397 protein-coding genes, 13 tRNA genes, 2 other RNA genes, 16 pseudogenes and 4 riboswitches (2 of these 432 running past the window's edge) are annotated in these 458,758 nt (G+C 66.5%); of the genes and pseudogenes, 149 read left to right on the top strand and 279 right to left on the bottom strand.

Annotation, left to right across the window (positions count from 1 at the left end; all coding sequences use genetic code 11):
- The 5 genes and pseudogenes from obgE to ACHMXB_RS07995 form a co-directional block, all read right to left on the bottom strand.
- Window positions 1-896, bottom strand: a pseudogene (gene obgE, locus ACHMXB_RS07975) (GTPase ObgE) (it extends 695 nt beyond the left edge of the window).
- Between the two features lie 116 nt (window positions 897-1,012).
- Window positions 1,013-1,276, bottom strand: a complete 264-nt coding sequence (gene rpmA / locus ACHMXB_RS07980; protein ID WP_003803426.1) for a 50S ribosomal protein L27 — start codon at window positions 1,274-1,276, stop codon at window positions 1,013-1,015.
- A 57-nt stretch (window positions 1,277-1,333) separates the two neighbouring features.
- Window positions 1,334-1,642 (bottom strand): 50S ribosomal protein L21, encoded by a 309-nt coding sequence (gene rplU, locus ACHMXB_RS07985; protein ID WP_003803420.1) that lies wholly within the window; start codon window positions 1,640-1,642, stop codon window positions 1,334-1,336.
- A gap of 328 nt (window positions 1,643-1,970) precedes the next feature.
- A complete protein-coding gene (locus tag ACHMXB_RS07990; protein WP_395404272.1) occupies window positions 1,971-3,566 on the bottom strand; it encodes a bifunctional hydroxymethylpyrimidine kinase/phosphomethylpyrimidine kinase in 1,596 nt (531 codons plus the stop codon).
- A riboswitch (TPP riboswitch) is annotated at window positions 3,549-3,645 on the bottom strand. (Overlaps the previous gene by 18 nt.)
- A 217-nt stretch (window positions 3,646-3,862) precedes the next feature.
- On the bottom strand, window positions 3,863-7,273 hold the full coding sequence (locus ACHMXB_RS07995) for an Rne/Rng family ribonuclease (RefSeq protein WP_395404274.1): 3,411 nt from the start codon (window positions 7,271-7,273) through the stop codon (window positions 3,863-3,865).
- 457 nt (window positions 7,274-7,730) lie between these two features.
- Between ACHMXB_RS07995 and ACHMXB_RS08000 the strand changes: the two genes are divergently transcribed.
- Window positions 7,731-8,414 carry a vitamin K epoxide reductase family protein gene (locus ACHMXB_RS08000; protein WP_395404276.1) on the top strand — a complete coding sequence of 228 codons (684 nt, stop codon included), beginning with the start codon at window positions 7,731-7,733 and terminating at the stop codon, window positions 8,412-8,414.
- 118 nt (window positions 8,415-8,532) lie between these two features.
- On the opposite strand, the gene ndk is transcribed toward ACHMXB_RS08000, so the two are convergent.
- Genes ndk through ileS form a run of 4 tightly spaced genes read right to left on the bottom strand, consistent with a single transcriptional unit; the run spans window position 8,533 to window position 14,220 of the window.
- Window positions 8,533-8,952 carry a nucleoside-diphosphate kinase gene (gene ndk / locus ACHMXB_RS08005; protein ID WP_395404278.1) on the bottom strand — a complete coding sequence of 140 codons (420 nt, stop codon included), beginning with the start codon at window positions 8,950-8,952 and terminating at the stop codon, window positions 8,533-8,535.
- A gap of 40 nt (window positions 8,953-8,992) precedes the next feature.
- Window positions 8,993-9,502 (bottom strand): DUF4233 domain-containing protein, encoded by a 510-nt coding sequence (locus ACHMXB_RS08010; RefSeq protein WP_395404280.1) that lies wholly within the window; start codon window positions 9,500-9,502, stop codon window positions 8,993-8,995.
- Entirely contained in the window at window positions 9,502-10,875 is a 1,374-nt protein-coding gene (locus ACHMXB_RS08015; protein ID WP_395404282.1) for a bifunctional folylpolyglutamate synthase/dihydrofolate synthase, read from the bottom strand. Before ACHMXB_RS08015 ends, ACHMXB_RS08010 begins: the two co-directional genes overlap by 1 nt.
- Window positions 10,876-10,878: 3 nt before the next feature.
- Window positions 10,879-14,220, bottom strand: a complete 3,342-nt coding sequence (ileS, locus tag ACHMXB_RS08020; RefSeq protein WP_395404284.1) for an isoleucine--tRNA ligase — start codon at window positions 14,218-14,220, stop codon at window positions 10,879-10,881.
- A 327-nt stretch (window positions 14,221-14,547) separates the two neighbouring features.
- Between ileS and ACHMXB_RS08025 the strand changes: the two genes are divergently transcribed.
- On the top strand, window positions 14,548-15,585 hold the full coding sequence (locus ACHMXB_RS08025; protein WP_395404286.1) for an endonuclease/exonuclease/phosphatase family protein: 1,038 nt from the start codon (window positions 14,548-14,550) through the stop codon (window positions 15,583-15,585).
- An 18-nt stretch (window positions 15,586-15,603) separates the two neighbouring features.
- On the opposite strand, the gene ACHMXB_RS08030 is transcribed toward ACHMXB_RS08025, so the two are convergent.
- Window positions 15,604-16,395, bottom strand: a complete 792-nt coding sequence (locus ACHMXB_RS08030; RefSeq protein WP_395404288.1) for an SDR family oxidoreductase — start codon at window positions 16,393-16,395, stop codon at window positions 15,604-15,606.
- A 60-nt stretch (window positions 16,396-16,455) separates the two neighbouring features.
- On the bottom strand, window positions 16,456-16,830 hold the full coding sequence (locus tag ACHMXB_RS08035) for a DUF488 domain-containing protein (protein ID WP_395404290.1): 375 nt from the start codon (window positions 16,828-16,830) through the stop codon (window positions 16,456-16,458).
- Window positions 16,831-16,913: 83 nt separating this feature from the next.
- Between ACHMXB_RS08035 and valS the strand changes: the two genes are divergently transcribed.
- A complete protein-coding gene (gene valS, locus ACHMXB_RS08040; RefSeq protein WP_395404292.1) occupies window positions 16,914-19,535 on the top strand; it encodes a valine--tRNA ligase in 2,622 nt (873 codons plus the stop codon).
- 360 nt (window positions 19,536-19,895) lie between these two features.
- On the opposite strand, the gene ACHMXB_RS08045 is transcribed toward valS, so the two are convergent.
- The 6 genes from ACHMXB_RS08045 to ACHMXB_RS08070 form a co-directional block, all read right to left on the bottom strand.
- Window positions 19,896-20,510, bottom strand: coding sequence for a DsbA family protein (locus ACHMXB_RS08045; protein ID WP_395404294.1), 615 nt, complete (start codon window positions 20,508-20,510; stop codon window positions 19,896-19,898).
- A gap of 120 nt (window positions 20,511-20,630) precedes the next feature.
- Complete coding sequence (gene clpX / locus ACHMXB_RS08050; RefSeq protein WP_111905596.1) at window positions 20,631-21,917, bottom strand: ATP-dependent Clp protease ATP-binding subunit ClpX; 1,287 nt, start codon at window positions 21,915-21,917, stop codon at window positions 20,631-20,633.
- Window positions 21,918-22,113: 196 nt separating this feature from the next.
- Complete coding sequence (locus ACHMXB_RS08055) at window positions 22,114-22,773, bottom strand: ATP-dependent Clp protease proteolytic subunit (protein WP_111905627.1); 660 nt, start codon at window positions 22,771-22,773, stop codon at window positions 22,114-22,116.
- A gap of 39 nt (window positions 22,774-22,812) precedes the next feature.
- Window positions 22,813-23,427, bottom strand: a complete 615-nt coding sequence (locus ACHMXB_RS08060) for an ATP-dependent Clp protease proteolytic subunit (protein ID WP_003803391.1) — start codon at window positions 23,425-23,427, stop codon at window positions 22,813-22,815.
- Between the two features lie 243 nt (window positions 23,428-23,670).
- Window positions 23,671-25,062, bottom strand: coding sequence for a trigger factor (gene tig / locus ACHMXB_RS08065; protein WP_395404296.1), 1,392 nt, complete (start codon window positions 25,060-25,062; stop codon window positions 23,671-23,673).
- A 79-nt stretch (window positions 25,063-25,141) separates the two neighbouring features.
- Window positions 25,142-25,216, bottom strand: a tRNA-Pro gene (locus ACHMXB_RS08070).
- A gap of 153 nt (window positions 25,217-25,369) precedes the next feature.
- Between ACHMXB_RS08070 and ACHMXB_RS08075 the strand changes: the two genes are divergently transcribed.
- Window positions 25,370-25,443, top strand: a tRNA-Gly gene (locus ACHMXB_RS08075).
- 49 nt (window positions 25,444-25,492) lie between these two features.
- On the opposite strand, the gene ACHMXB_RS08080 is transcribed toward ACHMXB_RS08075, so the two are convergent.
- The 4 genes from ACHMXB_RS08080 to ACHMXB_RS08095 form a co-directional block, all read right to left on the bottom strand.
- A complete protein-coding gene (locus ACHMXB_RS08080; protein ID WP_395404298.1) occupies window positions 25,493-26,650 on the bottom strand; it encodes a winged helix DNA-binding domain-containing protein in 1,158 nt (385 codons plus the stop codon).
- A 32-nt stretch (window positions 26,651-26,682) separates the two neighbouring features.
- On the bottom strand, window positions 26,683-27,621 hold the full coding sequence (locus tag ACHMXB_RS08085) for an Fpg/Nei family DNA glycosylase (protein WP_395404300.1): 939 nt from the start codon (window positions 27,619-27,621) through the stop codon (window positions 26,683-26,685).
- Window positions 27,621-28,115, bottom strand: a complete 495-nt coding sequence (locus ACHMXB_RS08090; protein ID WP_395404302.1) for a ribose-5-phosphate isomerase — start codon at window positions 28,113-28,115, stop codon at window positions 27,621-27,623. The genes ACHMXB_RS08085 and ACHMXB_RS08090 overlap by 1 nt, the downstream gene beginning before the upstream one ends.
- Before the next feature lie 142 nt (window positions 28,116-28,257).
- Window positions 28,258-29,271 carry a hypothetical protein gene (locus ACHMXB_RS08095; protein WP_395404304.1) on the bottom strand — a complete coding sequence of 338 codons (1,014 nt, stop codon included), beginning with the start codon at window positions 29,269-29,271 and terminating at the stop codon, window positions 28,258-28,260.
- A gap of 219 nt (window positions 29,272-29,490) precedes the next feature.
- On the opposite strand from ACHMXB_RS08095, the gene pepN reads away from it, so the two are divergent.
- The 4 genes from pepN (at window position 29,491) to ACHMXB_RS08115 (ending at window position 33,772) form a co-directional block, all read left to right on the top strand.
- On the top strand, window positions 29,491-32,043 hold the full coding sequence (gene pepN / locus ACHMXB_RS08100) for an aminopeptidase N (protein ID WP_395404306.1): 2,553 nt from the start codon (window positions 29,491-29,493) through the stop codon (window positions 32,041-32,043).
- A gap of 3 nt (window positions 32,044-32,046) precedes the next feature.
- Window positions 32,047-32,526: an OsmC family protein gene (locus tag ACHMXB_RS08105; RefSeq protein ID WP_395404308.1), complete on the top strand. Its 480-nt coding sequence runs from the start codon at window positions 32,047-32,049 to the stop codon at window positions 32,524-32,526.
- A gap of 107 nt (window positions 32,527-32,633) precedes the next feature.
- Complete coding sequence (locus ACHMXB_RS08110; protein WP_395404310.1) at window positions 32,634-33,296, top strand: mechanosensitive ion channel family protein; 663 nt, start codon at window positions 32,634-32,636, stop codon at window positions 33,294-33,296.
- 2 nt (window positions 33,297-33,298) lie between these two features.
- A complete protein-coding gene (locus ACHMXB_RS08115) occupies window positions 33,299-33,772 on the top strand; it encodes a globin (protein WP_395404312.1) in 474 nt (157 codons plus the stop codon).
- Between the two features lie 39 nt (window positions 33,773-33,811).
- On the opposite strand, the gene ACHMXB_RS08120 is transcribed toward ACHMXB_RS08115, so the two are convergent.
- The gene (locus ACHMXB_RS08120; protein ID WP_395404314.1) at window positions 33,812-34,489 is read right to left on the bottom strand and encodes a hypothetical protein; all 678 of its coding nucleotides are present in this window, start codon (window positions 34,487-34,489) and stop codon (window positions 33,812-33,814) included.
- Window positions 34,490-34,552: 63 nt separating this feature from the next.
- Between ACHMXB_RS08120 and tesB the strand changes: the two genes are divergently transcribed.
- The gene (gene tesB / locus ACHMXB_RS08125) at window positions 34,553-35,524 is read left to right on the top strand and encodes an acyl-CoA thioesterase II (protein WP_395404316.1); all 972 of its coding nucleotides are present in this window, start codon (window positions 34,553-34,555) and stop codon (window positions 35,522-35,524) included.
- A 78-nt stretch (window positions 35,525-35,602) separates the two neighbouring features.
- On the opposite strand, the gene ettA is transcribed toward tesB, so the two are convergent.
- From ettA to ACHMXB_RS08140, 3 genes are read right to left on the bottom strand one after another with little or no spacing between them, the layout of a single operon-like run.
- Complete coding sequence (gene ettA / locus ACHMXB_RS08130; RefSeq protein WP_190602495.1) at window positions 35,603-37,285, bottom strand: energy-dependent translational throttle protein EttA; 1,683 nt, start codon at window positions 37,283-37,285, stop codon at window positions 35,603-35,605.
- A gap of 45 nt (window positions 37,286-37,330) precedes the next feature.
- On the bottom strand, window positions 37,331-37,867 hold the full coding sequence (locus ACHMXB_RS08135; RefSeq protein ID WP_395405189.1) for a DUF6993 domain-containing protein: 537 nt from the start codon (window positions 37,865-37,867) through the stop codon (window positions 37,331-37,333).
- 60 nt (window positions 37,868-37,927) lie between these two features.
- Window positions 37,928-38,497: a single-stranded DNA-binding protein gene (locus tag ACHMXB_RS08140; RefSeq protein WP_395404318.1), complete on the bottom strand. Its 570-nt coding sequence runs from the start codon at window positions 38,495-38,497 to the stop codon at window positions 37,928-37,930.
- 182 nt (window positions 38,498-38,679) lie between these two features.
- On the opposite strand from ACHMXB_RS08140, the gene ACHMXB_RS08145 reads away from it, so the two are divergent.
- Window positions 38,680-38,752, top strand: a tRNA-Arg gene (locus ACHMXB_RS08145).
- 68 nt (window positions 38,753-38,820) lie between these two features.
- Here the strand turns inward: ACHMXB_RS08145 and ACHMXB_RS08150 are convergent.
- Window positions 38,821-39,858, bottom strand: coding sequence for a hypothetical protein (locus tag ACHMXB_RS08150; RefSeq protein ID WP_395404320.1), 1,038 nt, complete (start codon window positions 39,856-39,858; stop codon window positions 38,821-38,823).
- Between the two features lie 248 nt (window positions 39,859-40,106).
- Between ACHMXB_RS08150 and ACHMXB_RS08155 the strand changes: the two genes are divergently transcribed.
- Window positions 40,107-40,589, top strand: coding sequence for a lipopolysaccharide assembly LapA domain-containing protein (locus ACHMXB_RS08155; protein ID WP_395404322.1), 483 nt, complete (start codon window positions 40,107-40,109; stop codon window positions 40,587-40,589).
- A gap of 23 nt (window positions 40,590-40,612) precedes the next feature.
- On the opposite strand, the gene ACHMXB_RS08160 is transcribed toward ACHMXB_RS08155, so the two are convergent.
- The 4 genes from ACHMXB_RS08160 to ACHMXB_RS08175 are packed head-to-tail and all read right to left on the bottom strand — an operon-like array spanning window position 40,613 to window position 44,338.
- A complete protein-coding gene (locus tag ACHMXB_RS08160) occupies window positions 40,613-41,044 on the bottom strand; it encodes an SRPBCC domain-containing protein (protein ID WP_395404324.1) in 432 nt (143 codons plus the stop codon).
- A gap of 56 nt (window positions 41,045-41,100) precedes the next feature.
- A complete protein-coding gene (locus ACHMXB_RS08165; RefSeq protein WP_395404326.1) occupies window positions 41,101-41,958 on the bottom strand; it encodes a sugar phosphate isomerase/epimerase family protein in 858 nt (285 codons plus the stop codon).
- A complete protein-coding gene (locus ACHMXB_RS08170) occupies window positions 41,955-43,169 on the bottom strand; it encodes a dihydrodipicolinate synthase family protein (protein WP_395404328.1) in 1,215 nt (404 codons plus the stop codon). Before ACHMXB_RS08170 ends, ACHMXB_RS08165 begins: the two co-directional genes overlap by 4 nt.
- The gene (locus tag ACHMXB_RS08175) at window positions 43,169-44,338 is read right to left on the bottom strand and encodes a Gfo/Idh/MocA family protein (RefSeq protein ID WP_395404330.1); all 1,170 of its coding nucleotides are present in this window, start codon (window positions 44,336-44,338) and stop codon (window positions 43,169-43,171) included. Before ACHMXB_RS08175 ends, ACHMXB_RS08170 begins: the two co-directional genes overlap by 1 nt.
- A gap of 171 nt (window positions 44,339-44,509) precedes the next feature.
- On the opposite strand from ACHMXB_RS08175, the gene ACHMXB_RS08180 reads away from it, so the two are divergent.
- From ACHMXB_RS08180 to ACHMXB_RS08190, 3 genes and pseudogenes are all read left to right on the top strand, one after another.
- On the top strand, window positions 44,510-45,601 hold the full coding sequence (locus ACHMXB_RS08180; RefSeq protein ID WP_395404332.1) for a LacI family DNA-binding transcriptional regulator: 1,092 nt from the start codon (window positions 44,510-44,512) through the stop codon (window positions 45,599-45,601).
- A 75-nt stretch (window positions 45,602-45,676) separates the two neighbouring features.
- Window positions 45,677-46,285 carry a GNAT family N-acetyltransferase gene (locus ACHMXB_RS08185; RefSeq protein WP_395404334.1) on the top strand — a complete coding sequence of 203 codons (609 nt, stop codon included), beginning with the start codon at window positions 45,677-45,679 and terminating at the stop codon, window positions 46,283-46,285.
- 71 nt (window positions 46,286-46,356) lie between these two features.
- Window positions 46,357-47,035, top strand: a pseudogene (locus ACHMXB_RS08190) (DNA alkylation repair protein).
- A gap of 1 nt (window position 47,036) precedes the next feature.
- Here ACHMXB_RS08190 and mptB read toward each other — a convergent pair.
- Complete coding sequence (gene mptB, locus ACHMXB_RS08195; RefSeq protein ID WP_395404336.1) at window positions 47,037-48,593, bottom strand: polyprenol phosphomannose-dependent alpha 1,6 mannosyltransferase MptB; 1,557 nt, start codon at window positions 48,591-48,593, stop codon at window positions 47,037-47,039.
- A gap of 207 nt (window positions 48,594-48,800) precedes the next feature.
- Between mptB and orn the strand changes: the two genes are divergently transcribed.
- From orn to def, 3 genes are all read left to right on the top strand, one after another.
- The gene (gene orn, locus ACHMXB_RS08200; protein WP_395404338.1) at window positions 48,801-49,472 is read left to right on the top strand and encodes an oligoribonuclease; all 672 of its coding nucleotides are present in this window, start codon (window positions 48,801-48,803) and stop codon (window positions 49,470-49,472) included.
- 130 nt (window positions 49,473-49,602) lie between these two features.
- A tRNA-His gene (locus ACHMXB_RS08205) sits at window positions 49,603-49,675 on the top strand.
- Between the two features lie 122 nt (window positions 49,676-49,797).
- Window positions 49,798-50,370, top strand: a complete 573-nt coding sequence (gene def, locus ACHMXB_RS08210; protein ID WP_395404340.1) for a peptide deformylase — start codon at window positions 49,798-49,800, stop codon at window positions 50,368-50,370.
- Between the two features lie 20 nt (window positions 50,371-50,390).
- On the opposite strand, the gene ACHMXB_RS08215 is transcribed toward def, so the two are convergent.
- From ACHMXB_RS08215 to rnpB, 5 genes are all read right to left on the bottom strand, one after another.
- Complete coding sequence (locus tag ACHMXB_RS08215; RefSeq protein ID WP_395404342.1) at window positions 50,391-51,188, bottom strand: HNH endonuclease family protein; 798 nt, start codon at window positions 51,186-51,188, stop codon at window positions 50,391-50,393.
- A gap of 129 nt (window positions 51,189-51,317) precedes the next feature.
- Window positions 51,318-51,527: a hypothetical protein gene (locus ACHMXB_RS08220; protein ID WP_395404344.1), complete on the bottom strand. Its 210-nt coding sequence runs from the start codon at window positions 51,525-51,527 to the stop codon at window positions 51,318-51,320.
- Window positions 51,528-51,642: 115 nt separating this feature from the next.
- On the bottom strand, window positions 51,643-53,136 hold the full coding sequence (locus ACHMXB_RS08225; protein ID WP_395404346.1) for a glyceraldehyde-3-phosphate dehydrogenase: 1,494 nt from the start codon (window positions 53,134-53,136) through the stop codon (window positions 51,643-51,645).
- 253 nt (window positions 53,137-53,389) lie between these two features.
- The gene (locus ACHMXB_RS08230; protein WP_395404348.1) at window positions 53,390-53,776 is read right to left on the bottom strand and encodes a hypothetical protein; all 387 of its coding nucleotides are present in this window, start codon (window positions 53,774-53,776) and stop codon (window positions 53,390-53,392) included.
- Between the two features lie 30 nt (window positions 53,777-53,806).
- An RNA gene (gene rnpB, locus ACHMXB_RS08235) (RNase P RNA component class A) lies at window positions 53,807-54,198 on the bottom strand.
- A gap of 256 nt (window positions 54,199-54,454) precedes the next feature.
- Here rnpB and ACHMXB_RS08240 point away from each other — a divergent pair.
- Together ACHMXB_RS08240 and ACHMXB_RS08245 are read left to right on the top strand one after the other, a co-directional pair.
- Window positions 54,455-55,186 carry an alpha/beta hydrolase gene (locus ACHMXB_RS08240; protein ID WP_395404350.1) on the top strand — a complete coding sequence of 244 codons (732 nt, stop codon included), beginning with the start codon at window positions 54,455-54,457 and terminating at the stop codon, window positions 55,184-55,186.
- A 32-nt stretch (window positions 55,187-55,218) separates the two neighbouring features.
- Window positions 55,219-55,983, top strand: coding sequence for a YaaA family protein (locus tag ACHMXB_RS08245; RefSeq protein WP_395404352.1), 765 nt, complete (start codon window positions 55,219-55,221; stop codon window positions 55,981-55,983).
- 20 nt (window positions 55,984-56,003) lie between these two features.
- Here ACHMXB_RS08245 and ACHMXB_RS08250 read toward each other — a convergent pair whose 3' ends face one another.
- A complete protein-coding gene (locus ACHMXB_RS08250; RefSeq protein WP_395404354.1) occupies window positions 56,004-56,741 on the bottom strand; it encodes a zinc ribbon domain-containing protein in 738 nt (245 codons plus the stop codon).
- 180 nt (window positions 56,742-56,921) lie between these two features.
- A complete protein-coding gene (locus tag ACHMXB_RS08255; protein ID WP_395405191.1) occupies window positions 56,922-57,824 on the bottom strand; it encodes a Nif3-like dinuclear metal center hexameric protein in 903 nt (300 codons plus the stop codon).
- 115 nt (window positions 57,825-57,939) lie between these two features.
- On the opposite strand from ACHMXB_RS08255, the gene msrA reads away from it, so the two are divergent.
- The 3 genes from msrA (at window position 57,940) to epsC (ending at window position 60,093) form a co-directional block, all read left to right on the top strand.
- Window positions 57,940-58,464, top strand: a complete 525-nt coding sequence (gene msrA, locus ACHMXB_RS08260; protein ID WP_395404356.1) for a peptide-methionine (S)-S-oxide reductase MsrA — start codon at window positions 57,940-57,942, stop codon at window positions 58,462-58,464.
- Window positions 58,465-58,531: 67 nt separating this feature from the next.
- Window positions 58,532-59,467, top strand: coding sequence for a cysteine synthase A (gene cysK, locus ACHMXB_RS08265; RefSeq protein ID WP_111905561.1), 936 nt, complete (start codon window positions 58,532-58,534; stop codon window positions 59,465-59,467).
- Between the two features lie 41 nt (window positions 59,468-59,508).
- Window positions 59,509-60,093 (top strand): serine O-acetyltransferase EpsC, encoded by a 585-nt coding sequence (gene epsC / locus ACHMXB_RS08270; protein ID WP_111905560.1) that lies wholly within the window; start codon window positions 59,509-59,511, stop codon window positions 60,091-60,093.
- 50 nt (window positions 60,094-60,143) lie between these two features.
- Here epsC and ACHMXB_RS08275 read toward each other — a convergent pair whose 3' ends face one another.
- Entirely contained in the window at window positions 60,144-60,977 is an 834-nt protein-coding gene (locus ACHMXB_RS08275; RefSeq protein ID WP_395404359.1) for an oxidoreductase, read from the bottom strand.
- A 135-nt stretch (window positions 60,978-61,112) separates the two neighbouring features.
- Window positions 61,113-62,549 (bottom strand): NADP-dependent phosphogluconate dehydrogenase, encoded by a 1,437-nt coding sequence (gene gndA, locus ACHMXB_RS08280; RefSeq protein WP_102972232.1) that lies wholly within the window; start codon window positions 62,547-62,549, stop codon window positions 61,113-61,115.
- A 242-nt stretch (window positions 62,550-62,791) separates the two neighbouring features.
- On the opposite strand from gndA, the gene ACHMXB_RS08285 reads away from it, so the two are divergent.
- Window positions 62,792-63,532: a FadR/GntR family transcriptional regulator gene (locus ACHMXB_RS08285; protein WP_190602360.1), complete on the top strand. Its 741-nt coding sequence runs from the start codon at window positions 62,792-62,794 to the stop codon at window positions 63,530-63,532.
- A 5-nt stretch (window positions 63,533-63,537) separates the two neighbouring features.
- Here ACHMXB_RS08285 and ACHMXB_RS08290 read toward each other — a convergent pair whose 3' ends face one another.
- The 3 genes from ACHMXB_RS08290 to ACHMXB_RS08300 are packed head-to-tail and all read right to left on the bottom strand — an operon-like array spanning window position 63,538 to window position 66,349.
- On the bottom strand, window positions 63,538-64,653 hold the full coding sequence (locus tag ACHMXB_RS08290; RefSeq protein ID WP_395404362.1) for an L-idonate 5-dehydrogenase: 1,116 nt from the start codon (window positions 64,651-64,653) through the stop codon (window positions 63,538-63,540).
- Window positions 64,653-65,423: an SDR family oxidoreductase gene (locus ACHMXB_RS08295; RefSeq protein WP_395404363.1), complete on the bottom strand. Its 771-nt coding sequence runs from the start codon at window positions 65,421-65,423 to the stop codon at window positions 64,653-64,655. The genes ACHMXB_RS08290 and ACHMXB_RS08295 overlap by 1 nt, the downstream gene beginning before the upstream one ends.
- Complete coding sequence (locus ACHMXB_RS08300; protein WP_395404365.1) at window positions 65,420-66,349, bottom strand: NAD(P)-dependent oxidoreductase; 930 nt, start codon at window positions 66,347-66,349, stop codon at window positions 65,420-65,422. The genes ACHMXB_RS08295 and ACHMXB_RS08300 overlap by 4 nt, the downstream gene beginning before the upstream one ends.
- A 97-nt stretch (window positions 66,350-66,446) precedes the next feature.
- Between ACHMXB_RS08300 and ACHMXB_RS08305 the strand changes: the two genes are divergently transcribed.
- Window positions 66,447-67,511: a D-2-hydroxyacid dehydrogenase gene (locus ACHMXB_RS08305; RefSeq protein WP_395404367.1), complete on the top strand. Its 1,065-nt coding sequence runs from the start codon at window positions 66,447-66,449 to the stop codon at window positions 67,509-67,511.
- Window positions 67,512-67,728: 217 nt separating this feature from the next.
- Here ACHMXB_RS08305 and ACHMXB_RS08310 read toward each other — a convergent pair whose 3' ends face one another.
- The 7 genes from ACHMXB_RS08310 to ACHMXB_RS08340 all read right to left on the bottom strand — a co-directional run bounded on the left by ACHMXB_RS08310 (window position 67,729) and on the right by ACHMXB_RS08340 (window position 72,795).
- On the bottom strand, window positions 67,729-69,078 hold the full coding sequence (locus tag ACHMXB_RS08310) for an MFS transporter (protein ID WP_395404369.1): 1,350 nt from the start codon (window positions 69,076-69,078) through the stop codon (window positions 67,729-67,731).
- 126 nt (window positions 69,079-69,204) lie between these two features.
- On the bottom strand, window positions 69,205-70,002 hold the full coding sequence (locus tag ACHMXB_RS08315) for an IclR family transcriptional regulator (RefSeq protein WP_395404371.1): 798 nt from the start codon (window positions 70,000-70,002) through the stop codon (window positions 69,205-69,207).
- A 366-nt stretch (window positions 70,003-70,368) separates the two neighbouring features.
- The gene (locus tag ACHMXB_RS08320; protein WP_395404373.1) at window positions 70,369-70,689 is read right to left on the bottom strand and encodes a hypothetical protein; all 321 of its coding nucleotides are present in this window, start codon (window positions 70,687-70,689) and stop codon (window positions 70,369-70,371) included.
- Between the two features lie 86 nt (window positions 70,690-70,775).
- A tRNA-Val gene (locus ACHMXB_RS08325) sits at window positions 70,776-70,848 on the bottom strand.
- Between the two features lie 81 nt (window positions 70,849-70,929).
- Window positions 70,930-71,859 (bottom strand): NAD-dependent protein deacetylase, encoded by a 930-nt coding sequence (locus tag ACHMXB_RS08330; protein ID WP_395404375.1) that lies wholly within the window; start codon window positions 71,857-71,859, stop codon window positions 70,930-70,932.
- Window positions 71,860-71,875: 16 nt separating this feature from the next.
- A complete protein-coding gene (locus tag ACHMXB_RS08335) occupies window positions 71,876-72,379 on the bottom strand; it encodes a peroxiredoxin (protein ID WP_395404377.1) in 504 nt (167 codons plus the stop codon).
- Complete coding sequence (locus ACHMXB_RS08340; protein ID WP_236803745.1) at window positions 72,376-72,795, bottom strand: DUF3052 domain-containing protein; 420 nt, start codon at window positions 72,793-72,795, stop codon at window positions 72,376-72,378. The genes ACHMXB_RS08335 and ACHMXB_RS08340 overlap by 4 nt, the downstream gene beginning before the upstream one ends.
- Window positions 72,796-73,136: 341 nt before the next feature.
- On the opposite strand from ACHMXB_RS08340, the gene aceE reads away from it, so the two are divergent.
- From aceE to fabF, 6 genes are all read left to right on the top strand, one after another.
- Window positions 73,137-75,905: a pyruvate dehydrogenase (acetyl-transferring), homodimeric type gene (aceE, locus tag ACHMXB_RS08345; protein WP_395404379.1), complete on the top strand. Its 2,769-nt coding sequence runs from the start codon at window positions 73,137-73,139 to the stop codon at window positions 75,903-75,905.
- Window positions 75,906-76,157: 252 nt separating this feature from the next.
- The gene (locus ACHMXB_RS08350) at window positions 76,158-77,402 is read left to right on the top strand and encodes a PucR family transcriptional regulator (RefSeq protein ID WP_395404381.1); all 1,245 of its coding nucleotides are present in this window, start codon (window positions 76,158-76,160) and stop codon (window positions 77,400-77,402) included.
- Window positions 77,403-77,490: 88 nt separating this feature from the next.
- The gene (locus ACHMXB_RS08355) at window positions 77,491-78,420 is read left to right on the top strand and encodes an ACP S-malonyltransferase (RefSeq protein ID WP_395404383.1); all 930 of its coding nucleotides are present in this window, start codon (window positions 77,491-77,493) and stop codon (window positions 78,418-78,420) included.
- Window positions 78,417-79,478, top strand: coding sequence for a beta-ketoacyl-ACP synthase III (locus ACHMXB_RS08360; RefSeq protein ID WP_395404385.1), 1,062 nt, complete (start codon window positions 78,417-78,419; stop codon window positions 79,476-79,478). Before ACHMXB_RS08355 ends, ACHMXB_RS08360 begins: the two co-directional genes overlap by 4 nt.
- An 81-nt stretch (window positions 79,479-79,559) precedes the next feature.
- Window positions 79,560-79,805: an acyl carrier protein gene (locus ACHMXB_RS08365; protein WP_190602322.1), complete on the top strand. Its 246-nt coding sequence runs from the start codon at window positions 79,560-79,562 to the stop codon at window positions 79,803-79,805.
- A gap of 208 nt (window positions 79,806-80,013) precedes the next feature.
- Window positions 80,014-81,249, top strand: coding sequence for a beta-ketoacyl-ACP synthase II (gene fabF, locus ACHMXB_RS08370; RefSeq protein ID WP_395404388.1), 1,236 nt, complete (start codon window positions 80,014-80,016; stop codon window positions 81,247-81,249).
- Between the two features lie 120 nt (window positions 81,250-81,369).
- On the opposite strand, the gene ACHMXB_RS08375 is transcribed toward fabF, so the two are convergent.
- The 17 genes and pseudogenes from ACHMXB_RS08375 to ACHMXB_RS08455 form a co-directional block, all read right to left on the bottom strand.
- The gene (locus ACHMXB_RS08375; protein WP_003806074.1) at window positions 81,370-81,873 is read right to left on the bottom strand and encodes a DUF3145 domain-containing protein; all 504 of its coding nucleotides are present in this window, start codon (window positions 81,871-81,873) and stop codon (window positions 81,370-81,372) included.
- A gap of 256 nt (window positions 81,874-82,129) precedes the next feature.
- A pseudogene (locus ACHMXB_RS08380) lies at window positions 82,130-83,055 on the bottom strand (tyrosine recombinase XerC).
- Window positions 83,056-83,174: 119 nt separating this feature from the next.
- A complete protein-coding gene (dprA, locus tag ACHMXB_RS08385; RefSeq protein ID WP_395404390.1) occupies window positions 83,175-84,359 on the bottom strand; it encodes a DNA-processing protein DprA in 1,185 nt (394 codons plus the stop codon).
- An 11-nt stretch (window positions 84,360-84,370) separates the two neighbouring features.
- Window positions 84,371-85,915, bottom strand: coding sequence for a YifB family Mg chelatase-like AAA ATPase (locus tag ACHMXB_RS08390; RefSeq protein WP_395404392.1), 1,545 nt, complete (start codon window positions 85,913-85,915; stop codon window positions 84,371-84,373).
- Window positions 85,915-86,271 carry a YraN family protein gene (locus ACHMXB_RS08395; RefSeq protein ID WP_395404394.1) on the bottom strand — a complete coding sequence of 119 codons (357 nt, stop codon included), beginning with the start codon at window positions 86,269-86,271 and terminating at the stop codon, window positions 85,915-85,917. The genes ACHMXB_RS08390 and ACHMXB_RS08395 overlap by 1 nt, the downstream gene beginning before the upstream one ends.
- A 179-nt stretch (window positions 86,272-86,450) precedes the next feature.
- Window positions 86,451-86,777 (bottom strand): DUF2469 domain-containing protein, encoded by a 327-nt coding sequence (locus ACHMXB_RS08400; RefSeq protein WP_003806068.1) that lies wholly within the window; start codon window positions 86,775-86,777, stop codon window positions 86,451-86,453.
- A 61-nt stretch (window positions 86,778-86,838) separates the two neighbouring features.
- Window positions 86,839-87,510 carry a ribonuclease HII gene (locus ACHMXB_RS08405; RefSeq protein WP_395404396.1) on the bottom strand — a complete coding sequence of 224 codons (672 nt, stop codon included), beginning with the start codon at window positions 87,508-87,510 and terminating at the stop codon, window positions 86,839-86,841.
- Between the two features lie 2 nt (window positions 87,511-87,512).
- Window positions 87,513-88,277, bottom strand: coding sequence for a signal peptidase I (lepB, locus tag ACHMXB_RS08410; protein WP_395404398.1), 765 nt, complete (start codon window positions 88,275-88,277; stop codon window positions 87,513-87,515).
- A 70-nt stretch (window positions 88,278-88,347) separates the two neighbouring features.
- A complete protein-coding gene (lepB, locus tag ACHMXB_RS08415) occupies window positions 88,348-89,031 on the bottom strand; it encodes a signal peptidase I (RefSeq protein ID WP_395404400.1) in 684 nt (227 codons plus the stop codon).
- An 84-nt stretch (window positions 89,032-89,115) separates the two neighbouring features.
- Entirely contained in the window at window positions 89,116-89,475 is a 360-nt protein-coding gene (gene rplS / locus ACHMXB_RS08420) for a 50S ribosomal protein L19 (RefSeq protein ID WP_111905994.1), read from the bottom strand.
- Between the two features lie 258 nt (window positions 89,476-89,733).
- Window positions 89,734-90,528: a tRNA (guanosine(37)-N1)-methyltransferase TrmD gene (trmD, locus tag ACHMXB_RS08425; protein ID WP_395404402.1), complete on the bottom strand. Its 795-nt coding sequence runs from the start codon at window positions 90,526-90,528 to the stop codon at window positions 89,734-89,736.
- Window positions 90,529-91,146: a ribosome maturation factor RimM gene (rimM, locus tag ACHMXB_RS08430; protein WP_395404404.1), complete on the bottom strand. Its 618-nt coding sequence runs from the start codon at window positions 91,144-91,146 to the stop codon at window positions 90,529-90,531.
- A gap of 137 nt (window positions 91,147-91,283) precedes the next feature.
- On the bottom strand, window positions 91,284-91,526 hold the full coding sequence (locus ACHMXB_RS08435) for an RNA-binding protein (protein WP_076802241.1): 243 nt from the start codon (window positions 91,524-91,526) through the stop codon (window positions 91,284-91,286).
- Between the two features lies 1 nt (window position 91,527).
- Window positions 91,528-91,941, bottom strand: coding sequence for a 30S ribosomal protein S16 (gene rpsP / locus ACHMXB_RS08440; protein ID WP_102972220.1), 414 nt, complete (start codon window positions 91,939-91,941; stop codon window positions 91,528-91,530).
- A gap of 212 nt (window positions 91,942-92,153) precedes the next feature.
- On the bottom strand, window positions 92,154-92,588 hold the full coding sequence (locus tag ACHMXB_RS08445) for a hypothetical protein (protein ID WP_395404407.1): 435 nt from the start codon (window positions 92,586-92,588) through the stop codon (window positions 92,154-92,156).
- 98 nt (window positions 92,589-92,686) lie between these two features.
- Window positions 92,687-93,562: a VOC family protein gene (locus tag ACHMXB_RS08450; protein WP_395404409.1), complete on the bottom strand. Its 876-nt coding sequence runs from the start codon at window positions 93,560-93,562 to the stop codon at window positions 92,687-92,689.
- 78 nt (window positions 93,563-93,640) lie between these two features.
- Window positions 93,641-94,723, bottom strand: coding sequence for an amidohydrolase family protein (locus ACHMXB_RS08455; RefSeq protein WP_395404411.1), 1,083 nt, complete (start codon window positions 94,721-94,723; stop codon window positions 93,641-93,643).
- Window positions 94,724-94,817: 94 nt separating this feature from the next.
- Window positions 94,818-94,925, top strand: a riboswitch (TPP riboswitch).
- Here ACHMXB_RS08455 and thiC point away from each other — a divergent pair.
- Window positions 94,921-96,721: pseudogene (gene thiC / locus ACHMXB_RS08460) on the top strand (phosphomethylpyrimidine synthase ThiC). Its footprint overlaps the riboswitch before it by 5 nt.
- 80 nt (window positions 96,722-96,801) lie before the next feature.
- Here the strand turns inward: thiC and ACHMXB_RS08465 are convergent.
- Entirely contained in the window at window positions 96,802-97,536 is a 735-nt protein-coding gene (locus tag ACHMXB_RS08465; protein ID WP_395404413.1) for an alpha/beta fold hydrolase, read from the bottom strand.
- 56 nt (window positions 97,537-97,592) lie between these two features.
- Window positions 97,593-99,176, bottom strand: coding sequence for a signal recognition particle protein (gene ffh, locus ACHMXB_RS08470; RefSeq protein WP_395404415.1), 1,584 nt, complete (start codon window positions 99,174-99,176; stop codon window positions 97,593-97,595).
- 84 nt (window positions 99,177-99,260) lie between these two features.
- On the opposite strand from ffh, the gene ACHMXB_RS08475 reads away from it, so the two are divergent.
- Window positions 99,261-100,643: a glucose-6-phosphate dehydrogenase gene (locus ACHMXB_RS08475; RefSeq protein WP_395404417.1), complete on the top strand. Its 1,383-nt coding sequence runs from the start codon at window positions 99,261-99,263 to the stop codon at window positions 100,641-100,643.
- A gap of 89 nt (window positions 100,644-100,732) precedes the next feature.
- On the opposite strand, the gene ACHMXB_RS08480 is transcribed toward ACHMXB_RS08475, so the two are convergent.
- Together ACHMXB_RS08480 and ACHMXB_RS08485 are read right to left on the bottom strand one after the other, a co-directional pair.
- Complete coding sequence (locus ACHMXB_RS08480) at window positions 100,733-101,071, bottom strand: P-II family nitrogen regulator (protein ID WP_003806050.1); 339 nt, start codon at window positions 101,069-101,071, stop codon at window positions 100,733-100,735.
- Window positions 101,068-102,426 carry an ammonium transporter gene (locus ACHMXB_RS08485; RefSeq protein ID WP_395404419.1) on the bottom strand — a complete coding sequence of 453 codons (1,359 nt, stop codon included), beginning with the start codon at window positions 102,424-102,426 and terminating at the stop codon, window positions 101,068-101,070. The genes ACHMXB_RS08480 and ACHMXB_RS08485 overlap by 4 nt, the downstream gene beginning before the upstream one ends.
- A gap of 227 nt (window positions 102,427-102,653) precedes the next feature.
- On the opposite strand from ACHMXB_RS08485, the gene ACHMXB_RS08490 reads away from it, so the two are divergent.
- A complete protein-coding gene (locus tag ACHMXB_RS08490; RefSeq protein ID WP_395404421.1) occupies window positions 102,654-103,904 on the top strand; it encodes an MFS transporter in 1,251 nt (416 codons plus the stop codon).
- A gap of 77 nt (window positions 103,905-103,981) precedes the next feature.
- Here the strand turns inward: ACHMXB_RS08490 and ftsY are convergent, their stop codons facing one another.
- The 7 genes from ftsY to coaD all read right to left on the bottom strand — a co-directional run bounded on the left by ftsY (window position 103,982) and on the right by coaD (window position 112,132).
- A complete protein-coding gene (ftsY, locus tag ACHMXB_RS08495; protein WP_395404423.1) occupies window positions 103,982-105,190 on the bottom strand; it encodes a signal recognition particle-docking protein FtsY in 1,209 nt (402 codons plus the stop codon).
- Window positions 105,191-105,219: 29 nt separating this feature from the next.
- A complete protein-coding gene (smc, locus tag ACHMXB_RS08500) occupies window positions 105,220-108,843 on the bottom strand; it encodes a chromosome segregation protein SMC (protein ID WP_395404425.1) in 3,624 nt (1,207 codons plus the stop codon).
- 121 nt (window positions 108,844-108,964) lie between these two features.
- Window positions 108,965-109,936 (bottom strand): bifunctional DNA-formamidopyrimidine glycosylase/DNA-(apurinic or apyrimidinic site) lyase, encoded by a 972-nt coding sequence (mutM, locus tag ACHMXB_RS08505; RefSeq protein WP_395404427.1) that lies wholly within the window; start codon window positions 109,934-109,936, stop codon window positions 108,965-108,967.
- A 6-nt stretch (window positions 109,937-109,942) separates the two neighbouring features.
- Window positions 109,943-110,698, bottom strand: a complete 756-nt coding sequence (rnc, locus tag ACHMXB_RS08510; protein WP_395404429.1) for a ribonuclease III — start codon at window positions 110,696-110,698, stop codon at window positions 109,943-109,945.
- Window positions 110,699-110,719: 21 nt separating this feature from the next.
- On the bottom strand, window positions 110,720-110,923 hold the full coding sequence (rpmF, locus tag ACHMXB_RS08515; RefSeq protein ID WP_009356569.1) for a 50S ribosomal protein L32: 204 nt from the start codon (window positions 110,921-110,923) through the stop codon (window positions 110,720-110,722).
- Window positions 110,924-110,959: 36 nt separating this feature from the next.
- Window positions 110,960-111,484, bottom strand: coding sequence for a YceD family protein (locus ACHMXB_RS08520; protein WP_395404433.1), 525 nt, complete (start codon window positions 111,482-111,484; stop codon window positions 110,960-110,962).
- A gap of 168 nt (window positions 111,485-111,652) precedes the next feature.
- A complete protein-coding gene (gene coaD / locus ACHMXB_RS08525; RefSeq protein WP_395404435.1) occupies window positions 111,653-112,132 on the bottom strand; it encodes a pantetheine-phosphate adenylyltransferase in 480 nt (159 codons plus the stop codon).
- A 104-nt stretch (window positions 112,133-112,236) separates the two neighbouring features.
- Between coaD and ACHMXB_RS08530 the strand changes: the two genes are divergently transcribed.
- Both ACHMXB_RS08530 and ACHMXB_RS08535 read left to right on the top strand, forming a co-directional pair.
- Window positions 112,237-113,445: an aminotransferase class I/II-fold pyridoxal phosphate-dependent enzyme gene (locus tag ACHMXB_RS08530; protein ID WP_395404437.1), complete on the top strand. Its 1,209-nt coding sequence runs from the start codon at window positions 112,237-112,239 to the stop codon at window positions 113,443-113,445.
- Between the two features lie 2 nt (window positions 113,446-113,447).
- Window positions 113,448-114,230, top strand: coding sequence for a spermidine synthase (locus ACHMXB_RS08535; RefSeq protein ID WP_395404439.1), 783 nt, complete (start codon window positions 113,448-113,450; stop codon window positions 114,228-114,230).
- 21 nt (window positions 114,231-114,251) lie between these two features.
- Here ACHMXB_RS08535 and rsmD read toward each other — a convergent pair whose 3' ends face one another.
- From rsmD to thiL, 4 genes are read right to left on the bottom strand one after another with little or no spacing between them, the layout of a single operon-like run.
- Window positions 114,252-114,857 carry a 16S rRNA (guanine(966)-N(2))-methyltransferase RsmD gene (gene rsmD, locus ACHMXB_RS08540; RefSeq protein ID WP_395404441.1) on the bottom strand — a complete coding sequence of 202 codons (606 nt, stop codon included), beginning with the start codon at window positions 114,855-114,857 and terminating at the stop codon, window positions 114,252-114,254.
- Between the two features lie 45 nt (window positions 114,858-114,902).
- Entirely contained in the window at window positions 114,903-117,122 is a 2,220-nt protein-coding gene (locus tag ACHMXB_RS08545) for an ATP-dependent DNA helicase RecG (RefSeq protein ID WP_395404443.1), read from the bottom strand.
- A complete protein-coding gene (locus ACHMXB_RS08550) occupies window positions 117,119-118,144 on the bottom strand; it encodes a DAK2 domain-containing protein (RefSeq protein WP_395404445.1) in 1,026 nt (341 codons plus the stop codon). Before ACHMXB_RS08550 ends, ACHMXB_RS08545 begins: the two co-directional genes overlap by 4 nt.
- Before the next feature lie 22 nt (window positions 118,145-118,166).
- Window positions 118,167-119,192: a thiamine-phosphate kinase gene (gene thiL, locus ACHMXB_RS08555; protein WP_395404447.1), complete on the bottom strand. Its 1,026-nt coding sequence runs from the start codon at window positions 119,190-119,192 to the stop codon at window positions 118,167-118,169.
- 125 nt (window positions 119,193-119,317) lie between these two features.
- On the opposite strand from thiL, the gene ACHMXB_RS08560 reads away from it, so the two are divergent.
- Window positions 119,318-119,833 carry a DUF3515 family protein gene (locus ACHMXB_RS08560; RefSeq protein ID WP_395404449.1) on the top strand — a complete coding sequence of 172 codons (516 nt, stop codon included), beginning with the start codon at window positions 119,318-119,320 and terminating at the stop codon, window positions 119,831-119,833.
- Between the two features lie 14 nt (window positions 119,834-119,847).
- Here ACHMXB_RS08560 and ACHMXB_RS08565 read toward each other — a convergent pair whose 3' ends face one another.
- The 6 genes from ACHMXB_RS08565 to leuC all read right to left on the bottom strand — a co-directional run bounded on the left by ACHMXB_RS08565 (window position 119,848) and on the right by leuC (window position 126,408).
- Window positions 119,848-121,005, bottom strand: coding sequence for a D-alanine--D-alanine ligase family protein (locus tag ACHMXB_RS08565; protein WP_395404451.1), 1,158 nt, complete (start codon window positions 121,003-121,005; stop codon window positions 119,848-119,850).
- A gap of 17 nt (window positions 121,006-121,022) precedes the next feature.
- Window positions 121,023-122,075, bottom strand: a complete 1,053-nt coding sequence (locus ACHMXB_RS08570; RefSeq protein ID WP_395404453.1) for an NAD(P)H-dependent glycerol-3-phosphate dehydrogenase — start codon at window positions 122,073-122,075, stop codon at window positions 121,023-121,025.
- Entirely contained in the window at window positions 122,072-122,818 is a 747-nt protein-coding gene (locus ACHMXB_RS08575; RefSeq protein WP_395404455.1) for a lysophospholipid acyltransferase family protein, read from the bottom strand. Before ACHMXB_RS08575 ends, ACHMXB_RS08570 begins: the two co-directional genes overlap by 4 nt.
- 10 nt (window positions 122,819-122,828) lie before the next feature.
- Window positions 122,829-124,154, bottom strand: a complete 1,326-nt coding sequence (murA, locus tag ACHMXB_RS08580) for a UDP-N-acetylglucosamine 1-carboxyvinyltransferase (RefSeq protein ID WP_395404457.1) — start codon at window positions 124,152-124,154, stop codon at window positions 122,829-122,831.
- A gap of 187 nt (window positions 124,155-124,341) precedes the next feature.
- Window positions 124,342-124,944: a 3-isopropylmalate dehydratase small subunit gene (gene leuD / locus ACHMXB_RS08585; RefSeq protein ID WP_395404459.1), complete on the bottom strand. Its 603-nt coding sequence runs from the start codon at window positions 124,942-124,944 to the stop codon at window positions 124,342-124,344.
- A 9-nt stretch (window positions 124,945-124,953) separates the two neighbouring features.
- The gene (leuC, locus tag ACHMXB_RS08590; RefSeq protein ID WP_395404461.1) at window positions 124,954-126,408 is read right to left on the bottom strand and encodes a 3-isopropylmalate dehydratase large subunit; all 1,455 of its coding nucleotides are present in this window, start codon (window positions 126,406-126,408) and stop codon (window positions 124,954-124,956) included.
- 111 nt (window positions 126,409-126,519) lie between these two features.
- Between leuC and ACHMXB_RS08595 the strand changes: the two genes are divergently transcribed.
- The 3 genes from ACHMXB_RS08595 to ACHMXB_RS08605 all read left to right on the top strand — a co-directional run bounded on the left by ACHMXB_RS08595 (window position 126,520) and on the right by ACHMXB_RS08605 (window position 129,728).
- Window positions 126,520-127,239 (top strand): IclR family transcriptional regulator, encoded by a 720-nt coding sequence (locus ACHMXB_RS08595; protein WP_043420062.1) that lies wholly within the window; start codon window positions 126,520-126,522, stop codon window positions 127,237-127,239.
- Window positions 127,240-127,443: 204 nt separating this feature from the next.
- Window positions 127,444-129,120: an HNH endonuclease gene (locus ACHMXB_RS08600; RefSeq protein WP_395404463.1), complete on the top strand. Its 1,677-nt coding sequence runs from the start codon at window positions 127,444-127,446 to the stop codon at window positions 129,118-129,120.
- Window positions 129,121-129,176: 56 nt separating this feature from the next.
- Complete coding sequence (locus ACHMXB_RS08605) at window positions 129,177-129,728, top strand: DUF1697 domain-containing protein (RefSeq protein WP_395404465.1); 552 nt, start codon at window positions 129,177-129,179, stop codon at window positions 129,726-129,728.
- A 6-nt stretch (window positions 129,729-129,734) separates the two neighbouring features.
- Here the strand turns inward: ACHMXB_RS08605 and ACHMXB_RS08610 are convergent, their stop codons facing one another.
- The 20 genes from ACHMXB_RS08610 to ilvD all read right to left on the bottom strand — a co-directional run bounded on the left by ACHMXB_RS08610 (window position 129,735) and on the right by ilvD (window position 154,854).
- Window positions 129,735-131,348, bottom strand: a complete 1,614-nt coding sequence (locus ACHMXB_RS08610) for a GTPase (protein WP_395404467.1) — start codon at window positions 131,346-131,348, stop codon at window positions 129,735-129,737.
- On the bottom strand, window positions 131,345-133,114 hold the full coding sequence (locus ACHMXB_RS08615) for a dynamin family protein (protein WP_395405193.1): 1,770 nt from the start codon (window positions 133,112-133,114) through the stop codon (window positions 131,345-131,347). The genes ACHMXB_RS08610 and ACHMXB_RS08615 overlap by 4 nt, the downstream gene beginning before the upstream one ends.
- Window positions 133,115-133,287: 173 nt before the next feature.
- Window positions 133,288-133,360: transfer RNA gene (locus tag ACHMXB_RS08620), tRNA-Glu, on the bottom strand.
- Window positions 133,361-133,490: 130 nt separating this feature from the next.
- Window positions 133,491-133,562, bottom strand: a tRNA-Gln gene (locus ACHMXB_RS08625).
- Between the two features lie 162 nt (window positions 133,563-133,724).
- Window positions 133,725-134,477 carry an HAD family hydrolase gene (locus tag ACHMXB_RS08630; protein WP_395404469.1) on the bottom strand — a complete coding sequence of 251 codons (753 nt, stop codon included), beginning with the start codon at window positions 134,475-134,477 and terminating at the stop codon, window positions 133,725-133,727.
- On the bottom strand, window positions 134,477-135,988 hold the full coding sequence (gene gltX / locus ACHMXB_RS08635) for a glutamate--tRNA ligase (protein ID WP_395404471.1): 1,512 nt from the start codon (window positions 135,986-135,988) through the stop codon (window positions 134,477-134,479). The genes ACHMXB_RS08630 and gltX overlap by 1 nt, the downstream gene beginning before the upstream one ends.
- An 81-nt stretch (window positions 135,989-136,069) precedes the next feature.
- A complete protein-coding gene (locus tag ACHMXB_RS08640) occupies window positions 136,070-136,846 on the bottom strand; it encodes a fumarylacetoacetate hydrolase family protein (RefSeq protein WP_111905966.1) in 777 nt (258 codons plus the stop codon).
- 18 nt (window positions 136,847-136,864) lie between these two features.
- Window positions 136,865-137,665 (bottom strand): MBL fold metallo-hydrolase, encoded by an 801-nt coding sequence (locus ACHMXB_RS08645; protein WP_395404473.1) that lies wholly within the window; start codon window positions 137,663-137,665, stop codon window positions 136,865-136,867.
- 129 nt (window positions 137,666-137,794) lie between these two features.
- Window positions 137,795-138,907 (bottom strand): branched-chain amino acid aminotransferase, encoded by a 1,113-nt coding sequence (locus ACHMXB_RS08650; protein ID WP_395404475.1) that lies wholly within the window; start codon window positions 138,905-138,907, stop codon window positions 137,795-137,797.
- Between the two features lie 100 nt (window positions 138,908-139,007).
- Window positions 139,008-140,060 carry a 3-isopropylmalate dehydrogenase gene (locus ACHMXB_RS08655; RefSeq protein ID WP_395404477.1) on the bottom strand — a complete coding sequence of 351 codons (1,053 nt, stop codon included), beginning with the start codon at window positions 140,058-140,060 and terminating at the stop codon, window positions 139,008-139,010.
- 69 nt (window positions 140,061-140,129) lie between these two features.
- Window positions 140,130-140,843 (bottom strand): class F sortase, encoded by a 714-nt coding sequence (locus tag ACHMXB_RS08660; protein ID WP_395404479.1) that lies wholly within the window; start codon window positions 140,841-140,843, stop codon window positions 140,130-140,132.
- A 176-nt stretch (window positions 140,844-141,019) separates the two neighbouring features.
- Entirely contained in the window at window positions 141,020-141,763 is a 744-nt protein-coding gene (locus tag ACHMXB_RS08665) for a hypothetical protein (protein WP_395404481.1), read from the bottom strand.
- 374 nt (window positions 141,764-142,137) lie between these two features.
- Window positions 142,138-143,697: a methionine--tRNA ligase gene (gene metG / locus ACHMXB_RS08670; RefSeq protein WP_395404483.1), complete on the bottom strand. Its 1,560-nt coding sequence runs from the start codon at window positions 143,695-143,697 to the stop codon at window positions 142,138-142,140.
- A gap of 34 nt (window positions 143,698-143,731) precedes the next feature.
- Window positions 143,732-144,487, bottom strand: coding sequence for an ABC transporter ATP-binding protein (locus tag ACHMXB_RS08675; RefSeq protein WP_111905958.1), 756 nt, complete (start codon window positions 144,485-144,487; stop codon window positions 143,732-143,734).
- A complete protein-coding gene (locus tag ACHMXB_RS08680) occupies window positions 144,484-147,279 on the bottom strand; it encodes an ABC transporter permease (protein WP_395404485.1) in 2,796 nt (931 codons plus the stop codon). Before ACHMXB_RS08680 ends, ACHMXB_RS08675 begins: the two co-directional genes overlap by 4 nt.
- A gap of 233 nt (window positions 147,280-147,512) precedes the next feature.
- Window positions 147,513-149,102 carry a phosphoglycerate dehydrogenase gene (gene serA / locus ACHMXB_RS08685; RefSeq protein ID WP_111905956.1) on the bottom strand — a complete coding sequence of 530 codons (1,590 nt, stop codon included), beginning with the start codon at window positions 149,100-149,102 and terminating at the stop codon, window positions 147,513-147,515.
- Between the two features lie 117 nt (window positions 149,103-149,219).
- Window positions 149,220-150,245 carry a ketol-acid reductoisomerase gene (gene ilvC, locus ACHMXB_RS08690; RefSeq protein WP_190602221.1) on the bottom strand — a complete coding sequence of 342 codons (1,026 nt, stop codon included), beginning with the start codon at window positions 150,243-150,245 and terminating at the stop codon, window positions 149,220-149,222.
- Window positions 150,246-150,320: 75 nt separating this feature from the next.
- Window positions 150,321-150,833 carry an acetolactate synthase small subunit gene (gene ilvN / locus ACHMXB_RS08695; protein WP_050054685.1) on the bottom strand — a complete coding sequence of 171 codons (513 nt, stop codon included), beginning with the start codon at window positions 150,831-150,833 and terminating at the stop codon, window positions 150,321-150,323.
- A gap of 2 nt (window positions 150,834-150,835) precedes the next feature.
- Window positions 150,836-152,737, bottom strand: coding sequence for an acetolactate synthase large subunit (locus ACHMXB_RS08700; protein ID WP_395404489.1), 1,902 nt, complete (start codon window positions 152,735-152,737; stop codon window positions 150,836-150,838).
- A gap of 395 nt (window positions 152,738-153,132) precedes the next feature.
- Window positions 153,133-154,854, bottom strand: coding sequence for a dihydroxy-acid dehydratase (gene ilvD, locus ACHMXB_RS08705; RefSeq protein ID WP_395404491.1), 1,722 nt, complete (start codon window positions 154,852-154,854; stop codon window positions 153,133-153,135).
- A gap of 225 nt (window positions 154,855-155,079) precedes the next feature.
- Here ilvD and ACHMXB_RS08710 point away from each other — a divergent pair, with 225 nt between their 5' ends.
- The 4 genes from ACHMXB_RS08710 to ACHMXB_RS08725 all read left to right on the top strand — a co-directional run bounded on the left by ACHMXB_RS08710 (window position 155,080) and on the right by ACHMXB_RS08725 (window position 157,921).
- On the top strand, window positions 155,080-156,156 hold the full coding sequence (locus tag ACHMXB_RS08710; protein ID WP_395404493.1) for a hypothetical protein: 1,077 nt from the start codon (window positions 155,080-155,082) through the stop codon (window positions 156,154-156,156).
- A gap of 81 nt (window positions 156,157-156,237) precedes the next feature.
- Complete coding sequence (locus ACHMXB_RS08715; protein WP_395405195.1) at window positions 156,238-157,434, top strand: PQQ-dependent sugar dehydrogenase; 1,197 nt, start codon at window positions 156,238-156,240, stop codon at window positions 157,432-157,434.
- Window positions 157,435-157,550: 116 nt separating this feature from the next.
- Window positions 157,551-157,626, top strand: a tRNA-Lys gene (locus ACHMXB_RS08720).
- 219 nt (window positions 157,627-157,845) lie between these two features.
- Window positions 157,846-157,921: transfer RNA gene (locus tag ACHMXB_RS08725), tRNA-Lys, on the top strand.
- A gap of 96 nt (window positions 157,922-158,017) precedes the next feature.
- Here ACHMXB_RS08725 and ACHMXB_RS08730 read toward each other — a convergent pair.
- Window positions 158,018-159,046: a LacI family DNA-binding transcriptional regulator gene (locus ACHMXB_RS08730; RefSeq protein ID WP_395404495.1), complete on the bottom strand. Its 1,029-nt coding sequence runs from the start codon at window positions 159,044-159,046 to the stop codon at window positions 158,018-158,020.
- 130 nt (window positions 159,047-159,176) lie between these two features.
- Here ACHMXB_RS08730 and ACHMXB_RS08735 point away from each other — a divergent pair, with 130 nt between their 5' ends.
- Window positions 159,177-160,361 (top strand): Gfo/Idh/MocA family protein, encoded by a 1,185-nt coding sequence (locus ACHMXB_RS08735; protein ID WP_395404497.1) that lies wholly within the window; start codon window positions 159,177-159,179, stop codon window positions 160,359-160,361.
- A 2-nt stretch (window positions 160,362-160,363) separates the two neighbouring features.
- Window positions 160,364-161,377, top strand: a complete 1,014-nt coding sequence (locus tag ACHMXB_RS08740) for a Gfo/Idh/MocA family oxidoreductase (protein WP_395404499.1) — start codon at window positions 160,364-160,366, stop codon at window positions 161,375-161,377.
- 82 nt (window positions 161,378-161,459) lie between these two features.
- Here ACHMXB_RS08740 and ACHMXB_RS08745 read toward each other — a convergent pair whose 3' ends face one another.
- The 6 genes from ACHMXB_RS08745 to ACHMXB_RS08770 all read right to left on the bottom strand — a co-directional run bounded on the left by ACHMXB_RS08745 (window position 161,460) and on the right by ACHMXB_RS08770 (window position 167,622).
- Window positions 161,460-162,494 carry a Gfo/Idh/MocA family oxidoreductase gene (locus tag ACHMXB_RS08745; RefSeq protein WP_395404501.1) on the bottom strand — a complete coding sequence of 345 codons (1,035 nt, stop codon included), beginning with the start codon at window positions 162,492-162,494 and terminating at the stop codon, window positions 161,460-161,462.
- A gap of 22 nt (window positions 162,495-162,516) precedes the next feature.
- Complete coding sequence (locus ACHMXB_RS08750) at window positions 162,517-163,443, bottom strand: ATP-binding cassette domain-containing protein (RefSeq protein WP_395404503.1); 927 nt, start codon at window positions 163,441-163,443, stop codon at window positions 162,517-162,519.
- A 5-nt stretch (window positions 163,444-163,448) separates the two neighbouring features.
- Window positions 163,449-164,504, bottom strand: a complete 1,056-nt coding sequence (locus ACHMXB_RS08755) for an ABC transporter permease (protein WP_395404505.1) — start codon at window positions 164,502-164,504, stop codon at window positions 163,449-163,451.
- 56 nt (window positions 164,505-164,560) lie between these two features.
- The gene (locus ACHMXB_RS08760) at window positions 164,561-165,556 is read right to left on the bottom strand and encodes a substrate-binding domain-containing protein (RefSeq protein WP_395404507.1); all 996 of its coding nucleotides are present in this window, start codon (window positions 165,554-165,556) and stop codon (window positions 164,561-164,563) included.
- A 138-nt stretch (window positions 165,557-165,694) separates the two neighbouring features.
- Window positions 165,695-166,489: a TIM barrel protein gene (locus ACHMXB_RS08765; protein WP_395404509.1), complete on the bottom strand. Its 795-nt coding sequence runs from the start codon at window positions 166,487-166,489 to the stop codon at window positions 165,695-165,697.
- Window positions 166,486-167,622 (bottom strand): Gfo/Idh/MocA family oxidoreductase, encoded by a 1,137-nt coding sequence (locus ACHMXB_RS08770; RefSeq protein WP_395404511.1) that lies wholly within the window; start codon window positions 167,620-167,622, stop codon window positions 166,486-166,488. The genes ACHMXB_RS08765 and ACHMXB_RS08770 overlap by 4 nt, the downstream gene beginning before the upstream one ends.
- A gap of 110 nt (window positions 167,623-167,732) precedes the next feature.
- On the opposite strand from ACHMXB_RS08770, the gene ACHMXB_RS08775 reads away from it, so the two are divergent.
- Complete coding sequence (locus ACHMXB_RS08775; RefSeq protein WP_395404513.1) at window positions 167,733-168,731, top strand: LacI family DNA-binding transcriptional regulator; 999 nt, start codon at window positions 167,733-167,735, stop codon at window positions 168,729-168,731.
- A 26-nt stretch (window positions 168,732-168,757) separates the two neighbouring features.
- Here ACHMXB_RS08775 and ACHMXB_RS08780 read toward each other — a convergent pair whose 3' ends face one another.
- A complete protein-coding gene (locus ACHMXB_RS08780; protein ID WP_395405197.1) occupies window positions 168,758-169,234 on the bottom strand; it encodes a MarR family winged helix-turn-helix transcriptional regulator in 477 nt (158 codons plus the stop codon).
- A gap of 95 nt (window positions 169,235-169,329) precedes the next feature.
- On the opposite strand from ACHMXB_RS08780, the gene bcp reads away from it, so the two are divergent.
- From bcp to ACHMXB_RS08825, 9 genes and pseudogenes are all read left to right on the top strand, one after another.
- Window positions 169,330-169,809 carry a thioredoxin-dependent thiol peroxidase gene (gene bcp, locus ACHMXB_RS08785; protein ID WP_395404515.1) on the top strand — a complete coding sequence of 160 codons (480 nt, stop codon included), beginning with the start codon at window positions 169,330-169,332 and terminating at the stop codon, window positions 169,807-169,809.
- A gap of 178 nt (window positions 169,810-169,987) precedes the next feature.
- Window positions 169,988-170,069: transfer RNA gene (locus ACHMXB_RS08790), tRNA-Leu, on the top strand.
- Between the two features lie 244 nt (window positions 170,070-170,313).
- Window positions 170,314-170,985: a fasciclin domain-containing protein gene (locus ACHMXB_RS08795; protein ID WP_395404517.1), complete on the top strand. Its 672-nt coding sequence runs from the start codon at window positions 170,314-170,316 to the stop codon at window positions 170,983-170,985.
- Between the two features lie 199 nt (window positions 170,986-171,184).
- On the top strand, window positions 171,185-172,861 hold the full coding sequence (locus ACHMXB_RS08800; RefSeq protein WP_395404519.1) for an ABC transporter substrate-binding protein: 1,677 nt from the start codon (window positions 171,185-171,187) through the stop codon (window positions 172,859-172,861).
- A 76-nt stretch (window positions 172,862-172,937) separates the two neighbouring features.
- Window positions 172,938-174,443: a malate:quinone oxidoreductase gene (locus tag ACHMXB_RS08805; RefSeq protein ID WP_395405199.1), complete on the top strand. Its 1,506-nt coding sequence runs from the start codon at window positions 172,938-172,940 to the stop codon at window positions 174,441-174,443.
- 91 nt (window positions 174,444-174,534) lie between these two features.
- Window positions 174,535-177,751: pseudogene (locus ACHMXB_RS08810) on the top strand (efflux RND transporter permease subunit).
- Window positions 177,752-177,909: 158 nt separating this feature from the next.
- A complete protein-coding gene (locus ACHMXB_RS08815; protein ID WP_395404521.1) occupies window positions 177,910-178,863 on the top strand; it encodes a hypothetical protein in 954 nt (317 codons plus the stop codon).
- Between the two features lie 167 nt (window positions 178,864-179,030).
- On the top strand, window positions 179,031-180,143 hold the full coding sequence (locus ACHMXB_RS08820) for an LLM class flavin-dependent oxidoreductase (RefSeq protein ID WP_395404523.1): 1,113 nt from the start codon (window positions 179,031-179,033) through the stop codon (window positions 180,141-180,143).
- The gene (locus tag ACHMXB_RS08825) at window positions 180,140-180,607 is read left to right on the top strand and encodes a MarR family winged helix-turn-helix transcriptional regulator (RefSeq protein ID WP_395404525.1); all 468 of its coding nucleotides are present in this window, start codon (window positions 180,140-180,142) and stop codon (window positions 180,605-180,607) included. Before ACHMXB_RS08820 ends, ACHMXB_RS08825 begins: the two co-directional genes overlap by 4 nt.
- 104 nt (window positions 180,608-180,711) lie before the next feature.
- Here the strand turns inward: ACHMXB_RS08825 and ACHMXB_RS08830 are convergent, their stop codons facing one another.
- The gene (locus ACHMXB_RS08830; RefSeq protein ID WP_395404527.1) at window positions 180,712-181,518 is read right to left on the bottom strand and encodes a transglutaminase family protein; all 807 of its coding nucleotides are present in this window, start codon (window positions 181,516-181,518) and stop codon (window positions 180,712-180,714) included.
- Between the two features lie 73 nt (window positions 181,519-181,591).
- Window positions 181,592-182,380 carry a hypothetical protein gene (locus ACHMXB_RS08835; protein ID WP_395404529.1) on the bottom strand — a complete coding sequence of 263 codons (789 nt, stop codon included), beginning with the start codon at window positions 182,378-182,380 and terminating at the stop codon, window positions 181,592-181,594.
- Between the two features lie 84 nt (window positions 182,381-182,464).
- Here ACHMXB_RS08835 and ACHMXB_RS08840 point away from each other — a divergent pair, with 84 nt between their 5' ends.
- Together ACHMXB_RS08840 and ACHMXB_RS08845 are read left to right on the top strand one after the other, a co-directional pair.
- Window positions 182,465-183,127: a DUF1684 domain-containing protein gene (locus tag ACHMXB_RS08840; RefSeq protein ID WP_395404531.1), complete on the top strand. Its 663-nt coding sequence runs from the start codon at window positions 182,465-182,467 to the stop codon at window positions 183,125-183,127.
- 46 nt (window positions 183,128-183,173) lie between these two features.
- A complete protein-coding gene (locus tag ACHMXB_RS08845) occupies window positions 183,174-184,058 on the top strand; it encodes a fumarylacetoacetate hydrolase family protein (protein ID WP_395404533.1) in 885 nt (294 codons plus the stop codon).
- Here ACHMXB_RS08845 and ACHMXB_RS08850 read toward each other — a convergent pair.
- From ACHMXB_RS08850 to ACHMXB_RS08870, 5 genes and pseudogenes are all read right to left on the bottom strand, one after another.
- A pseudogene (locus ACHMXB_RS08850) lies at window positions 184,051-185,218 on the bottom strand (cysteine desulfurase family protein). The gene ACHMXB_RS08845 and the pseudogene ACHMXB_RS08850 overlap by 8 nt on opposite strands.
- Window positions 185,219-185,225: 7 nt before the next feature.
- Window positions 185,226-186,098, bottom strand: coding sequence for a carboxylating nicotinate-nucleotide diphosphorylase (nadC, locus tag ACHMXB_RS08855; protein WP_395404535.1), 873 nt, complete (start codon window positions 186,096-186,098; stop codon window positions 185,226-185,228).
- Window positions 186,091-187,974, bottom strand: coding sequence for an L-aspartate oxidase (gene nadB, locus ACHMXB_RS08860; protein WP_395404537.1), 1,884 nt, complete (start codon window positions 187,972-187,974; stop codon window positions 186,091-186,093). The genes nadC and nadB overlap by 8 nt, the downstream gene beginning before the upstream one ends.
- A gap of 10 nt (window positions 187,975-187,984) precedes the next feature.
- On the bottom strand, window positions 187,985-189,295 hold the full coding sequence (gene nadA, locus ACHMXB_RS08865) for a quinolinate synthase NadA (RefSeq protein ID WP_395404539.1): 1,311 nt from the start codon (window positions 189,293-189,295) through the stop codon (window positions 187,985-187,987).
- Window positions 189,292-190,002 carry an NUDIX domain-containing protein gene (locus ACHMXB_RS08870; protein WP_236809353.1) on the bottom strand — a complete coding sequence of 237 codons (711 nt, stop codon included), beginning with the start codon at window positions 190,000-190,002 and terminating at the stop codon, window positions 189,292-189,294. The genes nadA and ACHMXB_RS08870 overlap by 4 nt, the downstream gene beginning before the upstream one ends.
- A 187-nt stretch (window positions 190,003-190,189) precedes the next feature.
- Between ACHMXB_RS08870 and ACHMXB_RS08875 the strand changes: the two genes are divergently transcribed.
- The 3 genes from ACHMXB_RS08875 to ACHMXB_RS08885 all read left to right on the top strand — a co-directional run bounded on the left by ACHMXB_RS08875 (window position 190,190) and on the right by ACHMXB_RS08885 (window position 193,301).
- On the top strand, window positions 190,190-191,572 hold the full coding sequence (locus ACHMXB_RS08875) for an amino acid permease (RefSeq protein ID WP_395404541.1): 1,383 nt from the start codon (window positions 190,190-190,192) through the stop codon (window positions 191,570-191,572).
- A gap of 121 nt (window positions 191,573-191,693) precedes the next feature.
- On the top strand, window positions 191,694-192,521 hold the full coding sequence (locus tag ACHMXB_RS08880; RefSeq protein ID WP_395404543.1) for an alpha/beta fold hydrolase: 828 nt from the start codon (window positions 191,694-191,696) through the stop codon (window positions 192,519-192,521).
- A 126-nt stretch (window positions 192,522-192,647) separates the two neighbouring features.
- Window positions 192,648-193,301, top strand: a complete 654-nt coding sequence (locus ACHMXB_RS08885; RefSeq protein ID WP_395404545.1) for a phosphoribosyltransferase — start codon at window positions 192,648-192,650, stop codon at window positions 193,299-193,301.
- 15 nt (window positions 193,302-193,316) lie between these two features.
- Here the strand turns inward: ACHMXB_RS08885 and ACHMXB_RS08890 are convergent, their stop codons facing one another.
- Complete coding sequence (locus tag ACHMXB_RS08890; RefSeq protein ID WP_395404547.1) at window positions 193,317-194,648, bottom strand: MFS transporter; 1,332 nt, start codon at window positions 194,646-194,648, stop codon at window positions 193,317-193,319.
- A gap of 249 nt (window positions 194,649-194,897) precedes the next feature.
- Between ACHMXB_RS08890 and ACHMXB_RS08895 the strand changes: the two genes are divergently transcribed.
- Window positions 194,898-195,632, top strand: coding sequence for an IclR family transcriptional regulator (locus ACHMXB_RS08895; RefSeq protein WP_395404549.1), 735 nt, complete (start codon window positions 194,898-194,900; stop codon window positions 195,630-195,632).
- On the opposite strand, the gene ACHMXB_RS08900 is transcribed toward ACHMXB_RS08895, so the two are convergent.
- The 4 genes from ACHMXB_RS08900 to ACHMXB_RS08915 form a co-directional block, all read right to left on the bottom strand.
- The gene (locus tag ACHMXB_RS08900) at window positions 195,620-196,987 is read right to left on the bottom strand and encodes an MFS transporter (protein WP_395404551.1); all 1,368 of its coding nucleotides are present in this window, start codon (window positions 196,985-196,987) and stop codon (window positions 195,620-195,622) included. The genes ACHMXB_RS08895 and ACHMXB_RS08900 overlap by 13 nt on opposite strands.
- 189 nt (window positions 196,988-197,176) lie before the next feature.
- The gene (locus tag ACHMXB_RS08905; protein ID WP_395404553.1) at window positions 197,177-200,284 is read right to left on the bottom strand and encodes an AAA family ATPase; all 3,108 of its coding nucleotides are present in this window, start codon (window positions 200,282-200,284) and stop codon (window positions 197,177-197,179) included.
- A complete protein-coding gene (locus ACHMXB_RS08910) occupies window positions 200,281-201,453 on the bottom strand; it encodes an exonuclease SbcCD subunit D (RefSeq protein WP_395404554.1) in 1,173 nt (390 codons plus the stop codon). Before ACHMXB_RS08910 ends, ACHMXB_RS08905 begins: the two co-directional genes overlap by 4 nt.
- 55 nt (window positions 201,454-201,508) lie before the next feature.
- Entirely contained in the window at window positions 201,509-202,450 is a 942-nt protein-coding gene (locus tag ACHMXB_RS08915) for an MIP/aquaporin family protein (protein WP_395404556.1), read from the bottom strand.
- 232 nt (window positions 202,451-202,682) lie between these two features.
- Here ACHMXB_RS08915 and ACHMXB_RS08920 point away from each other — a divergent pair, with 232 nt between their 5' ends.
- On the top strand, window positions 202,683-203,801 hold the full coding sequence (locus ACHMXB_RS08920) for an ADP-ribosylglycohydrolase family protein (RefSeq protein ID WP_395404558.1): 1,119 nt from the start codon (window positions 202,683-202,685) through the stop codon (window positions 203,799-203,801).
- On the opposite strand, the gene ACHMXB_RS08925 is transcribed toward ACHMXB_RS08920, so the two are convergent.
- Both ACHMXB_RS08925 and ACHMXB_RS08930 read right to left on the bottom strand, forming a co-directional pair.
- Entirely contained in the window at window positions 203,788-204,315 is a 528-nt protein-coding gene (locus ACHMXB_RS08925; RefSeq protein ID WP_395405201.1) for a DUF4395 domain-containing protein, read from the bottom strand. The genes ACHMXB_RS08920 and ACHMXB_RS08925 overlap by 14 nt on opposite strands.
- 404 nt (window positions 204,316-204,719) lie before the next feature.
- A pseudogene (locus ACHMXB_RS08930) lies at window positions 204,720-205,749 on the bottom strand (exonuclease domain-containing protein).
- 68 nt (window positions 205,750-205,817) lie between these two features.
- Between ACHMXB_RS08930 and ACHMXB_RS08935 the strand changes: the two are divergent.
- Window positions 205,818-206,591, top strand: a complete 774-nt coding sequence (locus tag ACHMXB_RS08935; protein ID WP_395405203.1) for a VTT domain-containing protein — start codon at window positions 205,818-205,820, stop codon at window positions 206,589-206,591.
- Between the two features lie 90 nt (window positions 206,592-206,681).
- Here the strand turns inward: ACHMXB_RS08935 and rdgB are convergent, their stop codons facing one another.
- The 6 genes from rdgB to clpS all read right to left on the bottom strand — a co-directional run bounded on the left by rdgB (window position 206,682) and on the right by clpS (window position 211,061).
- On the bottom strand, window positions 206,682-207,356 hold the full coding sequence (gene rdgB, locus ACHMXB_RS08940; protein ID WP_395404560.1) for an RdgB/HAM1 family non-canonical purine NTP pyrophosphatase: 675 nt from the start codon (window positions 207,354-207,356) through the stop codon (window positions 206,682-206,684).
- Window positions 207,353-208,111 carry a ribonuclease PH gene (gene rph, locus ACHMXB_RS08945; RefSeq protein WP_078026682.1) on the bottom strand — a complete coding sequence of 253 codons (759 nt, stop codon included), beginning with the start codon at window positions 208,109-208,111 and terminating at the stop codon, window positions 207,353-207,355. The genes rdgB and rph overlap by 4 nt, the downstream gene beginning before the upstream one ends.
- 52 nt (window positions 208,112-208,163) lie before the next feature.
- Window positions 208,164-208,961 (bottom strand): MBL fold metallo-hydrolase, encoded by a 798-nt coding sequence (locus ACHMXB_RS08950; RefSeq protein ID WP_395404562.1) that lies wholly within the window; start codon window positions 208,959-208,961, stop codon window positions 208,164-208,166.
- Window positions 208,958-209,983: a glutamate racemase gene (murI, locus tag ACHMXB_RS08955; RefSeq protein ID WP_395404564.1), complete on the bottom strand. Its 1,026-nt coding sequence runs from the start codon at window positions 209,981-209,983 to the stop codon at window positions 208,958-208,960. The genes ACHMXB_RS08950 and murI overlap by 4 nt, the downstream gene beginning before the upstream one ends.
- Window positions 209,984-210,124: 141 nt before the next feature.
- Window positions 210,125-210,691 carry a DUF2017 domain-containing protein gene (locus tag ACHMXB_RS08960; protein ID WP_395404566.1) on the bottom strand — a complete coding sequence of 189 codons (567 nt, stop codon included), beginning with the start codon at window positions 210,689-210,691 and terminating at the stop codon, window positions 210,125-210,127.
- On the bottom strand, window positions 210,684-211,061 hold the full coding sequence (gene clpS, locus ACHMXB_RS08965) for an ATP-dependent Clp protease adapter ClpS (protein WP_395404568.1): 378 nt from the start codon (window positions 211,059-211,061) through the stop codon (window positions 210,684-210,686). Before clpS ends, ACHMXB_RS08960 begins: the two co-directional genes overlap by 8 nt.
- Before the next feature lie 154 nt (window positions 211,062-211,215).
- Between clpS and ACHMXB_RS08970 the strand changes: the two genes are divergently transcribed.
- Both ACHMXB_RS08970 and ACHMXB_RS08975 read left to right on the top strand, forming a co-directional pair.
- Window positions 211,216-212,544, top strand: a complete 1,329-nt coding sequence (locus ACHMXB_RS08970) for a nicotinate phosphoribosyltransferase (RefSeq protein WP_395404570.1) — start codon at window positions 211,216-211,218, stop codon at window positions 212,542-212,544.
- Window positions 212,545-212,563: 19 nt separating this feature from the next.
- Window positions 212,564-213,199 (top strand): isochorismatase family protein, encoded by a 636-nt coding sequence (locus ACHMXB_RS08975; RefSeq protein WP_111905908.1) that lies wholly within the window; start codon window positions 212,564-212,566, stop codon window positions 213,197-213,199.
- 30 nt (window positions 213,200-213,229) lie between these two features.
- Here the strand turns inward: ACHMXB_RS08975 and ACHMXB_RS08980 are convergent, their stop codons facing one another.
- The 8 genes from ACHMXB_RS08980 to ACHMXB_RS09015 all read right to left on the bottom strand — a co-directional run bounded on the left by ACHMXB_RS08980 (window position 213,230) and on the right by ACHMXB_RS09015 (window position 222,594).
- The gene (locus ACHMXB_RS08980; protein ID WP_395404573.1) at window positions 213,230-215,008 is read right to left on the bottom strand and encodes a DEAD/DEAH box helicase; all 1,779 of its coding nucleotides are present in this window, start codon (window positions 215,006-215,008) and stop codon (window positions 213,230-213,232) included.
- Window positions 215,008-215,349: a DUF3039 domain-containing protein gene (locus tag ACHMXB_RS08985; protein WP_102972082.1), complete on the bottom strand. Its 342-nt coding sequence runs from the start codon at window positions 215,347-215,349 to the stop codon at window positions 215,008-215,010. The genes ACHMXB_RS08980 and ACHMXB_RS08985 overlap by 1 nt, the downstream gene beginning before the upstream one ends.
- A gap of 51 nt (window positions 215,350-215,400) precedes the next feature.
- Window positions 215,401-216,183: a glucosamine-6-phosphate deaminase gene (nagB, locus tag ACHMXB_RS08990; RefSeq protein WP_395404575.1), complete on the bottom strand. Its 783-nt coding sequence runs from the start codon at window positions 216,181-216,183 to the stop codon at window positions 215,401-215,403.
- A gap of 98 nt (window positions 216,184-216,281) precedes the next feature.
- Window positions 216,282-217,853 carry a transporter gene (locus ACHMXB_RS08995; protein WP_395404577.1) on the bottom strand — a complete coding sequence of 524 codons (1,572 nt, stop codon included), beginning with the start codon at window positions 217,851-217,853 and terminating at the stop codon, window positions 216,282-216,284.
- Entirely contained in the window at window positions 217,835-218,599 is a 765-nt protein-coding gene (locus ACHMXB_RS09000) for an ABC transporter ATP-binding protein (protein WP_190602120.1), read from the bottom strand. Before ACHMXB_RS09000 ends, ACHMXB_RS08995 begins: the two co-directional genes overlap by 19 nt.
- A gap of 84 nt (window positions 218,600-218,683) precedes the next feature.
- Entirely contained in the window at window positions 218,684-219,781 is a 1,098-nt protein-coding gene (locus ACHMXB_RS09005; RefSeq protein ID WP_395405205.1) for an NADH:flavin oxidoreductase/NADH oxidase, read from the bottom strand.
- A 5-nt stretch (window positions 219,782-219,786) separates the two neighbouring features.
- Window positions 219,787-220,764 carry a co-chaperone YbbN gene (locus ACHMXB_RS09010; protein WP_395404579.1) on the bottom strand — a complete coding sequence of 326 codons (978 nt, stop codon included), beginning with the start codon at window positions 220,762-220,764 and terminating at the stop codon, window positions 219,787-219,789.
- An 81-nt stretch (window positions 220,765-220,845) separates the two neighbouring features.
- Window positions 220,846-222,594, bottom strand: coding sequence for a hypothetical protein (locus ACHMXB_RS09015; protein ID WP_395404581.1), 1,749 nt, complete (start codon window positions 222,592-222,594; stop codon window positions 220,846-220,848).
- 192 nt (window positions 222,595-222,786) lie between these two features.
- Here ACHMXB_RS09015 and ACHMXB_RS09020 point away from each other — a divergent pair, with 192 nt between their 5' ends.
- Complete coding sequence (locus ACHMXB_RS09020; protein ID WP_395404583.1) at window positions 222,787-224,169, top strand: AI-2E family transporter; 1,383 nt, start codon at window positions 222,787-222,789, stop codon at window positions 224,167-224,169.
- A gap of 36 nt (window positions 224,170-224,205) precedes the next feature.
- Here the strand turns inward: ACHMXB_RS09020 and ACHMXB_RS09025 are convergent, their stop codons facing one another.
- Window positions 224,206-225,003 carry an alpha/beta hydrolase gene (locus ACHMXB_RS09025; protein WP_395404585.1) on the bottom strand — a complete coding sequence of 266 codons (798 nt, stop codon included), beginning with the start codon at window positions 225,001-225,003 and terminating at the stop codon, window positions 224,206-224,208.
- 52 nt (window positions 225,004-225,055) lie between these two features.
- Window positions 225,056-225,412, bottom strand: a complete 357-nt coding sequence (locus tag ACHMXB_RS09030; RefSeq protein ID WP_395404587.1) for an ATP/GTP-binding protein — start codon at window positions 225,410-225,412, stop codon at window positions 225,056-225,058.
- A 156-nt stretch (window positions 225,413-225,568) separates the two neighbouring features.
- On the opposite strand from ACHMXB_RS09030, the gene nucS reads away from it, so the two are divergent.
- Together nucS and ACHMXB_RS09040 are read left to right on the top strand one after the other, a co-directional pair.
- Entirely contained in the window at window positions 225,569-226,264 is a 696-nt protein-coding gene (nucS, locus tag ACHMXB_RS09035) for an endonuclease NucS (RefSeq protein ID WP_190602108.1), read from the top strand.
- A 294-nt stretch (window positions 226,265-226,558) separates the two neighbouring features.
- Window positions 226,559-226,762: a cold-shock protein gene (locus ACHMXB_RS09040; RefSeq protein ID WP_003804766.1), complete on the top strand. Its 204-nt coding sequence runs from the start codon at window positions 226,559-226,561 to the stop codon at window positions 226,760-226,762.
- A 132-nt stretch (window positions 226,763-226,894) separates the two neighbouring features.
- Here the strand turns inward: ACHMXB_RS09040 and ACHMXB_RS09045 are convergent, their stop codons facing one another.
- The 12 genes from ACHMXB_RS09045 to ACHMXB_RS09100 all read right to left on the bottom strand — a co-directional run bounded on the left by ACHMXB_RS09045 (window position 226,895) and on the right by ACHMXB_RS09100 (window position 236,509).
- Window positions 226,895-227,326, bottom strand: coding sequence for a DUF2550 domain-containing protein (locus ACHMXB_RS09045; protein WP_076801988.1), 432 nt, complete (start codon window positions 227,324-227,326; stop codon window positions 226,895-226,897).
- 10 nt (window positions 227,327-227,336) lie between these two features.
- Window positions 227,337-227,621, bottom strand: a complete 285-nt coding sequence (locus tag ACHMXB_RS09050; RefSeq protein ID WP_111905897.1) for a F0F1 ATP synthase subunit epsilon — start codon at window positions 227,619-227,621, stop codon at window positions 227,337-227,339.
- A 1-nt stretch (window position 227,622) separates the two neighbouring features.
- Window positions 227,623-229,077 carry a F0F1 ATP synthase subunit beta gene (gene atpD / locus ACHMXB_RS09055; RefSeq protein ID WP_395404590.1) on the bottom strand — a complete coding sequence of 485 codons (1,455 nt, stop codon included), beginning with the start codon at window positions 229,075-229,077 and terminating at the stop codon, window positions 227,623-227,625.
- Window positions 229,078-229,149: 72 nt separating this feature from the next.
- Window positions 229,150-230,040: a F0F1 ATP synthase subunit gamma gene (locus ACHMXB_RS09060; protein WP_395404592.1), complete on the bottom strand. Its 891-nt coding sequence runs from the start codon at window positions 230,038-230,040 to the stop codon at window positions 229,150-229,152.
- A 76-nt stretch (window positions 230,041-230,116) separates the two neighbouring features.
- Entirely contained in the window at window positions 230,117-231,754 is a 1,638-nt protein-coding gene (atpA, locus tag ACHMXB_RS09065) for a F0F1 ATP synthase subunit alpha (protein ID WP_395405207.1), read from the bottom strand.
- Between the two features lie 83 nt (window positions 231,755-231,837).
- On the bottom strand, window positions 231,838-232,665 hold the full coding sequence (locus ACHMXB_RS09070) for a F0F1 ATP synthase subunit delta (RefSeq protein ID WP_236803965.1): 828 nt from the start codon (window positions 232,663-232,665) through the stop codon (window positions 231,838-231,840).
- Window positions 232,665-233,222: a F0F1 ATP synthase subunit B gene (locus ACHMXB_RS09075; protein WP_331574931.1), complete on the bottom strand. Its 558-nt coding sequence runs from the start codon at window positions 233,220-233,222 to the stop codon at window positions 232,665-232,667. Before ACHMXB_RS09075 ends, ACHMXB_RS09070 begins: the two co-directional genes overlap by 1 nt.
- Window positions 233,223-233,225: 3 nt before the next feature.
- Entirely contained in the window at window positions 233,226-233,495 is a 270-nt protein-coding gene (locus ACHMXB_RS09080; protein ID WP_395404595.1) for a F0F1 ATP synthase subunit C, read from the bottom strand.
- 78 nt (window positions 233,496-233,573) lie between these two features.
- Window positions 233,574-234,374 (bottom strand): F0F1 ATP synthase subunit A, encoded by an 801-nt coding sequence (gene atpB / locus ACHMXB_RS09085; protein WP_102972065.1) that lies wholly within the window; start codon window positions 234,372-234,374, stop codon window positions 233,574-233,576.
- Between the two features lie 81 nt (window positions 234,375-234,455).
- A complete protein-coding gene (locus ACHMXB_RS09090; protein ID WP_395404597.1) occupies window positions 234,456-234,794 on the bottom strand; it encodes a hypothetical protein in 339 nt (112 codons plus the stop codon).
- Window positions 234,794-235,291: a hypothetical protein gene (locus ACHMXB_RS09095; protein WP_395404599.1), complete on the bottom strand. Its 498-nt coding sequence runs from the start codon at window positions 235,289-235,291 to the stop codon at window positions 234,794-234,796. The genes ACHMXB_RS09090 and ACHMXB_RS09095 overlap by 1 nt, the downstream gene beginning before the upstream one ends.
- A gap of 90 nt (window positions 235,292-235,381) precedes the next feature.
- On the bottom strand, window positions 235,382-236,509 hold the full coding sequence (locus ACHMXB_RS09100; RefSeq protein ID WP_395404601.1) for an MraY family glycosyltransferase: 1,128 nt from the start codon (window positions 236,507-236,509) through the stop codon (window positions 235,382-235,384).
- Between the two features lie 315 nt (window positions 236,510-236,824).
- Here ACHMXB_RS09100 and ACHMXB_RS09105 point away from each other — a divergent pair, with 315 nt between their 5' ends.
- Entirely contained in the window at window positions 236,825-237,721 is an 897-nt protein-coding gene (locus ACHMXB_RS09105) for a glycosyltransferase (RefSeq protein ID WP_395404603.1), read from the top strand.
- 18 nt (window positions 237,722-237,739) lie between these two features.
- On the opposite strand, the gene ACHMXB_RS09110 is transcribed toward ACHMXB_RS09105, so the two are convergent.
- The 10 genes and pseudogenes from ACHMXB_RS09110 to argS form a co-directional block, all read right to left on the bottom strand.
- A complete protein-coding gene (locus tag ACHMXB_RS09110) occupies window positions 237,740-238,525 on the bottom strand; it encodes a WecB/TagA/CpsF family glycosyltransferase (protein ID WP_395404605.1) in 786 nt (261 codons plus the stop codon).
- Window positions 238,522-239,370: an L-threonylcarbamoyladenylate synthase gene (locus tag ACHMXB_RS09115; RefSeq protein WP_395404607.1), complete on the bottom strand. Its 849-nt coding sequence runs from the start codon at window positions 239,368-239,370 to the stop codon at window positions 238,522-238,524. Before ACHMXB_RS09115 ends, ACHMXB_RS09110 begins: the two co-directional genes overlap by 4 nt.
- A gap of 15 nt (window positions 239,371-239,385) precedes the next feature.
- On the bottom strand, window positions 239,386-240,294 hold the full coding sequence (gene prmC, locus ACHMXB_RS09120; protein WP_395404609.1) for a peptide chain release factor N(5)-glutamine methyltransferase: 909 nt from the start codon (window positions 240,292-240,294) through the stop codon (window positions 239,386-239,388).
- A gap of 15 nt (window positions 240,295-240,309) precedes the next feature.
- Window positions 240,310-241,383: a peptide chain release factor 1 gene (prfA, locus tag ACHMXB_RS09125; RefSeq protein ID WP_395404611.1), complete on the bottom strand. Its 1,074-nt coding sequence runs from the start codon at window positions 241,381-241,383 to the stop codon at window positions 240,310-240,312.
- A 230-nt stretch (window positions 241,384-241,613) separates the two neighbouring features.
- Window positions 241,614-243,782 (bottom strand): transcription termination factor Rho, encoded by a 2,169-nt coding sequence (gene rho, locus ACHMXB_RS09130; RefSeq protein WP_395404613.1) that lies wholly within the window; start codon window positions 243,780-243,782, stop codon window positions 241,614-241,616.
- 448 nt (window positions 243,783-244,230) lie between these two features.
- Window positions 244,231-245,196, bottom strand: a complete 966-nt coding sequence (gene thrB, locus ACHMXB_RS09135) for a homoserine kinase (protein ID WP_395404615.1) — start codon at window positions 245,194-245,196, stop codon at window positions 244,231-244,233.
- 11 nt (window positions 245,197-245,207) lie between these two features.
- Entirely contained in the window at window positions 245,208-246,290 is a 1,083-nt protein-coding gene (thrC, locus tag ACHMXB_RS09140; RefSeq protein WP_395405209.1) for a threonine synthase, read from the bottom strand.
- Window positions 246,291-246,314: 24 nt separating this feature from the next.
- Window positions 246,315-247,643, bottom strand: a complete 1,329-nt coding sequence (locus ACHMXB_RS09145) for a homoserine dehydrogenase (protein ID WP_395404617.1) — start codon at window positions 247,641-247,643, stop codon at window positions 246,315-246,317.
- Entirely contained in the window at window positions 247,644-249,149 is a 1,506-nt protein-coding gene (lysA, locus tag ACHMXB_RS09150; protein ID WP_395404619.1) for a diaminopimelate decarboxylase, read from the bottom strand.
- Window positions 249,146-250,794 (bottom strand): annotated as a pseudogene (argS, locus tag ACHMXB_RS09155) (arginine--tRNA ligase). Before argS ends, lysA begins: the two are co-directional and overlap by 4 nt.
- Window positions 250,795-250,989: 195 nt before the next feature.
- Between argS and ACHMXB_RS09160 the strand changes: the two are divergent.
- The 6 genes from ACHMXB_RS09160 (at window position 250,990) to ACHMXB_RS09185 (ending at window position 255,553) form a co-directional block, all read left to right on the top strand.
- The gene (locus ACHMXB_RS09160) at window positions 250,990-251,451 is read left to right on the top strand and encodes a hypothetical protein (protein ID WP_395404621.1); all 462 of its coding nucleotides are present in this window, start codon (window positions 250,990-250,992) and stop codon (window positions 251,449-251,451) included.
- 9 nt (window positions 251,452-251,460) lie between these two features.
- Window positions 251,461-252,348, top strand: coding sequence for an FAD:protein FMN transferase (locus ACHMXB_RS09165; protein ID WP_395404623.1), 888 nt, complete (start codon window positions 251,461-251,463; stop codon window positions 252,346-252,348).
- A complete protein-coding gene (locus ACHMXB_RS09170) occupies window positions 252,345-253,901 on the top strand; it encodes a ferredoxin--NADP reductase (RefSeq protein ID WP_395404625.1) in 1,557 nt (518 codons plus the stop codon). Before ACHMXB_RS09165 ends, ACHMXB_RS09170 begins: the two co-directional genes overlap by 4 nt.
- A gap of 92 nt (window positions 253,902-253,993) precedes the next feature.
- Window positions 253,994-254,066 (top strand) — tRNA-Arg (locus ACHMXB_RS09175).
- Window positions 254,067-254,167: 101 nt separating this feature from the next.
- The gene (locus ACHMXB_RS09180; protein ID WP_395404627.1) at window positions 254,168-255,208 is read left to right on the top strand and encodes a M4 family metallopeptidase; all 1,041 of its coding nucleotides are present in this window, start codon (window positions 254,168-254,170) and stop codon (window positions 255,206-255,208) included.
- 60 nt (window positions 255,209-255,268) lie between these two features.
- The gene (locus ACHMXB_RS09185; protein ID WP_395404629.1) at window positions 255,269-255,553 is read left to right on the top strand and encodes a protealysin inhibitor emfourin; all 285 of its coding nucleotides are present in this window, start codon (window positions 255,269-255,271) and stop codon (window positions 255,551-255,553) included.
- Here the strand turns inward: ACHMXB_RS09185 and ACHMXB_RS09190 are convergent.
- Complete coding sequence (locus ACHMXB_RS09190; protein ID WP_395404631.1) at window positions 255,550-256,518, bottom strand: GlxA family transcriptional regulator; 969 nt, start codon at window positions 256,516-256,518, stop codon at window positions 255,550-255,552. The genes ACHMXB_RS09185 and ACHMXB_RS09190 overlap by 4 nt on opposite strands.
- Window positions 256,519-256,599: 81 nt before the next feature.
- Here ACHMXB_RS09190 and ACHMXB_RS09195 point away from each other — a divergent pair, with 81 nt between their 5' ends.
- Together ACHMXB_RS09195 and hrpA are read left to right on the top strand one after the other, a co-directional pair.
- The gene (locus tag ACHMXB_RS09195; RefSeq protein WP_190243222.1) at window positions 256,600-256,767 is read left to right on the top strand and encodes a hypothetical protein; all 168 of its coding nucleotides are present in this window, start codon (window positions 256,600-256,602) and stop codon (window positions 256,765-256,767) included.
- A 139-nt stretch (window positions 256,768-256,906) separates the two neighbouring features.
- A pseudogene (hrpA, locus tag ACHMXB_RS09200) lies at window positions 256,907-260,909 on the top strand (ATP-dependent RNA helicase HrpA).
- A gap of 246 nt (window positions 260,910-261,155) precedes the next feature.
- On the opposite strand, the gene ACHMXB_RS09205 reads toward hrpA, so the two are convergent.
- From ACHMXB_RS09205 to ACHMXB_RS09220, 4 genes are all read right to left on the bottom strand, one after another.
- A complete protein-coding gene (locus ACHMXB_RS09205) occupies window positions 261,156-261,293 on the bottom strand; it encodes a hypothetical protein (RefSeq protein ID WP_395404633.1) in 138 nt (45 codons plus the stop codon).
- 387 nt (window positions 261,294-261,680) lie between these two features.
- Window positions 261,681-262,109, bottom strand: coding sequence for an HIT family protein (locus ACHMXB_RS09210; protein WP_395404635.1), 429 nt, complete (start codon window positions 262,107-262,109; stop codon window positions 261,681-261,683).
- Window positions 262,106-263,260: an NAD(P)-dependent alcohol dehydrogenase gene (locus tag ACHMXB_RS09215; RefSeq protein ID WP_395404637.1), complete on the bottom strand. Its 1,155-nt coding sequence runs from the start codon at window positions 263,258-263,260 to the stop codon at window positions 262,106-262,108. Before ACHMXB_RS09215 ends, ACHMXB_RS09210 begins: the two co-directional genes overlap by 4 nt.
- A 70-nt stretch (window positions 263,261-263,330) precedes the next feature.
- Complete coding sequence (locus ACHMXB_RS09220; RefSeq protein ID WP_395404639.1) at window positions 263,331-264,173, bottom strand: sulfurtransferase; 843 nt, start codon at window positions 264,171-264,173, stop codon at window positions 263,331-263,333.
- A gap of 72 nt (window positions 264,174-264,245) precedes the next feature.
- On the opposite strand from ACHMXB_RS09220, the gene ACHMXB_RS09225 reads away from it, so the two are divergent.
- Window positions 264,246-265,325 (top strand): PLP-dependent cysteine synthase family protein, encoded by a 1,080-nt coding sequence (locus ACHMXB_RS09225; RefSeq protein WP_395404641.1) that lies wholly within the window; start codon window positions 264,246-264,248, stop codon window positions 265,323-265,325.
- Here the strand turns inward: ACHMXB_RS09225 and ACHMXB_RS09230 are convergent.
- A complete protein-coding gene (locus ACHMXB_RS09230) occupies window positions 265,322-265,978 on the bottom strand; it encodes an MBL fold metallo-hydrolase (RefSeq protein ID WP_395404643.1) in 657 nt (218 codons plus the stop codon). The genes ACHMXB_RS09225 and ACHMXB_RS09230 overlap by 4 nt on opposite strands.
- Window positions 265,979-266,073: 95 nt before the next feature.
- Here ACHMXB_RS09230 and ACHMXB_RS09235 point away from each other — a divergent pair, with 95 nt between their 5' ends.
- Window positions 266,074-266,538: a Fur family transcriptional regulator gene (locus tag ACHMXB_RS09235; protein ID WP_395404645.1), complete on the top strand. Its 465-nt coding sequence runs from the start codon at window positions 266,074-266,076 to the stop codon at window positions 266,536-266,538.
- 50 nt (window positions 266,539-266,588) lie between these two features.
- On the opposite strand, the gene ACHMXB_RS09240 is transcribed toward ACHMXB_RS09235, so the two are convergent.
- The 5 genes from ACHMXB_RS09240 to ACHMXB_RS09260 all read right to left on the bottom strand — a co-directional run bounded on the left by ACHMXB_RS09240 (window position 266,589) and on the right by ACHMXB_RS09260 (window position 271,860).
- Window positions 266,589-267,464, bottom strand: a complete 876-nt coding sequence (locus ACHMXB_RS09240) for a metal ABC transporter permease (protein WP_395404647.1) — start codon at window positions 267,462-267,464, stop codon at window positions 266,589-266,591.
- Entirely contained in the window at window positions 267,464-268,279 is an 816-nt protein-coding gene (locus ACHMXB_RS09245) for a metal ABC transporter ATP-binding protein (RefSeq protein ID WP_395404649.1), read from the bottom strand. Before ACHMXB_RS09245 ends, ACHMXB_RS09240 begins: the two co-directional genes overlap by 1 nt.
- Window positions 268,276-269,277, bottom strand: coding sequence for a metal ABC transporter solute-binding protein, Zn/Mn family (locus ACHMXB_RS09250; protein WP_395404651.1), 1,002 nt, complete (start codon window positions 269,275-269,277; stop codon window positions 268,276-268,278). Before ACHMXB_RS09250 ends, ACHMXB_RS09245 begins: the two co-directional genes overlap by 4 nt.
- A 130-nt stretch (window positions 269,278-269,407) precedes the next feature.
- Window positions 269,408-270,478 carry a hemolysin family protein gene (locus ACHMXB_RS09255; RefSeq protein ID WP_395404653.1) on the bottom strand — a complete coding sequence of 357 codons (1,071 nt, stop codon included), beginning with the start codon at window positions 270,476-270,478 and terminating at the stop codon, window positions 269,408-269,410.
- Complete coding sequence (locus ACHMXB_RS09260; RefSeq protein ID WP_395405211.1) at window positions 270,475-271,860, bottom strand: hemolysin family protein; 1,386 nt, start codon at window positions 271,858-271,860, stop codon at window positions 270,475-270,477. Before ACHMXB_RS09260 ends, ACHMXB_RS09255 begins: the two co-directional genes overlap by 4 nt.
- 454 nt (window positions 271,861-272,314) lie before the next feature.
- Between ACHMXB_RS09260 and ACHMXB_RS09265 the strand changes: the two genes are divergently transcribed.
- The 5 genes from ACHMXB_RS09265 to ACHMXB_RS09285 all read left to right on the top strand — a co-directional run bounded on the left by ACHMXB_RS09265 (window position 272,315) and on the right by ACHMXB_RS09285 (window position 278,602).
- Entirely contained in the window at window positions 272,315-276,142 is a 3,828-nt protein-coding gene (locus tag ACHMXB_RS09265; protein ID WP_395404655.1) for a multifunctional oxoglutarate decarboxylase/oxoglutarate dehydrogenase thiamine pyrophosphate-binding subunit/dihydrolipoyllysine-residue succinyltransferase subunit, read from the top strand.
- A gap of 141 nt (window positions 276,143-276,283) precedes the next feature.
- A complete protein-coding gene (locus tag ACHMXB_RS09270) occupies window positions 276,284-276,883 on the top strand; it encodes a GDSL-type esterase/lipase family protein (protein WP_395404657.1) in 600 nt (199 codons plus the stop codon).
- A 90-nt stretch (window positions 276,884-276,973) separates the two neighbouring features.
- A complete protein-coding gene (locus ACHMXB_RS09275; protein ID WP_395404659.1) occupies window positions 276,974-277,801 on the top strand; it encodes a DUF4097 family beta strand repeat-containing protein in 828 nt (275 codons plus the stop codon).
- Window positions 277,801-278,406, top strand: a complete 606-nt coding sequence (locus ACHMXB_RS09280; protein WP_395404661.1) for a PadR family transcriptional regulator — start codon at window positions 277,801-277,803, stop codon at window positions 278,404-278,406. Before ACHMXB_RS09275 ends, ACHMXB_RS09280 begins: the two co-directional genes overlap by 1 nt.
- Before the next feature lie 121 nt (window positions 278,407-278,527).
- Entirely contained in the window at window positions 278,528-278,602 is a 75-nt protein-coding gene (locus ACHMXB_RS09285; protein WP_369299106.1) for a 50S ribosomal protein bL37, read from the top strand.
- An 84-nt stretch (window positions 278,603-278,686) separates the two neighbouring features.
- Here the strand turns inward: ACHMXB_RS09285 and rsrA are convergent, their stop codons facing one another.
- Together rsrA and ACHMXB_RS09295 are read right to left on the bottom strand one after the other, a co-directional pair.
- Window positions 278,687-278,947: a mycothiol system anti-sigma-R factor gene (gene rsrA / locus ACHMXB_RS09290; protein ID WP_102972031.1), complete on the bottom strand. Its 261-nt coding sequence runs from the start codon at window positions 278,945-278,947 to the stop codon at window positions 278,687-278,689.
- Window positions 278,944-279,885: a sigma-70 family RNA polymerase sigma factor gene (locus ACHMXB_RS09295; RefSeq protein ID WP_395404663.1), complete on the bottom strand. Its 942-nt coding sequence runs from the start codon at window positions 279,883-279,885 to the stop codon at window positions 278,944-278,946. Before ACHMXB_RS09295 ends, rsrA begins: the two co-directional genes overlap by 4 nt.
- 251 nt (window positions 279,886-280,136) lie before the next feature.
- Between ACHMXB_RS09295 and ACHMXB_RS09300 the strand changes: the two genes are divergently transcribed.
- The 9 genes from ACHMXB_RS09300 to ACHMXB_RS09340 all read left to right on the top strand — a co-directional run bounded on the left by ACHMXB_RS09300 (window position 280,137) and on the right by ACHMXB_RS09340 (window position 288,355).
- On the top strand, window positions 280,137-280,706 hold the full coding sequence (locus tag ACHMXB_RS09300) for a DoxX family protein (protein WP_395404665.1): 570 nt from the start codon (window positions 280,137-280,139) through the stop codon (window positions 280,704-280,706).
- A 21-nt stretch (window positions 280,707-280,727) separates the two neighbouring features.
- Window positions 280,728-282,164, top strand: a complete 1,437-nt coding sequence (aroA, locus tag ACHMXB_RS09305; RefSeq protein ID WP_395405213.1) for a 3-phosphoshikimate 1-carboxyvinyltransferase — start codon at window positions 280,728-280,730, stop codon at window positions 282,162-282,164.
- Entirely contained in the window at window positions 282,148-283,263 is a 1,116-nt protein-coding gene (locus ACHMXB_RS09310; RefSeq protein ID WP_395404667.1) for a ribosome small subunit-dependent GTPase A, read from the top strand. The genes aroA and ACHMXB_RS09310 overlap by 17 nt, the downstream gene beginning before the upstream one ends.
- Before the next feature lie 66 nt (window positions 283,264-283,329).
- Window positions 283,330-284,142, top strand: coding sequence for a histidinol-phosphatase (hisN, locus tag ACHMXB_RS09315; protein WP_102972027.1), 813 nt, complete (start codon window positions 283,330-283,332; stop codon window positions 284,140-284,142).
- A 180-nt stretch (window positions 284,143-284,322) separates the two neighbouring features.
- A riboswitch (SAM riboswitch) is annotated at window positions 284,323-284,436 on the top strand.
- A 34-nt stretch (window positions 284,437-284,470) separates the two neighbouring features.
- A complete protein-coding gene (locus ACHMXB_RS09320; RefSeq protein WP_395404669.1) occupies window positions 284,471-285,877 on the top strand; it encodes an aminotransferase class V-fold PLP-dependent enzyme in 1,407 nt (468 codons plus the stop codon).
- 117 nt (window positions 285,878-285,994) lie between these two features.
- On the top strand, window positions 285,995-286,753 hold the full coding sequence (locus tag ACHMXB_RS09325) for a class I SAM-dependent methyltransferase (protein WP_395404671.1): 759 nt from the start codon (window positions 285,995-285,997) through the stop codon (window positions 286,751-286,753).
- A gap of 31 nt (window positions 286,754-286,784) precedes the next feature.
- Window positions 286,785-287,498: a metal-dependent transcriptional regulator gene (locus ACHMXB_RS09330; protein WP_395404673.1), complete on the top strand. Its 714-nt coding sequence runs from the start codon at window positions 286,785-286,787 to the stop codon at window positions 287,496-287,498.
- 6 nt (window positions 287,499-287,504) lie between these two features.
- Window positions 287,505-287,993 carry a fluoride efflux transporter FluC gene (locus tag ACHMXB_RS09335; RefSeq protein WP_395404675.1) on the top strand — a complete coding sequence of 163 codons (489 nt, stop codon included), beginning with the start codon at window positions 287,505-287,507 and terminating at the stop codon, window positions 287,991-287,993.
- Complete coding sequence (locus tag ACHMXB_RS09340; RefSeq protein WP_395404677.1) at window positions 287,990-288,355, top strand: fluoride efflux transporter FluC; 366 nt, start codon at window positions 287,990-287,992, stop codon at window positions 288,353-288,355. The genes ACHMXB_RS09335 and ACHMXB_RS09340 overlap by 4 nt, the downstream gene beginning before the upstream one ends.
- Here ACHMXB_RS09340 and ACHMXB_RS09345 read toward each other — a convergent pair.
- The gene (locus tag ACHMXB_RS09345) at window positions 288,342-289,730 is read right to left on the bottom strand and encodes an MFS transporter (protein WP_395404679.1); all 1,389 of its coding nucleotides are present in this window, start codon (window positions 289,728-289,730) and stop codon (window positions 288,342-288,344) included. The two genes, ACHMXB_RS09340 and ACHMXB_RS09345, sit on opposite strands and share 14 nt — an antisense overlap.
- Window positions 289,731-289,752: 22 nt before the next feature.
- Here ACHMXB_RS09345 and ACHMXB_RS09350 point away from each other — a divergent pair, with 22 nt between their 5' ends.
- Window positions 289,753-290,115 carry a hypothetical protein gene (locus ACHMXB_RS09350; protein WP_395405215.1) on the top strand — a complete coding sequence of 121 codons (363 nt, stop codon included), beginning with the start codon at window positions 289,753-289,755 and terminating at the stop codon, window positions 290,113-290,115.
- A 91-nt stretch (window positions 290,116-290,206) separates the two neighbouring features.
- Window positions 290,207-290,341, top strand: coding sequence for a hypothetical protein (locus ACHMXB_RS09355; RefSeq protein WP_262982881.1), 135 nt, complete (start codon window positions 290,207-290,209; stop codon window positions 290,339-290,341).
- Between the two features lie 58 nt (window positions 290,342-290,399).
- On the opposite strand, the gene ACHMXB_RS09360 is transcribed toward ACHMXB_RS09355, so the two are convergent.
- From ACHMXB_RS09360 to galE, 15 genes are all read right to left on the bottom strand, one after another.
- Complete coding sequence (locus ACHMXB_RS09360; RefSeq protein WP_395404681.1) at window positions 290,400-291,383, bottom strand: S1C family serine protease; 984 nt, start codon at window positions 291,381-291,383, stop codon at window positions 290,400-290,402.
- Window positions 291,384-291,556: 173 nt separating this feature from the next.
- Window positions 291,557-291,925, bottom strand: a transfer-messenger RNA (tmRNA) gene (gene ssrA / locus ACHMXB_RS09365).
- Window positions 291,926-292,046: 121 nt separating this feature from the next.
- The gene (smpB, locus tag ACHMXB_RS09370) at window positions 292,047-292,517 is read right to left on the bottom strand and encodes an SsrA-binding protein SmpB (protein ID WP_395404683.1); all 471 of its coding nucleotides are present in this window, start codon (window positions 292,515-292,517) and stop codon (window positions 292,047-292,049) included.
- A gap of 127 nt (window positions 292,518-292,644) precedes the next feature.
- Window positions 292,645-294,081 (bottom strand): peptidoglycan DD-metalloendopeptidase family protein, encoded by a 1,437-nt coding sequence (locus ACHMXB_RS09375; protein WP_395404685.1) that lies wholly within the window; start codon window positions 294,079-294,081, stop codon window positions 292,645-292,647.
- A 24-nt stretch (window positions 294,082-294,105) separates the two neighbouring features.
- On the bottom strand, window positions 294,106-295,020 hold the full coding sequence (gene ftsX, locus ACHMXB_RS09380; RefSeq protein WP_395404687.1) for a permease-like cell division protein FtsX: 915 nt from the start codon (window positions 295,018-295,020) through the stop codon (window positions 294,106-294,108).
- Entirely contained in the window at window positions 295,017-295,841 is an 825-nt protein-coding gene (ftsE, locus tag ACHMXB_RS09385) for a cell division ATP-binding protein FtsE (protein WP_395404689.1), read from the bottom strand. The genes ftsX and ftsE overlap by 4 nt, the downstream gene beginning before the upstream one ends.
- Before the next feature lie 175 nt (window positions 295,842-296,016).
- Complete coding sequence (prfB, locus tag ACHMXB_RS09390; RefSeq protein WP_395404691.1) at window positions 296,017-297,132, bottom strand: peptide chain release factor 2; 1,116 nt, start codon at window positions 297,130-297,132, stop codon at window positions 296,017-296,019.
- 60 nt (window positions 297,133-297,192) lie between these two features.
- Window positions 297,193-297,606, bottom strand: coding sequence for a pilus assembly protein TadG-related protein (locus ACHMXB_RS09395; protein ID WP_395404693.1), 414 nt, complete (start codon window positions 297,604-297,606; stop codon window positions 297,193-297,195).
- 65 nt (window positions 297,607-297,671) lie between these two features.
- The gene (locus ACHMXB_RS09400) at window positions 297,672-298,247 is read right to left on the bottom strand and encodes a hypothetical protein (RefSeq protein ID WP_395404695.1); all 576 of its coding nucleotides are present in this window, start codon (window positions 298,245-298,247) and stop codon (window positions 297,672-297,674) included.
- Window positions 298,228-298,623 carry a TadE family protein gene (locus ACHMXB_RS09405; protein ID WP_395404697.1) on the bottom strand — a complete coding sequence of 132 codons (396 nt, stop codon included), beginning with the start codon at window positions 298,621-298,623 and terminating at the stop codon, window positions 298,228-298,230. The genes ACHMXB_RS09400 and ACHMXB_RS09405 overlap by 20 nt, the downstream gene beginning before the upstream one ends.
- A 3-nt stretch (window positions 298,624-298,626) precedes the next feature.
- On the bottom strand, window positions 298,627-298,860 hold the full coding sequence (locus ACHMXB_RS09410; protein WP_395405217.1) for a hypothetical protein: 234 nt from the start codon (window positions 298,858-298,860) through the stop codon (window positions 298,627-298,629).
- An 80-nt stretch (window positions 298,861-298,940) separates the two neighbouring features.
- Window positions 298,941-299,882: a type II secretion system F family protein gene (locus ACHMXB_RS09415; RefSeq protein ID WP_395404699.1), complete on the bottom strand. Its 942-nt coding sequence runs from the start codon at window positions 299,880-299,882 to the stop codon at window positions 298,941-298,943.
- Complete coding sequence (locus tag ACHMXB_RS09420) at window positions 299,879-300,733, bottom strand: type II secretion system F family protein (protein ID WP_395404701.1); 855 nt, start codon at window positions 300,731-300,733, stop codon at window positions 299,879-299,881. Before ACHMXB_RS09420 ends, ACHMXB_RS09415 begins: the two co-directional genes overlap by 4 nt.
- Window positions 300,733-301,956, bottom strand: coding sequence for a CpaF family protein (locus ACHMXB_RS09425; protein ID WP_395404703.1), 1,224 nt, complete (start codon window positions 301,954-301,956; stop codon window positions 300,733-300,735). The genes ACHMXB_RS09420 and ACHMXB_RS09425 overlap by 1 nt, the downstream gene beginning before the upstream one ends.
- A 127-nt stretch (window positions 301,957-302,083) precedes the next feature.
- A complete protein-coding gene (gene galE / locus ACHMXB_RS09430) occupies window positions 302,084-303,133 on the bottom strand; it encodes a UDP-glucose 4-epimerase GalE (RefSeq protein ID WP_395404705.1) in 1,050 nt (349 codons plus the stop codon).
- 409 nt (window positions 303,134-303,542) lie between these two features.
- Between galE and ACHMXB_RS09435 the strand changes: the two genes are divergently transcribed.
- Window positions 303,543-305,342 (top strand): GH25 family lysozyme, encoded by a 1,800-nt coding sequence (locus ACHMXB_RS09435; RefSeq protein ID WP_395404707.1) that lies wholly within the window; start codon window positions 303,543-303,545, stop codon window positions 305,340-305,342.
- A gap of 198 nt (window positions 305,343-305,540) precedes the next feature.
- Here ACHMXB_RS09435 and ACHMXB_RS09440 read toward each other — a convergent pair whose 3' ends face one another.
- The 9 genes from ACHMXB_RS09440 to ACHMXB_RS09480 are packed head-to-tail and all read right to left on the bottom strand — an operon-like array spanning window position 305,541 to window position 315,169.
- Window positions 305,541-306,773 (bottom strand): acyltransferase family protein, encoded by a 1,233-nt coding sequence (locus tag ACHMXB_RS09440; RefSeq protein WP_395404709.1) that lies wholly within the window; start codon window positions 306,771-306,773, stop codon window positions 305,541-305,543.
- Complete coding sequence (locus ACHMXB_RS09445; RefSeq protein WP_395404711.1) at window positions 306,770-308,155, bottom strand: lipopolysaccharide biosynthesis protein; 1,386 nt, start codon at window positions 308,153-308,155, stop codon at window positions 306,770-306,772. Before ACHMXB_RS09445 ends, ACHMXB_RS09440 begins: the two co-directional genes overlap by 4 nt.
- A 43-nt stretch (window positions 308,156-308,198) precedes the next feature.
- Window positions 308,199-309,353 (bottom strand): aminotransferase class I/II-fold pyridoxal phosphate-dependent enzyme, encoded by a 1,155-nt coding sequence (locus ACHMXB_RS09450; protein WP_395404713.1) that lies wholly within the window; start codon window positions 309,351-309,353, stop codon window positions 308,199-308,201.
- A 21-nt stretch (window positions 309,354-309,374) separates the two neighbouring features.
- Complete coding sequence (locus ACHMXB_RS09455) at window positions 309,375-310,391, bottom strand: SDR family NAD(P)-dependent oxidoreductase (RefSeq protein WP_395404715.1); 1,017 nt, start codon at window positions 310,389-310,391, stop codon at window positions 309,375-309,377.
- On the bottom strand, window positions 310,388-311,446 hold the full coding sequence (locus ACHMXB_RS09460; RefSeq protein WP_395404717.1) for a sugar phosphate nucleotidyltransferase: 1,059 nt from the start codon (window positions 311,444-311,446) through the stop codon (window positions 310,388-310,390). Before ACHMXB_RS09460 ends, ACHMXB_RS09455 begins: the two co-directional genes overlap by 4 nt.
- A gap of 5 nt (window positions 311,447-311,451) precedes the next feature.
- Window positions 311,452-312,606 (bottom strand): UDP-N-acetylglucosamine 2-epimerase, encoded by a 1,155-nt coding sequence (gene neuC / locus ACHMXB_RS09465; RefSeq protein ID WP_395404719.1) that lies wholly within the window; start codon window positions 312,604-312,606, stop codon window positions 311,452-311,454.
- 1 nt (window position 312,607) lies between these two features.
- On the bottom strand, window positions 312,608-313,660 hold the full coding sequence (locus ACHMXB_RS09470; RefSeq protein WP_395404721.1) for an N-acetylneuraminate synthase family protein: 1,053 nt from the start codon (window positions 313,658-313,660) through the stop codon (window positions 312,608-312,610).
- Window positions 313,657-314,358, bottom strand: coding sequence for a transferase (locus ACHMXB_RS09475; RefSeq protein WP_395404723.1), 702 nt, complete (start codon window positions 314,356-314,358; stop codon window positions 313,657-313,659). The genes ACHMXB_RS09470 and ACHMXB_RS09475 overlap by 4 nt, the downstream gene beginning before the upstream one ends.
- Window position 314,359: 1 nt before the next feature.
- A complete protein-coding gene (locus tag ACHMXB_RS09480; protein WP_395404725.1) occupies window positions 314,360-315,169 on the bottom strand; it encodes a hypothetical protein in 810 nt (269 codons plus the stop codon).
- Window positions 315,170-315,446: 277 nt separating this feature from the next.
- On the opposite strand from ACHMXB_RS09480, the gene ACHMXB_RS09485 reads away from it, so the two are divergent.
- The 3 genes from ACHMXB_RS09485 to ACHMXB_RS09495 all read left to right on the top strand — a co-directional run bounded on the left by ACHMXB_RS09485 (window position 315,447) and on the right by ACHMXB_RS09495 (window position 318,187).
- Window positions 315,447-316,532 carry a Gfo/Idh/MocA family protein gene (locus tag ACHMXB_RS09485; protein ID WP_395404727.1) on the top strand — a complete coding sequence of 362 codons (1,086 nt, stop codon included), beginning with the start codon at window positions 315,447-315,449 and terminating at the stop codon, window positions 316,530-316,532.
- A gap of 72 nt (window positions 316,533-316,604) precedes the next feature.
- A complete protein-coding gene (locus ACHMXB_RS09490) occupies window positions 316,605-317,396 on the top strand; it encodes a cytidylyltransferase domain-containing protein (protein WP_395404729.1) in 792 nt (263 codons plus the stop codon).
- On the top strand, window positions 317,393-318,187 hold the full coding sequence (locus tag ACHMXB_RS09495) for an SDR family oxidoreductase (protein ID WP_395404731.1): 795 nt from the start codon (window positions 317,393-317,395) through the stop codon (window positions 318,185-318,187). Before ACHMXB_RS09490 ends, ACHMXB_RS09495 begins: the two co-directional genes overlap by 4 nt.
- 40 nt (window positions 318,188-318,227) lie before the next feature.
- Here the strand turns inward: ACHMXB_RS09495 and ACHMXB_RS09500 are convergent, their stop codons facing one another.
- From ACHMXB_RS09500 to ACHMXB_RS09510, 3 genes are read right to left on the bottom strand one after another with little or no spacing between them, the layout of a single operon-like run.
- Entirely contained in the window at window positions 318,228-319,052 is an 825-nt protein-coding gene (locus ACHMXB_RS09500; protein ID WP_395404733.1) for a glycosyltransferase, read from the bottom strand.
- Between the two features lies 1 nt (window position 319,053).
- The gene (locus ACHMXB_RS09505) at window positions 319,054-319,407 is read right to left on the bottom strand and encodes a DUF2304 domain-containing protein (RefSeq protein WP_102972000.1); all 354 of its coding nucleotides are present in this window, start codon (window positions 319,405-319,407) and stop codon (window positions 319,054-319,056) included.
- 3 nt (window positions 319,408-319,410) lie between these two features.
- Window positions 319,411-320,076: a glycosyltransferase family 2 protein gene (locus ACHMXB_RS09510; protein ID WP_258006486.1), complete on the bottom strand. Its 666-nt coding sequence runs from the start codon at window positions 320,074-320,076 to the stop codon at window positions 319,411-319,413.
- Between the two features lie 112 nt (window positions 320,077-320,188).
- Here ACHMXB_RS09510 and ACHMXB_RS09515 point away from each other — a divergent pair, with 112 nt between their 5' ends.
- Complete coding sequence (locus ACHMXB_RS09515; protein ID WP_395404735.1) at window positions 320,189-322,252, top strand: DUF6541 family protein; 2,064 nt, start codon at window positions 320,189-320,191, stop codon at window positions 322,250-322,252.
- Between the two features lie 89 nt (window positions 322,253-322,341).
- Here ACHMXB_RS09515 and ACHMXB_RS09520 read toward each other — a convergent pair whose 3' ends face one another.
- From ACHMXB_RS09520 to glf, 4 genes are read right to left on the bottom strand one after another with little or no spacing between them, the layout of a single operon-like run.
- Entirely contained in the window at window positions 322,342-323,067 is a 726-nt protein-coding gene (locus ACHMXB_RS09520; RefSeq protein WP_102971997.1) for an ABC transporter ATP-binding protein, read from the bottom strand.
- A gap of 2 nt (window positions 323,068-323,069) precedes the next feature.
- Window positions 323,070-323,948, bottom strand: coding sequence for an ABC transporter permease (locus ACHMXB_RS09525; RefSeq protein WP_102971996.1), 879 nt, complete (start codon window positions 323,946-323,948; stop codon window positions 323,070-323,072).
- Window positions 323,938-325,950 carry a glycosyltransferase gene (locus ACHMXB_RS09530; RefSeq protein WP_395404738.1) on the bottom strand — a complete coding sequence of 671 codons (2,013 nt, stop codon included), beginning with the start codon at window positions 325,948-325,950 and terminating at the stop codon, window positions 323,938-323,940. Before ACHMXB_RS09530 ends, ACHMXB_RS09525 begins: the two co-directional genes overlap by 11 nt.
- The gene (gene glf, locus ACHMXB_RS09535) at window positions 325,947-327,134 is read right to left on the bottom strand and encodes a UDP-galactopyranose mutase (RefSeq protein ID WP_395404740.1); all 1,188 of its coding nucleotides are present in this window, start codon (window positions 327,132-327,134) and stop codon (window positions 325,947-325,949) included. Before glf ends, ACHMXB_RS09530 begins: the two co-directional genes overlap by 4 nt.
- 190 nt (window positions 327,135-327,324) lie before the next feature.
- Between glf and ACHMXB_RS09540 the strand changes: the two genes are divergently transcribed.
- Complete coding sequence (locus ACHMXB_RS09540; RefSeq protein WP_395404742.1) at window positions 327,325-331,530, top strand: FtsK/SpoIIIE domain-containing protein; 4,206 nt, start codon at window positions 327,325-327,327, stop codon at window positions 331,528-331,530.
- Here the strand turns inward: ACHMXB_RS09540 and ACHMXB_RS09545 are convergent.
- Window positions 331,527-332,021, bottom strand: coding sequence for a hypothetical protein (locus tag ACHMXB_RS09545; RefSeq protein ID WP_395404744.1), 495 nt, complete (start codon window positions 332,019-332,021; stop codon window positions 331,527-331,529). The two genes, ACHMXB_RS09540 and ACHMXB_RS09545, sit on opposite strands and share 4 nt — an antisense overlap.
- Window positions 332,022-332,257: 236 nt before the next feature.
- Between ACHMXB_RS09545 and ACHMXB_RS09550 the strand changes: the two genes are divergently transcribed.
- A complete protein-coding gene (locus ACHMXB_RS09550; protein WP_003804966.1) occupies window positions 332,258-332,506 on the top strand; it encodes a WhiB family transcriptional regulator in 249 nt (82 codons plus the stop codon).
- 95 nt (window positions 332,507-332,601) lie between these two features.
- On the opposite strand, the gene ACHMXB_RS09555 is transcribed toward ACHMXB_RS09550, so the two are convergent.
- Genes ACHMXB_RS09555 through ACHMXB_RS09570 form a run of 4 tightly spaced genes read right to left on the bottom strand, consistent with a single transcriptional unit; the run spans window position 332,602 to window position 340,987 of the window.
- On the bottom strand, window positions 332,602-334,071 hold the full coding sequence (locus ACHMXB_RS09555) for a sensor histidine kinase (protein ID WP_111905820.1): 1,470 nt from the start codon (window positions 334,069-334,071) through the stop codon (window positions 332,602-332,604).
- Between the two features lie 34 nt (window positions 334,072-334,105).
- Window positions 334,106-338,959, bottom strand: coding sequence for an NAD-glutamate dehydrogenase (locus ACHMXB_RS09560; protein ID WP_395404746.1), 4,854 nt, complete (start codon window positions 338,957-338,959; stop codon window positions 334,106-334,108).
- A gap of 58 nt (window positions 338,960-339,017) precedes the next feature.
- Entirely contained in the window at window positions 339,018-340,346 is a 1,329-nt protein-coding gene (locus ACHMXB_RS09565; protein WP_395404748.1) for a CpaE family protein, read from the bottom strand.
- The gene (locus ACHMXB_RS09570; protein ID WP_395404750.1) at window positions 340,343-340,987 is read right to left on the bottom strand and encodes a hypothetical protein; all 645 of its coding nucleotides are present in this window, start codon (window positions 340,985-340,987) and stop codon (window positions 340,343-340,345) included. Before ACHMXB_RS09570 ends, ACHMXB_RS09565 begins: the two co-directional genes overlap by 4 nt.
- Before the next feature lie 153 nt (window positions 340,988-341,140).
- On the opposite strand from ACHMXB_RS09570, the gene ACHMXB_RS09575 reads away from it, so the two are divergent.
- Window positions 341,141-341,356, top strand: a complete 216-nt coding sequence (locus tag ACHMXB_RS09575) for a helix-turn-helix domain-containing protein (RefSeq protein ID WP_043419585.1) — start codon at window positions 341,141-341,143, stop codon at window positions 341,354-341,356.
- A 47-nt stretch (window positions 341,357-341,403) separates the two neighbouring features.
- On the opposite strand, the gene ACHMXB_RS09580 is transcribed toward ACHMXB_RS09575, so the two are convergent.
- Window positions 341,404-341,973 carry a hypothetical protein gene (locus tag ACHMXB_RS09580; RefSeq protein WP_395404752.1) on the bottom strand — a complete coding sequence of 190 codons (570 nt, stop codon included), beginning with the start codon at window positions 341,971-341,973 and terminating at the stop codon, window positions 341,404-341,406.
- 158 nt (window positions 341,974-342,131) lie between these two features.
- On the opposite strand from ACHMXB_RS09580, the gene ACHMXB_RS09585 reads away from it, so the two are divergent.
- Together ACHMXB_RS09585 and ACHMXB_RS09590 are read left to right on the top strand one after the other, a co-directional pair.
- Complete coding sequence (locus tag ACHMXB_RS09585) at window positions 342,132-342,944, top strand: LysM peptidoglycan-binding domain-containing protein (protein WP_395404754.1); 813 nt, start codon at window positions 342,132-342,134, stop codon at window positions 342,942-342,944.
- A 95-nt stretch (window positions 342,945-343,039) separates the two neighbouring features.
- A complete protein-coding gene (locus ACHMXB_RS09590; RefSeq protein WP_395404756.1) occupies window positions 343,040-343,468 on the top strand; it encodes an Rv3235 family protein in 429 nt (142 codons plus the stop codon).
- Between the two features lie 57 nt (window positions 343,469-343,525).
- Here the strand turns inward: ACHMXB_RS09590 and secA are convergent, their stop codons facing one another.
- The 7 genes from secA to mtrA form a co-directional block, all read right to left on the bottom strand.
- Window positions 343,526-346,258 (bottom strand): preprotein translocase subunit SecA, encoded by a 2,733-nt coding sequence (secA, locus tag ACHMXB_RS09595; RefSeq protein WP_395404758.1) that lies wholly within the window; start codon window positions 346,256-346,258, stop codon window positions 343,526-343,528.
- Window positions 346,259-346,343: 85 nt separating this feature from the next.
- A complete protein-coding gene (locus ACHMXB_RS09600) occupies window positions 346,344-347,558 on the bottom strand; it encodes a winged helix-turn-helix domain-containing protein (RefSeq protein ID WP_395404760.1) in 1,215 nt (404 codons plus the stop codon).
- Between the two features lie 29 nt (window positions 347,559-347,587).
- Window positions 347,588-348,313 (bottom strand): ribosome hibernation-promoting factor, HPF/YfiA family, encoded by a 726-nt coding sequence (gene hpf / locus ACHMXB_RS09605; protein ID WP_190601938.1) that lies wholly within the window; start codon window positions 348,311-348,313, stop codon window positions 347,588-347,590.
- A 172-nt stretch (window positions 348,314-348,485) separates the two neighbouring features.
- The gene (locus tag ACHMXB_RS09610) at window positions 348,486-349,409 is read right to left on the bottom strand and encodes a ComF family protein (RefSeq protein WP_395404762.1); all 924 of its coding nucleotides are present in this window, start codon (window positions 349,407-349,409) and stop codon (window positions 348,486-348,488) included.
- Window positions 349,410-349,499: 90 nt separating this feature from the next.
- Window positions 349,500-351,209 carry an LpqB family beta-propeller domain-containing protein gene (locus ACHMXB_RS09615; protein ID WP_395405219.1) on the bottom strand — a complete coding sequence of 570 codons (1,710 nt, stop codon included), beginning with the start codon at window positions 351,207-351,209 and terminating at the stop codon, window positions 349,500-349,502.
- A gap of 5 nt (window positions 351,210-351,214) precedes the next feature.
- A complete protein-coding gene (mtrB, locus tag ACHMXB_RS09620) occupies window positions 351,215-353,104 on the bottom strand; it encodes an MtrAB system histidine kinase MtrB (RefSeq protein WP_395405221.1) in 1,890 nt (629 codons plus the stop codon).
- A 157-nt stretch (window positions 353,105-353,261) separates the two neighbouring features.
- A complete protein-coding gene (gene mtrA, locus ACHMXB_RS09625) occupies window positions 353,262-353,936 on the bottom strand; it encodes an MtrAB system response regulator MtrA (RefSeq protein WP_003804986.1) in 675 nt (224 codons plus the stop codon).
- A 194-nt stretch (window positions 353,937-354,130) separates the two neighbouring features.
- On the opposite strand from mtrA, the gene ACHMXB_RS09630 reads away from it, so the two are divergent.
- The 6 genes and pseudogenes from ACHMXB_RS09630 to ACHMXB_RS09655 all read left to right on the top strand — a co-directional run bounded on the left by ACHMXB_RS09630 (window position 354,131) and on the right by ACHMXB_RS09655 (window position 360,728).
- Window positions 354,131-355,588: a hypothetical protein gene (locus ACHMXB_RS09630; RefSeq protein WP_395404765.1), complete on the top strand. Its 1,458-nt coding sequence runs from the start codon at window positions 354,131-354,133 to the stop codon at window positions 355,586-355,588.
- Window positions 355,585-356,292, top strand: coding sequence for a DUF4129 domain-containing protein (locus ACHMXB_RS09635; RefSeq protein ID WP_395404767.1), 708 nt, complete (start codon window positions 355,585-355,587; stop codon window positions 356,290-356,292). The genes ACHMXB_RS09630 and ACHMXB_RS09635 overlap by 4 nt, the downstream gene beginning before the upstream one ends.
- A 101-nt stretch (window positions 356,293-356,393) precedes the next feature.
- Entirely contained in the window at window positions 356,394-357,569 is a 1,176-nt protein-coding gene (locus ACHMXB_RS09640) for a DUF4350 domain-containing protein (protein ID WP_395404769.1), read from the top strand.
- An 86-nt stretch (window positions 357,570-357,655) separates the two neighbouring features.
- A pseudogene (locus ACHMXB_RS09645) lies at window positions 357,656-358,642 on the top strand (AAA family ATPase); the annotation flags it as partial.
- Between the two features lie 11 nt (window positions 358,643-358,653).
- On the top strand, window positions 358,654-359,946 hold the full coding sequence (locus ACHMXB_RS09650; protein WP_395404771.1) for a DUF58 domain-containing protein: 1,293 nt from the start codon (window positions 358,654-358,656) through the stop codon (window positions 359,944-359,946).
- Window positions 359,947-359,993: 47 nt separating this feature from the next.
- On the top strand, window positions 359,994-360,728 hold the full coding sequence (locus tag ACHMXB_RS09655; RefSeq protein WP_395404773.1) for a DUF4166 domain-containing protein: 735 nt from the start codon (window positions 359,994-359,996) through the stop codon (window positions 360,726-360,728).
- 31 nt (window positions 360,729-360,759) lie between these two features.
- Here the strand turns inward: ACHMXB_RS09655 and ACHMXB_RS09660 are convergent, their stop codons facing one another.
- Entirely contained in the window at window positions 360,760-361,800 is a 1,041-nt protein-coding gene (locus ACHMXB_RS09660) for a hypothetical protein (RefSeq protein WP_395404775.1), read from the bottom strand.
- Window positions 361,801-361,803: 3 nt separating this feature from the next.
- Entirely contained in the window at window positions 361,804-362,226 is a 423-nt protein-coding gene (locus tag ACHMXB_RS09665) for a chorismate mutase (RefSeq protein ID WP_395404777.1), read from the bottom strand.
- Between the two features lie 95 nt (window positions 362,227-362,321).
- Here ACHMXB_RS09665 and ACHMXB_RS09670 point away from each other — a divergent pair, with 95 nt between their 5' ends.
- Window positions 362,322-362,978 carry an NADPH-dependent F420 reductase gene (locus ACHMXB_RS09670; RefSeq protein WP_395404779.1) on the top strand — a complete coding sequence of 219 codons (657 nt, stop codon included), beginning with the start codon at window positions 362,322-362,324 and terminating at the stop codon, window positions 362,976-362,978.
- A 91-nt stretch (window positions 362,979-363,069) separates the two neighbouring features.
- Here the strand turns inward: ACHMXB_RS09670 and ACHMXB_RS09675 are convergent, their stop codons facing one another.
- The 5 genes and pseudogenes from ACHMXB_RS09675 to mnmA all read right to left on the bottom strand — a co-directional run bounded on the left by ACHMXB_RS09675 (window position 363,070) and on the right by mnmA (window position 370,049).
- Window positions 363,070-364,785 (bottom strand): ABC transporter ATP-binding protein, encoded by a 1,716-nt coding sequence (locus ACHMXB_RS09675; protein ID WP_395404781.1) that lies wholly within the window; start codon window positions 364,783-364,785, stop codon window positions 363,070-363,072.
- Window positions 364,782-365,805 (bottom strand): annotated as a pseudogene (locus ACHMXB_RS09680) (ABC transporter permease). The gene ACHMXB_RS09675 and the pseudogene ACHMXB_RS09680 overlap by 4 nt, the downstream one beginning before the upstream one ends.
- 2 nt (window positions 365,806-365,807) lie before the next feature.
- Complete coding sequence (locus tag ACHMXB_RS09685; protein ID WP_111905801.1) at window positions 365,808-366,899, bottom strand: ABC transporter permease; 1,092 nt, start codon at window positions 366,897-366,899, stop codon at window positions 365,808-365,810.
- A 129-nt stretch (window positions 366,900-367,028) separates the two neighbouring features.
- Window positions 367,029-368,662 (bottom strand): annotated as a pseudogene (locus tag ACHMXB_RS09690) (ABC transporter substrate-binding protein).
- Window positions 368,663-368,909: 247 nt separating this feature from the next.
- Window positions 368,910-370,049, bottom strand: coding sequence for a tRNA 2-thiouridine(34) synthase MnmA (mnmA, locus tag ACHMXB_RS09695; protein ID WP_395404783.1), 1,140 nt, complete (start codon window positions 370,047-370,049; stop codon window positions 368,910-368,912).
- A 169-nt stretch (window positions 370,050-370,218) separates the two neighbouring features.
- Here mnmA and ACHMXB_RS09700 point away from each other — a divergent pair, with 169 nt between their 5' ends.
- The gene (locus ACHMXB_RS09700) at window positions 370,219-371,475 is read left to right on the top strand and encodes an NAD(P)/FAD-dependent oxidoreductase (RefSeq protein ID WP_395404785.1); all 1,257 of its coding nucleotides are present in this window, start codon (window positions 370,219-370,221) and stop codon (window positions 371,473-371,475) included.
- A gap of 7 nt (window positions 371,476-371,482) precedes the next feature.
- Here ACHMXB_RS09700 and ACHMXB_RS09705 read toward each other — a convergent pair whose 3' ends face one another.
- Window positions 371,483-372,712, bottom strand: a complete 1,230-nt coding sequence (locus ACHMXB_RS09705; RefSeq protein ID WP_395404787.1) for a cysteine desulfurase family protein — start codon at window positions 372,710-372,712, stop codon at window positions 371,483-371,485.
- A 36-nt stretch (window positions 372,713-372,748) separates the two neighbouring features.
- On the bottom strand, window positions 372,749-373,438 hold the full coding sequence (locus ACHMXB_RS09710; RefSeq protein ID WP_395404789.1) for a helix-turn-helix transcriptional regulator: 690 nt from the start codon (window positions 373,436-373,438) through the stop codon (window positions 372,749-372,751).
- A gap of 92 nt (window positions 373,439-373,530) precedes the next feature.
- On the opposite strand from ACHMXB_RS09710, the gene ACHMXB_RS09715 reads away from it, so the two are divergent.
- Window positions 373,531-373,977, top strand: a complete 447-nt coding sequence (locus tag ACHMXB_RS09715; RefSeq protein WP_395404791.1) for a hypothetical protein — start codon at window positions 373,531-373,533, stop codon at window positions 373,975-373,977.
- Here the strand turns inward: ACHMXB_RS09715 and ACHMXB_RS09720 are convergent.
- Complete coding sequence (locus ACHMXB_RS09720; protein ID WP_395404793.1) at window positions 373,947-374,642, bottom strand: hypothetical protein; 696 nt, start codon at window positions 374,640-374,642, stop codon at window positions 373,947-373,949. The genes ACHMXB_RS09715 and ACHMXB_RS09720 overlap by 31 nt on opposite strands.
- 160 nt (window positions 374,643-374,802) lie before the next feature.
- Between ACHMXB_RS09720 and ACHMXB_RS09725 the strand changes: the two genes are divergently transcribed.
- The 5 genes from ACHMXB_RS09725 (at window position 374,803) to ACHMXB_RS09745 (ending at window position 378,817) form a co-directional block, all read left to right on the top strand.
- Window positions 374,803-375,747 (top strand): J domain-containing protein, encoded by a 945-nt coding sequence (locus tag ACHMXB_RS09725; RefSeq protein WP_395404795.1) that lies wholly within the window; start codon window positions 374,803-374,805, stop codon window positions 375,745-375,747.
- Between the two features lie 59 nt (window positions 375,748-375,806).
- Entirely contained in the window at window positions 375,807-376,274 is a 468-nt protein-coding gene (locus tag ACHMXB_RS09730; protein ID WP_395404797.1) for a tRNA (cytidine(34)-2'-O)-methyltransferase, read from the top strand.
- A 216-nt stretch (window positions 376,275-376,490) separates the two neighbouring features.
- Window positions 376,491-377,096: a sigma-70 family RNA polymerase sigma factor gene (locus ACHMXB_RS09735; protein WP_395404799.1), complete on the top strand. Its 606-nt coding sequence runs from the start codon at window positions 376,491-376,493 to the stop codon at window positions 377,094-377,096.
- Between the two features lie 2 nt (window positions 377,097-377,098).
- Window positions 377,099-377,989, top strand: coding sequence for an anti-sigma factor domain-containing protein (locus ACHMXB_RS09740; RefSeq protein WP_395404801.1), 891 nt, complete (start codon window positions 377,099-377,101; stop codon window positions 377,987-377,989).
- Window positions 377,990-378,043: 54 nt separating this feature from the next.
- A complete protein-coding gene (locus tag ACHMXB_RS09745) occupies window positions 378,044-378,817 on the top strand; it encodes a MerR family transcriptional regulator (RefSeq protein WP_395404803.1) in 774 nt (257 codons plus the stop codon).
- Window positions 378,818-378,837: 20 nt separating this feature from the next.
- On the opposite strand, the gene ACHMXB_RS09750 is transcribed toward ACHMXB_RS09745, so the two are convergent.
- The 4 genes from ACHMXB_RS09750 to ACHMXB_RS09765 all read right to left on the bottom strand — a co-directional run bounded on the left by ACHMXB_RS09750 (window position 378,838) and on the right by ACHMXB_RS09765 (window position 383,212).
- Window positions 378,838-379,617, bottom strand: coding sequence for a PIG-L deacetylase family protein (locus tag ACHMXB_RS09750; RefSeq protein ID WP_395404805.1), 780 nt, complete (start codon window positions 379,615-379,617; stop codon window positions 378,838-378,840).
- Between the two features lie 4 nt (window positions 379,618-379,621).
- On the bottom strand, window positions 379,622-380,575 hold the full coding sequence (locus ACHMXB_RS09755) for an electron transfer flavoprotein subunit alpha/FixB family protein (protein ID WP_395404807.1): 954 nt from the start codon (window positions 380,573-380,575) through the stop codon (window positions 379,622-379,624).
- Window positions 380,576-380,589: 14 nt separating this feature from the next.
- A complete protein-coding gene (locus tag ACHMXB_RS09760) occupies window positions 380,590-381,390 on the bottom strand; it encodes an electron transfer flavoprotein subunit beta/FixA family protein (RefSeq protein ID WP_395405223.1) in 801 nt (266 codons plus the stop codon).
- A 238-nt stretch (window positions 381,391-381,628) separates the two neighbouring features.
- Window positions 381,629-383,212: a S1C family serine protease gene (locus ACHMXB_RS09765; RefSeq protein WP_395404809.1), complete on the bottom strand. Its 1,584-nt coding sequence runs from the start codon at window positions 383,210-383,212 to the stop codon at window positions 381,629-381,631.
- 308 nt (window positions 383,213-383,520) lie between these two features.
- Here ACHMXB_RS09765 and ACHMXB_RS09770 point away from each other — a divergent pair, with 308 nt between their 5' ends.
- The 3 genes from ACHMXB_RS09770 to ACHMXB_RS09780 all read left to right on the top strand — a co-directional run bounded on the left by ACHMXB_RS09770 (window position 383,521) and on the right by ACHMXB_RS09780 (window position 388,012).
- The gene (locus tag ACHMXB_RS09770) at window positions 383,521-385,593 is read left to right on the top strand and encodes a TPM domain-containing protein (protein ID WP_395404811.1); all 2,073 of its coding nucleotides are present in this window, start codon (window positions 383,521-383,523) and stop codon (window positions 385,591-385,593) included.
- A gap of 108 nt (window positions 385,594-385,701) precedes the next feature.
- Window positions 385,702-386,496, top strand: coding sequence for a PspA/IM30 family protein (locus tag ACHMXB_RS09775; protein WP_395404813.1), 795 nt, complete (start codon window positions 385,702-385,704; stop codon window positions 386,494-386,496).
- A gap of 91 nt (window positions 386,497-386,587) precedes the next feature.
- Window positions 386,588-388,012: a cryptochrome/photolyase family protein gene (locus ACHMXB_RS09780; RefSeq protein ID WP_395404815.1), complete on the top strand. Its 1,425-nt coding sequence runs from the start codon at window positions 386,588-386,590 to the stop codon at window positions 388,010-388,012.
- 29 nt (window positions 388,013-388,041) lie between these two features.
- Here ACHMXB_RS09780 and ACHMXB_RS09785 read toward each other — a convergent pair whose 3' ends face one another.
- The 5 genes from ACHMXB_RS09785 to ACHMXB_RS09805 all read right to left on the bottom strand — a co-directional run bounded on the left by ACHMXB_RS09785 (window position 388,042) and on the right by ACHMXB_RS09805 (window position 393,881).
- Complete coding sequence (locus ACHMXB_RS09785) at window positions 388,042-388,977, bottom strand: cytochrome b/b6 domain-containing protein (protein ID WP_395404817.1); 936 nt, start codon at window positions 388,975-388,977, stop codon at window positions 388,042-388,044.
- A gap of 162 nt (window positions 388,978-389,139) precedes the next feature.
- Window positions 389,140-389,216: transfer RNA gene (locus tag ACHMXB_RS09790), tRNA-Met, on the bottom strand.
- 136 nt (window positions 389,217-389,352) lie between these two features.
- A tRNA-Met gene (locus ACHMXB_RS09795) sits at window positions 389,353-389,426 on the bottom strand.
- A 175-nt stretch (window positions 389,427-389,601) separates the two neighbouring features.
- Window positions 389,602-392,589 (bottom strand): UPF0182 family protein, encoded by a 2,988-nt coding sequence (locus tag ACHMXB_RS09800; protein WP_395404818.1) that lies wholly within the window; start codon window positions 392,587-392,589, stop codon window positions 389,602-389,604.
- 131 nt (window positions 392,590-392,720) lie between these two features.
- The gene (locus tag ACHMXB_RS09805) at window positions 392,721-393,881 is read right to left on the bottom strand and encodes a PDZ domain-containing protein (RefSeq protein ID WP_395404819.1); all 1,161 of its coding nucleotides are present in this window, start codon (window positions 393,879-393,881) and stop codon (window positions 392,721-392,723) included.
- A gap of 222 nt (window positions 393,882-394,103) precedes the next feature.
- Between ACHMXB_RS09805 and ACHMXB_RS09810 the strand changes: the two genes are divergently transcribed.
- A complete protein-coding gene (locus tag ACHMXB_RS09810) occupies window positions 394,104-395,558 on the top strand; it encodes a zinc-dependent metalloprotease (RefSeq protein WP_395404820.1) in 1,455 nt (484 codons plus the stop codon).
- 103 nt (window positions 395,559-395,661) lie between these two features.
- Here ACHMXB_RS09810 and ACHMXB_RS09815 read toward each other — a convergent pair whose 3' ends face one another.
- The 3 genes from ACHMXB_RS09815 to nudC form a co-directional block, all read right to left on the bottom strand.
- Complete coding sequence (locus ACHMXB_RS09815) at window positions 395,662-396,255, bottom strand: M48 family metallopeptidase (RefSeq protein ID WP_395404822.1); 594 nt, start codon at window positions 396,253-396,255, stop codon at window positions 395,662-395,664.
- 14 nt (window positions 396,256-396,269) lie between these two features.
- Entirely contained in the window at window positions 396,270-398,402 is a 2,133-nt protein-coding gene (locus tag ACHMXB_RS09820; protein WP_395404824.1) for an ATP-dependent DNA helicase UvrD2, read from the bottom strand.
- A gap of 86 nt (window positions 398,403-398,488) precedes the next feature.
- On the bottom strand, window positions 398,489-399,541 hold the full coding sequence (gene nudC, locus ACHMXB_RS09825; RefSeq protein WP_395404826.1) for an NAD(+) diphosphatase: 1,053 nt from the start codon (window positions 399,539-399,541) through the stop codon (window positions 398,489-398,491).
- A 165-nt stretch (window positions 399,542-399,706) separates the two neighbouring features.
- Between nudC and ACHMXB_RS09830 the strand changes: the two genes are divergently transcribed.
- Complete coding sequence (locus ACHMXB_RS09830; protein WP_395404828.1) at window positions 399,707-401,071, top strand: phosphotransferase; 1,365 nt, start codon at window positions 399,707-399,709, stop codon at window positions 401,069-401,071.
- A 67-nt stretch (window positions 401,072-401,138) separates the two neighbouring features.
- Here the strand turns inward: ACHMXB_RS09830 and ACHMXB_RS09835 are convergent, their stop codons facing one another.
- The 4 genes and pseudogenes from ACHMXB_RS09835 to ACHMXB_RS09850 all read right to left on the bottom strand — a co-directional run bounded on the left by ACHMXB_RS09835 (window position 401,139) and on the right by ACHMXB_RS09850 (window position 408,394).
- Entirely contained in the window at window positions 401,139-403,970 is a 2,832-nt protein-coding gene (locus ACHMXB_RS09835; protein WP_395404830.1) for an ATP-dependent helicase, read from the bottom strand.
- A 184-nt stretch (window positions 403,971-404,154) separates the two neighbouring features.
- Window positions 404,155-404,643, bottom strand: a pseudogene (locus tag ACHMXB_RS09840) (UvrD-helicase domain-containing protein); the annotation flags it as partial.
- On the bottom strand, window positions 404,604-407,870 hold the full coding sequence (locus ACHMXB_RS09845) for an ATP-dependent helicase (RefSeq protein WP_395404832.1): 3,267 nt from the start codon (window positions 407,868-407,870) through the stop codon (window positions 404,604-404,606). The gene ACHMXB_RS09845 and the pseudogene ACHMXB_RS09840, both read right to left, overlap by 40 nt.
- Window positions 407,871-407,977: 107 nt before the next feature.
- Entirely contained in the window at window positions 407,978-408,394 is a 417-nt protein-coding gene (locus ACHMXB_RS09850; protein WP_395404834.1) for an MGMT family protein, read from the bottom strand.
- Window positions 408,395-408,538: 144 nt separating this feature from the next.
- On the opposite strand from ACHMXB_RS09850, the gene ACHMXB_RS09855 reads away from it, so the two are divergent.
- From ACHMXB_RS09855 to ACHMXB_RS09870, 4 genes are all read left to right on the top strand, one after another.
- On the top strand, window positions 408,539-409,249 hold the full coding sequence (locus ACHMXB_RS09855; protein WP_395404836.1) for a 3'-5' exonuclease: 711 nt from the start codon (window positions 408,539-408,541) through the stop codon (window positions 409,247-409,249).
- Between the two features lie 297 nt (window positions 409,250-409,546).
- A complete protein-coding gene (locus tag ACHMXB_RS09860) occupies window positions 409,547-410,617 on the top strand; it encodes a methionine ABC transporter ATP-binding protein (RefSeq protein ID WP_395404838.1) in 1,071 nt (356 codons plus the stop codon).
- Entirely contained in the window at window positions 410,614-411,285 is a 672-nt protein-coding gene (locus ACHMXB_RS09865) for a methionine ABC transporter permease (RefSeq protein ID WP_102971944.1), read from the top strand. The genes ACHMXB_RS09860 and ACHMXB_RS09865 overlap by 4 nt, the downstream gene beginning before the upstream one ends.
- A 96-nt stretch (window positions 411,286-411,381) precedes the next feature.
- Entirely contained in the window at window positions 411,382-412,227 is an 846-nt protein-coding gene (locus ACHMXB_RS09870) for a MetQ/NlpA family ABC transporter substrate-binding protein (protein WP_395404841.1), read from the top strand.
- An 88-nt stretch (window positions 412,228-412,315) separates the two neighbouring features.
- Here the strand turns inward: ACHMXB_RS09870 and hemL are convergent, their stop codons facing one another.
- The 10 genes from hemL to hemE form a co-directional block, all read right to left on the bottom strand.
- The gene (hemL, locus tag ACHMXB_RS09875) at window positions 412,316-413,647 is read right to left on the bottom strand and encodes a glutamate-1-semialdehyde 2,1-aminomutase (RefSeq protein ID WP_395404843.1); all 1,332 of its coding nucleotides are present in this window, start codon (window positions 413,645-413,647) and stop codon (window positions 412,316-412,318) included.
- Window positions 413,648-413,676: 29 nt separating this feature from the next.
- Window positions 413,677-414,816, bottom strand: a complete 1,140-nt coding sequence (locus ACHMXB_RS09880) for an LLM class flavin-dependent oxidoreductase (RefSeq protein ID WP_395404845.1) — start codon at window positions 414,814-414,816, stop codon at window positions 413,677-413,679.
- Window positions 414,816-415,796: a porphobilinogen synthase gene (hemB, locus tag ACHMXB_RS09885; RefSeq protein WP_395404847.1), complete on the bottom strand. Its 981-nt coding sequence runs from the start codon at window positions 415,794-415,796 to the stop codon at window positions 414,816-414,818. Before hemB ends, ACHMXB_RS09880 begins: the two co-directional genes overlap by 1 nt.
- Window positions 415,797-415,838: 42 nt before the next feature.
- Window positions 415,839-416,735: a uroporphyrinogen-III synthase gene (locus tag ACHMXB_RS09890; protein ID WP_395404849.1), complete on the bottom strand. Its 897-nt coding sequence runs from the start codon at window positions 416,733-416,735 to the stop codon at window positions 415,839-415,841.
- A gap of 23 nt (window positions 416,736-416,758) precedes the next feature.
- The gene (hemC, locus tag ACHMXB_RS09895; RefSeq protein ID WP_395404851.1) at window positions 416,759-417,757 is read right to left on the bottom strand and encodes a hydroxymethylbilane synthase; all 999 of its coding nucleotides are present in this window, start codon (window positions 417,755-417,757) and stop codon (window positions 416,759-416,761) included.
- Entirely contained in the window at window positions 417,754-418,989 is a 1,236-nt protein-coding gene (locus ACHMXB_RS09900) for a ferrochelatase (protein WP_395404853.1), read from the bottom strand. Before ACHMXB_RS09900 ends, hemC begins: the two co-directional genes overlap by 4 nt.
- Window positions 418,986-419,687 (bottom strand): hydrogen peroxide-dependent heme synthase, encoded by a 702-nt coding sequence (gene hemQ / locus ACHMXB_RS09905; RefSeq protein ID WP_395404855.1) that lies wholly within the window; start codon window positions 419,685-419,687, stop codon window positions 418,986-418,988. The genes ACHMXB_RS09900 and hemQ overlap by 4 nt, the downstream gene beginning before the upstream one ends.
- Before the next feature lie 74 nt (window positions 419,688-419,761).
- Window positions 419,762-420,835 carry a hypothetical protein gene (locus tag ACHMXB_RS09910; RefSeq protein ID WP_395404857.1) on the bottom strand — a complete coding sequence of 358 codons (1,074 nt, stop codon included), beginning with the start codon at window positions 420,833-420,835 and terminating at the stop codon, window positions 419,762-419,764.
- Between the two features lie 217 nt (window positions 420,836-421,052).
- Window positions 421,053-422,573: a protoporphyrinogen oxidase gene (hemG, locus tag ACHMXB_RS09915; RefSeq protein ID WP_395404859.1), complete on the bottom strand. Its 1,521-nt coding sequence runs from the start codon at window positions 422,571-422,573 to the stop codon at window positions 421,053-421,055.
- Window positions 422,574-422,579: 6 nt separating this feature from the next.
- Complete coding sequence (gene hemE / locus ACHMXB_RS09920) at window positions 422,580-423,674, bottom strand: uroporphyrinogen decarboxylase (protein WP_395404861.1); 1,095 nt, start codon at window positions 423,672-423,674, stop codon at window positions 422,580-422,582.
- 157 nt (window positions 423,675-423,831) lie between these two features.
- On the opposite strand from hemE, the gene ACHMXB_RS09925 reads away from it, so the two are divergent.
- Window positions 423,832-425,217 (top strand): glutamyl-tRNA reductase, encoded by a 1,386-nt coding sequence (locus ACHMXB_RS09925; RefSeq protein ID WP_395404863.1) that lies wholly within the window; start codon window positions 423,832-423,834, stop codon window positions 425,215-425,217.
- Window positions 425,218-425,313: 96 nt separating this feature from the next.
- Entirely contained in the window at window positions 425,314-426,000 is a 687-nt protein-coding gene (locus ACHMXB_RS09930) for a hypothetical protein (protein WP_395404865.1), read from the top strand.
- Window positions 426,001-426,063: 63 nt separating this feature from the next.
- Here ACHMXB_RS09930 and moeB read toward each other — a convergent pair whose 3' ends face one another.
- Window positions 426,064-427,263 (bottom strand): molybdopterin-synthase adenylyltransferase MoeB, encoded by a 1,200-nt coding sequence (gene moeB, locus ACHMXB_RS09935; protein WP_395404867.1) that lies wholly within the window; start codon window positions 427,261-427,263, stop codon window positions 426,064-426,066.
- 84 nt (window positions 427,264-427,347) lie between these two features.
- On the opposite strand from moeB, the gene ACHMXB_RS09940 reads away from it, so the two are divergent.
- The 4 genes and pseudogenes from ACHMXB_RS09940 (at window position 427,348) to ACHMXB_RS09955 (ending at window position 429,467) form a co-directional block, all read left to right on the top strand.
- A complete protein-coding gene (locus ACHMXB_RS09940) occupies window positions 427,348-428,016 on the top strand; it encodes a TetR/AcrR family transcriptional regulator (RefSeq protein WP_395404869.1) in 669 nt (222 codons plus the stop codon).
- Between the two features lie 56 nt (window positions 428,017-428,072).
- The gene (locus ACHMXB_RS09945; protein WP_003805104.1) at window positions 428,073-428,297 is read left to right on the top strand and encodes a DUF3107 domain-containing protein; all 225 of its coding nucleotides are present in this window, start codon (window positions 428,073-428,075) and stop codon (window positions 428,295-428,297) included.
- Between the two features lie 8 nt (window positions 428,298-428,305).
- A complete protein-coding gene (locus tag ACHMXB_RS09950; RefSeq protein WP_395404871.1) occupies window positions 428,306-428,608 on the top strand; it encodes a hypothetical protein in 303 nt (100 codons plus the stop codon).
- Between the two features lie 112 nt (window positions 428,609-428,720).
- A pseudogene (locus ACHMXB_RS09955) lies at window positions 428,721-429,467 on the top strand (cation transporter).
- On the opposite strand, the gene ACHMXB_RS09960 reads toward ACHMXB_RS09955, so the two are convergent.
- From ACHMXB_RS09960 to thiO, 4 genes are all read right to left on the bottom strand, one after another.
- Entirely contained in the window at window positions 429,464-430,141 is a 678-nt protein-coding gene (locus tag ACHMXB_RS09960; RefSeq protein ID WP_395404873.1) for a 4a-hydroxytetrahydrobiopterin dehydratase, read from the bottom strand. The pseudogene ACHMXB_RS09955 and the gene ACHMXB_RS09960 sit on opposite strands and share 4 nt — an antisense overlap.
- Window positions 430,142-430,203: 62 nt before the next feature.
- The gene (locus tag ACHMXB_RS09965) at window positions 430,204-430,986 is read right to left on the bottom strand and encodes a thiazole synthase (RefSeq protein WP_395404875.1); all 783 of its coding nucleotides are present in this window, start codon (window positions 430,984-430,986) and stop codon (window positions 430,204-430,206) included.
- Between the two features lie 17 nt (window positions 430,987-431,003).
- A complete protein-coding gene (thiS, locus tag ACHMXB_RS09970; protein WP_395404877.1) occupies window positions 431,004-431,240 on the bottom strand; it encodes a sulfur carrier protein ThiS in 237 nt (78 codons plus the stop codon).
- A 34-nt stretch (window positions 431,241-431,274) separates the two neighbouring features.
- Entirely contained in the window at window positions 431,275-432,540 is a 1,266-nt protein-coding gene (gene thiO, locus ACHMXB_RS09975) for a glycine oxidase ThiO (protein ID WP_395404879.1), read from the bottom strand.
- Window positions 432,533-432,652, bottom strand: a riboswitch (TPP riboswitch). It overlaps the preceding gene by 8 nt.
- A 26-nt stretch (window positions 432,653-432,678) precedes the next feature.
- On the opposite strand from thiO, the gene thiE reads away from it, so the two are divergent.
- The gene (gene thiE, locus ACHMXB_RS09980; RefSeq protein WP_395404881.1) at window positions 432,679-433,380 is read left to right on the top strand and encodes a thiamine phosphate synthase; all 702 of its coding nucleotides are present in this window, start codon (window positions 432,679-432,681) and stop codon (window positions 433,378-433,380) included.
- Window positions 433,381-433,407: 27 nt separating this feature from the next.
- Here thiE and ACHMXB_RS09985 read toward each other — a convergent pair whose 3' ends face one another.
- Entirely contained in the window at window positions 433,408-434,094 is a 687-nt protein-coding gene (locus ACHMXB_RS09985; RefSeq protein ID WP_395404883.1) for a ferritin-like fold-containing protein, read from the bottom strand.
- 41 nt (window positions 434,095-434,135) lie between these two features.
- Here ACHMXB_RS09985 and ACHMXB_RS09990 point away from each other — a divergent pair, with 41 nt between their 5' ends.
- From ACHMXB_RS09990 to ACHMXB_RS10000, 3 genes are all read left to right on the top strand, one after another.
- The gene (locus tag ACHMXB_RS09990) at window positions 434,136-435,677 is read left to right on the top strand and encodes an RNB domain-containing ribonuclease (RefSeq protein ID WP_395404885.1); all 1,542 of its coding nucleotides are present in this window, start codon (window positions 434,136-434,138) and stop codon (window positions 435,675-435,677) included.
- Between the two features lie 302 nt (window positions 435,678-435,979).
- Window positions 435,980-437,671, top strand: a complete 1,692-nt coding sequence (locus ACHMXB_RS09995) for a DEAD/DEAH box helicase (RefSeq protein ID WP_395404887.1) — start codon at window positions 435,980-435,982, stop codon at window positions 437,669-437,671.
- 5 nt (window positions 437,672-437,676) lie between these two features.
- On the top strand, window positions 437,677-438,549 hold the full coding sequence (locus ACHMXB_RS10000) for a DNA-methyltransferase (protein WP_395404889.1): 873 nt from the start codon (window positions 437,677-437,679) through the stop codon (window positions 438,547-438,549).
- 73 nt (window positions 438,550-438,622) lie between these two features.
- Here ACHMXB_RS10000 and ACHMXB_RS10005 read toward each other — a convergent pair whose 3' ends face one another.
- Window positions 438,623-439,468, bottom strand: a complete 846-nt coding sequence (locus tag ACHMXB_RS10005) for a PHP domain-containing protein (RefSeq protein ID WP_395404891.1) — start codon at window positions 439,466-439,468, stop codon at window positions 438,623-438,625.
- A gap of 105 nt (window positions 439,469-439,573) precedes the next feature.
- On the opposite strand from ACHMXB_RS10005, the gene ACHMXB_RS10010 reads away from it, so the two are divergent.
- Window positions 439,574-441,163 carry an aminopeptidase P family protein gene (locus tag ACHMXB_RS10010; protein ID WP_395404893.1) on the top strand — a complete coding sequence of 530 codons (1,590 nt, stop codon included), beginning with the start codon at window positions 439,574-439,576 and terminating at the stop codon, window positions 441,161-441,163.
- Window positions 441,164-441,244: 81 nt separating this feature from the next.
- On the opposite strand, the gene ACHMXB_RS10015 is transcribed toward ACHMXB_RS10010, so the two are convergent.
- Window positions 441,245-442,267, bottom strand: coding sequence for a general stress protein (locus ACHMXB_RS10015; protein WP_395404895.1), 1,023 nt, complete (start codon window positions 442,265-442,267; stop codon window positions 441,245-441,247).
- Between the two features lie 77 nt (window positions 442,268-442,344).
- Here ACHMXB_RS10015 and ACHMXB_RS10020 point away from each other — a divergent pair, with 77 nt between their 5' ends.
- From ACHMXB_RS10020 to ACHMXB_RS10030, 3 genes are read left to right on the top strand one after another with little or no spacing between them, the layout of a single operon-like run.
- Window positions 442,345-443,628 (top strand): magnesium transporter MgtE N-terminal domain-containing protein, encoded by a 1,284-nt coding sequence (locus ACHMXB_RS10020; protein ID WP_003805129.1) that lies wholly within the window; start codon window positions 442,345-442,347, stop codon window positions 443,626-443,628.
- A complete protein-coding gene (locus ACHMXB_RS10025; RefSeq protein ID WP_395404898.1) occupies window positions 443,612-444,331 on the top strand; it encodes a DUF1003 domain-containing protein in 720 nt (239 codons plus the stop codon). Before ACHMXB_RS10020 ends, ACHMXB_RS10025 begins: the two co-directional genes overlap by 17 nt.
- 10 nt (window positions 444,332-444,341) lie before the next feature.
- Window positions 444,342-445,469, top strand: a complete 1,128-nt coding sequence (locus ACHMXB_RS10030) for an Mrp/NBP35 family ATP-binding protein (protein ID WP_395404900.1) — start codon at window positions 444,342-444,344, stop codon at window positions 445,467-445,469.
- Between the two features lie 59 nt (window positions 445,470-445,528).
- On the opposite strand, the gene ACHMXB_RS10035 is transcribed toward ACHMXB_RS10030, so the two are convergent.
- From ACHMXB_RS10035 to sigE, 3 genes are all read right to left on the bottom strand, one after another.
- Complete coding sequence (locus ACHMXB_RS10035) at window positions 445,529-445,927, bottom strand: twin-arginine translocase TatA/TatE family subunit (RefSeq protein ID WP_395404902.1); 399 nt, start codon at window positions 445,925-445,927, stop codon at window positions 445,529-445,531.
- Between the two features lie 90 nt (window positions 445,928-446,017).
- On the bottom strand, window positions 446,018-446,722 hold the full coding sequence (locus ACHMXB_RS10040) for an anti-sigma factor (protein WP_395404904.1): 705 nt from the start codon (window positions 446,720-446,722) through the stop codon (window positions 446,018-446,020).
- Between the two features lie 236 nt (window positions 446,723-446,958).
- Entirely contained in the window at window positions 446,959-447,576 is a 618-nt protein-coding gene (gene sigE / locus ACHMXB_RS10045; RefSeq protein WP_190604841.1) for an RNA polymerase sigma factor SigE, read from the bottom strand.
- A gap of 318 nt (window positions 447,577-447,894) precedes the next feature.
- On the opposite strand from sigE, the gene ACHMXB_RS10050 reads away from it, so the two are divergent.
- Complete coding sequence (locus ACHMXB_RS10050; protein ID WP_102973821.1) at window positions 447,895-448,527, top strand: O-methyltransferase; 633 nt, start codon at window positions 447,895-447,897, stop codon at window positions 448,525-448,527.
- 101 nt (window positions 448,528-448,628) lie between these two features.
- On the opposite strand, the gene ACHMXB_RS10055 is transcribed toward ACHMXB_RS10050, so the two are convergent.
- From ACHMXB_RS10055 to ACHMXB_RS10070, 4 genes and pseudogenes are all read right to left on the bottom strand, one after another.
- The gene (locus tag ACHMXB_RS10055; RefSeq protein ID WP_102973820.1) at window positions 448,629-448,796 is read right to left on the bottom strand and encodes a DUF3117 domain-containing protein; all 168 of its coding nucleotides are present in this window, start codon (window positions 448,794-448,796) and stop codon (window positions 448,629-448,631) included.
- Between the two features lie 257 nt (window positions 448,797-449,053).
- Window positions 449,054-450,402 (bottom strand): annotated as a pseudogene (locus ACHMXB_RS10060) (hypothetical protein).
- On the bottom strand, window positions 450,399-450,857 hold the full coding sequence (locus ACHMXB_RS10065; RefSeq protein WP_395404907.1) for a DivIVA domain-containing protein: 459 nt from the start codon (window positions 450,855-450,857) through the stop codon (window positions 450,399-450,401). The pseudogene ACHMXB_RS10060 and the gene ACHMXB_RS10065 overlap by 4 nt, the downstream one beginning before the upstream one ends.
- Before the next feature lie 78 nt (window positions 450,858-450,935).
- Window positions 450,936-451,721 carry a TIGR00730 family Rossman fold protein gene (locus ACHMXB_RS10070; RefSeq protein WP_395404909.1) on the bottom strand — a complete coding sequence of 262 codons (786 nt, stop codon included), beginning with the start codon at window positions 451,719-451,721 and terminating at the stop codon, window positions 450,936-450,938.
- Window positions 451,722-451,827: 106 nt separating this feature from the next.
- On the opposite strand from ACHMXB_RS10070, the gene ACHMXB_RS10075 reads away from it, so the two are divergent.
- The 4 genes and pseudogenes from ACHMXB_RS10075 (at window position 451,828) to ACHMXB_RS10090 (ending at window position 455,147) form a co-directional block, all read left to right on the top strand.
- Window positions 451,828-452,583 carry an amino acid ABC transporter ATP-binding protein gene (locus ACHMXB_RS10075; RefSeq protein ID WP_190604848.1) on the top strand — a complete coding sequence of 252 codons (756 nt, stop codon included), beginning with the start codon at window positions 451,828-451,830 and terminating at the stop codon, window positions 452,581-452,583.
- 88 nt (window positions 452,584-452,671) lie between these two features.
- Window positions 452,672-453,559, top strand: a complete 888-nt coding sequence (locus ACHMXB_RS10080; protein WP_395404912.1) for a glutamate ABC transporter substrate-binding protein — start codon at window positions 452,672-452,674, stop codon at window positions 453,557-453,559.
- 100 nt (window positions 453,560-453,659) lie between these two features.
- A pseudogene (locus tag ACHMXB_RS10085) lies at window positions 453,660-454,311 on the top strand (amino acid ABC transporter permease).
- Entirely contained in the window at window positions 454,308-455,147 is an 840-nt protein-coding gene (locus tag ACHMXB_RS10090) for an amino acid ABC transporter permease (RefSeq protein ID WP_395404914.1), read from the top strand. Before ACHMXB_RS10085 ends, ACHMXB_RS10090 begins: the two are co-directional and overlap by 4 nt.
- Window positions 455,148-455,218: 71 nt before the next feature.
- On the opposite strand, the gene dapE is transcribed toward ACHMXB_RS10090, so the two are convergent.
- Window positions 455,219-456,343, bottom strand: a complete 1,125-nt coding sequence (gene dapE / locus ACHMXB_RS10095) for a succinyl-diaminopimelate desuccinylase (RefSeq protein ID WP_395404916.1) — start codon at window positions 456,341-456,343, stop codon at window positions 455,219-455,221.
- Between the two features lie 138 nt (window positions 456,344-456,481).
- On the opposite strand from dapE, the gene dapD reads away from it, so the two are divergent.
- Together dapD and ACHMXB_RS10105 are read left to right on the top strand one after the other, a co-directional pair.
- Complete coding sequence (gene dapD, locus ACHMXB_RS10100; RefSeq protein WP_395404918.1) at window positions 456,482-457,510, top strand: 2,3,4,5-tetrahydropyridine-2,6-dicarboxylate N-succinyltransferase; 1,029 nt, start codon at window positions 456,482-456,484, stop codon at window positions 457,508-457,510.
- A gap of 78 nt (window positions 457,511-457,588) precedes the next feature.
- Window positions 457,589-458,440 (top strand): hypothetical protein, encoded by an 852-nt coding sequence (locus ACHMXB_RS10105; protein WP_395404920.1) that lies wholly within the window; start codon window positions 457,589-457,591, stop codon window positions 458,438-458,440.
- Window positions 458,441-458,483: 43 nt separating this feature from the next.
- On the opposite strand, the gene ACHMXB_RS10110 is transcribed toward ACHMXB_RS10105, so the two are convergent.
- A protein-coding gene (locus ACHMXB_RS10110) for a hypothetical protein (RefSeq protein WP_102973809.1) crosses the window boundary here: on the bottom strand, window positions 458,484-458,758 show its final stretch. It continues 337 nt past the right edge of the window; the window shows 275 of its 612 coding nt (coding positions 338-612); the start codon falls outside the window, past its right edge — the gene reads right to left on this strand; its stop codon occupies window positions 458,484-458,486.

The raw sequence follows: 458,758 nt of genomic DNA on the forward strand, positions 1-458,758 counted from the left end.
GGTCCACTTTGTTAAGAGCCACCAGCCGGGGGCGGTGGTTGAGCGGGACAACTTCGCCGTCCGAGCCGGCGTAGCTCATGTCCACCGCATACTTTTCGAGCTCGGTTTCGATAATCGCGAGGTCGGAGAGTGGATCTCGGTCAGATTCCAGCGTACCGCAGTCCAAAACGTGCACCAAAGCGGCACAGCGTTCGACGTGGCGGAGGAAGTTGTGGCCCAGGCCCTTACCCTCGCTGGCGCCCTCGATGAGTCCCGGAACGTCGGCAATGGTGAAACGGACGTCACCGGCCTGGACCACGCCAAGATTGGGGATGAGGGTGGTGAAGGGGTAGTCGGCAATCTTCGGGCGGGCGGCCGACATGGAAGCGATCAGGCTGGACTTGCCGGCGGAGGGGGAAACCTACCAGGGCGATGTCGGCGATCGACTTCAGCTCGAGAACGATATCCGCGGCGTCACCCTCGATGCCGAGCAGGGCGAACCCGGGCGCCCGCCGCTTCTGCGAGGACAGCGCAGCGTTACCCAGACCGCCGATCCCGCCCGACGCTGCGACAAATTCGGTGCCCTCCCCCACGAGGTCAGCAAGCACTTTGCCGTCCTTGGTCTTGACGACGGTCCCCTCGGGGACGGGCAGGACCAGGGTTTCGCCGTTCTTGCCGCCGCGCCAGTCACCCATGCCGGGGCCGCCGTTGGTGGCATGCCGGTGCGGTGCGTGGTGGTAATCCAGCAGCGTGGTGGTCTGCGAGTCGACACGCAGGATGACGTCGCCGCCGTTGCCGCCGTTGCCGCCGTCGGGCCCGCCCAGCGGCTTGAACTTCTCACGGTGAACGGAGACACAACCGTGGCCGCCGGTACCGCCGGATACGTGCAGTACTACCCGGTCTACAAAGCTCGCCACGTTGAATCTCCTCTGTTGCTGATGAGGCCGTCCTGGACGTCCAAATCGATTGTAATGCGGTTAAAGAACAGTGGAGCGAGCCATCATGGCCCGCTCCACCGGTTCAGAACTTGTTGTTACTCTGCAGCTGCAGCAGCAACGATGTTGACGACCCGACGGCCGCGGCGCGTGCCGAATTCAACGGCACCTGCCTGCAGGGCGAACAGGGTGTCGTCGCCGCCACGGCCAACGCCCGCACCCGGGTGGAAGTGGGTGCCGCGCTGGCGGACGATGATCTCGCCAGCGGAAACTACCTGGCCGCCGAAGCGCTTTACGCCGAGGTACTGGGCGTTGGAGTCACGACCGTTGCGAGTGGAGCTCGCGCCTTTTTTGTGTGCCATTTGGAATGCCTGCCTTTAATTCTTGAGACTGCGGGAAACCTGAACAGTAACCAGTGGTTACTTGATACCGGTGATCTTGACCTTGGTCAGTTCCTGACGGTGACCCTGGCGCTTCTTGTAACCGGTCTTGTTCTTGAACTTCTGGATGACGATCTTCGGACCACGGAGGTCCTGAAGGATCTCAGCCGTAACAGTTACCTTGGCCAGGTCCGCAGCTGCGGAGGTGACCTTGTCACCGTCCACCAGAAGCAGCGCGGGCAGCTCAATGGTGCTGCCAGCTCCACCGGCGACGCGGTTCAGGGTAACGAAGTCTCCAACGGAAACCTTCTCTTGGCGGCCGCCTGCGCGGACAATCGCGTACACCACTTGGGAACTCACTTCTCTCGACGTTTATTACTAAATTTGCGTGCGGAAGCCGGGTCCGAAAATTGGCCTGGTTCTCGCTGTGCCTCAACGCCGTGGATTCCCCGGGGGAACCCGTGAGCTATCCCAGGAACATGTCCGAATGGACGATCCCGGGTCATAACCCAAGTGTTGGCGTAAGCACCGAAGATCTAGAATACGCTAATTCCGTCGTCGGCCGCAAATGAGGCTGGCAGCAGCGGGTTGTCCGTGATAGGCGCCACAGAGGCCGCCGTTCGGGACATCCGATGCCGTGCGCGACCATCCTACCGGGTATCGGGCCCGCTTCCGCTCAGCTGTGGCGGCTCGGCGCGTCGAAGAATTCGACCTCGTACCGGCAGGACTGCCGGAAAGCGGTGATCATCGCTTCGCGCTCCCCCGCTGACGCGGCCCGGCCGGCGCCGTCGGCGACGTCGACGGCCCGCAGGGTGGCGGCAGCGAAGTCCTCGTCGGCGTAAGTCCGCAGCCACTCCGCGTACGGGTGCCCGGCCTGCGCTCCGGCGGCCACATATTCGGCGTGCAGGGTCTCCCCCACCTCGGCGTACAGCCAGAAGCACGGCAGGACCGCGGCGACCAGCACCGCGTAACTGCCGCCCGCCGAAGCCGCCAGCAGATGATCGACGTAGGCCTTCGTGACCGGGCCCAGCTCCTGTTGCACGGTTCGCGTGCTGAGCCAGGAGCGGTGCAGTTCCGATTCAACTTCCAGGCATTGCTGGGCGGAGCGCGCCCAGAACAGCTGCTCGGACTCGGTCGGCGCGAGCGCGCTGGCCCTGGCCAGGACCCGGGAGTAGCCGTTGAGGTATGTAGCGTCCTGCGCCAGGTAGTACGCGAATTCCTTCTCCGCCAGAGTGCCGTCGGCAAGCCCACGGATGAAGCCCAGGCCATAGATGTCTTCCAGGTGGGCAACTGTCTCGGCGCGGAGCAGCTCCGCGAAGCCGCCCCTGGGCTCTGACAGGGCTGTCGATTCAGTCTGGCGGACGTGGTGGAAATGGTTGATCGGTCCGTTGCCTGCCCCGACCTCCAGCTGCCCGGACGTGCGGAGGGCCCCGGCCAGCCACGGCTTGACCGCCCGCAGTGACGCTTCCCAGTCACCCAGCCGCGCCTGCGCCGTGGCCATGGCCGAGGAGAGCGAGCATCCGGTGCCGTGGCTGTTCCGCGTGCCGATCCGTTCGCCCGCGACCTCCACCACGTCCGAAGACAGCAGCCCGGCCGTGTTCACGAGCGCGTCCGGGCAGCTTGAGCCGTTCAGGTGCCCGCCTTTGACGAGGACCGTGGCACCGGTCTGGTCCGCGAGCCGCCTGCCCTGGACAAGGGCGGCGTCCCAGTCCGCGGCCTCAGGTTCCCCGAGCAGCATGGCCAGTTCGGGAAGGTTGGGGGTAATCAGGTGCGCCAGAGGCAGCAGTTTTCGGAGCGCTGCCTCCGCAGACTCCTGGAGGAGGCGGTCACCGCTGGTGGCCACCATCACCGGATCGAGAACCACGACGCCGGGCCTTACCTTTTCGAGCCAGACACGGACGGCCGCGATGACACGTTCATCGCCCAGCATGCCGATCTTCACGGCGTCCACGCTGATGTCGTCGCTGACAGCGTCCAGTTGCGCCGACAGGAAGGAAGCCGGCGGAACATGCACGCCGCGCACGCCCGTGGTGTTCTGCGCAGTGAGCGCTGTTATTGCGGCCATCCCGTAGCCGCCGTGGGCCGCAATGCTTTTCAGATCGGCCTGGATGCCTGCGCCGCCGGAAGGATCCGAGCCTGCGATGGCCAGCACCCGGGGAACGCCGCGGGAGGTCTGAACGGCCGGCTCAACGGTTTCCAGCAGCGACCTGTCCGCCGCCGCACGTGCGGGCAGGAGTGATGCTGATGACAGTGTTGATGACAAAGAAGACATCCCTTCGCCGGTGCTAACCGGACAGGTTCAACGGGTTTGGATCTCAGCCGGCCCATGCGCGGCACCCCGTGTCAGTCCTCCAGCCTAGCGGTTCGGCCGGCCCGCGGCGCGAAAATTTGGCGTTTGCGACAGGCTTCCGCGGCGCTGGCGTCCCCTGCCCTTGCCATCTGGCCTTGCCGGCTGACGAAAGTCCGGAACCGGAAAGGTCCGGCACCGCAGCCGCGGTGCCGGACCATCTACTGTTGGGCTCGGGGGTCAGTCACCCCGGAGTCCGGCGGGCTCAGAGTCCGCTTGTCCTACAGTTCTGAGGCGGGTACGCCGACCCCCAGAATGATCGGTTCGCTGGCCGGCTGCGGAGCTGCCTTCGGCGTCTGTGCATTCCCCGCCTCGGGTGCCTTGGCCTCATGCGAGTGCCCGGCGGCTGCAGCCGGAGCTACCTCGTGGTGTTCCACGGATGTCTCGTTGGCTGCACCCTGGGGGCGGCTGGCACTGCGGTTGCGGCGCGGACGGCGGCTGCGGGACGGTGCCGCGGGGCTTTCCACCGGCTGCCGTGCAGCAGGCTGAGCCGCGGGCCGGCTTGCGGCCTCCTGGCCCTCCGGCTGCCCGCTTTCAGGGCGGATCTGTGCGGGAGCCTCGTCCTTGGCCTCCTCCTCTTCGGCGGGGGCGATAGGAGCACCGAGGTGCGCGAAGGCTTCCTCCAGGCGGTCCAGCGTCAGGGCCGGCGCTTCCTTGACCGGCTCCTCGCTGTGATCGACAAACGGAAGAACCACTTTCTCACCGCCGAAGGTGAGCACTGCGCCGGGCCGTCCGGAGACGCTTTCCGTTTCCGGAGCGCGGTGCACCACGGGGCTTTCCGGTGCGGCGGCAGCGGGTGCGGCGGGCCGGGCAGCCTCACCCGACGCTGCGGCACTGTGCGCAGCTTCTTCCTCATGAAGGTGAGCGGCGTGGGCCGCTGCGGCGATGTTGGCCAGGGCTGCGCGGGTCGCTTCAGCCTTGGCGTGGCGCTCCGCCTCCGACGGTTCGGGGTGGTGCGGCACGGCAGGGGCGGCAGGAGCTGGCTCGGAGGACGGCTGCCCGCCCTTGCCGCGGCGGCGCTTCCGCTCTGTCCGGGCAGGGGGCTGGACCTCGGCACGGTGCACGTGGTGCTCCGCGGCCACGGTGTTGGCGCGGCGGTGCTCCACCGGCTCGTCGTGGGTGACGACGCCCCGGCCCGCGCATGCCTCGCACTGCTCGCCGAAGACTTCCAGGAGGCCGGTGCCCATGCGCTTGCGCGTCATCTGCACGAGTCCCAGGGAAGTCACTTCGGCCACCTGGTGCTTGGTCCGGTCGCGGCCCAGGCATTCCACCAGACGGCGCAGGACCAGGTCGCGGTTGGACTCCAGCACCATGTCGATGAAGTCGATGACGATGATGCCGCCGATGTCGCGCAGCCGCAGCTGGCGGACAACTTCCTCGGCAGCCTCCAGGTTGTTCTTGGTGACGGTCTCTTCAAGGTTGCCGCCGCTGCCGGTGAACTTGCCGGTGTTAACGTCAACCACCGTCATGGCCTCGGTCCGGTCAATGACCAGTGAACCGCCGGACGGCAGGAACACCTTGCGGTCGAGGGCCTTGTGGATCTGCTCGTCAATGCGCCAGGCGGAGAAGATGTCCTCGTCCTTGGTCCACTTTTCGAGCCGGCCCACCAGGTCCGGGGCAACGTAGGTGACGTAGGCCTCGATGGTGTCCCACGCTTCGTCGCCGGAGACGATCAGCTTGGAGAAGTCCTCATTGAAGACGTCGCGCACAACCTTGATGGTCAGGTCCGGTTCGCCGTAGAGCAGTTCGGGGGCGAGGACCTTGGTGGACTTCGCCTGGCTGTCGATCCCCTCCCACTGGGCACGGAGACGGTTGATGTCGTGGGTCAGTTCCTCCTCGGAGGCCCCCTCGGCGGCCGTGCGCACAATGACGCCGGCGTCCTCGGGAAGGCGGTCCTTGAGGATTCGCTTCAGGCGGTTGCGTTCGACGTCGGGCAGCTTGCGGGAGATGCCGGTCATGGACCCGCCGGGGACGTACACGAGGTAACGGCCGGGCAGGGAGATCTGGCTGGTCAGCCGCGCACCCTTGTGGCCCACCGGATCCTTGGTGACCTGGACCAGGACGGAGTCGCCGGACTTCAGCGCGTTCTCGATGCGGCGCTGCTTGCCTTCGAGGTTGACGGCTTCCCAGTTCACTTCGCCGGCGTACAGCACGGCGTTGCGGCCGCGCCCGATGTCCACGAAGGCAGCTTCCATGGACGGCAGAACGTTCTGGACCTTGCCCAGGTAGACGTTGCCGATCAGGGAGTCCTGCTGCGTCTTGGAGACGAAATGCTCGGCCAGGACGCCGTCTTCCAGGACGCCGATCTGGATTCTGTCGTCGCGCTGGCGCACGATCATCTGGCGGTCCACGGATTCGCGGCGGGCCAGGAACTCAGCCTCGGTGATCACCGTGCGGCGGCGGCCGGTGTCCCGCGATTCGCGGCGGCGCTGCTTCTTGGCTTCCAGACGGGTGGATCCCTTGACGCTGGTGACGCGGTTGCTCGCCGGGGCCTCGCTGATGGTCCGCGGGGCACGGACGCGGGTGACCGTGTTGGGGGGATCGTCTTCTCCGCCGCCGGTCAGTTCCAGATCCTGGTCGCCGCGGCGGCGGCGACGGCGACGGCGGGACGTCACGCCGTCTTCGAGCGGCGCACCCTCGTCTTCGCCGGCCTCGTCAGAAACTTCAGTGTCTTCATCGCCGTCGGTGATCTCACGGTCGGTCCGGCTGCGGCCGCGGCGGCCGCGGCTGCGCCGCCGGCGCCGCCCGCCGTCGTCCTCCAGCTCGTCCTCGCCATCCTCGGCGGCCGCTTCCTCTTTCGCGGCGGAAGCGGCAGTGCGGACCACGGTGTTCAGGTCGGGGGCCTGGAAGATTATCGATGTCACGGACGACGGTTCCAGGAAAAGCGAGCCCAGCGGCGACTGCCCGGCGGCCTCATCTTCGGCCTCTTCCTCGACGGCCGGCTCCTGCGCGGCCGCGGGTGCAGCAGGGGCTGCAGTGGTGGGCGCTGCCTGGGTTTCAGGGGTGCTGACGGCCGGGACGGGCTCATCAGCCTGTCCCGCTGAAGGTGCCGCAGTGGCTGTTCCGGTAGCGGCCGGAGCGGGTGCCTCGGCAGATTCCGCTGACTCAGCGGGGCTTTCGGCCGGCTCCGCAACCTTGGGCTTTGTTGCCCGGCGGCGGCGTACAGGCTTGGACTCGGCAGCCGGCTCTGCAGCCGCCTGCTCAGTGGCGGCCTGCTCAGTGGCGGCCGGAACCGCCGCAGCCTCGGCTGCCGGCTCGGTGGGGGCTACCTGCGAGCCACCTTTCTGCGCATCAACTTCGGCCCCGGCAGCTTCGGCAAACGCGGGCAGCGGTTCTTCGGCGACCTTCTTCCGGGCGCGGGTCCGGCGGACCGGGGTCTTGGCCGGGGCTTCTGCGGCCTCTCCGGCAGCCGACTCCGGCACTGCCGTTTCAGGTGCTGCCGTTTCGGGTGCTGCGCCTTCGGACAGGGTTTCCGGAGCGGGCAGCTCCGATGCCGCAGTCTCCGAGTCCGCTGCTGCAGCCTTGGGCGTCGCCTTGCGGCGGGTCCGGGTGGCTTTCTTGGGGGCCTCAGCGGCGGCTTCGCCGGTGGCAGCCCGTTCTTCGTTGACGGCTATAACCTGGTCATTATCCATATGTGGCAACACTCCTGCCCCTGACGTGCCGCCACATTCGGCACCCATTGGGGCACATATTGTCAACACCCGCAGGCATTGACAGAAGTCAATTGGATACCAGCAGGCTCGCACCGGCAGTGGGGTGCGGCAGGCCTGACAGGCCGGCGGGATTGTTACTGGAACCCGTTGTTTCTGACAACCACAACCAGGTGCCGTCCAATGGAAGGTGGGAGGCTGGATCTTCTTTCCAAAGCCTGCACCACTGCTCACTGGCGGTCTTAGGAACAAGCCACCGGACTGGAGTTTGAATGTGGTTCGCGCTCCAGCCACGTTTATTCTCTCATATTGCCGTTCAAATACGCTGTAATTGTGTGACAACGCCGGTCAATGCTGCCATCGGCTAGGGGTACAGCCCGCGTCAAGCTGGCGGCGATACAATCTGGGCAGGAGCACCCCAGACAAAGGACGCCATCCCATGCCACGCACTTCGCCTTCCACAGGCACGGACTACGAACAGGGCCAGCAGGACGCTGCCCGGCCCGCCGCGGCTTCGGCCGGTGCCGCCGTGCCGGCCATGACGCGCGACCGCCCCTTCGGCTGGCTGCTGGTCATCACCGGCGTTGTGGGCTGGCTGGCATCCGGCATTCTGGTGCTGGAAAAGCTTGAGGTCCTCAAGGATCCCAACCATGCCACCGTTTGCGACGTGAACCCCTGGATTTCCTGCGGGCAGGTCATGCAGACGTGGCAGAGTTCGGTCTTCGGCTTCCCGAACATGTTCATCGGAATAGTCGCCTTCGGCATCACGACCACAGTGGGCATGGCGCTGCTCGCCGGCGCCCGCTTTGCCCGCTGGTACTGGCTCGGGCTGCAGGCCGGCATCACCCTCGGCTTCATCTTCGTGGTGTGGCTGTGGTCGCAGGCGCTGTACTCCATCCACATCCTGTGTCCGTTCTGCATGGTGGTCTGGGCAGCGATGATTCCGCTCTTCGTCTGGGTCACCGTGCGGAACGTGGTCCGCGGCGTGATTCTGGCGCCGGCAGGCCTGGCCCGGATCCTGGGCGACTCCGGCTGGATCATCACTGCGCTGCTCTACGTCGCCGTAATCGCCACGATTTTCTTCGCATTCATCCAGGTGTTCGTCGGCACCTCGGGCTTCTAGCCAACGACTTATAAACGAAAAAGCGCGAACTGGCAGCTAACGCCCTCAAAACCAGCTTTTGGGGGCATCAGCTGCCAGTTCGCGCTTAACCTGCCGCGCGCTTAACCTGGCGGGAGGCTTAGGCCTGGAACCAGATCTTGATTTCGCGCTCGGCCGAGTCCACCGAATCAGAACCGTGAACGAGGTTCTGCTGGACCTTCAGGCCCCAGTCGCGGCCGAAGTCGCCGCGGATAGTGCCGGGGGCCGCCGTCGTCGGGTCCGTGGTGCCGGCCAGCGACCGGAAGCCCTCGATCACGCGGTGGCCTTCGAAGATCGCTGCGACCACGGGGCCGCTGAGCATGAACTCCACGAGCGGCTCGTAGAACGGCTTGCCCACGTGCTCCTCGTAGTGCTGCTCGAGCAGTTCCCGGCTGGCGCTGGTCTTCTTGAGTTCGGCCAGGGTGTAGCCCTTGGCTTCGATCCTCTTGAGGATTTCGCCCGTCAGGTTGCGGGTGACGCCGTCCGGCTTGATCAGGACAAGGGTGCGCTCAATGCTCACAGTTGCTCCAAGGGGTTGGTTGTGGGTTTCGACGGTAAGTCTACGGGGTCTGGCCGCAGCTTTCAGTGCCTGAGCCTTCGGTGCCGGCGCCTTCATTGCCGGCGGCCGCCGGGTGCGCGGCATCCGGGTGCGCGGCATCCCATTCAGCCTGCGCCCGGTCCCGCTGGGCGGATTCGCGGTCGATCCGGATGCCGGCCCGGATGCCGTACCACCAGGCGAGGGCGAACAGCGCGCCCACGAGGAACATCAGCGGTTCCGCGAAGCCGCTCAGGATGAGCACCACCTGCAGGATCCAGCCCAGCGCCACGCCCCACGGCTTGGACAGCACCGCGCAGGCGAGGATCAGCACCGCGCTCAGTCCGATGCCCACCGAGAGGATCAGCGCCGGGGAGATCTCGGCGCGGCGCAGGCCGAACACCGCCAGCGTTGCGAAGAAGACCACGAAGGCCTCCAGCAGCAGGACCGTCGAGGCGAACATGACCTTGGTGGACCGCCGCTTCTTGGGCATGCCCGGGCGCCATTCACGCTGGGCCTTGGTCAGCCGGGCCATCAGTCGGCTGCCTTTCCAAGCAGGATGCGGGCATCCGCCACCAGCGTGATGGAGCCGGTCACCAGTACGCCGCCGGCAAGGTCGTCGTTCGCTTCGGCGCGTTCAACGGCCCACTCCAGCGCGTCGTCCAGCTTTTCGGCGATGTGCACGTTTTCCTCGCCAAAGCCGAGGTCGACGGCGAGCTCCGCCAGTTCCGCGGCAGGCACTGCCCGCGGTGAGTTGGACTGGGTGAAGCAGAATTCCTCCGCGAGGTCGCCCAGGGATTCCTTGAGCTGGCGCAGGATCTCCTCGGCGTCCTTTTCCTTGAGCACGCCCACCACCACCACCAGCTTGCTGAAGCTGAAGGCCTCCTGGATCGCCTCGGCTGACGCCCGGATGCCGTCCGGGTTGTGGGCGGCGTCCACGATGATGGTGGGGGCTGTCCGTACGACTTCAAGGCGGCCCGGGGACGACACAGTGCCGAAGGCTTCCTGCAGGACCTCCAGGGACAGCTCCTTCTCGCCGCCGCCAAGGAATGCCTCCAGCGCAGCCACGGCCACGGCGGCGTTCTCGGCCTGGTGGGCGCCGTGCAGCGGAATCATGAGGTCCGGGTAGCGGCCGGCGAGGCCCTGGACGGTCACCACCTGTCCGCCGACGGCGACCTGCCGCGATTCGACGCCGAATTCCACGCCTTCGAAGCGGAACGGCACCTGCACCTCCTTGGCCTTCTCCAGCAGGACCTGTGCGGCATCCAGCGGCTGGGCCGCGCTGACGAGGAAGCCGCCGGGCTTGATGATGCCGGCCTTCTCGTAGGCGATGTCCTCGGTGGTGTCGCCCAGCAGGTCGGTGTGGTCGAGGGAGATAGGTGTCACCACGGACACCTGGCCGTCGCCCACGTTGGTGGCGTCGGTGATGCCGCCGAGGCCCACCTCCATGATGGCCACGTTGACCGGCTGGTCCGCGAACACGGCGAAAGCCAGGATGGTCAGGCACTCGAAGTACGTCAGCCGGGGCTGGCCCTCCGCGGTGAGTTCGCCGTCGACGATCTGCAGGTACGGCCGGATCTCGTCCCAGATGCGCACGAACGTCTCGTCGGACACCGGCTCGCCATCCAGGCTAATCCGTTCCGTGACCTTGGACAGGTGGGGGCTGGTGTAGCGACCGGTGCTGAGGCCGTGGGCGCGCAGGCCGGCCTCGATCATCCGGGCCGTGGACGTTTTGCCGTTGGTTCCGGTGATGTGGATGATCGGGTAGGCCTTGTTCGGCTCCCCCAGCACATCCATGGCGCGGAACAGCGGAGCAAGCCGGGGCTCCATCTTGTTTTCCGGCGCCCGGCCCAGCAGCTCGGCGTAGACGCTTTCCACGGAGAATTCGTCGGTCGGTTCAGAAGTCATTGCTCAGGCCCCCACTTTTTCGACAGTGATGCGCGGTTCAGCAGAGTCGGCAGGCACGGCGTCCAGCTCCAGCGTCAGCGTTTCGGTCTTCACCAGCTCGGCGTTCGCCAGCAGGGCGTCGATGACGTTCTGCGCGGCGTTCACGCTGGTCCGGATCCGGTCGCTGACGTTCAGCCCGGCGTCCTTGCGCGCCTGCTGGATGGCACGGACCATGTCCCGGGCCAGGCCTTCGGCCTCAAGCTCGGGGGTGACCTCGGTGTTGAGCACCACGAAACCTCCTCCAGGAAGAACAGCGACGGAGGCCGAACCGCCGTCGGACTCTGCCACCACCGTCTCCAGCGTGTATTCCTGCGGTTCCAGCTCGAGGCCGCCAGCGGTGACCACGCCGGCGTCGGAGACAAACCAGTCGCCGGACTTGGAACCCTTGATGGCCAGCTGCACGTTTTTGCCGAGGCGCGGGCCGGCGGCGCGGGCGTTGACCACGAGCTTCTGCTCGATGCCGAACTCCTCCGGGGAGGCGCTGGCGGCATCCAGCAGGCGGACCGAGCGCAGGTTCAGTTCATCGGCGACGACGGCGGCAAAGCCTCCCAGCGCATCTGCACCGGGTGCCACCACAGTGAGTTCCTGCAGCGGGAGGCGCACGCGCAGGTTGGCGGCCTTCCGCAGCGAGGAGCCGGTGGAGCAGATCTGCTGCACGCGGTCCATCGCCTCGACCAGGGCGGCGTTGGACGGGAACAGCTCCGGGTCCGGCCAGTCGGCGAGGTGCACGGAGCGGCCGCCGGTGAGGCCGCGCCAGATCTCCTCGGAGACCAGCGGCAACAGCGGGGCGGCCACGCGGCACACGGCTTCGAGGGCTGTGTACAGGGCGTCGAAGGCGTCGGCGTTCTCGTCGAAGAAGCGCTGCCGGCTGCGGCGGACGTACCAGTTGGTGAGCATGTCCAGGTAGCTGCGGAGTTCGTCGCAGGCGCCGGAGATGTCATAGGTGTCCAGCTGGGCGGTCATGTTCCGGACGAGGTCGCCGGTGTTGGCCAGCAGGTACTGGTCCAGCGTGTCCGTGTAGCCGTCGTACCGCAGCTGGGCGTCATACCCGTTCGCTGTTCCGTCCACTTTGTTCGATGCGTTCGTGTACAGCGTGAAGAAGCTGTAGACGTTCCAGAGAGGCAGGATGACTTGGCGTACGCCGTCGCGGATACCCTGCTCGGTGACCACGAGGTTGCCGCCGCGCAGGATGGGGCTGGACATGAGGAACCAGCGCATGGCGTCGGAGCCGTCGCGGTCCAGCACCTCGGAGACGTCCGGGTAGTTGCGCAGGCTCTTGGACATCTTCTGCCCGTCGGAGCCCAGCACGATGCCGTGGCTGATGACGTTCCGGAAGGCCGGGCGGTCAAACAGCGCGGTGGACAGGATGTGCAGCATGTAGAACCAGCCGCGGGTCTGTCCGATGTACTCCACGATGAAGTCGGCCGGGTTGTGGGTGTCGAACCAGGCTTCGTTCTCGAACGGGTAGTGCACCTGGCCGTACGGCATGGAGCCGGAGTCGAACCAGACGTCCAGCACGTCCTCCACGCGGCGCATGACCGACTGGCCCTCTTCGGGGGTGCGGGGATCGTCCGGATTGGGCCGGGTCAGTTCGTCGATGAACGGCCGGTGCAGATCCACCTGGCCGTCCTTGTTCAGCGGCAGCCGGCCGAAGTCGGCCTCGATGTCCGCGAGCGAGCCGTACACGTCAGTGCGCGGGTACTCGGGGTCGCTGGACTGCCACACCGGGATGGGGCTGCCCCAGTAGCGGTTGCGGCTGATGGACCAGTCGCGGGCGTTGGCGAGCCACTTGCCGAACTGGCCGTCCTTGACGTTGCCGGGGATCCAGTTGATCTCCTGGTTCAGCTCGGACATCCGGTCGCGGAACTTGGTCACCTCCACGTACCAGGACGAGACGGCGCGGTAGATCAGCGGGTTGCGGCAGCGCCAGCAGTGCGGGTAGCTGTGCTCGTAGCTGGCCTGGCGGACCAGCCGGCCCTGGGCGCGGAGCACCTGGGTGATGGGCTTGTTGGCTTCGAAGACCTGCAGCCCGACGATGTCGTGCAGGTCGCCGTGGGCGAACAGGTGCAGGAACTTGGCGCCCTCGTCCACGGAGAGGACCACGGGGATGCCGGCTTCTTCACAGACCTTCTGGTCGTCCTCACCGTAGGCCGGAGCCTGGTGGACGATGCCGGTGCCGTCGGTGGTGGTGACGTAGTCGGCCACGAGGAACTGCCAGGCGTTTTGGGTGCCGTACTTTTCCGTGTCGGCGAAGTCGTGCCAGAGCGGCTCGTAGGTGAGTCCCTCGAGCTCGGCGCCGGTGTGGGTCGAGGTGACAGCGGCGGCCGCGGCCGCCGCGCCAGCGGCACCATCACCGTAGCCCAGGTCCTTTGCGTAGCTGCCCAGCAGGTCTTCGGCCAGCAGGAAGCTGCCGGTGACGGGTGCCTCGGCCGAGGCGGCCTTGACGCCGTTCGGGCCGGCGGGCAGCACGGCGTAGCTGATGGAAGGCCCGACGGCGAGCGCCAAGTTGGTGGGCAGCGTCCAGGGGGTGGTGGTCCAGGCGAGCGCCTGCACACCGGCCAACTGCTTGGACAGTTCCGACTCCCCCGCCTTGACGGGGAAGGTCACCGTGACGGTCTGGTCCTGGCGGTTCTTGTAGACGTCGTCGTCCATGCGCAGCTCATGGTTGGACAGCGGCGTCTCGTCCTTCCAGCAGTACGGGAGCACGCGGTAGCCGTTGTAGGTCAGGCCCTTCTCGTGCAGCTGTTTGAAGGCCCAGAGCACGGACTCCATGTACTCGACGTTGAGCGTCTTGTAGTCGTTGTCGAAGTCCACCCAGCGGGCCTGGCGGGTGACGTACGCCTGCCATTCGTTGGCGTACTTCATCACGGAGGCGCGGCAGGCGTCGTTGAACTTGTCGATGCCCATGGCCTCGATCTGGGTCTTATCCGTCATGCCCAGCTGCTTCATGGCTTCCAGCTCGGCGGGAAGGCCGTGGGTGTCCCAGCCGAAGCGGCGCTCCACGCGCTTGCCGCGCTGGGTCTGGTAGCGGCCCACCAGGTCCTTGGCGTAGCCGGTCAGCAGGTGGCCGTAGTGCGGCAGGCCGTTGGCGAAGGGCGGCCCGTCATAGAAGACGAATTCGTTGCTGCCGGGGGCGCCGCCGGGAAGGTCGGCACTGCGCTGGTCGATGCTTGCCTGGAAAGTGCCGTCCTCGTCCCAGTACTTAAGGATCCGCTCCTCGATCTCCGGGAACTTCACGGAGGCGGACACTCCTGCAGAGGAGCCCGGGCCGGAGGGGGCTGCTGAGGCCTTGGGGTAATACGTCATCTCGACATCCTGGGTTGAGCTGGTGAACAAATTCAGGATGCGAGGACGGCGCGCCTGCAGTCTTACAACTGCACCGGCACCGCGGTACCACCTCACTTACCGCTGCCAACTCCAGGGGAGTTCGACGACGGCCGCTCATTGCTGCTGTGACGGGCTTACCCGTCCGGTTCTACTGGCCTGGTCCCCGCGATCGGTTGTGCGCACCGCGGGCCGGGTGTTCTTCCGGAAGCTCACCGGTGATGGCCGGGTCAAAGCTGCTGGCTCCAGTCTAACTGCTGTGGCAGGGGCCGCCACAACCCGGCGGCGCCCTCAGCCTAGACTCGATCCATGACTGCTTCGGCCCTCCGCACACAACCCGTCTGGTGGCTGCTGGCGCTCTGCATCCTCCTGCCGGTCGCTGCGCTTTCGGTGTTCCGTGCCATCCCGGCCGAGTGGCCCACGCCAGTGGTGCAGCTGCTGTCCTTCACCCCGTGGCTGGCGATTCCCGCCGCGCTTGCGTTGGCCCTGGCGCTGCTGGGCCGGCGGCATCTGGTCACGGCTGCTGCCGCACTGCTTTTCGGAGCCCAGCTTTTCTGGCTCTGGGCGCCGGATGCGGGTCGGGCGGATGAAGGGGCAACAGACGCCGGAGCCTCCGGTACCGGCAGCAGCGTTCCGCTGACGGTGATGAGCATCAACTCCCGCTTTGGCAGGGCCGACGCCGCCGAAATCGTCCGGCTGGTCCGGGACAACGCAGTGGAACTCCTCGCCATCCAGGAGTACACCCAGGCGCTGGAGGACCGTCTGGCGGCGGAAGGCCTGGGGAGTTTCCTGCCCAACAGGATCAGCAGCCCAACCGAGAACGGCTCGGGCAGTGCAACGTACTCACAACACCCCATCCAGGCCATAGGCCTGATTCCCGACACCCCGTTCCAGATTCCGACCTTCAGGGTGACCCTGCCTGCTGCGGGTGCCGCGCCCGCCGTTCTTGAGGTCACGAACGTGCACACCCTCCCGCCGGTGGATGTCCGTGTGGGGCAGTGGCGCAGCGACCTGGAATCGCTGGGCCGGCTGGTGACCCGCAACGGGGCCGACGGCCAGAACAACCGGGTGCTGCTTGGGGACTTCAACGCCACCTACGACCACTCGGAGTTCCGCAAACTGCTCGACGCGGGCCCGGGTGGCCGGAAGCTGGTGGACGTCGGCACGGCATCCGGGGCGCGGTTCACGCCCACGTGGCCGATGGACGGCCAGGCACTGCCCGGCATCACCATCGACCACGTGATCACCAGTCCGCGCATTCCGGCGTCGGGCTATGCCGTGCACCGCGTGGCCGGTACGGACCATGCGGCGGTGATTGCCACGCTGGAGGTTCCGACGGCCGGATAGAGGCTGGCGTTAGCCTGCTCAGGCCTGCTTGCGGATCAGCTTGAAGGTCGAGGCCTGCGCTACCGGGCGGATGACGATCTGGTCGAGGTTCACATGGTGCGGTGCGCTCACGGCGTAGCGCACCACGTCGGCCACGTCCTCGGCGGTGAGCGGCTTCTCCACGCCCTGGTACACCTTGCCGGCCGATTCCGCGTCACCAAGCCGGTTGAGGGCGAACTCCTCGGTCTGGACCAGGCCGGGCGCGACCTCGATGACCCGGACGTTGTGGTCGGCCTCTTCCAGCCGCAGCGCCCCGGTCAGGGCATGCTGGGCGAACTTGGCGGCGTTGTAGCCGCCGCCGCCTTCGTAGGCATCCAGACCGGCCGTGGAGGTCAGGTTCAGGATGGTGCCCTCGCCGTGTTCGCGCAGCATCGGCAGGAAGGCGCGGGTCAGCTTCATGGTTCCGAGGACGTTCACGCGGTACATCCACTCCCAGTCCTCGGTCACGGCCTGCCCCACACGGTCCGCCCCGCGGGCGCCGCCGGCGATGTTGACCAGCGTGTCGATCCCGCCGGCGGAGATCACCTCTGCCAGGAGGTGTGCGACGTCCGCATCCTCGGAAATATCGGCGGCGAGGGCGACGGCGCCGGTCTCGGCTTCCAGCGCGGCCAGCCGTTCCTGGCGGCGGGCGACGGCGTACACGGTCCAGCCATCTGCACGGAGCGCGCGGACGGTGGCCTCGCCAATGCCGGAGCTGGCGCCTGTAACGAGGGCTGCCTTCTTGGTGGACTTGTTGGTGGACACGTCAGAGCTTGCGGAAACCTCAGTCATGGCACCACCCTAGCGCCAACCGCAGGGTGGGCCAGCCCAACGTTTACTCCCGCGAACCGCTCACTTTCCCGAACCCCGTGCTGCCAGGAACTCCAGCAGAACTTTGGCATGGTTCACCTCCGGATCCCGGGCGGCGTACAGCAGCGTCACCTTCCGGTGCTTGGCCGCCAGGTCCCGGAGCTGCTCCACCGCAGGGTTGCCCGCCAGCTCATCCTCATACTGGGCACGGAAGTCCTCGAAACGCTCCTGCATGTGGGCGAATTCCTGCCGCAGCGGCGGCGACGGCGCCACGTCCTTGAGCCACAGCTCCAGCTGGGCCCTTTCCTTACTGACTCCGCGCGGCCAGAGCCTGTCCACCAGAACCCGGCAGCCGTCGTCGGCCGCGGGCTCCTCATAGATGCGTTTGATCGCAAAGGAAGCGCCTGCTTTGCCCATAGGCCGCATGCTACTCCGGTCATCCCGCGGCAGCGCCCGCCGCCGGGCAGGAAACAACTGCCCGGCATGAAACAATTGAGCACATGGCTGAATCAACGCAGGGTACAGACACGCCCGCCACCGCCCCCATCAACGTTCCCGACAAGCCGGCCCTGGAGGGCCTGGAGGCTGCCCTTACGCAGCGCTGGCTCGAGGAAGGAACCTACCGGTTCGACCCCGACACCACCCGGGACAAGGTCTACTCGATCGACACTCCCCCGCCCACCGCTTCCGGTTCCCTCCACGTGGGCCACATGTTCTCCTTCACGCAGACCGACGTGCAGGCCCGCTACATGCGCATGACCGGCAAGAACGTCTTCTACCCCATGGGCTGGGACGACAACGGCCTGCCCACCGAGCGCCGCGTCCAGAACTACTACGGTGTCCGCTGCGATCCCGCCATCCCCTACAACCCGGACTACCAGCCGCCGGCACAGCCGGCGAAGAACCAGCGGGACTTCGACGTCGTCTCCCGGCAGAACTTCATCGAACTCTGCGAGGAACTTGCCGTCGAGGACGAGAAGGTCTTTGAGAACCTGTTCCAGACCCTCGGCCTGTCCGTTGACTGGAACCTCACCTACCGCACCATCGACGACACGTCCCGCGCTGTGTCCCAGCGCGCCTTCCTTGCGAACCTGTCTGCCGGCGACGCCTACATGGCCGAGGCGCCCACGCTCTGGGACGTCACCTTCCGCACTGCCGTGGCCCAGGCCGAGCTTGAGGACCGCGAGGTGCCGGGCGCGTACTACCGCTACCCGTTCTTCACCGCCGACGGCGAGAAGATCTTCATCGAGACCACGCGTCCCGAACTGCTCGCGGCCTGCGCCGCCCTGGTGGCAAACCCCGACGACGAGCGGTACCAGCCGCTGTTCGGCAAGACCGTGAAGTCCCCGCTGTTCGACGTCGAGCTCGAGGTCAAGGCCCACCCGCTGGCCAAGGCGGACAAGGGCTCGGGCATCGCGATGGTCTGCACCTTCGGCGACCTGACCGACGTGACCTGGTGGCGCGAACTCCAGCTTCCCACCCGTGCGATCGTGGGCCGCGACGGCCGCATCCTCGCCGAGACCCCGGAGTGGATCACCACGGATGCCGGCCGCGAGGCCTACGCCGCGATCGCCGGCAAGACGGTCTTCTCCGCCAAGGAAGCCGTGGTGGAGCTCCTCACCGCAGCGGACCTGCTCGACGGCGAGCCCAAGAAGATCACCCACCCGGTGAACTTCTTCGAAAAGGGTGACAAGCCCCTCGAGGTGGTCACGTCCCGGCAGTGGTACATCCGCAACGGCGGCCGCGACGAGGACCGCCGCGAACGCCTGATCGGCCGCGGCAAGGACATCGACTTCCACCCGTCCTTCATGCGCTCCCGCTACGAAAACTGGATTGCCGGCCTGAACGGCGACTGGCTGGTCTCCCGCCAGCGCTTCTTCGGCGTGCCGATCCCGGTCTGGTACCCGCTGGACGCCCAGGGCAACCCGGACTACGACAACCCTGTCCTGCCCTCGGACGAGTCCCTGCCGGTGGACCCTGCGGCCGACGCGGCGCCGGGCTACGACGAGTCCCAGCGTGACCAGCCCAACGGCTTCACCGGTGACGCTGACGTGCTGGACACTTGGGCAACCTCCTCCCTGACCCCGCAGATCGTGGGCGGCTGGAGCCGGGACGAGGACCTGTTCGCCAAGGTGTTCCCGTTCGACCTGCGCCCGCAGGGACACGACATCATCCGCACCTGGCTGTTCTCCTCCGTCGTACGTGCCGACGCCCTGCAGGACGTCGCACCCTGGAAGCACGCGGCCATCTCCGGCTGGATCCTGGACCCGGACCGCAAGAAGATGTCCAAGTCCAAGGGCAATGTGGTGGTGCCCACCGACGTGCTGAACGAGTACGGGTCCGACGCCGTCCGCTACTGGGCAGCCTCCGCACGCCTGGGCGCGGACACCGCCTACGAGATCGCGCAGATGAAGATCGGCCGCCGCCTGGCCATCAAGCTGCTGAACGCCTCGAAGTTCGTGCTGAACCTCGGCGCCACGGAGAACTCCGTGGTTTCCACAGACCTCTCCGTCCTGACGAATCCCCTGGACCGTGCCCTGCTGGCCCAGCTCTCCGACGTCGTGGCCCAGGCCACGAAGGCGTTCGACAACTACGACTACGCCCGGGCGCTGCAGATCAGCGAATCGTTCTTCTGGCAGTTCACCGACGACTACGTCGAGCTGATCAAGGACCGCGCCTACGGTGCTGCCGGCGAGACGGAGCAGGCTTCGGTTCTCGCTGCCCTCGCCACCACACTGGATTCGCTGCTGCGCCTCTTCGCGCCGTTCCTCCCCTTCGCCACCGAAGAGGTCTGGGGCTGGTGGCGGGCCGGTTCCGTGCACCGCGCCGCCTGGCCGGCTCCGCTGGAGATCGCCGACGGCGACACCGGCATGCTGGGGACCGTGGGCATTGCGCTCAGCGGCATCCGGAAGGCCAAGTCCGAGGCCAAGGTCAAGCAGCGCACCGAGGTCCTGTCGGCGACGATCACGGCGACCGAGTCCCTCGTGGCCCAGCTTCAGGCAGGCCTCGGGGACCTCAAAGCGGCGGCCAACGCGCAGGAAATCTCGCTCAACACCGGCGAAGGCGAGCTCACGGTCAGCGACGTTGAGCTGGCCCCCGCTGAGGAGCCGGCGCAGGCCTGATACGACGTGAGCCCGGAGCATTCCGGGCTCACCGGCCTATTTTTGGGCACTAAGCCCTACATTTGGGCAAAGGGGAAGCCCCATCAGCGTTTTGCCGTTGGTGGGGCTTCGACTTTTCGGCTGTCTGGTGACATCTTTGACAGTCTGGCAAGATCCTTAGAATTTCAGGTCTTCCTACCTTGTCACCGGTAGCCAGCTTCTAACTTTGCCGAAGGCTGCGTTGGAAGCATGTCACTGAATCTTTGGTTCCTGCGTCTCACTTCTTTCGAAGTGGGTAAGAACTATCTTTGTCCTCCTGTTGCAGATGCGCAAGAGCCCCGGCAGAACTACTCTGATGTAGTTCTGCCGGGGCTCAAGCGGTCAGTCGAAGGCAGGGCTTTCAGTCCGGCTGCGCTTGATCTCAAAGAAGTGCGGGTAGGACGCGAGCGTGACTGACGCGTCCCAGATCTTCCCGGCTTCCTCGCCGCGGGGAATGCGGGTGAGGACGGGTCCGAAGAACGCGGTGCCGTTGAAGGCGACGACGGGGGTTCCGACGTCCTGGCCCACCAGGGAGATGCCCTTTTCGTGGCTGGCACGCAGTTGGGGGTCGTACTCGTCGGAGCCGGCGGCGGCTGCCAGCTCGGCGGGGAGGCCGCAGTCGGCCAGGGACTTGCTGATGACGATCGAGAAGTCCTTCTCCCCGCCGTCATGGATCTGCGATCCCATGGCGTCGTACAGCGGCTTGACCACGTGGTCACCGTGCTGTTCCTGTGCGGCGATGATGACCCGGACCGGCCCCCAGGCCTTGTCCATGGCCTCGCGGTACTTGGGATCAAGGTCGCGGCCTTCGTTCAGCACGGACAGGCTCATGACGTGCCACTCCGTCTGGATGTTGCGGACGCCTTCCACCTCGCCGATCCAGCGGGAGGTAATCCAGGCGAACGGGCAGAGGGGGTCAAACCAGAAGTCGGCCTTGTGGGCGGCGGTTTCAGACACAGCAAATCTCCTCAGGGAAGTCTTCGGGGTGTGGCGCGCCGCAAAGCCTTACTCGCAGGGCACGCTTAAGCAACAGCGATGGATCAGGCCGTTTTATTCCGGAAAGGCGGATCAATCCGGCTAAGCGGACTTGTTCCGCCGCTTGGCCACGACGTCGTGCGTGATCATGGTGGGCTGAGCCTTCTTGCCCACCACGTCGGCCGTGATGACCACACTGGCAATGTCGTCCCTGCTGGGCAGGTCGAACATCACCGGGAGAAGGACTTCCTCCATGATGGCGCGCAGTCCGCGGGCTCCGGTTCCGCGTTCCAGGGCTTGGTCTGCAATCAGGTCCAGGGCATCGTCGTCGAACACCAGCTCCACGCCGTCCAGCTGGAACATCTTCTGGTACTGCTTGACCAGGGCGTTCTTGGGCGTGGAGAGGATCTGGATCAGGGCGGGGCGGTCCAGGTTGGAGACAGTGGTGATGACCGGCAGGCGGCCGATGAACTCCGGAATAAGTCCGAACTTCAAAAGGTCTTCCGGCATGACTTCGCCGTAGGAGTCGGTGTTCTTGACCTCGTTCAGGGGGGCTCCGAAGCCGATGCCCTTGCGGCCGGAGCGGGAACCGATGATGTCCTCCAGGCCGGCGAAGGCGCCGGCAACGATAAAGAGGACGTTCGTGGTGTCGATCTGGATGAATTCCTGGTGCGGGTGCTTGCGGCCGCCCTGCGGCGGAACCGAGGCAACCGTTCCTTCGAGGATCTTCAGCAGGGCCTGCTGCACGCCCTCGCCGGAGACATCGCGGGTGATCGAGGGGTTTTCGCTCTTGCGCGAGATTTTGTCGATCTCGTCGATGTAGATGATGCCCTGTTCGGCCTTCTTGACGTCATAGTCGGCGGCCTGGATGAGCTTGAGGAGGATGTTCTCCACGTCTTCGCCCACATACCCGGCTTCGGTCAGCGCGGTGGCGTCGGCGACGGCGAAGGGGACGTTCAGCCGGCGCGCCAGGGTCTGCGCAAGGTAGGTTTTGCCGCAGCCTGTCGGGCCTATCAGGAGAATGTTGGACTTCGCGATTTCAACGTCGTCGTGGTGGACGCCGTCGGCCAGCGTGCCGCTCTTGGGCGCGTGTCCGGCCTGGATCCGCTTGTAGTGGTTGTAGACCGCAACGGCGAGGGAACGCTTGGCCGGTTCCTGGCCAATGACGTACTCCTGCAGGAAGTCAAAGATTTCGCGGGGCTTGGGCAGTTCGAAACTGCCCAGATCGGCGACCTCTGCGAGTTCTTCCTCGATAATCTCGTTACAGAGCTCGATGCACTCGTCGCAGATGTAGACGCCGGGCCCGGCAATGAGCTTGCGTACCTGCTTCTGGCTCTTGCCGCAGAAAGAGCACTTGAGCAGATCCGCGCTCTCGCCAATCCGAGCCATATGTGAACCCCTTAGTATCTTGCCGCAAGGGCAGCTTTGCACCGGTTGTTTCTAACCACGGCCGGGATCCGGCAATGATTTACATCCACTCTAGGTCACATTCGGCCCAAGGGGTGGAAACCGGGCGCCGGTGCGGTTCAAAAATCTAAACCGCACCGGCGACCGTTACTGCTGTTTACCCGGCATGTGCCCGCATTTAGCGGGCAAGTGCCTGCGGCTTGATCTTGCGGGAATCAAGCACCTGGTCGATCAGACCGTAATCCTGGGCCTCGGCGGCGGTGAGGATCTTGTCGCGCTCGATGTCGTTGTTGACCTGTTCCGGCGTCCGGCCGGAGTGCTTGGCCAGGGTGTCCTCCAGCCAAGTCCGCATGCGCATGACTTCGGCCGCCTGGATCTCCAAGTCGGAGGCCTGTCCGCCCTGGCCGCCGGACAGCGCCGGCTGGTGGATCAGGACGCGGGCGTTGGGAAGTGCGAGCCGCTTGCCCGGTGTTCCCGCGGCCAGCAGCACGGCCGCAGCACTTGCCGCCTGGCCCAGGCACACGGTCTGGATCTCAGGGCGGATGTACTGCATGGTGTCGTAGATCGCGGTCATGGCCGTGAAGGAGCCGCCCGGCGAGTTGATGTAGAGGGTGATGTCACGGTCCGGGTCCGTGGACTCCAGTACCAGCAACTGCGCCATGATGTCATCGGCAGAGGCGTCGTCCACCTGGACTCCGAGGAAGATGATGCGGTCCTCGAAGAGCTTGGTGTAGGGATCCTGGCGCTTGAAGCCATACGGCGTGCGCTCCTCGAACTGCGGCAGGACGTAGCGGCTTGTCGGCAGGTTACCGGCAGACGATCCGAAATTGTAGTTCATGTTCATTGCTCCTGGATTCAGTTCTGTCTTGGTGCCGATTTAGCTCTGGCCGTTGGATGACGCGTTCTGGGTTCCGCCGCCGCCTGCGACAGATCCTGCGTGTGCCGAGATCTTGTCGAAGAAGCCGTATTCCAGCGCCTCCGTGGCCGTGAACCACTTGTCGCGGTCGTTGTCCTTGAGGATGGTTTCCACGGTCTGGCCGGTCTGGTCCGCCGTGAGCTCGGCCATGACCTTCTTCATGTGCAGGATCAGCTCGGCCTGGATCTTGATGTCCGAAGCCGTGCCGCCGATGCCGCCGGAGGGCTGGTGCATCAGGATGCGGGCGTTCGGGGTGGCGTAGCGCTTGCCCTTGGTGCCGGAGGACAGCAGGAACTGTCCCATGGAGGCCGCCAGGCCGGTGGCGACGGTAACGACGTCATTGGGGATGAACTGCATGGTGTCGTAGATGGCCATGCCGGCCGTCACCGAGCCGCCGGGCGAGTTGATGTAGAGGTAGATGTCCTTGTTGGGATCCTCGGCGGAAAGCAGCAGCAGCTGTGAGCAGATGGCGTTCGCGTTCTCGTCGCGGACCTCGGAGCCAAGCCAGATGATGCGCTCTTTCAGCAGGCGGTTGTAGATGTAGTTGTCCTGGGCTGCAGGATCGACGGTTGCCATGCGGGGGGCCGCTGCTTGCTGTGACATGTGTACTTACCTCTCGCTGGTGACGGTGACATCACTGAACGACATCACTGAACTTCACTACTTGGACACTAACCGCTTTCGGAGCGGATTTGTTCGTCGGAATCGCGCTGTTCGCTGACGGCGCACGATTGCCAGCGGGAGCTGTACACCGGCCGTTAACGCGTCAGCCCCCGGATCCGAGGACCCGGGGGCTGACGCCGCTGATGCGTGCTGCTGCTAGAACTTCACGGCTGCGGGATCGTCGTTCGCGACGGTCTCGCCGGCTGCCTCTTCAGCTTCGGATTCTGCTTCGGCTTCGACGGCAGGAGCCTCTTCGCCGCCGGGGCGGACGAAGTCGCTCAGGTCAACCTTGTTGCCCTCGGAGTCGGTAACCTCGGCCTGGCCCAGGACGACGGCCAGTGCCTTGCGGCGGCGGACCTCGGAGACCATCATGGGAACCTGGCCGCTCTGGTCGATGATCTGGGCGAACTGGTTCGGGTCCATGCCGTACTGGCTGGCGGTGGTGACGATGTAGTCGATCAGCTCGTTCTGGCTGACGCCCACTTCTTCCTTCTCGGCGATGGCGTCGAGGATGATCTCGTTCTGGAAGGCGCGCTCGGTGTTGGCCTTGACCTCGGCGCGGTGCTCCTCGGTGTCGTGCTCGCCTTCACCGTGGGAGTTCTCGGCCTTGAAGTGCTGCTCGAGCTGCTCCTCAACGACGGAGTCCGGAACGGGAACCTCAACCAGCTCAACGAGCTTGTCCAGGACCTTGTCGCGGGCCTCTACGCCCTGTTCGACGACCTTGGAGTCGGCGGCCTGCTTGGCGAGGTCCTCGCGCAGTTCGGCCAGCGTGTCGAACTCGGAGGCCAGCTGGGCGAAGTCGTCGTTCGCCTCGGGCAGTTCGCGCTCCTTGACGGACTTGACCACAACCTTGACCTGCGCGGCTTCGCCGGCGTGGTCGCCGCCCACCAGGGTGGTCTCGAAGATGGCGTCCTCGTCAGCGCTCAGGCCGGTCACGGCCTCGTCCATGCCCTCAAGCATGGTGCCGGCGCCAACCTGGTAGGACAGCCCGGAAGCGGAGTCCACCTCGGCGCCGTCGATGCTCGCCGTGATGTCGATGCTCAGGAAGTCGCCGTCAGCTGCCGGGCGCTCGACGGACTTGAGCGTGCCGAAGCGGCCGCGCAGTTCGTCCAGGGCCTTGTCGACATCGGCGTCAGAGGACTCTGCCGCGGCAACCTCAACCTTGATGCCGGCGTAGTCGGGCAGCTCGATCTCGGGGCGGACGTCAACCTCGGCCTGGAACTTCAGCTCACCATCGGTGGCGGAAGGGTCCGGAACCTCGGTGATCTCAACCTCGGGACGGCTCAGGGGGTGGATGCCGGACTCCTGGACTGCAGCCTGGTACCAGCCGTTGAGGCCCTCGTTGATGGCGGTCTCCAGGACGTAGCCGCGGCCGACGCGCTGGTCGATTAGCTTGGCGGGAACCTTGCCCTTACGGAAGCCAGGGACCTGGATCTGCGAAGCAACAGTCTTGTATGCCTCGTCGATGCTGGGCTTCAATTCCTCAAAGGGGACCTCAACATTGAGCTTGACCCGCGTGGGGGTGAGGTTCTCGACAGCGCTCTTCACGGTCTAAGTACTCCTGGTTTTGTTGGATGGGTTCTGCAAACGCGTTGTTGTGACCAGGCCTGGGGCCCGGGCCGCAGAGTCGGGGTGACAGGATTTGAACCTGCGACTTCCTGCTCCCAAAGCAGGCGCTCTAGCCAAGCTGAGCTACACCCCGTAATGCACAGGACAGTCTACGTTCATCCCCGCCGCGATTGCACATTTGACAGTTGGGACATGAATTAGGTTTAGTTATATCCGGCTTGAACAGCCGCCGAAGAAAAGCCCAAGGCCAGGGTCGGAAGAAGACCAGCGCCGCAACGCTTTCCTCGGGGACGTAGCTTAATGGTAAAGCCTCAGTCTTCCAAACTGATTACGCGGGTTCGATTCCCGTCGTCCCCTCCACTCCAAAGAGGCCCCTCGTTGAGGGGCCTCTTCTGCGTTGTCCCCGGGTCTAGGCGTGGCCCCCGACATTCACCGTGCCGAACGTGAGATGTGCTTCTGCCTGCAGGAAATTCCCGACCCGCTCCGCCTGCTGCGCCACCTCCTCCAGGCGCGAGGGCCTCGCAGGATCAATCAGCTCGGCGGTGATCTCCACTTTCCTTCCGGAACGGCGGTGGTGCCAGAGTCCGCGGACGACGCCGTCGATGAGTATGACGGGATAGTTACCTGCCTGCCCCCTGGCCAGGGCTCGGGTACTTGCCGCGCCGGGGAACAGCAGCTCCCGCGGCTGGCCCGCCACCACATAGGAATCGAAGTAGGGAAGCAGCCTGACGCCCGAAGGTTCCGTGGTGATGGCCCCGGCGTCGCTCGGCAGCACCCAGGCCGGCGCCCCCTCCACCGCTACTTGTGCAAGCTCTCCGCGGTGGTCAGCAAACAGCCCGGCCGTCCACCCGTGCGGAACTCCCAGCCACCGGGCAAAGTGGGCCGGCGTAGCGGGGCCGTACGCCTGCAGGTACGCCCGGAGCAGCCAGCTAAGCGCCGGGGCGGGATCGGCGGGCCGGAAGCCGGGAAGTAGCTGCCCGGGGCTGCGGTATGTCGCCGCACGGCCCCTGCCGGCGCCAAAGCACAGCGCTCCGCGGAAGCCCGCGGTCCCCAGCGCCGCGCGCCAGCGCGGCCACATGGTCTGGAATGCGGGCATCACCGGGTCAGCCGCCCAGGCACCGGTTCTGGCGACAATGGCGTCGGTAAGTTCGTCAACGGTCAGCTCGGCATCCCGGAGCGCATCTGCAATGGCCGCCACGATCTGGTCCGTCTGGCCGGGTGTCAGGAACTGTCGCAGCGCCGGGTTGGGCGGAAGGGCACCCAGCGCTCCGGACCACTGGGACAGGTCGGCGGCCGGCAGCAGGTGCACAGTGCCCCGTGGCCCGAAGGTCCTGACCAGGGTTCCGTCTTCCCAGAGCGCCTTGCGCACCTCGGCCCGGGAAATGCCGGCGCCGCGTATGCCCACGGACAGCTCGGCGGCGGGCATCACCTGGGCGTGCGCACCGCACATGGCCCGCACGATCTCCGCCGGGGAGGCGGTTTGAGAAGGGGCAGCAAGCCACTGGCGCCCCAGGCGCCGCGCGCAGACGTGCGCCCACGAATACTCGCGCACAGGTTCCTCAACCATCGCCCGTCGGCCCTCCCCGGTCGCCGGTCAGCTCAAAAAGGCTGCTGGCAGGACGGGCACCAGTACAGTTTGCGCGCGGCGTGTTCGGCCAGCGCAACCGGAGTGCCGCAGACCCGGCACGGCTGGCCGTGGCGGCGGTAGACAAAGTGCGCCTCCTCCCCCGGCGGAAGCTGGCCGCTCCGGGTCCAGAAGCCGGCGGTGGTGGTGATGATCCGCCCGTCGCGGACGCCGTCGGCCATCACCGCGGCGGTGTCATCCCAGAGAAGACCGGCGGCGTCCGCGGTTAGCGCGCGGCCGGGCAGCAGGGGGTCGATCCTGCCGCGGAACAGCACTTCGGCCCGGTAGACATTCCCCACGCCGGCAATCACCTTCTGATCCATCAGCAGCGTGGCGAGCGGCGTCCGCTTTGCCAGGACGCGGCGGATGAAGTCGTCCCTGCTGCCGCCTGTGTTGTGGAGCGGATCGGGGCCCAGCCTGTCCAGCACGGCTGCCGCCTCGGCGTCGGTGATGGCCGCGCACGTGGTGGCACCGCGAAGGTCGGCCCAGCCATGGTCACTCACCAGCCGGACCCGCACCGCTCCGACCGGCGCCGGCGGCCCGGCGTACTCGGCGGGAGCTGTATCGCCACTGCCTTCGGTCGACCCAGTGCCATCGGTTGACCCACTAGCGTCAGCCACTTCGCGCTCCCCCACCCGGCGGGGCGCGCCGATGCTGGAGGCGCCGCGGAACTGGCTGTCCCCGCCGAAATCCCAGGCCCCGTAGAGGCCGAGATGGACGTGCAGCACCAGTGCGTGCTCGAAGTGCAGGAACAGGTGCTTTCCGTGCGCGGACGCGTGAACCATGGTGTGCCCGTCCAGCAGCGCGGCGCCGGCGGCGAAGCGGCCCTGGGGGCTGCTGACAGCCAGCCGCTCGCCGGCGAACACGTCACCGAACTGGCGGGCCAGCCGGTGTATGGAGTGGCCTTCCGGCACTATTCGACGATCTCGCCGGTGGTTTCGTAGGTGGCGATCTTGCCGATGCGGCGGACGTGCCGCTCGTCGTTGCTGAAGGGCTCCTGCAGGAAGGCCTCGATCAGCGACGTGGCCTCCTCGACGCTGTGCTGGCGCCCGCCGACGGCCACCACGTTGGCATCGTTGTGCTCGCGGGCCAGTGTGGCCGTGGACTGGTTCCAGGCCAGGGCGGCGCGGACACCCTTGACCTTGTTGGCCGCGATCTGCTCGCCGTTTCCTGATCCGCCCAGCACGATGCCCAGCGCGTGGACTCCTGCTTTCTGGTCGGCCACCACTGCGAGCGCGGCGTTGATGCAGAACGACGGGTAGTCGTCCAGGGCGTCGTATTCCTTGGGTCCGTGGTCCACCACGTCGTAGCCGTTCGCCGTCAGGTGCTTGACCAGGTGGGCGCTCAGCTCCATGCCGGCGTGGTCGGTGGCGATGTGGACCCGCGGAAATGCAGGGTTTGTTGTCACGGTAGCTTCCGTTCAGTCATGAGCACCGGGGCGCGGCCGGGCTGGTACAGGTCAAATCAACAGCTCCAAGAGTACTCGGTGCGCTTCGCCCCAGCAGGGTGCCGCCCAGGTGGTGACGCGGCCGTTACTCTTCGGCGCCGCCCTAGGCTGGTGGGTGGCTGTCCGGCGGGCGGGCGTCACGGCGGGCCCTTGCCGCAACGCGGGTCAGGACCTCTGCAAGACGGGCGGCGGAGTCGGGGTTGCCGCCGCTTACGGCAAGTTTGTGGCCGTCGGTCTTGCGGACGACGACGGCGGGGCCGCTGCTGACGAGCACCGCTGCGGTCCCGTCGTGGTTGCGGTAGCCCCAGCCGCCGTAGTCGGCGGCGCGGACGTCAGCCGGTTGGGCGGCGGAGATGGCGGCGGCGGGGACGTCGATCACACGCAGGATGCCCGCAAGGAAGACGCGCAGCCCGCTGCGGTCCGCGGTAACCCGGGCGAACAGGAACGCGGCGCCCACCAGCGCGGCCGCCACGAGCAGCGCTCCGAGCCATGGCACGGCGATCGCGATCAGGGAAGCGGGAAACAGGCTGGCTATGGCGATCATGACGAAGACCGAGCTGCGCGCGTGAACCCAGAACCGGACGGAATCGCGGACGAGCTCAGGGTCGAGCTCAAGTTCCAGGGCCTGCTGCAGTGCACGGTCGTCCTCCGGTGTCCACTGCTGGTCCGCCTTGAACACGAACCCGATGATGACACCCAGGGCAAGTCCGGCGCCGCTGCCCGAGGCGAGGACAATCATGTCCACGCTTGACTCTCGCGCGTCAGCCACACCGGCCTGGCCTACGAGGGCGGCCGCCAGCACGGTGGTGACGAAAAGGCTCACGGTCAGCCCCGCGCCCATCATGATCCGGCGCATCACAGTGGGCCGCGACACCGGCACGGCCTGCAGCAGCACCAGCCAGCCGGTGACGACGATCAGGGCGGCCCCGCCCCCCACGAAGGCGGGGAACGGCGCGAAGGCGGTGCCGCCGTCGTTATTCCACATGACCGCCAGCGGTTCCGGCAGATCCGGCCGCAACAGCACGGCACAGACCGCGAACCCGGCGGCGAGCAACACTGGGAAGCCGATCGCGAACCGCAGCGCTTTGGTGTCCACAGCATCGAGGATCTTTCCCATGCCTTAACGCTACCCCTGCACCAGCCGGCCGGAGAGGACCCCGTGGGAACGAGCCCCGGACTTGGGCCGGGGAAGTGAGCTGCGCAACTTGCCAAGCGGCGGCGAAATGAAACAATGGCTTCACAGTGATGCAACCGCACGCGTGACCACCGTGCGCAGCAGCCGGCGGGCCGGCCCTGCCCGGCCACCACAACCTCTGGAGGCACAATCTTGCCAGGCATGAACCTGACCCGCGCCGAAGCACGCGAGCGCGCCGCCCTGATCGCCGTCGACTCCTACGATGTCAGCCTGGACCTGACCAGGGGCGAGGCTGTCTTCGGTTCCACCACCACCGTCAGGTTCACGGCGGCGCCGGGATCGTCGACGTTCATTGACGCCGTGACGGACGCCGTCCACAGTGTGACGCTGAACGGCCGCGAACTGGACCCCGCCGAAGTGTCCGACGGTGTCCGGATCCAGCTCCCGGACCTTGCTGCGGAAAACGAACTGACTGTCGTGGCGGACGCCCCCTACATGAACACCGGTGAAGGCCTGCACCGCTTCGTGGACCCGGTGGACGGCGAGGTGTACCTGTACACGCAGTTCGAGGTGCCTGATTCACGCCGGATGTTCGCGGTCTTTGAACAGCCCGACCTCAAGGCCACCTTCCGGTTCCGCGTCACCGCACCCTCGCACTGGGACGTCGTCTCCAATTCCCCGACGCCGGAGCCGGAGGCGGCTGCCCCGGGGAACGACGGCGCCGCCTGCTCGGTCTGGGACTTTCCGCCGACGCCCCGCCTGTCCTCGTATGTCACCGCTCTGATCGCGGGACCGTACCAGTCGGTGCGCAGCGACGTCACCAGTTCGGATGGCCGCGTTGTTCCGCTGGGCGTCTTCGCCCGCAAGTCCCTGATGCAGTACCTGGACGCGGACAACATCTTTGAGCTCACGCGCCAGGGCTTCGAGTTCTTCGAGGCGCAGTTCGGCTGCCCCTACCCGTTTGAGAAGTACGACCAGCTGTTTGTGCCGGAGTTCAACGCCGGCGCCATGGAAAACGCCGGCGCGGTCACCATCCTCGAAGGCTACGTTTTCCGCGGCAAGGTCCCGGAGGCGCAGGTGGAACGCCGCGCCATCACCGTGCTGCACGAACTGGCGCACATGTGGTTCGGCGACCTCGTGACCATGCGCTGGTGGAACGACCTCTGGCTCAACGAATCGTTCGCCGAATACATGTCGCACCTGGCCGCGGTGGAGAACACCAAGTTCCAGAGCGCGTGGACCACGTTCGCCTCGGTGGAGAAGTCGTGGGCCTACCGGCAGGACCAGCTCCCCACCACCCACCCGATCTTCGCCGAGATCAACGACCTGCAGGACGTCGAGGTGAACTTCGACGGCATCACCTATGCCAAGGGCGCCTCCGTGCTGCGGCAGCTGGTGGCCTGGGTGGGGCCGGAGCAGTTCATGGCCGGGGTACGTGAATACTTTGCCAAGCATTCGTGGCGCAACACCGAGCTCGGCGACCTGATGGTCGAGCTGGAGAAGGCCAGCGGACGCGACCTCGACCAGTGGGGCCGCCTGTGGCTGGAAACGGCCGGCGTGAACTCGCTGAAGCCGGAGCTGGCAGTGGACGCTGACGGCACCATCACCTCGTTTGCCATCCTGCAGTCGGCGGTTGCCGAGCAGCCCACCATCCGCCCGCACCGCCTGGCGGTGGGCTTCTATGACCTCACCGGCGAGGGCACGCTCGAGCGCGTGCACCGTGAGGAGCTGGACGTCGACGGCGAACGCACCGAGGTCCCCGAACTGGCCGGGCTCAAGCGGCCGGACCTCATCCTGCTCAACGACGATGACCTCGCGTATGCCAAGGTGCGGCTTGATGAGCAGTCCCTCGCCACGGCCAAGGCGCACCTGAAGAATTTCCGCGAGAGCCTGCCGCGGACGCTGGTGTGGGGTTCGGCCTGGGACGCCGCACGGGACGGGGAAAGCCCCGCCCGCGGATACGTCGACCTGATCCTGGCCAACATCGCCTCCGAGTCCGATTCGTCGGTGATCCTGGTGCAGCTGCGGCAACTGGCCACCACGCTCACGTTCTACGTGGCCGACGAGCACCGGGAAGCCACCACCGTTGCCGCCGTCGACCGGCTCTGGGAACTCGCCGCGGACGTGCCGGGCGGGTCCGACGCCCAGCTGCAGTTCATCAAGTCGTTCGCGCTCCTGGCGCGCAGCGGGCAGCAGCTGGACCGGATCGCCGGGCTGCTGGACGGCTCGGCCACCCTGGCCGGGTTGACCGTGGACCAGGACCTCCGCTGGGAGCTCCTGGCCTCCCTCGTGGCGGGCGGCCGGCTGGGACAGGCGGACATCGACGCTGAACTGCAGCGGGACAACACCTCCAGCGGCCAGAACGCGGCCGCCCTGGCCAAGGCTGCCATCCCCACTCCGGAGGCCAAGTTGGCCGCCTGGGAGTCGATCGTGGTCAAGGGCGAGCTCTCCAACGCCATCCAGGCCTCGGCCGTCGCCGGCTTCACGCGGGTGCTGGACACGGCGCTGCTGGAGCCGTTCGCGGAGAAGTACTTCGAGGCCGTGCCGGGAATCGTTGCCGAGCGGACCAATGCCCTGGCCCAGCAGATCGTCGTCGGGCTGTACCCGGCGCAGCTGACCAGCCAGGCCACCGTGGACCGGACCGACGCGTTCCTTGCGTCGCTGCCGGAGGAAAGTGCTGCGCTGCGCCGGATGATGCTGGAAAACCGCGACGGCGTGGCCCGGGCTCTGCGGGCCCGCGCGGCGGATGTCTAGGCAATGGCACTCAACGAACACCACTATGCGCTGACGGTCCGCTGGACCGGCAACCTCGGAAGCGGCACGTCGTCCTACCGGGACTACTCCCGGGACCATGACATCGAAATTCCGGGGCTGCCGGTCCTGCAGGGCTCGGCCGATCCCACCTTCCACGGCGACCGCTCCCGGTACAACCCCGAGCAGCTGCTGTTGACGGCGCTGGCACAGTGCCACATGCTGTCCTTCCTGCACGTTGCGGTGAAGCATGGCGTGGTGGTCCTGTCCTATGAGGACAACGCCACCGGCATGATGCGGCTCAACCGGGACGGCAGCGGCCAGTTCGAAACCGTAACGCTGCGCCCGCACGTGACGGTTGCGGATCCGGGGCACATCGCGCTGGCGGACCGGATGCACCACGAGGCCAACCAGGTGTGCTTCATTGCCCGTAGCGTAAAGTTCCCTGTCCTGCACGCTCCCGTTACCACAGCCGGAAGTCCTTAGCCAGCGGCAGACCCCGTTAGGCTTAAAGGCGACCAAAGAGCGGCCGGCCTCCCCGGAAAGCGCGGAGACCGGCCGCCACCGGACAGCAGCAAGGAGCCTTCCAGCAGATGCACAGCATGTTCACCGCGCCCTCCGCCTCACTGGAGCCCACCGGACTCGACCTGGCCGGCGTGGCCATCAGCCTCGGCGCAGGCATACTCCTGTGGCTGATCGCCAGTTTCCTGATCGCCAGGATCACCAAGCGTGTGGCCAGCGGCACGTCGCTGTTCAAGAAGCCGCATTTCCGCTGGGTGGCGCCGGCGCTGCGCGCCCTGGACCATGAGCGGCGCGTGCAGCGGGCCAACACGATCGGCTCGCTGCTGAAGAGCGGCATCGGCGTGATGATCGCCGTCATCACCACCATCTACATGCTCAAGAACCTCGACGTCGACGTGGCGCCGCTGCTGACCAGCGTGGGGATCCTCGGTATCGCCATCGGCTTTGGTGCCCAGCAGCTGATCAGGGACTTCCTCGCCGGCATCTTCATCACCATCGAGGACCAGTACGGCATCGGCGACATCATCGAAACCAGCGAAGTAGTGGGCGTCGTGGAGTCGATCGGGCTCCGGATCACGCGCGTCCGCGACGAGAACGGCGCCATCTGGTACCTCCGCAACGGCGAGATCCTCCGCGTGGGCAACCGCTCGCAGGGCAACTACGTCCCGCCCGCGGAGCCGGAAGAGTCGGCTGCGGAAGCCGAGCACGCACCCCAGCAGAAGGCCGGAGAATAGCCATGACCATTCCATCCGTTCCCACCCCGCCCGAGCCGGGGGTCCGGAAGCCGCTGATGCGCAACGACCCGTTCAGCCAGCCGGGCTACACGGACAACTTTTACGACGCCGTCGGCGGCCATGAGACCTTCGTGAAGCTCATTGACGTCTTTTACGATGGTGTGGCCACCGATCCGCTGCTGCGCGCCATGTATCCGGAAGAGGACCTGGGCCCGGCCAAGCGGCGGTTCCTGATGTTCCTGGAGCAGTACTGGGGCGGTCCCACCACCTACGGCGAGGAGCGCGGCCATCCCCGGCTGCGGATGCGCCACATGCCGTTCCGGGTGACGCCCGAGGCGAAGGACCGCTGGCTGCACCACATGCGGACGGCGGTCGATTCCCTGGACCTGCCGCCGCTGCATGAGGGCACGCTGTGGGATTACATGGAGCGTGCCGCGCTCTCGATGGTGAACAGCCCGTCCGAGGCGCAGGGCTGATACCGGCGCTGTTTCGCGGCGCCGGGTATCGGCGTCATCCTAGAGCAGGCCTGCGCCGGTACGTGCCAGCACGTGCCCGCGGTTGCCGCTGAGCCGGAACCAGCGCCCGGAACGGTAGAGCTTGTGTTCGTCCCTGCTCAGTTCGTCTCCGCCCAGGAATCCCAGGGCAAGGGCGGCGAACGCCGCTCCGGCCGGCAGCCCGTGCCGGCCCTCAAGCCCGCGTCCCCAGACGGCGGCCCGGGCGTTGTTCACGATCATGGCCCCGGGTCTGTCCGGAACGATGGCGGCCACCTCGGCGATGCCGGCCTCGGCGGCCTGCCGCAGTTCGGCGTCGGGCACGGAGTCCACGAGTTCCCAGCCGCCGCGCGGCGCGCCCACGCCGGCCCATGACTCGGTGACGGTCGACGGCGGGACCGGAAGATCGGCGTCGTTCTCCCCCGCCCGGGCCAGCCGGTCCAGGACGGCAGCGAGCGGAACCGTGACATCAACTACGGACGGCTCTGCCAGTCCCATGGTGCGCAGGCCCAGAATCGTGGGGGTGGACTCCCCCAGGATGCGGGGCCTGAGCACGCACACGTAGGCGGCCAGGACGGTGCCGGCGGCCTGCAGGCGAATGGCGCCGTCATCGATGGCCTTGGCGCGGGTGACGAAGGTCTTCAGATCGGCGAGATCGCGGGGGTCGGCGAAGCGGAAAGACTGGGTAAGGAGATCAGACACGTTAAGAACACTACCGGCTGTGGCTCGGTTGAGCGGTGCCGGGGCGCCGTCTAGAGTCAAACCATGACTGAAGCGGACGCCGGATTGCAGGCATTGCCCACGAACGACCCCACGAACTCCCTCCTCGAACTGCTTGACCTCGGCGAGCTGGAAGGCGCCCGCACCGACGAGGATATTTTCATGGGCCCGTCGCAGCGCCAGCCGCACCAGCGCGTCTTCGGCGGCCAGGTCCTGGCCCAGTCCTTGGTCGCCGGAATGCGCACCGTGGACGAGGACCGCACCGTCCATTCCATGCACGGCTACTTCCTCCGGCCCGGCGATGCTAACAAGCCCATCACCTTCGGCGTCCAGCGCTTGCGGGACGGCCGCTCGTTCTCCGCCCGGCGCGTGCATGCCTACCAGGACGGTACGCCGATTCTGTCCATGATCGCCTCATTCCAGGCCGGCGACGACGGCATTGAGCACCAGTCCGAGATGCCCGCCGGCATTCCGGACCCGGAGACGCTGCCCAGCACGGCTGACCTGCTGGGCAAGTTCGACCACCCCGTCGCCCGGCACTGGTCGTACGAACGGCCCTTCGACATCCGCCATGTGGATCCCGCCCTGTATGTGGCGGCCACGGGGAAGAAGGAAGCGCGCAACGCCGTGTGGATGAAGACCTTCAGCCCCATGCCGGACGACGCCAATATGCACCGTGCCGCGCTGGCTTACGCCAGCGACTACACGCTGCTCGAGTCGATTCTTCGCAAGCACGGGCTGAGCTGGATTACGCCGGGCATGAGCGTGGCGAGCCTCGATCACGCAATGTGGTGGCACCGTCCCGTCCGCGTTGACGAGTGGCTCCTGTACGTGCAGGAATCGCCCAGCGCCCAGGGAGCGCGGGGCCTGGCGACCGGCAAGATCTTCAACCGGGAGGGCCTGCACGTGGCATCCGTGGCGCAGGAGGGCATGGTCCGGGTGCCGACGGACATCAAGAGCAAAGTGGCCGGTGCCGTGCAGACCAAGATCCTGCAGCACCAGATGCGCAAGGCCTGACGGGCTCCCGGCGCACGATAAGGCCGGCCCCGGGTTGATCTCGTCAACCCGGGGCCGGCCTTTTTCGTGCAGCTAATACTAGTCGCGGGTCAGGCGGCGGTGCGTGACGCGGTGCGGCTTGGCGGCGTCGGGGCCGAGGCGCTGCACCTTGTTCTCCTCGTAGGATTCGAAGTTGCCTTCAAACCAGTACCACTTCGACGGGTTCTCCTCGTCACCTTCGTACGCGAGGATGTGGGTGGCCACCCGGTCCAGGAACCAACGGTCGTGGGAGACCACGACGGCGCAGCCCGGGAACTCCAGCAGCGCGTTTTCCAGGCTGCTGAGGGTTTCGACGTCGAGGTCGTTGGTCGGTTCGTCGAGCAGGAGCAGGTTTCCGCCCTGCTTGAGGGTGAGCGCCAGGTTCAGGCGGTTGCGCTCACCACCGGAGAGCACACCTGCCTTCTTCTGCTGGTCCGGGCCCTTGAACCCGAACGCCGCGACGTAGGCGCGGGACGGCATTTCAACGTTGCCCACCTGGATGAAGTCCAGGCCGTCGGAAACAACTTCCCACAGGGTCTTGTTGGGGTCGATGCCGCCGCGGCTCTGGTCCGCGTAGGAGATCTTGACCGAGTCACCGATCTTCAGCTCGCCGCCGTCAAGGGGCTCGAGGCCCACGATGGTCTTGAACAGCGTGGACTTGCCCACACCGTTCGGGCCGATGACGCCGACGATGCCGTTGCGGGGCAGGGAGAAGGACAGGCCGTCGATCAGGGTGCGGTCGTCGAAGCCCTTCTGGAGGTTCTTGGCTTCCAGCACCACTCCGCCAAGGCGCGGTCCCGGCGGGATCTGGATCTCTTCGAAGTCCAGCTTCCGGGTGCGGTCGGCCTCGGCCGCCATTTCCTCGTAGCGGGCCAGACGCGCCTTGGACTTGGTCTGACGGCCCTTTGCATTGGAGCGGACCCAGTCGAGTTCCTCGGCGAGGCGCTTGGCCTGCTTGGCGTCCTTCTTGCCCTGGATTTCCAGGCGGGCGCGCTTCTTCTCCAGGTAGGTGGAATAGTTGCCCTCATAGGGGTACAGGTGGCCGCGGTCCACCTCCGCGATCCATTCCGCGACGTGGTCCAAGAAGTACCGGTCGTGGGTGACGGCGAGCACTGCGCCCTCGTAGGAGGAGAGGTGCTGTTCCAGCCACAGCACGCTCTCGGCGTCGAGGTGGTTGGTGGGCTCGTCGAGCAGCAGGAGGTCCGGCTTCTGCAGCAGCAGCTTGCAGAGGGCCACGCGGCGGCGCTCACCACCGGAGAGCAGGGTGACATCCGCGTCGGCCGGCGGGCAGCGGAGGGCGTCCATGGCCTGCTCAAGCTGGGAGTCCAGGTCCCAGGCATCGGCGGAGTCGATGGCCTCCTGCAGGTGGCCCATCTCCTCGAGGAGCGAGTCGTAGTCCGCGTCCGGGCTGGCCATCTCCTCGGAGATGGCGTTGAAGCGCTGGATCTTGCCGTAGATCTCGCCCACACCTTCCTGGACGTTGCCCAGGACGGTCTTTTCCTCGTTCAGCGGCGGCTCCTGGAGCAGGATGCCGACCGTGTAGCCTGGGCTCAGCCGCGCCTCGCCGTTGGAGGGGGTGTCCAGGCCGGCCATGATTTTCAGGATGGTGGACTTACCGGCACCGTTGGGGCCAACGACGCCGATCTTGGCGCCCGGGAAGAACGACATGCTGACGTCGTCGAGAATAAGTTTTTCGCCAACAGCCTTTCGGGCCTTGGTCATTGTGTAGATAAATTCCGCCATGGTTCCAAATCTAGTGGGTTGGCGGTGATATCTCACATTCCGGGCTCAGCCGGCGGCTCCTACGAAACACTTGCCGTTCGACAGCGCCGGCAGCACGGTCACCGTCACCTTTCGATCGCGGATCTGGCCGATCACGCATTCCTTGGCCTGGACAGCCGCCGCTTCCATGGAATCCACCTCGAGTCCGGTGGGCGTGCGCCCTGCCGAGACCTCGAGGCTCCGCGCCGGAACGCCTGCCGCCGTGAGGGCTGAGGTGATGTCCGCCGTAGCCGGCTTGGGGTTGGCCGCGACTACGCTCCCCAGGACGTCAGCCATGGTCCGCTGCAGTGCGGCCGTGGCCTCCGGAGCGGTTTTCGTGCCTGCCGCAGGCGACGACGGTTTTGGCGAGGCTGATGCTGCCGCTGCCGCCTGCGTGGCCGCCTGCCCTCCAGTGGTCGCCTGGCCTCCCGGCGCGGTGCAGGCGGCCAGCGACACGGCAACGACGGCCAATGCGAGCCGGCCGGCAACCTTCTTGGCGTTTCCCCGGGCACCAGTGGCATTGCCGCGGAGTGCTTTGTTCCGCTGAAGTGTAGTCGCTCGCATCACGCTGCCATTCTGCCATGCGGCACCGCCAGGGGGTGCAGTGCCGCACGTCACCGGCGTTCAGGCAGCGGCTCCCGTGAGTTCGCCCGTTTCGGGGTCGAGCTGCAACTCGTCGCCGGCGTCGTCGAGGAAGATGCCCGCCGCAGCCGGGTCTTCGTCCGCCTCGTCGCCTTCCTCCCGGTCCTCGTCGGAGCCGTCCCCGGCCGCGGCCGAGGATCCGGAGACGCTGCGGTCGCCGTTCGCGGGGCCGTATCCGTCAGCGGCCTGCGGGTTGCCGGAATTGCGGATGAAGTTGGCGGTGCCCCACTTGAGATCGTGGCCCACCGCGTCCGCGTCGATTTCGGCGTCGTGGTACATGCGGCCGTCCCTCTCCCAGCTGCGCATCTTCAGCTTGCCCACGACGACGACGCGCTGGCCCTTCTTGATGCTGCAGCCCATGTTCCCGGCCAGCTGCCGGTATCCCTGGACGGTGAACCAGTTGATGTTGCCGTCCACCCAGGCGTTGACAGTGCGGTCGTACCGCCGTTCAGCGGAACCGAGGCGGAATGAGGCGGTGGGAACGCCCCCGGGAGTTGTGGAACTGCGGATCTCCGTGGCCACGAAGCCCCGAACCGTAACGTTGTCACTCATCTTGTTGTCCTGTCTCGAAGTGTCTTGCCCTAGCAGGCACTTCCAGCATCAACCGCCGACGCGACGGCTGGGAGGTACGCAATCCTGTATGTGGATAACCGAAACGATCCTCCCCGGTGCCGCCGGCGGGCCCGCAGGCAATGTAGACTTTTTCAGGCACCCGGGAAGCCGGGAAACCAGTTGCCCCAGTAGCTCAGGGGATAGAGCAGCGGCCTTCTAATCCGCCGGTCGGGGGTTCGATTCCCTCCTGGGGCACGGCCACAAGCGGTCCTGACCTGCGCAAACGCCGGTCAGGACCGCTTCTGCGTTGGGCGGGGCTGTTACTACGGTGCGGGGCGCGTACCTGCGTCCTTGCCCGGGCCCGACGTGGGAACGAAGTTCCAGCTGAACGACCCGTTATCGCGCAGTGTCATCCGAAGGAACCCGTGCGTGTTGCTGAACCGCTTCACGATGTATGGCGGACTGCTCGTAAAGGAGCGGAGGCCGATGCCTCCCGTGGACACCTGGAACGCGGTCATCCCGTCACTGACGCACTGGTCCCTGTTGTTGACCGGACATGAACGCTCGTAGTTGTGTTGTGACCCTGACAGGGTCAGCCGGACCCGGTGCTTGTACATGACGTCGATCCACGGCTTGTGGTCGGCGGCCCGCTTGTGTTCGCCGGTGTTCGACGTGAAGTACGGCTCGTGGTAGACCACCGCCAGGTACTTGCCCGCCGCCCTGGCAGCAGCGAGGTCGCCGTCCAGCCATGCCGTCAAGGCCTGAGCCTTCGCGGGGCTATATCGCCACTGTGCCGACGACAGGAACGCGAAGTGCCAGTTTCCGAAGTCCTTCGAGTACGGATCCCCGTTCCCGATGAACCCGCGCTGCCGGTTAATTGCAGCCTTCGCCGGGGCACCCGGGCATTGGCCGTTCATGAAGTTGTCGAGGTCCTCGTTGCGGCCTGGTTGCCAGTCGTGGTTGGGGGCGGACACCCAGTACAGCTTGGGCTTGGTGCCACCCCACAGCGGCGTCCAGTACTTCACGTAATCAGCGCAGCGCGGGGTGTCGTACTGGAAGTCCCCCAGCCCCAGGAACGCGTCAATCTGGTTCTTCTGCACGAGCCGGGTGATCGCCGCGCCGTTCCGGCCGGACGGGCTGTTGGGCTCAATGTTCCTGACGCCGTTCATGTCGCCGACAGCAGCGATCCGAACATCAGGCGCCGGGACCCTGGGCTTGTTAGGGGACGGTAACGAATCCGGGCTGAGAGTCGCCGTTGATTGCGGCGCCTCCCCACCGCCGATGGCGAGGGATGCAGCCCAGAGGCCAGTGACGGCCAGGAGCAAAGCGGTCGTTCCAGCGATAACACGGTTGCGGCGCATCGGGGGTACTCCTCCCTTCGGGGCGCCGTGTACTACATCGGACAAGTACGCCCCGCATCTCCTTCCGAGTGTAGAACACCCCGTGACGCTTGGCGGGAGTTCGTCGAAGTGCACGGTTCCATCGCCCGCGGGGGCACATTGCAAGCATGCTTACTAATATGGGCCGACTGTGCCTATGATCGGACTGGGCGCCGGCGATATGCACAAGCCGGCCAACCCGGACCAACCGTCAGGGAAGGAACATCCGTATGCAGCAAAGCCAGTCGGGCGGAAACCCGGCCGATCCGGAAATGCCCAGGCCAACGAACCCGGCGGCAGGCCAGCCAGGCACCGGAGAGCCCCTTGACCCGACGCCGACCCAAGCGGCGGCGGGTACCGGCGCGGCGGCCCGCCATCCCGGCACGGCCGCGATCCCGGGTTACGACGGAGCCGCGTCACCGCGGCCCGGCCTGGCGGAGCCGGAACGGCAGGTGACGCGCGCCGGTATGATCTGGGCGGCGGTGGCCTCGGCCCTGGTGGTACTGGTGCTGCTGATCATCTTCATCCTGCAGAACCAGGAACTCGTCCAGGTGAAGTTCTTCGGCCTCGAAGGCGCGGTGTCGCTCGGGATGTCCCTCTTCATCGCCGCAGTAGGCGGAGGTGTCCTCGTGGCCATGGCGGGTGCAGCACGGATCATCCAACTGCGCGCTGCTGCCCACCGTCGCAGGGTGCAGGCTGGCCGCAATCGGTAGGCCGCAAGCCGACTCCGGCGCGGTCAGTCCTCCAGGTACTCCTTGAGGTTGCCAAGCACCATGGCCCAAAGTTTCTCCGACTCCGCTGCTTCCTCGTCACTCTTGTTGTTGCCCTGGGTGATGCTGACACGGGTGCCCTCCGCCACGGGCTCCAGGCCGTACTCCACGGTGTGGTAGCTGTCCGGCTCGTCGGGCAGGCCCGACAAGGGGCTGTAGTGGGAGATGCGCAGGAGTTCGTTGGGGCGGACTTCCAGCACGGTCCCCTTGTCCTGGTAGGACTTGCCCTGCCACTCCCCCTCGAACGTCACAGGCTCACCTTCCCGCCAGGTGGATGCGACATTCGTGCCGAGAAAGTATTCCTTGATGTCGACCGGATCAGTCAGCGCCTTCCACACCCGCTCCGGCTGCGCTGCAACAGCAACGCTCGCCTCGGCGTCCCTTGCTTGTTTGTCCATAGCTGACCCTCCTGGCGCCACCCTACCCGCGGACAGCCACCGAAGTAAGGGCAGGTTCAGGCAAAGGGCTGCACCAGCTCCGCGTAGCGCTCCTTCATCATCGCCAGGACGTCGTCTCCGTCGGCGTCCCAGATCTCGCGGTTGAATATCTCCACTTCGATGTCGCCTGTGTATCCGGCGTCCCGGACCCAGGTGCCGATCGTCGCGAAGTCAATCACGCCGTCGCCCATCATGCCCCGGGAAAGCAGCGCGTCCGCGGCGATCGGAAGGTTGAAGTCGCACACCTGGTAGGAGGCGATCCGGTTCTCCCGGCCGGCGCGCTCGATCTGCGCTTTCAGTTCCGGATCCCACCAGACATGGAACGTGTCGACGGCGACCCCCACCGCCCGGGCGTCGTACGGCGCCGCCAGGTCCAGCGCCTGGCCCAGGGTGGAGATGAGCGCGCGGTCGGCGGCGTACATCGGGTGCAGGGGTTCCAGCACCAGCCGGACGCCGTGTTCGACGGCGAATGGGACGAGGTCCTCGAGCCGGTCAGCCACGCGCCGGCGGGCAGCCGCTACATCCTTCTCCCCCGGCGCCAGGCCCCCGACCACGAGGAACAGTTCTTGCGCATCCAGAGCGACGGCCTCCAGGATCGCGGCCCTGTTGTCGGCGAGCGCTGCCGCCTGCCCGCCTGCGTCCGGAGCGGTGAGGAACCCGCCTCGGCACAGCGAGGAAACCCGGAGCCCGGCGTCCTTGATCAGCTTCGCCGCCTTGTCCAGCCCGGTCTCGGCGACGATGTCCCGCCAGGGCCCGATGGCGGGAATGCCTGCACGGGCGCAGCCGTCAACAGCCTCGGCGAGCGTCCACTTCTTGGTGGTGGCGCTGTTGAGGGAAAGCCGCGAAAAGGGGGACGGTTCTGAATTGAAGGTCATACTCCTACTCCGTTGATGCGAAGGAAATCGGACATCCGGAACGCTGCGAGGGCGGGGTCCTTCAGCAGCCCGGCTTCGTCGGCCAGTTCGAAGGTCGTCGCGAGGTGCACCACCGAACGGCCCGAGTGCAGGCCGCCGACCATCTGGAATCCCGGCTGCTTGCCGTTGAGCCAGGACAGGAAGGCGATTCCGGTCTTGTAGTAAAACGTGGGGGCACTGAAGATGTGCTTGCCCAGTTCGCGGGTGGAGTCCAGGATGGCACGCGCTTTGGCGGCATCTCCGGCGTCGTAGCTTTGCAGCGCCGCGGACGCAGCTGGATAGATTGCCGCAAAGATTCCCAGCAGGGCATCCGAGTGGAGGGTTCCGTCGCCGTCGATCAGCTCAGGGTAGTTGAAGTCGTCACCCGTGTAGAGGCGCACGCCCTCGGGGAGCGCCGCCCGCAGCGCGATCTCATGCGAAGCGTCCAGGAGCGAGACCTTGACGCCGTCCACCTTGTCCGCGTTTTCGCGGATGAGGCAAAGGAACGTCTCGGTGGCCTCGTCAACGCTGTCTGAGCCCCAGTAGCCGGCCAGCGCCGGATCGAACATGGTGCCGAGCCAGTGCAGGACGACGGGCTGGTCGGCTTCCTGGAGCAGCGTGGAGTAGACCTTCAGGTAGTCCTCGGGGCCGGACGCCGCCTGGGCCAGCGCCCTGGAGGCCATGAGGATCACCTTGGGCCCGGCCTCGCTGACGACGGCGACCTGCTCACGGTAAGCGGCCAGGACAGCCTGCAGCCCGGCCGCGCCGGACGGCAGCGTGGCGAGGTCCAGCTGGTCGGTGCCGGCGCCGCAGGACACGAGGTCGCGGACGGTCATGCCCGCCGTGGCCGTGCCGCCGGCGGAGACCACAGAGCCCGCCTCCGCCCCGGTGCGCTTGATCAGCTGCTGCGTGGCGGCCCAGTCCAGGCCCATGCCGCGCTGGGCGGTGTCCATCGCGTCGGCAACCCCGAGCCCGTAGGACCACAGCTCGTGCCGGTAGCCCAGCGTGGCCTCCCAGTCCAGACGCGCCGGGGCGCCCGGGGTGTTGTCGGCGGTGACCTCGGGGATGACGTGGGCGGCCGCATAGGCCCGGCGCGATGCCAGCGGCGCCGTCGGCTTGGCCCAGGTGGTGGCGGGGCGGAGGCGGTACTCCCGGGTCCCGCCGTCGGACGTGGGAAGAATCAGTGAAGTCATCAGAGCGTGATCTCCGGGATGTCGATGGTGCGGCGTTCGTCGTTGGACTGCAGGCCGAGTTCGGCGAGCTGGACGCCGCGTGCGGCGGAGAGCAGCCCGAAGCGGTGCTCGCGGCCGGCGACGGCGTCGCGCAGGAACTCTTCCCACTGCAGCTTGAAGCCGTTGTCCAGCTCGGCGTTGGCGGGGACTTCCTGCCACTGGCTGCGGAAGGATTCTGTAACTGGAAGGTCCGGGTTCCAGACCGGCTTCGGGGTGTGGGCCCGCTGCTGCGCGACGCACTTGTTCAGGCCGGCCACAGCAGATCCGTGCGTGCCGTCCACCTGGAACTCGACCAGCTCGTCACGGTAGACCCGGACAGCCCACGAGGAGTTGATCTGGCCGATGACATCGTCCCCGCCCGGGGTTTGCAGCTCGAAGATGCCGTAGGAGGCGTCGTCTGCCGTTGCCTTGTATTCCTTTCCGGACTCGTCCCACCGCGCCGGGATGTGGGTGGCGGTCTTGGCGTTGACACTCCTGACCGTGCCGATGATGCCTTCCAGGACGTAGTTCCAGTGGCAGAACATGTCCGTGGTCATTCCGCCGCCGTCCTCCTTGCGGTAGTTCCAGGACGGGCGCTGCGCCGCCTGCACGTCGCCTTCGAAGACCCAGTAGCCAAATTCTCCGCGGATGGACAGGATCCGGCCGAAGAACCCTTCATCCACGAGGCGGCGGAGCTTGACCAGGCCAGGCAGGTAGAGCTTGTCGTGCACCACCCCGGCGGTGACCCCGGCTTCCTTGCCGATGCGGGCCAGCTCGACGGCCTCCTCGAGGGTTTCCGCCGTCGGCTTCTCAGTGAAGATGTGCTTGCCGGCCAGCATGGCCTTCTTCAGGGTTGCGGCCCGCAGGCCGGTCATCGAGGCGTCGAAGACGACGTCGACGGTGGGGTCGTTGATCACGCCGTCAAGGTCGGTGGTCCACTCCGAAATTTTGTGCAGCTCGGCCAGTTCACGGATTTTCGCTTCGTTGCGGCCGACGAGGATCGGCTCGATCTGGACCTTGGTGCCGTCCTCCAGGGTGAAGCCCCCTGCGTCACGGACGGGGAGGATGGAGCGCAGCAGGTGCTGGCGGTATCCCATCCGGCCGGTAATGCCGTTCATGGCGATACGGATCGTCTTTGTTTCGAAGCCCATGAGTCCTCATTCATTCGTGGTGGATGGACCGGGAAAGCGCATTCCCACTGGTTCTATACTGCAGAACTGCCGGGCATCTGGCAAGCGCTTTCCGAGTGTATTTATAACTGCGATAATGTGGGCATCAGCCGAGTTTCCCGATGCCGGGCCCGTTGAAGAGGAGTTTCGCCTGTGGCAGCAAGCACGCTGACCGAAGTAGCCCGCCTGGCCGGAGTCTCCCCTGCCACCGCGAGCCGCGTCCTGAACGGTTCCGCAAGGACCCCCGGACCTGATATCGCTGAGCGCGTGCGGAAAGCTGCGGACTCCCTCGGCTACATCCCCAACGCCCAGGCACAGGGCCTCGCCAAGTCGAGCTCCGGCCTCATCGGACTCATCGTGCACGACATCGCGGACCCCTACTTCTCAGCCATCGCCCGAGGCGTCCAGACCGCGGCCCGGCATCAGAACAAGATGGTCCTGCTGGCTACCACCGCGGGCAGTCCTGCGGACGAGCGCGCGGCCGTGGCTGCCTTTGCGGCACGCCGGGCGGACTCGATAGTGATCGCGGGATCGCGGTCTTCACGGACCGCCGACCAGCAGGGCAACGCCGAACTGGCCGCCGAGCTTGACCGCTACTGCCGCAACGGTGGCCAGGTGGGCGTCGTGGGACACGGCGTAGTGGGCGCCGAATCCGACGAGGGCTATCACGTGGTTGAGGTTCCCAACGAGCAGCTCGCCGCCGAACTCGCCCGGGAACTGGCCGCCTCACATGCCGGGGAGTTCGTGATCATCGCCGGCCCGGAGGGCCTCCTGACCTCAGACGATCGGGTGCGCGGCTTTCAGCGCGGCCTGGCAGACGCCGGGTTTTCGCCGGCAGATGTCCTGCACACCGGATTCGACCGCACTGGCGGTTACGAGGCGGGCATGGAGCTCGCCGCACGCATGAAGGCGCACGGCGGCAACGGCGGGGCCGGTACTGGCGCCGCCGCACCGCCGCGGCTCTGTATCTTCGCCGTCAACGACGTCATGGCGATCGGGGCCACGGCCGCACTGCGCTCCAAAGGACTGCGCGTGCCCCGTGACGCCGCCATCGCGGGCTTTGATGACATCGAAACCCTGCGCGACTTCCGGCCCGCCCTCTCCACCGTCCGCCTGCCCCTGGAGGAGATCGGGAGGCTGGCAGTTCCCGCCGGTTCCGGCCACCCGGCCGCCGGCGCCGTGACGGTCACGGGCGAGGTGACGCTGCGCCGGAGCACCGAGCCAGGCGGCGAACCCGCTTCCTAGTCCCGGCAGCAAGGCAGGTTCGGCACCAGCCACAGTCCCGCAGCAGGACATTGCCGGCGGCAACGGAAGGCGGCCATGACAGAGCATTCGCAGGAGACAGCAGGCGGCATCACCACCGCGGCCGCCGAGTGGCCCGCCGTCGAGGAACTATTCGGCGTCCGCGGCGAACCGTCACGCTGCTGGTGCCGGTTCTTTGCCCTGCCGGGAGCCAGCTTTAGTGCCACGCCGCCTGCTGACCGCAAGGCGCAGTTGAAAGACAAGTTCGACGGCGGCGGGCCGGCGCCGGGGGTCCTGGCCTACCGCGGCGGCTCCGCAGTCGGCTGGTGCGCCGTGGAGCCGCGGGGTTGCTACCCGCGGATTCTCCGTTCCCAGGTGTTCAAGGCTGCCGGTCCCGCGGCCGCCGGCGACGAAGCCGGGAGCGTGTGGTCGGTGAGCTGCTTCGTCGTCGCACCCGGCCACCGGCGCAGCGGCGTGGCAGCGGCCCTGCTGGCTGCCGCCGTCGGCCACGCACGCGCCAACGGGGCCGCCGTCGTCGAAGGGTATCCGGTGGATCCACGGGAACGGCCAAAGGCCGGTCCGTCCGATCTCTACCAGGGCACGCTGGGGCTGTTCCTTGCCGCCGGGTTTGAGGTGGTCAGTGACGCAGTTCCCGGGCGCAGGGTGGTGCGGCTACGGGTCGGATGACAGGACCACACGGACCGTAGAGGCAGCGGCAAACGCTGCCTTGGCCTCCTTGGACCGGCTATGTTGGCAGCATGGCAAATGAAGCCTTGCTGGCGCTGATTCGCGCCGAACTGCGGGCGGCGGCAGACCCCCTCCGCGGCGCCGCAGCGCAGGCCTACATGAAGTCCGCGACTCCGTCCCTCGGCGTCCGTGTGCCGGAGGTGCGCAGGGCAACCAAGGCCGCGGCCGCCGCCCACCCGTTTGAGACCCCCGAGGACCTGAGATCAACGGTGCTTGTCCTGTGGCGGGAAGCCAGTTACCGCGAGGAACGCTACGCTGCGATCGACCTGACCGGACTGCGGAGCGTGGCCGGAGATCCGCTGATGCTTCCGGTGTATGAGGAGATCATCCGGACCGGCTCGTCCTGGGACTATGTTGACGGCGTGGCCCACCGGATCGGCACACTGCTCCGGGCCCACCGGGACGAACTCACCCAAGTACTGCTCCAGTGGAGCGCCGATCGCGACTTCTGGATTCGGCGGGCGTCCATCACGGCCCAGCTGGCGGCAAAGTTCCAGACGGACACCGCGCTGCTCTCTGCCGTCATCGAGGCGAACATGGCTGACAGGGAGTTCTTCATCCGCAAGGCCATCGGGTGGGCATTGCGTGAGTACGCCAAAACCGATCCGGAATGGGTCCTGGATTTTCGTGGCGCGGAACGCCACGTCACTCAGTCCACTCTCGCGCAGGGAAGCCCTGAAAAACCTTTAGGTCAGATGACGGGGCGCGTCGTGACAGGCTGCTCCGCCTTGCTGAAAAGCAGCTTGGTGCTGCGGTCCAGGAAGATCAGGTACAGGGCAAACAGCAGGGCAATGATGGCGGCTGCGTTGCGGGCCAGCGCGAGGGCAAGGCCCAGGTCGCCGGTCTGCAGGTAGGGGAAGACTTCGAGCTGGTCGGAGATGGCATAGACCATGAAGAAGGACACGATGAAGTACAGGGCCTTGACCTGCCAGTCGTCGCGGATGCCCGTGACGGCGAACAGCGGGATCAGCCACACCACGTACCAGGACTGAATCATCGGCGCGAGCACCACAACGGCCGCGAAGGCGAGGGTCAGGCGGCGCATGAGGCGGTCGTGTTCGCCCCGGAAAATCTGCCAGGCGACGATGCCCACGGCAAGGAGCTTGCCGGCGTCGTAAACCCATTTAGCCAGGCCCCAGCCGTCCAGGCTGAACGCGTTGAAAATGGAGGCTACTACCAGACCCAGCAGCCCCACCGGGGCGTACCAGATCCAGACGCTGCCGGGCGCCGAGAGTCCGTTGATCCAGCCGAACCCGAAGCCGTTGACCAGGCTCATGGCGTAGAGCAGGGTAATGCTGATTCCGGCGGTCAGGCCCCAGAACACGAACTTCCTGGGCCAGCTGGCCCCTTTGCCCGCCCAGAGCAGGCCGATGAACGGAAGGAACACCACGGTGATCGGCTTCACCGAGATTGAGGCTGTGACAAGGACGATGCCCAGGATGACCCGCCGCGTGGCGCAGTAGTAGAGGCCCGCGAGGGCCAGCCCGATCATCAGTGCGTCGTTGTGGACGCTGGCGATGAAGTTGGTCAGGAAGAGCGGGTTCGCTGCCGTCAGCCAGAGGGCACGGTGCGGATTGACGCCGTGCAGTTCGGCGAGCTTGGGCACGTAGATGATGCACAACACCACACCCATCAGCGCGGCGAGGCGGAACAGCATGATGCTGGCTTCCGGGTGAACGTTGGTGGACCAGACCACGAACTGCTCGATCCACAAAAACACCTGGCCGTAGGGCACCGGGGCCTCAGTCCACATCTTGTCTGCGCCCAGCTGGAAGTAGTTGGACAGCGCCGAGATGCCGTTCTCGTACGGGTTGAAGCCCTCCACCATCAGTCGGCCCTGGCCGATGTAGGCGTAAACATCCCGGCTGAACAGCGGGACGGTGAACATCATGGGAAGGCCCCACGCGACGACGGCCTGCAGGGTGGCTTTCCGGGCCTCCCGGCCCCACACATGAACGTGCTGGCCAAGCCGGAGCCACGCCCGGACCAGCAGCATGCCGCCCACCGCCAGCAGCACGATGGACAGCCCGACGCCGAACGCCTCCGTGCGCATCCAGATGAACAGGGGCATCCGCCGCAGTTCCGAGGCCGGTGCCAGCCAGCCGACGCCGAGCGAGCCGATGAGCAGGAACATGGAACCGGTGAAACCGGAGAGGATCGGCGAGCGTGGATTGTCCACTTCCGGCCGGGCCGGGTCCGTGGAAGTGCCGATGGCCGTTTCCCCTATCGCAGGCACAGGCGCCGTCATCTCAGGATCGTCCAATCTCTTTTGCGCGTATCTCTTTGGCATGCTGCCCCATCTGCGGCCAAGCTGGGCGGCCGGCCAAATCGGGCGGCCAGCCAAAACGGGCGACGCCGGGGCGCGGCCGCCGCTGGGGCGTTGCCACGTACCCGAAATATTAGCATCGGAGCGCCTCTCCAAGGCTTGCGGGCGGCTAAACGGTAGGCTGAACGGGTGCCTATTACTAACGAACGCATCGTCTGGATCGACTGCGAAATGACCGGCCTGGACAGCGTCAACGACGCCCTGATCGAGGTCGCGGCCCTGGTGACCGACTCCGAGCTCAACATCCTCGGAGACGGGGTGGACGTGGTGATCAAACCGGAGGACGCCGCCCTCGCCCAGATGAACGATTTCGTCCGGGACATGCACACCCGGTCAGGCCTGCTGAACGAGCTTCCGGCCGGCAAAACCATGGCCGAGGCGGAGGCCCTGGTGCTGGACTACATCCGCAAGTGGGTGCCGGACCCCCGCAAGGCGCCCCTTGCCGGCAACTCGGTGGGAACGGACCGGGTCTTCCTCGCCCGGGACATGCCCTCGGTGGTGGAGCACCTGCATTACCGGATCATCGATGTCAGCACCATCAAGGAACTGGCCCGGCGCTGGTATGCGCGCGCCTACTTCCAGGCGCCGGCGAAGCTTGGCGGCCACCGCGCCCTTGGGGACATCAAGGATTCCATTGATGAACTCAGGTACTACCGGGAAGCCGTCTTCGTGCCCGCGCCGGGGCCGGACAGTGCCACGGCCCAGAAGATCTCCAAGCGCATCTCGGCGTCGCCCTCCGCCGTCGACCAGCAGTCCCCGGAAGGCGTTCTGCCGCCCGCAGCACAGCAGTCCGGAAAGTAATCTGCGCCACGTTTGGGGAAAATTTTGCCGAAACAGCCAAAAGTGGCGAAAGCATCCCCAAACAGCAGGTAAGCTATTTGTCGTTGCCAATTCGGACGGCCGGGAAACCGGACAGTCTGCAGGGCACATGGTGGGCGTAGCTCAGTTGGCAGAGCGCCTGGTTGTGGTCCAGGAGGTCGCGGGTTCAACCCCCGTCGCTCACCCTCACCGAGGACGGCAGTTTCTTGCCGGCCAGCAGCAAAGGCCGTACCGGTTTACCGGTGCGGCCTTTGCTTGTTTCACCACTGCCGGTTCCACCCCGGCAAAGCGTCGAAGGATCCCTCACATGACCGTTCTGCCCATCACCATCTGGGGTGAGCCGGTGCTGCACCGCCGGGCTGCTGAAGTGGAAGAGTTCGACGACGGGCTTCGCCAGCTGATTGCCGACATGTTCGAAACCAACGACAAGGCGAATGGCGTCGGTCTGGCCGCGCCGCAGATCGGCGTGGGCAAGCGCATCTTCGTGTACAAGTACGAGAACGAGGACGGCGCTCCCCCGGCCGGCGTCGTGGTCAATCCGGTGCTGACCCTTTCCAAGGTGTCCGGGGCTCTGCCGGATCCGGACGACGAAGTGGAGGGCTGCCTTTCCTTCCCCGGCGAGCAGTTTCCGCTCAAGCGCGCCGAATGGGTGCGCGTCCAGGGCTTTGACGGGCTCGGCAATCCGGTGGATTTCGAAGCCACCGGCTGGTTCGCCCGCATCATCCAGCACGAATACGACCACCTTGACGGCAAGCTGTACGTCAACCGGCTCATCGACAGGTACGCCCGCAAGGCGATGAAGCAGGCCAAGAAGAGCGGCTGGGGCGTACCGGGCCTGACCTGGATGCCGGGCGTTGACCCGGACCCGTTCGGCCACTGACGCCGCCCCCGATTGCGGCCCTACTGCGCAACGACGGTCTGCTGCTGCGGGCATGAACCCAGCACGCGGGCCATGGCGTCCTTCTCCGGCTGGGTGACCCAGAGTCCGTACGCGGCCTTCACCGAGATCTGCCGCGCCACGTAGTGGCACCGGAGGGCCTTGTTCTTCGGCAGCCAGGTGGCGGCGTCCGACGCACTTTTCTCCTGGTTGGCGTCACCGTCGGCGGCGATGAGGTTGACCGGATCGTTGGCAAGGGTCTGCCGCTGCTGCGCCGTCAGCTGCTGGGCCCCCTTCTGCCAGGCGTCGCCGAGCGCGACGACGTGGTCGATCTGCACGGCCTTGCTGGAGTCCCCACCGCGGACGAACCTGACCACCAGCCCCACATACGGCTCATGCATGGTGCCGGCGGCAACCTTGCACTTTGACCCTTTGGTGAACTCAACGTCGTGAAGATCCCGGCGCAGGATGTCGTTGCGCGTGTCGCAGCCGTTGTGGTCGGCATCCTGCCAGGCCTGGCCGAAGGCTGACCGGTCATAGTCGCTTCCGGATGCCCGGCCCTTTACTGCCAGGGTTTCAAGTGCAGCGGCGGCGTGGCCCGGCGGCACCGGGTGCGGGGGCGTCACGGGCTTCATCCAGGCGGCATCGAACACCGGCGCCTCGCTCGGTCCGGACACGGCAGGCTCGGCGGCAATGAACTGGCCTGCCGTGAAAAACCACACGGTGGCGGCGACCACCGACACCGCTGCGGCACCGAGCACCGCCCAGGCCTGCCGGGAGCGGCGCCGCGCACGCCGGTAACCGGCCCAGCTGACGCTCACAGGGGCGTCCAAGGGCGCCAGGTGTTGCCGGCAGGTTGTGGGTACACACCAGGAGCCTAAGCGAAACCACCCGTCGCTGTGCGGGTATCCACAGTGTGGAGGACAGGTGCCCTGTGGAGGGAGGCTCCCCTACTGCTCGCGCATGACCCGATGGAGATCGGTGTTGGCGAGATCCAGGAGGCGCTCAAGCTGGGCCACCCTGTCGTCGCCTATTTCCCCTGCCGCATGTGACGTGCGCGCCTCGTCCAGAAGCCTTTGGGCTTCCTTCTGGTTGGCCTTGGCAACGTCGAGGGCGTGTTCCAGAGTTGTCTCATGCTGGAGTGTCGGGTTCTGTTCCATGACACAAGTTTGTGCCCGATTTCCGCCTGATTCCAGAGAATTGCCCGGGAACTTCCCGGGAATGGGTCAGCCCCGCCGACACAACTGTGCTGACGGGGCTGACGTAGCGTTCCGGTTAGACCGAGGCTGCCACGGCCAGGACCGGGGCGGCGTCCTTTTCGGAGTCCTTGGCCGGGAAGGACGGCGGGTTGACCCCGGCCATTTCTTCCATGACGCGGACCACCTGGCAGCTGTAGCCGAACTCGTTGTCGTACCAGACGTACACTACGAGGTTCTTGTCGTTGGCGATGGTGGCGAGGCCGTCGACGATGCCGGCCCGGCGGGAGCCGACGAAGTCGGTGGAGACGACCTCAGGCGAGTCGATGTAGTCGATCTGCTTGCGCAGGTCGGAGTGCAGTGACATCTCGCGCAGGTAGTCGTTGACCTCGTCCTTGGTGGTGCCGTTGGCCAGGTTGAGGTTCAGGACGGCCAGGGACACGTCCGGGGTGGGGACCCGGATGGAGCTGCCGCTGAGCTTGCCCTGCAGTTCGGGCAGCGCCTTGGCCACGGCCTTGGCCGCACCGGTCTCGGTGATCACCATGTTCAGCGCGGCGGAGCGGCCGCGGCGGTCGCCCTTGTGGAAGTTGTCGATCAGGTTCTGGTCGTTTGTGAACGAGTGGACCGTCTCGACGTGGCCGTGGATCACGCCGTACTTGTCGTTGAGCGCCTTTAGGACCGGGGTGATGGCGTTGGTGGTGCAGGAGGCTGCCGTCACGATCTTGTCGGAATCGGCGATGTCGCGGTGGTTGATGCCGTGGACGATGTTCTTGAGCTCGCCCTTGCCCGGTGCCGTCAGCAGGACCTTGGCAACGCCCTTGCTCAGCAGGTGCTGGCCGAGGCCTTCGGCGTCGCGCCAGCGGCCGGTGTTGTCTACCACCAGGGCGTTGTTGATGCCGTAGGCCGTGTAGTCGATGGTGGCCGGGTTGTCCGAGTAAATGACCTGGATCTGCACGCCGTTGGCCGTGATGGTGTTGGCGTCAGTGTCCACCCGGATGGTTCCTTCGAAGGAACCGTGGACGGAGTCGCGGCGCAGCAGGCTGGCACGCTTGGTCAGGTCGTTGTCGGAGCCGCGCCGGACCACGATGGCGCGCAGGCGCAGGCCGTGGCCGCCGCCTGCCTTTTCGATCAGGAGGCGCGCCAGCAGGCGGCCGATGCGGCCGAAGCCGTAAAGCACGACGTCGGTGCTGGTGCGGTCGTCGCCGCCCCGCTTACCCACGATCTCAGCCAGCTCGGCACGGAGGAATTCCTCCAAAGTCAGGTCCCCGCCGTCGGACTTGAACTTCTGGTTCAGGCGGGCAATGTCGATGGCAGCGGCACCCAGGTCCAGCTGTGCCAGCGTGTTCAGCAGCGGCGCCGTCTCCTCGAGGAGCAGCTCATCCTTGCTCATCCGGCGCGCAAAGCGGTGCGCCTTCAGGATGTTCATGGTGGACTTGTTGATCAGGCTGCGGCCGTGGATGGAGGTAACCACGTTGTTTTCACGGTACAGCCGGCCGATAACCGGGATCATGGCCTCGGCGAGCGCCTCTCGGCTCATCCACGTATCAAGACAAGAATCTGACGTCTGGCTCACAGAACTACCTTCCTTGGTTCAACCGGCTACGTCTTCGTAAACCGGATGGCGGCCACTGGAAGTTATCCAGGGCATGCTGGCACCGGCAGGGTTTCGGTCCACCCCGGATGCCGTCGGACGTGCAAAGAAATACCGCCGGCTGCGAACGCAGATCCGGCGGAGGAACTTCTACGTTCACCATCCATTCTAGGGCGGGCGGAGGGCTCCTTTTGTCCCGGAGCCCGTGAAATCACTCACACCACCGGACGGGCAGCTACATCTCGCCGTACTGGAGGCGGCCAATGCTCCAGGCCGCCACGTTGCGGAGGTCCACCCGCGTTGCGTTCAGGCGGATGGGGTTGCCGCCGGAGACCACTACCGGTTCAAGGAAATGGATGAACCTGACCTGGTCCTTTCGGAGCGGGTTGTTCCTGGCGTCCTGCGCGTCTTCGGCACCGTCTGCTCCGTACTCGCCTGATGCGCTGACCTGCGCCTTCTGGCGTCTGGACCACGCTTCCTCACTCACCACGGAGCCGGAGATTATCGTCCCGTCGACCATGACTGTGAGCTCGATCGTTCCATCCTGATCGAGGCTGTCGGGGCCAACGACGCGCGCGAGCACGGCATTCAGTCTTGGGTCGGTGTCATCGGAGGACTGCACGGGCATCTACCTTCCAGACGCGGTGTTAAGTGGATGGGTTGACCGATACGCCGGGTTCTGTGCTCCCCTGCCGTTGCCAGCACGGGAGTAGCGGCCATCCATCTACGAACGCCGTTGCCGACGCCCTCCAGCGGCCTACCCGGACACTCGGGCGGGCAGCCCTCAAACGTGTCCTGTCTGGCCTTGCTCCGGGTGGGGTTTACCTAGCCTTCCCGGTCACCCGGGAAGCTGGTGGTCTCTTACACCGCCGTTTCACCCTTACCTGCTTCGTGCCGCTTTCAAATCGGCGCGACGCAGGCGGTCTGTTTTCTGTGGCACTGGCCTGCGGGTTACCCCGAGTGGGCGTTACCCACCACCCTGCCCTGTGGAGCCCGGACGTTCCTCGAGCCACTTGCGTGACGCGCGGCCGCCTGGTCAACCCATCCGGAGTCCAGTTTACGGGCTTTCCTGCGGTGCCGGACACGCGCCGGTTCCGGGGTCTAAAATCGGGAAATGGACCAGCCGTCCTTCCCACGGCGACGCATGCTGCAGCTGGCAGGAATCGCTGCCGGCATGACTGCAGCCGGCTCGTCAGCCTGCACGGCGCCGCCTCCACCGGTTCCCGGCCCCACAACGACGGCGGCCATCCCGCCGGGTCCCCCGTCCGTAGTGCCGCCTTCCAAATTGCCCCCTTCCAGATTGCCCACGTCCACAGTGTTGACCCGGACGGGCGCTTTTCGCTCCCGCTTCCGCCCGGCAGCCACCACCTACTGGTCCCTGGCGGTGCCGCTTCCGGAACAGGCCAACCAGGTGCTGCCCGTGGCGGTCTTCCTGCACGGACTGGGTGGCAGCAGCCAGGTTCTGCTGCGCGACCTCGTTGCGGATCAGGCCCTGCAGCACCACTTGGACGACGGCGGCCAGCCCTTCGGGATTGCTGCCGTGGACGGCGGCGACTCCTGGTGGCATGCCCGCGCCGACGGCAGCGATACGCAGTCGATGCTGGTGCTGGAGTTCCTGCCGTTCCTGGCCGAGCAGGGGTTCGACCTCGGAAAGGTCGGCCTCTTCGGCACGTCAATGGGAGGGTTCGGCGCCCTCCTCCTGGCGTCTCGGGGTAGGGTGTCCGGACTTCGCGCCGTTGCGGCCATGAGCCCGGCCGTCTGGTCCAGCTACGACGCCGGGATGCAGGGCGCCTTCGACGGCCCGGCTGATTTCGCGGCCAATGACATTTTCGCGCTGCGTCCCCGGCTTGCAGCGATTTCCAAGCGGATCGACTGCGGCGCCGAGGATGAACTGGCGCCGACGGTGCGTCAGTACCGTTCGGGACTTCCCGGCCGGGTGGAGGGAGGCTTTCAGCCTGGCGGCCACGACGGGCTGTACTGGCGGTCGATCCTCCCGGACGTGCTGGACTTTCTGGGCCGCCACCTGGACTAATCCCGCGCGCGCCCGGCCGGTAAGATCGTACGGTGCTGATTCTGCTCCCCCCATCCGAAGGCAAGACTCCGGCCGTCCGCGGTGACGCCATGGACTGGGCTTCGTTGAGTTTTCCCGTGCTGAACACCTACCGGGCCAAGGTGCTCGACGCGCTGGGGACAGTGAGTTCGCACGAGGACGCCCTCGCCTTGCTGGGCGTCGGCGCCTCGCTTAAGGACGACGTCGAACGCAACACCCGGCTCCACGCCGAACCGGCGGCCCCGGCGCACCAGGTGTATTCGGGCGTGCTGTACGACGCCCTGGGCTACGGGTCGATGACACCGGCACAGCGGCGCCGGGCGGATGAGTCGGTGCTGGTCATCTCCGCACTGTGGGGCGCCATCCGGTTCGCCGATTCCGTGCCCGCCTACCGGCTGTCCATGTCAACGGCACTGCCCGACGTCGGACGCCTCGCCTCATTCTGGAAACCGCAGCTTACCGACGCCCTCGGCGAGGTCGCCGGCGGCCAGCTCCTGGTCGATTGCCGGTCCAGCACCTATGCCGCCGCCTGGACTCCCCCGCTGGCAGACACCGTGGCGGTCAACGTGTTCACTGAGGTGAACGGCGCCCGCAAGGTGGTCAGCCACTTCGCCAAGCACACCCGGGGCGAGCTGGCCCGGCACCTGCTGACGCGGCGGGGCAAGGCCCCGGCAACGCCGGAGCAGCTGCGGAAGGCCGCGGCCGAAAAGTGGCAGGCCGAACTTGTTCCGGGCACGGCGCGCAAGGCCCACGCCCTGAACGTCATCCTGCCCAACTAGCTGGCAGTTGGGTGAGGCGGTCAGACCCACTCGGCAGAGCGCACCAGAATGCAGCCGGAGTCCGGGCAGAACACGATCTCGTCCTCGGCGGCGCCCTTGATCTCGGCCAGGTCGCCGGGGCTCAGCTGCATACCGGAACCTTCGGACGTGCCGTGGAAGAGCCGCGCCGCGCCCACTCCGCGCCGGGCCAGCGTCTTCTCGTAGACCGTAAGCATTCCGGCGTCCAGCCCTGCGGCGAACTCTGCTCTTTGGCCCCGAACTACTGTCTCTTCAGCGTTGACCTCCGCCAGCTGCTCATCGAGCTCGGCACGGATCCCGCCGAAGGAGCCCTGGATATCGTCCACGATGCTCTGCTGGGCCGCCTGGCGTTCGCGCAGGACATCCAGGCGCTCGAGGATCTCGAGTTCCACATCCTCCAGGTCTGAACATCGCTTATTGAGCGAGGCAATGTCCTTCTGCAGCGCGACGAGGTCCTTGGAGAGGCCGGTTCCGCTGTTGAGCTTTGCCTCGTCCCGTTCGATCCGGGTAGCCACCTGCTCCACGTCGGCCTCGGCCCGCTTCAGTTCCGCTTCGGCGTCGTGGACGGCGAGTTTCGCGGCGCCCAGCTCACCGTTGGCAACGCTGAGGGCCGCCTCAAGATCGGTGATCCGGGGATCGGATTCAAGGGCACGGCGGCGGTTGGACAGCGACTTCAGCCGGGCGTCCAGGCCCTGGAGCTCGAGCAACTTCAATTGTTCAGCCGGTGCTGCCTTGGCCACGTTTTACCTCCGCTTGATCCATCCGGCTCCTGGCCGGCACCCCGTCGGGGGTTTTCTAGACTCTAGCGCCTAACGCGCTCCCCAGCCTCGCTACGCATCCCCACCGGCTCCCAAACCTCGCTGCGCTCGGTGCGGGCCCCTCGCGGGCGTGGGCCCTGCGATGGACTTCGCGCGCCAGGCTTAGCCGGGGGTCAGTATGAAGTCCCATGGATCGCTGTTGGTGGTGCTGACCCGTATTTCGACGTCGAGGCCCTGGTCCGCGAGCACGTTGCCCAGCGCTTCGGCCGCGGCCGGGAGCCACAGCCATTCGCTGGCGAAGTGCGAGACATCGATGAGGTACGGGCGGTCATTGACCGCAGCCTCCCTGGCTTCCGAGGCCGGGTGATGGCGAAGGTCAGCGGTGACATACAGGTCCGCATTGCTGGCACGAACCTCGTCAAAGAGGGAATCCCCGGCCCCGCCGCACACCGCGATCCGCTGCACGAGCCCGTCCTTGTCCCCGGACACGCGCACGCCGCCCGCCACCGACGGGAGGATGCCGAAAACCCGCGCGGCGAAAGCGCCCAGGGTCATGGACTCGCTCAGGTCCCCGACCCGCCCGATGCCTTCCTCGGGAAGGCCGTCGGCTGCGGGGGTCAGCGGCGACACATTTTCAAGGCCCAGGGCGTCGGCCAGGACGTCGGAAACGCCGCCCACTGCTGAGTCGCCGTTGGTGTGGACCGTCAGCAGTGCCGTTCCGGATTCGATCAGGCGGTGGACGGCCCTGCCTTTGGGGGTGTTGGCGGCAACCGAGGTCACGCCCCTGAGGAGCAGCGGGTGATGGGTGATGAGCAGCTCCGCGCCCCATTCGATGGCCTCGTCGATGACCTCGATGGTGGGATCCACGGCGAACATGACGCGCGTGACCTCAGCGGACGGATGCCCGGCCACGAGGCCCACCTCGTCCCAGGACTCTGCCAGCGACTCCGGCCAGAGTTCCTCCACGGCCAGCATGAGCTGCCCCAGGGTTGCAGCGGCGGGTGACTCCGCGGCGTCGGGAGCGTCTTCCGGTTCCGCTGCAACGTCACTGTTCACAGGTTCCATACTCATATTTTTACCCTACAGTCGGCTCTGGCCTCTGCCCGGTATATGACCCTAGGGTTGGCTGGGGAATCATTGACGCCCGCGAACCATTAAAGAGGACATGAATAAAGAGGACTTGAAAACTTTTGTGCTTGGCGGGGGCTGTTTCTGGTGCCTGGACGCCGTCTACCAGAAAACGAAAGGCGTCACGTCGGTGGTTTCGGGGTACACCGGCGGCCATGAGCGCCACCCGGACTACTACTCCGTTTGCTCCGGCACCACGGGGCACGCGGAGGTGGTCGCCGTGACCTTCGATGAGGACGTCATCCCTGCCGAAGTCATCCTGGACATGTTCTTCGCCCTGCACGACCCCACCACCCTCAACCGGCAGGGGTACGACGTCGGCACGCAGTACCGCTCGTCGATGTTCTATGAGACCACCGAGCAGAAGATCCTCTTCGAGGAGGCGATCGAACGGAACCAAGCGTTATGGTCCCGGCCGATTGTGACCGAGGTGAGCCGGCTCCCTGTGTTCTATCCGGCGGAGAACATTCACCAGGACTACTACGCCAAGTTCCCGGAGCAGGGGTACTGCCAGGTCATTATTAACCCGAAGCTGGCCAAGGCCCGGAAATATTACTCTGCATGGCTTAATGCGTAGCAGTGGCGCTGACCCCCTCGTTAGGCTGACCAAAGTATTCCTCCCTGAGAGATAGGCGCAAGTACACATGGCACGGATCTACGACGATGTAACACAGCTGGTGGGCGGCACCCCGCTGGTCAAGCTCAACCGCCTGACGGAAGGCCTGGACGCCACTGTTGCGGTCAAGCTTGAGTTCTACAACCCGGCCAACAGCGTTAAGGACCGTATCGGCGTCGCCATCATCGACGCCGCCGAGAAGTCCGGCGCGCTGAAGCCCGGCGGAACCATCGTCGAAGGCACCTCCGGCAACACCGGCATCGCCCTGGCCATGGTGGGCGCAGCCCGCGGCTACAAGGTCATCCTGACCATGCCGGAGACCATGTCCACCGAGCGCCGTGTGATGCTCCGTGCCTTCGGCGCCGAGATCGTGCTGACCCCGGGTTCCGAGGGCATGCGTGGCGCCGTGGAGAAGGCCCAGGAGATCGTCGCCAACACGGAGAACTCCATCTGGGCCCAGCAGTTCGCCAACGAGGCCAACCCGCAGATCCACCGCGAAACCACGGCCGAGGAAATCTGGGCCGACACCGACGGCAAGGTGGACATCTTTGTCTCCGGCATCGGCACCGGCGGGACCATCACCGGCGTCGGGCAGGTCCTGAAGGAGCGCAAGCCGGACGTCCAGATCGTGGCCGTTGAACCCAAGGACTCCGCCATTTTGAACGGCGGCGCCCCCGGCCCGCACAAGATCCAGGGCCTCGGCGCCAACTTCATCCCGGAACTCCTGGACACCAACGTCTACGACGAGGTCCTCGACGCCACCCTGGAGGACTCCGTGGCCGTGGCCCGCGACCTCGGCATCAAGGAAGGCATCCTGGGCGGCATCTCCTCCGGCGCCATCGTGTGGGGCGCCCTCGAACTTGCCAAGCGCCCGGAAAACGCCGGCAAGCTGATCGTGGCGGTCGTCTGCGACTTCGGTGAGCGTTACATCTCCACCGTGCTCTATGACGACATCCGGGGCTAGACCTTAGCCAGCCGCTTTCCGTTTCCTGTAGAAAGATCTTTGTGGGTTTCTTCGCAAGACTTAAGGAAGACCTCGACGCCGCCCGGTCCCACGACCCGGCGGCTCGAGGTTCTTTTGAGAACTTTTTCGCGTACTCGGGGCTTCACGCCATCTGGGCGCACCGCCTGACGCACAAGCTGTGGCAGGACCCGTCCACGCGGTTCCCCGCCCGGCTCATTTCGCAGCTGGCACGCTTCCTGACGGGCATCGAGATCCATCCGGGCGCCACGATCGGACGCCGCTTTTTCATTGACCACGGCATGGGCGTGGTCATCGGCGAAACGGCCGAGATCGGCGAGGACGTCATGATCTACCACGGCGTCACTCTCGGCGGCCGCTCCCTCGCGAAGGTCAAGCGCCACCCCACCATCGGGGACCGCGTGACCATCGGCGCCGGGGCCAAAGTCCTGGGACCGATCACCATCGGCAACGACAGCGCCGTGGGGGCGAACGCCGTCGTGGTCAAGGACGCCCCGCCGGAGTCCATCATCACCGGCATCCCCGCGAGCTGGCGGCACCGCGACGCCCTGCGGGAAACCAAACCCGCCGTGGACCCCGCCGAGTATTACATCGAATACCGGATCTGATCCTCACGTTGGGCGGCTGTGCCTCTTGGTGCTTTTAGGCGCCGGCAGGCTCAGCGGGCGACGCGTTTCAGCACCGCTGTCACCGCCAGGTCGTAGACCCGGTCGGGCAGGAGCCGCCGCAGTGCCGTGATGGCAGCGGCGCCCCTGCCCACCGGATAGCGGGTCCGCGGACGGGCGGCGGTGGCGGCCTGCAGCACCGCTCCGGCGACGACGGCGGGCTGGGTGGACGTCGCAGGCCTCCCCGTGGACGCGAGCACGGCGGCCATCTCCCTGGCCTGGGCCGCGTACGGCCCGCCGCCCGAGCTGGCCAGCAGCCCCTCGGCCGCAATCCCGCCCCACTCCGTAACGGTGCTGGCGGGCTCGATGATGGACACACTGATCCCGTGCGGCTTCAGTTCCAGCCGCAGCGCGTCACTGAGGCCTTCCACCGCGAACTTGGTGGCGTGGTACCAGGTGCCGAGCGGCTCATAGAACTTGCCTCCAATGGAGGAAATGTTGATGATCCTGCCCCGCTTGGCAGTCCTCATGGAGGGCAGGACCAGCTGCGTCATCCGCGCCAGGCCGAAGACGTTCACGTCGAACTGCCGGCGGCCTTCCGCCAACTCCATCTCCTCCAGCGCACCGAAGGAGCCGAACCCGGCGTTGTTCACCAGGACGTCGATCCGCCCCTTCTCCCGGGTGACCGTGGCCACCAGGCCCTGCATGGACGCGTCATCCGTGACATCCAGCGGCAGGACGCGTATCCCCTGCACCTTGAGCGGTTCCATCCTTTCCACCCGCCTGGCTCCTGCGTAGACAATGAATCCGCTGGAGCTGAGGAGCTTCGCCGACTCGAAGCCGATTCCGGTGGAGGCTCCGGTGACAATCGCTACGGGCTGGGACACTCGGCACTCCTCGGGATAAACCGGCCAGGGGCGGTTCGTCGTCGTCTAGAACGGCTGGAGCCGGACGCAGAACGGCCGGCACCTCCCAGAGTATCCGGGAGGGCCGGCCGTTCCTGCGTTATGCCGAGGGTGTGGCTAGTGGGTGTCCACTGCCTCGACCTCGGACTTGTCCTCGCCCCATAGCGTGTGGAACGTACCCTCAGCGTCGACGCGGCCGTAGGTGTGCGCACCGAACAGGTCGCGCTGGCCCTGGATGACCGCGGCGGCTAGGCGCTTGCGGCGCAGGCCGTCGTAGTAGGCCAGCGAGGAGGAGAACACCGGAACCGGGATGCCGAGCTGCACGGCGGTGGCCACCACGCGGCGCCAGGCCGGGAGTGCTTCGGCGATGGCCTTGGTGAAGGCCGGGGCGAACAGCAGGTTGGCCGGCTTCTGCTCGGCGGCGTAGGCCTTGGTGATTTCCTTGAGCAGCTCTGCACGGATGATGCAGCCGCCGCGCCACAGCGAGGCGATCTCGTCCAGCTTGAGGTCCCAGCCGTATTCCTTGGCGGAGGAAGTCAGCATGTCCAGACCCTGGGCGTAGGAGACCAGCTTGGAGGCGTACAGTGCCTGGCGGACGTCCTCGACGAAGTTCTCGGGGATCTCGACGGCGATCTCCTCGCCGGCCAGCAGCTCCTGGCCGAGTTTGCGCTGCTCCGCCTGGGAGGACAGGGCCCGGGCGAAAACAGATTCGGCGATGCCTGAAACCGGGGAGCCCAGTTCGAGCGCGGAGATGACCGTCCAGCGGCCGGTGCCCTTCTGGCCAGCAGCGTCCACGACGACGTCGACGAACGGCTTGCCGGTCTTGGCGTCCACATGGCCGAGGACCTCGGCCGAGATTTCGATCAGGAATGAGGCGAGCTCGCCCTTGTTCCAGTCGGCGAAGATCTTGGACTGTTCGGCAGGCTCGATGCCGGCGCCGGAGCGCAGGAGGTCGAAGGCTTCGCCGATGACCTGCATGTCGGCGTATTCGATGCCGTTGTGCACCATCTTGACGAAGTGGCCGGCGCCGTCGGTGCCGATCCAGGCGCAGCACGGCTGGCCGTCAACCTTGGCGGAAATCTTTTCCAGCAGCGGGCCGAGGGCGTCGTAGGACTCCTTTGAGCCGCCGGGCATGATGGACGGGCCGTTGAGGGCGCCTTCCTCACCGCCCGAGACGCCAACGCCCACGAAGTGCAGGTCCTTCTCGGCCAGCGCGGATTCCCGGCGGCGGGTGTCCTCGTAGTGCGAGTTGCCGGCGTCGATCACGATGTCGCCCGGTTCCAGCAGCGGAACCAGCTGGTCGATGACGGCGTCAACCGGCTTGCCGGCCTTGACCATGATGAGCACGCGGCGCGGCTTCTCCAGGGAGTCCACCAGCTCCTGCAGCGTTTCGGTGCGCACGAAGTCGCCGTCCGTGCCGTGTTTTTCGAGGAGGGCGTCGGTCTTCTCAACCGAGCGGTTGTGCAGGGCAACGGTGAAGCCGTTGCGGGCCAGGTTGCGGGCGAGGTTGGCGCCCATCACCGCGAGGCCGGTGACACCGATGTGTGCTGACATCAAAAACTCCAATTCAGTGTGTGCAACATGTGTGCATTGCGTCCGCGGGTGCCGCGGAACATGCTTTTAGAAAAGTGGGCTGTGAATAAAGCATATATATTCGACGACGAGTGCGAAAGCGGGTGACCACTCCTTGGACGCCAGCCGCGCCATAAAGAGTCTATGACGTGCCCCTCCGGGGGCGTCCAGACTCCTCCGGGCTGCGGGGAACAAAGCCTGCCGGCCCGATTATGCTTACCACTATGTCAACCAGCCTCCACCACCGTGCCGTCGAGCACCTGGGTACCAGAATCGTCGACGGCAGCCTCCCGCCAGGGCATGTGATGCTGGCGGAGCAGTTGGAGGACGAACTGCAGGTGTCCCGGTCCGTGATCCGGGAAGCTGTCCGCGTGCTGCAGTCGCTAGGCCTGGTGGAGACCACCAAGCGCGTAGGCATCAAGGTCCTGCCGGCGCACCGCTGGAACCCGTTCGATCCGCTCGTCATCCGCTGGCGGCTGGCCGGGGAAGGGCGCGGGGCCCAGCTGCGGTCCCTCGCGGAGCTCCGCTCCGCCGTCGAGCCCGTGGCCGCCGAACTCGCAGCGGCCAACGCACCGCAGGAGCTGCGGCAGGAACTGCTCGACGTGGCACTGGCCATGCGCGACGCCGGCCAGGCCGGCGACGTGCCGCGCTTCCTGGAACTGGACATCCAGTTCCACTCCCTGCTGCTCAGCGGCTCCGGCAACGAGATGTTTGCGAACCTCGTGGGCCAGGTGGCCGAAACCCTCACCGGCCGCACGGTGCACGGCCTCATGCCCGACCGGCCCCGGGACCTCACGCTGCAGTGGCACCTGGATGTGGCCGAAGCCATCTTTGGGGGCAACGCAGCGGAGGCCCGCGAGGCGTCGAGCAGGATCATGCGCCGCACCATCTCGGAAATGGAGCCCGTCTGGGTCGAGCAGCCGAGGGTATTCGTTCCGCTGCAGCGGCGGACGCAGTCCGCCTAGCAGGTTTAGCCGGCGAAGTTGAGGAGGACTTTGCCGGATTGGGCGGAGTTGCGGGCGATGTCGAAGGCTTCGAGGGCGTCGGTGACAGGGTAGTCGTGGGTGATGACCGGGCCGATGGTGAGGGTGCCGTCGGCGAGGGCGGTGATGACCTCGTCGATTTCGTCGTTGAACCGGAACGAGCCGCGCAGGTCCAGTTCCCGGGTGATGGCCAGGGAGATCAGGACCGGCTGCGCGCCGGTGGGCAGCAGCCCGACCATGACCACGGTCCCGCCCCGGGCCGCGCCCTGGATCGCGGAGGCCAGGCCGTGGTGGTTCCCGGAGGATTCAATCACGACGTCGGCCTGCACCCTGGCGATCGCCTCACCATCGGCAGCGTTCAGGACCTCGTCCGCGCCCACCGCGGTCGCGATCTCCAACGGTTTGGCGTGCATGTCCACCGCGACGATCCGGGCCGCTCCGGCACGTTTGAGGACCGCGACCACGAGCGCCCCGATCGGGCCGGACCCGATCACCAGCGCGGTCTTGCCGGCCACGTCCCCGGCCCGGGCCACCGCGTGCCACGCCACGGACGCCGGCTCAATCAGGGCGGCGGTGCGCAGGTCCAGGGTTTCGGGCAGGGCCCGGAGCATCCTCACCGGCAGGTTCACGTACCGGCTGAACGCCCCGTCCGTGTGCGGGAACCGCGCCGCGGACCCCAGATACGTGCACCCCGGGGACAGGTTCGGCCGGTCCGCCGGGTACCGTGGGGCGTCCGGGCCCGCGCCGGGTCCCGGGGTGGCCGGGTGCACCGCCACCGGGGTGCCCGCTCGCGGGCCGGAACCGTCCGCCGCGGCCCTGACCACCCGGCCGCTGATCTCATGGCCCAGCACCAAAGGCGCCTTCAGGATCGACTCGCCCGCCGCGCCGTGCAGCCAGTAATGCAGGTCCGACCCGCAAATCCCCCCGTACAGCACCTCGACCACGGCCTCGTCCGGGGCCGGGGCCTGCAGCGGGACATCATCGATCCGCAGGTCCCCCTTCGCGTGCGCGACCACCGCCGGACCCGAGACCGGCAGTTCCGTTTCTGCCGCTGCTGCCGTTTCTGCCGCTGCTGCTGTTGTTGAAGTTGTTGTGTGTGTCATCAGACCACCACCGTCATTCCGCCGTCGATAAAGATCGTCTGCCCGTTCACGAAATCAGACCCACTGGAGGCCAGCCACACCGCCGGGCCCGCCAGGTCCTGGACCGTGCCCCACCGCGCGGCCGGGGTCCGGCCCAGGATCCAGGAATTGAACTGCTCATCATCCACCAGGTTCTGCGTCATCTCGGTATGGATATACCCCGGCGCGATCCCGTTGATCTGCAACCCCGCAGCAGCCCATTCCGCGGTCATCGCCCGCGTCAGGTTCCGCAACCCGCCCTTCGCCGCCACATACGGGGCGATCGTGGGCCGGGCCAGGTCCGTCTGCACCGAACAGATATTGATGATCTTCCCGTGACCCCTCGGAATCATGTGCCGGGCCGCTTCCCTCCCGACCAGGAACGCGCTGGTCAGGTCCGTGGAGATCACCCGCTCCCAGTCCTTCACGTCCAGCTCCAGCATCGGCACCCGGTGCTGGATCCCGGCGTTGTTCACCAGGATCTCCAACGGGCCCACCTGCTCCTCAACCCACGCCACACCGGCCGCGGCAGCAGCATCGTCCGTGACATCAAACGCCACACTGTGCACCCGGCCCGGCGCGTACTCAGCGGCCATCACCGCCTCCGCAGCCTTCAACCGCTCAGCATTGACACCGTTCAACACCACCGTCGCACCCGCATCAGCCAACGCCCGCGCCAACGCATTACCAATCCCCCGGCTCGAACCAGTCACCAAGGCAACCCGCCCGGTCAAATCAAAAAGTGAAGTCATGAAGAGGTCCCTTCTGCGGCGCTCACGGCGCCCGTCCTGCTGAGATTTGAAATGGTTTGCCGCACCACGGCCAGGTCCTGGTCCCCCAGGCCCTGGCGTTTCAGTTCGGCATAAAGTTCCACGCCGGCCCGCGCCATCGGGACGGCGGTCCCGGCGGCGTCGGCCGACTCCACGACGAAGGACAGGTCCTTGTGCATGAACTTTGCCGGGCCGGTGGGGGTGTAGTCCTTCCGGGCCATCCGCGGCCCCACCTGGTCCAGGACGCGGCTGCCGGCGAGGCCGCCGGACAGGACCTCGTAGAGGGCCGCGACATCGACGCCTGACCGTTCGGCGAGTTCGGCCGCTTCGGCGAGTGCCGCCGTCGTCGTTCCGACCACCAACTGGTTGCACGCCTTAGCCAGCGATCCGGCACCGAGCGGACCCAGGAGCCGCACGATGGTGCCCATGGCCTCGAAAAGCGGAAGCAGCCGGCGGAAGTCGGCGTCGCGGTCCGCGCCGGCCATGATGGCCAGCGTGCCATCGATCGCACCCTTCGTCCCGCCGCTTACCGGCGCGTCCAGCACCACCGCGTGGCCTGAACTGGCCTCCTGGACCCTCTGCCCGAAAGCCTTGACCGCGGTGGGGGAAACGCTGCTCATGACCACCACTGCGGTGCCGGCCGCCGGCGGTGCTGACTGCCAGCTCGCGAGGAGTCCGGATGCCGCGTCCTCAATGTAGGCAAGGTCCGGCAGCATGAAGACGATCACCGGCTCGTCCCTGAGCTCGTCCACGCTGTTTGCGGCGGATCCACCGAGCCGGCGGAAAACCTGCACCGCCCCAGGCGACCGGTTCCACGCCCTAACCGCCCAGCCCTTCCGTACCAGGTTCGCCGCCATCGGCGCCCCCATCAGGCCCAGGCCCACGAAGCCTGCTCTCGGTATTCTCATCTGCAACGGAACCTCACTTCGTTGTGGTCGGATGTAGGCCCGATCCATGACTGGACAATTCTTGGAAACCTGTTCAGTATCCTAGTCGTCATTCAGTATGATGAACACCATGACGACTGAAACCACCGTCGCGATCGCCGTCCCGCTCGAAGCCGAGTTCGTGGAACGCATCCGCGCCGTAGATCCCTCCGTGACCGTCCTTTACGAGCCCCACCTGCTGCCGCCCGAAAGGTTCCCCGCGGACCACGCCGGTGACCCCGGCTTCAAGCGCACCCCTGAGCAGGAGGAGCGCTACTGGGAGATGCTGGGCAAGGCCGACGTGCTGTACGGCTTCCCAAACGAAAGCCCGGCCGGCCTGGCACGGATCGCCAGGGTAAACCCACGCCTGCAGTGGATCCACGCCATGGCGGCAGGCGCCGGCGGAGCGGTCAAGGCCTCCGGCCTCGACGCCGAAACCCTGAACAAGTTCAAGGTCACCACATCCGCAGGCGTGCACGCCCTGCCCCTCGCCGAATTTGCGGCGCTTGGAATTCTCAATGGCTTCAAGCGGACCGCGGAGCTCGCCCAGGACCAGGCCGCCAAGGAGTGGCCGGAGCTGCGGATACCCACCAAGCTGGTCAACGGCTCCTCGCTGGTGGTCACCGGGCTTGGGGAGATCGGGCTGGAAACCGCCCGCATTGCCCGCGCACTTGGCATGAAGGTCAGCGGCACCAAGCGTTCCGTGGAGCCGATCGACGGCATTGAGGAAGTGGCGGACAACAACGGACTGGCCGGGCTGCTCGCCTCCGCCGACGCCGTGGTGAACACCCTGCCGGGCACGCCGTACACGGAGAGGCTTTTCAACCGCGAGGTCTTCGCGGCCATGAAGCCCGGCACGGTCTTCGTGAATGTTGGCCGCGGAACGGTGGTGGACGAGGACGCGCTGCTCGAGGCGCTGGAGAACGGCCAAGTGGCCTACGCCTGCCTGGACGTGTTCGCCGTCGAGCCGCTGCCGCAGGACAGCCCGCTGTGGAACCACCCGCGCGTCATGGTCTCGCCGCACACCTCGGCGCTGAGCGCAGCCGAGAACCGCCTGATCGCCGAGCGCTTCTGCAGCAACCTCAGGACATTCCTCGACGGCGGCGAGCTCCCCCACCTCGTGGATACGGTCCATTTCTACTAAGCGGTTCCGCGAAAGTTCCGCAGCAGCAGGAGACACCGGAGAGCCGGGCAGCCGAAAGGTTGCCCGGCTCTTCTGTTTTGCACTCCGCCCCCGAGCGCGCACGTACACTTGCGGCCCCAGCACCGAAGCGCGAACGTACACCAGCGGCCCCAACCGGTTCTCGGGAGGGGCCGCAGGTGTACGTTCGCGCTGTGTGGCTTCGAAGCCCTGCGCCTTTCTAGCGGGCGTCCTCGATTGCCACGAGGTCGCGGCCCTTGGTTTCCGGCGTGAAGAAGGTGCTCACGAAGGAGATCAGGGCAAGGACCAGCGAATAGATCGCCAGGACCAGCCAGGAGTAGCCAGTGGCAGCGAGCAGTGCCGCTCCGACCAGCGGAACGAGCCCGCCGGCCATCACTGCAGAGAGTTCGCGGGCCATGGCGACCCCCGTGAACCGGTACTGCGATCCAAACAGTTCAGGCAGCAGGGGGCACTGCGGCCCCAGCATGGACTGCACGCCGAGCGCGATGCCAACCACCATGACAACCCACACCAGGGTCACGTTGCCAAGGGTCACCAGGTAGAACGCCGGGAAGGCGATGACAGCCTGGAACAGGGCGCCGTAGCGGTAGACCGGGACGCGGCCTAAGCGGTCGGACAGGGCGCCGAACGTCACCACCATGACGGCGGCAAAACCTGCAGCGATCAGGAGACCCACCGGTCCGATGAACTTGTCGCCGGGGAAAACGCCGGCCGGGGCTGCCAGGAACGCCACCAGCAGCGCCGAATAGATGGAGGAGTTTCCGTTCTCGCCCATGCGGAGGCCGATGCCCACCAGGACGTTCTTCTTGGAGTGCTTCCACAGCTGGCCCACGGGGTTCTTGACGACGTTCTTGTGCTTCTCCAGCTCCTGGAACACCGGAGTTTCCTTGAGCCGCAGGCGGATGAACACCGCGACGGCGATGAGGAGCACACTGGCCAGGAAGGGCACTCGCCAGAGCCAGCCTTCGAGGACTGCCTTGTCAGCGGTCGCGATGACGGCGAAGGTCCCCGCACCCAGGAGGGTGCCCAGCTGGATCCCCACGAACGGCAGGGAAGCAAAGAAACCACGACGGCGGCGCGGCGCCACTTCGGAGATCAGCGTTGTTGCGCCGGCCTGCTCCGCACCGGCACCGAGGCCCTGGACGATCCGGAGGATGACCAGGAGTACCGCACCCAGCATTCCTGCCTGCTCGAAGGTCGGCAGCAGGCCGATCGCAAAGCTGGCGGTACCCATGAGGCCGATGGTCAGGATCAGCACCATTTTCCGGCCGAACCGGTCCCCAATGTAGCCAAAGACGATGCCACCGAAGGGCCGGGCAGCGAAGCCCACGCCATACGTGGCGAATGATGCGATCAGCGCACCCTCGTCGCCGAGCGGCTTGAAGAACAGCGGCCCGAAAATGAGGGCCGAAGCCAGGCCGTAAATGTAGAAGTCGTAGTACTCCAGAGCGGAGCCCACGGAGCTGGCAAGTGTTGCCCTTCGCAGCTGTTCCGATTCGACGACGGCGCCGTCCGCATCAGCAAGCGGTGAATCAGTACGAGTTGTCACTAGCACTCCCTCAAGGACACCAGGCCCCCGTTGGCCTGGTGAGTAGTGACACCACCATTGCGTCGGTCACTATGTTGAACAGCGTACAACATGATGAACGAGTAGCCAATAGCGCCTGTATTTCACCTAGCCCATAGGGTTGCCAAGGGATCTGGCCAGTTCATTGAGCTCTTTGACCATCTGCGCGCCCTGCTCCTGCGAGTAGGTTGCCTTCAATGCGGTGACGGACAGGCCGAGACTGGGGCCATGCGCTCCCCGGGTGGGTACAGTCACGGCGAGGCACACCACACCTGTGGTGGATTCCTCATCTTCAAATGCATAACCCTGTTCCCTGATCTGCTCCAGCTGGGCCTTCAGTTCCGCACCCGTGCGCAATGACTTGGGCGTCAGCACGGGAAGCTCCGTATCGTCAGGGAACATGGCCTCGATGTCGTGGTCGTGAAGCCTGGCGATCAGGGCCTTGCCCACGGCGCAGAGGGACACCGGCATCTTGTCGCCGATATTGGATGTCAGGCGTACGGCGGGATGGCCCTCGTAGCGCGCCAGGTAGATGACGTTGGTGCCGTCCAGCATGGCAATGCGCACTGTTTCACCTGACAGCGTGGGCGCCTGCTCGCAGAAACGGTAAAACTCTTGGACTTCATCGAGCCTGCTGAGATAGGCGGCGCCCAGTTCAACGAGTTTGCGCCCCAGCGTGTACTCGGCGCCCTGCCTGCTGATCAGCCTGGCCTCCTCGAGGGCCAGCAGGAGGTTGGAAGTGGAAGATTTGGGGATTCCGAGGTCCCGGGCGAGGTCGCTGAGGGTAAGCCGGCCCGTGGCTGACGCCGCAAGCGACTCCAGGACGGCCGCGGCTCGCGTGACGGCCGGCGCCGGGGACGCGCTGCCCAATCCGTCATTGGCTTTGGGGGTGCGGGAATCGGCCATGATTCTCCTTTTCGGTACGCGCTCAGACAGCGGGGTTGGCAGACTGCATCGCGCGCGAACACCGGCGACGATGCCAAAGCGTCCAGTCAACTGAACACATACCATCATACTGGCTGGGCGGCCGCGGCTGAAGGCCGTGCGTGGTCAACCACCTGGGCAAGGAACACCCGAAGCAACCTTCCCAATGGTTTCGTGTTTCCGAATGTTCACGGTATATTCAATTTCAAGCCTTCCACCGCGGCATCCCCCAATAGTCGCGGTGGAAGGCTTATCCATTTCCAGGCCCCTTAAGATTCAGGCCTTTCTGGTTCTCCGGCCTTTCTGGTTCTCCTGCCTTCCTGAGTGACCAGCGCTCAAGCCTGCTGCTCAGGCCGCAACCGCGACGCCAGTTCCCGCGGTGGTGTTGTCCGCTACCGCGCTCCGCAGTCTCCACCCGCCGCCGAGCCCGTCGCGGATAATCTCCATGGTGGTCAGCGCCGATCCCGCGTTTCGCCCCAGCCGGGTCTGCAGCCGCCACACTTCGACGTCGACGCGGCTACGTCCCAGCGGCATCCGGCGCTCCGCCTCCCACCAGCTGACGCGTTCAAACCATCGCAGCGGTTCCGCGCCCACGGTCCACTCCTGGCCGCCGCGGATGACAGCGTCCGGCTGCCCGTCGGCAGCGGTCCTTACAAGTACGTGTTCCATGCCCGCAGGTTATGGCCGGGCTCAGACATTAAAGACAAAACCCCGTCCGACCAAGTTGAACGCTTGGCCGGACGGGGTTTTCAAGGTGGGTCCTACCGGGATCGAACCGATGACATCCACGGTGTAAACGTGGCGCTCTACCAGCTGAGCTAAAGACCCAAAGCGAGGTTATTCGCACCGAAGCGCGCCAACCAACGAACATAAACTCTACCCGAACGGCGCCCGAAAATGCCAATCGGGTCAGGCAACCGGGAGCGGGGGCAATTCATCTGCCAGCCAGGCAAGGGACTCACCGACCCCGGCCTCCAGCTTGATCGTGGCAAGGTCGTCGCCTCGCGTGTGGCCGCGGTTGATGATGACAACGGGCTTGCCTTGCTTGGCGGCGTGACGGACAAATCGCAGCCCGCTCATGACGCTGAGTGAGGAACCGGCAACAAGCAGGGCTTCGGCTTCATCCACGATTGCGTATGCGCGCTCCACGCGCTCCTTGGGGACGTTTTCGCCAAAGTACACAAAGTCCGGCTTTAGGACGCCGCCGCACGCGGGACAGCGGGCAACCACGAAGCTCCGGATCAGCCGCAGATCCTCCACTGTGGCGTCGGCATCGGGAGCCATCTCGACAAGTCCGGACTTCATGGCATGGTCAAGGAAGTCCGGGTTCAGCTCCTCCAGAACCTTTGCGAGCAGCTGCCGTGAATACGTGCGGCGGCACTCCAGACAAACCACCTGGTCGAAGCGTCCGTGAAGGTCCACCACGTTCACACTTCCGGCGTCCTCGTGGAGGCGGTCCACGTTCTGGGTAATGAGTCCCGTTAGGAGCCCACGCTGCTCCAGGACGGCGACGGCGGCGTGGCCCGCGTTGGGGCTGGCTCGCCTCAGGTGGGACCAGCCGATGTGGTTGCGCGCCCAATAGCGCTGCCTGTTGGCCGCGTCGGCCACAAACTCCTGGTAGGTCATGGGTGAGCGCGGGGGCGAATCCGGTCCGCGGTAGTCCGGTATGCCGGAGTCGGTACTGAGCCCTGCCCCCGTCAGAAGTGCCAGGGGCAGCCCGGCCAGTACGTCGCGGATGCCGCCCAGCACTTCGAGGTCACCGGCCGATGACTCGGCGGGCGCGGCCGAAGGCAGACTGGCGAAGCCTGTCAGGCCGATGCCGGTCCGCCGCTGATCCATTGGCTGGCCCTGACGCCTAACCCTCGGCCAGCTCTGCCAGAACGCGGCGGTATTCGGCGAGGTCACGGGCCTGTCCCCGCGGATTCACAATGACGTAGCGGACTGTTCCACCGGCGTCGATGATGAACGTTCCGCGCCTTGCCATGCCGCTTTCCTCGTCGAACACGCCGTACTTTTCCGCAACGGCGCCATGCGGCCAGAAGTCGGCCAGCAGACTAAATTCGTAGCCTTCCTGCTCGCCGTACGCCCGGAGTGCAAACTTGCTGTCCACCGAGACCGCCAGCACCTCGGCGCCGGCATGTTCGAAGACTGCGAGGTTGTCCCTGATCTCGCACAGCTCGCCCGTGCAGATGCCGGAGAACGCGAAGGGGTAGAAAACAACCACCACGTTGCGTCCGCGGAAGTCGGCGAGCCGGACGGGCTCACCGAACTGGTTAAGCAGGGTGAAGTCTGGCGCCTGCTGCCCAACCTCGGGCACTCCGGCGAGGTCCGCCGATGCGACGGCGGCCTGTCCGGTCACTTGTTCTTCCTGGTCACCAGGCGAGTGGCGCTCCAGTCCTTGGAAACGCCCGCGGACGTGGTGCAGTGCAGCCCTGCGGTGGGTGCCGCGTCCTGGATGTCCGACGGCGAGACATATCCGGCGCGTCCGGACTTCGGCGTGAGGACCCACACCACGCCGCCCTCGGTGAGCGTCGTGAGCGAGTCGACCAGCGTGTCCACGAGGTCTCCGTCGCCGTCCCGCCACCAGAAGATCACGGCATCCACGACGTCGTGATCATCCTCATCCAGAAGTTCCGAGCCCGTCAGATCCTCTATGTCATCACGCAAGTCAAGGTCGACGTCGTCGTCGTAACCGAACTCCTGAATTAGATCCCCGTCCTTGAAACCCAATTTTTCCGCCACATTTACCGAAGTGGCGGCGTCGGCCTCGCTCACGTGTTCCTCCTGTGCATGGTGATTTCGATTACTCCAAGCCAACACCCTTTGGGCGTGTGCTTCAAGCTACGGGCGCCGCGGTGCGGCTTATTGTGCGTCACACAACAAGTATGACGGTCAAATAGGGCGGAGGGTTCAAGCGCGGCTACGCATCCGCCAGCCGTCGGAGCTACAGTGACTGTTGACAACTATGCCTAGCGGGGCAACCGTCCCGCACTAATAGGCAGTCATACACACGAGATAAAACCCTGCCCGGCGCACATGACCGGGCTGTTGTAACCGATACGACGCACACGACGCGTTCACGCCGGGCAGCTACCCTGCCGGACCTGAGTGCGCCGATGAATGCGCGCAAAGAGAGGTTGGACGTGGCTGCAGGAGAAGATACCTCCCATATCCTCAGCGGGTTGACTAACCAGCTGCCTGATCGTGATCCGGAAGAGACCGCCGAGTGGGTTGAGTCCCTGGATGCGCTGATCAGGGAACAGGGCACGGAGCGTGCCCAATACATCATGCGCAGTCTCCTGCAGCGTGCCGGCGCGCAGAGCGTCGGGGTTCCGATGGTGACCACCACGGACTATGTGAACACCATTCCGGTGGACCAGGAAGCGCAGTTCCCGGGCAACGAGGAGTACGAGCGCCGCTACCGGGCCTACATGCGCTGGAACGCGGCCGTGATGGTGCACCGGGCGCAGCGGCCCGAGATCGGGGTCGGCGGGCACATCTCCACCTACGCCGGCGCCGCGACCCTGTACGAGGTCGGGTTCAACCACTTCTTCCGCGGCAAGGACCACCCCGGCGGCGGGGACCAGGTGTTCTTCCAGGGCCACGCGTCCCCGGGCATGTACGCCCGGGCGTTCATGGAAGGCCGGCTGTCCGAGGAGGACCTGGACGGGTTCCGGCAGGAAAAGTCCAAGGAAGGCCACGCCCTCTCCTCCTACCCGCACCCGCGGCTGATGCCGCACTTCTGGGAATTCCCGACCGTGTCGATGGGCATCGGCCCGATGAACGCGATCTACCAGGCCCAGTCCAACCGGTACCTGCACAACCGGGGCCTGAAAGACACCGCCGACCAGCAGGTCTGGGCGTTCCTGGGCGACGGCGAAATGGACGAGCCCGAGTCCCGCGGCCTGCTCCAGCTCGCCGCGAACGAGAACCTGGACAACCTGAACTTCGTGATCAACTGCAACCTCCAGCGCCTGGACGGACCGGTGCGCGGCAACGGCAAGATCATGCAGGAACTCGAGGCGTTCTTCCGCGGCGCGGGCTGGAACGTGATCAAGGTCGTCTGGGGCCGGGAATGGGATGACCTGCTCACCCGCGACACCGACGGGTCGCTGGTGAAGATCATGAACGAAACCCCCGACGGGGACTACCAGACCTACAAGGCCGAATCCGGCGGGTTCGTCCGCGAGCACTTCTTCGGCAAGGACCCGCACACCAAGGACCTCGTCGCGGACCTGACCGATGACGAGATCTGGAACCTCAAGCGCGGCGGGCACGACTACCGCAAGGTCTACGCCGCGTACAAGGCCGCGACCGAATTCAAGGGCAAACCCACCGTGATCCTGGCCAAAACGGTCAAGGGCTACGGCCTGGGCCCGCACTTCGAAGGCCGCAACGCCACCCACCAGATGAAAAAACTCACCCTCGACGACCTGAAGAAGTTCCGCGACCACCTGCGGATCCCGGTCACGGATGAGCAGCTGGAGAAGGACCCCTACCGGCCGCCGTACTTCCACCCGGGCACGGACGCACCGGAAATCAAGTACCTCCTCGAGCGCCGCGCCGCCTTGGGCGGTTCTGTTCCGGAACGGCGTTCGAAGCACTCTGACATCGAGCTGCCCGAGGCGAAGTCCTACGAGGTGGCCAAGCGCGGTTCGGGCAAGCAGCAGGCCGCAACCACCATGGCGTTCGTCCGCCTGCTCAAGGACCTGATGCGGGATAAGAACTTCGGCAAGCACATCGCGCCGATCATCCCGGATGAGGCCCGCACGTTCGGCATGGATGCGTTCTTCCCGACGGCGAAGATCTACAACCCCAAGGGCCAGAACTACCTGTCCGTGGACCGCGACCTCGTCCTGGCCTACAAGGAATCCGCGCAGGGCCAGCTGATCCACCCCGGCATCAACGAAGCCGGCGCCGTGGCAGCCTTCACCGCCGCCGGAACCGCCTACGCCACCCACGGCGTGCCCCTGGTCCCGGTCTACGTGTTCTACTCCATGTTCGGCTTCCAGCGCACCGGCGACGCCTTCTGGGCCGCCGCCGACCAGATGACCCGCGGCTTCATCATCGGCGCCACCGCAGGACGGACCACCCTCACCGGCGAAGGCCTCCAGCACGCCGACGGACACTCCCCCCTGCTGGCCTCCACCAACCCCGCCGTGGTCACCTACGACCCCGCCTACGGGTACGAAATGGGCCACATCGTCCGCGACGGCCTCGAGCGCATGTACGGGCACGACTCGACCGACCGCAACCTGATGTACTACATCACGGTCTACAACGAGCCGATCGTCCAGCCCGCCGAACCGGAGAACCTCGACGTCGAAGGCGTCCTCAAGGGCATCTATAAGCTCGCGGCCTCCACCACCGAAGGCCCCAAGAGCCAGATCCTCGCCTCCGGCGTCTCCGTCCCCTGGGCCCTCGAAGCCCAGCGGATCCTCGCCGAAGACTGGGCCGTCTCCGCCGACGTCTGGTCCGTCACCTCCTGGAACGAACTGCGCCGCGACGGCCTCGCCGCCGAAGAGGAAGCCTTCCTCAACCCCGGCAAGGACGCCCGCCAGCCCTTCGTCACCAAACAGCTCGAAGGCGCCCAGGGCCCCGTCGTCGCAGTCTCGGACTACATGAAAGCCGTCCCGGACCAGATCCGCCAGTTCGTCCCGAACGACTTCGCCACCCTCGGCGCCGACGGCTTCGGCTTCTCCGACACCCGCGCCGCCGCCCGCCGCTTCTTCAAAAACGACACCCACTCTGTCGTTGTGAAGACCCTGCAGCTGCTTGCAGCCAAGGGTGAGGTTGACGGACAGGCACCGGCGCAGGCAATCGAGAAGTACCGCCTGCTCAACGTGAACGCCGGCACCACGGGCAACGCCGGAGGCGAGTCCTAGTCCCCGCCCGCCCCGGGGAGTTTTTGTCCAGATAATCCCCACCCGCACCCTCGCCTCGCAAGCTCGGCCAGGGAACCCTGCGGGCGTGGCCCCAGCCTAAAACGAACGACGGCGGCCCCCACCAATGGTGGGGGCCGCCGCCGTCGTTTGGGGTGCTTCCGGTAGCACCTGCGGGGTTGTGACGGAGCACAACCCCAGTTGTAGCCTTTGCACAAAATGGAGCTTGTTCCGCAGGCACCGTATGCTCGAATCATGCCCGAGCCGTCCCCTGCCCCTGCACCGCGCAAACCGTCCTCCCGGACCATGACTCCGGAGAAGACGGAGACCCTGAAAAAGCTCAGGGCCAGCGTCGGCCAGTTGTCCACCACCACCATGCGCCAGCTGGAGAAATCGCTGCCGTGGTACAGCCGGCTCAGTTCGGACGAGCGCTCCGCGCTGGGACTCGTGGCGCAGAACGGCATCGCCGCGTTCGTCACCTGGTACGAGCGCCCCAGTTCTCCGTCCTGGATTCTTTCCGACGTTTTCGGTACTGCCCCGACGGAACTGACCCGGTCCATCAGCCTGCAAAAGGCGCTTCAGCTCATCCGGATCGTCGTGGAAGTGGTGGAGGACCAGGTCCCGGTGATCGCTCCCGAAGCGGACCAGCCCTCCCTGCGCGAAGCAGTCCTCCGGTATTCGCGCGAAGTGGCATTTGCCGCCGCCGACGTGTACGCCCGGGCCGCGGAATCCCGGGGATCCTGGGACACCCGGCTCGAAGCCCTGATCGTGGACGCCATCCTGCGCGGCGAAAATACCGACGCACTGCGTTCCAGGATCGCCGCCCTCGGCTGGAAGGCGCAGGAACGTTTCACCGTGATGGTGGGGAACTCGCCCTCGGAACCCAGCGCCAGCTACGTGAGCGAACTGCGCCGCATGGCAGGCCGGTACGCCGAGGATGCCCTCGTGGGCATCCAGGGTGACCGCCTCATCCTGATCCTGGGCGGCGTACACGACCGGGAAACCGCGTATGTAAAGCTCAGCGAAATGTTCGCGCCCGGTCCGGTGGTGTACGGGGCGGAGGCCAGCTCCCTGCTGGAAGCCAGCAGCTCGGCGCAGTCAGCCTTCGCCGGGCTCACCGCCGCCCGGGCGTGGCCCGCCGCCCCGCGCCCGGTGGCGGCCGACGATCTCCTGCCGGAACGGGTCATTTCCGGGGACGACGCCGCCCGGCGGTCTCTGGTGAAGAACATCTACCGGCCGCTCCTGGCGGCATCGAACGGACTGGTGGAAACGCTGGGCACCTACCTGGAACTGGGACATTCACTCGAGGCGACAGCTCGGGAACTCTTCGTCCACGCCAACACCGTGCGGTACCGGCTCAAGCGGGTTTGTGACGTGACAGGCTGGGATCCGCTGCTGCCGCGCGAGGCATTCGTGCTCCAGGCAGCCCTTGTGGTGGGGCGGCTTTCCACTCCCCCGAAGCCCGCCGTCGAGCGTGTTGCCGTGCGGAACACGAACTGAACCGTTGTAGACTTCCTACAATCTGACCCCGTGAGGTTGGTGTACGGAAACACCAATGAATCACCCGGTAATTTGGAAAGCTGGATACGTGCTTGCAATCGTCTGCCCTGGACAGGGCTCACAGACCCCCGGTTTCCTGGCCCCGTGGCTGGAACTGCCTTCCGTAGCAGGCCATCTGGCCTCCCTGAGCGAAATTGCAGGTATCGACCTCACTGCACACGGGACCACCTCTGACGAGGAAACCATCAAGGACACCGCCGTCGCGCAGCCGCTCATCGTCGCGGCGGGGCTGGTGGCCGCCAAATCGCTGTTCGACGTCGAACTCAACACGCTGCCGGTCATCCTGGCCGGGCACTCGGTGGGCGAGATCACGGCGTCGGCGCTGGCCGGCGTGCTCACCGAAAAGGAAGCCATGACCTTTGTGCGCGAACGCGCCAACAGCATGGCCGCGGCCGCTGCCGTCACCCCCACCGGCATGAGCGCCGTAGTGGGTGGCGACCCCGCCGAGGTCCTCGCCGCCATTGAAGCCGCCGGCGCAACGCCCGCCAACGTCAACGGCGCGGGCCAGACCGTCGCCGCGGGCACCTTTGAACAGCTGAAGGCCCTCGCCGAGAATCCGCCGGCCAAGGCGCGTGTGATTCCACTGAAGGTCGCAGGCGCGTTCCACACCTCACACATGGCTCCCGCGGTGAGCGCCCTTGAGGCGCTGCGCCCGGAACTTCAGCCGCAGGCTCCCGCCGTGCCGCTGCTGTCCAACTTCGACGGCCAGGAGGTCACCGCGGGCAACGCCGCCGTCGACAGCCTGATCGCCCAGGTCTCGCGGCCGGTCCGCTGGGACCTGTGCATGGAAACCCTCGTGAACCGCGGAGTCACCGGTGTCATCGAACTCGCACCGGCGGGTACCCTGGCCGGACTGGCCAAGCGGGGCATGCCGGGCGTCAAGACTGTCGCTGTCAAAACGCCGGAGGACCTGTCCGCGGCCCTTGCACTCTTCGCAGAACTGGAAGGACAGGCATGAGCACGCCGGTATTGAAGCAGACCCCGGTCAACGAGCACACCCGGATCCTGGGCATCGGCGCGTACCGCCCGGACGTCCTGGTCACCAACGAGGACGTGTGCCAGTGGATCGATTCCTCCGACGAGTGGATCCGCCAGCGTACCGGCATCGTCACCCGCCACCGTGCTCCCGCCGACGTCAGCGTGATCGACATGGCCGAGGGTGCCGCCCGTGAGGCCATGGAGAAGGCCGGCATCGAGGCATCCCAGCTCGGGGCCGTCATCGTCTCCACGGTGACCCACCCGTACGCCACCCCGTCGGCCGCCGCAAGCCTCGCCGACCGGCTGGGCGCCACGCCTGCCCCTGCCTTCGACATCTCCGCTGCCTGCGCCGGCTACTGCTACGGCATAGCACAGGGCGATGCGCTGGTCCGTTCGGGGGCCGCCACCTACGTCCTCGTTGTGGGCGCGGAGAAGCTTTCCGACGTCATCGACAACCGCGAACGCACCATCTCGTTCCTGCTGGGAGACGGCGCAGGCGCCGTTGTGATCGGCCCGTCGGACACCCCCGGCATCGCTCCGTCGGTGTGGGGATCGGACGGCAGCAAGTGGGATGCCATCGGCATGACCCGCTCCATGCTGGATGTCCGCGACCTCGGCATGGCCGCGCGCCGGTCCGACTCCACCGGTGACCTCGCGCTCCTCGAAGAGGCGCAGGAGCTCTACCCGACCCTCCGCCAGGACGGCCAGACGGTGTTCCGGTGGGCGGTCTGGGAGATGGCCAAGGTTGCGCAGCAGGCGCTGGAAGCCGCCGGCGTCCAGGCCGAGGACCTGGTGGCCTTTATTCCGCACCAGGCCAACATGCGGATCATCGATGAGATGGTCAAGAAGCTCAAGCTGCCCGAGACCGTTACCGTTGCGCGGGACATCGCCGATGCCGGCAACACCTCGGCGGCATCCATCCCCCTGGCCACGCACCGCCTGCTTCAGGAAAACCCCGCCCTGAGCGGCGGACTGGCCCTGCAGATTGGCTTCGGCGCCGGGCTGGTCTTCGGCGCCCAGGTAGTTGTCCTTCCGTAGCAATTCCGATTACCAAGCCGCAACCGCGGTTTGCCCATTTCCGGCATCCCCTGCCGGCAATAACAAGAAAAGGAGCCAACAATGGCTAGCAACGAAGAAATCCTGGCCGGACTGGCTGAAATCGTCAACGAAGAGACCGGCCTGGCACCCGAGGCTGTCGAGCTGGACAAGTCCTTCACCGAGGACCTGGACATTGACTCCATCTCCATGATGACCATCGTGGTCAACGCCGAAGAGAAGTTCGGCGTCCGCATCCCGGACGAAGAGGTCAAGAACCTCAAGACCGTCGGCGACGCCGTGGACTTCATCTCCGGCGCCCAGGCATAAGTACGACACCCGCCTTCGGGGCGTCAGCCCTACAGGCTCCAGCCTTCATTGGCTGAACCCGGCTGGCCGGACCGGACGCTAGCGTTTTCCGGACCGGCCAGCCGATGCACCACCCCTAAATTTTTTGCAGATTTCCCCGCACGCCACCCACTCCGGCCTCCGGCCAGCAGCACAGGACACGGCAGGCGCACCGACAGAGAGTGATCCCATGACACGCAAAGTAGTCATTACAGGTCTGGGTGCCACCACGCCCATCGGCGGCGACGTACCCACGATGTGGCGGAACGCGCTGAAGGGGGTCTCCGGAGCCCGCACCCTCGAGGATGAGTGGGTTGCCAAGTACGAACTGCCGGTCCACTTCGCTGCCCGGTGCACCACCCCCGCCCTTGACGTCCTGTCCCGCGTTGAAGCCAAGCGCATGGACCCGTCAACGCAGTTCGGCGTCATCGCCGCCCGCGAGGCGTGGGCCGACTCCGGCATCACCGAAATCGACCCCGACCGCCTGGCCGTCGCATTCGCCACGGGCATCGGCGGCGTCTGGACGCTCCTCGACGCGTGGGACACGCTGAAGGAGAAGGGCCCCCGCCGCGTCCTTCCCATGACGGTTCCGATGCTCATGCCCAACGGCGTGGCCGCCGCTGTCAGCCTGGATCTGGGCGCCCGCGCCGGTGCGCACACCCCTGTCTCCGCCTGCGCGTCCGGTACGGAAGCCATGCACCTCGGACTGGACCTGATCCGCTCTGGCAAGGCCGACGTCGTGATGTGCGGTGGCGCCGAAGCCGCCATCCACCCGATGCCGCTGGCAGCGTTCTCCTCGATGCAGGCACTCTCCCGCCGCAACGACGATCCCGAGCACGCCTCGCGTCCCTACGACCTTGACCGTGACGGCTTCGTCATGGGCGAAGGCGCCGGCGCGCTGGTGCTGGAAGCCGAGGAGCATGCCCTCGCCCGCGGCGCACGGATCTACGGCGAGCTGGCCGGCACGTCCGTGACCGCCGACGCCTACCACATCACGGCGCCGGACCCCCAGGGCCTGGGCGCCACCCGCGCGCTCAAGGCAGCCATGTTCGACGGCCGCATCCAGGCGGAGGACGTGGTCCACGTCAACGCCCACGCCACGTCGACGCCGGTCGGTGACAAGCCGGAGTACACGGCCCTGAAGGCAGCCCTCGGCAATCACGTCGAGAACGTCGCCGTCTCGGCCACCAAGTCGCAGATGGGCCACCTGCTCGGTGCCTCCGGCGCCGTTGAGGCCGTCCTCACCGTACTGGCGGTGCACGAACGCAAAGCCCCTGTCACGATCAACCTCGAGAACCAGGACCCGGAGATCCCGCTCGACGTCGTGACTTCGGTCCGCGACCTGCCGGCCGGCGACATCGTCGCGCTCAGCAACTCGTTCGGCTTCGGCGGGCACAACGCCGTCGTTGCCATCCGCAGCGTGTGATGTGACCTGATTGAACGCTGAAGAAGCCCTCGCCGGTTGGCGGGGGCTTCTTCGGTGCTATGGGGGAATTGCTGCGGCCGGTGCGTCAGCCGGTCTGCAGTCGTTAGCCGAACTGCCGCGTCAGCCGACCTGGTGTAGCCAGCGCACCGGCGCGCCTTCGGCGGCGTGCCTGAAGGGTTCCAGCTCCTCGTCCCACGCCTCGCCGAGGGCAAGCGACAGCTCGTGGTAGACGGCGGAGGGGTCGCCGGCGCCGGCCTCGTAGGCGTAGCGGATCCGGTCCTCGGACACCATGATGTTGCCGTGCACATCGGTCACGGCATGGAAAATGCCCAGCTCAGGTGTGTGGGACCAGCGTCCGCCGTCCACGCCCTGGCTGGGTTCTTCGGTGACCTCGAAGCGCAGATGTGCCCAGCCCCGGAGGGCAGACGCCAGCTGCGCACCTGTCCCCTGCGCGCCGGTCCAGGACAGCTCCGAGCGGAACATGCCAGGCGCGGCGGGCTGAGGGGTCCATTCCAGGTCCGTTCGCTTGTCCACGACGGATCCGATGGCCCACTCAACATGAGGGCACAGTGCGGTAGGGGCCGAGTGAATAAACAGCACACCGCGGGTCATTGCAACAGACATTCCATCCTCCATAGCTGTAGGTACGTCTTCCCCAACGACCTGCATGGACGGGATACTTGCTGCTTTGGGCGCCGCGTGGTGCCGGTGATTCCTGCCAATCTATGAAATTACTCGCCGGGCTGACAAGAGGCACCTGAAAACGGGCGCTTCAAGCACAACTTGAAAGTTGCCGAACTTGGATCTTATTGTGCCGTACGCCGTCTAATTACGCCAGTGCAATTCGGCGTGGTGTAGAAGACGCGCCGGCGGAATGTGCCTAGGCCCGCGGGTGGGCCTGCTGGTAGCTCTTCCGCAGCCGGTCCACCGACACGTGGGTGTAGATCTGGGTGGTGGCAAGGCTGCTGTGACCGAGGATCTCCTGGACGGCCCGAAGGTCGGCTCCGCCGTCGAGCAGATGCGTGGCGGCGGTGTGCCGCAGGGCGTGCGGGCCCGTGGCGGAGGTATCGCCCAGCGCGTCAAACAGTCCCTTCACCACACTGCGGACCTGGCGCTGGTCCACGCGGCGGCCGCGCATCCCGAGAAACAGGGCCGGGCCGCTGTCCGCGACAGCGAGCTTTCCCGTCCGCGGCGCAGCCAGTCGTCGACGGCGAGCGCAGCCGGGAGGCCGTACGGCACCGTGCGTTCCTTGTTGCCTTTGCCGAGCACACGGAGGGTTCTGCGGTCCGGGTCGAGGTCATCGACGTCCAGACCCGCCAGCTCACCGACGCGGACACCGGTGGCGTAGAGCAGCTCGACCATGGCCCTGTTGCGCAGGGCCACGGGATCAGCGTCCTTCGCTGCCTCGTTGAGGTCGTCCAGCAGCCGGGCGAGCTGCGGCTGCTGCAGAACTCCCGGCAGTGAGCCGTCGCGTTTGGGGGCCTGCAGGCGCAGGGCAGGATCGGTTTCGATGAGTTCTTCCCGGAGCGCCCAGGCAGTGAAGCTCCGCGCCGTGGCGGCGCGGCGGGCAAGGGTGGACCGTGATGCGCCCGCCTCGCTCTGGCTGCCCAGCCATCGCCGGAGGGTTCCCAGCTCTAGCCCCGCGGGATCGGAGACTCCTTCGCCTGCCGCAAAGCCCAGCAGGCTGGAGACGTCGGACAGGTATGCGCGCACCGTGTGTTCGGACCGGGCCCGCTCACTCGTCAGGTAGCGTCCGAACCCCGTGACGGCCTTAGCGAGGCCGGCCGGCAGTTCCTGTTTCTCCACTCCCCCACTGTCCCAGCATTTGGCACGGAATCAAGGAACGGCACGCCAATTATGAACCGCACGCTGATCATGTAACGGCACGGCCGCCCGGCGAGGGGGACGTCGCCGGGCGGCAGGCGCTAGGTTGATTGTTTGGTGCGCTTCCAGCCTCCCTTCTCGGATACGGCCAGTCCCAGCAGCGCCAGCCTGCCCAGGCCTGCGCGCACCGATTCGGCGCCCAGTCCGGCGACACTGCAGAGTTTTTCCACGGAGCTGGCGGACCGCAGCGGGAGCGCGTCAAGCAGGATCAGGTCCTCGAGCGTCAGGCCGTCGTGATCGGCGGACTGCCCGCTCTTCTCATCAGGCAACGACTGGCCGCTGGGCGACGCAAGCTCGGCGATCTCTCCGGCATCAGTGACACAGACAGCGCCGCCCTCGCGCAGGAGCCGGTGGCAGCCGGCCGAGTTGGCGCTGTGGACAGATCCGGGGACAGCTCCGACAGCGCGGCCCAGGGTTTCCGCGTGGTGGGCGGTATTCAGGGCTCCGGACCGCCACCTGGCCTCCACCACAACCGTGACGGAGGCAAGGGCAGCGATCAGCCGGTTCCGCTGAAGGAACCGGTAGCGGGTGGGGGCGGAGCCGGGCGGGACTTCAGCGAGCACGGCGCCCTGGTTGGCAACGGCACGTAGCAGATCCTCATTGCCGGAGGGGTAGAAGCGGTCTACGCCGCCAGCCATGACGGCGATGGTCGGCATGGCATCGGAGCCCCCTGCCAGGGCCGCCCGGTGCGCGTGGGCATCGATTCCGTATGCGCCGCCGGACACCACGGTAAAGCCCCGCTGCGCCAGCGAGTAGGCAAGGTCACCGGTGACTGATGCGCCGTAGCTGGTACTGTCCCGCGAGCCCACCAGGGCCACCGCCTTGGCTGCCGGGGGAAGCTCGAGCTCGACGCCCCGCCACCACAGGCAGATTGGCTGGTGCAGGCCAAGGTCGTCCAGTTGCCGCGGCCAGAGCCCGTCCGCCGGGATGATCATCCGGCCGCCCAGCCGCTGCATGGTGGCCACGTCGCGCTCCGGGGCGAGGTCGGGGATCCTCGGCGCCCAGCGTTTCAGCGCTGCACCGAGGCCGGCCCAGGAATTCACCGAACTGTGCTCTGCCAGCAGCCCTGTAATGTCCTGTTCCAGCCCCGGCCCGTAGCTGACCTGGCCGGTCGCTATCCTCAGGGCGTCCTCAGCCCCGGCGACATGAACCAGGGCAAGGCCCGCTGCGTCCTGTGGCTCCATCAGCCTGGACAGCGCGGCACGGGCAAGTCTCTCGTTCTGCATGTGCGTTCCTTTCACGCCGCCGCTGAGGCGGTCTGGCGGAGGCTCAGGGCCTGTCCGATGTCGTTCCCGTCCGGCTGCTCCCGGCCACCAAGGTCCGCCAAAGTCCAGGCGAGCCGGAGGACACGGTCGTAGCCCCTGGCCGTGAGCACGCCGCGTTCCAGTGCATGGTCCAGGATCCGGGTTGTGGCGGCCGCCAGTCTCAGCTCGCCACGCAGGATGCGTCCGGGCACCTGCGAGTTGGTTTCCATGCCCCAGGGCTGTAGCCGCTGCAGCTGGCCTGCCCGGGCAGCCCGGACGCGGGCTCCGACCGTTGCGCTGTCCTCCGCTCCCCCGGACTGGCCAAAGTCCGCCAGCGACACACGGTCCACCTGCAGCTGGATGTCCACACGGTCCAGGAGCGGTCCGGACATGCGCGACATGTAGCGGCGCCGCATGAAGGGGGTGCAGGTGCATTCAATGCCCTTCCCCGAGGCCTTGCCGCACGGGCACGGATTGGCTGCCAGGACCAGCTGGAAGCGCGCGGGGTAGGCGGCTGCTCCGGCCGAGCGGTGAATGACCAGCTCGCCGCTCTCAAGAGGCTGCCTGAGTGCATCGAGGACCCTGCGTTCATATTCGGGCGCCTCGTCCAGGAACAGGATCCCGCGGTGCGCTCTCGACGCCGCGCCGGGGCGCGGAAGCCCCGACCCGCCGCCGATGATCGCCGCAGCCGTGGCCGAGTGGTGTGGATTCTCAAAGGGCGGCCGCCGGACCAGCTGCACTCCGGCTGAGGGGAGCCGGCACAGGGAATGGATCGCCGTCACCTCCATCGCCTCCGTGTCGCGCAGATCGGGCAGCAGTCCGGGAAGCCGCTCGGCGAGCATGGTCTTGCCGGCGCCGGGCGGGCCGGTAAGCAGCAGGTGGTGCGCACCGGCGGCGGCTACCTCAAGGGCGCGCCGCGCCTCTGCCTGGCCGGACACTTCACACATGTCCGGGACAGGCGCATCCACGGACACAGGCTCGGTCCCGGCCGATTCATCCTCCGGCGCGAAGTCGAGGACAAGTTCCTGCGGGTCAGCACCAAAATCGAGCACCAGCCGCGCCAGGGTCAGGTAACTGCGGACCCTGGCACCCGGGACGAGTTCGGCCTCGGCTGCGTTCGCCTGGGCCACCACGATGTCATGGAACCCGGCCTGCACTGCGGACATCACGGCCGGCAGTATGCCGCGGACAGGCCTGAGGCGTCCGTCCAGTCCCAGCTCGGCGATGAAGACGGTGCGCCCCGTGGGCCTGATGTCCTCCGCGGCGCGCAGCACCGACATCGCGATGGCAAGGTCGAAGCCGGAACCGCGCTTGGGCAGTGACGCCGGAATGAGGTTGGCCGTGATCTTCCGCCGGCTCAGCGGAATACCCGAGTTCTGCGCCGCCGAGCGGATGCGGTCACGGGCTTCGTTGAGGGAAGCATCCGGCAGGCCGAGGAGCACAAAGGCCGGCAGCGTCTGGCCGATGTCGGCCTCGACCTCCACGATGTAGCCGTTCAGGCCGACGAGGGCCACCGAATAGGCTCTCCCTAGCGCCATCACAGCACCTCCCTGAGGTGCTCAACGGTGGGTTTGCCGACGCCGTCATCCAGCACGGCTATGACGTCCACCCGGTGCAGCGGCAACCGCAGTCCATGGTCGCGGCACCAGGCCGAACCCAATCGGTGCAGCCTTGCGAGCTTGTCTGCGCCCACTGCTTCAAACGGGTGACCGTAGGCGAGCGAACGCCGCGTCTTCACCTCGGCAATGACGAGGGCATCGCCGTCGAGTGCGACGATGTCGATTTCGCCGTCCGGACAGCGCCAGTTGCGCTCCACGATCAGCATCCCCAGCGATTCCAGGTACTCCGCCGCGAGCTCTTCCCCGCGCCGGCCCAGCAGATCCTTGGCTTTCATGTCCACCTCCGCAACAAGACTGCGGGGGCGGGATCACGCGGAACAGGGCACGGTCACGCTATGTGGAAAGGTCGCGGGAATCCCGGGGAAAGCCGGCGGGGATGCCGGAGAAACGCCGGCTGTGGAGGAAGAGTGGCCTTCAGGCAACGCCTCAGGGAGACCCCGAAGGGCCTGGAAGCTCAGTTGCCGAGGTCGACGTCCTTGGGCAGCGCGAGCTCCTCGTTGCGCGGCAGTTCCTCGACGTTGACGTCCTTGAACGTGATGACCCGGACGCTCTTCACGAACCGGGCGGAGCGGTAGACGTCCCAGACCCAGGCGTCCTGGAGCGTGAGGTCGAAGTAGACCTCGCCGTCGGCGCTGCGCGCCTGCAGGTCCACGTGGTTGGCGAGGTAGAAGCGCCGCTCGGTCTCGACCACATAGCTGAACAGACCCACGACGTCGCGGTACTCACGGTAGAGCTGGAGCTCCATGTCGGTCTCATAGTTCTCAAGGTCTTCGGCACTCATGGTTCCATCTTGCACCATGCGGCGGGAACCCGCGCACCGCGCTGCCCGGAGAGCAGGTTCGCTACTCGGACAGCAGGTTCCAGCTGACCCGGTGGTAGGGGCTCGGGCCGTGGGTGCGGATCGCTTCCCGATGGGTCGCGGTGGCGTAGCCCTTGTTGACGTCCCAGCCGAAGCCGGGATACTCAAGGTGCAGTTCCCGCATGCGCTGGTCGCGCTCGACCTTGGCCAGGACACTCGCCGCGGCGACGCTGAGGCATTGCATGTCCGCCTTGACCAGGGTGTGAACGGGCGCGTCACAGCCGGGGTCGGTGACGACTTCGTCGAACAGCGAGGGCTGGACGGCGGGTGATAACCAGTTGTGGCTGCCGTCCAGCAGGACGACGTCGGGCGTGATGCCGGCGCCGAGGATCTCGAACCAGGCCCTGTTACCGGCGGCCCGGAGGGCACCCATGATGCCGAGCTCATCGATTTCGCGGGCAGTGGCATGTCCGACGGCGGAGGCGACGCTCCATGCCCGCACCAGCGGGTCCAGGCGTTCGCGGTCTGACGCCTTGAGGAGCTTGCTGTCCCGGACATCGGCCAGCAGTTCCATGTGCTGCAGATCGACGACGGCGATTCCCACGCTCACCGGACCTGCGAGGGCGCCGCGGCCTACCTCGTCGACGCCGGCCAGGAACCGTGCCCCGCGGGGCAGGAAGCGCTTCTCGTAGTCAAGGGTGGGTGCAACGGACATGGCTAACCTGCCGACGGCACATTCTTGAAGACGTCGGGGTAGTTGTTCAGGGCCGCCCAGCGGTTCATCGGCCAGGCGATGACCGCTGCCTTGCCTTCGATGTCGGCGATGTCCACGAAGCCTCCGTTGGTGTCGGTGTGGGCGCGGGAGTCCGCCGAATGGTTGCGGTTGTCCCCCATCACCCAGACTTTGCCCTGCGGCACCACGACGTCGAAGGTGCGCACTGCGGGAACTTCGGCCGGGTTGACGTACGCCTCGTCCAGCCCGGCGCCGTTGACGGTGATCTTCCCGCCGGCGTCACAACAGACGACGTGGTCCCCAGGCAGCCCGATGACCCGCTTAACCAGGTGCTGCTCGGAGTTGTCCGGCAGCAGGCCAACGAAGGTCAGCCCGTCCTCAACAACGCTGAACGGCCCGTCCGCCTTTTGCGGTGTGGGCGGCAGCCAGCCCTTGGTGTCCTTGAAGACAACGACGTCGCCGCGCTCCAGGGCGAACGGCTCGGGCACAAGCAGGTTCACGAAGATGCGGTCGTTGATGTCCAGCGTGTTCACCATCGACTCGGACGGAATGTAGAAGGCCCGGAACAGGAAGGTTTTGATGAGGAAGGACAGCACGACGGCGATCACCACCACCGTGGCGATTTCCTTCAGCCACAGCAGGAACGGGTTGCGGGGACTGCCCTTCTTTTCCTGGCGGCGGGCGCCGGCAGGAGCAGCTGACCCCGGTCCGGACCCGCCGGGAGCGGGTATTTCCGAAAACAGGCTCATGGGCGGCATGCCGTCCCGGCCCCGCAGAAGTCTGCTGCGGCTCGGAGCTCCCGGGATCGATTTCCGGCATCTACTGTCCGTCCTTTGTTGTTGTTATGGCCGCCAAGGGCGGCCGCGCCACTGACGCAAATCTATCAAGCGGCCAGAGTATCTGTACCGGCCTGCCGATCACCCTGTCCGACCGCACCATGCCGCCGCCCGGCGCTCCCAGCAGGCTGCGGGAGTCCGCGGACACCGACCGGTGGTCCCCGAGCAGCCACAGCCGGCCCTCGGGAACAGTCACGTCGAACTTCTGGGTACTCGCTGCATCACCGTCATAGAGGTAGGGTTCCACGAGCGGCTGACCGTTGACTGTGAGCCGTTTGCGGGCGTCACAGCAGACCACGTGGTCGCCGGGAAGCCCGATGACCCGCTTTACATATGTAGTATCACTGCCGGACAGTCCCAGCCAGTGTCCTGCCGCGGCCGCCGCTTCCTGCAGCGGACCGGCTCCGCTGTTCAGCGGGGCGAACGAGCCGCGGCCGTCAAACACGACGACGTCGCCGCGGCGGATCGGCTCCGACTGGAAGGCGGTGCGGGACACCAGGATCCGGTCACCCGTGCCGAACAGCGGCTCCATTGAGGCGGACGGAATGTAATAGACGTCCAGCCACAGGGAGCGGATCAGCCCGCTGACCAGAACGGCAGCCAGGACCGCCAGCAACACAAAACGCCAGCCCGGTTTCCCTGGCTGGCGTTTTGTCTGGTGGTCCATGATCCGTATCCTGTGGCGCTGTTGCGGATGGCTCCGGCGCTGGCCGGACACGGGTCGGGGACCCGCCGTGAAAGTCCGTTGGACTTACTTGGCGGTGCTGAAGTCGCGCTTTTCCTTGATCTTCGCAGCCTTACCGCGCAGTGCACGCATGTAGTAAAGCTTGGCGCGGCGGACGTCACCCTTGGTGACAACCTCGATCTTTTCGATGATCGGGGAGTGCACCGGGAAGGTACGCTCAACGCCGACGCCGAAGGAAACCTTGCGGACGGTGAAGGTCTCGCGAATGCCGTCGCCCTGGCGGCCCAGGACGAAGCCCTGGAATACCTGGACACGGGAGTTCTTGCCTTCGATGATGTTCACGTGAACCTTGAGGGTGTCACCCGCGCGGAACTCGGGAACGTCAGTGCGCAGCGAGGCTGCATCTACGGAATCGAGGATATGCATTGATCCACTCCTGGTGAACGCCACAGGTCATCCACTTTGGGTCACGGCGGCCAAGCCCGGATATTTCCGGGAATCGCTGCCGAAGTGTTGAGGTCCGGTTCCGCCACTTTTGGCGGTACCGGGGTGTCTTGCTGTTGGTTACGCTCCCCCTGTGGCAGGCGCGGACCCAGCAGACACAAGTATCAATTCTGCCACATAGTTGGTGTTAGTTGGTAGTTCAACAACCAAGATCAACCAATTAGACGCCCGTGGCGCAGCCTAGGCTTCCGGCCGGGGCTTGAGATGACCGTCGACGACGTCGTACCCCAGGTCCGCGAGGGCGGTGCGGTCCGCGCGGGGCAGGGTCCCGGCGTCGAACGTCTGAAGCAGGTCAGGACGGCGTTCCGCCGTCCTGCGGTACTGCTCGTGCCGGCGCCACTGTGCGATCTTGCCGTGGTTGCCGCTGAGCAGGACGGCCGGGACCTCACGGTCGCGCCAGACAGAGGGCTTGGTGTAGACCGGGTACTCAAGCAGGCCGTCCGAATGCGACTCTTCAACGAGCGACTCGGGGTTTCCCACCACGCCGGGGAGCAGCCGGCCGATGGCTTCCACCATGGCCAGGACAGCGACTTCGCCGCCGTTGAGGACGTAGTCGCCGAGGCTGACCGGGCGGACCGTGAAGTGCTCCTCGGCCCATTCGATGACGCGTTCGTCAATACCCTCGTACCGCCCGCAGGCGAACACGAGTTGCTCCTCTGCGGCAAGCTCATAGGCCAGCTCCTGGTTGAAGCGCTCCCCCGCCGGCGACGGGACGATCAGGACTGGCTTGGCCGCACCGGCCGGCCGGGCAGCGGCCACGGATTCGAGCGCCTGGGCCCACGGTTCGGCCTTCATCACCATGCCGGCGCCGCCGCCGTACGGGGTGTCGTCCACGGTGCGGTGGCGATCGGTGGTGAAGGTGCGGAGGTCGTGCACGTTCAGGTCCAGCAGCCCGTCCTGGCGGGCCTTGCCGATAAGCGACAGCTCCAGCGGTGCCAGGTACTCGGGAAAGATACTGACGACGTCGATTCTCATCTACGCTTTGGCCTCCGGCTCAGCCTCTTCCCCGGCGGAGTCCTCGGCGAAGTTCTCGGCGAAGTCTTCGGCGGAGTCCGAGCCCCTGGTCTCCGGGTCGTCCGTGCTCTCGTCATTGACCTCGAACAGGCCCGCCGGCGGAGTGAGCAGGACATAGCCCTCCTCGACGTTCACCTCGGGGACGATCTGTTCCACAAACGGTATGAGGATTTCCTTGCCCTCGGTCGTTTCGACGACGAGCAGGTCCTGCACCGGCATCGTGTTCAGGGCGGTGATCTTGCCAACGGCCTGGGAGCCGACGCGGGCCTCGAGGCCCACGAGCTCGTGTTCGTACCAGCCCTCGTCGTCGTCCTCGTCGAGCTCTTCGGTCTCGATGAACAGCTTGGCGCCGCGCAGGGTCTCGGCGCGGTTCCGGTCGGCCACCTCGTCAAAGCCGAGCAGGAGGATGTCCTTGTTCCAGCGGGCACTGCTCAGCGTGAGCGGCCCGGCTGAGGCGGGTTCCACCACAAACTCGGTGCCGGGGACGAACCGGTCCTCAGGCGCGTCGGTGAGCACCTGGACTGTCACCTCGCCGCGGATTCCGTGGGGCTTGCCGATACGGGCCACCTGAAGCTGCATGTGTTCCTCTGTTTTGGGCTGCGTGTTGATGTACGACTTTTACGGGCGTCCTGAAAGCCTTCAGGGCGCAAAGCAGTCCGGCCCCTCCACCGTTGCTGGTGGAGGGGCCGGACGTTAAGGCAAGTGTTGCAGGCGCGTTACCGGCGGCGGTCGGTGTCGACGACGTCGACCCTGACCTGCTCGCCATCTGCCAGCGCCGCCACGACCGTGCGCAGTGCACGCGCGGTGCGGCCCTGGCGTCCGATTACCCGTCCCAGGTCTTCCTGGTGAACGCGCACCTCGAGGGTATCCCCGCGGCGGTTGTTCTTGGCACTGACTTTGACGTCCTCAGGGGAGTCGACAATGCCGCGGACAAGGTGTTCGAGCGCTTCTGCCAGCAACTTACTCAGCCTCGGTGGTCTCTGCTTCAGCCTCGGCGGGGGCTTCCGATGCCTTGGCCTTCTTGGTGATGGCTTCCGGGATGATCACGGAACCCTTTTCCGGAGCAACGAATGCTTCCTTGTCGGCCTTGGTCTTCAGGGTGCCTTCCTGGCCCGGCAGACCCTTGAACTTCTGCCAGTCACCCGTGATCTTCAGGATCGCGGCGACCTGCTCCGACGGCTGGGCGCCGACGGACAGCCAGTACTGTGCACGCTCGGAGTTGACCTCGATGTATGAGGGCTCTTCGGTGGGGTGGTACTTGCCGATCTCTTCGATGGCACGGCCATCACGCTTGGTGCGTGAATCGGCGACGACGATGCGGTAGTACGGTGCGCGCATCTTACCGAAGCGCTTAAGGCGAATCTTTACGGCCACTTTTGTGGTCACTCCTGTTTCTGAAACGGGGTTGAACCCGCGTTCTGCACCCGTGGGGCGGGCCGTACTGGGGGGTTCGAAAAGGACAGGATCCGGACGCGGAGAGAGGGGCCACGCAGATCGAGTACCTGTTTATTGTGCCAGATCGCCCGCGTTATTTCGACTTGACATGCGGACGGAGTCTTTTCGCGTGCCGGCAAGACCCAACGGCACTAGGAAGACCAGACGTACAGGCCGGTCCGGCTGCCTTCGTCCACGGTGCCCGCGAGCTCAGCCAGCGCTTGCACATAGTTCTTGGCTTCCGCGGCACCAAAGGGCATGTCATCCTCAGCGGCCCAGCGCTCGGCCACCTCATCCAAAACGTTGCCCTCACCCTCGGATTCGTAGGTGAGGAGCTCGGCCAGCGCCCGGACCATCGCCGCCGGCACGCCCAGAAGTGAATCGCTTGCCACGTCCACCATGGCCAGCTCGTAGTCCGCGCCCGCGGCGTGCACGGCGGCACCCGCGAGGTCGCCGAGCTGTTCGATCTCAAAATCACTGATGCCGGCTATCCGGATGCCGTCCCCGGCGGCAGCGCCGCCCTCCAGCGCCTCTGCACGCTTAAGGGCGTCATTGTGGGTGGCGACAAACACTTCGGTGAAGCCCATGGATGCGTCCTCATTCCGTCGGCGGTGCATGCCCCGGCAGCGGCACGCACCGGCCGGGGCTCTTCGAAATCAGCCTAACCCAACTGCGTTCACGCGACTTAGCGCACGGCGACACGGAGGCGGTTGCGCCACGGATCCTCGAACCGGAGCTCGGCGCCGGTGTGGTGCGATTCGACTCCGGCGACCCGGAGGCGGTCGGCGAGGGCGCCGACGTCGTCACCGGACGGCACCTCGATGAGCACTTCGCCCAGGCCCAGCGTGTCCCGGCGCGGGCCGGCGCCTCGGCTGTTCCAGACGTTCATGGCCATGTGGTGGTGGTAGCCGCCGGCCGACACAAAGAGGGCCTGTCCGTGCCAGCCCGCCGTTTTTTCGAATCCGAGCGTGCCGACGTAGAAGTCGTGGGCTGACTGGACGTCACCCACCTGTAGGTGGACGTGCCCCACCTCCGCGTCGGTGCCGCGCTGGCCTTCCACGGACTGCTGCGTGAGGTGGTCCTGCAGGTACTTCTGCGGCGGCAGCGCCAGGCTGTCCATGACCACGTTCTTGCCGTCCCAGGACCACGCATCGCGCGGGCGGTCCCAGTAGAGTTCGATCCCGTTGCCTTCCGGATCGGTGAAGTAGAACGCCTCGCTCACCAGGTGGTCGGCGCTGCCCACGAAGGACTGCGGCTCGTACTGGGCTGCGCTGGCAACGGTGGCGGCCAGCGCCGGCTGGCCCTCAAACAGAAGCGCTGTGTGGAAGAGGCCGGCCTCGCCGCGGCCGGGAATGTTCAGGCCCGGAGCGGGAGCGAGGTGCACCAGCGGCGTCTTGAGCCGACCGAGGTAGAGGCCGCCGTCCTGCTCGGCGACGACGTCGAGGCCGAGGGCGCGCTGGTAGTAGTCGGTCATGAGCTTCATGTCGCCCACCTTGAGCATGACGGTGCCCATGGTGAGGTCGGCAGGAAGCAAGTCCTGGCTGCTGTCTGCTGCTGTCATTGAATACTCCCGGATGTCCGGGCCACCGGATTTCGGCGGCCTCTACATCTTTAAATTACTTGAAGCTTCAATTTATTCCTAATGCACGATCTTTCCCCGGAGCACCACATTCGTGAGGCTCCGGATGGTCTCCGGCGCGGCGCGGGGGTCCTCCCGGCACACCACCACGTCGGCGTCCGCGCCTTCCGTCAGGCCCTCGGCCCCCAACCATCGGCGCGCACGCCAGCAGGCCGCGTCCAGCGCTGCCGCTGCCGGGAGCCCGGCGGCATGAAGTTCGAGGATCTCGTCCGCGATGCGGCCGTGGCGGATCACGCTGCCCGCATCCGTTCCCGCATAGATTTCGACGCCGGCCTCGTAGGCCTCCAGGACACGCTCGCGACGGCGGGCCCACAATGCGCGCATGTGCTCCGCATACCGCGGGAACTTCTGCTCGGCCTGGCTGGCGATGTCCGGGAAGGTGGCGATGTTAATGAGTGTCGGCACGATCGGCACCTGCTGCTCAACGAACCGTGGAATGTGCCGGGGCAGCAGCCCCGTGGCGTGCTCGATGCAGTCGATGCCCGCGTCCAGCATGTCGTCCAGGGTGTCCTCGCCAAAGCAGTGCGCGGTGACCCTGGCGCCCTCGTCGTGGACGGCCCGGACGGCGTCCCGCACGGCCGCGGCAGGGAACGACGCCGCGAGGTCGCCGGCGCTCCGGTCGATCCAGTCCCCCACCAGCTTGACCCAGCCGTCCCCTTCGCGGGCCTGCTTCCGCACCGCCTCCACGAGGCCCTCCGGCTCGACTTCCACCGCAAAGTTCCGCAGGTACCGGCGGGACCGGGCCACATGCCGGCCGGCCCTGATGATCCGCGGCGTGTCGGCCCGCTGCTGCAGCCACCGGGTGTCGCTGGCCGCTCCGGCGTCCCGGACCAGCAGCGTGCCGGCGTTGCGGTCCGCTATGGACTGGCCATACGCCACGTCGTCGTCCACGGCACCGCCCGGCCCCAGCCCGATGTGGCAGTGGGCATCGACGAAGCCGGGCAGGACCCAGCCGTCCACGACGGTGTCCGGCTGCTGGCCCGGAGAACTGAACGTCAGCTTCCCGTCCACCGCCCAGAGCCCGCGGCGTTCCTCATCCGCCGCAGTGAGCACGGGTCCGCTGAATTCGATGATGTGCGACATGGTTCCAGCGTAATCGGCTCCCGCAACGGAGATCCGGCGTCTCCGGCTTGGCTTCACAGATGGACGGGCGAAATCCGGGGTGTGGTAGCTTCGTCTACGACCACACGGGTGCCCCTGCAGGGGCTGAGATCAGGCTGGTGCAGCCTGCGACCGTTGAACCTGTCCGGGTAATGCCGGCGAAGGAAGTGAGCAGTAAATTGAGCACCCAGAAATCACAGCAGAGCCATGCCCAAAACGGTACCGCTACCGTTACGCAGTCGCTGAAATCCCACTCACTGGCTTACCTGGAAGGCGACGGCCTGCGGGTTCCGGTAACGGAAATCGCCCTGGAGCCTTCACCCAACGGCGAGCAGAACGAACCGCTGCGGGTTTACCGCACGGCGGGTCCCGGCAGCGACCCGGTGGTGGGCCTCGCCCCGTTCCGTGCGGAATGGATTGCGGCACGGGCGGACACGGAGACGTACGACGGACGTGAACGGAACCTGCTCGACGACGGCAAGTCGGCCGTGCGCCGCGGCGCGGCTTCCGCCGAATGGAAGGGCGCCAGGCCGGTGCCCCGCCGTGCGGCGGACGGAAAGACCGTGACGCAGATGCACTACGCGCGGCAGGGCGTCATCACCCCCGAGATGCGTTTCGTGGCCCTCCGCGAGAACTGCGATGTGGAACTGGTCCGCAGCGAACTCGCCGCCGGACGGGCCATCATTCCCACCAACATCAACCACCCGGAATCCGAGCCGATGATCATCGGCAAGGCGTTCCTCGTGAAGATCAACGCCAACATCGGCAACTCGGCTGTCACCAGCTCCATCGCCGAGGAGGTGGACAAGCTGCAGTGGGCCACCCAGTGGGGCGCGGACACCGTGATGGACCTGTCCACGGGCGACGACATCCACACCACCCGTGAGTGGCTCATCCGCAACTCCCCCGTCCCCATCGGCACGGTCCCGATCTACCAGGCCCTGGAAAAGGTCAACGGCGAAGCGAACGCCCTGACCTGGGAAATCTTCCGCGACACCGTCATCGAGCAGTGCGAACAGGGTGTGGACTACATGACCATCCACGCCGGCGTGCTGCTGCGGTACGTCCCGCTCACGGCCAACCGCGTCACCGGCATTGTCTCCCGCGGCGGCTCCATCATGGCCGGCTGGTGCCTCGCCCACCACCAGGAGAACTTCCTGTACACCCACTTCGACGAGCTGTGCGAGATCTTCGCGAAGTACGACGTCGCCTTCTCGCTGGGCGACGGCCTCCGGCCGGGCGCCACGGCGGACGCCAACGACGCCGCGCAGTTCGCCGAACTGGACACCCTGGCTGAGCTGACCCAGCGGGCCTGGGAGTACGACGTCCAGGTCATGGTGGAAGGGCCGGGGCACATCCCATTCCACCTGGTGCGCGAGAATGTTGAGCGCCAGCAGGAGCTCTGCAAGGGTGCGCCCTTCTACACGCTGGGCCCCCTGGTCACGGACGTGGCCCCCGGCTACGACCACATCACCTCGGCCATCGGCGCCACCGGAAATCGCCCGGTACGGCACGGCCATGCTGTGCTACGTCACGCCCAAGGAACACCTGGGCCTGCCGAACAAGGACGATGTGAAGACCGGCGTCATCACCTACAAGATCGCCGCGCACGCGGCCGACCTTGCCAAGGGGCACCCCGGCGCGAATGAGCGGGACGATGCGCTGTCCAAGGCCCGGTTTGAGTTCCGGTGGCGCGACCAGTTCGCGCTGTCTTTGGACCCGGTGACGGCCGAGTCCTTCCACGACGAGACGCTGCCTGCCGAGCCTGCCAAGACGGCGCACTTCTGCTCGATGTGCGGTCCCAAGTTCTGCTCCATGCGGATCAGCCAGGACATCCGGAACGAGTACGGCTCAGCCGAGGCGCAGGCCGCCCTCGCGGAGATGGCGGAAGGCATGCGCGAGAAGAGCCAGGAGTTCCTGGCTGCAGGCGGAAAGGTATACCTGCCCGAGCTGCGGCTTCCGGAGTCGGCCCGCAACTGACCGGCCTCCATGACCACGTCCGGCTGGCATTGGGGGCCAGCCGGACGCGCGCGCGGGAACGTTGCTTAGAGGCCGTGTCTTCAGGAGGCGCGGGGCTGCTGCCGGCGGCTGACCTCGGCGATGAATGACCTGATGAAGCGGTCACCCTCCGGTGAGTCGTGGGGCCGGTGCCCTCCCGCAGCGATGCGGTGCAGGGCACCGGTCTCGCGCAGGTATCCGGCGATTTCCTCGTACAGCGGCTCCCAGCCGCCGGTGAGGACCAGCGTGGGAACACCCGGCACGATCTGCAGCGGCGCCTGCCACGGCGGTGCCTGCAGCCGCAGTCTCCTGGCCGCGCGCTTCGCCTCCGGGGTGCTGGGCTCCGGTGTGTCCGAGGCGAAGGCGCGGCGCAGGAACTCGCGCTCGTAGTCATCGTCGCCGAGCTGGTGCCGGACCTCGAACAGCGGCTCCATCAGGGCACGGTGCGCGGCCGTGGCCGGCAATTCAGCGGTGAGCGACAGGCATGCCGGCTCCACGAGCGTCAGCGAGAAGACAAGGTCGGGGCGTTCGACGGCGGCCATCATCGCTGCGATGGCCCCCTGTGAATGCGCCACAACGTGGCCCCCGGCGGCCCCGCGGCCGTCGTCTGCCAGTGAGCGCAGCACGATGCGGGCGTCCTCGGCGAAGTCGGTTTCCAGCGGCTCGGCCTCGGCGTCAAAGCCGTGGCGCCGCAGAAACAGGGCGTCATACTGCAGAGCCATGCCGTGCTGGCGCGGCCACGCAACGGAGCCGAAGTAACCGGCACCGTGGACGAAAACTACCCGCTGCTTATACATGACCCAACCTTATGGCAGCGGTCTGACATCGGCGCCGGCCGACATGACCGTGCTCCCTATTTGCCGCCCATGAACTTGTCGAAGCCCTTGGGGAGGTTCAGCTGGGACGGATCGAAGTCGCCCGACTGCTGGCCGAAGGAGGCTCCGGTGGGCACCGCCTTTGCCCCGGCGGCCCGCCTTGCCTCGGCCTCGCGGAGCTCCTGCGCAGCCTTGGCAGGGTTGCCGGAACGGGCCTTCTTCTTGGGCGCGTTCTTGCCGCCGCCCTTGCGGGCGCCGCCTGCCCCCATCCCGGGCATCCCGGGCATTCCCGGCATGCCGCCGCCCTGGGCCATCTTCTTCATCATCTTCTGGGCCTGGGCGAAGCGCTCCAGCAGCCCGTTGACCTCGGATACGTGCACGCCGGAGCCGCGGGCGATGCGGGCGCGCCGCGAACCGTTGATGATCTTCGGTGCAACGCGCTCGTGCGGGGTCATCGAGCGGACAATGGCCTCCACGCGGTCGATCTCGCGCTCGTCGAACTGCTCCAGCTGCTGCCGGATGTTCTGCGCACCGGGCATCATCATGAGCATCTTCTTCATCGAGCCCATTTTGCGGATCTGCTGCATCTGGGCAAGGAAGTCGTCCAGCGTGAAGTCCTCCTGGTCGGCGAACTTCTTCGCCATCCGGGCGGCTTCATCCTTGTCCCATGACTTTTCAGCCTGCTCAATGAGGGACAGGACGTCACCCATGTCCAGGATGCGCGAGGCCATCCGGTCCGGGTGGAACAGTTCGAAGTCGTCCAGGCTTTCACCGGTCGAGGCGAACATCACGGGCTTGCCGGTGACCGACGAAACGGACAGCGCGGCACCGCCGCGCGCGTCGCCGTCGAGCTTTGACAGCACGATGCCGGTGAAGTTCACGCCTTCGTCGAAGGCGGTCGCCGTGTTGACGGCGTCCTGGCCGATCATGGAGTCGATCACGAAGAGGACTTCGTTGGGCACAATGGCGCGGCGGATCTGGCGCGCCTGCTCCATCATGTCGGCGTCAACGCCGAGACGGCCGGCGGTGTCCACGATGACGACGTCGTGCAGCTTCTGGCGTGCTTCCTCGACGCCGGCCCGTGCCACGGCGACGGGGTCGCCGGCCGGGTGCGCCAGTTCGGAGGTGGCGCCCGGGTGCGGAGCGAAGACGGGAGCTCCCGCGCGCTGGCCCACTACCTGCAGCTGCGTCACGGCGTTGGGGCGCTGGAGGTCACAGGCGACGAGCAGGGGGCTGTGGCCTTGCGCCTTCATCCACTTGGCCAGCTTTCCGGCCAGGGTGGTCTTGCCGGCGCCCTGGAGGCCGGCGAGCATGATGATGGTAGGGCCGGTCTTGGCCATCCGGATGCGCCGCGTCTCGCCGCCGAGGATCTCAACAAGTTCCTCGTTGACGATCTTCACGATCTGCTGGCTGGGGTTCAGGGCCCCGGAGACCTCGGCGCCGAGCGCGCGTTCACGGACCTGCCCGGTGAACTCGCGGACCACGGGCACGGCAACATCCGCATCCAGCAGGGCGCGCCGGATCTCGCGGACTGTGGCGTCGACATCTGCCTCGGTGAGGCGGCCCTTGCCGCGAAGATTCTTGAAGGTTGCTGTCAACCGGTCAGAGAGTGAATTGAACACGCGCCGTGCACTTCTTTCAGTGGATGTACGAGACTCGACTATCTAGGGTATCAAGACACGCCTGCAAGGTGGCATGCTGGCAAGGTGACGAGCCAAACGACTGTGAAAACCCTGCTCATCCTCGGTGCCTCCGGCGATCTCACCGGACGGCTCCTCCTTCCCGGCCTGGCCAGGCTGGTGGCCACAGGACGCGCCGCCGGCCTGTTGCTCGTGGGGGCCGGATCGGACCCGTGGTCACCCGAACAGTGGCAGGAACGCGTGCACACCGCCTTTGACGCTGCCGCCGAAACGGCGACGGACGCCGGCAGGGAGGCGCTGGCGGCCATGGCAAAGTCCACGGAATACCACCAGGCCGACGTCACCGCCGACGGGCCGCTCGCAGAACTCCTGGCCGGCCTCGAGGGACCCGTTGCGGTTTACTTCGCCCTGCCGCCGCAGGTGAGCCAGAAGGCCTGCGAAATCCTGCGCCCGGAGCAGGTGCCCGCCGGGACCCGTCTGGTCATGGAGAAGCCCTTCGGCGCTGGCGAGGAGTCGGCCCGCGAACTCAACCGGACACTCCTGTCCCTTGTTCCGGAGGACCACATCCACCGGGTGGACCATTTTCTGGGCAAGGCCACAGTCCTGAACATCCTTGGCCTGCGGTTCGCCAACAATTTCCTGGAGCCGGTCTGGAACCGCGACCACATCGCCAAGGTAGAAATCATCTTCGATGAGGACCTGGCCCTGGAGGGCCGGGCACGCTACTACGACGGTGCGGGCGCGCTGCGCGACATGATCCAGAGCCACCTGCTGCAGATCATGGCGCTGCTGGCCATCGAGGCGCCGGCCACCATCGGCGAGCGCGACCTCCGCGATGCCATCGCCGCCGTCCTGCGGGCCAGCAGCATCAAGCCGCCCTACACGGACAGCACCCGGCGGGCGCGCTACCTGGCGGGAAGCCTCGACGGCAAGGACGTCCCTGACTACGCCGCGGAGGAGGGCGTGGACCCGGACCGGAACACCGAGACCCTGGCCGAGGTGCGCGTGGACATCGATAACTGGCGCTGGAAGGGGGTGCCGTTCATCCTCCGTTCCGGCAAGGCCCTCGGGACCAAGCGCAAGGAGGCCGTGGTCACCTTCCGGCCCGTGCCGCACCTGCCCGACGGATTCACCGGCAGGGACACGCCCAACACGCTCCGCATTGGCTTCGGCCCGGACACCCTGGAGCTCGACGTCGACGTCAACGGCCCCGGGGACATCTTCAGCCTGGACCGCGCCGCGCTCGTGGCCGAGCTCAACGCCTCCGAGCTGCTGCCTTACGGCGAAGTGCTGGAAGGCGTCCTGACGGGAGACCCCCTGCTGTCGGTCAGGGGCGACACCGCCGAGGAATGCTGGCGGATCGTGGAGCCGGTCCTGGCTGCCTGGGCGGCAGGCAAGGTGCCGCTGGAGGAATACCGGGCCGGCTCCGGCGGGCCCGCACCCGAATAGGCTTCCCGCCCCCAAAACGGTTAACGCGCAGAGAGGGCCGGTCACCATTGTGGTGACCGGCCCTCTCGCTGCGTTGGGCTGGTGGCCGGTTAGATGGCGGCTACGCCGCGTTCACCCGTCCGCACCCGCACTGCTTCGAAGACATCGACCGTCCAGACCTTGCCGTCGCCGGCCCGGCCCGTGTTGGAGCTGGCGATAATGACATCCAGGATGTCGTCAGCCTGTTCGTCCGTGGCGAGCACCTCAACGCGGATCTTGGGCAGCAGGTCCACGTTGTACTCGGCGCCGCGGTAGACCTCGGTGTAGCCGCGCTGCCGGCCGTAGCCGCTGGCTGCACTGACCGTGAGGCCCTGGACCCCGTAGGCCTCCAGGCCTTCGCGGATCGATTCGAGCTTCTCCGGACGAACGATTGCTGTGATCAGTTTCATGCCCCCACGCTTTCCTTACCTGTTGCTGCTGCTGTCTTCTTGCCGTCGCTGTCTGCGGGAACAGCGTCGGTGCCGCTGGTCTGGCCACCGGTGATCAGCTCGTGCAAGGGCTGGAAGCTGCCGCCGTGGCCGCCGACGCCGAACTCGTAGGCCGTTTCTGCGTGCAGGCTGAGGTCCACGCCCACTGCTTCCTGCTCCTGGGAGACCCGGAAGCCCATCGTCTTGTGGATGGCCACTGCGATAATCGCGGTCAGGACAGCCGAGTAGGCGATGGCGATGCCGGCTGCCGCCAGCTGGGCCCAGAGCTGGGTGAAGCCGCCGCCGTAGAAGAGTCCGCCGCCGACGCCGTCGGTGGGAAGGGCGATGAAGCCGAGGGCAACGGTGCCGATGATGCCGGAGACGAGGTGGACGCCGACGACGTCCAGCGAGTCATCGAAGCCCCAGCGGAACTTGAGGCCGACAGCGAGTGCCGAGGCCACACCGGCGACAACGCCGAGTCCAAGCGCACCGACCGGGCTGACGTTTGCACAGGCCGGGGTGATGGCGACGAGGCCGGCAACCACACCTGAGGCAGCACCCAGCGAGGTGGGGTGGCCGTCACGGACGCGTTCGGTGACCAGCCAGCCGAGCATGGCCGCAGCCGGAGCAGCCAGGGTGTTGACCCAGATCAGGCCGCCCTGTTCCGCGGTGGTGGCGGCGCCGCCGTTGAAGCCAAACCAGCCGAACCACAGGATGGCCGCGCCGAGCATGACGAACGGGATGTTGTGCGGGCGGTGGTTCGGGTCCTTGCCGAAGCCCTTGCGGTTGCCGATGATGAGGACCAGGATCAGCGCGGCCACACCGGCGTTGATGTGGACCACGGTGCCGCCGGCGAAGTCGATCGCGGGGCCCAGAGCCTTGCCGATGGCGCCCTCGGGGCCGAAGAGGCCGCCGCCCCAGACCATGTAGGCAAGCGGGCAGTACACCAGCGTGACCCAGACGGGCACGAAGACGCTCCAGGCGCCGAACTTGGCCCGGTCCGCGATGGCGCCGCTGATGAGGGCGACCGTGATGATCGCGAACGTTGCCGCGTAGCCGACCTTGATGAGGCCGTCAGGGGTGGTGATGCCCTCGAGGCCGAACGTGGCGAACGGGTTCCCGACAATCTGCAGGAATCCCTCACCGGAGCTCATCGATGCGCCCCAGAGTACCCACACCACGCCGACCATGCCGATGGAGATGAAGCTCATCATCATCATGTTCAGTGCTGCCTTGGCGCGCGTCATGCCGCCGTAGAAAAATGCCAGACCTGGTGTCATGAACAGCACGAGTGCCGCCGCCACCATGAGCCATACGTGACCTGCGGTAAGTTCCATGGTGCACGTCCTCTCTTGATCGAATGCTGCGGAGTGATCCGCCTGCCCAACGCCTTTTGCGTCCTGGATCAAGTTTTGCCCCGGTGTGTTTCGCTGGCGGAGGATTTAGATTGCCGGTCTGTTACAACAACCTCCCTGACGTAAATGGTGCATATCCTGCTTGTTACGGTTATGTTTCATCGCCCCCAAACGCCCGCCCTGCCTGTTTAGCAAGGATTCGCCGCTTCATGAGCCCACTCCCCCGTATTGCCGCGGGCAAACTACGTTTCACCGCGGTCCGCCGCTCCGGCGGCGCTCCGCTGCCCCGTGACATCAAGGTGATGCTTGTCGCAGCCTTCCTGATTGCGCTGGGCTTCGGCCTGGTGGCGCCGGTGCTGCCGCAATTCGCCACCACGTTCGACGTCGGCGCGACGGCCGCTGCTGTCATCGTCAGTATCTTTGCGCTCATGCGGCTGCTGTTCGCGCCCGCCGGCGGTGCCCTCATCGGCAGGCTCGGCGAGCGTCCGGTCTACGTCGCCGGCCTGCTCATCGTGGCGGCGTCCACCGCGGCCTGCGCCTTCGCCCAGAACTACTGGCAGCTGCTGGTGTTCCGCGGGCTGGGCGGTGCCGGATCGGTCATGTTCACCGTGGCATCGATGGCGCTGGTCATCAGGCTGGCGCCGCCGGAGAGCCGCGGCCGGGTGTCCGGCGCGTACGCGTCGGCGTTCCTGATCGGCAACGTCTGCGGGCCCATCGTCGGCGGCCTGCTCGCCGGTTTCGGCCTGCGCGTCCCGTTCCTGGCCTACGCGGGCGCCCTCGTCCTCGCGGCACTTGTGGTGCAGACGCAGCTCAGCCATGTTCCCGGCTCCGCCCGCGGCCAGGCAGCGGCTGCGCCGGCCATGAAACTCGGCGAAGCCTTCGGCGACAGTGCCTACAGGGCGGCCATGCTGTCCAGCTTCGCCAACGGCTGGGCAACTTTCGGCGTGCGCATGGCCACGGTGCCGCTGTTTGCCGTTACGGCCCTGAACTCCGGGCCCGGGGCCGCAGGCTGGGCGCTGGCAGTCTTCGCCGCCGGAAATGCCCTCGCCCTGACCGTGTCGGGCCGACTGGCCGACAGCCTGGGCAGGAAGCCGATGATGGTGGCGGGGCTCGTGGTCACCGGCATGGCGACGGCCGCGATTGGCCTGACGCAGGGGCTGGGGTGGTTCCTGGTCGCCTCGATGCTGGCGGGAGTGGGAGCGGGGATGCTCAATCCGGCGCAGCAGGCGGCGGTTGCCGATGTGATCGGTCGCGAACGTTCCGGCGGGCCTGTGCTGGCGGCCTACCAGATGACGTCGGACATCGGTGCCATCCTTGGGCCGGTGCTCGTAGGCCTGCTGGCCGACCGGCTGGGTTACAGCTGGGCCTTCGCAGCCACAGGCGCCGTGCTCCTGGTCGCCGCGGCAGGCTGGCTGGCCGCGCGGGAGACGGTGCACCGCGAGCCTGCAGAGGCTGCTTAAAACCATGTAGGTAGCAGCAGGGGGCGTTCCCAACGCTGGGAACGCCCCCTGCTGCTACCTAGTTGGGTAGTCGGGGCCTAGTTCAGGAGGGCGTCGACGAAACCCTCGGTCTCGAACGGTGCGAGGTCGTCCGCGCCCTCGCCGAGGCCGATGAGCTTCACGGGTACTCCGAGGCTCTTCTGGATGGCGACGACGATGCCGCCCTTCGCGGTTCCGTCCAGCTTGGTCAGCACGATGCCGGTGATGTTCACCACCTCGGCGAAGACCCGTGCCTGGTTGAGCCCGTTCTGGCCGGTGGTGGCGTCCAGCACCAGGAGGACCTCGTCCACCTCAGCCAGCTTCTCCACAACGCGCTTGACCTTGCCGAGCTCGTCCATCAGGCCGACCTTGTTCTGCAGGCGGCCGGCGGTGTCGATCATGACGACGTCGACTTCCTGGTCGATGCCGGCCTTGACGGCCTCGTACGCAACGGATGCCGGGTCCGCGCCGTCGATGTCGGATTTCACGGTGGGAACGCCCACGCGCTGTCCCCAGGTGGCCAGCTGTTCTGCCGCGGCGGCACGGAAGGTGTCCGCCGCGCCGAGGATGACGTCCTTGTCCTCCGCCACAAGCACGCGGGCCAGCTTGCCCACCGTGGTGGTCTTGCCGACGCCGTTGACGCCCACCACCATTACGACGGCGGGCCTGTCCGCGTGCCGGTCTACCCGCAGGCTCCGGTCCATGGTCGGGTCCACGATCTTGATGAGCTCTTCGCGCAGCAGCGCCTTGACGTGCTCGGGGTCGCGCGTGCCAAGGACCTTCACGCGTTCGCGGAGCGCGTCCACAAGCTGCATGGTCGGTTCAGTGCCAAGGTCGGCCAGGAGCAGCGTTTCCTCCACCTCATCCCAGACGTCCTCGTCGATCTTGTCGCTGGAGAGCAGCGCCAGCAGGCCCTTGCCGAGCACGTTGTTGGACTTGACCAGGCGCTCCCGGAGGCGGTTGAGCCGCCCCGCCACGGGCAGCGGCGTCTCCACCGGAATGGTTTCCAGGCCGGCCGCGTCATCCGGGACCCCGGTTTCCAGCCCTTCAAGGTCGACGGCGTCCGGCGCCTGACGAACAGCAGGCGCAGCCGGGCGGTCCTCCAGGAGGGTTCCTCCGCCGCCGAGCGGCTCAACGGGGTCGTTGGCGTCCCGGGTGCCTAGGTATTGTGTGCGGGATTTCCGGGCCTTCATCAGCACCGGGACCAGCCCGCCGATCACTACCAGGGCAGCCAGAATGGGCAGAAGAATGGGGATAATGTCATTCACACCCCTAGCTTCTCACAAGCCACAGGTCCCTAAACGTCCGCACCGAGCCGCTGGCTGATGACGGTGGACACGCCGTCGCCCCGCATGGTCACACCGTAGAGCGCGTCGGCCACTTCCATGGTCCGCTTCTGGTGGGTAATCACGATCAGCTGGCTGGATTCGCGGAGTTCTTCGAAGATGGTAATGAGCCGGCCGAGGTTGGTGTCATCCAGGGCCGCTTCGACCTCGTCCATGACGTAGAACGGCGACGGCCGGGCCTTGAAGATGGCCACGAGCAGGGCCACCGCGGTAAGCGATCTTTCGCCGCCGGAGAGCAGCGACAGCCGCTTGATCTTCTTGCCCGCGGGCCTGGCCTCGACCTCGATGCCGGTGGTGAGCATGTCCGTGGGGTCGGTCAGGACCAGCCTTCCCTCCCCGCCCGGGAAGAGCCGGCCGAAGACCCGCACGAACTGGGCCGAGGTGTCCGCGAAGGCCTCCGAGAAGACCTTCTGCACCCGGTCATCGACTTCCTTGATGATGTCCAGCAGGTCCTTGCGGCTGGCTTTGAGGTCCTCCAGCTGGGTGCTGAGGAACTGGTGGCGTTCCTCCAGGGCGGCGAACTCCTCCAGCGCCAGGGGGTTGACCTTGCCCAGCGATGACAGGTCCCGTTCCGCCTTGCGGAGCCGCTTTTCCTGCTCCTCGCGGACGAACGGCACGCCCTCCACCACCGGCTGGCCCTCGGTATCGACGGGTGCCCGCAGGACCGCCCACTTGTCCGTGGAAGCGGCGGCGGGCAGGGGCACCGGCCGATCCGGCCCGTAGTCTGCCACGAGCTGGTCCGCCGTCAGCCCCAGCTCCTCCACCGACTTCGTTTCCAGCGCCTCGATCCGGAGCCGCTGCTGGGCACGCGCCAGCTCGTCACGGTGCACCGAGTCGGTCAGTTCCGCGAGTTCGCGCGCCAGCGCGTCGTTGGCCGTACGGATGGCGGCGAGTTCCCGGTCCCGCTGCTCCCGGACCTGCTCGGCAAGGTCCCGCTCCCGGCTGGCCAGCTCAACGGAAACGTCGCTGAACCGGATCAGCTGCTCCACCGCGGCCGAGACTGCCGCCGCCCGGTTGGCCTGGATCCTTCGGCGGCGGGCCCGTTCGGCGGCCTGTTCACGCGCCCGGCGTTCCGAGGCCGCCGCGCGTTCCAGCGAGGCTGCCCGGTTGCTGATGGCCGTGAGCTGCTCCTCCCGGCTGCGCAGGGACAGCCGGGCTTCCATTTCGGCCGACCGTGCCTGGGATGCGGCCAGGGCCAGCGCGTCCCGCTGTTCCGTGGACGGTTCCTCCTCGGCGGGCGCGTCCTGGGCGGCCGCCAGCCGGGCTGTGACCGCCGTCAGCGCCTCCTGCTCGGCCACGATGTTTGCCTCCGCGCGGGCCAGCGACGCGGCGAGCCGTTCGCTTTCGCCTACGGCGCTGCGCAGGACCGAGTTGAGGTGGCCCAGCCGTTCGGCCACCGCTGCCAGCCGGGCATCCGATTCATGCAGGCGCTCCAGCGCGGCGTCCGCGCGTTCCTGCGCCTCGGCGCGCCGGGCCTCGGCGGCAGCCAGGGCAAAGCGGCCCTGTTCCAGCCCGGCGGTGACCGCCCTCAGGCGGGAGGCCGCGTCGTCGACGGCAGCCTGCACCTCAAGCAGCGAGGGCGCCTTCGCGGAACCGCCGGTGACGGTCCAGGCGGTGAACACGTCGCCGGCGAGCGTCACGGCGGTAAGGTCGGGACGCCCCGCGACGAGGTCCGCCGCGGTGTCATGGTCGTCGACGACGGCGGTGGTAGCGAGCAGTGTACGCACGGCCGCCGCCGTGGTTCCGGAGGCCGTTACCAGGTCCGCTGCCGGGCGGGCCCCGGCTGGCAGGGCACCGCTTCCTGCAGCGGGTTTTCCTGCGGCGGTTATTTCTGCGGCAGCGGGCACGCCTGCCGCAGGGGCTGCGGCCTCGAGCAGCAGCGTGGCGCGGCCGGCGTCGTCCTCCTTGAGGAGGCGCACCAGTTCTGCCGCCGTTCCGGCGTCCCGCACCACGATGGCATCTGAAGCACTGCCAAGGGCTGCAGCGACGGCGGCCTCATAGCCCGGTTCAACGGTCAGTGCCGTCGCCAGCGGGCCGACGGTGCCAGCCACCCCTGCACCGAGGACATGCTCGGAGCCGTCCTTGCGGTTGAGGCCAAGCTGGAGGGCCTCGTGCCGTGCCTTCAGAGCGTCGCGTTCGCGGACGGCGTCGCGCTCGGTGCTTTTCAGCGATGCAATTTCCGCGAGGATGCCGTCGAGGGCAGCGCTGGCGTCCTCGTATTCGGCATCAAGGGTTTCCTCGCCGTCCTCGACGCCCGCCACCTGCGATTCCAGCGCGGTGAACTCGGACTGGGCATGCCGGCGGCGCTCATCGCCTGCGGCGAGAGATTCGCGGAGCCTGCCCACTTCGGCCTGGGCAGATTCCACCTTTGACCGCGCCGCGCCCACCTGGCCGGCCAGCCGCGCCAAGCCCTCCCGCCGGTCTGCGGCGGCGCGCAGCGCGGCGGTGAGCCGCTTCTCCTCGGCCGCGGCCGCATCCTCGGCCGCAGACTTGGCGGCTGTGGCGGCCTCCAGCGCGGCGCGCCCCGCGAGGATGTCCTGCTCCATCTCCGCCTGCTCGCGGCGGACGCGTGCGGCCTGCCGCTCCAGCTGGTCCGGGTCCCGGCCAGGCTCCGGCGCTGGATCCGCGGATCCCAGCAGACGGCAGCGTTCCTGGGCCAAAGATGCGAGGGAACGCAGCCGCTCCCGTCCTGCGGACAGCTGGTACCACGTGTCCCGGGCGGCGTTCAGCTGCGGGGTCGCCTCCGCAGCAAGCTGCTCCAGGGAGGCCTGCCGGCGGCGGCCCTCCTCAAGCTGGGTTTCGACGACGGCGCGCCGCGCCTTGAGCGCCGACTCGTCGGCGATGTCCTGTGCAAGGGTGTTCTGGAGCTGGACCAGGTCATCTGCCAGCAGCCTGGCACGGGCGTCACGGACCTCGAACTGGACAGTCTGCGCGCGCCGCGCCACCGCTGCCTGCTTACCGAGCGGTGTCAGCTGCCGGCGGATTTCCCCGGTCAGGTCGCTGAGCCGCTGGAGGTTGGCCTGCATCGCCTCCAGCTTGCGGACGGTCTTTTCCTTGCGCCGCCGGTGCTTGAGGATGCCGGCGGCTTCTTCAATGAAGCCCCTGCGGTCCTCGGGAGTGGCGTGCAGGACGCGGTCCAGCTGCCCCTGCCCCACGATGACGTGCATTTCGCGGCCGAGTCCGGAGTCGGAGAGCAGTTCCTGGATGTCCAGGAGCCGGCACGCCGAGCCGTTGATGGCGTACTCGGAACCGCCGGTGCGGAAGAGCGTGCGCGAGATGGTGACTTCGCTGTACTCGATCGGCAGGGCGCCGTCGGCGTTGTCGATGGTGAGCGAGACGTGCGCGCGGCCCAGAGGCGGGCGGCCGGACGTGCCGGCAAAGATGACGTCCTCCATCTTGCCGCCGCGGAGGGTTTTGGCGCCCTGCTCCCCCATGACCCAGGCCAGGGCGTCCACGACGTTGGACTTGCCCGAGCCGTTGGGCCCGACGACTGCCGTGACGCCAGGCTCAAAGTCGAACGTCGTGGCCGACGCAAACGACTTGAAGCCCCGGACGGTCAGACTTTTGAGGTGCAAAGTTTTCAGATCTCCATAGGTGGCGGCAGCGGATGCTGGTCCTTCACCAAATCTAGTGGCTAACGGGCCGGGAACCCCGGATTTGCGGCGCTTTTGGCCTGCCCAACCAAGGTGTCAATGCTCACCAGCGGCCGTTGCGGGGCCGCGGCTGGCACACAGGGCAGGTGTAGGAAGAACGGTTCATGAACTGCTCACGCCGCATGATGCTGACAATCCCGGCCGCAGCACAGCGCCTGCATTCCTCCCCCTCCCTGCCGTAGGCATTGAGGGACCGCTCAAAGTAACCGGACGCGCCATTGACGTTGACGTACAGGGAATCGAAGCTGGTGCCGCCGGCAGCCAGGGCATCGTCCATCACGTCGCGGGCGGCGGCCAGGAGGCGCTCGGCGTCAGCCCGACGGAGAGTGTCCGTGGGCCGGGCATAGTGCAGCTTTGCCCGCCACAGGGCCTCGTCCGCGTAGATGTTGCCGATCCCGGACACGAGCCCCTGGTCCAGCAGCGCGCGTTTCAGCCCGGTCTTCCGCTTCCGGAGGCGGCGGTAGAAGGTGTCAAAGGAAAAATGCGGGTCCAGGGGGTCACGCGCGATGTGCGACGCTTCCTCCGCGATGACCGGCACCGGGTCTTCCGCGATCCCGCCCGGTCCGCCGTCGTCCGTGGGAACAAGGGTGGTGACGAACAGGCCGCCGAAGATCCGCTGGTCCACGAACCGCAGCTGATCCGGCATGGCTCCCTCCGGGCTCAGCCGCAGCCGGACCTTCAGGTGCTTCTCGTCCGGAACGGAGCTGTCCTGCATCAGGAGCTGGCCGCTCATGCCCAGGTGGGCCATGAGCGCGACGCCGGGGAGTGCCGAATGGCCGCTGCCGGTACTGCCGCGCGGCACGCCATCCTCCTGCAGCGGCATCCAGAGGAACTTGCCCCGGCGGACCACATCGAGGACTTTGGCTCCTTCAAGGTTCCCGGCGAAATCCTCGGGCCCCAGCGCGTGCCGGCGCACGGATCTCGGGTCCACAACGTCGACGCCGGTGATGGTCCGGCCGCGGACCCAGTTGACCAGGCCGCGCCGGACTACCTCGACTTCGGGAAGTTCAGGCACCGGCGCTTAGCTGCCCGCGGCGGAATCCGAGGGAGCCGCCGCTGCGTCTGCCGGCGCAGGCTCCGCGCCGGAGACCTTGGACTCGGCGCCCGACAGCTTCCGCCAGGCGTCCGCGGCAGCTTCCTGCTCGGCTTCCTTCTTGGAGTGGCCGGAGCCCTTTCCGTACGCGGTTCCGCCGATCTGGAGTTGCGCGACGAAGGTGCGCGCATGGTCCGGGCCGGAGCCCTCAACGGCGTAGTAGATGCTGCCCAGCTGACGTCCCGCGGCCAGCTCCTGGATGCTGGTTTTCCAGTCCGTGCCGGCGCCGAGGGCGCCAGCGTCCTTCAGGAGCGGTCCGATGAGGCGCATCACCAGCTGGCGGGCGGTCTCGATGTCGTTGGACACATAGGTGGCGCCGATGAGGGCTTCCATGGTGTCGGCCAGAATCGAGGCCTTGTTCTTGCCTTCGGTGAGCTTCTCCCCCTGGCCAAGGTAAATGTACTCCCCAATGCCCAGGCTGCGGCCGATGCCGGCAAGGGCGCGCGTGCTCACCACGGCCGACCTGCGCTTGGCCAGATCGCCCTCGGGGAGCGTCGGGTTGTCGCGGTACAGCGCATCGGTGACGGAGAAGCCCAGGATGGAGTCGCCCAGGAACTCAAGGCGCTCGTTGGTGGGTATGCCGCCGTTTTCGTAGGCGTACGAACGATGTGTCAGAGCAAGACGAAGCGTCCCGGCGTCAATGAAGACACCGAGACGCTTCAGAAGCTCTTCAGTTGAAGACATCCTGATCGACTTTTAGGCCGATTAGACGTCCGCGACCTTGCGGCCCTTGTACTCAAGGAACAGCGCAGTGCCAGCCGAGTCGGTGACGACCTTCGCCTGGTGCGGCAGGCTGTAGGTGACCTGGCCGTTCTCGACGGTCTTCACCAGGTGGGGGGCAGTTGCCTTCCACTGGGAACGACGGGCGCGGGTATTCGAGCGAGACATTTTCCGCTTGGGAACAGCCACGGCTAACTCATTTCTCTCTAGAAAAACACTTACAAATCAATTTTGCCGGTCAGGCTTAGCCAGATCAGCCAGGGCAGCCCAGCGAGGATCTACGACCTCGTGGTGGTGCCCCGGATCGTCTTCCAGGCGCGCCCCGCATTCGGAGCACAGACCCTGGCAGTCTTCCCGGCACACCGGCTGGAACGGCAGCGCGGTCACGACTGCGTCCCGCAACACCGGCTCAAGATCGATCAGATCGTGCTCGACTCGACGTTGCTCTTCATCGTCTTCCTCGTCCGAAGGCAGGACGCCTTCGTAGAAGAAAAGTTCTTGCACATTGACCTCAAGGTCATACGCAAGGGGATCCAGGCATCGGCCGCACTCGCCTATTACCTCGGCGAGGGCGGTTCCTGATACCAGAATTCCTTCGTGTACGGCCTCAAGCCTCAGGTCGAGCTCGATATCCGAGCCTTCCTGAACGCCAATGAGCGCCACGCCGAGATCCCCCGGCGCGGATACATGTTCCGTCAGTGTACGCATGCTCCCCGGACTGCGTCCGAGGTCCTTGACATCTAACCTCAAGGGCGAACTTGCATCTCGCTTAATGAGAACTCCTGTTGAACATATGACCGACGTACCATCTTAGCCTGAACTCCCTGACGGACTCAAACCGGATGCCACGCCGGGGCACGCGGCCGGCGTGCACCGGAAACGTACCGGACAAGCCTACCCCCTTCAGGGCTGGCCGGCCTAAGGCGCGCCGCCGGCGAGAAGCCGTTTCAGCACGGACCTGGGGACGTATTCGGAGACGTTGCCGCCCAGGGTGGCCACTTCCTTGATCAGGGTTGATGACAGGTGAAGGTAGTGCGCCTCCGCCGGAAGGAACACGGTCTCCACTCCGCTCAGCTGGCGGTTCATCGTCGCCATGGGAAGCTCGTAGTCAAAGTCCGACGACGAGCGCAGCCCCTTCACGATGGCGGACACGCCGCGCTGCCGGCAGTACTCCGCCAGGAGTCCCTCCCCGACGGGTTCCACGATGATGCCGCGCAGGGACGCCAGTGTCTCCCTGGCCATCTCAATCCGTTCCTCCAGCGGGAACCGGTACTTCTTGGCATAGTTGGTGGACACGGCGACGATCACTTCATCAAAGAGGCTAGCGGCTCTGGCGATGACCTCGAGGTGTCCATTGTGGATGGGGTCGAAGGAGCCTGGGCATACGGCGCGTCTCATGCTCCGAACCTACCGTATCCGCGGGCCGGGATACCATGACTGGGGCACCGGCCGCCAACGCGCCCGCGGCTGAAATGAGTGCTGAAGAGACAGGCAGGAAACCAATGACAGAAACACTTCCGGCACCCTGGCAGCGCGCGGCCACCGGGGCGAACCTGCTGGCGAGTGACGGCGCTTTGGGCGTGACGATTTTCGAGGAGATGACCACGCTGGCCATGCAGACCGGCGCCATCAACCTGGGGCAGGGTTTCCCCGACGAGGACGGCCCCGCGGAGATCAAGGCCGCCGCCCAGGCCGCGATCGCCGAAGGCTCCAACCAGTACGCGCCCGGCAAGGGTGTCCCCCAGCTCCGGAAGGCCGTGTCCGCACACCAGAAGCGGTTCTACGGGCTGGAGCCGGACCCGGACACTGAAATTATCGTCACCACCGGAGCCACCGAGGCAATCGCCGCATCGCTGCTGGCCTTCGTCGGCCCCGGCGATGAGGTCCTGACCTTCGAGCCCTTCTACGACTCCTACGGCGCGATCATCGGGCTCTCCGGCGCCACACATGTCACCGCACCGCTGCTGGCCCCCGATTTCCTGCCCGATTCCGCAGCCCTGGAGGCGGCGTTCACTGACCGCACCAAAGTGGTGCTGCTGAACAACCCGCACAACCCGACCGGTGCGGTCTTCCCGCGCGAGGTGCTTCAGCGCGTCGTCGACCTCACCAGGAAGCATGACGCGATCATCATCACGGACGAGGTTTACGAGCACCTCACGTTCGGCATCACCCACATTCCGGTGGCCACGCTGCCGGGGGCCGCTGACAGGACGGTCACCATCTCCTCGGCCGGCAAGACGTTCTCGTTTACGGGCTGGAAGGTCGGATGGCTGACCGGCCCGGAGCACCTCGTAGCGGCGGTCCGGACAGTGAAGCAGTTCCTCACCTACAGTTCCGGCACGCCGTTCCAGAGCGCCATCGCCACCGGACTGGCCCTGCCCGACGAGTTCTACCAGGGCATCTCCACCACGCTGCGGAAGAAGCGCGACATCCTGAGTGAGGGGCTGCGCGCGGCCGGACTGGAGGTGTTCACTCCCGACGGCACCTACTTCGTCAACGTGGACACCTCGCCGCTGGGCATCCGGGACTCGGTGGACCTGGCCCGCCGCCTGCCCGCGCTGGTGGGAGTGGCGGCCATCCCGGTGCCCGTGTTCTGCCACCCCGAGGGCGCCGAGCGGACGCGCAGCCTGCTGCGGTTCGCGTTCTGCAAGCGCGACGAAGTCCTCGAGGAGGCCGCCACGCGGCTGGCGACCCTCCGGGACAGGCTCTGACCATGGCCGGCGGCGCCCGTGCATCGCGCTTCCTGCGCGCCACCGGCCAGCACGCCGTCATCGAGCCGGATGCCTACACTGACGGCGGGTTCGTGCTCAGCATCGGCGGGGCCGAGCAGTCGCACGTGGACCTGGCCGACCCCGGGGACATCTTCTACGAGTACCTGCGCCGCATCGGGCACATCGTGGACCTCGCCGCTCCGTGGGGTGAACCCATCCGTGCCCTGCATCTGGGAGCAGGCGCACTGACCCTCGCACGGTACATCCAGGCGACGCGTCCCGGCTCCGTCCAGTACGCCGTGGAACTGGAGCGTGAGCTGCTGGACTTCGTGCTGGAGCGGCTGCCGCTGCCGGACGGAACCGACCTCCACACAATCATCGGCGACGCGCGTGCTGCCCTGGCCGAGCTGCCTTCGGACCTGCGTTTCGACGTCGTCATCCTGGACATCTTCTCCGGGCCGGAGGCGCCGGAGCACATCGCCTGCACCGGGTTCTACCGCGAGGCCGCGGCGCTCCTCTCGGAGCGGGGCGTGCTGATAGTAAATGTCGGCGACGAGCCGGGCCTCACGCTCGTCCGCAGCCAGGTGGCTGCGCTGCGAAGGGCCATGACGGACGTCGCAGCCTGCGCCGAGGCGGGCATGTTCACGGGCAGGTATCCCGGGAACATCATCCTCGCCGGCACCCGCAAGCCATGGCCGCCCGAGTGGACCGCCGCCCTCACGGCCCGCGGCCCCCATCCGGCCAAAGTCCTGGCTGGCGTGGAACTGGACAGGTTGTCGGACTAACTAGTCCTCGGACCAAACAGCTCAGTCCTCGGCCTCCAGCGTGAGGTCCACATCCTGGCCGCTGGACGGTTCGGCGTACCACAGCCGTGTCTCGCCGTACTTCTTCTCGGCAAAGCGCTCCAGGCCTCCCGGCCACCCGGGTTCGGTAGAGCGCGACGACCGTTCGACCACCACCACCGCCCCGTCGTTGAGGTGCGGGGCAAGCTTTTCCAGGACGGAGGCCAGCGCGGGCTCGTCAAGGGGGTAAGGCGGGTCCAGGAACGCAACGTCCCATGCGGTGTCCGCGGCCGTGCGTTCGAGGAAGGATTCCACCTTGGAGCGGTGCACCGTGACGGCCTTGCGGCCCAGGACGCCGTTGATGAGGTCGGCGTTCCGCTGGCACACGGCGCTGGCCTTCGCGTCGAACTCTACGAGATCGACCGTTTCCGCTCCCCTGCTGGCGCTCTCCACCCCCAGCGCTCCGGATCCGGCGTACAGGTCCAGGACGCGGGCGCCGCCGAGCACGTTGAACGCGTCCAGCCGGGAAAACAGGGCCTCCTTGACCCGGTCCGTGGTGGGACGCGTCATTGAACCTGGCACGTTGGCCAGCGGGGTTCCGCCCGCAGCACCGGCAACGATCCTGCTCATGCGCCGTCTCCCGCCCGTGGCGCTGCGGGTGGCAGGGGGATCGTGCTAGCCGCGTTCAAGGAACGCCTCCTTCTCGGGATTCAGGTACTCATCAATGGCCTCGGCAAGTTCCGCGTAGCCCGCCAGCGCAGGGTCCGTGCCCACAATCTTTTGGGCGTCCTGCCGGGCCCGGGCAATGATGTCCTCGTGCTCCAGGACACGGAGCAACTTCAGCGTGGACCGGCCACCGGACTGCGAAGCGCCGAGGATGTCGCCCTCGCGGCGCAGCTTCAGGTCCTCCTGGGAGAGCTCGAACCCGTCGGTGGTGGCCGCGACGGCGTCCAGCCGGCGCCGGCTCGGGTGCCCCGGTTCCAGCGTGGTCACGAGCAGGCATGTGCCCGGCAGCCCTCCCCTGCCCACGCGCCCGCGGAGCTGGTGAAGCTGGGAGATGCCGAACCGGTCCGCGTCCAGGATGACCATCAGGGTGGCATTATGCACGTCCACGCCCACCTCGATGACGGTGGTGGATACCAGCAGCTTGGTCTTGTTGGCCGTGAAGGAGGCCATGGTCTCTGACTTCAGCACCGGGTCCTGGCGCCCGTGGAGCGGTGCCAGCGCCACCCCGGCCAAGGCCGGTTCCTCACTGAGGTGTTCGACGACGGCGGTCACGGAGGCCAGTTCGCGTGCGGCCCCGTCCCCCTCCAGTTCCCCGGGATCGGGTTCCGCTTCACCGGGAGTGAAGTCGCCGTCGTCGTCCGCCCCGATTTTGGGGCACACGACGTAGACCTGGTGGCCTGACTCGATCTCTTCGCGGGAGCGGGACCAGATGCGGCTGGCCCAGGCGGGGTTTTCCGCGAGCCCGACGACGTGTGTGGTGATGGGCGCCCGGCCAGCGGGCAGTTCGTCAAGCACGGACGTTTCAAGGTCGCCGAACACCGTCATGGCCACGGTCCTGGGGATCGGAGTGGCGGTCATGACCAGCAGGTGCGGCGGCTTGCTGGCCTTGGCACGCAGGGCATCACGCTGTTCCACGCCGAAGCGGTGCTGCTCATCCACCACGATGAGGCCCAGGTCAAAGAAGGTGACGTTGTCGCTCAACAGAGCGTGGGTGCCGATGACGATCCCGGCAGTGCCGGAGGCGGCGTCCAGCAGCGCCTGCTTGCGCGCGGCAGTGGGCATGGAGCCGGTAAGCAGGCTGACCTGCACCGTGTGGTCGCCCAGCCCACCCAGGAGCCCGTCGCGGGATAGCTCGCCGAGTGTCCGCCGGATGGAATCGAAGTGCTGTGCCGCCAGCACTTCCGTGGGCGCCAGCAGCGCTGCCTGTCCCCCGGCGTCCACCACCTGGAGCATGGCCCGCAGCGCTACGATGGTTTTGCCGGAGCCGACCTCGCCCTGCAGCAGCCTGTTCATGGGCCAGTCCTGCGACAGTTCCGCCGAGAGGGTCTTGCCGACGGCGGATTGGCCCGCGGTCAGGGTGAACGGCAACTGGCGGTCGAAGGCTGCGAGCAGTCCCTCCGGCACGGGACGCCGGGCGGTGGCCTCCTCCGCGGCAAGCTGGGCGCGGCGCCGGGCCAGGGCGGATTGGAGGACCAGGGCTTCCTGGTAGCGGAACCGGTCCCTGGCCTTGCGCCAGTCCTGCGCGGTCTCCGGGGTGTGGATGAGCCGGTAAGCCTCCGGCACCGGAAGGAATTTTTCGCGTGCGGATATGGCCGCCGGCATCGGGTCCGGCAAGGCGTCGAGGTCCGCGGTTTCCAGCAGGGCTTTTACGACCTTCTGGATGGACCAGCTGGTGAGGCCTGCGGTGGCCGGATAAATCGGGATGGGCATGGCCGCGAGCTTTTCAGGGTCCATGTCCGGGACATCAGGGTCCTTGTCCAGCAGCTGGTAGTTCGGGTTGGTCAGCCCCAGTGACCCTTGGTAGCGCGTCACCTTCCCGGAGAACATGGCCCGCCGGCCGGGGTGCAGTTCGGCCCTGGCGAGACGGCCGTTGAAGAAGCTGATTTTCAGTGTGCCCGTGCCGGCGTCATCGGTAACGACGACGTCGGTGATGGAGCCTTTCCGGGCGCGCATCTGCCGGGTGCTGTTGGAGACGACGCGGGCGATGAGGGTCACTTCCTCATCGAACGGAAGTTCGCTGATTCGGGTCAGTTCACCGCGGTCGAGGTAGCGGCGCGGGAAGTGGTTGAGCAGGCCGCCGACGGTGGTGATGCCCAGGTGCTTCTCGATCGCCGCCGCGGAGCGCTTGCCAACCCGGCGCTCCAGGCCGAGTTCCAGTTCGACGTTCATCGTCCCTCTGCGCTCACTTCTCCCGACGGATCCCGGGGCAGTGCGAGCTCGCTGACGGACACGTCCGCCGGATCGCCCAGCGACCTGATCACGCCAAGGGCCGGAGCCGGGTCAGGGACGTGCACGTGGACCCGCCACCGGTACCGGCCCTCGGCATCGGCGGAGGGGCCAACCTGGCTCATGATCACGGAGTCGCCGAGCTCGTCCAGGCGCTGCCGGAGCGTGGCGGCGTCCAGCGGGGACAGGCTGATGGTGCACATGACCTCGACGCCGTCGTCATCCGGCATGCCGGTGTGGATGTGGGGGTCCTGGAGGTCGTACCCGTGCAGGCCGTCCAGCAGCTCGCTGCGGAGTTCCTCGCCGAGCACCGCCGAGCGGAGGCAGTCGAGGATCAACAGCATTCCCACGCCGCCGGCGTCCACCACGTGCGCGGCCTGCAGGGCATCAAGCTGACCCTCCGTGCGGACCACGGCCTCGAGGGCGGCCGCCACGGCCGCATCCAGGACCAGGCCCAGGGCATGGTTGCTGTCGTTGCCGTTCTGGCCGGCGTCGACGGCGGCCGCGGCCCGGCCTGCCGCCTCCATGACGGACAGCATGGTGCCGGGAACGGGGTCGCTGAGCGCGGACCAGGCCCGGATCTGCGCCCGGTTGAGGGCTGCGGCGAGCAGTGACGAGGTGAGCCTGGCATGCCCAGCCAGCGGTTCGGCGGCGGCGCAGAGGAATACGGAGAACAGGGTGCCGGAGTTCCCCTTGGCCTGCTCCATTGCCGCCTGGCCGGCACGCGCAAGGACGTCGCCCACGTCATTGAGCTTTGCCAGGTGCCCGGCCTGCTCCGGCACCTGCGTCTGCACCGTGCCGGCGTCTGCGGGGACGGTGTCCTGCAGCGCCCGGTGGGCGGCGCGGACCGTGAGGTACAGGTTGGTACCGGTGTCGCCGTCAGCTACCGGGAAGATATTGATGGCATTCAGGCGGTCGCTGTGATTGCCCAGTGCGGTTTCGGCCTTGCCCAACCACCGCTTCATCGCTTGCGCGTTCGCGGCAACCTTAGTCTGCAAAGTGATCCCATCCCACGGAGCCAGCGGGCAGTCCCGCGATCGTCACGCCCGGCGCCGTGTCTGCGCCGCAGGCCTGTACTGAGCCTATCCCAGTAAACCCGGGCGGAACCTGCATGCCTGCCGGGAATGTGGCCAGGAGCCCGTGGTCTTCCCCTCCGCCGAGTACCCAGGCGCGCGGGTCAGCGCCCAGGAGGGTGGCCGCAGGGCGGAGGGGCTTGGCGAGCTGGCCGATGGGTACGGGATCCAGGTCCAGCACAGCGTGGCTGGCCACCGCCATCCTGGTTCCGTCCCGCACCAGACCGTCGGAAATGTCCATCATCGCAGTCGCCCCGGACATGCGCGCCAGCGGCCCGGCCTCCAAGGGAGGCTCCGGCCGGCACTGAAGCTCAAGCAATGACAGCAGGTCCGGTGAAAGCGAACCCACATGATGGGCGGACTCCAGTAGTGCCAGCCCCGCGGCAGCCCAGCCTGCCCGCCCGGCGATGGCCACGGTGTCGCCTGGCTGGGCGCCGGACCGGAGTACCGGCTGGCCGCCGTCGAGCGTGCCGAGGACTGCAACGGTGACGGACAGTTCGCGGCCGCGGCCAAGGTCGCCGCCCGCCACAGAGCACGCGCCAGCACCCAGCTTGCTGATGGCGGCCGTGAGTCCGTCCGCCAGGTCCTCGACCCACGCCACCGGGGTGTGAGGCGGCAGGGTCAGGCTTACCACCATGGACGTTGCAGAGGCACCCATGGCGTTGATGTCGCTGAGGTTCTGCGCTGCGGCCCTCCAGCCGACGTCGTAGCCGGTGGTCCGGTAGCCGTTGTTCCACTCAAGCCGGAAGTCCTGGTCCTGGACCTGGGTGTCGATGCTTATGACCGTCCTGCCGTCCGGAACAGCAATGATGGCGGCGTCATCGCCCGGTCCAAGGACCACAGCAGCGCTGTGCAGGGCACTGAGTTCCAGGCGCGGGAAAATCCGTGCCAGAAGCTCCGCTTCGGACAGCTGGGCGACAGTCAATGGTGATTGGGGCACGCCACTACGCTACCGCCACAGCCCGACATTCTTTGGCCGGCCGGGTTTCCGGGCCCGGCCAAAAGACATCGCGGGCGTCACGAAGGCGGTCCGTCCGGCTCCGCGCGGAACGATAGGCTTGACGGATGCATTACCCGCCTGCCCAGAAAACCGCCCAGAAAACCGTCCGCAGGCTGACCGTGGCAGTGGCCGCCGCGCTAACTGGACTGGTGCTGGGCGGCTGTTCACCCGCCGTCGACGTTGCCCCCGCCGCCGACGCAGCCAATCCGGCCTGCGCCCCGATGATGGTGGCGCTTCCGGATGCGATCGGCGACGCCCGCCTGCGGAAGACGAACAGCCAGGCCACCGCTGCCTGGGGCGACCCTTCGCAGGTGGTCCTGCGGTGCGGCGTCAACGTCCCCGGACCCACCACCGACCGCTGCGTCAGCGTCAACGACGTCGACTGGGTCATCAAGGAGGGCAGCCCCGTGTGGACGCTGACAACCTACGGCCGGGAACCCGCCACGGAAATCCTGATGGATCCGGACAAGATCAGCTCGGCAACCGTCCTGGCCGACCTGTCCGCCGCAGCCTCGAAGATCAAGGCCAGCCGCAACTGCGTGGGCCAGGAGGATCTGCAGGACCTGCCCACCAGCAAGTAGGCAGGCCGCGGACCCTAGCGCAGGCCGGTCTTTCGGGCCAGCGCCAGGTGGATCAGCTCGTCGATCAGTTCCGGGTAGCTCAGTCCGGTGGCCGCCCACATCTGCGGGTACATGCTCTTCGGCGTGAATCCGGGCATCGTGTTGATCTCGTTGATGATGAGGTCGCCGTCCGGCGTGTAGAAGAAGTCCACCCGGCTCAGGCCCTCCGCCCCCACAGAGTCGAACGCCGCGGCAGCGAGCTCGCGGACGCGGGCGATTGCTTCCTCGGGCATGTCCGCGGGACAGCTCAGGGCAGCCGCGTCATCCACGTACTTGGCCTGGAAGTCGTAGAACTCGTGCCCGCCGCCGGCGACGGAGATCTCTCCGGGCAGGGACGTGCGGGGCGCGTCGCCACCGCGGCCCTCGAGCACGGCGCATTCGATTTCCCGGCCCACAATGCCGGCCTCGATCACCAGTTTCGGATCATGCTCGCGGGCCGCCTGTATCGCGGCGTCCAGGCCGTCGAGTGAGTCCACCTTGGAGATGCCCATCGAGGATCCGGCGCGGGCGGGCTTGACGAACACCGGGAAGCCCAGCAGGTCAACCTGCTTGCGGACAGACTCGGGGTCGTTGCGCCACTGCCGGTCGGTCACGGCGATGTACGGGCCCACCTTCAGGCCGGCGGCCTCGAAGACCACCTTCATGAAGTGCTTGTCCATGCCCACCGCCGAGGCGAGCACGCCGGCACCCACGTAGCGGGTGTCGGAGAGCTCCAGAAGCCCCTGGATGGTGCCGTCCTCGCCGAACGGCCCATGCAGCAGCGGGAACACCACATCCACGGATCCGAGTTCCTGCGGCACCTCGTTGGGAGCCGTCACGATGAGCTGGTGCTCGCCCCCGATCTCCGTGATGCTCACTGTCTGGGCCGACGGGGCGACCTCCGGAAGCGAGGTTGCGGACAGGGACCACTGGGCCGTGTCCCCCGACGCGAGGACCCACTGGCCGGACTTGGCGATGCCGATGGGAACGACGTCGTACTTGTTCCGGTCGATGGCCCCCAGCACTCCGGCAGCGGTCACGCAGCTGACGGCGTGCTCGCTGGAGCGGCCGCCAAAGAGCACGGCCACCCGCGGCTTGGGCTGGCTACGGCCGCCGGCGGCCTTGCTCTGGCTGGTGTTGTCCGCTGCGGTCAAGTTTTCTTCCGACACTGTCAGTAATCGCCTTCGGCTTTAAGTTCCCGGGACAGCAGCAGCGGCCCGAGTTGGTCAACGGACAATTTTCCGGCAAGGACCGCGACGACGGCCGCCGTGATGGGCATTTCGACGCCGAGCTTGCCGGCCAGTTCGTGGACTGCCTGGCCGGACTTGATGCCTTCGGCGGTCTGGGTCATTTTCTGCGCGACCTCGTCCAGCGTCAGGCCCTGCCCCAGCAGGCGGCCGGCAGTGTGGTTCCGGGACAGCGGTGACGAGCACGTGGCCACCAGGTCGCCTAGTCCGGCCAGACCGGCCATGGTGTGGGCCTTCCCGCCGAGCGCCAGGGCCAGCCGTGAGGTTTCGGCCAGGCCGCGGGTAATCACGGAGGCCTTGGTGTTGTCCCCCATCTGCTTTCCCTCGCAGATGCCCACCGCCAGCGCGATGACGTTCTTGACGATGCCGCCGATCTCGACACCCACGATGTCCGAGGTGGTGTAGGGGCGGAAGTAGGGGGCCGTGCAGCTTCTGGCGATCCAGCCGGCGACGGCGGAATCAGGGCAGGCGACGACCGAGGCCGTGGGCTCCTCCCGGGCGATCTCCATGGCCAGGTTGGGGCCGGAGACGACGGCGATTCGGTCGGCTGGGATGTCCAGTTCCTCGGCGATCACCTCGCTCATCCGGGCGTCGGTGCCAAGCTCAAGGCCCTTCATCAGCGACACCACGAGGGCGTCGGGCCCGATCAGGGGCTTCCACTTGCGCAGTTGGAGGCGCAGGGACTGCGCCGGAACGGCAAGGACCACAAGGTCGGCTCCGGACAGCGCGTCCGCCACGTCGGTGGAAGCGGAGATGCTTGGCGGAAGGTCAATGTCTGCCAGGTACTGGGGGTTGCGGTGGTTGCCGTTGATCTCGGCTACGACTTCCTCCCGGCGCCCCCAGAGCCGGATGCTGCGCTCCACGCCGGAGGCTGTGGCGGCGTCGGCCAGGATTTTCGCGAACGTGGTGCCCCACGAGCCGGCGCCCAGGACTGCCACGGACACGGCGGAGCCGGGCCGGGCGTGCACAGGCGTCACTTGCCGCCCCGCTCGACGTCGCGGCCGTGCTTCGTCTGGTTGTGGGCGGTAGGGTCCCAGCGCCGGGCCGGCGGCTGTTCTCCGCGGAGTTCGGCCAAGAGCCCGGTGACGGCATCCATGATGACGTCAGTGGCTTCGGACAGGGTGGCCTTGTCCCGGGGCCGGCCCGCGAAGCGCGAGAGGTCAACGGGGTCGCCGATCCGGACCCTTGAGGTCTTGCGCGGGAACAGGTGGAACCGCTTGGCGTAGCGGGGAAAGAGCTCGTGCGCGCCCCAGTGCGCCATCGGCACCACGGGGATGCCCGTTTCGAGGGCCAGGCGGGCGGCGCCGGTGTGGCCCTTCATCGGCCACAGGTCGGGGTCGCGGGTCAGGGTACCCTCGGGGTAAATGATGATCGCTCCGCCCTCGGCGACAACCTCCTGGGCGAGCTGCAGCGAGCGGTTGGCCCCCGCCGTCGAGCGTTCCACCGGAATCTGCTTGGTGGCATGCAGTACGGCACCCACCACCGGGACCTTGAAGAGGCCCGACTTCGCCAGGAAGTGCGGGGCGCGCTTGTTGCTGTACAGCATGTGCCCGATCACGAGGGGGTCAATCTCGGTGCAGTGGTTGGGCACGGCGATGAAGCCGCCCGCGGGAAGCTTGTCCGTGCCCTCCCATTTTTTGTTCATGATCAGGTTCAGGACAGGCCGGACAATGCCGGCGATGATCACAAACGTTGTATGGCTTTTGGCCGATTCTTTCACCGGGCCCCCGCTACTTCGCCGGCGAAATGTCGAAGTCGGCGCCGAGCCCGGCCAGCTTCTCAGTGAACCGCTCGTAGCCGCGGTTGATGATGTCGATTCCGGTCACCCGGGAAGTTCCGGTGGCGGCCAGGGCGGCGATCAGGTGGCTGAAGCCGCCGCGGAGGTCCGGCACGTCGATGTCGGTTCCCTTGAGCTGGGTGGGGCCGGAGATGACGGCGGAATGCAGGAAGTTCCGCTGTCCGAAGCGGCACGGCACGCTGCCCAGGCATTCACGGTGCACCTGGATGCTGGCGCCCATTCGGATGAGTGCTTCGGTGAAGCCGAAGCGGTTCTCGTAGACGGTCTCGTGCACGATGGACACGCCCTCGGCCTGTGTCAGGGCCACGACGAGGGGCTGCTGCCAGTCGGTCATGAAACCGGGGTGGACGTCCGTTTCGAGGACGAGGGGACTGAGCTTGCCACCGCGGTGGTAGAAGCGGATGCCGTCCTCGCCGATGTCCATGCCGCCGCCCACCTTACGGAAGGTGTTCAGGAAGGTCATCATGTCCCGCTGGGAGGCGCCTTCGACGAAGATATCGCCGCGCGTCACCAGCGCCGCGGACGCCCAGGAGGCCGACTCGTTGCGGTCCGACAGCGCGCGGTGGTTGTAGCCGCCCAACTCCCGGACACCCTCGATCCGGATGGTGCGGTCCGTCTGGACGCTGATGATGGCGCCCATCTTCTGCAGCACGGCGATGAGGTCAACAATTTCCGGCTCGGTGGCGGCACCGGAGAGTTCGGTGATGCCTTCGGCGCGTGTGGCACTCAGGAGAACCTGCTCCGTGGCGCCGACGGAGGGATACGGCAGGGAAATCTTGGCCCCGCGCAGGCCCTTGGGCGCCGAAATGTGAATGCCGCCCGGACGCTTTTCGACGACGGCGCCAAACTGCCGCAGCACGTTCAAGTGGTAGTCGATGGGCCGGTCGCCGATCTTGCAGCCGCCCAGGTCCGGGATGAAGGCTTCGCCGACCGCGTGGATCAGGGGACCGCACAGCAGGATGGGGATCCGGGAATCGCCTGCGTGGGCGTCTATGGCCGTGCTCGGCGCAGTCTTGGCAGCCTTGGGATCCAGGGTCAGGTCACCGGTGACGGGATCCTTGTCGACGGTCACGCCGTGGAGCTGGAGCAGGCTGGTGACTACCTCGACGTCCTTGATTTCCGGAACGTTCCGCAGCACGGAAGGCTCGTTGCCCAGCAGCGCGGCCACCATGGCCTTGGGCACAAGGTTCTTGGCACCGCGGACGGTGACACGGCCTGTTAGCGGGACGCCTCCGCGGATTGTCAGAACACTACTCATTTACCGGTTTCCTCACGACTACTCGCCCCCAAATCCTTACAAAGGCACCAGCTAAGCATATGAGTTCGCGTTACCGAACCGAAATACTGACTCCGGCGCGTGGGCTCCGACGGCCGGACCGGGGGCAGCGGAAAGGCCCGCCGCGGCTATGCACGGCGGGCCTTTGGTGATGCTTGATGATAATCGGTCAAGAAGTCCTGGCCGGGAGTGTAAGCGGCTTAAAGGACGGCCGGGTGGCTTCGTAGGCCGTAATGTCCTCCTCGTGCTGCAGGGTCAGTCCGATGTCATCGAGGCCCTCCAGCAGGCGCCAGCGCGTGTAGTCGTCGATCTCGAAGGGCGCAACCACGTTGCCGCAGGTGACGGTCTTGGAGCCGAGGTCAACGGTCACCTCGGTTCCGGGTGCGTTCTCGAGGGTTTTCCAGATGAGCTCGATGTCATCTTGGGCAACCTGGGCGGCGAGGAGTCCCTGCTTGCCCGAGTTGCCGCGGAAGATGTCGGCGAAGCGGGAGGAAAGGACGGCGCGGAAGCCGTAGTCCTTGAGCGCCCAGACGGCGTGCTCACGGGAGGACCCGGTGCCGAAGTCGGGGCCGGCCACCAGGACGGAACCGGCGTTGAACGGCTCCTGGTTCAGGATGAAGGAAGGGTCCTTGCGCCACGCTGAGAACAGCGCGTCTTCAAAGCCGGTGCGGGTGATGCGCTTGAGATACACGGCGGGGATGATCTGGTCCGTGTCGACGTTGCTTTGGCGCAGCGGGACGCCGATACCGGTGTGGGTGGTGAACTTTTCCATGGCGTCTTCCTAGGCGGCGTCGGTGGTGAGGGCTGCGGATGCCGGTGCCGGATCGAGGTCCGACGGCGAACTCAGCGTTCCGCGGACGGCCGTGGCGGCTGCAACCACAGGAGAAACAAGGTGCGTGCGGCCGCCCTTGCCCTGCCGGCCTTCGAAGTTGCGGTTGGAGGTAGAGGCACACCGCTCCCCCGGCTCCAGCTGGTCCGGGTTCATGCCCAGGCACATGGAGCAGCCGGCAAAACGCCATTCCGCGCCAAAGTCCTTGAAGACCTTGTCCAGGCCCTCGGCCTCGGCCTCCAGACGTACCCGTGCCGAGCCGGGGACCACCAGCATCCGGACCGTCGGGTCCTTCTCGCGCCCGCGGACGATGTCCGCCGCGGCCCTCAGGTCCTCGATGCGCGAATTGGTGCAGGAGCCCAGGAAGACGGTGTCCACCCGGATCTCCTTCATGGGCGTTCCGGCTGCCAGGCCCATGTACTGCAGGGCGCGCTCCGCGGCGGCCTTGGCGTTCTCGTCGCCGAAGTCCTCCGGGGACGGTACGTTTGCCGACAGCGAGACGCCCTGGCCGGGGTTGGTGCCCCAGGTGACGAACGGCTCGAGGGTGTTGGCGTCCAGGTCAACCTGGACATCAAAGACGGCGTCGTCGTCCGTGCGCAGCGTGTTCCAGTAGTCGACGGCGGCGTCCCACTCGGCGCCCTGCGGCGCGTGCGGGCGGCCGTTCATGTAGGCGTAGGTGGTCTCATCCGGAGCCACCAGGCCGGCGCGGGCGCCTGCTTCGATGGACATGTTGCAGATGGTCATCCGGGCGTCCATGGACAGCGCGCGGATGGCGGAGCCGCGGTACTCCAGGACGTAGCCCTGGCCGCCGCCGGTGCCGATCTTGGCGATGACGGCAAGGATAATGTCCTTGGCGGTCACACCGGGGCGCAGCGTGCCCTCGACGTTGATGGCCATGGTCTTGAAGGGCTTGAGGGACAGCGTCTGGGTGGCCATGACGTGCTCCACCTCGGATGTGCCGATGCCCATGGCCAGCGCACCGAACGCGCCGTGCGTGGACGTGTGCGAGTCGCCGCACACCACGGTCATTCCGGGCTGGGTCAGTCCAAGCTGCGGGCCCACAACGTGCACGATGCCCTGCTCGGCGTCACCGAGGGAATGCAGGCGGACGCCGAACTCCTCGCAGTTGTTGCGCAGGGTCTGGATCTGGGTCCGGCTGGTAAGATCAGCGATCGGCTTGTCGATGTCCAGCGTCGGGGTGTTGTGGTCCTCAGTGGCGATGGTGAGGTCCGGGCGGCGCAGCTTGCGGCCGGCCAGGCGGAGACCCTCGAAGGCCTGCGGGGAGGTCACCTCGTGGACGAGGTGGAGGTCGATGTACAGAAGGTCCGGCTGGGCGTTGGCGCCTTCGCCGTCGCCTTTGCGCACCACGTGCGCATCCCAGACTTTCTCGGCCAATGTTTTGGCCATGGCCATCTCCCTTCGATGCTGTTTGCTGTCATATCCACTGAAACAGCAGACCCCTGTAATAAGCCAGTCAAATGATTTGCATCTCAGATAATGAGACGGCAATATCAATACATGGACAACTCTAGTGGAGTCGGTGTCATTGATAAAGCAGCGCAGGTGCTCGATGCACTTGAGGCCGGGCCCACCACTCTTGCGCAGCTAGTCGCTGCCACGGGGCTGGCGCGGCCCACCGTGCACAGGCTCGCGCTGGCACTGGTCCACCACCGCCTCGTTAGCCGGGACATCCAGGGACGCTTTGTCCTCGGCAGCCGCCTCGTTGAGCTTGCCTCCGCCGCCGGCGAGGACAGGCTGATCGCCTCTGCAGGGCCGGTTCTCATGCAGCTTCGCGACGCCACCGGCGAAAGCGCCCAGATTTTCCGCCGCCAGGGTGACTGGCGGGTCTGCGTTGCCTCCGCCGAACGGCCCATCGGGCTGCGCGACACGATTCCCGTGGGAACCCAGCTGTCCATGAAGGCCGGTTCGGCCGCCCAGGTCCTGCTCGCCTGGGAGGACCATGACCGCCTGCTGGAGGGCCTGCAGTCCGCGCGTTTCACGCCCACCGTTCTGGCGGGAGTACGACGGCGGGGCTGGGGCCAGAGTCTCGGCGAGCGGGAACCCGGGGTCGCCTCAGTCTCGGCACCCGTGCGCGGACCGTCCGGCAGGGTCATCGCCGCCGTCTCCATCTCCGGCCCGATCGAGCGCCTCACCCGGCAGCCCGGCCGGCTGCACGCGGAGGTCGTCTGCAACGCCGCCCGCGTCCTGACCGAAGCGCTCCGCAAGAATAACGACTGATATCACTCAGCTGAACACGCCGTCCAGCCGGTTTTTCATCATGCACCCAGCTGAGTAGCAGCACAGGGCGTTCTCAGCGCTGGGAACGCCCTGATCTGCTACCTGGTTTTCGTTCTCAGATGATTCAAAAGAACTTTTGGATCCATCCCGCATCTGGTGCCTGATCAGCCCTTAAATGTCGTAGCCCCTTGGCAGACTGTTTTCATGGAAGGCATCGGGAATTCGGCACTGACAGCAGCGGCGCCGCGCGTCGTTCTGCAGGCTGCCGCGATTCCCGCCACTCTTGTTATAGACGCCCTTTTTCCTGGCGCCGGGTTCCCCTCCGATGTGTTCCCCGAGGATGCGTTCGCGGACGACGGCCTTCCGCATGACGACGACCTCGGCGCCGTATATCCGGCATCGCTTCCCGAGGACCCGTTTCCTGAGGCCCTGTTTGTCGACCGCCCTTTCGACGGGTATTTCTTGTTTGACGACGGGGTTTCCGACGGCGCCCCTCCAATAACCCCCGGCTGGTTTCTCCCGGCAGCTGACCTCACCGCCGACAATGCAGGACTGATTGACCAGGTCCGCGCCTACGAGAACGTCAAGTGCTGGGCCGCCGGGCAACAGGCGCGGCTTTCTGTGACCTTCGAGGCCAGGCTCCGCCAGGAGTCCACCGTCCGGGTGCCACTGGGCGCTGAGGACCTGGGCAAGGACCGCGGCAAAGACCAGGGCCTCGGCGCGGCTGAGCAGATCGCACTGGCCAGGGGCGAGTCCCCAAACCGCGGACAACGGCTGCTCGGCACGGCCACAGCCCTGGTGCAGATGCCCCACGCCCAGGCAGCGCTGGACACCGGGCAGCTGAACGAAGAGCGCGTCATGCACATGGTGAAAGAGACCGCCTGTTTGAGTGTCGAAGACCGGACAGCCGTTGACGAGGAACTCGCCGCCGACACAGGTACGTTCGTTGGTGCCGGGACACGGGCCGTCATCGCCGCTGTCCGCGCCGCAGCGATCCGCAGGGATCCCCGCTCCGTCGCCCAGCGCGCCAGCCACGCCGCCTCGGAGCGGAGGGTGAGCCTGCGCCCGGCACCGGACTGCATGACCTACCTGTCAGCGCTGCTGCCCGTCCACGAGGGCGTCGCAGTTCTCGCGGCGCTGACCCGGAACGCCGACACCCTCCACGCCGTAGGCGACCCGCGCTCCCGCGACCAGATCAAGGCAGACACCCTGGTCGAGTCGATCACCGGCACCCCCGGCGGCATCACCGGCATCGAGCTCAACGTAGTCATGACCGACCGGACGCTCCTCCAAGGCGACCCCGAACCCGCCCGCATCCCCGGCTACGGCATCATCCCCGCCGACTTCGCCCGCAAACTGCTCACGCGAGGACAGGAAGACCAGGTTCGTATCCAGCCCGCTGCGCCAGATTCAGCCAAGAGCCTGAAAGAACTCAAAACCTGGGTCCGGCGGCTCTACACTGCGCCCGGGACGGGTGCCTTGGTGGCCATGGACTCGCGACGGCGGCTCTTCCCGGCACCGCTGCGCCGCTTCATGCAGATCCGCGACGACACCTGCCGCACGCCCTATTGCGACGCCCCGATCCGCCACCACGACCACATCATCCCCTGGCACAGCGACGGCCCCACGTCACTAAGTAATGGCGCGGGACTGTGCGAGGCCTGCAACCACACCAAAGAACTTCCCGGCTGGAAAGCCCAACCCAGACCAGGGCCGCGGCACACCATCGAAATCACCACACCCACCGGCCACACCTACCGCTCCACCGCACCGCCACTACCCGGCTCCAGACTGTCCGGATGGGGTCTGGGTGAAGCCAAGCTGTCAGGAACCCGTTCATACGAAATACACCATTCCGAACAGGACGGCCCGGCACCCTAATGAGCCGGGCCGGGACGCACGGGCGGTAGCACTCGATCGGGCAGTAGTGTGGGCGCATGACCAGCTACGCAGTGTTCCTCCGCGGCATCAACGTGGGCGGCATCAACATCAAGATGGCGGACCTCAAGGAAGCCCTGCAGGGGGGACCGTTCACCGGTGTGAAGACGCTGCTGGCCAGCGGCAATGTGGTGCTGGCCAGCGAACTCGAGCCTGCCGCCGTCAAGCAGGAATTCGAGACAACCCTGCGGAAGGCCTTCGGCTATGACGCGTGGGTGGTGGTGGTGACGGCGGACCGCGTAGCGGAACTCGTGGCTGCCTGCCGCTACCCGGCCGACGACAAAACCACCCACACCTATCTCACCCTGGCCTCGGACCCGGCCGCCCTGGACGAGCTCTTCGCTGCGGGGGAAGCCCTGGACAGCGTAGAGCAGGAGCGGCTGGGTCCCGAGGCCCTGGCATGGCTGGCGCCCGCGGGCGGTACGCTCGAGAGCCCGTTCAGCAAACTGACCGCCAAGCCGAAGTACAAGGCCTCCACCACCACCCGGAACCTGCGCACCATGATCAAGGTCCGGGACGCCGCCGCAGCACTGGAGACGGCGGCCGGCTGAGTAGAACTAGCCGCCGGCAGCCCGGAGCGCCGCGTTGAAGGCCTCCAGCCGACGGACCTCCGCCTCCACCGGTTCCACCACAAGCCTGCCAGCTACCTCGGCCACCGCGGCGTTGAGCCGCTTCCTCGCCCTCGCGCCGCGGCGCCGAGCGACGCCGGCAGAGATGAATTTGGCCGTCACGGCAAGCAGGATCCCCAATGCAGCTCCCCCGGCAATCAGCAGGGTGGGGATGGGCCAGCCTTCCACCCGGGGCACCTCCGGTACGGGCAGCTGCAGGTAGCCGAGCCCGGCCAGGACACCCAGCCAGCCCAGCCCCGCCACAGCCGCGAGCAGCGCGAGCCACTGGATCACATTGAATGCACCCCACCACCAGGACCTCCGTCCCGCAGCGAGGTCAGCGCCGGCAATGGCCTGGTCAAGGGCATCAGGCAGCCGGTCCCTACCCGCCCGGGCCGCCGCGCGGATGGATGCCCGCCAGGGGCCCGGGGCTCCGTCACTGGCGGCATCGGCAAACTCGCGGACCGCAGCATCGGTCCGCGCGCGCTCCGGAGCCCCGGCGGGCGGCAGGGACGTCCGGTTCACCTCGGGGCTGGCGTCACGGCGGAGGTTGAGCCGGCGGAGCGGATCAGGCCTGAAGCGCACAAGCCACCGCGTGACCGGCCAGCCCGTGCGCCGGGTGGACTCGATCCGGTAGGACGCGGACACTGCAGCGGCAACCAGGGGTACGTTGGCCGCCGTCGCCAGTTCATCACCAAGCCGCGCCACGGTCCCGCCCCTCACGCCAGCGGCGTCCCCCCGGCCTGCCGCTTCCTCCAGCTGCGCCGCCGCCTTGGTCACGTCCGCGGAAAGCCGCAGTGACAGAGCTTCCCGCTGCGAGACCACGCGGCGGATGGCGGCCCTGACGCCGTCGACACCCGCTCCGGTCAGTGCGGATGCCGCCAGGACCTGGACCTTGCCCAGCCCGTCACGCGCCAGGAGACCCCGCAGCGATTCCAGCACGGGCGCGACGTCCGCCGCGGGAAGCCTGTCCACCTGGTTGAGCACCACCAGTGTGACGGCGCCGTGTGATGCCAGCGGCGCCAGGAAGCCGTTGTGGACGGCGGCGTCGGCGTACTTTTGCGGGTCCAGCACCCAGACCAGGACGTCCACCATCCCCACCAGCCGCTGGACGATCTCCCGGTTAGCGGTGCGCGTCGAGTCGAAGTCAGGCAAGTCCAGCAGGATCAGCCCGGCGTCCTCGTCGGCGAACCCGTCCACCGCTTCTGCATGGTGGCGGGCACGGACGTCCAGCCAGTCCAGCAGCGGCTCACTGCCGTCGGCGCCCCACACACTCGCCAAAGGTTCGGAGGTGGTGGGCCGTCGCGCCGCCGCCGTCGCGATTTCAGCGCCGTTCACGGCGTTGAACAGGGTGGATTTTCCGCTTCCGGTCGCCCCGAAGAAGCCCACCACCGTATGGTCGGCGGAGAGCGCCCGGCGCGACCTGGCACGTTCCAGCACCCCGACGACGTCCTCGAGGGCGGCGTCGGGAAGCACGCCTTCGGCCAGTTCCCGGGCCGTGCCCAAAGCCTCGAGCCGGCCCTGGAGCCGCGTCTCTTCCTTCGCCCTCCCCCGCCGGTTCACGTGGCGTCCGCCAACCGTGTGAGCGCCCGCGCATGTTCGGCGAGCCCGACGGCGGCCTGGCCGGCCTCCGGGGCCAGCCGGTCCAAAAAGCGCTCCTGCTCTGCCGCCAGCAGGCTTCGGCACCTGCTGCTCAGATCGTCACGGGCGGTACGTGCGAGCCGTCGTACGGCGTCCTCGCCGAAGACGGCTTCGAGCAGTTTCTGGCCTACGACGGCGGTACCTCCGGCGACGCCGATCTCAAGACCGGTCAGCCCGGCAGTCATGGAGAACACCACGATCATCAGGGCCGCTCCGAGCCCGTTGATACCGAAAGAGAGCCAGCGCGCCTGGGTCCGCTTGTCCTGCCCTTCGGTCCGGATGAGTTCCATGAGGCCGGCCTGCCAGTCGCGTATTTCCGCCGCCACGAGGTCCGCAAAGCCGGGGCTCGTACCCGAGAGGTCGTCCGTGCCTAAAAGCTGCCGGCCTGCCGGATCCGAGCGCCAGCGCTGGTCTGCGTCCTCCGCCGCCTTGGCAGCTTCATCCACTATGACGGCATGGAGCCCAGTTTCAATGGCGGTTTCCACTTGCACTGCGGGCACCGGCTCGCCGCGGAAGAACGCCCCAAGCCGGTCGCGGAACCGCCCCACGTTCTGCTCCAGGCCGCGGAAGAACTCGCCCGTTCCCACAAAATCCTGCCAGCGGGCCAGGACCTCGCCGCGCAGGAGCGCGCCATCCTTGGTGGCGTCGATGATCCGGGTTCCCGCGTCCTGGTAGGCGGCCCGTACGTCGTCGCCCAACAGGGTGGCCGCGCGGCCCTGCTCTCTCGCGGCGTCGGCGATGCGGCCCACACGCTCGCTAAGCTCCCGTACGGCGCCATGCAGCGTCCGCCGTGCGATGTCAGCGCGGGCAGCGGCGTCGTCGGCAATGCCGCGAAGCCAGGCTTTCAGGGGTTGCACGGTTTCCGCCGGAAGCATGCCGGAGCTGCCGAGGGCGACTTCCGGGATGACAAAGAGACGGGCGGCACCAAGGCCTTCCCTGGCCAGCATGCTGCGCAGGTCCTCGCTCACTTCAGCTTCCGCCGCCGGAGGCACGCGGTCGAGGACCACCGCCACCATGATGTCCCTCGCCGCCGCGTTCAGCAGCAGCTTCCACGGAACGGCGTCAGCGTAGCGGTTAGCGGTGGTCACGAATATCCACAGGTCGGCGGCCGCCAGCAGCTGCCCGGCGAGCCTGCGGTTCTCGTCGGAGACGGAGTCCACGTCCGGAGCATCAAGCAGTGCGATGCCCTCCGGCACGGCAGGGTCGCCCGCCAGGACCAATGACGTGACGGGCGCGGTGTCCGTTGTGGGTCCGGCCGGGCCGGCGGGTGCGGCAGCGGCGGCAGGCGTGGCGGCAGAAGTGGCGGCCGCAGGGACGACGGTTCCGCGGATCCGGCTGAGGCCGGGCAGTACCCGCTGGTCCTCGAACCAGTCAGCTTCCGATGGGTGGTGCAGCAGGATGGGCTGGCGGGTGGTGGGCCGGATGGCACCGGCACGTGTCACCGGATGGCCCACCAGAGCGTTAACGAGAGTCGATTTGCCTGCACCTGTTGAACCTCCGACGACGGCCAGCAGTGGAGCATCAAGGCTGCGGTAGCGGGGCAGGACGTAGTCATCGAGCTGGGCCACAGAGTTCCGGATCTCCAGCCGCGCCTGTTCGGCCGTCGGCAGGGCGAGCGGCAACGAGACAGCAGCCAAATCGCGGCGGACGTCCTCCAGGAGGCGCACGCCGGCAGGCTGCGCTTCCATGTCCTGGTCCTGGGTTGGCGGGATCCGGTCGGAGGTCACAGCCTCATCATGCCAGTTCAGGCCGGGTTTGGGTCGGACCCGCGCGTTGGCGGCCGCCAAACAGCCAGCGGGCCCACGGATTTTTCCGGCAAAGCAAAACCGGCCCCGGGCTGTTGCCCGGAGCCGGTTACTTGTGACCCCAGCGGGATTCGAACCCGCGTTACCGCCGTGAGAGGGCGGCGTACTAGGCCGCTATACGATGGGGCCATGTACTTTCCGATCAGCGTCTCCGCCGATCAAGCCAAAGTAGTGTTTCACACATTTGGCTTTGTTCCAAATCGATGATTTTCGATTCACAACACCTGAAATTCTGCGGAAAATCCGAAGAGATTCAGAGCTGGGATACCAGGACTCGAACCTAGAATGACGGTACCAGAAACCGTAGTGTTGCCAATTACACCATATCCCAATGGCACTTTCGGGTCGGTCGAAAGTCTTTATCTTTCGCTCCGTGCCCCTCAGCACGAGTAATTACTCTACCCGAGAGTTTTGCCCCGCACAAATCGGCGGGCCGTTACCTGCGCCACACTTTGAGTAGGCCGCAATGGGCGCAGGCAACGGACCCTGCCGGCTAGCTGGAGCCGGCCGGCAGAGCCAGCAGTTCCAGCAGCGAGGCAATCTCCTGCCCCTGAAAACCCGGAGCCTGCTCCCCGCTGCGGTTCAGCCAGATGCCCAACAGTCCTGCCGCCGTCGAGCCCTCGGCGTCCAGGAGCCGGTTGTCCCCGATGTAGAGCGTGGTGGCGGGCGTGCTGCCGATTAGCCGGACGCCCTCGAGGTAGATGGCGGGGTCCGGCTTGGGGACGCCGACGGTATCGGTGCCCACCAGGAACCGGATGCGTTCCAGGCCGGCGCTGTCCAGCTTCACCCGCTGGTAGTCGTGCACGTTGTTGCTCACGGCCCCGTACGGGATACCGGCCTGGTCCAGGGCGTCGAGGAACGGCAGCACGTCCTCGTAGGCCCGCACGTAGCTGGGCTGCAGCCGCGAATAGGTGCTGAGCCAGTTGTGCGATTCCTCCCCCTCGCCCATTTCGACGCCGAAGTGGCCCAGGGCAGCGCGGCCCCGGAGCAGACGCTGCTCGTTGAAGGTCAGCTCACCGGCGAGGTAGCGGTCGTAGTAGTGGGTCGTCTCGTGTGTGAAGATCCGCCCCACCTTCTCCCACCCGGCCTGGTCCAGGCCGGGAAGAAGGTGTTCGCTGGCGTCCCGCAACGCCGTGGTCATGGCGTAGGCAAGGTCCACGAGGGTGTCGTCAATGTCGAACAGGACCCCGCTTACCGCCCCGAGGCTGCGGGACAGGACGGTGGTTTCCACTGTGGGCTGTGACATCAGCCGCGGAAAGCGCGCAGGCGGGCCAGGGACGATTCCTTGCCTAGGATGACCATGGACTCGAACAGCGGCGGCGAGATCCGGCGGCCGGAGATCGCGGTGCGTACGGGACCGAACGCGAGCCGGGGCTTGATGCCGAGGTCCTCCACCAGCGCCTGCTTCAGTGCGGACTGGATGTTTTCAGCATTCCAGTCGCTGATCGGCTCGAGCGCGGCCAACGCCGCGTCGAGAACCTCGGTGACGTTCTCCGGCAAGCCCTTGCGGGCGTCTGCAGCGACGTCGATCGCGTCGTCAGACTTGAACAGGAACGCCAGCATCTCCGGGGCTTCGCCGAGGAGGGTGATTCGCTCCTGGACCAGCGGCGCGGACTCCGTCAGGATCTCCTCCTGGCGGTCGGTAAGGATCTCCCCCACCAGGCCGGCGTGACGGAGGTACGGGACCAGCCGCTCGCGGAAGACTGCAGGGTCCAGCAGCCGGACGTGTGTTCCGTTGATCGCTTCGGCCTTCTTGAGGTCGAACCGGGCCGGGTTGGCCAGGACATCGTGGATGTCGAAGTTTTTCACCAGCTGTTCCACCGTGAAGATGTCCTCGTCGGCGCTCAGGGACCAGCCGAGCAGGGAAAGGTAGTTCAGCAGCCCCTCGGGGATGAACCCGCGCTCCCGGTGCAGGAAGAGGCTTGATTCCGGGTCGCGCTTGGAGAGCTTCTTGTTGCCCTGGCCCATGACGTAGGGCAAGTGACCGAACTCCGGCATGTATTCCGCAACGCCCACGGAATACAGGGCCCGGTACAGTGCGATCTGCCGCGGTGTGGAGCTGAGCAGGTCCTCGCCGCGGAGAACGTGCGTGATCCCCATGAGGGCGTCGTCCACCGGGTTGACCAGAGTGTAGAGCGGTGCACCGTTGGCACGCACCACGGCGAAGTCCGGGACAGAGCCGGCCTTGAACGTGATCTCGCCACGGACCAGGTCGGTGAACGTGATGTCCTCGTCCGGCATCCGCAGGCGCAGCACGGCTTCCCGGCCCTCGGCCTTGAACGCCGCGACCTGTTCGTCGCTGAGGTCACGGTCAAAGCCGTCGTAGCCCAGCTTCGGGTCCTGGCCGGCGGCGCGGTGGCGCGCTTCGATCTCATCCGGCGTCGAGTAGGACTCGTAGATGTGGCCGCCCGCCCTGAGCTTGGCGATGACGTCCTGGTACAGCTCGCTCCGCTGCGACTGACGGTACGGCGCGTGGGGCCCACCCACCTCGACGCCCTCGTCCCAGTCGATGCCGAGCCACTTCAGCGCATCCAGCAGCTGGTGGTAGCTTTCCTCACTGTCGCGAGCCGAGTCCGTGTCCTCGATGCGGAAGATCATCTTGCCGCCGGTGTGGCGGGCGTAGGCCCAGTTGAACAGCGCCGTGCGGATCAGCCCGACGTGCGGGGTGCCCGTGGGTGACGGGCAGAAGCGGACGCGGACGGGCGTTTCGGCGGTGACGGCAGGAATGGCAGCTGGAGCGGCGGAGGGGGTAGTCATAGTGGTACCAACTTTACCAACCGGGCACCGCTGCCCCGTCCCCGGCGGCGCTGCCCGCTGGGAGCGCCGCCGGGTGCACAGCTAGCGGCGGACCACGGGGTTCGACAGACGGCCGATGCCCTCGATCTCCACCTCGTACCGGTCACCGGCCTGGACGAGGCCGACGCCAGCGGGCGTGCCGGTCATGATGACATCCCCGGGCAGCAGGGTGAAGGCGCTGGAGACGATGGACACCAGCTCGCGGACGCCGCGGATCATCTGGGTGGTGCTGCCGTCCTGGCGGAGTTCGCCGTTGAGCCGGCCCTTGATGGACAGGTCCTCGGGGTCGAGTTCGGTTTCGATCCACGGCCCAAGCGGCGCGGAAGTATCGAAGCCCTTGGCCCGCGCCCACTGCAGGTCTGTTTTCTGGACGTCGCGGGCGGTGAGGTCGTTGCCGCAGGTGTACCCGAAGATCACGTCGTCGGCACGCTCTTCGGGCACGTCCTTGCAGATGCGGCCGATGACGACGCACAGCTCCGCCTCGAAGGAGACTTCCTCGGAGAACTCCGGCAGGACCACGGGATCGTTCGGGCCAACCACGGAGGTGTTGGGCTTCAGGAACAGCAGCGGCTGCTGGGGCACCTCATTGCCGAGCTCGTGGGCGTGCTCCACGAAGTTCCGGCCCACGCCGATCACCTTGCTGCGCGGAATGATGGGCGCCAGCAGGCGGACATCCTCCAGCTTGTGCCGCACGGAGGTGCGTTCCACGCCGTTGAAGAACGGATCGCCGTTGATGACAGTGATTTCCTCACTGCCGGGCTGGCCTTCAACAACGCCGTAAAGGGGATCAGAATCGACTACAAACCGGGCAATACGCATGGCTCCAAGCCTACAGTCTCAGTCCCTCTCCCTCAGGAGGCGCAGGTATTCCAGCTGTGCCGCCACGGAATTCTCGGCGGCGCGCCGGACGGAAGGGTCGACGTCGGCATAAACAACGCTGGTGACCTCAGCGACGGCGGCGTCCGGGCCGAGGCCGGCGAGGGCCGTTCGGATCTGGGCCAGCCGGTCAAGCCGGTGGTCCCGGTAGGCGCGGACCACCGCGTCGAGTGCGGGCAGGACAGGGCCGTGGGCAGGCAGGACGGTGGCCGGCCCCAGCCGCTCCAGCCGGTCGAGGGAAGCGAGGTAGTCCGCCAGCGTGCCGTCCGGATAGTCCAGCACGGTGGTCCCACGGCCCAGGATGGTGTCCCCGGTCAGTACGGAGCCGGCAGGTCCGTCGAGGGGCAGATGGAAGCAGACGGAGTCGGACGTGTGTCCCGGTGTGGAAACCACCCGGATCTCCGTCCCGCCCGCAGCGATCGTTTCCCCGGACTGCAGCACGGCTCCCCCATGGCAATGCTCGGAAGAGGCGGCCCGGACGGGCGCGCCGGTGATTTCCGCGAGCCGGGCGGAACCGGCGGTGTGGTCCGCGTGCCGGTGCGTGACCAGGATGAGCTCCACGGGTCCGGCCGCGGCCAGCGCCTGAAGGTGAGCCTCATCCAGCGGACCCGGATCAACCACCACCGTAGCCGCGTGCCCCGGCTCGCCAATGATGTAGGAGTTGGTCCCCTCCAGGCTCATCGGCCCCGGATTGGGAGCGAGGCGGAAACGCGTCAGCGGGCTGCTGGAGGTAAAGGCGCTGGTGATGTTGTCCTGGTTCACAGGTTTCATTCTGTCACCAGGGAAGAATAGGCAATGGGGCAGAACGACGGCGGGCGGCCGGTGGGCTGCCGAAACAGCCCAGCCGGCCACCCGCCGTCGTACGCTTACAAATTAACTGGCCGCAGCGGCTCAGGCGAGCCGGGTCAGCCAACCATGGGTGTCCGCGACCGCGCCGGTCTGGATGCCGAGCAGCTGCTTCCGGATGGCCATGGTGGTCTCGCCTGCCTTTGCGTCCTCGGAGCCGATGTACTCCGTAGCGTCCTTGAGAACGCCGATGGGCGTGATGACCGCGGCGGTGCCACAGGCGAAGACCTCGGCGATGTCGCCTGAGGCAACGCCGTCGCGCCACTCATCCAGGGTGATCTTCCGCTCGGTCACCTCGCGGCCCATGTCCTTGGCGACCTGCATGATCGAGGAGCGGGTCACGCCCTCGAGGATGGTGCCGCTCAGCGCGGGCGTCACCAGCGAGCCGTCCTTCAGAACGAAGAAGACGTTCATTCCGCCCAGTTCCTCAACGGCGTTGTCGTTGAACTGGTCCAGGAACAGCACCTGCTTGCAGCCGTTCGCCTCGGCCTCCTGCTGCGCGATGAGCGAGGCGGCGTAGTTGCCGCCGCACTTTGCAGCGCCTGTGCCGCCCCGGCCTGCCCGGGCGTACTCGCGGGAAATCCAGATCGAAATCGGCTTGAGTTCGCCGCCGAAGTAGTTTCCGGCAGGCGATGCAATGACGCGGAACGACACCTCACGCGCTGCCCGCACGCCCAGGAATGCCTCCGTGGCGATCATGAACGGGCGCAGGTAAAGGGCCTCGCCGTCGCCGGAAGGAACCCATTCCTTGTCCGCCGCCACGAGTTCGCGGATGGCGCCGAGGAAGTATTCGGCCGGAATCTCCGGAAGCGCCAGACGGCGGGCGGACTTGTTCATCCGCGCGGCGTTGGCTTCCGGCCGGAAGCTCCAGATGGAGCCGTCCGCGTGACGGTACGCCTTCAGCCCCTCGAAGATTTCCTGCCCGTAGTGCAGCACAGCGGCCGACGGGTCCAGCATGATCGGCCCGTAGGCCTCGATCCGGGCATCATGCCATCCGCCGTGGCCGCTGGCGTCGACCGTGTAGTCAACAATCGCAGTGTGGTCGGTGAAGTGGTCGCCAAAGCCTGGGTTCGCCAGGATGGCTGCACGCTCCTCAGCAGACTTCGGGGTGGCCGAGGGCTGCTGGGTGAATTCGACGCCATGGGCAGTCTGAGTCATGGTTCCTCCACGGTCGGCTGCCTGGCATCTGAACGTGGTTCAGCATCGGACCACGGCAGCGATTGGTAATTCAGGTCAAGCTTACGCCTGCTGGCGGACGCTAAACGGCCGCCGCGATGGCGTCACCGATGGCGCTTGTGCTGCGCACTTCGCCGTTGCGGCTTTCGACGTCGGCCACCACCGCTGACTCGATCTTCCGGGCCGCATCGGGATAGCCCAGGTGGTCTAGGAGGAGGGCTGCCGACAGGATTGCCGCGGTGGGGTCCGCCTTCTGCTGGCCGGCAATGTCGGGTGCGGAACCGTGAACCGGTTCGAACATGGACGGCGCCGTGCGGTCCATGTTGATGTTGCCCGAGGCCGCCAGTCCGATACCGCCGGTGATGGCGGCAGCAAGGTCGGTGATGATGTCGCCGAAGAGGTTATCGGTGACGATGACGTCGAAGCGGGCGGGATCGGTGACCATGAAGATGGTCGCGGCATCGATGTGCAGGTAGTCGTGGGTGACCTCGGGGAATTCCTTGGCCACGGCCTCGACGGTGCGCTTCCACAGGTGGCCGGCAAAAACCAGCACGTTGTGCTTGTGAACCAGGGTCAGCTTCTTGCGCGGGCGCTCGTTGGCACGCCGGAACGCATCCCGGACCACGCGCTCCACGCCGTGGGCCGTGTTCAGGGAAACCTCGGTGGCCACCTCGTGCGGCGTGCCGGCGCGCAGGGTGCCGCCGTTGCCCACGTAGGGGCCCTCGGTGCCTTCGCGGACCACGATGAAATCGATGTTGCCCGGTTCAGCCAGCGGGCTGCCCACCGTGCCGTAAAGCCGTGAGGGGCGCAGGTTGACGTAGTGGTCAAGGCTGAAGCGCAGCTTGAGGAGCAGCTCGCGTTCGATGAGCCCGGACGGAATTCGGGTGTCCCCCGGCGCAGCACCGATGGCGCCGAAGAGGATGGCGTCGCGCGTCTTCAGGTCCTCCAGGACAGCATCCGGAAGGGTCTCGCCGCTCTCAAGCCAGTGCTGGGCACCGAGCTTGTAGTGGGTCTGGTCAAGGGTGACGCCCTCAGCGGCGACGACCTTTTCGAGAACCTTCAGGGCTTCGGCGATGACCTCCGGGCCGATGCCGTCGCCCGGGATGACAGCGAGATTGATGGTAGATGCGCTCATCTTTTCAGGGTAGCCAAACCATCCACATTCTGGTCAAGCCGTCTCAGCATCCGAACAGCCGCGCTGGCCTTACCGCCCCGCCGGTGACGCCACGACAGCAACGTTCCTGCCCCAGAGGTCCTCCGTATAGCAACTGATTAAAACCAGGCGGTTGGGGACGACGTTCCAGATCGGGCTGTCCTTCAGGGTCGACTTGGTGTAGGTGGTCACTGAGTCGACCCTGTACTTGAGTTGCCCTGCCGCCGTGTACACGGTGAACACGTCTCCGCGCCCTGCGCGCGTGCTGAGCCGGTTGAATGGAGCGTCAAGGCCTTCCCAGCTGTGGCCGACGACGTAGGTGGTGTTCCGGGAACCGGAACCGGGCATTCCGTACGGGGTGAGCCAATAGCCGTCCAGGGTCTCCGGGGGGACTATGGACTGCGATTCCACGTCGCTGCTGCTAGGCTTCAGCGGCTGCACCGCGACGTCCATGCCGATGGCCGGATAGATGATGCGCTGCGGAGCAGTTCCGGGACGGGCCGGCACGCCCGCTATGGCCGCCTTGCCCGCCGCAGCCGTTAGCCGGACGGCCGGACTGGCGCTGCCTGCAGGAGTGGGTGCCGACGGCTCGGGCGGCATCGCCGCCGGTGCAGCCGGTGCCGCCGCTGCAGCCTCTGCCGGCACGCCATGAACCTGGCGCGCTGGCGGGTGCGTCGCTGTGCCTGCGTACAGCATCCAGGATCCCAGCAGCCCCACAAGGCAAAGGGCCAGCACCGCCAGCTCGACGCGGCCGAATGTCCGCACGCGACTGCCTCCTGGAAGCCGGTGGCGACTGCCTTGCCGGGTCCGTTCCTCTCGGCGTCGGCGTCCTTCCCCCTGCCGGCGATGCGCTGCCATATAGCTCCTTTGGCTCACAGGCCCTGCCTCCCGATGATCCGGGGCGGGAGCCTCGGGGGGCCGAGGCACCCGCCCCGGTCTTGTTATGCCTCCGGCTTCCTGGAACGGATTCCGCTCCTGGCGAGCACCCCTGCGGCCAGTGCCGTGAACAGCCCCGTCATCGCCGCCAGCCATCCCGGAATGCCGGCACCAGGTTCGGAGCCCGCGCTCGCGGCAGTCTGCACGTTCAAGCCGGCGTTGTCCGCGACGGGGACAAGCGCGGCCGCAGCGGGTGCCGGTTGCACTGCCGGGGCAGCCACCGCGGGCTTGGCCGCCGGTTTCGTGACCGGCTTCACGGCGGGCTTTACGGCCGGCTTCGCGATCGGCTTCACAACCGGTTTGACCACCGGTGTATTCGGTGTCACAACCGGGGGTGTTACCGCCTCCTGGTTGGGCGCTTCCTCGTTCGGCGGCTGTTCCGCGGGTGGCTCCTCGTTCGGCGGTTGTTCCGCGGGTGGCTCCTCGTTCGGCGGCTGTTCCGCGGGTGGCTCCTCGTTCGGCGGTTGCTCATTGCCACCGTCATCCGTGGAGCACTCACCGTCGTCGTGGCCACCGCCGGGGCCGCTGTTGCCGTTGCCATTGTTATTGCCCGGGCCGCTGTTCCCGTCGGCGTGGCCATTCAGGCCGTTTTCGTTGACGGTCAGATCGACGGTCGGGTTGCTCCCGGAACCAGTCTCGTGGCAGATACTGACCATTCCGTCTGCCTGCCCGTTATTGGCGCTCGCCGGAAGCGTTGCCCCCAGAAGCCCCAGACCCACAAGCCCCGCCGCTGCTATCGTTCGTTTCATTTCCTGTCCCTCCAACCAGCCGGATCAGACTAAGAGGACCGCAGGGGCATCCGATTTCCGTGGGACGCTGTTGCCAGCCATACGGAGGGACTAGGACAAATACACCCCGGCGCGTCGTCAGTCTGTTTGCCTTTTCAGCGTAGGATCTGACTCTTACTGCGTCCTGAGTAGTGCGTACCCCTTCTTTTTCGGCTGCCTACTTGGGGCAAGGTGCTTTTCACCTGCGCGAAACGGCTGAGCACTTGGACGGCTCGGCCGGCAGTACTTACAGGCGTCCGCTGTACTTAGGGGCTCCGGGTGCCCAGACGCAAAATGCCCCCGTTTCCCGATCCGACGAAGCAGATCAGGACATGGGGGCATCAGGCGGACAGGGCTCAGGCGTCCGCGGGTTCCTCGTACTTCGGGAACACCGGCGCGGGGGCGGGCAGGTCGCTGCCGGCGACGATCGGCGTCGCGATGGCAGAGAACTCCCGGGCCGTTCCTTCCGGCTGGCCGAGGTACCCGAGCAGCGCGGCGGACGCAGTGGGCATGACCGGCTGGGCGAGGATCGAGACGATGCGCAGCACCTCGAGGGTCACGTACAGCACCGTCTGCATGCGTTCGACGTCGGTCTTCCGCAGCACCCAGGGCGCCTGCTCGGCGAAGTACGCGTTGGTGTCCCCCAGTACCGTCCAAATCGCCTCCAGCGCACGGCTGAACTCCTGCTTTTCGAAGGCCGCCCGTGCCTGCTCCAGCAGCGAGTTCGCCTGACCCAGGATGGCAGCGTCCGCCTCCGTGAACGCGCCCGGCACGGGTACCCGGCCCTCACAGTTCTTGGCCACCATGGATAGTGAGCGCTGTGCCAGGTTTCCGAAATTGTTCGCCAGGTCCGAGTTCATCCGGCCCACGATGGCCTCGTGGTTGTAGCTGCCGTCGGCGCCGAACGGAACCTCGCGCAGGAAGAAGAAGCGGACCTGGTCCAGGCCGTACTGGGCCACGAAGTCCGCCGGGGCAACGACGTTACCGAGGGACTTGGACATTTTGACGCCGTTATTGTGCAGGAACCCGTGGATCATCACCCGCTTGGGCAGCTCGAGGCCCGCGCTCATGAGGAAGGCCGGCCAGTAGATGGCGTGGAAGCGCGAGATGTCCTTACCGATGACGTGGACATCGGCCGGCCAGTACCGCTTGAACGACTCGGATTCCACGTCCGGGTAGCCTGCGCCGGTGAGGTAGTTGGTCAGGGCGTCCACCCACACGTACATGACGTGCTTTTCGTCGCCGGGGACGGGCACGCCCCAGTCAAAGGTGGTGCGGCTGATGGACAGGTCCTCGAGGCCGCGCTTGACGAAGCTGATGACCTCGTTGAAGCGGGACTGCGGCGCGCCGAACTCCGGCTGTGCCTCGTACAGGGCCAGGAGCTTGTCCTGGTAGGCGGACAGCCGGAAGAAGTAGCTTTCCTCAGCGGTCCAGGTCACCGGGGTGTCGGTCTCCTTGGTGTACCGGGCGCCGTCCTCCTTCACCACGGTGTCGTCCTCACCGTAGTAGGCCTCGTCCCGGACGGAGTACCAGCCCTCGTACTTGGACAGGTAGATGTCCCCGTTGGCTTCCATCTTCTTCCAGATGGCCTGCGAGGCGGTGTAGTGGTCCGCGTCCGTGGTGCGAATGAACCGGTCGTAGGTGATGCCGAGGGCGGCGTGCGCGGCCTTGTAGATTTCCGCGTTCCGGTCCACGAGTTCCTTGGGCGAGACACCTTCCTTTTCCGCGGCCTGCGCGATCTTCAGCCCATGCTCGTCCGTGCCGGTCAGGAACTTCACGTCATAGCCGTCGAGCCGCTTGAACCGGGCCATCGCATCCGTGGCGATGTACTCGTAGGCGTGGCCGATGTGAGGAACGCCGTTCGGGTAGGTGATGGCCGTAGTGATGTAGAAGGGGCTCTTGTCTGAGGAAGTCACGGGCGGAACGTTACCTTTATGCGGAGGGATGGATCTAGATCAGTTCGGTCAGCGTATCGCTGAGCCGGACCAGTTCGTGGTCATGTGACGCCACGAGGACTGCAATGCCGTCAGAGGTCGTGTCCTTGAGGATGCTGATGATGCGGTTGGCGGAGGCCCGGTCCAGGCTCGCCGTGGGCTCGTCCACCACCAGGACGCGGGTGCCCAGGATCAGAGCGCGGGCGATGGCGACGCGCTGGCGTTCACCGCCCGAGAGCTGCTCGGGGCGGTGCCGCATGCGGCGGCCGAGGCCCACGAGGTCCAGCAGGTCCTTGGCCATCTCACGCCGCTGCTCCACCTCGCCGTCCGGAACCGCCGGCAGGAGCACGTTTTCGAGCGCGCTCATGCCGTCGATCAGGGCACCGCCCTGGTCGACATAGCCGATCAGGGCCCGGCGGCGGTCGGCGATCTCGTCGTCGCTCATGGTTTCAAGCGAATCGCCCTCCCACAGCACCCGGCCCGACGTCGGCAGGGTCAGGCCCGCTCCGACGGTCAGGATGCTCGTCTTGCCCGAGCCGCTTCGGCCCGCCACGCAGTGCATCTCCCCCGCGTTCAGGGTGAGGTCAAAGCCCTCCACGACGCTGACGGCGTCGGAGCCGTTTTTGCCCCCGCCGTAGCGGATGGTGATGTTGCTCAGCTCCAGCGGGGTGGCGTGGTCAGCTTCCTTGACGATGGTGTTGGCCCGGGTCTGGACCGGGGTTACAGCCTCATTGTTCCCGCGCACGCGGCGAAGGTTCAGGTCGTTAGTCATTTGACCACTTTCGTTGCAATCGGAATCCAGCAGAGAACAGCCACGAGCCCGGCCACGGCGGCCCACAGCGCGGCGTAGGGGGCAAGAACAAGGCCGATGCCCAGGGCGCCGAGGATACCCAGCGGGAGGGCAACCGCACCCACGAGGGCGTTTTCGAAGAAGCGGACCTGGCCCAGCATGTCGGGGTTCCAGCCCATCGCCTGCAGCGTGCCGAGGTAACGCCGCTTGGCCTTCAGCTCGAAGCGCCCGGTGACCAGTGTCAGCAGGAGCCCCACCGCCACGCCGGACAGGCCGAGGATGATGCTGGGCAGGGCCACGCTGGCGGCGGCCAGGCCGCTGAGCGCACTGGCGCCGGCGGCACGCGGAATGTCGATCAGCAGGGCGATCAGGCCACCGACTGCCGAGCCGAACACGCCAACGGCAACAGCCAGCGAGATGGCGTTGAAACGGTGCGTGCCCAGCTGCCGGTTGGCGAAGGTCAGCGGCGAATCGACGGCGATGAGCTTTTCATCGTGCTGCGGCTCCTGGTCGACCACCTCGCGGTGGCGCAGCTGCTGGGCGGCGAAGAAAGCCGCTCCCAGGTACAGGGCCAGCACGGACGCCGAGACGATGGCGGTGGCGATGTTCCAGCTCAGGAGGCTGAGCACAATGCCTGCCACGGCCAGCAGCCCGGCGCCGACGGCAAACTCCTCCAGCACCCAGGACCGGATGCGGCGCTGGGTCCAGCCCATGGCGCGCAGCGTGCCGGCTTCGCTGCGGCGCAGCCGCACATAGCTGACAGTCGAGGCGCCGGTCAGCAGCGCGGCACCGCAGAGGGTGAGGAACAGCAGCGTCAGGTTCGTCGCCGTCAGCGAGCCGGCAACGGCGTCGGCCGCGTTTTGCCTGACCCACGACTGCTGGACAGTTCCAAGGGCGGACTCCTTGCCGGCGTCGTCCTTGGAGTAGCCGGGAACGAAGATGTTGGCGTCCTCGCGGGCAGAACCGGCCACAACCGTGGCTTCAAGACCCATGTCCCGGATCTCGGTGGCGAGCTTGTCCACCTCAGGCTGGACCTGCTTCCAGCTGCCGGCGGCGCTGGCCCGGACGCGGACGGCGTCGATAACGGAGGCATTCTTCTCGTAGCCGCGGGCAGCAGCCAGGCCGTAGTAGTCGGTGATGGCGCCGGCCGACTGGCTGACGAGTCCGGTGGCGCTCAGGGAGGGCTTGAGCGCGGTGTCCGCAACGTCCTTGCCGTGCGCGTCCTTGCTCAGGGTCATGGGCGTGGGATCGTAACCGCCGAGAGGAAGCCGGTTGACATCCCCAGCCGCTTCCTGGACGGCGGCGGGATCGAAGGTGCCGTAAACCATCGCGAGCGGGGTGGCCAGCTTCTTGCCCGTTTCCAGGTTTTCCCGGTAGGAGCGCTCGTCAACGGGATTGCGCTGGGTCTGGTCCACGGCCTCGCCGTTGGCGCTCTTCTCCGGCAGGCGGTTCACGGTGACCCACTCGCCGGGGGTGGCGGTCTTGTCCTCGGCACCGTTGCCTGCGGTGGAGCCGTCCGTGTACTTGGGGGCGGAGGCGAAGTTGGTGCTCCAGGTGGCGGGGCTGTAGAGGCCGCGGCTGAAGTTCGCCGAGTTGCCGAGCAGCTTGGAATAGTCTGTGGAGCCGGGCCAGGACAGGGCGAAGGGCGACTTGGAGACGAAGGGCAGGTAGTCCTTGTCCAGAGAGCGCTCAGCGGTGCCGACTTCCTTGACCACGTTTCCGGAGTCGTCGATCTCCTCGATCTTCACGGAGTACTTCAGGTCAACCGACGTGCCGGAACGGACGATCAGCGGGATCGCCTGGGAATCCTCGGTGAGCTGCCCGTTGCGCTTGGCCTGCTGGTACTGGGTCATGATGGGCGCCCAGTACTTGAGCTTCACGCCAAGGAAATCAGGACCTTCCTCGAGTTCCTTCATGCCGATGCCCGTGGTGAAGAGGCTCTCCAGGTGCTGGCCAACCGCCTCGGCGCTGCGGGCGTCCGCCGGCGGTGCCTTCTCCAGCGGCGCCAGGAAGTCACCGGAGGTGCCCAGCAGGGCACGCTCGGAAACGGGGTCGACGGCGACCACGGACTCCGTGACCTCCGGCGCCATGGGCAGGGCAACAGTGAGATTGAACAGGTTGTGCTCGGATCCGCCGGCCGGGGCCGGGAACTTGATCCCAGTCTCGCCTTCGGGACCGGCGATCTGGATGCTGTTGCCTCCCTCGACCTGCTGCTCCACGAGCTTGCCCTTGCCGAGGGCGCCCTCGGCAGTGGACTTGAAAAGTGTGTGCTGGGAGGACCCGTCGGAGCTCGTGGCACTGGCCGTCAGGCGGTACTTCTTGGGGGTATCGCTAAGCACGGACTGGGCTGCCGGCCACTTGCTGGGATCGGTGCCGCCGGGCTGCCCCGCGGTCGCGGTGCCAACGAGTCCGGCGTTGAAGCCCAGGTAGTCCATGGCCTCCAGGCGCGGCGTCTCGAGGTTTTGCGTCACGCGCGAGACCAGGCTGATGGGCGCGGCAACGGACGTGCCGGACAGTTCCCGGATCTTCTGCAGCTGGTCAAAGCTGATGCCGCCCTGACCCGTGGCAATTTCCGGCTGCATGAGCGAACCATCAGAGCCCGCCTTGGCCTGGACCAGGATGTCGTAGAGCCCGCGCGAGTTCTGGTCCACGGTCCGGTTCAGCGCTGCCTGCGACTGGGTCTGGACGAGGACTGACAGGCACATGGCGAAGATCAGAATTGCAGCGGTCAGCAAAAGCACTTTGCTTCTGATGAACCTCTGGACGGCGTTCATTGGGCTCCCTGAAACCTGGATTGCGTGCGCACGCCACGATGACCGCAGAAAATGTGGGGTGTCCCTTGCGGGCGTGCAAAAAGTATTGGCCGGCCTGCCGGCTGGATCCTTAAATTCGAACCTAGCTATTGTAAGCAGACCGGCCAATCATACTTGGCCGGAGTGGACTCCAGGGGACAAGGAGTTCACCCCGCGTTGGGGGACCTGGCCGTCGCCGGCCGGTGTTCGTCGGACTAGTCTTCGAGGTCCACTTCGCGCACCATCTCGGCACCGATGCCGGCCTTGATGGCGTCCAGCACCTGCTGTGGGACCGAGCTGTCGATGGTGAGCAGGGCCAGGACTTGGCCGCCCTCCGCGTTCCGTGCCACCTGCATGCCGCCGATGTTGATGTTGTTCATGCCCAGGATGTGGCCGATGGTGCCGATGACGCCGGGACGGTCAGCGTAGGAGACCACCACGAGGTGCTCGCTGATGGGGATCTCGACGTCGTAGCCGTTCACGCCGACGAGCTTCTGCACCTGCTTGGGTCCGGTCAGGGTGCCGGATACGGAGATCTGCGCACCGTCGCTCAGGGCGCCTCGCAGCGTCAGCACGTTGCGGTAGTCCTCGGCCTCGGGGGTGGTGATGAGGCGGACGTTGATGCCGCGCTGCTCAGCGATCACGGGGGCGTTGACGTAGGACACCTGCTCGGTGACGACGTCGGCGAAGATCCCCTTGAGGGCGGCGAGCTCCAGTACCTTGACGTCAAGCGCGGCGATCTCGCCGGAAACCTCGACGTCGATCTGGGTCACCGAGGCGTGGGTCAGCGCCGTGAAGATGCGGCCCAGCTTCTCGATCAGGGGGATGCCCGGGCGGACGTCGGGGGCGATCAGGCCGCCGGCGACGTTCACGGCGTCCGGAACCAGTTCCCCTGCGAGGGCGAGGCGGACGGACTTCGCGACGGAGACGCCGGCCTTTTCCTGCGCCTCGTCGGTTGACGCGCCCAGGTGCGGAGTGACCACAACATTGTCCAGCTTGAAGAACGGCAGGTCGGTGCTGGGCTCCTGGACGAACACGTCCACGGCGGCACCGGCAATCTGGCGGTCCTGCAGGGCGGTGTAGAGGGCTTCCTCGTCCACCAGGCCGCCGCGGGCCACGTTGACCACGTAAGCCGTGCTCTTCATCTTCTTGAAGGCTTCGGCGCCAAGCATGCCGACCGTTTCCGGCGTCTTGGGCATGTGGATGGTGATGAAGTCAGACTGCGCGAGCAGCTCGTCCAGGGTGACAAGCTTCACGCCGAGCTGGGCGGCGCGGGCAGAGGTGATGTAGGGGTCGAACGCGAGGATCTCGGTGTCGAAGCCTTGGAGGCGGGCGGCGACCAGGGCGCCGATGCGGCCCAGGCCGATGATGCCGATCTTCTTCTCGAAGAGTTCGATGCCTGTGTACTTGGAGCGCTTCCACTCGCCGTCCTTCAGGGCCGCGCTGGCCTGCGGGATGTGGCGGGCAAGGCTCAGGATGTGGCCAACGGTCAGTTCCGCGGCGGAAACGATGTTCGACGTCGGGGCGTTGACCACCATGACACCGGCCTGGGTGGCAGCCTTGATGTCCACGTTGTCCAGGCCGACGCCGGCGCGGGCGATGACCTTCAGGTTCTTCGCGGCGGCAATGGCCTCGGCGTCCACCTTCGTGGCGGAGCGGACCAGGATTGCGTCAACGTCCTCGATGGCAGAGAGCAGCTGGGAACGATCGGCGCCGTCCGTCTGGCGGATTTCAAAGTCCGGGCCAAGGGCCTCGATGGTGGCGGGCGAAAGTTCTTCGGCAAGCAATACTACGGGTTTTGACACAGCTGATCCTCTGCGTTGAAGTCCTGGGGGTACATAAAGTCTAGGCGTACGGAAAGGCCGGGCTCACATTGTTAAGTGTGAACCCGGCCTCACTGCCATACCTTGAAGGGCTCAGCCTTAGCGGGCTGCAGAGCCTTCCACGTAGTCCTCGTCCTGCTGCTGCCAGGAGAACAGGGAGCGCAGCTCGCGGCCGACGCCCTCGATCGGGTGGGACTCAGCCTTGGCACGCAGTTCCTTGAACTCGACACCGCCGTTGTCCTGGTCTTCGATGAAGCGCTTGGCGAAGGCACCGGACTGGACGTCCGCGAGGACGGCCTTCATGTTTTCCTTCACCTCGGGGGTGATAACGCGCGGGCCGGAGACGTAGTCGCCGTACTCTGCGGTGTCGGAAACGCTCCAGCGCTGCTTGGCGATGCCGCCTTCCCACATGAGGTCAACGATGAGCTTGAGCTCGTGCAGCACCTCGAAGTAGGCGATCTGCGGCTGGTAGCCGGCTTCGGTGAGGGTTTCGAAGCCGTACTGGACCAGCTGGGACACGCCGCCGCACAGGACGGCCTGCTCACCGAAGAGATCCGTTTCGGTCTCTTCGGTGAAGGTGGTCTTGATGACGCCGGCGCGGGTGCCGCCGATGGCCTTGGCGTAGGACTTGGCCAGGTCCCAGGCGGAACCGGAGGCGTCCTGCTCCACGGCGATGATGTCCGGGATGCCGCGGCCGGCTTCGAATTCGCGGCGGACCGTGTGGCCCGGAGCCTTCGGGGCGATCAGGATGACGTCAACGCCCTCCGGTGCCTCGATGTAGCCGAAGCGGATGTTGAAGCCATGAGCGAAGGCGAGGGCCTTGCCCGGGGTCAGCTTGTCCTTGATGGAGTCGTTGAAGATCGAGCGCTGGTGCTGGTCCGGCGCCAGGATCATGATGACGTCGGCCCATTCGGCGGCGTCGGCAACGTTCTTGACCGTGAAGCCTGCGTCCTCGGCCTTGGCGATGGACTTGGAGCCTTCCTTGAGCGCGATGACAACCTCGACGCCGGAATCGCGCAGGTTCTGCGCGTGGGCGTGGCCCTGGGAGCCATAGCCCACGATGGCGACCTTGCGGCCCTGGATGATCGACAGGTCTGCGTCGTCGTCGTAAAACATTTCAGTCACTTGCGTAACTCCTCTTGAGTGGATTTTTTGTAGATGTATAGCTTCGGTGCTGCGTTTGCAGGCGTTGCACACCGCTTAGGCGGAGCGCAGCGCCCGATCACTCATGGAGCGGGATCCCCGTCCAACGGCCAAGGTGCCGGACTGCACAATTTCGCGGATACCGAAGGGCTCCAGCACTGAGAGCAGTGCCGTGAGCTTTTCGGGATGGCCAGTTGCTTCAATGACCACCGAGTCTGTGGAGACGTCGACCACTGAAGCACGGAACAGGTCTGCAGCCTGGGTCACCTGCAGACGAGTTGCGGCATCCGCACGTACCTTGACCAGGATGTGGTCGCGCTGTACGGAAGATTCGGAAGTCAGTTCAACAATCTTGATCACGTTGATCAGCTTGTTCAACTGCTTGGTGACCTGTTCGATCAGGTCACCGTCGGCGTCGACGACGACGGTCATCCGGGAGATGCCCGGAACTTCCGTCGGGCCGACGGCCAGGGAATTGATGTTAAACGCGCGGCGGGCGAATAGGCTGGCGACGCGGGTCAGCACACCGGGCTTGTCTTCGACCAGAACGGACAGTGTGTGGCGGCTCATGATCAGTCCTCCTCTTCCCATTCCGGGGTCATGTTGCGGGCAACCTGGATCTGGTCGTTGCTGACCCCGGCGGGCACCATCGGCCACACCATGGAGTCGGGGCTGACCACGAAGTCGATGACCACGGGGCGGTCATTGATTTCCAGCGCCTTCTGGATTGTCGCGTCGATGTCCTCGGCCCGCTCGCACCGGAAGGACGCGCAGCCGTAGGCCTCCCCAAGTTTGACGAAGTCCGGGATGCGGACGGTCTCGTGGCCCGTGTTCAGGTCAGTGTTGGAGTAGCGGCCCTCGTAGAAGAGGGTCTGCCACTGCCGCACCATGCCCAGCGAGGAGTTGTTAATGACAGCAACCTTGATGGGGATGTTGTTGATGGCGCAGGTGGCCAGTTCCTGGTTGGTCATCTGGAAGCAGCCGTCGCCGTCGATGGCCCACACCACACGGTCCGGCTCACCCACCTTGGCACCCATGGCCGCCGGAACGGCATAGCCCATGGTGCCGGCACCGCCGGAGTTCAGCCAGGCGTGCGGGCGCTCGTACTTGATGAACTGCGCGGCCCACATCTGGTGCTGCCCCACGCCGGCAACGTAGATGCCCTCGGGGCCGGTCAGGGCGCCGATGCGCTCGATGACCCGCTGCGGTGCAGTCAGGCCGTCCTCGGGTTCGGTCCAGCCCAGCGGGTAGGTGTCCTTCAGGTTGTTCAGGAAGGCCCACCAATTGGCCAGGTCCGGAGTGCCGGAGGTGCCGAACTGGGTCCGGACAGCTTCCGTCAGTTCCGGAATGATCTCCTTCACGGAGCCCACGATGGGAACGTCGGCCGTGCGGTTCTTGGAGATTTCCGCCGGGTCGATGTCGGCGTGAATGACCTTGGCGTTCGGCGCGAAGGTCTTCAGGACACCCGTGACGCGGTCGTCAAAGCGCGCGCCCAGGGTCACCAGCAGGTCCGCCTGCTGCAGCGCGGTCACGGCCGAGACCGTGCCGTGCATGCCGGGCATGCCCACGTGCTGCGGGTGCGAATCCGGGAAGACACCGCGGGCCATCAGCGTCGTGACCACGGGCGCACCGGTCAGCTCGGCCAACTCGCGCAGTTCAGCCGCGGCGTGGGCCTTGGACACACCGCCACCCACGTACAGCACGGGCTTGCTGGCAGCGGAAATCAGCTTGGCCGCCTCGCGGACCTGCTTGTTGTGGCCGCGGACCACTGGACGGTAGCCCGGCAGGTCGATCTTGGGCGGCCAGGAGAAGGTCATCTGCCCCTGCTGGGCGTCCTTGGCGACGTCAACAAGGACCGGGCCCGGACGTCCGGTCGAGGCAAGGTGGAAGGCCTCAGCCATGACGTGGGGAATGTCGTTGGGGTCCGTCACCAGGAACGAGTGCTTGGTGATGGGCATGGTGATGCCCACGATGTCGGCTTCCTGGAAGGCATCGGTGCCGATCACTCCGCTGGAGACCTGGCCTGTGATGGCCACGAGCGGAACGGAGTCCATGTGCGCATCCATGATGGCGGTGACGAGGTTGGTGGCACCCGGGCCCGAGGTGGCGATGCAGACGCCCACCCGCCCGGTGACCATGGCGTAGCCTTGCGCGGCATGGCCGGCTCCCTGTTCGTGACGGACCAGAACGTGGTTCATTTTGGAGGCCATCAAGGGGTCATAGGTGGGCAGGATCGCTCCACCGGGCAAACCGAAAATATCGTCGACGCCGAGTTCTTCGAGCGAGCGGACAATTGCTTCTGAGCCGGTCATCACCGTCGGGGGTACGACGTTGTTCGGCCCAAGGACAGGAGAGGCGGCTGCAGCAGTGTCGACCCCGGCCTCAGCCGGCTTGTCGACGCGTTCCGGAGCCTTGGCGGCTCCAGCGGACTTTGAAGCCATCAGCGAGGGGCTGATGGGCGATCCTTTGCTCATCGAACTCTTCCTTAGTGGATCTTGAATTGGTGTGGTGCTAGGGAAAACTGAACGTTCCGTCCCGCCCGGAAAATAAAAAAACCCCTCAGCCTGGTGGCTTTTCGAGGGGTTGCGCGTGACAGTTCGTTACCAGTCGGGCTATGGAGCCACGCGCTTGGTAAGTACGACGACGGTGCCGACGGTAACGAAGATCATGCGTTCAGTTTTCCCTCTGGTGGATAGCGTGTCAACGAAGCGGCACGCCATCTCACCATGTGGACAGCATTGTCCACGAATTGATCCTTCCCTAGGGGATCGAACTGCACCCGCCCACTAGGGGCGGCAGGGCTTAATAAGGGGTGATGCCGAGGGTCCCGTTGCCTGAGGCGCTCAGCGCCTCAGGCAACGGGAAGGCATCACCCGCAGTAGGCGCCGGTGGAGGCGCTGTGCACCAGCTTGGCGTACTTGGCCAGCACACCCTTGGTGTACCTGGCCGGCAGCGGCGCCCAGCCTTCCTTGCGGGATTCGAGTTCTGCTTCGTCAACGAGCAGGTCGAAGCTGCGGGCGGCGATGTCCACGCGGATCCGGTCGCCGTCCTTGACGAAGGCGATGGGGCCGCCGTCGACCGCCTCGGGGGCGACGTGGCCGATGCACAGGCCAGTGGTGCCGCCGGAGAAGCGGCCGTCTGTGAGCAGCAGGACATCCTTGCCTAGGCCGGCACCCTTGATGGCGCCGGTGATGGCGAGCATCTCGCGCATGCCCGGACCGCCCTTGGGGCCCTCGTAGCGGATCACCACGACGTCGCCCTTGTGAATGGCGCCGTTGTCCAGCGCGTCCAGGGCGCCCTGCTCGCGTTCAAAGACGCGGGCAGTGCCCTCGAAGACGTCGGCGTCGAAGCCGGCGCTCTTCACGACGGCACCTTCCGGAGCCATGGAGCCGTGCAGGATGGTGATTCCGCCGGTCTTGTGGATCGGGTTGTCCAGCGCGCGCAGGATCTTGCCGTCGACGTCCGGCGGGTTGATGGCGTCGAGGTTTTCCGCGACGGTCTTGCCCGTGACGGTGAGGCAGTCGCCATGCAGCAGGCCGGCGTCGAGCAGTGCCTTCATGATGACCGGCACGCCGCCGATCTTGTCGACGTCGGTCATGACGTAGCGGCCGAACGGCTTCAGGTCACCCAGGTGCGGGATCTTGTCGCCGATGCGGTTGAAGTCGTCCAGTGTCAGTTCGACCTCTGCCTCGCGGGCGATCGCCAGCAGGTGCAGGACGGCGTTGGTGGACCCGCCGAAGGCCATGGTGACCGCGATGGCGTTTTCGAAGGCCTTCTTGGTCATGATGTCGCGGGCCGTGATGCCGTGGCGGAGTAGGTTGACGACAGCTTCGCCGGACTTGCGGGCGAATTCGTCGCGACGGCGGTCTGCCGAGGGCGGGGCGGCCGAGCCAGGCAGGGACATGCCCAGGGCCTCGCCGATGCAGGCCATGGTGTTCGCGGTGTACATGCCGCCACAGGCGCCTTCGCCGGGGCAGATGGCCTTCTCGATGCGGGTGAGGTCTTCCATGCTCATCTTGCCCGCGGCGCAGGCGCCGACGGCTTCGAAGGCGTCGATCAGGGTGACTTCCTTTTCGGAGCCGTCCTCCAGCTTGACCCAGCCCGGCATGATGGAGCCGGCGTAGAGGAATACGCTGGCGAGGTCCAGGCGCGCAGCGGCCATGAGCATGCCCGGAAGCGACTTGTCGCAGCCGGCCAGCAGCACGGAGCCGTCGATGCGCTCTGCCTGCATGACGGTCTCCACGGAGTCGGCGATGACTTCGCGGGAAACCAGGGAGAAGTGCATACCCTCGTGGCCCATGGAGATGCCGTCGGACACGGAGATGGTGCCGAACTGCATCGGGAAGCCGCCGCCTGCGTGGACGCCTTCCTTGGCGCCCTGGGCCAGCCGGTTCAGGGACAGGTTGCAGGGAGTGATTTCATTCCAGGAGCTCGCGACGCCGATCTGGGGTTTGGCGAAGTCGTCATCGCCCATGCCTACGGCCCGGAACATTCCACGGGCCGGAGCTGCGTGAATGCCGTCGGTGACAATCCGGCTCCGGGGCTTGATGTCAGGCTTGTTATCGGTTGCGATCTGGGTGTCCTCACTCATGGGTCAAAGTCTATGACTCCCGAAAGGCCGCCAACGACCGGAAGAGGCTGGTTTGCCTGAATTCGCAGAAAATTTCGATCAAATGGTGGACTCCCGTCTCACATTTTGAGACGGAGGGAGCGCGTGCCCGCTCCCCCACCGGCATTGACAAGCCTAGACAGCCCTATTGACAGCGACGTACCGTCAAGCAACGGCAACCTCGTGTGACGAATGAAAGGTTTTGCTATGGAGTGGATTATCTGGGTCATTGTCATTGTTTTGATCATTGCCATCGTCTGGTGGCTGCTGAACCGGAACTCGCGGGGAACGGCAGCCGACGCGGCACGGACCGAACAGACGGCGCCCCGTGCCGGAGCCGCTCCCGGAGCGTCAACCGGAACGCAAGAGACGCCGTCGGCGGTTTCTGCCGCGGCGGCGGCGGGACCTCCGTCAGCCGCCACCCGGACCGTGCCGGAAACAGGCCGCCTGGCGGAGCCAGACGCGGAGCCAGACGCAGGGCCAGACGCAGGGCCAGACGCAGGGCCAGACGCAGGGCCGGCGGCTGCGGAAGCCGCGCCGCTCGTAGGCCGGCCAGCCCCGGCGTCCACACGCCCGGACCCCGAGGACGTGGAACCGGACATCGAATCCTGGGAAGCCGCCACCGCCCGCCCCTCCTCCGCACGGCCCGCCGGAGGCGATGTTGATGACTGGGACGACGACCAAGATAAAGCCGAATGGGATGCCCAGTGGTCGGACGCCGGCAGTGCCGAGGCAGGCAGCGCAGAAGCAGGCAGTGCCGCGGCAGGCAGTTCCACCCAGCCCGCAGCGCAAGAGCCGGCCGCCCCCACGCATCACGCGGAGTACACGGACCCGCACGCTCCTACCCTGCCAGGCGCGGAATCCGCGGCAGCCGAATCGATGGACGCTGAGGCCGAAACCCGGCAGCGGATCCAGTCCTCCGCCGCAACGGAAGCCGGGGCCAGCCACGAGGCCCAGCCGCATCACCGCGAACCCCAGCCGCATCATCTGGAACAGGGCTTCGGCGCCGAACGTGGTTTCGGCGAGCAGCCCATCCATCGTGAACGGGTCGCCGACGTGGCTGCACCCGCCGCAGGGGACCAGCCGTATGGCGAGGGATCGGCCGCGCCCACAGCAGACGGCAGCGCCCCGGACGGATACACCGTCAAGGGCGACGTCAGCGCCATGACCTATTACGACGAAGACAATGCCGGCTACGAGGACGCCCGGGCGGAAGTCTGGTTCGAGTCCCCGGCACACGCCGAGGCTGCCGGGTTCCGGGCGCCGCGGCGGTCCCGGCGCTAACGCCACGCGGCGGCGGCAAATTGCGGACGGAGTAGGCGGATGACACGCGAACACCCCGGGAAAACCGCAAAGGCCGCCGCCATGCCCCCGGCCGTGACAGCGCGGGCGCATGCCGCCCTCTCGTTGTCCCTGGCCCTGGCGCTATCCCTGTCCGGCTGCACCGGCGACGGAGGTGTGCCGGCACCGGGCAGCACCGGCGCCACGGCCAACAGGGCCACCGCGACACCCACTCCCGGCTCCGGCACACCGGCAACGCGTAGCTCGGGTACTAGTGGACCGGCTACTTCCAGCGCGGCTCCCACACCGCTGCGGGCGCCGGAAGTGCGGAGCAGGATCGAGGGACTGCAGATTCCCTGGTCCACGGTCTTCCTGCCGGACGGCACGGCTGTCATCTCCGAACGCGATTCCGCCCTGCTCAGGTCGGTCCGGGACGGCAAGGTCAGCACCATCGGGGCCGTCCCCGGCGTCGTTCCCGGCGGTGAGGGCGGATTACTGGGCCTCGCACTGTCGCCCGGCTTTGCCTCAGACCGCTATCTCTATGCCTACTTCACCGCGGCCGATGACAACCGGATTGCCCGCATGCGCCTGGAAGGCAGCGGGGGAGCTGGCGGTGCGGACTTCCGCCTGGGTGAGCCGGAGGTAATCTTCTCCGGCATGTCCAAGGCCTCCACCCACAACGGCGGCAGGATCCGCTTCGGCCCGGACGGGTTCCTCTACGTCGGCACGGGAGACTCGCAGCGCCGGGAACAGCCGCAGGACCGGAATGCCCTGGGCGGCAAGATCCTGCGGCTCACCAAGGACGGCGCCCCCGCGCCCGGCAATCCCTTCCCGAACAATCCCGTCTACAGCCTTGGCCACCGGAACGTGCAGGGCCTGGCGTGGGACAGCCAGGGCCGGCTCTGGGCCAGCGAGTTCGGACCCGACGTCAATGACGAACTGAACCTGATCCAGCCCGGCGGAAACTACGGCTGGCCGGAAGTCACGGGAGCACCCCACCGCGACGGATTCATCGACGCCAAGATTGTCTGGCCGTCCACTGCAGACTCCTCGCCCAGCGGACTCGAGATTGTCGGCAGCACGGCCTACCTTGGCGCGCTGAGGGGCCAGCGCCTCTGGGCTGTCCCGCTCGACGGCGAAAACGCCGGCAATCCTGTGGGCTATTTCACGGGACAGTTCGGGCGGATCAGGAACGTTTCGCTGGCCCCAAACGGGGATCTATGGGCTCTCAGCAACAACCAAAACCCTGATTTCGCGCTAATTTTGCGGATTCCACGCTAAGTGGCACCTCCCGCCCACCCCGATTTCACACCGGCCAAAAGTTCGTGTAGAGTTTCATGTCGTTGCGGAGGTCAACGAGGGAAATAAAACGCCCCCGGATGAACGAAACAGCAGATGCACCTCTAGCTCAATTGGCAGAGCAATTGACTCTTAATCAATGGGTTCCGGGTTCAAGTCCCGGGGGGTGCACCACTGAAGCCCCGCCTTCAAGGCCACAAGCCTGAAGGCGGGGCTTTGTCGTTGCCGGAATGCGCGTGATGCCGGCTGCGCGCCAGGCACGTCGAAGCCAGGCACGTCGAAGCCAGGCACGTCGAAGCCATGCGCGTCGAAGTCAAAACATCGTGTAGAGTTTCATGTCGTTGCGGAGTCAACGAGGGAACCTAAAGCCCACGGATGAACGAAACAGCAGATGCACCTCTAGCTCAATTGGCAGAGCAATTGACTCTTAATCAATGGGTTCCGGGTTCAAGTCCCGGGGGGTGCACCACTGAAGCCCCGCCTTCAAGGTCACAAGCCTGAAGGCGGGGCTTTCTCGTTCTTTCGGCCTGGCCTCAGCCTGCCCCGGCGCGCCCGTGAAGGAACCCTAGTCCGGCGCGCTGCCCGACGATCCCCTGACCTGCAGCTCGCTGCTGACCAGATGCCTCCGGCCCGGCAGCTCCGGATTGCCCAGCCGCTCCAAAATGAACTTGCCGGCCTGGACCCCCACCGCGAGATTGCCGTTGTCCACAGAGGTCAGGGACAGGTGGCGGATGCGCGCCAGATACGTGTTGTCGTAGCCGACCAGGGAAATATTCCCCGGAACCGTCACGCCCGCGTCCGCTGCCGCGGACAGCACGCCAATGCAGGCGATGTCGTTGAACGCGAAAATCGCCGTCGGCGGGGTGCCGGCCGCCAGCAGGGTCCGGGCCGCAGCGTAGCCGCTTTCCTCACTCATGCCGCCCGCCACCGTTCGCGGTTGCAGGCCGGCCGCCCGCATCGCCTGCTCGTAACCCGACCGCCGCAGGCGTCCAATCTCATCGGGGCCCTGGAGATGGGCGATGCGCTCGTGCCCAAGCGCAATGAGATGCTCGGTGGCCTTCCGCGCACCCGCGGCGTCGTCGTTAACCACCACATCGACGCCCGGCAGCTCCGGATCAAGCGTGCCCGCCAGCACCACGGGAACCACGGCGGAGGCAGCCCTGATGGCGGCGGACTCCGTTGTGGTTCCCACCACCACCAGGCCGTCAATCCGCTGCTCCAGCAACGCCTCGACGGAGGGTCGGCCGATCCTGCGGTCCGTGTAGGAATCCGCGAGGACGGGCGAAACGCCGGCGGCGTGCAGGGAGGCGGAAAGACCTTCCAGGAGCTCAATGAACCAGGGGTTCCTGAGATCGTTGAGCAGAACGCCAACGGTCCCGGTGCGCGGCATCGAGAGCCCGCGGGCGAGCTTGTTGGGCCGGTAGCCCAGTTCGTCCATCGCATCCAGCACCGCCCGCCGTCGGGCATCACTGACGTTCCCGGAACCCTGCAGAACCAGCGAGACGAGTGACTTGGACACCCCGGCGCGGTCTGCCACGTCACGGATCGTGGGCTTCGCCGCGGGCTGACCGCTGTTGGGGAACGATGGGCTCACGGTGCTCCTCTTCGGGTCATGGCTGCCGGGTGCTGCCACTCCGGTACCAGCCTAAGGGTTGACGAACCGCACCTATCACACTGATTATGGACCGGTCCAAGAAAATTCCAAAGAGTCAAAGAGGATCCTTATGAGTGAACCGCACGCACGGCAGCTTGTGGCCGGAATGGTTGGCGGCGGTGCAGGGGCAGACATCGGCAAGACGCACCGCCGCGCGATGCGCCTGGACGGCGAATACGGCCTGCAGGCCGGCGTCTTCGGCCGCAATCGTGCCCGCTCCGCTGCGATGGCGTCCCAACTCGGCATCCCGGAAGACCGGCACTACGCCGGATACCGCGAGATGGCGGAAAAGGAAGCGGGCCGGAAGGACGGCGTCGATGTGGTGGTTGTTGCGACGCCGAACGACAGCCACTTCGAGATCGCCCGCACCTTTCTCGAGGCCGGCATCTCGGTGGTGTGCGAAAAGCCGCTGACCCGCGACTCAGTGACCGCCGCGGAACTGGTGCGGACCGCCGCTGACAATGGCGCCGTCCTCGCGGTTCCGCACTGCTACTCGGCCTACGCCATGGTGCGCCACGCGGCCCGGATGGTGCGCGACGGCCAACTGGGAAGCGTCACGTTCGCGGACGTGGAGCACGCCTCGGGCTGGGCGGCCACTCCCCTGGAACAAGGCGGGCACAAGCAGGCCACATGGCGGACCGACCCGGACGTCGCCGGCTTCCCCAGCGTGGTTGGCGACCTCGGCACGCATGGCTTCCACCTGCTTCGCTACATCACCGGGCTCGAGGCCGAGAGGGTGTCCGGACGGCTGAAGACCCTGGTTCCGGGCAGGCGGGTCTTCGATCACGCCACCGTCGAACTGCAGCTCACCGGTGCGGTTCCGGGCCGGTTATGGGCCAGCATGGCCGCCGCCGGCCACAACCACGGCCTGCGCATCCGGGTCTTCGGCACGAAGGGAAACCTCGAGTGGCAGCACGAGGACCCGCATCATCTGACGGTCCAGGACCTCGACGGGACCACCACGGTGCTGACGGAAGGGCTGAGCACCCTGTCGGAGGACGCCTCGCGGCTCACCAGGGTTGGGCTGGGCCATCCCGAGGGATTCCTTGAAGCATTTGCCAACTTCTACCACGATCTGGCCGACGAACTGCGCGCACGCCGGGACGGCACCCTGCCGGAGGCCCGGGAGCTGTCCTTCCCCACGGGTTACGACGGCCTTGTTGGTGTCCGGTTCGTCGAGGCCGTGGCAGCTTCAAATGCCCAGGATGCCGCCTGGGTATTCCCCGCAGGTGCCGCGGAGAAGGTGGGGGTCTGACCATGCAGCGCTTCGCACTCCTCGGGGCAGGCTTCATTGGCTCCGTTCACGCCGCCAACCTCGCAGCCCACCCGGACGTTGACTTCCGCCTTGTCTTGGATGTCGACCAGGACCGGGCGAAGGCCCTGGCCGTGAAGCACGGCGCCCGCGCTGCCGCGGACCTGGAGGAGGTGTTCGAGTCCGCGTCCATCGACGCGGTGTTCATCGCCTCCTCCACCGACACCCACGCCGCACACCTGCGCCGTGCCGCCGAAGCCGGCGTAGCAGTACTGTGCGAAAAGCCGATCGACCTGGACCTCGGGCAGGCCCGGGAGACTGCAGCCTTCGCCGCCAGGCACGCGGTGCCGGTCATGGTGGACTTCAACCGGCGCTTCGACCGTGACTACGCCGAGCTCAAAAGGATTGTCGGCGCCGGGGAAATCGGAGATGTAGAGCTCATCCAGCTCACCAGCCGTGGTCCGGCCATGCCGCCGCTCTCCTACATCGCCACGTCGGGCGGCCAGATGCGCGACCAGACCGTTCACTTCTTCGACCTGGTCCGCTGGCTGACGGGAACCGACCCGGTTGAGGTCTTCGCCACCGGGTCAGCCCTGGCAGAGCCGCGGCTGGCCGAGTACGGCGATGTGGATACGTCCGTGGTGTCACTCCGGCTTCCCGGCGGCGCCCTGGTCCAGATCGACTGCGCGCGCCGCACCGGTTACGGGTATGACGAGCGGATCGAAATCATGGGCTCTGAGGGCATGGCCGAGGCCGGCCGCCACCGTGCCGGGGCTGTGTCCCGCTACTACTCAGGGAAGGTGGTGGACGACGGCATGCATCCCGGCTGGTTTGAACGGGTCCAGCCAACCTACGCCGCCGGCCTGGCCCACTTTGTGGCTGCGCTGGAGAACGGCAAAGCGGGCGACGGCGGGTCGGCCGTCACGCCGTCACTCGAGGATGGTTTGAAGGCCCAGGCCATTGCCGAAGCGGCAACGCTGTCCCTGCGCACCGGCAGGACCGAAACGATACAGTACTGATTGGGCGCCTCCCGGCGCGAACGTACAGTTGTGGCCCCTTTTCCGTCCGGAATTGGGGCCACAACTGTACGTTCGCGCTGTGTCAGCCCGCCGCCTGGAGCGCCACCCGCACCGGCGCCCCGGACTGCAGCGATGCCTGGGCGGCGTCCGCCACCATGGACGCTGCGACGGCGTCCTCCGGCGTGCACGGGTTCTGCCGCTGCCCCAGCACTACTTCCACGAAGGCCGCCATCTCGGCACGGTATGCCGTGTGGAACCGCTCGGCGAACGTCATGTGCGGCGGGCCCGCCGGGAATCCGACCCCGGGCTCGGCAGAAGACATCGCCATCTGCTCGTCCATCCCCACCATGACGGACCCAGCGGATCCCTGGAGTTCCAGGCGGACATCGTGGCCCGCCCCGTTATAGCGGGTGGCCGAGACCGTTCCCACGCTGCCGTCGTCGAACGTCACCACAGCCAGCGCGGTATCGACGTCGCCTACAGCACCGATTGCGGGGTCACCGTTGTTGGACCCCTTGGCGAAAACCTCCACGATTTCCTTGCCGGTGAGCCACCGGAGAATATCAAAGTCGTGGACCGAGCAATCGCGGAAGAGGCCGCCGGACGTCGCGAGGAACTCCACCGGCGGCGGCGTCATGTCGCAGGTGACCGCCCTGACCGTGTGGAGCCATCCCAGCTCACCGGCGTCGAAGGCGCGCTTGGCCTCCAGGTAGCCCGGATCGAACCGGCGCTGGTGGCCGATCTGCACAGTGCCGCCCGTGGTCCGGATGTGGTCGAGCACAGGCAGTGATTCCTCGACGTTCACGGCCACGGGCTTTTCGCAGAACACCGGGATTCCCGCGTCCACTCCGGCCCTGATCAGGTCCGGATGCGTGGCCGTTCCGGTGGCGATGACCAGTCCGTCGACGCCCGAGTCAAGCAGGGCTTCAACGGACGGCAGGAACCCGGCGCCGATTCCGCCGGCCAGGGAGCGGGCGTGCTCTTCGGCAACGTCGGTCAGCTTGAGGTTCACCGTGGTGCCCTGCGGTCCCAACAGCCCGTTCAGGCCAGCGATGTTCCGGGCGTGCATGGCGCCGATCCGGCCGACGCCCACAAGTCCAAGAGTTACTTCTTTCATGCTGCTCCTTGTCACGGCTCCCCTACCCGGATGCCCGGCCGGTGTCGGCCGTGGAGTCAGTCACGCCGGCGACCTCGGCCTGGACCTGCTTGACGACGTCCCCGTGGCCGCCGAGCTGTTCGAGTTCGTGGGCGAGTTCGGCGAGTTCTGCGCCGCCGGCCATCTGGGCGGTGAGTTCGTCGAGGGTGATGTCCTTCTTGTCGTAGTAACCAATTGATCTGCCGCGCTTGAGGAGCAGGAACCGGTCCCCGACCGGGAAGGCATGGTGGGGGTTGTGGGTGATGAAGATGACGCCCAGTCCGCGGTCGCGGGCCTGCAGGATGTAGCGCAGCACGACGCCGGACTGCTTCACGCCCAAGGCGGCCGTTGGCTCGTCCAGGATCAGGACCTTCGCACCGAAGTACACGGCGCGGGCGATCGCGACACACTGGCGTTCACCGCCGGAGAGTTGGCCGATGGGCTGCTCGACATCGCGCAGGTCGATGCCCATGTCCGCCAGTTCCTGCTTTGTGATGTCCTTCATGGCCTGGACGTCCAGGCGCTTGAAGGGACCGAACCCCGTGGTCAGCTCGGAGCCGAGGAAGAAGTTCCGCCAGATGGGCATCAGGGGAACGACGGCGAGGTCCTGGTAGACGGTGGCGATGCCGGCATCCAGGGCGTCACGGGGCGAATCGAACTTCCGCTCCTCGCCCATGATGTGGAGGACGCCTTCGTCGTGCTGGTGCAGGCCGGCGATGATCTTGATCAGCGTGGACTTGCCCGCGCCGTTGTCCCCGAGCACGCAGGTCACACGGCCGTTGTCCACGGCCATCGTGACGTCCGTGAGGGCAACGATGTTGCCGTAGTGCTTGCCCACGCTGTCCAGCGAGAGCAGGTGCACCGGGGTGTGGGTCAGCGGGTCCTTCTCGTCCCGGAGGAGTTCCTGCTGGTCGATTTGTTTGGCGTCCATGGTGTTCAGCCCTTACTTGAGTCTGCGCGGCGCTTGACGATCAGGTTCACGATGGTGGCCAGGAGCAGCATCAGGCCCAGGAAGAACTTGAACCAGTCCGGGTTCCACTGCGCGTACACGATGCCCTTGTTGGCCATGCCGAAGATGAAGGCGCCGATCGCGCCGCCCACTGCGGACCCGTAGCCTCCGGTCAGCAGGCACCCCCCGATCACGGCGGCGATGATGTACAGGAATTCGTTGCCCACGCCCTCGCCGGACTGCACGGCGTCGAACGCGAACAGGTTGTGCATGCCGAGAATCCAGCCGCAGAAGCCCACGGCCATGAAGAGGCCGATCTTGGTCGCCTTGACGGGAACGCCCACGGCACGGGCGGCGTTGGCGTCGCCGCCGACGGCGAAGATCCAGTTGCCCACCTTCGTGCGAAGCAGCACCCAGGAGGCGATGGCAACCAGGGCGATCCAGATGAAGACGGTGTTCTTCACGTCCACGCCGCCGATGTTCACGGACGAGGAGAAGATGGCCTGCGCGGACTCATAGCCGTCCATGTTGGAGATGGACGGTGATGAGACGCCGCCGCCGATCATGCGTGTCAGGCCTAGGTTCAGGCCGGTCAACATCAGGAACGTGGCGAGGGTGACGATGAAGCTGGGGAGCTTGGTCTTCATGAGGATCCAGCCGTTGATGAAGCCGATGCTCAGCGACACCACAAGCGCCAGGAGCACGCCGACCCAGACGTTCATGCTGAAGTACCAGCTGAACATCGACGCCGTGAGCGCGGAGCTGATGACTGCGACGCCGGCGGACAGGTCGAACTCTCCGCCAATCATGAGCAGCGATACCCCCACCGCCATGATGCCGATGGTCGAGGAACCGTAGAGCACGGTGGCGAACGCGTTCGGCTGGGTAAAGGTCTGGGACACCGCAGCAAAGAATATGAAAAGGACGATCGCTCCCACCAGGGCGCCCACCTCGGGACGGCCAAGCAGCTTCTGCAAAGGATTGCGCCTGCCGACACGTTCGTCGGTCACCGCCGGTTTGGAAATGGTCTGGGTCATGGTCATTGGAATGCTCCTTGCTGCCCGGTCCGGCGTTTCCGCCGGACCGGGCTGGCGGACTGCTAGCGGATGCCCTGCTGGGCGAAGGTGAGGGCGTTGGCTGCGCCGGCCTTGTCCACGATGGTGGGGCCGGTCAGGACGGGCTGGCCGCCGCCGAGCTTGAAGCCGCCGCGCTTGGCCTGCCACAGCGCATCCACCGAGCCGTAGCCCTGCAGCCAGGGCTGCTGGTCAACGGTGAATTCCACGGCGCCGTCGGCGATCTTCTGGGCGAGCTCGGCGTTCATGTCGAAGGAGGCCACCTTGGCTTTGCTGCCGGCAGTGGTCACCGCCTTGAGGATGGTCAGCGTGTAGGGCGCACCCAGCCCGATGATGACATCGGCATCGGCGGTGGCCTGCAGTTTGGCGGTCACGGTGGAGGACACCTGGGTCATGTCCGTGCCTTGGACGTACAGGATCTCGGTGGCCGGAACCTTCGACTTCACACCCGCACAGCGGGCTTCGAGGCCGACGTGGCCCTGCTCCTGGATGACGCAGACAGGGTGCTTGAGTCCGAGGGAGTTGAGCTTGTCGCCCACTGCCTCACCCGCGAGTTTCTCATTTGAGCCGAAGTGCGTGAACGCGCCCAGTTGGGCGAAGACAGATTCACCGGCGTTGAGGCTCACCACGGGGATGCCGGCGTCGGTGGCCTTCTTCAGGGCGTCCTTCAGGGCGTCCGGCTTGGCCAGGGTCACGGCGATGCCATCCACCTTCTGGTCCACGGCCTGCTGGATCAGCTGGGCCTGACGGCCGCCTTCGGGGTCCGAGGTGTACAGCAGCTCAACATTGTCCTTTGCGGCGGCTTCTTCAGCTCCCTTGCGGACAATATCCCAGAAGGTGTCTCCGGGAGCGGCATGCGTGATGAGCGCGACCTTGATGCGTGGCGTCGACGCAGCCTGGCCGCCGGCCCCGGCATTCGCATTCTCAGGAGCCCTGCCACCGCTGGACGAACAGGCGCTGAGCGCCATCATCGGCACGATGGCGGCTACCAGCGCCGCCCTCCGCCATGAAAATTTCTTCACCGAAAATCTCCTTTGATTCGGGTTCCGGCCGTGCCACGCCGCACCGGCCGGAATGTTGATATCTCTGATCATCGTGACTCGGGTCACAGTTGTCAATCTTTGTCCTAACATTAGGACGATATTAGTTTTCCTGATGCGCTAATCGGCCGTGAAGGCGCGCCGGAACGCCGATAGGGCCCTGTCCCCCGCGGCGACTCCCGCTCCGCCCGACGCACCCGCCTCAAGGCCAATGACGCCCGAGTAGCCCACGCCGGCGAGCGCCTTGGCGACGGCACCGTAATTGACCTCCCCCGTTCCGGGCTCGAAGCGGCCCGGGACGTCGGCCACCTGAATTTCCCCTATCCACGGCTGCGCCCCGCGGACAAGTTCAATCAGGTTTCCTTCGCCGATCTGGGCGTGGTAGAGATCCAGCATCATCCTCACATGCGGGTGGTCGGCCGCGGATACCAGGGCCAGGGTGTCCTTGGCCCGCGCCAACGGTATGCCCGGGTGGTCCAGGACCGTGTTGAGGTTCTCAAGCGCAAAGACCACACCATGCCGCTCACCCATCCGGCCCAGCCGCTCCAGGGTGCGGAGGCCGGTCAGCCACATCTGGCCGGTGGAGCGGTAAAGGGGCCGCACGGCAGCCCCGCCGTCCCCAAGTTCCGCCGGATGCACCACCATGCGCTCGACACCCAGCTCCAACGCAGTCGGAATGAGTTTCTCCGCCGATTCAACCACGCGGTCCGCGCTGTCCGGGTCAATCAGGCTGCCGCCGAAGTAGCCGCTCATGGAGGAGAAACGGGCGCCCGTCGCGGCCAGTGCTGAAATGTCCCGGTTCCGCGTGTCCCAGAGTTCCACCTCGAACCCCTGCCCATGAATGCGCTGTACCCGCTCGACGAGGGGCAACTCGCCGTAGATCATCTCGGCGCAGGCTGCCAGCCGGAAGCTCATGCGCCCGAACCCGTGACATGCAGTCCCGTGAGCTGCAGCTCGGGCTCGGCCGCCTGCAGGTGCGCCACAGCCGAAACGTCCACCGGGAGGCCGGTCTCGTGCGACCGGATCGCCGCCAGTGCCACGGCGAGCGCGTTGCGCGCATCGACGCCGCCCGGAACAGCCGCTCCGCCCGCTGCCCTTCCGGCCCGGCGGGCCGCAACCCCCTCGACGAAGCGGGAAAGTTCAGCGGTGTAGGCGTCGTGGAAGAGGTCGATGTTCAACCGCACGGTGTCCGAGGCAATGCCCCCGGCGGTGTAGCTCACGGCACTGGATGCCTGCGGCCCGCCGACGGCGACCATGCCGGCCGATCCGAACACCTCGCCCCTCACGTCATAGCCATACAGGGCGTTGAAGTTGGCTTCGGCCACCGCGATGGCCCCGTTGCTGTAGGTCACCGTGACCACCGCCGTGTCCAGCAGGCCTCCGGCTTTCGCCTCCGGCGCCACCAGGGCGTCAGCCACTGCATGCACCTTCACCGGAACCGCTCCCGGGTTCAGCCAGTTCAGGGTGTCGAAGTCATGGATCAGTGTCTCCAGGAAGATCGTTCCGGGCGCGATCCGATCCGGGGACGGGATTCCGGCCGCGGTGCCCGGGTCCCGGGTGAGTGACCGCAGCAGCTGCGGGGTGCCCACCGCGCCGTCGTCGATGAGTCTCCGGGCGGCGGCGAAGTCCGCCGCGAAGCGCCGGTTGAAGCCGAACTGGACGTTAACCCCGGCGGCGTCCGCGGCGGCCAGCGCCTCATCCAGTTCTTCGACAGTGCGGCCGCCCGGCTTTTCGCAGAACACGTCTTTCCCGGCCCGGGCAGCAGCTGCGATGAGACCTGAATGGAACCTTGCCGGCGACGCCACCAGGACCGCGTCAATGTCCGGGTCGCCGATCACATCCGCGGGATCTGCGGTGATTCTGGCAACCCCGAGCTTGCCTGCCAGCGCCTCTGCGGCGGGAAGCGCGGGGTCAGCGATGGCATCCAGCCGTGCATTGGGAATCCGGCGGGCCACAGACTCCGCGTGGAAGGCGCCGATCCAGCCGGCTCCAATCAGGCCGAGACGTACGGGGCGGTTGTCGCCGGCCGGTTGCTGGACATAGGTCATGTTGCAATCCTCTTCTCGGGGCATCTAGATCGTTCTAGTGACACGATGGTGGCACAGCTTTTGGCCATCTGTCTAGATCGTTCTATAGACTGCTGGCAGCAAGGAGGCACATGTCTGAACAGCAACGGCGCCCCACCCTCGTGGACGTAGCCCAGGCGGCCGGCGTATCGCGGGCCCTCGTTTCCATCGTGATGCGCGGCGCCCCCGGCGCGGCCGAAGCCACACGGCAGAAAGTGCTGGACGCCGCACGCGAGCTCGGCTACCGGCCCGACAGCCGTGCCCGGCTGCTGCGGAGCACCCGGACCAAGCTCCTGGGCCTCAGCTTCTCCACGGGCCACGCCTTCCACGCCGAAATTGTGGACGCCGCGTACGCCGAGGCCGGCGCCAAGGGTTACGAACTCGCACTGGGCGGCGTCACCAGCGGCAGGCCGGAGGCCCGGACCATTGAGGCCCTGCTGGATTTCGGGTCCGAGGCGCTGATCCTGATCTCGCCCACGCTCAGCAGCGACGAACTGGCCCGGTACTCCGGCCAGGTGCCGGTGGTGAGCCTGCTCCGCAACGACGTCGGCGAACTCACCGACTCCGTGAGCAGTGACGATTACGAAGGCATCCGGATGGCGGTGGAACACCTCGTGTCCCTGGGGCACCGGCGGATCGTCCATGTCGACGGCGGCACCGCTGTCTCCGCCGAACCGCGCCGGTCTGCCTTCCGGGTGGAGATGGAACGCCGCGGCCTGGAGCCGGCCATCATTGCCGGCGGCGCGATGGAGGAAGACGGGATGACTGCCGGTAATTCCCTCGGCCCGGACATGCCGACGGCTGTCATCGCCTTCAACGACAGGTCAGCCCTGGGACTCATTGAGAGTCTCCGGGCGCAGGGCCTGAAGGTCCCGGCAGATGTGTCAGTGCTGGGCTACGACGACAGCCAGTTCGCACGGCTTAGCTATGTGCAGCTGTCCTCGATCAGCCAGGACGCTCCGCTACTTGCAGCTGCAGCAGTGGACCTCGCTGTGGCCCGGATTGAGGGAACGCAGCCGCCCGGGCATGTAATCAGGACCCCGCACCTGGTTGCGCGCAGGACCACGGCGGCTCCCGGCGCCGTCGGGTAGCCGCCGGTGCAGGGATTTGCCTCGGGCTAGGAATTTGCCTCGACGGCCAGCCCGGCGTCAGCTCCGGCCACAATGGCGTTGGTCTCAGGCGATGCGAAGCGCTTGGCCAGCTCCCGGACTACGGCCTGGAGTTCCTGGCGGAGCCGGTCCGGGTCGATGGATGCCGCGGCCAGGACCGACCGCTCCATGTCTGCTGCAGCCATGACGGCTTCGGTGCCGCGCTCCGTGAGCGAAACGACGTGGCTGCGCCGGTCCGACGTGCTGCGCTGCCGCACGATGTGCCCGTGCGACTCGAGGCGGCTCAGCGTCTTGCCCATGGTCTGGGCCTGCACCCGGACAAGCTGGGCAAGCTGCGCCTGCGTCATGGGACCGCTGTTGTAGAGCACCTCGATGGCGATGACGCCGGCATGGGTCAGGCCAATGGCACCCAGCTTTTCGTTCCAGGAGTGCTCTACGAGGCGGGCCGCCGTGGACAAGAGGCGCCCTGTGGGCCAGCGATCCATATCAGGCATACCACCAAGTATAACTAAGCTTGATTAGTACCCGGCACGACGCCTCACTAAGCTGGAATGTCCTGCACGAAAACAAGGAGAGAACGTTGGCTGAAAAACTTACGCCGGGCGACACCGCCCCCGGCTTCACCCTGAAGGATGCAACGGGAGCAGACGTCAGCCTCAGCGACTTCCGCGGCCGGAACACCATAGTTTATTTCTACCCGGCCGCCGCCACGCCCGGGTGCACCAAGCAGGCCTGCGACTTCCGGGACAGCCTGGCATCCCTTCAGGCCGCCGGCTACGAAGTGCTGGGGATCTCGCCCGACCCGGTAGGCAAGCTGGCCAGCTTTGCCGACGCGGAGGGCCTGACCTTTCCCCTCCTGTCGGACGAAGACCATGCCGTAGCCGAGGCATACGCCGCGTGGGGCGAGAAGAAGAACTACGGCCGGACCTACGAGGGCCTCATCCGTTCCACCGTGGTGGTGGACGAGGACGGCAAAGTTGCCGTGGCCCAGTACAACGTCCGGGCCACCGGGCACGTCGCCAAGCTGCGCAAGGACCTCAAGCTCGAAGAGGTTGGCTAACCCCGCCCCTAACAAACCCGGCCCGGCCGGACAAGACCGGCCCCGCGCCGGACAACACCGTCCAGCGAAAGCGGCGCCTGCCGCCGGGACCGCACAGGTGACGGTACAATTGAGGCTGGCATCCGCCGTCGTACGTCTTCCTGCTGGTGACAGCAGGCAGGGCAGCGGGCGGAGCCGGGCGCGAGTGGTGAAATTGGCAGACACGCAGGATTTAGGTTCCTGTGCCTTCGGGCGTGGGGGTTCAAGTCCCCCCTTGCGCACAAAAGTAAAGAGCAGGAAATCCCGGGTTACGGCCCGGGATTTCTTCGTTTAACGGGCCGCCCGCGAGGCCGGCGGAAAATTTTTCGCGGTTCACCCATCCGCTGCTGCCAGCCCGGCGAATACCCAGTGAGACACCGCCCAAAAGCCTGGAACTTCAGGCCGGTGCCCCACAGTCGGAAAAGGATCACGGAGGGCTCCCAGCCCCTCCGATCCCGTTCGTCGGCACAACTAAGGAGAATCGAAATGCAGTCTTTCAAGCGCTCAACCTTCACCGTCGCAGGCATTGCAGCCGCAGCCCTGCTCAGCCTCACCGCATGCGGCGGCTCCGCCGGCACGACCAGCAGCTCGTCGGCGGCCGCCGAGCCGTCTGCCTCCAGCATGGCGCCGTCACCGTCAGAGACCTCGACGGCGGCCATGGACCCAGCGGCCAACCTCGCCGGTCCGGGTTGTGCCGGCTACGCCAAGCAGGTCCCCAGCGGCAAGGGTTCCGTCGCAGGCATGGCCCTGGATCCCGTGGCCGTCGCAGCCTCAAACAACCCGTTGCTGAAGACCCTGACGGCCGCTGTCTCCGGCAAACTGAACCCCAAGGTCAACCTCGTCGATACCCTGAACGGCAGCGAGTTCACGGTGTTCGCGCCTGTTGACGACGCTTTCGCCAAGGTCGACGCCGCTACGATCGAGACCCTCAAGAAGGACGACGCCCTCCTGAGCAAGATCCTCACCTACCACGTGGTCCCCGGCCAGGTCACCCCGGACAAGATCGCGGGCACGCACAAGACCGTGCAGGGCGGATCGGTAACCGTGACCGGGACCAAGGATGCCCTCAAGGTGGACGGCGCCAACGTGATCTGCGGCGGCGTCCAGACGGCGAATGCCACCGTTTACCTCGTGGACTCGGTGCTGATGCCTAAGTAGGCGCGGGGCCTGATCCGGGAGTCGTCCTGGGAAGAGGCCGCGGTCCGCACCCGACAGTGCGGACCGCGGTCTTTTGCCGTGCCGGCGCCCGGCGTGTCCTGGCTCACGCATAAGCCAGGGGTCCGCGATCCGTCAATTAGACTGGGTGGCGGGCAACAGCCGCCCACGCGCACCCCAGCAGTCCAGAGGTGGTAATCGAGTGCCCAGCAGCAGTATCCCGCGCCGTACGGCCCTCAAGACCGGCGCCGTCCTTCTGGGCCTGTCGCTCACTTCCTGCACGAGCGAAGCCCAGCCCACGCCGTCGTCCGTTGCGGCAAGCACCACAACGGCAGCCGTTGTCCCTTCGGAAACCTTCACGTTTGGGACGGCCTCGCAGCCTCTGGGCCTTGACCCCGCCCTGGCCAACGACGTCGAGTCGCAGCGGGTCACCCGGCAGATCCTGGAAGGGCTGGTGGGCGTCGACCAGACAACGGGCGAGCCCACGCCACTGCTGGCAACGCAGTGGACGGAATCGTCGGACGGCCTGGCCTATACGTTCACCCTGCGCCCAGGAGTCAGGTTCCACGACGGTTCCCCTTTCAACGCCGACGCCGTCTGCACGAACTTTGACCGCTGGTTCAACTTTTCCGAGGCGCTTCGGAAGCAGGCTCCGGGAACCACCTTCAAGGGAGTCTTCAAGGAGCACGCCGACCATCCGGAGCTGTCCGTCTTCAAATCCTGCACCGCCCTGTCGGCGCTGCGGGTGCGGATCAGCCTCACGGAACGCTTCACGGGCTTCCTGCAGGCACTGACGCTTCCCGCGTTTGCCATCTCCTCCCCCAAGGCACTCGCCGCCGGGAAGGCCGATCAGCCCAGCCTGCGGCGCGGCAGCCAGGCACTTTCCGCTTACGCCACCCATCCCGTGGGCACCGGCCCCTTCCGCTTCTCCGCCTGGGACAGCGCGGGAGTCACTCTCGTGGACAACAAGGAGTACTGGGGCACCCGGGGACAGATCGCCACCCTCAAATTCGTCACCTACGACCACCCGCAGACGCGGCTGCAGGCCCTGCTGGACGGCAGGATCGACGGCTATGACTCGGTGACGGTGGGAAATTTCGACCAGCTGGTCAAGCGCGGCAAGCAGATCATCCAGCGGGACCCGTTCTCGGTGATGTACCTCGGCATGAACCAGGCAATTCCGGTACTCAAGGACCTCAAGGTCCGCCAGGCCATCGAGCTGGCCATCGACAAGGACACGCTGATCAGGCGCTTCTTCATCGACAACACCGCCCAGGCCTCGCAGTTCGTTCCGCCCAAGCTGAGCGGGTTCAACAACAACGCCCCCGCCCTCGGCTATGACCCCCGCAAGGCGAAGGAACTCCTGGCAGAGGCCGGCTACAAGGGCCAGGCCCTGAAGTTCTACTACCCCATGAACGCCACACGGCCGTACCTGCCCACCCCGGAGAAGGTCTATGCAGAGATCAGCCGGCAGCTCACGGCGGTGGGCCTGAACATCCAGCCCGTCCCCGTGGACTGGACGGACGGCTACCTGCAGAAGGTGCAGAACCCCGGCGACCATGCCCTGCATCTGCTCGGCTGGAACGGCTCCTATTCCGACGCTGACAACTTCCTGGCCCCGCTCTTCGGCGAGAAGAACGGCGAGTTCGGCTACCAGGACCCGCAGGTATTCTCCAAGATCGACCGCGCCCGAGGACTCCCGGACGGCCAGGAACGCACGCAGCAGTACCAGACCATCAACGCCCAGATCGCGGAGTCCCTGCCCGCCGTCCCCATCGCTTTCCCGATCTCCGCTCTGGCCCTGTCCGACCGGGTGATCAGCTATCCCGCCTCGCCGGTATTAAATGAAGTTTTCACGAAGGTCCAGCTGAGGCCTTGACGCCGGGGCGCAATTTCAGTTAGAGGCGGTACAGGGATATTCTGTGACAGCCAGAGCCGCCTACGGGAGACTGATTGTGACCTTCATTTCCAAGACCCAACACGCCGACGTCGTCCTTATTGGCGGCGGCATCATGAGCGCCACGCTGGGTGCGTTCATCAAGCAGCTCGAACCCAACTGGACCGTCTCGCTGTTCGAGCGGCTCGACGAGGCCGGCCTGGAGAGCTCAGGACCGTGGAACAACGCCGGCACGGGGCACGCCGCGCTGTGTGAGCTTAATTACTCCCCCGCAGCCAAAGACGGCTCGGTCAATCCTGCCAAGGCACTGCACATCAACGAGCAGTACCAGCTCTCCCGCCAGTTCTGGTCCCACCTGGTGGATAACTCCCTGATCGGCTCGCCCAAGGGCTTCATCAACACGGTTCCGCACATGAGTTTCGTCATCGGCGACGACAACTCCACCTTCCTCAAGACCCGGTACAACGCGCTCAAGGAGCACACCCTGTTCCGGAGCATGGAGTACTCCGAGGACTTCGCGCAGATCGCCAAGTGGGCGCCGCTGATCGTCAAGGGCCGCGACACGAAGCAGCGCGTTGCCGCCACCCGCGCCGCCGAAGGCACCGACGTGGACTTCGGTGCCCTGACCCGCGAGCTGACCGGATACCTTGCCAACAACGGCGTCGAGATCAATTACGGCCACGACGTCACTGATCTCCGCAGGGCGTCCGACGGCGGCTGGGACCTTTCGCTCAAGCACCCGGCTTCCGGTGAGCGCGGCAGCATCCGGGCCAAGTTCGTCTTCGTCGGCGCGGGCGGCGGAGCGCTGCACCTGCTGCAGGCTTCCGGCATCCCCGAAAGCAAGGGTTTCGGCGGGTTCCCGGTCTCCGGCCAGTTCTTCCGCTGCACGGACCCGTCCCTCGCGTCCCAGCACAACGCCAAGGTCTACGGCCAGGCTTCAGTGGGCGCTCCGCCGATGTCCGTGCCGCACCTGGACACGCGCTACGTCAACGGCAAGCGCTCCCTCCTGTTCGGCCCGTACGCCGGCTTCTCGACGAACTTTCTGAAGAACGGCAGCTACCTCGATCTCCCGCTGTCCATCCGGCCGAGCAACATCATCCCGATGCTCGCCGTGGCAAAGGACAACATGGACCTGACCGCCTACCTCGTCAAGGAGGTGGCCAAGCGCCACGGTGACAAGGTGGAGGCCCTGCGCGAGTACTACCCCGAGGCCAAGGACGGCGACTGGGAACTCATCACCGCCGGCCAGCGCGTGCAGATCATCAAGAAGGATCCGAAAAAGGGCGGTGTGCTGCAGTTCGGCACCGAGGTGATCGCCGCCCGCGACGGTTCAGTCGGAGCCCTGCTCGGCGCTTCACCGGGAGCCTCCACGGCCGTGCCCATCATGATCGAGCTCCTGCAAAAGTCCTTCCCCAAGAACTTCAAGGGCTGGCAGTCCAAACTCAAGGAGATGATGCCGGGCTACGGCGTCAAGCTCAACGAAAACCCGGAGCTGGCGGCGGAGCTTGAGAAGGCCACCGCCAAGAGCCTCCAGCTGGAAGCATCGCCCGCCGTTCAGCGGTAACCCTCTAACGGTGACCGTCCGGCGCTGACCGGCGCGGGTTGCGGCAGGCACCACCGAAGGCAAACAGTCCGTCGACCCAGGAGATCATGCGATGTTCCGGCTGGCCCAACTATCCCTCGGGAACCGCTCGCTCATCGCGCTGATCACCATCTTCGCCTCGGTGTTCGGCGTGATCACCATGTCCTCGCTGAAGCAGGAACTCATTCCCTCGGTTGAGTTCCCGAGGATCACGGTGATCACGTCCATGCCCGGGGCGTCGCCCGAGGTGGTGGACAAGCAGGTCAGCCGTCCGCTGGAGACGGCGCTGAACGGCGTCGAAGGCCTGGAGTCGACGTCGTCCACCTCCCGCAACGGCGTCTCGCAGATCAGCCTGGTGTTCACTTACGGTTCCAACCTGGACCGGGCCCGGAACCAGATCGACAGGGCGATTTCCAACGCGAAGCGCACGCTCCCGGACGACGTCCAGCCCCAGGCCATTGCCGGCAGCATCAGCGACTTCCCGATCGTCTTCCTCGCTGTCTCCTCGGACAAGCCGCTGAGCGAGCTGAACACGGACCTTCAGCGGCTGTCGGTACCGAGGCTGCAGAAGCTCGACGGCGTCCGTGGCGCCGACGTGACGGGAGGGGCCGACCGGCACATCCTGATCCAGCCGAACGCGGCCAGCATGGCCGCCGGCGGTGCCAGCATCCAGTCGATCCGGAATGCCCTGACCAACAACGGCGATCTTGTTCCGGCGGGCACCGTTGAGGAGAAGGGACAAAGCCTCTCCCTGCAGATCGGCAGCCCGGTCGACTCGGTTGCTGCGGTGAAGTCCCTGCCGCTCAGCGGGGCCCAGGCCGGCACCACCATCGGTTCTGTGGCTGACGTCAGCATCAAGGATGACGCGCGCACATCCATCACCCGGACGAACGGCCTCGAAACGCTGGCCATTTCCGTGACGAAGAAACCCGAGGGCGACACCGTGGCGATCTCGCACGCGGTGAAGGATCTGCTGCCACAGCTCGAGGCTGAGCTTGGCTCGAACGCCAAGTTCACCCCCGTCTTCGACCAGGCACCCTTTATCGAGAAGTCCATCAAGGACCTCACCACCGAGGGCCTCCTGGGCCTCGGTTTCGCGGTGGCCGTCATCCTCCTCTTCCTCATGTCCGTCCGCTCCACCCTGGTCACCGCCGTCTCCATTCCGCTGTCTTTGCTGATCACCTTCATCGGCCTGTCCGGCACGGGGTATTCGCTGAACATCCTCACGCTTGGGGCGCTGACCGTCGCCATCGGCCGGGTGGTGGATGACTCGATCGTGGTGATCGAGAACATCAAGCGGCACCTGAGCTACGGCGAAGCCAAGCTCACCGCGATCCTCACCTCCATCCGTGAGGTGGCCGGCGCCATCACCGCCTCCACGCTGACGACAGTGGCCGTCTTCCTCCCGATCGCCTTCGTCGGCGAACTCACGGGGGAACTGTTCCGGCCGTTCGCACTCACGGTCACCATTGCGCTGCTCTCTTCGCTCCTGGTGTCCCTGACCATCGTTCCCGTGCTCGCGTACTGGTTCCTGAAGAGCCCCGCCAACGGAGCCGGCGAGGCCCCTCGCTCCGCCCGGGAAGTCCAGTCGCAGGCACACGAGGCCGAGCAGCGCAGCCTCCTGCAGCGCGGCTACCTTCCCGTCCTGAACAAAACCCAGAAGCACCCCGTGCTCACCCTCATCGCCGCGGTCCTGGTCCTCGGCGGGACCGCTGCAATGACGCCGCTGCTCGCCACCGACCTGCTGGGACGCTCAGGCGAGAACAGCATGACGGTCAAACAGGAACTGCCCGCCGGCACGAGCCTTGACGACACCAGCGCCGCGGCCCGGAAGGTTGAGGACGTACTCCTCGGCATCGACGGCATCAGGGACGCCCAGGTGACCTCCGGCAACGCGCAGGCGGGCTTCACCGCACTGACGTCCTCGGGCGCCTCCAACTCCTCTTTCACCGTGGTCACCGAAGAAAAAGCAAACCAGGGCCAGCTGCAGGACACCGTCCGCAGCGAACTGGCGGCCGCAGGTGCTGCCGGCAAGATCTCCGTCGGTTCCCAGCAGGGAGGCTTCGGAACGTCCTCCACCGTGGACATCACCCTGAAGGCGGCCACCTCCGAAGACCTGAGGAAGGCCAGCGACGCCATGGTCAAAGCCATGGCCGGAGTTCCCGGAAGCAGCGAAGTGACCACCAACCTGGCCGCCAGCCAGCCCGTGGTGCAGGTGAAGGTTGACCGGGCCAAGGCCGTTGCCGCCGGCCTGACCGAAGAGCAGGTGGCGGGCGTCCTCGCCTCCACCATCAGCCCTGTCCCCGCAGGCACCGTGCGCATCGACACGGACGACTTCCCTGTCCAGATCGGCGAAGGAAAACGCTTCACCAGCATCGCCGCCGTCCGCGACATCCCGCTCCCCCACCGCCTCCGGCGCGGTCCCGCTCAGCCGGATTGCCGCCGTCGAACAGGTTGACGTCCCCGTCTCCATCACCTCCAGCAACGGCCAGCGGACCGCGCAGGTGTCCGTCACGCCGTCGGGATCCAACCTGGGTGCCGTCAGCGCGGAGGTGCAGCAGCGCCTCAAGGCCGTGGAGCTGCCGGCCGGGGTGACCGCGGCGATCGGCGGCGCCACCGCCCAGCAGGCAGAATCCTTCCGGCAGCTCGGCCTCGCACTGCTGGCAGCCATCGCCATCGTCTACGTGATTATGGTGGCGACATTCAAGTCGCTGGTGCAGCCGCTGATCCTCCTCGTGTCGGTGCCATTCGCCGCCACCGGAGCAGTTGCCCTGCTCCTCGTCACGCAGGTGCCGCTGGGCCTGCCGTCGCTGATCGGCATGCTGATGCTCGTGGGCATCGTGGTAACCAACGCCATTGTGCTGATCGACCTGATCAACCAGTACCGGAAGCCGCGTGGCGGCAATCCGGGGATGAGTGTTGCCGATGCCATCACCCACGGCGCCCGCCAGCGGCTCCGGCCCATCCTCATGACCGCGCTGGCCACGGTTTTCGCGCTGACCCCCATGGCCCTGGGCATGACGGGCGGCGGCGGGTTCATTTCGCAGCCGCTGGCCATCGTGGTGATCGGCGGCCTGGTGTCCTCCACCGCGCTCACGCTGGTGCTCGTCCCCGTGCTGTACCGGCTGGTGGAGGGTCGCAAGGAAAAGAAGGAGCTCCTGCGCCAGCTCAAGCAGCGGCCCGGTTTCTCCCCGGCAGATGACGACGTCGACGCAGAGTTCGCTGACTGGACCACCGGCATGGTGCCCAAGCTCAGCGGACGACGCGCCGCCCCCGGCTCCCCGGAGTAACCCCGCGCCATCACCACTTCTCCTCCCCACCCAACTAAGTAGCCGTTCAGGGCGTTCCCAGCGCTGGGAACGCCCTGAACGGCTACCTACATGGGGTGACAGCCGCTGAGCCTGTGGATAACCCAGTTCCGGCCTTCAGATTGCGGAACGATGGGGCCATGAAATATCCGAGCCCTTTGCCTGAACATCTCTCGGCCGTGCCCTTCACCATGCATGAAGCACTCGACGCCGGGGTTGCCCGGCACCGACTCAAGACCGGCGGTCTCGTGACTCCTAGCCGCGGGATACGGGTGCCTTCCGGCGAGGGCACGAGCCTGGAGTGCCTGGTGCAGCTTGCACAGTTGGCCAGGCCTCACACGCTGGTTACCCGCCTTTCGGCGGCGTCACACGCCACGGCATTCTTGCTGTGGGAGTTCCCCGGCTTTCTTCCGGGTGCTGACCAGCCGGGCATCCACATTTCCCGTCCGGATGCGGTGACCATCGCCCGGCGCCGGGGCGTGGTGGGCCACCGCGGGCAGTTTTTTCCGGACGAGATCGTGGAACTTTACGGGGTGTTCGTGACCAGCAGGGCCCGGACGTGGCTGGACATCGCACGGCGGATGAGTATCGACGAGCTGACGGTGGTGGCTGACCACCTCCTGCGCCGTCCCCGCCCCGAGTTCGAGGGTAGGTCCGCAGCACATGCCACCCGCGACGAACTCGCCGACATGCTGGACAGGCACAAAGGAACGCCCGGGATTCGGAAGGCCCGCCTGGCACTGGAACAGGCGCGCCTCGGCGCGGATTCTGCCCCCGAAACACGGCTCCGGCTTGCCCTGGACCGCCGCGGCCTTCCGGATGCTGACGTCAACGTCCCGGTAACGCTGGCCGGCGGCGTCGTGCGCCAACCCGATCTTGCCTACCCGGAGTTCCGTGTGGCCGTGGAGTATGACGGCGAGGGGCATTCGGATCCGGCACAGGTGCTGAGGGATATAAGCCGCGACGAGGATTTCGCCGCCGCGGACTGGATCCTGGTGCGGATCGGCAAGAACCACATGGAGAACGAGGCACGGGCGGCCGTGCGCAAGGTCCGCCTGGCGCTCCTGGCGCGTGGCTGGTCCCCGTCTGAGTAGCAGTTCAGGGCGTTTCCAGCGCTGGGAACCCCCTGAAGTGCTACTTAGTTGGGAGGGGCGGGAATAACCTGGCGCCGGCGACGTTGAGGGCAGTACATGCAAATGCATGTAAATCGGGTACACTGGTAGCACAGGCCCGAACAACTTCGGCGAACGGAAGGCTCATCATGCAGATCGGCGTATTCAGCGTCAGCGACATCACCCAGGACCCCACCACGGGCCGGACCCCCACCGAGCACGAGCGCATCAAGGCCTCCGTGGCGATCGCCAAAAAGGTCGAAGAAATCGGCATGGACGTCTACGCCATCGGTGAGCACCACAACCGGCCGTTCTTCTCGTCCTCCCCCACCACCACGCTCGCGTACATCGCCGCCCAGACCGAGCGCATCACGCTGTCCACGGCCACCACGCTGATCACCACGAACGATCCGGTCAAGATCGCCGAGGACTTCGCCATGCTGCAGCACCTTGCCGACGGTCGCGTGGACCTGGTGCTGGGCCGCGGCAACACGGCACCGGTCTACCCCTGGTTCGGCAAGAACATCCAGGACGGGATCGAGCTCGCCATCGAGAACTACAGCCTGCTGCGCAAGCTGTGGGACGAGGACACCGTCAACTGGTCCGGCAAGTTCCGCACGCCGCTGCAGAACTTCACCTCCACCCCGCGCCCGCTCGACGGCGTGTCCCCCTTTGTGTGGCACGGCTCCATCCGCAGCCCGCAGATCGCGGAAGTGGCTGCCTACTACGGCGACGGTTTCTTCGCGAACAACATCTTCTGGCCCAAGGAGCACTACCAGCAGCTGATCAACCTCTACCGCGAGCGCTACGAGCACTACGGCCACGGCAAGGCTGACCAGGCCATCGTGGGGCTGGGCGGGCAGTTCTTCATGAGGAAGAACTCCCAGGACGCCGTGAAGGAGTTCCGGCCGTACTTCGACAACGCCCCCGTCTACGGCCACGGCCCGTCACTGGAGGACTTCACGTCCCAGACCCCGCTGACCGTCGGCAGCCCGCAGGAGGTCATCGAGAAGACCCTCACGTTCCGCGAGTTCTTCGGCGACTACCAGCGCCAGCTGTTCCTGATCGACCACGCCGGGCTGCCGCTGAAGACCGTCCTGGAGCAGCTGGACCTGTTCGGCGAGGAAGTCCTGCCGGTCCTGCGCAAGGAGTACGCAGACCGCACACCGGCGCACATCCCGGCTCCGCCCACGCACGCCGGACGCGTTGCCGCACGGATCGCAGCCGAAGAAACCGCCGCCTCCCCGACGGAGTCGCGATGACACCCCGAACAGCTTCGGGGACGTCCGCCGTCCGGCTGGCGGCAGAAACCTGGGAGTCGCTGTTCCGCGCGCAGGTGGCCGTGATGCGCCGGCTGCAGTCCGGCCCTGCATTCCGGACCCTGACGGTGAACGAGTACGACGTACTGTTCACCCTGTCGCGGTGCCCGTCCGGCTGGCTGCGCCTGAACGAACTGAACGACAACGTGCTCCTGAGCCAGTCCAGCCTGAGCAGGCTGGTGGACCGGCTGGAGAAACGCGGCTTGGTGGAGCGCCAGCCGGCCCCGAACGACGGCCGGGGCGTGCTGCTGAAGCTGACGGAGGACGGCGCGGCGCTGCAGAAGGAGATCGGCCGGGAGCACGTGCGGGACATCGCCGAGCTCGTTGCCCCGGCGTTGACGGCCGCGGAGCAACGGGAGCTGCTCCGCCTCACGGAGAAGCTGCGCGCTTCCCTGCCGTCCCGTTAGTCACTGCCGCCTAGTCACCGCCGTCCCGTCAGCCGGGACGGCAGTGACGGCGCTCCTCCGTCGGACGGCCGACGGCGGGACGCCAGTTAAGCCTGCAGTTCCGGTCAGCCGATGACGGCCAGCTTGTCCGGATCTTCCGCCGGCAGCTCGCCGTCCACCGTGGCCAAGACGCGGATCTCCCGGAGGGACAAGCTTCCGCCCACGGTGGACAGGAAGGCCGTGTCCGAGGAGTCACGCCCGGCCGTGATGCGCAGCATGGCCTCCCTGGGCGCCAGGCCGGTGGGGTCGATCACGTGCCACGCCCCGTTGATATGGGCCTCGGCCACGGCATGGAAGTCCATCGGGGAAAGGCCCGGCGCATAGACAGCCGCCAGCCGGGCAGGCACGTTTTTGGCGCGCAGCAGCGAGATGGCCAGGTGCGCATAGTCCCGGCAGACGCCCCGCCGGTTCAGGAGGGTCTCCACGGCGCCGTCGGTTCCCCGGGAGGAGCCGCTGACGTAGCGCAGTTCGTTGAACACCCAGTTGCGGACGGCGTGCAGGAGCTCCTCGCCCTGGAGTCCGCCGAACTCGGCATACGACGTGGGAAGCAGCCGGTCAGACTCCGCGTAGCGGCTGGGCCGGACGTACCGGATCAGCTCCATCAGCGCGGCATCCTCGGGTTCGGCGCGGCCCGCAACGTTCGCCGAGTAATCCACCGTGACCTCCGTGGGCTCGGCGAACTCCATATAGTGGAACCTGCCGCCGTGGTGGTCCGAAAGCTCAGTCAGCGGAACCTGTTCCCCGTCCGCCGTCACGCTGAGGTTCTCCTCGAAGGACGTGTAGCCGGCGTTCCTCGCCACGGAGATGGCCATTGCCACCTTGGTGTCGGCCACTGTCTTAAATACCAGGCGGGCAGCAACAGTTCGTTCCATGGGTCTCCGGGGTGTGAGGCGGCGTCAGCCAGTCGCGGCTGCGGACGGGGGATGTGCCGGAGGCGCAGCGGGACTAGTTCTTGATCTTCAGAGACATTAGCATCCGCTGGACATTGGCGAATTCGGAGCCCTCGTTGACGTAGCTGGCGGCCTGGTCAAGCGTGTCGAAAACCTTGGCCGGGGCCACCTTTTCATCCGGGGCAAACGCCTTCAGCGAGCGCACGTCGCTGAACGAGTAGTTCCCCTTGCCGGCCAGGCCCTGCACCACGTTCTGCAGCTGGCAGGCCTTGGAATCGGCGCCGCCCACCAGATTGGTGATGCCGTAGGAGCCGAAGTAGCGGTAGCCCTGGATCACCCTGAACACCACGTGCGGGTCGATGGTTCCCTGCCCGCCGCTGTGCGGCAGCTCGACGGGGACACTGCTGACGACGACGTAGGATTTGCGGGCGGTGCCGGCACACGTGGCTGCCGCTGCCTCCGGCAGCCCGGTCTGCAGGGTGGCCAGATAGGTGCCGTCCGCGTCCTTAACCTCGATCTTCACCGCGCCGGGAAGGGTTCCCTTGTCCGGTTCCACCGACTGGGCAATCCAGTCCTGCGGAAGCTCGAAGCTCACGGTCTTGGCGGGGTCGGTGAAGACCTTCCATGCCGCCGCCGTGGCTCCGGCCGTCGCAGAGGCACCAGCCGACGCGCTTGCAGTGGGACTCGCGGAACCCGAGGCCGCCCCGGTCGCCGGGGTGGTGCCCGGCTCCGCCGTCCAGACGGGCGCGCCCTTTCCGTCGCTGCTGCAGCCGGCCATCAGTCCCGCCGTCAACAGCATGGCGGCGGCGATCCCGATGCGTCCAGAGGCGGTGATCCCTGTCATGGCTCCAGCCTAGCCGGGACGCCAGACCCGTCCGGGGGTTGCCGGGCAGCGTTTCGGCGATGAATTAGCAACTAGGCTGAGGTCATGGACGAACATGAGCTGGACGAAGCAGAGCAGACGCTGGCGAACATGTCCGCCCTCGACATTGCCGACTGGCGGCTGCGGACCTTTGCCCTTTACGACACTGTGCGCAAGATCGCCGCGGACAGCCCCGAGGAAGCCCACGCCTACTGGCGCCAGGAGCGCGACCGCATGTTCGGGACTCATGCAGCGTCGGCCCTGACGGCCGAGGCCAAGGCATCCTTTTACGGGCTCAGGACGGCCGACTACGATCCCATCTACCGCTTCTACGTGCCCCTGACCAAGGAGGGCGCAGGGCGGGAAATGACCGTCGAAACGGGAACGGACGGGCTGGTCAGGTTTGTCCGGCTGGGAACGTTCGACCTTCCAGAAATGGGACAGCTGGCCGTGTGGAAGCTGATGGGCTACGGCGGCGGGATCTTCGTCCCGTTCCGCGACGCCACCGCCGGAAAGCCCGGCGGAAGCTACGGTGCCGGCCGCTACCTCCTGGACACCATCAAGGGCGCGTTCCACGGCGTCCGGGGCTCCGGGCCCGACGCCCAGTACGTGCTGGACTTCAACTTCGCTTACAACCCCTCGTGCGCCTACAACGAGGCCTGGGCCTGCCCGCTCGCCGGCCCCGCCAACCGGCTGGCCGTGGAGATCCCCGTCGGCGAGCTGTACTGACGTCACGCAGTTCGGGGCCGCCCAGCCGCGCACATACGATGGCTGCATGACCCCAGCTCCCCCGCGGCGGATCGCCCGCGTCCGCCCTCTCGCCACTGCCCCGTCGCCGTCCGCTTCCTCAGGACCGTCCCCAGACACAGACCCGGACCAGGCACAGCTGCCCGAGCAGTTCTTCGTGGCCAACGACGCCTCGGACTTCGCGGGCATCGCAGGGCGGACATGGACGGTGGTGGAGTCCCCCTTCCCCGGCTCGCGCGCCAATGCCGGCAGCCCCCAACGCCAGGGATGGGAACCGGGAGCTGAGGTCTCCGAGGACAGCTTCACGTTCCTGGCGCCGAGCGTTGCGGCCAACGTCCTCGGGATGGCCCACAACACCGGGCAGGCCGGCCGGGACCTTCCCGCACAGGCCTTCCACAAGGCGGCCACCAGCGTGATCGGGCCGGGCGAAGCGATTGAGCTGCCGGCCGGAATCGGACTGGTGGAGCCGGAGGCGGAACTAACCGTCGTCGTCGGCCGGACAGCGAAAAACCTGACCCTCGGCAATGCACGGACGGCGGTCCTGGGCTACACCATCGGCAACGATGTCACCGCACGGAAGCTGCAAAAGTCCGATGAGCTCTGGCTGAGCGCCAAGAGCCAGGACACCTTCACGCCGGCCGGCCCCTGGATCGTCACGGAGCTGGACCATGCGGACCTGCCTGTCGGCGTCGTCCATAACGGCACCGAACTGCCCGCGGCCAGCACCGCGGACCTGGGCTGGAAGGTGGATGAGATCCTGGTCTACCTGACGTCGTTCATGACCCTGCACCCCGGCGACCTGGTGCTCACCGGGTTCCCGGCGGCGAGCGCCGGCATCCAGCCGGGCGACACCGTCACGTGCCGGGTGGGCGGAATCGGGGAGCTTTCCAACCCCGTCACGGCCGCTAGCTGACCGGCACGCCGCCCAGGTTCCGCACGCTTCCGACGGCGGCTGTCACCGCCGCGGCTGCTGCCTCCAGGTCGGTGGCGGTCACCGACGAATCAAAGCTGAACCGCACGGCGGTCTGCGCCACCTCCGCTTCGATGCCCAGTGCCACCAGCACCGGCGACGGCGCGTCCGAGCCGGCCGCGCACGCCGAGCCGCTGGAACAGACTACGCCCTGGCGCTCGAGTTCCAGGAGCACCGACTCCCCGCTGGTGCCCGGAAAGCAGAACGACGCCACCGAGGGCAGCCGCTCGGATGGATGGCCGGTCAGCAGAGCACCCGGTACGCCGTCCAGCACGGCGGCAATAAAAACGGTCGCGCAGGCCGGTGACGCGGGCTGCGAGCGCGGGCTGGTCGGCGTACGCCAGGGTGAGGGCGGTGGCCAGGGCCACGGCTCCCGCCACGTTTTCGGTGCCGGAACGCCTGCCCCGTTCCTGGCCACCGCCGTGCACCAGCGGCTCGATGCGCGTCCGGCCGCGAACGAACAGGACCCCGTTACCCTTGGGCGCCCCCAGCTTGTGCCCGGAGATGCTCAGCGCGTCCACGCCGAGCGCCCGCACATCCAGCGGCAGCCAGCCGGCGGCCTGCACGGCGTCGGTGTGGAAGGGGATCCCCCGCCCCCGTGCCAGCTCCGCGAGCTTAGCCACCGGCTGGACGGTCCCCACCTCGTTGTTGGCGTACATGATGCTGACCATTGCGGTTTCGTCCCGCAGCACCGCGGCGAGTGCCTCCGGGGTCACGGTTCCGTTCCCGTCGACGGGCACCACGTCCACGGTGAAGCCGTGGAAGCGTTCCAGATACCGTGCGGACTCCTCCACGGCAGGGTGCTCGACGGCGCTGATCACCACCCGGTTCAGCGCCGGGTCCGCGGTCTGCCGCGCGAGGGCAATACCCTTGACGGCGAGGTTGTCCGCCTCCGTGCCACCCGAGGTGAAGGTGATCTCCCCGGGCCTGCAGCCCAGCACCGCGGCCACGGTCTTACGGGCGTCCGCAAGTGCCCGTGCGGCGGAGTCACCGAGCGAGTGGTGGCTTGACGGGTTGCCAAACTCGCCGGTGAGGTAGGGCCACATGGCCTCCAGCACCTCGCGGCGGACGGGTGTTGTGGCTGCTGCGTCCAGGAAGATCATGGTGTGCTCACCCCACTGTCAGTTCGACGTCCAGGCCGAGGTCCAGGGCCGTGACGCTGTGCGTCAGGGCACCGACGGAGATGACGTCCACGCCTGCGGCGGCGATGTCCGCAACGGTGCGGAGGTTGACGTTGCCGCTGGCCTCCACGATGGCCCTCCCGGCGACCTGCCGGACACCGGCACGGAGTTCCTCCAGGCTGAAGTTGTCCAGCATGATGGTGTCCACTCCGGCGGCCAGGACGGGCTCGATCTGCTCGGCGCTGTCCACCTCCACTTCGAAGTGCGTGGTGTGTCCCAGCTTGGCCTTCGCGTCGGCGAGGAGGGCGGTCAGCCGTGCCGGGTCTCCCCCGGTCATGACGGCCAGGTGGTTGTCCTTGGCCAGCACGGCATCGGAAAGGCTGTAGCGGTGGTTGGCGCCGCCGCCGCACCGGACGGCGTACCGTTCCAGGACGCGCAGGCCGGGAGTGGTCTTGCGGGTGTCGGTGATGCGGGCCTTGGTGCCGGAGGCCAGAGCCACAAATTCGGCCGTCTTGGTGGCGATGGCACTCATCCGCTGTGCCAGGTTGAGGCCGACCCGCTCGGCCAGCAGCACGCTGCGCGCCCGGCCGGTAACCCGTGCCAGCTTTGTTCCGGCGGCGAAGACCTCGCCGTCGGCCACGAGCAGTTCCACCTGCGTGTCCGGGTCCACCATCAGCATGGCGTCGCGGAACACGCTGCCGCCGCTGAAGACTCCCGGGACGCGGGCGTTGAGCACGGCGGTGGCGCTGGCCTCGGCCGGGATCAGCAGCTGCGAGGTGATGTCGCCGCTGGGCGCATCCTCCACGAAGGCCCGCTCCAGGATCTCGCGGACGGGTGCTGCAGGGAGGGTCAGGCTAGTCATGGACAAGGCTCGCTTTCGGGCTCATTCTGAATTCTTCGTCTAGGTCGTCGACTGGAAGATCTGCCGGCTGGCTGTCATCCCGGTAATGCGCGCCGAGCGACACCCGCCGCTCGCGGGCGGCGTGGACCAGCAGCTGCGCGGCTAGCAGCAGGTTGGCGTCCTCGTGCGCGGCCGGGTCCGCTGACTGCGGCACCGTTTCAGGACGCACGACGGCGGCCCACGCCCCAATCGCGGCCCCCGCCTCGCGCAGCAGCTCCCCACTGCGCAACACCCCTGCCTTGGCAGTCATCACCCGCCGCAGGGCTTCCCGAGAAAAGACGCCAGATACAGTGGACGCCTCATCAATAGGTTCTGTTCGGGGCAGCCGGCCCAGCCCCTGCGACGACCGGAGTTCAGGACCACTTCCCATCATCTCCGGGTAGGGGTCAGGGGTTTGGTCGTCCGTCCAGAAGTCGCGGGACAGTGCTACGGAAGCGTCGGCTGACGGTGCCCCGGAAGCGTGCGTCAAAGGGAGGCCGCTAGCGGCCGAGCTAGCACGCGGAGGGGTGCCGTTAGTCGACGCCCCCGACTCATTAGTGCCGTCTTGCGACGACTCATGGTTGTCACCAAGAAACGCCTCAACAGCACGCCGCCCGAACACCAGTCCCTCGAGCAGCGAATTGCTCGCCAGCCGGTTGGCGCCCTGGACGCCGGTGCAGGCAACTTCGCCCGCCGCGAAGAGCCCGGGGACGGTGGTGCGGCCGTGCAGGTCGGTGGAGACGCCGCCCATCCAGTAGTGCGCGGCCGGCGCGACCGGGACGAGCTCCCGGGTCCAGTCGATGCCGGCTTCGCGGGTGCGCCGGGTGATTGTCGGGAAGCGGCGCTTGAGGAACCCTGGTCCCCTGGACTCCTCGAGGCCGCGGGCGTCCAGGTAGACGTGGCCGTTGGGGTCGCCGAGCGCGGCAAGGTGGAGGGCAATGCTGCGGGAAACGACGTCGCGCGGCGCGAGTTCGGCGTCGGGGTGGTAGCCGTGCAGGAAGCGGCGGCCCTGCGCGTCAACGAGGATGGCCCCCTCGCCGCGCACTGCCTCGGAGATCAGCAGCGGGTCCTGGCCGCCGTCGGACTTTGTTCCCCCGGCTGCCGGTGCCCCGTCCGGCCTGACCAGGCAGGTGGGGTGGAACTGGAAGAACTCCAGGTCAGCGACGGCCGCACCGGCGCGCCAGGCGAGGGCCAGGCCATCCGCGGTGGCAACGGACGGGTTGGTGGTCTGTGCGAACAGCTGCCCCGCCCCGCCGGTGGCCAGCAGCACGGCGTCGGCCTGGATGCTGCCCGGCCGGCCGTCCTGCAGGTACTCAACGCCCGTGACCCGGCGGCCCTGCTGCAGGAGGGCGGTGACGGTGGCGTGGCCGAGCAGCCGGATCCTGCCCGTGGCCTGCGCGGCCAGCACGGCACAGATCAAGGCGTTGGCGATGCCGGCGCCGGTGGCGTCGCCGCCGGCGTGCAGGATGCGCGGCGCGGAGTGGGCGGCCTCGAGACCCAAGGAGGGATCGCCGTAGTCGTCCAGGTCAAAGCGGACGCCGAAGCGGCCGAGCCCGGCGATGTCCCGGCGCGCCTCGGTGCAGAGCACCCGGACGGCACGCGGGTTGCAGTGCCCGGCGCCGGCCTTCAAGGTGTCGGCGATGTGGGCGGCCACGGTATCGCCGGGAGCCGGCTCGTCCAGGACGGCGGAAATGCCGCCCTGGGCGAAGTACGTGTTGCTGTCCGCGAGCGCGCCCTTGGTCAGCAGCACAACGTCGGCGCCTGCCTCAGCCGCGAGCAGCGCGGCGTACAGGCCGGCGATGCCGCTGCCGACGACGGCGAGCCGCGGGCGGCCGGCCCTTCCGTTTTCGCTGGTCATTGCGGGCTCCCTATTGGGGCTTGGCAGCGAGCATGCGCTCGAGTGCCGTCCTGGCGTCCTGCTGCACGTCATCGTCCACGGTGATGCGGTTAACCACCCGGCCGGCGACGAGCTCTTCGAGGACCCAGGCCAGGTAACCGGGGTGGATCCGGTACATGGTGCTGCACGGGCAGATGACCGGGTCCAGGCAGAAGATGGTGTGCTGCGGGTATTGGGCCGCCAGCCGGTTCACCATGTTGATCTCGGTGCCGATGGCGAAGACCGTGGGCTCAGTGGCCGCCGCGATGGCTTTCTGGATGAAGTCGGTGGAGCCGGCGGAGTCTGCCGCGTCCACCACTTCCATGGGGCACTCCGGGTGCACAATGACGTTGACGCCCGGGAAGTCGGCGCGTGCCTTCTCGATCTGGGCCACGCTGAAACGCTTGTGCACCGAGCAGAATCCGTGCCAGAGGATCACGCGGGAATCCAGCAGGGACTGCTCGTCGTTGCCGCCAAGTTCCTTGCGCGGGTTCCACATGGGCATCTGCTCGAGCGGGACACCCAGCGCCTTGGCCGTGTTGCGGCCGAGGTGCTGGTCCGGGAAGAACAGGACGCGCTGGCCGCGCTCGAAGGCCCACTCGAGGACCGTCTTGGCATTGGAGGACGTGCAGACGATGCCGCCGTTCCGGCCGCAGAAGGCCTTCAGCGCCGCGGATGAATTCATGTAGGTGACCGGGATGACGGGAACGCGGCCTTCGGCGTCGGGCTCGGTGCCGAAGATTTCCTCAAGCTGCTCCCAGCACTCTTCCACGGAATCGGCGTCGGCCATGTCAGCCATGGAGCAGCCGGCCGCGAGGTTGGGCAGGATGACCGCCTGCTCCGGCGTGGAGAGCGTGTCAGCAGTTTCGGCCATGAAGTGCACGCCGCAGAACACGATCGCCTCGGCGTCCGGCCGGGTCAGCGCGGCGTTGGCAAGCTGGAATGAATCCCCGACAAAGTCGGCGTACTGGACAACCTCGTCGCGCTGGTAGAAGTGGCCGAGGATGACGGCGCGGTCGCCCAGCGTTGCCTTGGCAGCCCGGATCCGGGCATCGAGTTCAGCTTCGCCGGCAAGCTTGTACTCTTCGGGAAGCTGGCCCTGGCGCGGCGTGGAGGCAGGCGCGACGTCCGCGCTGGAGGCCCCGGGACCATAGGCGGGGACGCCGGCGAGCGTTTCCGCGAGGTCGTATTCCCAGGGGCCCTTGGCCAGCGCCGGGCTGCAGGTGCCGCCGGCGCCGGCAGCCGTGGCCTTCTCGGCCTGTTCGCGCGTGATCAGCTGGATGGCAGTGTTGACGCTGCTCATGGGGTGCTCCTGTTATCTGGGTCGAGGCCGGGGCGGCCGGTAAATCGGTAAAGACGCGGCGGGCGGTGCTTGCCGCCCTGAAGGTATTCACCGGTTTCTTCGATTTCCGGCGTCGACTTGATCTGCCGGCGGAAGTTGGCAGGGTCCAGCTGCGTGTCCAAAACGGCTTCGTAGACCTCGCGGACCTGGGCGAGGGTGAAGTATTCGCCCAGGAAGTGGTAGGCGATGGAGCCGTAGGCCAGCTTGTTCCGCAGGCGCCAGAGGGCGTAGTCCACAATCCCGTTGTGATCGAAGGCCAGGCTGCCAAGCTTGTCGGCCCGGAACCAGCGGACGTTCTCGGATTCGTCCGCGAGGGCAGCCTCGGTGGGCTGGACCAGCGCCCAGTAGACGATGGACACCACGCGCTGCGTGGGCGAGCGGTGCAGGCCGCCGAAGGCGTAGAGCTGCTCCAGGTAGCTGGGAGCCAGCCCCGTTGTTTCCCTCAGGTTCCGCGAGGCAGCGTCCTGCAGGGATTCGGCGTGGGTCAGCGGACCGCCGGGCAGGGCCCAGAGGCCCTTGAAGGGCTCCCGGATCCGCCGGACCAACGGGATCCACAGGGTGGGCCGGCCGGAGGACTCGCTGGGGCGGAGCGCGAAGATCACCGTGGAAATGGCGAGCGACGGCGGCGCGGACTGCCGCTCGGCCACATTGGCTGAGGTGGTGTACACGGTAATCACCCGCTTCGCTGCGATCGGCGGGCCCCGCTTGCTGCCCGCCTCGGTTAGTTATAGTCAAGTTGACTCAAACTGATTCTACGACCGGCCGCCCGGGATGCAAAATGTTGCGCCGGAAGTTGGGTGTAAATTCGAAAGGTCCCAAAAGGACCAGTTCCCCAACCCCAAGAAGGTACGCACCATGACGACGAAGTCCACGGCAGAGCGACCCGCAGTACAGCTCCGCCACAGCATGAAGCCCCGCCAGCTCACCATGATGGGCCTGGGCAGCGCCATAGGAGCCGGGCTCTTCCTGGGCTCCGGCGCCGGCGTCCAGGCGGCCGGCCCGGCAGTCCTGGTGTCCTACCTCGTCGCCGGCACCCTTATCATCCTGGTCATGTGGGCGCTGGGCGAAATGGCGGCAGCCAACCCCAACAGCGGCGCCTTCTCCGTTTACGCCGAACGCGCCATGGGCAAGACCGCCGGGGCAACGGTGGGCTGGCTCTGGTGGCTGCAGCTGGTGGTGGTCATCGCCGCAGAGGCGCTCGGCGCCGCGGGGCTGCTGTTTTCCGTCTGGCCGGTGGTTCCGGTATGGGCGCTCTCCCTGGTGTTCATGGTGGTGTTCACCGGCATCAATCTGGCCGGCGTGAAGAACTTCGGCGAGTTCGAGTTCTGGTTTGCCATCCTCAAGGTGGCCGCCATCGTCCTGTTCCTCGCCATCGGCGCCGCGTTGCTGCTGGGCCTGCTGCCGGACGCACAGTCCCCGGGTCTGGCCAACATCACCGGAGACTTCGCGCCCTCGGGCCTGGCCGGCATTGCAACCGCCCTGTTCGTGGTGATTTTTGCGTTCGGCGGCACGGAGATCGTCAGCGTCGCAGCGGCGGAGACCGAAAACCCCGAACACAGCGTCACCAAGGCTATCCGGACGGTCGTCTGGCGGATCCTCGTCTTCTACATCGGCTCCGTCTTCGTGATCGCAGCCGTCCTTCCCGCCACCTCGGAGGCGCTGTCGTCGCCGTTCGCGGGCGTCCTGGATGCGGCCCGCATCCCGGGTGCCGCCACCGCCATCACCCTGGTGGCCGTCGTCGCCCTGCTGTCCGCCCTGAACGCCAACCTGTACGGGGCGTCCCGGATGGTGTTCTCGCTGGCAGAGCGCGGCGAGGCTCCCGGCTTCCTGTCCCGGCTCAGCGGCGCGGGCGTGCCGATGGTCGCCGTCGGCGTCTCGGTCGCGTTCGGCTTCATCGCCACGGTCCTGGAACTGCTGTTCCCCGAGCGCATCCTGCCGGCCCTGTTCCAGCTCGTCGGGTCCACGTGCCTCGTGGTCTGGGGTTCGGCACTGGTTTCCCAGCTCATCCTGCGCCGGCGGGCAGACCGCGACGGCACTCCCCTGCCATTGCGGATGAGGGGCTTCCCCGGGCTCACCGTGTTCGGCCTGGTTCTGCTGGGGCTGGTCTTTGCCGTGGGCTTCAGCGCCGAGAGCAGCCGCCTCCAGCTGATCAGCACGCTGCTGCTGATTGCCGGCATCGCCGCCGCCTGCTGGGCAGGCGCGCGGATCGCGGCATCCCGGCGCGCCCGGCGCTCCTAGCCGTGGATTTCCCCGCTCCGCCGCCGGGTAGAGTGGTGCCCATCCACGGCGGACCGGCGACGAAGCAGTCCAGGCGAGCCCTGTACATGATGAGGACTGAGACTTGACGAGGACTGAGGCCATGAGCGGCAGACACACCGGTGAACAGCACTCCCACACGGTCGAGGGCACCGACCCGCAGCTATACGTCGCGGTGCACGACCCCAAGAACGACGCCGGACTCCGCCCCATCCTCCTCATCCACGGCTTCTCCGCGTCCAGCAAGTTGAACTGGGAAGACACCGGCTGGATCCCGGCGCTGCTGGAGGCCGGCCGCCGCGTCATCGCCGTCGATCTCCCTGGCCACGGCCGGAGCGGCGCGCCGGAGGACATGGACTCCTACTCGCCCAGCCGGATCAGGGCGGACCTGCTGCAGATCGCGTTCGACGCCGGCGCCCGGCCTTTGCGCGAGGGTGACCCCGCCAGCGGGCTGGACGTCATCGGCTATTCCCTCGGTTCCCGGCTTGGCTGGGAGTTCGGCGCCACCCAGCCGGAGCTGGTTCACCGGCTGGTCCTGGGCGGCCCGAACATGGCGGACCCGCTGGCGGCCTTCGACCTCGTCGCCGCCCAGCGCTACCTGGCGGACGGCACGCCCATTGCGGATGCGTCCACAGCCGGGCTCCTCAGCATGGCGCAGGCGCTGCCGAGCAACAACATCTTCGCGCTGCTGTCCCTGGTGGAGGCCATCAAGGGTGAACCGTACGACCCGGCCGAGGCCGTGCCGCACATGCCCGTTCTGCTGGTGGCAGGCGAAAACGATGAACGCGCCACGTCCATGCCGCAGCTTGCCGAACTGGCAGCGAAGGCCGGTTCCGCTGCCGAGCAGCTGGTACTGCCCGGCCGCACGCACACCAACGCCATCACCAGCCGCGCCTTCAAGCAGGCGGCCATCACGTTCCTCGGCAACTAGCCGGCGGATCGGCCCGGGCTTCCCTGCCTCCCGCCCCCGCCCGAACGCCGTCGAATACCCCGGCTCCCACCGGAGCCGACGGGCGTAGGCTGGACTTTGGGGGCGGAGACACCGGAAGAGGAACCCATGGGCATGGTTTTTGAGGACCGGGAAGACGCAGGACGGCAGCTTGCGGCCGCCCTTCCGCAGTTCCGGGAGCGCCCGGACACCCTGGTGCTGGGCCTGGCCCGGGGCGGCATCCCGGTGGCCGTCGCCGCGGCCGAGGTCCTGCACCTGCCGTTCGGTGCCCTGCTGGTCCGCAAGCTTGGCATCCCGGGCCATGACGAGACCGCATACGGCGCGCTCGCATACTCAGGCGGAAGGATCGTCCGCCTTCTCAACAGGCCCCTCGTGGAGCGGATTCTGGTCGACGGCGTGCGGCAGGAGTGGCTCGACCAGGTGGAGCGCCGGGAGCGGACCGAACTGATGCGCCGTGCCGACAGCTATCCGGCCGTGCATCCCGACGTCAACGGCAAGACGGCCCTCCTCGTGGACGACGGCCTGGCGACAGGGGCCACCATGCGGGCGGCCGTCGAGGCCGTGCGGATGGCAGGCGCGGCAGCGGTAGTGGCCGCCGCGCCCGTCGGTTCGATCGAGGCGGAGAAGTCATTGTCCCGGGTCTGCAATGTCCTGTGTCTGCACTTGCCCGGACGGTTCCGGGCAGTGGGAGCCTTTTACCGGCACTTTGAGCAACTGAGGGACGAGGACGCCATTGCCATGCTGCACGGCGCCCGCATCTAGCGCCGGCGCCCGCATCTAGTGCCGGCTGACGCCGAGGGGCCTGCCCCTCGTTTCCTTCGCCAGAACCACGCCGATGGCTGAGATAACGCACAGAACCATGATGTAGATGCCGATGGAGCCGGTCCACTTGGTGCTCTGCAGGAGTGTTTCGGCGATGGTGGCGGCAAACGCGCCGCCCAGGATCGCGCCGAACGCGTAGCCGATCGAGATCCCCGAGTACCGCACATGGGCGGGGAACATCTCCGCGTACATGGCCGACATGGGGCCATAGGACAGGCCAAGGCCCACCGTGAGGACAAACAGCGCCACGCCGTAGAGCACGATGTCCTTCGTGTCGATGAGGGCGAACATCGGGATCATCCAGACGAAGACAATCGCGTAGCCGGTCAGAAAGGTCTTGACCCGGCCGATCCGGTCCGAGAGCCAGCCGCCCACCAGGGTGAAGATCAGCCACCCGAAGGATGCCAGCGTGGTGGCCAGCAGAATCTGTGGCGTCGGCATCTTCAGTGTCCTGGTGGCGTAGGCGATGAAGAAGGCAATCAGGAGGTAGCCTGCCGCGTTGTTGCCGATGAAGATGAGGGTGGAGTGCAGTACCGCCTTCTTGTGGTGGCGGATGAGCTCGCCGAGGGGCGCCTTGCTTTCGGCCTTGCGCGCGGTCATTTCCTTGAAGACCGGGCTTTCGCCGACTGCGCGGCGGATGATGTAGCCCACCACGATCAGGACGATGGAGAGCAGGAAGGGAACGCGCCAGCCCCAGGAGGCGAAGTCTTCCTTCGACATCCCGGAGTTCAGGAAGAACAGAAGCCCCGTGGCCAGAATCATGCCGACGGGAACACCGATCTGCGGGTAGGCGCCGAAAAGCCCCCTCTTGTGCAGCGGCGCGTGCTCCACGGCCATGAGGGCGGCCCCGCCCCATTCGCCGCCGGCGGAGAAGCCCTGGAGCACGCGGAGGAGGATCAGCAGGATTGGCGCCCAGGCGCCGATTTGGGCGTACGTCGGCAGCATGCCGATCAGGGCCGTTGCGGCACCCATCATGATGAGGGTGAACACCAGCATTGCCTTGCGGCCCAGGCGGTCGCCCAGGTGTCCGGCAACGATGGCGCCGAGCGGGCGGAACAGGAAGCTGATGCCAATCAGGGCGAAGGAAAGGATCTGCGCCAGGCCCGGGTTGGACTGGTTGAGCGGGGCAAGGAACAGCGGGGACAGCAGGGTTGCCGTCAGCTGGGCGAAGATGAAGAAGTCGTACCATTCGATGGTGGTGCCCACCAGCGTGCCGGCGAGGACTTTGCGTTCCTCCCGCTTGCTGCTGGGGCCAACCTCTGAATCTACGGGTGACGTTGCGGTCATTGAAACTCCGTGGCCGGGGCAGGGCTACTGCCGAAGTTGATGTGAAGCTGTTCGATTTACTGATCGAACGGTCAGTTAGTGTGAGGATACTACGAAGTGTGATTTGGCGCACCCCTCAGCCGGCCCGGCGCACAACAGCTAGACTGTTCCATATTTGAACACGGAAATCTCATAGCGAACGGATAGCGGCGACGGGCTCAAGGTTGCCCTTTGGCTGGCCGCCCCGCATACCTGCCTAGGATGGACAGCATGACTCCCAACGCCGGTGCCGCAGCGCAGGTTGCGCCCGCCCAGACCTCGCCATCGCAGACGCTCTCACGGGGCATCCGCGCATTGGAAATCCTTGCCGAAGCAGACCGCCCCCTGACCATCGCCGAGCTGGCGGAGGCCATGGGCGTCCACCGTTCCGTGGCCTACCGGATTTTGCGGACCCTTGAGGACCACTCCCTGTTGGTGCGCGACGACGCCGGGCGGGTCCAGCCCGGCCCCGGCCTGGCGGTTCTGGCACGCGGCGTTTCACGGAACCTCCAGACCGCTGCCCTGCCGGAACTGACCCAGCTGGCCAACACACTCAATATGACGGCCTTCCTGGCGGTGTGGGACCACCAGGAATGCGTGACACTCGTGACGGTGGAACCACGGCATTCGGCCGCCACAGTGGTGCAGCATCCGGGGTCCCGCCATCCGATCAGTTCCGGTGCGCCCGGCATAGCCATCCAGTCCGCCCTGACGGAGCAAGAGTGGAGCCAGCTGGCTCCCGCCGTGCCGTACCGCCCGGAAGCTGGCGAGGCGCGGAAGCTCGGTTACGCGGCAAGCCACGACGAGGTCATCGCCGGGGTTTCCTCGCTTGCTGCGCCGGTCCGTGTGCCCGGCGGACGCCCGGCGGCTGTCGCCGTCGTCTACATCCGCTCATCGGAGGATCCGGCCGAGGTCGCCGCTGCCCTGACCGCCAGCGCGGCCCGGATCGAAGGTCAGCTGGCCTGAGCGGACCGGTTCCGGGAACGGACGACGGCGGCGGCCGCCGCCCCGAGAACGAACAGCGCCGCCGCGGCGGCTGCCGAGACGAGGAAGGCGGCGTTGTGGCCCCCTTCCTGTGCCAACTGGCCGCCGATAGACGAACCCAGGGCGGTGCCCGCCACGATGCCGCTGGCGAGCGCCGTCATCACAGTGGCCAGCCGGCCCGCCGGCGCCACGAGCCCGCCAATGGCAAACACCGTGACCATGACCGGACCCACCGGCAAGCCCAGCGCAAGCAGTACCAGCACCATGCCCCAGCCGTCGGTTGGTAGGAACAGCAGGGCCGACAGCCCGGCCATGGCTGCCGCCCCGGCCACCCAGCGGGCAGTCACGGGGAAGCCGGCCGGCCAGTAGGCCACCGAGATCGCGGCCGCGGCCGAGCTTATTCCCATGACGGCGTACAGGAGTCCGGCTGCCTCTGATGTAGCGAAACCGGAGGCAAATGCGCTCAAGGCTGCCTGCGTGGAGCCAAAAAACGTGCCCATGCAGACCATGGCCAGGACCGGAAGTGCCACGCGGGCCAGCCCGGCAAAGCGGCTGCGTACCCGGGTTTCGGCATTTTCTCCCGGGGCACTTCCCCTTACGGCGCGGGTGCCGGCGGCGGCCCGCCGCGGAACAGCGGCGTGGGTACGGTGGACGGCGAAGGCCGGAACGAGTGTGAGGGTGAGCGCGGCGGCCAGGGCCAGCGGCAGCCAGGGGGTGACCAGGCTTGCCAGGACGCCCACGAGGGCCGGACCCAGCACGAACGTCAGTTCGTCGGCCGTGCTCTCATAGGACAGCGCGACGTCTAGATCAGTACTGTCCCCGGCGCGCCGGCTTTCGGCTGTGAGTGCCATCCACCGGACTCGCGCCAGCGGGCCGACCTGGGGGCAGCTGAGGCCCGCCGCCAAAGCGGCTGCGATGACGCCCCACGCGGCGCCGACGTCGTGCACCCCGGGAATCAGATACGCGGTGGCAATGACGGCAAGGACGGCCACGACGTTCAGCACGGCCGCGATCAGCAGTACCGGCCGCTGGCCGAGCCGATCCGCCAGCCAGCCGAGGATCGGCGCACCAACGGCCGAGCCGATACCGACGGCGCCGGCAGCGGCTCCGCCCACGGCATAGGAGCCGGTGACCGATGTGGCAAGGGTGAGGGTTCCCAGGGTCAGCATCGCGAGGGGCAGGCGGGCAAACAGGCCCACGGGCAGGAATCCGCTTCCCGCCAGAGCCGGCAGGCGCGCGAAACGGCCGCCGAACTGCGGGGTGGGCGGCTTGGTGTTGGCGGACGGGGCGATGGGACGGGGGTCGGCGGGTGGTTGGGGCGCCGTTGAAGTGCTCATGTATGCGGGCTCGTTCAGTCGTGCGCATCGTCCCTCCTCCCGATGCGCTGAACCCGGTAACAGTCCCATGGTACTGGACACGCATTACGGGACGCGGAAGTCACGACGGCGGTACGCCCGGTGGGCGGAAACCCGGCCGAAGTGATGGCCCCGCCGGTGATGCCCGCCCGGCGGAGGGCATCACCGGGGTCAGACCGTTACGAGCGCATCGACGATATGCACCGTGGAGCCGTTGCGCTGCTTCACCACCTGGAGCTGGCTGCCGATGCGCTGCTTCATCTCCCCCACGTGGCTCACGAGGCCCACCACGCGGCCCCCGTCGCGGAGGCTCTCCAGTGCATCCATGACCTGCTCCAGTGCCTGCTCGTCGAGGCTGCCGAAGCCCTCGTCGACGAACAGCGTTTCAATGTCGACACCGCCGGCTTCCTGCTGCACCACGTCAGCAAGGCCAAGGGCCAGCGACAGAGAGGCCATGAAGGATTCCCCGCCGGAGAGGGTCGAGGTGTCCCGGCGGCGGCCGGTCCATTCGTCCACGACTTCCAGTCCCAGCCCTGACTTGGCGTTCCGGGCTGCCCGCGCGTCCGAGTGCTCCAGGGTGTAGCGGCCGTCGCTCATGGCGACGAGCCTTTCCGACGCGGCAATGGCGACCTGTTCGAGCCGTGCCGCAAGGACGTACGCGTTAAGGCTCATCCGGTAGCTGTTGTCGCCGGAGCCCCGGGCCGCTTCGGCGAGGCCTTTCAGGATTTCAGCGCGTTCCCGGGGCTCCCGGCCGGATTCAGCGAGTTCCCCATACTCCGCACGGAGGCGACCCAGGGTCCGGGCCGCCTGACGCGCCATGCCCGCCACCAATTCGATGTCCTTTGCTGCCCGGGCGGCCTGTTCGGCCTCAGTGCGCAGCAGTTCCAGGTCCGCTGGCGTGGCGGCGGAGCCGCTTTCGTCTTCCCTGGCGGTCTGCTCCTTTGCCGCGACAACGAGCTCTTCGCTGGCGAACAGTTCCTCCAGCCGTATCTCCTCGTCGCGCCCGGACTGGACGGCAGACTCCAGCCGCGCCGCTTCCGCCCCCGGCAGCAGGGCCTGGCGGGCCTCGGCGGCCGATGCGAATCCGGCCTCGGGAAGGGCGCGGTCCAGCCCGGCCCTTGCCTCAGCCAGGCGGGCAGCAGCCTGGTCCAGCTGCGACCGGGCGGCGTCAGCCTGTTCGAGAATGTCGACAAGGTGGGAGATGGCGTCGCTGCGGAGAGCGAGGCTGGCATGTCCGGCACGAAGCGTTTCGAGCGATGATTCCAGGGCGGCGGACTGCCCCTCGATCTCGGTCAGGGCGGATTCTGTTTGCGCCAACTGCGACAGCAGGTCCACGCGCATCTGCTCCGTGGCCTCGATGCGCTCAGCCAGTTCCTCCTGCCTGCTCTTGCTCGCTGCCAGTTCCGCAACGGCCGCGGCCGCCTCGGCAGCAGCTTCCCGGGCGGACTGGGCGGCCTCCGCGGCTTCGGCGGGATCGGTGTCGCCGTCCTGGCTGGCGAGAACGGCGACCAGCTGCCTGGCCTCGGAAAGCTCCGCTTCCAGTGCAGCCAGCGCCCTTTCGGCCGCCTCGCTGCGCTCCTTGGCCCGTTCCTCTTTCTCGGCAAGCCCCAGGACGGAGTCCCCGGCGGGAACCGGCTCGGGGTGCTCCGGGCTGCCGCAGACGGGACAGGGCGCCCCGTGTTCCAGGCGCGAAGCCAATTCGGCCGCCGCATTGGACAGGCGTTCCTCACGGACGTCCAGCCATTGCCGGCGCAGTTCCTGGTGGTGTTCCCGGCCTTTGAGGTGCCGTTCGGTGACTGCAGCGCACCCGGCCGCAGCAATTCCGTAGCGCCTGACAACATCCACCAGCTCGTCGGCGGTTGCCGCTTCCTTGGTCCGCAGCACGGATTCCCCTGCCAGCTGTTCAAGTGGCTGCAGGGCTGCACGCAGGGCCTCCATCTCGGTGCGGAGGGAAAGCAGCCGGACGGCGTAGTCATCTCCGGAACGGGTGAGTTCCTGCTGCCGCTGCGCAAGCCCGGCGGCCCGTGCGTACAGGCCACCCAGCCGGTCCTCATCGGCAAGGCGTTCACCGATCACAGCGGCCAGCGCCCGCAGCCGCGAAAGCTCTGTGGCCACATCAACGGCGGTGTGTTGTGCGACGGCGCTGTGCCCTGCAGCGCCGTGCCCTGCAGCGCCGTGTTCCGCAGTGCCGTGTTCCCTGACTGCCAGTTCGGAGCTCGAGCTCGCTGCCTCGCGCACGCCGGCAGAGGCGAGGTCCGCGGCTCTTTCCGCCCGTGCAAGCAAGGATTCGGCGGCAGACACGGCCTTAAGCTGGCCGCCCAGGAGCTCGGCCTTCCGGTGCAGGTCAAGCGCGGCTCCTGCGCTGGCCAGCCCAGGGGCGGCGGCCTCTGCATCTGCCCTCCGGCGCAGGGCAGCAGCAAGCTTCAGGCGCCTTCCTTCCCTGGCCAGCTCCGCTTCGAGCCGCTCCACGCACCCGCGGCGCCGCTCCTCGGCAAATTCTGCATCCCCGGCCAGGGCCAAGGCACGCTCCGAGGCGGCCGACTCCAGCCATGACAGCAGTTCGGGACCGCCGGCAGGTTCCGGCGCCGCGTCGGGGTCGACATCGAGAGCCGTGGCCTCCGCCCTGGCCCTCGCCACCAGCAGGGTCAGCCTGCCCTCAAGATCGGCCACCTGGCTCACGGCCCCGGCGGCCTGTAACGCAAGCTCCCGCTCCACTGCCTCGAACCGTTCGGTTCCGAAGAGCTTCTGCAGCAGGTCCAGCCGGTCCGAAGCCTTGGACCGGAGGAACGCGGCGAAGTCCCCCTGGGGGAGCAGAACCACGCGGGTGAACTGCTCGCGGTCCATGCCGAGGAGCGCTGTGATCTCCGCCCCGGCTTCGTCATTCCGGCCGGACTTTTCCACCCACGCCCCTGCCACCCGTTCGCGCAGCAGCGTCTTGGCCTGCTGCGTGGTGAACCCGTTCCGTCCGCGGGCGCTGGGCTTGTCCCACGCCGGCGAGCGGGAAACCTCAAAACGCCTGCCCCTGGCCGTGAACTCGCAGGTCACCCGGGGTTCGACAGCCAAGTCCGCATGGTCGCTGCGCAGTCTCTTTCCGTCCTGCCGCGCGCCCGGCACGGAACCGTAGAGGGCATAGCAAATGGCATCCAGCACGCTGGTCTTACCGGCGCCGGTGGGGCCATTAAGCAGGAACAGCCCGTGCGCGCTCAGCCGGTCAAAATCGATTTCCTCGGTTCCGGCAAACGGCCCGAACGCAGAGATTTCCAGACGGTGGATCCTCACAGTGATGCCTCCTGCAGACGCACGTTCTCCAAAGCTTCGGTGAGGGCGGCCTGTTCCGCCGTGTCCGGCTCCCGGCCCCGGACGTGTTCCAGGAATCCGCAGCAGACGGCGAGGTCATCTTCCGCCTCCGCCAGCCGGCTGCTATAGCTCGCCTGCGAGGCGGCGGGTGCCCCCTCCGGCTCAAAACCGAGGACGAGCGTATCCGGGAACCTGGCGCGCAGCCGCTCCATGGCCTGGGCCGGCCGCTGGGCGTCCGTCAGGGTCACTTGGCAGTAGGCTTGCTCGGCCCAGGCGTGCTCCGGGGACTCCAGCAGCCCGTCGAGTGTCCCCCGGAGGACGGCAAGTTTCCGAGGCGCGTCCCAGAGGATCTCCTCCACGGCGGTGACCCCCGACTCGTCAACGTCAATGAGCCAGCCGCCCTTCTGGTGCTTCGCTTCGGAGAACGAGTAGGCCAGCGGCGAGCCCGAATACCGCACCTCCGCGGACAGGGACTGCCGGCCGTGCAGATGGCCAAGTGCTGTGTAGCTGAAGCCGTCGAACAGGTCCAGCGGCACCGCACCCACTCCCCCGATGCTGAGATCGCGTTCGCTGTCCGAGCTGATGCCCCCGCTGGCAAAGGTATGGGCCAGCACAACGGAATGGACAGTCCGGGATTCGCTGCGCGTGGCGACATCGGCCCTGATCCGTTCCGCGGCGGCACGGGTGACTTCGAAGTGGCTGGCGGTGTCCACTCCAAGCTGCTCGGCGACCAGCCGGGGTTCGAGCCATGGGATGCCATAAATGGCGAGTACCGAATCGGTCCCAGTGACATCAAGTGGCAGCAGGACAGGGACGTCCAGCTCCTGCAGGCGGGTGCGCAGGTGAACACCGCCCTTCTCCAGAAGCCGGGAGGCGAAGCCGAGCCGGATGGCCGAGTCGTGGTTTCCGCTGGTCAGCACCACCTGTGCCCCTGCCCCGGTGAGCCGGACCAGGGCATCGTCCAGGAGGTTGACCACATCGACGCCGGGCAGTGCCCTGTCGTAGACGTCGCCGGCGATCAGCACGACGTCGACGGAGAGTTCCCTGACGCGGGCAACCAACTGGTCGACAAAGGTGCGCTGGGCGTCCAGCATGCCGACGCCGTGGAAAGACCGGCCCAGATGCCAGTCGGAAGTGTGCAATAACCGCATATTCATAAGCTAGACGCGGGCACCGACAAAATAGCCGACCCCGCGCCTCGGCGCGTCAGGAGTCCTTGCTGCGTGGCCCGTCGAAGAAGTCGCGCGCGTCGTCGCCGCCTGCACCAGGCGCTGCGGCCGCCGGCTTTTCGACTTCTTCCTGCCCCGAGGCGCCTTCGAAGTCGTCCCCGAGCTCAGACTCGGGATCGGCGGCGTCGTCGGTGTGGTCCGCGGCGGCGGCACTGCGGCCCTGGGCGTCGGCGAACCCGCGGAAAACAAGCCCTGCGATGCCGGCACCGACGATCGGGGCCACCCAGAACAGCCACAGCTGCCCCAGCGCCCAGCTGCTGCTGAAGAGCGCAGAGGCGGTGGCCCGGGCCGGGTTGAAGGGCGCATTGCCAAGGGCCTGGCCCAGCTGCAGCAGCACGGCAAATGCCAGCCCGACTGCGAAGGGTGCGGCGGCCGCATGGTTGTTTCGGCGGGCCGTCATGCCTAGGAACACGGCCACCAGGAGGGCTGCTCCAAGCACTTCCACGAGCAGCACGCCGGCCATCGACGTCTGGATCACGGAGTGCTCGCCGAAGCCGGCGGTGACCGTGTCGAAGGCCGTGCGCGCGTCCTGGATGTTGGGCACCGTGCGGAGGACGCCGAACAAGGCGAGCGCGCCCGCCGCCGCGCCGACCAGCTGCGCGCCGATGTAGGCAGCGGCAGCGGCGATGCCGATCCTGCCAGCGACGAGGTTGCCCAGGGTGATGGCCGGGTTGAAGTGCCCGCCAGAGATGTAAGCGAAGGCCAGCATCGCCGCTGTCACGGCAAGGCCTCCGGCGAGGGCGCCGGGCAGCGGGTTTGACTGCGGCAGGGTGAAGAGCGGGACGCCCAGCCCAGCGACCACCAGAAAGAGTGTTCCGAACGCCTCCGCTCCGAGCCTGGACAGGAGTCCAGGCCGGAATCCGTTGTCTCCGGCGGAATGCCGGTCATCGGTCGGGGGGACGGACACAGGGGTGCTCATGGGGGATTCCTTCGGTTTCTGTAGCGGGAATGCCGCTCGCTTCGGGAGCTGGCCCCAGCAGTCTGGCAGCAAAGTCTGGACGGTTGCTGAATCCGAGCTTATCGTCCGGCGTCCGGTCCCCCGGCATTGCGAGTTTGATATCAGTGCACACTCCGGCGCAACGGCGGTCAACACCACAGCGTCCGGAATCACGAAGGCGGGACAGCTCCGGCGGGAAGGTAAATTTGCCTGCATGAGCAATGTTCCCGGCACCGTTCCGTCCCCCGAGTCCCGCATCCATGGCTGCCTGCTCGGCGGCGCCCTGGGCGACTCGCTCGGCTACGCCGTCGAGTTCGATCCCATAGACGAGATCCGGCGCCGTTTCGGCGCCGCCGGACTCCGCGATTTTTCAGCGCTCGACGGCGGGACCCACTTCTCGGACGACACCCAGATGACGCTGTACACAGTCGACGGCATCGTGGAGGCCCTGGAGTGGGCCAACTCCGGGGTGGGCGCCGACGCCAACGCCTGCGTGTGGCTTGCCTACCTGCGCTGGCTGGACACCCAGGGAGTCCCGGTGCCCGAATCCGCGCCGCGGCCGCAGTCGCGCTGGATTGACGGCCAGGAGGTGCTGCGGCACCGGCGGGCACCCGGCAACGCCTGCCTGAGCGGGCTGGCCACCGGCGAAATGGGAACGGTCTTTCGGCCGGTCAATCCGGATTCGAAGGGCTGCGGAACCGTCATGCGATCCGCGCCGTTCGGCCTGGTGCCGCACATTCCGGCGGAGTCCGTGTACAAATTGAGCGCCGACGCGGCATCGCTCACCCATGGGCATCCCTCCGCCCGGCAGAGCGCCGGCGCTTTCAGCCTGGTCATCCATTCCCTTGTGCAGGGCAGCGGCCTGGCCGAGGCAGCACAGGCCGCCCTTGACCGTGTGCTGGGTGATAACGAGGTGGCGCCCGAACTCCGCGAGCGGCTGGGAGCCGCGGTCCGCCTCGCCGGAGAAGCAGGTCTTGCCGGCGCCGCCTCCATACTCAGCCCGGAGGATCTGGTCCGTGAACTGGGTGAGGGCTGGGTGGCTGAGGAGGCTCTCGCCGTCGGCCTGTACTCGGTCCTGGCCACTGCCCGCCTGGCACACGGAGACAGCGCAGAGGGAGATGGCGCGCCCGGTCCGGTGGAGCATTTCAAGGCGGCGATCGCCGTGGCCATCAATCACAGCGGCGACAGCGATTCCACCGGCTCCATCGCGGGCAACATCCTGGGTGCGTACTACGGCACGGACTGCCTGCCGGCGGACTGGCTTGAGGCACTCGAGGCCCCCGAAGTGATCCGTGGGATGGCCAGACAGCTGGTTGCCGTCACGTCCGGCTGAGCGAAACGTTGTTGCACGCTTCGCAGACATCCTCGGGGATGAGTCCTCGGCGCTGCAGCAGGCCGAAGATGGCACAGCCAAGGCAGAACCCGGCGAAGGCCTCCAGCGAGGCGGCAACAACCAGCACAGCCAGCAAAATCCACGCGGCGGGCGCCAGGCCGGCGGCCAGCAGGACGGCGGCCGTCGTGGACATCGCGGCGCCGATCCCCTGGGCGAAACGCTTGGGCGGCCCGGGCACCAGCTTGACCCGTCCCAGCCGCGGAGCGAGGACCCTGACAGAAAGCAGGGCGAGCGGGGAGATCCTCGGGCCGAACAGCACGCGCAGCCAAAAACCGGCGGCAATGACCGCCAGGCCCCAGCCGAAGCCGGTGAGCAGCGTCGCGGCAGCCAGCAGGACCACCAGCCCGGCGGTGATGCGGGCGGCGTATTCGTTGACCGGGTTGGGAAAGTCGAACAAGGAACCCGGCCGGCCCTTACTGCGCGTTTCGCCCTGACTACCGTGACTGCCGAACATGCCCAGTTCGCCCGATGTGCTCAATTTGCCTGGTTCGCCTCGTTTGCCCATGGGGCAAGGCTAGGGAGCGGCGGCGGCGCCGGGAAGTTTATTGCGCCATGTGTACGGGCGCGCCGCCCTCAGACGCGCTATCAGATCCTGCGTCCTTTTTCACGACGCGCCATCAGATCCTGTCGGTTTTCCGACGACGCTTCCTCAGGCCCTGTCGCCTTTCAGACGACCCTTCCTCCCTTGAAGCCGGTCCATATCGGGTTGCTGGTGGTCCCCCAAGACGAGGAAGCGTTCGAAGAAACGCTGCAGGACGTGAAAGAGCGTTTGAGGGAAACCAGCGAGACGTGAGGAAGCGTTTGAGCAAAACCTGCCGGACGTGAGGAAGGGGCAGTTGGCGGCGGTGGCCGGGAGCTTTATTGCGCCATGTATTCAGGGGCGCCGTGTACGGGCGCGCCGCCCACCATCTGCAGGAACTCCCCTTCGGAGATCACCTCGATGGCCTGGCCGCGGTCGTGCAGTTCCAGCACTCGTTTGGCCTTGCCGGTGAGCCGGCCGGAGCGCAGGTCGCCGGCCACGAAGCCGTCGCCCACCACGAGGACGCTGGTCCGTGCCGTGACGCGGCTTTCCGGCCGCGCCCCCCAGTTCCGCGGACCGTGTCTTCGCCTCGGGCCGCGGCATCCCGAGTTGACCAGTGAACACGACGGTCTGGCCGAACAGCGGGTTCCCGGGTTCGGCGTCGGGATTCGGCTCTGGATTCGACCCTTCCTCGGGCCACCCGCTGCGGAACGGCCGGACCACCCTTTCAGCACTGGCGCCGCCCGCGGCGGCGAGGGCTGAGACGGTCGCCTTGGAAAGCTCAGCGCTGGACGGATCGAACGCTGCCTGTTGCGGTATGGACAGCCCCAGCGAAAGGTAGAGCTCGGCGATACTGTTGGCCCGGTTGCGCCCCGCGATGTCGATGAGGATGCCGGCACACGCCCGGGCGTCCTCGGCGGCATCGTGGTGGTTCACGAGCGGCACGCCAGCCTCCTCGGCGGCAAAGGGCAGGGAATTTGAAACCAGGGAGTAGCACCGCCGGGAGAGCATCACAGTGCACACGTAGTCGTAGGCCGGACCGGGAAGCCCCGAGACTTCCAGCCCGGAGCGGATGACGCCGAGGTCGAAGGCGGCGTTGTGGGCCGCGAGGATGTCGCCGCCGATGAACGCGCCGATCTCCGGGAACAGCTCCCCAAAGCGGGGCCGGCCGGCCACCTGTTCGGGCCGGATGCCGTGGACGCGGACGTTGTGATAGTCGAACGAGTCGTGGTTTTCCGGCGGCCGCATCAGCCACGAGGCCTCCTCGACGATGACGCCGCCACGGACCTTGGTGAGGCCAACGGCGCACGGCGAACCGCGGAAGCCGTTGGCGGTCTCGAAGTCGATCGCCGTAAAGTCCAAACCCACGGGGACAACTGTAGCCCGGCGGCGGCCCGGAGCCCGTCAAGTACCCTTGAAACGTGAACTTTAATGCATTGAGCGACTTTGCCGTGCCCGCGCTGGGTGGCGCCGGCCCCGTCCAGCCGCATCTGGCATCATTCCTGCCCGATTGGCTCAACCCCCAGGTCTTCCTCGCCGACCCGGCCCTTGCCCCGTGGGTTGTTCTGCTGGTGTGCGGAATTATCTTTGCCGAAACCGGACTGCTGATCGGGTTCTTCCTGCCCGGCGATTCCATGCTGTTTACGGCGGGCCTGCTCGTGGCCACGGACACGATCAAATTCAATATCTGGCTCTTCGCCGCGCTGATTATCGTGTCCGCCATCATCGGCAACCAGACGGGCTATCTCATCGGGTCCAAGGCGGGCCCGGCCATCTTCAACAAGCCGGACTCCAGGCTTTTCAAGCATGAGAACGTTGACAGTGCTCACAAGTTCTTCGAAAAGCACGGCGGCAAGGCCCTGATCCTGGCTCGCTTTGTGCCCATCATCCGTACCTTCGTCCCCGTCATCGTGGGCGTTGCCCAGATGGACAAGCGGAAGTTCTTCCTCTTCAACGTCATCGGCGCCCTCCTCTGGGGCGGTGGCGTGACGCTTCTCGGCTACGTGCTGGGCGACAAGATTCCGTGGGTGCGGGAAAACCTGGACATCATTTTCATCGCCATTGTCCTGCTCTCGGTAATCCCTGTCGGCATTGAAGTTCTGCGCGGCATGACCGCCAAGCGTGAGGCCGCGGCCTTCGGGACGGACCCGGTGGAGGAGTTCATCGAGGAGCACGAGCCCGAGGCCGAGCGCAAAACCAACCTCGACTGACCGGCCCTCCGGCACACCTTCCTAACGAGCCGGAACCTCTAAGCGCGGAAAAGGCACCTCAGAACTGAGGTGCCTTTTCTGTTCGGGGAATCACCGCAGGGCCTCGACGATCGAGGGAAGCAGCGCACGGAACGCCAGGCCCCGGTGGCTGATGGCGTTTTTCTCCTCCGGGCTGAGCTCGGCGCAGCTGCGGTCCAGGCCAAGGGGTTCCAGGACGGGGTCATAGCCGAACCCGCCTTCACCGCGCGGCTCACGCAGCAGCGTGCCGGCCAGCTGGCCGTACTCCACCACTTCGCGGGCCCCGTCCGCGAATGCCGACGCCGGTACGGCAAGGGCCGCCGCGCACACGAAGGCGGCACCGCGGTGGCCGTCCGGCACGTCCGCCAGCTGGGCCAGCAGCAGGTGCAGGTTGGCGTCGTCGTCGCCGTGCCGGCCGGCCCAGCGCGCGGAGAAGATCCCCGGCGCGCCGCCCAGGACATCCACTGACAGCCCGGAGTCGTCGGCGATGGCCACCAGGCCCGTCGCCTCGGCCACCGCCCGTGCCTTCAGCAGCGAGTTTTCCGCAAAGGTCACACCGGTTTCCGCGACGTCGGGGGCTCCGACGGCGGCCGCGTCCACCACCTGGGTGTCGACGTCGAGCCCCGGGATCTGCCCGCGCAGCAGCTCACGCAGCTCCCGCAGTTTCCCGGCATTGCGCGTGGCCAGCACCAGCCGGGGTGCCGCCTCAGTTGCGGACACGCCGCTCACGGAGCTGTTCCCACTCACGGAGCCTCGGCCAGGGTTTCGCGCTGGATCGCGGCCAGCTGTTCCGTGCCCAGCAGTGCCAGGTCCAGCAGCTTGTTGAGCTCGTCGCGGTCGAAGGGGGCGCCCTCGGCCGTGCCCTGGACCTCCACGAACTTGCCGGAGCCGGTCACCACGACGTTCATGTCGGTTTCGGCCCGCACATCCTCGATGTACGGCAGGTCCAGCATGGGGATGCCGTCGATGATCCCCACGGACACGGCGGCGATGGTGTCCACCAGCGGCTGGGCGTTGCGGGCGATCATCTTGTTCTCGCGGGCAAAGCGGATGGCCTCGGCGAGCGCCACGTAGGCGCCGGTGATGGCCGCTGTCCGGGTTCCGCCGTCGGCCTGCAGGACATCGCAGTCCAGCACGATGGTGTTCTCCCCCAGGGCCTTGGTATCGATGATCGACCGCAGCGAGCGCCCGATCAGGCGGGAGATCTCATGGGTGCGGCCGCCGATCTTGCCTTTGACGGACTCGCGGTCCGAGCGGGTGTTCGTGGCACGCGGAAGCATGGCGTATTCGGCGGTTACCCAGCCGCGGCCTTCGCCCTTGAGCCAGCGCGGAACACCTTCTGTGAGGGAAGCGGTGCACAGGACCCGGGTGTTGCCGAACTCGATGAGGGCCGATCCCTCGGCCTGCTTGGACCAGCCGCGGGTGATGCTGATGGGCCGGAGCTGGTCCGGGGTGCGGCCGTCGGCACGGATGACGGGGGCAGTGGTTGCTTCGGAAGTCATGCCTTTAGCTTATCGATTTATCGGGCTGCACCCGGCCGCCCCAGGAAGCTGCTCAGACGGTGTAGTGCACGCCCGCCACGGCCACGGCCACGTCACCGGCGAAGGCCGGACGCGCCTCGGCCATGACCTTGGTCTGCGAGGTCCACACCGGAATGTGGGTCAGGAGAAGGCGGCGGGCGCCGGCGGCCGTGGCTGCCTCAGCGGCCCGTTTGCCGGTCAGATGGACGTCCTTGATGCCGTCGTCACGGCCCTCCTCGAAGGCCGCCTCGCAGAGGAAAAGGTCGGCGTCCTTGGCCGCCTCCTCCAGGCCGCGGCACGAATCCGTGTCGCCTGAATAGGTCAGTACGCGGGTCGCGGCGTTCCCGGCGGCGTCCGGCTCGGTCACCTCCACGCGGAGCGCATAGGCCTCCTCCACCGGGTGGTTCACGGCGAAGGGCGTGACGGTGAAGGGGCCGACGGTGACGGAATGGCGCTCGGTCCAGTTCGTGAAGTCGAACTCCTCGTGCATCCCCGGATCCAGGTCCAGCCCGTAGGCAGTTGCCATCCTGTCGGCGGTGGCGGCCGGGCCCCAGACGGGGATCCTTCCCCGGTCCCAGCCGCCGGGCTTCCAGCGCACTGCCACGTGCAGGCCGCAGAGGTCCATGCAGTGATCGGGGTGCAGGTGGGTGAGGAAAATCGCGTCGATGTCCTCGAGGTCGGTGTACCGCTGGATGGCCCCCAGGGCCCCGCTGCCGAGATCCATGACCACCTTCCACACGCGTTCGCCGTCGTTGGCGGTCAGCAGGTAGCAGGAGGCGGGCGATCCGGGGCCGGGAAATGAGCCGGTGCAACCGACGATGGTGAGCTTCACAGGAACGACCCCCGGGTGGCTGCTCCGCTGCCGGCGGCCTGCCCCACGAAGTTGGAGATGCGCGGGCGGGCGGCCGCGTTCCGTGCGGCGGCGATCATTTCGGGGGTGATCCGCGCCAGGCTGCCCGTGGGGTACTGCGCCGCGACGTGGTCAACGTGCTTGACGCTGAGCACCTCCGGTCCGAGGAACCTGCGGGCCAGCGCTTCGAACTGGCCCGGATCGCCGGTGGCGATGAAGCTGTGCTCCGGCGGCGCCGGGTCCGTCCGTTCGAGGCCGTTGCTGGCCAGCGCCCGGTAAACGTCCTTGGCGGTTTCCTCGGCGCTGGAGACCAGCGTGACGTCCTCGCCCATGACGTAGGAGATCACGCCGGTCAGGAGCGGATAGTGCGTGCAGCCCAGCACCACGGTGTCCACGCCCGCGGCTTTCAGCGGCTCAAGGTACTCGCGGGCGACGTCGAGCAGTTCCGGCCCCGTGGTGATGCCGGCCTCCACGTACGGCACGAATGCAGGGCAGGCCACGGAGGTGATCGCCAGGTCAGGCGCCGCGGCGAAGGTGTCCTCGTAGGCCCGTGAGCCCACGGTGGCGGAGGTGCCGATTACGCCCACCCGCCCGCTGCGGGTGGCAGCGACGGCGCGGCGCACGGCCGGCTGGATCACCTCGATGACGGGAATGCCGTAACGCGCCGTGTAGCGCTCGCGTGCGTCGCGGAGCACCGCGGCCGACGCCGAGTTGCAGGCTATGGTGAGCAGCTTGACGCCGGAGTCCACGAGTTCGTCCATGACGCCGAGGGCGTTGGCACGCACCTCCGCGATGGGCAGCGGCCCGTACGGGCCGTGGGCGGTGTCGCCGACGTAGAGGATGGATTCGTTCGGCAGCTGGTCGATGATCGACCGCGCCACCGTGAGGCCGCCGACCCCGGAGTCGAAGACGCCGATCGGCAGCGATCCTACATTTACGCCGTCGGCCGTTGCGGACTCCGCTGCAGCTCCCGCTGCCGGGTCCATGCTCGATGCTGAAGTCATGATTATTTGAGGATAGGTCTTCCCGTGAGGTGCGGCCATCACTTGTGGCGGGCGACTCATGTCGAATTTGTCACATCCGGCGGCGGGAACGGCTGACCGTGGGACCCGCCCAGTGGCGGAAAGGTTCACCGCCGGAACAGCTCAGGCCCGCGTGTCCAGTGACTGCAGCATCGCCTGCACGAGGGACTCCTGCAGCCACGTGGTGAAGTTGTAGACGAGCGCGAGGTAGCTTTCCACGTCCTCGGCCTGGGACCAGTCCTGCATCTGGTGGACGTGGTCCGCGTCCGCCTCGTCCCGGATGTCGAGCCGCTCGGCGAGCACCAGCCGCACGTCGTTGAGCGCGGTGGACCAGTGCCGGGCATCAGCCGGCGTCAGGACGAGTTCGTCCTTGTCCAGTCCCAGCGCGGCGGCGCGCAGCGCGCCGATTTTGCTTTCCCGCAGAGAGCGTTCGGTGAGCTGGCGGAACTCAAGCGAGGCCGCGGCGTCGTCCTTCACAGCGTTGGGCAGCAGCCGGCGGAGGGCGCGGTCCGACGGTTCCCGGACCTCCATGTCCAGTCCGATCATCGCGGCGAGCGGATCCTCGGAGCCGCGGTCCGCAGGCTCCAGCATGGAGATGACATCGGCGAACAGGCTGCGCAGCAGTTCCCTCTCGGCCGGTTCCAGGAAACCGGAGATGCCTTTGAGTCCGTATTTGAAAGCCTTAGCCACGTTTTCCCTTGCCCTTGCCCGGGCCGCGTTTGCCGCCCCCGCTGTCTCCGCCGGTGGCCTTCTCGACGGTGGCCCACAGGCCGAACCCGTGCATCGCGACCGCGTGCTGCTCCACCTGTTCCTTGCTGCCGTGGGCAACGATGGACCGGCCCTTCCTGTGGACCTCAAGCATCAGCTTGTTGGCTTTGGTTTCCGGGTACCCGAAGTAGCTCTGGAACACGTAGCTGACGTAGCTCATGAGATTGACGGGGTCATTCCAGACGACAAGGTTCCAAGGGACATCCGGGGCCGTCAGGGCGTCGGTGGACACCGCCGTTCCGGTCTGGGTGCTCTCCTGGGTGTCAGGGCCGAGCGCAACGCTTAAGGTCATCTGTCCATTCTATGGCGATGCCGGGCCCGCGCCGGCGAGGGCCCCGCGGCGAAGCGAAGCGAGACGTGGGAGCCGGTGGTGGGCCCACGCCGGCGAGGGCCCCGCGGCGAAGCGAAGCGAGACGTGGGAGCCGGTGGGGACTAGAGTGATTTTTGTGAGTAACTCCGCCGGCTGGGAGCAGCCCCGCACGTCCCTGTTCACCGACCATTACGAGCTGACCATGCTGCAGGGGGCCCTCCATTCCGGCGCCGCGCACCGCAAGGCCGTGTTCGAGGCGTTCGCACGCCGGCTCCCGGACGGGCGCCGCTACGGAATTGTCGGCGGTACGGGCAGGCTGCTCGAAGGCATCATGGCGTTCCGGTTCGGCGACGCGGAGCTCGACTTCCTGGCACGCACCGGCGTGGTTAACAAGGAGACGCTCGACTACCTGGCCGACTTCCGCTTCACCGGCGACATCTGGGGTTACGCCGAGGGCGAGGCGTACTTCCCCAACTCCCCCATCCTGATCGTGGAATCAACGTTCGCCGAGGCGTGCATCCTGGAAACCTACGTCCTGTCCGTCCTCAACCACGACAGCGCCATTGCCTCGGCGGCATCGCGCATGGTGATGGCGGCCGGCCAGCGGCCCTGCATCGAGATGGGGTCCCGGCGGACCCAGGAGGAGTCAGCCACGGCCGCCGCGCGTGCCGCCGTCATCGCCGGGTTCGACAGCACCTCAAACCTCGAGGCCGGGCTCCGGTACGGGCTCAAGACGGTGGGCACCGCCGCCCACTCCTTCACGCTGCTCCACGACACCGAGCGGGACGCCTTTGAGGCGCAGGTTGCCTCCCTGGGGGCCGGCACCTCGCTGCTGGTGGACACGTACGACGTCGAGACCGCCGTCCGTACGGCCGTTGACATCGCCGGGGACAAGTTGGGCGCCGTGCGGCTGGACTCCGGAGACCTGGTGGAGCAGGCGCAGTGGGTCCGGCAGCTGCTGGATGACCTGGGCAACGAGCGCACCCGCATCACGGTGACCTCGGACCTGGATGAATACGCCATTGCGGCCCTGCAGTCCGCCCCCGTCGACTCCTACGGGGTGGGCACTTCCCTCGTGACCGGTTCCGGTGCACCCACCGCCAGCATGGTCTACAAGCTGGTCAGCCGGACCAACGACGCCGGAGAGTTTGTTTCGGTGGCCAAGGCCGCCAAGAACAAGACGAGCAAGGGCGGGCGCAAGTACGCCCTCCGCCGGCTCAACGACAACGGTACAGCCACGCAGGAGCTCATCGGCGTGGGCCACCGGCCGGCGGACGACGGCAATGACCGTACGCTGCTGCAGCAGTTCATCAAGAACGGCGAGCTCCTGCCCGGCTGGACCGGCCACGAAGGCGTCCTGCGCGCCCGGCAGCGCCACGCCGACTCCATGGCCGAACTGCCCTCGGTAGTCCACCGCTTGCACCGCGGCGAGCCGGCTATTCCGACGCTCTATGAGGACAACTGATGGGAACTGAGGAGAACTGATGGCACGGGCACTCATCATCGTCGACGTCCAGAACGATTTCTGCGAGGGCGGCGCGCTGCCGGTGGAGGGCGGGGCCTCCGTGGCCGGGGCCATCAGCGAGTACGTCGAGAACCACCACGGCCAGTTCGACCACATCGTGGCCACACAGGACTGGCACATCGACCCGGGCGCCCATTTCTCGGAAGCGCCGGACTTCAAGGACACCTGGCCGCCGCACTGCGTGGCCGGGAGCCAGGGCGCCGAGCTGCACCCGGAACTCGACACCGAACACATCCAGGCCTACTTCCACAAGGGCCTGTATACCGCTGCCTATTCCGGGTTCGAAGGCCTGCTGGCACCGGAGGACGCCGTCCCCACCGGCGAGCGGCAGCCCGGTTCCCTGCCCGGAGCCGCCGACCCCGGCTACGCCCCTGAGGAAGACGCAATCGGCCTCGACGACTGGCTCCAGAGCCACGACGTGGAGGACGTCGTGGTGGTGGGCCTCGCCACCGACCACTGCGTCATGGCGACGTCACTGGATGCCGTCCAGGCCGGCTACGCCGTCACCGTGATTAAGCGGCTGACGGCGGGCATCGCCGATGACCTCGACGACACCTACGCCGAAATGGAGCTGGGCGGCGTAGACCTCGAGTAGGTTCGCGCCGGCCTGCCTACTTCAGGCGGGCTAAGTTCTGCCGATGAACCAGTCCTGGAGCTTTTTGAGCCTGGACTGAAGCTGCTCCTCGTTCGCCTGTGCCACCGGAGGGCCGCCGCAGACGGTCCGCAGCTTCGTGTGCACCACGCCATGCGGTGTGCCCGTCCGTGCGGACCAGGCCGCCACGTTCTTCGCCAGCTCGTTCCGCAGGTCCATCAGCATCCGGTGGTCGGGTACCGCGGGGGCGGCGGGCGCTGCAGCAGGGCCCTGGCGTTTCTTGCGGCCCTGCTGCTCGTGCTGGCGCTGGCGCAACAGCATGCCCACCTGCTCGGCGTCCAGCAGGCCCGGGATGCCGAGGAAGTCGAGTTCATCTTCGGAGCCGATGTCGCCTCCGGTGCCGAACTCGCCGCCGTCGAACAGCACGCGGTCGAACGACGCCTGCGAGTCCAGCGCCTCAAACTTGCCCTTGGTCAGGCTGTCCGACGCCTTCTCCTCGCGGTTCGCCTCGTCCATCAGCGACTCTTCGAGGTCCATCAGGCCGTCCCCGTCATCGTTCTGCGGCCGGTCCAGGGCATGGTCACGTTCGGCTTCCATGCTGTTGGCCAGCGCCATCAGCGGGGGAACGGACGGCAGGAAGACCGAGGCCGTCTCGCCCCGTTTCCGGGAACGCACAAAGCGGCCCACTGCCTGGGCGAAGAACAAGGGCGTGGAGGTTGACGTGGCGTAGACGCCCACCGAAAGGCGCGGCACGTCCACGCCTTCGGACACCATGCGCACGGCAACCATCCAGCGCTGGTTGCCCGCGCTGAACTCCTCAATCTTGTTGGAGGCCTTCGCGTCATCGGACAGGATCACCGTCGGCGACTCGCCCGTGATCTTCTTGAGCTGGCCGGCGTACGCCCGGGCGTCCTCGTGGTCGGTGGCGATCACCAGGCCGCCGGCGTCGGGAACGGACCGCCGGACCTCGCTGAGCCGCTTGTCCGCTCCGGCCAGGACGGCGGGAATCCACTCCCCCGCGGGGTTCAGGGCCGTCCGCCACGCCTGCGACGTGATGTCCTTCGTGACCGCGGCCTCGCCGAGGGAGGCGGCCATCTCGTCACCGGCGCTGGTGCGCCAGCGCATCTGCCCGGAATATGCCATGAAGATGACCGGGCGCACCACGTGGTCACGCAGCGCATTGCCGTAGCCGTAGGTGTAGTCAGACTTGGAGCGCCGGATGCCCTCGCGGTCCTCGGTGTACTCCACGAATGGAATGGGCGAGGTGTCCGACCGGAACGGCGTACCGGTCAGGGACAGCCGCCGGGCAGCGGGGTCGAAGGCCTCGCGGAGACCGTCGCCCCAGGACAGCGCCTCGCCGCCGTGGTGGATTTCATCAAGGATCACCAGGGTGCGGGCGGCTTCGGTCTTGGCCCGGTGCAGCATGGGCTTGCTGGCCACCTGCGCATAGGTCACGGCCACGCCAATGAACCCGCGGCCGTGCTGGCCGTCGGAATTCTTGAAGTTGGGGTCAATCGCGATGCCGACGCGCGCGGCAGCGTCAGCCCACTGCCGCTTCAGGTGGTCCGTGGGCGCCACGATGGTCACGCGGTTGACCGTGCCGGCCTCGATGAGCATGGAGGCCACCCTGAGCGCAAAGGTGGTTTTGCCGGCGCCGGGGGTGGCCACTGCCATGAAGTCGCGGGGAGCCCTGCTGAAGTAAAGGTCCAGGGCTTCCTGCTGCCAGGCACGGAGCTTCTGGGCGGTTCCCCAGGCTGCACGTTCCGGATAAGCCGGAGGCAGGGTGGGTCCGCCGAAGAGTGTCTCCGTCACTACTTGTTGTTGCCTGAGTCTCCGCCGGACCCCTTGCCGCCGTCGTTGCCCGGGCGGAGGCCGTCATAGACCTCTTTGCACTCGGGGCAAACCGGGAACTTCTGCGGATCCCGTCCAGGCGTCCAGACCTTGCCGCACAGCGCGATGACCGGTTCACCCGTCAACGCGGACTCCATGATCTTTTCCTTGCGCACGTAGTGCGAGAAGCGCTCACGGTCGCCGGGCTCCACTTCCTGGCGCAGTTCCTCGCGCTCAATGGTTGCGGTGGACGATCCGGCTCCGGAAAGCTCACGCATGGGGTCGTTGTCGAGAGGATCCGTCATGCTACTCATGGCATCCATCTTAGCCGTTCCGGACGGGCGCCCGCGGGACGACCCGGGCGCAGGTTCCTGTCAGAGCCCCTGCCACGCAGGTTTGTGGTCAAAGGTGTGCCGGTAGTAGTCGGCGAGCTTCAGTGACGACGCGGCCGCCTCGTCCACCACGATGGAGGCATGGGGGTGCAACTGCAGGACAGAGGCAGGACAGATCGCGGCAAGGGGCCCCTCCACAAGGTCGTGGACGGCCTGCGCCTTCTGCGCTCCCGTGGCCAGCAGGATCGCGTGCCGTGACTCGAGGATGGTGCCCAGGCCCTGGGTCACCACGTGGTGCGGAACTTCTTCAAGGCTGCTGAAGAAGCGGGCGTTGTCGCGCCGGGTCTGCTCGATGAGCGACTTGATCCGGGTGCGGGATGCCAGCGATGAACCCGGCTCATTGAAGCCGATGTGCCCGTCGGTGCCCAGGCCCAGAAGCTGCAGGTCGATGCCGCCGCGCTCCCTGATCCGGTCCTCGTAGGCCCGGCAGGCTGCCGGGATGTCGGCAGCGCTTCCGTCGGGTCCGAGGACGTTCCCGGGGTCGATGTTGACCCGGTTCGCGAAATCGCGGCGGATCACCTCCCGGTAGGACTCGGGGTGTCCGGGTTCGAGCCCGACGTACTCATCCAGGGTGAACCCGGAGGCGCGGCTGAAGTCCAGGCCGGCCTGCTCGTGGCGCCGGGCAAGTTCGTCGTAGACCGGCAGCGGCGACGATCCCGTGGCAAGCCCCAGCACTGCGTCGGGCTTGCTCCGCAGCAGGCTTTCCACCGCATCCGCCACGAGGGAGGCGATCTGCTTGCCTCCCGGAAGTATGACGACTTCCATTTCCGGCCTTTCTCTCGGCTGTCCTGCTAGTGAACCACGGCGGGTCCCCGCCCGGCAGATGCATCTGGCCGTTCAGTGCGATCAGCGGTTGGATGGTCTCAGCGGTTGACCGTGACCTGGGCCAGGAGCTCCGGGCCTCGGGCATCAAGCCAGCGCCCGCCCACCCGGACCCCCACAATGAACAGGGCCGCGCCGAGGACGGGGCCAAACGCCAGGTTGATCCACCCGAACAGCGGGTCACCGGTGAGCATGTGCGCCAGGACCAGGCCGGCCTCCGGGAGGACCAGGACCACGAGGACACCCATTCCGCCAAACTGGACGGCAAGGGTCTGCCCCACGTTGCCCGGCGGCTTCTTGAACGGGCTGTCGCCGGGAAGGGGCACGGCAATCGTGTACCGGGCGGACACCACGGAGGACAGGCCCAGCCCGGTCAGCAGCACTCCCACGGATATTCCCAGGATTGAGGGCCACCATGCCCAGTCCCCCGTGATGAAGAACGGCACGCTGGCGAGGACCAGCACGGCCGGCAGCGCAAACGCCAGGCATGCCAGCGCGCGCCCCAGCCGGTCATGGACACCCCGGACGCCGGCGGCCAGGTGCAGGGCAAAGGCGGTGTTGTCGTACGACACATCCCCCGAGATGGACCACGCCAGGAGGAACGCGGTAAGCGGCCCGGTGATCATCAGGACGCCGTAGTCATTGGTCTGGCTGGCTTGGAAAGCCAGGACGACCGGCAGCAACGGAATGACCACCAGCGAGCCTGAGTACCGGGGATCACGGAACCAGTAGGTCAGTGCCCGTGCCGTGACGGCACCGGCGGGAGTGCCGGGCAGGAGCGCGAAGAGCCCCAGGCGCCCGCCCTTCCGCCGGCTGCTCCCAGCATAGGGCGGCGTGACCAGCGCACGTTCGAGCAGCAGCTTCCAGCACCAGGAAAGCCCGGCAAGCGTCGCCACGGCGATGAGCAGCTTGAGTCCTGCCGTGCCCGCCTGACCCCTTTCGAGGTCGCCGCCCAGTGACCAGGCGGCCCCCAGCGGCGTCCAGGAGATCCTGCCGGCCAGCCCGGACAGGAAGGCCCCTGAACCCGCCATCCCCTGGAAGATGCCGGCGGTGATGGGGCCGAGCAGGACCAGGGGAACCATGAAGGCAATCCCGCTGACGTCCTTGAAGCGCCGGGAGGCAGCCAGGCTTGCCGTGGCTGTCGTGACGACGCGGGAGAACACCACACAGGTGAGCACGCCCAAAAGGGCTCCGACCAGTGCGCCCACGGCTGGCAGCATCCCGCGCGACCAGGTGACCACGGTGCCCAGGGCGACCAGCAAAGTGGCCAGCCCCGGGAGCCCGATGAGGCCGCCGAGTGCGAGCCCGGCTAGCAGCTGCGGCATGGGCACGGCCGACGTCGTGAACCGGGCCGGGTCAAGCGTCATGTCCACGGCCGAGGCAATGACAGGCACAATCCCCCAGCCCAGAAGCGCGGCTGAGCCGCCGAGTACCACCACGGTCTGGGCCAGGCCCGGATCCTCCTGCCGGAGGAGGACCAGCAGCACCATGCACATGCCCACGATGCCCAGCGCATACAGTCCGCCGAAGGCCAGCCCCACCAGCTGCCATGGGCTGCGCCGCAGGCCGTTCCGCAGCAGCGTGAGCTTCAGCCTCAGAAGGTGCGCAACCATTCGAGCCCCTCCGTCTGGCTCCTGCCGCCCACAAGCTGCACGAACCTCTCTTCCAGGCTCGCGCCGGCCCGCACCTGGTCCACCGTTCCGGCGGCCAGGATCCTGCCCCCGGCAATCACGGCGACGTGGTCGCACATCCGCTGCACGAGGTCCATCACGTGGCTGGACACGATCACGGTACCGCCCGTGGCCACGTACCTCTCCAGGATGTCCCTGATGTTGGCGGCGGAGACGGGATCCACGGATTCGAAGGGCTCATCCAGCACGAGGACCTTCGGAGCATGGATCAGCGCGGAGGCCAGCGCGATCTTCTTGGTCATGCCGGCGGAGTAATCCACCACGAGGGTCCCCGCGTCCTGGCTGAGGTCCAAGGCTGCGAGCAACTCCCCCACCCGGGCAGCCACCACGGCACGGTCCATGCCCCGGAGCAGCCCGGCGTAAGTGACCAGCTGCTCACCGCTGAGCCGGTCAAAGAGCCGCACCCCGTCGGGCAGGATGCCCATCAGCTTCTTGGCTTCCAGCGGCTGCGCCCAGACGTCCACCCCGTGGACCACCGCCGTTCCGAAGTCCGGGCGGAGCAGGCCCGTCGCCATGGACAGGGTGGTGGTCTTGCCGGCACCGTTGGGTCCGACAATGCCGAAGAACGAACCGGCGGGAACGTCGAGGCTGATGCCGTCCACCGCGATCTTGGTGCCGAAGCGCTTGGCAAGCCCCCTGATCGAGAGGGCTGTTAAGGGAGTGCTCATGCACTTACCCTAGTCTTGGCCTGCCGCCGGGGGGATCCTCCGGAAGGAGTAGAAACCTGCTGACCCGGCACGCCCAAAAAGCTGTCAGAACGTGTGGCGCGGCACGGCCCGTTCGTACTGCGGCGCCCAGCGCAGGTCGTGGCCAAGTTCAAAGGCGGCCCGCAGCCACCAGTGCGGATCCCGCAGTGCCGCCCGGGCGATGAAGACGCCGTCGGCCTGACCGGTGGCCACTACGTGTTCGGCCTGCCCGGGGGAGGTCAGCAGCCCGACAGTGCCGGTGGCGACTCCTGTTTCGCGGCGGATCCGGGCTGCGAACTCCGTCTGGTAGCCCGGTCCGGGCTGTATCTGCTGGTGCGCCACGGCCCCGCCGCTGGACACGTCCACCAGGTCCACTCCCCGCTGCGCGGCCTGCGCGGCCAGGCTGACCGAGTCCTCGACGCCGATCCCGCCCTCCGCCCAGTCGGTTGCCGAGATGCGAAGCAGCAGCGGCATGGACTCCGGGATGACATTGCGGACCGCGTCGATGACAGCCAGGGTCAGCCGGTTACGTCCCTCCGCATCGCCTCCCCAGGCGTCCGTGCGGCCGTTGATCAGCGGGCTTTGGAACTGGTGCAGAAGGTAGCCGTGGGCGCCGTGCAGCTCGATGGTGTCAAAGCCGATGTCCACGGCGCGGGTCGCTGCGGCGGCAAAATCCGCGATGACGCGCTTGATGTCATCCTCTGTCATGGCCGCGGGCGGCGCGTAGCCGTCGAACGCCTCGGCGCCCGGACCCACGGTCTCCCAGCCGCCGTCGGACGCCGGAACCGATCCGCTCCGGCCGGAAAACGGCCAGTACGTGGACGCCTTCCGTCCGGCATGGGCGAGCTGGGCACCGATCTTGGCGTCGGCCACGCCGTGGCGGTGCACGAAGTGGACGATCCGCTCCCAGCCCTCCGCCTGCTCGTCGTTGTACAGCCCTGCATCGCGCGGGCTGATGCGCCCTTCGGCGTTGACTGCCGCAGCCTCGGTCAGGATCAGGGCCGCTCCACCGGCGGCGAACGATCCGAGGTGCATGAGGTGCCAGTCGTTGGGCACTCCGGGGGCCTCGTCAGGTTCGCAGCTGTACTGGCACATCGGCGAAACCCAACCGCGGTGCTGCAGTTCCAGGGAACGCAGCCTCAGCGGCTGGAACAGCGCGGGCACCGCCACTAAAACAGCACCCGTGCCAGGGCCTGCCGGGCCTTGCCCACGCGTTCGTCCGTGGTTCCGACAACTTCGAACAGCTCGAGCAGGCGCACGCGGGCGGACTCGCGTTCCGGGCCGAAGTTCCTGCCGATGAACGCGACCACGCGGTTCAGGGCATCCTCCACGTGGCCGCCGGCGAGATCAAGGTCAGCAATGCCCAGCTGGGCTGTGAGGTTGTCCGGTTCATCCGCGGCAAGCTGGCGCAGTGCCTCGCCCTCGGGCCCGGAAAGGCTCTGCAGGCGTTCCATGAGTTCCACCTGCGCCAGGCCGGCCTTGGCCTCGGCGTCCGCAGGCATCTCGACGAGCGCCTGCCGGTAGGCAGCGGCCGCAGCAGCGTAGTCACCCTCTTCGATGGCGTCGAAGGCCTTCTGGTGAAGCGGCGGCAGAGGGGCCGGGGCGGATTCTTCGGATGAGCCCGCGCCGCCTCCGACATTGCCGGTCACCCCGTTGGCGGCGGCCACCGTGAGCAGTTCGTCCAGCAGCGGGCGGATCTGCTCCTCGTCGGCGCCACCCTGGAAGAGCGGAACCGGCTGGCCCTTGAGCACGGCGACGGCGGTGGGAACGGCCTGCACCTGGAACGCCTGGGCCAGTTGCGGGAACGCTTCGATGTCCGCGGCGGCGAGGACCAGCCGGCCGCCGTAGCTCTTAATAATCCGGTCAAGCGCATCCAGCACGCCGGTGGATTCGGGCGAATAGGCGGCCCAGAGGGCAAATACCACGGGGACCTGTGCGGACAACTCCACGAGGCTCTGGAAGTTCGCCTCGGTGACGTCCACCCGAAGCGCGGGTCCGCCGTCGGCCTGCTGGGAATCAGCGGCGGCGGTGTTGCCCGGAGGCGCCGGCGGAGCCGGGCGCTGCTTGAGGGAGGAGAGATCGACGGCGCCGCGAAGGTTAAGCTGGCTCGCGGCCGAAGGGACAGGGCGGGAAGCTGGCGAACTCATAGCTCCCACTCTAGCCACAAGAGCGGCCGCGGTAAGCACCGCGGCCGCTCCAGTGACGGCAGGTTTACGGAAAGCCGTTCCCTACTTGAAGCTGGCGCCAACCAGTCCGCGCGTGGCAGCGACCAGCTTCATCGGATCCTTCGAGGCGGCCGGCGGCACATAGACGGCCACGGATTCGGCGAACTTCAGCACCATCCCGGTGGTGGTCTCCTTGCCGCCGGCGAGAACGGCCGCATCGTTGCCGATGGACAGCTTGTCCCCCTCTGCCTTGGGGGTGCCATCGAAGTTGAAGGTCAGGCGGCCAAGGACCAGGGCCCCGCCGTCCTCGGTCCGGAACACGACAGTGCTCTCCGGAACGACCTTGTGCGTGAACGCGAACTTGCCGTCGACGCCGTCCTTCACGATGTCAGCCTGATAGGACAGCGTGTCCGCGATGTACGGGGAAGATTCCCCTTCAACCAGCTTGGTCTTGAACGTGGAGTTGGACTTGGTCAGCCGGTCGGCCAGGCCGGCGAGCGCTTCCTGCCCGCTGTAGAGCAGGCCGGACTTGTCGTCCGAGGCAAGCGACTCGGTGCCCCCGCGCACGATCGCGGGGAACGTGGTGCCTGGCTGCAGTGGGGACGTGCCCACGAGCTTGTAGTTTTCCCGCGGCGAGTTCTGCACGAGCGTAAGCAGCTGCGGCACAACGTTGCCTTCACCCTGCGTGACGGCCATAACGGAGCGCGGCCATTCGCGCTTGTCCGTGACCACGGTCGTCAGGAGCTTCGTGGAACGCACCGGCATGCGCGCGTCATAGGAAGCCACACGCGACCTGATCTTGTAGTTCTGGGTGCGGACCTCGAGTTCCGTTCCGGCAACGCGGGCGGCAAGCTTTCTGGCGTCCTTGGCGGCGTCTCCGGCGTCGGTGGCACTGGCCACCTGCTCCAGGATCCGGCGGAACTGGGCGTCCAGGACCACCGGCGTGCCGCTCGCCGCGGGTGCTGCAGATTCGCTTGCAGTAGAGGCGGGGGCCGCCGAGGTGCTGGCCTGCGCGGCAGCCGCGCCGCCGGCGAGGACAGCGGCGGTGGTGGCCGCGACCACCACGCTGAGCCGTGCGGAGGACGAGCGTTCACCGGCCTTCGCCGCCGCCTTGGCGCGGGCGCGGCGGGCAAACATGCTGCCCTGCTTGTCGCCGGCCTTGCCGGCGGACCCGCCGTCAGCGGACCCGCCGTCGCGGGCCCCCCCGCCCTTGGGCTTGAGGACCAGCAGTGCACCGCCCGCGAGAATCAGGAGCCCGCCGAGGACCATGAGCGGCACGGCCCACGGCATGGAGGTGTCATTGGGGAACGTCATGGAAATGGATGACGGCGCGGGCTTCTTTCCGTCTGCTGCGAGCAGCAGGGACCAGTCGCCGTCGGCCGGTGCGGACCACGTGTAGTCCATCTCGCCGCTGGCGTTCTCGGTGCTGACCCAGAGGTCGGAGCCGGCCGGCGTCGGCGCGCTGGCTTCGCCGTCGGTGTGCTTTACCTGCAGCGACTTCTTGTCGTCGGAGAGTCCGGTGACGGTGTTGTGGGCGGTTTTGCCCACCCAGGCATCGACGTCATCCGGGCGTCCGGCCGCGAGCAGGAAGCTGCCCTCGCCCTTGACCTTGATGGTGACCGTTCCGCCCTCGAGGGTGCGGAGCTTCTGGTCGATAACGGTCAGGGGCGCGGCTTCGCCGGCGGAGGCCGTTGCCGTGACCGTCTCGGCGGGGGCCCAAAAGGTCTTCTGCCCGATGCCGGCCAGCAGTGTCAGGAGGCCGAGCAGCACAAGTGCAACTGCAGTCTTGAAACGCAAAGGAATACCTATCATCAGCGGGGGTTTACCTCCAATAGTATCCGTTTTGTTACCAATAGGCCGGATCGGGGGTTGCCGGGCCCCGGCTGCCGGCCCAGCGAAACGCCGCCCGCCCGGCTATTCGCAAGGCTGCTGATAGTGTTTGCGATGATCATCACATCCGGCCCGCAGCCGCGGCGCCACGCACGGTAAAGGCATCAAAACGCAGTGACTGAACACACGGATCCGTCCATGCGCGGCCCCGAAGATCTGCCCGACGCCGACTCCTCCCAGAGCCTGCCGGCACCCCGCGAAACGGCACCACAGGACACCGCTGCACACCATGCGGCAAACCACAGCACTGCGCCGCAGCCCGCCCCGCACCACAAGCCCGCAAAGACGAAGGGCCGTCCCGCAGCCCTTGGTGCAGTGCTGAGGCGCCTGCGCCAGCCGATACCCGGCGCCCAGCCGAGGCTCCGGTTTGAATTCCCGCCAGAGCATCCCGACAACCTGGAGACAGAGGACACCGGCGAACCCGGGGACACCGAGCGTTTCGGGTCCCCCGGGCCCCGCATCTCGGCCCAGCACCCGCTGTACCTGGGGTTCATGGGCACCGTGGGCGTCGGCCTGGCCCTCCTGGTCTACTGGATCGGCTCCCACACCACCCAGCTCCTGCTCTGGATCGTGGCCGCCCTGTTTATCGCCCTCGGACTGGACCCGGTGGTGCGCTGGCTGGAGGGCCGGAAGATTCCCCGGCCCGCCGGCATCCTCGTGTCGGTGTCCGTGCTGATGCTCGCCGTCGTCGGCTTCTTTGCCACCCTCATCCCCACGATCGTGGAGCAGGTCACCGAGCTCGTGAAGCAGGCTCCCATATGGGTGCGCGACTTCATCAACTCGGATTTCTTCCGGACCGTGGACAACCAGTTCGGCGTGCGCGACCGCATCACCGAGGAACTGGACAAGTTCGTCAAGAACCCGGAGGCCATGAGCGGCATCTTCGGCGGCGTCGTCGGCTTCGGCTCAACGGTGGCCAACGGACTCTTCGGCACCCTGATCGTGCTGGTGCTCAGCCTCTACTTCCTGGCCGCCCTGCCCGCGATGAAGAAATGGGGCTACCGGCTGGCACCGCGGTCCAGGCGGGGGCGGGTAGAGGCGCTGTCGGAGGAGATCAGCCGCTCCGTGGGCAACTACGTTATCGGCCAGGCTGTGGTCGCCCTCCTGAATGCCACCTTCGCCTTCATCGTCATGTCCATCATCGGCGTGCCGTTCGCGGTGCTGCTGACGTTCGTCGTGGCGCTGCTGGCCTTCATCCCCCTGGTAGGCGGGCTGATCGCCGGCGTGGTGGTCATCCTGATCACGCTCACGCTGGGCTGGCAGTCGGCCCTGGCCTACGCCATCTGCTACTTCGCCTACCTGCAGTTCGAGGCGTACTTCATCTCGCCGCGCATCATGCAGAAAGCCGTGGCGGTGCCCGGTGCCGTTGCCGTCATCTCGGTGATCGCCGGAGGCAGCCTGCTCGGCGTCCTGGGGGCACTCATTGCCATCCCGACGGCGGCCGCCACCCTGCTGCTCATCAAGGAGATCTACATCGTGCGCCAGGATAAGCATTAGGCGCAAGCAAGAACTAGGCGCAGGCAAGCAGTAGCCTCAGACGGCGGCGGCCACCGGCCCTTCCCATTCCTGCGGCAGGCCCTCCACTCCCGCGCCGTCGCGCGTGACATCATCCACGATCTCGTTCAGCACCCGCGCGGCCTGCTTCTCCCCCACCCAGAGGTGCTTGGCGCCGTCGACCCCCACCACCCTGGCCTGCGGCACAAGGCCAAACCTGGCCTCTGCGGCGGCAGGGCGGAGGTAGTCGTCGTGCTCGGGCACCAGGACGGTCAGCGGCTTGCCGGCGGCCGCCCAGAGTAACAGGTGCTCGTCGGTGGCGCGGTGCAGCGGCGGGGACAGCAGCACTGCGCCCTCCACCTGGGAGACCACCGGTTCCACGGCGCCATACATGAGGGCGAGCTCGGTGCCGAAGGACCAGCCCACGAGCCAGCGGTTCGGCAGCCCCCGCTCGACGGCGAAGCGCACCGCCGCCTCCACGTCGTACCGCTCGCCGATGCCCTCTTCGAACGTTCCGTCGCTGGTTCCGCGCGGCGAAGAGGTGCCGCGGGTATTGAAGCGCAGTACAGCCACCCCGGCCAGCGCCGGCAGCCGGTAGGAGGCCTTGCGGTACACGTGCGAATCCATGAAACCGCCGTGCGTGGGCAGCGGGTGGAGGGTGATCAGCGTGGCAGTAACCGGACCCGATTCCGGCAGGGCCAGTTCGCCCACCAGCGTATGGCCGTCCTCGGTACGGATTTCGATGTTTTCGCGCCGGGCGGGAAGCACCGTGGAGGCGCGGATCGCGGTGGCTGCTGATGGCTGGCTGAAAACGTACGACGCCGGGTCAAAAGTCATGCCCACCAGCTTATCTTCCGGCCGGGTTGCTCCCGACACAGGACACCGGGCGTTACCGGTACCGGAAGTTGCGGGACGTCCAGCAATTGGTGTGCCAGTGGCGCCGTTCGGCCAGCCCAGCGGCAGCTCCGAACAGGTGGTCGTCCGCCCAGACCACAAGGTGCGCGATCCCGGGCACCACAGCGGTGGAGCAACCCGGGCAGATGTAAGTCTTTTCAGCATTGCGCGCCGTCATGGTCCGCACCATCCAGTCGCCGTCCGGGGCGCTTTCCCGGCGGGCGATGCCCGCCCGGGCCCGCTCCAGGTCAAGTTCCGGGGCGGGACCTGCGCCGTGCTTTCCTCCGCCCGGGGCGCTTCCGGCCGCACCGCGCCCGGCTTTGGGGCGGCGGGGACGGTTGGAGCGGGGCATGCCTCCATTCTGCCTTAGCGGATCCCCTCGCCCTGCCGTCCATGACACCGCGCTACGGCAAGGCAGGTTTCTGTCCCTGCCTGGCGGCCACCGGGAGAAGACGCGGCAGAGAAGGCGCTGCAGGGAAGGCTCTGCAGAGAAGGTATGGTGTAGGGCGTGCGTCTCGTCATAGCCCGTTGCTCCGTTGATTATGTTGGCCGGCTCAAAGCCCATCTCCCCCTCGCCACCCGGCTCCTGCTGGTGAAGGCGGACGGTTCGGTCCTGGTGCACTCCGACGGCGGCTCCTATAAGCCGCTCAACTGGATGAGCCCGCCCGCCGTTCTCCGTGTCACCTCCCCAGAGGACGCCGACGTGGAAGTTGGCGTTGTCGAGCAGTGGACCGTGCAGTCGGCCAAGACGGACGACCGGCTCATCATCAACATCCATGAACAGCTCCACGACAGCTCCCACGAACTGGGACAGGACCCCGGCCTGATCAAGGACGGCGTCGAGGCCGACCTGCAGCGGCTCCTCGCCGACCAGATCGAAACCCTCGGGGAGGGGTTCTCCCTGATCCGGCGGGAGTACTTCACCGCCATCGGGCCAGTGGACATCCTTGCCCGGGATGCCGGCGGCGCCACGGTGGCCATTGAACTGAAGCGCCGCGGGGACATCGACGGCGTGGAGCAGCTGACGCGGTACCTCGAACTGCTCAACCGGGATCCCCTGCTGGCACCGGTGCGCGGCATCTTCGCTGCCCAGCAGATCAAGCCGCAGGCCAGGGTGCTCGCCACGGACCGCGGCATTGACTGCGTGACCTTGGATTACGACGCGATGCGGGGCGTTGATGACGTCGAGTCCCGGCTTTTCTGACCCGTATTTTCTGGTTGGCGGGGCTGCAGCCAATGGTGATCAGGTGTTTACTCCGTATTTGCCCAAAATTTGGCGTAATTCGCGTTTTGACCGTTGACCAGACGGTTTACCCATGAAATTCTTATACCAGTCTTTGTGTAGGTGTTTTTCATGCTCGCAAGACATGTTGCGAGCGCGAAGCTCCTGCAACGCAATTCCGGTCATCGGGGGTGCAGGCCAGGATTCTTCTCGCGGAGTAACCAAGACCAGTACGAGGTGTGCTGGCCTTAAAAGTTCCATACTGAGGAGAAATAAATGGCACAGGGAACCGTCAAGTGGTTCAACGCTGAAAAGGGCTTCGGCTTCATCACCCCGGACGACTCCGATGGCGATGTCTTCGTTCACTACTCCGAGATCCAGACCGGTGGCTTCAAGACCCTCGACGAGAACCAGCGCGTTCAGTTCGAAATCGGCCAGGGCGCCAAGGGCCCCCAGGCCACGGGCGTAACCGTCGTCTGATTTGTCGCAAGAATAAATGATCCTCGGCATTCGTGCCGGGGATCATTTTTTGTGTCACTAATATTTTCAGGCCGTGAAACATTCTCGGCGCCGCATTAGCGCCCAGTGCGGTCCAGTCCCGTGCCGGGAGCCTCAGCGCCAGGTCCCCACGCCGATGACCGGCCCTGCTTCAAGCCACGAGGACAACCCCGTGTAGGCGTCGAACTTCATGGCCAGGAAGACATCCTCCCCTTCGTACCGAAGCTCCACGATCACCACGTCGGGCTGCACCTTGACCAGTTCCGCCTCCGTGGGCTGGCGCCGGCCCAGCAGCTCAAGCGAACTCCGCTTGAAACGGTGGCGGGGCCGGACGCTCAGGGAGAGCAATTTGAACCACTCAAGCTCATTGTCCTGATAACGACAAACCCCCATCCGCCAGCTCTTTCCAGCCGTACGAATGGAGGCGTCCACCGTGCCCAGGGCGCGCCGCAGGTTGAAGCGGCGCACCCCAAACAGGCACAGCGTAAAAATCAGCACCGCAAACACGGTTGCTATGGCGATGAACGGAAAGGAAGTAACGTCCATCAGGGTTGTGCTATCGGATCCCCGCAGTGGCCGCGTCACCCAGTTGGGCGTTGTCAGCAACAATTACCACCCGGTCGTTGTCGACGGAGAAGAAGCCGCCGTCTACATCCACGGCAATGCGGTCGCCGGAAACCGGCTCGATAGCCAACTGGCCCTCAGCCAAAATCGCCAGCACGGGCGAGTGGCCGGGCAGGATTCCGATTTCACCATCGCTGGTGCGGGCCTTGACCATCTTGGCCGCCCCGGACCACACGAAGTGGTCCGCTGCGACAATCTCAACCTCAAGCTCAGCCATATTACTTGGTCTGTTCCTGAATCTTGGCCCACTGGCGCTCAACGTCATCCAGGCCGCCGACGTTGAAGAACGCCTGCTCTGCAATGTGGTCGAGCTCGCCGTCGCAGATCGCGGAGAAGCCTTCAACGGTGTCCTTGATGGAAACTGTGGAGCCCTCAACGCCGGTGAACTGCTTGGCGGTGTAGGTGTTCTGCGACAGGAACTGCTGGATACGGCGCGCACGCGAGACGACGATCTTGTCCTCTTCGGACAGTTCGTCAACACCGAGGATCGCGATGATGTCCTGGAGTTCCTTGTTCTTCTGCAGGATCTGCTTCACACGGACAGCCGTGTTGTAGTGGTCCTTGCCGATGTACTGCGGGTCCAGGATTCGGGACGTCGAAGTCAGCGGGTCCACTGCAGGGTACAGACCACGGGAGGCGATTTCACGGGAAAGTTCCGTGGTGGCGTCCAGGTGTGCGAACGTCGTGGCCGGTGCCGGGTCGGTGTAGTCATCTGCGGGAACGTAGATGGCCTGCATCGAGGTGATGGAGTGGCCCTTGGTGGACGTGATGCGCTCCTGGAGGAGGCCCATCTCGTCGGCGAGGTTCGGCTGGTAACCCACGGCCGAGGGCATGCGGCCCAGCAGCGTGGAAACCTCGGAACCTGCCTGCGTGAAGCGGAAGATGTTGTCGATGAAGAGCAGCACGTCCTGGTTCTGGACATCGCGGAAGTACTCCGCCATGGTCAGGGCGGACAGGGCCACGCGCAGACGCGTTCCCGGCGGCTCGTCCATCTGGCCGAACACAAGGGCGGTGTCCTTGAGGACGCCTGCCTCTTCCATTTCAACCCAGAGGTCGTTACCTTCACGGGTACGCTCGCCCACACCGGCGAACACGGAAGTACCACCGAAGTTGCGGGCAACACGGGTGATCATTTCCTGGATCAGAACGGTCTTGCCCACGCCGGCGCCGCCGAACAGGCCGATCTTTCCGCCCTTGATGTACGGGGTGAGGAGGTCGATGACCTTGATGCCCGTTTCGAGCATTTCGGTGGAACCCTCGAGGGACGCGAAGGACGGGGCCTTGCGGTGGATCGGCCAGTAGTCCGAAGCGTGGATCTCGGACTCGTCGACGTCCAGCGGCTTGCCGAGGACGTTGAAGATGTGGCCCTTGACGCCGTCGCCAACAGGGACGGTGATCGGGGAACCGCTGTCGACTACGGACGTGCCGCGGACCAGGCCGTCGGTTGCCTGCAGGGAGATAGCGCGGACGAGGTTGTCACCCAGGTGCTGGGAGGTCTCGAACGTGATGGTCTTAGTCTCACCGTTGAGAGTGATCTCGGTGGTGAGTGCGTTGTAAATCGAGGGGATTGCGTCAGCCGGGAATTCGACGTCGACAACCGGGCCAATAACACGTGCGATACGGCCGGTGGCACCGGCCGTTGCTGCTACGTGTTCGGTAGCGGTGGCAGTCATCTCTCTCACTTCACTCGTAGATGGCGTGGGGTTAAGTTTATCTTTTGTTGCAGGGGTCCGGGACCGCTCCGGCTACGACGCGAGAGCGTCGGCGCCGGCCACGATTTCGGAAAGCTCCTGCGTAATCTCTGCCTGGCGGGCGGTGTTGCGCAGACGCGTGTACTTCTTGATGAGGTCCGTGGCGTTGTCGCCGGCGGATTTCATCGCCCGCTGGCGTGCAGCAAGCTCGGAAGCCGCTGCCTGCAGCATGGCCGCGAAAATGCGGGATTCGATGTAGCGCGGCAGCAGTGCGTTGAGCACCTGTTCCGGCTCCGGTTCGAACTCGTAAAGCGGCAGCAGTTCCGATTCGGAGGCCGCCTGCTCTTCCACAACTTCGAGGGGAAGAAGTCGGATGACGGTCGGCTCCTGCGTCACCATTGACTTGAAGCGGGTGTACACAACGTGGATCTCGTCCACGCCGCCCTCTTCGAAGTCGGTGGCGAAGTCTTCGAGCAGGGCAGCGCCGATTTCCTGCGCCGTGGCGAACTCAGGGGCATCGGTGTTGCCGGTCCAGACGCGCCCATAGGGACGGTTCCGGAACTCGAAGTACGCCTGCGCCTTGCGGCCCAGCAGGAACGTCTTGACTTCCTTGCCTTCGGCACGGAGCAATTCATTCAGGCCTTCGGCCTGCTTGAGCACGCTGGCGGAATACGAACCTGCAAGGCCGCGGTCGGAGGTGATGACCAGGACGGCGGCCCGGCGGATGCTCTCCGGCTCGGTAGTCAGGGGGTGGTCGATTTCGCTCTGGCTTGCGACAGCAGAAACAGCGCGCGTGATCGCGTTCGCGTAAGGCAGTGAAGCTGCCACCCGGGCACGGGCCTTGCCAATGCGCGAGGTAGCGATCAGTTCCATCGCCTTGAAGATCTTGCGCATCGACGTCGTCGAGCTGATCTTCTGACGGTAGACCCGGATCTGGGCTCCCATACTTATCCTTTCCTAAGATCCCGATGGCCGGGACTGCCGGACCCCCGAGGGGTTCCGGCAGTCCCTGCCAGCGAAACTAGCGCTTCTGCCTGACGATTTTTTCCTGGTCGACCTGACCCTCCGAGATAGCTTCATGCTCCTCGTGGCCGGCGCCCACCAGCTGGTTGTCCCCCTCGCCGAAGAAGCCCTTCTTGAAGTCCACGATGGCGGTCTTCAGTGCTTCGACGGTGTCATCGCCCAGAACGTTGGTCTGGGCCAGCGTCGTGAGGATGGAGGACTTGTGCTTGAGGTGGTCCAGGAATTCGGACTCGAAGCGGCTGATGTCCTCAACCGGAACGTCGTCCAGGTAGCCCTGGGTACCGGCCCAGATGGACACAACCTGGTTCTCGACCGGGAACGGCGAGTACTGGCCCTGCTTGAGCAGTTCCATCAGGCGTGCACCGCGGGTCAGCTGCTGGCGGGATGCGGCATCGAGGTCCGATGCGAACATCGCGAACGCCTGCATGTCGCGGTACTGGGCAAGATCCAGCTTCAAGGTACCGGAGACCTTCTTCATGGACTTGACCTGGGCGGCACCGCCAACGCGGGACACCGAGACACCAACGTCAACAGCGGGGCGCTGGTTGGCGTTGAAGAGGTCCGACTGCAGGAAGATCTGGCCGTCGGTGATGGAGATCACGTTGGTCGGGATATAGGCGGAAACGTCGTTTGCCTTGGTTTCGATGAGCGGCAGACCGGTCATCGAGCCTGCGCCGAGCTCGTCGGAGAGCTTGGCACAACGCTCCAGCAGGCGGGAGTGCAGGTAGAAGACGTCACCCGGGTAGGCTTCGCGTCCCGGCGGGCGGCGGAGCAGCAGCGACACGGCGCGGTAGGCTTCGGCCTGCTTGGACAGGTCATCGAACACGATGAGGACGTGCTTGCCGCCGTACATCCAGTGCTGGCCGATGGCCGAACCGGCGTACGGTGCAAGGTACTTGAAGCCAGCCGGGTCGGAAGCCGGCGAGGCAACGATCGTGGTGTACTCGAGCGCTCCGTTGTCCTCAAGGGTCTGGCGGATTGCTGCGATCGTGGACGCCTTTTGGCCGATGGCGACGTAGACGCAGCGGACCTGCTTGGTGACATCCCCGGAAGCCCAGTTGGCCTTCTGGTTGATGATCGTGTCGATCGCGATCGCGGACTTGCCGGTCTGGCGGTCGCCGATGATCAGCTGACGCTGGCCGCGGCCGATCGGGATCATCGCGTCGATGGCCTTCAGGCCGGTCTGCATCGGCTCGTGCACAGACTTGCGCTGGGTAACGCCCGGTGCCTGCAGTTCCAGGGCACGGGTGGTCTCAGCCTTGATCTCGCCGAGGTCGTCGATGGGCACACCCAGGGGGTCTACCACGCGGCCGAGGAAGGCGTCGCCGACCGGAACGGACAGAACCTGTCCGGTGCGGTGAACTTCCTGGCCCTCTTCGATGCCGTAGAAGTCACCGAGGATGATGACACCGATCTCGCGAACGTCGAGGTTCTGGGCGAGGCCCAGGGTGCCGTCTTCGAAGCGAAGCAGCTCGTTCGCCATGACCGAGGGAAGGCCCTCAACACGGGCGATGCCGTCACTTGCGGCGGTCACACGGCCGACCTCTACGCGCTCTGCGTTTCCGGGTTCGTAGGACGCCGCGAATTCGTTCAACGCATTACGGACGTCGTCGGCGTTGATGGTCAATTCGGCCATCTGCAGTCCCTGCTCTCCTGTATTCGTGATCATCGTTGCTCACGATGACCGGGGTTTCTATCAGTTGTGTGGTGCTTGTCCGGCTAGCCGGCCAGCTGGCGCTGAAGGTCGTTCAGGCGGGTGAGGAGCGAAGCGTCGAGCACTTCGTCCCCCACCTGAACGCGGATGCCGCCGATCAGCGTGGGATCAACGTTGAAGTTGACCTTCAGCTCGCGTCCGTAAAGGGAGTTCAGTCCCTGCTGCAGACGGTTCTCCTGCGTCCCCGTGAGGGGACGCGTGACGCTGACCGTCGCAATCCAGCGCTGCTGGCGCTTGGCGGCGAGCTCGGCGAAACGGCTCACGAGTTTGGTTGCCTTGATGCCACGGGGCTGCGCGACCGCCTGTCCGATGAGGACCTTGGCTTCCTCACTTGCGGAAGGAACCAGCCTCTCGGCCAGGGCGATCTTTGCAGCAGCGCTGGCCTGCGGTTCAGACAGGGCGCGCTGCACATCGTGGTTGGCAGCCACGGCCTGGTTGAAGGAGAAAAGATCGTTCTCCAGCTCTTCCAGGCCGGTGATACCGGAGGCAGAAACGGCCGACTTGTTTTCAGCAACGGCGATGACCACCGTTGCGGCAAGCGTCTCGAGTGCATCGCCGATGTCTCGCGCCGATGCCCAGCGTGAGCTGGCCAGACCGGCTGCGATGTCCACGGCTTCGGCGGAAGCTTTTCCGCTGAAGAGCTGCTTGATCAACGCCGACTTTTCCTCACCGCTGCGGGAGGGGTCAGTCAGCGCGCGGCGCAAGCCAGCCGAGCTGTCTACCGCGCCCAGGATTCCGAAAAGTTCCTTTGCCAACTGCAGCGATGCAAACGGAAGCTTTGGCTCCAGCTCGGTCAGCGCCTTGGTCAGCGATTCGCTCGATACACCTGCCATTACTTAGCTACACCTGCGTTCTGGGTCTCCAGATCAGCCAGGAAGCGGTCAACGACGCGTGCTGCACGTGCGTCGTCCTCGAGGGTTTCCCCAACGATGCGGCCCGCAAGCGTGGTGGCAAGGGTGCCCACCTCCGAACGCAGCGACACAACGGCCGCCTGGCGCTCGGATTCGATCTGCGCGTGTGCCTGAGCGGTGATGCGTGCAGACTCTGCTGCAGCCTTCTCCTTCAGTTCCGCCAGGATCTGGGCGCCTTCGGCACGTGCTTCCTCACGGATACGGTTTGCCTCAGCACGGGCATCGGTGAGCTGCTGCTTGTACTCTTCGAGTGCAGCAGAAGCTTCAGCCTGAGCCTTCTCAGCCTTGGCGATGCCGCCCTCGATGGCCTCGGCGCGCTCTGCGAACGTCTTCTCGAACATCGGGACAACGAACTTGACCACGATGAAAAAGAGGACAGCAAAGCCGGCGAGGACGACGCCCATTTCCCAAAGATTGGGAACGAGCGGGTTAGCCGCCTCGGCGCCTTCAGTGGCGGCTGAGATGATCAGCTGATTCATATTTCACCCGTCCTTATCTACTCGGTTCTGAATGTTCGCTTGGTTCTGAAGGTTTACTTTAAGAACGAAAGCGAAGACCAGGCCCAGGATGGCGAGGGCTTCAGTCAGCGCAAGGCCGAGGAATGCGATCGGCTGCAGGACGCGCTGGGCTTCCGGCTGACGAGCCACACCGTTGATGTAGGCAGCGAACACGAGTCCCACACCGATACCACCGCCGATGGCCGAGAGGCCGTAGCCGATGAGGTTGAGGGAGCCGTTGATGGAGCCTTCCATTTTTCTTCCTTTCAAGATGCCATGTATATGGCAGGTTGTTTGGGTTGCTTCATCCCCGTGAGGGGAAGTTTGGGGTGCCTAGTGGCTGTCGGCGTGGAGTGCGCCTTCGATGTAGATCGCAGTCAGCAGTGTGAACACGTACGCCTGCAGCGCCATGATCAGCGCTTCCAGCATGTACATGGCAATCGCGCCGGCGAGAACCAGCACGGAGGTGCCCTTGAGAAGGACGTTCTCCTGCATGACGAGGTATTCGATGCCTGAACCGGCAATCATGACGATCAGGTGGCCGGCCAGCATGGTGGCGAAGAGACGCAGGCTGTGCGTGACCGGACGGACCAGGAAGTTGGAGATGATCTCGATCGGAATGACGATCGGGAGGATGTAGACCGGGACACCGGAGGGAACGGTGGCGAGCTTGAAGTAGCGCAGGCCGTTCTTCTTGATGCCGATGCCGATCCAGGTGACGTACACGATGGCTGCCAGCACGTAGGCGCCGCCGACGTGCGAGAAGCTCGGGAGCTGGATCACCGGGATCGCGCCGTAGATGTTGTTCACCAGGATGAAGAAGAACAGGCTGAACAGCAGCGGGACGTACTTGATGAAGTCCCTGCCGCCGATGATGTCCTTGGCGATGCTGTTGCGGACGAAGCCGTAGGCGGCCTCACCTGCGAACTGCAGCTTGCCGGGAACGAGCTGCTGCTTCCGCGCAGCGAGCACAAAGAATGTGGCGATAATGACGACGGACAGGATAACCAGCAGCATCTGCTTGGAGAATCCGTCTGCCGCACCCCACGGCAGGATTGCCGGCAGGTGCATTTCTTCAATTCCGGGAGGTGTGAACTCTCCTGAATTTTGGGCCGGGAGCGCAAGCGCGATCAACGCGTTTCCTCTCTGCAGTGTCCATCGTTGGGCGTTGGTAAGGTTCCGGCGCGCGTCATGCTTGCCCTCCCCCTCGTGAAATTATTTGGCATTACTGTTCCCGTCCTCGGACGGGCCGCTGGCTGCACCGTTCCCGCCAGTTGGTTTCCTTGAACTGGTGAGGCCGTGCATATGGGACAGATAGAACCCTCCCGCAGCTCCAAGCAGAGCGCCTACGAGCACAATCCAGCGGGTTCCCCACAGATAATCCAGTCCCCACCCTATCAAACTCCAGACGATGATTCCGCCAATTATGTAGCTAAAGACGGCCATTCCAGCGTTGTAACCGCCGTCGGAATTTTCGCCGGGTTCAGCGGCAGGACCGGGCGTCGGTTTGGGCGTTCCAGGCTCGTTTTTCCCGGGGTGGTTGTGCTTGGTCATCAGTGTTGCTCGCCGTTCGACTTGGGGCCGTTGTCCGGTTCGGGGTCGTTGAAGATCTGCAGCCGGGCTTTGCTGAAACCGTAGATCTCGGCAGCCTGCCACGTGACCACGGCCACGACGGCGCCTATGACGAACCAGCGGCCGTGCAGCCAGTCGGGAGCACCCACGGCGAACAACACCACGGCGAAACCGATGACCTTGACGAAGTACGTCGCCACGAACAGGCCGACGGCGCCCGACGGGTTGTTGCGCCCCACGAAGTGTCCGATCAGCAGGCTGATCGCGAAGAACACGACCACCAGCAGGCCGCCGAGGCTGCTGGACACAACACCGGTCCAGCCGTTCAGCAGCACAGCCACCACACCTGTAAGGACCAGCGCGCCGCAGGAGACTGCCGAACTGAGTCCAAGCAGACCGAGCCAGAGCGACCGCGTGGGCCCGGAGACACCAACGGATTCCTTGCCGGACACAGGTCCGGGCTCGGCGTTGGAGGTCATGCGAACCAATCTTCGGGGCAGGGTGGAGTGGTGCAGGAAAGACCTGCACCTGAATTCTACACGAGATAGAAATTTTCCGAAAAGCGCGGATTACTCCGGTGTTGGCCCTACTCCGGCGTCATCGCCACGCCGGCTCAAATACGGCCACGCGGTGACCAGACCCATGATCAGGGTGGCGGCGACCATGGCGGCAAGCACAACCTGCCAAGGGTAGACGGCAAAGGCCAGACCACCGAAAGACAGCACCGCCGCCCACAAATACAGCAGCATGACCGCGGTGCGGTGGGAGTACCCGATGTCCATGAGCTTGTGGTGCAGGTGCCCGCGGTCGGCAGACCACGGTGAACGCCCGACGGCGGTGCGCCGCACCACCGCAAGGCACAGGTCCAAGAGCGGCAGGAACAGCACGGCAAACGGCAGCAGGATGGGGATGATCGTGGGGATACCGTTGACGCGGTCATAAAGGCCCGAGGTGATCTGCCCGGTCGAGACCACACCGGCCGACGCCATGAGCAGGCCTATCAGCATCGCGCCGGAATCGCCCATGAAGATCTTTGAGGGAAACCAGTTGTGCGGCAGGAAGCCCAGGCAACTGCCCACAAGGACCGCCGTCAGCAGCGTGGCGAGGTCGGAGCGGTCCAGGATCGGCGCGTTCCGGTGGACCCAGTAGGCGGTGAGGAAGAACGCGGACCCGCCGATGATGGCCACCCCGGCGGCCAGCCCGTCCAGCCCGTCGATGAAGTTGAAAGCGTTCATCGTGACGACGATGAGGCCGGTGGTGAGGACGATGTTGATCGGGTCCGAGTCGAAGTGGATCGGTTCCGGAATGAACGGGATGATGGTCATCCGCACACCCCAGACGGCCACCACGAGCGCGGCGAGAGACTGCCCGATCAGCTTGACCCACCAGCGAAGGTCCAGGAGGTCGTCCGCCACCCCCACCAGCACGATGACGGCAGCGCCCGCCAGCACACCCCACGGAGCGCCGTTGTTCCGGAAGATGTCCTTGACGAAGAAGGACTGGCTTGCCACGGCCAGCGCCACCAGTACGCCGGCGAAGATCCCCAGCCCGCCGAGCCTCGAGACCGGGCTTGAATGCATGTCCCGGCTGCGGATGGGAGCGAACAGCTCGAGCCGGTTACCGATCAGCCGTGCACCCCACGTTGCCCCGTAGGATACGAGCGCCGCGGTCAGCATCATGGACAGGTACATGATCATGGCGCGGCCACCATTCCGGTGGTGCCGCATACGTTGCAGGCGCAGTGCTTCCCGCCATGCAGCAGGCTATGCGGATGCGGATTCGGGGTCAGCCCGGGCGGACCATGCGGGCTCGATAGGTGTGAATCTGACGTGCAATAAATGAAACTTCTCCGTCGCCATGCGCGCACAGACAGGCAGTGCATAGTGCCTGACGGGGCTGTATTACAGTGGACTCTAGTCAAGATACTAACGCCAACGGGTACATCGCTTCGCGTCACACGGCCTTACGCCGGCGGGAAACTTGCCGACGGCTGTGCTGAAAGGATCCCCGCAATGCCAGTGTCGGTCGCAGTTGCCGCCGTGACGTTTGACCGTCCCCATGAGCTTGCCGTCCTGTTGAAGGCCATCAACGGACAGACGGCCAGCGTGTCGACCATCTGCCTCGTTGACAGTGGCACGGTCCCCGCCAAGGACGTCGCCGCCCAGCATGCCAATGTGGACTACATCCGTTCGGAAGCCAACCTTGGCGGGGCCGGCGGCTTCTCCCTTGCCGCGCTCAAGGCCGTCGCCAGCGGCGCCGACTGGGTCTGGATGATGGACGACGACGCCGAGCCGGCGGACGCCGAGTGCCTGGCCACGCTCATCCGGGAAGCGGAGGCGCGGGACCTGGAGGCTGTTGTGCCCCTGGTGGTTGCCCCGGGGCATCCCGACCAGCTCTCCTTCTTCTTCCGGCTGGACGGCAAGGTCTCCCACGACCGGGCCGCGCTGGAGAAGGTGGGGTTCCTGCCGAACGACGGCCACTTCTTCAACGGTGCGCTCATCCGCTCCGATGTCTTTTTCAAGGTGGGCCTGCCGGACATGCGCCTTTTCATCCGCGGCGACGAGGTGGACTTCACCATCCGGCTGCGCAAGGCAGGCATCCGTTTCGGCACCGTCACCACGGCTGCGATCATGCACCCGCACGCGTTTTCCGAAACGAAGCACGTGTTTGGTGCCCGCTGGCACGTCATCGTCCCGGAGGGCGCGTTCAAGCGCTACTACTACTACCGCAACCGCGGCTACCTTATTCGCCGCCACTTCCGTGCGAAGTCCCTGGTGGCCGATGTGGGCGGCTACCTCGGCTATTTCCTCCGCCGCGGCGATCTTCGCGGGCTTGCGGACTGGTTCCGGGCGTTCTCCACCGGGCTCCGCGGCAAGGGATTTGGCCCGCTGAAGGACCAGAAGTTCTAGCGTAGGCGGGCGGGCCGCTCAGCCCTGCCCGCGCAGCCGGCGCCGCAGCAGCAATGCCAGCAGGACCCACGGCTCGCCAAACACCCGGTACGCCACGCGGCGCGGATGCAGCAGCAGCCGCCACGCCCATTCCAGCCCGAGCCGGCCAAGCCAGCGGGGCGCCAGCTTCTGGATACCGGCGATCTGTTCGATGGCTCCGCCGACGGCGCAGTAGACGGCGGGCGGCAGCGACGGCAGGCGGCGCCACAGCACCTCTTCCTGCAACGGCATGCCAAGGCCGATCAGCACCAGCTGCGGCTGGAATTCCGCCAGCCACGCGGCAGCTTTCTCTTCCAGTTCCGGGTCCCAGTCCTCCCCCGGCATGCCGCCGACGGTGGCGCCCGGCACCACGACCCGCAGTTTCGCCACCGCCTTGGCGTTGGCAGTCGCCCCGGCTCCAAGGACGGCGATGCGGTGGAGGCCGTCCAGCCGGCCCAGCGCGGGAATCCAGTCCGTTGAACCAAGCCGGTAGTCCATGACGGGCCTCGTGTCGGCGCCAGACTGTTTCCGGCCGGTCTTCTGCCGGCTTCTCCCCCACAGCCAGAGGACAGGCGCGCCGTCGAGAAGGACAACGTCGCTGTTCTCGTAGAACTTCCTGAACTCCGGTTCGGAGTGGAAAAGCGTCACGCTGTGGAGATTGTGTCCGACGACGGTCCTGGTGGTGCCGTCAGCCACGAATCCGTTGAGGACGGCGGTGAGTCCGTCGACGTCCAAGGGCGTGGCGTCCACCCCAAGAACGGGAATGGGTTGCCTCTGCAGCGTCATTCGGCGCTTGCGGGCTTTTCGCCGGCGTCGGACTGCACGGGAGCCTCCGCAGCACCCTCGGGCGCAGCGTCCTCGTCAGCGGTACCCTCGGGCGCAGCGTCCTTGTCAGCGGCACCCTCGGGCGCAGCGACCTCGACGGCAGCACTTTCCGGGGCGGCGGTGAGTTCAGCTTCGTCCGCGGCATTGCCGTTGATGTCGAGAACGCCGGGAACCACCTCGCGCAGCCGCTCCAGGCTGATGGCCCCCTCGCGGACGACGCGCAGTGGCAGCGACGTGGCATCCACAATGGTGGAGGGCCGGGCGTCGGTCCCCTCTACCGGACGGAAACCGCCTTCAAGGTAGACCTCAACGGATTCCGCGAGCTGGGAACGGGCTTCAAAGGCTGTCTGCGCGGGAGCCTGGCCGGTCCGGTTTGCCGAGGAAACCGCCAGGGGTCCGGTAACGGTCAGCAGGTCAATCGCCACCTCGTCGTCCGGAATGCGAAGGGCAACGGTCCCCTTGGTCTCGCCCAGGTCCCAGTCGAGGGACGGCTGCGCGTGGAAAATCAGGGTCAGCCCGCCGGGCCAGAAGGCCTCGGCCAGGTCGCGGGCATCAGGGTACACATCGGTGGCCAGCCCGTCGAGCGCGGTCAGGCGCGGAATCAGGACAGGCGGCGGCATGTTCCGGCCGCGGCCCTTGGACACCAGCAGCATGGTGACGGCCTGCGGGGAAAAGGCATCGGCCGCGATTCCGTAGACGGTGTCCGTCGGAAGGACGACGCACTTCTTCTCCAGGATCGCCCGCCGTGCGTGGGCGATCCCTTCGGTCCGCTCGTCGTCGGCGGTGCAGTTGTACGTAGTGGTCACTGCCTCATTCTTTCATTACTCCGCGGTCGGGAAAGCAAGGACGGCGCTGGTGGCGCGTTCCTTCCCGTTGAGGTCAAAATGCGTGGTGACGTCGGTCCAGAGCCCCGTCCGCTTCAGCATCGTCGATATCCAGCCGGCTTGGACTTCGGCGTGTTCCATCACGAAGTAGCCGCCGGGAACCAGGAGCCGCGCCGCGGAGGCGGCGGCCGCCGTCGGCAGTTCCATACCGTCCGCTCCCCCGCCGTAGAGTGCTTCCGGCGGGTCATGAAGCGCCACTTCCGGTTCGTTGGGGATGGCTTCGGCGGGAATGTACGGCGGGTTGGAAACCACGACGTCGAACGTTCCGTTGAGTTCCGGCAGAGCGTTGCGCAGGTCCCCCAGCAGCAGGGTGACCCCCAGCGGCTGGAGATTCTTCGCCGCCCAGGCGTGCGCGAACTCGCTGAACTCCACCGCGAAGACTTCCGCCTCGGGCACCTCGTGCGCGATGGATCCGGCGATGGCCCCGGACCCGGTGCCCAGGTCCACCACCTTGGGGCGGACCACGCCGGCACGTTCCAGTGCACGCAGCCGGTCAATGACCAACTGCACCACGGATTCGGTCTCCGGGCGCGGAATGAACACGCCCGGTCCCACTGCGAGCTGGAGGTAGCGGAAGTGCGCCACGCCGGTGATGTGCTGGAGCGGAATCCTGGTGGCGCGCTCGGCAACGAGTTCGGCGTAGCCGGTCGGGGTCGGGGCATCGCCGAGCATCATGGCGCGCAGCCGGCCCAGGCCCACGCCCAGCAAATGGTCGGCCAGGAGTTCGGCGTCCACCCGGGGGCTGGGCACGCCGGCCTCGGTAAGGAGCTCCGTCGCCTCCCGGACGGCCTCAGCCAGGGACTGGGCGGGCACGGATTGGGCAGGCGAAGTGTGCTCGGACGTCATGGAATCCCGGGGCTCCTAGTCGCCGATGGCGTCCAGCCGCGCCTGCTCGTCCATTTCGATGGCGGACTGGATGACCGGCTCGAGGTCACCGTTCATGACCTGGTCAAGGTTGTAAGCCTTGTAGCCAGTGCGGTGGTCGGCGATCCGGTTTTCCGGGTAGTTGTACGTGCGGATCCGCTCAGACCGGTCCATGGTGCGGATCTGCGATTTCCGCTGAGCGGAGTTCTCGGCGTCGATCTGCTCCTGCTGGTGCGCCAGGATACGGGCACGGAGGACGCGCATGCCGGCTTCGCGGTTCTGCAGCTGGGACTTCTCGTTCTGCATGGCCACGACGATCCCCGTGGGAAGGTGCGTGATGCGTACGGCGGAGTCTGTGGTGTTGACGGACTGGCCGCCAGGACCCGAGGACCGGTACACGTCGATTTTGAGGTCGTTCTGGTTGATCTCGAGCTCTTCGGGCTCATCCACCTCGGGCAGGACCAGGACGCCGGCAGCCGATGTGTGGATGCGGCCCTGCGATTCGGTCACGGGCACCCGCTGCACGCGGTGCACGCCGCCCTCGAACTTGAGCCGCGCATAGACGCCTTCGGCAGGATCGTTGGAGCTGCCCTTGACGGCAACCTGGACGTCCTTGTAGCCGCCGAGGTCCGACTCGGTGGAGGAGATGATCTCGGTTTTCCAGCCACGGGACTCTGCGTAGCGGGTGTACATGCGCAGCAGGTCGCCGGCGAACAGCGCCGCCTCGTCGCCGCCTTCGCCGCCCTTGACCTCGAGGATCACGTTGCGTGCATCGTCCGGGTCCCGGGGAATCAGCAGCCGGGTCAGCCGCGCCGCCGCAGCCTCCAGGGCTTCCTCAAGTTCAGGTACCTCGGCAGCAAAGTCAGGGTCCTCGGCAGCCATCTCCTTGGCAGCCGCGAGGTCATCGTTCAGCGCATGCCACTTGTGGTACGCCTCCACAATGCCGTTCAGCTGTGCAGACCGCCGCCCCAGCTTCCGCGCCAGCTTCTGGTCAGCATAAACCGCCGGATCCCCCAACTGCGCCTGGATGGAATCATGCTCATCCAACAGGCCCTGTACGGACTCAAACATTTCTAAAACCTTTCGTTCTGCACCTATTTTAATCAGGCGCAAAATCGGCGCGCTACGGTGAGCGAGCCCCGTAACTGCCGCGCGGATGTTCCGCCCCGGGAGTGGCATCGGGCCTGTCGAAGCGTTGCAGCTGACGTACGCAGTACGTCAGCTGCAACGCGAAGGGGCGGGGGCGGAACATCCGCGCGGCACTCACCGCACGAACGCACCTGCGCCCGCCCCTAGCTCAGCTACTTGTCGTTATCCGACTTCGCACCAAGCGTCGTCTTCTGAACCTGCATGAGGAACTCGACGTTGCTCTGGGTTTCGCGGATCTTGTTGGTCAGGAGTTCCAGGCTCTGCTGGGTCTCAAGGCCGGAGAGGACGCGGCGCAGCTTCCACATGATCTTGACCTCTTCGGCCGAGAGCAGGTTTTCTTCGCGGCGCGTGCCGGAGGCGTTGACGTCCACGGCGGGGAAGATGCGCTTGTCCGCCAGCTGGCGGGACAGGCGGAGCTCCATGTTGCCGGTGCCCTTGAACTCTTCGAAGATGACCTCGTCCATCTTGGATCCGGTCTCCACGAGGGCCGTGGCCAGGATGGTCAGCGAGCCGCCGTTTTCAATGTTGCGGGCAGCACCGAAGAACCGCTTGGGCGGGTACAGCGCAGCGGAGTCCACACCACCGGACAGGATGCGGCCGGAGGCCGGAGCTGCCAGGTTGTAGGCACGGCCCAGACGGGTCATGGAGTCCAGGAGCACCACGACGTCCATGCCCATTTCCACGAGGCGCTTGGCGCGTTCGATGGAGAGTTCGGCCACGGTGGTGTGGTCGTCGGCGGGACGGTCGAAGGTGGAGGCAATGACCTCACCCTTGACGGTGCGCTGCATGTCCGTGACTTCTTCGGGACGCTCGTCAACCAGCACCATCATGAGGTGGACCTCAGGGTTGTTGGTGGTGATCGCGTTGGCGATGGACTGCAGGATGAGCGTCTTGCCTGCCTTGGGCGGGGAGACGATCAGGCCACGCTGGCCCTTGCCGATCGGGGCGACCAGGTCGATGACGCGGGGGCCGATCTTCTTGGGGTCGGTCTCGAGGCGCAGGCGCTCGGACGGGTACAGCGGGACGAGCTTGGCGAACTCCACGCGGTCCTTGAGGTCCTCGGCGGTCTTGCCGTTCACCGAGGTGACGCGGACCAGCGCGTTGAACTTCTGGCGGGCGGACTGCTGGCCGCGGTCCTCGCCGTCGCGCGGCGCGCGGATGGCGCCAACAACGGCGTCGCCCTTGCGCAGGTTGTACTTCTTGACCTGGGCCAAGGAGACATACACGTCGTTCGGGCCCGGCAGGTAGCCGGACGTACGGATGAACGCGTAGTTTTCGAGGACATCCAGGATGCCGGCCACCGGCAGCAGCACGTCGTCATCGGTGACCTCGACGTCGTCGACGTCGGGTCCCTGGCTGCGTCCCCGGCGGCGGTCGTTGCGGTCACGGAACCGTTCGTTGCGGCTGCCGTCACGGCTGTCCGAACGCTCGTTGCGGTCGTTCCGGTCGCGGCGGTTCCGCCGGTTGCGGCGGCTGCCGCCGTCGTCGTCCGCGTCGCGGTTGTCGTCACGGCGGTTATCGTCTCGGCGGGTGTCATCACGGCGGGTGTCGCGTCCGCCGGCTTCGCCGGCGTCGCGGCCACCGCGGCCTCGGGCATCCCGGCGTTCGCGCTGTCCGGCTTCGCCCTCCGGTGCCTGCTCGCGGGCTTCGGCACCGCGTGCTTCAGCGCCGCGGGCCTCAGTGCGGGGGGCCTCAGCGCCACGTGCTTCAGCACCGCGTGCCTCGGCGGCAGCTTCGGCGGGGGCAGCGGGTGCTTCGGCGGGAGCTGCAGCGGCTGCTTCGCCACGGCGGCGGTTGCGGGTGCGCGGCTGGCGGCGCTCTGCGCCTTCTGCCTCAGCGGAGGCTGCACCTTCGGCCGAAGGTGCAACGGGTGCCTCGGCGGCGGCCGGTGCTTCAGCGGCCGGAGCCTCGGCGGGGGGTTCCGTTGCGGGCGTGGCAACAATTCCGTCGCTCACTGCCCGGCGGCTGCGGCCGCGGCCACGTGCACGGGTTTCCTGGGCCGGAGCCTCGGCTGCCTCAGCGGCCGGGGCTGCTGCGGCGGTTTCGGCAGCCGGGGCTGCTGCAGCGGCCTTTGCGGCGGTCCGTGCCGGCGCCTTGGTGGCGGTGGCGGACGTGCCCGCACGGTGCGCGGAAATAGCCGCCACCAGGTCGCCCTTGCGCATGCGGGATCCGCCGGAGATACCGAGCTGGCTGGCGAGGGCCTGCAGCTGGGCGAGCTTCAGGCCGGCAAGGCCGCTGCTCTTGGCGGGCGCTTCCGTCAACGATCCGGAAGCAGAAGATGATATGTCCACAGCTGGCGACAGCTCAGTGGTTTCGGTCACGAAGGATCCTTCCCCCTCGACGGCGTCCAGACTGTGAGCTGGACGCGATGATTGGATCTGGGCTGCAGTTCAGATCTGCAGCCGCGATGTTCGGCCTTGCCGGTTGGAGTTCGGCCAGCAGGGCCGGATACTGATCACCTTCAAACGCTCCACATAGCTGGCGGGGCGGCGGACTGGCGGTTCAGGGAACAGAAACACATCTGTAGGTTCCTGGCCAGGCCAAGCAGGTGGCACCGAAAAATATCGCGCAAATAAGAGATCGAAGCAGCAGCAGCAGATCGAAGCAGATTCTGACCCGATGGTTGGTTAAGGCCATTTTCGGAGTCGGTGACTGCACGGTCTCTTGGCTGCAGGGCCCTCTCGACTGCAGAGTCGCCGTCTGGCTGCATCAATGAATGCTGTGATGGCTCAGTGAATGCGGTGCTGACTGCGGAGACTGCATGCGGTGTTACCGCCGGTGCACTCCCACTTTAGCACCTTCGACGTCGACCGCCAGCTTCATCACGCGCCAGTTGATGTCCGGCGTGTTTGCCGCGGAAAACGAGGCAATGAATTCCAGAACGGCGGCTGCCTCCGCCTCGCCGTTCGCGAGGACCAGAACCGTGGGTCCGGCTCCGGAGACAACGGCAGCGTGGCCGGCAGCGCGCAGGGCCCGGATAAGGGCCGCACTGGGCCGCATGGCCTCCGCGCGGTAGCTCTGGTGCAGGAAGTCCTCGGTGCCGGCAAGCAGGAATTCAGGCTTCTGCGTCAGGGCATGGATCAGGAGTGCTGCGCGGCCGGAGTTCATCGCGGCCGCGTGATGGCCGATCGACGCAGGCAGCAAAGCGCGCGCGGCCTCAGTGGAGAGCTCGAAGTCCGGCACTGCCACGACGGGGATGACGGCAGCGTCCACGGTGGCGCACGTGCTGCTGTACTGGTCACTGTCCTGCCACGACAGCGCCAGTCCACCGTAGATCGCCGGAGCGACGTTGTCCGGGTGGCCTTCCAACTCGCTGGTCAGCTGCAGGATCCAGTTCCGGTCCTGCTGCTCCCCCGCGGGCAGCAGCGCGTTGGCCGCGGTCACGGCTGCCACGACTGCGGACGCTGACGAGCCCAGGCCACGGCCGTGCGGAGCGACGTTTTCCGCGGTGATCTTCAGGCCCGTGTGGCGGTAGCCCAGCCGCCCGAAGGCGGCATTCATCGCCCGGACCACCAGGTGGCTGGCGTCCCGCGGAAGGGAATCCGCACCTTCACCGCTGAGCTCAAAGACCAGCTCGTCGCTGTCCAGGCTCTCCACGGTGAGGGTGTCGTGCAGCGTGAGTGCCAGCCCGAGGCTGTCATAGCCGGGACCGAGGTTGGCGCTGGTGGCCGGAACCCGGACCGTCACCTGCTGCCCGGCCTGGATGGCGGGCAGCTGGGCGGTCTGCGGCAGCATGGTTTCCACTGTTATTTGACTTCCAGTCCCAGTTCTGCGGCGACGGTCACGACGTCGTTGGACACCTTGACAGGCTGGACATCGCTGCCGTCCTCGGTCCTGAGGGCCCACTGCGGGTCCTTGAGGCCGTGTCCGGTGACAGTGATGGCGATGGTCTTGCCGGCGGGCACCTCACCGGCTGCGTGCTTCTTGAGCAGGCCCGCGACGCCGGCAGCCGAGCCGGGCTCCACGAAGACGCCTTCACGGGAAGACAGCCAGCGGTGGGCGGCCAGGATTTCCTCGTCAGTGACGGAATCGATGAATCCGCCGGACTCGTCACGGGCCGCAATGGCCCCGTCCCAGGAGGCGGGGTTGCCGATCCGGATGGCGGTGGCGATGGTGTCCGGTTCTGTGATGGGGTGGCCGGCCACGAACGGCGCGGCGCCTGCGGCCTGGAAGCCCCACATGGCGGGCGTCTTGGTGGCAACGGGAGCGAGCGTTCCCGCAGTTTCGGACTCGAACGGCGCGGAGTACTCCTTGTAGCCCTTCCAGTAGGCCGTGATGTTTCCGGCGTTGCCGACCGGGAGCACATGGATGTCCGGGGCGTCGCCCAGGGCATCGACGATCTCGAAGGCGCCGGTCTTCTGGCCCTGGATGCGGGCCGGGTTCACGGAGTTAACCAGGAATACCGGGTAGGACTCGCCCAGCTTGCGGGCGATGTCGAGGCAGTTGTCGAAGTTGCCGTCAACCTGCAGGAGCGTGGCGCCGTGCGCGATGGCCTGGCTCAGCTTGCCCATGGAGATCTTGCCCTCGGGCACCAGCACGGCACACGTCAGGCCGGCTGCGGTGGCGTAAGCGGCAGCGGAAGCGGACGTGTTGCCGGTGGAGGCGCACACCACGGCCTTGGCCCCGGCCTCAACGGCCGCAGTCATGGCCATGGTCATGCCGCGGTCCTTGAAGGAACCGGTGGGGTTCATGCCCTCGACCTTGAGGTAGACCTCAGAGCCCGTCAGCTCGGACAGCTTCTGGGCATAAACCAAGGGCGTGCCGCCCTCGCCGAGGGTGATGACCCTGGTGGCCGCCGTGACGGGCAGACGGTCAGCGTATTCGCGGATGACACCGCGCCATTGGTGAGCCGATTAAGCTCCTTCTACCCGCAGTACGGATGTAACGGAATTGATCACATCGAGGGCCTTCACGGCTTCGACGGTTGCTGCCAGTGCAGCTTCGCTTGCGCGGTGGGTGACGATCCGCAGCTCGGCCGATTCCACGTTGGAGTCGGCATCGCGGTGAATGGTCTGGCGCATGATTTCGATGGAGACGCCGTGCTCGGCGAACAGCTGGGCGATCTTTGCCAGCACGCCGGGCTGGTCCGCAACGTCCAGGCCGATGTAGTAGCTGGTGGTGGCGGCATCGATCGGCAGCGCCGGGACGTGGCCGGTGGTGGACTCGATGCGTCCGGGGCCGCCCAGGACGATCCGGCGGGCCGCCGAGACGAGGTCGCCCAGCACGGCAGACGCCGTCGGGGTTCCGCCGGCACCCTGGCCGTAGAACATCAGTTCGCCGGCGTTCTCCGCCTCGACGAACACAGCGTTGAATGCACCGCGGACGGCTGCCAGCGGGTGTTCGCGCGGCAGGAGCGTCGGGTGGACGCGCACGGAGACGCCCTCGCTGCCGGCTGTTTCCGTGCCAGTGGCGGTGATTTTCTCGGCGATGGCCAGCAGCTTGATGACAAAGCCCGCTTCCTTGGCGGCGGCGATGTCGGCGGCGCTGACGCGGGTGATGCCCTCGCAGTAGACGTGCTCCAGGTCGAAGCGGGTGTGGAAGGACAGGGACGCCAGGATGGCGGCCTTGGCCGCGGCGTCGTGCCCCTCGACGTCGGCCGTCGGGTCAGCTTCGGCGTAGCCGAGCCGCTGGGCCTCGGCGAGTGCGTCCGCGAACTGCGCGCCGGTGGAGTCCATCTGGTCAAGGATGAAGTTGGTGGTGCCGTTGACGATGCCGAGCACGCGGGTGATGCGGTCACCGGAGAGGCTGTCGCGGATGGGGCGCAGGATGGGGATGGCACCTGCCACGGCGGCTTCGTAGGACAGCTCGACGCCGGCCTTGTCCGCCTCTTCGTACAGTGCCGGACCGTCGGCGGCCAGCAGGGCCTTGTTGCCCGTGACCACGCTGGCGCCGTTCTGGATGGCGGAGAGGATCAACGAGCGGGCGGGTTCGATGCCGCCCATCAGCTCGATGACGAGGTCGGCCTCCTTGACCAGCGTTTCACCGTCGGTGGTGAAGAGGTCCCGCGGGAGGTCCACGTCACGCTCGGCGTCGAGGTTCCGTACCGCGATGCCGGCCAGTTCCAGGCGGGCGCCGGTGCGCGGCGCCAGGGTGCCGGCGTCGTCAATCAGAATCCGCGCCACCTGAGCCCCGACGTTGCCACAGCCCAGCAGGGCCACTTTCAGGGTTCGCAATTCGGTCATTCAGGCTCCCATGTCGCGGTTCAGCAGATCTTCTTCGGTTTCCCCGCGGACAATCAGCCGGGGAGATCCGTCGCGCACAGCGACAACGCCCGGCCGGGCCAGATAGTTGTAGTTGCTTGACAGGGCCCAGCAGTAGGCGCCGGTCCCCGGTACAGCGAGCAGATCACCGGCTGCCACGTCCTCGGGCAGATATACATCTCTAACAACTATGTCGCCGCTCTCGCAATGTTTGCCCACTACGCGGGACAGCTGTGGGGCCGCTGCGGAGGTCCGCGACGCGAGAATGGCCGAATAATCCGCGTCGTACAGCACCGGACGGGCGTTGTCGCTCATGCCGCCGTCCACTGACACATAGCGGCGCGGGTGCGTAACGTTTTTAGCAGTATTTTCACCTGCTGCGCCGTCGGCATCGGCCGGGGCGTCCACGCGGACGGTTTTCAGCGTGCCCACCTCGTACAGCGTGAAGGTGCTGCTGCCCACGATCGCGCGGCCGGGCTCGATGGAAATCCGCGGTGCTGTGATGCCCAGTTCGGAGCACTTGGAACGTACGACGGCGGCCATCGCCTGCGCGATGTCGGCTGCCGGGCGGGGGGTGTCCACGGGCGTGTAGGCGATGCCGTAGCCGCCGCCGAGGTCAAGCTCGGGAAGGGTGATGGAATATTTGTCCTGCACGGCGGCCAGGAAGGTCAGCAGCTTCTGCGCGGCCAGCGCAAAGCCGTCCGGCTCGAAGATCTGCGACCCGATGTGGCAGTGCAGGCCCAGCAGCTCCACGCTGGCGTAGGACGTTGCGGCGGCGACGGCCTCCTCGGCGGCGGACAGGCCTGCTTCGTCGGTCGTATCCTCCGCCATGGAGAGGCCGAATTTCTGGTCCTCGTGGGCGGTGGCGATGAACTCGTGGGTGTGGGCGTGCACGCCGGGCGTCAGCCGCAGCATGACCTTGGCGGTCGCCCCCCGGCCGGAGGCGATCTTGGCCACGCGCTCCAGCTCGTCCAGGCTGTCCACCACGATGCGGCCGAGGTTCATGTCCAGCGCCCGGTTGATCTCGGCGTCGGACTTGTTATTGCCGTGCAGCGACAGGTTTGCACCGTCGATGCCGGCCCGGGCGGCAACCGCAAGCTCGCCGCCGGAACACGTGTCCAGCCGCAGCCCTTCCTCTGCCACCCAGGTTGCCACAGCGATGCTAAGGAACGACTTGCCGGCGTAGTAGACGTCCACTCCCCCGCAAATGTCGGCAAAGGCTTCGTCGAACGCATCCTTGAAGGCACGGGCGCGGGCGCGGAAATCCGATTCGCTCATGACGAACAGCGGTGTGCCGTACTGCTCCTTGAGGGCGCTGACCGGGATGCCGTCAATGGCAAGTTCCCCGCCGGCGTTCCGTTCCACGCCGCCGGCCCACACGGGGGTGTGGAGGGCGTTGAGGTCCGCGGGGACGGCCAGCCACTCCGGAGCCAGCGGCGAGGCTGTTTTGTTGGACGCTGCGCTGGTGGTCTCCTGCACGTCGATCACATCCGTTCCGGCGCCGAAACGCCCAGCAGTTCGAGTCCGTTGGCCAGCACCTGGCTGGTGGCGTCATTGAGCCACAGCCTGGTGCGGTTGGTGTCCGTGACGGGTTCGTCGCCCATCGGCGCCACCCGGCAGGCGTCATACCAACGGTGGTAGGCGCCGGCGATGACCTCGAGATGGCGGGCCACGCGGTGCGGCTCGCGCAGCTCGGCTGCCTTGGCCACGATGGAGGGGTAGCTGCCCAGGTAGGACAGCAGTTCGTTCTCCGTGGCGTGGTCCAGCAGGGAGGCGTCGAAGGCGCTCCGGTCCACGCCGGCAGCCACGGCGTTGCGCGCGGTGCCGCGGGAGCGGGCGTGCGCGTACTGCACGTAGAAGACGGGGTTCTCGTTGGAGTGCTTCTTGAGCAGCTCGGGGTCCAGCGTGAGCGGGGAGTCGGCCGGGAAGCGCGCCAGCGAGTAGCGGACCGCGTCCGTTCCCAGCCAGGAGATCAGGTCCTTGAGCTCAATGATGTTGCCGGCGCGCTTGGAGAGCTTGGCGCCGTTGACGGACACCAGCTGGCCGATCAGGACCTCGATGTTGACCTCGGGATCGTCGCCGGCCGCGGCCGCGATGGCCTTGAGCCGGTTGATGTAGCCGTGGTGGTCGGCTCCCAGGAGATAGATCTTTTCCGTGTAGCCGCGGTCCTTTTTGGACAGGTAGTACGCGGCATCGGCGGCGAAGTAGGTCGGTTCGCCGTTCGCACGGATCATGACGCGGTCCTTGTCATCGCCGAAATCGGTGGTGCGGAGCCAGACGGCACCGCCGTCGTCGAACACGTGGCCCTGCTCGCGAAGGCGGGCAACGGCACTTTCGATCGCGCCGGCGTCGTGAAGTTCCTGCTCGGAGAAGAACACGTCGAAGGCGACGCCAAAGTCGGCCAGGGTGTCCTTGATGTCCTTGAGCTGCGCCTCGTAGGCCGCGGCCCGGATCACGGGCAGCGCCGCAGCATCCGTCAGTTCGCGGATGTCCGGGTGCCGGGTCAGGACATCGTGGCCCAGGTCGCGGATGTATTCGCCCGGGTAGCCGCCCTCAGGCACGTCGCGGCCATGCAGGCGTGACAGCACCGAGTTGGCGAAGACATTCATCTGGGAGCCGGCGTCGTTGATGTAGTACTCGGCGGTGACGTCGGCACCCGAGGCGCGAAGCACCCTGGCGATCGAGTCGCCCAGGGCAGCCCAGCGTGTGTGGCCGATGTGCAGCGGCCCGGTGGGGTTGGCGGAGACAAACTCCATGTTGACGGTGTGGCCGGCAAGCGCGGCGTTGGTGCCGTACTCGCTGCCCGCTTCCACGATGGCCTTGGCCAGCGCTCCGGCGGCGGCAGCATCAACCGTGATGTTAAGGACCCCGGACCGGCGATTTCCACACCGTCTACGCCGTTGATGCCCTTAAGCCGCGCGCTGAGCAGCGTGGCGAATTCGCGCGGGTTCGTTCCGGCCTTCTTTGCCAGCTGCAGGGCGATGTTGGTGGCCCAGTCACCGTGCTCCCGGTTCTTCGGACGCTCCACCAGGACGGAGTCCGGTATCGCCGCCTCAGCAAGGGCGATGTCGCCGGCGGCAACGGCGTCTTTCAGGCAGGCGGATATAGCGAGGGAGAGTTCTTCGGGAGTCACACTCCTAGACTACCGGGGAGCCCGTCGTGGCGCGGAATCCGGCAGGGGCCCTGGATGGCCCCTCGGCGTCACAGCAAATAGTAGGGAAATTCACAGGAAAACCGCTTAGCCTTTACTGACCGGCGAAATTGTTGAAACATCAACAGCGAACCACAACGCTGTCCCTAAAGTGCCCGCACCACGAAAAGAGACCCCGTGAAGCCTTCAATCCGCAAGACTGTTGTCGCCGGCATGGCCGGCCTGTCCCTCGCCGGAACGGTGGCCGGCTGCGCGCCTTCGGCCCAGCAGCCTGCCGCGCAGAACACCGAACCCCCGGCGACGTCCGGTTCTGCGTCGGCAACCGCTTCGGCAGGCGCCGCAGCCGGTTACAAGGACGGCACCTACAGTGCGGACGGCAACTACAAGTCCCCCAACGGCACTGAGACCGTGGGCGTTCAGCTCACGCTGGCCGGCGGCACCGTGTCCGCGGTGGAGATCACCGAGCACCCGTCCAACCCCAACACCCGGAAGTTCCAGGGCGAGTTCGCCGGCGGCATCGCCGACCAGGTGGTGGGAAAGCGCCTGGATGAGATCAAGGTCTCCAAGGTGGCCGGCTCCTCCCTGACCAGCGGCGGCTTCAACCAGGCGGTCGAGGCGATCAAGGCACAGGCCCTGTAGGCGGTTGCCATGCCGCATCCGGGCTGGCAGAGCTTCCGTTTTGACGGCATCGGCACCAGCTGGGAAGTCTCCACTCCTGGCCCGTTGTCCCCTGGGCTGCGCAGCTCAGTGCTGGCGGAAGTGGAGCGCTACGACTCCACGTGGTCCAGGTTCCGGGAGGACTCGCTGGTGGCCGGGATGTCAGTAACGCCGGGGCAGTACCAGCTGCCGCCAGAAGCCGCGGGCCTGGCTGCGCTCTACCGGCAGCTCTACACGCTCAGCGGCGGCGCCATGACACCCCTCATCGGTGAAAGCCTTGAGCGGCTGGGCTACGATCCGCACTATTCGCTGCAGCCCCGCGGGGAAGCTGCGGCTCCCCCAGCCTGGGACGCCGTCCTGACATGGCATGGAACGTCGCTGCGCACCACTGCCCCGGTGGTGCTGGATATTGGCGCGGCGGGCAAAGGCCAGCTCGTGGATCTTCTGGCCGACCAGCTCAGGATCCACGGTGTTACCGACTTCTTCATTGACGCCGGCGGGGACCTGCTGAACGGCAGCACGGAAGACGGCGGGCAGGAGCCGGTGCAGGTGGCGCTGGAGCATCCGTATGACGCCACCAAGGCGATAGGAACTGTGCCGCTGGGAGCCGGCGCGCTCTGCGCTTCGGCGTCGAACCGGCGGGCTTGGGGAGACGGGCTCCATCATGTCCTGGACGGCACAACAGGGGCGCCGGTCAGGACGGTAGTGGCCACGTGGGCCCGGGCGGACACTGCCATGGAGGCTGACGCCCTCGCCACCGCCCTGTTCCTGGTTCCGGCCGAGGACCTGGAACGGCATTTCCGTTTTTCCTGGCTCAAGGTATTTTCCAACGGCAGCGCGGAGTACTCCGCGGAATTCGAAGGAAGGCTGTTCACATGAGTTCAACCACCTCCCGGCAGCAGGCCTCACCCGGCACCGCCCTGGACGCGTACCTGGGCCGGTTCACGATGTACAGGCTGGTGCTGCTGGTGCTTGCCGTGCTGGCTGCCTACAGCCTCCTGCTGGACGCCCTCGGCTGGCTGACCTTCGGTATTCCGAACATGCTCGCCCACCTGGCCCTCTGCCTGGGACTGACGTACGTTTCCAACCGCGCCCTGGCCGTGCTGTTCAAAGTTCAGCCGCATTCGGAATCCTCGCTGATTACGGGCCTGCTGCTCTACTTCCTGTTCTGGCCCACTCAGCTCGGCCCGGCCTTTGCGCCGATCGACCTGGCCGGGGTGGCACTGGCCTGCGTCCTGGCGTCTGCCTCCAAGTACGCCCTCGCCTGGCGCGGCCGCCATGTGTTCAACCCCGCGGCCGCCGGGGCCTTCATCACCGGGCTTACCGGGCTCAACATCGCCACGTGGTGGGCCGGCACACCTGCCATGCTCTGGCTTCTGGTCCCGGGCGTCCTGCTGGTGCTCTACCGGACCCGTAAAACGCTCATGGCCGCAGTCTTTGTCCTGGTGGCAACGGGCGTCGTGGCCGCGGTGCAAATGCCTTCCGGCGTCGGCCTGGGAAGTGCCGTGTGGCAGACCCTGGCGCAGGGCCCCGTGCTGTTTTTTGCCGGCTTCATGCTCACCGAGCCGCTCACCCTGCCGCCCCGGCGCTGGCAGCAGCTGGCGATGGCCGCCGTCGTCGGAATCCTGCTGGCCATGCCCTTCAACCTCGGCTTCCTGGCCAACTCCCCCGAGCTGGCACTGCTGGTGGGCAACCTGCTGGCGTTCCTGGCCGGCCAGCGCGGAAGCGTCCGGCTGCTGTTCAGCCACTCCCGCACGCTTACGCCGACGACGACGGAATTCGTCTTCCGCCCCCAGCGCCCGCTCCGCCACTCATCCGGCCAGTACCTCGAACTGGATCTTCCGCACGCCAAGCCGGACGGACGGGGAAGGCGCCGCGTCTTCAGCCTGACCAGCCCGCCCGACGCGAAGCATGTGAAGATCGGCGTCGGCACTGCTGACCCCGTCTCCGCTGCCAAGCGCAAGCTGTTGTCCCTCAAACCCGGCGAGGAGCTGACGGCCACCACCGTGGCGGGTGACTTCGTCCTGCCGAAGGGTTCGGACCCCGTGCTGCTCATTGCCGCCGGCATCGGCATCACGCCGTATCTGGCACACTTGTCCGGCGGGGTGGCCCGCGAGCGCGACACCGTGCTTCTCTACCTCGCCCGAAGCGCATTGGAACTTGCCTACGCGGCCGAACTGGAGGATTGCGGCGCCCGCGTCGTGGCCCGACTGGCCGACGGATCGACGCCGCCGGACTTCATCGAGGACGCCGGTGCGCTGCTTGCCCCGGGATCGCGGCTTGACGGTCACGCACTGCAACGGCTGGTGCCGGACATCGGCCAGCGAAGGGTTTTCATCTCAGGGTCACCGGCCAGCGTGGGCTCGCTGCGGCGGGCAGCGCGGCACGCCGGCGCACGCCGTATCCACGTGGATTCATTCGCGGGATACTGATGGAGGGCACGGAAACGGATTCGTTTTCCGTTCCGGCCCACCTTCCTGCTAAGCTCTAGGACGTCCGGCCGGGAACGGCAGGATCCCTGGATGCCCTCGTAGCTCAGGGGATAGAGCGTCTGCCTCCGGAGCAGAAGGCCGTAGGTTCGAATCCTATCGAGGGCACAGAAGAAACCCCCGCCGCTTACTGAAAGCGGACGGGGGGTTTTCTGTGTCTCCAGTGTGCCTGACGCAGAATGTCAGAGGCCCTTCGTAGTGTGAGTGGCATGGTCTGTTCAATCGTTCCGCCGTACATCCTGCGCCGCCTGGCTGCCCAAAGGTCACCCCGGTTCTCGGCCGTTGCCCGCGCCGCCAAGGAAGCCCTCCTCCACGTCGGGGCCGTGCACGCGGGCCGCACGGCGGCGCCGTCCGCCCCCGCCGGCATCAGGCAACTGGAGCCCGCCCCGGTCAACAGGTCCGTCTTTGACGCGAAGTCCGGCGAGTCGCTGCCCGGGCAGGTTGTCAGGAAAGAGGGGGACGCCGCTACGGGTGACCCCGCCGTCGACGAGGCCTACGACGGCCTGGGCCACACGCACGTCCTCTATGCGGACGCCTTCGGGCGGAACTCCATCGACGGCCTGGGAATGCCGCTCAACGCCACTGTCCACTTCGGCCGGATGTACGACAACGCGTTTTGGGACGGCCAGCAAATGGTGTTCGGAGACGGCGACGGCGAGATCTTCGAGCGGTTCACGAGGTCGCTCAGCGTGATTGGCCACGAGCTGGCCCACGGTGTGACGCAGTTTTCGGCCGGGCTCGCCTACCGCAACCAGGCCGGGGCCATCAACGAGTCCGTGTCAGACGTCTTCGGCGCACTCGTGGAGCAGTATTTCCGGAAGCAGACCACAGCCGAAGCCTCCTGGCTGATTGGCGAAGGGCTGTTCACGCAGCAGGTTGAAGGGTCCGCCCTGCGCTCTATGAAGGCACCGGGAACCGCGTACGACGACGACGTCCTCGGCAAGGACCCGCAGCCGGACTCCATGGACTCCTACGTCCGGACGAGGGCGGACAACGGCGGCGTCCACATCAACTCCGGCATCCCGAACCGGGCGTTCTGCGTCGTCGCCCAGACCCTGGGCGGGAACGCCTGGGAAGCGCCGGGCCAGATCTGGTACGAGACCCTGACAGGCGGCTCGCTGAGCCCGACCAGCACCTTCACAGCCTTCGCCAAAGCCACCGCGGCAACGGCGAAGGAACTGTTCGGCGAGGAGTCGGCAGAGCATGACGCCGTGCGCGGGGCGTGGGAGACTGTGAAGGTAAAGCTCTAACCGGCGCCGGGACTGTGACTTTCCGCTTCCCGGCCGCCGCGGAAACCCGGGAACCTCGCCATGAAAATCACAGTCGAGCGCAGCGGCGGGATAGCCGCACTCACCCGCGTCTGGACGGTGCTGGCCGTCACGACCAGTGACAAGAGCCGCTGGCAGCCGCTCGTCGAAGCGTGCCCATGGGACGCCGTCGACGACCCCCGCCAGGCGTCGGACGGGCAGCCGGACCGTTTCATGTACTCCATCCGCGCCGGCCAGCGCCGGGCCACCCTGCCGGAGACGGCAGTCACCGGTCCCTGGCGGGTGCTGGTGGAGTCCGCCCGGGCAGCAGCCGAAGAATCAGCCTAACCGGCCGGAGCCATCTGGCCGCGGAAGGCCCGGCGGTAGGACTGCGGACTCGTGTCCAGCACCTTGGCGAAATGGTGCCGGAGCAGGACCGGGTGGCCGAACCCTGACTGCCGCGCCACCTCGTCGATGTTCAGTTCCGTGGACTCCAGCAGCTCCTGGGCGCGCAGGACACGCTGGGAATTGAGCCACGCAGCCGGGGTGGCTCCTGTTTCAGCCCGGAACCGCCGGGCAAAGGTGCGCGGCGACATGTGCACGCGGTCGGCCAGCTCTTGGACAGGATGCTCCTCGTCCAGGTTCGCAACCATCCACCTGAGGAGTTCCTCCATGGGCTGCGAGCCGCACTCGGGCATGGGCCGGTCGATGAACTGGGCCTGGCCACCGTCGCGGTGCGGCGGAACCACCATGTCCCTGGCGATGGCTGCCGCCACGGCAGCACCGAATTCGATCCTCACCAGGTGCAGGCAGGCGTCGATGCCCGCCGCCGTACCGGCGCTGGAGATAATCCGTCCGTCCTGGACATAGAGGACGTTCTCGTCGACCAGGACTTTGGGATACTGGGCGGCCAGCTCTTCCGAGTAATGCCAGTGCGTGGTGCACCGGCGTCCGTCCAGGATCCCGGCCCGCGCCAGCGCAAACGCGCCGGAACAGATCGACATCACCCAGGCACCCCGGCTGTGCGCCGCCCGGAGGGCATCGAGGACGGATTCCGGCACATCTTCTTCCCGGCCGTAGGGCGCCATGATCACCAGGCCGGCATCGGCGGCGGCCTCCAGTCCGAGGCCGACGTTCATGGTGAGGCCGGACTTCAGCGGAACTTCGCCGGGCACCGGAGTGCACACGCGGAAGTCGAACTGCGGCACGCCTGTTCCCCGGTCCGAACGATCGATGCCAAACACCTCAAAGGCGGTACCGAACTCGAAGATCGAGAAGTTGGGAACCGCAATGATTGCCACTGTTTTCAGCATGTTTCCAGTATGGCAGAAATTTGTACTTTTTAGGCATTTCTGCCACTTCTTTCGGGGCTTCCGTGGGAGAACCATGGACACATGGAAATCTTCGGAATCGCCCTTCTTGTCCTGGTCCTCATTGCAGCAGCCGCCACGGTCGGCGCCATTCTGCGGGACGGGCGCGGTCACACCCCTCCCGAACACTCGGTCCGGGACTGGTCCGCACTGGACCTGCCCAGCAGCAACTACACGATGCGCATCTTCTAGCGGCGGATGACCCCGGTTACTATCCGTCCACATCCGCCCTCCACCCGAAAAACCGCCCACCCAGAACCCCAATCCCCACCAACACCAAGGACCCGGCGCACGCCGGGTCCTTTTACGCGGCAGTAGACTTGTGGGAGCCATGACTTTTCACATCTCCTACCCCGCCGAGCTGCCGGTTTCCGAGCGCCGCGAGGACCTGATGGCCGCGATTGCCGCCAACCAGGTGACAATCATTGCCGGCGAGACCGGCTCCGGAAAGACCACCCAGATTCCCAAGATGTGCTTGGAGCTGGGTCTGGGTGACAACGGCCTGATCGGCCACACCCAGCCGCGGCGCCTCGCAGCCCGCACGGTGGCCGAGCGCATCGCCTCGGAGCTCGGCGTCGACATCGGCCAGGAGGTGGGCTTCCAGGTCCGCTTCACGGGCGAGGTGAGCAAATCCACCAAGGTCAAACTGATGACCGATGGCATCCTGCTGGCCGAAATCCAGCGCGACAAGCTGCTCCGCAAGTACAACGCGATCATCATCGATGAGGCGCACGAACGCAGCCTGAACATCGACTTCATCCTCGGCTACCTCAAGCGGATCCTGCCGCAGCGGCCGGACCTGAAGGTGATCATCACCTCCGCCACCATCGATCCCGAACGCTTCGCGAAGCACTTCGGCTCGGATGAGGAACCGGCACCTATCGTTGAGGTGTCCGGACGGACGTTCCCCGTCGAGATCCGCTACCGGCCGCTCTCCCAGCCGGCGGGCGGCCCGTCCACCGGCGACGACGAGGACAACTCCTCCGACGACGAGCTCGAGGAAGACCGGGACCCGCTGGACGCGGTGTGCGACGCCGTCGACGAGCTCGCCCTGGAAGCGCCGGGCGACATCCTCATCTTCTTCTCCGGCGAGCGGGAGATCCGGGACGCCGCGGACGCCCTGCAGGCCAGGATCCAGACCAACCGGCGGCTGGCCGGAACCGAGGTCCTGCCGCTGTTCGCGCGGCTGAGCCTCCAGGAACAGCACCGGGTGTTCAACCCGGGCAGCAAGCGGAGGATCGTGCTGGCCACCAACGTGGCCGAGACCTCCCTCACCGTACCCGGCATCAAGTACGTCATCGACACGGGCACCGCGCGCATCTCGCGCTATTCGCACCGCACCAAGGTGCAGCGGCTGCCCATCGAACGGGTTTCCCAGGCGTCGGCCAACCAGCGTTCGGGGCGCTGTGGCCGCGTGTCCGACGGCATCGCCATCCGGCTCTACTCCGAGGAGGACTTCGAGTCCCGGCCGCTCTACACCGATCCGGAAATCCTGCGCACCAACCTGGCCGCGGTCATCCTGCAGATGACTGCCATGGGTGTCGCCCGCGGGCCCAAGGACATCGAAAACTTCCCGTTCGTCGAACCGCCGGACTCGCGCGCCATTAACGACGGCGTGACCCTCCTTCGGGAGCTCGGCGCCTTGAGTGCGCCGCAGGCAGCCGCGGGCTCTCCGCAAACGGCAATTGCGGAGGGCAGGAATGCCGGCCGCAACGGCGGCGGCGGGCTGACCGCCGTCGGACATAAGCTTGCCCAGCTCCCGGTGGATCCCAGGCTCGGACGCATGATTGTGGAGGCCGGCCAGCGCGGCTGCGTCCGCGAAGTCATGATCCTGGCAGCGGCGCTCACCATCCAGGACCCCCGCGAGAGGCCAACGGACAAGCAGCAGCTGGCTGCGGAGAAGCACGCCCGTTTCCGCGACGATAATTCCGACTTCACCGGCTACCTGAACCTCTGGAACTACATCCACGAGAAACAGCAGGAGCTGTCCTCCACCCAGTTCCGCCGCCTCTGCCGGAACGAATTCATCAACTACCTGCGCGTGCGCGAATGGCAGGACCTGTTCACGCAGCTCCGGCAGCTGGCCCGGCCGCTGGGCATCAGCCTGGACAACAAGCGCCAGGCCGATGCCGTGGGCAACCACGAGGGCATCCACATCAGCCTTCTCTCCGGCCTGCTTAGCCACATCGGGATCCTCGACGAACGCAAGCGGGAATATGCCGGCGCCCGCGGAACACGCTTTGCCATCTTCCCCGGCTCGGCGCTGTTCAAGAAGTCGCCCACATTTGTCATGGCTGCCGAACTCGTGGAAACCAGCAGGCTGTGGGCACGGGTGGCCTCCAAGTTCGAGCCGGTGTGGGCCGAGCAGGTGGCACCGCACCTGATCAAGCGCAGCTACAGCGAACCCCACTGGTCCACCAAGATGGGCGCCGTGATGGCGTATGAAAAGGTCACCCTCTACGGCGTGCCCATCATCGCCCAGCGCCGGATCAACTTCGGCAAGGTCGATCCCGTCCTGGCCCGCGAGCTGTTCATCAGGCATGCGCTGGTCCAGGGCGAATGGAAGACGCACCACAAGTTCTTCCACCGCAACCGGGCCCTGCTGCACGAAGTGGAGGAACTCGAAGCGCGGATGCGCCGCCGGGACCTCCTGGTGGACGACGAAACGCTCTTCGAGTTCTACGACGCGGGCGTGGGCAAGGACGTCGTCTCGGAACGGCACTTCGACAAGTGGTGGAAGGACGCCCGGCAGCAGAATCCGGCGCTTCTGGACTTCGACGAGGCACTGCTTCTGAGCGAGGACGCCGAAGCGCTGGACGAATCCGCGTACCCGAAGACGTGGCTGCACAAGGGGTTCGAACTGCCCCTGAGCTATGAATTCCATCCCGTGGCGCCCGGCTCGACGCCCAACCCGTCCGACGGCGTTACGGCAGAAGTGCCGGTTCTCTTCCTGAACCAGCTCGACGACGCACCCTTCCGCTGGCTGATCCCCCGGCCAGCGCGTGGAACTTGTCACCGCGCTGATCAAATCGCTGCCGAAGCAGGTCCGCAAGAGCTTCGTACCGGCTCCGGATGTCGCCCGGCAGGCGGTGGCGGCGCTGGAAGCCGACTTCGATCCGGCCGAGGACGAGCTGGAGAGTTCACTGGAGCTCGTCCTGCGCCGCTTGAAGGGCCAGATCATCCCGCCCGGGTCCTGGAACTGGGACGCGGTTCCGCCGCACCTGCGGGTGAGCTTTAAGGTGGTGGACAGCCGCGGCAAGGTGCTGGACGAGGGCAAGGACCTGGAAGCGCTCCAGGAGCGGCTGGCGCCGGCCACCCGCCGGGCCATCGCGGAGTCCCTGGGCGCCACTCCGGCCACCGCCGGCCCGCGGTCGTCGAACCCGCAGTCGGCGAAGAAGGGCCAGCAGCAGGGGGCGCCGCAGGACGCGCGGGCACAGGACGGCCGTCCGCAGGCGCACACCGGGTTCACGGAACAGTCCGGCCTGACCGAGTGGCGGTTCGGCGCCATTCAGCGGGAAGCCAGCGTTACCGTCAAGGGCCATACCGTCACTGGATTTCCCGCGCTGGTGGACGAAGGAAAGTCCGTTGGCCTGCGCGTCTTCCAAACAGCCTCGGAGCAGCAGGAAGCCATGCGCGGCGGTGTCATCCGGCTCCTCGCCCTGCGCGTGCCCGCGCCTGACCGCTATGTCCTGGAGCACCTGAACAACACCGAGAAGTTGACGTTCAGCCAGAACCCGCACGGGTCCGTCTCGGCCCTGATCGCAGACTGCGTACTGGCGGCGGTGGACAAGCTGACCCCGGCAGAACTCCCATGGGACCAAGCAGCGTTCGATGCCCTGTTTGAGCATGTCCGGGCGGAACTGATCGACACCGTCTTCAGTGTTACGGCGGTGGTGGAGCGCATCCTCGCGAGCACGCGCCGGATCCAAAAGCAGCTCAAGGGCACCACGAGCCTGGCGCTCATCAGCGCGCTCAACGACGTCCGCAGCCAGCTTGAACAGCTGGTCTTTCCCGGCTTCGTAGCCCGCACGGGCTACGCCCAGCTGAGCCAGCTCCCCCGCTACCTCGCCGCCATCGAAAAACGCCTGGAGAAGCTGCCCGGAAACGTGCAGCGCGATGCCCTCAACATGGCGGCGGTCCAGCAGCTGGAGGATGATTACGACGACGTCGTGTCGGCTTTATTGCCCGGCCGCCGGGCAGGTGCAGAGCTGACGCAGGTGCGCTGGATGATCGAGGAGCTGCGGGTGAGCCTGTTCGCCGTCGAACTCGGCACAGCCTATTCCGTGTCCGAGAAGCGGATCCGGACGGCACTGAACAAGGTGCTCGCGGCGTAGCGTCAGCGGGCTAATTTAACGTTCGACGGCGCTGCTGCCGCGGCATCGGCTTTCGGCTCGCCACGGCACCCAACTAGGTAGCATTTCAGGGCGTTTTCAGGGCTGGGAACGCCCTGAGCTGCTACCTGGTTTTGGTTCTCCGGCGCGTCCGGAAAACTTTTTTGATTGCGGCCTCATTTGTCACCCGGTCGGCCCTTTATTGTCGGTCCCCTTTGGCAGACTGCGTTCATGGAAGGCGTCGGGAATTCAGCAGTGACAGCAGCGGCGCCGCGCGTCGTTCTGCAGGCTGCTGCGTTCCCTGATGCTGATGCCGATTTCCCGTTCCATGAGTTCGCGGACGACGGCCTTCCGCACGACGACGACCTCGACGCCCGTATCCGGCATCGTTTCCGGAGGACCCGTTTCCAGAAGCTCTGTTTGCCGACGTGTTGTCCACCGACGGCGCTGCCTCCAACACCGTTACGATGCGGCCCGTTTGAAGGACCGGATCGCGGCGGCAACTGCCCTGCTGAAGGCCGACCTCACTGCCGACCATGCCGGGCTGATCGACCAGTTCCGCGCCTCCGAGGACGTAAAGGGCATGCTGGCCGGGCAACAGGCGAGGCTTTCCGTGAGTGGACGGTGTCCCTCCGCCCGGCACCGACTGCATGACGTATTTCACGGCGCTGCTGCCCGTCCAGCAGGGTGTCTCGGTCCTCGCGGCGCTGACCCGGCAGGCCGACTCCCTCCGAGCCGGCGGGGATCCGCACCCGGGCCGGTGTGGCGTCTGGCTTAAGCCTCCGGCACGAACTCCCCGTAGCCGGCGTCGCGCAGGCCTGCACGCAGCTTCTCCGCGTTCGCGTCCAGCCGCACCGGATCGGGGTTATGCTCGGCGGTGGCGAAGTTGTATTCCGCCATGCTGTTGGAAGGCCACACGTGCACGTGCATGTGGTTGATCTCGTAACCGGCCACGATGAGTCCTGCCCGGGCTGCCCCGAACGTGTCCACCTGCACCGCACCGATGCGCCGGGCCACTTCCATGACCTTGGCGAGGGTCTCCGGCGAGGCGTCCGTCCAGCGGTCCACTTCCTCGGTCGGCACAACCAGGGTATGCCCGTCCGCAAGCGGACCCATGGTGAGGAACGCGGAGACGTCCGGTTCCCGCCAGACAAACCGGCCAGGGATCTCCCCGTTGAGAATCTTGGTGAACAACGTGCTCATGCGTCAGCCCTTTCCGACGGTTCCTGCAGTGTGGATGCATCCAGGACAAAACGGTACTTCACATCACCTGCGACCATCCGGTCATAGGCGTCGTTGAGTTGCTCGGCACCGACCAGTTCGATGTCCGAGACGACTCCGTGCTCGGCGCAGAAGTCGAGCATCTCCTGTGTCTCCGCGATGCCCCCGATCAGGGAACCGCCGTAGGAGATCCGCCGCCTGATCAGTGCCCCGGGATTGACAGGCGGCATGGCTTCGGAGGGCAGGCCGAGCTGGAACAGGGCCCCGTCCCGGCGCAGGGTCCGGAAGAACGGGTTGAGGTCGTGCGGCGCTGCCACCGTATCAATGATGACGTCGATGCTCCGGTTCTCAGCGGCCATCGCTTCCTCATCCCGGGAAAGCACTACTGCGTCAGCGCCGAGTTCCAGCGCCGCCAACACCTTGGAGTTAGAGGTAGTGAAGACCTTGACCTCGGCCCCCATCGCTTTTGCCAGCTTGACGGCCATATGCCCAAGGCCGCCCAGGCCAACGACGCCGACCACATGGCCTTCCCGGACACCGAAGCGGCGCAGCGGCGAGAACGTGGTGATGCCCGCACAGAGCAGCGGGGCGGCGGCCGCGGGATCCAGGTTTTCCGGCACCCGCAGGACGTACCGGCGGTCCACTACCACGGACGTGGCGTAGCCGCCCTGCGTCACGGCGTCACCGTTCCTGGCATCCTTAGCCCCGTAGGTCCCGGTCATGCCGCGTTCGCAGTACTGCTCCAGCCCTTCGAGGCAGCTCTCGCATTCCCTGCAGGAATCCACCATGCAGCCCACGCCAACGCGGTCTCCTGGTTGGAAGTCCTTTACGTTAGAACCGACGCGGCTGACCCTGCCCACAATCTCGTGGCCCGGCACGAGCGGGTAGTTCTGGGAGCCCCACTCCCCCCGGGTGGCGTGAACGTCCGAGTGGCAGAGGCCGCAGAACTCGATGGCAATCTCGACGTCGTCGGCTTTGGGTGCCCGGCGGGCAATTGTCAGCTCGACCAGCCCGCTTGTGGCGGATGAAGCGCCGCGGGCGGCGGCAAGGCGACCGTCGAGGGGTCCGACGGCGGTCCCGTCCAGTTCGATTCGCAGGATCAGCGGCGGGGGCACGGGGCGTCCAGGAGTCATAGGGCGACGCTACCGCGGCACCCCGGTGAGTTCCAATTGCCCGTGCACTCCGTACCTGGCCCACCGCTACTCACTTTCCCGGATCGGCGCCCGTGGCCACCTGGCGGGAGGCGTCGTTGGACCATTCGGAGAAGGAGCCGGGGAACAGCGCGGCGCTGAAACCGGCGATTTCCAGGGCCGCTATCTCATGCGAGGCCGTCACGCCGCTGCCGCAATAGACGGCGGTGGCCGTCGTTGCGTCGACCCCAAGGCCGGCGAAGCGCTGCCGCAGCTTCTCCGCCGGCAGGAAGCGGCCGTCGTCGTCGAGGTTCCCGGTGGTGGGAGCGCTGACGGCGCCGGGAATGTGGCCGGCCCGGGGGTCCACCGGCTCGACTTCGCCGCGGTACCGTTCCCCGGCGCGCGCATCCAGCAGCACGCCTCCGGCGGCCCAGGCCGCGGCTCCGTCGGCGTCGGTCACCGGCATGCCGCCGCCGGCGAGCACCACATCTCCGGTTTCCGGCTGCACTGCCCCGCCCTCCACCGGCAAACCTGCCGTGCGCCAGGCGGCCAGGCCGCCGTCGAGCAGGTAAACGGTGCGCACGCCGGCATTCCGGAGCATCCACCACACCCGGGCAGCGGAGGTGTTGCCGGCATCGTCGTAGGCGACCACGACGTCGCCGTCGCGTATCCCCCAGGACCGTGCCGCTTCCTGGAAGCGGGCCGGCGAAGGCAGCGGGTGGCGCCCGCGGCCGGGATCTGCCGGGTCCGCCAGCTGGGTGGGCAGGTCCACGTACACAGCGCCCGGGATGTGCTCCTTCAGGTAATGGCTGCGGCCCTCCGGATCCCCGAGCGCCCAGCGGACATCGAGCACCACGGTGCGCTGGCCGGAGGCCATCCGGGCGTTCAGCCCGGCCACGTCAATGAGGGTGTTCATCTGTCTCCTTGGATAGGCCGGTCGAACAGACCCAACTCTAGCCCCGGATGTCTGCGCCGGTAGGCTGAATCCGTGAGCAGGCGATTCAGTGAACGGGCATGGGCGGATGAGGCTATCCGCAAGATCAACGCGGAAAACAACCGGTCGGCCGACACCCACCTGTATTCCGTGCCGCTGCCGGAACACTGGGGCGTCCAGCTGTACCTCAAGGATGAATCCACGCACCGCTCCGGAAGCTTGAAGCACCGGCTGGCCCGCTCCCTCTTCCTGTTCGGGCTGGTGAACGGGTGGATCCACGAGGGCACCACCATCGTGGAGGCATCCAGCGGCAGCACCGCGGTCTCCGAAGCGTACTTCGCACAACTCCTGGGCCTGCCGTTCATCGCCGTGATGACCCGCACCACCAGCCCGGAAAAGATCGCCCTGATCGAACAGTTTGGCGGCGCCTGCCTCCTGGTGGACCATGCCTCAGAGGTGTATGCCGCAGCCGCCGAGGTTGCCGCCACCAGCGGGGGCCACTACATGGACCAGTTCACCTACGCCGAGCGCGCCACCGACTGGCGCGGCAACAACAACATCGCCGAATCCATCTTTGAGCAGCTGGCGCTGGAGGAGCATCCGGTCCCCCGCTGGATTGTGGTGGGAGCCGGAACGGGCGGGACCAGCGCCACAATCGGCCGCTACCTCCGCTATCACCGCCACGCCACGTCCCTGGCGGTGGTCGATCCGGAAAACTCCGCCTTCTACCCCGGCTGGCGGAGCGGCGCTGCAGACTTCAGCACCGGCATGCCCTCGCGGATCGAGGGGATCGGCCGGCCCCGCATGGAGCCGAGCTTCGTCCCGTCTGTCATTGACCACATGATCCAGGTGCCCGACGCCGCCTCGGTCGCAGCCATGCGTCACCTGCACACACTGGCAGGGCTGCACGCCGGGCCCTCCACGGGCACCAACCTCTGGGGTGTCTGGCAGCTCGTCGCCCAGATGGTGGCGGGCGGCGAACGGGGCAGCATCGTGTCGCTGATGTGCGACGGCGGTGACCGGTACGCCGGCAGCCACTACAGCCGAGCGTGGCTGGCGGCCCAGGGACTGGATCCGCAGCCGCACGAGGACACGCTGAAGGAGTTCTTCGAGACGGGTGTCTGGCAGCCCTAAAGCTCCACGGATTCCCGGCTGGAGAGGTGGGTGTATTCGGTGCCGTACTTGGCTCCGATCCGCTTCACATGGCCCTCCACCAGGCCAAGGCCGGTGTCGTTCAGGAGCCCGTCATGGATGTTGAACGCCCGCTCGGCGCGGACGCCGATCACGAAGTCCACCACCTCGCTGACCTTGTTCCACGGGGCATGGATCGGGACCAGGAGCGTGCCCACGCTGATGCCGTCCGGGATTATGAACGAGTCGCCCGGGTGGTAGACGTCCTCGTCCACGAGGTAGCCAATGTTGGCGACCACCGGAATTTGGGGATGAATCAGCGCATGCTGCCCTCCGAAGCTGCGGACCGCGAATCCTGCGGCGTCGAAGGCCGTCCCGGGCTCCACGGCGTGCACGCGGTCCGCGGCGTCCGGCGCTTCCTTGCTCACGTTCTGCGCCACGCCTTTCGGTGCGAAGAGTTCCAGCCCGCCATTGTCCGCAAGCGCGGAGGCCACGGCGGGAACATCGATATGGTCGGCGTGCTCGTGCGTGATGAGGACGGCGTGTGCGCCATCGAGCGCCTCGGCAGTTTCGGAGAAGGTTCCGGGGTCCAGGACCAGCACATGGCCATCCTTTTCGAGCCGGACACAGGCGTGCGTGAATTTGGTCAGCTTCATGGAGCCAGCCTAGGGACGGGTCCGATCAGTGTCCACGCGCCTCCGGCTGGTAACGTTAAAGCCTGCCATTACCCGAAAGAAAAGCGAGTTCATCCATGCCACAACGCACCAGCGCTGACGGCAGACCACAGGCACCGACGACCGCGGCCGGCGGGAAAGAGCAGCGCGTCACCAAGCAGCGGATCGCTGTCAGCGCCGCCCTGGACGAACTCAATGACTTCGTGAGCACCCAGGAGCTGTACAGGATCCTCCAGAACAAGGGTGTTTCGGTCTCCCTCGCCACTGCCTACCGGATCCTGCAGTCACTGGCCGACGAGGAACTCGTGGACGTGCTGCGCAACGGCGACGGCGAGGCCGTCTACCGCCGCTGCGCCGTGACGGTGCACCATCACCATCTCCTCTGCCGCAACTGCGGCAAGGCCGTGGAAGTGGAAGCCCCCGCCGTCGAGACTTGGGCGGCGCGGACCGCGCAGGAGCACGGCTTCACGGAAGTTGCCCACACGGTTGAGATTTACGGCCTCTGCCCCGACTGCTCGGCACGCAAGGCCTCCGCGCAGTAGGAACCGAGCGCAGTAGGAACCGGCCGCAGTAGGCCGCGCGCCCAATGAATTCAGGCGGTCCGCATGACCCGGCCGTTGAGGCCGCGCCTGGCGCGGACGCTGCCGATGACCCGGCACACCAGGTAAATCAGGAACGACAGCGTGGTGACGTAGGGGCTGATAGGGATGCGGCCGCCAAGGGCGAGCAGGATTCCCCCCACTGTCGCCGAAACGGCAAACACCACACTCAGCAGCACCACGAGGCGCGGCGAGGACGTCACCCGGAGGGCCGCAGCCGCCGGAGTGATCAGCAGGGCCAGAACCAGCAGGGCACCCACGATCTGGATGGACAGCGCCACGCTGACCCCCAGGAGCACCATGAAAACCAGGGCAAGCGACCGCACGGGAACACCGCGGGCCTCGGCCAGCTCGGGATCAACGCTGGCGAAGCTCAGCGGGCGCCAGATGACGCACAGCGCTGCCATCACGGCCACCGCGGTCCCCGCCAGGACCTGGAGCTGGACGGTGTCCACCGAGACAATCTGCCCGGTGAGGAGTCCGAACTTATTGGCGGCCCTGCCCTCGTAGAGCGACAGGAAGAGAATGCCGAGCCCGAGGCCAAAGGGCATGATCACGCCGATAATGGAGTTCTTGTCCCGCGCCCGGACGCCCATGAGCCCGAGCAACAGCGCGGCCGCCACGGAACCCACCAGGGAGCCGAACACCACGTCGGTGCCGATCAGGAGTGCGAAGGCGGCGCCGGCGAACGACAGCTCGGAGATTCCGTGGACGGCGAACGCCAGGTCGCGCTTCATCACGAAGGTCCCCACGAGGCCGCCGAGGAGCCCCAGCACCGCGCCGGCCCACAGCGAGTTCTGCACCAGCACCAGCAATTCGCCGTAGTTCTCGAAGTTAAACACCGACTGCAGGAGCGAATCCAGATCCATCAGGAACCCTCCCCTGCAGCGGCATGCGCCTCGTCATGATGGTGGGTGGTGGCGTCGGGCAGACCGACTACGACGATCCGGCCGTTGGCATGGATCACTTCCACGTTGCTGTCGTAGAGGTCGGAGAGAACCTCGGTGGTCATGACCTCGTGGGGCGTTCCCACGCTGAAACGGCCGCCAGCCAGGTACAGGATGCGGTCCACGTAGTCGATGATCGGATTGATCTCGTGGGTCACGAACACCACGGCGCTCTTCCGGTCATGGCACTGCTTGTTGATGAGTGCGCTGACGGCCTGCTGGTGGTGCAGGTCCAGCGACAGGAGCGGCTCGTCGCAGAGCAGCACCTTCGGGTCGGTGGCCAGGGCCTGGGCCACGCGGAGACGCTGCTGCTCGCCGCCGGACAGCTGCCCGACGGGCACCTTGGCGTAGTCGCTTGCCCCGACGAGGTCCAGCAGCTCGTCAATCCTGCGATTGGCTTTGGCGGTACCCAGCCGGATTCCCCAGCGGTGCCCGTCGACGCCGAGGCCCACAAGGTCGCGGGCCCGCATGGGGGTGTCCGGCAGGAAGGGCTTCTGCTGCGGGATGTAGCCGATCAGCCGGCTGCCCCGCTCCACAGGGTGGCCGCCGAGGCTCGCGTCGCCCGAGTGCAGCTCCTGCAGCCCCAGCAGGACCTTAAGGAAGCTGGTCTTGCCGCTCCCGTTTGGCCCCAGTACCGCGAAGAACTCCCCCGGATTGATGTCCAGGTTCAGGTCTTCCCAGAGCGCGCGCCGGCCGAACTTCAGGGACGCCTGCTTCAGGCTGATGACTGGGTTCAACGCTGGCCCTTCAGTGCTTTGCTGACGTTTTCCACGTTGTCCGCCATCCATTCCAGGTAGGTCTTGCCGTCCGGAAGTGTTTCAGTGAAGTTCACCACCGGCGTGCCGGCGGCGCTGGCCGCATTCTTGACGGCCTGGGTCTGCGGGCCTTCCGTCTGCTCGTTGTAGGCGAGGAAACTCGTGTCCTTGGCCGCGACCGTCGAGGTGGCCGCCTTCAGGACCGCGGGCGGTACGTCCGCGCCTTCCTCCACGGCGGCCGTGTACTCGGCAGGCGTGCGGTTCTCCAGTCCGGCCGCGTCCAGCAGGTAGAGGGGAACCGGTTCGGTCACAGCGACGCCGGCGCCGCCGTGCGAGGTCTTCATTGCGGAAATCTTACTCTCAAGCTTGGTGAGACCGGACTTGAACGCGGCTGCATTGGCGGTGAACTGGGGAGCCGAGCCGGAATCGAGTGCGCTGAGCCGGGCTGCCACTGCATCGGCGAGGTGCGACATGGCGTCAAAGCTGTACCAGACGTGCTCGTTGAAGTCGCCGTGGGCATGGGAGTGCCCGTCCCCTGCGTGGGCGGACTCTGTGTGGGCGGACTCTGCGAGGGCGGAAGCCGTGCCCGCCGCTTCCGGGGCCAGCCCGGACACGTCCACGGCACTGATGATGTTCTCGTGCGGCAGATTGCTGTCGTCCGCCAGGGTGTGGATGAAATCGTCGTAGCCGCCGCCGTTTTCCACCACCAGCTTGGCTTTGGACACGGTCAGGCGGTCCTGGGCGTTGGCCTCGTAGGAGTGCGGGTCCTGACTCGGACGGGAGATGATGGCCGCGACGTTGACCTTGTCCCTGCCGATAGCCTCAACAATGTCCCCGTAAACGTTCGTGGACGTGACGACGGCGATGCGGCCGCTGGCGTCTGCGCTTGGCGTCGGGGCCGCCGGCGAACCGCAGCCGGTGAGGAGCAGGCCGAAGCCGGCCACGGCGGCGGTCAGGAAAGTGCGGGCATTGCTGGGCACGGAAATACCTCGGTTCTGGAACAGGTCGGGCTGCGGGGAGGGGGCAACCCCCACTCGAGTGTAGCGCTAAATAGGAATGATTCCTATTTAGAACTCGGCAGAGCGGGTGTCAACCGGGGCACCCGGGCCGCTATTCGCCGTCGGGCCTGCCCAGCCGCCGGATCCCCTTTGCCTGGTTGGCATCCCGGATTTCCCCCACAAGCTGCTCAATGACATCCTCCAGGAACAGCACCCCTTCGGTTTGCCCGCCCGGCCCCATGACGCGCGCCAGATGTGAGCCGGAACGCTGCATCACGGACATCGCCATTTCTATCTCGTCGTCGCGCGAGAGGTTGGCCAGTGACCGGATTCGGCTCTCCGCGATGGGCGCCTCATAGCCAGATTCCGGAATGGCAAGCACGTCCTTGATGTGGAGGTAACCGGCCAGCAGGCCGTCGTCGTCCAGCATCGGGAAGCGGGAAAAACCGGTGCGGCTGACAGCCTTTTCAAACTCCAGCGGGGAGGTCGAGGACCTCATCATGACCAGCCGTTCCAGCGGAACCATGACGCTTCCGGCGGTGTACTCCGAAAATTCCAGGGCTCCGGCGATCAGGCCGGCGTCGTCATCCACCAGGCCGTGCCGCGTGGACTCCTGCACGATGGACTGAACCTCCTCCAGCGTGAACGTGGAATTGACCTCGTCCTTGGGCTCGATGCGCATCAGCTTCAGGATGTGGTTAGCGGACCAGTTGAGCGCCGCGATGACCGGGTTCACGATTTGTGCAATGAACATCAGCGGCGGCGCCAGGAGCAGCGCTGCCTTGTCGGCAACAGAGACGGAAATGTTCTTGGGCACCATCTCCCCGAACGTCACATGCAGGAACGTCACCAGCATCAGGGCCACCGCGAACGCCGAGACGTCGGCAATCTCCGACGGCACCCCCAGCCCGGCAAGGGGCTCGGCAAGCAGGTGGTGGATCGCCGGCTCCGCCACCAGCAGGATCAGCAGCGAGCACACCGTAATGCCGAGCTGGGCGCATGCCAGCATCAGGGAGACGTTCTCCATGGCCCGCAGGGTGGTCTGCGCGCGCAGGACACCCTCGTCTGCCAGCGGCTCAATCTGGCTCCGGCGTGCGGACATGACGGCGAACTCGGCCGCCACGAAGAAGGCGTTGCCCAGGAGCAGCACCACCAGCCAGATCAGTCCGGCCCAGTCGCTCATGACCGGCCGCCGTTCCCGGGCTTGCCGTGGTTGGCGGACTTGCCGTGGTTGGTGGACTTGCCGCTGTTGGCGGCGCTGTCCCTGGGTTCACGGTGCGGCCTGAAGCAGATCCGGTCGATGCGCCGGCCGTCCATCCTCGTAACGCTGAGCGTTCCGCCGCCCGCTTCCACGGTGTCCCCAACCTCGGGAATCCGTCCAAGTTCGCTCATGACGTACCCGCCCACGGTCTCGTAAGCGGCCTCGTCGGGAACGGCGAGGCCCGGAATTTGTTCCGAAAGCTCGTCCGGCCGCATCAGGCCCGGAAAGTACCAGTCACCGGAGGCGCTTTGCAGAAGCCCCGGCCGGACCTTGTCGTGCTCGTCGGCCACTTCGCCCACGATTTCCTCGACCAGGTCCTCCAGCGTGGCGATCCCGGCAGTTCCGCCGTACTCATCCAGCACTACGGCCAGCTGCAGGTTTCCTTCCCGCAGCTCCGCCAGGAGGGCGTCCAGGTGGATGGTTTCCGGGACCCGGAGGACGTCCGTCATGATGGCGCCGGCCTCGAGCTTCCGCCGCCGGCCCGGAGGAACTGCGATGGCCTTCTTGACGTGCACCAGCCCGCGGATATCGTCCGCAGACTCGCCGATGACGGGGAAGCGCGAATATCCGCTGCGGCGGGCCGCGTCGATGATGTCCGAGACCGGCTGGCTGGCGTCAATGGTTTCGACGCGGATGCGCGGCGTCATCACGTCAGCGGCGCTGCGGCCCGAGAAGTTCAGCGTGCGGGCAATGAAGTTCGCGGTCCCCGGATCGAGCGTGCCCATGGCCGCGGACCTGCGCACCAGGGAGGCAAGCTCCGCCGGCGTACGGGCCCCGGAGATCTCCTCCTTGGCCTCCAGCCCGAAGACGTTCAGGACCTTGTTTGAAAAACCGTTCAGGACCACGATGGCGGGCTTGAAAATGGCGGTGAAGACCAGCTGCGGCCTTGCCAGGGCGCGGCCGATGCGGAATGCGAGGGCTATGGCCATGTTTTTGGGAACGAGCTCGCCCAGAAGCATGGACAGCCCCGTCGCGACCACCATGGCGATAACCAGGGAGACGGAACCGGCCACCGGCTCGGGGATCCCGACGGCGGCGATGGGCACCTCGAGCAGCGCCCCAACAGACGGTTCCATGACGTAACCCGTCAATAGGGTGGTCATGGTGATGCCGAGCTGGCAGCTGGACAGCTGCGTGGACAGGGACTTCAGGCACTTGAGCAGCGGCACTGCGGCGGCGTCGCCGTCGTCAACGGCACGCTGCACTGTGGGCTGGTCCAGCGCAATAAGGGAAAATTCGACGGCGACGAAGAAGCCTGTTCCGAGGATGAGGAGCAGTCCGGCGGTGACAAGGAGCCACTCCATCATGGGCCAGCCGGAAGTCGTCGGCGGCAGCGGCCCGGGCCAGTGGGTTTGCCGGCGCTGTGGTCGGGCTGTGCGGCGCTGACCGCGCTCCGCTGAAAGCCCCCAGGCCGGCACCTGGATTTACCGTCCATGGCACCTATATCTACTGTCCATAAGGATTGCAGTCTACAGGAGCAACGCGCGGCCACAGAGGGCTGAAGGGGCCCATCCGGCCTGTCCGGAACCGCCGTCCGGGGACGGCGGAAAGGACACTGTTCCGGGCTCGTGTGGACGCCATTTCGCCATAATTCGGGCGGTACATGATTTGGGTCACCCTTATTGGCAGTTAACCCGGAACGGTCATTAGACTGGCAAAGGTCTGGGTTCATAGGACACAGAAACTGGTTCGATCGTTGTGCCGTGGCACCTTAGGCGACCAGAGGGAAATCAAACTCATGGAAGAGGCGTATTTCAAGTGCCAGAGCAGCCTAGCCACCGTCTGCCAGAGGAATTTGGTGGAAACGAGTGGCTCGTTGACGAACTGTACGAGCGTTACCAGCAGGACAAGAACACGGTTGATGCCAAGTGGTGGCCCTTGTTCGAATCATTCGACAGCGGCAGCGGTCCATCTTCCAACGGCGTGCCGGCAGTGACGTCACCGGCGGCCAACCCGGCCACCCGCGAACTTCCTGTTGTCACTCCCCCGGCGCCCACGAAGGCACCGGCATCCGCTACTCCCGCGGCCCAGGCGCCTGCGGCAGCTCCGGCACCGGCGCCGGCGGCAGCCCCTGCCCAGCCTGCACCTGCCAAGAAGGCTCCGGCAACGGTGGCCCGCGACGGTGCGAAGAAGTCTGAGGCGGGCACCGGCGCCCAGCCTATCCCCGCCCAGCTGCCGAAGAACGTCAAGGCTCCCACCGCCCCCGAGGAAGACGTCGTATCCGTCCTCCGCGGACCGGCCAAGGCCATTGCGACGAACATGGTCACCAGCCTCGAGGTGCCCACGGCCACCAGCGTCAGGGCGGTTCCGGCCAAGCTCCTGATCGACAACCGGGTTGTCATCAACTCCAACCTAGCCCGTGCCCGCGGCGGCAAGGTCTCCTTCACCCACCTCATCGGCTATGCCGTTGTCCGGGCCCTCTCCCAGTTCCCGTCCATGAACGTGTACTACGACGAGGTCGACGGCAAGCCCGTCGCGGTCCAGCCAGCACACGTGAACTTCGGCATCGCCATTGACATGCCAAAGCCCGACGGCACCCGCCTTCTGATGGTTCCCAACATCAAGAAGGCCGAAACCATGAACTTCGCGGAGTTCTGGCACACCTATGAAGACCTGATCAAGCGCGCCCGCAACGGCAAGCTGACGGCTGACGACCACGCAGGCACCACCGTGTCGCTGACCAACCCCGGCGGCATCGGCACCGTGCACTCCGTGCCCCGCCTGTCGAAGGGCCAGGCCGCCATCATCGGCGTCGGCGCCCTCGACTACCCGGCCGAATGGCAGGGCGCCAGCGAGAAGATCATCGCCCAGAACGCCATCAGCAAGATCCTCACGCTGACCTCCACGTACGACCACCGCGTCATCCAGGGTGCCGGCAGCGGCGAATTCCTCAAGCTCGTCCACTCCCTGCTCCTCGGCGCGCAGGACTTCTACGACGAGATCTTCGAAGCGCTGCGCATCCCGTACGAGCCTGTGCGCTGGAGCCCGGACCTGCAGGTGGACCCGGCCGACCAGATCAACAAGGTCGCCCGGATCCAGCAGCTGATCCACTCCTACCGCGTGCGCGGCCACCTCATGGCGGACACCGATCCCCTCGAGTACGTCCAGCGCAAGCACCCCGACCTCGACGTGCTCACCTACGGCCTGACCCTGTGGGACCTCGACCGCGAGTGGCCCACCGGCGGCTTCGGCGGCAAGCCGATGCTCAAGTTCCGCGACATCCTCGGCGTGCTCCGGGACGCCTACTGCCGCACCACCGGCATCGAGTACATGCACATCCAGGACCCTGCCGAGCGCAAGTGGTTCCAGGACCAGCTCGAGCACCCGTACTCCAAGCCGAGCCGCGACGAGCAGCTGCGCATCGTCTCCAAGCTGAACGCCGCAGAGGCTTTCGAGACCTTCCTGCAGACCAAGTTTGTGGGCCAGAAGAGGTTCTCCTTGGAAGGCGGCGAATCACTGATTCCGCTGCTGGATGCAGTCATCTCCGATGCAGCCGACGACGGACTGGACGAGGTTGCCATCGGCATGGCCCACCGCGGCCGCCTCAACGTGCTGACCAACATCGCCGGCAAGACCTATGCCCAGGTGTTCCGCGAGTTCGAAGGCACCCAGGACCCGCGCTCCGTGCAGGGTTCCGGTGACGTCAAGTACCACCTCGGCACCGAGGGCACGTTCACGTCGGACAACGGCAAGGAGACCAAGGTCTACCTCGCCGCCAACCCCTCGCACCTTGAGGCCGTGGACTCGGTCCTGGAGGGCATTGTCCGCGCCAAGCAGGACCGGCTGGACCAGGGGCAGTCGTTCCCTGTGCTGCCCATCATGGTCCACGGCGATGCGGCCTTCGCCGGCCAGGGTGTTGTGGCGGAAACGCTCAACCTGTCCCAGCTGCGGGGCTACCGCACCGGTGGAACTATCCACATCGTGGTCAACAACCAGGTCGGCTTCACCACCGCACCGTCCTCCTCGCGCTCGTCCACGTACTCCACGGACGTCGCCAAGATGATCCAGGCTCCGGTCTTCCACGTGAACGGCGATGACCCCGAGGCAGTTGTCCGCATCGGCCAGCTCGCTTACGAGTTCCGCCAGCGGTTCCACAAGGACGTCGTCATCGACATGGTCTGCTACCGCCGCCGTGGACACAACGAGGGCGATGACCCCTCGATGACGCAGCCGCTGATGTACAACCTCATCGAGGCCAAGCGCTCTGTCCGCAAGCTCTACACCGAGTCGCTGATCGGCCGCGGTGACATCACCGAGGAAGAAGCCGAGCAGCTGCTCCGCGACTACCAGGAACGCCTCGAGCGCGTCTTCGCCGAGACCCACGCGGCGCAGACCTCGCCCATTCCGATCATCACTGCCGACTCGGCAGCGGTATCAGACATCGAGCGTCCCCAGGCACAGCAGTCCGACATCGGAACGAACGCCCCGGCGTCGACGGCGATCTCGGCAGACACCCTGGCCCGCATTGGCAAGGCGCACGTCGAGATCCCCGAAGGCTTCACCGTCCACGCCAAGCTCAAGCAGCTGCTGGAGAAGCGTGAACAGATGTCCCGTGAAGGCGGCATCGACTGGGGCTTCGGCGAAATCGCGGCCTTCGGCTCCCTGATCATGGAAGGCGTCCCCGTACGCCTTGCCGGCCAGGATTCACGCCGCGGCACGTTCGTCCAGCGCCACGCAGTGTTCCACGACCGCGCCAACGGCAACGAGTGGCTGCCCCTGGGCAACCTGTCGGACAACCAGGCCAAGCTCTGGATCTACGACTCCCTGCTGTCCGAATACGCAGCCATGGGCTTCGAATACGGCTACTCAGTGGAGCGTCCCGATGCCCTGGTCCTGTGGGAAGCGCAGTTCGGCGACTTCGTCAACGGCGCGCAGACCATCATCGATGAGTTCATCTCGTCCGCCGAACAGAAGTGGGGCCAGCGCTCGTCGCTCGTGCTGATGCTTCCGCACGGCTACGAGGGACAGGGTCCGGACCACTCCTCGGCCCGTATCGAACGGTTCCTGCAGCTGTGTGCGGAGGAAAACATCATCGTCGCCAACCCGACGACGGCCGCCTCGCACTTCCATCTGCTGCGCCGCCAGGCCTACAGCCGGCCCCGCAAGCCGCTCATCATCTTCACACCGAAGCAGCTGCTGCGCCTCAAGGCCGCTGCCTCGTCCGTGGAGGACTTCACCACCGGCGGCTTCCGCCCGGTGATCGGCGAGCACGAGCAGCTGCAGGGAGACGCCGTCGAGCGTGTTCTCCTGGTCTCCGGACGCCTGTACTACGACCTGCTGTCCACGCGGCAGAAGACAGGCGATAAGTCGACCGCGATCATCCGCGTCGAGCAGCTGTACCCGCTGCCGCAGGCGGAGATCGAAGCCGAACTGGCGAAGTACCCGAACGCGGAAGTTGTGTGGGCGCAGGACGAGCCCGCCAACCAGGGTCCGTGGCCGTTCATGGGCCTGCACCTGCCGACCGCCCTGGACCGGAAGGTGCGTCTGGTTTCACGCCCGGCTTCCGCTTCCACGGCAGCCGGCTCCATGAAACGCCACGCTGCGGAGCAGGACACGCTCCTGAAGCAGGCATTCGCCCGTAAGTAGCAGAACAGCTGCCCGGCCGGACGGTGACATACCGTTCCAGCCGGGCAGTTCTGTTAATCGGCGTGAGTTAATGGACCTTTAGGCTGGCATGCAAACGGTCCGTATCCGGGACACGCCCTCCCAACAAGTGAAGAGGTAGTAGTGGAAGACAGGAAGCTGCGGATTGCGGCTGTTGGAGATGAACTGCTGGCCGGGCTCGGCGATCCCCGGGCGCTGGGATGGCTGGGCCGGGTGCTCGCCCGCACTCCGCAGGACGGCATGACGGTGGAGAGTTTTTCGCTTCCATGCCCCCAGGAAGGTACGGAGGGGCTGGCTGCGCGCTGGCTTGAGGAGGCCGGCCGCCGGTTCGCCGACAACCATGAGAACCGGCTTGTCATCGGTCTTTCCGGCCGGGACATCGAGTTCGGGCTGTCCACCGCCCGGAGCCGGCTCAATCTCGCCAACATCCTGGATTCAGCCACGCAGAAGCGGCTGGAGGTCTTCGTCGTGGGGCCGCCCCCCACGCTGGATCCGTTGCAGAACCGCCGCCTCGGTGAACTGAACACCGCCTTTGCGGACGTAACCACCCGGCGCAAGCACCTCTACGTCGACACATTTTCACCGCTGGTCAACCATGAGCAGTGGCGCCAGGATCTGGCGGCCAACGGCGGCACACCCGGGCAGGCGGGCTACGGGCTCATGGCATGGCTGGTGCTCCACCGGGGCTGGTTCCAGTGGCTGGGGATAGACAGCCCGGAGTAGGAAAGCCCACTCGCGATATATCTTGATCTTCACGCGCTTGGGGACTAGCGTGGTTTCCACAGTCACGATATATCGCAAGTGGAGGGAATCATGGAAGAGAACTCCTGGTCCGTCACCGGGCCGCAGACCATGGACGTTGAGGGCGTCTCGCACCTTAAAGTGGGCATCGTCCGCGGCAGGCTGGACATCGTCACGCACGATGAGGCAGCCGTCCGGATCGAGGTGTCGGACGTGCACGGCGATCCGCTGGCCGTGTCCGTGACCGGCGGCCGCCTTGAAATCCGCCACCAGCTGCATGGGCCGCAGGGCTGGTTCAAGAACCTGATGGATTCGGTCAACAACAGCAGCGACAACTCCGTGGTTATCAGCATCGCTGTACCAGCCGGCGTCGAGGTCGAGGCAGGCACCGTCAGCGGGGACGGACTGGTCTCGGGCGTCCACGGCCGGACCCGGCTGAGCACCGTGACCGGTTCCCTGCTGGCCGACGGGACGACTGGTGAACTGCACGTCAACACCGTCAGCGGCGAAGTGATCGCCCGCAACCACAGCGGCGTCCTCACGGCCAAGAGCGTCTCAGGCGAGGTCACGGCGTCCGGCAAGTTCAGCAATATCCGGGCCAACACCGTCAGCGGCGACATGAGCTTCGACTTGCACGGCTACACCCACGACTTCGGCGCGAACTCGGTGTCCGGGGACCTGACTGTCCGCGTCCCGCATGACGTCGGCGTGGACATCGTGGCCCAGTCGGCCACGGGTCCGGTGGTCATCGATGACCGGAAGTATGGCCACCCCGGCGGCAAGGTGCAGACCATCTCGGGCCCGGACGCCAAACTCATGCTGGTCCGGACCAATTCCGTGTCCGGAAAGACGTCCATTTTCCATGGCCAGGCACCGGCCGCACCGGAACCGGCGCTCTGATGCCTCCCGTCTTTGCCCACGGCGCGCTCCGGCTCTATCTGCTGGCGCTCCTCGAGGCGGGCCCAAAGCACGGATATGAACTCATCAAGGCGCTCAGCGACCGGTTCGGCGGCACCTACTCCCCCAGCGCCGGCACCATCTATCCGCGCCTGGGCAAGCTGGAGGAGGAAGGCCTGGTGGCCACGGAATCCCAGGGGCGCCGTACCAACTACCGCATCACCGCTGCGGGCCTGGCTGAGCTGAACAGCCGGCGCGAGGAGCTGGAGACCGTGGAGAACGACATTGCGGCATCGGTCCGCCGGCTCGCCGACGACCTTCGCGCCGACATCCGCAGCAACATGCGCGGGCTGCGTGCGGACCTTGCGGCCACAGCGGAAGCGGCCCGCACCGCGGCCAGGTCCGCGGATCCGGCAGTACCGGGCCGCTACACCGCGGAGGGACAGCGCATGCTCAAGGAGGCGGAGATGCTGCTGCAGGCCTTCCGCGACGACATGCGCGCCGAGCTGCGCCTGCACACCAGCGCCCGGCCCATGACACCGGTGGCCCTGGAAACCGTGCGGACCGTGCTGGACCAGGCCCGGGTCTCGATCCGGAACTCACTGTAGGCGCCGTTCGGGCTCCGGGTCCCGGTTCCCTGCCCCGCTCCGCCGCCAGTTCGCAGCCGGTCCGCTGATATGGGAGACTAGAGGGCAACTCTTTTGGGTAACGAAATTAAGGAGGCCAGCTATGAGCAAGCGTGCACGTAAGCGTCGTGACCGTAAGCGTGGCGGCGCGAACCACGGGAAGCGCCCCAACACCTAAGCCACGGCTTGAACCGAAGCTTAAACACGATGCCCCCGCTACCAGCAAGGTAGCGGGGGCATCGCGTTTAAGTCAGGCAACCCGTCAGGCGTCCACCGGCCGGATCGTGTGGATCCGCTGCAGGATGGCGTTCTTCAGGTTCTCCGGAGCAGCCTCGGTACAGGAGCGCTTCACCACTTTTCGAATGACGCACTCCAGATCGTACTGCTGGGTGCATTCAGGGCACTCGTCCAGGTGCTGCTTGATCTCCGCAAGGTCGCTGCGGGTCAAGGCCCCGTCCAGATACTCGTAGATGCGCTGCATCCTGGTGTCATCGCAATCGCCCAATCCCTGGCAGTCGCTCATTTCCCGTTCTCCTGTTTGTTGCTTTCGGTTGTCGCCGTGGCGTCTGCAGCAGCTTTGAATCCCCGGTCGGCGGCGTAGTCCGCCAGCTCGTCCCGCAGCATCTTCCGGCCCCGGTGGAGCCGGGACATCACTGTACCGATGGGGGTGTTCATGATGTCCGAAATTTCCTTGTACGCGAAGCCCTCCACGTCGGCGAAGTACACGGCCAGCCGGAACTCCTCCGGGATGGCCTGCAGGGCCCGCTTGACGTCCGAATCAGGCAGGTGGTCCAGGGCCTCGGCCTCCGCGGACCGCAGCCCGCTGGAGGTGTGGGACTCGGCACGTGCAAGCTGCCAGTCCTCGATGGTGTCCGAATTCGACTGCAGGGGTTCCCGCTGCCGCTTCCGGTACAGGTTGATGTAGGTGTTCGTCAGGATGCGGTACAGCCAGGCCTTCAGGTTGGTGCCCGGCTTGTACTGATGGAACGCGGAGAACGCCTTGGTATACGCCTCCTGCACGAGGTCCTCTGCATCGGCCGGGTTCCGCGCCATGCGCATTGCCGCGGAATAAAGTTGGTCCACGTACTGCATGGCGTCTCGCTCAAACCGGGCACGGCGCGCTTCGGCGCTCTCCGAACCGACGTCGATATCTTCTGCCGCTTCAGCGGCGGGTGACGTGCCAGTCTTCGGGATGCCGTTGGCGGCGTCCTCCTGTATGCCCTGCAGGGCCGGATCCACGGTGCTCATTGCGTTCAAGTCTACTTTGATCGGCGCTGACCGCTTCTGACGGCGTGCCGTGCCGGAGAGTGCCGTGCCGGAGCGTGCCGTGCCGTAGTCCGGGCCGGCGAAGACGTCCGGGCCCGAAAAGGCATTTCCCCCCTCGAGCGCGTCGGTTTCCGGGACCGCAAACGGCCGCATCTTGGCGGGACTTCGCACCACAGCTTCCTTCACCAAAGTCAATGCTCCATCTCCACTCCGCTTATTGAGACCCGCTTGATCAGGCCCATGTTCGGGCGGCGGTCCGCGCTCTTGCCGGTTCAGGCCATTCCCCAGCCGCCGCTGAACACCGGAAACCGCACAGGACACCGCCTGCTGAATGCATCCGGCCTGAAGTACACAACGACGCGCGGTGGGCAAATATTCCGCAAAAGTGCAAGACTAGAACCGACTCCGCCGCGGCCACCGCGGCTCGGCCATCCAGGAGGAAATTCATGTCCGTTGCCCGCTTTTTTGCCCGGCCGATGCTGGCCTCTAGTTTCATCCTCGCCGGAACGGACAAGCTCAGGAATGCGGACGACACCGCACAGCAACTGTCGCCCCTCCTGCGCCGCGCCTCCGAAGCCCTGCCGTTCCAGACGGACGAGAAGGTCCTGGCACGGGTCATCGGCGGAGCGCAGGTAGGAGCAGGTGTCCTCTTCGCGCTCGGCAAATCTGCGCGCCTGGCAGCCTCGGTGCTGGCCGTCATCTCTGCACTGAACGCCTTCGTTGAATGGCGCAGCGCGGACATCAGCAGCAAGGAGGGCCGGGAAGCCCGACGCAACCAGCTGCTCAAGAACATCACCCTCACCGGCGGTGTGCTGCTGGCCTCCGTGGACACAGCCGGCAAGCCCGGCCTTGCCTGGCGCGCAGAGCACCTCGCCGCCGATGCACGCAAGACTGCGAGCCACCTCGCCGCGGACGCCCGCAAGACCACCGGCAAGAAGCTGCACAGTGCCGACAAGGCTGTCCGCAACGCCGACAAGGCAGTCCGCCGGGCTGTTGACCACGCGGTGGGGGCATAAGCAGGAATGACGGCTTCACCCATGGGCGCGTCCGCTGAGACCTCCGGCGCAGCTCCGCACTGGCCCGCGCCGTTTGCGGAGCAGCCGGTTGACGCCACGGTCCGCGTGCCGGGCTCAAAGTCGCTGACAAACAGGTACCTGGTGCTCGCCGCGCTGGCCGACGGGCCGTCCCGGCTCCGTGCACCGCTGCACTCCCGCGACTCAGCGCTGATGATCGAAGCCCTGCGCCAGCTGGGCGCGGACATCCGGGAAGTGCCTGGCGACGGCGCCTTCGGCCCGGACTTGGAGGTGACGCCGATTCCGGCCAACTCCGGCCGTGCCGACGTCGCCATCGACTGCGGCCTGGCAGGAACCGTCATGAGGTTTGTTCCGCCGCTGGCGGCACTCCGCAGCGGTGCCACCGTTTTCGACGGCGACCCCCACGCCCGGGCGCGTCCGATGGGAACCATCATCGAGGCGCTTGCAGGCCTGGGCGTCACCGTCAGCGGCGACGACGGCGGTATGCCCGCCTCGCTGCCGTTCCGCGTCGACGGCACGGGGCAGGTCCGTGGCGGTCACCTCGTCATTGACGCCAGCGCGTCCTCGCAGTTCGTCTCCGCGCTGCTGCTGGTGGGGGCGCGGTTCGCGGACGGCCTGCACCTTGAACACTCAAGCCCAGAACACTCCGGCAGCACGGTCCCGAGCCTGGACCACATCAACATGACCATTGCCGTGCTCCGCGGCGCGGGCGTGGTGGTGGATGACTCCACCCCGAACCACTGGATTGTCAGCCCCGGCCCGATCCGCGCGTTCGACCAGCCCATCGAGCAGGACCTGTCCAACGCCGGCCCGTTCCTGGCCGCTGCCCTGGCGACGGGCGGCACCGTACGGATTCCGGACTGGCCGGAGCACACCACACAGGTGGGCGACATGTGGCGCAGCATCCTCACGGACATGGGGGCAACGGTGACCCTGCAGGACGGCACCCTGACGGTGACCGGCGGCAGTGACATCAAGGGCGCCGACTTCGCCGAAACCAGTGAGCTCGCGCCCACCGTCGCCGCACTGTGTGCATTGGCATCCGGCCCCTCCCGGCTGAGCGGCATCGCCCATCTCCGCGGACACGAGACGGACCGGCTCGCCGCGCTCGTCACCGAGATCAACCGCCTCGGCGGCGATGCCGAGGAAACAGAGGACGGACTCATCATCCGGCCCGCGGAACTGCATGCCGGTGTCGTGCACAGCTACGCCGACCACCGGATGGCCACCGCCGGGGCCATCCTCGGGCTGGCGGTCAGGGGTGTAGAAGTGCAGGACATCGCCACGACGTCCAAGACCATGCCGGACTTCCCCAAGCTGTGGGCGGACATGCTCGGACAGCGTGCTGGCGCCGGCGCCACCACCGCAGGCGCAAACAGCGCAGGCGCAGGCACGGCAGCCGCCACCACCGCAGGGACCCCCGGTGGCACGCAGCACTGATTCCTGGGACGAATCCGACGTCCGGATCCGGCCGAACAAGAAAGGTTCCCGGCCTCGGACGAAGGACCGCCCCAGCCACGAGGACGCCGTGACCGGACGGATCATCACGGTTGACCGGGGGCGTTACACGGCTGTCGTCGGCGAGGATTCGGGCAACGAGCGGACAGTCATCGCCGCCCGTGCGCGGGAACTGCGCCGTTCCCCCGTGGTGGCCGGAGACTTCGTGTCCCTCGTAGGTGATGTGTCCGGCGAGCCGGACACGCTTGCCCGGCTCGTGAAAATCCAGGACCGCAAAACCCTGCTGCGCCGCAGCGCCGATGACACCGATCCCGTGGAACGGGCGGTTGTCGCCAATGCGGACCAGCTGGTGGTGGTTGTCGCTGCTGCCAACCCGGAGCCCCGCACCGGGTTTATCGACCGGGCGCTTGTGGCAGCCTACGACGCCGGGATCGAACCACTGCTGCTGGTCACCAAGGCGGACGTCAAGGACCCCACCGGGCTGCTGGACAACTACCGCCACCTCGACTTTCCCGTCATCATCAGCCGCACGGCCGATTCCGAGGCCGGCGGCATCGACGCCCGGTCCGACGACGGCCTCTCCGCCCGGCTCGACGTGGCCGCCGTGTCCGAGCTCCGCGCCCACCTGGACGGCAAGGTGACCGTGATGCTGGGCCATTCCGGCGTCGGAAAATCCACCATGGTCAACGCCCTGACGGGCGCCGAACGTGCCACCGGCGGCGTTAACGCCGTGACGGGCCGCGGACGGCACACGTCGTCGTCGGCCCTTGCCCTCAAGCTCGCTGACGCCCCGGCCGGGAGCTGGATCATCGACACGCCAGGCATCCGCTCCTTCGGGCTGGCCCACGTCGACCCGGACCGCATCCTGCACTCCTTCCCCGACCTTGAGCCGGGCACCGAGGCCTGCGAACGAGGCTGCAAGCACGACGCCACGGCCGTCAACTGCGGCGTGGATGCCTGGGTTGCGGCCGGGCATGCCGGCCCCACCGGAGCAGCCAGGCTCGCGTCCCTGCGCCGCCTGCTGGGCACCGACCCGCGCATGGAGGCCCAGGAAACCAAGGAACTCGGCAGCGTGGGCTAGCCTCCCGCGGCGCAGGCAGGCGGCTGCCTCCCCGCCCCGCAGGGCCTTTGAGGGTAGTTTGGAACCATGACCCAACCCGCTTCAACCTACAATGATGACCTGCGTCTGGCCCATGTGTTGGCCGATTCCGTGGACGACCAGACCATGAGCCGGTTCAAAGCGCTGGACCTCAAGATCGAGACGAAGCCAGATCTGACGCCGGTCACCGATGCGGACAAGGCCGCCGAGGAGTCCATCCGCGGCCAGCTGTCCCGTTCCCGTCCCCGTGATGCCGTGCTCGGTGAGGAGTTCGGAAGTTCCGGCCACGGTTCCCGCCGCTGGATCATCGACCCCATCGACGGCACCAAAAACTTTGTCCGCGGCGTGCCGGTGTGGGCCACGCTGATCGCCCTCGTCGACGAGGGCGAACCCGTGGTCGGCGTGGTCAGCGCCCCTGCGCTGGGCAAGCGCTGGTGGGCGGCCAAAGGCGCGGGCGCCTACTCGGGCCGTTCCCTCGCGGCCGCCACGAGGCTCAAGGTATCCAATGTGTCCAGCCTCGCTGACGCCTCACTGTCCTACTCCAGCCTCGGCGGCTGGAAGGACCGCGGAAACCTCGATGAGTTCCTCCAGCTCACCGAGGAGGTTTGGCGCACCCGGGCCTTTGGCGATTTCTGGTCCTACTGCATGGTGGCCGAAGGGGCCGTGGACATCGCCTGCGAACCTGAGCTGAACCTGTACGACATGGCGGCGCTGGTGCCGATCGTGACCGAGGCAGGCGGCCGTTTCACCTCCCTCGAAGGCACCGACGGCCCATTCGGCGGCAATGCGCTGGCTACCAACTCGATCCTGCACTCGGAAGTCCTGAAGCGCCTGAACCCGCAGCTGGACGATTTGCTCTAGTTCCGTCCCACCGCGCCTGCCGCCTCTATCGCTGAATATTACGACGGCGGATGTCCCCTTCCGGGGGCGTTCGCCGTCGATTATTCGGCCTCGGGCCCGATATCCGGGCTACGTAATAATCCGCTTAACATTCCGGACAGGCTTTTTCATCGCCCGTCCGGATGTCCTAGTCTCGTAACAGGTCACGAGTGCCAGCGCTAAACCCCGGTTAGCTGGCCGGCAACCCTCCATTCGCGGTGGGGTGCCCCGGGTGACGACCAGGCCGATCCGGAACGGACCCGGCAAGCGCGGATCCCCGTCACACGGGGTCCTTTCTCAGTGAGGTCCCATGACGACTGCAATCATTTCTTCCACCACCGGCTCAGACGTGCTGGACGGCCGATTTGCCGCCGCCGGCCGTCCCCTGGCAGCCGTCACCGGCGCAGAAATCCAGGCTCCGCTGATCCAGGGCGGCCACGTCCGCTACGCCAACCTCGATTACGGCGCCTCCGCGCCTGCGCTGTCAGTGGTTTCCGCGTACCTCAACGAGATCCTGCCGTACTACGCGAGCGTGCACCGCGGCGCCGGCTATGCCTCGCAGATCAGCACCTCCGTGTACGAGAACTCGCGGAGCATCGTGCGGGAGTTCGTGGGCGGCCGCGCCGACGACGCCGTCATCTTCACCCGGAACACCACCGACTCCCTCAACCTCTTGGCCGGCTGCCTGCCCGTGGAGGACCACCACCACACCGGCGAAGTGCTGTACCTGGACATCGAGCACCACGCCAACCTGCTGCCCTGGCAGGGCGTGCCGCACCGCAGCGTGGTGGCATCGGAGACGCTGGAAGACACCATCGCCAGCCTGCGCGCCGAACTGGAACACGGCGATGTCAGCCTCCTCGCCGTGACCGGCGCGTCCAACGTCACCGGCGAAATCCTGCCCATCCGGCGCCTCGCTGCGCTTGCCCACGAATTCGGCGCCCGGATCGTGGTGGACGCCGCGCAGCTCGCACCGCACCGCCGCGTCAACATCGCCGCGGACGACGTCGACTACCTCGCTTTCTCCGGCCACAAGCTCTACGCCCCCTTCGGGGCCGGCGTCCTGATCGGCCGCCCCGACTGGCTCGACGCCGGCACCCCCCACCTCGCCGGCGGCGGCGCCGTCAGCGAGGCCCGGCTCGACGGCGTCAGCTGGGCCACCGGCCCTGCCCGCCACGAGGGCGGCTCACCCAACGTGCTCGGCGCGGCCACGCTGGCCCGGGCAACCCAGGTGATCGCTGCCCTTGATCCACAGGGCTGGCACGCCCATGAGGCCGCCATCCGGTCCTTCCTCGTCGAGGGGCTGCGCAAAATCGACGGTGTCACCGTCCACCAGATCTTCGCCGACAGCGACCCGGACGACGCCATCGGCGTGGTCAACTTCTCCGTGGAGGGATACGACGCCGGCCTGGTGGCTGCCTACCTGTCGGCCGAACACGGTGTGGGCCTGCGCGATGGCCGCTTCTGCGCGCACCCGCTGCTGAAGCGTCTCGGCCTGCCGTCCGGATCCCTGCGCGCCAGCTTCGGTGTGGGATCACGGCTCGAGGACGCCCAGCGGCTGCTCGCCGGCATCGAAGAACTCCGCCGCTCCGGCCTCGGCTGGGACTACGTGGTGGACGCCGGACGCTGGGTCCCGGCGAACGACACCCGCACCTACCCGGAGTGGGCACCCAACACCCCCGGCACCGCGGGCGCAGCACCCTGCGCGCAGGACTAGCCGCTACCCGGGACTAAGCCGCCACCCTTGGCCTGCCACGGCAACGGTCCCCTGCCAACGGTCCCCGTGGGGTAAATTCGAAAGGTAATTTTCGACGTCGGGCTAAGGAGACTGTGCGTGGCACGGGGCGGTCCCAAACTTCATCACGGACGGCGGCAGGAGCTTGGGCAAAGCTTCCAGGACGGCGGCGAGCACTACCACCGCGTCCGTCCCGGCTACCCTGCTGATTCCGCGGACTGGCTCATTCCAGCCGGGGCCCGCACTGCTGCCGACATTGGCGCCGGAACCGGAAAATTCACGGCATTGCTGGTGGAACGCGGGCTGAGCGTCAGCGCGGTGGACCCATCCGTGGACATGCTGGAGCAGCTCAGCCGCGCCTACCCGGGGGTCCAAGCTCTGGAAGGGACCGCGGAGGCAACCGGACTGCCCGCGGCGGCGTTCGACGTCGTCAGCGTTGCCCAGGCTTGGCACTGGTGCGACCCGCTGCAGGCCAGCACCGAGATTTCCCGGATCCTCAAACCGCACGGAGTGCTGGGCCTGATCTGGAACCAGCTGGACACATCAGTGCCCTGGGTGCACCGGTTGTCCCGCATCATGCACGCCGGGGACGTCCATAAGCCCCACTTCCGCCCCAAAATAGGCCCGGAATTCGCGTCCCTCGAAAGCCACCTGACCCGGTGGGAGGACCCCGTCACCCCGGACGACATCCTCGAGCTGGCCAAGTCCCGCAGCTATTACCTCGCGGCCAACGACGCCATCCGCGCCAAGGTGACCGGCAACCTGACCTGGTACCTGCACGAACATCTGGGGCATGCCGAGGGCGAACTGCTGCAGCTCCCCTACCTCACCCAGACCTGGCGGGCTGTCCGGGCGTAACGCCGTGGCGGCAGCAGGTAGGCTTGAAGCTGTGAAGACCAGTACGCCCTCCTCCTCAATCGAGGACTACGTTAAGGTCATCTATTCCTTCACGGAATGGCAGGACAAGCCCATTACCTCCACCCAGCTTGCACAGCGCCTCGGCGTGGCCAATTCCTCGGTCTCCGAGATGGTGCGCAAGCTCAAGGACCAGGGCCTGGTCCTGCACAAGCCGTACAGCGCCATCACGCTCACGCCCCAGGGAGTCCGGCTTGCCCTCTCCATGGTCCGGCGGCACCGGCTTATTGAGACCTATCTGGTCAAGGACCTGGGATACAGCTGGGACGAAGTCCACGACGAGGCCGAACAGCTGGAACATGCGGTCTCGGACACGTTCATTGAGAGGCTGGCAGCCCGGCTGGGCAACCCGTCCAGGGACCCGCACGGCGATCCCATCCCCTCGGCCGACGGTTCCGTCCGGATGCCGTCCGCCCACCGGATGATCGAACTCGACGACGGCCACACCGGCAGGATCACCCGGATCAGCGACGAGAACCCGGAGCTGCTGCGCTACCTCGCAGCAGAAAAGATCAGCCTCGACGCCGACGTCGAGGTGCGCGGCCGCAAGCCCTTCGGCGGCGCTCTGGTTGTCCGCATCGGCTCCCTCGGGACCAGCCGTGACGTCGACCTCGCCGACGAAGTGGCCTCCGCTCTTTGGATCCACAGCGACTCCGCGCATCCCGGCTGCCGCATGGCCGGCCTGTAGGCACTGGTGCGGGCTCCCCTGGCCGGCAGCACCGGCGCCGCCCCCACGACTGGCTCCGGCTACGGCTGGCGGGTCTGGACGGCCGTGGCCGCCGGCGGTCTGCTGGGCACTGAACTCCGGTACGGGCTGGGCCTGCTGTTCCCGGACCAGGCGGGAGAGCTGCCGTGGGCCACGCTGGGCATCAACATCGCTGGCAGCTTCGTGCTGGCGGCCCTCACCACCGTCTGGATCGCGCGGCCGCGGACCGCGTTCTGGCTCCGCGCGGCAATCGGTCCGGGGGTGCTGGGCTCTTTCACCACCTTCTCCGCCGTCGTATTTTCCTCGGACCAGCTGACCCGGGGAGGCCTGCCCGTGTTGGGTCTTCTCTATGTGGGGCTGTCCGTCCTGCTGGGGCTGGCGGCCGCTGCCGCTGGCTGGCGGACCGGCAGGGTACTCGGCGCTCCCCGTGCTTACCGCCGCGCTGCCCGTGGTGCTGCCCGTGGTGTTGGACAGTGACGGCGCTCCTCGTGGGTGTTTTCGGCATCGCCGGCGCCCTTCTCCGGTTCGCTGTGGATGGCTGGCTGGCCGGCTTCCCGTCGCCGCGGCGGCACTGGCCCTGGGCTACCCTGCTGGTCAATGTGGCCGGCTCGTTCGTGATCGGGCTGTCCGTGGGCGTCACCGCGGTGTTCGGCCCCGAATGGCACTCTGCACTGGCCACCGGATTCGCCGGCGGCCTGACCACTTTCAGTTCCTGGACCACTGCGACGGTGCGGCTGGCCAGCGAACGGCGCTACCTCGCCGCCGCCGCCAACATCCTCGCCAATTTGGTGCTGGGGCTGGCTGCTGCGGCGGCGGGAATCGCGGTCAGCGGCGGCTAGCCGGCACCGGGTTGCGGATTCCGACGGCGGAGCAGGCCGCGCCCAGCAGCAGCAGCGCGGCGGTGGCCAGCAGCGCGCGGTGCAGGCCCGGCGTCGTCAGTTCCGGACCGACGATGAAGCCCGCAAAGGCGATGCAGACCAGGCCGGCAATCCTCGAAACAGCATTGTTCACCGCCGAGCCAACCCCTGCCTGCTTCTCAGGGACTGATCCCAGGATGGCCGCCGTCAAGGGTGCCACTGTCATGGATAGGCCGAGGCCGAAGACCACCTGCCCGGGCAGGATCTGGGTCCAGTAATTCAGGGAGCCGCCAACGGACAGCGTCAGCAGGAATCCCGCCGCACACAGCACCGGACCGGCTGTCATGAACCACCGTGGACCGTACTTGCCGGCCAAGCCACCGAAGAACGATGCCAGCAGCATCAGGATCACCGTTGAGGGCAGCAGCGCCAGGCCGGCGGTGGTCGCCTTCATGCCGCCGACCTGCTGGATATAGATACCCAGCGCAAAGAACCCGAGGGAAAATCCGCCGTAGATCGCGGCGGTGGCGATGTTGCCCCAGCCGAAGTTCCGGACCGTGAACATGCCCAGGGGCAGGAGCGGCGCGGCAGTGCGCGATTCGTGGATGAGGAAAAAAGCCGTGGCCACGAGGCCTGCCGCCAGCGGCAGCCAGACCTGCGGACTGCCCCAGCCCGCAGTCCCCTGCTCGATCAGCGCGTACACCGGTCCGCCCAGGGCGATGACGGCCAGGAGCGCCCCGACTATGTCGATGCTGCCGGCCGGGCCGGGGACGGCGTCGGCCTTCCGCAGCCTGGCCAGCACGGGCCAGATGGCCGCCGCGGGAAGGACGTTGACGAAGAAGATAACCCGCCACGAGAGCAGGTCCACTGATACGCCGCCGATCAAGGGGGCCACGATAGCGGCGGCACTGGTCCACGCCGACCATTTGCCGATGGCCGCCCCCTGGGCGCCGCTGTCGAAGTGGCTGACGATCAGCGCCAGCGAACTGGGCACCAAGAGTGCTCCGGCCACTCCCTGCAGACCCCGGCTGACCACCAGCACTTCACCGGTCCATGCTGCCCCGCAGAGGACCGAAGTGAGGGCAAACCCGCCCAGCCCCCACTGCAGCACACGCACCCGTCCGAAATGGTCCGAGAGTGAGCCGGCCGCCAGAATGAGCGCCCCGAGCGTCAGGAGGTAGGCATCCACCACCCACTGCTGGATGCGGAGGCCGCCGCCGAGTTCCCGTCCGATGGCGGGCAGCGCCAGGCTGACAACGAAGCTGTCGAGGATCGCCATGAAGGACGCGACGATCGCGACAGCCAGCACCTGTCGCTGGAGACGCGTGGGAGCAGTGGTCTGGCTGGCATCGCTCATGACTTACCGTATCGTGGACTGGATGATCAGCAGACGTGACGCAGCAATTGCCTTGGATGTACCACTGGAAATGGCGCAGCGCCACGGCATTCCCAAGCTTCTGACCGAAGCCCAGCTCGGCGAACTGCTGGACAATCCGCCTGCGTGGCTCGTCCAGTCCCGCGCCAACCGGACAGGGAAAAGGCCGGTGTGGGTGCACCTCGTCTGCGCGGTCTGCGGTTACGAAGAGGCGGCCCGGCCAAAGAAGTGGTGGCCGGACTTCACGTACGTCGTGTGCGATCATCACCGCCCATCCGAGGTTCCCCCGCCCGCGCCCGGCTTCGTGCGGAGCGAGTTCGACGGCGTGGGCACCAGGTTTGTGGGAATCGCCGACGTCACGGGCTGACGGGTAATCCGGGCAGTTACATCTGGGCTGAAACAGGCGTAATTTACGTAGGGAGGGGCACCCTCCTGCCCCTCGGACGAGGGAGCACGCCATGCCGGACAAATCGCCGCACCAGCAACAGCAGAAAAAAGCGGGCAAAACCATCAAGCAGAAACGCGCGGATAAGAAGGCCAAGGCCCCGCATGAGGGAGCAGTGGACCCCGTAGCGCATCTGAAGAAACGCTGATTGCCCAGTACCACCGGACGGGGTGGCCAGGATTCCCTGGCCACCCCGTTCTTTGTGTCTATCCCCAGTCCGCCATCTCGCCGGGGACGGCTGCGACGTCGGTTAAGTGGCCGTCGCGCAGGACGGCTATGTTCATCGGGACGCCGATGGCCTCGGCGAAGAGGAGCTTCTGCAGGCTCTCGGCATTGCTGACGGCGCGGGAGCCTACCCGCAGCAGCACATCGCCCGTCTTTAGCCCCGCCTGCTCGGCCGGGGAACCCGAGAGCACCTCCACGACGCGCAGCCCCTCCCGCTGCCCGGTGCGGACCACTTCGCTGGCGCCCAGCCGGATCGGGGTGCTGACCACGCCGAGATAGGCGCGCCGGACCCGGCCGTCCGACAGAAGTGCGGAAATGATCCGGCGCGATGTCCTGTTGATGGGAACAGCCAGCCCCAGCCCGGCACCGGCCACCGCAGTGTTGATTCCAACGATCCGGCTTCGGGAGTCGGCCAGTGCCCCGCCGGAACTGCCGGCATTCAAGGCCGCATCGGTCTGGATGACGTCCTCAATGACCCTGCGGTTGCGTCCGGCCCACACAGGGATGGCGCGTCCCAGCCCGCTGACCACACCTGCCGTCACCGAGCCCGAGAGTCCCAACGGGTTTCCGACGGCAATCACCAACTGCCCCACCTGCAGTGACTCGGCGTCCCCGAACTCCGCAGGCGCCACGTGGGGGGCGCGGCCGCGGACCACCGCCAGATCAGACAACGGATCCGCCCCCACCACCTCAAGGTCCGTGCCGGAGCCGTCAGCGAAGACGGCGCGGCCCTTCTGGGTGCCAGCCACCACGTGGGCGTTGGTCAGCAGGTAGCCGTCCTCGGTGAACAGGACCGCGGATCCGGCGCCGACCCGGAACCGTCCGTTGCGGCGGTTCCCGGTCATCTCGACGGCGGCCACATAGGGTGTGACGGTCCTGGCCACCCTGATGACCGTCTCCGAATAGGAGTCGAGGGCCGCGCCGTCGTCGACGGGACCCGGTTCGTTTGCAGCCGCCGTGGACATGGCATGCCTCCCTACCGCTGGTTTCGAATCGCTGGATTCGTGATACCTGTCACAACCACGCAGGGAGGGCAGGTAGTCCCGTGCGGGCTACGCCGTGGGTGAACGGCAGCGACTGGCTTAAACAAGGAATGCCCGGACCGAGGTCCGGGCATTCCCCGTTGGGTAACGGGATTCAGTGGAGATGGGGGGAATTGAACCCCCGTCCGATGTCGTGTTGTCAGGGCTTCTCCGGGCGCAGTTTGCGTCGGATATTCTCGGCCCCAGCCGTCCTGCAAACAGGCGGCTGATCCGGGCCCAGTCATCTAAAAGTCCCGTTTACTCCGATGACGGGAGTAAACAGCAGTGGCTATCTAAATGACGCCAGGATCCGGGGCGATAGCAACCTCGGGCTGACGGACTGTCTTACTGCTTAGGCAGCAAGAGCGAAGTCAGTGCGCTTAGATTCGGCACTTATTGGTTTGCAGACAGCGTTTACGAGATAATTCTGCATCCTCGGCCCGCTTCACCTGTCGCGACTAACATCGTCGAAACCGATCATCCCCGTATTTTGTTACCAAACCGGCTTGGCCAGGTTCTGGACCAGATCCCTGCCGGACTACCTAGCATAACGCATCGGGGCCGGTATTGATTCCAGCACCTGTACCGCGCGTCGGCCTTTCCGTCCTAGCGCCGATTACGTTCCCGCATGACGCGGAGGGCCTCGCGCTTGTCCTGCTGCTCGCGCAAAGACTGGCGCTTGTCGTAATCCTTTTTACCGCGCGCAATTCCGATTTCCACCTTGGCGCGTCCGTCCACGAAGTACAGTTGCAGGGGCACAATGGTGAAGCCGGATTCGCGGATCTTGTGCGAGATCTTGATGAGTTCCTCGCGGTGCAGCAGGAGTTTCCGCCGCCGGCGCGCCGCGTGGTTGGTCCAGCTTCCCTGGTTGTATTCAGGGATGTGGATGCCCTCCATCCACAGCTCGTCGTTATAGAACGTGCAGAACCCGTCAACCATGGAAGCGTGGCCTTCGCGGAGGGACTTGACCTCCGTCCCCATGAGAGCGATGCCGGCCTCGTAGGTGTCCATGACGTGGTAGTCGTGCCGGGCCTTCCGGTTGGTGGCCACGACTTTTCGGCCACTTTCTTTAGGCACGGTTCAACTCCTCAGTTCTCGGTACAGGCTGTCCCGGCGGCACCGGAACAAAGTCTTACTATTCTACGGCAGGTGCACCCGCCGGCCGCCGCCGCCAGGGTGCCGCTGCCCGCTTGTCCTGCCCCGGTCAGAGCAGGCGCATCGGGTCAACGGCTTCACCGTTCAGCCAGGTCTCGAAGTGCGAGTGGCAGCCGGTGGAGTTTCCCGTGGTGCCCGAGTATGCGATGAGCTGGCCCTGGCTGACCTGCTGTCCGGGCGAGACCACCACACTGGTGTTGTGGTAGTAGATCGTGGTCAGCGAGTTGCCCTGGACCACACCGTGCGAGATTTTGACGTTGTTCCCGCCGCCGTCGTCCGCCCAGCCAGCCGAGAAAACTTCGCCGGCTGCCGCCGCGTACACCGGCGTGCCGCAAGCGGCACCGAAGTCAATGCCCGTGTGCATGTAGCCGCCGGCACCGTAGAAATCGATGGTGCCGGGCGGCGTCGCCCGCCATCCAAAACCTGACGTGATGGGTACGCTGCCGGGGAACGGGTGGCGGAGGCCAAAGGCCGACGGCGGCCCGGTCACCGGCGGCACGTACGGCTGCACGATCCGCGCGCGGGCCGCAGCTTCGGCATCACCCCGGGCCCGGGCATCCGCTTCGGCCCGCGCCCGGGCTTCTGCGGCAGCGGCCTCAGCTATGCGGCGCTGTTCGGCCAGCCAAGCCTCGCGTAGCTTACGGTCGCGTTCAACAATTTCGGCCGCGACGGCTTGCTGACGTGTCTTGACGGTGGCCAGCTTCTTCTGGATGCCGGGCTTTGCCGCCTCGAGTTCATTGTTGAGGCGGGTGGTGTCGGCGATGAGCTTGTCCACCTTGGCCTTCTTGGCGGCGGCCTCGTTGCGGGCGGCCTTCTCTTTGGCCAGCGCCGCATCGGCCTTGGCCTTGAGGTCCCTGATCTCAGCTTCCACTGCCTGCAGGCGTGCCTGCGAGTTGACGTTGGTGGCGTTCTGCTGCGTGAGCTTGTCCATTGCGGAGTTCTGGCTACGCAATGCCTGGTCGGCCATGTCCATCGTGTCAGTGAGGCTGCCCGTGTTGTTGGAACCGAAGAACAGGGTGAGATCCGACGGCACACCGCCGGACTTGTACGCCTGCGTCGCGATCTGGCCGATCAGCTTCTTCGTGCTGGCGATCTTCTGCTTGTCGGCATCCAGCTGCTGGGTGATTTTGGCCTTGTTCTGCTGGGCCAGATCCACCCTGGCAGCGAGGGCCTCCACTTCCTTGACGGCACTCGCCACCCGGCCCTGGGCCTCGAGAAGCGCTTGCTGCGCGGCCGGAAGCTGGCCCCGGTAGATCACCAGGTCGCCGACAGCTTTGGTAATTTTTGCGTCGACGAATTCGAGCGACTGCTGGACCCGGGCAGCTTCGGCTTTCAGGGCGGCCTGTTGGTCTTCAAGGTCGTCTGCGAAGGCGGCAGGAGCCGACGCCCCCAGGCTCGCGGCCAGCACCAGCGCCACGGCGGCACTAAGACCCCTGCGCTGGCGCCCGCCCGGGCTTCGTCGCACGGGCCTGCCGGAACTGGTCATGGGCATTCCTTCGATGAGCATGGCCTACACCCTCAAGTATCGGCGCAGAGTGAGCAGAGATGAAGTACCCGCCAGAACGACACCCAGCCCGACGAGCGCCGGGGCGATGAGCAGCGTCTGCGCCGGCGAGATGAACGCCGTATCCGGATACTGCTTGGACAAGTACTCGCCCAGGAAGAAGTGGGCCACGGCCCACAGTGTCCCGGACGCGAGGGCGGCCCCGATCACCGCGGCAATCACGCCCTCCAGGATGAAGGGCAGCTGGATCACTGTCTTTGACGCTCCCACGAGCCGCATGATGCCGGTCTCCCGCCGCCGGCTGAAGGCCGAAAGCCGGATTGTAGTGGCGATGAGCAGGATGGCGCACACGGTCATTACACCGGCGATTATCACTGCCACGAGGGACGCCGCGTTCATCACGGAGAAGAGCCGCTCGAGAACCTGCCGCTGGTCGATGACAGTTTCGACGCCCGGCTGCGAGGAGAACGTCTCGCTGATGATCTGGTACTTCTCCGGGTCCTTCATGTTGATCCGGAACGAGGCGGGAAGCTGGTCCGGCGTGACCGAATCCACGATTGGAGAGTTCGAGAACTGCTCCTTGAAGTGCTTGTAGGCGTCGTCCTTGGATTCGAACTGGAAATCGTTGACGTACTGGGCCACCGCTGGCGATTCCAGCAGGGTCCGCACGTTGTCCTGCTGTTCCGCCGTCACCGGCCCCGAGGCGCAACCGGCCGCCGTCGCCCCTTCCCCGCACAGGAAGATGGCCACCTGGACCTTGTCGTACCAGTAGCCCTTCATCTGGTTGATCTGGAGCTGGAGCATGCCGGCGGCGCCGACGAAGGTCAGCGACACAAAGGTCACCAGGATGACGGAGACGACCATCGACAGGTTGCGGCGCAGTCCGCCGCCGATCTCGCCGAGGATGAACTGGAGCCTCACAGCCGGCCCTCCCCTGCCTGCTCGCGCGCTGCCTGTTCGCCGGCAGCCCGGCCGCCGGCAGCCTGGCGGTCGGAGTCCCTGGACTCATCGCGTCCGCTGGCATCCTTGAGCCTTCGGGACTGGCCTACCACCGGAATCATCGACGTGTAGAGGGCCCGGGCTTCGTCGCGGATGACTTTGCCGTTCTTGAGTTCCACGACGCGCTTGCGCATCTCATTGACGATGTCGTCGTCGTGGGTGGCCATGACCACCGTGGTGCCGTTCTGGTTGATCTTGTCCAGGACGCCCATGATGCCCATGGACGTGGTGGGGTCCAGGTTGCCGGTGGGCTCGTCGGCCAGGAGGATGCCCGGGCGGTTGACCACGGCGCGGGCAATGGCCACGCGTTGCTGCTCACCGCCGGAGAGCTCGTGCGGCATGCGTTTTTCTTTGCCCTCCAGGCCTACGGTCTTGAGCACTTCGGGGACAGTGTCGCGGATGACGCTGCGGCTCTTGCCGATGACCTGCATGGCGAAGGCGACGTTGGCGAACACGTTCTTCTGCGGCAGCAGGCGGAAGTCCTGGAACACCACGCCGATTCCGCGGCGCAGGCGGGGAACGCGCCAGCTGGAGATGTTGGCGACGTTCTGGCCGGCGACGTGGACCGTGCCGGAGGTGGCGCGGTCTTCCTTGAGGACAAGGCGCAGGAACGTGGACTTGCCGGATCCCGACGCGCCGACGAGGAAGGCGAATTCACCACGGTCAATTTCAAGGCTGACAGAATCCAGGGCGGGCCTGGCTTTCTGGTCGTAGACCTTGGTGACATTTTCGAAACGGATCATGACCCTAAAACCCTGCAGGACACGGCTTTATGGGCATGGTCTGCAACCGGTGCGGGGGCTTTCTCTAGGGGGAAGAAGAGCTCCGGCCTCTCGACTATACGCACGGGCTACCATGCTCAGGCGGGAGTAAGAGGGGCGTGTCGCGGGATTGGGTTCCTCGCCCGGGCGGGTGCGTCTAGCGTTCGGCGTTGCGGTTGTCAGTGCGCCAGCGGATCCCGGCTTCGATGAAGTCGTCAATGGCGCCGTCCAGCACGGCGGTGGTGTTTCCCACTTCGTGCTCGGTCCGGAGGTCCTTGACCATCTGGTACGGGTTCAGGACGTAGGAGCGCATCTGGTCGCCCCAGGAGGCCTTTACGTCGCCGGCGAACGCCTTCTTCTCGGCGTCCTCCTGCTCCTTCTTGAGCAGCAGGAGCCTCGACTGGAGCACCCTCATCGCGGCAGCGCGGTTCTGCAGCTGCGACTTCTCGTTCTGCATGGATACCACGGTCCCGGTTGGGATGTGGGTCAGTCGCACGGCGGAGTCGGTGGTGTTAACCGACTGGCCGCCGGGGCCGGACGAGCGGAAGACGTCCACGCGGATTTCATTGTCCGGGATGTCTATGGAGTCTGTCTGTTCGATGAGGGGAATGACTTCCACGGCAGCGAAGGAGGTCTGCCGGCGCCCCTGGTTGTCGAACGGGCTGATCCGGACCAGCCGGTGCGTTCCGGCCTCAACGCTCAGCGTGCCGAATGCGTATGGCGCGTTGACCTCGAAGGTGGCGGACTTGAGGCCCGCCTCCTCCGCGTAGGAGGTGTCCATGACGGTGGTGGGGTAGCCATGGCGCTCTGCCCACCGGAGATACATGCGCAGCAGCATCTCGGCGAAGTCCGCGGCATCCACGCCGCCGGCGCCGGAGCGGATAGTGACCACGGCCTCGCGCTCGTCGTACTCGCCGGAGAGCAGGGTGACGACCTCGAGGTCCTTCAGCGACTTGCGGATGGACTCAAGCTCCGACTCAGCCTCCCCCATGGAGTCGGCGTCGTCCTCGTCCTGGCCGAGCTCCACCAGCACCTCAAGGTCGTCGATGCGGGAAACCAGCGTGTTCAGCCGCTCCAGCTCGGATTGGCGGTGCGACAGCCGTGAGGTAATAATCTGGGCTGCCGCGGGGTCATCCCACAGGTTCGGCTCCCCGGCCCGCTCGCTCAGTTCTGCGATCTCTTCCTTGAGCGCCTCGACATCGGTGACCTTCTCGATGGAGGTATAGGTGCCGCGCAGCGCGCGGATTTCTGCAGCAAAATCAATTTGAGCCATGGTTGTTTAAGCGTACGCTATTCGTCCTGACCGGCCTGACGGTGGGACCGGCGGCTTGAGCTAACGGGTCAGCCGCGAGCGTGCGGTGGACGTGGCGGCAATGGTTATGCCGTCCGGGATGAGGAAATTGACCACCGGCGGGTGCACGGTGGCGCTGAGTACCACGACAGAGGTGGAACCGTCCGGCGTCCCTGTTCCGGCTGCGACGGCCAGTCCGTCGACGCGGCCGAAGGCGCCACTGCGGCTGAGATAATCGGCGGCGACGTTCCGGACTCTGTCACCATTCAGCAGTGCCGACGGAGTGCCGCTGGCCGTTTCCACCTGGCCAAGTGTGTAGGAGTCGGCGGCGGCCACGGAGGCGCCGTCCGCGAGCGACAGGAGTTTCTTGTGCTCGATGTAAAGGCTGGACGCCGCCATGACCACGGTGCTGACAAGCAGGGCCAGCATGACGAACCCGATGATGAGGACTGTCATTTGACCGTCCTCATCGCGGCGGGTTCGCGCTGGTCCGGCGGGGGTGCGGGTGGCTGCGGGAGGCGTCAACGGAACCTGCCCACAACCTGGGTGGCCGAAGCGCTGAGCTGGCCGGCGTTGAGGCGCATTGCCTCCCCGAAGGGGACGAAGGGCAGCGGCACAGTGAGCCGGACGGTGACGGTGACCGCCGAGCCGGCCGCGGTGCAGTCGCCGCCAGAGTCACAGTGGATCTCGACGCTGGCGTTCCCGACCGGGTGGCCGTAGTCAGCAAGGGCCACCATGGTGGCCTGCTCAGCGGCTGCCCGGCCCGACGGGGCATCGGGCTGGGCCACGAAGACTTTGGCGGCCTGGTCCGCTGCGCCCACCACGGCGAACGAGCCGCCTTGAAGCTGCCCAACAGTGATGATGAAGTACACCACGGGAACCATGAGGAGCAGTCCGAGGAACGTGAACTCCACGACCGCACTCCCCCGCTGCCCGACGTCGTCCCCTGCGTTCCCGGGGTCATGAGTGCCTTGGGCGCCAAGGCTGCCGCAGGGACCAGGAGCACCGCCGGCGCCGCGGCACAGAGCCTCCCGGATCCTGTCCGTAAAATGCTTGGTGGAGTGGCGCCGCCTGCGGTCAGCCGGTGACCGCGGCATGGCCGGTGACCTCCAGCCCTCCGCGCGGACCGATCAGACCGATGACCGGCAGTGGGGCCCGAACGGTCACCTCCAGTGTGCGCATCCCTTGGAAAACAACTTCACGTGTTTCAATGTCGCGGGCAAAGTCGGCATTGAGCGCCGTGCCGATGAGCTCACTGGTACGGTGCCGGGCGTCGTCCGCGCTGCGGTCGGCCAAGGTTCCGTGCCGGGCGCCGGACGCCGCAGCGTCGATGAGTGTGTTCCGGACGTGCAGGATAATTGCGAGCTGAACGATGGAGACAAAAAACATTGTCAGCAGGGCTCCCACGAGCACGAAGTCGACAACGGCAGCGCCGCGCTCGCGTCCGGAAGTGGCCGCACCGGTTTCGTTCACGGGCTACTTTCCGACCGTGTCCATCGCCTGGTTGAACATGGCTTCCAGGGCCGGGCCGGCCACGGCCAGCAGCGCGGCAACCAGGACCGCGGACATCAGGGTGATCATGACCCATCCGGGCACATCCCCGCGTTCAGGATGGTCCGCGTAGGTCTTCCGGGGTCGCGGGGCCACGGTCAAGGAGCGGCCGATCAGCGCCGCCACTGCGGCGACAAGTGCAAGTCCGTGCCTGGCCATGAATGTCATGTGCTTCCCTTTTCTCGGAGTTGTTTGATTGTTGGATGTGGGCGCTGCCGGCGGATGCCGGAGCAGCGGCGTCAAAAATTCAGGCTGAGTGCCGCTATTCCGGGGAACACGGCAAACACCACTGTCAGGGGCAGCACACCGAAGACAAGCGGCACCATCATCGCGATCTCCTTCTTGCCGGCGGACTCCATCAGCTCACGCTTGGCCGTGTCGCGGACGTCCTGGGCCTGGGCCCTAAGGACTTCGGCCAGTGGCGTCCCGCGTTCCACGGCCACGATGATGCCGTCAACAAAGCGGATGAGCGGTCCCAGATCGGTGCGCGCAGAAAACTCCTGAAGAGCTTCCACGAGGGGCTTGCCTGCACGGGTTTCGGCCAAGACCCTGCTGAATTCCTTGGAGAGCTCGCCCCGGGCGGTCCTGCAGACGCGGTCGAGAGCACCGGTGGCGCTCTCCCCGGCGCCCACCGCGAGTGCGATCATTTCTGCCAGGCTGGGGAATTCCGCCAGCATCCGCTCCTCCCGCCGTTTGATCTGGACTCCGAGCCAGTAGTCCCTGAAGAGGAATCCGCCGATCGCGCTACCGACGGAAACCGCCACGGCCAGGACAGGGCTGAATCTCCCGGAGAGCGCTGCGAGCACTATCACGCTCACAGCTGCAATGAATGTGCAGAGCCCCCAGAAGAGCTGCTGGGCCCGGAAGTCCAGGGGCGACTTGTCGATGCGTGCTTGCGCAAGCCTGCGACCTAGGGCGGCGGAGCCAACGTTGAATCTGGCCAGTTTGGCTGTGGCTTCCCTGATCAGCGGACGGAGTATGCGTTCGAGGGGACCAAAAGGAGTGAGGACGCGTTCCTCCGCCCGCAGGAGCCTGGATTCGAGGTTTTGGGATCTGAGCTGCGGTTCGATCCGCTCCACGAAACTGATGGAGCGCATGAATGGGAGCCTGACAAGGAGGAGCCACAGACCGGCACCCAGGAATGCGCCGCAGATGATCGCAGCCGCTGGAACGGTGGTCATCGCAGCACCCTCTCTTCCTCCCGGAAGGCTCCTATCTTCAGCATGACCGAATAGCACACCAGCGAGACAATCAGGCCTCCCAACAGCACGGCCGCCCCAATGGGGGTGTTGTACGCAGCCACGGCCTCCGGACGGCTGACCAGCAGCAACATGACGATCCACGGCGCCGCGACGGCCAGCCGGGCAGCGTTGACTGTCCACGACTGCCGTGCTTCAAGCTCGCTCCGGGTCCGTGCACTTTCGCGCAGGAACTCGGCGAGGGTCCCGAGCAGCTTGCCGAGATCGGAGCCGCCCACCTCCCGGGTTAGCCGAAGAGCCTCGATGATGCGGTCAGCTACGGGGTCCGCCAGCCGCTCCTTAAGCCTGTTTAGCGAGGCGTCGAACTGGCCGCCCGAGCGGTAATCCGAGCCGAAGTCGCGAAACACGTGCCGGAGCTCCTCCGGCCCCTTGTCGCCCAGCTGTATCAGCGCTTCGGGCAGGGATAACCCGGCCCGGATGGCCGACCGCAGATGGTCCACGACGTCGGGCCACACCCGCCGCAAGACGGAGCTTCGCCGCTTGACCCGCCATTTCACCACCGCCACCGGAAGCCAGGCGCCGAACAGGCCGAAGCAAACGGAGACCGGCAAGGATCTGCTCACGGCGAAGAAAGCCAGCGTCGCGAAGACGCCGAGTCCCAGGCCGCTGCCGATGAGACCGGCGCCGGTGACCTTCTCAATGCCGGCAGACAACAGCAGGTCATGGAGACGGCTTGTCCGCGGTTCTCGCTCGGGACGCGCGGGCTCGTCCCAGGCCGACCACCAGATGAGGAACAGCCCGGCTCCTACCAGGACCCCCAGCAGCGCAGCCATCAGCGCGGGTCCAAGAGTGCCGCGACCTCGTAACCGGCTCTGGCGAATTTCTCCTCCGCCGGCATTGTGTTGGCCGTCGGTTCCAGCATGCCGCCGATCGTTGAGAAAATCATCGAGGACTCGATAATTCCGTTCTCGACCCGCCTGCCCAGGGAGAGAATTTCCGTCACCTGCCTCCGCCCGTTTGCAAGGCGGCTGCAGTGAACCACCAGATCGATGCACGAGGCCACCGTGGGAACCACAAACGCGCTGGAAATGTTGTCCCCGGCGAGCAGCGGCAGGGTGCACATCTTGGTCACGGCGTCGTGTGCTGAATTGGCATGGACCGTGCACATCCCCGGGAGGCCGCTGTTGAGGGCGATCAACATGTCGAGGCTCTCCGCTTCGCGGACTTCGCCCACCACTAGACGGTCAGGCCGCATGCGGAGGGCTTCCTTGACCAGCCTGCGGAGCGGTATCTCGCCTTCGCCTTCGAGGTTTGGCTGCCTGCATTGCAGTCCGACCACATCGCGCAGTGGAAATTGCAGTTCGAAGATCTCCTCGACCGTAATGACCCGCTCGCGGCTGCCTATGCTGGCTGCCAGGCAGTTCAGCAGTGTGGTCTTCCCGGCCTGCGTCGCGCCTGACACGAGTATGTTGAGTCCGCTCGCGACAGCGGCGCCAAGGAAGCGCCCGGACTGAGGCGTCAGTGTGCCCAGTTCCACGAGATGATCCAGCCGGGTCGCCTTCACAACGAACTTACGGATGTTGACCGCCCAGTGGCGTCTGGTGACGTCCGGGATGACCACGTGCAGGCGGGATCCGTCAGGCAGTGCTGCGTCCACGAAGGGTGATGAGATGTCCAGCCGCCGGCCCGAGCTCTTCAGCATCCGCTCAACGAGGTCCCGGACCTGCTGGTCCGTCAGGGTAAGGGATGTAAGTTCGGATTCGCCGTTCCGGGCGACGTAGATTTCAGTGGGCGCGTTGATCCAGATTTCCTCGATGCCCGGATCATCCAGAAAAGGTTGGAGGGCACCGAACCCAGCCACCGCGTCAAAGACAAACCGGCGTGCTGGCTCCAGCGGCCCCAACGGCGGGAGCGGCCCCATGAGCGCGCGCTCGTCATAGTCGGTCACGGCCGCTTCCACGAGCCGCCTGACCTCGGCCGTCTGGTGCAACGGATCGAGACCCCGCCGACGAATCAGCTCCCGGACTTCGTCCTCGACAATGCGAACTGCATCCATGAATTCCCCCGAACGACTGCCGCCCCCAGCGGGGGCAGTACATCTGGGTTAAACCTAGAGGATGCTATCTCGTGAGCCAAGTCACAAAGTCAAGCATGTGGATAACTGCCAGCGAGGGCCTGGAAGCTTAGGACTTAGCGGCTGTTGCCGGCTCAGTCGCATCCGAGCCGGCGTAGCCGTACGGGTTGGCGCTCTGCCAGCGCCAGTGGTCGGAGCACATCTGCGCCAGGTCACGGTGGGCCGACCAGCCCAGATCTGCCAATGCGGCGGAGGCGTCTGCGTAGCTGACTGCCGCATCCCCCGGCCGCCGGGGTGCGAATTCATAAGGGACTGGATGTCCTGCAGCAGCACCGAACGCGTCGATGACCTCCAGAACGGACGAACCCCGGCCGGTTCCAAGGTTCCAGCGGAACGAGCCCGTCTTGGCCTGCAGGTAGTTCAGCGCTGCCAAGTGGCCGGCTGCGAGGTCCATGACATGGATGTAGTCACGTACACCGGTCCCGTCTGGCGTGGGGTAATCGTTTCCGAACACCATGACTTTCTCGCGCCGCCCCACCGCAACCTGTGCAACGAAGGGCAAAAGGTTGTTGGGGATGCCGCGGGGGTCTTCGCCGATGCGCCCCGATTCGTGCGCGCCCACGGGGTTGAAGTAGCGCAGGAGTGCGATACTCCACCGCGGGTCGGCGTCGCTCAGGTCGGACAGGATGTCCTCGATCTGCTCTTTCGTCCTGCCGTAGGGATTCGTCGCGTCCAGCGGAGACTTTTCAATCAGGGGAACGTGCTCAGAAGCGCCGTAAACGGTAGCCGACGAACTGAAGACCAGCCGCCGGACGCCCGCCTTGTCCATGCTCTCGAGCAGGTTGAGCGTACCCACGACGTTGTTCTTGTAGTACCAGAGCGGTTTCGCCACGGACTCGCCGACGGCCTTCAGGCCGGCGAAGTGGATGACGGCGTCGAACCCGCCCTCCGCGAAGACCTGGTCAACAGCCTCAGCGTCAAGGAGGTCGGCCTCGCGGAACTCCACCTTCTTGCCCGTGAGCTCCTCAACGCGGCGAACTGCCTCAATGTTCGAGTTCATGAGGTTGTCGAGCACGACAACCTCATGTCCGTCCTCGAGCAGGCAAAGAGTCGTATGTGATCCGATGTAGCCGGCGCCGCCGGTGACCAAAACCTTCATGGCCTCCAGTCTAGAGCTGCCGGGATTAGCGCTGAAATCCCCTACGGGATCCCCGTAGCAAAAGCCAATCATCGGATCCCGCAAATCACATTGGAACCAAGTACACCATTGGCACCAGCAGTAACAAGAGTGGTAAGGTGGGCCGCGCCAAGGACTACCCCTTGGGGCTGGGCTGAACGGGGGCGACCCAACCGCGTCCGCTCGGCGGCGCCTACTGGCCTGTTAGAGCTACAGGCCTGGACTGCGGAGCGGATATATGACACAGACCAAAACTGCACGGAGTAGGACTGCTGGCCCGTTCAGCGCTGGCCTTTTCGCCCTCGTGGTTCTTGCAGGTTTTGGGGCACCGGTTCCGGCTTCAGCCGTGGAATCACCGCCGACCGCCACCGCTGGTGAAACAACCGCCCCCGTGCAGCCTGCCCCGGGCACAGAACTCGATTCAGAAGCAGCGAAGGCCGCGATGCGGGCAGCGGCAGGCGCAGACGGCGCGCAGATGGGCCAGGGCAATCCACTTGCCGCGCAGTCGCGGCGCGATGCTGTAACAGAGGCTACGTGGGTCCCGTCCTTTGGCGTCAAGGGCCAGGATGTCAGCAGCCACCAAGGCGCCGTGAACTGGCAACAGCAATGGAACATGGGCTCGCGCTTTGCATACGTCAAGGCCACCGAGGGAAACTACTACGTCAGCGGCAGCTTCTCTTCGCAATATCTGGGCGCCCGCAACGTGGGCATGCTCCGGGGCGCCTATCACTTTGCAATCCCCAACGCCTCTTCTGGCGCAGATCAGGCCCGTTTCTTCGTAGCGAACGGCGGTGGCTGGACGGGTGATGGCTTTACCATGCCCCCAGTGCTGGACTTCGAATTCAATCCCTACGCCGGCATGACAATCAACGGCTTCTACCATGGAAATGCCTGCTACGACAAATCGCCGCAGCAGCTGGTCTCGTGGGTCCGGGACTTTGGCAACACCATGCGGTCACTGACCGGGCGGCTGCCCGTCATATACACGAACACAGGCTGGTGGAAACAGTGCACCAACGATGCCCTTGGTTTCGGTGACTACCCCTTGTGGGTTGCCAATTACCCCGACGCTCCGTCCAACGACGCGGGTCCCATCCCGTCCAGCTGGAATCAGTACAGCATCTGGCAATTTAGCCCGGGCGGGCCGTTCGCGGGCGACTCGAACGTGTGGAACGGCAGTTACGCACAGCTGCAGACTTTTGCAAGAAACGGTTTGAATTCCGCCGGTGCCATCGAGCGCAAGTGGGTGGCCCTGGGCGGAGCTTCCGGGAGCATGGGAGCGGCAATTTCCCAGTCCGACATCTGCAACCTGGTCGGCGGCGGGTGCTATAGGTCCTATGCGGCTGGCAATATCTATTGGACCAGCGCAACTGGCGCGCATGCTGTCACGGGCAACTATTGGAACGCCTGGGCTGCGGCCGGTTGGCAAAGCGCAATCGGCTATCCGACAGGCGATGTCACCTGCCCGTACGGGTCGCCGGCCAGCTCAACTTGCCACCAGATATTCCAGGGCGGCATCATCTATGCCACTCCCGGCGTGGGTACGTTTGCCGTGGCCAACAAGTACATGTCCGGGTGGAAAGCTGCTGGCTGGCAGCAGGGAATCGGCTATCCCACCGCTGCAGCCTCCTGTGGCCTGTATGGCGGCGGGTGCTACCAGCCGTTTCAGAAGGGAAACATCTACTTCACTGCCTCTACGGGTGCGCACGCCGTGACGGGCTCGTACTGGAATGCGTGGAAGGAAGCAGGCTGGCAGCAGGGGCTCGGGTATCCTACTGGTCCCGTCGCTTGCGGGCTTTACGGCGGGGGTTGCTACCAGCCCTTCCAAAAGGCCAACGTCTATTTCTCCCCCACTACCGGCGCCCACGCCGTGTTCGGGGCCTACTTCACATCATGGAAGTGGGCCGGCTGGCAGGCAGGCGTCGGGTACCCGACGGGACCCGTGAAATGTGGGCTCTACGGCGGCGGCTGCTATCAACCGTTCGAAAGGGCGACCAGCTACTACACGGTTGCCACCGGCGCGAACATGGTCGGCGAGCCCTATTGGTCAGCATGGGGTGCGGCCGGCTGGCAACCCCGCTTGGGTTACCCCCTGGGAGTGGCAGTCAAGTGGAACGGATACAGGGAGGTGCCTTTCCAGGGCGGATCCGTCACCTACAGTGCCAATGGGGTCACCGTACGCACCAACTGAATCAGATATCGCCACGCCCCTCGGCCGGATAAGCAAAGGGGCGCGGCTGTCTGACCCGGGAGCCTGGCCACAGCGCCGCTGGGCCGTACAGTGACAATATGACGACGGGGGCCCAGGTGACGCGGTGGCGCACACCCGACATTCAGCGGAGGCCCGGTCTCCGGGGATGGGTGGACGGTGCGCTATTGCAGGCGGTGCTTAATGCACGGGGGCGGGCTCTTTTTTCCGAGGCAGCAGATGTCTCTTAAGCCGTTTGCCGACCTTGTGGAAGTGGCGCTCGACCAGGAGGTAGTACGCGTAGGCAAGCAGGTTACAAATGATCAGTGACAGAAGAATCAGCTGCCACGCCGACAGCACGGCATGTAGGTAGAACCAGATGTACGTAATCACCGAGAAGTGCACAAGATACAGGGAATAACTGAAGCTGGAAAGGAAGATGCTGCCGGAAACGAACCACTTGCCGGCAGATACCCGAAGGCTGCCGCGGGTGCTGCTATTCCCACTGTCAGCAGTACGTGCAGCCCTTCCTTCCAATGCAAAGAACAGGTGGCAGAACGCCACAGCCGACGCCGCCACCGTCACGGCTGCGTGGAGATTCTGCCCCGTGTAGTGAAGACCTGCCACGAACATAATAGAAGCCAGGCCACAGAGCCACACGTGAGCTGAGACGCGCATCCTCCGCATGGTCGGGCCCGCGATGGCGTACAGCATGCCGATGATCCAGGCCAGGGATTCGTAGGATCCGTGGGCCATGTAACCGACAGGGACGGCGATGGCGAACAGCAGAAGGGCCACCCGCAGGATCCCCATCCGCTTGCCGCTGAGCACAGTAAGTGCCAGAATCCCGAACGCCACATAGATCCACCATTCCGCCGTTACGGACCAGAGCGGCGCGCCCGTCCCCACGGGACCGACGTCGATCCAGGTGGTCGAGGTTCGGACGGCAACCTCTTGGAGCACCGGGTGGTTGAACAGCACCGTGAAGCTGCCGGCAATTGCTTGCGGGCTGAGATCGATGGTGATGAACGGCAGGCGCCTGGAACCATGGAACACGAGGAAATCAAAGGCAACGATCAGGGCAACGGCCGGCAGGAGGGGGTAGACAACCCGCGCGAGCCGGTCCATCAGGTAGTTGCCGAAGGTAAACCCTGCGTGGCTCCGTTTCTTGAGCACGGCACTGGTGATCAGATACCCCGAGAGGACGAAGAAAATGACCACGGCGAAGGACTGGATGTAGAAGACCCGGTGTCCGGGGACCATGAAGATGCCCGGCACGAAGATGTTGAGTGCGTGGCCCAGCACAACTGCCTGGGCGGAAATGCCACGGGCGAAATCGAAGAAGACAATTGTCCGCGGTGCCGGCTTTGCCGCCACGCGTTCCGTGGCCGACGTCGGGGGCGCGGCCGTTTCGACGCCGCTGGTGCCAGTCATTGTGAAGCCTTTCCCGTCCGCTTTGCCCTGCGCTGCTGCCATAGTGCCAGTCCGCACCCTGATGCCACAGCCAGCACGCCTGCTGTGATGAGGCCGGACACGATGTCCCGCGGCACCATCAAGAGCACCACGACATACGCGATCGCGGCAAGACAGCACAGCGCATAGGTGCGCATCGGCCACCCGCCGGGGGCCCGCCGTCGTGCTACCAAAAAGTAGACCCCGCCCAGCAGGAAAAACGAGCCCGCGGATGTTGCCGCCATGAGCACCAGGTTCCCGCTGGACGCGGGCCAGAGGGCCGCGAGGGTTGAAATGATCAGCACCGACGGCGTCACGACCGCCAAAATCCATGTCACTTTGTCGGCGAAGAGCAGCGAGGAGGCGTTAAGGTACAGCAGGTACCCCAGGGCGATAAGGGGCATGATCTGTGCCACCGGAATCAGGTCTTCCCGTCCGACGGCCATGACGTGGGTAACCACATTGGCTCCGCCGCTCGCCACTACGACGATCGCCAGGCCGGCGAGACTTGCGGTCTTCATCACTGAACGCATGCGTTCCGGCCGCTCATCCGGCTTTGCCGACATGATCGCCGGGACCCAGGCGTTGTTCAGCGCCCCCAGCAATGTCACCGTGCCCAAGACGAAGATCTGCACTTTGCCGTAGTCGCCGGAAACGCCTTCCGCTGCCACAGCCGCCAGTAGAAAGGCTGCCCCCTGGGTCAGCAACATCATCGATCCCGTGTGGGGAAGCACAGGAAGGCCAATAAGCAGCGCCTCTTTCGCGGCGCCGTGCACGGCGAATGGCTGCGACGGCGGGGCGACGAACAGAGCCCCAAGGGCTGTCAGGCAGACGGCGGCTCCGAAGCCAACCATAAACACGCTGGCGGTGGCGCTTACCAGCAGCATTGCGAGCAGTCCCGCGCCATAGGCGGCCACCGATGACCCGAGGCTGAGCAGCACGAAGGCAACGGGCCGTCCCTGAGCGCGAAGCAGTGCCTGGGCGGCCAACACCGTGGCGAGCAGGCCCATGGTCAGGAGCGCAATGGTAAAGCTGAATGTCCCCTCTCTACCGCGAGCCACCCACCAGTAGACAGCCGCCGCGAGAATGCCCACGACCGCGCCGAACAGGCTCAGAAAGCCGCTGATGGAGCGGGCTTTGGCCGCGCCATTATTATCGAACCACGTTTTGGTGATCGCAAGCGGAAGTCCGGCGGCGCCAAGAACCACACCGATCTGGATCACAGAGACGGCCAGGAACAGTTCCTGCCACTCGGCATCGTTGTTGAGCACACGGAGGGCGAAGGGCTGCACCAGGAAGATGCCAAGACCTTGCATGAGCGCGCCGGCCAGATACAGGACGGAGTTTCTGCCAGTTCTTTCCATAGCGCTACTGTTCCCGGACTCGGCAAGATCTGCCCGCCCGGCGCTACTCACCGCTGAGTCGTAACCATTCGTGCACCCGCCCGATGACCCGGTCCTGGTCCTCATCCGTAAGGTCAGTCGAGCATGGGAGCGAAAGGCCGCGGGCGAACAGATCTTCACCGGTGGCGCCGTCGAGGGTCACTTCATCCTTCAAGGGCGGCTGCATGTGCAGCGGCCGCCACAGGGAACGCGATTCGATATTGACCTCTGCCAGGAAGTCCTGAAGTTCGTCCCGGGCCCCGGCTCCACGCGATACAGGGACAAGCACCGAGTACAGCCAGTATGTGGACTCCTGCCCTGGAAGGTTGGGCGGTATCTGGATCCCGGTTCCGGCGAAGGCGTCAGCGTATCGCGCCGCGATTTTGCGCTTTGTGGCAACAAACCCGTCGAGCCGCTCGAGCTGTGCTACTCCGAGAGCCGCGGCGATGTTCGTCAGCCTGTAGTTGAAGCCGATTTCGTCGTGCAGGTAGCCACGGTCCGGGAGCCGGGCCTGAGTCGAAAGGTGCTTCGCCTTGGCCGCGAGCTCCGGATCGTCGGTGGTGAACATCCCGCCGCCCCCGGTGGTCATGATCTTGTTTCCATTGAACGAGAACGCACCCATGTGGCCGACCGTCCCGACGTGCCGGCCTTCGAGCGGCCCCTCGGTCCACATCGCGCCGAGAGCCTCGGCGGCATCTTCGATCAGGATGATGCCGTATTCGTCGGCAAGTTCTCGCGCGGCCTGGGCGTCGGCTGGCTGGCCTAGGATGTGCACGATCTCGATTGCCTTGGGCAGCTTCTCCCCCGCCGCCATCCTGCGCTCAATCTCCCGGCGCAGGCTTTCAACGTCCATGCACCAGGACTCGGCCAGCGAGTCCACCAAGAGCAGGTCGGCGAACTGGTAGGACGCTGCGTTGGAGCTCGCCATGAAGGTAAAGTCCGACACCGCAACCAGGTCCCCCGGCTGAACGTCGGCCAGGCGCATGGCGATGTGAAGTGCCGCCGTTCCCGAAGCGCATGCCACGGCGTGCTTGGCGCCAACATAGTCAGCGAACTTCTGTTCGAATTCGGAGACGAACTGCCCCACGGAAGAGACAAATCCGCTGGCGACGGCTTCGTTCACGAGCTCGGCTTCACGTTCACCGATGTTGGGGACTGCTAGGGGGATGCGGCTCGCCACAATTGACCTTTCTGGCAAAACTTATCGGGAGTATCGTGCGGCTGCGGAAAGGTCCACGCCGCGGGCCTTGATCCATTCGGCAGACTCGCGCAGGCCCTCTTCAAGGCTTACCTGCGGTGCCCACCCCAGTTCGGCCAGCGCCTGCGACGGGTCCGAAAGAAGATGCATGACTTCGCTGGCTTCCGGGCGGACGCGCTCGTCCTGAGTAATGATCTCCGCCGTCGATCCAGTGACCTTGCGGGCCATTTCAACGAGTTCCCCGATGGAGACGTCGTATCCGGTGCCGAGCTGAATGACCTGACCCTCCAGCGGGATGTCCGCGCTGGCTGCCTTCACGAATCCCTCGGCAGTGTCGGTGACGTACGTGAAGTCACGGCGGGGGGTCAGCGAGCCGAGGTGGATCTTGTCCGCTCCGGCCACCATCTGCTGCAGCACCGTCGGGATGACCGCACGCGCAGATTGCCGGGGACCGTAGGTGTTAAACGGGCGCAGCACCACAACGGGAGTCTCGAAGGAGCTCGCCCACGCCTCGCAGAGCTTGTCGGCGGCGATCTTCGTCGCGCTGTACGGGGACTGGCCGCGGAGCTCGTTTTCGATGGTGATCGGCACGGTCTTGGGGGTGCCGTAGACCTCTGACGTAGAGGTGTTGACCAAGCGCGGCACATTGTGGCGGCGCACGCCCTCGAGTACGTTCAGCGTGCCCACGACGTTCGTCTCCACGTACGAGCGAGGTGCCTCGTAGGAGTAGGGAATCGCGATGAGTGCAGCGAGGTGGAGGACAACGTCCGAACCAGCAACCAGGTCGGAGACATACTCCGCGTCGCGGATGTCGCCGAGGCGAAGATCGACGGAGTCGCGCTCTTCCGGGCTCAGGTCATCAAGCCACCCATAGGAACCGTTGGAGTTGTAAACGCAAAGGGCCCGCACGTTGGCGCCCTGGGCGATCAGCCGCTGGGTGACGTGGCTTCCGATGAAGCCGTCAGCGCCCGTAACAACCACGGTCTTGCCCGTTAGGTTCTGCTGATTCAAGGTGATCACTGGCCTTTCGCTGTTGCTAGGTCTTTGGGAGTTCCGACGTCGATCCAATCGGATTCGATCGGCCATGCGGCCACTGTCTTGGACTGCTCGATGCAGGCCTGAACGAGTTCCGGCATGGAAAAAGGTTCAAGGTACGGCACCAGCGCGAGCGCCTCAGGCGACACAGCGTAAATGCCCGTGCTGATTTCGAATTCGATGCTCGGCTTCTCCACCACAGCGGAGATTGACCGCCCCTCACCGATGTCCAGGACGCCGAAAGGCACCTGGTGGACGTACGGCCGGGCAGCAACGGTCACGCTCGCGTTCTTGGACGCGTGGAAGGCGAGAAGCTCAGCTGCCGAATATCGCACCATGAGATCGGCGTTGGTGACAAGCACCGGCTCGGAAATGTCGGGCCGCTCGTGGTGAAGCAGACCCAGCGCACCGGCAGTGTTGAGGGGCTTGGTCGGGTCCTCGTGCAGATACTTAATGGTGCAGCCGAGGCGGGAACCGTCGCCCAGGTGGGCCATGATTTTTTCGGCCAGATACGCCACCGAGACGTAGATGTTCGTGACGCCCGATTCGACCAGCCCGAGGATGATCCATTCGATGATGGTGCGGTCGGCCACGGTCATCAGCGGCTTCGGGGTGTCCTTGGTCAGCGCGCCCAGGCGCGTGCCCTTGCCTCCGGCCATGATGACGGCAATATTGCTCAAGGACGACCGGCCCACAATGTCGTTGAGCGTGTGCAACCCGATGAGCTTGCCGGAATCATCCACCACCGGAACTTCACTGATACGCAGGCTGCGCATCAGGTCCAGCACGGAGGCGCGCGTGGCATCGGGCCCGACGACGTGCGGTGCCCGGTTGGCGTACTCGTGGACGAGTCCGTCGAGTTCGGCCCCCTTGAGCAGTCCGCGGCGGATGTCACCGTCCGTAAGCACTCCCTGGAGCTTGCCTGACTCGTCGGTGACGAGGGCTATCGCGGACGCGCCGCGGTCGATAGTCTCCAGCGCCTGCCTTACAGTGGCGTCCTGCCCGATGCAGACGTTGCCGAGGGGCCCGTCAATACTCATACGTGTCATTCTCCAGCGCCGATGTCTATGAAGGCTTTGGTTAGCGGGGTCCGTCCGCTGCCAACCACTACGCGTTCGATCCGTTTGGACGAATGCGAGTCCCCATACGGATTGACCACCTGACGGGCCAATTCCTGGAACTCCGCGCTCAAAGCCTTTTCAATACTAGCGTGGATCCCCGGACGCTCGTCGCGGCAGTGGATGACGTTGGCGCCGCTTTCGCGGCCTTTTTGCCGGTCTCCTACGTTGACGACCGGCACGGAAAAGGTTGCGGCCTCGAGAATTCCCGAGGAAGAATTCCCCACCAGGGCATCGATGGTCGCCATGACACGGGGATAAAGCGGTCCCAGGCTCTCCCGCACGATCGCGGTGCCGCCGGAGGCAATCTCCTCAAGTTCGGCCACGATTTCGTTGCGCCCGGCGTCGAAACCCGGATAGGTCAGAATCGCTGTGCCTGCCGCTCCTATCGACTCGTCGAACACCTGACGTGCCAAGGCACCGGCGTTCCCGGACATCTCGGCTGTGGGCGGGTGGTACGTGACCATCAGCAGCGGACGGATCAGGGGCCGGCCAAACTCTGCGTGGAACTCGTCATCTGTAAGTGGATTCGGCTTCCTGAACCGGTCGAGCCCGGGGGCGCCTGTTTGGTGGATCCGTTCCGGCGATTCGCCAAGCTGGGCCACCCGGCGTGCGGCCCCGGCCGTACTCACGCAATGCTGGTCCGCCAGCTTGGTCACAGCGTGCCGGACGCGCTCATCGAGTGCCCCTTCGGTGACTTCCCCGCCATGGAGATGCACCAGCCTCACACCTGAAACAACAACGGACGGGACGACATAGAGCAGCTCCCACCGGTCGCCGAGAACGACGACGGCGTCTGGCTGGCTCCGCTGAATCAGGTCGGCCATGTTCCCGGACAGCTTCGGGCCCAGCGCCAGCTGGCCCAGGACCGATGCATCATCGAGGTGGAGCCCCAGGTCATGGTGCACGAATGCACCGTCCTGCAGTCCTGCCTCAGCAAGCCGGCTGGCTGCTGTCCCGGCCGGGAACCCGACAGCAGTTGCTACGTGCAACTCCACGTCGGGATTTTCGGCCAGCTGGACAAGGACCGGGGCGAGTGGGAAGAGATCCGCCCGCGTCCCTACAAATCCCAGTACCCGCACGTCAGGCCAGGTCCTCGGCGGTCATCGGCGTTCCGGCCTTCACGGCGCGGCCCGCCGAGCGGCCCACAACATGTGCCGACGGCAGGAGTCCGCCCTCCGGGCGGAGGATGGCGACGTCGGCCTCCGTGATCACAGCGCCGACTGCGATGTCCCGGACGGCATGGAAAGAGCGCCGCACCAGTCCGGCGTTCGCTTCCTCGCTGGGCATCCTGCGCTTGTTGCCGTCCCCCAGCGCACGGTAGACGTCACGGACGGAGCGCACGTAGTCCTCGAACTCGGCGCGCTCAAGTGACGCGGAGTGGTCCGGACCGTTGCGCGTCTTGTCGGTGGTGATGTGCTTTTCCAACAGCGTCGCCCCCAGAGCAGTGGCAGCGATGGCCGTCAGGGAGCCCGGCGTGTGGTCGGACCAGCCGACCTCGACGCCGAATTCCTTCCGCATCGCTGGGATGGCGAGCAGGTTGGCCTCGTCCAAAGGTGCGGGGTACGCAGAGACGCAATGCAGCAGGACGGTCGCAGGCGCCTTGGCCGTAGCCTCGAGCGCCGCGGCGATCTCGTCCAGGGTCCCCATTCCCGTGGACACGATCATCGGAATGCCGAACTCGGCGATGGCGGCCAGGTAAGGGGTGTTCGTCAACTCTCCGGAGCCGATCTTGAGTCCCGGAACACCGATGTCCGCCAGCATCCGTGCGCTGTCGTAGTCAAAGGGTGTGGAGAGGAAGGTGATCCCCCGCTCGGAACAGTGATCCCGCAGCTCAACCCAGGCGGTCTCGGGCAGCGTCAGACGCCTCAGCATCTCGGACTGGGACTCGGCGAACCCGGCCTTTTTCTGGTACGGCGTGGTGTCTGCAGCTTCCGTGACCAGGGTTTCGGGCTTGAACGTCTGGAACTTCACCGCGTTGGCACCCGTGTCGGCCGCCATGTCGATAAGTTCATGGGCAACTGCGACGTCACCGTCATGGTTCACTCCGGCCTCGGCGATGACGAAGATTTCCTCGGCAGGGCCGATGCGGTGCGGTCCGAACGTAACGTGCTGGGCTTTGGATTCGATGGTCACAGGGTTGCGCCTTTCTTGGATGTCAATTCCCGGGCCGGAACGCCAATGTAGGTTGCTCCCCCGGCGAGATCACGCGTCACGACAGCGCCCGCACCGATCACAGACAGTCCTCCCACGGTGCAGCCGGGAAGGACGCGGGCGCCTGACCCAACAAATACTCTATTGCCCACGAACGAGGCCCCCAAAAGCACTGACCCCGGGGCGAGGTGCGTCCCGGGTCCGACCCCGACCTCGTGTTCGACGATGGCGCCTGTGTTGACGATGACCGCTGAGCCAATATCGGCCAGCGGGCCCACGTGGGCGTGCTCGCAGACCTGTGCAAGGGCCCCGAGGCGGGCTGTGGGATCAACGGTGGCACTTGCCGCGACCAATGGACCGGTGAGTCGGGCCAGCTCCGGTGAAGCGATGATTGACTCCGCGATGCGGTTCCGTGCGCCGTTGTCCCCTATGCCGACGGCGATCGACAGGGACATTTCCGCGGCAAACCTCAGCGCTTCATCGTCGTCGACAAACACCGTGGGAGTTCGTCCGTCTGCGGCAGCAAAGGGACTGAGGCCCCGTTGCGACGCTGCGGAGTCCCGGGCTGCTCCGGTCAGTCCCGCGTCAGAAACGGCGGCAACGTGGTCTCCGCGGCCGTTGACGATCGACGCAAGGCTGCGCGCGTGCCCGGATGCCCCGAGGATCAGCCAGGCGCCCACCCTAGAGCCGGCCCGACTCTTTGAGCCGGACCGCCTCGACAGCTACCGCCGGCGTGAGCGTCGGCAGCGGTGACGGCAGGTGCTTGAGCGGATGGCGGAGGAAATGGATCGGGGACAGGCTCGCTTCCCCGCTATGGGCACCTTCGGGGCGCTTCCGCAGTCCGAGGACCGCCTGGGCTTTTTCCAGCGGACCACTCGCCCAGTAATCCCAGAACGCACCGATGGAGGGGCTGTTCCAGCCGAGCAGGCTTTTCAGTTCATCCGGCGACTTCATGTCCTGCACACCGAGTTCCATGTCTGCTATGCGCTTGAGCTCCACGTTGTCCGGTGAATGCTCATAGAATTCCGGCCACAGCTCTTGCATCCGAAGCCCGGGGTCCGTTTCTGCGTTCTGACCGAGCTGGAAGTCCGGTCCGTAGATCTCCACGTCGGCGCCAGCAGCTGAGGCGTAGAGGAGTGCCGTGGACATGCGGTTGGAGACCACCTTCTGCGCAGAAGCCATCATCCAGAGGATCCGTCCCAAAAATTGCGGGTCCCGGCGGTCTCCAGCGCTGATGACGTGGTGCCCTGCGTCCGTCCAGGCACTGTAGATTTCAGGGTGCTCGAGGTCTTCAATATGGAGGCACACCGTTGCGGGTCCGTCATGACGGAGGACCTCCTGCGCGAACCCGTCGTGGTCTCCGCTGACTTTCACCAGTGCTGTTCCGTGAAGGGGCAGCACCAGGGGCCCTAGCGTCCGGTCCGGCAGCCCGCCCCTGTCCTGCACCGCTTTCTGGAGATACAGGAACGGCGCCCCGACGGCGGTGATCATGCTAGATCCGTCCGGGAAAAGATTCTCTGGTCCTTCGGGCGAGTATCCGCGCGACGCCGAGGTCCAGACCAGCCGTTTCCGGTTGGCACCGCGGTCATTGAAGTCTGCAAACTGAGCCAGGACAGGTGATTTGACCGTCCATCCGTGTTGAACCAAGCCCGGAATATGGTGAATCCTGTTCATCCCGCAATGGTGCGCGAATGCCGCAGAGTGACCGTAATAGTGATTCTGGATATCCATTTAGAGTAGCGGCGCCTTGAGCAATAGAGTTGAGCAGATGACGCTCACATCATACTTGGATGTCTCGCCAGCCCTGGCTCCGGTGCCTGCGGCGCGGCTAGCCGGACGGCCCGAGAGTGGCCACAGAACCTCGGCACTTGTGAGGGGCACAGGCTCCATTGGCGCCCGCCATCTACGAGTGCTTGAGGGGATGGGTGTTGATGACATCTTCGCACTCCCCGTCCGTCCGACCGCAAGCCTTGCCGGCCGGAGCGACATTCCCGCCTCGGTCAAATTGGTCACCTCGTACCCGGAGACCGACCTGGATGTGGTGATCATCGCCACTGACACCTCGCGGCACGTCGAAGATGCCTTGGAGGCCCTGGACCAGAGCCCCAAAGCCGTCCTGCTGGAGAAGCCGGTCAGCCAGAATGCGGCCAGTGCCCGTACCCTCTCCGCCCACCCGAGGGCAGACACAATTTCCGTGAGCGCGCCGCTGCGCTTCCACCAGGGACTTGCGGCCCTGGCCGACCTGCTCCCGCGCATGGGACAGGTCACCAGCGCCCAGGTTCGTTCCCAGTCCTGGCTGCCGGCGTGGCGCCCCAACCGCGATTATCGCGACAGCTATTCGGCCCGCGCTGCGGAGGGCGGGGCCCTGCGCGACCTCGTCCATGACATCGACTACCCCGTCATGCTCCTCGGTGCGCCTTCCTCCCTGCAGGCCACGCTGGGGTACGGCGTGCTCGGCATCCAGGCCGAAGAATCGGCAGACCTGTTGTGGGGCGACCATGGAGGGGTCCACATCCGGCTCGACTACGTAAGCCCGGTCAAAACCCGCAGCATCCGCATCAGCACCACCGACGGCGCGCTGGGCTGGGACGTTGTGCAGAACGAGATCGCCGTCGAAATCGCGGCGGCGGCAGGCATCCAGCGGAGTTCCATTCGCTTTCCGGATGATGCTTCCGTCGATGTGGTTCTCGCCCGCCAGACCCTTGCCGTTCTGGAGCGGGCGGGCGTGTCCGCCGGCAAGCTGATGGCCGGCTTTGTCCCGGCAGGGCTTTCGGACGGCATTCGCGCCGTAGCCATCTGCGACGCCGCCAGGGCCGCCAACTCCTCCGGCGGGAAAGAACCGATACTGTGGTAGTCAGCTTCAGCTGCAGAAAACTTCAGCGTCCGTTCCGGCACGTTGGGCACGACTTCCGAGGGCAACAACACCATGACTGACACTTCCATCCGCCCCCGCGTTCTGGCGGTCATCCCGGCACGGGGCGGATCCAAAGGCCTACCCGGCAAGAACATCCGCCCCCTGATGGGCAAGCCGCTCCTGGCCCACTCCGTTGCGCTGGCAGCTCTCCTGGGAGATTCTGTCAGGTGCATCGTGTCAACGGATGACGAGGCCATCGCCGAAACGGCCCGTGCGGCCGGCGCTGAGGTCCCCTTCCTGCGCCCCGCCGAGCTGGCCTCCGACACGGCACCCATGAGCGTGGTGCTCCGGCACGCCCTGGCGACCATGGAGGAAGTCGATTCCGTGGCCTACGACATGGTGCTGCTGCTGGACCCGACAAGCCCGACCCGCACCCCCGAGCGGGTGCGCGAGGCCATCGACGCCCTCGTGGCCACTCCGGAGCTGGACGGCGTGGTTGCGGTCTCCGAACCCTTCTTCAACCCGACCTGGGTGGGCGTACGGCCTGAAACCGATGGCCCCGGCCTAGTGAGGTATTTCGAGGAAGGAACAGGCGTCGTCCGCCGGCAGGACGTGCCGCGTTACATGCGCATCAATGGAAGCTTCTACGTCTGGCGGGCGGATTTCATCCGTCGGCTGGAAACCAGCTGGTTCGACGAGGGCCGCCACGGGTTCGTGGAAATACCGGAAACGCATGCTTTCAGCATCGACGACGAACACGAGTTCCGGCTGGTCGAGGCCGTCGTCGGCGCGGGCCTGGCTCCGTTGCCGGGCTATGCGCCCGGCAGGGCGCCGGGCGAGCCCAGCACGGAGCCCGCCAAGTGACCGGGCTGGACAGCCTCTTCAGCCTCAAGGGACGCCGGGCCCTGGTCACCGGAGGCGCCGGTCCCCTGGGACGCGTGCTGGCCGGGACCCTTGCTGCCCAGGGTGCCGACGTCGTCGTCTCGGACGTCGCCGCGGACGCCTGCGAAGACGTCGCAGGTCAGCTGGCCCGCGAGTACGGCGTGCAGGCCATGGCCGTAGCCGTCAACCTCCTCGAAGACGGGGGAACAACTCAACTGGCCAGAGCCATCGACGGGCCACTGGACATCCTTGTAAACAATGCGGCCTTCACCGGTACCTCGGGTATCCCGGGCTACGCCGTCCCCTTCGCGGAACAGACCGACGAGGCCTTTGAGCTCGCGTCAAAGCTGAACCTCCGCGTCCCGTTTTCCCTCGCCCGCGAACTCGCGCCGAAGCTCTCAGCGGATGGACGCGGCTCGATTATCAACGTGTCGTCAATTTACGGGATCGTGGGACCGAACATGGGCCTTTACGAAGGCACCGTCATGGGCAACCCCGCCGCCTACGGCGCCACGAAGGGCGGCATCGTCCAGCTCACGAGGTACCTTTCCACGGTGATGGCCCCCGCAGTTCGCGTCAATGCCTTCGCGCCCGGAGGAATCGCGCGGGGCCAGGCAGGCGAGTTCACCGATCGGTACGAGAAGCTGACCCCGTTGCAGCGGATGGCAACAGAGGACGACTTCCGCGGCGTTGTCGCTTGGCTGTCCTCGGACGCTTCCCGGTACGTCACCGGCCAAACGATTGCGGTCGACGGCGGCTGGAGCGCCTGGTAGCCCCCCGTTGCGGCGCTGTCGCAAGGCCCGCGGACTGGAGCTAGCGGGAGGCTGCCGTTCGGATGCGCCGTATCAGGGACGGCGGCAGGTAGCACATCATGTATAGGGCAGCACGGAATGCCGTGTCGCGGATCAGCTGGCCGCCCGCTGACCTTCCAAGTAACCGGGCGAGGTTCTTGCGCCCGGCATAAACAGTCTTGACGTAGGACGCGCGGGGATGGACGCCCCGGCTGGTTTGGTTGGGGTGGATGCGGTACTCGACGACGTCGGCGTCGAGTACCGCCATACGTCCGCGCAGGGCCAGGCGCAGCCAGAGGTCGTAATCCTCCATCTGCCTCAGCGGGTTATACCCGCCCACCGCCCGGTAGTCGGCGGCACGGAACATGATCGCTGACTGGACGAGAACGTTCTGCTCCAGCAGCTTTCCACGAACGTCAGCGCCTGATGCGTGTCCGAAGGCTCCGATTCTCGTGCCTTCCTCGTCAATCCACGGCGCCTGGCCGGTGACGGCAACTGTGTCCGGGTGGTCGCGCAGGTACGCCACCTGCCGGGCGAAACGACCGGGCAGCGCGACGTCGTCGGAGTCCAGCCGAGCAATGAATTCCCCCCGGGCGTGCTTGCACGCCTCGCGCAGGGCATGTCCCACCCCCTGGGAATTCGTACCGTGGACCAGCCGCACACGGGGATCAGAGACCCATTCAGTGCCCGGGGTCAGTTCCACACCGTCAAGGTAGAGGATCAGCTCGAAGCTGGCACCCTCCTGGTCCAAAACAGAGGCAACAGCCCGGTCCAGCCACCGGTGCATGCTGTTGGTCGGAATGATCAGCGAGACATCAAGTGTAGGTTCTGACGGTCGTGCCGGCATGCTACTTGCCGTCCGTTTCCCAGACTCTCGGAGTCTCGTCAATGGCGATTCGCCGGGACAACTTCGTCAGCGAAATTTCAGTCTGGCGAAACCGCTGGTACGTGGTGGCCATGAAGATCAGGAGCCAAACAACGACGCCGTACAGGACAAGGTCCGTTCCTCGGCCGATTCCGAACCATCCTGCGACCGTGGTCAGCATCTGAGGAAAGAAGATCGACAGAGCTGCGACGAAAGTGAACACCATCAGCATGAGGCGGCGGATGGCCAGATGCCTGGCATTTGAACCGCCCCTCATCAGGATCATGGCAACCAGAACGACGGCGAGTACCAGAATAATCTGGATGACAATAAGCATGAATTACCTCAAAAACAGTTCCGCGAGAATGTTGACCGAGTTCAAAAGGGACTGCCCCTTGGCCTTTGAATAGTCCGTGTAGATGATCTCCACGGGGTGTTCCACGTAGCGGGGCTTCATCGTCGCCAGCCGGTTCACGAGTTCCGAGGCATGGGCCATGCGGTTCTGCGTCAGATTGATGTTGCGGGCAACATGCGGGTTGAAAGCACGCAGCCCATTGTGGGCGTCCGTCAGGTCCAGGCCAGTGGACAGCTTGGACTGGAGCGCGGCAGTTTTCAGTACGATCCGCTTCATCGGGCTGAGCTTGGTGCGGTCGTCAAGGAAGCGCGAGCCGAGGACGATGTCTGCCTCGTTGCTCAGAACGCGGTTCGCCATCTCGAAGGCGTCAGAGACTTTGTGCTGGCCATCGGCGTCGAACGTCACAATGCACCCAAGCGCGGGATCCTGCAGCGCATACTCGATGCCAGTCTGAAGGGCGGCTCCCTGACCAAGATTAATCGGGTGCTGCACCACCACTGCTCCCGCTTCGCGGGCGATTTTTGCCGACTCGTCCGAGCTGCCGTCATCCACGCACACGACGTAGGGGAAAGTAGGCAGGAGACCTCGGATTACATCGCCGACAACGGTGCCTTCGTTGTACATAGGAATGACAATCCACGTTCGATTCACTGGACTAGTCTCCCATACCGAATGCGGGGCCCGGGGACGGCAGTGAGCGCTCGCCCTGCTTACAGTAGTGTTGGCCACTGGTCATATTTCCCTGAACTGTCGAGGAGCCCCCATGCCCTGGGTGACATTCGTGCCCGTTTTACTGCTGGCTGCAGTGATCTTCCTGGGGCCCGGGCTCGTGGTCATGCGCGGAGCAGGAGTCAGGGGCCTTCCTCTCTTCGCGGTATCGGGTCCGACGACGGTCACCATCGCCGGCGTCGTTGCTGTGGCAGCTCCGTACGCCAACATTGACTACGGGATTATCCCTGTGGCCGGCTGCGCCCTGATTCTCACTGCCACGGCTCTCGTGCTGCGCTACGTTTTGGCCATGCGTGGGATTGTATTTGGGGCGCAGCCCCGGCGGTCGTTCGACAGGAGCGCGGAGAACCATGACGGAACGAATCCGGCCCTGACATCAGCACAGGAGTGGGTCAGGCGCGGTGCGATTATTGCCGCCTTCGCCCTGCCGGCAGTAATCATCACGGTGCGGTTTGCGCGAATCATCGGCACGCCCGGCAACATATCCCAAACGTACGACAACATTTTCCACTTGAATGCCATCGGTCATATCTTGATCACCGGATCCGGTTCGTCCCTTACATTGGGGAACCTGACCGCCGCTTCTGCGGCGTTCTACCCCGCGGCGTGGCATGATCTGATCGCATTGGTCGCCTCAACAGCGTCAGTTTCAGTCCCGGAAGCCATCAGCGCCGGCAACATCGTCATTGCCGCGGTCATGTGGCCGCTCGGAATGATGTACCTGATCAGCCGGATCTCAACAGGTCAGGTCTTGCCCATGCTGCTGACGGGGGCGCTCGCTGCCGGCTTCAGCTCTTTTCCTTACCTCATGATCGACTTTGGGGTCCTGTACCCCAACCTGTTGGCGATCGCCATCATGCCGGTCGCATTGGCGCTGACGATCGACCTCCTTGGCCTCAACCCAACGAAGCGGAGGATCGTGCCGGTACTCTGCCAGGGCATCCTTATCCTGCCCGGTCTGGCCCTGGCGCATCCCAGCTTTGTCGTGGCCCTGTTTGGACTGGCCCTCCCACTGCTGCTGACGAAGCTCGTCCGCCTCGCCGCCAGCTACAGGCGCCGGGAGGCCACGGGACGGCAGCTGGCCGGCTTTACAGTCCTGACGGCCGTGTTCATTCCGTTGGTCTTCCTCGTGTGGGACATGGCCGGTCAAAGCCTCACGGCGTCACGGTGGCAGCCCTATCAGACTGTTTCCCAAGCCATCGGCGAGGTTCTTGGCGCCGGACCTCAGGGAAGGCATGTTTCCCTGGTGATGTTCGTGATGCTCGTCGCGGGACTTGTCGCCTCCATCGCACGGCGAAAGCTCGTATGGGTGCTGGGCATGGCCTTCATCGCTGCCGGACTCTTCGTCGTGGCGTCCGCGCTTCCTGCGAGCGAGACCCGGCACTTCCTGACCGGCGTTTGGTACAACGACTCATTCCGGCTCGCCGCGATGCTTCCCGTCGTCCTGCTTCCCCTGGCCGTGCTGGGTGGCGAAGGCATTCTGCGCGGAGCTGCCTCTGCGGCAACAAGGAACCGGGCGGGCGAGACCGCCAGCAGGATCCTGCGCCTTCCCCGCGCGACTGCCTTGGACAAGATTGCGCCCGCCGCCGTTCTGATCGTCGGAGTCTTCGCCATCGCCGTGGGTGCGCAGTTCGGTGCCGTTGGGAAAGAGCAGGTCCTTGCGTCAGCCAACTACAGGACCGGACCGCATGCCCCGCTCGTTTCTACTGACGAGCGGGTGCTTCTGGACCGCCTGCCCAGCCATGTTCCGGCCGAAGCCACCGTTTATGGCGATCCCTGGACCGGTGCGTCCCTTACTGAGGGACTGTCACTGCGCCGCTCTGTGTCCCCGCACATCGTCGGTCGCCGCACGCCAGAAGAACTTGTCATCTTGAGCCGGATCGACGAGGCGGGAGTCAATCCGGTGGTTTGCCCCGCCGTGAAGAAATTGAACGTCCAGTATGCCCTCATCTTCGATGACCATGAGGTCCACGGTGGAGCCCACCCCAATACCGCCATGGACAAGGCTGACAGCGCCCCCGGGCTTAAACTCGTTGATCGGGAAGGACCAGCCAAGCTCTACCAAGTGACCGGTTGCGGCCCGCTGGGCCACCAGTAGATCGTCTTGACTTCAGGCGCCGCCGGCATCCCAACGGTTCAGGTTGTTGGGATGCCAGTGCTCAGGTGAAGGGTATGGGGTTGCCCGCTCTAGGCGCGCAGGGTGGCTACCGCTTGCTCGATCGGGCCGTCAAATGTGATGTTTCCGCGCTCGAGGAGGATTCCGCGGTCGCAGATGCGGGACACAAGGTCCAAATCATGGCTCACCACTACGAGGGTCTTACCCTCCGCCGCCAGCTCTTGGATCTTCTCAATGCACTTCTTCTGAAACGGCTCGTCACCGACCGCGAGAATCTCATCCACCAGGAACACTTCAGGGTCGGTGTGGACTGCTACAGAAAAGGCCAGCCGCAGATACATGCCTGACGAGTAGAATTTCACCTCGGTGTCGATGAATTTACCTATTTCGGCAAATTCCACGATGGAGTCGAAGCGCTCGTTGATCTGCTCCTCCGTCATGCCGAGGATTGCCCCATTAAGGTAGACATTGTCCCGGCCCGACAGATCATGATGGAATCCGGCGCCTACCTCGATCAGCCCGGCTACCCGTCCGCGTGTCCGCACAGTCCCGCTATCGGGCACCATCACACCTGAAATGTGCTTGAGCAACGTCGATTTGCCGGATCCGTTGAATCCCAGGAGGGCAACGGCTTCGCCTTGATCGATTTCCAGCGAGACGTCGTGAAGTGCATGGAATTTCTCTGAGAGATCACCCTTGCGGCCCTTGACGAGCCAGACTATGGCTTCCTTGATCGACCGGGTATGGCGGAGAACGAACTGCTTGTTGATGTTCTTAACTTCAATAGCGGTGGGCAACTTTAAAGCTCCTGTGCAAAACGGCCTTCAAGCCGACGGAAGGTCGCCTGCCCGACGAGCAGAACGCCGGCAGAGACTAACAATGCCACTGGCATCCAAAACTGGAGCAGGTTAGGCGGGAGAGGGGTGCTGCCGTCCGTCGTCGGGAGCCAAAACGCGAAGTGAAATGATTCGACACCCACCGTTATCGGGTTGAATTGATAAACGGTAAACCAGAATTGTCCCAGCTTGTCCGCCACCATAGTCCACGCGTACATCACTGGGGACGCCCATGTCGCCACCATCAAGAGCATGTCGACAAAGTTCTCCGAATCGCGGAAGTAAACGTTCACGGCACCGAACAACAGTCCCAGTCCCGTCGCCAAGAGCCCCACAATGGCAAACCCCCCGACTGCAGCTGCCAACTGGAATACGGAGGGGTGCCAACCCGCGAACACACAGGCCGCAACGAGGATCACGAGCTGCGGAAAGAAGTGCACAGCCGAAACCCATACGGACGCCACCGGAAACAGCTCCCGCGGCAGGTATATCTTCTTGATCAATCCGCCGTTGTGCACAATGGATCGGGAAGCGTTACCCAACGCCTCGGTGAAGAAATTGATAAGTACTATTCCAGAAAACAGGTAGATCGCGTAGTTAGGCAGTCCGTTGGGGTTGCGTGGGCTGTTTTCCAGCCCGAGGAAAACGCCCAGCGCAATGTAGAAAACGATGAACTGCACACCCGGCTTCACATACGACCAAAGCAGGCCCAAAACAGAACCCCGGTACCTGACCTTCAGTTCCTTGCGGACCAGCAGTTTGAGTAAGAACCGCGTGCGGAAGACCTCGGCGAGCCCGCCGCCGACGCCGGGGCGGGCCAACTCCTCCGTGCTAACGCTCATCTACACGTTCACTATGTGCGTCAAAGGTCTTCTTCCACGTTTGTATGGATGTGATCTCAGGCAGCGCAGCCTTGTACTCAGCACTGAGCCTCTTCCAATCCTTCAGCAACAGTGAGTGCAGGCGTACACTCTCTGCAAGCATTGAACGGAGCTCCTTCGGGTCGCGTTTGTACCATGCTGACCCGGTGCCTTCCGCGTTCGTGACGACGGCGGAATCATACTGGGACATGCGCCACCAGCGGTTGTCCTGGTGAGCCACATTCGCTTGAGGCCGGACTTGGCTTGACGGCGCAACGGGCTGCACCAGCTGGCGCAGCACGGTCTTGGCCGCGATCGGGATCAACCCAAGTTTGTTTGGTTCGCGGACACCGTGCCCGTGCTTCGGGGGCTTGTCCAGCTTCGCGGCTGGGAAGGCGTCCGGATCAGTGGCGATCACCGAGTCCGGGTAGTTCTTCATCATGTCCCGGATTTCAGGCAGCTTTTTGGCCAACTGCTCATGCAGCTGCCCCGGCCCGCGCAGGAGATCGCGCAGCGCCATGTTGCGCCCCCGTGCCGTGGCGTACTGCATGGACACAAGGTGCTTGATATCGGCGTAGTGCGACTCGCGGACGATTCGGCCGCCAAACTCGTAGGGACTGTGGACCAGCGCGGCAATGAACCTGTTGCGGGCGTGGAAGTATGCCTGCCACCCCACAAGGTCGTCCTTGTCGATCCAGGAAACATGCCAGACCGCCGCGCCGGGCATGGAAACGGTCGGATAGCCCTGTTCCTTGGCCCGGAGGGAGTATTCGGCGTCATCCCACTTGATGAATACCGGAAGTGCAAGCCCGATTTCACGGATGATCCTCGTTGGGATCAGCGACATCCACCAGCCGTTGAAATCCACATCGGCACGGCGGTGGAGCCAGCTGGTCTGACGCAGGTTCGTCGACTGGAAGTCGTGGCCAAGCAGCATGTCCTCACGGGACTGTTCCCAGAGGAAGCGCCAGGGGTTTACGACCTCACCGAAGGTGTGCAGCACCGTGCGGTTGTACAGGTCGAACATGTGGCCGCCGACGATAGTCGGGGTCTTGCACAGGTCTGCGAAAGTGAGCATCCTTGAGATGCTCTCGGGCTCTACTACGACGTCGTCGTCCATCAGCAGCACGTAGTCGCTGCCGTTCTCGACTGCCTCGTACATGCCACGTGCGAATCCGCCGGAGCCGCCCAGATTGTCCTGGTTGATGATCCTCAGCTTGCCGTCCAACGCCGCAGCCACTTCGGCGAAACCGTCGGCGTCGGAGACTTTCTGAGTCCCTTGGTCAACAACCACGAGCTCCTTGATGTGCTCCAGCGCATCCGGGTTCTCGGACAGCAGCTTGAGGTTGTTGATGCAGAATTCTGTCTTGTTGAGGGTTGTGATCTGCAGCGTGGCGCTACCCTGCCGGCTGTTGTCGCCCTCTGTCAGCCACTCAGCGTTCCGGAGCACGAGAGGCTCAGACCCTGCCACGAGATCGAACCAGTACCAGCCGCCGTCGCCGAACGGGGCGAGGGTCAGGTCAAATGTGCTGACCGAGCCGCCGTCGACATTCCGGGAATCAACGCGTTGGAGCGCACCGCGGGCGTTCGACTTGTAGACAATCACGGACCCCGAACCGGCAGTGGACACAGACAGCCGGACACTGTTGACCGTGGTCCAGCGACGCCAGTAGCTTGCCGCAAATGCGTTGAAGTAGCTGCCGAACGAGACACGCTCTCCTGGCCGGACCGACGTCGAATGACGGGTCAGGAAGTCTTCCACGTGCGCTTCCTTGCTCGGAGCGCTGACGGTCTGGGCCTGGGTCCTGCTGTTGGCCTCAAGGTTCGACGTGGGCAACTGCACACCCGTGGCCGTCCCGGTGTCAAGGTACAGGGGCACGGTGTCCATCTGGCTTTGGCTCGGCAAAATGACCCGCTGCAGGACCCGCCATGCTTGGCCTTCCTCGCTGACGCCCAGGTCCTCACTTTTGGTTGCTGTGCTCATGCGTCCACTCCTCCGCTTTCAAGGTTGGCTCCGCTTTCGAAATGGGGCCGGATCTGGTTGTCGAACATTGTCAGCGCCGACCCGATGGCCATGTGCATGTCAAGGTATTTGTACGTACCGAGCCGGCCGCCGAAGAGAACGTTCTTTTCGTCTGCAGCGAGATCGCGGTATTTGAGCAGGCGCTCGCGGTCTGCGCTCGTGTTGATCGGGTAGTACGGTTCATCGCCCTTTTCCGCGAAACGTGAGAACTCGCGCATGATGACGGTCTTCTCGGCCTGGTAGCCGCGTTCCGGGTGGAAGTGGCGGGGCTCGATGATGCGGGTGTAGGGCACATCGGCGTCGTTGTAGTTGACCACTGAAGTGCCCTGGAAATCACCCACGTCGAGCACTTCTTCCTCGAAGTCGATGGTGCGCCAGGACAGATCGCCCTCAGCGTAGTCGAAGTAGCGGTCCACCGGTCCGGTGTAGACCACCGGGATGCTGCCGACCACTTTGCTCTTGCTGTACTCGTGCGACTCGTCGAAGAAGTCCGTGTTGAGCCGGACCTCGATGTTCGGGTGCTCGGCCATCTTTTCGATCCAGGCGGTGTAGCCGTTGGTCGGCAAACCCTCGTACTTGTCGTTGAAGTACCGGTTGTCGTAGTTGTACCGGACGGGAAGGCGGGAAATGATGCCCGCGGGCAGGTCCTTGGGATCCGTCTGCCACTGCTTGCCGGTGTAGTGCTTGATGAAGGCTTCGTAAAGCGGACGCCCAATGAGCTGAATGCCCTTGTCGTTCAGGTTCTGGGGGTCTGTCCCGGCAAGTTCCCCAGCCTGCTCCTGGATGAGTTCCTTCGCCTCTCCCGGCGTCATGTTGGCGCGGAAGAACTGGTTGATCGTGGCCAGGTTAATTGGCAGGGAGAAGACCTCCCCGCCGTGCACGCCATAGACCTTGTGCACGTAGTTTGTGAAGGCAGTGAAGCGGTTGACGTACTCCCAGACGCGCTCGTTCGACGTGTGGAACAGGTGCGCACCGTAGCGGTGAACCTCAATCCCGGTCTGCTCTTCCTTCTCGCTGTAGGCATTGCCTCCGATGTGGTGGCGGCGGTCGAGGACGACTACCTTCAAGCCCAGCTCACTGGCGGCCTGTTCTGCGATCGTCAGGCCAAAGAAGCCTGATCCTACGATGACGAGGTCAGCAGTCACTAAATCTCCTGTTTCGAATTCGGGCAGCCCAATGTTGTGCATTGTCTGCTGACCTAGCCTACCCGAGTCTCCCCCGACGGCAGTGATCGCAGTCTTGGCGGGGGTTTATCCACATACACGAACATGCAGGATCGGCTGGCAAGCGATGAGGGCTAGCGTTTCCACCAAAGACCCGGAAAGGCGGACACGAATGGAACTGCAGTGCACGCTGGTGCGTGCTCCAGGGTCCCTATCCGAAGGCGGGCCGGTCGAGTTGACGGTCTCGGCTCCGGACGGGTGCCCAGGGTCTGATCTGGAAACCGAACTCTCCCGCTGCTTCCAGACCGGCAGGGTGACGGTGGAGGGCAGGCGTCTGGGCGTGATGACCGTCGGTAGAGCCCCCCTCATCAACGGGGCTGTTCTGGTGGATGGCCCTTCCACCGGTGGCGGGTCCGACGCCGCCGTGCCCGGGGCGGGACCGGCCGGCGAACCTCCCGCTGCCGTGCTCCTCGTGGTGGACAGCGGCCCCGCCGCAGGATCTGTACTTCCGCTGCGACGGGGAAGCTACCGGATCGGCCGGACCAACGTCGAACTGACGATTCCGGATGCAGACCTCTCCCGCGAGCACGCCAGACTCGAGGTCACGGACAAGTCTCTGACCCTTGAGGACCTCGGCAGCATTAACGGAACCGAGGTCGACGGCAAACGGGTCTCAAAAACAGCCGTCGCCATCGGTTCCCGTATCCGCTGCGGCAATTCGTCCATGTCGGTCGTGTTGGCTGCGGCGTCAGGGGCACGGGACACCGAGCTTGGGTGTGCTGGGAGCTCTGTGGCCGAGCCGCTGACCGTGTCACACCCGGCTGTGCCGGCGGGCCGGTCCATGCTGCTCCTCGGGGCGGTCCTCCCCGTGATCATAGGCGTGGGGCTGGTGCTGGTGACGGGGTCGTGGATGTTTCTGGCCTTCACCGCGGTGTCGGCAGTGTCTCTACTTGTCCCGGTGTTCTCGGGCGCCCGGCAGCGCCGCGAGCTCAGATCGGCAGTCGCGGCGGCGGTTGCGCAGGATCAGGATCGACGACGGCGGTCCGCACCGTCCACTGCTGATCTTGCTCTGAGCGCTGCGGTTCCCGTGCGGAGCCCTGCCGGCACCGGCCAGAGTGCCGAACGGGAGACGCCAAAGTACAAGGAAGCGCCAGGGCCGGCGCCAGGGGTCTGGCTTAGGCTCGGTCTGGCGGAACAACTGGCCAACATACGCCTGGAGCCGAACCAGCCGGGCTTCAAACCCCCTGGGCTCGGCGCGGTGCCGCTGCTCCTTGATCCTGGCCTTGCGGTTCTTTCCGTCCGGGGTCCGGAGCCGGAGGTACACGGTCTGGTCCGCTCGTTCCTGATGCAGCTCACGGGATATCCGCTGGCCAGGGGTACCCGGATCGCGATTCATGGGCCGGCTTCTGCCCTGCCGCTGGCGGCGCGGTTCCTTCCCGGCGTCTCGCTCCATTCAAGGGTCCCGGACACCCTGGCGGCCGTGACGGACACGTCCGGCGGACAGGATGCGTCCCGCATTCTCCTCCTCTTCGGCGAAGCAGCAGACGGCACCCCGGAGGCCGGCATCATCACAGCTGCCCGCGGGCTCGGATGGCGGGTGGTCCATCTGCCGGGCCTGGGACATCAGCCGGCGGAAACCGACATTGAACTCGGCGAGCGCCCAGCCATGCTTCGGGCGCGGGCCAGGCATCACCGCTTCGTGCCAGACCTGGTGCCGTCCGGCGTTTTCGACCGCTACTGCCGGACGTACCGCCAGTCCGTCCCTGGGATGCCGGCCGACGGACATCCCCTCCCTGCGAGCTGCGGGCTGGGAGATGTCCTCGACCTGTCCGCTCCTGCGACCGCCCAGCGATGGGCGGCAGGCAGGCTGGAGCCTGGACTCACCATCCCACTGGGCATCACCGATTGGGGTGTGCGTGTCCTGGATCTCGAGGCGGATGGCCCGCACGTCCTCGTTGCGGGCACCACTGGTGCCGGGAAATCGGAGCTGCTTCGCACGATTACCGCCGGGCTCGCCCTGTGCTACCCGCCGGACCGCGTCAATATCCTCTTCTTCGACTTCAAGGGCGGGTCCGGGCTCAGTCCGCTGACTGGCATCCCGCACTGCGTCGGCATGCTGACGGATCTGGCCAGCAACCAGCTGGAGCGCACGATTGTGTCACTGCGGGCGGAAGTCCGCACGCGCGAGCAGCTGCTGGCCGCAGCCGGCGCCCCGGACCTGGCCGCCTATCGCATGGCGCCTGCGGGCGGGCCGCCCCTCCCCCAGCTGATCCTCATCATCGACGAGTTCCGGATGCTCGTCGAGGACGCTCCGGAGACGCTGACCGAGCTGATGAGGATCGCTGCCATTGGCCGTTCCCTGGGCATCCACCTGATCATGGCGACCCAGCGCCCGCAGGGGGCTCTCACAGCGGACATCCGGGCGAACGTCACCACGAGCATCGCCCTTCGGGTGCAGTCCGCGCACGAGTCAGCCGACGTGATCGGCACCAACGCGGCATCGGCAATACCCGTCAACCGGCCGGGCCGTGCCTACCTGGCCAGGGGCACCGAAACTGCTGAGGAGTTCCAGTCAGCATCCATTGCCGGCACCGGCGAGGACCCTGCGGCTTGCCGGGTCAGGGTACTTGAGGCCACGGCGGCTCTGGCGATGCTGCCATCTGACACCGGCAGCAGCCTCCCGCCGGCAACCCCGTCGGACGCCGCCAGGCCTGTAGTGGAGCTGGCTGCCTCCCTATGGGCCGGAATGGGGGGTTCTCCGGTCCGCCGTCCGCTCGCTCCGCCGCTTCCGGACGTACTGACCGATCCCGCCGACCTGGCCGCACTCACCGTAGATGGCCTCGCCGTTGCGGCGGGCGCCGTCCCTGCAGACGTTGTACATGCAGGCGCCGTCCCTCGGGCGGCCGGAGATCTGGCCATAGGCCTGGGCCTGCTGGACCTGCCCGAGGAGCAGCGGCTAGCCGGTCTCACCTGGCGGCCCGGGACCGATGGGCATCTGGCGCTGATCGGCGCAGGATCCCCGGATGCCGCCCACGCCATGTCAACGGCGATGCAACAGCTGCTGGCCCACCCCACGGAATGCCACCTCTATGCCCTCGATGCGGACGGGTCCTTGGCGGGAATGGCGGGCGCGCACCGCGCCGGGTCCTTTGTGAACCTCGACGACCTCCGCCGCGGTGTGCGCCTCCTGGAGCGCCTGGGGGCCGAGGCGTCTGGGCGGCTCAGCCGGCTCCCGGGAGCTTTCGGGCCGCCGCTGGTGCTGGTCATTTCAGGCTGGGGCTCCTGGCTGTCGGCCCTTCGCTCCGGCCCTCTGACCCGCGCCGAAGACCAGGTCCAGGACATTGTCCGGGACGGCCACCGCACCGGAATCACCGTGGTGATCTCCGGCGACCGGGAACTCGTAACCTCGCGGTTCTTTCCCGCCATCCCCAACCGCATCTACTGCCCGCGGGGCGCCAGCGCCGAGAGCAGGCTCGCGTGGCCCAAGATGCCGGCCCTTCCGCCAGTTCCGGGTCGGGCCGTGGCATCCGGTGCTTTGTCGGCCGGGCGCCAGGCGGTCTGCCAGCTCTATACCCCAGGAGGTCGACGCGCCGGTTCCGGAACTGTCATTGCCCTCGGCGAAGCGGTGCAGGGACCGGTGCGCGTCAAGCCCTTCCGCGTCGATCCCCTTCCCGTGCAACTCTCTGTGGCGGACTTGCTCTCCCGGATGCACAGAGCCGATCGAACTTCAGTCGGCGCTGCTTCCGGTGGGCGTGCTTCAGACGTCCCTTTGCACGGATCAGCTCCCGCAGCGGCCCACCCTTTGCGCATAGCCGCGCGATGCCTGGTGGTTGGCGTGGGCGGGGACGAACCCGCCCCTGCCGGGGTGCGCTTGCCGGGAGGTGCTGTCCTCGCCGTACTGGGCAGTGCCGGTTCGGGCAAGTCCTCGTTCCTGGCGTCCCTGCCGGCGCTCAATCCCCTGGTGGCCGGCTGGCTGCACCCGGGCCCGGAGTCCAATCCGGGCGATTTTTGGGCTGCGGTCCACCGCGACGCCGTCGAAGGAAGCCTGCCGAGGGACGCCATACTCCTCGTCGATGATGCCGACATGCTGCCTGCCATCTCCCAGCAGCAACTCGCGGACCTGAACAGTCGCGGCTGGGCGATAGCTTTCTCAGCCGCGTTCAGCCAGTCACTGATGCAGCGGGTCCCGCTCGCGATGGCAGCCCGCAGCGGCGGCAGGGGCATCCTCATTGCGCCCCGCAGTCCGCTGGATGGCGACATCTTCGGCTTGCGGATTGACCCGGATCCGCACCCGCCGCCGGGACGCGCCCTACTCGTGGCCGAGGGCACGGCGGTGCCCGTTCAACTGGCGGTGGCCGACGAAGTCAGGAGGCGTTAGAGTGCCGGCGGGGCGGAAGCGGCGCGGGAGGCGAAGCGGATCACGCGCTTGTCGAACAGCAGAACGATGGCCGTGGCGGCCGGGATCAGCATCGCGGCGCCGGCCACCGGGAATCCGCCGGTGAGCGTGGGGAAGCCGATGGTCAGCACGAACAGCTGGGCCACCAGGGCACCCGCCCTCGGCCAGCGGAAGCCCCGGAACAGGAAGACGGCGACGGCATACAGCCACGACGAAAAAGCCAGGAGCAGCCCGAGCGTGAAAATGGCACCCCAAAACGACATGACAGGCGCACCGCTGACCAGCTGGAAACCGTACCAGGCTGCTGCGCCCAGCAGGGCCGTGGCCTCGGCTCCCACAATCCCGGAGATCAACGCGACGGCGCGGGGACGGACGGGACTCGAGGGATCCATTCCCGCGGAGGTCTGGTCCTCCGGCAGTCCGCCGTCTCCGGCATCGAACGGGCCGGACGGGTCTTCTGGGGGTCTTGACACACTGGCACACTACCCGAGATAGTCGACTCACGGCGGGACAGCCCGCTCATGATGTGATGCATCGCTCACGTTTCTTGGGGATTTCGTGGTCCACTACCCCTTGTTTACACAGCGTTAACATGAAACGCTTGATCCAGATGACCAAGGGGGCCCTCCAGGGCCCCTTTCCTATGTAAGCCCTAGTGAATATTTTCACAAAGGGTATTGACTTCCCAGGAATGGAGTGACTGATCAGCATGGATTGGCGTAACCGCGCGGCCTGCCTCGACAAGGACCCGGAGCTGTTCTTCCCCGTAGGCAATACTGGCCCCGCTCTTTTGCAGATCGAAGAAGCCAAGAGCGTCTGCCGCCGCTGCCCGGTCGTTGACACCTGCCTGCAGTGGGCACTGGAGTCCGGACAGGACGCCGGCGTGTGGGGCGGCATGAGCGAGGACGAGCGGCGCGCACTGAAGCGCCGCGCCGCCAGGGCCCGTCGCGCGTCCTAACGCGCACCACAGCAACGAAGGCACCCGAGCAAAAGCTCCACAAGATAAGGCGACGGCCGCGGACCCTACGGTCCGCGGCCGTCGCCTTTGTCGTGTTAGCGGTTTGCCAGACTCAGGACAATCTGCACCGCTGTGCCGCCGCCCTCGCGGGGCTGCCACTGGATGGTGCCGCCCAGCTCGCTCGTAACCAGCGTCCGGACAATTTGCAGCCCGAGGCCCTCCACATGGGGCGTCTCCGGCAGGCCAACGCCGTCGTCCGCCACGGTGACGGTGAGCAGTTCCTCATCGTCATCGCCGGCTGAACGGTCGGCGAGCAGCCACACCGTGCCGGTGCGTCCCTCCAGTCCGTGCTCGACGGCGTTGGTAACGAGTTCGTTGATCACCAGCGCCAGCGGCGTGGCGAAGTCGCTGGGAAGCTCACCGAACAAACCCGACCGCTGCGTCCGGACTTGCTGGGATGGTGAAGCCACTTCCGCGGAGAGGCGGAACTGGCGTCCGATCAGTTCATCAAAGTCGACGCTTTGGGTCAGCCCCTGGGAAAGCGTTTCGTGCACCAGGGCAATTGTTGCCACGCGCCGCATGGCCTGTTCCAGCCCCTGCTTTGCCTCGTCACTGACCATTCGACGGGACTGCATGCGCAGCAGCGCGGCAACGGTCTGCAGGTTGTTCTTGACCCGGTGGTGGATTTCACGGATCGTGGCATCCTTCGTGACCAGCTCCATCTCGCGGCGCCGGAGCTCGGACACGTCACGGCAGAGGACCAGCGCACCGAAACGCTGCTGCTCGTCGCGAAGCGGGATGGCGCGCAGCGACAGGCTGACGCCGCGGGATTCTATCTCGCTTCGCCACGGCATCCGCCCTGTGACAACAAGAGGCAGCGTCTCGTCCACCATGCGCCGGTCCTTCAGCAAACCCGCCGTGACTTCAGCCAGCGAGCGGCCTTCGAGGGATTCGCCGTCGCCGAGGCGCCGGAACGCGGAGACCCCGTTCGGGCTGGCGTACTGCACGATGCCCTCGGCGTCTAGGCGGATCAGGCCGTCACCAACGCGCGGGGCCCCGCGGCGGGAGCCTGTCGGCGAGGCGAAGTCCGGCCAGAGACCCAGCGTGCCCATGCGCAGCAGGTCATAGGCACACTGGCGGTACGTCAGCTCCAGCCTGGACGGCATCCGCGAGCTCGAAAGGTCCATGTGTGAGGTGACTACCGCCAGCGTCCGGCCGTTCCTGACCATTGGCACGGCTTCGACCCGCAGTGCCATGTCGCTGCTCCAGTTCGTCTCACTGGAACGTTCAATGGTGCGGCTCTCCCACGCCTTGTCCACCAGCGGCTGCAGGTCCGAGCGGATGCCCTCCCCGACGAAGTCGGCGTGGAACACCGTATGCGTCGTGGAGGGCCGGACGTGTGCCAAGGCAACGTAGCCGTGCTCCGGGTGGGGAAACCACAGGGCCAGGTCGGCAAACGCAAGGTCGGCCACCATCTGCCAGTCGCCCACCAGGAGGTGCAGCCATTCGGCATCCCCCGGCCCAAAATCAGCGTGCTCCCTGATGGGGTCCGTAAAGATTGCCACTGCACCTCCAGTTTTTCGACGGCGGGACCTTGTCCTAGCGTCGGACGATTGACCTCAAGAGCCTCAATGCTACCGAGAGCGAGGCCATGTCGTCCGCTTCGAGGGCGTTGACCTCATCGAACATGCTCTTCGCCCGGCCCAACTGTTCCGCATTCAGCTGCTCCCAGGCCATGAGCCTGTCCTCGGCCGGCGACCCTTCGTCCGTCGAATCCAGAACCGCCGTCGTCATGTCTGAGACGGTCGAGTAGAGGTCATCACGCAATGCTGCACGGGCCAGGGCCTGCCAGCGGTCCGCGCGGGGCAGGGAACTGATCCGCTCCAGCAGGGAGTCCACGTGGAACCGGTTGAACACCGTGTAGTAGACGTTGGCGATGTCCTCCACCGGCTCCTTGCGGCTGTGCGCGATTTTTGCGATGTCAAGAAGGACGAAGCTCTCGAACAGCTCTGCCCAGCGGTGGCCCAGGTCCTCGGGCAAGCCCCAGGAGCGTGCCTTCTCAAGCCAGGAGGCAACGCGCTCGCGGTCGTCACCGCGCAGGTAATCCAGCAGCCGTGCCCGCATGGGTTCCATCGGCGGCTGGAACTCGGCGACGATGTCGGCAATGGGCCGCGACGCGCTGCCCTGGGCGAGGACCCACCGCACCGAACGGTCCAGAAGCCGGCGGACATCAAGGTGGACGGTGCTCCAGTGCTCAGTCGGGAACGACGCAGGCAGGTCGTTGAGTTCGGCCACCATGACGTCGAGCTCGTAGATTTCCCGCAGTGCCACGAACGCCTTGGCCACAGCCACCTCGCTCGCCGAGGTCTCCTCCATGGTCCGGAAGGCAAAGGTGATGCCGCCCAGGTTGATCATGTCGTTGGCCACGACCGTCGCGATGATTTCCCGTCGCAGCGGATGGGTGTCCAGTTCGGCGTCGAACCTTTCCCGGAGCTGCACCGGGAAGTACTCACGAAGCGTCGTGCGGAACCACGGGTCGTCGGCCAGGTCGCTGTCGCGCAGTGCCGTCGCCAGTTCGATCTTGGCGTAGGCGGCCAGCACGGACAGTTCCGGTGAGGTGAGGCCCTGCCCCTGCTCCAGCCGTTCGCGCAGGACAGCGGTGGACGGCAGCGCCTCCAGATCCCGGTTCAGGTCCGCCGTCTTCTCCAGCCAGTCCATCAGCCGCTCGTAGCTCGGGCTCCACTCCGCGACCTTCTGGCGGTCATTCAGCAGCAGGATGTTCTGGTCGATGTTGTCTTCCAGGACCAGCCGGCCCACCTCGTCGGTCATCGCCGCGAGGAAGTCCGAGCGCTCGGCGGCGTCGAGCTTGCCGGCAGCCACCATCCGGTCCACGAAGATCTTGATGTTAACCTCATGGTCGGAGCAGTCGACGCCGGCGGAGTTGTCGATGGCATCCGTGTTCAGGATGACGCCCTGCAGCGCCGCTTCGATACGGCCCCGCTGCGTCATGCCGAGGTTTCCGCCCTCCCCCACGACCTTGACCCGAAGGTCGCGGCCATCCACCCGGATGGCATCGTTGGACTTGTCGCCCACCATGGCGTGCGTCTCAGAACTGGCTTTCACGTAGGTGCCGATGCCGCCGTTGTAGAGCAGGTCGGCGGGTGCGAGCAGGATGGCGCGCAGGAGTTCGGGCGGGCTGAGCTGTGTCGTGTCCTCGGGCAGCCCCAGCGCGGAGCGGACCTGAGCCGAGACCGGAATCGACTTGGCCTGCCTCGGGTAGACACCGCCGCCTTCGCTGATCAGGCTCTTGTCGTAGTCGTCCCAGGACGACCGGGGCAGCTCAAACAGCCGCTGGCGTTCCGTGTAGGAGGTTGCCTCGTCCGGGTTCGGATCGAGGAAAATGTGCCGGTGGTCGAAGGCCGCGAGCAGCCGGATGTGCTTGGACAGCAGCATGCCGTTGCCGAAGACGTCCCCGGACATGTCGCCGACGCCGACTACGGTGAAGGGCTCGGACTGGGTGTCCAGGTCCAGCTCGCTGAAGTGCCGCTTGACCGACTCCCAGGCGCCCCGGGCGGTGATTCCCATGGCCTTGTGGTCATACCCCACCGAACCGCCGGAGGCGAAGGCGTCGCCCAGCCAGAATCCGTACTCAGCGGCCAGTCCGTTTGCAATGTCAGAGAAGGATGCCGTGCCCTTGTCCGCCGCGACCACCAGGTAGGAGTCGTCGCCGTCGTGCCGCACAACGCTCGACGGCGGGACGAGCCGTTCGCCGTCGGCTTCCGTAACGAGGTTGTCCGTGATGTCCAGCAGTCCGCGGATGAACGTCTTGTAGCTTTCGACGCCCTCTGCCATCCAGGCCGACCTGTCTTTGGCCGGATCCGGCAGCCGCTTGGCGAAGAACCCGCCCTTGGCGCCCGTTGGAACGATGACGGCGTTCTTGACAGTCTGTGCCTTGACCAGACCCAGGATCTCCGTCCGGAAGTCTTCCCGACGGTCCGACCAGCGGAGCCCGCCGCGGGCCACCTTGCCGAAGCGCAGGTGAACGCCCTCGACCCGCGGAGAGTAGACCCAGATTTCGAACATGGGCCTTGGGAAGGGCAGTCCTTCAATGGTCGAGGGGTTGAGCTTGAAGCTCAGGTGCGGCTTGTCCTGGTAGAAGTTGGTGCGCAGCGTTGATTCGATCAGGTTCGTGAACGTGCGCACCACGCGGTCGGCGTCCAGGGTAGCGACGTCGTCGATCGACGTCGCCAGCTGGGCGCGGACGGTTGCCTGCTTCTGCGCCCGCTCGGCCTCGGGCAGGCTGGGATCGAAGCGAGCCTCGAACAGGGCAATGAGTCCGCGGGTGACCTCCGGATTGGCCAGCAGGGTATCGGCCATGAACTCAAACGAGTTGGTGTTTCCCATTTGCCGCATGTATTTGGCGTAGGCCCGCAGCACGATGACCTGCCGCCACGTCATGCCCTCGCGAAGCACCAGCCGGTCAAAACTGTCGGATTCGACACCGCCGGAGACCGCCGCCCCGAAGGAATCCGCCAGCAGCCGGCCGGTGGACACCGGGTCCACCCCGGCCGGGTACTTCAGTCCGAGGTCGTAAAGGAAGAAGTCCCGCCGGTCGGCGGTCTCGATCTCGAACGGCCGCTCGTCCAGCACCTCCAGCCCCAGGTTGTGGAAAAAGGGCAGGATCTGACTCAGGCTCTTCGGCTCCAGCATGTACAGCTTGACCCTGGCGTCCTCTTCGAGGGTGGCACCGGCGCCTTCGGGAAGATAGACATGGACTCCCGGCCGTTCCTGCCGCGCGCCAACAGTTCGCTCGGCCTCGGCCCCGTACTGTTCAAACCGTGCGATGTCCTCGAGGGCATCTTCGATTTCGTAGTCGACGCGGTAGCCGGCCGGGAAGGCCTCGGCCCAGATGGCCGCCAGTTCATTGGCGCCGTCGTCGGCGCTCCGCTCGCGAAGTACCTCGGCGATCCCTTCGCTCCAGGACCGGGCAGCACGGACGAGCCGCTTTTCCAGCGCGTCGGTGTTGACGTGGCTGACGTCCTCGCCCTTGGGCAGGCGAATGCGGAAGAACAGTCGGGCGAGGGCGGATTCGGTCATCCTCGCCTCGAAGTCAATGGACTCAGCGTGGAACGTCTCGCGGAGTTCCTGTTCGATCCTCAGCCGGACGTTGGTGGTGTACCGGTCACGAGGGAGGTAGACGACGGCGGACATGAACCGTCCGTAGATATCCGGCCGGAGGAACAGACGGGTCCGGCGCCGTTCCTGCAGCCGCTGGATTCCCGCCGCAGTGGCGGCGAGATCGGGAATTTCTATTTGGAAGAGCTCGTCGCGCGGGTACGTTTCCAGGATGCCCAGCAGGTCCTTCCCGGAGTGCGAGTCCGGCGGAAAACCGGCGCCGCGCAGCACGGCCTCGACCTTTTCCCGGACAATGGGGATGTTGCGCACCGAGTCGGTGTAGGCGCTGGTGGCAAACAGGCCGATGAACCGTTGTTCGCCGTTAACGTTGCCGGCGGCGTCGAAGCTTTTCACGCCGACGTAGTCCAGGTACGCAGGCCGGTGCACTGTTGAGCGGGAATTGGCCTTGGTGATAACCAGGGCGCGCTTCTCGCGGGCCTTGCGCCTGCCCGCGTCGGTGAGATGCTGCACCTGATGGGTATCGTGGTGCGCCCGCAGCAGACCCAGGCCGCTGTCCTCGCGCAGTTCCAGGACATCCTCGCCTTCTTCGTTGACCAGGTCGTATTCCCGGTAGCCGAGGAAGGTGAAGTTGCCCTCGTCGAGCCAGCGAAGCAAGTCCTGGGCCTGGCGCAACTCTGCGATCTGAGCCGCGTGCGCCACCTTGTCCAGGTCCTGGGCGATCTGCAGTGCCTTGTTGCGCATTTTCGGCCAGTCTTCGACAGCTGCCCGGACGTCTCCGAGGACTCGTTCCAGCCCTTCCTGCAGCCGGTCAGCGGCTTCGTCACCGGCGCGGCCGATCTCGACGGCAATCCAGGATTCCATGTGGGACGCATTGTCGCCCTGGGCGATCAGGTGGGACAGGACGGGCAGCGCTGCTGTGTCGCCGCTGGAGAGTCCGATGCTGGACGGGACCCTGTCCACCTTGACGAGTTCGTGGGTTTCGCGGTTGCGCGTGACCACGAACATGGGGTGCAGGACGAGGTGGATGGCCGAATTCTGCCGGACCAGCTCGGCGTTGACTGAATCCACCAGGAAAGGCATGTCGTCGGTGACGATGTACACAACGCTGCGGTCGCCCTCCGGAACGATCGAGATGTTGGCACTCCCCGGCCGGCGTTCAAATCCGACCGCGCGGTGCGTCTCAGCCCGGGCTGTCAGCAGCTCGTGCGGATAAGTGCGCGCGTCCTCCTCCGCCAGATGCTCGTAGTAGTCCGCAAAGAAGCCTTCATCGGCTCCGATTGAACGGGACTGATCCTCCACGCTGGACCCAGACGACATCGACACACGCCTCCATCACACAGTTTGCGGCTGCTTCCTTGCAGCCCTCACCGTGAGCCTAGCCCGTCAGCCCACCCCTTGCTGTAGAGGAGAACACAGAGGATCGGCGTTTTTGCTGGACAGGTGCACAAACCAATTCGGCGATCGCCGCGCGAAGCCGGGTGTCCGGAGCCGATTCAAGCAACAACGACCCGGATTGCAGCGCTGCGTCCGTTGCCCCGGGATCCCACGGAAGGAAGGCTTTAATGCTCGCCGACGGGCCAAACCGGTCCCACGCCTCGCGGAGCTGACGTTCCGGTGAGCGGCCCACAGCCGAGGCACGCACTTTGTTGAGCACCACCTCGGGGCTGGCCCCCGGCACTGCACCTTCCAGCTCCGCCAGCCCCCTTACCAAGCGGGGAACACCGACGGGATCCGCAGCGCCAACCGCGATCACGGTATCGGCCAGCTCAAGGCTCCTGAGCGTGGCGGCATTGCGGCGCGGTGCCATGGTGTCGAAACTCAGCTCCTCGTCAGCTTCCAGGCAGAAGCCGGCGTCGACCACGATGAAGTCGGCCACTTCCCGCGCCCGGTCCAGGACGATCGCCAGCGCGGCCGCCCGCAGCTCGGTCCAGCGGTCGGCCCGGGTAATTCCGGTCAGAACCCGGAAAGTGCCGGACGTGGCAGTAACCGGTACGGCGACACGGAGCAGTGCTTCCCGGTCCAGGAGGCCCTGGTCGGCCAGCCGGCAGGCCTGCGCCAAACCCGCCGCGTCGTCCAGCAGCCCGAGGACGCCCGCGACGCTGGCCCCGTAGCTGTCGGCGTCGACCAGCAGGACGGACTTTCCTTCCGCAGCCAGCTCCCCCGCGACATTGACGGCAACCAGTGTTCTGCCGGGTGCACCGGCCGGCCCCCACACCGCCAGAACCTTGCCGGTTCCGACAGGAGCCGGCTCCGATCCCGCGTCGGCAGCCTCCGGGCGCAGGGCCGCGCCGGCATCCGCGAAACCCGAGCTGTAACCGGGACCGGCGCCGGGAGCCAACCTTGCCGGGCTTGAGCACGCGTGCCTGCCGACGGCGTCGGCAATACTCTCCGCCAGTGCTGTGGATTCAACGGTCAAGGGCGCCGCGGTGACTCCGATCCCGCGGAGCCTCAAGCGCTCCTCAGGGCTGTCGGTCAGGGCAATGATCACTACGCCTACGGCGGCGAGCCTGTCCACGAGCGAGGCAGTCAGGTCCTGGCTTCCCTCGGCAACAACAGCCGCCCGGGCCAGCCCGCTCTGGCAGGCAGCCAGCAGTTCTGCGAGCTCCGCGCAGCGCCGGACTACTGTCACGGGACCATGGAGCCGCTCCAGTCCGCCCACCAGGTCTTCCTGCGATTCACCGACGGTGACAACTGGAATATTCACTTGGCGGCCCCGCCGGGATTCCACACCACGGAGATTTTGGCTTCGTTCGCCTGTGCGCCGAGGAGGGAGGCCATCTGCTCATTTCCCACCAGGACCATCAGGACCGTGGATTTGGAAGCGCCAAGGGCGGTGGATCCTTGTGAGACCTCCGCGATTTCGGCGCCCGGGAGCAGCAGCTTCGGTTCGGCAAAACCGTTCCGGGGGTCAGGCATGGAGACCCAGACGTCAACCCGGGTGCCGGCAACGGCCTGCTCCGGCAAGGCCTCCTGAACCGCGACGGCCACGGGTTTCCGGTCCAGGGCGTCGACACTGCCCAGGCTTTCACGGGGAACCAACTGGTCCTTGGCAATTCGCTGGACCGCCACCTGGCCGTCGGGAATGCCGGACGCAGCCGTGACGTAGTGCGCTTCAACGTCGCCCAGGCGCACCTTCACACGGCCGATGTTCTCAGGAGTCAGTTTCTGGCCGACGGCGATTGCCTCACGGGCGGCAAACACCTCCGTGGTCCGGTCCGCGCTGCTGACAAGTGCAACGACTCCGACAACTGAGGCCAGGACAAGGAGCACGCCCACCAGAAGCCTCGGGTCCTTCCAAGAAGGCTTCTTCAGCCGGGCTCCGGTCGCCGCCGTGCTTGCACTCATGCGTACTGCTCCCCCTTGACGCCTGGGCGCTTCAATCGCGCCGGTCATGATTATTGTTACGGCATGCCTGCTCAATCGGAAAGGTATTCGCGCAAACAACATCAAACTGTGGATAACAGCACCACCCGCGGCCGACGGTGGCACAATTGGACTATGCCCCGATTCCTTACGCTTGCAGATGTAGCCGAGCAGCTTCAGATCAATGCGCCGGCAGCGTATGCCCTCGTCCGCAGCGGCGAACTGAAGGCCATCCAGGTGGGGGGCCGCGGCCAGTGGCGGGTTGAAGAAAAGATGCTCGAGCAGTACATCGAAGAGCGTTATGCCGAGGCAAGCCGCATGATCCAAGAGGCCAAGTCCAAGTCGGTTTGAGCGCGGGCGGTTTCCGGGGCCGACGCTGCATTACTTTTCCCGGGCGGTCAGAGTTCCCCTCCGCGCCGTGAGCGGAGCGCGCCCAGGGCCCGAAACGGAACCGTAGCCACATCGGCAACCCGGCCAGCCCTCCGCGCTTCTCCGGGCAGCGTCACGGCGAGGTCAAAGAAGTCCCGCCCCACCCTGTCAATCACCCCCGACAGCTGCATATCCGGTGACCGTCCCGCTATCAGGACGGTGAGTTCTGCCCTGTCCCGCGCCAACCCCCGCAACGCGCTGGCAAGGCCGAGCCTCCGGCGCACGGGGGACGCCTCGCCCACCGCGAACCGCCCGAGTCCGGTGTAGTGGGCCACGGCGGCATACGGAACCAGCACCTGGTGCGCCGCTTCGTCGATGACCAGGCTCTCGGACCCCGCGTGGCTGAGGGTGCCGGCAAGCACCGGTCCCATGCTCAGATGGATGCCAATGCGGCAGCCGAGAGATCCTCGAAGCCTGTCATCGAGCGCGATGGCAGCCGCGTCCGCCCGGGAGCGCTCGGCAATATTGGACTCCAGGCTCAGGACCCCGGCCTCGGCAAGCTGCATCTCAAGATCCTGAAAGAGCGCATTCCATCGCATGGCGACAGCGTAGGCGCGCCGGCGAGGACGGTCAATTTATCCACAAACTTTTCTATCTCCATAGACAAGGGCGACCGTCCTGCCGCAAACTTGCTCCAACGGCACTAAACGCATCAAACTGCATCAAACTACATTAAAAATAGTGGTTGGGGGAAGTCATGGCTGTAGAGGTACAACGCCCGGTGGGGGCGGAAGCTGCCCTGGCGGTCGCTATCCTGGGGCTCGGAGTCTTTCTGGCTTTCACCGGGGCCGGGATCGTCGACCAGTGGAGGCGGTCCGCTGCACGCCAGGAAGTTTTGCATTTCGACGCGCTGATTGGCCTGCTGGCCCTCGCCGCCGGGCTGACAGTCATAGCCTGGTGGCTGCTGTCCTTGGCGACGGCCTTCGCATCGGCACTCCTGGAACGGACCGGGCACCATTCCGCCGCCCGCGCCACGGGACGATGCACCCCTGTTTTCATGCGCAGGCTGGCGATGGCCGCGGTGGGCGCGCAGCTTCTCGCCACACCGCTCGCACACGCGGATGCCCTGCCCGCCGGAGCCCTTTCCTCGGACAACGGATCGTCCCTGTCCGCAGCGTGGGCTCCCTCCGCAGCGTGGGCTCCCTTGGCTGGCGGGCAGCCGGGCCTGCCCGCCGGCGGCTCCGCGGGCTCCGGGCTCACGGAAAGATCCATCGTGGACGGCAGTGAACTCCAGCCTCAGTGGAAGCCGCGCGTCCCGGCTGTGGAACCTGGCCTTATCGTCCCACTGCCCGCCAGGGCAGCGGCTGAGCCGGCCAGTGCCCGCCGCGAGGTGCCCGTCCGAGCCGGGGAATCACTGTGGATCATCGCCGCGCGCGAGCTGGGACCCGGCGCTTCCGACGTGGATATAGCAGCCCGCTGGCCGCTCTGGTACCAGGCCAACCGGAACGTCATCGGAGCCGATCCCAACATCCTTCTCCCGGGCCAGATCCTCGGCCCTCCGCCGCCGTAAGCGGCGTTGGCATGTTTTCCTTCGCGCCACCCACCCCGCGGCGGCCGCCACTCCCGCGGCCTTCTCCCAAGTCAGCCCCTACCGAAGGACCGATCATGACTGCAGTAACCCCGATACGGCGTGCAGGAAACGCTGTTCTTGGGCCCGTACCGGCCGCTGCTCCCGGGCCCGCAGACGAGGCGCGCGAAATTTGCGCCATCACCAGGGCAACAGTCCAGGCCGCCGTTGAAGTCCTGGCGGGCACAAGGCCAATTCACCAGCTGGCACGGCGGCTGGACCAGCGCTGCCTCACCGTGCTCCAGCACCGGGCGGCCCTCACCCGGCGGGTGGCTGCCCGGGCTACCCGGAAAATGGGGCTGCTCCACCGCAACGCATCAGTCCGCTCGGTCCGTGCCTGCAAGGTGACGCCGGACGTGTATGAGGCCAGCGCCGTGGTGATCGATGAACTGCGGGTCCGGGCAGTCGCCGTCCGGCTGGAACGCAGCAAGAACGTCTGGCGCGTCACCGCACTGGAGATCGGCTGAAGCGAAAAGGAAGGGACCGGAGCATCTGCTCCGGTCCCTTCCCGTCTTATCCCCTGGCTAGCGCTTTTTCTTCTTCCCGTCGCGCCGGTCCTGGGAAGCAGCCTTGGCGGGGTTGCCCGAGCGACCCGCAGCCCGGCCCTCGATCCGGGTCTCGGCTCCGCCGTCCTCCCGGGGCGCGGTGTACTGCAGCTGGGCGGGCTTCTCCGGCGCTTCAAGACCGGCGGCGCGGATTTGCGGCTCGTGGTGTTCGGTGTGGCCGCCCGCGGCGTCGGCAACCACCACGTCTTCTGCCGGGGTGACTTCCACTTCGAGGTTGAAGAGGAAGCCGACGCTTTCCTCCCGGATGGCTTCCATCATGGACTGGAACATCGTGAAACCTTCACGCTGGTATTCCACCAGGGGATCACGCTGGGCCATGGCGCGCAGGCCGATGCCCTCCTTGAGGTAGTCCATCTCGTACAGGTGTTCCTGCCACTTCCGCCCGATGACGGAGAGCACAACACGCCGCTCGAGTTCGCGCATGCTCTCGGAGCCGATGGCGTCCTCGCGTGCCTGATACACCAGCTTGGCGTCAGACATGATCTCTTCCTTCAGGAACTCCACGGTGATGCGCGACTTGCCGCCAGCCTCGTCGATGACGTCGTGCGGCGTCACGGTGACGGGGTACAGCGTCTTGAGGTTGGTCCACAGCTGGTCGAAATCCCAGTCGTCACCGTTGCCTTCGGCGGTTGCTTCGTCAATCAGTGCGTTGATGGTGTCCTCCAGGAAGAACTGCACCTTTTCGTGAAGGTCGTCGCCTTCCAGGATCCGGCGGCGGTCGCCGTAGATGGCTTCGCGCTGGCGGTTGAGGACGTCGTCGTACTTGAGGACGTTCTTGCGCTGCTCGGCGTTGCGGCCTTCGACCTGCCCCTGGGCGGAGGCAATGGCACGCGAGACCAGCTTGGATTCCAGCGCCACGTCGTCGGGCACGGAGCTGTTCATCAGCCGCTCCGCTGCACCCGAGTTGAACAGGCGCATGAGGTCGTCGGTCAGCGAGAGGTAGAAGCGGGACTCGCCGGGGTCGCCCTGGCGGCCGGAGCGGCCGCGGAGCTGGTTGTCGATCCGGCGGGATTCGTGGCGCTCGGTTCCCAGCACGTACAGGCCGCCCAGGCCCAGGACTTCCTCGTGCTCGTCCTTGACGGCCTTCTTCGACGCCTCCAGCGCTCCCGGCCAGGCAGCCTCGTACTCGTCCGAGTTCTCCTCCGGGTCAAGTCCGCGCTGCGCCAGCTCGGCGATGGCGGTGAACTCGGCGTTGCCGCCCAGCATGATGTCGGTACCGCGGCCGGCCATGTTGGTGGCGACGGTGACAGCGCCCTTGCGTCCTGCCTGGGCCACGATCGCGGCTTCACGCGCGTGGTTCTTGGCGTTGAGGACCTCGTGCCGGATGCCCTCCTTCGCCAGCAGGCGGGAGAGGTACTCGCTCTTTTCGACGCTCGTGGTGCCCACCAGGACCGGCTGGCCCTTCTCGTGGCGTTCGGCGATGTCCCGGACCACGGCCTCGAACTTCACGACCTCGTTCTTGTACACGAGGTCGGACTGGTCGATCCGCTGCATGTCGCGGTTCGTGGGGATGGCCACCACGCCGAGCTTGTACGTGCTCATGAATTCGGCGGCTTCGGTCTCGGCGGTGCCGGTCATGCCGGAGAGCTTGTCGTACATGCGGAAGTAGTTCTGCAGCGTCACCGTGGCGAGCGTCTGGTTTTCAGCCTTGATCTCGACGCCCTCTTTGGCTTCGATCGCCTGGTGCATGCCCTCGTTGTAGCGGCGGCCGGCCAGAATACGGCCGGTGTGCTCGTCAACGATGAGGACCTCGCCGTCGAGGATGACGTAGTCCTTGTCCCGCTTGAACAGCTCCTTGGCCTTGATGGCGTTGTTCAGGAAGCCGATCAGCGGCGTGTTGGCGGACTCGTAGAGGTTCTGGATGCCGAGGTAGTCCTCAACCTTTTCGATTCCGCTTTCGAGAACCCCGACGGTGCGCTTCTTCTCGTCGACTTCGTAGTCCTTCTCCGGCTGCAGCCGGAGAACCACCTTGGCGAACTCGCTGTACCAGCGGTTGGTGTCGCCCTGGGCCGGGCCGGAAATGATTAGCGGCGTACGGGCTTCGTCGATGAGGATCGAGTCGACTTCATCGACCACCGCAAAGTTGTGGCCGCGCTGCACGAGTTCGGTCTTGTCCCAGGCCATGTTGTCGCGGAGGTAGTCGAAGCCGAATTCGTTGTTGGTGCCGTAGGTGATGTCGGCAGCGTACTGCTCGCGGCGGACGGAGGGGTCCTGGTTGGCGAGGATGCAGCCGCTGGTGAGCCCCAGGAAGCGGTAGACACGGCCCATGAGTTCGGACTGGTATTCGGCCAGGTAGTCGTTCACGGTGACGACGTGGACGCCTTTTCCGGTAAGGGCGTTGAGGTAGGCCGGAGCAGTGGCCACCAGCGTCTTGCCTTCACCGGTCTTCATTTCGGCGATGTTGCCCAGGTGCAGGGCAGCGCCACCCATGAGCTGGACGTCGAAGTGCCGCATCCCGAGTGTCCGGGATGACGCCTCACGCACCGCGGCAAAGGCTTCCGGCAGGAGGTCGTCGAGCTTCTCGCCGTCCTGGTGGCGCGCCCGGAGCCGGTCTGTTTCTTCACGCAGTTCCGCATCCGTGAAGGTTTGGAATGAGTCTTCAAGGGCGTTAATGGAATCAGCATAGTTCCGCAGTTGCCGCAGGAGCTTCTTGTCACCTGTGCGGAGAATTTTTTCGATTAGTGATGCCACGTGAAGTTGCTCCCAGTCTCATGCTGCCGAATTCTGGCGTGATTTAGTCTACGGGAGAGACACACGGCACGTTGCCCCTGTTCCCTCACAGCGGATAGCCGTCAATGGCGGCCGCCACCGCGGGGGCAAGGTCCCCCAGCGGCGAGACGGCTACGCCGTCCAGGCCCAGCCAACCTGCCATCAGGTGCAGTTCGGCGGCGAGTTCGACGGCGGTGTCCGCCGGAGCGTCCGGCTCACCGAAGCACGCCTTGGCAAGCAGCAGCCCCGCTGCCCGGTCTGCTTTAAGGTCCACCCTGGCCACAATGCGGTCGCGTAGCAGGAATGGGAGCACGTAATAGCCAAACCGGCGTTTGGCCGCCGGGGTGTAAATTTCGATCCGGTAGTGAAACCCGAAGAGCTCTTCAAGCCTGCGCCGTTCAAACACCAGCGAATCGAATGGGCTGAGCAGCGCCCTGCCGGCTGCCCGGCGTGGCAGTCGGGCCTGGGCGTGGCGGTACACGTTCCGGTCCCAGCCCGCCACCGTCACCGGTTCCAGGCGTCCGGCATCAACCAAGCGTTGAACAGAGACCGCGGCTGCCTTTATCGGAGTCCTGAAGTAGTCCGCAAAGCACCGCACGGTCCCGATACCGTGCGCCTGCGCCGCCGCATCGATGAGCCTGTCCATGGCGGCCGAAGGCTCGGGTACCGCTTCGGGGTCGTGGCCGGGCAAAACCTGCCGGGTCAGGGCGTACTGCCGTTCGAACTGGTCCGTCCTTGACGCGGACGAGACGACCCCCTCTTCAAACAGGTGCTCCAGCACGCGCTTGACGGCGTTCCAGTTCCAGCCCCAGTCGACGTGCTTGCGGTCCTCAACGTGCCCGAGCCTGGCGGTGAGTTCGGCGGCCGTCATTGGCCTGCCGTCGGCGAGCGCAGCCAGTACCCTGCCGGTCACACCGGAACGCAGCCCCGGGTCCATCCCCGAAGCCCCGACCCACCTGCGGTTCTGCCACACCACCAGGTCCTGGAAGTGTTCCGGCCGAATGTAGCTGGCTTCGTGCGCCCAGTACTCCACCATCCGCCGGGGGTGCCTGCCTGCCATTTGCTGGAGGATGGAGCGGTCGTAGTCGCCGAGCCTGGAAAAGAACGGGAGGAAATGGCTCCGGGCCAGAACGTTGACCGAATCGATCTGAACGAGTTGAATCCGGGCAAAGGTCCGGCCCACCGCCCGTGAGGTCACGGGGCCGGCGGGCCGTCCTTTGTCCAGTCCCTGGGCTGCCAGTGCGATCCGCCGCGCCTGCGAGAGGCTCAGCGATGCACCCATGTCAGCCCTTTCGTTGCCTGGGCACCATCTTAGGCAGTTGCGGCCGCATCATCCGAGCGGTACGCAAGGATTTTCTCCTCATGCGTGTTCTCGCCGGGTTCGCAGTAGTGGTCCAGGGTGATGACCCCGTATGTCCAGCCGCGGCGCCGGTATACAACCGATGGCGCGTTCGTGGCCTTGTCCACGAAAAGGTAAAAGTCGTGACCGATAAGTTCCATGTTGTCCACGGCGTCGTCAAGGGTGAGGGACGCGGCCGGGAACACTTTGCGCCGGATCAGTACCGGCGAGTCGCCGGCGGGGATGTCATTGTCGACGTCGTACGGCGATTTCTCAGCCGGTTGCGGGGCAGCCTGGGTGTTGTTGCTCGCTTCGACGTAGATCGGCTGGTTGGAGCTCGCGGGCTCCAATGTTGCAGTTGCCTCGCGTACGGCCTTGGGCGTGTGCCGCCCGTGGTGGACCTTCTTGCGGTCCTTGGCCCTGCGCAGCCGCTCAAGCAGCTTGTTGTAGGCGAGGTCGAACGCGGCGAACTTATCTGCGGCGCTTGCTTCGGCACGGATCACGGGGCCTCGGCCCAGGACTGTCACTTCAACCGTGAGCTGGTCACCGGTCTGCCGCGCATTTGTTTCCTTTGAAACCTTCGCGTCGACCCTCTGGACCTTGTCCCCAAGCGATTCGATCTTCGAGATCTTCTCGCCGGCGTATTCGCGGAATCGGTCCGAGACCGTCAGATTTCGTCCGCTAATCATGAACTCCATGGTGCCCTCCAAATGACTTCGGTGACACGACGGCGGCACTTCCGGGGGACGATCTGATTGACAGTCGAGCCCCTTTCCGAGCCGCTATCGAAAGGTACAACTGATCTTGGTACCCATATCCGACGTTAGTTCATAGCAACAAGTTATTCATCCTTTCGCAGTTTATTTTTTTCTATGTCTCAGCTACGGTCCAGGTAGTCCCCAGGATGCGGGACTGCGCCGGTCCAGCCGCCGCATCGGGTGCGCGGGTGGCGGCCAGGACAACGGCGCCGCGCACAACTCCGCCAGCTTCGTGGATGGCCCGGGCAGCCTCCGCCAAGGTGGCGCCGGTGGTCAGGACGTCGTCGACAATGATGCACGGTCTCCCCCGCAAAGAGCGTCCGCGGGCTCCCCGCACGGCGCGCATGGAGCCGCGGACCTTTCGGGACCTGTCTCCCCTGCCGAGTCCCTTCTGCCCACCGGACAGGCCGCTTGCGGTCAGACCACTTCCGGGTCCCGGATTCCTGACCTTGCGCAGTGCATCAGTGCATTCCGGGTGGCGTCCGTCGACGCTTCGCCTGACGCCGGCCAACAACAGATGGACGGGACTGAACCCGCGTTTCCGGTAGGCACTGCCGCTGCTCGGGACCGGAACAAACACCATAGCGTCCGTTCCCGCGTGGGCTGCTGCGAGTGCGCCGGCCAATACCTTCGACAGCACGGTCCGCAGCTGGCCCTGGCCGTGGCGCTTGAAGGCCAGGATCGACTGGGAGAGCTCCTCGCGGTAGATGCCCGCCGCCACCACAGGAAGGATGACCGAGCCGTCGGTGTCCATGAGTGCGGGCGCCCCAGTCTCTGCCCGGAAGGGACGGCGGGTGAGCATCCGGAGCCTGCGCTCGCAGCCGGCACACAGGGCCAGATCCTCCTTGCCGCAGCAGACGCACTCCACCGGCAGCGCCAGGGCCACGATGTCGGCCGCAGCCCCGGCCAGCAGGTCCCAGGCCTGCAGGAGGCGCTGACGGTGCTCCCCCCGGTGGCGGGCGTGCCACAGCGGCTGGGCCAGGAGGTCCGGATCCGCCGAAGTCCTCTGGCCGTCTCGCGTCCTACGGCTCTCCACGGTTCAAGGGTGGTGCAACGGCGCCAGCCAGCAAAAGAGCAAGATGCCTCCATGTGGAAAAACGCCCTACCCAGGAAGGGCGGGGAACGGTCAGCCGGGGAAGGACGGGTCCGTGGGTCCCCTCAGCTGCGCCGACCACCCGTTGCCGAGCCTCTGGAAGATGCCGTCCCTGGACTGGGCGTAGATTTCCTCGGGGCCGTTGCCTGCGCTGAGGGCAACCAGCCCCGGCCACGGAGCCAGCTTCTGCGGCTGGGAGGCGGTGAGCGAGAGAAGTTCAGGGGTCACGTTGGACGTTGAAGCGCCCTTCATCACCACAACGGTGGTGTCATTCACCCATACGCCCTGGTCGGGATTTCCACTGGACTGCAGCGTGACAGGCGCCGTCAGTTCCTTAGGCGTGCCGTCGGCACTGCGGATGATTCCCGTCACCTGCACGCGTGTCTCCCCGTTCTGCTCGGAGATGACCAGTGCCCGGACCCCTTCCCGGGATACCCGGAAATCCTTCACGTTGCGGCCGGCCAGCCAGGAGGGGGTCAGCGTGACGGTCGGCACCGGTGCGCCCTGGGCCACGCCGGTGGGACGGAAGGCCGTGATTTCGGTTACGCCCTGGGCTCCGGGGCCGGCGGTCCAAAGCCAGTCGTGCAGGCTGAACGACGGGTGCGTCAGCGTGCTGCGTGTGGTCAGGGCGCGCGCGGGCTGGCCTGGCACTATCGAATAGAGGGTGCTGCGGCTGCCGTTCAAGAACGCCACCGTCTGCGAGATCGGCGATTCAGCAGGCGAACGCGGTTTCAGCCCCGCCACCGGCTGCATGTCGGGCAGCGGCGACACCCTGTTGTTCTCATACCGCACCAGCTCGTTGTTGCTGATGGCGATCTGGCGCGCGGGGGCATTTCTGTTCTGGACCGGGGGCAGGACTGAACCGTTGTCCTCCACGCGGACAAGGTCCTGGTTCGCCCGCAGCTCCACGTTGATGACGTCCGGCTGGCTGCGGAACGTCAGGGCCAGCTGCGTCTGCATCCTCAGTCTGTCCTCGGTGGAGGCCTCGGTCAGCTCCTTGGCCGACAGGTCAACCTGTGCTGCGCCCGAAACTACGGGCACCGATTCCCTGGCGAGTTTCATCCCGGAGGGGAACGCGCTGACCACGGCGCCCTTCAGATACGGGGCGGGTCCGCCGAGCAGGGCGCTCGTCATGGCCTTCACCGTTTTCTTCTTGATGAACCAGCGCACATCCGGAACGGCATACGTGAAGCTGGGGTCGTAGAAGTAGATGGGATAGGCACCGTAGATGACCTTGAAGGTCTCCTCCGGAATGGCGGTGCCGTCCGGGATCTTGGAGATGCGCCATTCGCCGTCAACCTGCACCAGCGTCACGGGGATGTTCTCCTTGGTTCCCTCCGGCATCGGGGTGGCCACGCCGTCGGAATCCACTGAGTACGCGACGTCCAGTTCGTAGTTATAGACGCCCTCGACGCCGGTTTTCACCACGCGCTCGGAGCGGAATACGAGTGTCCGCTGGTCCGGCTTCCAAGCAACGGAGGAAGCCTGGGTCAGGTACTGCCGCGCCACGGCGTAGTCATCCTCATACCCGCTGCCTGCCAGGTAGAAGTCCTCAATGACCGCTTCGGGACTGGATCCGGTGCGCGGCGCGACCGGAAAGAATACCGGGGCGTTGGGATTTCCTGCGCTTTCGTCCGTGCTCTTCCCAACAGGCCCGGACCGCGGAATCTGGGCGCAGGATGCCAGGAACAGCAGAATGACGGCCAGCAGTCCTGCGGCAAGCCCGCGGGCGGCCGGGCGCACCCGGCTCACGAACGCTCCCCCGTGCGTGCTGCCTCCGGTTGGCGGGCCGCCGAGGCCGCAGCGGGCTCGGCGGCCTCGGCCGGCGAAGCGGCAGTGTCGGAATTGCCTTCCACGGCGGTGGCGTTGCCTGCGGCAGCGGAGTCTTTCGGGCCAGGGTTTTTGGGCGCGGATCCCTCCGGCGCGGGGGTGGCGCCGGGGCCCAGCACAAGGACACTGTGGTCGCCGGGCCTGCCGAGCCCCACGTCTGCAGGTTCAAGGGGCAGCGGCGACTTTGTGATGGTGCCGCCCTGTTTAAGCGGGAGTGTGAGCCTGAAGTTGGAGCCGACTCCGGTGTTCCCCCAGGCCTGGAGCCAGCCGTTGTGCAGTTTGGTGTCCTCGGTGGCAATGGACAGGCCCAGCCCGCTGCCGCCGGTGGTGCGGGCCCGGGCGGGATCGGCGCGCCAGAAGCGGTCGAAGACGCGTGCCGCCTCGGCAGGACTCATGCCGATTCCGTGGTCCCTGACGGTGACGGCGACAGCGTCCGCATTGGAGGCGACAGAGATGTTGACGGGCCGGCCTTCGCCGTGTTCGAGGGCGTTCAGGATCAGGTTCCGCAGGATGCGGTCAATGCGCCGGGAGTCCATTTCCACCACGACGCTGCCTTCCGGCGCATTCAGCTGCATCTTCGAGCCGTACTCTTCGGCGACGGGGGCCGCGCCCTCCATCACGTGCGAGATGAGCTGGACGATGTCCGTCGCCTCGGCATCGAGCATGGCCACGCCGGCGTCGAACCTTGAAATTTCCAGCAGGTCCGCCAGCAGCGACTGGAACCTCTCCACCTGGTTGTAGAGCAGTTCGGCGGACCTCTTGTTGATGGGGTCGAAGTCGTTGCGGGCGTCGTACAGCACCTCAGCGGCCATCCGGACGGTGGTCAGCGGGGTCCGGAGCTCATGGGACACGTCGGAAACGAACCGCTGCTGCATCTGGGACAGCGTGGCCAGCTGGGTGATCTGCTCCTGCAGGCTCGCGGCCATGTGGTTGAACGAGGCACCGAGGCGTGCCACCTCGTCTTCCCCCTTGACCACCATGCGCTCCTGCAGCTGGCCTGCTGCCAGCTTTTCCGAGACCACCGCCGCGTGGCTGACAGGACTCACCACGTTGCGCGTAACGTACCAGGCGATGCCGCCGATCATGAGGATCAGCGCAGCGCCACCGGCCCAGAGGACATTCTGGATTTCGTTCAGGGTCTGCTGTGCCGTGTTGAGGTCGTAGATCAGATAAAGCTCGTACACCGTGCCGTTGAACGTCACCTTGTTGCCGACGGCGATGCCCGGCCGGTCTTCGGTTCCCACCGGGAACTCCGTGGACGCCCAGAACTGCTCCTTGCCGGAGTCCTGGACTGCCGCCCGGAGGTCCGGGGGGATGACGCTGATGGTCAGCTGGTCGGATGCGCGCGACTCCACCCACCGGTTGCGGGGCTTGGTCTGCTCCGGCATCGCCTCAAATACGTAGCGGCGCTGGATCACCGAGCCCTTGCCCTCAACGGCGTTGAGGGTGTCATAGACGAGCGTGATCACGCTGGACTGGTCGGTGACCTGAGCGCCGTCGAACGTGTCCTGCACCTGCTTGACGTTGTAGCGGGTCTCGGACTCCGCCTGCGTCAGCCGTTCGTGGAACAGGTTGTTGGCAATCTGGTTGGACAGGTAAGCGCCGACGATCGCGAACGAACTGATGGACAGCAGCAGCGTGGTCAGGACGGTGCGGAACTGCAGCGACCGGCGCCACCGCCGCTGCAGCGAATGCAGCAGATACCGGATGCCGGGAAAGATACGGTCGACGCCGGTGCGCACCAGGCGGCCGACGCGCAGCACGACGATGAGGGCGCGGCGCCGCCAGATCCGGGCCCGCAAAGGCAATCCCGCGAGCCCGGCGCCGAAGGCGTCGGTGTGCTCCGGGCCTGGACGCGAAGCCGGTTTTCGAGAGCCGTCCCGGGCGTTTTCTGCCGCGGGAGAGTTCCCGCTGGGGCCGGATCCGGATCCCACGGGCGACTCAGGGGGATTCTGGCCCTGGGGTTCAGGACCCTGCTTTGTAGCCGACACCACGAACCGTCATTACAACTTCCGGAGCTTCCGGATCACGTTCAATCTTGGACCGCAGTCGCTGGACATGGACATTGACCAGCCGGGTGTCAGCCGCGTGCCGGTAGCCCCAGACCTGCTCAAGAAGCAGCTCACGGGTGAATACCTGCCAGGGCTTGCGTGCCAGGGCAACCAGGAGATCGAATTCGAGCGGGGTTAGTGAAATCCGCTCGTCGCCGCGGCTCACCAGGTGGCCGGCGACGTCGATGGTGATGTCCGCGATGCGCAGCGTTTCGGGCGCCTTCTGGTCACCGGGCCGCAGGCGCGCCCTCACCCGCGCAACAAGTTCCGCCGGCTTGAAGGGCTTGGGCACGTAATCGTCGGCACCCGACTCCAGTCCCCTGACCACATCGGAGGTGTCCGATTTGGCCGTCAGCATGACGATCGGCACGTCCGACTCGGAGCGGATCTGCCGGCATACCTCGATGCCGTCCGTTCCCGGCAGCATCAGGTCGAGGAGCACGAGATCCGGCTTTGACGAGCGAAAGACGTCCAGAGCCTGTCCGCCGTCCGCGCAAAAGACGGGCTCAAAGCCGTCGTTGCGCAGGACAATGCCGATCATTTCTGCGAGCGCCTCGTCATCATCAACCACCAGAATGCGTGCCTTCATAGTTATATATTCCCTTATTGCTGTTGCTTTGTCCTATTGATGGAGTTTTCGGCGGGGCGCGTGCCGGGGTGCCGGACACGGCTGCCAGCGGTCCGCCGCAGCCCGAACCGGCCGGAAGCTAGGATGCCCGACGGCGGAACTATAGTCTGGAGGTGCCCGGCCGTTGGTCTGTGCGCACCTTGGGGAGGAACAGGTTGTCAGAGCAGGATCCGCAGCACCCGCCGTCCGGAGAAAGGCCGCCTGAACAGCCATGGGGCGCCCGCCCGCAGTGGGGCAGCGAGCAGCCCAATCCCTACCAGCCCGGACCGTACCAGCCCAGCGCCCACCAGCCCTACGGGCCGCCGAACCAGTGGAGCGCAAACCCGTATGCCGCAGCGCCCCCGAACCCCACAGGACTGAACCCCGCAGGACTGAACCCCGCAGGACTGAACCCCACAGGGCTGAACCCCGCCATCCCCTTTCCCGTGTACGCGGCCCCGCCGAAGCCCGGCGTGGTGCCGCTGCGGCCGCTGATGTTCGGCGAAATCATGGACGGGGCCTTCAAGACGATCCGGCGGAATCCCAAGGCGATGCTCGGAGCAGGCCTCGTTGCCCAGGCGCTGGGGGCAGTGCTTGCCGGCGTCATCCCGCTGGTCACCCCGGCATCCGATGCTTCCGCAGAGGCCTGGCTGGGGAACCTCAGCACTTCTGAGATGACCTCCCTCTTCGCAGGTGTGGCGGGCGGCTTTATGCTTATCGGCCTGGTAACGGTGTTCATCTCCGTGGTGATGCAGGGGGCCATGGTGGTCCCCGTGGCCAGGTCCATCCTCAACCGGCAGACCGGCTTCCGGCAGATGTGGCTGCTTGCGCGGGGCCGGGCGTGGGCGCTGGTCCGCCTGGCCGGGATCGGGGTGGCAGCCGTGCTGCTGGGCGGGGCCTTCATTGCCCTGGCCACCGTACTGCTGGCCAATTCGATGGGTACCGGGGCGCTCGTCATCGTGCTGCCACTGTTTTTGGCCTTTATCGCAGCCATAATCTGGGTGTCGGTCAAGCTGACCGTCGCACCGGCGGTCATCGTCGTCGAGGACGTGGGAGCGCTGGATGGCATCCGGCGCTCCTGGGCCGTCACCCGGAGAAGCTGGTGGCGGGTCTTCGGCATCGTCCTCGTGGTGTCACTCCTCGTCGGCATCATCGGCCAGATCGTCCTCATCCCGCTCACCCTGCTCACCGGACTGCTCACCACCGTGGCGGGCCCGCAGGACCCGGCCAGCCAGGCGGCCGCCCTGCAGGTGGTGGTCGGTGTCGCCACGGCCATCGTGTCCGCCGCCGTCGGCGCCGTGGCGTTCGCTTTCCAGACGTCGGTCATGGCTTTGCTCTACATGGATCTGCGGATGCGCAACGACGGACTGGACATCGCGCTGCTCCGGCTGCTGGAAACGGGCCATGACGACGGCGGCATCCCGGGCCGGGGCGTGCCCGTCTACAGTCCGGGCCGGAACGGCGGAGGCCCCTACCAGTCCTGGCCTTACCAGCAGGGCCCCTACCAGTCTCGGCCTTACCAGCAGGGTCCCTACCAGCAGGGCCCATATCAACCCGGGCCCCATCAGGCTGGTCCTTACGGGAATTCAGCAGGCTGGCCGCCGCCCCCGGGGCCGCCGACGATGCCGGGATGAGCACCGTCGGCTTCGTCCCGGCCCTGCAGCACGCTACGGCACTGCTGAACCGGACCATGGAACCACCGGTGCAGCCTGACCGGGAAGAAGCACGCCGCTGGGCGGCGGAGGAGCTCTCCAAACGCGAGTACAGGGAGGCGGCACCCGGCTGGCTGGAAACCCTCTGGCAGCAGTTCCTCGACTGGCTGCAGTCCGTGACCGATGGCCAGTCCCCTGCCGAAGGACCTCCCGTGGCGCCCTTCATCGGCCTTGGCATCGCCATCCTGATAGCTGTGGCCATCATCCTGGCGCGGCCACGGCTGAACGCCCGCCGCCGCGCACCGAAGGAGATCTTCGACGCCGAAACAGTCGCCACGGCAGCCGACTACCGGGAGCGCGCAAAAGCAGCGGCGGCACGTGGCGACTGGGCGGCCGCCGTCGTCGAACAGTTCCGCGCGCTGGTGAATTCAGCCGAGGACCGGGCCGTCCTGGATCCCCAGCCTGGCCGGACAGCCGACGAGGCTGCCGGACAGCTCAGCCGGGCATTCCCTGCGGCCAGTGACAAACTCGAGGCCGCTGCCCGCATGTTCGATGCCGTCCGCTACGGCAGCGGGAGTGCCGTGGCAGCCGACCATGCCGCGGTGGCTGAGCTGGACTCGACCCTGGAAAGGCTCACGTCTTCCTACGCAGAGGCAGCACCCGGCGGACTGGCGGTACCCAGGTGACGCATCTCCCCCGCACCGAACCGGCGGGCACCGTAGCGGCGAGCACGGAGGCAGGCAGCACGGATGCCCCGCCGGGCGGCAGTACGAGCAAAGGCGGCGTCATGGTTGCAGCCCGACGCAGGAAGACCGGCTGGATCCGCAGGCACCGCGCGGGGGTGCTCTTCGGCCTGGCCATGGCCGTTGCCCTTGCCGTGGTCCTCGCGTTCCAGTCGACACCACAGGGTGACAACCAGGAGCTGTCCATCCGCAATTCCGGCCCGCAGGGCGCCAGGGCAGCAGCCCAAATCCTCGGTGCGCAAGGCGTCACCGTTGAACAGACGGCGTCTTTTGAGGAGACTCTGGCAGCAGTGCGTGCAGGCCGCAGGAGTGGGTCCGGCTCTACGGTCCTGGTCTACGACCAGCGCGGGTTCCTTGCTCCCGAACGGCTCCGCCGGCTGCTTGCAGAGACGGACCGGCTGGTGGTGGTGTCGCCGCGCCTGGCCGCACTGACCGGCCTGGGCAGCACCATCCGGCAGGCCGGGGTGGTTCCCGGCTCGGAGCAGACCCTCCAGCCGGGATGCTCCGTTGCCGATGCCCAGGCCGCTGGTGACATCAGCGCGGACGGAGGCTTCCTCTACGCCGGCGGCACCGTCTGCTACGGCGCCGGCGGGAGCGGGCGCGGCCTTTACGCCACGGCAGAGGACGGCAAGCTCGTGGTCATCGGCAGCACAGCCCTGATCAGCAACCAGTTCCTGGCCGCCAACGGCAACGCCGCCCTCACCCTGCGGACACTGGGCAGCCAGGGAGACCTCATCTGGTACCTGCCGGGTCCCAGGGACCTCGGGGGCAGCCCGGCACCGAAGACCCTGGCCGAGCTTGCACCGGCGTGGTCGGCGTTTGTGGCCCCGTGGCTCATTGTGGTGGCCCTGTTTGCCATGCTGTGGCGTGGGCGCCGTCTCGGCCCGCTGGTCTTCGAACCCCTGCCCGTGGTGGTGAAGTCAGCGGAAACAGCCGAGGGCAGAGCCCGGCTGTACCACGAGGCCCACGACGTCGCCCGGGCGGCGGACACCCTCCGTGCCGGTACCATCGTCCGGCTTGCCTCCGCGCTCCGGGTGGGCACCGCAGCCGGGCTTTCCGACGTCGCCGGCTCTGACGTGGCGGCCGCCGCAGCCCGGCATCTGGACCGGAACGCCGCCGAGATACAGCAGCTCCTGCAACACCGTCCCGCGACCGAGGCCCAGCTTGTCCGCTGGGCACAGGACCTTGTCCGACTAGAGAAAGAGGTACAGGCCAGATGAGCCAGCAGCCAAACGGCCACCCGCACGGGACCTACGGCAACGGAACCAACGGCAACGGAAGCTACGGCGAAGCGCCGGTGGGCACCATGGCCGCTCCGCACACCCCAGAACACACCCCGGATCATGCCCCGGATCCCGTCCGGCAGGCGCTGCTTGACGTCCGGCACGAGGTGGCCAAGGCAGTGGTGGGCCAGGATTCCACGGTCACCGGCATGCTGATCGCCCTGCTGTCGCGCGGACATGTGCTGCTCGAAGGCGTGCCGGGCGTGGCAAAGACACTCCTGGTCCGGGCCCTGTCCGCGGCCCTGAGCCTGGACACCAAGCGCGTGCAGTTCACACCGGACCTCATGCCCGGCGATGTCACGGGGTCCCTGGTGTACGACGCCGCCAATTCGGACTTCAGTTTCCGTGAGGGTCCCGTCTTCACCAACATGCTCCTGGCCGATGAAATCAACAGGACGCCGCCCAAGACCCAGGCCTCACTGCTGGAAGCCATGGAGGAACGCCAGGTGTCCGTCGATGGCGTATCGCGCCGGCTGCCGGAGCCCTTCATCGTGGCGGCCACGCAAAACCCCATCGAGTACGAGGGCACCTACCCGCTGCCCGAGGCCCAGCTGGACCGGTTCCTCCTCAAGATCACCATGCCCCTGCCTGACCGTGCCGCCGAAATCGAGGTTGTCCGCAGGCACGCCGCCGGCTTCGATCCCCGTGACCTCGCCGCAGCCGGCGTCCGCCCCGTGGCGGGCGCCAAGGAACTGGAACGGGCACGGCGGGCCGTGGCCACTGTCGAAGTGGCGCCGGAGGTGCTGGGCTACATCGTTGACGTGGTCCGGGCCACCCGCGCCGCCCCGTCCTTCCAGCTGGGCGTCTCGCCGCGCGGTGCCACAGCGCTGCTGAACACCTCGCGGGCCTGGGCCTGGCTGTCCGGCCGGAACTTTGTCACTCCGGATGACGTCAAGGCGCTGGCCCATCCGTGCCTGCGGCACCGCGTGGCGCTCCGGCCCGAAGCCCTGATGGACGGTGTCCAGGTGGACGACGTGCTGGGCAGCATCCTGGCCTCCGTGCCGGTCCCCCCGCTGATCCCGTGGCCATTTCCGGACGGCTGGTACTCCTGGCGGCAGCCGGGCTGGCACCGGTGCTGCTTTTTCCCGGCTGGCTGACCGTGCTGGCCGTGCTCCTGGTTCTTGGCGCCCTGGTCTTGCTGAACGTGCTGCTGGCCGCGGCACTGCAGCAGGTCTCGGTGGAAAGGTCAGCGCCCGCCAACGTCACCCTCGGGGGCACGGCGGACTCCCTGCTGACGGTGCATAACCGTGGCACCCGCAGGCTCAGGGCCGTAGTGCGCGACGCCTGGCAGCCCTCGGCCGGGGCGCAAAACCCGGTCCAGGCGGCAGACGTTCCGGCCGGTGAACGGCGCCGTTTAAGTGTCAGGCTGAGGCCTGTCCGGCGCGGCGAGCTCAAGGCGCCCCACATCACCGTCCGCTCCTTCGGCCCACTGGGGCTGGCTGCCCGCCAGAAAACGGTGCAGGCTCCCGGATCGCTTCGGGTGCTGCCGCCTTTCAATTCCCGGCGGCACCTGCCGTCAAAGCTGCGCCGGCTGCGGGAGCTCGACGGCAAGGCGGCAGTGCAGATCCGCGGCGCCGGAACCGAATTCGACTCCCTGCGCGACTATGTCCGGGGCGATGACGTCCGCTCCATTGACTGGCGCGCGACAGCGAGACGGTCCGCCGTCGTCGTCCGCACCTGGCGGCCGGAGCGCGACCGGCGTGTGGTGATCATGCTGGACACGTCGCGGACCGCCGCTGCGCGCGTGAACGACGAGCCCCGGCTGGATACCGGTATCGAGGCCGCACTGCTGCTGGGCGTCCTTGCAGAACGCGGCGGGGACCGCGTCGACTTCTTCGCCTTCGACCGGAGGATGCGCGCCCGGGCAGGCACCACGGCGGGCGGCAACCTGCTGGGGCAGCTGGTGCAGGCGGCGGCGCCGCTGCAGGCAGAACTCATCGAGCTGGACTGGGCACAGGTGCCTGCCCAGGTCCGTGCGGTGTCGGCGCACCGTTCGCTCGTGGTGCTGCTGACCTCCCTGGATGGCGGCGCGCCGGAGGAGGGCCTCATTCCGATGGCGGCGCGCCTCGCCCAGCAGCACGTAGTGGTGGTGGCGTCGGTCCGGGACCCGCTGCTTGGTGTGATGCTCCAGGACAGGACGACGGCGGCCCAGGTGTTCCGCGCGGCGGCCGCGGAACGGGCCTTGCTCGAGCGGGAAGCCGTGAGTGCCCAGCTCCGTCAGTTCGGCGTCGAAGTGGTGGACGCCGAACCGCGCCAGCTGCCGCCGGCGCTGGCCGATGCCTATATCCGGCTCAAGGCTGCAGGGCGGCTGTGAGTGCCAGCCCGAATACAGAACCATCAGACCAAATGTCAGGAGCTCTCGTGAACGCCCCGATCTACCGTCAGGCGCTGGGCGCCGCCTTCTTCCGGCTGCAGCCGGAACTGCAGGAGTACTTTTCGCTCGCCCCGGGTTCCGGCAGCTTTGGCGTCGGCGAAGGCGTTTTCGAGGTGGTGGGCTGCCGGCAGCAGTGGCTGCGGCCGATGCTTCGGCTGACCGCCGGTGAGCAGGCCTTCTTCCCGGAGTACGGCGAGGGCGTGCCGTTCCGGATCGAAAACCATGCGCATCTCGATCCTTTCGGCCGCTCCAGCCTGACTGCCCGGCGCCAAATATTCTTCCCCGGCAGGACCAGGATCTTTCAGGACACCACCAGTGTGGAAGCGGGCGGTCCCGGTTCCCACGTCCCTGGCAACCAGGCCCGCCTGGTGGACTACGTGGGCCGGTACCGCCGGCTGGTGACGGACCTGAATCTTGACGTGACAGCGGAGGGTCGGTTGCGCGGAGTCTCTGAAGTATCCCGCCTGTTCCTTGGCCCGCTGCGGTTGCCGCTGCCGGCCGCCCTTGACGCGAAAGCGTATGCGGAGCAGTGGTGGGACCCGGACGCCGGGGAAACCGGACGGCACAGGATCCAGGTGAAGGTGATCCAGCCGCAGCTCGGCCTCGTCCTGGTTTATGCCGGCCACTTCGACTACCGCCTGGAACCCTATCCGTCCGGAAGTTCTTCAGCGGGTTTCCTGCCGGCGTATGCCAGGCCCGACCGCTGGGAGCGCCGAAGCTAAGGAAGCACCAGGCCGCCCACCCTGGCGCTGATCAGCCGAGCGCCAGCTGGTTCAGGCCGTCGGCAACCTGGGTCAGGCGGGTGAGGACCTCCGTCGCGGCGGCTGGTGACTGCCTTTCAAGGCCGCCCGACGGCGTGACCCGTAACGTGCCAAGCGACGCCAGCGGCAATCCAAGCTGCTGCCAGGGACGCCGGACAGATTCGACAACGTCGGATGCCTTCGGCACGCCGCCCGGCCCGTCAGCCTGCAGGGCTCCGGCCCAGAGCCGCTTGCCGGCTTCGACTGCCTCCGCGAGCTGTTCCCACTGCCGGGTGGTCAGGGCCCGCAGTGGAACCGCGATGGCGTCCGCGCCGGCAGCCACGATCCTTTCGAACGGGGCCTCGATCTCCGGCACCGCGATGGCGATCTCGGCGGCGCCGGCCTCGCGGAGGGCGTCAGCCACCACCCGCCAGAGCTCCGTGACCTCGTGTCCGGCGACGGAGCGCAGGGTCCGGTAGCCGCTGGAGGTGGGGATGGTGCCGGCGAGGACCGAGGCAATCTCCGGTTCGTCGAGCTGCACCACGAGCCTGGCCCCGGGAACGGCGGCGGACACCTTGGCCAGGTGCGCGCCAACCCCGGCGGCGAGGGAAGCAGCAATGTCGCGGCGTGCGCCATAGTCGATCAGGGCACGCTCGCCGTTATGGAGGTGCAGGCCGGCGGCCAGGCTCAGGGGGCCGCGCAGCTGGACCTTGAATTCGTCGCTCGCGTTGTCCTCTTCGCCGGCGATGTCGGCCAGCACATTGATGTCCGTGGAGAGGGCGGACCTTGCCCGGACCAGGTCACGCCCGGGCCGGTCAACGATCCGCCAGCCGTGCGGCTGGACGTCCACTGCCAGGTCCACCAGGAGTGAGGCGGTGCGGCCTATCGCGTCGGCGCCGACGCCACGGTCAGGCAGTTCGGCAAGAAAAGGAAGGTGCGGGCTGCCGAGCTCACCGCGGATGATGCGGGTGGCCTCCACCGGGTCCTGGCCCGGCCAGGGTCCCAGGGCGGTGGCGGTTACCTGGGCGGGCAGCTGGAAGTCTGGGTCCGGCACGGCTTAGGCGGTAAGCGTTGTGGAGGGGCTGGCCGACCCGTTGGCCGTTCCGCCGGCAGAGTTGTGGTCCTCGGCGATCGCCTCGTGGTGCCGGATCACCTCACCGATGATGAAGTTCAGGAACTTTTCCGCGAACGCGGGGTCCAGTTGCGCGTCCTCAGCGAGGCGTCGGAGCCGGGCAATCTGGGCGGTTTCACGGCCGGGGTCCCCCGCCGGAAGACGGTGCGCGGCCTTGAGGAAACCGACCTTCTGGGTCGCCTTGAACCGCTCCGCGAGAAGGTAGACGAGGGTTGCATCAATGTTGTCGATGCTTGACCGGATCGATAGCAGCTCCGCCATCACCGCAGGATCCACATGCCCGGCCAGGGAGCTGGCGGCAGGATTGTAGGAGTCGGAGTCAGGCAGATCATGGTTCAGCTCGGTCATGGTTCCAGTCTATGGGCACCGCAGGACTCCCTGCCCGTGTTAAGGATGCTGGCGGAGAATGTAAGTGTTCGCACATGCCGACAAGGAGGATGCACATGAGGATTGCAGTTCTTGGTACCGGGGTGGCGGGCAGAACCCTGGCGGGAAAACTCGTGGAGTCCGGTCACGACGTCGTGCTCGGGTCACGCACCGCCACGAACGAGGCCGCCGTGGCGTGGGCTGCGGAAGCGGGCCCGCGGGCCAAAGCCGCGACGTTCTTCGACGCCGCGGCGGAGGCCGAGGTGGTCATCAACGCCACGCCCGGCGCGGTATCGCTGGAGGTACTGGCTGCGGCCAGCACGAAGAACCTCGCCGGCAAGGTGCTGATCGATGTGGCCAACCCGCTGGACCATTCGGCCGGTTTCCCGCCGTCGCTCTCCATCTCGAACACCGACAGCCTCGCGGAAACCATCCAGCGTGCGTTTCCCGCGGCCCGCGTGGTGAAGGCACTGAACACCATGCGCGCCGATGTCATGGTGGCGCCGGACCGGCTGGCAGGCGGGGATCACGACGTGTTCATGGCCGGGGACGACGCGGAGGCCAAGGAAGTGGTGGCCGGGATCCTGCGGGAATTCGGCTGGCGGACTGAACACATCAGGGACCTTGGCCCGCTCGAGGCGGCGCGGGGCCTGGAGATGTGGCTGCCGCTGTGGCTGCGGATTTTCCTGAAGCAGGGGAACAGCGTGTTCAACATCAAGGTGGTCTCGGACTAGACCAGCGGAAACTGGCGTCCCCGCCCTCTGTGGAGGGCGGGGACGCCAGTTTGCCGGGCGGTTCCCGCCGTTCGTCTGGATGCCGAAAGTTCTAGATGCCCAGCAGGGCGCGGTGGTCCTCCCGGCGCTTGGCCTGCTCGGCCGGGTCCGGGACAGGCAGCGACGCGATCAGGCGCTTCGTGTAGTCATGCTGCGGAGAGCCCATGACGTGGTGGCCGATTCCCTGCTCAACGAGCTTCCCCTTGAACAGCACCCCGACCCAGTGCGACAACATGTCCACCACCGCCAGGTCGTGGCTGATGAACAGCGCCGCGAACCCGAACTCCTGCTGGATTTCCCGGAACAGTTCCAGTACTTTCGCCTGCACCGAAACGTCCAGTGCCGACGTCGGCTCATCGGCGATGAGCAGTTTCGGGTTCAGGATCAGCGCACGCGCCAGGGAGGCGCGCTGGCGCTGCCCTCCGGACAGCTCATGCGGAAAACGGTCAGCGTACGACGCCGGCAACTGGACTGACTCCAGCAGCTCACCCACGCGCTTGCGCGCCTGCGCCGGTGAAGGGTTGGTGTGGATGACCAGCGGTTCGGCGACGCAGTCGCCGATGGTCAGTTGCGGGTTGAAGGACGCTGCCGGGTCCTGGAAGACGAACCCGATTTCCTTGCGGAGCGGCTTGAAGGTCCGTTCCTTAAAGTTCAGCATCTCGTAGCCCAGGACGTTCAGGCTTCCGCCGGTGGTCCGGTTAAGGCCGGCAATGGCCCGGCCGATGGTGGTCTTCCCGGAGCCGGATTCGCCAACGAGTCCGAATACTTCGCCCTCGGATACCGTGAAGCTGACGCCGTCGACGGCCTTGAAGGCGGGACTGCCCAGCCGGCCGGGGTACTCGATGGTTAGGCCCTTGGCCTCCACCAGCACCTGCCCGCCCTGGTGCGCCCGCTCCGTCATTCCTTCGGAGGCCGAGTGCCGGCCAAGGTGCGGGACGGCGGCCAGCAGCTTCCGGGTGTAGTCCTGCCGCGGCTCGGCGAAGAGGGATTTCACGCTGGCTTCCTCCACGACATCGCCCTGGTACATCACCACGACGCGGTCGGCGAGGTCGGCCACGACGCCCATGTTGTGCGTGATCAGCACAATGGACGTCCCGTACTTGTCCCTCAGGTCCCGCAGGAGCTCCAGGATCTCCGCCTGCACCGTGACGTCCAGGGCGGTGGTGGGTTCGTCCGCCACGATCAGCCCCGGATTCAGGGCAAGCGCGGCGGCGATGACCACGCGCTGCTTCTGGCCGCCGGAGAACTGATGCGGGTAGTAGTTGACGCGCGTTTCAGGGTCCGGGATGCCCACCTTGCGGAGGGCCTCGACGGCCCGTGCCTTCGCCTCCTTGGCCGTGACGCGCTTCCCGCCGTCCCGACCCGCGTGGGCGAGGATCCCTTCGGCAATCTGCCAGCCGACGGTGAACACGGGATTCAGTGCTGTGGACGGCTCCTGGAAGACCATGGCCACATCCCGCCCCCGGATCTGGCGGAGCCTCCCCGGGCTGACGCTGATGACGTTGCTGCCGTTGATGACCACGGCGCCGGAGCTGATGGCGGTTTCCGGCAGCAGGCCCAGGATGGTCTTGGCCGTCACGGTTTTGCCGGAGCCGGATTCGCCGACGATGGCGAGCACTTCCCCCGCCTTCACTTCGAGGCTCACGTCCTTGACGGCGTGGACGTCCCCGGCGTCGGTGGCGAACGTGACTTTCAGATGGTCGATGCCCAGCACCGGTGCGGCGCCGGCGGCATGCCGGTCAGAAACAGATCCGATATTGATGGTCATGAGCTTCTCACATCTGCTGAAATGGCTGCCTGGGCCGCCACGGTCGAGGCCGGTCCGCCCTTGTTCCCGGCGCGCTTGCGCCCGCGGAGGCGGGGATCGTTGAGGTCGTTGATGCTCTCCCCCACCAGCGTCAGGCCAAGCACCGTCCAGACGATGGCAAGACCCGGGAACACGCCGGTCCACCAGATGCCCGAGGTGGTGTCCGCCAGCGCCTTGTTGAGGTCGAAGCCCCATTCGGCGGCGGACGAGGGCTCGATGCCGAATCCCAGGAAGCCCAGGCCTGCGAGCGTCAGGATCGCCTCGGAAGCATTCAGGGTGAAAATCAGCGGAAGGGTGCGGGTGGCATTCCGGTAGATGTGCCGGCCCATGATGCGGATGCTGGAGGCGCCCACCACTTTCGCCGATTCGACGAACGGTTCCGCCTTGAGCCTGATGGTCTCCGCCCTGATGACCCGGAAGTACTGCGGAATGAACACCACCGTGATGGAGATCGCCGCGGCGAGCACGCCGCCGAAGAGGCTGGACTCACCGCCGCTGATGACGATGGCCATGACGATGGCCACCAGCAGTGACGGGAATGCGTAGATTGCGTCTGCCACCACCACCAGGACACGGTCGAGCCAGCCACCGAGGTATCCGCTCACCAGGCCGAGGATGACGCCGGCGAAGATGGACAGCACCACGGCCACGACGATCACGAGGATGGCGGTCTGGGAGCCCCAGATGACCCGGGACAGGACATCATAGCCGCCCACGGTGGTGCCCAGCAGATGCTTTCCGCCCGGTGGCTGCTGCGTGGGAAAGCTGCCGTCGGCGTCCGAAAAGCTGTGCAAATCCGTAGGGGGCGAGGAGCGGGGCAAAAATTGCGGTCAGGAGGAACGTGCCGGTCAGGACGAGTCCGACGACGAGCATGCCCCGCTGGAGTCCGACGCTTTTGTTGTAGTGGGAAATGACGGGCAGCCGTTTGAGAAGCGGTGCCTTGTGGTGCATGGTGGCTTCCATTGGAGGGTTGGTGCTCATTGTCAGTACCTCACACGGGGATCGATCAGCGCGGCCACGATGTCCACGATGAAGTTGGTGATGGCGACGATGACGGCCAGGAGGACCACGATGCCCTGGACGGCCACGAAGTCGCGGGCCGTCAGGTAGTTGGCCAGCTGGAAGCCAAGCCCTTTCCACTCAAACGTTTTCTCCGTAAGCACGGCGCCGCCGAGCATCACCGCGATCTGCAGGCCCATGACGGTGATGATGGGGATCAGGGCAGGCTTGTAGGCGTGCTTGGTGACCAGCCGGAATTCACTGACGCCGCGCGAGCGGCCCGCCTCGATATAGTCGCGGCCCAGGGTGCCGATGAGATTGGTGCGAACCAGCCTGAGGAAGATGCCTGCAGTCAGCAGGCCAAGGGCAACCGCGGGCAGCACGGCATGTGCCATCACGTCGCCGAGGGCGGCCATGTTGCCGCTTCTGAGCGCGTCCAGCCAGTAAATTCCGGACGGCGCCTGGAGCCCTGTAAGGGCAAGTTCGCTGGAAGTTTTAGCCCGACCCGCCACGGGCAGCCAGCCCAGCCACACGGCGAAAGTCAGCTTCAGCAGCAGCCCGGCAAAAAATACGGGTGTGGCGTAGCAGAGAATGGCAAAGACGCGCAGTACCGCGTCCGGTGCGTGGTCCCTGCGGTGGGCGGCGATCATCCCGAAGGGAATGCCGACCAAAAGTGCGACGATGAGCGCGTTGACCGTAAGTTCGAGCGTGGCAGCACCGTAGGTTGCCAGCATCTCAGTGACCTGGCGGTTGTCAGAGAGGGTGGTGCCGAAATTGCCGGTCACCAGCTGGCCCAGGTATTCGAAATACTGGACGGGAAGCGGGCGGTCGTATCCGGCGTCGTGAATCCGCTGTTGCAGCTGGTCCGGAGGCAGGCGGCCGCCCATGGCCGCCGTGATGGGGTCGCCGGTGATCCTCATGAGGAAGAACACCATGGTGACCAGGATGAAGATGGTTGGAAAGATCAGGAGGAACCTGATCAGGATGTATTGGCCCAGTCCCCCGCCGGACTTCTTTTTCTTTGTCGGCAAAAGGCCGTCTGCGTCGCTTGGCGGCGCCTCAATGAGAGTTGTCATTACTGCCTGATTCTGTGTTTCCGGGTCCGTCACGGATCCGGAATCGGCTGTTCACCGGCCAGCCAAGGAGGCGGAACGCCTGAAGGCGTCCCGCCTCCTTGGCTGGTCAGGACCTGATGGGGTGGAGTCCTACTTGGAGATCACTCCGAGGCGGGTCTTGAATGACGGGTCCAGCGTCTGTTCCACGCCCTTGATATCCGCGCCGGCCACCATCAGCTGCGCGCCCTGCAGCAGCGGCAGCGTGGAAAGGTCCTTGGCCACGGCCGTCTGCGCGTCGCCGAGGAACTTTTCGCGCTCGGCCTTGTCAGCCGTGACAAGTTGCTTCTTGATGATGTCAGTGACCGCCGGGTTCTCGTAGTGGTTCTTGAGGAAGTTGCCCGGGATAAAGAACGGCGTGAGGTAGTTGTCCGCGTCGGAGTAGTCCGGGAACCAGCCAAGCTGATAGACGGGGTAGGCGTCCGCGGTGCGTGCCTTGGAGTACGTCACCCACTCCGTGGACTGCAGGTCCACCTTGAAGAGACCCGACTTTTCCAGCTGTTCTTTGATCATGGCGTATTCATCGCCGGAGGACTTGCCGTAGTGGTCCGGGTTGTACTGCAGTTTGATGTTGACCGTGCCCGTGATGCCGGCGTCGGCGAACGCCTTCTTGGCCTTGTCCAGGTCAGGCCTGCCGTTGCCGTCGCCGTACATCTCCTTGAGGGGTTGCGCTGCACCTGGCACTCCATCCGGAACAACCGAGAACGCAGGAAGGTAAGTGCCTTTGTAGACCTGGGTTGCGATGGCGTCCCGGTCCACAATGTCGGCCATGGCCTGGCGGACGGCGAGCGCCTTCTTGGCGTCGGCGTCGGCCGTCTTCGCACCGAAGGGCATGGTGTCGAAATTGAAGACGATGTAGCGCAGTTCGCCGCCGGGGCCCTTGTGCACCTTGACCTTCGAGTCCTTTTCAAGGTCCGCGGCGTCGGTGGCTGTCAGGCTCCGGCCGGCAACGTCGATGTTGCCCTGCTGCACGTCCAGCTTCAGGTTGTTGGAGTCGGCGTAGTACTTGATGTTGGCGCCGTCGTTGGCGGGCTTGCCGAGCACGCCGTTGTAGTCCGGGTTGGCCTTGAGGCTGACGAGCTCGTTCTTCTTGTAGCTCTCGATCGTGTACTGGCCCGCGAAGGGCTTGCCCTTGACGATCTCGTCATCGCTCATGATCTTGTTCGCCGGGAAGACTTCTTCGTCGATGATGGGACCGGTGTTGGTACCGAGGACGCTCGGGAACACCTGGTCGTTCGCCGCCTTGAGCGTAAAGACGACTGTGGAATCGTTCTGGACTGCCACCGATTTCAGATTTGCGAGCAGTGACGCGGGTCCGTTGGGGTCCGCGATTTTGACGACGCGGTCGATGGAGAATTTGACGTCGGAGGAGGTCAGCGCGTGGCCGTTGGCGAACTTGAGGCCCGGCTTAAGCTTCACGGTGTATTCCGTGGGGCTCGTGAAGGAGGCGGATTCCGCGATGTCCGGGCTGGCCTCGGCTGATCCGGGCTTGGAGTTCATGAGGAACGGATAGACCTGGTTCATCACCATGAACGAGCCGGCGTCGTAGGAGCCGGCGGGGTCCAGGGTGACAACTTTGTCCGTGGTCCCGTAGGTGATGGTCCCTCCGCCGGCGCCGCCGGTGGACGTTCCCCGCCGCCGGACGGGCCGGTGCAGGCTGTGAGTGCGAAAGCGGAAACGCCTGCCAGCGCGATAGCGCTCTTCAAGGCCCTCTGATTCATTGCCATCTGTGAACTTTCTGTTCGATGAGTACGCGCGGGGTGCCCGATCCGACTCGTGTGCGGGCAGCCCGCTGATGCCTCTGATTCAACCAGAAGGTTGCCTGGTGAAACATTGCATCGTGTGAGTTGAGACACAAAATTTACCAGAATGGACTGCGGTCCGCTGACCGAACGGTCGGAAACCGGTAGATGGCAACAAAAAACGGCCGGCGGAAATCCGCCGGCCGCTCTCACTCCGGAAACCGGAGCACGGTCAAAGTTGCGCCCGCTGCAGGGACCGCGCAGCGTCGATGGTCGCCTGGCCGAGGACCCTGCTGCCCTGGTAGAGCACCACGGTCTGGCCCGGAGAAACACCGCGTAGCGGGTCCGTCAGGGTCACCACAAGAGTGTCCCGCGCAATTCCGGCGTCGTCGGCAACCCGCTCAACGCGCGCAATGGCAGGAACGGGGTCGCCGTGTGCGCGCACCTGCGCATGGCAGTCAAAGTCGGCGCCCGAGTCAACCTCACCGATGGGCAGGCCGGCCCAGGAAACCTTGATGCCGCGGATCTCGTCGATGGCCAGCAGGGCCTCGGGACCAACCACCACCTTGTTTTCCTTCGGCCGGATCTCCAGCACGAACCGCGGCTTGCCGTCCGCGGCGGGCCGGCCAAGCTTCAGCCCCCGCCGCTGCCCGACGGTGAACGCGTTCGCTCCAGGGTGTTCGCCCACCTTGGCGCCGGTCTCGTCGACGATGTCGCCCGTGGTCATGTCGATCTTTTCCGCGAGCCACCCGGCGGTGTCACCGTCCGGGATGAAGCAGATGTCGTGGCTGTCCGGCTTGTTGGCCACTGACAGTCCGCGCCGGTCAGCCTCTGCGCGGACCTCAGCCTTCGACGGGGTGTCCGCGAGCGGGAACATGGAGTGCTTCAGCTGCTCATGGGTGAGCACGCCCAGGACGTAGCTCTGGTCCTTCGCCCAGTCGGCGGCACGGTGCAGCTCGCGGTTTCCGTCGGCGTCCTCGATCACCTTCGCGTAGTGGCCCGTGCACACGGCATCGAACCCGAGGGCGATCGCTTTTTCCAGCAGGGCGGCAAATTTGATGCGCTCGTTGCAGCGCATGCAGGGGTTGGGGGTGCGGCCGGCGGCGTACTCGTCGATGAAGTCCTGGACCACATCTTTCTTGAACCGCTCGGAGAAGTCCCACACGTAGTAGGGAATCCCCAGGACGTCGCAGGCCCGCCAGGCATCGCGGGAATCCTCAATGGTGCAGCAGCCCCTGCTGCCGGTGCGCAGGGTGCCCGGCATCCTCGACAGCGCGAGGTGAACGCCAACGACGTCGTGCCCTGCCTCGACGGCGCGGGCGGCGGCAACGGCGGAGTCGACTCCGCCGCTCATAGCTGCTAGAACTCGCATTATGGCTTTCTGTTGGTTTGGGACCAATGACGCACGGGTTGCCGGACTATTCTACTTGCTGCCGGAATCAAGGCCTAAATTTCCTTGACGGTTCGGGCCCGCCCTTCTAAAGTCACGAGTATCATTTTTAGAACGCGGGCCGCTGGCCTGCCGGGCGAATCGAGTAGCCATGCACCCTGAAAGCATCATCATCGCCGGCGCCGGGCTGGCCGGAGCGACGGCGGCCCGCACCCTGCGCGCCGAAGGGTACGCCGGGAACATCACCATCGCAGGGACCGAGCCGCACCCGCCCTATCTCCGGCCGCCGCTGTCCAAGGAATACCTGCTCGGTAAAGCCGGCGAGGACGCCGTCGAGATCGCACCGGAGGTCTGGTACGCGGACAACAACGTCAGCCTTCGGCTGAACACCCCGGTGGCGTCGGTCGATCCGGCCGCGCACACTGTCCGCTTCGCCGACGGGACGGTTCAGGGATACGGGGCACTGCTGCTGGCGCCCGGCGCAACGCCCCGGACGCTCCCGCTGAAGGGCGCGGAACTCGACGGCGTCAGCACCTTCCGCACGCTCGATGACAGCCGCCGCCTGCGGGAACAGCTGTCGCCAGGTGGACGGACCGTTGTGCTCATCGGTTCCGGCTGGATCGGAATGGAACTGGCCGCGGCGGCGAGCACCTACGGCAACCGGGTCACGCTGCTCGGGCTTGAGGACATCCCGCTTGCCGCGGCGATCGGCCCGGAGCTGGGCAGCTTTTTCCGTACCCTGCACGAGGACAACGGAGTCCGCTTCCGGCTACCCGCCTCCGCCAGCGAAATCACCGGACAGAACGGACGGGTGAAGGGCGTGCTGACCGACACCGGCGAACTCCTGCCCGCCGACATCGTGGTGATCGCCGTCGGAGTGGTACCGGAAACTGCACTCGCCACCGCGGCCGGGCTGGAGGTCCGCAACGGTATCCTCACGGACGCTTCGCTTCGCACGAGCGCCCCGGATATTTTTGCCGCAGGGGATGCCGCCAATGCACTGCATCCGTTCACCGGCGAGCACCACCGCAGCGAACACTGGTCCAACGCGCTCAACGGCGGCAAGGTGGCGGCCAAAGCCATGCTCGGCCAGGACGTTGCCCTGGACACAGTCCCCTACTTCTACACCGACCAGTTCGACGTCAGCATGGAGTACTCGGGCTTCCCGTCCCTCGCAGCAAAGGCAGCTCCGGTCATCCGCGGCTCGCTGGACAGCAAGGAGTTTGTGGCGTTCTGGCAGCAGGACGGGCGGGTCGTGGCCGGCATGAGCGTCAACTGGCCGAGGTCCGTCAAGCCAAGTGCCCAAAAGACCATCAAGACGCTCATCACCGGCCGGACCGCTGTGCCTGCCGAACGGCTGGCGGACGAGACGGTTCCGCTCGACCAGCTGGTGCCGGAAGCCAGCTGATGCCGGATCAGAGGATGCCCGAACCCTGCCGGGCAACGGTGGCAGCCGTCTGAATGGACGATTCATGACCGGCCATCCCGGCCTGCCGCGCCCGGGCGTAAGCACCGGGCAGGGCCGCGAGGAGTGCGTCGACGTCCGCTTCAGTCGAAGGATGCCCCAGGGTGAAGCGCTGTGCACCGCGCGCCGTTTCCTCGTTCAGGCCCATGGCAAGGAGGACATGCGACGGACGCGGAACACCTGCCGTGCACGCCGAGCCAGTGGACGATTCGACGCCGGCGAGGTCCAGGAGGAACAGCAGGGAGTCGCCCTCGCAGCCGGGAAAGGTGAAGTGGGCATTGCCGGGCAGCCGCCCGTCGCCCTCCGCGCCCCGCAACACCGCTGCCGGAACTGCGTCACGGACCCCTGTGATGAGCCGGTCGCGCAGCCCGGAAAGCCTCGCCGCCTCGGCTTCGAGGTTCTTCGCGGCCGAGTCGGCAGCGGCGGCGAAGGCCGCGATGGATGCCGTGTCCAGCGTTCCCGAGCGGACGTCGCGCTCCTGTCCGCCGCCGTGCTGTACCGGCGTGAGCTTCACCGACCTCCCCAGGATTAGCGCCCCGACGCCGACCGGCCCGCCAATCTTGTGCCCTGAGATGGACATGGCATCCAGCCCGGAGGCACGGTAATCCACGGGGACAGAGCCAAACGCCTGCACCGCGTCCGAATGCACCGGGACGCCGGCGGCGTGCGCGAGCTCCACCACCCGGTGGATGGGTTGGATGCTGCCCACCTCGTTGTTGGCCCACATGACCGTCACCAGGGCAATGGACTCGGGGTCACGCGCGAGTTCTGCCTGCAGCGCTTCGAGGTCCAGCACGCCGTCCTGGCTGACGGGCAGCCAGGACATTTCCGCCCCTTCGTGGCGCTCCAGCCACTCCACGGTGTCCAGCACGGCATGGTGCTCGACGGCGGAGCACAGAATCCGCCGCCGGCGCGGGTTTTCCGCCAGCCGGGACCAGTACAGGCCCTTGACGGCGAGGTTGTCCGCTTCGGTGCCGCCCGAGGTGAAGATGACCTCCGAGGGATGGGCGCCTGCCGCGGCGGCAAGGGTTTCCCGCGCGTCCTCCACGGAGCGTCTCGCCCGGCGGCCAGAGCCATGGAGGGACGAGGGGTTCCCGGTCCGGGACAGCTCGCGCGTCAGTGCAGCCAGGGCTTCGGCGGCGATGGGCGTGGTGGCGGCATGGTCCAGGTAAACAGGCACGCTTAAAATTCTAGACGCCGCCGCGTTTCAGCCGTCTCAGGGCCTTATCCTGGCGCAGCAGCGCCCGGCCGTCCGGTCCTCCACCACTTTCTCCTCCGGCACCCCGCAGGCAGCCGCCGCGCCACTCAAAAACGCCCCGTTCATGGCACACACCACGTCCGCGTGCCCGTCAGCGAGTCGGTGGAAGGGGCAGTTCATCAGGACGGTGCCGCCATCCGCGTCCTGTTCGGGCATATAGCCAATGCGCCCCAGCACCTCATCCAGGGATGATCCGCTTCCACCCAGGGCATGGCCACGGGAGTAGGACGCGTCAGCCAGTGCCTCATGCACCCCTCCCCCGCCGGCCATGGAGGATTCAATCGCGGTGGCCATCAGCTCACCGGCCAGGTCGTAGCTCCGGTCCGGTACCGACGCACCCACTTCTTCCAGCGCCGGGCGGTACAGCTTCGCGGGGCGGCCCGACCCCGGGCCGGCCTTTCCGCCGAGCTTGCGGAACTCGACGGCGAGCAATCCGTCGCGGACCAGCCTGTCCAGGTGGAAGGAGGCCGTAGACCTGGGCATGGCCAGCGCAGCAGCAGCGTCGTCCCGCCCCACCGCGGACGGCTGCCCGGTGACGTACTCAAAAAGGCGCCGCCGGCTGGCGTCGCCCAGCGAGGCCAGGGCCGCCAGGCGGCCCGTCCACGAAAGAGCTGGCTTGGATTCGCGGTTCTCAGCTGGACTGCTCATGGGTCCAGCGTAACTCTAAAATCAAGATCCGTTGCTAAAGAGGGATCGGCGGTTCTAAAATCAAGTTATCTACTTTTAGAAAGGAGTTTGCCATGAAAACTACGGCACTCAAGGAGTCCGCAAGTCCGCGAACGCTCGGAGCGGATCCCGCCCGCCAGTCGTTCCTGCTACTGCGCACCGTATTCACCGTCGCCCCCGTCCTGTTCGGCCTGGACAAGTTCACCAACCTCCTGACCGACTGGACCGGCTACCTCGCACCGATAGTTCCGGATACCTTGCACCTGCCGGGGCAGACGGTGATGTACGCCGTCGGCGTCGTCGAGATCATCGCGGGAATCCTGGTAGCCGTGCGGCCGCGGATCGGGTCGCTCGTCGTGGCTGGCTGGCTCCTGGGGATCATCGTGAACCTGCTCATCCTCGGGGCCTATTACGACGTCGCCCTGCGCGACTTCGGCCTGTTCGTGGGTGCGCTGGCCCTCAATCGGCTGGCCACCGCCGCAGCGGCTCATCAGCCCGGCGGAACCACCGTCAGCCACTGAGTAATGTCTGCCCGGGCGGCGGCGAGCGCCGCCGCCGTCGGGCACGATGCCGACACATACACGGACGAGCCGGCCGTACCGAAAACCCGGGCCAGCACCGCGGTGGCCCGGCCGGCTTTCTGACCTGCTGGCTTGGCGGCGCGTTCCAGAACCAGTACGTCCACGGCCGGCCCCGGCTTGCCCCGCTCACCGCCCCACCGCAGCGACGCCGGCTTCAAATAAGTGGGCAGGACAGTGGGGTCCAGATAGGCAAACAGCGCCGCCGTCGATGCCCTGTCATCAGCCGCCACCAGGGGCCACTGGTTCTGGCGCACCTCGGCCGCCGCCTGGCAGCCGTCGGATTTTTGATAGCGGCTGGCGCCACCGGCGTTACTGACCACCTGTTTCCATTGGGGCGCTTTGGCCAGGTCCTCCGTCAGCCCGACGGGAACCCCGTGTGCCAGCGTGGCCCCTGCCGCGAACGGCATGTCGCGGGCGGCCACGGCACCGGCATCGTGTCCGGGGGTAATAGTCGGCGTGCCCGGTCCGCTGCTGACAGGCCGGCTACTCGGAGCAGCCGGATCCGGCACACCCACACTGCAACCGCCGAGAAGGGCAGCGGCCGCGGCGGCTGCCAGCACCACGTGCATGCGCCGGGCATCACCGCGACCTGTCCGAACTCCCATTCCAAAAAGTCTAGACGCCCTGCGTTCCCCCAGCGTTTCCACCGGCGGGAACCCGTAACCCTGCTGCGGTCGTTGTTCCAGAAGACCGCCAAGACCGGCTTATATGCTTGGCACACCGGACCGCGCATGCACGCCGGCAACAACGACTTAAGGACCATGCTTGACCAAGGGCAGCAGTTCCCACTACGAAGTGCTCCGCGTGGCGGTGACCGCGACGGAACGCGAGATCAAGGTGGCCTACCGCAAGGCTGCCCGCGTTTCGCATCCCGATCACGGCGGCGACGCCGCGGCGTTCCGGCAGGTGACCCTTGCATATGAGACGCTCATCGATCCCCAGCGGCGGGCCGCTTATGACCGCTCCTACGCGGCCGGCCCGCGCCGGAGCCGAGCAGATGGCGACGAAGCGCACTTCGACGCCCCGGCCGCCGGCAGCCACGCTTCAGCGACCATCCACAAGCCGGGAACGCCCAGGAACACCTCCGGCGATGCCCCTGTCTATGTGCCGCCCTTTGACACGCCGGGCGCCGTTCCGCTGCTCCCGCAGGAGCTGGCCAGCCAGCAGGTCCACGGCATGCCCAGGAAGCGCGGCATCTTCGGCGCTGAAGCCAGGATCCAGCGCGAGCTGCGCACGGTACAGCTGATCAGCAGGCAGGTCCTGCCGGCGATCCCTGCGGCGCGCCTGATCAACGGGCTGCAGTCCCCGGCGGACAACAGCCACATTGACCACGCGCTGCTCTCGGGCTACCGGCTTGCGCTGATCGGGTCCATGCTGCTGCCCAAGGGGGCCTACGCCTGGGACGGGAACACGCTCAATCACGGCGGCAGGTCGGTCGCCCCGCCGCAGCTGGCCCACGTGGTCTGGCAGATGCAGGACATTTTTCCCGAGCTCAACGTGACCGGGTGGACCGTGGTCCACAGCCCGGACGGCAACCTCCACGAACCCGTCATCGACCGCCACCGCCGCTCCCGCGGCGGCTCCGAGGTGGTGCAGGTGGTCAACGCCGCCGGGCTGGCCCGCGGGCTCGAGGATTTCCTGTCCTCCGGTCCTGCGCCGAACACGGTCAATGTCCAGGTGCTCGCCAGGCTGCTCAGGGGCATGCACTAAAGCCACGCACTGAGGTCCAACCCGAGGAGTGCCCGATTTTCCGACGCTAGGATTGAACCGTGTTCCGCATCCTCTTCCACACGCCCGAAATTCCCGGCAATACGGGCAACGCCATCCGTCTCGCCGCCATCACCGGCGCCGAACTCCACCTCGTGGAGCCTTTGGGCTTCGACTTCTCCGATGCCAAGCTCCGCCGTGCCGGCCTGGACTACCACGACCTTGCAGTGGTCACGGTCCATGCCAGCATCGAGGCCGCCTGGGAGGCCCTGCAGCCGGAGCGCGTCTTCGCCTTCACCTCCGACGGCGAGGTGTCCTACACGGACATCGCCTACAGGCCCGGCGATGTCCTGCTGTTCGGCCCGGAGTCGGTGGGCCTGCCGGACGACGTGAAGCGTGATCCCCACGTCACGTCCCGGGTCCGCCTGCCCATGCTGCCGTCGCTGCGATCTCTGAACCTGGCAAACGCGGCATCCATCGCCGTCTACGAGGCCTGGCGCCAGCAGGGTTTCACCGGCGCACAGCTCTGAGCGCAGCCCACGCGCACGGGCACCCATCCAAAGCCGGTGCCGCACCGAATCCCTCCTGAGCACGTCCAAAGGGCGCGCACATCCACAGGGCGTAAGGAGCGGCAGGTGAAAACACTCCAACCGGGCAACGCGGCGTTCCTTTTTGCCCGGCATGATGCTGCCATAACCCAAACCCGTGTGCAGCACCCGCCGGCAGGCAACCTATGCTTGAGGGTGATGGAAACTCCCAACGCGCCGAACTTTGACGCCCCCGCGCCGCCCGGCACCGCCGTCGACCTTAACCAGCAGCTGGCACAGCTGCTGGAGCGGATTGCCGACGGCGACCAGGCGTCCTTCGCCGAGTTCTACCGGCTGACGTCGCGGCGGGTGTTCGGCATGGCGCGCCGGGTGCTGATCGACCCGGAGCTCAGCGAGGACACCACACAGGAGGTCTTCCTGCAGGTCTGGCAAAACGCCGCCAGGTTCCATCCGGCGAGCGGAAGTCCGCTGGCCTGGCTCATGACCATCTCGCACCGCAGGGCCGTGGACAAGGTCCGGTCCTCGCAGTCCGCGAGCGACCGTGAGGCCAGGTACGGCGCCAACAGCCAGGACATCGACCATGACTCGGTGTCAGACGAGGTGGACAGCCGGCTGGAGGCCGAAGCCGTGGTGCGCTGCCTGGAGACCCTGACCGAGACTCAGCAGGAATCCGTCCGGCTCGCCTATTACGGCGGCCTCACCTACCGCGAAGTGGCTGAAAAGCTGAACGCGGCCATTCCGACCATTAAGTCCCGCATCCGCGACGGACTGATCCGACTCAAGACCTGCCTGGGGGTGAGCTGACAATGACCGATACGAATGATTCCCGCGGGCGCCAGCTGCCCAGGGCATTTGCTGCCGATATTTCCACCGACCTTGCGGCGGGCCGGGCAGTGGAACTCGCCGAAATTTACGCCCTGGACGCCATCAGCGACGCTGAGCGGGAGGCCATCGACGCCTACGTCAGCGGCGCTCCCGAGGCTGAACGCCAGTCCTTCAACGACCGTGTCCGCCAGGCCAGGGAGACTCTGGCCATGTCCTTTACGGCCGAGGAGGAGCCTCCTGCGGACCTGTTCGCCCGGATCGCCGCGCAGCTCCCCGCTGCTGCCCCGGCGGCGGGGCCGGCCAGGGCACATGCCGCTACGGCGGAAACCATCGTCGCCGGTGCGTCGGCTGCCCCGCCTGCGGCTGAGCCGGCCGCCGCTGCAGACGAACTTTCCGCGGCACGCCAGCGCCGTGAAGTACGACGCCGGACGTCCGGGCTCCGTAACTGGCTGATCGGTGTTGCGGCTGCTGCCGTGATCGCGCTGGGCGGTGTCGGGGTCGGGGCCTACGTGGCCAACCAGAACGATCCCTTCAACCAGGTCATCGAAGCACAGGACGCGCGGCAGGCGACTGTCGACGTCAATGGCGGAGGGACGGCGACGGTTTCGATCTCACCGTCGCATGATGCGCTGGTGGTGCGGATGAAGGATGTGCCGCCGCCGCCCGCGGGCAAGGTCTACCAGATGTGGCTGATTCCCAAGGACGGCTCCACCCCCGTCTCGCAGGGCCTGATGGATGCGGAGGCATTGTCGAAGCCGGCCCTGGTCAAGGGCATCGGCTCCGCGGCCTCGCTCGGCATCACGGTCGAGCCCGTCGGCGGATCGGCGACCCCGACGCTTCCCACCGTGGCTGCCGCACCGCTGAACACCTGACGCTCGGCATCGGACGCTTGACGTTGACGTTGCGTCAACTTCTACGCTGGAGGCATGAAACAGGAAGAACTCCGGAGCTGGTCCATCGCCGAACTGGCGAAGCTGAGCAGGGTCTCGTCCAGGACCCTCCGGCATTACGACCAGGTGGGGTTGCTGCCGCCTGCCTACACCGGGCACAACCGCTACCGCTACTACACGCAGCCTGAACTGCTGCGTCTTCAGCGGATCCTGCTTCTCCGCGAACTTGGCCTTGGTCTGGAAACCATAGGCCAGGTTCTGGACGGCCAGGCAGACCAACTGGATGCACTGAGCGTGCACCGGAAATGGCTGCTGGCCGAGCGCGACCGCCTGGACCGCATGGCCAGGACCGTCGGCGCCACCATATCGGCACTGCAGCGAGGAGACGCCATGTCAGGCGAGGAAATTTTCAAGGACTTTCACACCAACCCCTACGAGGAGGAGGCCCGCCAGCGGTGGGGCGATAAGGCAGTCGAGGACAGCAAGGCGCGGCACGCCGCCCTCAGCGCGGCGGACAAGGAAGCCTTTTTGGCCGAGTCCGGGGCGATCAACGAGGAGCTGGCCCGGTGCCTGGACGCCGGTCTGCCGGCGGACGACGCCCGCGTGCAGGCCGCCGTCGAACGCCATTACCGGTGGATCTGCGTCAGCTGGACGCCGGATGCCGACAGCTACGTGGGACTGGGCCGGATGTACGTGGAGGACCCGCGGTTCACCGCCTTCTACGACAAGAGCCGCGCAGGCCTCGCCTCCTATCTGCTGGAGGGGATCAAGGTCTACGCGGCGTCGCAGCTCCGCCCGGCCGCCGGCTGACACCCAGGTAAGAGGGCAGGCTAGAAGCCGGCGATCGTCCCGGGCCCATTGACCATGACCACGTGGAACGCCTCGGCGCTCCGGCCGGTGGGGAGGCCGGAGCGTTCGGCGTTCGCCTGCAGGCCGCGCCTGACGGTGGCCTCCATGGCCTCGGCGTCGGGATGCTGGCTGACGTGGACGTGGATCGCCTCGAGCTTGCTTTCCACATGGTCCGTGACGTCCACAAAGTGGTTCTCGCGCTCCTCCGGACCGGCGTAGAGCCACAGCCACGGAAGTTTGAAGGCCTCGAGGCCGGCCTCGGCAAGGTCAGGGTACGCGAACGGGTTTTCCACTGCAGGGTAGATGGCACGGGTCACCGCCTCCCCCACGGCCAGGTGGTCCGGATGGCTCTTCTGGATGCGCTTCCAGTTGCGCTCCGGATGCATGGAAAGCACGACGTCGGGCCGGAGTTCACGGATCAGCTTCACCACTCCGCGCATCACCTCATGGTTCGGTTCAAGGTATCCGTCCCGCTGGTGCAGGTAGTGGATGTCCGTGACGCCGACGAGGGCCGCGGCGCGCTCCTGCTCGGCCGCCCGGAGGGCGATGATCTCGGCGCGCTGCGCAGGGTCGAAGCCGCCCGCGTCGCCGTCGGTCATGATGCAGTAGCTGACCTGGACGCCGGCCGCCGTCCACGCGGCGATGGTGCCGGCGGCGCCGAAATCGATGTCGTCGGGATGTGCCGAGAAACAGAGCACCCGCTCAATCCGGTGCTGTTCCGGATTGAACGGGCTCTGCGCTGGTGCAGCGTTGGGGGTCAAGGCTTCAGCCCTTGCGCTTCTTGATCTCTTCAGTCGCCTGCGGCAGCACCTGGAAAAGATCGCCGATGATGCCGAAGTCCGCGATTTCGAACACGGGCGATTCCGCGTCCTTGTTCACGGCAACGATCACCTTGGCGGTCTGCATGCCCGCCTTCTGCTGGATGGCGCCGGAGATGCCGGCCGAGATGTACAGCTGCGGCGAGACGGTCTTGCCGGTCTGGCCGACCTGGGCGTCGTGGTTGATCCAGCCGGCGTCGGTTGCCGCGCGGGAGGCGCCCACGGCCGCACCCAGGGCGTCAGCCAGTTCCTCCACGGGGCCGAAGTCGCCGTCAAGGCCGCGTCCGCCGGCCACCACGATGCGTGCGTCCGTGAGGTCAGGGCGGCCGCTGGCGACCTTCTGTTCCCGGGAGGTGATGCGGGCCGCCGCGGCGGTTGCGTCGGCGGGGACATCAACAGTGAGCGTTTCGGGTGCGCCGGGAGCCGTCGCGGGTTCGGGGTCCACGGTGTTGGCCTTCACGGACAGCACGGTGACCGCAGTCGTCGCCTTCGCCGTTGTGGTGTACGAGCCGGCCAGCACCGACTTGTGGGCGGTGCCGTCGGCGTCGACCGCGACGACGTCGGTGATGACGCCGGCGCTCAGCCGGATGCCGAGCCTGGCCGCGATTTCCTTGCCCTCAGGCGAGTTCTCAAGCAGGACGGTGGTGGCACCGGACTTGTCCGCTACGGCAGCCAGAAAGGCGGCCTTCGGCGCGACAAGGTAATCGTCAAGGTCCGCTGCGGACGGACGGAAGACGGCGGCAGCACCGTAGGCGCCCAGGGTGCCGGCGGCGTCGTCGGACAGTTCGCCGTTGACCGCCACGGCAGTCTCTCCGAGGGAGCGGGCGATGGTGAGGAGTTCCAGGCTGCTCTTCTTGAGAGCCTGCCCGGGGTTGTCAATGAATACCAGTACGTTTGCCATGTTGTGGAGTCCCCTTAGAGCAGCTTCTGGGCGGCGAGGAAGTCAACCAGCTTGATGCCGGCGTCGCCTTCGTCCGTGATGATGGTGCCGGCAGTGCGGGGCGGGCGTTCCTCCGCCGCCGTCACGCGGGTCCAGGATCCAGCGTGGCCTACCTGGGAGGATTCCACTCCGATGTCAGCCAGGGACAGGGTGGTGATGCTCTTACGCTTGGCCGCGATGATGCCCTTGAAGTTCGGGTAGCGCGGCTCGTTGATCTGGTCCGTCACGGAAACCACTGCAGGCAGCGAGGCCTCAACCGTCTCCGAGTGGGTGTCCGCATCACGGCGTGCCGAGACACGTCCGCCGTCGACGTCGAGGGAGGAGGCGAACGTAACCTGCGGAAGACCCAGGCGCTCGGCCAGCTGCGCGGGCACCAGGGAGGTCTCGCCGTCGGTGGAGGCCATGCCGGTCAGCACGAGGTCCACGGGGGCGTCCGCGCCGAGGTGGCGGACGGCGGCTGCGAGCGCCAGGGAGGTTGCCGCAGCGTCCGAGCCGGCGAGGGCCGCGTCGGTGAGGTGCACACCCTCGGTGGCACCGATCTGCAGGGACTTTTTGATGGCGTTGACGGCGCCGGCCGGTCCCATGCTCAACGCGATGACCTTGTTGCCGGCCTTGGCACCGCCGCGGGCTTCGGCCAGCTGCAGCGCGGCCTCCAGGGCGTACTCATCCAGTTCAGACAGGATGCTTTCGTCGCGGTCCGTGGTGTGGCCCTCGCCGCTGAGGTGCCGGTCGAACTGGGCGTCCGGCACATGCTTGACCAGGACGACGATCTTCAATGTCTCTTCCACTGTGTTTACAGCAGCCTTCCGTGCTTGTGGATAGCCAGCCGGGTGAGGTCGTGGCCGTGGAACGCCCGGGATACGGGTAGCTCCTAGCTAACCATATTGGGCCCGTCGTATGACGTCCCGTTAACGCCTGTGTCAAAGGCCTGCGTCAGAAGCAGGCACAACGACGGCGGGCCGCACCCCGAGGTGCGGCCCGCCGTCGTGCTTGGCGCAGTTACTGCTCTGCTGCCTATTGCTCTGCTGCTGCGCCGAGCGTGACGTCCAGCTGCTGCTCACGGTTGTTGCGCAGGACCGTGATCTTCACCGACGAGCCGGATGGCTGCTCGCGGACGGCTGCGGTCAGCTGGTTCGGGTCACTGATCGCAAGGTCGTTGAAGCGCGTCACCACGTCGCCCGCTTTGATCCCTGCCTTGGCCGCCGCGGAGCCCTGCTCCACCGAGGCCACATCGGCACCCGTCGAGAAGCCGGCGTCCGAGGACGACTTCGCCTGGACACTCACGCCGAGCTGGCCGTGCGTGGCCTTTCCGTTGTCGATGATTTCCTGCGCCACGCGCCTTGCACTGTTGATCGGGATGCTGAAGCCCACGCCGATGTTGCCTGTTCCGCTTGCAGCGGAGCCGCCGCCGGCGGAGGCGATCGCGACGTTGACGCCGATCACTTCACCCTTGCTGTTCACCAGGGCACCACCGGAGTTGCCGGGGTTGATGGCCGCATCCGTCTGGATGACGTTGATGGCGATCGATCCCTTGCTGGCCGAGCTCTGCCCCTGCCCCTGGCCCGGAGGAGCGAATTCGAAGCCCTGGTCGCCGCCCTGGGAGTTATCCGTACCCTGCTTCGGAGCTGCCGAGGACGCAACGCTGATGGTCCTGTTCAGCGTGGAAACGATGCCGTCCGTCACCGTGCCGGTGAGGCCCAGCGGCGAACCGATGGCAACGGCCGTGTCCCCGACGTTCAGCTTGCTGGAATCACCCAGGGCTGCCGGCGTGAGCCCGGACGGGTTGTCCACCTTGATCACCGCGAGGTCGGAGAGCGGGTCGGTGCCAACCACCTTGGCGGTGAGGACGCGGCCGTCGTTCGTGCGGACCTGAATTTCCGCGTTGGCGGTGGCGCCGTCGAGCGTCACCACGTGGGTGTTGGTGAGGATGTGGCCCTGGTCGTCGAGGATGATCCCCGAGCCCGTGCCGCCGTCGCTGCCGCTGGTGGCCTTGATGGTCACAACGCTCGGTGACGCCTTGACGGCCGCGGCCGTGATCTCGTTGACCGAGTCCTGGTTGTTCACGATGACGGTGCCGGGCTGGCTGCCGGAGCTGACGGCCGGTGCGGCGCCTCCGGCGTCGAACAGGTTGCCGGAGCCAACGGTTGCAACACCGCCGCCCACGAGGCCTGCGGCGAGGATACTGGCTACGAGGGTCCCCACACCGAAGGTTGCCTTGCGCTTGGGCTGGCTGGCACGGGTGTCCTGGAACGCGGAATGCGGGTTGTGCTGGGAGTACTGGGTACCGATCGGCTGGGTAGCCGGTGCCGGCTGCTGCCCGTAGAAGGGGGCATGCTGCGGGTAGACGGGGTGCGGACCGCTGGAACGCTGCTGCTGGTTTGGGTCCTGCGCGGGCCTGTACAGCGGCATGGTGGGGTTCCTTTCGGAATCCAGGCGCACCGTGGGGTTTTCGGAATCGTTGGCGGTGCGATGCTCGCCGTCCTGGTGCGCGGGAGGCTGGAGACCCTCGGCGGGCTCAGGCCGAAGGGTCGGATCAACAGGCCGCCCTGAAGGATCTCGATTCTCAGGTGCTGCGCCCGGTACTGGGTGCTCAGTCATTGGACTTCCTTTCATCCTCGTCTCTATTAACTATGGACGATCCGACTGAAACTAAAACGGACGTTTGCTGGGAGGTTCCTGAATGGCCTCCGGAACGGCGTTCCTGACCAGTGTTCGGGTCAGCCACCAAGGTCTCCAGCGCTTTTCGCTGGTGGCATATTCCCCTCCGTGGACGCTCCCGCTGGTGCACCATAGAATCAAGAAGAATTGCCACAGCGACCTGCGGCTTTACACCCGGCGTGGGGGCGCTGCTGCATTCTATGACGGCTGTTCGTCCCGAACCAGCCGCGGCGTGCTGAAGGGTTGCCATGCGGTCAATGTTGAAACGTGTTCTCGCCGTGATCGGCCTGACAGGAATGCTGGCGGTTCCGGCCGCGGCAGCCTGGGCGGACGAGCCGGTAACCATCCCCTCCGGCCAAAACATTGTCGACGACGCGAATGTGCTCGGCAGCCGCAAGGGCGAAGTCGAGGACTCCATCCAGAAGCTCCTCAAGGACCACAAGTACAACCTGTACGTGGTCACCGTGAAGTCATTCGAAAATCCCTCTGATCCGGCCGCGTGGGGTAGGGCAGTCGCGGAGCAGAAGGGTATGGGCCCCGCTGATGTGATCCTCGCCATCGCTGCTGACCAGGGCCGGTACTACTTCGCGCCCAATACCTCCAGCGCCATCTACCCCAAACGGACCACCATCACGCAGAACGCCATCGCGGCCAACCTCGGCGGCGGCAAGAGGGACTTTGCCCAGGCTGCCATTGATACTGCAGGCGCCATAGGCGACGCGGCAGGCGGCGGAAGCGGAACAGTGCCCTCGGGCGCCGGTGCAGGCACGGCCGTCCTCGTGGGCGCCGGCGTCGTGGCCGCCGGCGGCGCGGGCACGTACCTTTATCTGCGCAACAGGCGCAAGAAGGCCGGACAGGCCTCCAGCGCAAGCTACGGCCCGCAGGGCGCGGAGCTCGATCCTCTGGCCGGCATGAGCATCGACGATCTGCGCCGGAAGAGCGGCTCCCTGCTGATTGAAGCCGACGACGCGATCAAGTCGAGCGAGCAGGAACTGGGCTTCGCCGAAGCGCAGTACGGGGAAGCGGCCGTAGGCAACTTCACCAAGGCGCTCCAGGAGGCAAAAGCGCACATGTCCGAGTCGTTCAAGCTGCAGCAGCAGCTGGACGACCACATCCCCGACACCGAAGAACAGCAGCGCAGCTGGCTCGGCGAAATCATCAGGAGGTCGGAAGCGGCCCTGGCGTCGCTGCAGGAGCAGAAGGCCGACTTCGACTCGCTGCGCGAACTCGAGAAGAACGCGCCGCAGGCCCTCGCAGCAGTTGACACCGGCGCCGCAGACGCGGACGCCAAGATCGCCCGGGCTGAACAGACCCTGGCCGAACTGCGCGGCAAGTACGCGGACAGCGCGCTGGCCCAGGTGTCGGACAACATCAGCCAGGCCAAGGAACGGCTGGCCTTCGTGCAGAATGCCAGCGCCGCTGCCCGTGAAAAGCTCGCGGGCGGAGAGGGAAGCCTCGCAGCCGTGGCCGTCCGGGCATCGGAGGAGAGCCTGCACCAGACGCACGTGCTGCTGGATGCAATCGCCAAGGTTGCAGGCAACCTGGACTCGGCCCGTCAGGGACTGGAATCAGCTGTTGTGGACACCTCCCAGGACCTTGCCCAGGCGAGGGCCATGATCCAGTCCGGCGCCCATCCGGAGCTTGAGGGGCCTGTTGCCGGCGTCGAGGCGGCCCTCGCGCGCGTGAAGAGTGAAATCCAAAGCGGCAAGATTGATCCGGTCGCCACCCTGGAGCGCGTGGAGTCGGCGCACCAGGCCCTCGACCAGGCTCTGGGCGGAATCCGGGACCAGCAGGAACAGGCCCGCAGGGCCCAGGCGTCGCTGCAGCAGACCATCATGTCGGCCCAGGCACAGATAAGTGCGACATCCGATTACATCACCGCCCGGCGCGGCGGGGTTGGCACCGAGGCCCGGACCCGACTGGCGGAGGCCCAGCGCAACCTCGACTACGCGCTCTCCATCTCCCGGAACGACCCCGTGACTGCGCTGACCTACGCCCAGCAGGCACATGCGCTGGCTGCCCAGGCGGCCCAGCTGGCACAGTCTGACGTCGACAGTTTCGGCTACGCCAACCAAGGATACGGCCAGGGATACGGGCGCGGCGGCATGTTCGGCGGCGGCGGAGGCGGCGGCCTGGGCGGCGCCATCCTTGGGGGCATCCTCATAAATTCCATCCTCAACGGCGGCAGCGGCGGCGGCTGGGGCGGCGGACACAACGACGGCGGTGGCTGGGGCGGCGACTCCGGCGGGTTCGGCGGGGACTTTGGCGGAGGAGACTTCGGCGGGGGCGACTTCGGCGGCGGGGACTCGGGGAGTTTCTAACCGGCAAAACTCAGCGCCGGCCCGGCCACCGGGCCGGCGGATAGAAGCGGTATAACAACAGTTCACTGTATTCAGTGGCACAGACGGAGCAGGACGAAAGGTAACACCATGGTTAAGCAGTCCATTTTCGGCCGCATGGCGCAGCTGGCGAAGGCAAACATCAACGCCTTGCTGGACCAGGCCGAGGACCCGCAGAAGATGCTGGACCAGATGGTCCGGGACTACTCCAACAACATTGCCGAAGCCGAGTCCGCGGTAGCCCAGACCATCGGAAACCTGCGTATGCTCCAGGACGACTACAACGAGGACATCAAGAACGCGCAGGACTGGGGCAACAAGGCCCTGGCGGCCTCCCGTAAGGCTGATGAGTTCCGCAGTGCCGGCAACGCGGCCGATGCACAGAAGTTCGACAACCTGGCCAAGGTGGCACTGCAGCGCCAGATGTCATCGGAAAATGAGGCCCGCGCCGCCGAGCCAAATATCGCCTCCCAGTCCGACGTGGTGGACCGCCTCAAGACCGGCCTGGACCAGATGAAGGGCAAGCTGAACCAGCTCACCAGCAAGCGCAACGAGCTGGTGGCCCGCTCCAAGACCGCGGCCGCGCAGTCCCAGGTCCACGACGCTCTGAAGAGCATCGACATTCTGGACCCCACCAGCGAGGTGGGCCGCTTCGAGGAAAAGATCCGGCGCGAGGAAGCCAAAGTCCGCGGCCAGCAGGAGCTTGCCGCTTCGAGCCTCGATGCCCAGTTCAACCAGCTTGAGGACCTCGGCGAGCAGACCGAGATCGAGGCCCGGCTTGCCGCGCTGAAGTCGGGGAACGCCAAGCCGGCCATTGGGGCCGGGAACAATGCGACGTCCTCGTCGTCGTCCACTGTTGACGAGGCGGACTTCGACAAGCTGTAATCGGGGCACTCCAGCCTGAGTGTGCCGCTACGGGGCCGGGATCCATATGGATCCCGGCCCCTGCCGTCTGCGGGACGTGTAGCGTGAATCCATGGCTCCCACCATTGTCTGGCTACGTGACGACCTGCGCCTGGACGACAATCCCGCCCTCGCGGCCGCGGCTGCACTGCCGGATCCGGTGACGGTGGTGTACATCCTCGACGAGGACTCCCCCGGCATCCGCCCGCTGGGCGCCGCAGCGAGGTGGTGGCTCCACCACTCGCTGTCCGCCCTCGCCGCCAGCCTCGACGCGCGCGGGTCACGGCTGTTGCTGCGCCGGGGCAGCGCCGCTTCGGTCATCGAGGAATTGGCGGCTGACACCGGCGCCGGCAAGTTGTTCTGGAACCGGCGTTACAACCACCCGGAGCAGAACATCGACGCAGGCATCGAGGAGTGGGCCGCCGGGCAGGGCATTGCGACCACCAGCTTCCAGGCAAACCTGCTGTTCGAACCGTGGACGGTTCGCACGGGTTCAGGCGGGCCGTACAAGGTCTTCACACCGTTCTGGCGTTCGTGCCTGGCCGGTGCGGAACCGCGCCTTCCCGCTGATGTCCCGGACCCCTTGCCGCAGCCGGCAGCCGGAGCGTCGGGCCGCCCGCCGGCCGGTGACCGGCTGGACAGTTGGCGGCTCCTCCCCCGCAAGCCGGACTGGAGTGGCGGCCTCGCCGGGACGTGGACCCCGGGCGAGGAAGGCGCCCACGACCGGCTGGAATATTTTCTTGATGGTCCCGTGGAGGACTATGGCAGGGGCCGCGACTTGCCGGGCGTCGAGGGCACCAGCCGCCTCTCACCGCACCTGCGCTTCGGAGAGATCAGTCCCTTCCGTGTATGGCATTCCCTCCGGGAACGCTTCCCACGCCATGCACCGGCCGGCGTCGGGATCTTCCGCAGCGAGCTCGGCTGGCGTGAGTTCTGCTGGCAGCTGCTGTACGAAAATCCGGACCTGGCCACGCAAAATTACCGCCAGGAGTTCGACCACTTTGCCTGGCAAACGCCGTCGGACGCCGAGCTGGAGGCCTGGCAGCAGGGGCACACCGGTTATCCCCTGGTGGACGCCGGCATGCGGCAGCTGTGGCAGACCGGCTGGATGCACAACAGGGTGCGGATGGCTGCGGCGTCGTTCCTGGTGAAGAACATGCTTGCGGACTGGCGCGTGGGCGAGGCCTGGTTCTGGGACACCCTGGTCGACGCCGACGCGGCGAACAACCCGGCCAACTGGCAATGGGTGGCGGGCTCAGGCGCGGACGCGTCGCCTTACTTCCGCATTTTCAACCCGGTCACGCAAAGCAAGAAGTTCGACGCCGGTGGCAGTTACCTGCGCGGCTACATCCCTGAACTCGCGGACTTGGATGACCGGAGCGTGCACGAGCCGTGGAAGAACCCGACGGCGGCTCGGGGCTACCCCACACCGCTGGTAGGCCTGCAGGAATCCCGGGCACGGGCGCTGGACACGTACCAGCGGCTCAAGGACAGGTGAGCGGCCGGGCGGGCAGCAACGCCGGCGGGCTAGCGGCTGGTGACCTTGCCCATGAGGGACGCGATCGGGCGCAGGAACAGGGGCCGGGCCAGGAACCATGCCGCAACCATCGCTGCGACTGATGCCGCGAAGAACCAGAAACCGACCCAGCTCACGTCGTCGCTGCCGCCGTACATATGGTTGAGGTTGCGGAGCGCGCCCGTGGCCAGGACCAGGAACACGTGCACCACAATGAAGGCCACGAAGTAGATCATCACCGGGAAGTGGACGGCACGGGCGGCCTCGATGGGGAAGGCCTTGTTCAGCCCGGAGGCCTTTTTGGGCCACGCGGCGGACATCCGCAGGCCCGTGATGAATGCCAGCGGAGCGGCGATGAACACCGTGGCGAAGTAGGTCAGCAGCTGCAGGGCGTTGTAGTTGACCCAGCCGTTCTCCGTGGGCCAGTTCAGCGAAGCGTACTGCAGGGCGGCCGAGACGGCGTTCGGGAAAACATCCCAGGATGTGGGAACGATCCGTGTCCACTGGCCGGTCGCGAACAGCAGGATCACAAAGACGAGCCCGTTGAGGATCCACAGCGCATCGAGTGTGAGGTGGAACCAGAGCTCCAGGCTGATCTTGGTGGGCGCCGTCCGGGTCTTGACGAGGCCCTTGTTGTTCCGGGTCCAGTAGCCGCTCGGGCGGGTGGTGGTGCGGACCTGCCAGCCGGAACGGATGATGAGCAGCAGGAAGAAGGCGTTCAGGAAGTGCTGCCAGGCCAGCCAGGCCGGGAAGCCGACGGGGGCGCCGGCGGGAAGTTCGGAGTGTCCGGGGTAGTCCTCCATGAAGGAGGCAACGGCGGGCAGTCCCGTGATCCACTTTGCGAGGAGCACCACCAGCACCAGTGCCACGAGCGCTGCAGGTACCGCCCAGTACAGCCTGGCGCGCTTGCCCCTGGCAGTGCCGGACTTGTTCTTCGTTGTGGACATCGAGCTATCCATTCCTCTCGAGAATGACCGACCAGTGTAGGCGCCCCGCGCCGGCCAGGAATTCCGGGCCCTGCGAAAGAGAATACTAGGAACCCCGATCACATGAACAAATGCTCCGGTAATGCAGGAAGCCCCGGCCACATTGTGGCCGGGGCTTCCTTCTGGTTGCGGGGACAGGATTTGAACCTGTGACCTCTGGGTTATGAGCCCAGCGAGCTACCGAACTGCTCCACCCCGCGTCGCTTGACCAACAATACCCTACTTTTGCGGAGGCTTTGACCACCGCTGTTTTCGGACGCCCACGCCGGACCGAGGGCCCTCCGCAGACAAGAAAAGACCCGGACCACCATACGGTGATCCGGGCCTTTTCTTCAGTTGCGGGGACAGGATTTGAACCTGTGACCTCTGGGTTATGAGCCCAGCGAGCTACCGAACTGCTCCACCCCGCGTCGCAAGAACTACTCTACCGGCCGGTGAACAGGAGGCCAAATCCAGACGGCGTGATCTGCGTCTCGGGAACCCTGGCCCCTCTCCTACGCATCTAACGCGAAAGGCCGGCCCATCCGATTCGCGGGGAGGGCCGGCCTTTCACTTGCTCAGCTGCCTTCAGTCAGCGGCTGTCCGTCAGCTGCTGGGTGTGGGCGTCGGCGTCGCGGACGGCGAGGTCTGGCTGCTGGCCGTGCCGGTGCTGCCAATCCTCGCCTCCGCGTCGAGCGCTTTCTTCAGTGCCGCTGACAGCTTCTTCTGCTGCTCGCCGTACGCCGCAAAGTCGCCCTTCGCCAGCGCCTCCTGGCCGGCCTTGATGGCGGCGTTTGCTTCATCCAGCGCCGCCTTCAGGGCCGCCTTGGCGTCCGCCGCGGGGGCCGGAGTGGCGCCTCCGCCGCCGGGCGGTGCGGGCGTCTGCCCGTTGTTGTCGGAGTCACCGGCAGTCGCTCCGGACCGGCCGCCGAACAGCTGGTTGAGCGCCTCGTCCAGGGTGGGCGCGAAACCGATCTTGTCGCCAAAGGCCACGAGCACCCGCTGCAGCGTCGGATAGGACGTTTCACCCGTGGACTTGAGGTACACCGGCTGGATGTAGAGCATGCCCCGGCCCGCAGGAAGCGTCAGCAGGTTGCCGTTGAGCACATCCGATGCGCCCTGCCGCAGCAGGTTCAGCGCCTGCGAGACGGTGGGATCCGAGTTGAATTTGTTCTGGGCCTGGCCGGGGCCGGGCACCTGGGCTTCGGGCGGAACCTGCAGCAGCCGGAGCTGCCCGTAGCTGTCCGCCTTGACGCCCTTCTTCGAGCCCGCGTCGGAATCCGCCGCGAGGAAGCCGTAGAGGACGTTGCGGGCGTTGTTGTTGACCACCTGCGGAATGTAGGACGACGTCAGCTGGAAGGCCGGTGCCTTCTGGTCCGGCATCTGCAGTGACATGTAGAACGGCGGCTGCTTGACCTCTTCGGACACTGTGGGGTCGTTCGGAACGCTCCACGCGTCGTCGTTCTTGTAGAAGCTCACCGGGTCCGTCACGTGGTAGCGGCCCAGCAGCTCACGCTGCACCTTGAACAAGTCCTCCGGGTAGCGGACGTGGCTCATGACAGCGGCGGACATCTCCGAATAGGGCTTCAGGGTGGAAGGGAACACCTTCTGCCAGGCCTTCAGGAGCGGGTCTTGGTCGTCCCAGGCGTACAGAGTTACAGAGCCGTCATAGGCGTCAACCGTGGCCTTGACCGAGTTGCGGATGTAGTTGACGGAGCTGTTGGGCAGTGCCACGTTGCGGCCTGCGGTGGTCTGCGAATCCGTGGTGGCGTCGGAGAGCTGTTCCTGCTGCGAGTACGGGTAGTACTGGCTGGTGGTGTAGCCGTCCACGATCCACTTGACCCGGCCGTCAACGACGGCGGGATAGGCATTGCCGTCCACCGTCAGGTAGGGCGCCACCTTCTGCACGCGTTCACGCGGGTTGCGTTCGTACAGGATCTGGGAGGCCTCGTTCACGCCGTCGGACAGCAGCAGGTCCGAGGACTGGAACTTGATTGAGTACAGGACCTTGTTGAAGAAGCTGCCGACGTTCGGCCCGCCGTTGCCGGTGAAGGTGTACTGGGTCTCGCCGCCTTCCTTGGAGGCCGGGCGGTCCTGCTCACGGTGCGGCGCGCCTTCCGGGGCACCCACGATCGAGTACTCCGGTGAGTCCTCGCCGAAGTAGATGCGGGGTTCGTAGGTCTGGTCATTGCCGAGGACGCCGGTGGACGGAATGCCGGACTGCAGGAATTCCGGCTTTCCGTCGGCCGTGAACTTGTTGCCCTTCGCGGCGACCACGCCGTAGCCGTGGGTGTAGACGATGTGGCGGTTCAGCCAGGACTGCTGGTCGGCGGCGAGGCCGTCCGGGTTCAGCTCGCGCACCGCGATGACGGTGTCCTGCATCTTGCCGTCCACCATGTACCGGTCGACGTTGAGCGCCTTGGGGAACTGGTAGTACGGACGGAACTGCTCGAGCTGCGAGAAGGCGTCCGAGATCAGGTTGGGGTCCAGGAGCCGGATGTTGGCCGTGGTCTGGGCGTCCGGGGCCAGGGCGCCGGCGGTGGTGGTGGTGGTGGCGTTGTACCGCTCCACCTTCACCTGGTCCAGGCCATAGGCTGCCCGGGTCATGCCGATGTTGCGCTCGATGTACTTCCGTTCAAGGGTCTGCTCGGAGGGGCGGACCTGGAACTGCTGGATGACCCACGGGTAGACGCCGCCGGCAAGGATGGAGGTGATGACCAGCATCGCCGTACCGATGACCGGAAGCCGCCACTTGCCGATGACGGCTGCGACGATGAAGAGGATGGCCACCAGTGCCGCTGCCACGGCCAGGATCGCCTTCGTGGGAATGACGGCGTTGACGTCGGTGTACAGTGCGCCGGCCCAGCGGCCCCCGCTGTTCTGCAGTGCGGAGTAGCGGTCCAGCCAGAAGTTGATGCCCAGCAGAATCAGGAACGAAGCGCCGGTGACAGCGAGGTGGATCTGCGCGGCGCGGCTGGTGAAGATGCCGCGTTCCATGATCCTGATGCTGCCGTAGAGATAGTGCGTGAGGATGCCCGCGATGCCGGCTACGATGGCCACGCTGATCAGGAACCCGGTGACGAAACCCAGGAACGGCAGCGTCATCAGGTAAAAGCCGATGTCCAGTCCGAATTCCGGATCGCTCTGGCCGAAGGACTCCTGGTTGAAGAACAGCATGACCTTTTGCCACTGGCTGGAGGCGGCGCTGCCGGCGAAGAGCCCAAACAGCACAGGCAGCCCGATCATGACCACACGCCGCACGGGCTCCAGCTGCGCCTGGTAGCGGTTGAGGTTATCCCGGATCTCGGAGTCCGGCGCATAGACGGGCCGGGCGTGGTAGGCGATGCGGATCGCGTAAAACACGGCCGCGAACATGAGGAGGAAGCCGACGGCAAATATGCCGATCCGGGCCAGGTTCTCCGTCAGAAAGACTTCGAAGTAGCCAAGCTGCTGGTACCACAGGACGTCCGTCCACACGTTGGCGAAGAAGATGAACCCGACAACAACGAGCGCAACGACGATGAGCGTGGGCGTCAAGGCACCTCGCCTTGTCTGGAGTTTTCCGGGCGGGGTGGGGCTGGCAGGACGGGACAAACTCGTACCTCATAGCTTTTGTCAGTTGCTTGTATTAAATTTTAAGTTTTCAGTGGAACGCCTGCATAGCGCCGGCACCGGCTGTCAATAAGTGCCACGAGCGGACCGGGGCCTTAGTTCCTCGATTTAGTCTAGTTGTTGGTGCAGCCCGGAAGGCCCGATGTGTCCGCGCCCTTGGCGGCCAGTTCGACGGCCGATTTTGCCTCGTCCAGGTTTTCCACCTTGACCACCTGCAGCCCGTCCGGAATATGCCCCACAACCTCTGCACAGTTCGCCGCCGGGGCCAGGAACATGGTGGCGCCGTCGGCCCGGGCACCGTGCATCTTCACGGCGATGCCGCCGATCGGGCCCACCACGCCGTCGGGGCTGATGGTGCCGGTCCCCGCGATGTGTTTTCCGCCGGTGAGATCCCCGGGCGTCAGGGTGTCCATGATTCCCAGCGCGAACATCATCCCGGCGCTCGGGCCGCCCACTTTGTCCAGGGATATCTTCACGTCGAACGGAAAAGTAAAGCGGTACTGCAGCAGCACGCCCAAGATGTACCGTCCGGACGGGTTCTTCGCCGGCGTCACGGTTTCCGTGACCTGCTTGCCGTCCCGGCTAACGACGACGACGGCCGGCTTTCCCTTTCCGGCAGCCAGTTCGTCCTGGATCACCTCAAGTGACGAGACGGGTTTGCCGTTGATGGAGGTGAAGACGTCACCCTTGCGCAGTTTGCCCTGCGCGGCCGACCCCTCGGACAGATCGGCCACTTCGAGCTTCTGCGTGTAGGCGATATCGAGCCCCTTCAGGGCCGCCGCCACCGCATTCTCCTGCGATGTGGCCATGGCCACGGCACTCTCCTGCTGCGAGCTTTCCTTGGTCACACCCGCCGGGAAAATCAGTTCCTCGGGATACACCGCCTTGGAGCCGTCCAGCCAGGCCGAGAACGCCTCGAAGACGCTGACGGGACCGTTGGGGCCGCCGTCGACGTAGACAGTGGTGAGATCGAGGTTTCCCTTGGCCGGGAACGTCTCGCGGCCGGAAACGCTGATCACCGGCGTCGCATTCTCCGTGCCGAGGGTGTTGAACGTCGGCCCGGGCGATTCCACCACATACGGCACCGGCAGGACGGCGGCCGTCACGCCCAGCCCGAGCGCCAGGAGCCCGGACAACGTCATGGCGGAGATGCGGGGATCCCTGCCCCGGGCACGCCGGGACCTGCGGGCGTCCCCGGTTCCGTCGGGATTCCCGCCACCGGCGGCGGGCGCCGGGGACTCCTCTGCGGGCTGGCCGCCCTTGGTAATCGTCACTGAAGGACCTCTCCGCACCGCGTCATTCAGCGCTGCACCGCGGCCGCAGCCCGGCGGACGGCCGGGGCGCAGCCTACATACGTTCCGGCTTCTAACAGTACGCGTCCGGGCCTGCCGTTAGCTCTTTGCCTACAGCGAACGTCACCGCATTCGGCAGACAGCCGCTCCCGCACAGGGGTAGCGTGAAGTTGATTAATAGTCACACCGACGATCGGCGGGATCATGACCTCCAATCCACTCAATCCGTCCAATGGCGACGAAAATCCAAAGGATCCGCTAGCGGAGATGCTGCAGAACCTCATGGGCGGCAAGGGCCTGGGTGACATTGACCCCGCAGAACTGGCCAAAGCAGCCGGACTGCCGAACGATCCCAACCTGCTGGCCCAGATGTTCTCGCAGGTGCAGGCCATGATGAGCGCGCCCTCGGAGGGCCCGGTCAACTGGAAGCTCGCCCATGACAACGCCCGGCGCGTCGCCGCGGGCGAGTCGGACCCCTCGGTCACATCCGCGCAGTCACGCGAAGTGGACGAGGCGCTGCGGCTCGCCGAACTGTGGCTTGACCAGGTCACCGACCTGCCAGCTACAGGCCTCATCGGAAAGGCGTGGTCCCGCGCCGAATGGGTGGAGGAGACACTCGGCACCTGGAAGCGTCTGACGGAGCCCGTGGCCAACAGTGTGGCCAACGCCCTCTCCACCGCCATGACGGAGCAGATGCCGGAGGAGATGAAGTCCATGATGGGCGGCGCCTCGTCCATGCTGCAGAACGTGGGCGGTGCCATCTTCGGGATGCAGCTGGGCCAGGCCATCGGGGCCCTGTCCACCGATGTGGTCAGCTCCACGGACATCGGAGTTCCGTTGGCCGATCTGGAGATGGCGCTGCTTCCCGGCAACGTGGCCAAGTTCGGCGAAGGCCTCAGCCTTCCCGAAAACGACATCCGGCTCTTCCTCGCCGTCCGCGAAGCCGCCCATGCCCGGCTGTTCGTCCAGGTTCCGTGGCTGCGCGGGCACCTGCTGGGTGCCATTGAGGCCTACGCCCGCGGCATCCACATCGACACGTCCCGGATCGAGGAGCTGGCGCGGGACCTCGACCCCAGCAACCCGGAAGGGATCCAGGAGGCCCTCTCGCAGGGCGTCTTCATGCCGCAGCGCACGCCGGAACAGGACCAGGCCCTGCAGAAGCTGGAGACGGCCCTTGCCCTCGTCGAGGGCTGGGTGGACGAGCTCACCGCCGCCGCCACGGAGAAGGTCCTCCCGTCTGCTGCAGCGCTCCGCGAAACGGTGCGCCGCCGCCGGGCCACCGGCGGTCCCGCGGAACATGCGTTCGCTTCCCTCGTCGGGCTGGAGCTGCGGCCCCGCCGGCTCCGCGAAGCCGCCACGCTGTGGGCGTCACTCAAGGCCGAGCGCGGCATCGACGGCCGCGACGCCATCTGGAAGCATCCGGACCTGCTCCCCACCGCCGAGGATCTTGACGATCCCAAGGGATTCAGCGAACGCCGCAAGCTCGCCGAGGCCAGTGACAGCGAAGTGGACGATGCCCTTCAGAAGCTGCTGAACGGCGGCTTTGACAGCCCCGCCGAGGGCGACGCCGAGAAGAGCGGCGACGACGAAACCACCGAAGGCGTGGACGGCGACCCTAAAAAGACCGACGGCGACGAAGGCTCCGCTCCGAAGAGCTAGGCGTATCCGCTGGTTGAGCTAGTCGAAGCTGACCACTGGTTGAGCTTGCCGAAACCTGGTTTCGACAAGCTCAACCAGCGGGGGTCTGCTCAACCAGCGGTCTTTAAAGAGCCGGTTCTGCTTCGCCTGCCGGCAGGCCGCGCGACGTGGCAAACGACACGCCCTCCAGGAAAGCCTTGGCACGCTCCGTTTCGGGGTATGCCTCCAGCAGCTTCCAGAACGCCGCGTTGTGGCCTGCCACCAGCAGGTGCGCCAGTTCATGCAGCAGCACGTAGTCGATGACCCACTGCGGCATGGGCCGGAGCTTGTCCGAAAGCCGGATGGACCCGTCCGAGGGGGTGGCTGAACCCCAGCGGGAGTTTTGGTTGCTGACCCACCGGACCGACGTCGGGGCCGACCTGCCGCCCAAGTACTTGGCCGAGAGTTGAGCCGCGTGCGCGGCCAGCGCCGCGTCCGAGGCAGGCCGCCGCCCCGCACCGCTGGAACGCTTCTCCCCCTGGGTCCGGAGCTTCTCCAGCATCCGGTGAACCCAGTCCGCCTCCTGCGCCCGGCTGAAGTGGGCGGGGATGGCGACGACGGCGGTGCCGTTCTCCCAGAAGGCCGCCACCGTGCGGCGCCGGCGGGCAGAGCGCCGGATCTCAACCGGAGCCCCGTCATGGGTGACTAATGGAGTGCTGGTCACTTGTTTTCCGGGCATCTGTTTTCCGGGCATCAGAGTGTGCCGCTTTCCGTCAGCACCGCGAGGACTGCCTCGCCGTACCGCTCCAGTTTGGACGGGCCGACGCCTGCGAGCCGGGCCAGTTCCTCGAGAGAGGACGGCCGGGCTTCGGCGATGGCAGTCAGGGTTGCGTCGGTGAAAACCACGAAGGCCGGGACATCGGCGGAGTGTGCGACCTCTTTACGCCATTCACGGAGCGCGTTGAAAGTCTGCTCTTCATAGCTGGGCGGGCACTGGCTGCAGCGGCCAACCTTCCGCTCGGCCCCGCTGGACAGCATGCTGCCGCAGACCCGGCAGGATGCGGGGGCGGCCGCCTTGCGGCGCGGCGCGGGTCCCCTCCCCCGCGCGGCCGAGCTGGCCACGGAGTCCGGGCGCAGCCCGTCGAGGAAGCGGGACGGTTTCCGGTTGGCACGCCCACCTGGGGTCCGGGCGGTGGACCACGAGAGAGACAGGTGCTCGCGGGCCCGTGTGATGCCGACATAGAGCAGCCGGCGTTCCTCGTCCACCGCGGCGGGATCATCCGCGAAGGAGATGGGCATGAGCCCTTCGCTCAGCCCCACAAGGAAAACCGCATCCCATTCAAGGCCTTTGGCCGCGTGCAGGGACGCCAGCGTGACCCCCTGGACGGTGGGGGCGTGCTGGGCAACGGAGCGTTCTTGAAGTTCGTTGACGAAGTCGGCCAGGCCGAACTGCGGCCCGCGGTTTTCCGCCAGCTCGTCCGCCAGAGCCACCAGCGCGGCTAGGGATTCCCAGCGTTCCCGCAGGGCACCGCCGCTGTGCGGGGCGGTGTCCGTGTAACCCAACGACGCGACGATGTCGCGAACCAGCTGGCCCAGCGGCTGGGGCTCGGACTCGGATACGGCACGGGTGGCCGCACGGAGCTGGAGGATCGCGTCGCGGACCTCCTTCCGGGCGAAGAACCGCTCGCCGCCGCGCAGCTGGTAACCGATCCCGGCCGACGCCAAAGCCTGCTCGTAGGCCTCCGACTGGCCGTTGGTTCGGAACAGGACAGCGATCTCACTCGCAGGCACGCCGTCGTCGAGGAGTGTGCGGATCTTGCCGGCGACCGTCGCAGCCTCGGCCTCGTCATCCGTGCATTCCGTGAATTGCGGCAGCGGTCCCGGGGTCCGCTGGGCCACGAGCTTCAGCGGGGCAGCCCAGGCAGCATCGGCCGCCGGTCCGCCGCTCCGGCGCGAGGCGAGGAGATCGTTGGCCAGCTTGACCACTTGCGGAGTGGAGCGGTAGTCCCGGACCAGCTTGACCACGTTCGCGTCCGGGTACTGGGCCTTGAACCCTAGGAGGTGCTTCGGGGATGCGCCGGTGAACGAGTAAATGGTCTGGCTGGCGTCACCTACGACGCACAGCTCGTTGCGGCCGCCGAGCCAGAGCTCCAGGAGCCGCTGCTGCAACGGGGAAACGTCCTGGTATTCGTCCACCACGAAGTGCCGGTACTGTTCCCGGACCGTCGCAGCTACCTTGGGATCTTCCTGCAGGATGCCCACAGTAATCAGGAGGACGTCCTCGAAGTCGATGACGTTGCGGTCGGTCTTAACGTCCTCATAGGCCTGGAACACGCGGGCCACGGCCGTAAGGTCAAAGCCTCCCGGCGCGCCTCTGTCCTGCGCGTTTTCCAGGTAGTTGGCGGGCGTCAGCATGGATACCTTGGCCCACTCGATTTCCGACGCCAGGTCGCGGATGGAGGCACGGTCGGTGCTCAGCCGAAGCCGGCGGGCGGCCTCGGCGATCATCTGTGCCTTGTGGTCCAGCAGGTTCGGCAGCGCTCCGCCTACCGCCTGCGGCCAGAAAAACTGGAGCTGGCGCAGCGCGGCCGCGTGGAACGTCCTGGCCTGGACGTTGCCAACCCCAAGATCGCGGAGCCGGCTGCGCATCTCCGCTGCCGCCCGTGCCGTAAATGTGACCGCCAGCAGCCGCTGCGGACTGTAGACCCCCGAGTGCACGCCGTAGGCGATCCGGTGGGTGATGGCTCGCGTCTTGCCGGTGCCGGCTCCGGCGAGTACGCAGAGCGGGCCGGTCAGGGTGGTGGCCACTTCCCGCTGCTCCGCGTCGAGGCCGCCAAGGATCCGGTCCTCCAGGGAGGCGTTGCCATCAGGATTTTCTGTCGTCACTTCTTGCTGCTTGCTTCATGTGGATGGATGGGCTGCTCCGCCATGGTGGCGTCGACGGTGTGGATGTTGCCGGCCGGTTGTGCTAGTCAGTCGTCAGCCGGACGGTCCTGGATCACGCCGCCGTACCAGTGCTCGATGAGGGACCTGGCGATGGACAGCCTGGTGGAGATGGTAATTTCGCCGCTGAGCACTGCCTCCTGGAGTTCCTCCCGGCTGAACCAGCGCGCCCTGGTGACCTCGACGCCGTCGGGCTTTGCTTCTGTGTCATCGGTGACGGCTGTAAAGCCGAGCATAAGGGACGCCGGGAACGGCCACGACTGGGAGCCGAGGTACTGGCATGCCCTGACCCGCACACCCACCTCTTCCTGGATTTCACGGACGACGGCCTGTTCGAGGGATTCCCCGGGCTCGACGAATCCGGCCAGCGTGGAGTAATTCTTCGCGTCCAGCGGACCGCCACCGCCCAGCAGGACGCGGCCGTCCGGGCCAACCACCGTGACAATGATGGCAGGGTCCGTGCGCGGGTAGTGTTCGGAGTTGTCGGCCGGGCACCGCCGGACCCATCCGCCGGCCTCCACGTCTGTGACGGCCCCGCACCGGGGGCAGTGGGTGTGGGTGGCGTGCCAGTTGGCAATGGCACTGGCCTCAACGAACAGGGCGGTGTGCGTCGCGTCCAGTTGCGCGGCGACGTCCCGGAAGCCTTCCCAGGTGGCATCAGCGGGCAGGCCCACCGTACCGGGGTCCACCGGTTCGGGCAGAATGAAGAGCAGGACACCCGTTCCGGCGGGCAGGTCCTCGGAACCAAGGGCCGCGCCGAGGTAGATGGCGTGCGCCGGGCCGGACGCCACCCCCTCGAGCCGGGCCAGCAGCGGTCCGGCCTCTGCCAGGACGAGCGCGTCCCCGTGGACCAGCGCATGCCGGCCGGACAGGAGCATGGCCTTGGCGGTTCCCGCCGCCAGCAGGTCCGGAATAAGGCCTGGCCGCATCCGTTCAACCGACCCCCGGTTGACCATTGCGGGCCGAACCGGCAGCACGGTGTCGAAGAGATGGTTGGCCGGCAGTTGGCCTGCCGGCAGCTGGTTTTCCGTGATGGCGCCCGCCGCTTGACCGACCGGCGCAGCGGCCTCCGCATGACTCATGTATCCACCGTACTGACTCGCAGTGACAATTTACATTTCGGGAGGGCAGCGGCAGGGCCCGGACAGTGCTTTTCCACTCGCCGTGCGGCACCCATATTTGGGCGGATCTCAAGACTCGCCGCGACACATCATGGTCTTGGACGCCGCTCAACTTACCGTGGAACCGTGAGAAGAGAACCAATCGAACTGGCAGCTGTGGCCACCGCGGCAGTCCCCGGACTGAGCCCGACGGCAGTGAGCTCTGCCCCGGATGACCCGGCAGACTTTGATTCGGCCCTCCTTCTTGATGCCGAAGGCAAGCGCTGGCGCGTCCGCTCACCCCGGCACGCCGAAGCAAGCACCAGGCTGGAGACCGAGTTCCTGGTGCTGCGCGCCTTCGCGCCCGCCATCCGGGCCGAACTGCCGTTTCTCATGCCGACCGTGGCCGGCACTGTCCGGCAGCAGAACCTCACCACCTTCGTGTACTCCCACCTCCAAGGCACCACGCGCACCGTTGAGGAGCTGACGGCGGGCCCGCAGGAGCTGGCGAAGGAGATCGGCACCGCCCTGGCAGCCATTCACGACCTGCCCCGCGCGCTGGTGAGCAACGCCGACCTGCCCAGTTACACGCCGAACGAATTCCGGCAGCGCAGGCTCAATGAACTCGACATGGCCGCGACCACGGGCAAGATTCCGGCCCTCCTGCTCCGCCGCTGGGAGCACGCCATGGAAGACGTCTCACTGTGGCGCTTCAACCCCTGTGTGGTGCACGGCGACCTGCACGAGGACAACCTGCTAGTCGACGGCCACCGCGTCACGGCCGTGACCGGCTGGACGGACCTGCGCATCGGCGACCCCGCCGACGACCTCGCCTGGCTCGTGGCATCCAATGAGCACGAATTCGTCGAAGCCGTGGTCAAGCACTACACCGCGAAGCGCCGCGACGCGCCGGACACGCACTTGCTGCGCCGCGCCGCGCTCTCGGCCGAGTTTGCGCTGGCCCAGTACCTGGTCAAGGGCATCGCGGCGGCCGACGCCGACATGATCGCCGAAGCCGAAGGCATGCTTTCCACGCTGGCCGACGACATCGCCGAATACGGCGGCCAGCCCATCAGTGTGGAACCGCTGCCCCCGGCCAAGCCCGACGCGCCGCCAACCGGCCAGGCGGCGGCCGCTCCCGGTCTCGTGGATGCCCCGGCAGCCACCGACATCTCGGAGGCCATGCCCGCGGTCCACGTCACGCCCATTCCTGTTGACGTGACGCCGATTCCGGTCGAGGTGACGCCCATCCCAGTCGAGGTGACGCCGATCCCGGCCGACGGGGAGAACGCCCAGGGCAGCACCGACGAGCCGTCAGGGCATGACGCCTCGCGTGACGCAGCGGAGGATGACGCGGCGCAGAATGATGCGGTGGAGGATGCCGACGCATCTGACAGTGCCGAATCCACCGTTTTGGAAGACGGGACCCAGGACGACGTCCCGGCCCCGAAGCCCTCCGGCGCCGACACCTCCACTGTTGCCCTCACGGTGGTCGACGCGAAGACGACCTAGCCTTCCCGGGCGGCCTGGCCGGGAAGCGCATCCCAACCGGCCAGCCTGCCCAGCCGGCGGGCGCTTCCTAACCGGCGAGGGCGGCGGCCACGATCCCTTCGAGTTCGGCGTCGGAGGCCAGGTCGTGGGGGCGCACCACATGGTTGTCAGCCACGTAGAAGAAGGCAGCCCGCACCTCCTCCACCGGGACGCCCTTAAGCCTGGCCCAGGCCAGCCGGTAGACAGCCAGCTGCACGCTCTTGGTCTTCAGCTGCCCTGCGGACGGCCGCCGTCCGGTCTTCCAGTCCACGAGGTCCCAGCCGCCGTCGGCGTCCCGGAACACGGCGTCAATGCGGCCCCGGACAACGACGTCGCCGATCCGGGTCTCCACGGGGACCTCCACGTAGGCGGGCGATCTGTGTGCCCAGCGGGAATCCTTGAAGGTGGCCACCATGTCGTCGAGGCCGTAGGCCTCATCGATGTGGTTGTCAGAGCCGGGCGCTTCGCCGAGGTCCAGCATTCCCGCCGTGCCGAAATACTCTTCCACCCAGGCATGGAAGGCCGTTCCCTTGCGCGCGGACATCCCCGGTTCGCGCGGGACAGGCCTCCTGAGCCGCTGTACGACGGCTTCGGCGTCCTCCCCCAGGTCCACGAGGGTGGACGCCGAGATGTGCCCGGGCAGATGAACGTCCCGGCTCCGTGCCCGCCTCAAGCGCCGTTCCAGAAGGAGTGCGGCTTCGCGTTCCCAGCCTGCCGCCTGGGGACGGAGCCCCTGGCCCGCGGGGAGCCCTGGCGTACCGGCTTGGACCGCGGCGATCTCGGCGAGCAGCCGCCCGGCGGCACGGTCCATCGCTTCCCGCCGTCCCGGCACAAGCCGCAACCGGTTCCCGCTGCGGGGGTCCACAGGTCCCTCCAGCGGATCGTACGGCCAGGCCGCCACCTCCAGCTCCCGGGTCAGGGGACTTTCCTGGGGCAGGGATTCCTCATCGACTGAGCCCGGGTGGATTTCCGCAGTTTCCTGTTCTGCCAGGGGCGCCAGCTCGGCGAGGAACGGCGACATCTCCGCCATCCCGCCGCGGGCGCCCACCCAGGCCCCACTGGAAACCCAGAGCACGTGCTTGGCCCGGGTGTAGGCAACGTAGGCCAGCCTGCGTTCCTCCGCCTCGCCGTGGGCCTGGACGTCGGCTTTGAACACCTTCTCGGCGTCCAGCCAGCCCTTCTGGTCCGGCTGGTCCAGATCCCACTGCGGAAGATCGGCACGGTCGCCGCGCAGGGGCCAGGGCAGGGCCGCGGAGCCGCTGCTCCACCGCGAGTCACGGCTGCTGGGGAACGCGCCGGAGTTCAGGCCGGGCACGAACACGACGTCCCATTCGAGCCCCTTCGAGGCGTGCACCGTCAGCAGCTGCACGGCCTCGTGGTTGACGTCCGCGGGCGGCACGTCCAGGCCGCCCTCCTCCGACGCCGCCGCTTCGAGCCACGAAAGGAAGGCCAGGACGTCGACCCGGTGGGATGTCTGCAGGAACCCGGCGGCCGCGTCCTGGAACGCGTCCAGGTTCCGCCGCGCCTGGTGAATGCTGAACCCGGGCCTCGCGGCGACCTCGATGTCCAGCAGCATGGCCCGTTCGACCTCGCCCAGCAGGGTGGTCAGGTCTTCCCCCATCAGCGCCCGAAGCTGCCGCAGCTCCGAGCCGAGGCGCTGCAGCCGCTCCAGTGCAGGAGGGGTCAGGCTGCGGCCGTGCGCCGACGTCCACCCTTCCTTGGGAAGCCAGTCCAGGGCTTCGACGAGGCTTGCGGCGTCGGTGATGTCACCCTCGATAACGACGTCGGCGGCCTCCGCTTCCTCGTCGCCAGACGGATCGTTTCCGCCCAGGCCGCGGCCGCTACCGACCGTGCCGCGGCGCCGGGCCAGAAACGCGGACCAGTCCCGGAACGCCATGAGGTCAGCCGGACCGATCCGCCACCGGGCTCCAGCCAGTAGCCGCATCAAGGAATCCGACCGGCCGGGGTCGGCCAGGACCCGCAGCGTGGACACCAGGTCCACAATCTCGGGAGTGTCCAGCAGCCCGCCGAGGCCCACGATTTCGTATGGGATCCCAGCGGCTTCGAACTCCTTGCGGAGGCATTCCATCTGTGCACGCCTGCGGCACAGGACGGCCATGGCAGGCTGGATGCGCGGTTCCGAGGAGGAACCGTCGAAATCCGTGGCCCGGAACCTCCGGAGATCCTTGGCGATCGCCGCTGCTTCATCTTCATCGGTGGCAAAACGGCCGATCACCACCCGGCCTTGCACCGCGGCGGGGCTGGGCCGCAGCGCAGGCACCTCCACGGCCGCGCTGGAGGACCTTTGCCCTGCAGGCCCGGCCTGGGCCGCGGCGGCGCTGAGTGGCGCCGAGATGAGGTTGGCCGCGGCCAGGATATTGCGCCCGTTCCGCCAGGCAGTGGTGAGGTACGAAACGGGTGCGGGACGCCGGGACGCCTTCCCTGGCTGGATGTCCTCGCAGACCGGAAACTCGTTGACGAAGTGGAACAGCTGTCCGGCGGACGCCCCCCGGAAGCCGTAGATGGACTGGTTCGGATCACCCACGGCCGTGACAGCGTGGCCGTCCCCGAAGAGCCTGGAGAACAGCACCAGCTGGGCGTGCGAGGTGTCCTGGAACTCGTCCAGCAGCACCACTTTGTAGCGCTGGCGCTCCATCTCGGCGGCCAGGGGCACCTCGCGGGCCACGCGTGCCGCGAGCGCCACGAGGTCACCGAAGTCCAAGGCGCCGCGTGCTCTCTTGGCTTCCGCGTATCGCCCCACGAGCTCTGCCACACTTGCGCGTGTCCGGAGCATGGCTCCGAGTTCGCCGGCAGCCTGGCTGGGGTTCTTCTTTGCCCCTGCCGCGTACGGCAGGGCCTCGAACTCGGCGAGCCGCTGCATCAGCCAGTCCTGGACGCCGTCCGGTTCCTGGAGGTGTTCGGCACACTCCCCCCGCGAGCTGGATGACGGCTTTGACGAGGGTGGACTTGGCCACCCTGAAGTGCGAGTACTCGCCGTCGAACGCCTCAACCACCTCGCTGGCCAGCTGCCAGGCCTGCGCGCCGCCCAGCAGCACCACATCCCGCTCGATGCCGAGCCGCAGGCCGTAGTCGGAAACGATGCCGCTGGCAAACGAGTGGTAGGTGGAAACCTTCGGTTCCAGGGCATCGGCGCTAAGCAGTGCCCCTGCCACGGCACTACCAGAGTTGCCAGTGCCGGCGGCGTCACCGGCGGCGGTCCGCTGCAGCGCACTGAGCTTGGCGCGGATGCGGCTGGCCAACTCGCCGGCAGCTTTCCGGGTGAAGGTGACACCGAGGACTTCCTCCGGCCTGACCCAGCCGTTCGCGACCAGCCAGACGACGCGGTCGGCCATGGTGGCGGTCTTGCCCGAGCCCGCGCCGGCGATGACGAGCCTGGGTGCAAGCGGCGAGGAGATGATGGCCGACTGTTCCGCGGTGGGCAGGTTTTTCTCACCCAGCAGGACGGTCAACTCTTCGGGACTGAATCTGGGCTCGGGCAGCTCCGCGGTCCGGCTCATTCGGTGACCTGCTTTCCCCGCGCACACAGCGGACATACCTCCGGCAACCGGCAGCCGTGGCCGCCGAAACCGGCCTTGGCGGGATCGTGCCTTGCCTCAAATTCGTGGCCGGACATCACCGCGGCTGCGTCGTTCACCATTTCCATGGCCCAGTTGTCCGCCGGGTCCAGCGGATCCTGGTGCTGGATGCCCGGAGTCTTGGTGGTTGTGCCCAGCTGGGCCAGCACGGCGCCGCCGGGCTGCGGATCAGCCTCAGATGCGGCGGTGGCACCAAAGCCGCCGGCCAGAACGGCCGCCTGGTAGGCGCCCAGCTGCGGGTGCCTGCCCAGTTCGGCCTTGCCCGGCTGCCGTTTGCCCGTCTTTAGGTCGACGATCACCAGCCGCCCCTCGCCGTCGATCTCCAGCCGGTCCACCTGTCCGCGCAGGACGGCTGACCGGGGCCCTTCATCGGTGGGAACATCCCCGCGTGTCACAGCGGCGGGCTCGGGCAGATTCACCTCGAAGTCCTGTTCGACGCCGGCCAGCCGCCGGCCCTCGCTGCGCATGACCAGGATGTACTGCGCCAGTTTCCGGACCATGGCCTCCGCCCGGCGGAAGTCCAGTTTGCCTTCCCAGTTGTCCTTCATGCCCAGGGCCGGCCAGCGCTGGACGAGTTCGGCAAGGTATTCAGCTCCGCTGGCATCGGGAAGGTCCTGGGCGATGGCGTGCACCAGGGTGCCGAGGCTGCGGGCGAAGTCCGTGGCCGCCTCGCCTCCGGCGGCCTGGACGAACCAGTCCAGCGGCGATTTCTGCACCGACTCCACCTTGGACGGCGAAACGTAGACGGTGCCGCCCGGAGGCACCACACGGTCCACGGATGTCAGCGGGGCCAGCCCCCACCAGGTGTCCGGATGGGCTCCTGGAACGGGCGGCTCCGCCGTGGCAAGCCGGGCCAGGACACGCACGGCCTCATCCGCCTCTGCGGCCAGCCAGCCGTCCAGCTGGGCGTACTGGCGGAGTTCGGCCACGAGCGCACGCAGCGTCAGGGGCCGTTCCACGGGGGTGTAGCCGCGCCCTTCCTGGTCCGGCAGCAGCGGCGCGACGTAGTCCAGGAAGGAGGACGGCTGCTCATCTTCCGACGACACTGCCGTGCACAGCAGCACGTCCTTGGCCCGTGATACCGCCGTGGAAAAGCTGCGGAGTTCGTCGTAGCGGATCTCCCGCAGCCGGCTCAGCGGGCCGAGCTGGAGCGCATACTCCACGCCGTGTTCGACGGCGTCCGCGAACAGTGTGCTGCCCAGGAGCTCGCCGCGGAGGCGGGTATTGGGCCAGACGCCCTCCTGCAGGCCGGCGACGATGACGAACGGCCATTCCCGGCCGGCGGCGCTGGCAGGTGTCATCAGCTCGACGGCGTCGTCAACCTGGGCCCGCGCCGCCAGGGTGTCCATGGGCAGTTCCTGGTTGAGCAGGTATTCGAGGAACTGTTCGGGGCCGGATCCGGGCATCTGGTCCACGTAGCGCTCGGCCGTGTGGAACAGCGCCATCATGGCGTCCAGGTCCCGGTCAGCCCGGGCTCCGACCAGCCCGCCTGCAAGGGCGGCGGCCGTCCATGCTGCCGCGAGGCCGGTGGAGTGCCAGAGGGCCCACAGCACTGTCTCTGCGTTGGACCCGGGTTCGGCAACGGCCTTCCGCCCGGCCTGGATCATCCGCGCGACCCTGCGGGCCGAGCGGCCCTCGATGCCGAGTGAGCCGAGAGCTCCGGGTTCAAGGAGCGCCTCCACGAGCAGGGAATCGCTGGAGCGGCCGCCGCCGCCGAGCAGCTCCTCCCGCCGCAGCGACTGGCGGAGCCGGCGCAGTTCAAGGGACGTGGCCCCTCCAATCCGGGAAGTCAGCAACGACACAGCGGATTCCGGCGTGAGGACTTCCGGATCCAGGGCCACCGCATAGGCGTCGAGCAGCGGACGGACGGCCACTTCATCGCGCACGGCGGATTCAGCCACCGGAATCCGCACCGGAATCCCCTGGCCGGAGAGGTAGCGCTGCAGCTGGCCCAGCTGGCCGCCGTTCCGGACAACGACGGCAATGTCCTCGAACGACCGCCCGTCCCTGAGGTGCGCCTCGAGAATTCTTTGGGCCACGTATCGCTGCTCATGCACAGCCGAGGGCAGAAGATGCGCTTCCACGGTGCCGCCCGCCGGCGGGGTGGCACCAGCGGGTTCCCCGGCAGTATCAGCAGGGTCGGAGCCAACCGGGTCCAGACGGCGGGCGAGCTGGCCGCCGGCCCGGAGGGAAATCCGGTCCGCCACCCCAAGCCAGGCCCGGGCCACCGCCGGCCGATGGCGGTGGGCGCGGGACAGCGGCTTCTCAACGACTGCCAAGTCGTCGCCGCCGAGCAGGCCAGGCAACTCGGCCACGAGGTCCGGCCGCGCTCCGCGGAACCCCTGCACCACAGTGTCCGGGGCGGACGTCACGTAGACATCCTTGCCGGCGGCCACATCGGCCAGGAGTTCGAAGACGGCGGGATTGGCCTCCTGGATGTCGTCCACAAGAATCAGCTGGAGACGGTCGCGTTCGGCCGCGAGGAAGTCCGGGAAATCCTGAAAGAGCTGGCGGGCTGCTGTGATGATGCCGGCGGGATCGAACGCCTCCGGCATACGGAGGTCGAGGACATCGCGGTACTCGGCATACAGTGCCGCAGCGGCGATCCAGTCCGGCCGTCCGCAGGCACGGCCAAGGCCGGCGAGGTCCTCGGCGGTGCGGCCCGTCTCTGTGATCCGGTCGAAAAGCTGGCGGACCTCGTGCCGGAACCCGCGCGTAGGCAGGGCGGCCGTGAGGTCATCGGGCCAGGGCAGCCCGAGGCCCGGCAGGGCGTGGCCCTCCAGCAGTTCCTTGATGATGAGGTCCTGCTCGGGGCCTGACAGGAGCCGCGGCGCCTTCGACAGCGGCAGGAGCCCTTCCGCCTTGGCACGGCGGATGAGGTCGAAGGCGTACGCCGCCCAGGTGCGGGCCGGGGTGGTGCTCAGGCTCCGGTTCAGCCTGGCAGTAAACCGGTCCCGCAGGGTGTCGGCCGCAAGGCGTCCGGGGGCGAGAATGAGGATCCGCTCGGGGTCCACCCCTTCCGCCTCCACCCTGCGTATTGCCGCTTCGATGAGCACCGTGGATTTGCCGGTGCCGGGCGCTCCGGGGACCAGTACGGGGCCAGCTCCCCGGGGCACTTCCACGGCTGCCCGCTGGTCCGCTGTGAGGACCGGAACGCGGGAGTGCACCTGGCGAGGGGGCAGCAAGCGAAGACCCGCAGGGCGAAACGGGGCGGCGGAGAAAGAGTCCGCGTGGTCTTGCTCCGAAGTGAGTGTGGAAGCCTGGTCGGCGGAAGTCTGATCGAGTGTTGCGGTCACACGGACATTCCATCACCCGGGACTGACAATTTTCGCAGCGACGCTTCCAGCCGCCCGGCAATAACGTCCAGGGCGTCAAAATCGGCGTCCGACGGCGACCACCGCGCGGCGGCCAGATCCACGCGCCACCGTCCTTCACCGGTCCTCGCAAACTCCCGATAGTCCCCGCGCAGGGGTGTGCCCTCCTGCACGTAGTGGCTGAGGGCCTCGGACTCATGGCCGTCCGGGGCCAGTCCGCTTGCGCGCAGCACGCGCCACCACGGCACGCCACTGCCGTAATGGCTCAGCACGGACCCCACCTGCCGCGGGCCCCCGGAACCAAGAAGCTCAGCGACGTCGCCATAGGCCACCGCCGAACCGGCCGGAATGAGGTCAACCACCGCCAAAACCGCCTCCACGTACTCCGCCCGCATGCCCTCAGACTATCGGCCGGCACGCAGCGTCAGCGGCCAGGACGGGCGCCGTGTGCCTCTTCCCACAGCGTGTCTTCGCACACCCTGCCGGACACGCGCGGGGCAAGGACCTTGACTGTCGGTGCCTCCGGGTAATTTGGAGCCATGAGCACTTGGAACACTCTCCCCCGGGCCGCGTTCGACCTCGAAACCACGGGACGCAACTCCCGTGCCGCCAGGATCGTGACGGCTTCTGTCACCGTGGTGGACAGTTCCGGGAACGTGATTCACGAGCACGAGTGGCTGGCTGATCCTGGGGTGGAGATTCCTGTTGAGGCCAGCGACGTCCACGGGATCACCACCGAACACGCGCGCAGCCATGGCCGGCCTGCGGCCGAAGTCACCAAGGAAGTCGCTGCCGTGCTCCAGGGGCTTTTCGACGACGGCGTCCCGGTGATCGCGTTCAACGCCAGCTACGACTTCACCGTCCTGGCCGCCGAGTCGGCCCGCTACGGGGTGCCGCAGCTGAGCCGGTTCCCCGTCCTGGACCCGTACATCATGAACAAGCAGGTGGATCGGTACCGGAAAGGCAAGCGGACGCTGACCGCCCTGTGCGAGGAGTACGGCGTGGACCTGGAAAACGCCCACACATCGGCCGCGGACGCGTTGGCAACGCTGCGCATGCTCGATGCCATGGCAGGCAAGTTCCCTAAGCTGAACATGCCGGCCAGCCAGCTGCACCAGCTTCAGGTGGACTGGGCCGTGAGCCAGGCTGCCGACTTCCAGCAGTACCTCCGCAAGACCAAACCCACCGCCGTCATCGAGGGCGACTGGCCGGTACTGCCGCCGGAGGACGCCAGCCGCGGCGGCTTCTAGCTCCAGACGGCGGTAAGCCGGAGGACATCGCAGGAAAAGAACGGAAGTCCTTGGGACGAAAATCACAGCACCCGGCAAAAGCCCCGGGCAGCTATCCCGCCGTCATCCTGATTCAGGAAGCACCGTGGGGGCCGCCATTCACGCGGTCCGCAGGCTGGATCAGCAGCCAATAGTGCGGCATTAGGACAAAGGCCCGAACATTGTTCGGAAGTGGCTGGCATTTCCCTGCGCTGACATAATTTAGTTCAGAACCGTGCTTGTGCTATGCCCTGCCCAAGTCCTACCTCCTGAGGATAAATGATCACAGTCACCGACCTGCGCAAGGTCTACCGTCAGGGGAAAAAGGAAGTGGTGGCCCTTGACGGGGTATCGCTTTCTGTCCCCAAAGGCTCCATCCACGGCATCATCGGCCATTCCGGAGCGGGCAAGTCCACCCTGGTGCGCTGCCTGACACTGCTGGACCGCCCGACGTCGGGGTCGGTCAACATTGACGGTACCGAACTGAGCTCTGTCAGGGACTCGGAAATCCGCGCCGCCCGCCGCCGCATCGGCATGGTCTTCCAGCACGCGAACCTCATGGATTCGCGCACGGCCGTCGGAAACGTGGCCCATCCCATGGAACTGGTGAAAGCGCCGAAGGACAAGATCCGGGCCAAGGTGGCCGAGCTCCTGAAGCTTGTGGGCCTCGAAGGCTTCGAGAATGCCTACCCCTCCCAGCTTTCCGGCGGACAGCGCCAGCGCGTTGGTATCGCCCGCGCCCTGGCATCGGACCCGGATGTCCTGCTGTGCGACGAGCCCACGTCCGCGCTGGATCCCGCCACCACGGATGAAATCCTCGACCTGATCCAGGACCTGACCCGCCGCCTGCAGCTCACGGTGCTCATCATCACCCACGAGATGCACGTGGTGAAGCGCGTCTGCGGGTCCGTGTCCCTGCTGTCCAAGGGGCGGGTCATCGAGTCAGGTCCGCTCGCCGAGGTAGCCTCGGACCTGGACAGCAAGCTGGCGCGTGCACTTCTGCCCCTGCCGGCGTCGGAACCCATCAAGGGTGCGCTCCAGGCCGGGCCGGTACTGGAAATCCTCTTCTCCGGCGACGGCGCCAAGGAGCCCGTGCTCACAGGAGTGGCACGGCATTTCGACATTGACCTGAACGTTCTTGCCGGCAGCGTCGAAACCCTCGGCGGCCAGCAGTTCGGCCACCTGCGGGTCCAGCTGGGCGAGGACGCCGACCGCGACGCCGTCCTGGCCTACCTCCGCAGCCGCGGCATCAGCGCCAAGCTGGCCGGCTCCACCGCCGACGAGGCGGAACTGGCTGAATTCGCCCCGGCGGACACTGACTTCGCCGCCGAGACGGGAGACTCCAAGTGAACGAGATCTTCAGCAACCCTGTCCTGGCCAAGGCACTGCCGGAGGCTATCGTCGAGACCCTCCAGATGGTGGGAATATCTGCCTTCTTCACCGTGCTGGTCGGACTCCCGCTCGGCGTCTTCCTGCACGTCACCGTCCCCGGCGGGCTGCGGCCCATGCCGGTGGTCAACCGGATCGTCAGCGACATCGTCGTGAACATCACCCGATCCATCCCCTTTGCGATCCTGATGGTGGCCCTGATCCCGCTCGCCCGGCTCCTCGTGGGGACCAGCCTCGGACCGGTGGCTGCCTCCGTTTCGCTCTCCATCGGAACCATTCCGTTTTTCGCCCGCCTGGTGGAGGCCTGCCTCCGCGACGTCCACCACGGCAAGATTGACGCTGCCCAGGTGATGGGCTCCACCCGGATGCAGGTCATCAGCAAGGTGATGCTGCCCGAATCCCTGCCCGCGCTCGTTGCAGCCGCGACCACCACCGTTGTGACCCTGGTGGGCTACAGCGCCATGGCCGGCCTCGTCGGCGGCGGCGGACTGGGCAAGCTCGCCTACAACTACGGCTTCCAGCGCTTCGACGTCACGGTCATGATCGTCACCATCGTGCTGATCATCGTCCTCGTCCAGCTCATCCAGCTCACGGGCGAATGGATCTCCCGCAGCCTGGACCACCGCTAAAAGTCTTCACGGCAGCGAGTAGCCGCTCGCTGCACCTGAATCGGATCTCCCGGCGCCGCCGTCGGGATCCAGGTTATTTCGAAAGGAACGCATCCCATGCGTAAATCACTCACCCTCCTCGCCACCGGCATCGCCGCGGCCCTGGCACTGACCGGGTGCGGCGGTTCCTCCGCCCCGAGCGCCGAGTCGAGCCAGGCTCTTGACCCGGCCAAGCCCGTCACCCTCACCGTCGGCGCCAGCCCGGTTCCGCAGGCCAAGATCCTTGAGTTCCTGAACCAGGACCTCGCCCCGAAGGCCGGCCTCAAGCTGGACATCAAGGAGATCGAGGACTACCAGACGCCCAACACGGCGCTGAGCGACGGCTCGCTGGACGCCAACTACTACCAGCACCTGCCGTGGTTCGAGGACCAGGTCAAGACCAAGGGCTACGACTTTGGCCACGGCGCCGGCGTCCACATCGAGCCGTACGCCGCCTTCTCCGAGAAGGTCAAGAACATCAGCGAGATCAAGGACGGCGCCAAGATCGCCATCACCAACGACCCCTCCAACCAGGTCCGGGCGCTCCGGGTGCTGGAAAAGGCCGGCCTGGTCAAGGACATCAAGGATGACACGTCCGTCATCAGCCTGACAGATGCCCAGAACCCGAAAAAGCTGAAGTTCTCCGAGAACCAGCCTGAACTGCTGATCAACGACCTGAAGGATCCCTCCGTGGACCTGGCCCTGATCAACGGCAACTTCATCCTCAAGGCCGGGCTCAGCACCACTGACGCCCTGGCCGTGGAATCCACCGAGAACAACCCCTATGCCAACTTCCTGGCCTGGCGCACGGAGTCCAAGGACGACCCCCGCATCAAGAAGCTGGACGAGCTCCTGCACTCCGCCGAGGTCAAGGCCTTCATCCAGAAGGAATGGCCCAACGGTGACGTGACCGTAGCCTTCTAGGCCAGCAGGACACCGAGAACCAAAAAACTCTGGCACCCGCCGCGGCGGGTGCCAGAGTTCTTTAATCAACAGAAGGTCCGACGGCGGCTTAGGCCTTCGCTGCGGCGGCCGCCTCCGCGGCGGCGGGCAATGCCTCGAAGATCCGATTCATGGCGGCGTCGTCGTGCGCCGCAGACAGGAACCAGGCCTCGAAGACCGACGGCGGCAGGTAAACACCCGATTCCAGCATGGAGTGGAAGAAGGGCGCATAGCGGAACGATTCCTGCTTCAGTGCGTCGCTGTAGTTGTGGACCCCCTGCTCGGACGTGCCGAATGCCACCGAGAACAGATTGCCCGCGCGCTGGATGGAATGGTCCACGCCGGCCGCAGCCAGGGCGGAGGACAGGGCGCCGGACAGTTCCAGCGACCGCGCGTCCACAAACGAGTACACCTCCCGCGTGGCGTGCGTCAGGGTGGCGACCCCGGCAGCCATGGCCACCGGGTTGCCGGACAGCGTGCCGGCCTGGTACACGGGTCCGAGCGGCGCGAGGTGGTCCATGACGTCGGCACGTCCGCCGAGGGCCGCCGTCGGCATGCCCCCGCCGATCACCTTGCCGAACGTCAGAAGGTCCGGGGTCCACTTCTCGGTGGCGTCGGCGGCGCCGCCTGTGAGGCCCCAGTAGCCCGAGTAGCCGGTGCGGAAGCCGGTCAGGACCTCGTCGACGATCAGCAGGGCGCCGTGGGCGGCGGTGATCCGGGAGAGGCCCGCATTGAAGCCCTCGCCCGGTGTGACCACGCCCATGTTGGCGGGCGCCGCCTCGGTGATGACGGCAGCAATGTTGGGGCCGTGCTCAGCGAAGGCGGCCTCGACGGCAGCGAGGTCGTTGTAGGGCAGCACCAGGGTCTCGGCGGCGGTGGCGGCCGTGACGCCGGCAGACCCGGGCAGCGCGAGGGTGGCCACACCCGAGCCTGCGGACGCGAGCAGCCCGTCGAGGTGCCCGTGGTAGCAACCGGCAAACTTGATCACCAGGTTGCGGCCGGTGAAGCCCCTGGCGAGCCGGATGGCCGTCATGGTGGCTTCCGTGCCGGTGGAGACCATGCGCAGCCGTTCAACGGCGGAAACACGTTCCTTGACGATGGCCGCGAGGTTGGCCTCATCGGGGGTCGAGGCACCGAAGGAGAGGCCGCGGTCCACCGCGGCGTGCACGGCATCGAGGACGGCCGGGTGGGCGTGCCCCAGCAGGGCCGGGCCCCAGGAGCAGACCAGGTCCACGTACTCCTTGCCATCGGCGTCCGTCAGGTAAGGGCCCTTGGCCGCCACCATGAAGCGGGGCGTGCCGCCGACGGAACCGAAGGCACGGACCGGGGAGTTCACGCCGCCGGGCATCAGCTGGCGGGCGCGGTCGAAAAGTTCCTCGTTGCGAGGCGTACTGGAAGTCATGGTTCCCATTCTTTCAGTCTCCGGGGGTGTCACCGGACCGTGTCCTTGGAGTCATTAATGTCGCCCGACAGAAGCTCGGCCACCCGCGGTGCCACCACGGTGCCGAAGAGTTCGATGCAGCGCATCATGGATTCGTGCGGCAGCGTGCCGTTGCCGTATTTCAGGTCGAAACGGTCCACGCCGAGGTTCCGCTTGAGCAGCGCGATCTTCTGCGCCACCGTCTCAGGCGATCCGACATACAGGGCGCCCTCGGGCCCGCACATGGCGTCGAATTCCCGCCGGTTTCCCGGGCCCCACCCCCGCTCGGCCCCGATCCTGTTGCGCTGGGCAAGCCAGTGCGGAAAGAGCTCCTCAAGGGCTGCCTCGTCGGTCTCGGCGATGTGGCCGGGCGAGTGGGTGGCGATCTGCTGCATGGGCCGGCCGTACTTGGCCATCGCCTCGCGGTAAAGATCCACCAGCGGGGCAAAGGCACGGGGCTGGCCGCCGATGATGGCAAAGATGATCGGGTAGCCGTACTCCGCGCAGCGCAGAACGGACTCCGGGGTGCCGCCCACGCCGATCCAGGCCGGCAGCAGGTGGTGCTCCAGCGGCGGATACACGCTCAGCCCGGCAAGGGAAGGCCGGGTGCGCCCTTCCCAGTGGACCGGCTTCTGCGCCCGCACCCTGTCGAAGAGCTCCAGCTTCTCCTCGAACAGCACCTCATAGTCCGCCAAGTCCAGGCCGAACAGCGGAAAGGACTCGACAAAAGAGCCGCGGCCCAGCATCACCTCGGCGCGGCCGCCGGACAGGGCGTCCACGGTGGAGAAGCGCTGGAAAACGCGGATGGGGTCGTCCGAACTCAGGACGGTCACGGCCGAACCGAGCCTGATGTTGGTGGTCCTGGCCGCGGCAGCCGCAAGGAACACCTCAGGGGCGGACACTGCAAAGTCGCGGCGGTGATGCTCTCCCACGCCAAAGGCGTGAAGTCCGACGGCGTCAGCCAGCACCGCCTGGTCCAGCAGCTCCCGAAGCACCTGGGCATGCGGCTTCGGCTCGCCGGCACCGTCCACTCCGACGTCGCCGAAGGTGTTCAGGCCCAGCAGGATCTGCCGTGGTCCTACCGGAGCGGTGGGTCCCCCGGCCGGTGTTGTGGTCTGGGCGGAGGGTGAACCACCGGCGTGTTCCGGCATCAGGACTCCTTGAGCCAGCCGGCGAGTTCGCTGGCCCAGTACGTGAGGACCATGTTGGCCCCGGCGCGCCGGATGCCCAGCACCGACTCGGTGATGGCTGCCCGCCGGTCAATCCAACCATTGGCGGCGGCGGCCTCGATCATGGCGTACTCCCCCGAGATCTGGTAGGCGGCCACCGGCACCGGGCTCATCTCGGCAACGTCGCGCAGGATGTCCAGGTAGCTCATGGCCGGCTTGACCATCACCATATCCGCACCCTCGGCGAGATCCAGCTCGACCTCCTGGACGGCTTCGCGGCGGTTGGCGGCGTCCATCTGGTAGGTCCTGCGGTCGCCCTTGAGCTGGGAGTCCACCGCTTCCCGGAACGGGCCGTAGAACGCCGACGCGTACTTCGCGGCGTAGGCCACCACGGCGGTGTTCACGTGGCCGGCCTCCTCAAGGGCCTGCCGGATCACGCCGATCTGTCCGTCCATCATTCCGGACGGGCCCAGCACGTGGGCGCCGGCGTCAGCCTGGGCCACCGCCATCTTCGCGTAGATCTCCAGCGTGGCGTCGTTGTCCACGTAGCCGTCGCTGTCGAGGACGCCGCAGTGGCCGTGGTCCGTGAATTCGTCCAGGCAGACGTCGCTCATCACCACGAGGCTGTCCCCCACCTCGGACCGGACGTCGCGGATGGCCTTGTTGAGGACCCCGTCCGGGTCCAGGGATGCCGTGCCCTCCGCGTCCCGGGTCTCGGGGATGCCGAACAGCATGATGCCGCCGACGCCCAGCTCCACGGCCTCGGCTGCCGCGCGCTTGAGGGTGTCCGTGGTGTGCTGCACGACGCCCGGCATGGAGGCAATCGGGTTCGGCTCCGAGAGCCCCTCGCGGATGAACGCGGGAAGGATCAGGTCTGCCGGGGCAAGCCGGTGCTCCGCCGTGAGCCTGCGCATGGCGGGGGTGGTGCGGAGCCGCCGGGGGCGGTGGTGCGGAAAGCTCATGTCCTGTCCTTCACTGTGGGCCTGCTGTTGATGAATGGATGCTTAGGTGGCTGCAACGGCCCGGATGACGGCCGCCACGAGCCCGTCAGGCGTGGCTTCCCGGGCCGTGGCAGCCACGACGAGTCCCAGGACTTCCGCCTCTGCCGCTGTGGCCGGGCCGATGGCCACGAGGCGGCAGGAGCCGAGCGGCGCCAGGATGGCGCCGATGCGCCGCACCGCGCTGGGTGAAGCGGCGACGACGGCGGCCAGGGCGCCGTCGTCGACCTCGGCTTTCGCCTCGGCGAGTGTCAGCAGCGGCTGCGGTGCGGCGCCCTCACTGCCGGTTCCGTCCAGTCCTGAGCCAAGGCGCCGCGCCGGCTCGGCCGGGAAGTCCACGGTGGAATAGGCCACCACGGTGCGCACCATGGCGCCTTTGGCCTCAAGCCCCCGGGCCAGCGCAGGGGCCGCGATATCGGCCTGGGGCAGCAGCACGGCGGCAGGACCGCCGGGCCACCCGCTGACGATCCCTGCGGCTGAATGTTGCTGCTCCGGCTCGAAGTGCACGGCAATTCCGGCTGCCTCAAGCGCCTTCCGGCTGGCGGGGCCCACCGCGGCAACCCGGGTTCCGGCCGGAAGCCAGTCTCCGAGTTCCACGGCGCGCTCTGCCGCCTTTTCCTGCAGTGCCAGGACGGTGGTGGCACTGCTGACCACGAGCCACTCAAAGCTGCCCGCGCCCAAAGCCTCAAAGGCGTCGTCAAGCGCTACCTGGTCCGGGGCGCGCTCGGCGGCCGTCAGCGGCAGGAGGAGGGGAACGGCGCCGGCCAGCCGCAGTGCCTCGGTGAGGGGCCCGGACCGCTCGGGGCTCCGCGTCACCAGGACGCGGAGCCCGTCCAGCGGACGTTCTTCCAGCGGACGTTCTTCCAGCGGGCGTCCGCCCGCCTCGTGCTCCCCGCTCGTCATTCGCATACGGTGGCCGGCTGCGGTCAGGAGGCCGTGAGGTCCGCGATGTCCGCAGCCCCGGCCGCCAGCAGGACCTCGGCCAGTTCGATTCCGAGCAGGGTGGCGCCCACCTCGGTGAGTCCGTCGGTCGCCCGCTTGTCCCGCACCGAGGCGGTGCCGTCCACGGCGCAGACCACCGCTTCCAGGTGGAGCATGCTGCCCTTCCGATACGCGTAGGCGCCCACGGGGGCTGCGCAGCCTGCCTCGAGCCGGGCAAGCAGCGCGCGTTCGGCGGTGACCGCAAGCCTGGTGTCGGCGTCGTCAAGAGCGGCCAGCGCCTGGGCGAGCACGCCCTGCGACCCCTCGCTGGAGCCCGGCCGGGCGGGTGCCTCGGCGGTGCGGCATTCGATGGCCAGCGATCCCTGGCCGGCTGCCGGGAGCATAATGTCCGTCTCCAGGTATTCGGTGACGGTGTCCAGGCGGCCGATCCGTTCCAGTCCGGCGGCGGCCAGGACGACGGCGTCGAGGTCGCACGACTTCCCGTCGACCACCGAGTCGGTGGCGTTGCCCGGCAGCCCGGGCACCCGGCCCAGCCGCGTGTCCACGTTGCCGCGGATGTCCACAATGTCCAGGTCGGGACGCACTGCGCGGAGCTGCGCTGCCCGGCGGGGTGAGCCTGTGCCGACGCGGGCGCCCTTGGGCAGGTCGGCCAGCTTGAGGCCGTCGCGGGCGCAGAGGACGTCGCGGACGTCCACGCGGGGCGGGGTGGCGGCCAGCGTCAGGCCCGGGGCCGAACCCGTGGGCAGGTCCTTCAGGGAGTGGACAGCCACGTCGCACTCGTTCCGCAGCAGCGCGTCACGCAGTGCGGCCACGAAGACGCCGGTGCCGCCCATCTGCGACAGCGAGCCGGTGAGGACGTCGCCGTCGGTCCGGACATGGACGAGTTCGACGTCGAAACCTCCGACGGCGGCCAGCCGGTCGGCAGTCTGCTGGGTCTGGGTTAGGGCAAGCTTGCTCGCCCTGGTGCCGATCCGAACCGTCACTTCGCGTCCTGTCCGGCTGCCGGATAGGGATCGTGTCCCTGACCGACGGTGGTGTCGGCACCGGCAATGGTGGGCTTTTCGCCGCGGAAGTTTTCGCAGCAGCCGGGGCGGCATACGTCGTACCAGGGCCCGAGGCCGGTGACGGCCTGGCGGTCCGCGATGTTGTTGGCCACCGTGCGTTCGCAGATCAGTTCCACCAGACCCTCGACGAAGCGGCGGTGCGTTCCCGGCGTGGGCACGCGCGTGGCGGCGAGGCCAAGGTCGCGGCAGGTCTGCAGGGCTTCGGTGTCGAGGTCCCAGACCACCTCCATGTGGTCGCTGACAAAGCCCAGGGGCACGATTACGATGCCCGCGACGCCCTGCTTGGCGAGGTCCTCGATCGCATCGTTGATGTCCGGCTCGAGCCACGGGATATGCGGGGCGCCGGACCGCGACTGGTAGACGAGGGACCACGGGGCGGACAGGCCGGAATCGGCTTCCACGCGGCGCATGATCTCCGCGCCGTTGGCGAGGTGCTGGGCCACGTAGGCGGAGTCCTCCGCGAACTCACGGGGCTCGTCCTCGGAACGGCCGGCGGCCACGGCATCCCGGGTGGGGATGGAGTGGGTGGCGAAGAGGACGTGGATGGGGGCGTCAGGCTTGCCGGCGGCGGCAAGCTGCGCGCGGACCTCGGCGACTCCCTCGGCGGTACCCGCAATGAAGGGTTCCACGAAGCCGGGGTGGTCGAAGTACTGGCGGACCTTGTCCACTTCCAGCCTTCCGTCGAGCCCGGTTTCGGTCAGGGCCATGCCGATGTCCTCGCGGTACTGGCGGCAGCTGGAGTAGCAGGAGTATGCGCTCGTGGTGAGCATGAGCAGCCGGCGGTGGCCGGCGTCGTACGCGTCCTGGAGGGTCTGCGGGATGTAGGGGTCCCAGTTGCGGTTGCCCCACAGGACGGGCAGGTCGATACCCCGCGCGGCCAGCTCAGCCTCGAGGGCGGCTTTCAGCTCGCGGTTCTGCTGGTTGATGGGGCTGATGCCGCCGTTGGCGCGGTAGTGGTGGGACACCTCTTCGAGGCGCTCATCGGGGATACCGCGGCCGCGGGTGACGTTGCGGAGGAACGGGATGACGTCGTCCTGGCCTTCGGGGCCGCCGAAGGAGGCGAGGAGGACGCCGTCGTATTCCTTAGGCGCCAGCCTGCCGCTCTCGGTGACAGGGTTCGCGGTGTCTTCCTGCGGGTCCAACGGACTCATGCGAGGACCTCGGCGATCTCGCCCGCGGTGATCCGCCGCCCGGTGTAGAAGGGGATCTCTTCGCGTACGTGGTTGCGTGCTTCGGTGGAACGCAGGTGGCGCATCAGGTCCACGAGGTCCACGAGCTCGGGTGCTTCCAGGCCGAGGATCCATTCCCAGTCGCCGAGCGCGAAGGATGACACGGTGTTCGAAATGACCTGCGGGAAGTCGCGGCCCAGCAGGCCGTGGTCGCGCAGCATTTTGCCGCGCTCGTTCTCCGGCAGCAGGTACCACTCGTAGGAGCGGACAAACGGGTACACGCACAGCCACTCGGCCGGGGCCACTCCGCGTGAGTACGCCGGCGTGTGGTTCTTGGCGAACTCCGCTTCACGGTGCACGCCCATGGCGGACCAGACGATTTCGGTTCCCGCGAACAGCTTGCTGCGGCGGATGTCACGGATGGCCTGCTGCAGCGCTTCAGGCTTGGGGCCGTGGAGCCAGACCATGACGTCGGCGTCGGCGCGCATGGCGGAAACGTCGTAGCTTCCGCGATGGGTGACCCCGCCCTCGGCCAGGCGCGCCACCAGGGCGTCGAAATCCTCGGCGGCATCGGCGCTGCGGAGGGCCTCGGCGGAGCGCTTGAAAACGGTCCAGAGGGTGAAGAACTGCTCGGCTGATTCTTCGGTTTTGGTGACAGATTCGGCAGGAGTGTGGCTCATGGTTACTATCCTGCCCCTTCCATGCGGCCTAAGTCGAAAAACTCAACTTCTACGTCGCGTAGAAGTGGCTAATTTCACAGCGACCGACGGATGCGTACCGCCGCCACACCCGCTGCCCCGGCGAGCGCCAGGAGCCCTGCACCCCACCACACCTGCGGCTCAATGGTTCCGCTCCGTGACACGCCCATGACGGCACTCTCTCCCGGCCCGCGGGTGTAGGGCGAGCTGATCGTGGCCATGTTGTTGGGGCCCGCGAGCTGCGCCGAGCCCCAGACGCCGCCGGCAACGCCCGCGGCCGAGCGTCCCCGCAGGCCGGAGCCGCCTGACAGGCCCGCGATCTCCTCGAACGGGCCGGCCTCCGCGGAGGGGATTCCGGTGATCGCTGCGCTTTGCGAACTGCCGGCGGCCGGCGTCGGGGATGCCCCGGTTCCGGCCGCCGGGGAGCCGGGGGCGGATCCGGCGGGTGCCGATCCGGCGGGAGAAGAACCGCCGGTTCCGGCCGGCGATCCTGACCAACTGCCCGACGGCGTCGGGGTTCCCGACTGCGACGGCGCCCAGGTTCCCGATGAGGACGGCGTGCCCGAGGGCTGTGTTTCGGACGGTTCAGGGGCTTCCGGAGTTCCTGATGGCCGGGCTGGCCTGGAGGGCGTCGCCGTTCCGGAAGAGGGCGGGGCTTCCGAGTCGGTCGGAGCGGGCGACGGCGCCGGCTCGGTGTTACCCGGATCGGACGGCGCCGGAGCGGGCTGCGTGGGCGTGGCCGAGGCGCTGATCGACGGGTCAGGCGTCGGGCTCGCTGTGAGGGTCACAGATGGAACCGGCGTCGGGACCAGCGGCGCCAGTGACGGCCGCAGCGATTTGGACGGCAACGGCGCGTCGGAGGGTGATGGCTCGTCCGTTGGCGAGGGCTCGGTGGGGCCGGCTGCTCCGCCGTCCGACTTCCCGCCGTTCCGCTTGCCTTCCCTTTTGCCGTGATTCGACAGGGCAGCCGCCGCCCAGGCCTCGAGGCCCGCGGCGTCGACAGCGGCGCCGAGCTCCGTTCCGGCAGCAGCACCGCCCTGGTCGGGCTCCGCCAGCAGGTCGGACACAGGCAGGTCGGACGCAGCAGCGTTGGATGCAGCAGCATTGGATGCAGGAACTCCTGCTGACAAGACCAGTACCGCTCCGAACGCTGCCGCTGCTGTGCCGCGCCGAAGTCCCCCATGGAAACCAGTCAGCGAACGAAAACCATCGGACTTCTGATTGACCATAGTCATCGACCCTAGACACAATTTCGCGCCGGGGAAAACTTGCGGAAGGTCCTCCCGGAAGGTATCGCGGGCGGCAGGTAAGCTGCCTCCCCGCAGCCGACCGCGAGAGCGGGGACGCCTACGCCAGGAAGGCCGTGACTTGTGTTTTCGTGTCGGCCACCACGGCCGCCAGCCCGTTGCCGGCCAGCCACCCGCCGACCATCAGCAGCCCGTCCGTGCCGGCGCAGATCTGCCGGACTTCGGCGACCCGCTGCCGGTGCCCCACAGCGGCAAAAGGCAGCGCTCCGGCCCAGCTGACGACGTCCCAGTCCACCAGCGCCTCCCGTGTGACCGGCACCGTCAGCAGCGCTGACGCATCCTGCAAAGCCATGTCAAGCAATGCCTCATCCGACGCCGATTCCGGCCCCGGTGCGGCGGCAGCCGCAGCGGCTGAAGCACCCTCGCTGCGTCCGTAGGAGAGCCGCAGCACGTGCCTGCCACGACCGGCCGCCTCCGCCACCCAGGCCCATTTGCCGGTGGCATGGGTGAGGGCTTTCGCCCGAATTCCCTCCGTTTGCGGCGCCACCAGGATCCCCGTTCCGCGCGGACGACGGTCCAGCGAGGGGAGGTCAACAACGAGTGTCACAAGCTTGACCACAGGCCCGGGCCCGGGCTGGTGCACGGCGAGCGCCGGGACCGCCTTCCCGAGGAGCCGCACTGCCGATGGTCCGTCCAGGGCAACCACCAGGACGTCGGCCTTGTAGCTCCCCTCCCCCGCCGCCACCTCCCAGCCCTGCGGGGTCCGTGCAACATCGGTTGCCGCTGTGCCCGGCATCAGCTGCACGCCGCGAGCCCTGAGGTCCGCCACCAGCTCAGTGACGAGGGTGTGCATGCCGCCCTTCAGGCCGGCGACGGCGGAGCCTGCCTTGGCAGGCTTGGCTTCCGTTGGCGCGCCCTGCGTTGGCGTGCTTTGCGTTGGCGTCCTTTGCGTTCCTGCCCCCTTGCGCTGGGCAGCCACGGCGGCGGCCAGAGAACCGTGCCGGGTGATGCCCGCGCGCAACCCCGGCGCCACCATATCGACGTCGAGCAGAGCGGGGTCAGCCGAATGCACGCCGCCCACCACGGGTTCCACCAGCCGTTCCAGGACGCGGCGTCCCATCCGGGCCCGAACCAGCGCGGAGACGCTGGAAACCTCGGCGGTGGTCCCCACGGAGGCAGGGAGCAGTTTGTCCAGCGAAGCGCGCAGGGAGCCCCCCAGGCCCAGCGAGCGGCGGACCTCCGGGTCCCACGGATTGGCCGGGATGCCCAGCACGCCGGTCTTGGGAAGTTCGCGAGGTCCGCCCGGCAGCTGCACCCATGCGCCGCCCGGCCGCGGGGCAACGATGTGTCCGCCCAGCCCGAGCTCAGCGGCGAGGTCGGCCACCGCAGTTGAGCGGGTGGCGAAGGACTCAGCCCCGCTGTCGAAGGTCAGCCCGGCGACGTCATGACTGCCGACGCAGCCTCCCCAGGCTTCGGCAGCTTCCAGCACCGTGGTGCGGAGGCCCGCCCGCGCCAGCTCCCGCGCGGCCACGAGCCCGGAGATGCCGCCGCCGACCACCAGTGCCGCGCGTCCGGCGGCCGGTGCAGTGGGTCCGGCGGCCGGAGGACTGCCCGCAGCCACAGCCCTTTACTCCGGGGAGACGGAGTGGATGAGTTCGACGACGCGCGTCAGGACGTCGGGGTCCGTTTCCGGCGGCACGCCGTGGCCGAGGTTCAGCACGTGGCCCGGGGCCGCCGCGCCCGATGCGATGACCTCGCGCACGTGCGCCTCAAGGACCTCCCACGGGGCGGACAGCAGCGCAGGATCGATGTTGCCCTGCAGCGGGACGGTGCCGCCCAGCCTGCGGTTGGCCTCCTCCAGCGGCAGCCGGTAGTCCACACCGACCACGTCAACGCCGACGTCGCGCATGGCCACCAAAAGCTCGGAGGTGCCGGTGCCGAAGTGGATCAGCGGCGCGCCAAGGCCACGGACGTGGTCCAGTGCGCGGGATGAGGCAGCGGCAACGAACCGGGTGTAGTCGGCCAGGCCAAGGGAACCTGCCCACGAGTCAAACAGCTGGCCCGCGGAAGCGCCCGCCTCCAGCTGGGCGCGCAGGAACAGGCCGGAGGCATCCGCGGCCCAGTTGGCCAGCGCCGTCCACGTCTCGGGATCGGCGTGCATCATGGTGCGCGGGCCAAGGTGGTCCCGGGAGGGCCGGCCCTCCACCATGTAGGCGGCCAGTGTAAAAGGCGCCCCGGCGAAGCCGATAAGCGGGGTCTTGCCGAGCTGATCCACGGTCAGCCGAACGGCTTCCCGGATGGGTTCCAGCGACTCCTCAGTGAGACGAGGCAGGGCGGCGACGTCGGCGGCGGTCCGTACGGGCTTATCCAGGACCGGCCCCACGCCGGGCACGATGTCGACTCCGACGCCGGCCAGCTTCAGCGGAATGACAATGTCGGAGAAGAAGATGCCCGCATCAACGTCGTGCCGGCGCACCGGCTGCAGGGTGATTTCCGAGGCAAGTTCGGGACGCAGGCATGAGTCCAGCATGGCGACGCCCTCACGGAGCTTCAGGTATTCCGGCAGGGAACGCCCCGCCTGGCGCATGAACCACACCGGGCGGCGGCTTGGCTTGCCGCCGCGGTACGCCGTAATAAGCGGAGAGTCAGCAGTGCGTCCGTCGCGAAGCGGATGGCCTGCGTCGAGTCCGGTACCGGCGGGGGTCAAAGCGCTAGAAGTCATGCCTTTGATTGTGCCCAAATTCGCCCCCAAAAGATAACGACAGCCTGTCACCCGCGGCAGCCCCATGAAGGGGTGGCAGGAATCACAGGCCCGGAAACCGGGGATCCGGACAAAGGGTTGTTCTACGCGGGTGCGAAAAAGCTATGATTGTCCTGCTGTGGTTCTTTTCTCATTGGTGGCTACACACGCCGACATCGACCTCGAAACCGTTGCTCAGCTAAGCAACGGTTCTTCTGGCATCGCCACGTCCGCCCTCGCCGGTTCGCCGGCGGTCAAGGGTGCGGTTGTCCTTGCCACCTGCAACCGCTACGAAATCTACGGAGAGGCGCCGCACGCCGACGACGTCGAGGCCGCACGCGCCGCCCTCGTCGGGCAGATCAGCGATTCGAGCGGCCTCAGCGAGCAGCTGGTGTCCCGGTCATTCAGCACCCGCACCGGCCCCGAGGTCACCGAGCACCTCTTTGCCGTGAGCTCCGGACTCGACTCCGCCGTCGTCGGCGAACGTGAGATTGCCGGGCAGGTGCGCCGCGCCCTGATCACGGCCCAGCATGAGGGCACCGCCAGCGCCGGGCTGGTCCGCCTGTTCCAGGCCGCCTCCAAGACCGCCAAGGATGTCGGCGCGCAGACAGCCCTCGGCTCCCGCGGCCTGTCCATCGTCTCGGTCGCACTCGACCTCGCCACCGACCTTTCCGAAGAGACCGACTGGTCGAAGAAGAAGGTGGTGGTGTTCGGCACCGGCGCCTACGCCGGAGCCACCATGGCCCTGCTCCGTGAACGCGGCTGCCGCGACATCGCGGTGTTCTCCTCGTCAGGACGCGCAGCCACCTTCGTGGCAACGCGCGGCGGCACGGCCCTCGACGGCGACACCCTGCACGCCGCCGTCGCAGCCGCCGACGTCATGATCGGCTGCAGCGGCTCGGACACGAGGGTGGAAGCCGCCGAGCTGGCCCAGGTCCGTGCCGGATCCACCCAGCCGCTGATCGCCATCGATCTGGCGCTCACCCACGATTTTGACCCCGCGGTCGGAGAGCTCGACGGCGTGGAGCTGCTGACTCTCGAGTCCGTGCGGCTCGCTGCGCCCCAGGAGCAGGCGGAGTCACTCGCGCAGGCCAGCAGCATGGTTTCCGGCGCCGCCCAGGCGTTTGAACAGGAGCGTGAGGCACGCTCCGTGGATTCAGCCATTGTGGCCCTCCGCCGCCACACCATGAGCGTGCTCGACGCGGAAATGGAAAAGGTGCGCGCCCGCCACGGCTGCACCGCTGCCGCCGAAGAAGTGGAGTTTGCGCTCCGCCGCATGGTGAAGCAACTGCTCCACGTCCCCACCGTGCGCGCCCGCGAGCTGGCGTCCAACGGCCAGCAGGACGACTACGTCGCTGCGCTGGAAACCCTGTATGGCATCACCGTGGAGCAGCCGGCCGCCGCGTCCAAGGCCGAGTGCCCTGTGGACCACAAAGCCCTTGCTGCTGGCAGCGGGTCGAATACCGGGACCCTGCAGGACTCCGCAATCCCGCAGGAAAATGAGGCCCGCAGGAACTCCGCTTAGCCTGCATATGTTCTGACAAACCAGACCCTACAAGCTTTCCATAGGTTCCCCGCGCAGCATTGAAGTTGCCCGTGAAAACCATATTGGGGAGCCATCATGAATTCTGCTTCACCGGCCTCTGCCGTGCCGTCACTGAGCCGCCGGCAATTCGGACTCATCGTGGGCGGTGGGGCGCTCCTGCTGGTAGGCGGTGGAACCTGCGGCATCGTGTCTCGCAGCAGACCTGGCAACGGAGCCGGGCTCTCCACAACCTTCGGCACACTGTCACTCGTCGACGCCGGACGCCTGGCCAGGCTTGATGCGCAGGGGCGGCCTGCCGCCACGCCGCTCGCCTCAGCCGTATCCCAGGTCACGGACGGAACGCGAAGGGCCGTCGCAGCAGGCCAGCCCGGAATCGAGCGCGTTTCCAGCCGCCAGGGTGCCCCGGTGGACGACCACCACGGCGACCCCCTCCTGGACTCAGACTGGCCGCAACCCGGAAACTTCACGTGGGGCGACGTCGTCGTGCTCGAAGTGGCGCTCACTAATGTCCGGCCCGAGCCGGTCCTGTTCAGCCCGGGACAGCTGCGCCTCAAGCTGCTGCCCTCCGGCGTCACGGTAGCCCCGCAGGACGCCGACCGCGGCCCCGGCACGATTGCCGCCGGTGCCAGCGAGAAGGTCTGGATCAGTTACCTGGCCCCGCACGATTCCGTCGCGATGGAAATCGAATACACGGGGCTGGAGGACGACGCCCCGCAGGCCCTTGCGCTCCCGCTGATGACGGTGGCCAAGGTACTCTCATGAGCCCGGCGTCGGTTCGCCTGTCATGCGTGCCGGTCTCAATAAACCGCGGTGAGGAACGCCGGGTCAGTAGACCGGCTTCTGCGGCTCCACGTCGCGCACCCAGGCGAGGATGCCGCCGTCGAGATGGCTGACGCGCTGGTAGCCCGCCTTCCGTGCGGCCGCCAGCACGGCGGCCGAGCGCGTCCCGGCCTTGCAGTGGAACACGATGTCCCTGTCCTGCGGCAGCTCGCCCCATGCCTCGCCGGAGAGGATCCGCCCCTGCGGGATCAGGACGGACCCGTCGATCCGGACAATGTCGTACTCCCCCGATTCGCGCACGTCCACCAGGTCGAAGTCCTTCAGCCCGGCCTGCCGCGAGGCCAGCATCGTGGCCAGCTGCGTTGCCGTCACGGTGTGCCCGGTGTCGGCTGTCTCCGCCGGGGTGACGCCGCAGAAGGCCTCGTAGTCGGTGAGTTCCGTGATCCGCGGGGCGTCCGGGTCCTTGGACACCCTGATCTCGCGCCAGCTGCCGCCCAGGGCGTCGTACAGCGCCACGCGGCCCAGCAGGGAACGCCCGACGCCGGTAATCAGCTTGACGGCCTCCGTCACCATGAGCGATCCGACCGCAGCGCACAGCATCCCGAACACGCCGCCCTCGCCGCACGACGGCACGGAGCCGGCCGGCGGCGCCTCCGGGTACAGGTCCCGGTACGTGGGGCCGTGCTGCTCCCAGAACACGCTGACCTGCCCGTCGAAGCGGAAGATGGACCCCCACACGTAAGGCTTGCCGAGGATGGCGGCGGCGTCATTCACCAGGTAGCGCGTGGCGAAGTTGTCCGCCCCGTCCAGGATGAGGTCGTAGCCGGCGAAAAGCTCCAGGGCGTTGGAGGCATCAAGCCTGACGTCGTGCAGCCGGACGTCCACCAGCGGGTTCAGTTCCGCGATGGCGTCCCGGGCGGATTCGATCTTGGGCCGGCCCACGTCCCGCACACCGTGGATGATCTGCCGCTGCAGGTTGCTCAGGTCCACGGCATCGTCGTCGATGATCCCGATGGTTCCCACTCCGGCTGCCGCGAGGTAGAGCAGCGCTGGCGACCCCAGGCCACCGGCGCCGATGACCAGGACCCGCGCGTTCTTCAGCCGGCGTTGGCCGAGTGCGCCGATTTCGGGAATGATGAGGTGCCGGGAATACCGCTCCACCTCTTCGGTGGACAGCCCGGCTGCGGGATCGACGAGGGGGCCCGGGAGCGTGCGGACTGTATTTGCCGTGGACGGAGAAGCCATACTTCAATGTATGCCTGAAGATACCGCGCGGTCATATTACCCCCGGGTAAAGTGAAGTTAACTGCAAAGGAAAGAAGGCCAACAGTGGTTCATCATGCACCGGTTGATCGAACTCAGGCCGCGCAATCCAATGCCGGCCCGGGCCGCGCCGCCGGCCAGCGTTCCGCCAGGCTGCCGCGGGACGAGCGCCGGGCCCAGCTGCTGGCCGCCGCCCAGGAGGTTTTTGTCGCGAACGGGTACCACGGCGCCGCGATGGACGAGATCGCGGAAACGGCGCACGTCAGCAAGCCCGTGCTCTACCAGCACTTCCCGTCGAAGCGTGAGCTGTACCTTGCCCTGCTGGACAGCCATCTCGAAGCACTGACCGAGCTCATGCTCGGGGCAATGAGCTCCACCACGGACAACAAGGAACGCGTGCAGGCCGTCATGCGTGCCTACTTCCGTTTCATCGACAGCGACGACCAGGCGCACCGGCTGGTGTTCGAGTCCGACCTGATCAACGACGCCGACGTCAGCTCGCGCCTGGAGACGTTCAACAAGACCTTCGCCGAGGCCATAGCGCGGATCATCGCCGAGGACACCAAGCTCCCGCTGCTGGAGGCCCAGCTGCTGGGACGAGGGCTTGCGGGCATGGCCCAGGTCAGCGCGCGCTACTGGCTCGAAACGGACGGAAACCTCGACCTCGATGTAGCCAGCGACCTGATTTACCGTTTAGCTTGGCGCGGAATCTCTCGCTTCCCCAAAGAGACCTAGACTACAACTGAAACTACCTTTGAAATTTCAACCTTGACTGGCTGGGAGGCCTTGCTGTGGAAGTAAAGATCGGCATTCAGAACGTCGGCCGTGAAATTGTGCTGGAATCGGCTCAGGATGCTGACGCTGTGGCCAAAGTAGTGGCCGAAGCCATCGCCAAGGGCAGCGAGCTGCGCCTGAACGACGAGAAGGGCCGCCAGATCATCATCCCGGCAAACGTCCTCGGCTACGTCGAAATCGGCGCAGAGGAAGTGCGCCGGGTCGGCTTCGGCGCACTGTAGGCCGAGCCGTGCTGTCCCTCGTGATCGTGGTCCTGGTGACCGCTGCTGCCGGGTTCATCGTCTGGGCCAACGACCGGCGCCACACCAAGTACGGCATCCTCGTGCCGGCAGGCACCGCTGCTTCGGTGGGCATGCTCGCCTGGATCATCTGTATCTGGGCGGGGCTGGGCTACCAGCCGGGCCTGACGTGGCTGCCGTGGGTCATCCCCATGGCGGCCGGGACGGCTGCTGCCCTGGCGGTGGCGGTCTACCTGGGCCGGGCACGCGCCAAGCAGGACACCCAGCGGCTGACGGCAGCGCTGAAAATCTAACCACGGCAGGACTAGGCCGGCGCCACGTCCGCTGGGATCAGAGACCACCACCCAAGCGGGTGCGTGGTCGCTGTCCTTTAAGGCCGGTCGGCTCCCACGCTAGACGCGATCGATTGAGCTACTCTATACATCCGCCGATGTACCGTTGAAGCACCTCTTCGCGGCGGCGACGATCACCTACAACGTCGTTGAAGCCGCGGTGGCCCTGCGGGCCGGCGGCGTCGCGGACTCATCGGCACTTATCGGGTTCGGGCTGGACTCGGTAATCGAGGTCACCTCCGCCGTTGCCCTGTCATGGCAGTTCTCCTCCAAGGACCCTGAGCACCGGGAACACGTCACGCTGCGGATCATCGCCCTGTCCTTCTTCGCGCTGGCGGCCTTCGTCTCCGTTGACGCCATCCGCTCCCTCACCGGGGGCGGGGAGGCCCAGCACTCGACCCCCCGGGATCGTGATCGCCGCGCTGAGCCTGGCCATCATGCCCGTTCTGTCCTGGCTGCAGCGCCGGGCCGGGCCGGCCGTGAGCTGGGCTCAAGGACAGCCGTGGCCGACTCCAAACAGACGCTGCTGTGCACCTACCTCTCCGCTGTCCTGTTGATCGGCCCCGTCCTGAACAGCACACTGGGCTGGTGGTGGGCCGACGCCGGCGCCGCCCTTGTGATCGCGGCGATCGCCGTCCCTGAAGGTGTCAACGCGTGGCGCGGAGACGTCTGCTGCACGGTCCCCCATCCAGTGCCCGGTGAACACCAGGAAGCATCGTCTGGGCCTGCCGCGGACGGCTGCTGCGACGGCTGCACAGCATCAGAACCAGCGCCTGCGCCGCAGGTACTGGGCCTGCCGCTGACCCGCCGGGACCACTAAGGAGCGGATCCAGAACTCGGACCGCGGCCTTCCTCGGTGTGCAGGCAGAGCCTGTTCCCTTGGGCATCAGTGACCACCACCCAGTTGGGTGCGTGGTCACTGTTCATCTGCGCCCCCGTTGCCGCGGTCTTCTCCAGTACGGGTGCCGACTCGGCCTTGGAGCGGTGGACGTCCAGATGGAGGCGGTTGTCGTTCGGCGCCGGCGTCTCCTGGAACCAGAGGCGGGGGCCGCGCCCGTAGGGGTCAACCAGGTCCCCGGACCGCCCCTTCCGGTAGCCGAGGGCTACCCGCCAGACCTCGGAAATTTCCGCCGCGTCAGCCGTGTCGATGCCGATGTCCACCGACCGGTACAGGCCGGGCTGGGCTTCGGCGCCTGCCGCTGAGGCGGCATCGCTGACGGACGCGGCAGCGCGGCTATCCCGCGCGGACACCTCGCCGCCGACGTCGTGGGAACTGAACCGGATGAACACCCGGTTGTAGCGCCAGTCCAGGTCCGGATGGTGGTCCATGTCCTCTGCCACGCGCCCGACGGCGGCTATCAGCTCAAGCGCGACGGCCGCCGTCGGCGTCTTATAGATAGTGACAAGCCCGCCGAGGTGGTAGCGCCAGTCGGGCAGCCCGGCGAGCGCTTCGTCGATCTGGGCTCGGGTGAGGATATCGTCGTTGGCGGCCACAACTGGCTCCTTGGCAGTACCTGTTGAGCCGGCCGCGCACCGCGGACAGGGGTTGGCCGGGCTTAGAGGAACTCCGCCCGGCCCTCCATGGCCGACGACGCCAAGGCATGCTCGCGGCGCGGGATCCGCCCGGCCGCACGCGCCAGCCTACCGGCGATCACGGAGTGTTTGAAGGCCTCAGCCATGAGTGCGGGATTCTGGGCCCGCGACACGGCGGTGGCCAGCAGCACGGCGTCGCACCCGAGTTCCATGGCCAGGGCCGCGTCCGAGGCCGTCCCGATCCCTGCGTCCAGGACCACGGGAACGGAGGCCCGCGACACGATCAGCTCGATGTTGTGCGGATTGAGGATGCCCAGGCCCGTGCCGATCGGCGCTCCCAGCGGCATGACGGCCGATGCACCCAGGTTCTCCAGCCGCAGCGCCAAAACGGGATCGTCATTGGTGTAGGCGAAGACCTTGAAGCCCCGGTTGACCAGCTGCTCGGTGGCGTCCACCAGCTCCACGGCATCAGGCAGGAGCGTGTGCTCATCGGCGATGACTTCGAGCTTGACCCAGTCGGTCTCCAGCGCTTCACGGGCCAGCTCCGCCGTCATGACAGCGTCCCGGGCCGTGAAGCAGCCGGCGGTGTTGGGGAGCACGCGGATGTTGTGGTCCACCAGCAGCTGGAACAGCGAGCCGGTTTCGGCAGGCGAGTAGCGCCGCATCGCGACGGTGGTCAGCTGGGTGCCGGACGCGAGCAGCGCCGCACCCAGACCGTCCAGGCTTGGAGCGCCTCCGGTGCCCATGATGAGCCGCGAGGTCAGCTCCACCCCGTCAATGACCAGGCTGTCTGCTGTTTCAATCATTGTTTCTGCCATCGTCCTCATCCTCCCTGGACTGCCGTGACAAGTTCGATCTCGTCGCCGTCGGCGAGTGCCGTGGCATGCCACTGGCTGCGCGGCACGACGGCCGAGTTGCGGGCCACCGCCACGCCCAGCCGCTGGCCGTCGGCGGCCTGCCCGCTGGCGGCCAGCTTGCGCCCCGTGACCTGGGTGACGAGTGAGGTGACGGACGCGCCGTCACTGACTTCCTGTTCGACGCCGTTCAATGTGATGTTCATGCTGGTTCCTTGTTCTGGTCAAATGTGACGCGGGTCAAATGCTGAGTGCAGCGGCTGATCCCAGGGGGTCCGGGAGCCCGGGTGAAAACCGGCCCGGCCGGAAGGCGGCCCAGCGCGGATCGGTGATGCCGTCCATGAGCTGGCGGCAGATGGCCGCGGCGGCCGGGGTCAGCAGGACGCCGTGGCGGAAGAAGCCGGTGGCGATGATGAGGCCCGGCACGTCCGTGCCGGCATCCTGCCCGCACGCCGGCACCCGGCCCAGCAGGGGGGCATTGTCCGGCGTGCCGGGCCGTGCCCGGGCGGTGGCTTCGAGCAGCTCCAGTTCGGCGACTGCCGGCAGCAGCGCCTGGGCGTCCCGCAGCAGCTGGTAGACGCCTCCGGCGCTGGTGCCCGGCACACCGTCCTCACGCTGGGTGGCGCCGATCACCACCGTGCCGTCCTTGCGGGGCACCACGTACACCGGCACGCCCCGCACCATTCCGCGGACTGTCGCGGTGAGCAGGGGCTGCAGGTGTTCGGGCACCCTGAGCCTGAGGATGTCTCCGTAGACCGGACGCAGCGGCAGCTGCAGGCCTTCCGGGAGATTCTGCAGGCGCGCCGCCGCCAAGCCATTGGCCACCAGCGTTTCGGCCGCCCTCACGGTTCCGCCGCCGGCCAGCCGGACCCCGCAGACCCCTGCGCCGTCCCAGAGCAGGCCGGCGGCGTGCTCCCGCACCGCGTATCCCTCTGCTGCCGCATTTTCCTGACGTTGCGCGGCCAGCTCGGCAGCAAGGGCCCGGACAAGTCTGCGCGGATCCACCTGGTGGTCCGCCGGAATGTCGAGGGCGCAGGAGATCGCGGGGCTGAGCAGCGGCTCCCGGGAACGTGCCTCACGGATGGTCAGCGGTTCAACGTTGAGGCCGTGGGCCCGCTGCACTTCCCGCAGGTCCATCAGGGCCCGGCGGTCGGCCGGATCGGCACCCACCGCCAGGGTCGGCGTCGTCAGGTAGCCGGCGTCACCGCCGGCGGTGAGCGTGGCCGCAAACTCAGGCCATCTGGCGGAGGACTCCAGCATCAGCTCCAGGAGCCCTTCCTCCTGGTAATGCAGTTCGCTGACCGGGGCGAGCATGCCGGCCGCAGCCCAGCTTGCACCGCTGCCCGGGGCCTCATCGACGAGTACCACCGAACGGCCGGAGCGGCGTGCCTCCCAGGCGATGCCGTGGCCAACCACTCCGCCGCCAATAACCGCTACATCGGCCTCAAGTCCGCCGGACTCCAGGGCTCCCGCGGAGCGCTCGTCGCCTCCGGTTTCAGGGGTCATGCAAATCCTTCCCTACGCCGGTACTAACCGGATCAGGTCAAGCGGTCGGCTCTGACGCCCTCTCAGCCCTGCGTCTTTATGACAGCAGTAACGGGCTCCCGCGGTACCTGCCCAGTTTAGAGGAACTAAGGTGTTGCCATGACCGTGCACTCTGCCCACACCGCCGCCCGCCTGTACCTCTGCACCGACGCCCGCAAGGACCGCGGGGACTTCGCGGACTTTGTGGACGCGGCGTTTGCGGGCGGCGTGGATATCATCCAACTGCGGGACAAGGGCATCGAGGCGGCCGAGGAACTCGAGTTGCTGGAAGTAGTCCATGCCGCCGCCCGCAGGCACGGCCGGCTGTGGGCTGTGAACGACCGCGCCGACATCGCGTCCATCGCCGGTGCACCGGTGTTCCACATCGGCCAAAAGGACCTGCCGCTGCGGGCCGCCCGGAAGCTGCTGCACGATGCCACCGTGATCGGGCTGTCCACCCACAGCACGGAACAGGTGGATGCCGCCGTCGGCGCCGCCCACGGGCGCAGTGGCCTGGATTATTTCTGCGTAGGCCCGCTGTGGGCCACCCCTACCAAGCCCGGGCGCGCCGCCGTCGGGCTCGACCTGGTGCGCTACGCGGCGGAGGCTGTCCGCACCACAAACGAGGAACGGGTCGGCGGCCTGCTGCTGCCCTGGTTCGCGATCGGCGGGATCGACCGCACGAACGTGGAGCAGGTCCTGGCGGCCGGAGCCAACCGCATCGTCGTCGTACGGGCCATCACCGAGGCGCCAGACCCGGCAGCAGCCGCGGCGGAACTGCTCGACGCCCTCGACGCAACGTCCTCGGCCGCCGTCTCGTAAGCGGAGCGGCCGGGTCGGGGGCCGGGGTTACCCGCTCAGGCCGAGCTGGACCATCCGCCGGGAGTGGTTTTCCGCGACTTCGGCCGTGATGCCCCGCACCAGCTCGCGGGCGGTGGCGTCCGTGGCACCGGGCTCCGCCTCGACGAACAGCTCGCCAAGAAAGGCGTGTTCGTGGCCCACGCGCTGGGCCTGCGTGATCGCTTCGCCGAGGAGGCGGCGGCCCCAAAGGGCCAGCCTGGACGCCAGCCGTGGATCGTCCGCCAAGGCCCCACTGAGCCGTTCCCGAAGCACGGCCGTGGCCTCTTCCGACGACTGGATCTGCTGGATGACATCACGGGTTCCGGCATCCACAAACCGGGCCACTGCCCGGTAGAAATCGGCAGAGACCGTGTCCACCACGTAGGCCTTCATCAGGGATTCGTACCAGTCCGCCGGGCGGGTCCGTTCATGGAAGTGGTCCACGGCCAGCTGGAACGGGAGCATCGCATCTTCGACGTCGACGCCCATGCCGGCCAGCTTGGCGCTTACGAGTTCGTAGTGCTGGAATTCGATGACAGCGATCCTGCCGAGCACGGCACGGTCGTGCAGCGTGGGTGAGTAACGGGCGTCGGACGAGAGCCGTTCGAACGCGGACAATTCGCCGTAGGCCATCACGCCGAACAGGTCTGCGACGAAGCGGTCGTAGCGAGCGGTGTCAGCCGAGGATGTGCCCATAATCCAAGACTAACGGCGCAATTCGGGCTAACCTGATTTTCGTGTCACATCATCGTCTGTCGCCCAGTGTCCACGAGCAGACCAACGCGCTCGCGGAGGCTCTAAGCGCGCTGCGGACGGAACTGGAGCTTCCGGGGGAATTCCCCGAGGACGTGCTCAAGGAAGCCGAAGCCGCCGTAGCCGGACGGGGATTCCCGGCGCTGGACCTGACCGGAGTGGACTTCCTCACCATCGATCCGCCGTCGTCCACCGACCTTGACCAGGCACTGTTCATCGAACGCCTCGGCGAGGGCTACCGGATCCTGTATGCCATCGCCGATGTTCCCTCGTTCGTACAGCCGGGCGGCGCCCTCGACGCCGAAACCCGCCGCCGCGGACAGACCTTCTACGCCCCGGACGGCCGGATACCACTGCACCCGGAGGTCATCAGCGAGAACGCCGGCAGCCTGCTGGCCGGGCAGCTGTGCTCCGCCTTCGTCTGGGAGTTCGAGCTCGACGCCGCCGCCGAGGTGGTGTCCGTGCTGGTGCGCCGGGCCGCCGTGCGCAGCCGGGCCAAACTCAACTACAAGGGCGTCCAGGCAGAACTGGACGCCGGCACGGCCCCGCCCGTCCTGCAGCTCCTGCGTGAGGTGGGGCGCAAGCGCGTGGACCTGGAACGGGCCCGCGGTGGAGCCAGCCTGAACATGCCGGAACAGGAGATCGTCCAGCTTCCCGACGGCGGCTACCGGATCGTGGCGGTCCCCCAGCTTCCGGTTGAGGACTGGAACGCCCAGATTTCGCTCATGACCGGCATGGCCGCAGCTTCCCTGATGCTCAACGGCAAAGTGGGGATCCTGCGGACCATGCCTGCCCCGGATGAGCGCTCCCTCAGCCACTTCAGGCGGCAGACAGCCGCGCTGGGCAAGCCGTGGGACGGGCAGGAGACCTACGGCGAGTACCTGCGCACCCTGGACCCCACCGACCACCGGCAATTGGCCATCCTCCACGCGGCCGGCATGCTGTTCCGCGGCGCCACGTACACGCATTTCGACGGAACCGTTCCGGAGGACGCCGTCCAGTCAGCCATCGGCACGGCGTACGCCCACACCACCGCTCCGCTCCGCCGGCTCGTGGACCGGTTTGTTTTGGTCATCTGCGAGGCCCTGAGCAATGGCCTGCCGGTGCCGGCCTGGGCGCGGGAGGCGCTCCCCTCGCTGCCCGAGATCATGGCGTACTCTGACCAGTTGGCGGCAAGGATGGAACGGCTTGCCCTGGACACTGTGGAAGCCGCGCTGCTGATCAACCACATCGGGCAGGAGTTCGATGCAGTGGTGATCTCCGGGTCAAAGCCGGCCAAAAACGGCAACGGGAACGGCAGCGGCAATGCCGCAGGGAACAGCAGCGGAAACGGGAACGGCGCCAACGGCAAGGGCCTGAACGGCAAGGGCACCAACGGATCCGGCCCCTCCGGCGTGGTCCAGATCGCCGAACCGGCTGTGACGGCCAAATGTGAAGGAGAGATGGAACCCGGCACCAGGGTCCGGGTCCGGCTCGTCTCCTCGGACATCGCAACCCGTGAGGTCCGCCTCGAGCTCGTCGACTGAACCGCTCCCGCGGGCCGCAACTGTCCCCGCGGCGGCCCGAGTCAAGGAAAACACGGGTTTGCCAGTAGACTGGCTAGGTAGTAATGGATGCCCGGTCGTTGATTTCCGTAAATTGAATTCAACAAGCCCGCCCCTACGCGATCTTGAGTCACACCCGCCGGTCCCCAGTGCCGGCATTTAGATAGCCCGCGATCGGCTTCCACTGGAATTGCTTGCGCGCCTGAGCGTGCTCCGGAACGGCCCTCAAGGCCGGCCCGTTGAGCAGGCGGCGCCAATGCCCAAATGAATAAGGAAACTCCCCTGTGAGTGAATTGCATACCCACCAGCTTCTTTCCGACGACACCGGCACCGAGACCATTGAGCCGGAAGAGACCATCATCTCGGACGAGAAGCCGCACGAAATAGCCGAAAAGTCGTTCGCCGACTTCGACGTCCGCGCTGACATCGTCGAGTCCCTGGCTGACGCCGGCATCACGCACCCCTTCCCGATCCAGGCCATGACGCTGCCCGTCGCGCTGTCCGGCCACGACATCATCGGCCAGGCCAAGACCGGCACGGGCAAGACCCTCGGCTTCGGCATTCCCGCGTTGCAGCGCGTGGTGGGCCGCGACGACGCCGGCTTCGACAAACTGCCCGCCCCCGGTGCCCCGCAGGCCATGGTGATCGTACCCACGCGCGAGCTCGCCGTGCAGGTTGCCAACGACCTGCAGGCCGCATCCCGCAAGCGCAACGCCCGGATCGCAACGATCTACGGCGGACGCGCCTATGAGCCGCAGATCGACGCCCTGCAGAAGGGCGTCGAGGTGGTCGTCGGCACCCCGGGCCGCCTCATCGACCTCTACAAGCAGAAGCACCTGGTGCTGAAGAACGTCAAGATCGTAGTGCTGGACGAAGCTGACGAGATGCTGGACCTCGGCTTCCTGCCCGACGTCGAGACGCTGATCGCCGGCACTCCGCCGGTTCGCCAGACCCTCCTGTTCTCGGCCACGATGCCCGGCCCGGTCATAGCCATGGCCCGCCGGTACATGACGCAGCCCACCCACATCCGCGCCGCGGATCCGGACGACGAGGGCCTGACCAAGCGCGACATCCGTCAGCTCATCTACCGTGCACACAGCATGGATAAGACCGAGGTGGTCGCCCGTATCCTGCAGGCCCGCGGCCGCGGCCGCACCATCATCTTCACCAAGACCAAGCGCACCGCCGCAAAGGTTGCCGAGGAGCTCGTGGACCGCGGGTTCGCCGCCGCCGCCATCCACGGCGACCTGGGCCAGGGAGCCCGCGAGCAGGCGCTCCGCGCCTTCCGCAACAACAAGGTGGACGTCCTGGTGGCCACCGACGTCGCAGCCCGCGGCATCGACGTCGACGACGTCACGCACGTCATCAACTACCAGTGCGTCGAGGACGAGAAGATCTACCTGCACCGCGTGGGCCGCACCGGCCGAGCCGGCAACAAGGGCACCGCCGTCACGTTCGTGGACTGGGACGACATGCCGCGCTGGGGCCTCATCAACAAGGCGCTGGGGCTGAGCGTTCCCGAGCCCGTCGAAACCTACTCCTCCTCGGCCCACCTGTACGAGGACCTGGACATCCCCGAGGGCACCAAGGGCCGGCTCCCGCGCAGCAAGCGCACCCTCGCCGGCGTTGACGCCGAGGTCCTGGAGGACCTGGGCGAGACCGGCAAGAAGAACAGCCGCTCCGGCGGCCGCGATTCCGGCCGTTCCGGCAGCAGGGATGGCGGCAGCAGGGAAGGCAGCCGCCGCGGCGGTGACGCGGCCAAGCGTTCCGGTGAGCGTTCGGGCGAGCGCCGCCGTCGTTCATCAGAGTCCGGCGCGGAGGCCGGAACCGGTCCCGCTGCCACTGCGACTGTTGAAGGCGAGCAGCCGGCGCGCCCGCGCCGCAACCGCACCCGCACGCGCCGCCGCAACGGCGAAGTGGTTTCAGGCGGCGAATCCGCCAATACCGGCTCGCAGCCCGGCACCGAGGCCCCATAGCCTCAATGACTGAAACTGTCTGGGCGCCGGACGGCAGCAACCTGGTGGTGCACGCGGATAACGCGGACTTCCTCCCCACGCTGCCGGACGGCGCCTTCACACTCATTTACGTGGATCCGCCCTTCAACACCGGCCGGGCCCAGCAGCGCCAGGAAACAAGGATGGTGCTCAACGCCGACGGCGACGGCGACCGGGTGGGCTTCAAGGGCCGTTCCTACGACACGATCAAGGGCGCCCTGCACCGCTACGACGACGCCTTCAGCGACTACTGGTCCTTCCTCGAGCCGCGCCTGGTGGAGGCATGGCGGCTACTGGCCGACGACGGCACCTTATACCTGCATCTGGACTACCGCGAGGTGCACTACGCCAAGGTCATGCTGGACGCCATTTTTGGCCGTGAATGCTTCCTGAACGAGATTATCTGGGCCTACGACTACGGTGCACGCGCCAAAAACCGCTGGCCCACCAAGCACGACAACATCCTCGTCTACGTCAAAAACCCGGCCAAGTACCACTTCAACAGCGCCGAGGTGGACCGGGAGCCCTACATGGCCCCGGGGCTCGTGACGCCTGCCAAGCGTGAGCTGGGCAAGCTGCCCACGGACGTCTGGTGGCACACCATCGTCTCCCCCACAGGCAAGGAAAAGACCGGATACCCCACGCAGAAACCCGAGGGCCTGGTGCGCCGCGTGGTAGCCGCGTCCAGCCGTCCGGGTGACTGGTGCCTCGATTTCTTCGCCGGTTCCGGCACACTCGGCGCGGTTGCGGCCAAGCTGGGGCGCAGGTTCGTCTGCGTGGACCAGAACCAGCCGGCCATCGACGTCATGGCCAAGCGGCTCGGGGCGCACGCCGAGATTGCGACTTACCCGCCCGTGTAGGTAGCAGCCCAAGTAGGTAGCAGCACAGGGCGTTCCCAGCGCTGGGAACGCCCTGAAATGCTACTTACTTGGGTCAGCGGACGACGACGGTGCCCGTGCCCAGCTCCTCGATCCGGTCGAGGACGTCCGGGGCGGTCAGGTTCTCGCCCAGCCGGTTCGGCTTGCCCAGGCCGTGATAGTCCGAGGACCCGGTTACCACCAGCCCGTGCTGGGCGGCCAGCTTCCGCAGGAACTCCCGGCCATCCTCGGGGTTGTCCCGGTGATTGACCTCCAAACCGGCCAGCCCGGCGTCGATCATGTCGTGGTACGTGCTTTCGCCCACCACCCGCCCGCGTGAAGAGGCGACAGGGTGGGCAAAGACGGGAACGCCGCCGGCCTCGCGGACCAGTTCGACGGCGAGGGCCGGCTCCGGCGCGTAGTGCTGCACGAAATAGCGCGAATGGGAGGTAAGGATCGAGGTGAAGGCCTCGGAACGGTCCGCTACCACTCCCGCCGCCACCAGGGCGTCGGCGATGTGCGGGCGTCCCAAGGTGGCCCCCGGCGCCACATGGTGGATCACGTCGTCCCAGGTCAGCGGGTAGTCCTCGGCGAGCAGGGTGACCATGCGTTCGGCGCGGGTCAGGCGGGCGTCCCTGGCCTTCGTAATTTCCTCGAGCAGGCCCGGGTGCGCGGGGTCGTGCAGGTAGCTCAGGAGGTGGACGCTGATCCCGTGCTCCGTCCGGCAGGAAATCTCCATGCCGGGCACCAGCGCCACGCCGTTGTCAATCGCCGCCCGGGACGCTTCCGCCCAGCCGTCCGTGGAGTCGTGGTCCGTCAGCGCAATGACGTTCAGCCCCGCCGCCGCCGCGGCCGCCATGACCTCCGCCGGTGTCTCCGTGCCGTCGGAAATATTCGAGTGCGCGTGCAGATCTATCCTCACCAGCCCAGCCTAGTAGATGGGGCGCCCCTGTGGCCGGGATGGGCGTGATTCTCCCTCCCGCGCCGGTGTTGGCCTAAGCCGCTCGGCTGGTGAGACTATTGGACGGTGAACGATGCAGACAACACCCACAACGGTGAAAACACAGCTTCCCAGCCCCTGGAAGAGCGCGTCAACAACCGCTCCCAGCGGCCCAGTTCCGCCGCTTTCAAGGCCTTCATGGCCAGCAACTGGGCGCCTGCGCCGCAGGTGACCCCTGAACGGGACGCCGTCGCCAGCCACGCCGCGAGGAGGCGCCGTGCCATCTCCGACCAGTTCAAGGGTGAACGCCTGGTGCTTCCGGCCGGGCCCCTGAAGGTGCGCTCCAACGACTGCGACTACCGTTTCCGGCCGCACTCCGGCTTCGCCCACCTCACCGGCCTCGGTCTGGACCATGAGCCCGACGCCGTGCTCATCTTCGAACCTGTCGGGGAGGGAAAGGGCGACGACGGCGGCAACCACCGCGCCACGCTCTACTTCCGGCCGCTGGCCGGGCGTGACACCGAACAGTTCTACGCCGACGCGCGGTCGGGCGAGTTCTGGATCGGGGCGCGGCCCACGCTGGCCGAGTTTGAGGCCCGGCTGGGAATCCCCACCGCCCACATCGACGAACTTGAGATGGCCGTCACCAAGAACGTCGGTGCCCCCGAAATCGGCGGCATCTCCGTCCGACTGGTGCGCAAGGTGGATGAAAACATCGACGCCCTCGTGGATACCGCCCGCTACAACACCGCCAAGGATCCGGACAACCTGGACCTTGGTGTGCTGGACGCCCTCGACGAGAAGCTGTCCGAGGCACTCTCCGAGCTGCGGCTGACCAAGGACGAGTGGGAAGTCGAGCAGATGAAGACCGCGGTGGCCGCCACTGTTGAAGGCTTCACCGAAGTGGTCAAGGCCCTGCCCCGCGCCCTGACGCACTTCCGCGGTGAACGCGTGGTGGAGGGCGCCTTCTTCGCCCGCGCCCGGGAGGAAGGCAACGAACTCGGCTACGACACCATCGCCGCCTCCGGCAACAACGCCACGGTGCTCCACTGGACCCGCAACACGGGCAAGGTCAATGCCGGGGAGCTCCTCCTGCTGGACGCCGGCGTCGAGGCCGATTCGCTCTACACCGCGGACATCACCCGCACGCTCCCGGCCAACGGCACGTTCTCGGACATGCAGCGCAAAATCTACGACGCGGTCCTGGACGCTGCCGACGCCGGCTTTGCGGCCGCGCGGATCGGCGTGAAGTTCCGCGACATCCACACCGCCGCCACCACAATCCTCGCGGAGCGGCTTGCGGAATGGGGCCTGCTCCCGGTCTCCGTCGAGGAGGCCCTCGGCGAGGACGGCCAGCAGCACCGGCGCTGGATGCCGCACGGCACCAGCCACCACCTCGGCCTCGACGTCCACGACTGCGCCCAGGCCAAGCGGGAACTCTACCTGGACGGAGTGCTGCGGGAGGGAATGGTTTTCACCATCGAACCGGGCCTGTACTTCAAGCAGGAAGACCTCGCCATTCCCGAGGAGTACCGCGGCATTGGCGTGCGCATCGAGGACGACATCCTGATGACGGCCGAGGGCCCCGTGAACCTCAGCGCGGCGCTCCCCCGCACAGCGGACGACGTCGAGGCCTGGATGGCAGGCATCTACCAGGAGATCGACGCCAAGGGTTAAGTGAACAAACAAAAAAGGGACGGCCACCGGATGAACCGGTGGCCGTCCCTTTTCTGCTGTCCCTGGTTCTGCGGTCCAGGGTTACTGCTGCTGTCCGTCCCGGCCCTGCTCGGCCTGGTTCGGATCCACGCGCACACCGTACTGCGGGCGGCCATCCGGCAGGTCCGGGTAGCGGACTGCCGACGCCGGGCGCTGGCCTGTTGCCGGCCCGCCCTCTGCGTTGTGGCTCTGCTGCTTGGTGCCGGCCTGCTGATTAGCCCCGTACTGCGGCTCGCCGTCGTACGGCTGGCCCTGCTGGCCTGCGCCGTATTGCTGGCCTGCGCCGGATTGCTGGCCTGTGCCGGATTGCTGGCTGGGGTCCTGCGGCTGACCGCCCTGCGCGTGCTGGCCTGTGCCGTGCTGCACGCCGGCGTCCTGGCCGCGCTGGCCGTAGGGATCGTTCCAGCCCGCCGGCCGCTGCGGCGCCTGCCCCTGGGACGGGCCCTGCGGGGGTCCCTGGTGCCGGCCCGTCTGCTGGTAGGGCTGGTTCTGGTAGTCGTGCTGGTTCTGGTAGTCCTGCTGGGTGTGGGACGCCGGGCGCGCGCCAGGGGTGGCGTCGGACGGCGTCATCGGGAGCTGCTGGAGCAGCCGGCGCGCCTCGTGGGCCGCTTCGAAGGCCACGACGACGTCGTAATTGGTGGCCACCACCTGGCTGGTGGACGTGAAGTCGCGCTTGCCGCGCTGCATGGCATAGGTGACGATCCCGAACAGCATGAAGAACGCCGCACCCATCAGCACCGAGCTGATGATGGAGAACGTCCCGCCCGCTGGCGTAAAGAAGGACAGCATGACGCCGACGAAGAGGCCGAACCACATGCCGCTCAGGGCACCGGAGAGCGCCACACGCGGGTAGCTAAGCCGGCCCGTCACCCGCTCCACCATCTTGAGGTCGTTCCCCACGATGGAGACCAGATGCACCGGGAACTGCTGGTCGGCGAGGTAGTCCACGGCCTTTTGGGCGTCCAGGTAAGAGGTATACGAGCCGACCGTGTCCCCCGTGGGGACAGTCTTCGACTCGTCCGAGCCGTTGGGCGCAGCCTTCGGAGCACCAAAAATGTTAGCCATAACCCCATTCTTGCCCATAAGGATGGGTGAAAGCTGAAAATTCAGCTAAAAGAGAGCAGACTCGGTAGCCTGTAGAGGTGAGCACGAATCCTACCCGCGTCTTTGTCGCGCGCCTCCTGGGACTGGACGTCTTCGACCCGTTGGGCGACCGTCTGGGGCGGCTGCGTGACGTCGTCGTGCTCTCCCGCGGAACCCGGGGCGCCCCGCACGTGGTGGGCATCGTCGTCGAAGTTCCCGGCAAGAAGCGCGTCTTCGTCCCCATGACCCGCATCACCTCCATTGACCAGACGCAGGTCATCTGCACGGGCCTGGTCAACCTCCGGCGCTTCGAACAGCGCGGCGCAGAGACCCTGGTGGTGGCCGAAATGTTCGACCGCCGCGTGACCCTGACGGACGGCAGCGGCGACGCCACCATCGAGGACATCGCCATGGACCAGCACCGCTCGGGCGACTGGTTCGTGAGCAAGCTGTTCGTCCGGCGCGGCCACTCCCTGGCGCCGCTGAGCAGGCTGCGCCGCAACGAAACCATGATCATCGACTGGGCCGACGCGCACCAGGGGGCCAAGACAGAACCGCAGGCAGCCACCCAGTTCGTGGCCAACCACGAGGACCTCAAGCCAGCTGACTTCGCCGAGGCACTGCAGGAAATGAGCGACAAGCGGCGCTTCGAGGTGGCCAGCGAACTGCAGGATGAGCGGCTCGCGGACGTCCTGCAGGAGCTGCCCGAGGACGACCAGGTGGAAATCCTCTCCGCCCTCGACGTCCAGCGCGCCGCAGACGTCCTCGAGGAGATGGACCCCGACGATGCCGCCGACCTCCTCGGCGAGCTGCCGTCCGCCCAGGCGGAGGAACTCCTTCAGCTGATGGAGCCCGAAGGCGCCGAGGACGTCCGGCGCCTCCTCGAATACGACGAGGACACCGCCGGCGGCCTCATGACCCCCGTCCCGGTCATCCTGCCGCCCGAAGCCACGGTAGCGGAGGCCCTCGCCCACGTCCGGCGCGAGGAACTCTCCCCCGCCCTCGCCTCGTCCATCTTCATCGCCCGTCCTCCGCTGGAAACCCCGACCGGCCGGTTCCTCGGTGTGGTGCACATCCAGCAGCTGCTGCGCTTCCCGCCGTTCGAGTCGCTGGGCAACCTCGTGGACAAGAACCTGGAGCCACTCTCGGACCTGGCCCACATCAGCGAAGTCGCGCGCACCCTCGCCACGTACAACCTGAACTCCCTTCCGGTGGTCAACCAAGCCGGCCGGCTGGTGGGGGCAGTGACCGTTGACGACGTCCTGGACCATCTGCTGCCCGACGACTGGCGGGCCAACGACGGCGAGGCCCCGGTCAGGAAGCTTGGTGGCCGCATTGGCTGAAAATACGGCAAAGGCAGCGCGACCCGGCGGAAAGCCGGCAGGCCAGGGAAGCCTGGACACGCCGCTGAGCGGCCGCCAGCGCATCCTCCCCAAGTTCTCGCCCAACCCTGATGCGTTTGGCCATGCGACGGAGGGCTTCGCCCGCTTCATGGGCACGCCGCAGTTCCTGCTCTACATGACCGTGTTCTGTGTCTTCTGGCTGGCATGGAATACCTTCGCGCCCACGGCCTGGCAGTTCGACAAGGTGGAACTCGGGTTCACGCTGCTGACGCTGATGCTGTCCCTGCAGGCCTCCTACGCAGCGCCGCTGCTGCTCCTCGCGCAGAACCGCCAGGACGACCGCGACCGCGTGTCCCTGCAGCAGGACCGCCAGCGGGCGGAGCGCAACCTGTCGGATACCGAATACCTCACGCGGGAACTGGCCTCACTGCGGATCGCGCTGCGTGAAGTGGCCACCCGTGACTACGTCCGGGCGGAACTGCGCAGCCTTTTGGAGGACCTGCTGGAGGCCCAGGAGGAGCTCCGCACGCACGAACCCTCCGGGCCCGGAAGCCACGAATCGCCGCGCGAACTGGTCCGGGAAAAGCTGAAGGAGAAGCGGGAAAAGCAACGCAATCCCCGCACGCAGCAGATCCCCAAGGTCAAGTCCGAAAAAACGCGGCAGGGCCGGGCAGCCCACCGACCCACCCCTCCGGAAAGCTGAGCACCACGGCATGAGCACCACCCTCCTCCCGGCAGTCAACGCTGCCCTGGCAACCGTCATCGATCCGGAACTCCGGCGCCCCATCACGGAGCTGGGCATGGTTGATTCGGTGGAGATCTCCGACGACGGGACCGTCCGCCTGGCGGTGCTGCTCACCATTGCCGGCTGCCCCCTGCGCGACACCATCACCAGGGACTCCGAGGCCGCGCTGCTGGACGTGCCAGGCGTCACCGCGGTGGAGGTGGACCTCAAGGTCATGACACAGGCGCAGCGCGACGCGCTGAAGGAGCAGCTCCGCGGCCCCGGCGGTGAGCGCGGCATCCCGTTCAACCAGCCGGGATCCCTCACCAAGGTCTTCGCGGTGGCCAGCGGCAAGGGCGGTGTGGGAAAGTCGTCGGTGACGGTGAACCTTGCCTGTTCCCTCGCGGCACAGGGGCTGCGCGTGGGCATCGTGGACGCCGACGTGTACGGTTTCTCAGTGCCGGCCCTGATGGGGATCACCCAGGCCCCCACCCGCGTGGACGACATGATCCTCCCGCCTGTGGCGTACGGCGTGAAAGTCATTTCCATCGGCATGTTTGTCACCGGCAACCAGCCTGTGGCCTGGCGCGGACCCATGCTGCACCGGGCCCTCGAGCAGTTCCTCACCGATGTCTACTTCGGCGACCTTGATGCGCTGTTCCTGGACCTCCCGCCGGGCACCGGCGACATCGCCATCTCGGTGGCGCAGCTGCTGCCCAAGGCCGAGATCCTGGTGGTCACCACTCCCCAGGCCGCAGCGGCCGACGTCGCAGAGCGTGCCGGCGCCATCGCCACCCAAACTGGGCAGACGGTTGCCGGGGTCATCGAGAACATGTCGTTCCTGGAAATGCCCGACGGCGGCCGGATGGAATTGTTCGGCGCCGGCGGCGGGGAGGTGCTCGCCGAGAGGCTCAGCGCGTCGACCGGCACTGACGTGCCGCTGCTGGGCCAGATTCCGCTGGACATTCTCCTGCGCGAAGGCGGCGACTCGGGCAAGCCTATCGTCCTAGGCGGCCCGGACACTCCGGCAGCAGTGGCGCTGTCCGGCATCGCCGGGAAGCTCGCGGCCAGGCCGCGGGGGCTGGCCGGGATGAAGCTGGACGTCCAGCCCCGCTGATTGACGGGCCCGCTGATTGCGGCTGCCGACGCCGCTGACGGAGGCTGCCGAAATCCGGGCTAGGTGGCCTCGGAATCGAAGGGTGCCGCTTCGCCGTAGGGCAACTGCTCGATGATGCGCGCGGGCCGCTCCTCGGTGGAGGAAGCGGCAGCTGATGCCGCAGCGGCAACTGCCGCCGGACCGCCGGCACTGACCGGCTTGGTGTCGTCCTCAAGGAGAGCTTCCTTGATGATGCGCCGCGGATCGTACTGGCGGGGGTCGTACTTCTTCCAGTCGACGTCATCGATGTCGATGCCGACTTCTTCCTTGATCTGCTCCCGCGCGCCGGAGGCCATCCGACGCACTTCCCGGACAAGGTTTGCAAGTTTCTGGGTGTATTCGGGCAGCCGCTGGGGGCCGATCACCAGAATGCCGATGAGCAGCAGAAGGATAAACTCCGGGCCGTTGATTCCAAACACTTTAGGAAGATTACCCTTTCCGGGCAGGCAGTGACGATTTCGACCCGGCCCGCTCCCTCTGGGGGCATGCCGCTGGAATACGGAAGCGTCTCAAAGCCCAAACTGGCGGGCTATTTTACGGAGGCCGCGTTCGACCCGGTCGACGACACCTTCCTGCGCCGCGCTACTGTCTCCGGCCGTGTCGGTCCCTGCGGCCAGACCCGGCCCGGCCACGCTTCCGGGCGCTGCGAGCATCGGCAAAGCATCGTCGGCCGAACTGGCGGGCAGGTCCGACACGTAAGTGAAGGTGCTCCGTGGTGTCTGGTAGATCGCGCTCCACGGTGGCCCCGCCTTGACCCAGACCCGGCCGTCCGCCGTCGCTCCCGGCACGTCAGCGGCCAGGTAACCGTCGTTTCCCGCCGGATGGCCGGTCAGAGGGTTGACCGGGGACGGCGCAGCCGGCAACCCCTGGTGCTGTTCCAGAATCCTCGCCGTATGCTGCCCGTCAGTGAGGCGCAGCTCCACGGTGGGCCGGCCTGCCAGGACCGTCGTGCTGGCAGACACCAGGCGGAAACCCATGGCACGCAGTTCAGGGCAGGTCCAGCCGGAGGACCGCAGCGCGGCGAGGCGGCTGTCAGTTCCCGGGGAATGCCCGGACTGGCCATAGAGCGAGGCCGTGCCCGTGGCGTACTGCCCGGGTTCACCGGCAACCGTGTACGCTCCGGCGGCGACCGCCCCTGCTGCCACCACGGCTACCCCGCCGGCCAGCCCCGCCAGCATCATCCGGCGGGGCCGGGCAACGGGGGCCGGCGCCATGGCTAATTGCTGGGTGCGGAGCAGGAGCCGCGCTGTCAGTTCGTCACTGGCGGCCGGGACTGCGGCAGTACGGAGCCGCTCAATGTACTGGCGCTGCCGGTGTAGGGCGCTGGCACATTCGGCGCACGCACGGAGGTGTTCCGCTGTCTGCGGATGCCGTCCGCCGGCAAGCGGCGGCAACCCTGTGTTTTGTCTGAGCCCCTCCAGCAAGCGATGTAGCCGACGCATGTCGCCGATCAGAGAACGCCGGCGATGCGGGGCAACTTCAGCCGCGGCTTGCGCGCCTGCTGTGGGCGCGGATCCCGGTGGGCAAGCTTTTCGCGGAGCATGGTCCGGCCACGGTGGATGCGTGAACGCACGGTGCCCAGCTTCACGCCCAGGGCCTCGGCAACTTCGTCGTACGACAGTCCCTCAAGGTCGCACAGGACGACGGCGGCACGGAAGTCCGGCGGAAGTTCCTCGAGGGCGGCCTGGACGTCGAGATCCAGGTTGTTGAGTTCGAAGCTTTGCTCGGGGCCGGGTTCACGGCCGGGCAGCCGTGACTCGGCGTCCTCGGCCAGCGCGTCAAAGCGGATCCGGCTCTTGCGCCGTGCCTGGTCCAGGAAGAGGTTGGTGGTGATCCGGTGCAGCCAGCCGTCCAGGGTTCCCGGTTTGAAATTTTCCAGAGAGCGGAAGACGCGGACGAACACCTCCTGGGTGAGGTCCTCGGCGTCGTACTTGTTACCGGTGAGCCGGTAGGCGAGCCTGTAAACCTTGGCGGAGTGGTTGGTGACCACTTCTTCCCACGTGGGCATGGCCCACTCGGCAGCTTGCTCTTCAGTTGCAGGGACAGGTGCCGCAACGGATGCTGACATCGTCCACTCCCCTCGTGGATGTAATAACGCCTGACGTGCTTTACATCATTGGTTCGGCGCCGATCACCACTTGGATGAGCGGATTATTATCATGTCAAAGTTGGCTGGGAATTTCCTGACTGCGGGGCCCCTCTTTGCTAAAGGCGCAACTTCTGGCCCGCAGTTCATGCCGGCATTCCGTAAATTTTCGTCACCCTCCGCCGGTCAACAGAACAGTAGCCGCCATCACAGGCGTGCCCGCTGTCACTTGCCCCTCGGGCGCCGTCCAACCAAGTACGCTGTAATAACATGCCCCCTGCCGCCCAGAAAGCGAAATCCATGAGCGCCGATAAGTCCACGAGCTGGTCCTATGCAGAAGATCTGCCTGCCGAGGATGAGGTCCTGCTGCGCGCCCGGGAGCGTTCGTTCGAGCTTGGCGTGACACCCATCGGCCGTGGCGTTGGCGCCGTGCTGACTGTGCTGGCGGCGGCATCCAAGGCACAGACCGCCGTCGAGATCGGTACCGGCGCCGGCGTCTCGGGCGTCTGCCTGCTCCGCGGCCTCGGTCCGCAGGCCGTGCTCACCACCATTGACGTGGACGTCGAGCACCTGAAGGCCGCCCGGGAGGCGTTCCAGGAGTCAGGCAGCCCGGCCAACCGCACGCGCACCATTTCCGGCCGCGCCGGTGATGTCCTGCCGAGGCTTACCGACGCCGCCTATGACCTCGTCTTCATCGACGGCGACAAGCCCAACTTTCCCCGCTACGTGGAGCAGGCCGTACGCCTGCTCAAGACCGGCGGTCTCCTGATCGTCAATGACGCCCTGGACAAGGACCGGGTATCCAACCCCGCAGCCCGCGACGCAACCACCGTTGTACTGCGCCAGGTGGGCAGGGCCGTGCGCGACGACGACCGGCTGGCTTCGGCCATGCTCCCCACCGGTGACGGGCTGCTGGTAGCGGTCAAGAAATAGGCCGACGGCTGGCTCAAGCGGGCCGGCGGCCTGGTCCAGGCAGGCCCGAAAGACAAAAAGGCAGGGCCCGCAGCTTTCGGCTGCGGGCCCTGCCTTTACTCTTATTCGGTGACGCCGACGAGGCAGTCCTTGAGGTTGGCCGCCTCTGCGGCATTAAGTTCAACCACGAGCCGGCCCCCGCCTTCGAGCGGCACACGCATGATCAGGCTGCGGCCCTCCTTGGTTACTTCCATAGGGCCGTCGCCGGTACGTGGTTTCATAGCCGCCATGAGGAATATCCCCTCCAGTAGTCCCAGGACCGAGCAGCCCGGCCGGGCTGAGTCCGCGTAGTCAAAACAAAGCCGCTCTGGCGGTCCTTTCGGCAGCCGCCATGGCTGAACAATGCCAATGCTTTTTGTCCTTGCTTATTACCTATTATCCTGTAATTACCCGCCTGTAGCTAATCGATGGAGAATCCGTTCGCCTGCGGATTCCTGCGCCCTCTTGCGGCTGATCTGGGGAAACCTGTACGGCAACCTACGGCCCGTCACGGCGGATAGTCCCCTCCGCCCGGCAGTTGCGCCCACGCCCAGAGCCATACCACCCACACGATCTGCAGAAGAACAAACATCGTGATCACCGCGCCACGGTAGGCCCGCGACCGGGAAACGAGTGCGGCAGCCAGGGCAAGCGGAAACAGTGGCAGCAGCATGCGGAAGGTGCTGGTCTGCGGGTGCAAGAACACCACGAGGTACCCCATGTAGCACACACACCACAGCCGGAGTTCCGTGCCCAGCCGGCGCACCGGCGGCGAGGCCATCAGGAGCCCGAACACCGCCACGAAGACGAACGGTGCCACAAGCCCCAGCACCGGCCCGAACAGCAGGACACCGGTGTCGAACCAGGGTTTGAAGGGCACCAGGTCGTGTCCGCGCCAGACGGTCTCGGTCTTCGTGTACGCCGCGATGTCGCCGGTGGCAGCCCACGCGATGGCGGGCCACGCGAGGGCCCCTGCACCGCTCACGGCGGTCAGCCCGGCGAGGGACCACAGTTCGTTCCGGCTGTGGATCCGGCACCCCTTGGCGGCCCCTCCGTGGTTCCGCGCCTCAAGCCATGCCTCACTGGCACGGAACAGGAACAAGATCCCCATGGTCGCAGCGAACGGAACTCCCGTGGGCCGGGAAAGGCACATGGCCAGGACCACGGGAATGGCCCACAGGTAGTGACGCCGGACCACCAGCAACAGTGCCGCGGCCAGCAGCAGGAGGTTCAGGGATTCCGCGTAAGGCACTTGGAGCACCGGCGAGACGGGAAAACGGAGAAGAACGCGGCACCCCACAGGGCCGGCCCGTGGGCTGCCTTGGCGCGGAACAGCAGATAAACCACCAGCGAGGCCGCCAGTCCGGCGAGCATCGCGATCAGGATGAGGGCGGCGGCGGGGCCCATGCCCGTGGCAGCGGAGAGCATCCGCCCCAGCGTTGGAAACAGCGGATAGAACGCCCAGGTGTTCTCCTGCACGTTGCCGGCAGCATCCACCGGCAGTTCGTTCGGGTACCCGCCGGTCATGACGGACTCGTACCACCGCGCGTCCCAGATGTTGATGAAGTTCCAGTAGTCGGGCTTGGCCGGGAACCAGGGGTTGAATCCCTGGTGCAGGGCGGCCGACATGAAGATGCAGCCACTTACCAGCCGCGCGGCCAGGTACACCGCGGCCACCTGGGCCCACCACGGCCAGCGGACCAGGCGGCCGCCGAGCCGCGCCGCGGCGGCCCGGAACGCCCTGTCCAGCCGCGTCCCGTTCAGCCGCGTCCCGTTCAAGCGCGTTCCGCGATGCGGCGACGGGGGTTCGGCGGTTGCTGGCGGCACGGGGCCCGGAGGCGGCATTGGGGAGCTCACGTCCGATCCTCGGCGGCCGGCCGTTCGGCGGCGGCCAGTTGTTCGGCGGTGGCCAGTTGTTCTGCGGGGGCCAATTCGGCGGCAGCCACAGGCTGTTCAGCGGCTGCCGAGTGCTCGGCACAGGCACGCAGCTGCTCGCGGAGGCTTTCTATTTCGGCGTTCCTGGCAGCCAGCTGGTCCCGCAGCTCGTCCAGCACCTGGTCCACCTGGTCCATCCGGTAACCCCGCAGCCCCAGCGCAAACCGGACATGGTCGACGTCGGCCGGTTTTGCGTTGTCGGGGAGCAGCACGGGTGGCAGGGACGCCACGGGTTCATCGAATCCGTCCTTGAAGCCGTCGCTCTCGAGAGGCGCGCTGGCGCGTTTCCTCCGCAGCATGCCCGCCCCGAGGTCGGTCCCGATGAGGGCGGTGGCTCCGATCAGGACGATGGCGAGGAAAACGAGGAAGAAGCTCACACCACCAATCGTGCCAGATGCAGCCCCACCGGCCGCCCTACCCACGCAGCAGCTGCCCGGGCCGTGCCCGGGCAGCTGCTACTCGGGGCGCTGGTCCTCGTCGGAGGACGGCGCCCGGACATGGCCATGGAGGACGAAATTCACGGCTTCCTCGGGTGTGTCCACCACCTGGATGAGGTCCAGGTCCTTTTCCGAGACCATTCCCTCAGCCACCAGGGTCCCCCTGATCCATTCGATCATCGGACCCCAGAAGGCGGCGCCCAGCAGGACGATCGGGAACGAGGTCACCTTCTGAGTCTGGACCAGGACCATTGCTTCGAAGAGCTCGTCAAGGGTGCCGAGGCCGCCGGGAAGGACGATGAAACCCTGGGCGTACTTCACGAACATGGTCTTCCGCGCGAAGAAATAGCGGAAGTTGATGCCGAGGTCCACCCACTGGTTCAGGCCCTGCTCGAACGGCAGCTCAATGCCGAGGCCAACGGAGACGCCGTTGCCTTCCACCGCTCCCCTGTTGGCGGCTTCCATCGAGCCCGGTCCGCCGCCGGTGATGACGGCCACGCCGGCTTCGGCCAGCTTGCGCCCCACCTCGACGCCCATGTCGTAGAACGCGCTGCCGGGCTTGGTCCGCGCGGAACCGAAAACGCTGACCGCCTGGCCCAGGTCGGAGAGGGCACCGAAGCCTTCCACAAACTCGCTTTGGATCCGCATGACCCGCCAGGGGTCGGTATGGATGAAGTGGCCCGGGCCCTTGGTGTCCAGGAGCCGCTGATCCGACATCTCCACGGCAGCCTGCTTGCGGCGCAGTTCTAGGGGCCCTTTCCTGCGGGGCTGTACTGATTTCGACGGATCTGCGTTGATGCTCATCCCCCAAGGCTAACCTGCTGACCTGCAGGTATCTCTTGAATTACGATCAGCGGGAAGTTGGCGTGATTCCGGTCATAACCGGGCAATGTTCGCTAGATTCTTACTTATGACTACTCAACTGCCCGGCGATGCACTCGTCTCTCTGAATGCCGTCAACAAGCATTACGGTCAGCTGCACGTTCTGAAGGACATCAACCTCCAGGTCCGCAAGGGCGAGGTGGTGGTGGTCATCGGACCGTCAGGTTCGGGGAAGTCCACACTGTGCCGGGCGATCAACCGGCTGGAAACCATCGACGACGGCGACATCGCCATTGACGGCAAGCAGCTGCCCGAGGAGGGCAAGGAGCTCGCCCGGCTGCGCGCCGACGTCGGCATGGTGTTCCAGTCATTCAACCTGTTCGCGCACAAGACCATCCTGGAGAACGTCACGCTTGGCCCCATCAAGGTCAAGGGCGTCTCCAAGGCGGAGGCGGACAAGGAGGCCATGGCCCTGCTCGAGCGCGTGGGCGTGGGCCACCAGGCGCCCAAGCTCCCGGCTCAGCTCTCCGGCGGCCAGCAGCAGCGTGTGGCCATCGCACGTGCCCTCGCCATGAAGCCCAAGGTCATGCTTTTTGACGAACCCACTTCTGCGCTCGACCCCGAAATGATCAACGAGGTCCTGGACGTCATGATCCAGCTGGCCAAGGAGGGCATGACCATGATCGTGGTGACCCACGAGATGGGCTTCGCCCGCAAGGCCGCCGACCGTGTGGTGTTCATGGCTGACGGACAAATCGTGGAGGACGCCACTCCCGAGGAGTTCTTCACCAATCCCCAGAGCAGCCGCGCCAAGGACTTCCTGTCCAAGCTGCTCACGCACTGACTACCGAACCAACAGTCCCCACCAGCTTCAAGACCACCCGATTTCGCACCCTGGCCGTCACCGGCGGCCGCCCAATGAAAGGAATGTCATGAAGGCATTTTTGACCCGAAGGAAATCCCTTCTGGCAGCAGCATCCGCGGCAATCGCTCTTACACTGAGCGCTTGCGGCGGCGGCGGCACCGGGACCGGCTCCAACCCCTCGCCGGTCGAGAAGCCCAGCTTTGCTGCAGGCACCACCATGGAAAAGATCGCCTCGGCCGGCAAGGTGACCATCGGCACCAAGTTCGACCAGCCGCTGTTCGGCCAGAAGGGCCTGGACGGCAAGCCTGTCGGTTTCGACGTCGAAATCGGCAAGCTGCTCGCTGCCAAGCTGGGCGTTCCCGCGGACAAGATTGAATGGGTCGAGACCGTCTCCGCCAACCGCGAGCAGTTCATCAAGCAGGGCAAGGTGGACCTGATCGTGGCCACTTACACCATCAACGACAAGCGCAAGACCGAAGTCGACTTCGCCGGCCCGTACTATGAAGCCGGCCAGGCGCTGATGGTGAACAAGGACAACACGTCCATAACCAAGCCCGAGGACGTCAAGGGCAAGAACGTCTGCTCCGTGACGGGCTCCACCCCGGCCTCCACCATCGTGGAGAAGTACGGCGCAGTCCTGGTTCCGGCCGCCACCTACTCGGGCTGCCTCGAGCCGCTCCGCAACAAGCAGGTTGAAGCCGTCACCACGGACAACGTCATCCTGGCTGGCTTCGTCAACAAGGAGCCGGACGCGTTCAAGCTGGCCTCCGACGAGACCTTCACCAAGGAGCCTTACGGCATCGGCCTGAAGAAGGGCGACACGGAGTTCCGCAACTGGGTCAACGACCAGCTGGAAAGCTTCTCCAAGGACGGCTCCTACAAGAAGGCTTGGGAAGACACGGCAGGCGCGGTCATTAAGACGGCACCGGAACTTCCGGCCATCGACCGCTACTAGAACGATCGTGGCGGTTACCGGCGGCTGTGCATGCCACAGCCTGCCGGTAACCGCCGCTTCCGTTTTCCGCACATTCCCCTGAACGCAGCTAAAGGACCCTATGGACGTCATCATTGAAAGCCTCCCCCAATACTGGGACGGCTTTCTCGAGAACCCTGTTCCTGGCCGCCGTTTCCGGCATCATCGCCTTGGTGGCAGGCACGCTGCTGGCCGCCGCCCGCGTCTCCCCTGTTGCAGCACTCCGCGGCTTCAGCATGGCCTACGTGGAGGTGGTGCGTAACACCCCGCTGACCATTGCCTTCTTTTTCGCAGCGGTGGTCCTTCCCCGCCTGGGCGTGACCTTCCAGCAGTTCGAAATCGCGGCCATCATCGCCCTCAGCGCCTACACCTCCGCCTTCATCGCCGAGGCTGTTCGCTCGGGCGTCAACAGCGTTCCGGTCGGCCAGGCCGAGGCAGCCCGCAGCATCGGCATGAAGTTCAGCCAGGTACTCTCCCTCATAATCCTTCCGCAGGCGCTCCGCACCGTGATACCGCCGATGATCAACATCCTCATCGCGCTCGTCAAGAACTCCTCGGTTGCCGGCGCCTTCTACGTGCTGGAGCTGTTCGGCTACGGCAAGCAGCTGGCCAACGACCACGGTGACTCCGTCATGTGGGTGCTGGTGGGCGTTGCCTTCTTCTATCTCCTGATCACCGTGCCGCTGGGCTACCTCGCCCACCAGGTCGAACGAAAGGTGGCGATCGCACGATGAGTTCGGTTCTCTACGACGTCCCCGGCCCCAAGGCCCGCCGCGTCTCGCTGATCGGGTCCGTGATCGGCGTCGTGCTGATCGCCGCCCTGCTGGCCTGGGCCATCATGACCCTGGCCCAGCAGGGGATCTTCCAGGCACAGCGCTGGGCGATCTTCGGCCAGGCCGATGTCTGGTCGCTGATCGCCAACGGCATCGGTGCCACGCTGGCCGCGGCGGCCATCGCAGCGGTCATCGCCTTTCCGCTGGGGCTTCTGCTGTGCCTGATGCGCATCTCCGACGTCGCCTGGATCAGGATTCCCACCAGGATCGTGCTCGAGTTCCTGCGCGGCATGCCCGTGGTCCTCATGATGCTGTTTGTGCTGCTGGTCTTCGCCACCAGCTCGTTCATCGCCGTGGTGGCCGGCCTGGTCCTCTACAACGCCGCGATCTTCGCGGAGATCATCCGCGCAGGCATCCAGTCCCTCCCCCGTGGCCAGCGTGAAGCAGGACTGGCGATCGGCCTGACCAGCTTCCAGTCCCGGCTGACCATCGAACTGCCGCAGGCGGTCCGCCGCATGCTGCCGTCCCTCGTGGCGCAGCTGGTGGTCCTGTTGAAGGACACCTCGTTGGGGTACATCGTTGCCTACGCCGAACTGCTGCGCGCGGTGCAGGTGATGGCGGACTTCCTGGGCCCGCAGTTCCTGTTCCCGGTCTTCTTCGTGGCCGCGGCCATCTACATCGCCATCAACCTGGCCGTGTCACGGCTGGCCATCTGGATCGAGCGGCGCGGTTCCAAGAAGGCCGCCGGCGGCGTGGCGAAGGCCCCCACCGCCGGCGTGTCCACCGTGGTGAAATAAAACGGCAGGCATTAACAGCGAAGGGTCCGCAGCCAACCGGCTGCGGACCCTTCGTGTTTGTCTGCCGATACTCAGGACAGCCACGTCTGCAGTGCGCGCAGGCAGGTGCGGACAGCTTCGGCCTCCACGTGTTCGTTGTCCTTGTGGGCCAGCAGCGCGTCGCCGGGCCCGAAGTTCACGGCCGGGATGCCCAGTTCGCTGAAGCGGGCGACGTCGGTCCAGCCGTATTTGGGTTTCGGCTCGCCGCCCACGGCGGCAACGAAGGACGCGGCGGCAGGGTGGTTCAGTCCCGGGCGCGCACCGGCGGCGCTGTCAGTGCGGACGACGTCGAACCCGTCCAGGAGGGCGCGCACGTGCTCTTCGGCCTGGTCCGGGGTCTTGTCCGGGGCGAAGCGGTAGTTGATCTCCACGACGCAGCGGTCCGGGATAACGTTGCCCGCGGTGCCGCCGTGGATCTTCACCGCGTTAAGGCTTTCGCGGTAGTCCAGGCCGTCCACCGATACGGTCTGCGGGCTGTATGCCGCGAGGCGTTCCAGGATGGGCGCGGCCGCGTGGATAGCGTTGCGGCCCATCCAGGCCCGGGCGGAGTGGGCAGCCTCGCCGGAGGTGGTGGCGTGGAACCGCATGGTGCCGTTGCAGCCGCCCTCCACGGTGCCGTCGGTCGGTTCGAGGAGGATGGCAAAGTCGCCGCCGAGGAGCCCGCCGTGGTTCCGCACCAGCCGGCCCAGACCGCTCTTGACGGCCTCCACCTCCTCATGGTCGTAGAACACGAAGGTGACGTCCTTGCCCGGTTCCGCCCCGCCGTCGAACATGGACGCCGCCAATGCAAGCTGGACCGCAACGCCGCCCTTCATGTCAGTGGCGCCGCGGCCGTACAGGACGCCATCGCCGGGGACCCCGGACGGCCAGGTGGACGGCACCGTTCCCAGCGAACCTTCCGTGACCGGCAGCGGCACGGTGTCCAGGTGGCCCGCCAGGATGACCCGTTCGCTGCGGCCGAGGTTGGTCCGGGCGATGATGGAGTCGCCGTCACGTACCAGCTCCAGGCCGGGGAGCTGGCGGAGTGCCGACTCGACGGCGTCTGCAAGCTGGCGCTCGTTGCCGGAGACGCTGTCGATGTCGATCAGCGCGGCTGTCAGCAGTGCCACGTCCTGGCGCAGGTCAAGGGTTACGGGGGCTGTTTCGGCAATCACCATCCCACTGTATCCCGCGCCCGCCCGTCCCAACCGGGTAGCAGCCCAGGGCGTTCCCGGCGCCGGAAACGCCCTCAAATGCGACTCGGATATGTGCGGACCGGTTTCGGTGCGTGCATGTCGTCTCGATAGACTTGGCGCATGACTGAAACCGCTTCTTCCGCCGTGCCCGCTGCCCAGACACTGTCCGACAAGTCCCGTTCGGCCTATGGATTCGGCGTAGCCACCATCGCCACGCGGAACGGCGAAGCCACCGTGCTGGATGCCTGGTTCCCCGCCCCCGCCCTCGGTGTGGCCGCCGCAAGCCTCCGCGCCGTGGAAAACGCCGACGAATCCCTGACGGACATCGCTGCCGCCGGCACTGATGCCGACCGCGGCACCGAGCAGAAGGTGGTGTTCGTGCAGATCAACCTGGACGAAGCCCCGGCGGACACCGCCGATGCCTACCTGCGCCTGCACCTTCTCTCGCACCGCCTGGTTCGGCCCAACAGCATCAACCTGGACGGCATCTTCGGCAAGCTCCCGAACGTCGTCTGGACCAACTTCGGCCCGTGCGCCGTGGACGGGTTCGAGCTGACCCGCGCCAAGCTGCGCAAGCGCGGCGCGGTCACCGTCTATGGTGTGGATAAGTTCCCGCGCATGGTGGACTACGTCGTTCCGGCGGGCGTCCGCATTGCCGACGCCGACCGCGTGCGGCTGGGTGCCCACCTGGCCGACGGCACCACCGTCATGCACGAGGGCTTCGTGAACTTCAACGCCGGCACGCTGGGGACCTCCATGGTTGAGGGCCGCATTTCCGCCGGTGTGGTGGCTGGCGACGGCACCGACGTCGGCGGCGGCGCCTCGATCATGGGCACCCTCTCAGGCGGCGGCAAGGAGAAGGTGTCCCTGGGGCAGCGCGTCCTGCTGGGTGCCAACTCCGGCGTGGGCATCAGCATCGGGGACGACTCCGTGGTTGAGGCCGGGCTGTACGTCACGGCCGGCACCCGCGTCCGCGTTGCCGGGCCCAAGGACGCCGACGGCGAGGACACCAGCAAGATCGTCAAGGCCGTGGAGCTCTCCGGCGTGCCGAACCTGCTTTTCCGCCGCAACTCCACCACGGGTGAAGTCGAAGTCCTGCCCCGCCAGGGCCAGACCGTGGAACTGAACGACGCCCTGCACGCCAACTGACGCCGCGCCGACCGACCACGAGGACATAGCCGGCACGCCACCCAGACGGGCGTGCCGGCGGATTGCTGGAGTAACAACGTGATACGCAGACGCAGGCTGCGCGGGGCTGTCATCGGCGGCCTCTCCCTTGTCCTGGTCGCCGGCGGCATCTACACCGCGGCCACTTTGCTGCAGCGCTCCGAGCAGCTGATCACCGAGGAATGCACCGCCACTGTCGGTTCACAGCGCGCCGAGCTGGCCACCGACCAGGCCGCGAATGCGGCGCTGATCACGGCTGTCTCGGTGCGCCGCGGGCTCCCTCCGCGTGCAGCCAGCATTGCCCTGGCCACCGCCATGCAGGAATCCAAGCTTCGGAACATCGGCCACGGCGACCTCGCCGGTCCGGACTCCAGGGGCCTCTTCCAGCAGCGCCCGTCCCAGGGCTGGGGCACCCAGGACCAGGTCATGGACCCGGTCTACGCCACGAACGCGTTCTACGACGCCCTCGTGAAGGTGCCCGGCTACGCCACCCTGGACATCACCGACGCCGCCCAGCGCGTCCAGCGCTCCGCCTACCCGACGGCCTACGCCGAGCACGAGGCGATGGGACGGTCGTTCGCCTCGGCATTGACGGGTGAGACGCCGGCTGCCCTGAACTGCACGCTCCGCGCACCGGACACCGCCGGCAACGCCGCCACCCTGCTCATTGAGCTGGAAGCCGCCTACGGAACCGTCCCCACGGCGGCCTCCGGCCAAACGCTGGAGGTGGACGTCGCCGACAGCTATGCCTGGTCCGTGGCCCACTGGGCGGTGGCAAACGCCAAGGAGTATGCGGTGGAACGCGTGGACGTGGACGGAAAGCGGTGGGACAGGAAAGCCCGAGACGGGTGGCAGGATGCACCGGACACCGGCGGCCGGGTGGCCATCACGCTTGCTGCAGCCGGGTCCTGAATCTGCGGGGACTTCCTGAGTGCAGGGTCCTGAATCCGCGGACTTAGACGAGGATCTCCACGACCGGCTGCACGTAGCTGCGGAACACCTCGGGCTGCGAGAGCAGCTCGTGGCTCATGATGATCTTGTCCGGCTCCAGGTACCACGCCCGCTGCTCATCGAGCGGCAGCTCGATGATCGTCAGCGCGAAGTCCCGCGAATCCCTGCCCACCTCCAGCAGCCGGTCCTCCACGATGTCCTCGATGAGGTGCGCGGAGCCTCCGGCCACGCGTTCGGCCTCCAGTTCGGCATACTCCGCGCGCCGCTCCCTGGCCCACG

The organism is Arthrobacter sp. UC242_113 (genome assembly GCF_044054585.1).
GTDB lineage: Bacteria > Actinomycetota > Actinomycetes > Actinomycetales > Micrococcaceae > Arthrobacter.

Bases quoted from the DNA above. Each gene is read 5' to 3' on its own strand.
- ACHMXB_RS07990 (WP_395404272.1), bottom strand. From the start codon at position 3,566: ATGTCTTCTTTGTCATCAACACTGTCATCAGCATCACTCCTGCCCGCA.
- ACHMXB_RS07995 (WP_395404274.1), bottom strand. From the start codon at position 7,273: ATGGATAATGACCAGGTTATAGCCGTCAACGAAGAACGGGCTGCCACC.
- ACHMXB_RS08875 (WP_395404541.1), top strand. From the start codon at position 190,190: ATGACGACGAAGTCCACGGCAGAGCGACCCGCAGTACAGCTCCGCCAC.
- nadC (WP_395404535.1), bottom strand. From the start codon at position 186,098: ATGACTAGCCTGACCCTCCCTGCAGCACCCGTCCGCGAGATCCTGGAG.
- ACHMXB_RS08715 (WP_395405195.1), top strand. From the start codon at position 156,238: ATGCCCCCGGCCGTGACAGCGCGGGCGCATGCCGCCCTCTCGTTGTCC.
- nadB (WP_395404537.1), bottom strand. From the start codon at position 187,974: ATGACCAGCGAAAACGGAAGGGCCGGCCGCCCGCGGCTCGCCGTCGTC.
- ACHMXB_RS08835 (WP_395404529.1), bottom strand. From the start codon at position 182,380: ATGACAGGGATCACCGCCTCTGGACGCATCGGGATCGCCGCCGCCATG.
- ACHMXB_RS09050 (WP_111905897.1), bottom strand. From the start codon at position 227,621: ATGGCTGAGCTTGAGGTTGAGATTGTCGCAGCGGACCACTTCGTGTGG.
- ACHMXB_RS09220 (WP_395404639.1), bottom strand. From the start codon at position 264,173: ATGAACACCCTCATTGACGTGGCCGGGCTGAACGCCCGGATGGCCTCC.
- ACHMXB_RS08015 (WP_395404282.1), bottom strand. From the start codon at position 10,875: ATGACTTCTGAACCGACCGACGAATTCTCCGTGGAAAGCGTCTACGCC.
- ilvD (WP_395404491.1), bottom strand. From the start codon at position 154,854: ATGAGTGAGGACACCCAGATCGCAACCGATAACAAGCCTGACATCAAG.
- hemE (WP_395404861.1), bottom strand. From the start codon at position 423,674: ATGACTTCTAGCGCTTTGACCCCCGCCGGTACCGGACTCGACGCAGGC.
- ACHMXB_RS09180 (WP_395404627.1), top strand. From the start codon at position 254,168: ATGGTCTGTTCAATCGTTCCGCCGTACATCCTGCGCCGCCTGGCTGCC.
- ACHMXB_RS08135 (WP_395405189.1), bottom strand. From the start codon at position 37,867: ATGCGAGCGACTACACTTCAGCGGAACAAAGCACTCCGCGGCAATGCC.
- ACHMXB_RS08655 (WP_395404477.1), bottom strand. From the start codon at position 140,060: ATGAGCGCATCTACCATCAATCTCGCTGTCATCCCGGGCGACGGCATC.
- ACHMXB_RS09040 (WP_003804766.1), top strand. From the start codon at position 226,559: ATGGCACAGGGAACCGTCAAGTGGTTCAACGCTGAAAAGGGCTTCGGC.
- ACHMXB_RS09870 (WP_395404841.1), top strand. From the start codon at position 411,382: ATGCGTAAATCACTCACCCTCCTCGCCACCGGCATCGCCGCGGCCCTG.
- ACHMXB_RS08290 (WP_395404362.1), bottom strand. From the start codon at position 64,653: ATGACACACACAACAACTTCAACAACAGCAGCAGCGGCAGAAACGGCA.
- ACHMXB_RS08450 (WP_395404409.1), bottom strand. From the start codon at position 93,562: ATGACAGCAGCAGACAGCAGCCAGGACTTGCTTCCTGCCGACCTCACC.
- ACHMXB_RS08165 (WP_395404326.1), bottom strand. From the start codon at position 41,958: ATGACCTTCAATTCAGAACCGTCCCCCTTTTCGCGGCTTTCCCTCAAC.
- ACHMXB_RS09075 (WP_331574931.1), bottom strand. From the start codon at position 233,222: ATGAATCAGCTGATCATCTCAGCCGCCACTGAAGGCGCCGAGGCGGCT.
- ACHMXB_RS08330 (WP_395404375.1), bottom strand. From the start codon at position 71,859: ATGGATCAGCGGCGGACCGGCATCGGCCTGACAGGCTTCGCCAGTCTG.
- ACHMXB_RS08255 (WP_395405191.1), bottom strand. From the start codon at position 57,824: ATGGAACCTGTGAACAGTGACGTTGCAGCGGAACCGGAAGACGCTCCC.
- ACHMXB_RS09425 (WP_395404703.1), bottom strand. From the start codon at position 301,956: ATGGATGCAGTTCGCATTGTCGAGGACGAAGTCCGGGAGCTGATTCGT.
- ACHMXB_RS08035 (WP_395404290.1), bottom strand. From the start codon at position 16,830: ATGGGCAAAGCAGGCGCTTCCTTTGCGATCAAACGCATCTATGAGGAG.
- ACHMXB_RS09420 (WP_395404701.1), bottom strand. From the start codon at position 300,733: ATGGCTGCGCTGCTGGGGGTCCTGGTAGGAGCCGGGCTGTTCCTCATC.
- murA (WP_395404457.1), bottom strand. From the start codon at position 124,154: ATGAGTAGTGTTCTGACAATCCGCGGAGGCGTCCCGCTAACAGGCCGT.
- ACHMXB_RS08710 (WP_395404493.1), top strand. From the start codon at position 155,080: ATGGAGTGGATTATCTGGGTCATTGTCATTGTTTTGATCATTGCCATC.
- ACHMXB_RS08390 (WP_395404392.1), bottom strand. From the start codon at position 85,915: ATGGCGCTAGGGAGAGCCTATTCGGTGGCCCTCGTCGGCCTGAACGGC.
- ACHMXB_RS09850 (WP_395404834.1), bottom strand. From the start codon at position 408,394: ATGCGGGCGGAGTACGTGGAGGCGGTTTTGGCGGTGGTTGACCTCATT.
- ACHMXB_RS09060 (WP_395404592.1), bottom strand. From the start codon at position 230,040: ATGGGAGCCCAGATCCGGGTCTACCGTCAGAAGATCAGCTCGACGACG.
- ACHMXB_RS09815 (WP_395404822.1), bottom strand. From the start codon at position 396,255: ATGCCCGGAAAACAAGTGACCAGCACTCCATTAGTCACCCATGACGGG.
- ACHMXB_RS08830 (WP_395404527.1), bottom strand. From the start codon at position 181,518: ATGGAACGAACTGTTGCTGCCCGCCTGGTATTTAAGACAGTGGCCGAC.
- ACHMXB_RS08490 (WP_395404421.1), top strand. From the start codon at position 102,654: ATGAGCCCACTCCCCCGTATTGCCGCGGGCAAACTACGTTTCACCGCG.
- hisN (WP_102972027.1), top strand. From the start codon at position 283,330: ATGACCCAACCCGCTTCAACCTACAATGATGACCTGCGTCTGGCCCAT.
- ACHMXB_RS08530 (WP_395404437.1), top strand. From the start codon at position 112,237: ATGACAGAAACACTTCCGGCACCCTGGCAGCGCGCGGCCACCGGGGCG.
- ACHMXB_RS08885 (WP_395404545.1), top strand. From the start codon at position 192,648: ATGGGCATGGTTTTTGAGGACCGGGAAGACGCAGGACGGCAGCTTGCG.
- ACHMXB_RS08170 (WP_395404328.1), bottom strand. From the start codon at position 43,169: ATGACTTCACTGATTCTTCCCACGTCCGACGGCGGGACCCGGGAGTAC.
- ACHMXB_RS10080 (WP_395404912.1), top strand. From the start codon at position 452,672: ATGAAGGCATTTTTGACCCGAAGGAAATCCCTTCTGGCAGCAGCATCC.
- lepB (WP_395404400.1), bottom strand. From the start codon at position 89,031: ATGGACCACCAGACAAAACGCCAGCCAGGGAAACCGGGCTGGCGTTTT.
- hemQ (WP_395404855.1), bottom strand. From the start codon at position 419,687: ATGAGCCACACTCCTGCCGAATCTGTCACCAAAACCGAAGAATCAGCC.
- ACHMXB_RS09590 (WP_395404756.1), top strand. From the start codon at position 343,040: ATGACTGCAGTAACCCCGATACGGCGTGCAGGAAACGCTGTTCTTGGG.
- ACHMXB_RS08880 (WP_395404543.1), top strand. From the start codon at position 191,694: ATGAGCGGCAGACACACCGGTGAACAGCACTCCCACACGGTCGAGGGC.
- hemB (WP_395404847.1), bottom strand. From the start codon at position 415,796: ATGAGCTTTCCGCACCACCGCCCCCGGCGGCTCCGCACCACCCCCGCC.
- ACHMXB_RS08975 (WP_111905908.1), top strand. From the start codon at position 212,564: ATGGCACGGGCACTCATCATCGTCGACGTCCAGAACGATTTCTGCGAG.
- aroA (WP_395405213.1), top strand. From the start codon at position 280,728: ATGGGCGCGTCCGCTGAGACCTCCGGCGCAGCTCCGCACTGGCCCGCG.
- mtrA (WP_003804986.1), bottom strand. From the start codon at position 353,936: ATGAAGGCACGCATTCTGGTGGTTGATGATGACGAGGCGCTCGCAGAA.
- ACHMXB_RS10075 (WP_190604848.1), top strand. From the start codon at position 451,828: ATGACTACTCAACTGCCCGGCGATGCACTCGTCTCTCTGAATGCCGTC.
- gndA (WP_102972232.1), bottom strand. From the start codon at position 62,549: ATGTCAGCACACATCGGTGTCACCGGCCTCGCGGTGATGGGCGCCAAC.
- ACHMXB_RS09345 (WP_395404679.1), bottom strand. From the start codon at position 289,730: ATGAGCGATGCCAGCCAGACCACTGCTCCCACGCGTCTCCAGCGACAG.
- leuC (WP_395404461.1), bottom strand. From the start codon at position 126,408: ATGGCCAAAACATTGGCCGAGAAAGTCTGGGATGCGCACGTGGTGCGC.
- ACHMXB_RS09505 (WP_102972000.1), bottom strand. From the start codon at position 319,407: ATGCTTATTGTCATCCAGATTATTCTGGTACTCGCCGTCGTTCTGGTT.
- ACHMXB_RS08455 (WP_395404411.1), bottom strand. From the start codon at position 94,723: ATGTCGCACATCATCGAATTCAGCGGACCCGTGCTCACTGCGGCGGAT.
- ACHMXB_RS09360 (WP_395404681.1), bottom strand. From the start codon at position 291,383: ATGTCCACGGCGGCTGCAAACGAACCGGGTCCCGTCGACGACGGCGCG.
- ACHMXB_RS08680 (WP_395404485.1), bottom strand. From the start codon at position 147,279: ATGAACGCCGTCCAGAGGTTCATCAGAAGCAAAGTGCTTTTGCTGACC.
- ACHMXB_RS08665 (WP_395404481.1), bottom strand. From the start codon at position 141,763: ATGAAACGAACGATAGCAGCGGCGGGGCTTGTGGGTCTGGGGCTTCTG.
- ACHMXB_RS08360 (WP_395404385.1), top strand. From the start codon at position 78,417: ATGAGCACGCCGGTATTGAAGCAGACCCCGGTCAACGAGCACACCCGG.
- ACHMXB_RS09490 (WP_395404729.1), top strand. From the start codon at position 316,605: ATGACTGACACTTCCATCCGCCCCCGCGTTCTGGCGGTCATCCCGGCA.
- ACHMXB_RS08055 (WP_111905627.1), bottom strand. From the start codon at position 22,773: ATGAACTACAATTTCGGATCGTCTGCCGGTAACCTGCCGACAAGCCGC.
- ACHMXB_RS10070 (WP_395404909.1), bottom strand. From the start codon at position 451,721: ATGAGCATCAACGCAGATCCGTCGAAATCAGTACAGCCCCGCAGGAAA.
- ACHMXB_RS09785 (WP_395404817.1), bottom strand. From the start codon at position 388,977: ATGTCCACAACGAAGAACAAGTCCGGCACTGCCAGGGGCAAGCGCGCC.
- ACHMXB_RS08400 (WP_003806068.1), bottom strand. From the start codon at position 86,777: ATGAGTGCCGAAGACCTTGAGAACTATGAGACCGACATGGAGCTCCAG.
- ACHMXB_RS09765 (WP_395404809.1), bottom strand. From the start codon at position 383,212: ATGACTGAGCACCCAGTACCGGGCGCAGCACCTGAGAATCGAGATCCT.
- ACHMXB_RS09350 (WP_395405215.1), top strand. From the start codon at position 289,753: ATGATCAGCAGACGTGACGCAGCAATTGCCTTGGATGTACCACTGGAA.
- ACHMXB_RS09240 (WP_395404647.1), bottom strand. From the start codon at position 267,464: ATGGATCTGGATTCGCTCCTGCAGTCGGTGTTTAACTTCGAGAACTAC.
- ACHMXB_RS09460 (WP_395404717.1), bottom strand. From the start codon at position 311,446: ATGAGTATTGACGGGCCCCTCGGCAACGTCTGCATCGGGCAGGACGCC.
- ACHMXB_RS08465 (WP_395404413.1), bottom strand. From the start codon at position 97,536: ATGTATAAGCAGCGGGTAGTTTTCGTCCACGGTGCCGGTTACTTCGGC.
- ACHMXB_RS09045 (WP_076801988.1), bottom strand. From the start codon at position 227,326: ATGGACGTTACTTCCTTTCCGTTCATCGCCATAGCAACCGTGTTTGCG.
- ACHMXB_RS09745 (WP_395404803.1), top strand. From the start codon at position 378,044: ATGAAACAGGAAGAACTCCGGAGCTGGTCCATCGCCGAACTGGCGAAG.
- ACHMXB_RS09640 (WP_395404769.1), top strand. From the start codon at position 356,394: ATGGTTGCAGCCCGACGCAGGAAGACCGGCTGGATCCGCAGGCACCGC.
- ACHMXB_RS08775 (WP_395404513.1), top strand. From the start codon at position 167,733: ATGTCTGAACAGCAACGGCGCCCCACCCTCGTGGACGTAGCCCAGGCG.
- ettA (WP_190602495.1), bottom strand. From the start codon at position 37,285: ATGGCGGAATTTATCTACACAATGACCAAGGCCCGAAAGGCTGTTGGC.
- ACHMXB_RS08700 (WP_395404489.1), bottom strand. From the start codon at position 152,737: ATGAGCAAAGGATCGCCCATCAGCCCCTCGCTGATGGCTTCAAAGTCC.
- ACHMXB_RS08820 (WP_395404523.1), top strand. From the start codon at position 179,031: ATGCAGATCGGCGTATTCAGCGTCAGCGACATCACCCAGGACCCCACC.
- ACHMXB_RS09540 (WP_395404742.1), top strand. From the start codon at position 327,325: ATGGAACTGCAGTGCACGCTGGTGCGTGCTCCAGGGTCCCTATCCGAA.
- tesB (WP_395404316.1), top strand. From the start codon at position 34,553: ATGACTGAAGCGGACGCCGGATTGCAGGCATTGCCCACGAACGACCCC.
- ACHMXB_RS08895 (WP_395404549.1), top strand. From the start codon at position 194,898: ATGACTCCCAACGCCGGTGCCGCAGCGCAGGTTGCGCCCGCCCAGACC.
- ACHMXB_RS09280 (WP_395404661.1), top strand. From the start codon at position 277,801: ATGCCTCCCGTCTTTGCCCACGGCGCGCTCCGGCTCTATCTGCTGGCG.
- ACHMXB_RS09440 (WP_395404709.1), bottom strand. From the start codon at position 306,773: ATGACTGGCACCAGCGGCGTCGAAACGGCCGCGCCCCCGACGTCGGCC.
- ACHMXB_RS09030 (WP_395404587.1), bottom strand. From the start codon at position 225,412: ATGCCCCGCTCCAACCGTCCCCGCCGCCCCAAAGCCGGGCGCGGTGCG.
- ACHMXB_RS09010 (WP_395404579.1), bottom strand. From the start codon at position 220,764: ATGAGTTCGCCAGCTTCCCGCCCTGTCCCTTCGGCCGCGAGCCAGCTT.
- ACHMXB_RS08155 (WP_395404322.1), top strand. From the start codon at position 40,107: ATGCAGCAAAGCCAGTCGGGCGGAAACCCGGCCGATCCGGAAATGCCC.
- fabF (WP_395404388.1), top strand. From the start codon at position 80,014: ATGACACGCAAAGTAGTCATTACAGGTCTGGGTGCCACCACGCCCATC.
- ACHMXB_RS08110 (WP_395404310.1), top strand. From the start codon at position 32,634: ATGCACAGCATGTTCACCGCGCCCTCCGCCTCACTGGAGCCCACCGGA.
- ACHMXB_RS09515 (WP_395404735.1), top strand. From the start codon at position 320,189: ATGCCCTGGGTGACATTCGTGCCCGTTTTACTGCTGGCTGCAGTGATC.
- ACHMXB_RS08615 (WP_395405193.1), bottom strand. From the start codon at position 133,114: ATGGAAGCGCAGCCTGCCGGCGTGCGCCTCCTGGAGGACGTCCGCCGC.
- ACHMXB_RS09575 (WP_043419585.1), top strand. From the start codon at position 341,141: ATGCCCCGATTCCTTACGCTTGCAGATGTAGCCGAGCAGCTTCAGATC.
- ACHMXB_RS09080 (WP_395404595.1), bottom strand. From the start codon at position 233,495: ATGGAAGGCTCCATCAACGGCTCCCTCAACCTCATCGGCTACGGCCTC.
- ACHMXB_RS09835 (WP_395404830.1), bottom strand. From the start codon at position 403,970: ATGCAGCGGCTCGCCGAGTTCGAGGCCCTGCCGTACGCGGCAGGGGCA.
- ACHMXB_RS10040 (WP_395404904.1), bottom strand. From the start codon at position 446,722: ATGGCGCCGGCCCCCGTTGCCCGGCCCCGCCGGATGATGCTGGCGGGG.
- dapD (WP_395404918.1), top strand. From the start codon at position 456,482: ATGACTGAAACCGCTTCTTCCGCCGTGCCCGCTGCCCAGACACTGTCC.
- thiO (WP_395404879.1), bottom strand. From the start codon at position 432,540: ATGACCCCTGAAACCGGAGGCGACGAGCGCTCCGCGGGAGCCCTGGAG.
- rpmA (WP_003803426.1), bottom strand. From the start codon at position 1,276: ATGGCACACAAAAAAGGCGCGAGCTCCACTCGCAACGGTCGTGACTCC.
- clpX (WP_111905596.1), bottom strand. From the start codon at position 21,917: ATGGCTCGGATTGGCGAGAGCGCGGATCTGCTCAAGTGCTCTTTCTGC.
- ACHMXB_RS08405 (WP_395404396.1), bottom strand. From the start codon at position 87,510: ATGTCCGTTGCACCCACCCTTGACTACGAGAAGCGCTTCCTGCCCCGC.
- nadA (WP_395404539.1), bottom strand. From the start codon at position 189,295: ATGAGCAGCGTCAACACTGCCATCCAGCTGATCACGCGCGAACAGGCC.
- prfB (WP_395404691.1), bottom strand. From the start codon at position 297,132: ATGGCTCAAATTGATTTTGCTGCAGAAATCCGCGCGCTGCGCGGCACC.
- ACHMXB_RS09275 (WP_395404659.1), top strand. From the start codon at position 276,974: ATGGAAGAGAACTCCTGGTCCGTCACCGGGCCGCAGACCATGGACGTT.
- moeB (WP_395404867.1), bottom strand. From the start codon at position 427,263: ATGGCTTCTCCGTCCACGGCAAATACAGTCCGCACGCTCCCGGGCCCC.
- ACHMXB_RS09400 (WP_395404695.1), bottom strand. From the start codon at position 298,247: ATGCCGCGGTCACCGGCTGACCGCAGGCGGCGCCACTCCACCAAGCAT.
- ACHMXB_RS08375 (WP_003806074.1), bottom strand. From the start codon at position 81,873: ATGTCTGTTGCAATGACCCGCGGTGTGCTGTTTATTCACTCGGCCCCT.
- ACHMXB_RS08395 (WP_395404394.1), bottom strand. From the start codon at position 86,271: ATGAAAGCCAAGGATCTGCTGGGCCGGCGCGGGGAAGAGCTCGCGGCG.
- ACHMXB_RS08825 (WP_395404525.1), top strand. From the start codon at position 180,140: ATGACACCCCGAACAGCTTCGGGGACGTCCGCCGTCCGGCTGGCGGCA.
- ACHMXB_RS09480 (WP_395404725.1), bottom strand. From the start codon at position 315,169: ATGATCACCGCCGTCGGGGCGCCGTTCCTGTATCTCCAGAAAGCGGTG.
- ACHMXB_RS09255 (WP_395404653.1), bottom strand. From the start codon at position 270,478: ATGAGCGACTGGGCCGGACTGATCTGGCTGGTGGTGCTGCTCCTGGGC.
- ACHMXB_RS08770 (WP_395404511.1), bottom strand. From the start codon at position 167,622: ATGACCTATGTCCAGCAACCGGCCGGCGACAACCGCCCCGTACGTCTC.
- ACHMXB_RS09740 (WP_395404801.1), top strand. From the start codon at position 377,099: ATGACCGATACGAATGATTCCCGCGGGCGCCAGCTGCCCAGGGCATTT.
- ACHMXB_RS09110 (WP_395404605.1), bottom strand. From the start codon at position 238,525: ATGACGCTGCAGAGGCAACCCATTCCCGTTCTTGGGGTGGACGCCACG.
- ACHMXB_RS09260 (WP_395405211.1), bottom strand. From the start codon at position 271,860: ATGGAGTGGCTCCTTGTCACCGCCGGACTGCTCCTCATCCTCGGAACA.
- ACHMXB_RS09890 (WP_395404849.1), bottom strand. From the start codon at position 416,735: ATGACGAGCGGGGAGCACGAGGCGGGCGGACGCCCGCTGGAAGAACGT.
- ACHMXB_RS09000 (WP_190602120.1), bottom strand. From the start codon at position 218,599: ATGAGCACTCCCTTAACAGCCCTCTCGATCAGGGGGCTTGCCAAGCGC.
- ACHMXB_RS08000 (WP_395404276.1), top strand. From the start codon at position 7,731: ATGCCACGCACTTCGCCTTCCACAGGCACGGACTACGAACAGGGCCAG.
- ACHMXB_RS09685 (WP_111905801.1), bottom strand. From the start codon at position 366,899: ATGACAACTCTCATTGAGGCGCCGCCAAGCGACGCAGACGGCCTTTTG.
- ACHMXB_RS08560 (WP_395404449.1), top strand. From the start codon at position 119,318: ATGCATTACCCGCCTGCCCAGAAAACCGCCCAGAAAACCGTCCGCAGG.
- ACHMXB_RS09015 (WP_395404581.1), bottom strand. From the start codon at position 222,594: ATGATAGGTATTCCTTTGCGTTTCAAGACTGCAGTTGCACTTGTGCTG.
- ACHMXB_RS08815 (WP_395404521.1), top strand. From the start codon at position 177,910: ATGAAATATCCGAGCCCTTTGCCTGAACATCTCTCGGCCGTGCCCTTC.
- ACHMXB_RS08445 (WP_395404407.1), bottom strand. From the start codon at position 92,588: ATGGGCTTCACCGAAGTGTTTGTCGCCACCCACAATGACGCCCTTAAG.
- ACHMXB_RS08890 (WP_395404547.1), bottom strand. From the start codon at position 194,648: ATGACCGCAACGTCACCCGTAGATTCAGAGGTTGGCCCCAGCAGCAAG.
- ACHMXB_RS08115 (WP_395404312.1), top strand. From the start codon at position 33,299: ATGACCATTCCATCCGTTCCCACCCCGCCCGAGCCGGGGGTCCGGAAG.
- ACHMXB_RS09755 (WP_395404807.1), bottom strand. From the start codon at position 380,575: ATGGCAAACGTACTGGTATTCATTGACAACCCCGGGCAGGCTCTCAAG.
- ACHMXB_RS10090 (WP_395404914.1), top strand. From the start codon at position 454,308: ATGAGTTCGGTTCTCTACGACGTCCCCGGCCCCAAGGCCCGCCGCGTC.
- ACHMXB_RS08740 (WP_395404499.1), top strand. From the start codon at position 160,364: ATGCAGCGCTTCGCACTCCTCGGGGCAGGCTTCATTGGCTCCGTTCAC.
- nagB (WP_395404575.1), bottom strand. From the start codon at position 216,183: ATGGAAGTCGTCATACTTCCGGGAGGCAAGCAGATCGCCTCCCTCGTG.
- ACHMXB_RS08550 (WP_395404445.1), bottom strand. From the start codon at position 118,144: ATGAAGCGGTGGTTGGGCAAGGCCGAAACCGCACTGGGCAATCACAGC.
- thrB (WP_395404615.1), bottom strand. From the start codon at position 245,196: ATGCTGCCGCAGACCGCCCAGCTGCCCGCCATCCAGGCCGGGCAGCAG.
- ACHMXB_RS08840 (WP_395404531.1), top strand. From the start codon at position 182,465: ATGGACGAACATGAGCTGGACGAAGCAGAGCAGACGCTGGCGAACATG.
- ACHMXB_RS08605 (WP_395404465.1), top strand. From the start codon at position 129,177: ATGACCAGCTACGCAGTGTTCCTCCGCGGCATCAACGTGGGCGGCATC.
- ACHMXB_RS09500 (WP_395404733.1), bottom strand. From the start codon at position 319,052: ATGCCGGCACGACCGTCAGAACCTACACTTGATGTCTCGCTGATCATT.
- ACHMXB_RS08545 (WP_395404443.1), bottom strand. From the start codon at position 117,122: ATGAACGTCGAACTGGAACTCGGCCTGGAGCGCCGGGTTGGCAAGCGC.
- ACHMXB_RS08300 (WP_395404365.1), bottom strand. From the start codon at position 66,349: ATGAGAATACCGAGAGCAGGCTTCGTGGGCCTGGGCCTGATGGGGGCG.
- ACHMXB_RS09445 (WP_395404711.1), bottom strand. From the start codon at position 308,155: ATGGAAAGAACTGGCAGAAACTCCGTCCTGTATCTGGCCGGCGCGCTC.
- ACHMXB_RS09195 (WP_190243222.1), top strand. From the start codon at position 256,600: ATGGAAATCTTCGGAATCGCCCTTCTTGTCCTGGTCCTCATTGCAGCA.
- murI (WP_395404564.1), bottom strand. From the start codon at position 209,983: ATGACTTCAGCATCGAGCATGGACCCGGCAGCGGGAGCTGCAGCGGAG.
- ACHMXB_RS08600 (WP_395404463.1), top strand. From the start codon at position 127,444: ATGGAAGGCATCGGGAATTCGGCACTGACAGCAGCGGCGCCGCGCGTC.
- galE (WP_395404705.1), bottom strand. From the start codon at position 303,133: ATGAAGGTTTTGGTCACCGGCGGCGCCGGCTACATCGGATCACATACG.
- rsrA (WP_102972031.1), bottom strand. From the start codon at position 278,947: ATGAGCGACTGCCAGGGATTGGGCGATTGCGATGACACCAGGATGCAG.
- ACHMXB_RS09300 (WP_395404665.1), top strand. From the start codon at position 280,137: ATGTCCGTTGCCCGCTTTTTTGCCCGGCCGATGCTGGCCTCTAGTTTC.
- ACHMXB_RS08650 (WP_395404475.1), bottom strand. From the start codon at position 138,907: ATGACTCAGACTGCCCATGGCGTCGAATTCACCCAGCAGCCCTCGGCC.
- ACHMXB_RS09670 (WP_395404779.1), top strand. From the start codon at position 362,322: ATGAGGATTGCAGTTCTTGGTACCGGGGTGGCGGGCAGAACCCTGGCG.
- ACHMXB_RS09190 (WP_395404631.1), bottom strand. From the start codon at position 256,518: ATGCTGAAAACAGTGGCAATCATTGCGGTTCCCAACTTCTCGATCTTC.
- ACHMXB_RS09580 (WP_395404752.1), bottom strand. From the start codon at position 341,973: ATGCGATGGAATGCGCTCTTTCAGGATCTTGAGATGCAGCTTGCCGAG.
- ACHMXB_RS09900 (WP_395404853.1), bottom strand. From the start codon at position 418,989: ATGAGTCCGTTGGACCCGCAGGAAGACACCGCGAACCCTGTCACCGAG.
- ACHMXB_RS09170 (WP_395404625.1), top strand. From the start codon at position 252,345: ATGAGTTCAACCACCTCCCGGCAGCAGGCCTCACCCGGCACCGCCCTG.
- ACHMXB_RS08780 (WP_395405197.1), bottom strand. From the start codon at position 169,234: ATGGATCGCTGGCCCACAGGGCGCCTCTTGTCCACGGCGGCCCGCCTC.
- ACHMXB_RS08735 (WP_395404497.1), top strand. From the start codon at position 159,177: ATGAGTGAACCGCACGCACGGCAGCTTGTGGCCGGAATGGTTGGCGGC.
- ACHMXB_RS10050 (WP_102973821.1), top strand. From the start codon at position 447,895: ATGAGCGCCGATAAGTCCACGAGCTGGTCCTATGCAGAAGATCTGCCT.
- ACHMXB_RS08140 (WP_395404318.1), bottom strand. From the start codon at position 38,497: ATGAGTGACAACGTTACGGTTCGGGGCTTCGTGGCCACGGAGATCCGC.
- rplS (WP_111905994.1), bottom strand. From the start codon at position 89,475: ATGCATATCCTCGATTCCGTAGATGCAGCCTCGCTGCGCACTGACGTT.
- ileS (WP_395404284.1), bottom strand. From the start codon at position 14,220: ATGACGTATTACCCCAAGGCCTCAGCAGCCCCCTCCGGCCCGGGCTCC.
- ACHMXB_RS09665 (WP_395404777.1), bottom strand. From the start codon at position 362,226: ATGACCGAGCTGAACCATGATCTGCCTGACTCCGACTCCTACAATCCT.
- rph (WP_078026682.1), bottom strand. From the start codon at position 208,111: ATGACTTCCGAAGCAACCACTGCCCCCGTCATCCGTGCCGACGGCCGC.
- ACHMXB_RS08630 (WP_395404469.1), bottom strand. From the start codon at position 134,477: ATGTCACAGCCCACAGTGGAAACCACCGTCCTGTCCCGCAGCCTCGGG.
- valS (WP_395404292.1), top strand. From the start codon at position 16,914: ATGGCTGAATCAACGCAGGGTACAGACACGCCCGCCACCGCCCCCATC.
- ACHMXB_RS09585 (WP_395404754.1), top strand. From the start codon at position 342,132: ATGGCTGTAGAGGTACAACGCCCGGTGGGGGCGGAAGCTGCCCTGGCG.
- coaD (WP_395404435.1), bottom strand. From the start codon at position 112,132: ATGAGACGCGCCGTATGCCCAGGCTCCTTCGACCCCATCCACAATGGA.
- ACHMXB_RS08060 (WP_003803391.1), bottom strand. From the start codon at position 23,427: ATGGCAACCGTCGATCCTGCAGCCCAGGACAACTACATCTACAACCGC.
- ACHMXB_RS08160 (WP_395404324.1), bottom strand. From the start codon at position 41,044: ATGGACAAACAAGCAAGGGACGCCGAGGCGAGCGTTGCTGTTGCAGCG.
- ACHMXB_RS09675 (WP_395404781.1), bottom strand. From the start codon at position 364,785: ATGACCATCAATATCGGATCTGTTTCTGACCGGCATGCCGCCGGCGCC.
- rnc (WP_395404429.1), bottom strand. From the start codon at position 110,698: ATGTCTTCAACTGAAGAGCTTCTGAAGCGTCTCGGTGTCTTCATTGAC.
- ACHMXB_RS09775 (WP_395404813.1), top strand. From the start codon at position 385,702: ATGGTTAAGCAGTCCATTTTCGGCCGCATGGCGCAGCTGGCGAAGGCA.
- sigE (WP_190604841.1), bottom strand. From the start codon at position 447,576: ATGTCAGCATCCGTTGCGGCACCTGTCCCTGCAACTGAAGAGCAAGCT.
- ACHMXB_RS09715 (WP_395404791.1), top strand. From the start codon at position 373,531: ATGAAAACTACGGCACTCAAGGAGTCCGCAAGTCCGCGAACGCTCGGA.
- thiS (WP_395404877.1), bottom strand. From the start codon at position 431,240: ATGAACATCACATTGAACGGCGTCGAACAGGAAGTCAGTGACGGCGCG.
- ACHMXB_RS09530 (WP_395404738.1), bottom strand. From the start codon at position 325,950: ATGAGCACAGCAACCAAAAGTGAGGACCTGGGCGTCAGCGAGGAAGGC.
- ACHMXB_RS08750 (WP_395404503.1), bottom strand. From the start codon at position 163,443: ATGGACGCCAAACAAATCGACCAGCAGGAACTCCTCCGGGACGAGAAG.
- ACHMXB_RS09205 (WP_395404633.1), bottom strand. From the start codon at position 261,293: ATGCCGGATACGGGCGTCGAGGTCGTCGTCGTGCGGAAGGCCGTCGTC.
- ACHMXB_RS08765 (WP_395404509.1), bottom strand. From the start codon at position 166,489: ATGAGCTTCCGGCTGGCAGCCTGCGCCGAGATGATCTACGGCGAGTTG.
- ACHMXB_RS08105 (WP_395404308.1), top strand. From the start codon at position 32,047: ATGGCACTCAACGAACACCACTATGCGCTGACGGTCCGCTGGACCGGC.
- ACHMXB_RS08295 (WP_395404363.1), bottom strand. From the start codon at position 65,423: ATGACTTCACTTTTTGATTTGACCGGGCGGGTTGCCTTGGTGACTGGT.
- ACHMXB_RS09525 (WP_102971996.1), bottom strand. From the start codon at position 323,948: ATGAGCGTTAGCACGGAGGAGTTGGCCCGCCCCGGCGTCGGCGGCGGG.
- ACHMXB_RS09090 (WP_395404597.1), bottom strand. From the start codon at position 234,794: ATGACCAAGCACAACCACCCCGGGAAAAACGAGCCTGGAACGCCCAAA.
- ACHMXB_RS09570 (WP_395404750.1), bottom strand. From the start codon at position 340,987: ATGAGTGCAAGCACGGCGGCGACCGGAGCCCGGCTGAAGAAGCCTTCT.
- ACHMXB_RS09635 (WP_395404767.1), top strand. From the start codon at position 355,585: ATGAGCACCGTCGGCTTCGTCCCGGCCCTGCAGCACGCTACGGCACTG.
- ACHMXB_RS08845 (WP_395404533.1), top strand. From the start codon at position 183,174: ATGACCCCAGCTCCCCCGCGGCGGATCGCCCGCGTCCGCCCTCTCGCC.
- ACHMXB_RS10000 (WP_395404889.1), top strand. From the start codon at position 437,677: ATGACTGAAACTGTCTGGGCGCCGGACGGCAGCAACCTGGTGGTGCAC.
- ACHMXB_RS08675 (WP_111905958.1), bottom strand. From the start codon at position 144,487: ATGACTAACGACCTGAACCTTCGCCGCGTGCGCGGGAACAATGAGGCT.
- ACHMXB_RS09070 (WP_236803965.1), bottom strand. From the start codon at position 232,665: ATGGCAGGTGTATCGAGCGAATCGCTGACCAAGGCGCTGACCGAGCTG.
- ACHMXB_RS08480 (WP_003806050.1), bottom strand. From the start codon at position 101,071: ATGAAACTGATCACAGCAATCGTTCGTCCGGAGAAGCTCGAATCGATC.
- ACHMXB_RS09930 (WP_395404865.1), top strand. From the start codon at position 425,314: ATGAATTCTGCTTCACCGGCCTCTGCCGTGCCGTCACTGAGCCGCCGG.
- ACHMXB_RS09165 (WP_395404623.1), top strand. From the start codon at position 251,461: ATGCCGCATCCGGGCTGGCAGAGCTTCCGTTTTGACGGCATCGGCACC.
- ACHMXB_RS08025 (WP_395404286.1), top strand. From the start codon at position 14,548: ATGACTGCTTCGGCCCTCCGCACACAACCCGTCTGGTGGCTGCTGGCG.
- ACHMXB_RS08175 (WP_395404330.1), bottom strand. From the start codon at position 44,338: ATGGGCTTCGAAACAAAGACGATCCGTATCGCCATGAACGGCATTACC.
- ACHMXB_RS09550 (WP_003804966.1), top strand. From the start codon at position 332,258: ATGGATTGGCGTAACCGCGCGGCCTGCCTCGACAAGGACCCGGAGCTG.
- cysK (WP_111905561.1), top strand. From the start codon at position 58,532: ATGGCACGGATCTACGACGATGTAACACAGCTGGTGGGCGGCACCCCG.
- ACHMXB_RS09100 (WP_395404601.1), bottom strand. From the start codon at position 236,509: ATGATCATGTACCTGTCCATGATGCTGACCGCGGCGCTCGTATCCTAC.
- ACHMXB_RS08320 (WP_395404373.1), bottom strand. From the start codon at position 70,689: ATGGAACACGTACTTGTAAGGACCGCTGCCGACGGGCAGCCGGACGCT.
- ACHMXB_RS09485 (WP_395404727.1), top strand. From the start codon at position 315,447: ATGACGCTCACATCATACTTGGATGTCTCGCCAGCCCTGGCTCCGGTG.
- dapE (WP_395404916.1), bottom strand. From the start codon at position 456,343: ATGGTGATTGCCGAAACAGCCCCCGTAACCCTTGACCTGCGCCAGGAC.
- atpD (WP_395404590.1), bottom strand. From the start codon at position 229,077: ATGACTGCCACCGCTACCGAACACGTAGCAGCAACGGCCGGTGCCACC.
- ACHMXB_RS09965 (WP_395404875.1), bottom strand. From the start codon at position 430,986: ATGATTGAAACAGCAGACAGCCTGGTCATTGACGGGGTGGAGCTGACC.
- rsmD (WP_395404441.1), bottom strand. From the start codon at position 114,857: ATGAGCAGGATCGTTGCCGGTGCTGCGGGCGGAACCCCGCTGGCCAAC.
- leuD (WP_395404459.1), bottom strand. From the start codon at position 124,944: ATGGAAAAGTTCACCACCCACACCGGTATCGGCGTCCCGCTGCGCCAA.
- mptB (WP_395404336.1), bottom strand. From the start codon at position 48,593: ATGACGGCGCCTGTGCCTGCGATAGGGGAAACGGCCATCGGCACTTCC.
- pepN (WP_395404306.1), top strand. From the start codon at position 29,491: ATGAACCTGACCCGCGCCGAAGCACGCGAGCGCGCCGCCCTGATCGCC.
- ACHMXB_RS09560 (WP_395404746.1), bottom strand. From the start codon at position 338,959: ATGTCGTCTGGGTCCAGCGTGGAGGATCAGTCCCGTTCAATCGGAGCC.
- trmD (WP_395404402.1), bottom strand. From the start codon at position 90,528: ATGAGAATCGACGTCGTCAGTATCTTTCCCGAGTACCTGGCACCGCTG.
- ACHMXB_RS08285 (WP_190602360.1), top strand. From the start codon at position 62,792: ATGTCAACCAGCCTCCACCACCGTGCCGTCGAGCACCTGGGTACCAGA.
- ACHMXB_RS08920 (WP_395404558.1), top strand. From the start codon at position 202,683: ATGAGCAATGTTCCCGGCACCGTTCCGTCCCCCGAGTCCCGCATCCAT.
- ACHMXB_RS09215 (WP_395404637.1), bottom strand. From the start codon at position 263,260: ATGACTCCTGGACGCCCCGTGCCCCCGCCGCTGATCCTGCGAATCGAA.
- ACHMXB_RS09880 (WP_395404845.1), bottom strand. From the start codon at position 414,816: ATGCCGGAACACGCCGGTGGTTCACCCTCCGCCCAGACCACAACACCG.
- ACHMXB_RS09855 (WP_395404836.1), top strand. From the start codon at position 408,539: ATGAGCACTTGGAACACTCTCCCCCGGGCCGCGTTCGACCTCGAAACC.
- ACHMXB_RS08795 (WP_395404517.1), top strand. From the start codon at position 170,314: ATGCAGTCTTTCAAGCGCTCAACCTTCACCGTCGCAGGCATTGCAGCC.
- ACHMXB_RS09145 (WP_395404617.1), bottom strand. From the start codon at position 247,643: ATGACCGAATTGCGAACCCTGAAAGTGGCCCTGCTGGGCTGTGGCAAC.
- ACHMXB_RS10055 (WP_102973820.1), bottom strand. From the start codon at position 448,796: ATGGCGGCTATGAAACCACGTACCGGCGACGGCCCTATGGAAGTAACC.
- ACHMXB_RS09025 (WP_395404585.1), bottom strand. From the start codon at position 225,003: ATGACTTTTGACCCGGCGTCGTACGTTTTCAGCCAGCCATCAGCAGCC.
- ilvN (WP_050054685.1), bottom strand. From the start codon at position 150,833: ATGAGCCGCCACACACTGTCCGTTCTGGTCGAAGACAAGCCCGGTGTG.
- ACHMXB_RS08595 (WP_043420062.1), top strand. From the start codon at position 126,520: ATGGACAACTCTAGTGGAGTCGGTGTCATTGATAAAGCAGCGCAGGTG.
- prfA (WP_395404611.1), bottom strand. From the start codon at position 241,383: ATGTTTGAGTCCGTACAGGGCCTGTTGGATGAGCATGATTCCATCCAG.
- ACHMXB_RS08185 (WP_395404334.1), top strand. From the start codon at position 45,677: ATGACAGAGCATTCGCAGGAGACAGCAGGCGGCATCACCACCGCGGCC.
- ACHMXB_RS09105 (WP_395404603.1), top strand. From the start codon at position 236,825: ATGCCAGTGTCGGTCGCAGTTGCCGCCGTGACGTTTGACCGTCCCCAT.
- ACHMXB_RS09720 (WP_395404793.1), bottom strand. From the start codon at position 374,642: ATGGGAGTTCGGACAGGTCGCGGTGATGCCCGGCGCATGCACGTGGTG.
- ACHMXB_RS08365 (WP_190602322.1), top strand. From the start codon at position 79,560: ATGGCTAGCAACGAAGAAATCCTGGCCGGACTGGCTGAAATCGTCAAC.
- ACHMXB_RS09320 (WP_395404669.1), top strand. From the start codon at position 284,471: ATGACGACTGCAATCATTTCTTCCACCACCGGCTCAGACGTGCTGGAC.
- ACHMXB_RS09375 (WP_395404685.1), bottom strand. From the start codon at position 294,081: ATGACCAGTTCCGGCAGGCCCGTGCGACGAAGCCCGGGCGGGCGCCAG.
- ACHMXB_RS09415 (WP_395404699.1), bottom strand. From the start codon at position 299,882: ATGACCACCGTTCCAGCGGCTGCGATCATCTGCGGCGCATTCCTGGGT.
- ACHMXB_RS09210 (WP_395404635.1), bottom strand. From the start codon at position 262,109: ATGAGCACGTTGTTCACCAAGATTCTCAACGGGGAGATCCCTGGCCGG.
- ACHMXB_RS09770 (WP_395404811.1), top strand. From the start codon at position 383,521: ATGCGGTCAATGTTGAAACGTGTTCTCGCCGTGATCGGCCTGACAGGA.
- ACHMXB_RS09985 (WP_395404883.1), bottom strand. From the start codon at position 434,094: ATGGGCACATCCTCGGCTGACACCGCTCGCTACGACCGCTTCGTCGCA.
- ACHMXB_RS08350 (WP_395404381.1), top strand. From the start codon at position 76,158: ATGCCCGAGCCGTCCCCTGCCCCTGCACCGCGCAAACCGTCCTCCCGG.
- ftsE (WP_395404689.1), bottom strand. From the start codon at position 295,841: ATGATCCGTTTCGAAAATGTCACCAAGGTCTACGACCAGAAAGCCAGG.
- ACHMXB_RS09860 (WP_395404838.1), top strand. From the start codon at position 409,547: ATGATCACAGTCACCGACCTGCGCAAGGTCTACCGTCAGGGGAAAAAG.
- hpf (WP_190601938.1), bottom strand. From the start codon at position 348,313: ATGGAGTTCATGATTAGCGGACGAAATCTGACGGTCTCGGACCGATTC.
- def (WP_395404340.1), top strand. From the start codon at position 49,798: ATGACCGTTCTGCCCATCACCATCTGGGGTGAGCCGGTGCTGCACCGC.
- ACHMXB_RS08095 (WP_395404304.1), bottom strand. From the start codon at position 29,271: ATGGGAAAGATCCTCGATGCTGTGGACACCAAAGCGCTGCGGTTCGCG.
- hemL (WP_395404843.1), bottom strand. From the start codon at position 413,647: ATGACTTCCAGTACGCCTCGCAACGAGGAACTTTTCGACCGCGCCCGC.
- lepB (WP_395404398.1), bottom strand. From the start codon at position 88,277: ATGAGCCTGTTTTCGGAAATACCCGCTCCCGGCGGGTCCGGACCGGGG.
- ACHMXB_RS10015 (WP_395404895.1), bottom strand. From the start codon at position 442,267: ATGGCTAACATTTTTGGTGCTCCGAAGGCTGCGCCCAACGGCTCGGAC.
- gltX (WP_395404471.1), bottom strand. From the start codon at position 135,988: ATGACTACCCCCTCCGCCGCTCCAGCTGCCATTCCTGCCGTCACCGCC.
- ACHMXB_RS08995 (WP_395404577.1), bottom strand. From the start codon at position 217,853: ATGGTTGCGCACCTTCTGAGGCTGAAGCTCACGCTGCTGCGGAACGGC.
- ACHMXB_RS08910 (WP_395404554.1), bottom strand. From the start codon at position 201,453: ATGCGGTTATTGCACACTTCCGACTGGCATCTGGGCCGGTCTTTCCAC.
- ACHMXB_RS09810 (WP_395404820.1), top strand. From the start codon at position 394,104: ATGACCTCCAATCCACTCAATCCGTCCAATGGCGACGAAAATCCAAAG.
- ACHMXB_RS09710 (WP_395404789.1), bottom strand. From the start codon at position 373,438: ATGAGCAGTCCAGCTGAGAACCGCGAATCCAAGCCAGCTCTTTCGTGG.
- ACHMXB_RS08150 (WP_395404320.1), bottom strand. From the start codon at position 39,858: ATGCGCCGCAACCGTGTTATCGCTGGAACGACCGCTTTGCTCCTGGCC.
- ACHMXB_RS08220 (WP_395404344.1), bottom strand. From the start codon at position 51,527: ATGGAACAGAACCCGACACTCCAGCATGAGACAACTCTGGAACACGCC.
- thiE (WP_395404881.1), top strand. From the start codon at position 432,679: ATGACCGTGCACTCTGCCCACACCGCCGCCCGCCTGTACCTCTGCACC.
- ACHMXB_RS10030 (WP_395404900.1), top strand. From the start codon at position 444,342: ATGAGCACCACCCTCCTCCCGGCAGTCAACGCTGCCCTGGCAACCGTC.
- ACHMXB_RS08640 (WP_111905966.1), bottom strand. From the start codon at position 136,846: ATGCGTATTGCCCGGTTTGTAGTCGATTCTGATCCCCTTTACGGCGTT.
- clpS (WP_395404568.1), bottom strand. From the start codon at position 211,061: ATGACCTTAAGCGTTGCGCTCGGCCCTGACACCCAGGAGAGCACCCAG.
- ACHMXB_RS09185 (WP_395404629.1), top strand. From the start codon at position 255,269: ATGAAAATCACAGTCGAGCGCAGCGGCGGGATAGCCGCACTCACCCGC.
- ACHMXB_RS08900 (WP_395404551.1), bottom strand. From the start codon at position 196,987: ATGAGCACTTCAACGGCGCCCCAACCACCCGCCGACCCCCGTCCCATC.
- ACHMXB_RS09410 (WP_395405217.1), bottom strand. From the start codon at position 298,860: ATGGCCAGGCACGGACTTGCACTTGTCGCCGCAGTGGCGGCGCTGATC.
- ACHMXB_RS08915 (WP_395404556.1), bottom strand. From the start codon at position 202,450: ATGAGCACCCCTGTGTCCGTCCCCCCGACCGATGACCGGCATTCCGCC.
- ACHMXB_RS09700 (WP_395404785.1), top strand. From the start codon at position 370,219: ATGCACCCTGAAAGCATCATCATCGCCGGCGCCGGGCTGGCCGGAGCG.
- dprA (WP_395404390.1), bottom strand. From the start codon at position 84,359: ATGCAGAACGAGAGACTTGCCCGTGCCGCGCTGTCCAGGCTGATGGAG.
- ACHMXB_RS08080 (WP_395404298.1), bottom strand. From the start codon at position 26,650: ATGGTTGAGGAACCTGTGCGCGAGTATTCGTGGGCGCACGTCTGCGCG.
- ACHMXB_RS08745 (WP_395404501.1), bottom strand. From the start codon at position 162,494: ATGAAAGAAGTAACTCTTGGACTTGTGGGCGTCGGCCGGATCGGCGCC.
- rimM (WP_395404404.1), bottom strand. From the start codon at position 91,146: ATGCAGCTTCAGGTGGCCCGTATCGGCAAGCCCCACGGAATCCGCGGC.
- ACHMXB_RS08925 (WP_395405201.1), bottom strand. From the start codon at position 204,315: ATGTTCGGCAGTCACGGTAGTCAGGGCGAAACGCGCAGTAAGGGCCGG.
- mnmA (WP_395404783.1), bottom strand. From the start codon at position 370,049: ATGCGAGTTCTAGCAGCTATGAGCGGCGGAGTCGACTCCGCCGTTGCC.
- ACHMXB_RS08305 (WP_395404367.1), top strand. From the start codon at position 66,447: ATGATGAACACCATGACGACTGAAACCACCGTCGCGATCGCCGTCCCG.
- ACHMXB_RS09735 (WP_395404799.1), top strand. From the start codon at position 376,491: ATGGAAACTCCCAACGCGCCGAACTTTGACGCCCCCGCGCCGCCCGGC.
- ACHMXB_RS08535 (WP_395404439.1), top strand. From the start codon at position 113,448: ATGGCCGGCGGCGCCCGTGCATCGCGCTTCCTGCGCGCCACCGGCCAG.
- nudC (WP_395404826.1), bottom strand. From the start codon at position 399,541: ATGAGTCATGCGGAGGCCGCTGCGCCGGTCGGTCAAGCGGCGGGCGCC.
- ACHMXB_RS08315 (WP_395404371.1), bottom strand. From the start codon at position 70,002: ATGGCCGATTCCCGCACCCCCAAAGCCAATGACGGATTGGGCAGCGCG.
- ACHMXB_RS09235 (WP_395404645.1), top strand. From the start codon at position 266,074: ATGCCACAACGCACCAGCGCTGACGGCAGACCACAGGCACCGACGACC.
- ACHMXB_RS09395 (WP_395404693.1), bottom strand. From the start codon at position 297,606: ATGACAGTCCTCATCATCGGGTTCGTCATGCTGGCCCTGCTTGTCAGC.
- ACHMXB_RS09230 (WP_395404643.1), bottom strand. From the start codon at position 265,978: ATGAAGCTGACCAAATTCACGCACGCCTGTGTCCGGCTCGAAAAGGAT.
- ACHMXB_RS09095 (WP_395404599.1), bottom strand. From the start codon at position 235,291: ATGACCTCCAACGCCGAGCCCGGACCTGTGTCCGGCAAGGAATCCGTT.
- ACHMXB_RS09780 (WP_395404815.1), top strand. From the start codon at position 386,588: ATGGCTCCCACCATTGTCTGGCTACGTGACGACCTGCGCCTGGACGAC.
- ACHMXB_RS08985 (WP_102972082.1), bottom strand. From the start codon at position 215,349: ATGGATGCCATGAGTAGCATGACGGATCCTCTCGACAACGACCCCATG.
- ACHMXB_RS09355 (WP_262982881.1), top strand. From the start codon at position 290,207: ATGCCGGACAAATCGCCGCACCAGCAACAGCAGAAAAAAGCGGGCAAA.
- ACHMXB_RS08030 (WP_395404288.1), bottom strand. From the start codon at position 16,395: ATGACTGAGGTTTCCGCAAGCTCTGACGTGTCCACCAACAAGTCCACC.
- ACHMXB_RS08485 (WP_395404419.1), bottom strand. From the start codon at position 102,426: ATGGAACTTACCGCAGGTCACGTATGGCTCATGGTGGCGGCGGCACTC.
- ACHMXB_RS09600 (WP_395404760.1), bottom strand. From the start codon at position 347,558: ATGGGTGCATCGCTGAGCCTCTCGCAGGCGCGGCGGATCGCACTGGCA.
- ACHMXB_RS08010 (WP_395404280.1), bottom strand. From the start codon at position 9,502: ATGGCCCGGCTGACCAAGGCCCAGCGTGAATGGCGCCCGGGCATGCCC.
- atpA (WP_395405207.1), bottom strand. From the start codon at position 231,754: ATGGCCGAATTGACCATCAACGCCGACGACGTCCGTAATGCGTTGAAC.
- ACHMXB_RS08755 (WP_395404505.1), bottom strand. From the start codon at position 164,504: ATGACCATGACCCAGACCATTTCCAAACCGGCGGTGACCGACGAACGT.
- prmC (WP_395404609.1), bottom strand. From the start codon at position 240,294: ATGACGTCCGAGCACACTTCGCCTGCCCAATCCGTGCCCGCCCAGTCC.
- aceE (WP_395404379.1), top strand. From the start codon at position 73,137: ATGAATGCGCGCAAAGAGAGGTTGGACGTGGCTGCAGGAGAAGATACC.